Annotated in this window: 392 protein-coding genes, 2 tRNA genes and 4 pseudogenes (1 of these 398 running past the window's edge); 208 read left to right on the top strand and 190 right to left on the bottom strand. The window is 34.4% G+C overall.

The features are described from left to right. The first annotated feature begins 185 nt into the window (after nt 1-185). From Q0871_RS06110 to pth, 3 genes are all read left to right on the top strand, one after another. Complete coding sequence (locus Q0871_RS06110) at nt 186-1,127, top strand: ribose-phosphate pyrophosphokinase (RefSeq protein ID WP_073242043.1); 942 nt, start codon at nt 186-188, stop codon at nt 1,125-1,127. 41 nt (nt 1,128-1,168) lie between these two features. Next, the gene (locus Q0871_RS06105; RefSeq protein WP_299319514.1) at nt 1,169-1,792 is read left to right on the top strand and encodes a 50S ribosomal protein L25/general stress protein Ctc; all 624 of its coding nucleotides are present in this window, start codon (nt 1,169-1,171) and stop codon (nt 1,790-1,792) included. Nucleotides 1,793-1,879: 87 nt separating this feature from the next. Continuing rightward, nucleotides 1,880-2,509, top strand: a complete 630-nt coding sequence (gene pth, locus Q0871_RS06100) for an aminoacyl-tRNA hydrolase (protein ID WP_073242039.1) — start codon at nt 1,880-1,882, stop codon at nt 2,507-2,509. Here pth and Q0871_RS06095 read toward each other — a convergent pair. After that, nucleotides 2,506-3,192: a hypothetical protein gene (locus Q0871_RS06095; protein WP_299319505.1), complete on the bottom strand. Its 687-nt coding sequence runs from the start codon at nt 3,190-3,192 to the stop codon at nt 2,506-2,508. The genes pth and Q0871_RS06095 overlap by 4 nt on opposite strands. Next, the gene (locus Q0871_RS06090; protein ID WP_299319502.1) at nt 3,189-6,953 is read right to left on the bottom strand and encodes a reprolysin-like metallopeptidase; all 3,765 of its coding nucleotides are present in this window, start codon (nt 6,951-6,953) and stop codon (nt 3,189-3,191) included. The genes Q0871_RS06095 and Q0871_RS06090 overlap by 4 nt, the downstream gene beginning before the upstream one ends. Before the next feature lie 53 nt (nt 6,954-7,006). Here Q0871_RS06090 and Q0871_RS06085 point away from each other — a divergent pair, with 53 nt between their 5' ends. The 17 genes and pseudogenes from Q0871_RS06085 to Q0871_RS06000 all read left to right on the top strand — a co-directional run bounded on the left by Q0871_RS06085 (nt 7,007) and on the right by Q0871_RS06000 (nt 22,225). Beyond that, complete coding sequence (locus Q0871_RS06085; protein ID WP_299319500.1) at nt 7,007-7,933, top strand: bifunctional riboflavin kinase/FAD synthetase; 927 nt, start codon at nt 7,007-7,009, stop codon at nt 7,931-7,933. Nucleotides 7,934-7,935: 2 nt separating this feature from the next. Continuing rightward, entirely contained in the window at nt 7,936-9,267 is a 1,332-nt protein-coding gene (locus Q0871_RS06080) for an HTTM domain-containing protein (protein ID WP_299319496.1), read from the top strand. Between the two features lie 78 nt (nt 9,268-9,345). Then, nucleotides 9,346-10,617, top strand: coding sequence for a serine--tRNA ligase (serS, locus tag Q0871_RS06075; protein ID WP_299319493.1), 1,272 nt, complete (start codon nt 9,346-9,348; stop codon nt 10,615-10,617). Between the two features lie 246 nt (nt 10,618-10,863). Beyond that, nucleotides 10,864-12,405: an amidase gene (locus Q0871_RS06070; RefSeq protein WP_299319489.1), complete on the top strand. Its 1,542-nt coding sequence runs from the start codon at nt 10,864-10,866 to the stop codon at nt 12,403-12,405. A gap of 103 nt (nt 12,406-12,508) precedes the next feature. Further along, entirely contained in the window at nt 12,509-13,351 is an 843-nt protein-coding gene (locus Q0871_RS06065; RefSeq protein ID WP_299319486.1) for an endo alpha-1,4 polygalactosaminidase, read from the top strand. A 44-nt stretch (nt 13,352-13,395) separates the two neighbouring features. Further along, nucleotides 13,396-13,722: a multidrug efflux SMR transporter gene (locus Q0871_RS06060; protein ID WP_299319483.1), complete on the top strand. Its 327-nt coding sequence runs from the start codon at nt 13,396-13,398 to the stop codon at nt 13,720-13,722. A gap of 116 nt (nt 13,723-13,838) precedes the next feature. Next, the gene (locus Q0871_RS06055) at nt 13,839-15,626 is read left to right on the top strand and encodes a tetratricopeptide repeat protein (RefSeq protein ID WP_299319479.1); all 1,788 of its coding nucleotides are present in this window, start codon (nt 13,839-13,841) and stop codon (nt 15,624-15,626) included. Between the two features lie 74 nt (nt 15,627-15,700). Then, nucleotides 15,701-16,333 (top strand): DUF4286 family protein, encoded by a 633-nt coding sequence (locus Q0871_RS18735; RefSeq protein WP_367275131.1) that lies wholly within the window; start codon nt 15,701-15,703, stop codon nt 16,331-16,333. 20 nt (nt 16,334-16,353) lie between these two features. Next, nucleotides 16,354-17,220, top strand: a complete 867-nt coding sequence (gene rsmA / locus Q0871_RS06040) for a 16S rRNA (adenine(1518)-N(6)/adenine(1519)-N(6))-dimethyltransferase RsmA (protein ID WP_299319475.1) — start codon at nt 16,354-16,356, stop codon at nt 17,218-17,220. Beyond that, nucleotides 17,207-18,559, top strand: a complete 1,353-nt coding sequence (gene mgtE, locus Q0871_RS06035; RefSeq protein WP_299319470.1) for a magnesium transporter — start codon at nt 17,207-17,209, stop codon at nt 18,557-18,559. Before rsmA ends, mgtE begins: the two co-directional genes overlap by 14 nt. A gap of 117 nt (nt 18,560-18,676) precedes the next feature. Then, nucleotides 18,677-19,042 (top strand): cupin domain-containing protein, encoded by a 366-nt coding sequence (locus Q0871_RS06030; RefSeq protein WP_299319468.1) that lies wholly within the window; start codon nt 18,677-18,679, stop codon nt 19,040-19,042. 10 nt (nt 19,043-19,052) lie between these two features. Continuing rightward, a complete protein-coding gene (locus Q0871_RS06025) occupies nt 19,053-19,997 on the top strand; it encodes a 2-hydroxyacid dehydrogenase (RefSeq protein ID WP_299319465.1) in 945 nt (314 codons plus the stop codon). A 1-nt stretch (nt 19,998) separates the two neighbouring features. Then, nucleotides 19,999-20,455, top strand: a pseudogene (locus Q0871_RS06020) (DUF1801 domain-containing protein). Nucleotides 20,456-20,461: 6 nt separating this feature from the next. Beyond that, on the top strand, nt 20,462-20,848 hold the full coding sequence (locus Q0871_RS06015; protein ID WP_299319462.1) for a VOC family protein: 387 nt from the start codon (nt 20,462-20,464) through the stop codon (nt 20,846-20,848). A 55-nt stretch (nt 20,849-20,903) separates the two neighbouring features. Beyond that, nucleotides 20,904-21,311 (top strand): hypothetical protein, encoded by a 408-nt coding sequence (locus tag Q0871_RS06010; protein WP_084134948.1) that lies wholly within the window; start codon nt 20,904-20,906, stop codon nt 21,309-21,311. Nucleotides 21,312-21,389: 78 nt separating this feature from the next. Next, nucleotides 21,390-21,713: a helix-turn-helix transcriptional regulator gene (locus Q0871_RS06005; protein ID WP_299319453.1), complete on the top strand. Its 324-nt coding sequence runs from the start codon at nt 21,390-21,392 to the stop codon at nt 21,711-21,713. Nucleotides 21,714-21,724: 11 nt separating this feature from the next. Next, a complete protein-coding gene (locus Q0871_RS06000; protein WP_299319450.1) occupies nt 21,725-22,225 on the top strand; it encodes a GNAT family N-acetyltransferase in 501 nt (166 codons plus the stop codon). 1 nt (nt 22,226) lies between these two features. Here the strand turns inward: Q0871_RS06000 and Q0871_RS05995 are convergent, their stop codons facing one another. The 3 genes from Q0871_RS05995 to Q0871_RS05985 all read right to left on the bottom strand — a co-directional run bounded on the left by Q0871_RS05995 (nt 22,227) and on the right by Q0871_RS05985 (nt 25,896). Beyond that, nucleotides 22,227-24,047, bottom strand: a complete 1,821-nt coding sequence (locus Q0871_RS05995; protein WP_299319446.1) for a lysophospholipid acyltransferase family protein — start codon at nt 24,045-24,047, stop codon at nt 22,227-22,229. 81 nt (nt 24,048-24,128) lie between these two features. Next, nucleotides 24,129-25,376, bottom strand: a complete 1,248-nt coding sequence (locus Q0871_RS05990; protein WP_299319442.1) for an aspartate kinase — start codon at nt 25,374-25,376, stop codon at nt 24,129-24,131. 37 nt (nt 25,377-25,413) lie between these two features. Beyond that, nucleotides 25,414-25,896, bottom strand: a complete 483-nt coding sequence (locus Q0871_RS05985; protein ID WP_299319438.1) for a GNAT family N-acetyltransferase — start codon at nt 25,894-25,896, stop codon at nt 25,414-25,416. Between the two features lie 107 nt (nt 25,897-26,003). Between Q0871_RS05985 and fbp the strand changes: the two genes are divergently transcribed. Next, entirely contained in the window at nt 26,004-27,014 is a 1,011-nt protein-coding gene (gene fbp, locus Q0871_RS05980; protein ID WP_073241995.1) for a class 1 fructose-bisphosphatase, read from the top strand. 51 nt (nt 27,015-27,065) lie between these two features. On the opposite strand, the gene Q0871_RS05975 is transcribed toward fbp, so the two are convergent. Then, nucleotides 27,066-27,488: a TerB family tellurite resistance protein gene (locus Q0871_RS05975; RefSeq protein ID WP_299319432.1), complete on the bottom strand. Its 423-nt coding sequence runs from the start codon at nt 27,486-27,488 to the stop codon at nt 27,066-27,068. Between the two features lie 102 nt (nt 27,489-27,590). Between Q0871_RS05975 and Q0871_RS05970 the strand changes: the two genes are divergently transcribed. Genes Q0871_RS05970 through Q0871_RS05950 form a run of 5 tightly spaced genes read left to right on the top strand, consistent with a single transcriptional unit; the run spans nt 27,591 to nt 34,346 of the window. Beyond that, nucleotides 27,591-28,616, top strand: coding sequence for a ligase-associated DNA damage response exonuclease (locus Q0871_RS05970; RefSeq protein ID WP_299319428.1), 1,026 nt, complete (start codon nt 27,591-27,593; stop codon nt 28,614-28,616). Next, entirely contained in the window at nt 28,613-30,277 is a 1,665-nt protein-coding gene (locus tag Q0871_RS05965; protein WP_299319425.1) for an ATP-dependent DNA ligase, read from the top strand. The genes Q0871_RS05970 and Q0871_RS05965 overlap by 4 nt, the downstream gene beginning before the upstream one ends. Nucleotides 30,278-30,326: 49 nt before the next feature. Continuing rightward, the gene (locus Q0871_RS05960; protein ID WP_299319423.1) at nt 30,327-32,798 is read left to right on the top strand and encodes a ligase-associated DNA damage response DEXH box helicase; all 2,472 of its coding nucleotides are present in this window, start codon (nt 30,327-30,329) and stop codon (nt 32,796-32,798) included. 14 nt (nt 32,799-32,812) lie between these two features. After that, nucleotides 32,813-33,484, top strand: a complete 672-nt coding sequence (gene pdeM, locus Q0871_RS05955; protein ID WP_299319419.1) for a ligase-associated DNA damage response endonuclease PdeM — start codon at nt 32,813-32,815, stop codon at nt 33,482-33,484. A 58-nt stretch (nt 33,485-33,542) separates the two neighbouring features. Beyond that, complete coding sequence (locus Q0871_RS05950; RefSeq protein ID WP_299319416.1) at nt 33,543-34,346, top strand: tryptophan-rich sensory protein; 804 nt, start codon at nt 33,543-33,545, stop codon at nt 34,344-34,346. Here the strand turns inward: Q0871_RS05950 and Q0871_RS05945 are convergent. After that, the gene (locus Q0871_RS05945; protein WP_299319412.1) at nt 34,343-35,692 is read right to left on the bottom strand and encodes an NAD(P)/FAD-dependent oxidoreductase; all 1,350 of its coding nucleotides are present in this window, start codon (nt 35,690-35,692) and stop codon (nt 34,343-34,345) included. The genes Q0871_RS05950 and Q0871_RS05945 overlap by 4 nt on opposite strands. Nucleotides 35,693-35,818: 126 nt before the next feature. Here Q0871_RS05945 and mfd point away from each other — a divergent pair, with 126 nt between their 5' ends. From mfd to Q0871_RS05910, 7 genes are all read left to right on the top strand, one after another. Beyond that, nucleotides 35,819-39,187 (top strand): transcription-repair coupling factor, encoded by a 3,369-nt coding sequence (gene mfd / locus Q0871_RS05940; RefSeq protein WP_299319410.1) that lies wholly within the window; start codon nt 35,819-35,821, stop codon nt 39,185-39,187. Beyond that, entirely contained in the window at nt 39,187-39,513 is a 327-nt protein-coding gene (locus Q0871_RS05935; protein ID WP_299319407.1) for a TerB family tellurite resistance protein, read from the top strand. Before mfd ends, Q0871_RS05935 begins: the two co-directional genes overlap by 1 nt. Before the next feature lie 69 nt (nt 39,514-39,582). Continuing rightward, entirely contained in the window at nt 39,583-40,590 is a 1,008-nt protein-coding gene (yiaK, locus tag Q0871_RS05930) for a 3-dehydro-L-gulonate 2-dehydrogenase (RefSeq protein ID WP_299319404.1), read from the top strand. A 66-nt stretch (nt 40,591-40,656) separates the two neighbouring features. Further along, nucleotides 40,657-41,919 carry a serine hydrolase gene (locus Q0871_RS05925; RefSeq protein WP_299319403.1) on the top strand — a complete coding sequence of 421 codons (1,263 nt, stop codon included), beginning with the start codon at nt 40,657-40,659 and terminating at the stop codon, nt 41,917-41,919. A 100-nt stretch (nt 41,920-42,019) separates the two neighbouring features. After that, nucleotides 42,020-42,349, top strand: a complete 330-nt coding sequence (locus Q0871_RS05920) for a hypothetical protein (RefSeq protein ID WP_299319402.1) — start codon at nt 42,020-42,022, stop codon at nt 42,347-42,349. An 8-nt stretch (nt 42,350-42,357) separates the two neighbouring features. Then, complete coding sequence (locus Q0871_RS05915) at nt 42,358-42,690, top strand: hypothetical protein (protein ID WP_299319399.1); 333 nt, start codon at nt 42,358-42,360, stop codon at nt 42,688-42,690. Between the two features lie 163 nt (nt 42,691-42,853). After that, on the top strand, nt 42,854-44,173 hold the full coding sequence (locus tag Q0871_RS05910; RefSeq protein WP_299319396.1) for a TlpA disulfide reductase family protein: 1,320 nt from the start codon (nt 42,854-42,856) through the stop codon (nt 44,171-44,173). Here Q0871_RS05910 and Q0871_RS05905 read toward each other — a convergent pair. Together Q0871_RS05905 and Q0871_RS05900 are read right to left on the bottom strand one after the other, a co-directional pair. After that, nucleotides 44,170-44,829: an aspartate kinase gene (locus Q0871_RS05905; protein ID WP_073241969.1), complete on the bottom strand. Its 660-nt coding sequence runs from the start codon at nt 44,827-44,829 to the stop codon at nt 44,170-44,172. The genes Q0871_RS05910 and Q0871_RS05905 overlap by 4 nt on opposite strands. An 88-nt stretch (nt 44,830-44,917) precedes the next feature. Further along, nucleotides 44,918-45,277: a YraN family protein gene (locus tag Q0871_RS05900; protein WP_299319389.1), complete on the bottom strand. Its 360-nt coding sequence runs from the start codon at nt 45,275-45,277 to the stop codon at nt 44,918-44,920. 186 nt (nt 45,278-45,463) lie between these two features. Here Q0871_RS05900 and Q0871_RS05895 point away from each other — a divergent pair, with 186 nt between their 5' ends. Together Q0871_RS05895 and Q0871_RS05890 are read left to right on the top strand one after the other, a co-directional pair. After that, a complete protein-coding gene (locus Q0871_RS05895; protein WP_299319385.1) occupies nt 45,464-46,957 on the top strand; it encodes a DUF1800 domain-containing protein in 1,494 nt (497 codons plus the stop codon). Nucleotides 46,958-46,968: 11 nt separating this feature from the next. Then, nucleotides 46,969-48,672 (top strand): DUF1501 domain-containing protein, encoded by a 1,704-nt coding sequence (locus Q0871_RS05890; protein WP_073241963.1) that lies wholly within the window; start codon nt 46,969-46,971, stop codon nt 48,670-48,672. Nucleotides 48,673-48,729: 57 nt separating this feature from the next. Here Q0871_RS05890 and Q0871_RS05885 read toward each other — a convergent pair whose 3' ends face one another. Next, on the bottom strand, nt 48,730-48,909 hold the full coding sequence (locus Q0871_RS05885; RefSeq protein WP_299319381.1) for a hypothetical protein: 180 nt from the start codon (nt 48,907-48,909) through the stop codon (nt 48,730-48,732). A 192-nt stretch (nt 48,910-49,101) separates the two neighbouring features. On the opposite strand from Q0871_RS05885, the gene metG reads away from it, so the two are divergent. From metG to Q0871_RS05860, 5 genes are all read left to right on the top strand, one after another. Then, the gene (gene metG, locus Q0871_RS05880) at nt 49,102-51,168 is read left to right on the top strand and encodes a methionine--tRNA ligase (protein ID WP_299319376.1); all 2,067 of its coding nucleotides are present in this window, start codon (nt 49,102-49,104) and stop codon (nt 51,166-51,168) included. 104 nt (nt 51,169-51,272) lie between these two features. Next, complete coding sequence (locus Q0871_RS05875) at nt 51,273-52,445, top strand: tetratricopeptide repeat protein (protein ID WP_299319373.1); 1,173 nt, start codon at nt 51,273-51,275, stop codon at nt 52,443-52,445. Then, nucleotides 52,435-54,573, top strand: a complete 2,139-nt coding sequence (locus Q0871_RS05870; protein WP_299319370.1) for a Tex family protein — start codon at nt 52,435-52,437, stop codon at nt 54,571-54,573. Before Q0871_RS05875 ends, Q0871_RS05870 begins: the two co-directional genes overlap by 11 nt. Nucleotides 54,574-54,581: 8 nt before the next feature. Further along, complete coding sequence (locus Q0871_RS05865; RefSeq protein WP_299319366.1) at nt 54,582-55,484, top strand: histone deacetylase; 903 nt, start codon at nt 54,582-54,584, stop codon at nt 55,482-55,484. A 78-nt stretch (nt 55,485-55,562) separates the two neighbouring features. Further along, nucleotides 55,563-56,396, top strand: a complete 834-nt coding sequence (locus tag Q0871_RS05860) for a phosphatase PAP2 family protein (protein WP_299319362.1) — start codon at nt 55,563-55,565, stop codon at nt 56,394-56,396. A 19-nt stretch (nt 56,397-56,415) separates the two neighbouring features. On the opposite strand, the gene recQ is transcribed toward Q0871_RS05860, so the two are convergent. The 6 genes from recQ to Q0871_RS05830 form a co-directional block, all read right to left on the bottom strand. After that, nucleotides 56,416-58,500: a DNA helicase RecQ gene (recQ, locus tag Q0871_RS05855; protein WP_299319358.1), complete on the bottom strand. Its 2,085-nt coding sequence runs from the start codon at nt 58,498-58,500 to the stop codon at nt 56,416-56,418. 140 nt (nt 58,501-58,640) lie between these two features. After that, on the bottom strand, nt 58,641-58,973 hold the full coding sequence (locus tag Q0871_RS05850) for a single-stranded DNA-binding protein (RefSeq protein WP_299319354.1): 333 nt from the start codon (nt 58,971-58,973) through the stop codon (nt 58,641-58,643). Nucleotides 58,974-59,364: 391 nt separating this feature from the next. Then, the gene (locus Q0871_RS05845; RefSeq protein WP_299319351.1) at nt 59,365-60,360 is read right to left on the bottom strand and encodes a P63C domain-containing protein; all 996 of its coding nucleotides are present in this window, start codon (nt 60,358-60,360) and stop codon (nt 59,365-59,367) included. Further along, nucleotides 60,353-61,258 carry an IS1595 family transposase gene (locus Q0871_RS05840; RefSeq protein ID WP_299319347.1) on the bottom strand — a complete coding sequence of 302 codons (906 nt, stop codon included), beginning with the start codon at nt 61,256-61,258 and terminating at the stop codon, nt 60,353-60,355. The genes Q0871_RS05845 and Q0871_RS05840 overlap by 8 nt, the downstream gene beginning before the upstream one ends. Before the next feature lie 257 nt (nt 61,259-61,515). Continuing rightward, nucleotides 61,516-62,121 (bottom strand): hypothetical protein, encoded by a 606-nt coding sequence (locus tag Q0871_RS05835; RefSeq protein WP_299319344.1) that lies wholly within the window; start codon nt 62,119-62,121, stop codon nt 61,516-61,518. 202 nt (nt 62,122-62,323) lie between these two features. After that, a complete protein-coding gene (locus Q0871_RS05830) occupies nt 62,324-63,013 on the bottom strand; it encodes a GNAT family N-acetyltransferase (protein WP_299319340.1) in 690 nt (229 codons plus the stop codon). Nucleotides 63,014-63,232: 219 nt separating this feature from the next. On the opposite strand from Q0871_RS05830, the gene Q0871_RS05825 reads away from it, so the two are divergent. Next, nucleotides 63,233-64,735, top strand: a complete 1,503-nt coding sequence (locus Q0871_RS05825; protein WP_299319337.1) for a sensor histidine kinase — start codon at nt 63,233-63,235, stop codon at nt 64,733-64,735. Nucleotides 64,736-64,763: 28 nt separating this feature from the next. Here Q0871_RS05825 and Q0871_RS05820 read toward each other — a convergent pair whose 3' ends face one another. After that, complete coding sequence (locus tag Q0871_RS05820) at nt 64,764-65,399, bottom strand: chloramphenicol acetyltransferase (protein ID WP_299319333.1); 636 nt, start codon at nt 65,397-65,399, stop codon at nt 64,764-64,766. Between the two features lie 186 nt (nt 65,400-65,585). Here Q0871_RS05820 and Q0871_RS18730 point away from each other — a divergent pair, with 186 nt between their 5' ends. The 3 genes from Q0871_RS18730 (at nt 65,586) to Q0871_RS05810 (ending at nt 68,924) form a co-directional block, all read left to right on the top strand. Beyond that, nucleotides 65,586-65,756, top strand: coding sequence for a CDGSH iron-sulfur domain-containing protein (locus tag Q0871_RS18730; RefSeq protein ID WP_367275133.1), 171 nt, complete (start codon nt 65,586-65,588; stop codon nt 65,754-65,756). A gap of 110 nt (nt 65,757-65,866) precedes the next feature. Further along, nucleotides 65,867-67,159, top strand: a complete 1,293-nt coding sequence (locus Q0871_RS05815; RefSeq protein WP_299319329.1) for a Zn-dependent hydrolase — start codon at nt 65,867-65,869, stop codon at nt 67,157-67,159. A 217-nt stretch (nt 67,160-67,376) separates the two neighbouring features. Then, nucleotides 67,377-68,924, top strand: coding sequence for a M20/M25/M40 family metallo-hydrolase (locus tag Q0871_RS05810; protein WP_299319325.1), 1,548 nt, complete (start codon nt 67,377-67,379; stop codon nt 68,922-68,924). 8 nt (nt 68,925-68,932) lie between these two features. Here Q0871_RS05810 and Q0871_RS05805 read toward each other — a convergent pair whose 3' ends face one another. Beyond that, entirely contained in the window at nt 68,933-71,521 is a 2,589-nt protein-coding gene (locus Q0871_RS05805) for a cyclic nucleotide-binding domain-containing protein (RefSeq protein ID WP_299319322.1), read from the bottom strand. Nucleotides 71,522-71,724: 203 nt separating this feature from the next. Here Q0871_RS05805 and Q0871_RS05800 point away from each other — a divergent pair, with 203 nt between their 5' ends. From Q0871_RS05800 to Q0871_RS05765, 8 genes are all read left to right on the top strand, one after another. Beyond that, a complete protein-coding gene (locus Q0871_RS05800; RefSeq protein ID WP_299319319.1) occupies nt 71,725-74,880 on the top strand; it encodes a sialidase family protein in 3,156 nt (1,051 codons plus the stop codon). Between the two features lie 8 nt (nt 74,881-74,888). Next, nucleotides 74,889-75,461 (top strand): pentapeptide repeat-containing protein, encoded by a 573-nt coding sequence (locus Q0871_RS05795; protein ID WP_299319315.1) that lies wholly within the window; start codon nt 74,889-74,891, stop codon nt 75,459-75,461. 4 nt (nt 75,462-75,465) lie between these two features. Next, nucleotides 75,466-75,684, top strand: coding sequence for a DUF6500 family protein (locus Q0871_RS05790; RefSeq protein ID WP_299319311.1), 219 nt, complete (start codon nt 75,466-75,468; stop codon nt 75,682-75,684). A gap of 7 nt (nt 75,685-75,691) precedes the next feature. Beyond that, on the top strand, nt 75,692-76,249 hold the full coding sequence (locus Q0871_RS05785; protein WP_299319307.1) for a hypothetical protein: 558 nt from the start codon (nt 75,692-75,694) through the stop codon (nt 76,247-76,249). A gap of 812 nt (nt 76,250-77,061) precedes the next feature. After that, complete coding sequence (locus tag Q0871_RS05780) at nt 77,062-77,571, top strand: outer membrane beta-barrel protein (RefSeq protein ID WP_299319297.1); 510 nt, start codon at nt 77,062-77,064, stop codon at nt 77,569-77,571. A 106-nt stretch (nt 77,572-77,677) separates the two neighbouring features. Then, a complete protein-coding gene (locus Q0871_RS05775) occupies nt 77,678-78,067 on the top strand; it encodes a VOC family protein (RefSeq protein ID WP_299319293.1) in 390 nt (129 codons plus the stop codon). Nucleotides 78,068-78,118: 51 nt separating this feature from the next. Continuing rightward, nucleotides 78,119-78,610 (top strand): DUF6265 family protein, encoded by a 492-nt coding sequence (locus Q0871_RS05770; RefSeq protein WP_299319291.1) that lies wholly within the window; start codon nt 78,119-78,121, stop codon nt 78,608-78,610. Continuing rightward, complete coding sequence (locus Q0871_RS05765) at nt 78,611-78,961, top strand: hypothetical protein (protein WP_073241936.1); 351 nt, start codon at nt 78,611-78,613, stop codon at nt 78,959-78,961. It abuts the gene before it with no gap. Nucleotides 78,962-79,058: 97 nt separating this feature from the next. On the opposite strand, the gene Q0871_RS05760 is transcribed toward Q0871_RS05765, so the two are convergent. Further along, nucleotides 79,059-79,523, bottom strand: a complete 465-nt coding sequence (locus Q0871_RS05760; RefSeq protein WP_299319281.1) for a CBS domain-containing protein — start codon at nt 79,521-79,523, stop codon at nt 79,059-79,061. Nucleotides 79,524-79,643: 120 nt separating this feature from the next. Here Q0871_RS05760 and Q0871_RS05755 point away from each other — a divergent pair, with 120 nt between their 5' ends. The 4 genes from Q0871_RS05755 to Q0871_RS05740 all read left to right on the top strand — a co-directional run bounded on the left by Q0871_RS05755 (nt 79,644) and on the right by Q0871_RS05740 (nt 84,066). Further along, nucleotides 79,644-81,926 (top strand): M28 family peptidase, encoded by a 2,283-nt coding sequence (locus Q0871_RS05755; protein ID WP_299319279.1) that lies wholly within the window; start codon nt 79,644-79,646, stop codon nt 81,924-81,926. Beyond that, on the top strand, nt 81,919-82,725 hold the full coding sequence (locus tag Q0871_RS05750) for an SDR family oxidoreductase (RefSeq protein WP_299319276.1): 807 nt from the start codon (nt 81,919-81,921) through the stop codon (nt 82,723-82,725). Before Q0871_RS05755 ends, Q0871_RS05750 begins: the two co-directional genes overlap by 8 nt. A 125-nt stretch (nt 82,726-82,850) precedes the next feature. Continuing rightward, nucleotides 82,851-83,225, top strand: a complete 375-nt coding sequence (locus tag Q0871_RS05745; RefSeq protein ID WP_299319274.1) for a hypothetical protein — start codon at nt 82,851-82,853, stop codon at nt 83,223-83,225. A gap of 136 nt (nt 83,226-83,361) precedes the next feature. Continuing rightward, the gene (locus Q0871_RS05740; RefSeq protein WP_299319270.1) at nt 83,362-84,066 is read left to right on the top strand and encodes a hypothetical protein; all 705 of its coding nucleotides are present in this window, start codon (nt 83,362-83,364) and stop codon (nt 84,064-84,066) included. Nucleotides 84,067-84,230: 164 nt separating this feature from the next. On the opposite strand, the gene Q0871_RS05735 is transcribed toward Q0871_RS05740, so the two are convergent. Continuing rightward, nucleotides 84,231-84,731 carry a hypothetical protein gene (locus Q0871_RS05735; protein ID WP_299319266.1) on the bottom strand — a complete coding sequence of 167 codons (501 nt, stop codon included), beginning with the start codon at nt 84,729-84,731 and terminating at the stop codon, nt 84,231-84,233. Nucleotides 84,732-84,794: 63 nt separating this feature from the next. Here Q0871_RS05735 and Q0871_RS05730 point away from each other — a divergent pair, with 63 nt between their 5' ends. Together Q0871_RS05730 and Q0871_RS05725 are read left to right on the top strand one after the other, a co-directional pair. Continuing rightward, on the top strand, nt 84,795-85,736 hold the full coding sequence (locus tag Q0871_RS05730) for an NAD-dependent epimerase/dehydratase family protein (protein WP_299319262.1): 942 nt from the start codon (nt 84,795-84,797) through the stop codon (nt 85,734-85,736). Nucleotides 85,737-85,864: 128 nt separating this feature from the next. Further along, nucleotides 85,865-86,287, top strand: coding sequence for a hypothetical protein (locus Q0871_RS05725; RefSeq protein ID WP_299319258.1), 423 nt, complete (start codon nt 85,865-85,867; stop codon nt 86,285-86,287). A gap of 108 nt (nt 86,288-86,395) precedes the next feature. Here Q0871_RS05725 and rimK read toward each other — a convergent pair whose 3' ends face one another. The 6 genes from rimK to Q0871_RS05695 form a co-directional block, all read right to left on the bottom strand. Beyond that, nucleotides 86,396-87,766 carry a 30S ribosomal protein S6--L-glutamate ligase gene (gene rimK, locus Q0871_RS05720; protein WP_299319254.1) on the bottom strand — a complete coding sequence of 457 codons (1,371 nt, stop codon included), beginning with the start codon at nt 87,764-87,766 and terminating at the stop codon, nt 86,396-86,398. A gap of 37 nt (nt 87,767-87,803) precedes the next feature. Further along, entirely contained in the window at nt 87,804-89,330 is a 1,527-nt protein-coding gene (locus Q0871_RS05715; protein WP_299319250.1) for a bifunctional GNAT family N-acetyltransferase/carbon-nitrogen hydrolase family protein, read from the bottom strand. Nucleotides 89,331-89,445: 115 nt separating this feature from the next. After that, nucleotides 89,446-89,769, bottom strand: a complete 324-nt coding sequence (locus tag Q0871_RS05710) for a hypothetical protein (RefSeq protein ID WP_299319246.1) — start codon at nt 89,767-89,769, stop codon at nt 89,446-89,448. A gap of 2 nt (nt 89,770-89,771) precedes the next feature. Continuing rightward, entirely contained in the window at nt 89,772-90,749 is a 978-nt protein-coding gene (locus Q0871_RS05705) for a deoxyhypusine synthase family protein (protein ID WP_299319243.1), read from the bottom strand. Then, nucleotides 90,736-91,674: an agmatinase gene (gene speB, locus Q0871_RS05700; protein ID WP_299319240.1), complete on the bottom strand. Its 939-nt coding sequence runs from the start codon at nt 91,672-91,674 to the stop codon at nt 90,736-90,738. Before speB ends, Q0871_RS05705 begins: the two co-directional genes overlap by 14 nt. 93 nt (nt 91,675-91,767) lie before the next feature. Then, nucleotides 91,768-93,180, bottom strand: coding sequence for an arginine decarboxylase (locus Q0871_RS05695; protein WP_299319237.1), 1,413 nt, complete (start codon nt 93,178-93,180; stop codon nt 91,768-91,770). 483 nt (nt 93,181-93,663) lie between these two features. Here Q0871_RS05695 and Q0871_RS05690 point away from each other — a divergent pair, with 483 nt between their 5' ends. From Q0871_RS05690 to Q0871_RS05650, 9 genes are all read left to right on the top strand, one after another. Further along, nucleotides 93,664-94,413: a hypothetical protein gene (locus tag Q0871_RS05690; RefSeq protein WP_299319234.1), complete on the top strand. Its 750-nt coding sequence runs from the start codon at nt 93,664-93,666 to the stop codon at nt 94,411-94,413. 806 nt (nt 94,414-95,219) lie between these two features. Continuing rightward, nucleotides 95,220-96,038 (top strand): DUF4412 domain-containing protein, encoded by an 819-nt coding sequence (locus Q0871_RS05685; protein ID WP_299319230.1) that lies wholly within the window; start codon nt 95,220-95,222, stop codon nt 96,036-96,038. A 10-nt stretch (nt 96,039-96,048) separates the two neighbouring features. Further along, entirely contained in the window at nt 96,049-96,669 is a 621-nt protein-coding gene (locus Q0871_RS05680; RefSeq protein WP_299319227.1) for a hypothetical protein, read from the top strand. 7 nt (nt 96,670-96,676) lie between these two features. Further along, nucleotides 96,677-98,251 (top strand): hypothetical protein, encoded by a 1,575-nt coding sequence (locus Q0871_RS05675; RefSeq protein WP_299319225.1) that lies wholly within the window; start codon nt 96,677-96,679, stop codon nt 98,249-98,251. A gap of 9 nt (nt 98,252-98,260) precedes the next feature. Further along, a complete protein-coding gene (locus tag Q0871_RS05670) occupies nt 98,261-100,045 on the top strand; it encodes an OmpA family protein (protein WP_299319223.1) in 1,785 nt (594 codons plus the stop codon). A 59-nt stretch (nt 100,046-100,104) separates the two neighbouring features. Beyond that, nucleotides 100,105-100,503: a hypothetical protein gene (locus Q0871_RS05665; RefSeq protein WP_299319219.1), complete on the top strand. Its 399-nt coding sequence runs from the start codon at nt 100,105-100,107 to the stop codon at nt 100,501-100,503. 66 nt (nt 100,504-100,569) lie between these two features. Beyond that, nucleotides 100,570-101,211 (top strand): hypothetical protein, encoded by a 642-nt coding sequence (locus Q0871_RS05660; RefSeq protein WP_299319216.1) that lies wholly within the window; start codon nt 100,570-100,572, stop codon nt 101,209-101,211. A 357-nt stretch (nt 101,212-101,568) separates the two neighbouring features. After that, on the top strand, nt 101,569-102,132 hold the full coding sequence (locus Q0871_RS05655) for a hypothetical protein (RefSeq protein ID WP_299319212.1): 564 nt from the start codon (nt 101,569-101,571) through the stop codon (nt 102,130-102,132). A 97-nt stretch (nt 102,133-102,229) separates the two neighbouring features. After that, nucleotides 102,230-104,929, top strand: a complete 2,700-nt coding sequence (locus tag Q0871_RS05650) for a CHAT domain-containing protein (RefSeq protein ID WP_299319209.1) — start codon at nt 102,230-102,232, stop codon at nt 104,927-104,929. Here Q0871_RS05650 and Q0871_RS05645 read toward each other — a convergent pair. Then, a complete protein-coding gene (locus tag Q0871_RS05645; protein ID WP_299319204.1) occupies nt 104,909-105,646 on the bottom strand; it encodes a hypothetical protein in 738 nt (245 codons plus the stop codon). The genes Q0871_RS05650 and Q0871_RS05645 overlap by 21 nt on opposite strands. Continuing rightward, nucleotides 105,643-106,215, bottom strand: coding sequence for a sigma-70 family RNA polymerase sigma factor (locus tag Q0871_RS05640; protein WP_299319200.1), 573 nt, complete (start codon nt 106,213-106,215; stop codon nt 105,643-105,645). Before Q0871_RS05640 ends, Q0871_RS05645 begins: the two co-directional genes overlap by 4 nt. A gap of 109 nt (nt 106,216-106,324) precedes the next feature. On the opposite strand from Q0871_RS05640, the gene Q0871_RS05635 reads away from it, so the two are divergent. Together Q0871_RS05635 and Q0871_RS05630 are read left to right on the top strand one after the other, a co-directional pair. Next, nucleotides 106,325-106,921, top strand: coding sequence for a hypothetical protein (locus Q0871_RS05635; RefSeq protein WP_299319197.1), 597 nt, complete (start codon nt 106,325-106,327; stop codon nt 106,919-106,921). A 29-nt stretch (nt 106,922-106,950) separates the two neighbouring features. After that, nucleotides 106,951-107,499 carry a hypothetical protein gene (locus Q0871_RS05630; protein ID WP_299319194.1) on the top strand — a complete coding sequence of 183 codons (549 nt, stop codon included), beginning with the start codon at nt 106,951-106,953 and terminating at the stop codon, nt 107,497-107,499. Nucleotides 107,500-107,620: 121 nt separating this feature from the next. Here the strand turns inward: Q0871_RS05630 and Q0871_RS05625 are convergent, their stop codons facing one another. Next, a complete protein-coding gene (locus tag Q0871_RS05625) occupies nt 107,621-108,193 on the bottom strand; it encodes a RidA family protein (RefSeq protein ID WP_299319190.1) in 573 nt (190 codons plus the stop codon). Nucleotides 108,194-108,431: 238 nt separating this feature from the next. Here Q0871_RS05625 and Q0871_RS05620 point away from each other — a divergent pair, with 238 nt between their 5' ends. Beyond that, the gene (locus tag Q0871_RS05620; RefSeq protein ID WP_299319187.1) at nt 108,432-109,676 is read left to right on the top strand and encodes a sugar MFS transporter; all 1,245 of its coding nucleotides are present in this window, start codon (nt 108,432-108,434) and stop codon (nt 109,674-109,676) included. 74 nt (nt 109,677-109,750) lie between these two features. On the opposite strand, the gene scpA is transcribed toward Q0871_RS05620, so the two are convergent. The 9 genes from scpA to Q0871_RS05575 all read right to left on the bottom strand — a co-directional run bounded on the left by scpA (nt 109,751) and on the right by Q0871_RS05575 (nt 121,627). Further along, nucleotides 109,751-111,913, bottom strand: coding sequence for a methylmalonyl-CoA mutase (scpA, locus tag Q0871_RS05615; protein ID WP_299319184.1), 2,163 nt, complete (start codon nt 111,911-111,913; stop codon nt 109,751-109,753). Then, nucleotides 111,906-113,279, bottom strand: a complete 1,374-nt coding sequence (locus tag Q0871_RS05610; protein WP_299319180.1) for a methylmalonyl-CoA mutase subunit beta — start codon at nt 113,277-113,279, stop codon at nt 111,906-111,908. The genes scpA and Q0871_RS05610 overlap by 8 nt, the downstream gene beginning before the upstream one ends. Nucleotides 113,280-113,386: 107 nt before the next feature. Continuing rightward, nucleotides 113,387-114,196 (bottom strand): DUF6503 family protein, encoded by an 810-nt coding sequence (locus Q0871_RS05605; RefSeq protein ID WP_299319176.1) that lies wholly within the window; start codon nt 114,194-114,196, stop codon nt 113,387-113,389. A gap of 294 nt (nt 114,197-114,490) precedes the next feature. After that, complete coding sequence (locus Q0871_RS05600; protein ID WP_133671524.1) at nt 114,491-114,646, bottom strand: YqaE/Pmp3 family membrane protein; 156 nt, start codon at nt 114,644-114,646, stop codon at nt 114,491-114,493. A 105-nt stretch (nt 114,647-114,751) separates the two neighbouring features. Next, nucleotides 114,752-115,168: a response regulator gene (locus tag Q0871_RS05595; protein ID WP_299319167.1), complete on the bottom strand. Its 417-nt coding sequence runs from the start codon at nt 115,166-115,168 to the stop codon at nt 114,752-114,754. An 11-nt stretch (nt 115,169-115,179) separates the two neighbouring features. Next, entirely contained in the window at nt 115,180-117,450 is a 2,271-nt protein-coding gene (locus Q0871_RS05590; RefSeq protein WP_299319792.1) for a PAS domain S-box protein, read from the bottom strand. A gap of 472 nt (nt 117,451-117,922) precedes the next feature. Further along, nucleotides 117,923-119,464, bottom strand: coding sequence for an acyl-CoA carboxylase subunit beta (locus Q0871_RS05585; RefSeq protein WP_299319163.1), 1,542 nt, complete (start codon nt 119,462-119,464; stop codon nt 117,923-117,925). Between the two features lie 27 nt (nt 119,465-119,491). After that, entirely contained in the window at nt 119,492-120,964 is a 1,473-nt protein-coding gene (accC, locus tag Q0871_RS05580; RefSeq protein WP_299319160.1) for an acetyl-CoA carboxylase biotin carboxylase subunit, read from the bottom strand. A gap of 183 nt (nt 120,965-121,147) precedes the next feature. Further along, on the bottom strand, nt 121,148-121,627 hold the full coding sequence (locus Q0871_RS05575) for a biotin/lipoyl-containing protein (RefSeq protein ID WP_299319156.1): 480 nt from the start codon (nt 121,625-121,627) through the stop codon (nt 121,148-121,150). A 227-nt stretch (nt 121,628-121,854) separates the two neighbouring features. Between Q0871_RS05575 and Q0871_RS05570 the strand changes: the two genes are divergently transcribed. Continuing rightward, nucleotides 121,855-123,360, top strand: coding sequence for an aminotransferase class V-fold PLP-dependent enzyme (locus Q0871_RS05570; protein ID WP_299319152.1), 1,506 nt, complete (start codon nt 121,855-121,857; stop codon nt 123,358-123,360). A gap of 341 nt (nt 123,361-123,701) precedes the next feature. Here Q0871_RS05570 and Q0871_RS05565 read toward each other — a convergent pair. Beyond that, nucleotides 123,702-123,775: transfer RNA gene (locus Q0871_RS05565), tRNA-Asn, on the bottom strand. Between the two features lie 80 nt (nt 123,776-123,855). Further along, nucleotides 123,856-125,205 (bottom strand): RIP metalloprotease RseP, encoded by a 1,350-nt coding sequence (rseP, locus tag Q0871_RS05560; protein WP_299319148.1) that lies wholly within the window; start codon nt 125,203-125,205, stop codon nt 123,856-123,858. Between the two features lie 162 nt (nt 125,206-125,367). On the opposite strand from rseP, the gene Q0871_RS05555 reads away from it, so the two are divergent. Continuing rightward, nucleotides 125,368-126,042, top strand: a complete 675-nt coding sequence (locus Q0871_RS05555) for an SCO family protein (protein ID WP_299319144.1) — start codon at nt 125,368-125,370, stop codon at nt 126,040-126,042. A gap of 54 nt (nt 126,043-126,096) precedes the next feature. Here Q0871_RS05555 and Q0871_RS05550 read toward each other — a convergent pair whose 3' ends face one another. Next, complete coding sequence (locus tag Q0871_RS05550; protein ID WP_299319143.1) at nt 126,097-127,746, bottom strand: hypothetical protein; 1,650 nt, start codon at nt 127,744-127,746, stop codon at nt 126,097-126,099. A 23-nt stretch (nt 127,747-127,769) separates the two neighbouring features. Continuing rightward, nucleotides 127,770-128,864 carry a hypothetical protein gene (locus Q0871_RS05545; RefSeq protein ID WP_299319141.1) on the bottom strand — a complete coding sequence of 365 codons (1,095 nt, stop codon included), beginning with the start codon at nt 128,862-128,864 and terminating at the stop codon, nt 127,770-127,772. A 210-nt stretch (nt 128,865-129,074) separates the two neighbouring features. Here Q0871_RS05545 and Q0871_RS05540 point away from each other — a divergent pair, with 210 nt between their 5' ends. From Q0871_RS05540 to Q0871_RS05525, 4 genes are all read left to right on the top strand, one after another. Then, complete coding sequence (locus tag Q0871_RS05540; protein ID WP_073241858.1) at nt 129,075-129,320, top strand: FeoA family protein; 246 nt, start codon at nt 129,075-129,077, stop codon at nt 129,318-129,320. After that, complete coding sequence (feoB, locus tag Q0871_RS05535) at nt 129,317-131,503, top strand: ferrous iron transport protein B (protein WP_299319132.1); 2,187 nt, start codon at nt 129,317-129,319, stop codon at nt 131,501-131,503. Before Q0871_RS05540 ends, feoB begins: the two co-directional genes overlap by 4 nt. 7 nt (nt 131,504-131,510) lie before the next feature. Next, nucleotides 131,511-131,654, top strand: a complete 144-nt coding sequence (locus Q0871_RS05530) for a hypothetical protein (protein ID WP_299319128.1) — start codon at nt 131,511-131,513, stop codon at nt 131,652-131,654. 105 nt (nt 131,655-131,759) lie between these two features. Further along, on the top strand, nt 131,760-133,298 hold the full coding sequence (locus Q0871_RS05525) for a carboxypeptidase-like regulatory domain-containing protein (RefSeq protein WP_299319124.1): 1,539 nt from the start codon (nt 131,760-131,762) through the stop codon (nt 133,296-133,298). A gap of 1 nt (nt 133,299) precedes the next feature. Here the strand turns inward: Q0871_RS05525 and Q0871_RS05520 are convergent, their stop codons facing one another. Next, entirely contained in the window at nt 133,300-133,686 is a 387-nt protein-coding gene (locus Q0871_RS05520; protein WP_299319121.1) for a DUF423 domain-containing protein, read from the bottom strand. Nucleotides 133,687-133,756: 70 nt separating this feature from the next. Between Q0871_RS05520 and Q0871_RS05515 the strand changes: the two genes are divergently transcribed. Next, nucleotides 133,757-134,155, top strand: a complete 399-nt coding sequence (locus Q0871_RS05515; protein ID WP_299319116.1) for a TonB-dependent receptor plug domain-containing protein — start codon at nt 133,757-133,759, stop codon at nt 134,153-134,155. 6 nt (nt 134,156-134,161) lie between these two features. Here Q0871_RS05515 and Q0871_RS05510 read toward each other — a convergent pair whose 3' ends face one another. The 4 genes from Q0871_RS05510 to Q0871_RS05495 all read right to left on the bottom strand — a co-directional run bounded on the left by Q0871_RS05510 (nt 134,162) and on the right by Q0871_RS05495 (nt 136,690). Continuing rightward, entirely contained in the window at nt 134,162-134,584 is a 423-nt protein-coding gene (locus Q0871_RS05510) for a DUF2141 domain-containing protein (RefSeq protein WP_299319112.1), read from the bottom strand. 67 nt (nt 134,585-134,651) lie between these two features. Next, nucleotides 134,652-135,092, bottom strand: coding sequence for a hypothetical protein (locus tag Q0871_RS05505; RefSeq protein WP_299319109.1), 441 nt, complete (start codon nt 135,090-135,092; stop codon nt 134,652-134,654). A gap of 87 nt (nt 135,093-135,179) precedes the next feature. Then, complete coding sequence (locus Q0871_RS05500; protein ID WP_299319107.1) at nt 135,180-136,001, bottom strand: ZIP family metal transporter; 822 nt, start codon at nt 135,999-136,001, stop codon at nt 135,180-135,182. A 26-nt stretch (nt 136,002-136,027) separates the two neighbouring features. Then, nucleotides 136,028-136,690 (bottom strand): metal-dependent transcriptional regulator, encoded by a 663-nt coding sequence (locus Q0871_RS05495; RefSeq protein WP_073241832.1) that lies wholly within the window; start codon nt 136,688-136,690, stop codon nt 136,028-136,030. Nucleotides 136,691-136,767: 77 nt separating this feature from the next. On the opposite strand from Q0871_RS05495, the gene Q0871_RS05490 reads away from it, so the two are divergent. Together Q0871_RS05490 and Q0871_RS05485 are read left to right on the top strand one after the other, a co-directional pair. Then, nucleotides 136,768-139,050, top strand: a complete 2,283-nt coding sequence (locus Q0871_RS05490) for a TonB-dependent receptor (RefSeq protein ID WP_299319097.1) — start codon at nt 136,768-136,770, stop codon at nt 139,048-139,050. 73 nt (nt 139,051-139,123) lie between these two features. Next, the gene (locus Q0871_RS05485) at nt 139,124-140,266 is read left to right on the top strand and encodes a lycopene cyclase family protein (RefSeq protein ID WP_299319093.1); all 1,143 of its coding nucleotides are present in this window, start codon (nt 139,124-139,126) and stop codon (nt 140,264-140,266) included. Here Q0871_RS05485 and Q0871_RS05480 read toward each other — a convergent pair. Further along, entirely contained in the window at nt 140,263-141,237 is a 975-nt protein-coding gene (locus Q0871_RS05480; protein WP_299319090.1) for a polyprenyl synthetase family protein, read from the bottom strand. The genes Q0871_RS05485 and Q0871_RS05480 overlap by 4 nt on opposite strands. A 183-nt stretch (nt 141,238-141,420) precedes the next feature. Here Q0871_RS05480 and Q0871_RS05475 point away from each other — a divergent pair, with 183 nt between their 5' ends. Genes Q0871_RS05475 through Q0871_RS05460 form a run of 4 tightly spaced genes read left to right on the top strand, consistent with a single transcriptional unit; the run spans nt 141,421 to nt 148,069 of the window. Further along, nucleotides 141,421-142,026 (top strand): TetR/AcrR family transcriptional regulator, encoded by a 606-nt coding sequence (locus Q0871_RS05475; protein WP_299319087.1) that lies wholly within the window; start codon nt 141,421-141,423, stop codon nt 142,024-142,026. Continuing rightward, the gene (locus Q0871_RS05470) at nt 142,027-143,367 is read left to right on the top strand and encodes a TolC family protein (RefSeq protein WP_299319085.1); all 1,341 of its coding nucleotides are present in this window, start codon (nt 142,027-142,029) and stop codon (nt 143,365-143,367) included. Nucleotides 143,368-143,392: 25 nt separating this feature from the next. Beyond that, nucleotides 143,393-144,559: an efflux RND transporter periplasmic adaptor subunit gene (locus tag Q0871_RS05465; protein ID WP_299319083.1), complete on the top strand. Its 1,167-nt coding sequence runs from the start codon at nt 143,393-143,395 to the stop codon at nt 144,557-144,559. A gap of 6 nt (nt 144,560-144,565) precedes the next feature. After that, the gene (locus tag Q0871_RS05460; protein ID WP_299319081.1) at nt 144,566-148,069 is read left to right on the top strand and encodes an efflux RND transporter permease subunit; all 3,504 of its coding nucleotides are present in this window, start codon (nt 144,566-144,568) and stop codon (nt 148,067-148,069) included. A gap of 73 nt (nt 148,070-148,142) precedes the next feature. Here Q0871_RS05460 and Q0871_RS05455 read toward each other — a convergent pair whose 3' ends face one another. After that, entirely contained in the window at nt 148,143-148,490 is a 348-nt protein-coding gene (locus Q0871_RS05455; RefSeq protein ID WP_299319077.1) for a nicotinic acid mononucleotide adenyltransferase, read from the bottom strand. Nucleotides 148,491-148,747: 257 nt separating this feature from the next. Between Q0871_RS05455 and aspS the strand changes: the two genes are divergently transcribed. The 8 genes from aspS (at nt 148,748) to Q0871_RS05415 (ending at nt 155,927) form a co-directional block, all read left to right on the top strand. Then, complete coding sequence (aspS, locus tag Q0871_RS05450) at nt 148,748-150,502, top strand: aspartate--tRNA ligase (protein ID WP_299319074.1); 1,755 nt, start codon at nt 148,748-148,750, stop codon at nt 150,500-150,502. 129 nt (nt 150,503-150,631) lie between these two features. Further along, nucleotides 150,632-151,198, top strand: coding sequence for a hypothetical protein (locus Q0871_RS05445; protein WP_299319070.1), 567 nt, complete (start codon nt 150,632-150,634; stop codon nt 151,196-151,198). Next, on the top strand, nt 151,170-151,979 hold the full coding sequence (locus Q0871_RS05440) for a tetratricopeptide repeat protein (RefSeq protein ID WP_299319068.1): 810 nt from the start codon (nt 151,170-151,172) through the stop codon (nt 151,977-151,979). Before Q0871_RS05445 ends, Q0871_RS05440 begins: the two co-directional genes overlap by 29 nt. A gap of 123 nt (nt 151,980-152,102) precedes the next feature. Beyond that, a complete protein-coding gene (locus Q0871_RS05435; protein ID WP_299319066.1) occupies nt 152,103-152,648 on the top strand; it encodes a hypothetical protein in 546 nt (181 codons plus the stop codon). Then, nucleotides 152,620-153,474: a tetratricopeptide repeat protein gene (locus tag Q0871_RS05430; RefSeq protein ID WP_299319062.1), complete on the top strand. Its 855-nt coding sequence runs from the start codon at nt 152,620-152,622 to the stop codon at nt 153,472-153,474. The genes Q0871_RS05435 and Q0871_RS05430 overlap by 29 nt, the downstream gene beginning before the upstream one ends. 35 nt (nt 153,475-153,509) lie before the next feature. Further along, on the top strand, nt 153,510-155,294 hold the full coding sequence (locus Q0871_RS05425) for a chloride channel protein (RefSeq protein ID WP_299319059.1): 1,785 nt from the start codon (nt 153,510-153,512) through the stop codon (nt 155,292-155,294). A 104-nt stretch (nt 155,295-155,398) separates the two neighbouring features. Next, nucleotides 155,399-155,665 carry a hypothetical protein gene (locus Q0871_RS05420; protein ID WP_299319056.1) on the top strand — a complete coding sequence of 89 codons (267 nt, stop codon included), beginning with the start codon at nt 155,399-155,401 and terminating at the stop codon, nt 155,663-155,665. 70 nt (nt 155,666-155,735) lie between these two features. Continuing rightward, a complete protein-coding gene (locus Q0871_RS05415; RefSeq protein WP_299319054.1) occupies nt 155,736-155,927 on the top strand; it encodes a cold-shock protein in 192 nt (63 codons plus the stop codon). Nucleotides 155,928-155,997: 70 nt separating this feature from the next. Here the strand turns inward: Q0871_RS05415 and Q0871_RS05410 are convergent, their stop codons facing one another. Then, entirely contained in the window at nt 155,998-156,441 is a 444-nt protein-coding gene (locus Q0871_RS05410) for a nucleoside deaminase (protein WP_299319051.1), read from the bottom strand. A 63-nt stretch (nt 156,442-156,504) separates the two neighbouring features. On the opposite strand from Q0871_RS05410, the gene Q0871_RS05405 reads away from it, so the two are divergent. Together Q0871_RS05405 and Q0871_RS05400 are read left to right on the top strand one after the other, a co-directional pair. Next, complete coding sequence (locus tag Q0871_RS05405) at nt 156,505-158,271, top strand: 1-deoxy-D-xylulose-5-phosphate synthase (RefSeq protein ID WP_299319048.1); 1,767 nt, start codon at nt 156,505-156,507, stop codon at nt 158,269-158,271. Nucleotides 158,272-158,277: 6 nt separating this feature from the next. Beyond that, the gene (locus tag Q0871_RS05400) at nt 158,278-159,396 is read left to right on the top strand and encodes a DUF3078 domain-containing protein (protein ID WP_299319045.1); all 1,119 of its coding nucleotides are present in this window, start codon (nt 158,278-158,280) and stop codon (nt 159,394-159,396) included. Here Q0871_RS05400 and Q0871_RS05395 read toward each other — a convergent pair. Then, nucleotides 159,393-160,736, bottom strand: coding sequence for a deoxyguanosinetriphosphate triphosphohydrolase (locus Q0871_RS05395; RefSeq protein ID WP_299319042.1), 1,344 nt, complete (start codon nt 160,734-160,736; stop codon nt 159,393-159,395). The genes Q0871_RS05400 and Q0871_RS05395 overlap by 4 nt on opposite strands. Nucleotides 160,737-160,910: 174 nt before the next feature. Here Q0871_RS05395 and Q0871_RS05390 point away from each other — a divergent pair, with 174 nt between their 5' ends. The 3 genes from Q0871_RS05390 (at nt 160,911) to Q0871_RS05380 (ending at nt 164,561) form a co-directional block, all read left to right on the top strand. Then, a complete protein-coding gene (locus Q0871_RS05390; protein WP_299319039.1) occupies nt 160,911-161,309 on the top strand; it encodes a carboxypeptidase-like regulatory domain-containing protein in 399 nt (132 codons plus the stop codon). Between the two features lie 232 nt (nt 161,310-161,541). Further along, on the top strand, nt 161,542-163,809 hold the full coding sequence (locus Q0871_RS05385; protein WP_299319037.1) for an inorganic phosphate transporter: 2,268 nt from the start codon (nt 161,542-161,544) through the stop codon (nt 163,807-163,809). Between the two features lie 32 nt (nt 163,810-163,841). Continuing rightward, nucleotides 163,842-164,561 carry a DUF6503 family protein gene (locus tag Q0871_RS05380; protein ID WP_299319035.1) on the top strand — a complete coding sequence of 240 codons (720 nt, stop codon included), beginning with the start codon at nt 163,842-163,844 and terminating at the stop codon, nt 164,559-164,561. Here Q0871_RS05380 and nadD read toward each other — a convergent pair. From nadD to Q0871_RS05350, 6 genes are all read right to left on the bottom strand, one after another. Beyond that, nucleotides 164,558-165,142: a nicotinate (nicotinamide) nucleotide adenylyltransferase gene (nadD, locus tag Q0871_RS05375; protein ID WP_299319033.1), complete on the bottom strand. Its 585-nt coding sequence runs from the start codon at nt 165,140-165,142 to the stop codon at nt 164,558-164,560. The genes Q0871_RS05380 and nadD overlap by 4 nt on opposite strands. A 6-nt stretch (nt 165,143-165,148) precedes the next feature. Continuing rightward, a complete protein-coding gene (gene gmk / locus Q0871_RS05370) occupies nt 165,149-165,730 on the bottom strand; it encodes a guanylate kinase (RefSeq protein WP_299319029.1) in 582 nt (193 codons plus the stop codon). Continuing rightward, nucleotides 165,731-166,588: a YicC/YloC family endoribonuclease gene (locus tag Q0871_RS05365; RefSeq protein ID WP_299319026.1), complete on the bottom strand. Its 858-nt coding sequence runs from the start codon at nt 166,586-166,588 to the stop codon at nt 165,731-165,733. Between the two features lie 132 nt (nt 166,589-166,720). Then, entirely contained in the window at nt 166,721-167,545 is an 825-nt protein-coding gene (locus tag Q0871_RS05360; protein ID WP_299319023.1) for a DUF1080 domain-containing protein, read from the bottom strand. Nucleotides 167,546-167,557: 12 nt separating this feature from the next. Further along, nucleotides 167,558-168,298, bottom strand: coding sequence for a DUF1080 domain-containing protein (locus Q0871_RS05355; protein WP_299319019.1), 741 nt, complete (start codon nt 168,296-168,298; stop codon nt 167,558-167,560). A gap of 8 nt (nt 168,299-168,306) precedes the next feature. Further along, on the bottom strand, nt 168,307-169,359 hold the full coding sequence (locus Q0871_RS05350) for a sugar phosphate isomerase/epimerase (protein WP_299319016.1): 1,053 nt from the start codon (nt 169,357-169,359) through the stop codon (nt 168,307-168,309). Nucleotides 169,360-169,520: 161 nt separating this feature from the next. Here Q0871_RS05350 and Q0871_RS05345 point away from each other — a divergent pair, with 161 nt between their 5' ends. Further along, on the top strand, nt 169,521-171,230 hold the full coding sequence (locus Q0871_RS05345; protein ID WP_299319012.1) for a GMC oxidoreductase: 1,710 nt from the start codon (nt 169,521-169,523) through the stop codon (nt 171,228-171,230). A gap of 58 nt (nt 171,231-171,288) precedes the next feature. After that, the gene (locus Q0871_RS05340) at nt 171,289-171,750 is read left to right on the top strand and encodes an ASCH domain-containing protein (RefSeq protein WP_299319008.1); all 462 of its coding nucleotides are present in this window, start codon (nt 171,289-171,291) and stop codon (nt 171,748-171,750) included. A 70-nt stretch (nt 171,751-171,820) separates the two neighbouring features. On the opposite strand, the gene Q0871_RS05335 is transcribed toward Q0871_RS05340, so the two are convergent. From Q0871_RS05335 to Q0871_RS05320, 4 genes are all read right to left on the bottom strand, one after another. After that, nucleotides 171,821-172,960: a Gfo/Idh/MocA family oxidoreductase gene (locus tag Q0871_RS05335; RefSeq protein WP_299319004.1), complete on the bottom strand. Its 1,140-nt coding sequence runs from the start codon at nt 172,958-172,960 to the stop codon at nt 171,821-171,823. A gap of 166 nt (nt 172,961-173,126) precedes the next feature. Next, entirely contained in the window at nt 173,127-174,356 is a 1,230-nt protein-coding gene (locus Q0871_RS05330) for a nucleoside permease (protein ID WP_299319001.1), read from the bottom strand. Beyond that, nucleotides 174,357-174,800: a DinB family protein gene (locus tag Q0871_RS05325; RefSeq protein WP_299318998.1), complete on the bottom strand. Its 444-nt coding sequence runs from the start codon at nt 174,798-174,800 to the stop codon at nt 174,357-174,359. Between the two features lie 15 nt (nt 174,801-174,815). Beyond that, the gene (locus tag Q0871_RS05320; RefSeq protein WP_299318994.1) at nt 174,816-175,808 is read right to left on the bottom strand and encodes a sugar phosphate isomerase/epimerase; all 993 of its coding nucleotides are present in this window, start codon (nt 175,806-175,808) and stop codon (nt 174,816-174,818) included. 172 nt (nt 175,809-175,980) lie between these two features. Between Q0871_RS05320 and Q0871_RS05315 the strand changes: the two genes are divergently transcribed. From Q0871_RS05315 to Q0871_RS05305, 3 genes are all read left to right on the top strand, one after another. Further along, a complete protein-coding gene (locus tag Q0871_RS05315; protein WP_299318990.1) occupies nt 175,981-177,690 on the top strand; it encodes a GMC oxidoreductase in 1,710 nt (569 codons plus the stop codon). Further along, nucleotides 177,690-178,337: a gluconate 2-dehydrogenase subunit 3 family protein gene (locus tag Q0871_RS05310; RefSeq protein ID WP_299318987.1), complete on the top strand. Its 648-nt coding sequence runs from the start codon at nt 177,690-177,692 to the stop codon at nt 178,335-178,337. The genes Q0871_RS05315 and Q0871_RS05310 overlap by 1 nt, the downstream gene beginning before the upstream one ends. 80 nt (nt 178,338-178,417) lie before the next feature. Further along, nucleotides 178,418-179,341 carry a TIM barrel protein gene (locus Q0871_RS05305; protein ID WP_299318983.1) on the top strand — a complete coding sequence of 308 codons (924 nt, stop codon included), beginning with the start codon at nt 178,418-178,420 and terminating at the stop codon, nt 179,339-179,341. 952 nt (nt 179,342-180,293) lie between these two features. Here the strand turns inward: Q0871_RS05305 and Q0871_RS05300 are convergent. Both Q0871_RS05300 and Q0871_RS05295 read right to left on the bottom strand, forming a co-directional pair. Continuing rightward, on the bottom strand, nt 180,294-180,851 hold the full coding sequence (locus Q0871_RS05300) for a hypothetical protein (RefSeq protein WP_299318980.1): 558 nt from the start codon (nt 180,849-180,851) through the stop codon (nt 180,294-180,296). A gap of 21 nt (nt 180,852-180,872) precedes the next feature. Continuing rightward, nucleotides 180,873-181,136: a hypothetical protein gene (locus tag Q0871_RS05295; protein ID WP_299318976.1), complete on the bottom strand. Its 264-nt coding sequence runs from the start codon at nt 181,134-181,136 to the stop codon at nt 180,873-180,875. 184 nt (nt 181,137-181,320) lie between these two features. Here Q0871_RS05295 and Q0871_RS05290 point away from each other — a divergent pair, with 184 nt between their 5' ends. Continuing rightward, complete coding sequence (locus Q0871_RS05290; protein ID WP_299318974.1) at nt 181,321-182,055, top strand: LytTR family DNA-binding domain-containing protein; 735 nt, start codon at nt 181,321-181,323, stop codon at nt 182,053-182,055. 53 nt (nt 182,056-182,108) lie between these two features. Next, nucleotides 182,109-184,046: a tetratricopeptide repeat protein gene (locus Q0871_RS05285; RefSeq protein ID WP_299318972.1), complete on the top strand. Its 1,938-nt coding sequence runs from the start codon at nt 182,109-182,111 to the stop codon at nt 184,044-184,046. On the opposite strand, the gene Q0871_RS05280 is transcribed toward Q0871_RS05285, so the two are convergent. Continuing rightward, nucleotides 184,039-184,608, bottom strand: a complete 570-nt coding sequence (locus Q0871_RS05280; protein WP_299318969.1) for a DUF3109 family protein — start codon at nt 184,606-184,608, stop codon at nt 184,039-184,041. The two genes, Q0871_RS05285 and Q0871_RS05280, sit on opposite strands and share 8 nt — an antisense overlap. A gap of 115 nt (nt 184,609-184,723) precedes the next feature. Between Q0871_RS05280 and Q0871_RS05275 the strand changes: the two genes are divergently transcribed. After that, nucleotides 184,724-185,302 carry a MarC family protein gene (locus tag Q0871_RS05275; RefSeq protein WP_299318966.1) on the top strand — a complete coding sequence of 193 codons (579 nt, stop codon included), beginning with the start codon at nt 184,724-184,726 and terminating at the stop codon, nt 185,300-185,302. A 36-nt stretch (nt 185,303-185,338) separates the two neighbouring features. Further along, nucleotides 185,339-185,542, top strand: coding sequence for a hypothetical protein (locus tag Q0871_RS05270; RefSeq protein ID WP_299318962.1), 204 nt, complete (start codon nt 185,339-185,341; stop codon nt 185,540-185,542). Here the strand turns inward: Q0871_RS05270 and Q0871_RS05265 are convergent. From Q0871_RS05265 to Q0871_RS05250, 4 genes are all read right to left on the bottom strand, one after another. After that, on the bottom strand, nt 185,539-187,164 hold the full coding sequence (locus Q0871_RS05265; protein ID WP_299319789.1) for a S41 family peptidase: 1,626 nt from the start codon (nt 187,162-187,164) through the stop codon (nt 185,539-185,541). The genes Q0871_RS05270 and Q0871_RS05265 overlap by 4 nt on opposite strands. Before the next feature lie 14 nt (nt 187,165-187,178). Further along, nucleotides 187,179-187,616 carry a dCMP deaminase family protein gene (locus Q0871_RS05260; protein ID WP_133685991.1) on the bottom strand — a complete coding sequence of 146 codons (438 nt, stop codon included), beginning with the start codon at nt 187,614-187,616 and terminating at the stop codon, nt 187,179-187,181. Between the two features lie 85 nt (nt 187,617-187,701). Next, nucleotides 187,702-188,286, bottom strand: a complete 585-nt coding sequence (locus Q0871_RS05255; RefSeq protein WP_299318954.1) for a HupE/UreJ family protein — start codon at nt 188,284-188,286, stop codon at nt 187,702-187,704. A 26-nt stretch (nt 188,287-188,312) separates the two neighbouring features. After that, nucleotides 188,313-189,053 (bottom strand): TerB family tellurite resistance protein, encoded by a 741-nt coding sequence (locus tag Q0871_RS05250; RefSeq protein WP_299318951.1) that lies wholly within the window; start codon nt 189,051-189,053, stop codon nt 188,313-188,315. A gap of 130 nt (nt 189,054-189,183) precedes the next feature. Between Q0871_RS05250 and Q0871_RS05245 the strand changes: the two genes are divergently transcribed. The 3 genes from Q0871_RS05245 to Q0871_RS05235 all read left to right on the top strand — a co-directional run bounded on the left by Q0871_RS05245 (nt 189,184) and on the right by Q0871_RS05235 (nt 191,090). Continuing rightward, nucleotides 189,184-189,594: a BrxA/BrxB family bacilliredoxin gene (locus Q0871_RS05245; RefSeq protein ID WP_299318948.1), complete on the top strand. Its 411-nt coding sequence runs from the start codon at nt 189,184-189,186 to the stop codon at nt 189,592-189,594. Nucleotides 189,595-189,828: 234 nt separating this feature from the next. After that, entirely contained in the window at nt 189,829-190,413 is a 585-nt protein-coding gene (locus tag Q0871_RS05240; RefSeq protein ID WP_363323173.1) for a lysophospholipid acyltransferase family protein, read from the top strand. After that, complete coding sequence (locus Q0871_RS05235) at nt 190,410-191,090, top strand: HD domain-containing protein (protein WP_299318941.1); 681 nt, start codon at nt 190,410-190,412, stop codon at nt 191,088-191,090. The genes Q0871_RS05240 and Q0871_RS05235 overlap by 4 nt, the downstream gene beginning before the upstream one ends. Nucleotides 191,091-191,177: 87 nt before the next feature. On the opposite strand, the gene Q0871_RS05230 is transcribed toward Q0871_RS05235, so the two are convergent. After that, complete coding sequence (locus Q0871_RS05230; RefSeq protein ID WP_299318937.1) at nt 191,178-192,578, bottom strand: glycosyltransferase family 2 protein; 1,401 nt, start codon at nt 192,576-192,578, stop codon at nt 191,178-191,180. Between the two features lie 278 nt (nt 192,579-192,856). Between Q0871_RS05230 and Q0871_RS05225 the strand changes: the two genes are divergently transcribed. Further along, nucleotides 192,857-193,291, top strand: a complete 435-nt coding sequence (locus Q0871_RS05225) for an endo-arabinase (RefSeq protein WP_299318934.1) — start codon at nt 192,857-192,859, stop codon at nt 193,289-193,291. A gap of 122 nt (nt 193,292-193,413) precedes the next feature. Here Q0871_RS05225 and Q0871_RS05220 read toward each other — a convergent pair whose 3' ends face one another. The 4 genes from Q0871_RS05220 to Q0871_RS05205 are packed head-to-tail and all read right to left on the bottom strand — an operon-like array spanning nt 193,414 to nt 198,321. Further along, nucleotides 193,414-194,487: a PA0069 family radical SAM protein gene (locus Q0871_RS05220; RefSeq protein WP_299318931.1), complete on the bottom strand. Its 1,074-nt coding sequence runs from the start codon at nt 194,485-194,487 to the stop codon at nt 193,414-193,416. A gap of 49 nt (nt 194,488-194,536) precedes the next feature. Beyond that, on the bottom strand, nt 194,537-196,090 hold the full coding sequence (locus Q0871_RS05215) for a hypothetical protein (RefSeq protein WP_299318927.1): 1,554 nt from the start codon (nt 196,088-196,090) through the stop codon (nt 194,537-194,539). 17 nt (nt 196,091-196,107) lie between these two features. Then, entirely contained in the window at nt 196,108-196,890 is a 783-nt protein-coding gene (locus tag Q0871_RS05210) for an enoyl-CoA hydratase-related protein (RefSeq protein WP_299318923.1), read from the bottom strand. Between the two features lie 18 nt (nt 196,891-196,908). Beyond that, a complete protein-coding gene (locus Q0871_RS05205) occupies nt 196,909-198,321 on the bottom strand; it encodes an ATP-binding protein (RefSeq protein WP_299319785.1) in 1,413 nt (470 codons plus the stop codon). A 202-nt stretch (nt 198,322-198,523) separates the two neighbouring features. Between Q0871_RS05205 and Q0871_RS05200 the strand changes: the two genes are divergently transcribed. Beyond that, nucleotides 198,524-199,318: a transglutaminase family protein gene (locus tag Q0871_RS05200; RefSeq protein ID WP_299318920.1), complete on the top strand. Its 795-nt coding sequence runs from the start codon at nt 198,524-198,526 to the stop codon at nt 199,316-199,318. A 197-nt stretch (nt 199,319-199,515) separates the two neighbouring features. Next, complete coding sequence (locus Q0871_RS05195; RefSeq protein ID WP_299318918.1) at nt 199,516-202,767, top strand: two-component regulator propeller domain-containing protein; 3,252 nt, start codon at nt 199,516-199,518, stop codon at nt 202,765-202,767. A 39-nt stretch (nt 202,768-202,806) separates the two neighbouring features. On the opposite strand, the gene Q0871_RS05190 is transcribed toward Q0871_RS05195, so the two are convergent. From Q0871_RS05190 to hemH, 7 genes are all read right to left on the bottom strand, one after another. Next, nucleotides 202,807-203,358: a CopD family protein gene (locus Q0871_RS05190; RefSeq protein ID WP_299318915.1), complete on the bottom strand. Its 552-nt coding sequence runs from the start codon at nt 203,356-203,358 to the stop codon at nt 202,807-202,809. A gap of 111 nt (nt 203,359-203,469) precedes the next feature. Next, a complete protein-coding gene (locus Q0871_RS05185) occupies nt 203,470-206,595 on the bottom strand; it encodes a glycosyl hydrolase (protein WP_299318910.1) in 3,126 nt (1,041 codons plus the stop codon). A gap of 169 nt (nt 206,596-206,764) precedes the next feature. Then, entirely contained in the window at nt 206,765-209,908 is a 3,144-nt protein-coding gene (locus tag Q0871_RS05180; protein WP_299318907.1) for a glycosyl hydrolase, read from the bottom strand. A 212-nt stretch (nt 209,909-210,120) separates the two neighbouring features. After that, on the bottom strand, nt 210,121-210,267 hold the full coding sequence (locus Q0871_RS05175) for a hypothetical protein (RefSeq protein WP_299318904.1): 147 nt from the start codon (nt 210,265-210,267) through the stop codon (nt 210,121-210,123). Nucleotides 210,268-210,336: 69 nt separating this feature from the next. Further along, a complete protein-coding gene (locus tag Q0871_RS05170; RefSeq protein WP_299318900.1) occupies nt 210,337-211,713 on the bottom strand; it encodes an MATE family efflux transporter in 1,377 nt (458 codons plus the stop codon). Between the two features lie 40 nt (nt 211,714-211,753). Next, nucleotides 211,754-212,527 carry a DUF3050 domain-containing protein gene (locus Q0871_RS05165; RefSeq protein WP_299318897.1) on the bottom strand — a complete coding sequence of 258 codons (774 nt, stop codon included), beginning with the start codon at nt 212,525-212,527 and terminating at the stop codon, nt 211,754-211,756. Between the two features lie 28 nt (nt 212,528-212,555). Beyond that, a complete protein-coding gene (gene hemH / locus Q0871_RS05160) occupies nt 212,556-213,599 on the bottom strand; it encodes a ferrochelatase (protein ID WP_299318894.1) in 1,044 nt (347 codons plus the stop codon). A gap of 177 nt (nt 213,600-213,776) precedes the next feature. Here hemH and Q0871_RS05155 point away from each other — a divergent pair, with 177 nt between their 5' ends. Together Q0871_RS05155 and Q0871_RS05150 are read left to right on the top strand one after the other, a co-directional pair. Then, on the top strand, nt 213,777-214,847 hold the full coding sequence (locus tag Q0871_RS05155; protein WP_299318891.1) for a mechanosensitive ion channel domain-containing protein: 1,071 nt from the start codon (nt 213,777-213,779) through the stop codon (nt 214,845-214,847). A 9-nt stretch (nt 214,848-214,856) separates the two neighbouring features. Continuing rightward, entirely contained in the window at nt 214,857-215,699 is an 843-nt protein-coding gene (locus tag Q0871_RS05150) for an N-acetylmuramoyl-L-alanine amidase-like domain-containing protein (protein ID WP_299318888.1), read from the top strand. Nucleotides 215,700-215,703: 4 nt separating this feature from the next. Here the strand turns inward: Q0871_RS05150 and Q0871_RS05145 are convergent, their stop codons facing one another. Further along, complete coding sequence (locus Q0871_RS05145) at nt 215,704-216,594, bottom strand: AraC family transcriptional regulator (protein ID WP_299318885.1); 891 nt, start codon at nt 216,592-216,594, stop codon at nt 215,704-215,706. A 192-nt stretch (nt 216,595-216,786) separates the two neighbouring features. Here Q0871_RS05145 and hemA point away from each other — a divergent pair, with 192 nt between their 5' ends. The 8 genes from hemA (at nt 216,787) to Q0871_RS05105 (ending at nt 224,408) form a co-directional block, all read left to right on the top strand. Continuing rightward, the gene (hemA, locus tag Q0871_RS05140) at nt 216,787-218,043 is read left to right on the top strand and encodes a glutamyl-tRNA reductase (protein ID WP_299318882.1); all 1,257 of its coding nucleotides are present in this window, start codon (nt 216,787-216,789) and stop codon (nt 218,041-218,043) included. Beyond that, nucleotides 218,040-219,620: a hydroxymethylbilane synthase gene (hemC, locus tag Q0871_RS05135; protein WP_299318879.1), complete on the top strand. Its 1,581-nt coding sequence runs from the start codon at nt 218,040-218,042 to the stop codon at nt 219,618-219,620. The genes hemA and hemC overlap by 4 nt, the downstream gene beginning before the upstream one ends. Nucleotides 219,621-219,670: 50 nt before the next feature. Next, nucleotides 219,671-220,027, top strand: coding sequence for a four helix bundle protein (locus Q0871_RS05130; RefSeq protein ID WP_299318877.1), 357 nt, complete (start codon nt 219,671-219,673; stop codon nt 220,025-220,027). A 37-nt stretch (nt 220,028-220,064) separates the two neighbouring features. After that, the gene (gene hemE, locus Q0871_RS05125) at nt 220,065-221,096 is read left to right on the top strand and encodes a uroporphyrinogen decarboxylase (protein ID WP_299318874.1); all 1,032 of its coding nucleotides are present in this window, start codon (nt 220,065-220,067) and stop codon (nt 221,094-221,096) included. Nucleotides 221,097-221,144: 48 nt separating this feature from the next. Beyond that, nucleotides 221,145-221,687, top strand: a complete 543-nt coding sequence (locus Q0871_RS05120) for a GNAT family protein (RefSeq protein WP_299318872.1) — start codon at nt 221,145-221,147, stop codon at nt 221,685-221,687. Further along, entirely contained in the window at nt 221,677-222,579 is a 903-nt protein-coding gene (gene hemF / locus Q0871_RS05115) for an oxygen-dependent coproporphyrinogen oxidase (protein WP_299318869.1), read from the top strand. The genes Q0871_RS05120 and hemF overlap by 11 nt, the downstream gene beginning before the upstream one ends. After that, complete coding sequence (locus Q0871_RS05110) at nt 222,570-223,514, top strand: DUF4421 family protein (RefSeq protein ID WP_299318867.1); 945 nt, start codon at nt 222,570-222,572, stop codon at nt 223,512-223,514. The genes hemF and Q0871_RS05110 overlap by 10 nt, the downstream gene beginning before the upstream one ends. A 105-nt stretch (nt 223,515-223,619) precedes the next feature. Next, nucleotides 223,620-224,408, top strand: coding sequence for a PhzF family phenazine biosynthesis protein (locus tag Q0871_RS05105; RefSeq protein WP_299318863.1), 789 nt, complete (start codon nt 223,620-223,622; stop codon nt 224,406-224,408). Between the two features lie 284 nt (nt 224,409-224,692). Here the strand turns inward: Q0871_RS05105 and Q0871_RS05100 are convergent, their stop codons facing one another. Both Q0871_RS05100 and Q0871_RS05095 read right to left on the bottom strand, forming a co-directional pair. Next, nucleotides 224,693-228,295 carry a M1 family aminopeptidase gene (locus Q0871_RS05100; protein WP_299318859.1) on the bottom strand — a complete coding sequence of 1,201 codons (3,603 nt, stop codon included), beginning with the start codon at nt 228,293-228,295 and terminating at the stop codon, nt 224,693-224,695. A 1-nt stretch (nt 228,296) separates the two neighbouring features. Beyond that, the gene (locus Q0871_RS05095; protein ID WP_299318856.1) at nt 228,297-229,172 is read right to left on the bottom strand and encodes an ABC transporter ATP-binding protein; all 876 of its coding nucleotides are present in this window, start codon (nt 229,170-229,172) and stop codon (nt 228,297-228,299) included. A 517-nt stretch (nt 229,173-229,689) separates the two neighbouring features. On the opposite strand from Q0871_RS05095, the gene Q0871_RS05090 reads away from it, so the two are divergent. The 27 genes from Q0871_RS05090 (at nt 229,690) to Q0871_RS04960 (ending at nt 258,039) form a co-directional block, all read left to right on the top strand. Beyond that, a complete protein-coding gene (locus Q0871_RS05090) occupies nt 229,690-229,839 on the top strand; it encodes a hypothetical protein (RefSeq protein ID WP_299318851.1) in 150 nt (49 codons plus the stop codon). Nucleotides 229,840-229,857: 18 nt separating this feature from the next. Further along, entirely contained in the window at nt 229,858-230,847 is a 990-nt protein-coding gene (gene hemB / locus Q0871_RS05085) for a porphobilinogen synthase (protein WP_299318847.1), read from the top strand. A gap of 22 nt (nt 230,848-230,869) precedes the next feature. Then, complete coding sequence (locus Q0871_RS05080) at nt 230,870-232,213, top strand: serine hydrolase (protein WP_299318842.1); 1,344 nt, start codon at nt 230,870-230,872, stop codon at nt 232,211-232,213. Between the two features lie 37 nt (nt 232,214-232,250). Next, the gene (locus tag Q0871_RS05075; protein WP_299318838.1) at nt 232,251-233,375 is read left to right on the top strand and encodes a CNNM domain-containing protein; all 1,125 of its coding nucleotides are present in this window, start codon (nt 232,251-232,253) and stop codon (nt 233,373-233,375) included. 15 nt (nt 233,376-233,390) lie between these two features. Then, a complete protein-coding gene (locus Q0871_RS05070; protein WP_299318834.1) occupies nt 233,391-233,867 on the top strand; it encodes a methylated-DNA--[protein]-cysteine S-methyltransferase in 477 nt (158 codons plus the stop codon). A gap of 386 nt (nt 233,868-234,253) precedes the next feature. Beyond that, nucleotides 234,254-236,806, top strand: a complete 2,553-nt coding sequence (locus tag Q0871_RS05065) for a hypothetical protein (RefSeq protein ID WP_299318831.1) — start codon at nt 234,254-234,256, stop codon at nt 236,804-236,806. A gap of 418 nt (nt 236,807-237,224) precedes the next feature. Next, nucleotides 237,225-238,070, top strand: a complete 846-nt coding sequence (locus Q0871_RS05060; protein WP_299318827.1) for a LamG-like jellyroll fold domain-containing protein — start codon at nt 237,225-237,227, stop codon at nt 238,068-238,070. A 155-nt stretch (nt 238,071-238,225) separates the two neighbouring features. After that, nucleotides 238,226-238,810 (top strand): hypothetical protein, encoded by a 585-nt coding sequence (locus Q0871_RS05055; RefSeq protein ID WP_299318825.1) that lies wholly within the window; start codon nt 238,226-238,228, stop codon nt 238,808-238,810. A 498-nt stretch (nt 238,811-239,308) separates the two neighbouring features. Next, nucleotides 239,309-240,184: a hypothetical protein gene (locus tag Q0871_RS05050; protein ID WP_299318823.1), complete on the top strand. Its 876-nt coding sequence runs from the start codon at nt 239,309-239,311 to the stop codon at nt 240,182-240,184. A gap of 464 nt (nt 240,185-240,648) precedes the next feature. Next, a complete protein-coding gene (locus Q0871_RS05045) occupies nt 240,649-241,224 on the top strand; it encodes a DoxX family membrane protein (protein WP_299318820.1) in 576 nt (191 codons plus the stop codon). Nucleotides 241,225-241,389: 165 nt separating this feature from the next. Then, nucleotides 241,390-241,962: a hypothetical protein gene (locus tag Q0871_RS05040; protein WP_299318817.1), complete on the top strand. Its 573-nt coding sequence runs from the start codon at nt 241,390-241,392 to the stop codon at nt 241,960-241,962. Nucleotides 241,963-242,100: 138 nt separating this feature from the next. Continuing rightward, nucleotides 242,101-242,844 (top strand): LamG domain-containing protein, encoded by a 744-nt coding sequence (locus tag Q0871_RS05035; RefSeq protein WP_299318813.1) that lies wholly within the window; start codon nt 242,101-242,103, stop codon nt 242,842-242,844. Between the two features lie 154 nt (nt 242,845-242,998). Then, nucleotides 242,999-243,178, top strand: a complete 180-nt coding sequence (locus tag Q0871_RS05030) for a hypothetical protein (protein ID WP_299318810.1) — start codon at nt 242,999-243,001, stop codon at nt 243,176-243,178. Nucleotides 243,179-243,189: 11 nt separating this feature from the next. Continuing rightward, nucleotides 243,190-244,023: an EcsC family protein gene (locus Q0871_RS05025; protein WP_299318806.1), complete on the top strand. Its 834-nt coding sequence runs from the start codon at nt 243,190-243,192 to the stop codon at nt 244,021-244,023. A gap of 328 nt (nt 244,024-244,351) precedes the next feature. Further along, nucleotides 244,352-244,972 carry a hypothetical protein gene (locus Q0871_RS05020; RefSeq protein WP_299318803.1) on the top strand — a complete coding sequence of 207 codons (621 nt, stop codon included), beginning with the start codon at nt 244,352-244,354 and terminating at the stop codon, nt 244,970-244,972. Nucleotides 244,973-245,397: 425 nt separating this feature from the next. Beyond that, nucleotides 245,398-247,212 (top strand): hypothetical protein, encoded by a 1,815-nt coding sequence (locus tag Q0871_RS05015; RefSeq protein WP_299318799.1) that lies wholly within the window; start codon nt 245,398-245,400, stop codon nt 247,210-247,212. Between the two features lie 806 nt (nt 247,213-248,018). Beyond that, entirely contained in the window at nt 248,019-249,629 is a 1,611-nt protein-coding gene (locus tag Q0871_RS05010; RefSeq protein ID WP_299318795.1) for an oleate hydratase, read from the top strand. 483 nt (nt 249,630-250,112) lie between these two features. Continuing rightward, nucleotides 250,113-250,955 (top strand): tetratricopeptide repeat protein, encoded by an 843-nt coding sequence (locus tag Q0871_RS05005; protein WP_299318791.1) that lies wholly within the window; start codon nt 250,113-250,115, stop codon nt 250,953-250,955. A gap of 159 nt (nt 250,956-251,114) precedes the next feature. Beyond that, nucleotides 251,115-251,588 (top strand): hypothetical protein, encoded by a 474-nt coding sequence (locus Q0871_RS05000; protein ID WP_299318790.1) that lies wholly within the window; start codon nt 251,115-251,117, stop codon nt 251,586-251,588. Next, nucleotides 251,545-251,985: a hypothetical protein gene (locus Q0871_RS04995; RefSeq protein ID WP_299318789.1), complete on the top strand. Its 441-nt coding sequence runs from the start codon at nt 251,545-251,547 to the stop codon at nt 251,983-251,985. Before Q0871_RS05000 ends, Q0871_RS04995 begins: the two co-directional genes overlap by 44 nt. Before the next feature lie 155 nt (nt 251,986-252,140). Continuing rightward, the gene (locus Q0871_RS04990; RefSeq protein ID WP_299318786.1) at nt 252,141-252,593 is read left to right on the top strand and encodes a GNAT family N-acetyltransferase; all 453 of its coding nucleotides are present in this window, start codon (nt 252,141-252,143) and stop codon (nt 252,591-252,593) included. 113 nt (nt 252,594-252,706) lie between these two features. Continuing rightward, nucleotides 252,707-253,543 (top strand): LytTR family DNA-binding domain-containing protein, encoded by an 837-nt coding sequence (locus tag Q0871_RS04985; RefSeq protein ID WP_299318782.1) that lies wholly within the window; start codon nt 252,707-252,709, stop codon nt 253,541-253,543. A gap of 115 nt (nt 253,544-253,658) precedes the next feature. After that, nucleotides 253,659-254,321, top strand: coding sequence for a CPBP family intramembrane glutamic endopeptidase (locus Q0871_RS04980; protein WP_299318778.1), 663 nt, complete (start codon nt 253,659-253,661; stop codon nt 254,319-254,321). Nucleotides 254,322-254,959: 638 nt separating this feature from the next. After that, the gene (locus Q0871_RS04975; RefSeq protein WP_299318776.1) at nt 254,960-255,925 is read left to right on the top strand and encodes a YHYH protein; all 966 of its coding nucleotides are present in this window, start codon (nt 254,960-254,962) and stop codon (nt 255,923-255,925) included. Continuing rightward, complete coding sequence (locus Q0871_RS04970) at nt 255,926-256,501, top strand: hypothetical protein (RefSeq protein ID WP_299318774.1); 576 nt, start codon at nt 255,926-255,928, stop codon at nt 256,499-256,501. It abuts the gene before it with no gap. 213 nt (nt 256,502-256,714) lie between these two features. Further along, nucleotides 256,715-257,437: a 3'-5' exonuclease gene (locus Q0871_RS04965; RefSeq protein ID WP_299318772.1), complete on the top strand. Its 723-nt coding sequence runs from the start codon at nt 256,715-256,717 to the stop codon at nt 257,435-257,437. Nucleotides 257,438-257,529: 92 nt separating this feature from the next. Then, a complete protein-coding gene (locus tag Q0871_RS04960) occupies nt 257,530-258,039 on the top strand; it encodes a DUF3124 domain-containing protein (protein ID WP_299318768.1) in 510 nt (169 codons plus the stop codon). 4 nt (nt 258,040-258,043) lie between these two features. Here Q0871_RS04960 and Q0871_RS04955 read toward each other — a convergent pair whose 3' ends face one another. After that, the gene (locus Q0871_RS04955) at nt 258,044-260,242 is read right to left on the bottom strand and encodes a S8 family serine peptidase (protein ID WP_299318765.1); all 2,199 of its coding nucleotides are present in this window, start codon (nt 260,240-260,242) and stop codon (nt 258,044-258,046) included. A 163-nt stretch (nt 260,243-260,405) separates the two neighbouring features. Then, entirely contained in the window at nt 260,406-261,383 is a 978-nt protein-coding gene (locus Q0871_RS04950) for an endonuclease (protein ID WP_299318760.1), read from the bottom strand. A 166-nt stretch (nt 261,384-261,549) separates the two neighbouring features. On the opposite strand from Q0871_RS04950, the gene hflX reads away from it, so the two are divergent. Beyond that, nucleotides 261,550-262,761: a GTPase HflX gene (hflX, locus tag Q0871_RS04945; RefSeq protein WP_299318756.1), complete on the top strand. Its 1,212-nt coding sequence runs from the start codon at nt 261,550-261,552 to the stop codon at nt 262,759-262,761. Nucleotides 262,762-263,041: 280 nt separating this feature from the next. Here the strand turns inward: hflX and Q0871_RS04940 are convergent, their stop codons facing one another. The 10 genes from Q0871_RS04940 to Q0871_RS04895 form a co-directional block, all read right to left on the bottom strand. Continuing rightward, nucleotides 263,042-263,962 carry a DUF3078 domain-containing protein gene (locus Q0871_RS04940; protein ID WP_299318751.1) on the bottom strand — a complete coding sequence of 307 codons (921 nt, stop codon included), beginning with the start codon at nt 263,960-263,962 and terminating at the stop codon, nt 263,042-263,044. Nucleotides 263,963-264,034: 72 nt separating this feature from the next. After that, a complete protein-coding gene (locus Q0871_RS04935) occupies nt 264,035-264,541 on the bottom strand; it encodes a DUF2480 family protein (protein WP_299318747.1) in 507 nt (168 codons plus the stop codon). Nucleotides 264,542-264,577: 36 nt separating this feature from the next. Then, complete coding sequence (locus tag Q0871_RS04930) at nt 264,578-264,910, bottom strand: SUF system Fe-S cluster assembly protein (protein WP_299318744.1); 333 nt, start codon at nt 264,908-264,910, stop codon at nt 264,578-264,580. A gap of 6 nt (nt 264,911-264,916) precedes the next feature. Beyond that, nucleotides 264,917-265,342: a SufE family protein gene (locus tag Q0871_RS04925; RefSeq protein ID WP_299318741.1), complete on the bottom strand. Its 426-nt coding sequence runs from the start codon at nt 265,340-265,342 to the stop codon at nt 264,917-264,919. Between the two features lie 73 nt (nt 265,343-265,415). Further along, complete coding sequence (locus Q0871_RS04920; RefSeq protein WP_299318737.1) at nt 265,416-266,630, bottom strand: aminotransferase class V-fold PLP-dependent enzyme; 1,215 nt, start codon at nt 266,628-266,630, stop codon at nt 265,416-265,418. Nucleotides 266,631-266,705: 75 nt separating this feature from the next. After that, entirely contained in the window at nt 266,706-267,299 is a 594-nt protein-coding gene (locus tag Q0871_RS04915; RefSeq protein ID WP_299318734.1) for an outer membrane beta-barrel protein, read from the bottom strand. Between the two features lie 121 nt (nt 267,300-267,420). Beyond that, nucleotides 267,421-268,737, bottom strand: coding sequence for a Fe-S cluster assembly protein SufD (gene sufD, locus Q0871_RS04910; RefSeq protein ID WP_299318731.1), 1,317 nt, complete (start codon nt 268,735-268,737; stop codon nt 267,421-267,423). A gap of 79 nt (nt 268,738-268,816) precedes the next feature. Further along, nucleotides 268,817-269,569 carry a Fe-S cluster assembly ATPase SufC gene (sufC, locus tag Q0871_RS04905; RefSeq protein WP_133685917.1) on the bottom strand — a complete coding sequence of 251 codons (753 nt, stop codon included), beginning with the start codon at nt 269,567-269,569 and terminating at the stop codon, nt 268,817-268,819. Between the two features lie 59 nt (nt 269,570-269,628). Further along, nucleotides 269,629-271,074 (bottom strand): Fe-S cluster assembly protein SufB, encoded by a 1,446-nt coding sequence (gene sufB, locus Q0871_RS04900; protein WP_299318722.1) that lies wholly within the window; start codon nt 271,072-271,074, stop codon nt 269,629-269,631. Between the two features lie 77 nt (nt 271,075-271,151). Beyond that, nucleotides 271,152-271,481 (bottom strand): iron-sulfur cluster assembly accessory protein, encoded by a 330-nt coding sequence (locus Q0871_RS04895; protein WP_073241609.1) that lies wholly within the window; start codon nt 271,479-271,481, stop codon nt 271,152-271,154. 505 nt (nt 271,482-271,986) lie between these two features. Between Q0871_RS04895 and Q0871_RS04890 the strand changes: the two genes are divergently transcribed. Both Q0871_RS04890 and thiL read left to right on the top strand, forming a co-directional pair. Then, nucleotides 271,987-273,444, top strand: a complete 1,458-nt coding sequence (locus Q0871_RS04890) for a Gfo/Idh/MocA family oxidoreductase (protein ID WP_299318718.1) — start codon at nt 271,987-271,989, stop codon at nt 273,442-273,444. Between the two features lie 98 nt (nt 273,445-273,542). After that, the gene (gene thiL, locus Q0871_RS04885; protein WP_299318715.1) at nt 273,543-274,586 is read left to right on the top strand and encodes a thiamine-phosphate kinase; all 1,044 of its coding nucleotides are present in this window, start codon (nt 273,543-273,545) and stop codon (nt 274,584-274,586) included. An 11-nt stretch (nt 274,587-274,597) separates the two neighbouring features. Here the strand turns inward: thiL and Q0871_RS04880 are convergent, their stop codons facing one another. Then, the gene (locus tag Q0871_RS04880; RefSeq protein WP_299318712.1) at nt 274,598-274,828 is read right to left on the bottom strand and encodes a hypothetical protein; all 231 of its coding nucleotides are present in this window, start codon (nt 274,826-274,828) and stop codon (nt 274,598-274,600) included. Nucleotides 274,829-275,078: 250 nt separating this feature from the next. On the opposite strand from Q0871_RS04880, the gene brnQ reads away from it, so the two are divergent. After that, the gene (gene brnQ / locus Q0871_RS04875) at nt 275,079-276,356 is read left to right on the top strand and encodes a branched-chain amino acid transport system II carrier protein (protein ID WP_299318708.1); all 1,278 of its coding nucleotides are present in this window, start codon (nt 275,079-275,081) and stop codon (nt 276,354-276,356) included. A gap of 15 nt (nt 276,357-276,371) precedes the next feature. Here the strand turns inward: brnQ and Q0871_RS04870 are convergent, their stop codons facing one another. Genes Q0871_RS04870 through Q0871_RS04860 form a run of 3 tightly spaced genes read right to left on the bottom strand, consistent with a single transcriptional unit; the run spans nt 276,372 to nt 278,621 of the window. Next, a complete protein-coding gene (locus Q0871_RS04870; protein ID WP_299318704.1) occupies nt 276,372-276,545 on the bottom strand; it encodes a hypothetical protein in 174 nt (57 codons plus the stop codon). A gap of 3 nt (nt 276,546-276,548) precedes the next feature. Beyond that, nucleotides 276,549-277,319 (bottom strand): exodeoxyribonuclease III, encoded by a 771-nt coding sequence (locus Q0871_RS04865; protein WP_299318700.1) that lies wholly within the window; start codon nt 277,317-277,319, stop codon nt 276,549-276,551. 9 nt (nt 277,320-277,328) lie between these two features. Continuing rightward, complete coding sequence (locus tag Q0871_RS04860) at nt 277,329-278,621, bottom strand: aminopeptidase P family protein (RefSeq protein ID WP_299318696.1); 1,293 nt, start codon at nt 278,619-278,621, stop codon at nt 277,329-277,331. A gap of 147 nt (nt 278,622-278,768) precedes the next feature. Between Q0871_RS04860 and Q0871_RS04855 the strand changes: the two genes are divergently transcribed. From Q0871_RS04855 to Q0871_RS04800, 12 genes and pseudogenes are all read left to right on the top strand, one after another. Next, nucleotides 278,769-280,220, top strand: coding sequence for a M20/M25/M40 family metallo-hydrolase (locus tag Q0871_RS04855; protein ID WP_299318692.1), 1,452 nt, complete (start codon nt 278,769-278,771; stop codon nt 280,218-280,220). After that, a complete protein-coding gene (locus tag Q0871_RS04850) occupies nt 280,208-281,953 on the top strand; it encodes a M28 family peptidase (protein WP_299318689.1) in 1,746 nt (581 codons plus the stop codon). The genes Q0871_RS04855 and Q0871_RS04850 overlap by 13 nt, the downstream gene beginning before the upstream one ends. Nucleotides 281,954-282,035: 82 nt before the next feature. Continuing rightward, nucleotides 282,036-284,882 (top strand): sialidase family protein, encoded by a 2,847-nt coding sequence (locus Q0871_RS04845; protein WP_299318686.1) that lies wholly within the window; start codon nt 282,036-282,038, stop codon nt 284,880-284,882. 4 nt (nt 284,883-284,886) lie between these two features. Then, nucleotides 284,887-285,225: a cupin domain-containing protein gene (locus tag Q0871_RS04840; protein ID WP_299318682.1), complete on the top strand. Its 339-nt coding sequence runs from the start codon at nt 284,887-284,889 to the stop codon at nt 285,223-285,225. A gap of 12 nt (nt 285,226-285,237) precedes the next feature. Then, nucleotides 285,238-285,627, top strand: coding sequence for a DUF2721 domain-containing protein (locus tag Q0871_RS04835; protein WP_282074882.1), 390 nt, complete (start codon nt 285,238-285,240; stop codon nt 285,625-285,627). Between the two features lie 110 nt (nt 285,628-285,737). Further along, the gene (locus Q0871_RS04830) at nt 285,738-286,151 is read left to right on the top strand and encodes a hypothetical protein (protein WP_299318675.1); all 414 of its coding nucleotides are present in this window, start codon (nt 285,738-285,740) and stop codon (nt 286,149-286,151) included. A 186-nt stretch (nt 286,152-286,337) separates the two neighbouring features. Continuing rightward, nucleotides 286,338-287,015 carry a succinate dehydrogenase cytochrome b subunit gene (locus Q0871_RS04825; protein ID WP_282074883.1) on the top strand — a complete coding sequence of 226 codons (678 nt, stop codon included), beginning with the start codon at nt 286,338-286,340 and terminating at the stop codon, nt 287,013-287,015. A 12-nt stretch (nt 287,016-287,027) separates the two neighbouring features. Continuing rightward, on the top strand, nt 287,028-289,028 hold the full coding sequence (locus Q0871_RS04820; protein ID WP_299318668.1) for a fumarate reductase/succinate dehydrogenase flavoprotein subunit: 2,001 nt from the start codon (nt 287,028-287,030) through the stop codon (nt 289,026-289,028). Nucleotides 289,029-289,038: 10 nt separating this feature from the next. Next, nucleotides 289,039-289,785, top strand: a complete 747-nt coding sequence (locus Q0871_RS04815; protein WP_299318664.1) for a succinate dehydrogenase/fumarate reductase iron-sulfur subunit — start codon at nt 289,039-289,041, stop codon at nt 289,783-289,785. Nucleotides 289,786-289,851: 66 nt separating this feature from the next. Then, a complete protein-coding gene (locus tag Q0871_RS04810; protein WP_299318659.1) occupies nt 289,852-290,334 on the top strand; it encodes a very short patch repair endonuclease in 483 nt (160 codons plus the stop codon). Between the two features lie 131 nt (nt 290,335-290,465). After that, on the top strand, nt 290,466-291,011 hold the full coding sequence (locus tag Q0871_RS04805; protein ID WP_299318655.1) for a type 1 glutamine amidotransferase domain-containing protein: 546 nt from the start codon (nt 290,466-290,468) through the stop codon (nt 291,009-291,011). 49 nt (nt 291,012-291,060) lie between these two features. Continuing rightward, nucleotides 291,061-292,251: pseudogene (locus Q0871_RS04800) on the top strand (methionine aminotransferase). A gap of 10 nt (nt 292,252-292,261) precedes the next feature. Here the strand turns inward: Q0871_RS04800 and Q0871_RS04795 are convergent. From Q0871_RS04795 to Q0871_RS04755, 9 genes are all read right to left on the bottom strand, one after another. Further along, entirely contained in the window at nt 292,262-293,410 is a 1,149-nt protein-coding gene (locus Q0871_RS04795; RefSeq protein WP_299318650.1) for a serine hydrolase, read from the bottom strand. 16 nt (nt 293,411-293,426) lie between these two features. Then, nucleotides 293,427-293,951, bottom strand: a complete 525-nt coding sequence (locus Q0871_RS04790) for an N-acetyltransferase (RefSeq protein WP_299318645.1) — start codon at nt 293,949-293,951, stop codon at nt 293,427-293,429. 145 nt (nt 293,952-294,096) lie between these two features. Continuing rightward, nucleotides 294,097-294,462 carry a hypothetical protein gene (locus tag Q0871_RS04785; RefSeq protein WP_299318640.1) on the bottom strand — a complete coding sequence of 122 codons (366 nt, stop codon included), beginning with the start codon at nt 294,460-294,462 and terminating at the stop codon, nt 294,097-294,099. A 506-nt stretch (nt 294,463-294,968) separates the two neighbouring features. Further along, complete coding sequence (locus Q0871_RS04780; protein WP_299318636.1) at nt 294,969-295,622, bottom strand: CoA transferase subunit B; 654 nt, start codon at nt 295,620-295,622, stop codon at nt 294,969-294,971. Nucleotides 295,623-295,626: 4 nt separating this feature from the next. Beyond that, nucleotides 295,627-296,325 carry a CoA transferase subunit A gene (locus tag Q0871_RS04775; RefSeq protein ID WP_299318632.1) on the bottom strand — a complete coding sequence of 233 codons (699 nt, stop codon included), beginning with the start codon at nt 296,323-296,325 and terminating at the stop codon, nt 295,627-295,629. 104 nt (nt 296,326-296,429) lie between these two features. Further along, on the bottom strand, nt 296,430-298,772 hold the full coding sequence (locus tag Q0871_RS04770) for a transglycosylase domain-containing protein (protein ID WP_299318630.1): 2,343 nt from the start codon (nt 298,770-298,772) through the stop codon (nt 296,430-296,432). Nucleotides 298,773-298,775: 3 nt separating this feature from the next. Continuing rightward, the gene (locus Q0871_RS04765) at nt 298,776-299,261 is read right to left on the bottom strand and encodes a gliding motility lipoprotein GldH (RefSeq protein ID WP_299318626.1); all 486 of its coding nucleotides are present in this window, start codon (nt 299,259-299,261) and stop codon (nt 298,776-298,778) included. After that, on the bottom strand, nt 299,254-300,447 hold the full coding sequence (locus tag Q0871_RS04760) for a regulatory iron-sulfur-containing complex subunit RicT (protein WP_299318622.1): 1,194 nt from the start codon (nt 300,445-300,447) through the stop codon (nt 299,254-299,256). The genes Q0871_RS04765 and Q0871_RS04760 overlap by 8 nt, the downstream gene beginning before the upstream one ends. A gap of 242 nt (nt 300,448-300,689) precedes the next feature. Continuing rightward, complete coding sequence (locus Q0871_RS04755; RefSeq protein ID WP_299318619.1) at nt 300,690-301,721, bottom strand: rhodanese-related sulfurtransferase; 1,032 nt, start codon at nt 301,719-301,721, stop codon at nt 300,690-300,692. Between the two features lie 373 nt (nt 301,722-302,094). Here Q0871_RS04755 and recA point away from each other — a divergent pair, with 373 nt between their 5' ends. The 4 genes from recA to Q0871_RS04735 all read left to right on the top strand — a co-directional run bounded on the left by recA (nt 302,095) and on the right by Q0871_RS04735 (nt 305,741). Continuing rightward, nucleotides 302,095-303,102 carry a recombinase RecA gene (gene recA / locus Q0871_RS04750; RefSeq protein WP_299318616.1) on the top strand — a complete coding sequence of 336 codons (1,008 nt, stop codon included), beginning with the start codon at nt 302,095-302,097 and terminating at the stop codon, nt 303,100-303,102. A gap of 79 nt (nt 303,103-303,181) precedes the next feature. Continuing rightward, entirely contained in the window at nt 303,182-303,607 is a 426-nt protein-coding gene (locus Q0871_RS04745) for a hypothetical protein (protein WP_299318613.1), read from the top strand. Nucleotides 303,608-303,622: 15 nt separating this feature from the next. Beyond that, nucleotides 303,623-304,189, top strand: a complete 567-nt coding sequence (locus Q0871_RS04740) for an RNA polymerase sigma factor (RefSeq protein WP_133685886.1) — start codon at nt 303,623-303,625, stop codon at nt 304,187-304,189. Between the two features lie 31 nt (nt 304,190-304,220). Then, nucleotides 304,221-305,741 carry an outer membrane beta-barrel protein gene (locus tag Q0871_RS04735; RefSeq protein ID WP_299318606.1) on the top strand — a complete coding sequence of 507 codons (1,521 nt, stop codon included), beginning with the start codon at nt 304,221-304,223 and terminating at the stop codon, nt 305,739-305,741. Nucleotides 305,742-305,770: 29 nt separating this feature from the next. Here Q0871_RS04735 and Q0871_RS04730 read toward each other — a convergent pair whose 3' ends face one another. Further along, entirely contained in the window at nt 305,771-306,511 is a 741-nt protein-coding gene (locus Q0871_RS04730) for a 1-acyl-sn-glycerol-3-phosphate acyltransferase (protein ID WP_299318602.1), read from the bottom strand. 70 nt (nt 306,512-306,581) lie between these two features. Here Q0871_RS04730 and trpS point away from each other — a divergent pair, with 70 nt between their 5' ends. Beyond that, the gene (gene trpS, locus Q0871_RS04725) at nt 306,582-307,550 is read left to right on the top strand and encodes a tryptophan--tRNA ligase (protein WP_299318599.1); all 969 of its coding nucleotides are present in this window, start codon (nt 306,582-306,584) and stop codon (nt 307,548-307,550) included. Nucleotides 307,551-307,732: 182 nt separating this feature from the next. Here trpS and dprA read toward each other — a convergent pair whose 3' ends face one another. Further along, nucleotides 307,733-308,851 (bottom strand): DNA-processing protein DprA, encoded by a 1,119-nt coding sequence (gene dprA, locus Q0871_RS04720; RefSeq protein WP_299318596.1) that lies wholly within the window; start codon nt 308,849-308,851, stop codon nt 307,733-307,735. 92 nt (nt 308,852-308,943) lie between these two features. Between dprA and Q0871_RS04715 the strand changes: the two genes are divergently transcribed. From Q0871_RS04715 to Q0871_RS04700, 5 genes and pseudogenes are all read left to right on the top strand, one after another. Beyond that, entirely contained in the window at nt 308,944-309,915 is a 972-nt protein-coding gene (locus Q0871_RS04715) for an SPOR domain-containing protein (RefSeq protein WP_299318591.1), read from the top strand. 60 nt (nt 309,916-309,975) lie between these two features. Continuing rightward, nucleotides 309,976-310,488 (top strand): acyl-CoA thioesterase, encoded by a 513-nt coding sequence (locus Q0871_RS04710; protein ID WP_299318587.1) that lies wholly within the window; start codon nt 309,976-309,978, stop codon nt 310,486-310,488. A gap of 166 nt (nt 310,489-310,654) precedes the next feature. After that, nucleotides 310,655-310,867, top strand: a pseudogene (locus tag Q0871_RS18725) (prolipoprotein diacylglyceryl transferase family protein); the annotation flags it as partial. Between the two features lie 19 nt (nt 310,868-310,886). Further along, nucleotides 310,887-311,477: a prolipoprotein diacylglyceryl transferase gene (locus tag Q0871_RS04705; protein ID WP_367275129.1), complete on the top strand. Its 591-nt coding sequence runs from the start codon at nt 310,887-310,889 to the stop codon at nt 311,475-311,477. 109 nt (nt 311,478-311,586) lie between these two features. Beyond that, a complete protein-coding gene (locus Q0871_RS04700) occupies nt 311,587-312,510 on the top strand; it encodes a hypothetical protein (RefSeq protein ID WP_299318582.1) in 924 nt (307 codons plus the stop codon). Between the two features lie 17 nt (nt 312,511-312,527). Here Q0871_RS04700 and Q0871_RS04695 read toward each other — a convergent pair whose 3' ends face one another. From Q0871_RS04695 to Q0871_RS04575, 26 genes are all read right to left on the bottom strand, one after another. Next, nucleotides 312,528-312,839 (bottom strand): hypothetical protein, encoded by a 312-nt coding sequence (locus tag Q0871_RS04695; RefSeq protein ID WP_299318577.1) that lies wholly within the window; start codon nt 312,837-312,839, stop codon nt 312,528-312,530. 151 nt (nt 312,840-312,990) lie between these two features. Next, nucleotides 312,991-313,836, bottom strand: a complete 846-nt coding sequence (locus tag Q0871_RS04690) for an aldo/keto reductase (RefSeq protein ID WP_299318573.1) — start codon at nt 313,834-313,836, stop codon at nt 312,991-312,993. A 12-nt stretch (nt 313,837-313,848) separates the two neighbouring features. Then, complete coding sequence (locus tag Q0871_RS04685; RefSeq protein WP_299318569.1) at nt 313,849-315,072, bottom strand: peptidoglycan DD-metalloendopeptidase family protein; 1,224 nt, start codon at nt 315,070-315,072, stop codon at nt 313,849-313,851. Nucleotides 315,073-315,076: 4 nt separating this feature from the next. Beyond that, entirely contained in the window at nt 315,077-315,862 is a 786-nt protein-coding gene (locus Q0871_RS04680; protein WP_299318566.1) for a DUF4292 domain-containing protein, read from the bottom strand. Next, nucleotides 315,863-316,804: a hypothetical protein gene (locus Q0871_RS04675; protein ID WP_299318563.1), complete on the bottom strand. Its 942-nt coding sequence runs from the start codon at nt 316,802-316,804 to the stop codon at nt 315,863-315,865. It lies immediately after the preceding gene. 16 nt (nt 316,805-316,820) lie between these two features. Beyond that, nucleotides 316,821-317,255 (bottom strand): dUTP diphosphatase, encoded by a 435-nt coding sequence (dut, locus tag Q0871_RS04670; RefSeq protein WP_299318559.1) that lies wholly within the window; start codon nt 317,253-317,255, stop codon nt 316,821-316,823. Continuing rightward, on the bottom strand, nt 317,252-318,712 hold the full coding sequence (locus Q0871_RS04665; protein WP_299318554.1) for an oligosaccharide flippase family protein: 1,461 nt from the start codon (nt 318,710-318,712) through the stop codon (nt 317,252-317,254). The genes dut and Q0871_RS04665 overlap by 4 nt, the downstream gene beginning before the upstream one ends. A 51-nt stretch (nt 318,713-318,763) precedes the next feature. Further along, complete coding sequence (locus Q0871_RS04660) at nt 318,764-319,204, bottom strand: hypothetical protein (protein ID WP_299318549.1); 441 nt, start codon at nt 319,202-319,204, stop codon at nt 318,764-318,766. Between the two features lie 81 nt (nt 319,205-319,285). Next, nucleotides 319,286-319,846, bottom strand: coding sequence for a hypothetical protein (locus tag Q0871_RS04655; RefSeq protein ID WP_299318547.1), 561 nt, complete (start codon nt 319,844-319,846; stop codon nt 319,286-319,288). After that, on the bottom strand, nt 319,839-320,333 hold the full coding sequence (locus Q0871_RS04650) for an RNA polymerase sigma factor (protein ID WP_299318544.1): 495 nt from the start codon (nt 320,331-320,333) through the stop codon (nt 319,839-319,841). The genes Q0871_RS04655 and Q0871_RS04650 overlap by 8 nt, the downstream gene beginning before the upstream one ends. Continuing rightward, a complete protein-coding gene (locus tag Q0871_RS04645; RefSeq protein WP_299318538.1) occupies nt 320,333-321,175 on the bottom strand; it encodes an alpha/beta hydrolase in 843 nt (280 codons plus the stop codon). The genes Q0871_RS04650 and Q0871_RS04645 overlap by 1 nt, the downstream gene beginning before the upstream one ends. A gap of 74 nt (nt 321,176-321,249) precedes the next feature. Beyond that, nucleotides 321,250-322,470, bottom strand: coding sequence for a TCR/Tet family MFS transporter (locus Q0871_RS04640; protein WP_299318534.1), 1,221 nt, complete (start codon nt 322,468-322,470; stop codon nt 321,250-321,252). A 143-nt stretch (nt 322,471-322,613) separates the two neighbouring features. After that, nucleotides 322,614-323,477, bottom strand: a complete 864-nt coding sequence (gene atpG / locus Q0871_RS04635; protein ID WP_299318530.1) for an ATP synthase F1 subunit gamma — start codon at nt 323,475-323,477, stop codon at nt 322,614-322,616. Between the two features lie 81 nt (nt 323,478-323,558). Beyond that, on the bottom strand, nt 323,559-325,139 hold the full coding sequence (gene atpA / locus Q0871_RS04630) for a F0F1 ATP synthase subunit alpha (protein ID WP_282048803.1): 1,581 nt from the start codon (nt 325,137-325,139) through the stop codon (nt 323,559-323,561). A gap of 60 nt (nt 325,140-325,199) precedes the next feature. Next, nucleotides 325,200-325,739: an ATP synthase F1 subunit delta gene (gene atpH / locus Q0871_RS04625; RefSeq protein ID WP_073241518.1), complete on the bottom strand. Its 540-nt coding sequence runs from the start codon at nt 325,737-325,739 to the stop codon at nt 325,200-325,202. Between the two features lie 8 nt (nt 325,740-325,747). Beyond that, entirely contained in the window at nt 325,748-326,248 is a 501-nt protein-coding gene (locus Q0871_RS04620; RefSeq protein WP_073241516.1) for a F0F1 ATP synthase subunit B, read from the bottom strand. An 89-nt stretch (nt 326,249-326,337) separates the two neighbouring features. Further along, nucleotides 326,338-326,532, bottom strand: a complete 195-nt coding sequence (gene atpE, locus Q0871_RS04615) for an ATP synthase F0 subunit C (protein WP_027065438.1) — start codon at nt 326,530-326,532, stop codon at nt 326,338-326,340. A gap of 38 nt (nt 326,533-326,570) precedes the next feature. Then, on the bottom strand, nt 326,571-327,746 hold the full coding sequence (atpB, locus tag Q0871_RS04610) for a F0F1 ATP synthase subunit A (RefSeq protein ID WP_299319782.1): 1,176 nt from the start codon (nt 327,744-327,746) through the stop codon (nt 326,571-326,573). Nucleotides 327,747-327,839: 93 nt separating this feature from the next. Continuing rightward, nucleotides 327,840-328,232: a DUF6168 family protein gene (locus tag Q0871_RS18720; protein ID WP_367275128.1), complete on the bottom strand. Its 393-nt coding sequence runs from the start codon at nt 328,230-328,232 to the stop codon at nt 327,840-327,842. 3 nt (nt 328,233-328,235) lie between these two features. Beyond that, entirely contained in the window at nt 328,236-328,463 is a 228-nt protein-coding gene (locus Q0871_RS04605) for an AtpZ/AtpI family protein (RefSeq protein ID WP_299318504.1), read from the bottom strand. Continuing rightward, the gene (locus tag Q0871_RS04600; RefSeq protein WP_299318500.1) at nt 328,441-328,854 is read right to left on the bottom strand and encodes a polymer-forming cytoskeletal protein; all 414 of its coding nucleotides are present in this window, start codon (nt 328,852-328,854) and stop codon (nt 328,441-328,443) included. The genes Q0871_RS04605 and Q0871_RS04600 overlap by 23 nt, the downstream gene beginning before the upstream one ends. A gap of 3 nt (nt 328,855-328,857) precedes the next feature. Further along, entirely contained in the window at nt 328,858-331,413 is a 2,556-nt protein-coding gene (locus Q0871_RS04595) for a hypothetical protein (protein ID WP_299318496.1), read from the bottom strand. A 386-nt stretch (nt 331,414-331,799) separates the two neighbouring features. Continuing rightward, nucleotides 331,800-332,519, bottom strand: coding sequence for an ABC transporter ATP-binding protein (locus Q0871_RS04590; protein ID WP_299318492.1), 720 nt, complete (start codon nt 332,517-332,519; stop codon nt 331,800-331,802). Between the two features lie 54 nt (nt 332,520-332,573). Then, complete coding sequence (locus Q0871_RS04585) at nt 332,574-334,043, bottom strand: DUF5687 family protein (RefSeq protein ID WP_299318487.1); 1,470 nt, start codon at nt 334,041-334,043, stop codon at nt 332,574-332,576. 115 nt (nt 334,044-334,158) lie between these two features. Next, nucleotides 334,159-335,397 carry a sigma-70 family RNA polymerase sigma factor gene (locus Q0871_RS04580; RefSeq protein WP_299318483.1) on the bottom strand — a complete coding sequence of 413 codons (1,239 nt, stop codon included), beginning with the start codon at nt 335,395-335,397 and terminating at the stop codon, nt 334,159-334,161. Between the two features lie 5 nt (nt 335,398-335,402). Beyond that, nucleotides 335,403-335,750 (bottom strand): YciI family protein, encoded by a 348-nt coding sequence (locus Q0871_RS04575; RefSeq protein ID WP_299318479.1) that lies wholly within the window; start codon nt 335,748-335,750, stop codon nt 335,403-335,405. Between the two features lie 239 nt (nt 335,751-335,989). Between Q0871_RS04575 and Q0871_RS04570 the strand changes: the two genes are divergently transcribed. Next, nucleotides 335,990-337,039: a ferredoxin--NADP reductase gene (locus Q0871_RS04570; RefSeq protein ID WP_299318475.1), complete on the top strand. Its 1,050-nt coding sequence runs from the start codon at nt 335,990-335,992 to the stop codon at nt 337,037-337,039. Between the two features lie 122 nt (nt 337,040-337,161). Here Q0871_RS04570 and Q0871_RS04565 read toward each other — a convergent pair whose 3' ends face one another. Both Q0871_RS04565 and Q0871_RS04560 read right to left on the bottom strand, forming a co-directional pair. After that, nucleotides 337,162-337,935: a patatin-like phospholipase family protein gene (locus tag Q0871_RS04565; protein WP_299318471.1), complete on the bottom strand. Its 774-nt coding sequence runs from the start codon at nt 337,933-337,935 to the stop codon at nt 337,162-337,164. 77 nt (nt 337,936-338,012) lie between these two features. Then, nucleotides 338,013-339,527 carry a Do family serine endopeptidase gene (locus Q0871_RS04560; protein WP_299318466.1) on the bottom strand — a complete coding sequence of 505 codons (1,515 nt, stop codon included), beginning with the start codon at nt 339,525-339,527 and terminating at the stop codon, nt 338,013-338,015. 374 nt (nt 339,528-339,901) lie between these two features. Here Q0871_RS04560 and Q0871_RS04555 point away from each other — a divergent pair, with 374 nt between their 5' ends. The 7 genes and pseudogenes from Q0871_RS04555 to arsS all read left to right on the top strand — a co-directional run bounded on the left by Q0871_RS04555 (nt 339,902) and on the right by arsS (nt 349,124). After that, entirely contained in the window at nt 339,902-340,591 is a 690-nt protein-coding gene (locus Q0871_RS04555) for a DUF2064 domain-containing protein (RefSeq protein ID WP_299318463.1), read from the top strand. Between the two features lie 52 nt (nt 340,592-340,643). Continuing rightward, nucleotides 340,644-343,847, top strand: a complete 3,204-nt coding sequence (locus Q0871_RS04550; protein WP_299318459.1) for a SusC/RagA family TonB-linked outer membrane protein — start codon at nt 340,644-340,646, stop codon at nt 343,845-343,847. 9 nt (nt 343,848-343,856) lie between these two features. Then, nucleotides 343,857-345,281, top strand: a complete 1,425-nt coding sequence (locus Q0871_RS04545) for a SusD/RagB family nutrient-binding outer membrane lipoprotein (RefSeq protein WP_299318455.1) — start codon at nt 343,857-343,859, stop codon at nt 345,279-345,281. Between the two features lie 44 nt (nt 345,282-345,325). Continuing rightward, entirely contained in the window at nt 345,326-346,666 is a 1,341-nt protein-coding gene (locus tag Q0871_RS04540) for a sodium:solute symporter (protein WP_299318451.1), read from the top strand. Further along, nucleotides 346,621-347,280, top strand: a pseudogene (locus tag Q0871_RS04535) (metallophosphoesterase); the annotation flags it as partial. The gene Q0871_RS04540 and the pseudogene Q0871_RS04535, both read left to right, overlap by 46 nt. Nucleotides 347,281-347,520: 240 nt before the next feature. Further along, nucleotides 347,521-347,856, top strand: coding sequence for an arsenosugar biosynthesis-associated peroxidase-like protein (locus Q0871_RS04530; protein ID WP_081819435.1), 336 nt, complete (start codon nt 347,521-347,523; stop codon nt 347,854-347,856). Nucleotides 347,857-348,068: 212 nt separating this feature from the next. Continuing rightward, nucleotides 348,069-349,124 carry an arsenosugar biosynthesis radical SAM (seleno)protein ArsS gene (gene arsS / locus Q0871_RS04525; RefSeq protein WP_299318449.1) on the top strand — a complete coding sequence of 352 codons (1,056 nt, stop codon included), beginning with the start codon at nt 348,069-348,071 and terminating at the stop codon, nt 349,122-349,124. Between the two features lie 83 nt (nt 349,125-349,207). Here the strand turns inward: arsS and Q0871_RS04520 are convergent, their stop codons facing one another. Then, a complete protein-coding gene (locus tag Q0871_RS04520; RefSeq protein ID WP_299318447.1) occupies nt 349,208-351,316 on the bottom strand; it encodes a M48 family metallopeptidase in 2,109 nt (702 codons plus the stop codon). A gap of 288 nt (nt 351,317-351,604) precedes the next feature. Here Q0871_RS04520 and Q0871_RS04515 point away from each other — a divergent pair, with 288 nt between their 5' ends. Next, entirely contained in the window at nt 351,605-352,222 is a 618-nt protein-coding gene (locus tag Q0871_RS04515) for a TetR/AcrR family transcriptional regulator (protein WP_299318443.1), read from the top strand. Here the strand turns inward: Q0871_RS04515 and Q0871_RS04510 are convergent. The 3 genes from Q0871_RS04510 to Q0871_RS04500 are packed head-to-tail and all read right to left on the bottom strand — an operon-like array spanning nt 352,219 to nt 354,830. Beyond that, nucleotides 352,219-353,271 (bottom strand): glycosyltransferase family 9 protein, encoded by a 1,053-nt coding sequence (locus Q0871_RS04510; RefSeq protein WP_367275127.1) that lies wholly within the window; start codon nt 353,269-353,271, stop codon nt 352,219-352,221. The genes Q0871_RS04515 and Q0871_RS04510 overlap by 4 nt on opposite strands. After that, nucleotides 353,258-353,860: a DUF4254 domain-containing protein gene (locus Q0871_RS04505; protein WP_299318439.1), complete on the bottom strand. Its 603-nt coding sequence runs from the start codon at nt 353,858-353,860 to the stop codon at nt 353,258-353,260. Before Q0871_RS04505 ends, Q0871_RS04510 begins: the two co-directional genes overlap by 14 nt. Nucleotides 353,861-353,900: 40 nt before the next feature. Then, nucleotides 353,901-354,830 carry a DUF6427 family protein gene (locus Q0871_RS04500; RefSeq protein WP_299318435.1) on the bottom strand — a complete coding sequence of 310 codons (930 nt, stop codon included), beginning with the start codon at nt 354,828-354,830 and terminating at the stop codon, nt 353,901-353,903. A gap of 40 nt (nt 354,831-354,870) precedes the next feature. Here Q0871_RS04500 and Q0871_RS04495 point away from each other — a divergent pair, with 40 nt between their 5' ends. Then, a complete protein-coding gene (locus tag Q0871_RS04495; RefSeq protein ID WP_299318433.1) occupies nt 354,871-355,092 on the top strand; it encodes a uracil phosphoribosyltransferase in 222 nt (73 codons plus the stop codon). 58 nt (nt 355,093-355,150) lie between these two features. Here the strand turns inward: Q0871_RS04495 and purD are convergent, their stop codons facing one another. The 19 genes from purD to Q0871_RS04395 all read right to left on the bottom strand — a co-directional run bounded on the left by purD (nt 355,151) and on the right by Q0871_RS04395 (nt 376,781). Next, nucleotides 355,151-356,422, bottom strand: coding sequence for a phosphoribosylamine--glycine ligase (gene purD, locus Q0871_RS04490; RefSeq protein ID WP_299318431.1), 1,272 nt, complete (start codon nt 356,420-356,422; stop codon nt 355,151-355,153). Between the two features lie 42 nt (nt 356,423-356,464). Further along, nucleotides 356,465-357,442 carry a UDP-glucuronic acid decarboxylase family protein gene (locus tag Q0871_RS04485; RefSeq protein ID WP_299318428.1) on the bottom strand — a complete coding sequence of 326 codons (978 nt, stop codon included), beginning with the start codon at nt 357,440-357,442 and terminating at the stop codon, nt 356,465-356,467. 7 nt (nt 357,443-357,449) lie between these two features. Further along, nucleotides 357,450-358,802 carry an exopolysaccharide biosynthesis polyprenyl glycosylphosphotransferase gene (locus tag Q0871_RS04480; protein ID WP_299318425.1) on the bottom strand — a complete coding sequence of 451 codons (1,353 nt, stop codon included), beginning with the start codon at nt 358,800-358,802 and terminating at the stop codon, nt 357,450-357,452. A gap of 151 nt (nt 358,803-358,953) precedes the next feature. Next, nucleotides 358,954-359,775 carry a glycosyltransferase gene (locus tag Q0871_RS04475; protein ID WP_299318421.1) on the bottom strand — a complete coding sequence of 274 codons (822 nt, stop codon included), beginning with the start codon at nt 359,773-359,775 and terminating at the stop codon, nt 358,954-358,956. Then, nucleotides 359,772-361,520: an O-antigen ligase family protein gene (locus Q0871_RS04470; RefSeq protein WP_299318416.1), complete on the bottom strand. Its 1,749-nt coding sequence runs from the start codon at nt 361,518-361,520 to the stop codon at nt 359,772-359,774. The genes Q0871_RS04475 and Q0871_RS04470 overlap by 4 nt, the downstream gene beginning before the upstream one ends. Further along, on the bottom strand, nt 361,517-362,212 hold the full coding sequence (locus tag Q0871_RS04465; RefSeq protein WP_299318409.1) for a glycosyltransferase family 2 protein: 696 nt from the start codon (nt 362,210-362,212) through the stop codon (nt 361,517-361,519). Before Q0871_RS04465 ends, Q0871_RS04470 begins: the two co-directional genes overlap by 4 nt. Beyond that, entirely contained in the window at nt 362,209-363,117 is a 909-nt protein-coding gene (locus Q0871_RS04460; RefSeq protein WP_299318405.1) for a hypothetical protein, read from the bottom strand. The genes Q0871_RS04465 and Q0871_RS04460 overlap by 4 nt, the downstream gene beginning before the upstream one ends. Before the next feature lie 266 nt (nt 363,118-363,383). Further along, nucleotides 363,384-364,796 carry an oligosaccharide flippase family protein gene (locus tag Q0871_RS04455; RefSeq protein WP_299318401.1) on the bottom strand — a complete coding sequence of 471 codons (1,413 nt, stop codon included), beginning with the start codon at nt 364,794-364,796 and terminating at the stop codon, nt 363,384-363,386. 4 nt (nt 364,797-364,800) lie between these two features. Continuing rightward, nucleotides 364,801-365,721: an MBL fold metallo-hydrolase gene (locus Q0871_RS04450; RefSeq protein WP_299318397.1), complete on the bottom strand. Its 921-nt coding sequence runs from the start codon at nt 365,719-365,721 to the stop codon at nt 364,801-364,803. Continuing rightward, nucleotides 365,718-366,878, bottom strand: coding sequence for a CDP-glycerol glycerophosphotransferase family protein (locus Q0871_RS04445; protein ID WP_299318393.1), 1,161 nt, complete (start codon nt 366,876-366,878; stop codon nt 365,718-365,720). The genes Q0871_RS04450 and Q0871_RS04445 overlap by 4 nt, the downstream gene beginning before the upstream one ends. Before the next feature lie 57 nt (nt 366,879-366,935). Continuing rightward, nucleotides 366,936-368,297, bottom strand: a complete 1,362-nt coding sequence (gene tagD, locus Q0871_RS04435; RefSeq protein WP_367275125.1) for a glycerol-3-phosphate cytidylyltransferase — start codon at nt 368,295-368,297, stop codon at nt 366,936-366,938. A gap of 19 nt (nt 368,298-368,316) precedes the next feature. Further along, nucleotides 368,317-369,177, bottom strand: a complete 861-nt coding sequence (rfbD, locus tag Q0871_RS04430; protein ID WP_299318391.1) for a dTDP-4-dehydrorhamnose reductase — start codon at nt 369,175-369,177, stop codon at nt 368,317-368,319. Continuing rightward, nucleotides 369,174-369,719: a dTDP-4-dehydrorhamnose 3,5-epimerase gene (gene rfbC / locus Q0871_RS04425; RefSeq protein WP_299318388.1), complete on the bottom strand. Its 546-nt coding sequence runs from the start codon at nt 369,717-369,719 to the stop codon at nt 369,174-369,176. Before rfbC ends, rfbD begins: the two co-directional genes overlap by 4 nt. Beyond that, nucleotides 369,716-370,585 carry a glucose-1-phosphate thymidylyltransferase RfbA gene (gene rfbA / locus Q0871_RS04420; protein ID WP_299318384.1) on the bottom strand — a complete coding sequence of 290 codons (870 nt, stop codon included), beginning with the start codon at nt 370,583-370,585 and terminating at the stop codon, nt 369,716-369,718. Before rfbA ends, rfbC begins: the two co-directional genes overlap by 4 nt. A gap of 25 nt (nt 370,586-370,610) precedes the next feature. Continuing rightward, nucleotides 370,611-371,654 (bottom strand): dTDP-glucose 4,6-dehydratase, encoded by a 1,044-nt coding sequence (gene rfbB, locus Q0871_RS04415; RefSeq protein WP_299318380.1) that lies wholly within the window; start codon nt 371,652-371,654, stop codon nt 370,611-370,613. Between the two features lie 14 nt (nt 371,655-371,668). Continuing rightward, the gene (locus Q0871_RS04410; protein ID WP_299318377.1) at nt 371,669-372,667 is read right to left on the bottom strand and encodes a hypothetical protein; all 999 of its coding nucleotides are present in this window, start codon (nt 372,665-372,667) and stop codon (nt 371,669-371,671) included. After that, a complete protein-coding gene (locus tag Q0871_RS04405) occupies nt 372,668-374,350 on the bottom strand; it encodes a hypothetical protein (RefSeq protein WP_299318373.1) in 1,683 nt (560 codons plus the stop codon). A gap of 55 nt (nt 374,351-374,405) precedes the next feature. Further along, complete coding sequence (locus Q0871_RS04400; protein ID WP_299318370.1) at nt 374,406-375,902, bottom strand: GH3 auxin-responsive promoter family protein; 1,497 nt, start codon at nt 375,900-375,902, stop codon at nt 374,406-374,408. A gap of 6 nt (nt 375,903-375,908) precedes the next feature. Then, a complete protein-coding gene (locus Q0871_RS04395; RefSeq protein ID WP_299318366.1) occupies nt 375,909-376,781 on the bottom strand; it encodes a M23 family metallopeptidase in 873 nt (290 codons plus the stop codon). 458 nt (nt 376,782-377,239) lie between these two features. Here Q0871_RS04395 and tatA point away from each other — a divergent pair, with 458 nt between their 5' ends. The 3 genes from tatA (at nt 377,240) to Q0871_RS18715 (ending at nt 380,799) form a co-directional block, all read left to right on the top strand. Further along, nucleotides 377,240-377,425 carry a twin-arginine translocase TatA/TatE family subunit gene (tatA, locus tag Q0871_RS04390; RefSeq protein WP_299318361.1) on the top strand — a complete coding sequence of 62 codons (186 nt, stop codon included), beginning with the start codon at nt 377,240-377,242 and terminating at the stop codon, nt 377,423-377,425. Nucleotides 377,426-377,758: 333 nt separating this feature from the next. After that, on the top strand, nt 377,759-380,302 hold the full coding sequence (locus Q0871_RS04385) for an OmpA family protein (protein WP_299318357.1): 2,544 nt from the start codon (nt 377,759-377,761) through the stop codon (nt 380,300-380,302). A gap of 320 nt (nt 380,303-380,622) precedes the next feature. Continuing rightward, a complete protein-coding gene (locus tag Q0871_RS18715) occupies nt 380,623-380,799 on the top strand; it encodes a DUF6747 family protein (protein WP_367275124.1) in 177 nt (58 codons plus the stop codon). Here the strand turns inward: Q0871_RS18715 and Q0871_RS04380 are convergent. The 4 genes from Q0871_RS04380 to pgk form a co-directional block, all read right to left on the bottom strand. Next, a complete protein-coding gene (locus tag Q0871_RS04380; protein WP_299318353.1) occupies nt 380,748-380,882 on the bottom strand; it encodes a hypothetical protein in 135 nt (44 codons plus the stop codon). The two genes, Q0871_RS18715 and Q0871_RS04380, sit on opposite strands and share 52 nt — an antisense overlap. Nucleotides 380,883-380,906: 24 nt before the next feature. Then, nucleotides 380,907-381,911, bottom strand: coding sequence for a DUF4837 family protein (locus Q0871_RS04375; RefSeq protein ID WP_299318350.1), 1,005 nt, complete (start codon nt 381,909-381,911; stop codon nt 380,907-380,909). A gap of 12 nt (nt 381,912-381,923) precedes the next feature. After that, nucleotides 381,924-383,555 (bottom strand): LysM peptidoglycan-binding domain-containing protein, encoded by a 1,632-nt coding sequence (locus Q0871_RS04370; RefSeq protein ID WP_299318346.1) that lies wholly within the window; start codon nt 383,553-383,555, stop codon nt 381,924-381,926. Nucleotides 383,556-383,674: 119 nt separating this feature from the next. After that, the gene (gene pgk / locus Q0871_RS04365; protein ID WP_299318343.1) at nt 383,675-384,865 is read right to left on the bottom strand and encodes a phosphoglycerate kinase; all 1,191 of its coding nucleotides are present in this window, start codon (nt 384,863-384,865) and stop codon (nt 383,675-383,677) included. Nucleotides 384,866-384,989: 124 nt separating this feature from the next. Here pgk and Q0871_RS04360 point away from each other — a divergent pair, with 124 nt between their 5' ends. Together Q0871_RS04360 and Q0871_RS04355 are read left to right on the top strand one after the other, a co-directional pair. After that, on the top strand, nt 384,990-386,150 hold the full coding sequence (locus Q0871_RS04360; RefSeq protein WP_299318340.1) for a DNA polymerase III subunit delta': 1,161 nt from the start codon (nt 384,990-384,992) through the stop codon (nt 386,148-386,150). Between the two features lie 9 nt (nt 386,151-386,159). Beyond that, entirely contained in the window at nt 386,160-386,561 is a 402-nt protein-coding gene (locus tag Q0871_RS04355; RefSeq protein ID WP_299318337.1) for a DoxX family protein, read from the top strand. Nucleotides 386,562-386,662: 101 nt separating this feature from the next. Here Q0871_RS04355 and Q0871_RS04350 read toward each other — a convergent pair. The 4 genes from Q0871_RS04350 to Q0871_RS04335 form a co-directional block, all read right to left on the bottom strand. Beyond that, a tRNA-Cys gene (locus Q0871_RS04350) sits at nt 386,663-386,736 on the bottom strand. Nucleotides 386,737-386,824: 88 nt separating this feature from the next. Continuing rightward, entirely contained in the window at nt 386,825-387,196 is a 372-nt protein-coding gene (gene folB, locus Q0871_RS04345) for a dihydroneopterin aldolase (RefSeq protein WP_073241426.1), read from the bottom strand. Nucleotides 387,197-387,241: 45 nt separating this feature from the next. Further along, nucleotides 387,242-388,189 (bottom strand): type IX secretion system membrane protein PorP/SprF, encoded by a 948-nt coding sequence (locus tag Q0871_RS04340; protein WP_299319770.1) that lies wholly within the window; start codon nt 388,187-388,189, stop codon nt 387,242-387,244. A 20-nt stretch (nt 388,190-388,209) separates the two neighbouring features. Then, nucleotides 388,210-406,167, bottom strand: a complete 17,958-nt coding sequence (locus Q0871_RS04335; protein ID WP_299318330.1) for a T9SS type B sorting domain-containing protein — start codon at nt 406,165-406,167, stop codon at nt 388,210-388,212. Between the two features lie 992 nt (nt 406,168-407,159). On the opposite strand from Q0871_RS04335, the gene Q0871_RS04330 reads away from it, so the two are divergent. Both Q0871_RS04330 and Q0871_RS04325 read left to right on the top strand, forming a co-directional pair. Further along, nucleotides 407,160-407,996 (top strand): bifunctional 2-polyprenyl-6-hydroxyphenol methylase/3-demethylubiquinol 3-O-methyltransferase UbiG, encoded by an 837-nt coding sequence (locus Q0871_RS04330; protein WP_299318322.1) that lies wholly within the window; start codon nt 407,160-407,162, stop codon nt 407,994-407,996. Continuing rightward, the gene (locus Q0871_RS04325; protein ID WP_299318318.1) at nt 407,986-408,183 is read left to right on the top strand and encodes a hypothetical protein; all 198 of its coding nucleotides are present in this window, start codon (nt 407,986-407,988) and stop codon (nt 408,181-408,183) included. The genes Q0871_RS04330 and Q0871_RS04325 overlap by 11 nt, the downstream gene beginning before the upstream one ends. Nucleotides 408,184-408,343: 160 nt before the next feature. On the opposite strand, the gene Q0871_RS04320 is transcribed toward Q0871_RS04325, so the two are convergent. Then, the gene (locus tag Q0871_RS04320; protein ID WP_299318315.1) at nt 408,344-408,763 is read right to left on the bottom strand and encodes a hypothetical protein; all 420 of its coding nucleotides are present in this window, start codon (nt 408,761-408,763) and stop codon (nt 408,344-408,346) included. Nucleotides 408,764-408,919: 156 nt separating this feature from the next. On the opposite strand from Q0871_RS04320, the gene Q0871_RS04315 reads away from it, so the two are divergent. Further along, complete coding sequence (locus Q0871_RS04315; RefSeq protein ID WP_299318311.1) at nt 408,920-409,303, top strand: hypothetical protein; 384 nt, start codon at nt 408,920-408,922, stop codon at nt 409,301-409,303. Between the two features lie 377 nt (nt 409,304-409,680). Here the strand turns inward: Q0871_RS04315 and Q0871_RS04310 are convergent, their stop codons facing one another. Both Q0871_RS04310 and Q0871_RS04305 read right to left on the bottom strand, forming a co-directional pair. Further along, nucleotides 409,681-411,903 carry a type IX secretion system membrane protein PorP/SprF gene (locus tag Q0871_RS04310; protein ID WP_299318309.1) on the bottom strand — a complete coding sequence of 741 codons (2,223 nt, stop codon included), beginning with the start codon at nt 411,901-411,903 and terminating at the stop codon, nt 409,681-409,683. Between the two features lie 7 nt (nt 411,904-411,910). Further along, nucleotides 411,911-414,157 (bottom strand): gliding motility-associated C-terminal domain-containing protein, encoded by a 2,247-nt coding sequence (locus Q0871_RS04305; RefSeq protein ID WP_299318306.1) that lies wholly within the window; start codon nt 414,155-414,157, stop codon nt 411,911-411,913. Nucleotides 414,158-414,381: 224 nt separating this feature from the next. On the opposite strand from Q0871_RS04305, the gene Q0871_RS04300 reads away from it, so the two are divergent. Next, the gene (locus Q0871_RS04300; protein WP_299318302.1) at nt 414,382-416,058 is read left to right on the top strand and encodes a glutamine--tRNA ligase/YqeY domain fusion protein; all 1,677 of its coding nucleotides are present in this window, start codon (nt 414,382-414,384) and stop codon (nt 416,056-416,058) included. 277 nt (nt 416,059-416,335) lie between these two features. On the opposite strand, the gene Q0871_RS04295 is transcribed toward Q0871_RS04300, so the two are convergent. Beyond that, complete coding sequence (locus tag Q0871_RS04295) at nt 416,336-417,265, bottom strand: SPFH domain-containing protein (protein WP_299318300.1); 930 nt, start codon at nt 417,263-417,265, stop codon at nt 416,336-416,338. 216 nt (nt 417,266-417,481) lie between these two features. Here Q0871_RS04295 and Q0871_RS04290 point away from each other — a divergent pair, with 216 nt between their 5' ends. Continuing rightward, nucleotides 417,482-417,844: a VOC family protein gene (locus tag Q0871_RS04290; protein ID WP_299318297.1), complete on the top strand. Its 363-nt coding sequence runs from the start codon at nt 417,482-417,484 to the stop codon at nt 417,842-417,844. A gap of 65 nt (nt 417,845-417,909) precedes the next feature. Here the strand turns inward: Q0871_RS04290 and katG are convergent, their stop codons facing one another. Beyond that, nucleotides 417,910-420,153: a catalase/peroxidase HPI gene (gene katG, locus Q0871_RS04285; RefSeq protein ID WP_299318294.1), complete on the bottom strand. Its 2,244-nt coding sequence runs from the start codon at nt 420,151-420,153 to the stop codon at nt 417,910-417,912. Nucleotides 420,154-420,411: 258 nt separating this feature from the next. Here katG and Q0871_RS04280 point away from each other — a divergent pair, with 258 nt between their 5' ends. The 4 genes from Q0871_RS04280 (at nt 420,412) to Q0871_RS04265 (ending at nt 425,406) form a co-directional block, all read left to right on the top strand. Beyond that, a complete protein-coding gene (locus Q0871_RS04280; RefSeq protein WP_299318291.1) occupies nt 420,412-423,186 on the top strand; it encodes a M14 metallopeptidase family protein in 2,775 nt (924 codons plus the stop codon). Between the two features lie 119 nt (nt 423,187-423,305). After that, the gene (locus tag Q0871_RS04275; protein ID WP_299318288.1) at nt 423,306-423,872 is read left to right on the top strand and encodes a PepSY domain-containing protein; all 567 of its coding nucleotides are present in this window, start codon (nt 423,306-423,308) and stop codon (nt 423,870-423,872) included. A 55-nt stretch (nt 423,873-423,927) separates the two neighbouring features. Continuing rightward, the gene (gene rlmF / locus Q0871_RS04270; RefSeq protein ID WP_299318285.1) at nt 423,928-424,899 is read left to right on the top strand and encodes a 23S rRNA (adenine(1618)-N(6))-methyltransferase RlmF; all 972 of its coding nucleotides are present in this window, start codon (nt 423,928-423,930) and stop codon (nt 424,897-424,899) included. 111 nt (nt 424,900-425,010) lie between these two features. After that, nucleotides 425,011-425,406: an ACT domain-containing protein gene (locus Q0871_RS04265; protein WP_299318283.1), complete on the top strand. Its 396-nt coding sequence runs from the start codon at nt 425,011-425,013 to the stop codon at nt 425,404-425,406. Nucleotides 425,407-425,436: 30 nt separating this feature from the next. Here the strand turns inward: Q0871_RS04265 and gltX are convergent, their stop codons facing one another. Continuing rightward, entirely contained in the window at nt 425,437-426,945 is a 1,509-nt protein-coding gene (gene gltX / locus Q0871_RS04260; RefSeq protein ID WP_299318280.1) for a glutamate--tRNA ligase, read from the bottom strand. A gap of 192 nt (nt 426,946-427,137) precedes the next feature. Here gltX and Q0871_RS04255 point away from each other — a divergent pair, with 192 nt between their 5' ends. From Q0871_RS04255 to Q0871_RS04235, 5 genes are all read left to right on the top strand, one after another. Then, nucleotides 427,138-430,641 (top strand): DUF4175 family protein, encoded by a 3,504-nt coding sequence (locus Q0871_RS04255; RefSeq protein ID WP_299318277.1) that lies wholly within the window; start codon nt 427,138-427,140, stop codon nt 430,639-430,641. After that, the gene (ybeY, locus tag Q0871_RS04250; protein WP_299318276.1) at nt 430,634-431,053 is read left to right on the top strand and encodes an rRNA maturation RNase YbeY; all 420 of its coding nucleotides are present in this window, start codon (nt 430,634-430,636) and stop codon (nt 431,051-431,053) included. Before Q0871_RS04255 ends, ybeY begins: the two co-directional genes overlap by 8 nt. Nucleotides 431,054-431,058: 5 nt before the next feature. Beyond that, entirely contained in the window at nt 431,059-432,927 is a 1,869-nt protein-coding gene (gene mnmG, locus Q0871_RS04245) for a tRNA uridine-5-carboxymethylaminomethyl(34) synthesis enzyme MnmG (protein ID WP_299318273.1), read from the top strand. 65 nt (nt 432,928-432,992) lie between these two features. Beyond that, a complete protein-coding gene (locus Q0871_RS04240; protein ID WP_299318270.1) occupies nt 432,993-433,829 on the top strand; it encodes a class I SAM-dependent methyltransferase in 837 nt (278 codons plus the stop codon). Between the two features lie 238 nt (nt 433,830-434,067). Further along, nucleotides 434,068-434,574: an OmpH family outer membrane protein gene (locus Q0871_RS04235; protein WP_299318267.1), complete on the top strand. Its 507-nt coding sequence runs from the start codon at nt 434,068-434,070 to the stop codon at nt 434,572-434,574. A gap of 48 nt (nt 434,575-434,622) precedes the next feature. On the opposite strand, the gene Q0871_RS04230 is transcribed toward Q0871_RS04235, so the two are convergent. The 3 genes from Q0871_RS04230 to rnr form a co-directional block, all read right to left on the bottom strand. After that, nucleotides 434,623-435,303 carry a LysE family transporter gene (locus Q0871_RS04230; protein ID WP_299318264.1) on the bottom strand — a complete coding sequence of 227 codons (681 nt, stop codon included), beginning with the start codon at nt 435,301-435,303 and terminating at the stop codon, nt 434,623-434,625. Between the two features lie 3 nt (nt 435,304-435,306). Continuing rightward, nucleotides 435,307-435,987, bottom strand: coding sequence for a head GIN domain-containing protein (locus tag Q0871_RS04225; protein WP_299318261.1), 681 nt, complete (start codon nt 435,985-435,987; stop codon nt 435,307-435,309). Between the two features lie 87 nt (nt 435,988-436,074). Continuing rightward, nucleotides 436,075-438,267: a ribonuclease R gene (rnr, locus tag Q0871_RS04220; protein ID WP_299318257.1), complete on the bottom strand. Its 2,193-nt coding sequence runs from the start codon at nt 438,265-438,267 to the stop codon at nt 436,075-436,077. 648 nt (nt 438,268-438,915) lie between these two features. On the opposite strand from rnr, the gene Q0871_RS04215 reads away from it, so the two are divergent. Next, nucleotides 438,916-439,347 carry an RpiB/LacA/LacB family sugar-phosphate isomerase gene (locus Q0871_RS04215; protein WP_299318254.1) on the top strand — a complete coding sequence of 144 codons (432 nt, stop codon included), beginning with the start codon at nt 438,916-438,918 and terminating at the stop codon, nt 439,345-439,347. A 109-nt stretch (nt 439,348-439,456) separates the two neighbouring features. Next, nucleotides 439,457-439,900 carry a GNAT family N-acetyltransferase gene (locus Q0871_RS04210; RefSeq protein ID WP_299318251.1) on the top strand — a complete coding sequence of 148 codons (444 nt, stop codon included), beginning with the start codon at nt 439,457-439,459 and terminating at the stop codon, nt 439,898-439,900. A 38-nt stretch (nt 439,901-439,938) separates the two neighbouring features. Here Q0871_RS04210 and Q0871_RS04205 read toward each other — a convergent pair whose 3' ends face one another. Next, nucleotides 439,939-440,313 (bottom strand): hypothetical protein, encoded by a 375-nt coding sequence (locus tag Q0871_RS04205; protein ID WP_299318249.1) that lies wholly within the window; start codon nt 440,311-440,313, stop codon nt 439,939-439,941. Between the two features lie 139 nt (nt 440,314-440,452). Next, nucleotides 440,453-441,682 (bottom strand): DNA (cytosine-5-)-methyltransferase, encoded by a 1,230-nt coding sequence (gene dcm / locus Q0871_RS04200; protein WP_299318246.1) that lies wholly within the window; start codon nt 441,680-441,682, stop codon nt 440,453-440,455. Nucleotides 441,683-441,738: 56 nt separating this feature from the next. Between dcm and Q0871_RS04195 the strand changes: the two genes are divergently transcribed. Together Q0871_RS04195 and Q0871_RS04190 are read left to right on the top strand one after the other, a co-directional pair. Then, nucleotides 441,739-442,932, top strand: a complete 1,194-nt coding sequence (locus Q0871_RS04195) for an SH3 domain-containing C40 family peptidase (RefSeq protein ID WP_299318244.1) — start codon at nt 441,739-441,741, stop codon at nt 442,930-442,932. Nucleotides 442,933-443,031: 99 nt separating this feature from the next. Next, the gene (locus Q0871_RS04190) at nt 443,032-443,661 is read left to right on the top strand and encodes a hypothetical protein (RefSeq protein WP_299318243.1); all 630 of its coding nucleotides are present in this window, start codon (nt 443,032-443,034) and stop codon (nt 443,659-443,661) included. Nucleotides 443,662-443,684: 23 nt separating this feature from the next. Here Q0871_RS04190 and Q0871_RS04185 read toward each other — a convergent pair whose 3' ends face one another. The 10 genes from Q0871_RS04185 to Q0871_RS04140 form a co-directional block, all read right to left on the bottom strand. Beyond that, the gene (locus Q0871_RS04185) at nt 443,685-445,190 is read right to left on the bottom strand and encodes a peptidase S10 (protein ID WP_299318240.1); all 1,506 of its coding nucleotides are present in this window, start codon (nt 445,188-445,190) and stop codon (nt 443,685-443,687) included. A 237-nt stretch (nt 445,191-445,427) separates the two neighbouring features. Then, nucleotides 445,428-447,056 (bottom strand): S41 family peptidase, encoded by a 1,629-nt coding sequence (locus tag Q0871_RS04180; RefSeq protein WP_299318238.1) that lies wholly within the window; start codon nt 447,054-447,056, stop codon nt 445,428-445,430. Then, a complete protein-coding gene (gene rnpA / locus Q0871_RS04175) occupies nt 447,037-447,420 on the bottom strand; it encodes a ribonuclease P protein component (RefSeq protein WP_299318236.1) in 384 nt (127 codons plus the stop codon). The genes Q0871_RS04180 and rnpA overlap by 20 nt, the downstream gene beginning before the upstream one ends. A 72-nt stretch (nt 447,421-447,492) precedes the next feature. Next, nucleotides 447,493-449,346 carry a M1 family metallopeptidase gene (locus tag Q0871_RS04170; RefSeq protein WP_299318230.1) on the bottom strand — a complete coding sequence of 618 codons (1,854 nt, stop codon included), beginning with the start codon at nt 449,344-449,346 and terminating at the stop codon, nt 447,493-447,495. Between the two features lie 16 nt (nt 449,347-449,362). Beyond that, nucleotides 449,363-451,012, bottom strand: coding sequence for a S8 family peptidase (locus Q0871_RS04165; RefSeq protein WP_299318227.1), 1,650 nt, complete (start codon nt 451,010-451,012; stop codon nt 449,363-449,365). Between the two features lie 51 nt (nt 451,013-451,063). Next, the gene (locus Q0871_RS04160; protein ID WP_299318226.1) at nt 451,064-451,924 is read right to left on the bottom strand and encodes an MBL fold metallo-hydrolase; all 861 of its coding nucleotides are present in this window, start codon (nt 451,922-451,924) and stop codon (nt 451,064-451,066) included. 162 nt (nt 451,925-452,086) lie between these two features. Continuing rightward, complete coding sequence (locus Q0871_RS04155; protein WP_299318223.1) at nt 452,087-452,506, bottom strand: response regulator; 420 nt, start codon at nt 452,504-452,506, stop codon at nt 452,087-452,089. Next, nucleotides 452,490-457,055 (bottom strand): PAS domain S-box protein, encoded by a 4,566-nt coding sequence (locus tag Q0871_RS04150; protein WP_299318220.1) that lies wholly within the window; start codon nt 457,053-457,055, stop codon nt 452,490-452,492. Before Q0871_RS04150 ends, Q0871_RS04155 begins: the two co-directional genes overlap by 17 nt. Before the next feature lie 290 nt (nt 457,056-457,345). Further along, nucleotides 457,346-459,568 (bottom strand): SulP family inorganic anion transporter, encoded by a 2,223-nt coding sequence (locus Q0871_RS04145; protein WP_299318219.1) that lies wholly within the window; start codon nt 459,566-459,568, stop codon nt 457,346-457,348. 2 nt (nt 459,569-459,570) lie between these two features. Continuing rightward, nucleotides 459,571-460,254, bottom strand: a complete 684-nt coding sequence (locus tag Q0871_RS04140; RefSeq protein WP_367275132.1) for a universal stress protein — start codon at nt 460,252-460,254, stop codon at nt 459,571-459,573. A 318-nt stretch (nt 460,255-460,572) separates the two neighbouring features. Between Q0871_RS04140 and Q0871_RS04135 the strand changes: the two genes are divergently transcribed. Continuing rightward, nucleotides 460,573-461,373, top strand: partial view of a sodium:proton antiporter gene (locus Q0871_RS04135; RefSeq protein WP_299318216.1) — the beginning only. Its footprint extends 1,059 nt past the window's final position; the window shows 801 of its 1,860 coding nt (coding positions 1-801); it begins with the start codon at nt 460,573-460,575; its stop codon lies beyond the right edge, outside the window.

Below are 461,373 nucleotides of genomic sequence, written 5' to 3'. Positions count from 1 at the left end.
TACCGTTAAGAAACGGCATCCTGTAAAACAGGACTGCAAAACTAAATAATTATTTTCTTTCCAACACCAAAAATATCAAGATTTATGCATTAGCAACCAAATTTAATTTTTAAATTTGCACCTCCTTAAAAACAAAGAACTCAATACTTTATTGAAGCAACTGTTTGGAAAACAATAAGAAAGACATGCCATACCAAGTTCCACAACCGAAAATATTTGCTTGTACACAAAGTAAAATCTTAGGCGAGAAAATCGCTAAGGCTTATGGAACGGAATTGGGTAAAATATCTTTTTCTCGTTATAGCGATGGGGAATTTCAACCTTCTTTCGAAGAATCTATTCGTGGAACGCGAATCTTTATTATTGGCTCTACACATCCTGGTCCTGAAAATTTGATGGAAATGTTGTTAATGATAGATGCTGCAAAAAGAGCATCTGCACGTCATATTACAGCAGTTATGCCATACTTTGGTTGGGCAAGGCAAGACAGAAAAGACAAACCTAGAGTACCTATTGCAGCAAAATTAGTTGCTAAAATGCTCGAAACAGCAGGTGCTACTAGAATTATTACAATGGATTTGCATGCTGATCAGATACAAGGGTTCTTTGAAAAACCTGTTGACCATCTTTTCGCTTCTACATTGTTTTTACCATACCTAAAAAACTTAGGCTTGAAAGACCTTACCATAGCTTCGCCAGATATGGGTGGTTCAAAAAGGGCATACGCATATTCTAAAGCACTAGATAGCGACGTTGTTGTTTGTTACAAGCAAAGAGCAAAAGCCAATATAATTTCACATATGGAGTTAATTGGTGATGTACAAGGTAAAAACGTAGTTCTAGTTGATGACATGGTAGATACTGCAGGTACATTGACCAAAGCAGCTGATTTAATGATGGAACGTGGTGCACTTAGTGTTAGAGCTATAACCACACATGGCTTGTTATCTGGCGATGCATACGAGAAAATTGAAAAATCAAAATTAACGGAACTAATCATTACCGATTCTATTCCGATCGAAATAAAGAGTGATAAAGTAAGAGTATTGAGCTGCGCTAATCTATTTGCCGAGGTAATGGACAAAGTACATAACAATAACTCTATTTCTTCTAAGTTCTTAATGTAAGTTAGAAGCCAAAACAAGAATATTAATTTTTAATACATACAATGAAGTCAATTACAATTAAAGGATCAGAAAGAGAAAGCGTAGGCAAAAAAGCAACCAAAGCCTTACGTAATGCTGGAAAGGTTCCTTGCGTAGTATACGGAGGGGATAAACCATTACACTTTTCAGCAGATGAACTAGCGTTCAGAGACTTGGTTTACACTGCAAATGCGCACACAGTTGCAATTGAATTAGATGGTGGAACTTCTGTAAAAGCAATTATGCAAGATATTCAGTTTCACCCTGTAACAGATGCTATTATCCATATTGATTTTTATCAATTATTCGATGATAAAATGGTTACTATGGATATTCCTGTAGTATTAGAAGGAAATTCGCCAGGTGTACGTAACGGTGGACGTTTATTGTTCAGAAAACGTAAACTTTCCATTAAAGCTCTACCAAGCAAATTGCCAGATTTCTTTAACATCGATATTTCTAAATTGAAAATCGGTCAAAATATTTCTGTTGCAACGTTAATGAATGAAGATTTTACCATCTTACATCCAGAAAGTCAAGTTGTTGTTCAAGTTAAAACTGCACGTACTGCAGTTGTTACTGACGACGAAGATGAAGAAGGAGAAGAAGGTGCAGAAGGTGCAACTGAAGAAGCTGCTCAAGAGTAGTCTTTTACAGTTTAAGATTCATAATAAAGCATCCTGGTACTTGTATCAGGATGCTTTTGTATTTTTATCAATTAAATCACAATACAAATGTTCGGTTTTTTTAAAGCTCTTTTCACAAAACAGAACATCATACTAGAAGAGAAAGATCCCATGAAGAAATTTTTAATTGTTGGCTTAGGTAATATAGGTGATGAATATGCAGAAACCCGACATAATATTGGGTTTAAAGTACTAGACGAAGTAGCCCGCGCAAATGACTTTACTTTTGAAACCGTAAAGCTTGGCGATATAGGGTCGTATAAGGTAAAAGGAAGAACTATAATTTGCCTTAAACCTTCTACATATATGAACAGAAGCGGAAAGGCTCTGAAGTATTGGATGGATAAAGAAAACATACCTCAAAGTAACATTCTAGTCATAACAGATGACATCAACTTACCTTTCGGTACTATTAGAATTAAAACCAAAGGTAGCAACGGAGGTCATAATGGATTAAAAGATATAGAGCTGTTTCTACAGACTATACTTTACAACAGATATCGTTTTGGAGTTGGAGCTGACTTCGGCAAAGGCAGACAGGTAGAATATGTTTTAGGGCAATGGAGCGAGGAAGAAAAAGCACTAATGCCGGAACGATTAAAGAAATCAACCGAGATTATAAATTCGTTTGCTCTAGCGGGTATTGCTAGAACTATGAATCAATTCAATAATTCTTAAAGAACTTTAAAAGTATAAACACCTGTATCTGATTTATTACCTTCATCATCAATAACAACAACTCTCCAGTAATACACCGTATCTGATGTTACAGATACGTTTATGCTTGTCACTGCTGATGAGAGCTCTCGAATTAAATCTATTGTCGGTGTTTCTACAGAGAAATACACTTCATAACTAGCAATATCATTGTCTAAATCAGAAGCAGACCATGATAGTTCAACCTCATTATTAATATCTTTAAAAACATTATTAGAAGAAGCCGGACTTATAATAGCAGCAGGAAAAGGTGCAAATGTGGTTCTAGACCCAGAATTATAAAAATACCACTCTTCGCTAGATACCGTTTGCTCTACTTCACTATTTCTAGAGCGTACAAACCATGAAAATTGTTCACCTTTTGCCAAAGGTAATTGTGCAGAGTTCGATGCCGACACAATGGTCTGTACAGTTCCAGTTGCGATATTAGTAACACGTAGTTCATACGTCTCGGTATTATCTGCCAAATCCCAACGAAACTCTACTCTACTCGTCTCCTCACCTATATCAACACCTGTCGTACATTCAGAATTCTCTTCTGGAAAAACCAACAGCACTGCCTCGGGCGGGTTTGCGGCACTTTTCTTTTTACAGCTAGTAACAGCTATAAACAAACACGTAATAAGTACTAAAAAGCGCATCATTCTTTAATTACTTTAGAAGTTCCATTTATTGTTCTTCCCTCATACTTTAAATAATAAATACCCGTAGATAACGAACTCAAATCTAAACTTATGATTCCGTTTAATGGTAGCATAGAATTACTAGAAATGTATCTGCCATCGGCACTAAAAATACTTACAACTACTTCTTCTTGCTGAGTACCTAAATAGATTTGAACAATATCTTTTACGGGATTTGGATATACAACCGGCTGAACATAAAAACCTATTTGTTCTTCATAAACACCTTGGCATGGTATATCTGTAAATACCTTTAAAGTATTCAATCCCTTATCTAAATCTAGTGCTATCGTTGATTCTTCTGTTTGTATCGCCACACCGTTTAGTTCTATGGTATAAAATGACGCCCCATTCATTTCAAGTGTTACTTGAGAGCCATCTACCGCAATCTTAGAAGTTACATTAAGTGGCGAAGGTTCTGTAATCTGAACTTCAACACAATACTCTTGATATGCTATAACACCATCTGTACCTGTAATACATAAGGTATACGTACCCGATCCTAAATTTGCTAAATTAAAGGCATTCGAAAAACTCTGTGTTAAATCTAATCCATCACCAGAAACTACCACCTGGTAATCTATTGCCAACTTTGGTACAATAGACAGCGAACCATCGTTATTATCACTACACGTTTCACTTTCTAAGCTAATAATAAAGTTCTCAACTGGGAAACGATATATAGCACAACCAGAAGCATCTACTTCTTGACCGGCAGGTGTACCTAAACATAGATCATCACCGTCATCAAACACTCCGTCATTATCGGCATCTGGTCTAAAATCTCCTTCAACACAAGCTTCAAGAACAAAAGAATTTAAACTACCCCCATCTGAAGGAGCGTTATCTTTTATTTCTAAAGTCCATTCGCCCAATATTGATTCTCCATTAAAAGAACTCAAACTCCCTAATGGTTTTACCGAACCACTTATGCCAGGGTTAACTGAGCAAGTAAAAGCTGGACTATCATCATCAAAAGTAGCAGTGATATTTCTCGAATCTCCACATGAATTAGAAACTAATGTTACCGTAGTACCTGCAGGCGATGTTAAGCTAATTACTAAATCAGCTAAAAAGGTATGTTCAACATCTAGTATTACATTAATATCTGCTACTGGCAAATCTTCAAAAAACACAATTTTTGAAGTAATTACTGGTGTACCACTACTAGATATCGCTATTGGCATACCTGCAGCACTTTTCGTAGCACAATTAAACTGTACAGTAGAAAAACTAAAGGGTGCACTAAAAATACCTTCTCCACAGTCATTTTTTGGTTTAACTCTCCAAAAATAAGTACTATTATTATCTAAAAGTGTAGGGGAGAACGAACTGCCATTAACAGTACTTGATTCTACAATATTCGTAAACGCATCATCATCTGCAATTTCAACATCATACTGAGTATTACCAACCGATGTTTCCCATTCTAACAACACATCTGTAGAGGCATTCTCAAAACTATCAACAGGTGATACCAGAACCACTTCTTCAAAATTATCATCATAGATTCTTAACTGCAGGGTAATTTCTTTTGTAACCGTGTCTGCTGTAGCTAAAACTCGAACAGGATAAATACCAGAATCAACGGTAGATATTCCTTCAAAATCAATGGTAACCAACGTTTCATCTACATCTGCCATTGCCGGTGTAAATGTAGCAGTCATACCTATTGGCAAATCAAGTACACTAAAAGCACTTTCTTCATCAAAACCTAAATCGGTCTCATAGGTAAAATCAACACTTAGATTGTCTGGTTTACAAATATCAAAAACAACCTCTTCAAAATTAAGTACGATCTCTGACGGAGTTATAGAAAAAACCGCATCATTAACGGCAAAGAAAATATTATCATCTGCCTTAATCATAATACGCCCCGTACTGGTTGGAATGTTTGGCACAATTATAGTCTGACTACCATCGTTCAAAGTGTTTTCTGTTAATAAAATAGGAAAAGTTACACCACGATCTGTAGATAAAAAGATAGAAACAGTTTCAGTATTTATGGGTGAGATATCAGTATTGGCAACATCCCAAGTAATGGTTTGCAGTGATCCCGCTTCAAAAGACTCTTCTCCGGCTTGAGAGTTTATCAAAAACGGTCCGGCTTCATTGACTACCGATACTGTCATCTCATCAGAATCTGATTGTCCTCCATTTAAAGCATTATCACGTACGGTTAATGAAAAATTCATATCGCGACCTATATTAGACAGCGTTTCCCAAGCAGAACCAGAAGTTGGTACTGTCTGAGTTAGTTCTCCGCTTAAAATTCTATTTAGACTAGGAAAATACCTTTCAGGAATCAGTGTAGGCGGCAAAGATCTAAAATTTGCCCCAGCTGGGTTATCAGGCCCAAATGTAGCTTGAGTAACTATTCCGTTATCAATCTGCTCCCAAGCATAACTAAGTACATTAGCAACATCAACATCTGTAGCCTCACCCGTAAGCACAAAAGGAGTTCCTTTAGGTATCACGTAATCTGATAAAGGCGTAATCGTTGGCGGATTATTGGTCAGCACATCCGTTACACCACATGAAACAGTTTCTAGGTAATCTCGTATTTGAACTATGCTTACATAATGAAAGTAATCATCACTATTAGAGGCTACATTATTATTTCCCGTTATGCCAGCATATCCCATTATTGTTGTTCCACTAGCTGGTTCTACCTGTACCGTTGTACCTTCAGAAATATGTGAAAAAGAATGATTTGCTCCAAACTGGTGTCCCATTTCATGAGCTACCAAATCAATATCAAATGCATCGCCTACCGGTGAAGACAATGTAGTATAACCACTACCCTTTCTACTATCTGTACAAACGGCACCAATAAAACCCGAATTACCGTCTAGGGTATTATCCTGTTGATTAAAAAGATGTCCTATATCATAATTTGCCTCTCCAATAACACTTGTCAATGTATTTTGAACCTGAGAACTTAAACTACCCGTATAAGGGTCGGTTTCTGGATCTGTATAAATTACAAGGTCAGTATTGTCTATCAACTCTAGGGTTATCGCCAAATCGCGTTCAAATACGGCATTAATTCTAGTTAACGTTGCATTAATAGCAGCAAGAGCATCAGCCTTTGTTCCTCCATGAAATTCTGTATATTCACCTGAAGCGGAAATGGCTACTCTAAATTTTCTTAGTGTTTGGTCATCAACTAACTTGGCAGTAAGGTTCTGCGAATATTCTTTAACTTCTGGTATAGTTTTACACACAAAATCAATATCGCGCTCGTCTTGCTCTGTTCTACGATATAATACATAGGTATCATCAGCAGATTTCTGCATAAACAATGCTTCGTTTTCTCCAGAAGTACTCATAGTACTCTGAATACCTTTCGGAGAAACACTAAACCTGATTTGGGTCGTGGCATCGTGCAAAGCAATACCTTTATATGATTGTATGGATGGATATTTTAGTGCTAATTCTTCAGAAAAAAGATGAGAATCTTCTACTAGAAAGGGAACTAACTTGCCCGTTTCATCAGGAAAATAAATAATCTTTGAAGTTTTATGCTCTGAAAGTGCCTGTAAAAATTGTTGTTGATTAAGAGTAAAAGCTGTTCCTTTATTCACTCTTAACTGTTGCTTAGTAAATTGCTTAGCCTTATTATTCAATTCCGTATTTTTCCAATAAGCAGTTTGTGCCATACCGGAAAAGGAAAGAAATACTATGGTAATTGTAAAAACTAGGCGTAATTTTGCAATCATTCAGAGGCTTTTAACTCAAAATCAAATATAAGTCTTTTTATTTTCTATCATAGGTGATTACAGTCCGCAACATTTCTAAATATAAAGAAGAATATCCTACGGTCATTACCATAGGCACCTTTGATGGTGTACATATAGGTCACCTTAAAATACTTAGTAAAATCATAAATCATGCCAAAAGTACCGAATTAAAATCTTCGGTTCTTACGTTTTTTCCGCATCCGAGAATGGTCTTACAAAAAGATGCGAATATAAAACTGCTGAATACCATAGACGAAAAGATTGATATTTTAGAAAAACTTGGTCTAGACGTACTTATAATACATCCTTTTACCAAAGAATTTTCTCGCCTTACAGCTATTGAGTTCGTACGCGATATACTCGTAAATACGTTAAAGATCAAAAAAGTAATTATAGGTTATGATCATAGATTTGGTCGTAATAGAAATGCCAATATCACAGATTTAATCACTTTTGGCAACACGTATGACTTTACTGTAGAAGAAATTCCTGCTCAAGAAATCGACGATGTATCTGTAAGTTCTACCAAAATCAGAAAAGCATTAGAAGATGGCGATATTGAAACCGCTAACAGCTATTTAGGCTATGAATATATGCTTACCGGTACAATTATAAAAGGCAAGGGCATAGGCAAACAACTGGGTTACCCCACGGCAAACCTATCTATTGCTGAAGACTATAAGCTAATACCAAAAAATGGAGCTTACGTTGTAAATAGTATTCTAAACGATATAGTAGTTTACGGTATGATGAATATTGGCTATAACCCAACCGTAAATGGCACCGATAAATCTATAGAGATCAATTTTTTCAATTTTGATGCAGATTTGTATGACCAAAAAATTCAAGTTAATATTTTGGTTCGTTTAAGAGATGAACATAAATTTGAATCTATTGATGCCCTAAAAGCTCAATTGGCAAAAGACAAAGAAAAATCTCTAGACTATATTAAAAATTAATTATGCTCAATAGGTTATTATTTCAACGCATAGATAATAGCCCTTTAATCATCTTTCGTATATTTTTTGGCATACTCGTTTCTCTTGAATGCTTCGGCGCTATTGCTACTGGTTGGGTAAAGCGGAATTTAATCTCTCCCAAGTACACTTTCCCTTTTATAGATTTTGAATTTCTACAGACACTGCCCGGTAACGGCATGTATTTCTATTTTATATTAATGGGGTTACTAGGTCTTTTTATTGCCGTAGGGTTCAAATATCGATTAAGTATCATATCATTTACCGTGCTGTGGACTGCAACATATTTGATGCAAAAGACGGCTTATAATAATCATTACTACCTACTCATATTGATATCGTTGATTATGTGCTTTTTTCCTGCGGAAAGAAGTCGGTCCTATGATGTTAACATGAAACCTGAACTAGAAAGCAATTCTATGTATGCCTATGTAAAATGGGCAGTAGTGCTACAATTGTTTATAGTCTATGTTTACGCTTCAATTGCTAAAATGTATGGAGATTGGCTTGATTTCAGTACCATAGCCGTATTAATGCATTCTAAAAAAAACTACTGGTTAGTTGGTGATATTTTACAAGAACCGTGGATACATAGTATAATTGGATCGGTTGGCATTCTGTTTGATTTACTCATTGTACCAGCTTTACTTTGGAAACCAACAAGAAAAGCTGCTTTCTTTATTTCATTATTCTTTCATCTATTTAATTCCGTCATATTTCAAATCGGTATTTTTCCATATCTATCGATTGCTTTTAGTGTCTTCTTTTTTGAACCAGAAACCATTCGTAAGATATTTTTCAAAACTAAACCGGCATTTGTATCATCCTATTCTTCAACACCAAATTATAGCAACACAATTCTAGTAACAGCAACTATCTACTTCATAATTCAATTAGTATTACCTATAAGACACCATGCCATTAAAGATGATGTACTGTGGAGTGAAGAAGGTCATAGAATGAGCTGGCGAATGATGCTGCGCAGTAGACAGGGCAAAGGCAGATTTAAAGTAGTTGACAAAGACACTAAAGAAGAATTCATCATAAAACCTAAAGATTATGTATCCAGAGGTCAAGAACGCAAAATATTTGCTTATCCAGATTTCGCTTGGCAGTTTGCCCAATATTTAAAAAAAGAGTTTGAGAAAAACGACAGAAACGTTTCAGTATATCTAGAAAACTCTAAAATTAGCATCAACCGTAAGCCATACGTACCCTTTATAAACGCTAAAACTGATCTTGCAGCAGAGACTTGGCACCAAACAAAACATCACGACTGGATTCTCCCCTCAAACTTCGGAAACTCTAAAAATTAGTTAATACGTGTTTAGTCCTCAAAGTACCTGCTATAAATATAAGATTAACGTAAATTTGCAGTCAAATACAATTCAATAATGTTACAAATACAGACCATTAGAGATAATCAAGAAGATATTATCCTTGCCCTTGGAAAAAGAAATATTGATGCACAACCCTTAATTGAAAAAGTGCTTCAATTAGATGAAAACCGACGTGCTGCCCAAACGAGTTTGGACAACATTTTGGCGGAATCGAATAAAATTTCCAAAGAAATTGGTGTGTTGTACAAAACAGGAAAAGCTCAAGAAGCAAATTCCTTAAAAGAACAAACGGTAAAATTAAAGGAAGAATCTAAACAATTAGCTGAAGATTTAAACTTAGCTGAAGAAGAGTTACAAACACTTCTTTATCAATTACCGAATGCGCCGCATGCTTCTGTTAAAAAAGGTTCGACTGAAGAAGATAATGAAGAAATATTCAGCGAAGGTGATATTCCTAAATTGGCTGAAGGTGCCCTACCACATTGGGAACTTGCAAAGAAATATGACATCATAGATTTTGAATTAGGTGTTAAAATTGCAGGCGCAGGGTTCCCGGTTTACAAAGGTAAAGGTGCCCGTTTACAACGCGCACTTATTGCTTATTTCTTAGATAAAAATACCGAAGCTGGTTACACTGAAATTCAAGTTCCGCATTTGGTAAACGAACTTTCAGGTTATGGCACAGGTCAATTGCCAGACAAGGAAGGTCAAATGTACCATGTAACTGCAGATGATCTTTATTTAATACCAACTGCAGAAGTACCGGTTACAAATATTTTTAGAGATGTTATTGTAAACGAAAGTGATTTTCCTATTACATATACAGGGTATACTCCGTGTTTTAGAAGAGAAGCAGGTAGTTATGGTGCACATGTACGTGGTCTAAACCGCTTACACCAATTCGATAAAGTTGAAATTGTACGTGTAGAGCATCCTTCAAAATCATATGATGCCTTAGATGGTATGGTTGAGCATGTAAAAAATATTCTACGAGAATTAAAATTGCCATACCGAATTCTAAGACTATGTGGTGGTGATTTAGGTTTCACAGCTGCACTTACGTTTGACTTTGAAGTGTTCTCAACTGCACAAGACAGATGGTTAGAAATTAGCTCTGTTTCTAACTTTGAAACATATCAGGCTAATAGATTAAAACTACGTTTTAAGGATGAAAACGGAAAGAATCAACTAGCTCATACATTAAATGGTAGCTCTTTGGCCTTACCACGTGTTTTAGCCGGAATTCTAGAGAATTATCAAACTGCAGACGGAATTAAAATTCCTGAGGTGTTAGTACCTTATTGTGGGTTTGATATGATTGATTAATTACTAAAAATGCTGTTTTCTATTAAATGATAGATTTTGGCTAAAATATAATATTGAATAAAACGTCGTATAACCCCTGTTGTACGGCGTTTTATATTAAAAAAATATACCTAAAAATATGGAAATGATAAAATCATCTTTTCATTTATAACGCTACACCCCAACCCCATCAATATTCATTATTTTAGTAAAACGTTCAATTTTCATTAGTAACATGAATTGATAAAATTTAAAACCTTCTACATTATGAATTTCAAATTCAATTACTATTTGTTGATTATCAGTATGATATTATTCAGTTGCTCTGATGAAAAAATTACGGAAAATATAGAATTTGATATTGAAGAACTGACTATCACTGACATTCATAAAGCTTATGAAGCCAAAACCCTTAATAGTCAACAATTAGTACAATCATATTTAAATAGAATTGAAAAATATGATACTTCAATAAATGCCCTTACTACAATAAATAAAAATGCTCTTGACATTGCTAAATCTCTTGATGAAGAATATAAAAAAACAGGCATTTTACGTCCTTTACACGGCATACCGTTAATTGTTAAAGATAATATCAATACAGAAGGTTTACCTACTACTGCCGGTTCACTAGCACTGCAAAACTATATACCTGAAGAAGATGCGTTTATTATTAAAAAACTTGTTGAAGCTGGTGCCATAATCATTGCAAAATCTAACATGGCCGAATGGGCATTTAGCCCTATGCACAGCGAAAGTTCAACAGCTGGCACGACTAGAAATCCATATAACACCAATTATGTACCTGCTGGATCTAGTGGTGGTACTGGTACTTCGATCGCTGCTAATTTTGGAACTATAGGGCTAGGAACAGATACCGGAAATTCCATTAGAGGTCCGTCATCTCACAATGCATTAGTAGGGTTTAGAACCACCCTAGGTTTAGTTAGTAGAAGCGCAATTGTTCCGCTTTATTTGAGAAATGATGTAGTCGGTCCTATGTGCCGAACTGTTGAAGATGCAACTAAAGTATTAGAAGTTATTGCAGGTATAGACCCTAAAGACCCACTAACAACATATTCAGAGGGGAAGACACCAGCAGATTACACACAATTTCTTAAAAAAGATGCCCTAAACGGCTCAAGAATAGGTGTTCTAAGAACCTTAAGTGATGACAATCCGCATTCTGAAATAAATCAATTATTTAATAATGCACTTCTCCAATTAGACTCCTTAGGTGCTTCGGTCATCGATTCGGTTATTGTACCTGATTTTCAGAACTTAAAACAAAACCAATGGTGTGCCACTTTTCGCGAAGATGTCGAGACTTTTTTATCCGATTACGTTAAAAATGATTCGCTAAAAACCATTGAAGATATTATTGAAGTAGGAAGCAAGTCGGATTTTGCGAGAGAAAGGTTAGTAAGAAATGCCGCCCATACTGGAAGATGGGACGATTCAGAAATACCCTGTTTAGATGCCTATACAGATATACGCAGAGTTGCTTTTAGAGAAGCTATTGAAAATATGATGGATTCTTTACAACTAGATGCCATGGTATATCCATCATGGAACAATCCACCAGCACCTATTGATCAATTTCAAGAAGAATATAAGGGAGACAATAGTCAAACTATTAGTCCGCATACGGGGCAGCCAGCTTTTACAGTTCCTATGGGTTTTACAAGTAAAAATCTACCTGCGGGACTTCAGTTTCTGGGCAGAATGTATGACGAGCCTGTTTTAATAGGACTTAGCTATTCTTATGAACAGGGCACCAAACACAGAAAATCACCCGATTTAAAATAGCATCAACTTTCACATTAAGGTTCGAATAGGCTAATTTCTATTCCTAGGCGTATATAAACAGACAGTCTTTTATTTGTCTTAAATTTTACCTTAAATACTTATTATGAAAAACCTCGTCTTACTTTTAATGTTATCGGTCTTTCTTGCTTGCAGTAACCAAGATGACAATACTAATATCGAAGAGGTAACGGAAGAAAATGAAAATTTCAACGCTATACCAGTCTACAACCACGCATATATTGAAAATTTTGAGGTAGACCAAGTTGCGTACATTGCTTTAAATGCAACTAATGCTTATGTATTGGTTGATCCGTTTGAAGATGATGTTGCAGAATCAATTGCTGCAATAAAAGCAAATGGCAATCAATTAGCGGCATATATAAGCATTGGCACAGGTGAAGATTGGAGAGATGATTTCAATCAGCTTCAACCTTTTTTAACTGCAGAACAATGGGCAGAGTGGCCAGGTGAATATTTTGTAAATACTACCACTACCGGAATAATCGATGTTATGAAAGCTCGAATTGATAAAATTGCCGATTTAGGTTTTGATTGGGTAGAATTCGATAATATGGATTGGGCTTTATATGATGACACACGAGAAACTTATGGCATTCAAGTATCGAAAGAAGATGGTATTGCCTATTATAAAGAGCTTTGTAATTATGTACATGAAAAAGGTATGAAATGCATGGCAAAGAACTTCGTTGAAAATGCGGAAGATTTTGATGGGGTAACGTATGAATCATACAATGATGAGAAAAATTGGTGGGATACCTCCGGAGCACAAAGTTTTTTAGATAACGAAAAACTCGTTATTATAATTCATTATAACGAAAGCAACTGCGATCAGGTTTATGCTGATTACCAAGCTATTTACAACGAAGATCTTTCGTTTATCTGCGAAGACACCACACTTAAAAAATACCTTCATTACAATGAATAGGTAGAAGAGATTATCGACCTTTAGTATAACTAAGTATTTGTATTATGAATTGGGCACTATTAATAATCGCGGGTCTTTTTGAGGTAGCCTTCGCATTTTGTTTAGGTAAAGCCAAAGAAACCACTGGTAATGAAATGTACTTATGGTATGTTGGGTTTTTAGTTGCACTTGCCATAAGTATGATACTATTAGTGAAAGCGACACAAACATTACCCATTGGTACCGCATATGCCGTGTGGACAGGTATTGGTGCCGTAGGTACAGTACTAGTTGGTATATTCGTATTCAAAGAACCAGCTACTTTTTTACGTTTACTTTTCATTACAACATTAATAGGTTCTATTATAGGTCTTAAAGTAGTATCTCATTAATACTATAGTTATTACAAGAATTACTCACTAAAAAATAAATACTATTATCGCATAAAATCAAGTGCTTGTTAGCATCTACTTAACAACAACTTACTGCATTCTATGTATATTTGATTATGCGCTTTATCTTTTTCATAATAACATATTTAGCACTTTCTATGTTTGCCTTTGCTCAAGATGATTTCTTAGCAAAGCAATATTTTGCTGATGGTGATTTTGAAAAAGCAGTAGTTTTTTACGAAAAACTAGTAGAAAAAAGCCCGAGAAGAACGGAATATGTTCAAGATTTAGTTGCTTGCTATCAGCAATTAGAACGCTACCAAGATGCTGAAGATTTTTTAAACCAGCGTCTAAAAGACCGTAATCCCTACCCAACATTATTAATAGACTTAGGTTACAATTATGCCCTTCAAGAAAAAGAAGAAATGGCACAAACGTATTATGACAAAGCTTTAGATATCATCTCTAAAAATCCTAATTATGGATATGCCATAGGTCTTCAGTTTCAAAAATACAGTCTTTTAGATATGGCTATAAAAGCCTTTCAAACATCAATGAAACTAAATCCGGCACTAAACTTCAACTTTCAACTTGCCAGAATTTATGGAGAACAAGGCAATGTCGAAGCAATGTATAACTCATATCTAAATCTTGTTATTGATGGCAAAACATCTAAATCTAACATATTAAGGAGTATTGATGATTTCGTTTCTGAAGATGCGGAAAACAAAAACAACATACTCTTAAAAAAAGTACTATTAGAACGCGCACAAAAGAATCCAAATATTCTTTGGAACGAACTTTTAAGCTGGTTATTCGTTCAGCAAAAGCAATACGGCAGTGCGTTCAGGCAAGAAAAAGCCATTTTCAAACGTATGAACGGCAGCTCTACAACTCGCTTAGAAAATTTAGGCAACGATGCTCTAGATAATGAAGAACATGAAGTTGCCAAAGATATTTACAGCTATATTATTGAAAATACCAGCAATAAAATAACCCAATTAGATGCAGAGTTAAACCTCATTGACATTGAATTATTGAATGCTTCTACCAATCAATTAGATGCTATTCAAAAAAAATACGATGACTTAGTAGATGAATATGGCTACAAAACGCAATCGTTACAACTTCAAGTAGCCTATGCTAATTTTCTAACGTTTACAAAGAATGACCCAGCGCCTGCAGAAAAATTGCTGAAGAATAGTTTAGAACTACCATTAAATGATAGAGGTACCGCATATTTAAAATTAGCATTAGGTGATATTTTGGTTTATGACAAAAAGTTTAACGAAGCACTCATCTACTTCTCTCAGATTCAGCAAAAATTAAAGAACGATGTACTTGGTCAAGATGCCCGTTATAAAGTAGCACAAACTAGTTTCTATAAAGGAGATTTCGATTGGGCATTAACGCAATTAAAGGTATTGCGAAGTTCTACCTCTCAACTAATTGCCAACGATGCTATGCAATTGAGCCTATTGATATCAGACAACTCACTTGAAGACTCTACCCAAACTGCTCTAAAAAAATATGCTAGGGCAGATTTTTTAGCCTATCAAAATAAAACTGATGAGGCAATTACAGCATTAGGCGATATTTTAGAAAATCATAAAGGAGAAAAAATTGAAGATGAGTCACTTTTAAAACAAGCACAATTATTTGAGAAGCAAAAAAAGTACGAAGAGGCGCAACTAAACTATCAAAAAATCATCACATTCTACGGTAATGGCATTCTAGCCGATGATGCCTATTATGCTCTTGGCGAATTGTATAGAAAAGTATTGAACGATCCGTTGAAAGCTAAACAGCAATACGAGAAAATCATCTATAATTATCAAGACAGTTACTACTTTCCTGAAGCAAGAAAGAACTTTAGAATTTTACGTGGAGACGCTATAAATTAAAAACAGGTATTATCTAATTCGTTTTAAGCCCTAGTTGAACTAACTTTGCATTTCAAATAGAACTTGATAAACCCATGTATATATATAACGTTACCACGAATGTAGAAGAAACAGCTCATGAAACCTGGTTGCAGTGGATGAAAGAAACACATATTCCAAAAGTACTATCAACAGGTAAATTCTTGAGTGCAAAATTCGCAAAAGTATTAGTTGAAGAAGATATGGGCGGCTTCACGTACTCGGTACAATATACCGTAAAAGACAAAGCTACCTTAGAAAGATACTATGAAGAAGACGCACCTGCGCTAATAGAAAGTATTCAGAAGAAATTTGCTGGTCAATTAGTTTCTTTTAAAACGGAATTAGAAGTAGTAGATGAATTCTTTGTACAAAGAGCAACTGCTACTCATTATCTATTTACGTACGGAACTTTACAAGAATTAGAAGTACAATTGGGAATTTTCGCAAGACCTTTAAACGGATTCGAAGACGAATTACCTTTATATGCATTATCTGATACAAAAGTAGCTAACCTCTACCCTACCCTTCAACATACAGGTATTAAAGAAGATGCTATAAAAGGGCAAGTGTACACCCTATCTCATCAAGAATTACAAAAAGCAGATAGATACGAAGGTGAAGCTTACGAAAGAATTGAAATTCAATTGGCTTCAGGAAAAAATGCTTGGGCATATATTGCAAAATAAGGCACCGTTAAATTAGAGCTATGGGAACGAAAAGAAAGAAGAATAAAGGTGATAAGTATGCTCATAAAAAGCAATACGAAAAAGGTCCTGTAAAAGCAAAGAAATACCTAGGCCAACACTTCTTAAAAGATGAGGACATTGCCCGACAAATAGCCGAAACACTATTACAACAAGATTATAAGAATGTAATAGAAATTGGTCCGGGTACTGGAGTACTTACTAAATACCTTCTTTTACGAGATAGTAATTTAGTGGCTATGGATTTGGATACGGAGTCCATCACTTACTTAAATGAGACCTTCCCTCTAGAACACCCCAAAGCATTTGAAGGTGACGGTACTTTTAAGGTAATTGAAGCAGATTTTTTAAATTTTGATACTTCAACCCTTTTTGGCGATGAGCAATTTGGTATAACTGGTAACTTCCCATATAATATCTCTACGCAAATAGTTTTTAAAATGTTAACCCTTAGAAATCAAATACCTGAATTTTCAGGAATGTTTCAGAAAGAAGTCGCGCAACGTATTTGCTCACCAGAAGGCAGTAAGGCATACGGTATTCTTTCGGTTTTGGTACAAGCTTTTTATGAAGCGGAATATCTTTTCACCGTTGAACCAGATGTTTTTGATCCTCCCCCAAAAGTACAGTCGGGCGTATTACGATTAACTCGTAAAGCAAATTTTGAACTTTCTTGCGATGAGCAACTATTGTATCGTGTGGTAAAAACTGCATTTAATCAACGTAGAAAGACCTTACGTAACAGTTTAAAAACATTTACATTATCAGATAATTTAAGAGAAGATACTATATTTGACCTTCGACCAGAACAATTAGCTGTCGACGATTTTATAGCATTGACGAACAAAATAGTAAATGACACCCTTTAAGCTAACCGAAGAATTTGTAGTAGAAATAGAACAGCTCATTGAACATAACAATGATGCTGAACTTAATTCTATGCTAGGTGCTGTGCATTATGCCGATGTCGCCGAGATCATTAATGAATTAGATAAGGAAAAAGCTACCTATCTAATTAAGTTATTGGATAGTGACAAAACCTCAGATGTCCTTACCGAGTTAGATGAAGACGTTCGTGAAGCTATATTAAGTAGTCTTTCTACAAAAGAAATTGCTGGTGAACTAGAGGAGCTAGATACCGATGATGCTGCAGATATCATTGGCGAGCTACCCAAAGATCAGATTCAAGACGTTATCTCTAAAATTGAAGACAGGGAACATGCAAAAGATATCGTTGATCTATTAAGATATGCTGACGATTCTGCTGGCGGACTTATGGCAAAAGAGCTTGTAAAAGTCAATGAAAATTGGAATGTGCTTACCTGTGTAAAAGAAATGCGGGCACAGGCAGAAAATGTTACGCGTGTACATTCCATTTATGTAGTTGATGACGAAGACAAACTAAAAGGAAGATTATCGTTAAAAGATTTACTGACCACTTCGACCAAATCTCACATTAAAGACGTTTTTATAAAGAACGTAGATTCTGTCAATGTCAACGAAGACCCAGAAGAAGTTGCTAGAATAATGAGTAAGTATGACTTAGAAGCCATACCAGTAGTTGATGAAATAGGCAGACTGGTAGGTCGTATTACCATTGATGACATTATAGATGTTATAAAAGAAGAAGCTGAACGCGATTACCAGATGGCAGCGGGTATATCACAAGATGTAGAAGCAGATGATAGCATTTTGGATCTTACAAAAGCACGTTTACCATGGTTAATTCTAGGTCTTTTTGGTGGTGCAGGGGCAGCTGTAATTATGGGAGGTTTTGAAGAAATGTTTCGCGAATATACTGTGCTATTCCTTTTTACCCCACTTATAGCCGCAATGGCAGGTAATGTTGGTGTTCAGTCTAGCGCTATTATTGTTCAAGGTCTGGCAAATGATGATATTAAGGGAAGTATAGGTAGCCGATTGATTAAAGAAATGCTTTTGGCATTACTGAACGGATTTATTCTTTCGTGTTTATTATTGATTTTTACATGGATATGGAAGGGAGATTTCCCTACCTCATTGGCAATTTCCATTTCGTTAATTGCGGTAATCGTAGTAGCAGGGTTCATTGGTACTTTCGTTCCATTATTTTTAGATAAAAGAGGTATAGATCCTGCCATTGCAACCGGACCTTTCATTACAACCAGTAATGACATTTTCGGTATTTTAATCTACTTCTCTATTGCAAAATTGATTTTAGGCATTTAATAAACAGCTCATCTTCTTTTTAGAATAGTGGCGCTTTGCTTATCTTACTATATCAAATTTTACATTCACAGAAAATAAACTATCCCTTTTTCCAAAAGCAGGATGAAATGAACATACATGAAAAGTATCAACCTAAAAGAAAAGTATGATCACGTAAATAACTTTTGGCATCCGCACCAAATAGGTATTGTTGATGATATGCAAGTTTTATTAGCGAAGATTAAAGGTGAGTTTGTATGGCATTCACATGAAAATGAAGATGAACTTTTTCAAGTTGTAAAAGGCACGCTTTATATGCAATTTAGAGACCGCACCGAAGTTGTAAAACAAGGCGAAATAATAATAGTACCCAAAGAGGTTGAGCACTGCCCAATGACCAAAAACGATGAAGAAGTACACGTTATGCTTTTTGAAAAAGTAAGCACTGCCCATACCGGAAACGTTGAAGACGAAAAAACAAAAACAGATTACCCCAAAATATAATTAAGCATAAATGAAAGTATTACACGTAGATATAAATCACCCACTAATAATTGAGCAATTTTCTGAATTAGGTTTTCAGAACGATGAAGATTATAGCTCATCAAAAGAAGAAATAGAAGCCAAGATCGAAGAGTATGACGGACTCATAATTCGAAGTAGATTCTCCACAGATGCTGCGTTTTTAGACAAAGCAAAAAACTTAAAATTTATAGGAAGATTAGGCGCCGGTTTAGAAAATATAGATACACAACATGCTAAGTCGCTCGGTATATTTCTTGCTGCCGCACCCGAGGGCAATCGTAATGCTGTAGGTGAACATGCTTTAGGTATGCTTTTATCCCTTTTTAATAAGCTGAACACGGCAGACAAAGAAGTAAGAAGTGGCAAATGGGATCGCGAAGGCAACCGTGGCATTGAGCTAGAAGGTAAGGTTGTTGGTATTATCGGCTATGGCAATATGGGTAAAGCATTTGCTAAAAAACTAAAAGGTTTTGACGTAGAAGAGGTTATTTGTTATGACATTAAGGGTGGTGTAGAAGATGAAAATGCACGCCAAGTAGGCATTATAGAATTTCAAAATAGGGTCGACGTCATAAGCTTACATGTACCACAAACAGAATTAACAATTGGTATGGTCGATGCTGAGTTTCTTGAGAAATTTAAAAATCCTATTTGGATTATTAATACCGCCAGAGGTAAATGCATAATAACTACGGATTTGGTCGATGCCTTAAAATCAGGTAAAGTTATAGGTGCAGGTTTAGATGTACTGGAGTATGAAAAAGCCTCTTTTGAAAATATGTTTACAGATAACAATTTACCTGAAGCATTTCAATATCTAATTAAATCTGATCAGGTAATACTATCACCACATGTAGCAGGGTGGACGGTAGAAAGTAAAATAAAATTGGCCCAAACGATAGTAGATAAAGTGAAAACTAAATTTTTAGAATGATATGAAATACAAAGCCAACTCTCCAGACGAATATATTGCTCAATTAACGCCAGAACGTAAAGCGGTAATTGAAAAGCTAAGAGGTATTATTTTGCAAAATTTACCCAATGGTTTTGAAGAGCAATTAAGTTATGGCATGTTTGGGCTATGTAGTACCACATTCTTTATATCCGGCAGGGTATCATGTACAACCAGAACTACCGTTGCCTTTTATTAATTTGGCTTCCCAAAAAAACTTTATTGCACTTTATCACTCCGGCATATATGCAGACCCTGCTTTAATGAACTGGTTCAAGAACGAATACCCTATTCATTGCAAACGTAAGCTAGATATGGGCAAAAGTTGCGTTCGTTTTAAAAGTATGGATGATATTCCGTACGAGCTCATTGCAGAACTATGCACCAAAATGACTCCGACAGAATGGATTAGTTTATACGAGAAGAATATCAAAAAATAAATCGATATGAAAAAAAGAGTAACAGGTTTAGGCGGATTCTTTTTTAAAACCAAAGATCCAGACCAATCAAAAAATTGGTACAACAAGCATTTAGGGCTGAATACAGATCAATATGGCTGTACTTTTTGGTGGAAAGACAAAGAAGGAAATGATTGCTCAACACAATGGAGCCCCATGAACGACGATACCACTTATTTTGAACCTAGCCAATCTAGTTTTATGATGAATTTTAGGGTTGAAAATCTTGTAGAACTATTAGAAGTTCTGAAGAAAGAAGGAGTTACGGTTGTTGGTGAGATGCAAGAATTTGAATACGGAAAATTCGGATGGATTTTAGACCCTGACGGAAATAAGCTAGAACTTTGGGAACCAATTGATAAAGCATTTCTATGATGTTTAAATAATTGCTACATTTAACCCTTAATAATAACCACCAAACAACAAAAAAATGTCAGACGAGAATAAAGATTTTGGAGATAAAGCAGAAGATGCTTTTGACAGTGCTAAAGAATCAGCAAAAGAGTTTTCTGATGATGCTAAGAAAGCCTTCGAAAACAGTAATGTAGACAATGGAAAATCTGTTGCTATAATTTCGCATATAACCTTTATAGGATGGATAGTTGCTCTTATTATGAACAATGGCAATAAAACTGAATTAGGTAGTTATTACATAAGGCAAACTCTAGGAATATGGATTTTGACTCTTGTATTAAGCTGGATACCTATTGTTGGTTGTTTTGCTTTTATAATATGCCTGGTTTTAGTCGTTATGAGTTTAATTAATGCTGCTAATGAAAAACAAGTACCGACGCCTGTTTTGGGTGAATATTTCCAAGATTGGTTTAAAAGTTTATAAATCTATAAGCCAGTTGAGATTTCAGCTGGCTTTTTTTATATTTATTATTATCGTAATATAGCAATATATAAATATGAAATGGGAGTTACTAAAACACAAATATTTAATGTAGAGCAGAATCAATTGGCGATTATATTTAAGGTATTGTCCAACCCTGCACGTATTGCCATTCTACAATATATAAGTCGGCAAGATGCATGTATATGTAATGACATCGTTGATGAAATTGGTTTGGCTCAGCCTACTATTTCACAGCACCTAAAAGAACTAAAAAGTATTGATTTAATTAGAGGTGAAATAGAAGGTAAAAAAGTATGCTATTGCATCAACTTAGCAAAATGGACAGAGATACAAACTTTACTGAATTCTTTCTTTGACACTACTAAAAACAACTGCTGTTAATAAGCTTCAATATGAATGATATAACAATTAGAGAAATGTTACCGACCGATTGGGAATTCGTTGCTAATATTTACAAAGAAGGCATTGATACTGGCATTGCTACTTTTGAAACCAATGTACCCACCTATAAAGCTTGGGACAAAGCACATATGAGCACCTGCCGTTTTGTTGCTATAAGCACAACTGAAATTATGGGTTGGGTTGCGCTCTCCCCTGTTTCTAATAGATGTGTTTATGGTGGCGTCGCAGAAATAAGTGTCTATATCTCTAAAAATAGTAGAGGAAAGGGCTTGGGTAAATTATTATTAGAACATGTAATTACAGCAAGCGAAAAAGAAGGTGTTTGGACGCTACAATCAGGTATATTCCCCGCAAACCATAGCAGTATAAAAGTCCACGAAACCACCGGTTTTAGAATGATCGGCAAACGCGAGCGCATTGGCAAACTGCATGGCAAATGGGTAGATAATGTGCTCTTTGAACGACGAAGTAGTGTTGTTGGTATAGACTAAATTACGCTTCCGTTTCAGGATTTTGAGATTCATGTAATTTACGTTCCAATTCTGCCTGAAACTCCTCCATTACAGGTTTTACTGTACTCTCAGGTAAATCTGCAATCTTAATATACATTAATCCGTCTACCGAATTATTGAACAATGGATCTACGTTAAATGCTACCACTTTCGCATTCTGCTTGATGTATTTTTTAATTAAAACCGGTAAACGTAAATTACCAGGTTCTACCTCATCAATTAAACGATCAAACTTATTTAAATCTGCCTGGGTTTCATCAAAAACGAACTCCTTATCAGCATCATTTAGCTTCACTTTGAATTCCTTTTTTGGTCTTATGTATTGCGCTACATAAGGATCCCAATAATTAGACTTCATAAATTCGATCATCAACGATTTAGAAAAGTTTGAAAACTGGTTGCTGATACTTACCCCACCTATTAGGTACTTATGTTCTGGAAATCGTAAAGTAGTATGCACAATCCCTTTCCAAAGTAAAAATAATGGCATTGGTTTTTGCTGATATTCTTTAGTGATATAGGCACGACCCATTTCAATAGAGTGTTCCATCATATCATACAATTCAGGTTCTACCCTAAAAAGATCTTGAAGATAAAAACCATCAATACCATGTTCAGGGAAAATTTCAGAACCCATTCCCATTCTATAAGCACCTACAATACATTTAGCCTCGGCATCCCATAAAAAAAGATGATGATAATAGCTATCAAAACTATCCAGGTCAATCGCTTTATTCGTACCCTCGCCAATGGCTCTAAAAGTTACTTCACGTTGTCTTCCTATTTCCTTCAAAATAAAAGGCATGTCTTTTTCCTTCGCTAGAAATACCTCATAATTTTTACTTTGAAGTAAACGACAGTCTTTCTCCCTAAGTTTTTCAATTTCACCCTCCATAACCTCTTTACGGACTGCATCTGCAATTTTCTTTGGTTGCTTAGGTATTTTAAGGGAAGTAGGTATTTGATCTATTAAACGTTCTTTCTCGTATGCGTTAGATAGCATATACGTTTTACGACGCAGAAGATCAGTGTATTCTTCTAAACTCTGTTGCTCTTTTTGTGTAGCTACAGAAATAGGCTGCCCTATTCTCACCTTTATTGGTCTATTTCTTTGCGAAAATACCTGAGAAGGAATCATTGCTGTTCGTAACGAATCTCCCAATTTAGAAATGCGATAAAACAACGAACTGTTCTTGGCATGAAAATAAATAGGCACCACAGGTACATTTGCCTTTCTAATCAATTTTAAAGCGGCTTCTTCCCAAGGTTTATCTACAATGAGCTTACCATCTTTATGTGTAGAAACTTCACCAGCAGGAAAAACCCCTAATACGTGACCATCTTTTAAATGCTCTAAAGTTTTCTTGAATCCGGCTAAGTTACTTCTAGCATCTTTATGTTCAGTGAAAGGATTAACAGGCAGAACGAAAGGCTCTAGCGGCGCCATTCTTTGTAATAAGAAATTAGCCATTATCTTATAATCGGGTCGTTGTTTCACCATTAACTTGAACAACAAAATACCGTCAATAGCACCTAACGGATGGTTACTTATAGTCACATACGGACCCTCTTTCGGCAAACGTCTAAAGTCTTCTTCAGGAATTTCGTAGTCAATTTCGTAAAGCTTTAGAATAGCATTGGCATACTCTTCACCTTCTAAATGGGCAATGCTATCATAATCTCTATTTATACGAGATAAACGCGTCACCTTCAGTAGTACCCAGCCAATAAAAGTACCAAACACCCCATATTTAGAGAGATTGATAGCAATGGCAATTTCCTTTGCGGTAACTAAACCCATAAATCAACATCGATTAGACTGTAAATATAGGAAAATAGCGTTTGTAGCTACCTATTAAAAATTACTGAAATGACCTTTGCATTACTTCACAACCAACTGTACCGTTTCTGTACCACGCTGTTCTAATAATAACTCATGACCATTCTGCAACGATTCTAACGCTTGAGTATTAAAATGTCTAATGGTGTATAAAGAAACATTCTCATGATGAGCAACTTTAAACTTACTTTTTAGTTGTTGTAGCAGCGCTTCTAATCCGCCAAATTTATTATCGATACAAACAGAAAAACTAATAGCGGAATTCTGAATTAAATCTACCTTAATTTTATGTTGATGAAACAATTTAAATAGCTCGCTAATACTATCTTCTACTATAAAAGAGAAATCAAGTGAGGACAATTTCATTAAAACCTGATTTTTTTTTACTATAAAGCAAGGTACTTTTGGCTCTATTCCAACACCTTTACCAACAGTAGTTCCTTTACCTGTTGGATTTACAAAGGATTTTACATGAAGTGGAATTTCTTTTCGCTGTAAAGGTTGTAATGTTTTTGGGTGAATTACAGATGCCCCGTAAAATGCTAATTCTATCGCTTCTCTATAAGATATATTATTTAGCAATTGCGTTTCTTTAAAATACCTAGGATCGGCATTTAAAACGCCTGGTACATCTTTCCAAATAGTAACCGAATCGGCATTTAAACAATAGGCTAATATTGCAGCAGAATAATCTGAACCTTCACGACCCAATGTAGTAGTAAAGTTATTGTCATCACTACCCAAAAAACCTTGAGTAATATTCAATACCTTTTGATCAATTTTAGTTACGTTCTTTTGAGTACGCTCCCAATCTACCGTGGTATCTCTATAATTACTATCTGTTTTAATAAAGTTTCTAACATCTAACCAATTATTTTTGATGCCAATTTCTTTAAAATAGGCACTGATAATAGTGGTAGAAATCAATTCTCCGTAGCCGACTATTTGATCATATACGAAGTTATAATTGGGCGATTTATTCCAAACTAAAAAACCGTTGATCTCATCGACCAATATTTTTATATCCTTATAAATAGCATGCTGTGCATTAGGAAATAAGTCTTTTATAATACCATGATGATAGTCTACCATCTCGGCAACCTTAGAAGGTATTTCCTTCTTATCATTAAAATAAGCGTTTATAATATCTTCCATAGCATTGGTGGTCTTACCCATTGCCGATACTACCAATAGCGTATTTTCATACCCTACTTCTTTTAAAACCTTAACTACATTTTTAACCGCATTTGCATCTTTAACCGATGCTCCTCCAAATTTAAAAACTCTCATATGTTATTGCTATCTAAATTTTATAGTTCTTTTTCAATTAAGCTAACGCGCTTAAATACTCTTTCATGCCTGCTTCATCTAACTGAACAACATCCCAATCTCTCATTACATTGGCTCCTTTACTTTCGTAAAAACCAATTGCAGGTTCGTTCCAATCGATCACTTCCCAGCTTATTCTTTTTACACCTAACTCATCACCATATTTAACGACCTCATTTAAAAGTGCCGTACCTAAACCACTACCACGCATTTCTTCGGTAACAATTAAATCTTCTAAGTGAATAACAGGGCCTTTCCAAGTAGAATACCTAGGGTAAACCAAAGCCATACCTACAATTTTATCATTCTTTTCTGCAACAAAACAGTGAAACAATTTCTGTTTACCAAAACCATCTTCCTCTAAGTTCTGCACACTTACTTCAACGGCATCATCTTCCTTTTCAAAAGAGGCTAATTCTTGTATTAAATGAAGCACTTGGCTCATATCTTCTCTCTGGGCAACTCTAATTGTATAATCCATAATTGTTACAAATAAAACACAAAGTTATAAATTTAAAAAATGTAATTAAAATCAAAATTGAACGTTTAACAAAATACACGATATTTGTATAAACCATAAACTAAAAGATGTCTCCAAAAAGAAATCAGACCCTAGGGGAGTTTATTATTGAAAATCAAGATTCATTTCAATATTCCTCAGGTGAATTATCAAAACTTATTAATGCCATTAGATTAGCCGCTAAAGTTGTTAACCACGAGGTGAGCAAAGCAGGTCTAATCGATATTTTAGGTGGAGTTGGCGAAACTAACATACAAGGTGAAGATCAACAAAAACTTGACCTTTTTGCCAATGATAAATTTATTCAGACTTTAAAAAACAGAGAAATTGTTTGCGGTATCGCATCTGAAGAAGAAGATAGTTTCATTAGTATAAATAGTAATGACGACAATCATCAAAATAAATATGTAGTACTTATAGATCCTTTAGATGGGTCTTCCAACATTGATGTCAATGTTTCGGTAGGTACTATTTTCTCAATTTACAGACGTATAACTCCCGTAGGCACACCAGTTACTATGGAAGATTTTTTACAACCTGGTAATAAACAGGTTGCTGCAGGTTACGTAGTGTACGGCACGTCTACCATGTTAGTATATACAACTGGTGATGGTGTAAATGGCTTTACCTTAAACCCTGCGTTAGGTACTTTTTACCTATCTCACCCAAATATGAAGTTTCCTGAAAATGGCAGAATCTACTCTGTAAACGAAGGAAACTATGTACATTTTCACCAAGGGGTTAAAGATTACATTAAGTATTGCCAAATGGAAGAAGACGACAGACCTTATACCTCTAGGTACATAGGATCCTTAGTTTCTGATTTTCATAGAAACATGATAAAAGGTGGTATATATATGTACCCAAAAAGTAGCGTAAGTGAAAGCGGTAAACTAAGATTGTTATACGAATGTAACCCTATGGCTTTTTTAGCCGAGCAAGCAAACGGAATAGCAATTGGCGGTAAAAATCGTATTATGGATATTCAACCAACAGAACTCCATCAACGGGTTCCGTTTTTCTGCGGAAGCAAAAACATGGTCGAAAAACTACAAGAATTTTTAAATAAATATCATTAATAAAAAAAGGGAGCAAATTGCTCCCTTTTTTATTCTTACTTTTTTCAAAGCTTAATGTTTTACTAAGTATAGATAATCATCAAAATCTATTCTACCACCAAAAATAGCTACAGAACGTTCTATAATAACATCTGCTTTTTCTTCAGTAAAGCCAAGACCAATAGCATACTTCTTAATTAATAGTCTTTCTTCATCATCAATTTCATGATCGGAATACACGATTCTAAACAAGTCGTATAAACGCTCTAATCGTTTCTCAGAATCTGGCGTAGAATCGATAGGATATTTATTTTCTTTCTTAAACACCTCTAAATACTCAGAATCAGTGATATCTAATTTAGTAGCGAAACGATCTAATAACTTTTTTTCTTCAGTACTAATTTCACCATCAATAGATGCTAAAGTTGCCAAAGCTGCAAAATGAGCTAAGTTTCTTCTGTGCTCACCGCTACTATATAAATCTGCAAAAGACATATCTTATTTTTTAATTATTGAGCAAATATAATTTTTTTAGAGGTCATAGTTTAGTTTGTTATCAACTTTGTTTGCATGCAAAATTTGTAACTTGATGTCGCTATGAAAACTCCTCTATTACAATTTACAAACAATGGCATTTATTGTGAAAAAGCGAAGGTTTATCTTGACCCGTGGAAACCAGTAGACCATGCCATTATTTCGCATGGGCATGCAGACCACAGTCGGTACGGTCATAAAAAGTATATTACCCACCACAGAAATGTTCCAATTATTCTACATCGATTAGGTGAAATTAATGTTGAAGGAAAAGAATGGGGAGAGTCTTTTGTTATCAATAATGTAAAATTTAGTCTTCACCCAGCAGGTCATATAATAGGTTCTTCACAAATACGTGTAGAACATAAAGGCGAGGTTTGGGTATTTACAGGTGATTACAAAACTGAAAACGATGGAATCTCTACTCCGTACGAACCCATAAAATGCAACACCTTTATTACCGAATGTACTTTTGGACTTCCAGCATTTAAATGGACGCCACAAGCAGAGGTGCTAGAGAACATTAATAATTGGTGGGCAGAAAATAAAGCCGAAGGCAAAACATCTATTCTTTTCGGGTATAGCTTAGGAAAAGCTCAGCGGCTGCTAAAATATTTAAATACTGATATTGGTGAAATATATACTCACGGCGCTATTGAGAATATGACGGAGGTATTGCGACCCTTAGTAGATTTTCCAAAAACCACTCTTATTACTAGAGAAACGAAGAAAGAACAATTGTTGGGCAATATAGTGTTGGCACCGCCAAGTGCACACGGCAGCACATGGATAAGAAAAATGGTACCTTATGTAACCGCTTCCGCAAGCGGATGGATGACCTTTAGAGGTGCCCGAAGACGCAGGGCAATTGACAAAGGTTTTGTTTTAAGTGACCACTGCGATTGGCCGGGACTTCTAGAAAGTATTGAGGCAACGGGAGCAGAAAAAATTATTTCTACACACGGATACACCGATATATTTTCTAAATATTTACGTGAACAAGGGTATGACGCACGCACCGAAGCAACACAATATGGAGAGGAAGAAATAGAAGCTGCCGTAGCCTCAAAATCATCTATAACAGCATGAAAAACTTCGCACTCCTTATAAAAACATTAGACAGTACCAATAAAACTACGGTTAAGGTACAGGCACTGACCAACTACTTTTTAAAGGCTAACGATGCCGACAAAGTATGGACAATTGCTATATTATCTCATCGTAGGCCGCCACGACCAGTGAACACTACCCTTCTAAGAACTTGGGCATCAGAATTGGCGAATATTCCTTTATGGCTATTTGAAGAGAGTTATCATATTGTAGGTGATTTAGCAGAAACCATTGCTTTGGTCATACCTGCGGCAAATCAATCATCAGACAAGAGTTTGACGGTTTTCCTTGAGGAAATGATTGCCTTAAAAAAGAAAACCGACGATGATAAAAAAGCATATCTCTATGAAAACTGGAAAGTGCTTAACTATTATGAACGCTTTGTGTTTACAAAACTCATTACTGGCGGATTCAGAATTGGAGTTAGCCAAAAACTGATGACCAGAGCATTAGCAAAAGCAACCGAGATAGATGAGGATATTTTAGCTTACAAACTTATGGGTAATTGGGACCCTAACACTATTTCTTTTCAACAATTGGTACTTGAAGAAAATGAGAGCGATTACCTGTCAAAACCCTACCCATTTTATTTGGCTTATGCTATAGTGGGTAAAGCGTCAGACCTTGGCGATATTAATGAATGGTCTGCAGAACATAAATGGGATGGTATTCGTTCGCAAGTAATTCTTAGAAACGATGAAATATTTGTGTGGAGCCGTGGTGAAGAATTAGTGACCGATAAGTATCCAGAATTTAAAAAGTTCGTTGGTGTTATTCCTAATGGAACTGTTATTGATGGTGAAATTCTACCCTATGTTGAAGGAACCATAGGTACTTTCAATGATTTACAGACTCGAATTGGTCGCAAAAATATATCCGCAGCATTATTAAAAAAAGTCCCGGTTATATTAAAAGCTTATGATATTCTAGAGTGGGAAGGAAAAGATATTCGCCAAACACCTTTTATTGAGCGTAGACGTATATTAGAAAACATGTTTCAAGATGTATCTACTAACCAAGAATTGGGTAAGGTCACTGAGCGGAGCCGAAGTGAGGTCAATGAGCTTAGCCAAAGTGATATCCCTCTTTACCTTTCTGAAACAATGCACTTTAATTCTTGGAATGAATTGGCTCAAGAAAGAGACCGTTCTCGCGAAATGCATAGTGAGGGACTCATGCTCAAAAGAAACGATTCTCCTTATTTAGTAGGACGAAAAAAAGGCGATTGGTGGAAGTGGAAAGTAGACCCATTAACTATAGATGCTGTATTAACATATGCGATGCGCGGACATGGTAGGCGAAGTAATCTTTTTACAGATTATACCTTTGCACTTTGGAAGGATAATGAAGAAGGAGAAAAAGAACTGGTAACGTTTGCCAAAGCCTATTCCGGATTAACAGATGCAGAATTCAGAAAGCTTGATGCCTGGATAAAGAAAAATACGCTAGAAAGATTTGGACCAGTACGTAGTGTTACTCCACATCACGTTTTTGAAATTGCTTTTGAAGGCATAGCACTTTCAAAGAGACATAAAAGCGGAATTGCCACTCGTTTTCCAAGAATGTTACGATGGCGGAAAGACAAGAATATTCATGAAGCGAATACCTTGGATGATTTAAAATCACTAATACCTAATTAATCAATCCAAAAACTAACTTTTATAAACAGATTACTTCGCTTTGCTCGCAATGGTAAAAAGACAAGAACTTTACGATATCGCCGAAAATTGGTTTCAAGAACAAGATTGGAAACCTTTTAAATTCCAAAAGGATACTTGGAAGGCCTTTCTACAGGGTAAAAATGGACTGTTAAATGCCCCAACAGGCAGTGGTAAAACCTATGCATTGTGGTTTCCTATTGTACTGAATTACATTAAGAACAATCCTAACTATAAAACTAAACACAAAAAGGGATTAAAGGCTATTTGGATTACTCCGCTTCGAGCACTTTCTCAAGAAATAAAACAATCTGCTGAACGTATTACTTTAGATTTAGGCACACAAATGACCGTTGGCATTCGCTCTGGCGATACTTCAACAAAAGAAAGGGCACAGCAAAAAAAGCAAATGCCTGATCTGCTAATTACCACTCCAGAAAGTCTACAATTATTATTGGCTACAAAGGGGTACGATAAAATTTTCAAAGATTGTTCAGCTATAATTGTTGATGAATGGCATGAAATATTAGGCACAAAACGAGGTGTACAAATGGAACTTGCCTTATCACGGCTTAAAAATGTATCCCCTCAATTAAGAATTTGGGGCATATCTGCAACCATAGGTAACTTAGAACAAGCCAGAGATGTGTTATTGGGTATTGAGTCTAAAGCACTTGAGAATTCCGTCCTCATTAAAGCTAACATAAACAAGAAGATTACGGTAAAAAGTATCATTCCAAAAAAGATGGAAACCTTCCCCTGGCGTGGTCATCTAGGGCTTCATTTGTTAGAAGAAGTTGTACCTATTATCAACAGCAGTAAAACCACATTGCTGTTCACCAATACCCGTAGTCAATGCGAAATTTGGTTTCAGAAAATTCTTGAAAAACACCCAGAATATGCCGGTGAAATGGCAATGCACCATGGTAGTATAAATAAAGAAACTAGGGTTTGGGTTGAAAATGCCATTCGCAATGAACAACTAAAGGCAGTTGTTTGTACCTCAAGTTTAGATTTGGGGGTTGATTTTGCCCCAGTGGAAACCGTTATTCAAATTGGAGGACCAAAAGGTGTTGCCCGATTTTTACAACGCGCAGGGCGTAGCGGTCACCGTCCAGGTAAAGAAAGTGTAATCTATTTTCTACCCACGCATGCCATTGAACTTATAGAGGCTTCGGCATTACAAAAAGCAGTAAAGCAGAATACGGTTGAAGATCGCATGCCATACCTCAACAGCTATGATGTCTTATTACAGTATTTAACCACTTTGGCGATTTCTGACGGATTCTATCCTAAAGAAATCTATCAAGAAATAAAACAGACGTTCTGCTACCAAGCCCTTACCGAAGAAAAATGGCAGTGGTTATTGAACTTCTTGGTAATGGGCAGTCAAAGTTTACAGAGCTATGACGAATACAAAAAAGTAGAAATTGAAGAAGATGGCAAGTTCAAGGTAAATAATCGCGGTGTGGCGATGCGACACCGATTTCAAATCGGGACTATTGTCGGTGATGTCAATTTATCCGTTAAATACCAAAAAGGTGGCTACATTGGTTCTATTGAAGAGTTCTTTATTTCAAAATTAAACAGAGGTGATGTATTTACGTTTGCGGGCAGAAATTTAGAATTCATTCGGATAAAAGAAATGACGGTTCAGGTGAAAAACTCGAACAAAAAAACCAATAAAATTTCGAGTTGGATGGGTAGTAGACTTACCTTATCTGCTCAAATGTCAGAGTTACTTAGAAATGAATTATACAGCTCTAGCGAACCTATTAAAAATCAATCTGCAGAAATACGAGCTTTAAAACCTCTTTTTGACCGACAACGAAGAGATAGCATTGTACCCAAACCATCAGAATTTCTAATTGAAACCTTTAAAACACGCGATGGGTACCATCACCTGTTTTATCCATTTGAAGGTCGTTTTGTACATGAGGCAATGGGCAGCTTACTAGGGTATCGCATTAGTTTACTCTCCCCTATTACTTTTTCATTGGCGTTTAATGATTACGGTTTTGAGCTACTATCAGATCAACCCATAGACATTCAACAAGTTTTAGATAATGATTTGTTCACCACAGATTTTATGTTAGATGATTTGCAAAAAAGTTTGAATGCCACTGAAATGGCGCGTCGACGTTTTAGAGATGTTGCTATTATTAGCGGTATGGTATTTACCGGATACCCCAAAAAAGGTATTAAAATGAAACACTTACAAAGCAGCTCGCAATTATTATTTGATGTTTTTAGAGATTACGAGCCCGACAATTTACTGTTTCAACAAGCATTTACCGAGACTTTTGAACACCAATTAGAAGAAGGACGTTTAAGACTTTCATTAGAACGTATTGCAACACAAGAAATCGTTTGGAAGGCGTGCAATCAACCCACACCATTTTCTTTCCCTTTAATTACCGAGCGTGTGGGGCGTGAAAAATTATCAAGCGAAAAATTGGCTGACCGAATTAAAAAAATGGCTGCACTATTGATGAAGAAATAGGTAATTTTGCATCGATGACCCATTCCATTATCCTTCATAATCAAACTTTTGAAATGCACTTCTCTGGCGCTCTTTTTTGGGTAGAGAAATCAATGTTAATGATCAGTGATGTTCATTTAGGCAAAGTATCACATTTTAGAAAATACGGTGCCGCTGTACCACAACAAGCTGTACAGCAAAATTTTGATACACTAACCTCGGTAGTGAATCATTTTAAACCAGAATCGATAGTTTTTTTAGGTGATTTATTTCACTCTGCATTAAACACAGAATGGCTTCTTTTTGAACAATGGGTACAGGCTACTCCACAAGAAATAATTTTAGTAAGCGGTAATCACGATATTATTTCTCCGCTGAAATATGAAGAATTACATATTAAAGTAATTCCCGAAATGATTATAGATTCTTTTCTACTAACCCATCACCCAGAAGAACGAGATGGTCTATTCAACTTTTCAGGACATATACATCCTGCAATTAAACTTAGCGGATTAGGAAGACAATCTGTTCGATTGCCTTGTTTTTACAAAACCGAACATCAAATGATAGTACCGGCATTTGGAGAATTTACTGGCACTTACACTTTAGAACCTTGCGATGGATGTGAGATTTATGCCCTTTTAGGTGACGCTGTACTGCCAGTTCCTATAAAAGCGGTAAAAAAGAAGCGTAATTACCGAAAATAGTTCCTTTAATACGCTAAAGAGCATAACTTTATAATATAACCACAATAGCTTTACAGTTATGAAAAAGAAATTATCCGTTCTTAATTTGGCATCTGTTATTCTAGTAATTGTAGTTAATTACATTTCACAAGCATTTTCTCTCAATGATACTACCATTGGTGAGATGAGTGCTCAATATGCAAACTTGTTTACTCCCGCATCATATGCTTTTGCTATTTGGGGCCCAATCTTTTTAGGATTACTTGCTTATGGTATTTTTCAAGTAAAAAGAGCTTTTTTCAGTGATAAACCTAGTAATTTTATTGAACAAACTGGCTACTGGTTTGTCTTCGCGAATATTTTAAACTGTTGCTGGGTAATTGCATTCATGTACAATTACACCGGACTTTCAGTAGTAATTATGTTCGGAATACTGCTTTCATTAATTAAGATTATTCTAAACACCAATATGGAACGTTGGGATGCTACTATTTCGGTCATTGCATTTATTTGGTGGCCTATTTGTTTTTACAGCGGATGGATTACTGTAGCCACCATTGCAAACATTTCTGCTTTTTTAAGCAAACTAGATTGGAACGGGGGAGTATTATCAGAACAAGCCTGGACGACAAATATGATTGTAGCAGCCACCATCATAAATCTACTAATGATTTGGAAAAGAAATATGCGAGAATTCGCCCTTGTAGGCATTTGGGCATTATTCGCCATTTATGTAAGACATAACGAATCGAATATCTACATTGCTTACGCAGCAATGACGGGCACGGTAATTCTATTTATTGCCATTGCTTTTCATGCCTTCAAAAATCGAGAAACTAGTCCGTTTAAAAAGCTACAAGAACGATTACAAGAAAAGTCTTAAACCAAACTTTTTATATCATTACCCCAAGACGGATAAGAGAATATAGTAGATTTTATATCCTTATCTGTCATTTTATTAGTGATAGCTAAAGTAAATATATTGATGGTCTCACCAGCATCAGGTCCTAATAGATGTGCACCAACAATTTCGCCTGTTCTATCATTCATGATAATTTTGAAAGCATATAAAGGTGCATTTATTCTCTTGGCATTATACCAGTCAGTTGCAACCTCAAAATTTACTCTTATGTTTTTATAACGGCTACGTGCTTCTTCTTCAGAATACCCAACAGTAGCCAAATTTGGAGAAGTAAATACCACAGATGGAATTACAGGAACCTCTAACACTTTATAATTTCCATTTATAATGTTCTCTGCAACCACATAACCTTGTCTACCAGAAAGCGGAGTCAACGGTAAGTTCTTATCAGATACATCTCCACAAGCATAAACATTTGCGTTACTAGTACTTTGTAAGTACGCATTTGTTTCTACACCTTTATCGCTAAAATCAACATTGCCTTTTTCTAAATCTAAACTAGCCAATGCGGGTACACGACCAGCGGTATTAAAAAATGCTTCGGCTTCAATAGTCTTCTCCTTCCCTTTTGACTCATAGGTTAGTGTCAGTTGTTTACGTTTCTTTTTCAATGCCTTAGTTGTAGCCTCAAAAATGAAATTAATCCCAAGTGTTTCAGAATATTTCCTAAGCTCATTAACCAAATCTTCGTCAAAAGCATGCAGAGGTCTTTTACCGGTATCTATTACCGTAACCATAGCTCCAGCTCTTGCCGCCATATGAGCAAACTCCATCCCAATATAACCTCCGCCAACAAAAACAATTTTCTTCGGTAGCTTTTTTAGGTTTAAAAAATCATCACTCTCTTTAAAATGTTTCGCTCCAGGTAAAGTCAATGTTCTTGGCACCAAGCCCGTAGCAATGACAATTTTCTTAGCGATGATTTTTTTACCTTCTACCAATAAAGTATTCTTATCTAAAAAAGTAGGAGATTGATGAAACAACGTAATTCCTAATTCTATCAAATTATGCTCTGTAGAAGCAGGTATATTAGAAGTGAAATTTCGTTTGAACTTTTGCAATTGCTTCCAATCAATTTTCGCAGTCCTACTTATGCCTTTTCCCTTTAAATTTTTACTGAACTCGTAGGCTTCTATTGCACCAAGTAATATTTTCTTAGGATCACAACCTCTATTTGCACAAGTGCCACCAAATTCACGATTATCGGTAATGGCAACTTTTAAATCTTTAGCCACACAGGCTTTAGCAACTGTTTGCCCCGCAACACCACTTCCTATTACAAAAACATCAAACTCATTATCTTCCATATCACTTTTCTTTTTCTGCTACACACCAAGGTGCAACTTTTTAGAGGCAATCTGTAACCCATATTCGATAATAATGAGTCTTATCCATTTCTTAGGTATGCGTATATTTGTAAAAATTTTAAACTGTTGAGTCATTCTTCTATCCAACAACGGTATAATCAGTCTCCCCAGATAGGGAAACTGCAAAATACTATTGCCGATTCTGAAAAATCAGAATCCAAAAACATTCAATTAAAAGGTCTAGTAGGGTCATCACTTTCATTTGTGCTTACCAGTATATTCAATGCAGAAGACCGACCATTCTTGGCGGTTTTTAATGACAAAGAAGAAGCTGCCTATTATTTAAATGACCTAGAACGCCTTATTGGCGAAGACAAGGTACTTTTTTACCCAGGTAGCTACAGAAGACCTTATCAAATAGAAGAGACAGATAATGCCAATGTACTTTTACGTGCCGAAGTTTTAAACAGAATCAACTCTAGAAAAAAACCAGCGGTAATAGTCACCTATCCCGATGCACTTTTCGAAAAAGTAGTTACAAGAAAAGAATTAGACAAGAATACCCTAAAAATGAAATTAGGGGATACACTTTCTTTAGATTTTTTAAATGAAATTTTATTCGAATACAAATTTAAACGAGTAGATTTCATTACCGAACCAGGTGAATTTTCGGTTCGTGGTGGCATAGTAGATGTGTATTCTTTCTCGCATGATGAGCCTTATAGAATAGAGTTTTTTGGCGATGAAATAGACAGCATTAGAACCTTTGATGTAGAAACACAACTTTCTAAAGAAAAGGTGAAATCAATTACAATTGTGCCGAACATGGCCGACAAGTTTTTGATTGATAAAAGACAAAGTTTTTTGACCTACGTGGCATCGAACACACTTGTTTTTGCAAAAAATACCGACTATCTATATGATAGATTGGACGATTTCTTTGAAAAAGCAAAAGAAGCTTTTACAAAATTATCAAAAGACATTAAGCATGCCGAACCCGAAGAGTTATTCATGGGTGGCGAAGAATTTAGACAACAACTATCTGGCTTTACACTTTTAACTCAAGATGCTAAGCGAGATGTTATCGACTTTGTCGAATTCCACTCTAAACCACAACCTTCTTTTAATAAAAAATTCGATTTATTAATTGAGAATTTAAATAGCTATAAAGACAAAGGCTACACCAATTACATCTTTTGTGCCAGTGAGCAGCAAGCCAAACGTTTTCATGACATTTTTGAAGAGGTTAACGAACATGTGCATTATCAAATTATTGTTTCTCCGCTATTTCAAGGCTTTATAGATGATGATCAAAAACTCGTTTGCTATACGGATCATCAAATTTTTGAACGTTACCATAAATTCCATTTAAAGAATGGTTATGCAAAAAAGCAAGCCATTACATTGAAGGAAATTAACAAATTAGAGATTGGTGACTACGTAACCCATATTGATCACGGTATTGGTAAGTTCGGCGGATTACAGAAAATAGATGTTGAAGGCAAAAAGCAAGAAGCTATAAAATTGATGTATGGTGAGCGTGATATTTTATACGTAAGCATACATTCATTACACAAAATTTCAAAGTTTAATGGTAAAGATGGTGCACCGCCAAAGATTTACAAACTAGGTTCTGGAGCTTGGAAAAAAATTAAGGATAAGACCAAATCTCGAGTTAAGAAAATAGCGTTTAACCTTATTAAAATTTATGCGAAACGAAGGCTAGAAAAGGGATTTCAATATAACCCAGATAGTTATTTGCAGAATGAACTTGAGGCTTCGTTTATTTACGAAGACACTCCTGATCAAAGTACCGCTACCGAAGATGTAAAAAGAGACATGGAAAGTGAGCGACCTATGGATCGTTTAATTTGTGGTGATGTAGGATTCGGAAAAACGGAAATCGCTATTCGGGCAGCATTCAAAGCCGTTGATAATGGCAAACAAGTAGCAGTTTTAGTACCTACTACTATATTAGCCTTTCAACACCATCGTACTTTTGCAGAACGATTAAAAGATATGCCGGTAACGGTAGATTATCTAAATAGATTTAGAACTGCAAAAGAGAAAAAAGATACGATACAGCGATTGGGCGAAGGCAAGGTCGATATCATTATTGGTACCCATCAACTGGTAAACAAAAATGTTCAATTTAAAGATCTCGGGTTATTAATTGTTGATGAAGAGCAGAAATTTGGAGTTGCCGTAAAAGACAAATTAAAGTCTATTAAAGAAAATGTAGATGTACTTACATTAACAGCAACGCCAATACCTAGAACACTTCAATTTAGTTTGATGGCTGCTCGTGATCTTTCTACGATTACAACGGCACCACCAAACAGGTATCCTATAGAAAGTCAGGTAGTACGTTTCAATGAAGAAATTATAAGAGATGCCGTTAGCTATGAAATTGAACGTGGTGGCCAGATATTCTTTATCCATAATAGAATTGAAAACATCAAGGAAGTTGCAGGTATGATCCAGCGTTTGGTGCCAGATGCCAAGGTTGCAGTTGGTCACGGTCAAATGGAAGGTAAAAAACTAGAAGCGTTAATGCTTGGCTTCATGAATAGTGAGTTTGATGTTTTGGTATCGACAACTATTGTTGAGAGTGGGCTGGATGTTACAAATGCCAATACCATTTTCATAAACAACGCCAACAATTTTGGCTTGAGCGATCTGCATCAAATGCGTGGTCGTGTAGGTCGTGGTAATAAAAAAGCATTTTGTTATTTTATTACTCCGCCATACGAAGTAATGACCAATGATGCACGTAAACGTATTGAAGCATTAGAACAATTTACCGAATTAGGTAGCGGATTCAATATTGCAATGAAAGATTTAGAAATTCGTGGTGCAGGAGATTTATTAGGTGGCGAGCAAAGCGGATTCATCAATGAAATAGGTTTTGAAACGTATCAGAAAATATTAGCTGAAGCCATCGACGAATTAAAAGAAACCGAATTTAAAGACCTTTATGAGGAGGTTGAAGGTAAACATGAGAAGGTTTTTGTAAAAGAAACACAGATAGATTCTGACTTCGAATTGCTATTTCCTGATGATTATATCAATAATATAACAGAAAGACTAACGTTATATACAGAGCTGAACCAGGTAAAAGACGAAGCAGCGCTTCAAAAATTCGAAGCTCAATTAGTAGATCGTTTCGGTGAATTACCAGATCAGGCGGCAGATTTACTCAACTCGGTTCGTATAAAATGGATAGCAAATAGCATCGGTTTAGAGAAAATAGTGATGAAACAAGGTAAAATGATTGGGTACTTTATAAGCGACCAACAATCAGAATTTTATCAGACTTCAACATTTACTAGAGTTTTACAATATGTGCAATCGCATGCCCAACAATGTAAAATCAAAGAAAAAAAGACTCGAAACGGTTTACGCTTATTATTAGTTTTTGAAAATATAAGATCTACAGATAGAGCATATTTGGCATTAAAGCCTTTTGAAATTAAAGAAAAAACAACTGCATAATGGAATTTGAAATATCAGAAAAATTGGCGATGGTTCATTTAATCGATTCAGTTATTGTAGCCGATGGCGAAGTACATAACGGCGAAATTAATGCCTTAACAAAATTGATGACCATCATTGATTTTGATAGTAATTTCTTGATTCAGGCACGAAGCATCGATATAGAACAAAGTGTCAATATCTTAAAAGGTATGTCTGAGGATAAAAAGAGTAAACTAGCCCAAATATTAGAAGACGTAGCCATATCTGACGGTTATATTCATGAGAAAGAAAGTGATGTTATACGACATGTTTTCTTTGAAATAGGGCTTTCTAAAAAGGCTTAGGTCCATTTAAATTCTTAAGCAAAAACTTCTTACGTATCTTAACGGTTAAATCAATTCAAAAACATCGTTTTGAGCGAAATCAAAGTTTCATCTGAGGAAATGAAATTGGTTCTAACCAAATTGTTTCTTAAATATTCCTTCAACAAAGTACAAGCAGAAAAACTAGCTAAAATTCATACTGAAAGTACCATCGATGGTATTTACTCGCATGGTATTAATAGAGTCCCTGTTTTTATAGATTACGTCAACAAAGGTTTAATGAAAATAGACGCCATAGCAAGCGAAGTGGCTTCTATGGGAAGTTTAGAACGTTGGGATGGCAACTTAGGTTCAGGCATATTAAACGCGCTAAAATGCACCGATAGGGCAATTGACTTGGCAAAAGCACATGGCATGGGTTTAGTTGCTCTTAGAAACACTAACCACTGGATGCGTGGTGGCACGTATGGCTGGCGAGCTGCAGAACAAGGTTGCATTTCAATTATGTTTACTAATACCATACCTAATATGCCAGCTTGGGGAGGCAAAGAAAATAGAATCGGCAATAATCCCTTGGTCATTTCCATTCCTAGAAAAGAAGGGCATGTAGTACTGGACATGGCGTTATCTCAATTTTCATTTGGAAAAATGCAAAGTTTAGATTTAAAAAATGAAGAGCTCCCTTTTGATGGCGGTTGGGATTCTAATAATCAATTAAGTAAGAACCCTAAAGATATTATGGAATCTGGTAGAGCATTACCTTTAGGGTATTGGAAAGGATCAGCACTTTCTATGATTTTAGATATGCTGGCAACTTTACTTTCTGCCGGTAATTCTACTTATAAAATTGGACTAAAGAAAAACGAAACTGCATTATCACAGGTTTTCATGTGTATAGACCCTTCCAATTTCTCAGATACCCATATCCAAGAAAATTTACTAAACGAAATCATCCAATTTACCCATGATGGTCCACCAATGAAAATAGGCGACAAAACATTCTATCCAGGAGAACGAACCTTGTCAACTAGATTAAAAAATCAAAAAGAAGGCATGGTGGTAAATTCTAAAATATGGGAACAAGTACTTAACTTATAAAACTAGACTGAATCTCTTTTGTTCTAAATTCATACTTTCAAATCACTCATTCTTAATCTTACAAACATGAAAAAATTACTTTGTTTCTTTTCGCTACTTTTAATTTTAACCTCATGTAAAGAATCTACTAAAAAAGAGGTCGTTTTTGAACCAAAAGTTATTACTACAACTGCAAAGACACGAATAGATTCTGTCCTTAAAAGCTTTGTAGAAGCAAAAAACATAGCCGGTGTTTCAGCGTTAATTTTCGAAAAAGGTGAAGAAGTATACTACAATGCATTTGGTTATGCAGACATTGCTGCGAATAAACTGATGGAAAGGAACACTATTGTTCAAATATATTCCATGACCAAACCGATAACGGGAACAGCATTAATGACACTGTTTGAAGAAGGCAAATTTAGACTAGACGACCCTATCTCTAAATATATTCCGGAATTTGAGAATATGACCGTGTATACGGGAGTAGACCAAAACAATAAAGTACGTACCGAACCTTTGCAAAGAGAAATAAGCATTAGAGATATTACCAGACATACTGCAGGTTTTCCCAACCGCTATGATATACCCGGCCTTAGTACTTTAATGCAAGATGCAGATGCCCTGAACAGAGAAAACACTTTGACACAAATGGCAGAAAAAATGGGAAAAACACCATTATGGTTTCAACCGGGCACCCAATGGGAATATGGACCAAGTGTAGATGTCCAAGCTTTATTAGTAGAAAGAATTTCTGGAATTCCGTATGCTAACTATGTCCAAAAACTTGTTCTTGAACCTTTAAAAATGAACGAAACCAGGTATTACATACCTGAAAAAGACAGAGACCGATTTGCCAAGTTATATATTAGGGAAGCCGAAGGTAAGTTAGTACAAGATTCTGTCACCTATAGTAACTATACAGAACATTGGCCATTAACTAGAGGTGGATCCGGTCTTACATCCACTTTAGATAATTACATGCGTTTTGCTCAAATGCTGGTACATGAAGGCAGTTTAGATAGCGTTCAAATCCTTAAACCAGAAACAGTTCAACTTATGGCAACCAATCAATTAGCGGACAGCATTAAAGAACGTTCTTGGTTACCAAGCAAAGGGCAGGTTGGTTTTGGTATTGATTTCGCTGTTCGTGTAGCACCACCAAAAACTCCAGATGAGAATAATGGTGTCGTGGGAGAATTTTATTGGGATGGTGCTGCTTCTACCCTATTTTGGGTAGACCCAGTAAATAAATTGACTGCTGTATTATTTGTTCAGCTTTTTCCATACGATCAAATTAACCTTCATAAAGAATTTAGAGATGCGGTATATGGTCCGCACCCATTTTAACAGTATAAATCATGCATTTAAAATATGCTTGAACAACTAGTGTTAAAGACTATTAAAAATCGTGTTGTTTTTCATATCTTTCAACTCCAAAATAAATAGTATGGAGTTTGAAGAATTTGTAAAAGCAGCCTTTGTAAAGATGATTTATGAAGTTATAGCGGCTGACGGTAAAATTCACCCTGGCGAGCTAGAAACCTTAAATAAACTTAAAGACAAAATTGGTTTTGACGATGCATTTTTAGAACGCGCAAAGTTATTAGAGTACGATAATGCTTTAGTCACACTCTACAATTTACCACACGGACAAAAGAAAGCCTTAGCAGAGATCCTTGATGAAGTTGCTATATCTGATGGTGATATCCATAAAAAAGAAATGGACTTAATCATCGAAACATTCATTAATATTGGACTTGGAGAAGAAACAGAGTAATTAAAAGTATGATAGATTTTACAAAAGAAGAGAAATTAGCTGTAGTAAAAATGGTAGACTATGTTATTCTGGCGGATAGCAGAGTTGACCCTGCTGAAATGCGCTACCTTACCAAGCTAATGGACCGTTTTTCTTTTGATAGTTTCTTTGTTGGTCAAGCAAGAAATTTAAATAAGGAAAAAGCTTTTAAGATTCTAAGTTTAATGTCTTTACCTAAAAAGAGAGAAGTAGCCAAACTTTTAAACGAAGTAGCTATTTCCGATGGTTTTGTTCACGATAAGGAGCTTCTAAAAATAACTGAAGCTCTTGGTCATATGGAAATCAAAAAAGTATTTTCATAAGCTTTTCAAAATTAAAGCCCACAATTGCTTTCTGAATATTACTTTTATTGACTTTATAGTACACTCCATTACAACAGCACTTTATGTGAATTTCAAGAAACATAATAGTTCACTTTGTAATTAACATTATACATATTGGTCCGATAATTGTTTTAAAAAAAGTATGAAAGTTCTTATTAGTATTTGCCTCTTATTCATTTCATTTAGTATTCAAGCCCAAGGTTCCATTGCCGGAAACTTTTCCCCTCCTAAAGATTTCAAATGGTTGATTGCCTATGAACTAACCCCGAATGGTGAACGTTATAGCATTGACAGCGCCGTTAAAGATGGGTCATTTGAACTAGAAATGCCTTTAACCGCCCAAGCGGGAATGTATAGACTGGTATATGCCGTACCACAAGATGAGTTTTATATCGATGTCATTTACAATAAGAAAGAAGATGTAAAATTCAATTTCAATCTTAAAGATGGCTTGACCGTTACCAATTCTGAAGAAAATAAGTGGTACCGAGAATATTTTTCTAAGATAACAGCTGCGCAAGATAAACTTATAGAGTTTTATGAAAACAATAACGAGTCGAATAAAGAGTATACAAGCATTATAAAAGAATTAAATGCTATACAGACCACTTTTGAAGAAAAGCATGCTACAACTATTGCCCATAAATTCATTAAGGCGAACAGAAGTTACATTCCGTCAGAATTTGAAGATTTAGAAACATTTCTTAAAAATAAAAAGCAACATCATTTTGACCATTTAGCAATTAACGACCCAGTTCTACAAGGTTCTAATTTCTTAACCGATAAATTCTCTAGTTATGTTTTTTCGGCACTACCCACCGATATCACTACAAAAGAGCAATTAGCAATTGAGATCAACAAAAACGTAAAGACCACAGCTGAGTTTATAAAAACTACTCCAATCGGTTTTCAAGAAAGGTCTATGCATCAATTATGGAAAATAGCTGATGTAAATGATATGCCCAGCGTTCAAGATTATATTTTTAAAAACTATTTGAAGAAATTAGCAATAGCTAACAATAATCAAAAATTGGTCGATGAGCTAGAACTAGCATCTAGATTGAGAATTGGAGCAGTATCGCCAGATATTACTTGGCAGGCAAATGATAAAAAACAATCGCTTTTAGCCATGGAAGAAGCGGAGAATTATTTACTGGTTTTCTGGAGCAGCACCTGTTCGCACTGTTTAAAAGAGCTTCCTGTATTACATGAAGAAGTTAAAGAGTACGACAATCTAAAAATAATAGCTATAGGGTTAGAAGATGATGATGTTAATTGGAAAGAAGTTTCTGCAACATTACCAGGGTTTAATCACGCTATAGCATTAGGTAGATGGGAAAGTGAGTATGCACATACTTTTGGCATACAAAGCACACCTACCTATTTTATATTGGATAGTGAAAAACGATTTTTGGCAAAACCAGAATCTGATAAAGAAGTCGTAGAGTTTTTAGAAAACTAAAGCGCCTTTAAATCCTTTATGGTTTTAAATGCCATATCTACTTGAGCATCATTTACTAGAATTGTAAATTCATTTGTTGTTGAAATTACTTCGTAAAGAACAATGCCTTCCCAAGCTAACCTCTGAAAAATAAAGTAGTAAATACCAGGTACCGAAACATTTTCAGCAGGTAGTTTTACGGTTATAGATGAAAGTTCTTCTGCTTTTTGTGTACACTTTTCATCTTTAAACAGTCTCTCAACTGTTTTATCCATCACATTGCTAATTACTATGTTGATTTCGTTTACACCACGGCTAGAGGTATAGAAAACATCTTGATTATTGTTGATCTCTTCAAGCAACTTAGCTTGATGTACCAATATTTTATCTGATGCTAAAAAAGTATAATCGGTAAGCGAAGATCTTACGGTGATCTCACCAATATTCTTCAATACTTTTAGAATTTTATGGGTTGCCCTAAATTCCAAATCATCAGACAGGCGTTTCAATGCCATTACAATTGCGCCATTACGAATGTCTTTACCTAATTCATGCTCAATCTCTGGTTTCACTATTCTAGATAGCGATGTAAGATTGATGATGCCCTGTGCTAGAGCACTTTGTAAAAATGGCTTTTTCTTAATGTACTCTTCAACGACTGATGATATTGTTTTCATTTTACTATATGATTGTTGTGCAAATATAACAACTTGTTATAAATAAAACAAAATGTTTTTTAATAAATCTACTATTTTAGTAGATTACTCAGAAATGATAAAAGGCAGATTCTAAATGTTCTAGCTCAAACTCGCTCTTATTTTTAAGTATAGTTATGATATCAAAACGTACCTCAACGTCTAAGTTATTATCAGTAACATAGTGGTCGGCTGCCATAACCAATAGCTTAATTTTTTTAGGTGTAACCGTCTCAGCAATATTCTCAATAAAATTTGAGCTTCTTGAACGCACTTCAACAATTGCCAACACATCACCTGTTTTAGCAATAATATCAATTTCGGCCTTTAAGTATCTATAGTTTTTATACTTGATGACATAGCCGTTTTTTTTGAGATAATCTACCGCTATCTGCTCCCCTTCCTTACCAAATTCATTGTGTTTCCCCATGATGTAGTACGTAGATTGTGTAATTCATCGAAAAAACAGGAATTTCATCGCCTTTTTATCAATAAATCTCGTTATTTGAAATCTTATTATCGAAAATAGATAGTTTTAAATACTATACCAAATTTCGAAACGTTTAGCATAGAAGCCCCAACTCTACGAACGTAATACAAATGCCTATTTAAGAATATGGAATATTTCATTAATTGTAATACTTCTACTCTTGCTCCATATACAGCTAATTTAGATCAGCTAAGAGCAGCTCATTTATACCGCCGATTAGGTTTTAGTGCCTCAGTGGCAACTATTAACCAAGCAACGGGTCAATCTGCCAGTGCATTGGTAGATAGTTTGGTAGATGAAGCTTTGAATATGCCTGAAATAGCTACACCTGCTTGGGCAAATTGGAACAATGACAACTACCCTGCAGATAGTGATGCAAGTAATCAACTAAAAAGAGAGCAAAAATCTGAATTTCAATTGGCTTATGCCAATGGTCTTTTAAATAACAATTTAAGAGATCGGCTAAGCTTTTTCTGGAGCAATCATTTTGTTACTGAATTAGAAGTTTATAACTGTAATTCTTTTTTATATCAATATATAGACTGTCTTCAACGCAACTCTTTAGGTAATTTTAAAACCTTTACTAGCGAAATTGGGTTAACCAATGCCATGTTGTATTATTTAGATGGTGTATATAATAACGGCAACAACCCTAATGAAAATTATGCTCGTGAATTATATGAGCTATTTACTTTGGGTGAAGGCAATGGGTATACTGAAGAAGATATTATAGAAACAGCAAAAGCCTTAAGTGGTTATGTAGAACGAGGCGAAGTTGGTTGTTCAGCTGTAGCCTTTGATGCTACTAAGCATGATGAAGGTTCCAAAACCATACTTGGACAAACAGGTAATTGGGGTTATGATGATGTGATTAATATACTCTTTGAACAAAGAGCTCCAGAGATAGCAGAATTCATCTGCCGTAAATTATATGAATTTTTTGTACACCCAGATTCTAAAGATGATGCAAATAACGCACAAATAATTATCGATGGTTTGGCTGCGACATTAGTAACTAATGACTTTGAATTGGCACCAGTCCTAAGAGTATTATTTAAAAGCCAGCACTTTTTCGACGATGAAGCTATTGGAGTAATTATAAAGAGTCCGGTAGATTTCTATTTTAACACCCTAAACGAATCGGGCTTTAGTTATACAGACACGAATGTTGCCGAAATGGTCAATTACAGTGCCTTATTAAGTCAAGAAATATTTGAACCTTTTGATGTTGCCGGTTGGCAAAGAGACAGGTCTTGGATCAACACCAATTTTATGATTGGGCGTTGGCTTACCATTGAAAGCATATTAGAAGAATTCTATATGGCCGACAATGAGCAATTTAGAACATTTGGACTCGAAATATCAGGAAATACAGGTTTAACAAGCTCAAACCCCGACGAGGTTGCTAGACTAATTATAGATTTCGTTTTAACTAAGGGACTTCTAAACGAAGAAGAATATGCCAAAGCATTTGCCATATTCAGAAGTGATGTAGAAGATGTTTACTACAATGGTGGTAATCAAGAATCATGGACGCTGGCTACTTGGCAACAAGGTCCGTTTCAAGTATACCTCCTTTTTCAATATTTAGCTAGACAACCTGAGTTTCAATTAAAATAACACCTACTCTTATGTGCAACACACACCACTCCCCATTTAAAGGTCTTCAACACGAAGGTCATGATGAAGAACATAAAACATGGAGCAGACGCTCTTTTTTACAAGCAATGGGCATTGCGGGCTCAGGCTCAATGATGCTAGGTGCAAATATGTTATCGGCTTCTGCCCCATCTCCATTATCGGCGGGCATATCAGCTGCAGAAACAGATAATATCTTAATACTTATTCGCCTGTCTGGTGGTAATGATGGATTAAGTACGGTTATACCTATAGAACAATACGATAGTTATGCCAATGCAAGACCAAATATCTATATACCAGAAAGTAAAGTTTTAAAATTGACCGATGAATTTGGTGTACCATCGTACATGAGTTCTTTAGCTCCAATGTGGGAAGAAGGTCAGTTTAAAGCAGTGCATGGTGTAGGTTATGAAGGACAAAGTTTATCTCACTTTACAGGTTCAGATATTTTTGCCAACACCGACATAGAAACTACAGGATTTAGCGGTTTAAATACCGGATGGATGGGTAGGCATTTTGAAAACATGTACCCAGATTATTTAGTTAATCCCCCAGCGGCACCAGCTGCCATACAAATTGGACAGTTTGGTAGTTTGGTATTTCAAGGAGATGAAACCAATTATGCATTTGTAACTTCTAATGTTGATCAACTAGAGGAAATTGCAGAATCTGGCGTTGTCTATGGTTTAGATGATACCTTATTCAATGACTGTATGTACGGTGATCAGTTGAAATTTTTGAGAGGAGTAGCCAATACAACTTATGAATATTCTGGTATTATACATGATGCTTACACACGTGGGCAAAATCAAGTAGAATATCAAGACAATAGTTTTGCACGCCAATTGGCACTTATAGCAAGATTAATAAAAGGTAACCTTGGCACAAAGGTGTATATGATTTCAATGGGCGGTTTTGACACCCATGGTAATCAACCACAGGCACATGCCAATTTAATGACTAATTTATCTGTTGCGGTAAACAACTTCTATGAAGACATAGCCTTTACCCAGCAAGACGATAAAGTACTAAGCATGACCTTCTCTGAATTTGGACGACGAATTTTTGAAAATGGTTCTAATGGTACCGATCACGGTAAAGCAACACCGACCTTATTTTTTGGATCAGGTTTAAATGGTAGTGCATTTGTTGGCGACCACCCAACGTTAGATGACCCAGATGGACGCGGAAACTTAGAATACACAATGGATTTTAGAGATCTCTATGCTACCGTTCTAGCAGAATGGCTATGTGTAGACATACCATTGGTTGAAGCACATTTATTGAACTACAAACCGTATGTACCGGTAGACTTAGGCTTTAGTTGTAGTGGAGAGGCTTTCCCTGATATTGTATATAGTGATGGCGAAGTAACACCACCTGTGTATCCTGATGAAGAAGCAGAGACTCCGTTTAACCCAGACTTAATAAATGCTGTTGTACATAAACCTTTTTATCCAACGGATAGTACTCCACACATCTATTTAGAAATGCCATTTTCGGCACATGTAGATATTGAGCTTTTTAATATTCTTGGTCAGAAAGTCGGCACCGTTTTTAACGAAATGATGTTTGAAGGTTCTACCGAAATAAATATACGAGAGCGCATGCCCGAACAACTATCAACAGGTAAGTACATTTATCGTATTAATGTACAAAACCAAAAAATGAGTAAATCAGTGATGGTAGTTTAATCTGTTTCCCACTATGTAAAAAGCCCTATTCAATTTAATTGAATAAGGCTTTTTATTTTATACCAATTTCGATTTGTTCATTTTGGACTCAAACCTCAATTCTTTTTTTACTCTATGGTTCTTGTCTTTGTAAAGCCGCACAACATCTTCTTTACTTGTTTGTGCATCTTCTATTCCTTCATTAAATTTCTCTATGCTTTCATCAAGCTTTAACTTTCTTGAATTACCAACAGCCATAACATCTATGTTTTAGTTTATAAATAGGTATTTTCTTACATTATAACAGATTCTAAATGTTTTTAGTATAAAATATCCATGAACGACATAGTTAGACACGGTTAAAATTTTAATCTAGTAGCTTACTACTAATCTTAAGTAATTAGTAATTCTCCCTTCAAATTCAGTATTTTTGTAGCTTAATTTATTTTGATGTCCGATATTAAATCACCCTCTAGATATACGATTACTGCTGCATTACCATATACAAATGGTCCAATTCATATTGGTCATTTAGCAGGCGTTTACGTGCCAGCAGATATTTACGCTCGTTACCTAAGATTAACAGGTAAAGATGTTGCCTTTGTTTGCGGTAGCGATGAACATGGTGTAGCCATTTCAATGAAAGCAAAAAAAGAGGGTGTTACCCCAAAAGATATAATTGATAAGTACCATGCAATAATTAAGCAGTCTTTTGTAGATTTTGGTATAACGTTCGACAATTATTCAAGAACCTCTGCTCAGGTTCATCACGATACGGCTTCAGAATTCTTTATAAATCTTTATGACAAAGGCGATTTTATTGAAGAAACTACTGCTCAATTATATGATGAAGAAGCACAACAGTTTTTGGCAGACCGTTTTGTGATAGGAACCTGCCCTAAATGTGGTAATGAAGAGGCGTACGGTGATCAATGTGAAAATTGTGGGTCTAGTTTAAATTCCACCGATTTAATAAATCCGAAATCAACTATAACCGGAACTGTACCTACAACTAAAGAAACAAAACATTGGTTTTTACCTTTAGACAGATATGAAGAGTTTTTAAGAGAATGGATCTTAAAAGGTCATAAAGACGATTGGAAACCCAATGTATACGGACAATGTAAATCATGGATCGATGGCGGGTTAGAGCCAAGAGCCGTTACCAGAGATTTAGATTGGGGCATACCAGTACCCGTACCAGGTGGTGAAGGCAAAGTACTATATGTTTGGTTTGATGCACCTATCGGATATATTTCATCTACCAAAGAATGGGCAGCCCGTGAAGGAAAAGATTGGGAACCCTATTGGAAAGATGAAAATACAAAATTAGTTCACTTCATTGGGAAAGATAATATCGTTTTTCACTGTATCATTTTCCCATCTATGTTAAAGGCGGAAGGCAGTTATATTCTACCAGAAAATGTACCGGCCAACGAGTTCTTGAATTTAGAAGGAAACAAACTATCTACTTCTAAAAACTGGGCTGTTTGGCTACATGAGTATTTGGTAGATTTTCCTGAAATGCAAGATTCGCTGCGTTACACATTAACAGCAAATGCACCAGAAACTAAGGATAACGATTTCACTTGGAAAGATTTTCAAGCACGTAACAATAATGAACTAGTAGCCATTTTAGGTAATTTCATTAACAGAGTCGTGGTATTGACCAACAAGTATTACGAAGGTAAAGTACCTGCTACAGGAAGCTTAACCGATGTAGATAACGAGACACTTGAACAATTATCAAAATATCCAGTAATCATTTCTAGTTCTATTGAGCGCTACCGTTTTAGAGAAGCTGGTCAAGAACTAATGAATCTTGCTCGATTAGGTAATAAATACTTAGCAGATGCAGAACCTTGGAAGGTAATTAAGGTAGATGAAGAACGTGTAAAAACAATTATGAATGTTGCTTTACAAATTGCGGCTGGTTTAGCCGTATTAAGCGAACCATTTTTACCGTTTACTTCTCACAAGCTAAAGAATATTCTAAATATCGATTTAAACTTAAACTGGAACGACGTATCTACCAATTCAGTTTTATTATCAGCTGATCACCAAATCAATCAAGCCGAACTATTATTTAGAAAAATTGAGGATAGCGAAATTCAAGCCCAGCTAGATAAACTTGAAGCAACTAAAAAAGCGAACGAATACGAAAACAAAAAACTAATGCCGCAAAAAGATACCATAACATTCGATGATTTTTCTAAACTAGATATGCGTGTAGGTACTATTATCGAAGCTGAAAAAATGGCAAAAGCCAAGAAGCTTTTAGTCTTAAAAGTGGATACTGGCTTAGACGTTAGAACTATTGTATCTGGTATTGCAGAAAGCTTTAAACCTGAAGATATCGTAGGTAAAAAAGTAACTGTACTGGTAAACTTAGCACCAAGAGCTTTACGTGGTGTAGATAGTGAAGGCATGATTCTAATGACAGAAAATGCCGATGGTAAATTGGTATTCGTTAACCCAGATGAGGATAGTGTGGGTAATGGTGAAGGTATAAGTTAATGAAATGTCTTGGAAAAAATAGTAAAAACACCCCTTGTAAAAGAGAAGGGAAACTTAAATTTTTTTACAGATGTCACTATCATAAGCTTAAATATTCAACCATATTGTGGTTATTAATTTTCACTATAATCCCAGGTATAACCACCTATTATTCTTTTTTTTCAAACGATGCAGGAAAAGCATATGAACAATCTGTTGAAAATGGTGTGAAAATCGATGCTTTAGTAGAGGAAATACTGAGTAGAAACAAGTTAGACAATACAGCAAAAAAATTTACAAAAGAGCAATTAGACATTTTTGCTAAAAGTTTAACGGAATTTTCCAATTCAAAACTTAATACAGGTATTGCTGAATTATATTTATTGGATTACTCAAAAGCATTAAAATCATTTTCTGAAGCAATAAGTTTAGACAAAAAAAATGGCAAGGCTTATTTTTACAGGGGATTAACACTATATCAAGAAAATTTTAACCCTAGGGTCAATTCAGAGATATATTATGACTATACCAAGAAAGTTAATTTGAATAGTCTAAACAAGATGATTAAAGACTTTGGTGAATCTATTATAACAATTCCAACTTTAATAGATGCATATTTTTACAGAGGTACCCTTTATGAATATCAAGGTAAATATAAAGAAGCCCTAATTGATTTAAATTTTGCTATCAATAATAGCCCAAATGATTCTTACTATTTAAATAACCGTGGAGTAATATATTCCAATTTGGGTCATTCCAATAATGATCAACTTTCATTAATGAAAGCGTTATCAGATTTTTCTAAAGCTATTAACTTAAAGCCAAGAAAATCGCTCTACTACTTCAATAAAGGATTAGTTTATACACGTCTAGGAGATTATAGAGAAGATTTAAAATTTTATTCTAGAGCCATTGAATTAAATCCAGTGTATACGCGAGCATATTTTAATAGAGGAGCCACGTTTAAACTCTTAAAGAAATATGATTTAGCTATAGCTGAATTTGATACAGTAATAAGTATTGACAAAGATTATGAAATTGCCTATTTAGTAAAAGGAGAATGTTTTTTTGAAACGGGAAAATTCCAAGATGCTTGCGAAACATGGAAGTTTCTAGCAAAAATTAATCCAAATTATAAAACTGTATATAGAAATATAGGAGATTCCATGTTTGCATTGAAAAAATTTCAGGAAGCAATTAAATTTTATGAAATGGAATTAGCTAGAAATCCCGATGATATTTACGCTAAAACCAAACTTAAAAACACTAGCAACTATTTAAAAAACAATGGGAATTAACAATAAGAAAGTACTCGCCTACATACTTCAACACACCCAACTCCCAGAAAAAGGAATTCAAAATACTATTGAGCTTTTAAATGCAGATTGTACAATACCTTTCATTTCTAGGTATCGTAAAGAACGTACGGGCAATTTAGATGAAGTACAAGTTGGTGCTATCGTTCAATTTAAAGAACAGTTTGAAGCATTAGAAAAGAGAAAAAAAGCCATTATAAAGGCTGTTGACGAACAAGGCGTATTAACGGCTGAGCTAAAACAAAAGTTCGAAAATTCTGAAGACCTTACTCAGTTAGAGGATTTATACCTGCCATTCAAAAAAAGTAAAAAAACAAAAGCTGAAGTTGCGCGTAAAAACGGATTAGAGCCATTGGCAAAAATCATTATGGCACAACGCAATGATGATATCGAGTTTACGGCTTCTAAATACCTTAGCAAAGATGTAGAAAATGAAGATGATGCTTTAGAAGGTGCCCGTCATATTATTTCTGAATGGATCAATGAACGTACAGATATAAGAAGTTCCATAAGGTCTCAGTTAGCACGATTTGCTATTATTAGCACCAAAGTAATAGGGACAAAAAAAGATGATGAAAAGGCGCAGAAATTCCGAGATTATTTTGAGTGGAGCGAGCCTTTAAATAAATGTCCGTCGCACCGATTGCTTGCTATTTTACGTGCAGAATCAGAGAAATTTATCCGGGTTAAAATTGAGCTAGATGACGAACGTTTACTCGACAGAATTGAAAACAGAATTATAAAAACAAATAATGCCTGCGGGAAGCAAATTGAACTTGCCATTGCAGATGCTTACAAAAGGTTGCTATTTCCATCCTTATCCAACGAACTATTAAAAGTAGCCAAAGAAAAAGCAGATGATGAAGCTATTGCAGTTTTCTCTAACAATCTAAGACAATTGTTATTGGGCGCTCCATTAGGGGAAAAAAATATTCTTGCCATAGACCCGGGTTTTAGAACTGGCTGTAAAGTGGTTTGCTTAGACGCACAAGGCAACTTGGTACATAATGAAACTATTTATCCGCATGCGCCACAAAATGATGTTGCTGGTGCAATAAAAAAATTGAGTTCATTGGCTAATGCATATAAAATAGAAGCTATCGCTATTGGTAATGGTACAGCATCAAGAGAAACAGAACAAGTAGTAAAGAAGGTAATTTTCAATAATCCTGTTGAAGTATTTGTAGTAAGTGAAGCAGGAGCATCTATTTATTCAGCTTCTAAAATTGCGAGAGATGAATTCCCAAATTACGATATTACTGTTCGTGGTGCCGTATCTATAGGCAGGCGTTTGGCAGATCCACTTGCCGAACTGGTAAAAATTGACCCAAAATCTATTGGTGTTGGGCAATACCAACATGATGTTGACCAATCTAAATTAAAAAATTCTTTAGATACCGTTGTTGAAAGTTGTGTAAATTCTGTAGGAGTGAATATCAACACCGCTAGCGTTCCGTTATTGAGTTATGTTTCTGGTATTGGCCCAAAATTAGCAGAAAATATTGTTGCTCAAAGAAAAGAACAAGGTGCTTTTAAAAGCCGAAAAGATATTATGGATGTGCCACGATTAGGTGGTAAGGCATTTGAGCAAGGAGCAGCCTTTTTACGCATAAAAGATGCTGAAAATCCGCTTGACGACTCTGCCGTACACCCCGAAAGTTATGGTATAGTCAAACAGATGGCAAAAGATAAAGGAACAGAAATATTATCTTTGATTGGTAATAAAACTGTACTTAAAGAAATTGATCTACAAAAGTATTGCACCAATGAAGTCGGGCTACCTACCTTAGAAGATATTCGTTCAGAGTTAGAAAAACCAGGATTAGACCGTAGAGAAAAAGCAAAGGTGTTTACATTTGATCAAACCATTAAATCGATTACTGATTTACATAGTGGTCAGTTGTTACCTGGCATTGTAAATAACATCACCAATTTCGGTTGCTTTGTAGATATTGGTATTAAAGAAAGCGGATTAATTCATGTTTCTAACCTATCTGATTCATTTGTAAAAGACGTAAACGAACATGTACATTTACATCAGCAAATTATTGTAAAAGTTTTAGAAGTTGATGTTCAAAGAAAACGTATTCAATTAAAGTTGCATAAATAATTGAACCGATGCTAAAAATAGCGAATCACCCTATATATAAACATCCGTTACCAGAGGGACATCGTTTTCCTATGGAAAAATATGAGTTATTACCGCAACAATTAATTTATGAAGGTACCTGCACCGAAGAAAATTTCTTTGAACCAGACATCCCAAATGACAAACATATTGTAGCTGTTCACGACCCCGAGTATTTCTATGATTTGTTGAATATGATGATTTCGTCCAAAATGGCTCGAAAAATAGGTTTTCCCCTATCGGAAGATCTAGTAGAGCGAGAACGTATTATTGCCGATGGAACGATAAAAGGATGTGATTTTGCTTTAGAATATGGTATTGCCATGAATATTGCCGGTGGAACACATCATGCCTATAGCGATCACGGCGAGGCATTTTGCATGTTGAACGACCAAGCCATTGGTGCTAGATACTTATTGAATAAAGATCTTGCAAAGAAAATTCTCATTATAGATTTAGATGTTCATCAAGGTAATGGAACAGCAGAAATATTTCAGAATGATGATGCCGTCTTTACATTTTCTATTCATGGGGAAGGTAATTATCCGTTTAAGAAAGAGAGATCGGATTTAGATATTCCATTGCCAAAAGGAACCACTGATGAAACATATCTTTCAATTCTAAAGGAAAATTTACCCAAATTAATAGCTAAAGTTCAGCCAGATTTCATTTTCTATTTATGCGGAGTTGATATACTAGATAGTGATAAACTTGGAACCCTGAGCATGACATTAGAAGGATGTAAAAAACGGGATGAATTTGTTTTAACCACATGTCATAATTCGAATATACCTGTACATTGTAGTATGGGTGGTGGCTACTCGCCAGATATCAAAATTATAGTTGAAGCCCATGCCAATACATTTCGATTGGCACAGAAACTGTATTTTTAGTACAATTGAAGGTTTTTAGAGCAAAATAAAATACCTTTTTGGTTATAATTAAAACCAGCAGAACTTTAAATTTGCAATATGAAAAATCTAATAATCCTCTTAGGCATAACATTTTGCATTTCATTAAACGCCCAAGATTTTAGTAAAGATTCGACCGAAACTCGATGGAATATGTTGAAGTATGATGTAGGTAGCATGTTCCTAGGAGTTGGACATTCATATGTACGTCCTTTCCATTGGAAAGGGGAGCAATGGGCTCAATTTGGGGCTGTAGTAGCTGGTACAGGGCTAGTGTACTTAGCAGATGACGAAACATCACGGTTTATTAGAAACAACAGAGAAGGCATACCACAGGTTGTTCGTGACTATGGTGAATTTTACGGTAGTCCAGAGAATAATTATTTAGCAACATCTGGCGTATATGCTGTAGGTTTAATTACCAAAAATGAAAAACTAAGACGAACAGGAGTACTATTGGTATCATCAGCTACTTCTGCCGGACTTCTACAACAGGTATTAAAATCTGTAGTAGGTAGGGCAAGACCTTTGGCAGATTTAGGCAAGGATACATTTGACCCTTTTAACTCAAGCAGAAACTTTCATTCTTTCCCGTCTGGGCATGCTTTACTGGCTTTTACAAATGCTTATGCAATTGGAAAACAATTTAAAAATCCGTGGGTAAAAGCAGGTATTTACACATTGGGGGCTATCCCGGGTATTTCTCGAGTTTGGGATGGCCAGCATTATTTAAGCGATATGGTATTTGCCTTTGCCATTAGTATTGCAACTGTAGAATCTATTGATAGGTATCTAGATAAAAGATATGAAGAGAAATACAACGACCAAACAAAAATGGTAAGTTGGAATCTTAATTTTGGACCAGGTCAATTGGGTGTTACCGTTAATTTTTAAAACGGAAAACTATCCATTTCTAAGAGTCTAACATATACAAAGCAAACTTAATTTTCCAATACGGCATTTTCTCCTCAAAAAATTCAAAATAGTCTTTAAGACCTGTAGCTTCTGTTAGTTCTGATTTTGCCTTCTCTATTTCTGCTATTTCCTTAGTATCAACAAACTGATTTAAATCTAGGTCTTCACCTTCGGCATGCTTTTTCATTAAATGTCCGTATATCGTATTCTCGGACAAATTTCTTGACGTAGCTATTTCAGAAACAGTTGACCCTTTACTGAACAATTCAAAAGTCTGATCGTGAGTTGCTTTTTTTGATTTCTTAGCAGGAGCATTTTTAGTTATTTCAGCAATAAACACATCCGCATACTTTTCTAATTTAGCCTGCCCTACTCCAGAGACTTGCATAAACTCTTCTCTGTTTTTTGGAAGTTTAGCCTCCATATCTTTCAAACTCGCATCCCCAAAAACGACATAGGCAGGTACATTCTGTTCTGTTGCAATTTGTTGTCTAAGTAAACGAAGCTTTTCGAATAAATTAGTTTTCTTGGTTCGTGATTTTGCGACAGCCTTTGTCTTTTCTGTTTCCTTTTGTAATACTGCCAACTGAACTTTTTTACCTAAAAATAAAACCTCTTTCGCCTGTTCAGTTAACCCAAGTCTTGCACCTTCCCTAAAGTTAATATCTAGTACCCCTTGGTTTAATAACTGAATAACATATTGCTGCAGGTCTAACCAAGAGACATCTTTTACGGCACCATATGTTTTGATATTCTGATAGCCTTTTTCTAGAACTTGAGCATTCTGCGCACCTCTTAAAACATCAATAACCATACCCATGGGTTCGCGTTCTTTTAAACGAGCAACACCAGAGCAAACTTTTTGCGCCAACAGTGTAGCATCAAAATAAGCAGGTGGAGCATTACAGATATCACAGTTTCCACAACCTTCTGTAACTTGCTCTCCAAAATAATTTAGTAGAGCGATTCTACGACAACTTAATGCCTCTGCGAATTGTTGCATACGCTCTAATTTAGCATATTCAACATCTGCATTTTCACTTTGTGTAATAAACCTACGTAACTGAGCGACATCGGCAAAACTGTAAAATAATAAGGCGTGAGCAGGTAATCCGTCACGACCGCCACGACCAATTTCTTGGTAGTACCCTTCTATGTTCTTTGGCAGGTTATAATGAATGACCCAACGCACATTACTTTTATCGATACCCATACCGAAAGCAATGGTTGCTGCAATAATTGGCACCTTATCGGTAATGAATTCTTCTTGAACAGTAGAGCGTTCATCTGAAGACATACCTGCGTGATACGCTTTGGCCTTAAAACCCGCATTACGTAATTTCTCAGCAATAGATTCTGTACTTTTTCGACTAAGGCAATAGATAATTCCGCTTTCGTTAGGTCTGTCATCCAAGAAATCAAGAATATGTTTAATTCTATCTTGAGCAGGTTTTACATCAAGATATAAATTAGGCCTATTGAAAGATGCCAAGTGACGCTCAGCATTCGGAATTTGCAATTGATCAGCGATATCGTCTTGGGTAGTCTTATCGGCAGTAGCCGTAAGTGCCAATATCGGAATATTCGGAAACCTTCTTTTTAATCCGCCAAGCTGAGTATATGCAGGTCTAAAATCATGTCCCCAAGAAGAAATACAATGAGCCTCATCAACAGCGAACAGGCTTATTTTTAAATTCCCAAGAATGTTATTAAAAAAGCCCAAACTTTCTGGAGCCACATAGAATAATTTCAAATCCCCTCTCTCCAATTTTCCTAGAATCTCTTGCTGTGTTTCTTGAGTCTGAGAGCTATTGTAATATTCGGCAGCAATTCCGTTAGCTTTTAAAACATCTACTTGATCCTTCATTAAAGCAATTAACGGAGAAATCACAATCGCAGTTCCTTCAAGAGCCAATGCCGTCAGCTGATAACAAAGGGACTTACCTCCACCAGTTGGCATAATCGCCAACACATCTTTTTTACTAAGTGCATCTTCAATTATTGATAATTGATTCGGTTTAAATGAATCGTAACCAAAATGCTTTTTTAATAATGGTATTAGGTCTTTTTCTTTTGCTGTCATGTTTTGCAAAAATAGTGTTTGAAAATGTCTTTAGCTGGTCTTTTCACAGGATTAGATTTTTACGAGGCAAGAAGTAATCTTCCAAATTCGTGTACCAAACTAACAGATTACTTCCTTGTACTTCCTCGTAAAGATTTCATCTACTTCCCCAACATCAACAGCTCATTACATCTAACTTCTGTGATGTATCTTTTCTCACCTTCTTTTGTTTCATAAGAGCGATGGGTAAGTTTACCTTCCACTGCAACTTGTTTTCCTTTGGTTAAATAGTTCTCTACAATCTCAGCTGTTTTTCCCCAGGCTACAATATTATGCCATTGGGTATCATCAACTTTTTCACCTTTTGCGTTTTTGTAACTATCAGTTGTGGCGATAGAAAACTTCGCCAATTTGGTACCACCTTCTAAGTTTACGATTTCTGGGTCTTGCCCTAAATTTCCAATTAACTGTACTTTGTTTTTTAATGCGTTCATCTTACTAATTTTTATGGTTTAACAGTTCATACTATCAAGTCATTACGACTCGACACTGCAAACCTAGAACAGCATTGAAAGTTTAATCGGTATGTAAACACTTACTGTCGTTTGTTATCGTTTACAGTCGTTTATAAACTTTTATAATGCTTATATACAGGTAACTATATACTTGTTTACACTTAAAAGGAAAGTTTAATTTCGGATGCTATATCCTGTATTTTTTTCGGTTGATTAATAGTTACTTGTATTATGATTGCTATATCACTATTCAATATAGCAGAGCATAACTTTTTTCACTTAAAAATATTCCGAATTTCAATGAGCGTGTTGCATTGTCAATGAATCGTTTTCTTATGACGTTTCCAAGACTGTACGGTCAAAACCGATGCTATTTATTTTCATTAGGATTCCAATTCAATCCTTGTTTTAAATTTTTATTTAAATTAGATAATTCTTTATTTTCATCAACACTCTCAGCAATTAATTTAGTGTCATAATCAATTGCAAAATCTAATTTCAATGTTTGACCATATACAGGATATGCTTTATCAACCATTTGCTTAAACAAACTCCAATCATTATTACTAACTCTTCCTAATGCGATTAGTCCAGCTATATGGTCTTTTATTACTGGATGTCCAAATTCTCTTGTAGCGTAATCGTGATGTTTATTTTTTCTACCCTTCCCAATTTTTGGATTTAATTTTTTTAATTCTGTTAAAAAATTAGGTGCAATCCTAGAATATACTAAATCATTAATATAATGCCCCACTACTCCTGGTCTCTTAGATGTCTTAGTCCAGTTCCAACCATGCATATTGAATATCATTTCAAAAAATTCATCATTAAATGTTTTAACCCATTTAGCAGGTTCTAAATGGAGTGATCTTTCTAAAAATAAAACAACATTATCTTTAGCTTTATCTTTTAACTGAACAAAACCAGTAGCTCTATCAACGAGAGCTGTAATTCCTATATCAGCTAAAACAGAAATTAACAATTCGGATGCTTCTGCAACAGGTAATTGTTTTTTGGTTAATTTATCTGCTCTTCTAGCTTCCAAATAAACATTAGCCACTTTTGGAATGATTCGGGCATTATAACCCCTTGCAGGTTTACCGTTTAAATCAATATAATCAACTTCGTTGATCACCTGCATAAGTTCCTCATTAACAAACTCTTGAAGGTTATTTGCATCTAAAAAACTAGGCATTTGATCAGCCCTATTACCGACTTTACTCTTACTCCTTGCTGTCCTATCTAAAGCCTTATATACTGCACTTTGAGATAGAATTCTTACACCGTTATCTAAAACAGCACATTTTAATTGATTCCCTGCTATCGGTAAAAACCCCTCATGGGTTGCCTTTGGTAAATTATCCATTAATTAATTCTTTATAAGTGATTCTATTCTCGGTGTTCTGTAAAAATAAATTAAATCTCATTGCTTCGCTAGAAGTTCTTGAGTTGTAACGAAATACGAATTCATCAACGTATAATTGTAAGTGCTTTTTAGAAGTAAAATGATAGATTCCAAAAATACCTCTCTTTAACAAAGACCAAAAACCTTCTATTGTATTGGTATGCACTCTACCTTGTACGTATTGGTGTCTACTATGCTTTACTACTTGGTGATCATAAACTCTTTTTAAACGCTTATATGATGTGTATTCATCAGTATAAAGTTTTGCAGTTTCCTTTACACTTTTAAGTATTTCAGTTGATAGAGTTTCGTAAGTAGTATTAGGTATTTTCTTAGCGATTACCTTACCGCTTCTTTCTACCATTCCTAAAACTGGTGTTTTATCGTCCGCAGTACCTCTAGTCTTTTTATTAGCGTGTCTGTTTTTGTTCTTACCACCTACAAAAGTTTCATCTGCTTCAACTTCGTTATCTAATTGAGTATCGTTATCAATACCGAAACATTGACGAATTCTAGATAACATAAACCAAGCTGATTTTTGAGTGATATTCAAATCTCTACCTAATTGTAAAGATGAAATACCTTTCTTGTGAGAAGTAACTAACCATATACCTAAGAACCACTTTTGAAGTTCAATTTTTGTATTATCAAAAATAGTGTTGGTCTTTACATTAAAATATTTACCTGTATTCTTACATTTGTATTTGTTCCCCTTACAATTATAAACCTTAGATTCAGCATCGAAAGGACTTACAACATTTCCGTTCCATCTTAATTGCTCTAAATGGTCAATACAAGATTGTTGAGTTGGAAAGGCTTTGATTAAATCTATTATCGAGTTAAAGTCTTGGTTAATCATAGTGGTATTATTACACTACTAAGATAATACTTTAATTACACCAATCCTAATTATTTGGTGTAATTAAGTGCTAATTTAAATTTTAATCAAAAAAAAAGAGCTTCTTTTAAAGAAGCTCTCGTATAATGGGTTAATAAATAAATTTAGTGAATAATATCGTTTGTTGCTTTCATGATTTTTAGCTTTAATGATTATACAAATATATGTAGTAAGTTATTGAAAAACGTGTAATACAAGTTAAAATTGCATTAAATCCGTTATTCGGTCAATATATTAAAAGTCTCTCCTGAATCAAATATACCATCTTTTATAGTTACTGATGGATTAGTATATTTTCTCTTGTGAACATGCCTACTTCCTGATTTTGAATGATATGAAACAATTTGAAACTGTAACCATTCTTTCTTCTTGTCCCACTCTCCTTCTAAATCTCCCTTTATTCTTATTTGTCGACAATTATCATGATAACTATCATTCTTTTCTTCTTTTCCTGTTAAAAACTTCATTGAATTAGCTCCTTTGAATTCAAGCTCTCTTGCAGAATAATTTTTGCCTGTTCCATGGAAATAATCCTCCATAATAAATAATTGATAAGATACATCCTCAACATTTGAAGATGTATGGTTTATTATCTTAATAATATACTCATATTCAGTTACCCCATTGTTATTTATCTGTCTTCTAGCAATATGTTCACTTATTTCAATATTTGGTTTTATTAACTTCATTAAGTAATAAAAGGTTACTGCTGAAATTACACCTGCAATAACACCAAAGACTAAAGTAATAATTATAGTCTCAAGGTTCAAAACGAACCATTTTTCAAAACCTCCTTCAGTTTGGAGTATTATATTTAAATACATATAGGTTTGGTTAGGTCAAACTCAAATATATAAAATATTATTAGATAATAAATATTTTCCTACATATCGGTGTAATGTTGTATATAGTTACCTATATACAGATATTTAAAAATTATTTAAAATGAAATAAAAAAGGGATTAAACTGTTGAACCATAATAGAATGCAGAATAAAACAAAAAATATTAACCATAAAAAGTGGGATTAATCAATTCTACGATACGTCCACCAATTCATATCTCTGGTTAATTCGTATCCTAATTTCTGATAAAGAGGTATAGCCAAGTTTCCTTTATTGGTATGTAGAATAGGTGTTTTATTTACTTTTAAAATCTCTTTTGTAGTGTGCACGATGAGTTGTTTTGCAAATCCCCTTTTGGTATAATTGGGGTGAGTAACAACGGCACTTACTTCTATAAAAAGATTCGTTTGCATTCGCTGACCGGTTATTGAAACCAATTTTCCGTCTTTAAAAATTCCGTAATAATTACCCATTACAAAAGTTCTTCTACGATAATAACCAGGCATAACCAACCAGATTAAGTCATACACCTCATCAATATATTCATTGGTCAATAAGACAATATCCTCTGTTATTGAAACTTCTGGCAGTTGCTTTAAAACCATTTGGCAGCCATCAATTTTTCGTTCTAAAACAATTTTAGCGTCATCTATAATTGGGGTTTGATTCTCTGATACGAAGAAGAAACTATCTGTCGTTTTTATATATTGACTAGAAGCTTTTTCGGTTTTTGATTCATCAAAAAAAGACCCAAAAGTGCATACCTCTTGATCATAAAATCGCACTCCGTCATATTCAACACCAAATTTTTTATGTGTCTCATTTAATGAATACCAAACCGGATTTTTAAGTTGTTCTTCTAATTTTACCATTTTAATGCGAATCAAATCTTACGCAAATTATTAATTCCCAAACCAACTGTGCATCTTATGAATTAGAAATTTAAAAAAATGAATTAAAAATATACGATATTAAAGATGCTTCCAAAAGCTTACTAGATTCTCAATAAAAATTTATAAATTCAAAGAGCAGGGATAATAAAAGACATTTTTGACCTATATCTCGCTACTTAATAAATTCATACCTACAAAATGGATATCATTGATTTTAGATACTTAACAACGATTGTCTTTGCGTCTATTTTTGGCGTTTTTGGCATATACCACCTACTCTCTTTTCTTGTTTTAAGACATAAAATTACTCTGTACTATTTTATTCTAATTTTCGGTCTGACTTTACACTGGAGTCTATCTCTTATTATCAAAGGTTTTTACAGTGATCAGGTTATACTAATGGCTAATAAAGCTACACTTATCACAGCAATGATATCAACTTTCGGGCTATTAATGTTTACAAAAAGCTACCTCAATATTTCTGTAAACAACCAAACAAATTTAGCTATAATCTATAAAGCGTTTGCATTAATCATAGTTTGCTTACCTATTTTATATATTCTAAACAATGTTATCGCTAAAATAGAATGGTTAGACAGCTCTTTAATAATGTTAGCTGCGATCATGGCCTTATCAACAGCACTTCTAAGCCTATTTTCAGGTATACGATTATATAAAGCTGAAAAATTTAATAAGTATTATTTATATTCCTATACACCCTACCTTCTTGCTTCAATTCTTTATGTAGGAGCATGGTTTACTCAAAAATATTACGATGTCGACGGAGACCTTATAATACTAATAACCTCAATTCTTGTGACTTTTCAATTAATTTTATTCTCAATTTTGGTTGGCTACAAGTATAAATCTATTGAAGACAATACTATAAAAATTCAGGTTGAAGCCAATAGTAAACTTACTACAGAAGTTGAAAAACAAACCAAACATTTACAAGTCGCTAAGCAAGAATTAGAATATAAAAATGAGGAACTTGAAAAAGTAAATAAACTTAAAAATAAATTATTCTCGCTTCTAACCCATGATGTTAGAGGCCCTCTTAATAATGTGGGTACCATTGTAGAAATGATTGAAAGTCAGCTAGAAGAAAGTGAACTAAAAGAGATTACAAAAAAATTAAAAAACGAAGTAACCGATAGAATTTCTATGGTTAACGTTTTGCTTGATTGGTCGTATAATCAACTAGAAGGTGTCAATTTAGACAAAAAAATATGCGACTTAGATATACTGTTCACTTCCATAAAAAAGGAGTTTAAAAGAATGGCGAATGATAAGGGTATAGACATAGAATTGGCAATTTATTGTAGAGAACTCTTTATTGATGAAAACATGTTAAAGGTCATTCTTCGTAATTTAACCTCTAATGCTATCAAGTTTAGCGAGAAAGGTCAAAAAATAATATTGTCATCTAAATGCACTTCTAATATCGTTGAAATAGGAGTAAAAGACTTTGGATTGGGAATGAATACCGACTGGCAAAACACATCTGAAATTAATAGTGGACCAACAGTAAGGAAAGGTACAATTGGTGAGAAAGGAACCGGATTTGGTTTAATGATTACCAAAGATTTCGTAGAAATGAACGGTGGTACAATCAGCTGTATAAGCGAGATAAATAAAGGCACAGAGTTCATTTTAAGCTTCAAAACCGTAACAAATGAGCAAGTAGCACCTCAAATATAATTAACAGACATATTATTTAATTCTCCTTCTAAACCTCTCCTTCTTGCGACATTAATCGTTGAAAATCGGCTACAAATAAACCTACTTCATAACCATCCATTAAAGCATGATGCACATGTATTGATACTGGCATAAATCTATGCTCACCTTCACCAGTCATTTTACCAAATGAAATTTTTGGGCAACTATCTGCAAATTCAAAATGCCGAGCATGAGAAACCGAAGTAAAATCTAGCCATGGCATACTTGAACAATGTAATACGTTGATACCGCATTCGGGCAATTCTAATCCCGTAGAAATCTTAACCTTTTCAATTTCTTTATTGGCAGCATCTCTAAATTCAGTAAACGAATCTTTATACTCGACATAAGAAAAACCGAACGTACCGTTATCTCTACCAATGGTTGGCGATGCATGTACGCAGTCATACTCGAACACCTTACCATCTTCAATGCGATATTTAAACGGAGTTATGGCATTAGCAGCCTTTAAAGTTCTATGTAAATAAATCAAGAAAAATGAGTTGCCAGATTGTTTCGCATAATCATAGGCTTTAGAACAATTCACTTTTACGGTTACCCCATGAAAAGACTCGCTGAACTGCGAAAAAAACTTGAAATGACCTGCCCTATTCCAATTCGCTATATTTAATTCTTTTTTCATCTATTTGTTGACCTTGATTTTAGGTTTTAATCAGTTTTATTCAGCAATAAATATACAACCTCAAATTTCAATTTAAAATTGTGATAACTTGTACTTTTCAAATAAAGGATGTTATTTCACTTTTTATAAATTATTATAATACATTAAAAAACTAAGGAAGAAAACAAAGACCAATGCACTACAGATATTATTGTAACTAATAACAGACCGCTAAAGATTAAAGGGAAATTACAAATTCAATTAGCATCGGCCGAAATTGTTACAAAAGAAGGAACTACAGGTTTTTGTCGTTGCGGAGTTTCAGAAAACAAACCATTTTGCGATGAATCGCACAGAAAAATAGAATGGATAGGATAACCAATCAAAATTCTAATACATAAGTTATGAGGTGTATACTACATCTCAAAAGTATACACCTATATTTGGAATATTGACAGAGACATATAAACACTTTAACATAAAGGATCATGAAAAAATATAAGAATATAATTACTTTACTTTTAATTGTTAGTCCTTTATTAGGTATCGCTCAAATCTCGGTGAATCAAGACCGATTAGAAAAACGCATTATGGATCTTGCCCAATTTGGCATTCAAGAAAATGGTGAAACCGAACGTGTTGCTTTTAGTGATGCCGATATTGCAGCCCAGCAATGGGTTATTGAGCAATTAAAAACTATGGATATTGAAACTCATATCGATTATGCTGGCAACGTAATTGGAATACGAAAAGGGACAAAACCAAATATGAAACCTATCTCATTTGGCTCACATATAGACCGCGTTCCGCATGGTGGCAATTATGATGGCTGTGTTGGTAGTATGGCTTCTTTAGAAGTTCTTAAAGTGCTTGATGAAAATAAAGTCAAAACCAAACATCCTTTAGAAATTATCATATTTTCTAATGAAGAAGGTGGTGTTGTAGGTAGTAGAGCAATCGCCGGTCATTTGAATAAAAGTGCTTTTGGCGTTAAAAATTCAACAGGGTACACCATTGGCGAAGGTATGATGAGATTAGGTGGAGATACCACCAGACTAGCAGAAGTGGCTCGTAAAAAAGGAGACGTTGCTGCCTTTATAGAACTACATATTGAACAAGGAGGCACTCTTGAAAAAGAAAATTTAGAGATTGGTATTGTCAAAGGAATTGTGGGACTTAAATGGTGGAATGTTGAATTCAACGGTTTTGCCAACCATGCAGGTACAACACCAATGAATGCCAGAAAAGATGCATTATTAGCAGCCTCAAAATTCATCATTGCAGTCAATGAGGTTGCCAAAAGTTTTGATGGTTCACAAGTTGCAACCGTTGGTAGAATAAAGTCAGAACCAGGAGCACCTAATGTAATTCCCGGACATGTTGTTACTAGTCTTGAAATTAGAGATTTGTCTTCTGAAGTTATTGAAGAGATATATACTACTATCGAAAAAAGAGCTGTAGAAATTAGTAATGAATCTGGCGTAGAAATCATTTTTAACAAACTAGATACCACAGCAGACCCTGCAATTATGGATTCAACCATACAATCTGAAATTGAAAAAAGTATTCAATCTCTTGGACTTAGTTACAAGTCAATGCCAAGTGGCGCGGGTCATGATGCCCAAGACATGGCACTTATTGCACCAACGGGAATGATATTCGTACCAAGTAAAAACGGAATAAGTCATTCTCCTAAAGAATTTACCTCTGCCGTTGACATGGCAAATGGTGCCAATGTATTATTGCGGACTATTTTGGCATTGGACGATAAGCTTAAATAATAGTTTTAAAAAATCATTCATCTATCGATGAATCATATATTTTAAGCTAACCAAAACTCCATAATTAAATCGCACTTAAAAATAAAGCGGTGAAGAATATTGAGCTTTTCCAATTAAAGAAAGTCTACCTCGTTTCCTTCAGAAATCCGACAAATTTTAACACCTATTTTACGCCCTTAAATGAGTACCTTAGTTCAACTAACAAACTATCTTGAACATGAAAAAAGGACTACTCATTTGTGCATACTTTCTATGCACTACCATCGCAATTTCGCAAACTACAGAAGACATTGTCAATGCCATTGAAAAAGAAGGCGTTGAAAACTCGCAATTAGAGCAATTAGCCTACGAATTAATGGACCTCAACGGACCACGTTTAGTGGGTACGCCAGAGATGAAAACAGCACATGACTGGGCAATAAACACCTATAAAAAATGGGGTATTTCTGCCGAAAACCAACAATGGGGAACCTGGAAAGGCTGGCAAAGAGGTGTTACCCATGTAGATATGGTATCGCCACGTGTAGCTTCGCTTCACGCCACACAATTGGCATGGAACCCAGGCACAGGCTCTAAAGGTGTTACCGCATCTTTAATAACATTGCCAAGTTTCAAAGATTCCTTATCATTTGTAAAATGGCTTCCTAATGTTAAAGGGAAAATAGTTATGATTAGCATGCTGCAACCTACAGGTAGACCAGATGAAAACTGGGAAGAATACGCAACAAAATCATCCTTCGAGAAAATGAAAACGGAGCGCGATTCTATCGAAAAAATATGGAGACAGAATATTAACAATACAGGCTACACAAGTAGAAATATCAATTCGGCATTTGAAAAAGCAGGTGCCGTAGGTATTGCACAGTCAAGATGGTCTGAAGGTTTTGGCGCTAACAAAATATTTAGTGCAGGTACTGATAAAATTCCTGCAGTGGATATTTCTTTAGAGGATTATGGAATGCTGTACAGAATGGTTGAACATGGTGCCGATACTAAGATTAAAATAGTAGCGGAATCTAAAGACCTAGGCGTGGTACCTACATTCAATACCATAGCAACCATACCTGGCACTGAATTCCCAGATGAATATGTAATTCTTTCTGCTCATTTCGATTCTTGGGATGGTGGAACGGGAGCAACTGATAACGGTACTGGCACAATTACCATGTTAGAAGCTGCTCGAATTCTTAAAAAAGTATATCCGAATCCGAAAAGAACGATATTGATAGGACATTGGGGTAGTGAAGAACAAGGTTTAAACGGTTCTCGTTCATTTGTTGAAGACCACCCAGAAATTGTAGCTGGCGTACAAGCCGTTTTCAATCAAGATAATGGTACCGGTCGTGTTGTTCGTTTATCGGGACAAGGTTTTCTACATGCCTATGATTATTTAGGGCGTTGGTTAGAAGCCGTACCAGAAACGTATAAAAATGAAATAGAAACTACCTTCCCGGGTTCACCTGGGCGTGGTGGTTCTGACTATGCCTCTTTTGTTGCTGCTGGTGCACCTGCTTTTTCTTTAAGCTCTCTTAGTTGGGATTATTGGAATTACACATGGCACACCAATCTAGATACGTATGACAAGATAGTATTTGATGACGTACGTAACAATGCTATTCTAACAGCTATTATTACGTATATGGCTTGTGAAGATCCAGAGAAAACATCACGCGAAAAAGCAGTGTTAGGTATTAACCCTAGATCTGGTGAAAAAGGAGAATGGCCAACACCAAGAACACCACAACGCAAAGGTGGACAAGACTAATAATTAATCTATAATTGATTTTCAAGCTCAAGGCTATCCGCTGCTTGTAGTGCTTTCTTAATTGCAGTACTCCACAGTGCATAGCCTTGTTTGTTTAAATGCAATCCGTCAGAAAGGTATAATTCTGGTATCGGTCTGTTATCTGTGGTAATCATCTGTGCAAAAACATTAATGTATTGCGCATTTAATTCTGTGATGAAATATTTGGACAACATTAAATTGGTCTCCATAATCAGTGGAATTAAAGCTTCACGCTCTACACTTGGTTTAAGACTGATTAATGCCAATTCTACATCAGGATATTTATCTTGAATCAATCCTACTAATTCCATACATCCAGAAAGAACCTCTTGCGGAGTTTTACCATTATTTAAATCATTCTCTCCTGCATACAGTACTATTTTAGACGGATTAGCTTCTGTAAATATCTCATCAAAATAATGAATACACCAAGCGAATGTAGATCCACCAAAACCAAGATTCACCACATTAAAAGGACTTAGATCTCGCTTCATATTTACCCATAAACGTACCGATGAACTTCCGTAGAAAGCTATCAAGTTTTCTTGGGTAGGTAATTTAGCTACTCGTCTTTTAAGTCGTTTTATTTCATTGCACCAAATGGCAGGTGGCTCTTCTAAATTATCAGCACCTGAACTAGATACGTTCAACTGTTCAGCTCTTTCAATAGCTTCTTTGACATAGCCTTGGTATTCTACTTGATATTGCTCCATAAAAGCATATAAATCTTTATTGCTTTTAGAAGGTACTTTTTCACTGAGTAAAAAAGGTTCTTTAATGGCACAGTAATATAAAGATTTGCCAATTCTATGATCAAAATTTACCATAACTACAGGTATTATATACGGCTCTGGCTCCGTATGCAATGCCAACTTAAAAGCGCCCATTTTAAAAGGACCGGGAGATTCGTCTGTTCTGTAAGAGGTGCCTTCAGGGCTTATAATTAAGTTGTATTTCTGTTTTAAATGTTTAGACGCTTCACTGTAAAAAATACTTCTTGCCTCTTCTTTTCTATTACTAGAAGTTTCATAAGATTCTTTGGTATACACATTTATATAGCCAAGGTTGTCGTAGTAATTCTGATGACCGTATTCTTGTCCCTGCCCTATTCTAACTGTTCTAATACCAGGTTCCTCGTATTTTTTATACAAAACCATGGCACTTAGAAAATGAGAATCTAAGGTAATCTGAAAATTATTATTTAATGTATAATGTGGGTCATTGATTAAGTGGTTATAAATAAAAATATTACCGGTATCATTAGGCAAATTATCCCATCCTTCAATAATATAGGGTACGTTTTTAAACACCTTCATGGTCAACTCAGCGCAAACCTTTCTATTTTGCTCAGCATCTTTACTGTTCTTTTCTGCTACATTCTCATAAATCTGCTGTAAACCGCTTATAAACTCATGCTCTTTTTGATCTTCGCCCAGCAGTTCTAAACTTAATGAGGCAATATGGCGTTCAAGAGCAGTACCATTCTTAACCAAACCTGTTAAGGCATCATAAGCAAACTGTTTGGTGGTATTACTTTTTAATAGATGTGGCACTTGGTGCAATGGTGATGATAATAATAGTCGCGATTTATTATTCTTTATCAATTGATACACGGCCTGCAAATTGTGCTTGCCCAACAAGCCAACATAACGTACAAAAGCAGCATTTAGCTGATTGCCCACAAGCCACAATAATCGCTGATAAAATTGACCTTCAAAAGCATCATCAATTTGAAACAATTTCATTAAATCGCCTTCAGGAATAAAATAAGCAGAAGTCTTTGTGTTGGTAATTGCAGAGCAAATATCTTTCTCCTTCAATAGGCATGACCACCCAAATACAAACCCTGAGTTCTTAATAGATCGTTGTTTAATTTCGATTGAATTCTCTATTCGCTTAATGGTAACTTCTCCGTGAATGAGAATAAACAAACCATTACTAGAACCGTCTTGTACATATAAAACCTCATCGGGTTCATATTCCCTACGTTCTGCCAACGCAGCTAAAGCCATTAAATTTTTCTCTTCAAAATAATCTAGAAATGGAGAGCGTCGCATTAATGAAACAATCTCTTCTTGTTCGGCAGCAGGAGAAATAAAAAACTGTTGGTCTTCAACAAAAGGCTGAAACCTTACGGGACTCAATAATTCAGTTTGCTTCGTTAAGGCAGTATGCAATACACGGTACAATTTTGAACCAATATTCTTAAGCAAAATATTCTGATGTCCTTTTTTCAAGTACGTATCTAGCTCATGAAATGGAATTTCAAAAAAAGATGCTTTTGGTGAAGCAACAGTAGCTTTATATGTAAATCTTTTGGGAGTATTGAAGCCATTTAAACCAATAGTAGAAAAAGGTTCTGAGTTTTGACAAACGAGAATATCACTTTCAGGATTATCAAGTGAAATGTAATAGTTGACACTACCTTCTATAAGCCATCTAAACGTTCTTACTTTTTTATGAATATAACTGATAGCATATCCTTTAGCGTATGTTTTCAACGCTCCGTTCGGGAAATATTCTTTTAATTTTTCAGTAGTTATTTCTTGCTTTAAAACTCTATTTTGGTGTATCATACTCCTCCTAACTTAACCAGATAAAAGCGAAAAAAAAAGGACTGCCAACATTAAAACCAATTTGTCATTTTAGCAATTTGATATTGGTTAAAACCATAAAATTCACCCCCTTAAACTTAGAATAACCAAATTCAATTTATAGACTATCATTTTACACAGCCTTTTATTATCTTCCCTATTCAACAACTAATACAGACCACACCATGAAAATCATCAGACTTTTGCTCGTGCTCGTCATTATGGCACCGTTAGCATTACAATCTCAACGAAGAAAAAGTAAAATCACCCAACCCACCGTTAAACTAGTAGACTCTCTTTTTACAGGATTAAAATGGCGGAATATTGGTCCGTTTAGAGGTGGAAGAAGTGTAGCTTCAACCGGTGTTTTAGGTCAGCCCATGGTCTATTACATGGGAACCGTTGGTGGCGGAATATGGAAAACTACGGATGACGGAATTACATGGAAGAATATTTCTGACGGATTCTTAAAAACCGCTACTGTAGGTGCCATTTCCGTATCTGAAAGCAACCCTAACATTGTAATTGCAGGTATGGGCGAACATGCAGCCCGTGGTGTAATGACTTCTATGGGCGACGGCGTATACAAATCTACCGATGCAGGTAAAACCTGGAAACATATGGGACTTGATGAAACTAGACATATATCTGATATTATTATAGACCCTACCAACCCCAATATCATTTTTGTATCCGCACAAGGTGCCCAATATGGACCTTCTTCTCAACGAGGAATCTATAAGTCTACAGATGGCGGTTACACTTGGAAAAATGTATTGTTCGTTGATACCATAACCGGGGCTTCTGCTTTATCTATGGATATGACCAACCCTACCATTTTATATGCAGCTATGTGGCAACACAGACGTTTTCCTTGGACGATGGAATCTGGTGGAAAGAACTCAGGCATTTACAAATCGACCGATAGTGGAGAAACATGGGAACAATTAAAAGAAGGGTTACCTAAAGAAATGGGTAAAGCAGGTATTTCCGTTTCTAGAGCCAACCCAGAGCGTGTATTTGCTGTTATTGAAGCAGAGGGAGAAAAAGGCGGCGTATACCGCTCTGATGATGCCGGCAAAAAATGGAAACTCATTAACAAAGACCGTATCAATATTACACGTTCTTGGTATTATATGGAGATTTTTGCCGACACCCAAAACGAAGATATCGTTTACGTATTAAATGCACCTGTAACAAAATCAATAGATGGTGGAAAATCTTTTTCACCCCTACCAACACCACACGGTGATAATCACGATTTATGGATAGACCCTTTGAACAATCAACGTATGATCAACTCTAATGATGGAGGATCGAATGTTTCTAATAACGGTGGAAAAAGTTGGAGTACACAAGAGAACCAAAATACAGCACAATTCTACAGGGTAATTACAGATAATCTAGTACCCTATAATGTATACGGTGGTCAACAAGATAATTCTACCGTAGCAATAGCTTCTAGAACAAATGATCGTGGTATCGACTGGAAAGATTGGTATGCCGTTGCTGGTGGCGAAAGCGCATTTTTAGCCTTTGACCCAGATAATCCAGAATTGATATATGGTGGAACATACCAAGGTAATATTGATAAATGGGATGCAAATACCAAAGAATCTAAACCTATTAAAGAATACCCTGAATTAGGTTTGAGTGTATCACCAGAAAATGCAAAATACCGTTATAATTGGAATGCCCCGATTATCACCTCGCCACATGACAGAAAAACAATTTATCATGGTGGTAACGTTGTTTTCAAATCAACAGATGAAGGTCAAAGCTGGTCGGTTATAAGTCCAGATTTAACGAGAGACGAAAAAGACAAACATGGTCTTGGTGGTGGTCCGTTTACCAATGAAGCTGCTGGTGGTGAAATATATAACACCCTAACTTACTTGACAGAATCTCCACATGAAGAGGGTGTTATTTGGTCTGGTAGTGATGATGGTTTGGTACATGTAACCAAAGACGGCGGAGCGAATTGGGCAAATGTTACTCCCGCAGGTGCAAAAGAAGGTATCATAAACAGTATTGAAGTGTCTCCGCATGATCCGGCAACAGCTTACATTGTTTTGACGCGATATAAGTCAATGGATTTTGCCAACTACATCTACAAAACAACGGATTACGGAACCACTTGGACAAAAATTACCTATGGCATAATAGGCGATAATACATTCACGAGAGTTGTACGTGCAGACAAAAAAGTAAAAGGGTTACTTTACGCAGGTACAGAAACTGGCTTATTTGTTTCCTTAGATGATGGCTTGCATTGGCAGCCATTGCAATTAAACTTACCCTTGACGCCAATAAATGATTTAGTTATTCAAGATAATGATTTGGTTGCTGCAACGGCTGGTCGTGCATTTTGGATTTTAGATGACTTAGCAGCTATACAGAATAGCACTACCACAAAACAAGAGTTAAATATTTTTAAACCAAAAGACACGTATTTGTTTATTGGAGGTTCTAGTGAAAAACAAGTTCCTGGTTTGGGCAGCAATCCAAAAAGCGGAGTAACTTTCGATTATTATTTAAGCGAAGCACAAGACAGCACCGAATTAAAATTGGAAGTACTGAAAGATGGTGAGATAATTAGAACCATAACCAACCAAAAAGATAAGAAATTCAAATCTTGGCCAGGCGGTCCGGCAAAGCCAGCTATTCTAGCTTCAAAAAAAGGATATAACCGTTTTACTTGGGATTTTAAAAGAAAGCCTTTACCTGCTGTGCACAAGGTTTTTGTACTTGGCGGATTAAACGGTTCTACTGTTGGTCCTGGTGATTATAGGTTGAAATTAACTTTAGGCGAGAAAACAGCAGAAACTACCGTAACTATTTTACCACACCCAAAAGTAAAGGCCAGCATGGCAGACTATGCAGAACAACAAACAATGATGAAAACCATTGAAGCTACCGTAGTAGAAATACATACTGCTGTAAACGATATGCAATCGGCAAAATCGCAATTAAAACAATATGGCAAATTACTTGCAGATAATGAGAAAGCAGAAGCGTTATTAACGCAAGGCGATTCTTTGACTAAACGCATTACAAATTGGCAAGAAAATCTAATTCAGCCTAACCAGAAAACCTTTCAAGATGTGATTAATTTTGAAAATAAACTGAATTCACAATTATTGAATCTAAGAGGTTATATCGATGCAGCAGAACCAAAGGTTACCGCTGGCGCAAAAGAGCGATTAAAAGACCTATTAGCAATGTGGAATACATTTAAAATAGAGCATGATGCCATCATAAATACAGAAATGAAGTCCTATAATGCTTTGTTTCAAAGCTTAGAAATTCCGGCAATCATATTATCTGAAAAACAAAACTAAAAGAGATTGTGCAGAAATTAATACTAGATCAAAACTTTAAAGGAGAAAATTACACTGCTAATAGATTGGCTAGAGCGGAATACGAAAATTGCATTTTTGAAAGCTGCGATTTCTCTAAAGGATATTTAGACAATCAGATTTTTTTGGAGTGCGAGTTTATAGACTGTAATTTGAGTAATACCAATATTGTAAACTCTACTTTCAAAGAAGTAAAATTTTCTCATTGTAAACTCATAGGTTTAGCCTTTAATACCTGTAATGCCTTTTTAATGGACTTATCTTTTTTTGATTCCAATTTGAGTTTTGCAATTTTCACAGAATTAAAGTTAGTAGGTCAAGCATTTATATCTTGCAAACTTGAGGAAGCTGATTTTGGCGATTGCGATTTAAGCAAATCAAAATTTGACGATTGCAACTTAAAAAGAGCTCTATTTGGGAGAACCAATTTGCAAAAAGCAGATTTTAGTACGGCCACAAATTTCAGTATTGACCCTGATAATAATAAAATGACAGGGGCTATATTTTCAAAAGATAACCTTGAAGGGTTATTGCAGAAACACAAGCTTAAGATTTTGAAATAACTATATGAACAAAGAAATAAAATCAAAAATCATTGAAGTCTGTGATGCCAAAATCGTAGCTAAAGGAGAGAACGTAGGACTTTCATTCTATGCATTCTTCAAGAACAAAAACGACAATCCTGAACTTTTGATGGAAGTAGCTCAATGGTGGATTTTAGAACATCAATTAGACCATTTTGAAAAAGCGGTGAAGATCAAAGAGATGGTAGAATCGTTAAACTAAAGAAATAATGAAACACACATTTCTAATTCTATTCGTAACGGGATTATTGTTCGGTTGCGGCAATAAGGAGTTAAGTCGTAAAGAAACTGTTACTACATATTATAAAGCTTTTGGTTCTGGCGACTTCGAAAAGCTAAAAACAGTAATTCATGATAGTATTACATTAATTTCCGGTGATTTTGTAATGCCGTTTGATAAGGATAGTTTCAATGAATTTTATAAATGGGATTCCATTTTTAAGCCGTCATATGAAATACTTGAATTGGTTGAAGATAATAATCACCTTATTGCGACTATCAGTCAAAAGAATATCCGCAATGCCTTTTTAAAGAACAATCAGCTAAAGCTTAACGTTAAATTCTCTTTTGCTTCAGGCAAAATCACAAAACTGGAAGAGCTAGATTACATTGGTGTAAATTGGAAAAATTGGAATCAACAGAAAGATTCTTTAGTAAATTATATCAAAACAAATCATCCTGAACTAGATGGTTTTGTAAATGACATGACTATGACTGGAGCACAGAATTATTTGAAAGCAATTGAATTATATGAGGGTCGGGAATAGTTAGGATCTACTTACAATGAAAAAAATTACTTATTTATTTCTCTTTATAGTTTCAACTATTGTCATTTCTGGATTGTATGGAATTATACACAATCAAATTACATATACCATATCAAGTGAGTACTTTACCCTTTTTAAATTTATTCAACATCATCTACCTGAATATTATATTAAACCTGCTAGATTAGGTGCTAGTATAATTGGCTGGAATTCCCTTGGTGGATGGGACTTATTATCGGGGTCATACTAGGAACTGTATGGATATGGAATGACATACTCACAATTAGAGATAGATTTAAAGCTTTAGGTACAGTTCTCATAACTACCATAACGCTTGGTATAATTGGAATTCTGGTTGCTTACATTCAATGGCAACCGGAAAGATATTATGAAGCCGTTAATTTTCCTAGTTACGGAGAAATCATTGATGATTCCCTTCAAAACATGACTAACTCACATGCATTTTTGAGAGCAGGAACGGTCCATAATTTCAGTTATCTTGGTGGTATTGTCGGCTTATTTATTGGAGTTTTCCAACTTTGGAAAAAGTATAGGTCAAACTTAAAATTGACTAAACAAAAGCATACAACCTAGAATTCACTTATTCAAAAACTTTTCAGAGATTGGTTGTAATGACTGAAATTTATAATTGAGCAAGTCATAGCACCCTATTGACTTTCTAATTACAATACATACATTTAGATAATTAATAAATATTAACAATTAAAATAATTAATTATCTTTCGCAGATATTTACAATTTAATTATCACAAACAACATTAATTAACTGATTGTTAATCAAAACATTAACCATGAAAAAAATCACTTTATTATTAGCCTTATTTACAATTGGCTTTACGTACGCACAATCACCATTAGAAGAAGGAGCTTTACAAGCAAATGCAGGAATTGGTTTCTCAGGATGGGGAGTTCCTATCTATGCGGGATTAGAATATGGTGTAGCACCGAATATTTCTGTAGGTGGAGAATTATCTTATCAAACTTACAATCACGGTAGTGGTTTAGGCAGCGATTTTAAGAGTTCTATTTTTGGAATTACAGGAAATGGTAATTATCACTTTAATGAGGTATTTGAAATTCCAAGTCAGTGGGATTTGTATGCAGGAGCTAATTTGACCTATTATAGCTGGTCTACTAAAATTGACGGAAGTACTGTTGATTATGGTGGTGCCGATAGTTTCGGTATAGGTTTACAAGTTGGTGGTCGCTATTTCTTCGATGACAACTTTGCAATCAACCTTCAAGTTGGTGGCGGAAATGTTGTAAGTGGAGGTAGAATTGGTATTACTTATAAATTATAAGAACACTTTATATAATATTACAGGGGTGGTTTACAAGTTTGTAAACCACCCTTTTTTTGATTTATAAATTTTCCAACCAAAATGCTTTTAGAAAAATAGTTCTAAATTGAAACCAATGAACAAAGTACACCACACCGCTATCATCTGCTCTAATTACGAGGTTTCTAAACAATTTTATACCGAAGTTTTAGGCTTAGAGATTATTCGAGAAGTTTATAGAGAAGAGCGACAATCTTACAAATTAGATTTGGCGTTAAAAGGTGACTATATAATTGAATTGTTTTCTTTCCCTAATCCGCCGAAAAGACCGTCTAGACCAGAGTCTTGCGGATTAAGACATGTAGCATTTGAAGTAGACAATTTAGAAAAAATTATTGCACATTGTAAAAAACACGATATAATAGCTGAACCTATTCGTATCGATGAGTTTACCCATAAGCGCTTTACTTTCATTGCCGATCCAGATGACTTACCTATAGAGTTTTATGAAAAATAAGTGAAGCCGTTTGTAAACGTTTAATTTGTATCTTGTTAAAAATACTAGAACATGAAATTTTTACTGCTTATCTTACTTTCCTCAACGTATTTACTACAGTCACAAAATACCGTTTCTTTTGAAGAAGGAATGATGAGTCCCGCCGCAACATTAAACAATATAGAATGGCTTGCAGGACATTGGAAAGGAGAAGCCTTTGGCGGAATCGCAGAGGAAATATGGAGTCCACCTGCAGATGGTTCCATGATGTTCTCTTTTCGATTACTCGATAAAGGTGAAGTAAGTTTTTATGAATTCGGACATCTTATAGAAATTGACGGTACGCTAATTCTACAACTCAAACATTTTGATGCTAATTTAAGTGGTTGGGAAGAACGAGATGAAAATATAGAATTTAGATTAGTTAAAATAGAAGAGAACAAATATTACTTTGATGACTTTACTATTGAGCGTATCTCTGACAAAGAAATAAACATGTATGTTGAGGTTGGTGAAGAAGACGGAACATCTAACGAAGTTACCTTTAATTACCACAGGCAATAGATGAAAAAGGAATGTTTAGAATGCGGAAAAGAGGTCATGGGCAGAGTCGACAAAAAGTTCTGTAATGATTACTGTCGCAATACATATAACAATAAAGTCAATCCAGACAGCAAAAACCTTATTAGAAATATCAATAATAAGCTTCGCAAAAACTACCGTATTCTTGACAGTTATAAATTAAAAGACGGCAAAACGAAAACCACCCGTATGCGGCTAATAGATAAAGGTTTCGATTTTGACTTTATTACCAATTTATACACCACAAAAAAAGGCACAACATATTACTTTCTATATGATTTAGGCTACCTACCATTAGACAATGATTTCTATATGATTGTAAAGAGAGAATAGTTGGTTGTTGGTTGTGAACATTATATAAGAAAGTCTCCTTAAAAGGAGATTTTCTTATAAGTTAACTTCTTACTTAATACTTTGTACTTAATAAAATCTATTTCCAATTATGCCCACTTAATTTAAGTGCAGCCACGACTATATCTTTTCTACTAATTTGACCAACTAAAATATCATTTTTCATTACGGGTAATCTTCTTCTATTGTGTTGGGCAAAAATACCTGCTGCATCAAAAATTGAAATATCATGAGGAATGGTTTCAACTGACTTGGTCATAAAATTTTCTACACTCTTATCTAAAATAGGTTGATTGAAGTACCTACTTTCAGAAATCTGCTTCATACAATCGGCTTCAGAAATGATACCTACAAGAAATCCATTTTTATCCAAAACGGGTCCACCAGAAATATGATGTTTTGCAAATTTTTCCATTACGGTTAAAATTGAATCATCTGGCGAAAAAGTGATTAACTTAGTGGTCATGTAATCAGCGACCAATATTGGGGCTTCAAATTCCTTTTTAAATACTTTTCTAACGCCTTGAAAGCTTTTGATTCCCATGATAGTTTATTTAGAGGTTGATTACTAAAGATAACAAATAAAACGAATTTTACTAATATTTTTCGATGAATACCTGTATATACTCAGTATTTTAGGACTTTTTTAAAGAATATCATAATCATGAGAAAAACGCCAACCGTATTAACTTTACTTCTAGTCATTCTTGCCACATATTGGAGTTTTAGAGTACTTCTACCACAATATAATGAGGGTGAAACAGTAGTAGACACCGAATTTTCTACAGATAGAGCCTTACAACACGTAAAAGAAATATCAAAAGAACCACATGGTGTCGGGTTTCCTGCACATAAGACTGTCCGTAATTATATTACTGCAGAACTCCAAAAGTTAGGTTTGGAAACTTCTTTACAAGAAGGGTATACCGCTGGTGATTGGGGTAATTTAAGCAAAGCAGAAAATGTATTGGCTAGAATTAAAGGAAGCGAATCTGGTAAGGCCTTATTACTGCTAAGTCATTATGATAGCAATCCGCATTCTTCGTTAGGTGCTAGTGATGCAGGTAGTGGTGTTGCTACAATTTTAGAGGGCGTAAGGGCTTTTTTAAAAACAAATACCACACCTAAAAACGATATTATCATTCTCATATCTGATGCTGAAGAATTAGGCCTTAACGGTGCAGATCTATTTGTAGATAAACATGAATGGCTGAAAGATGTTGGCCTAGTTTTAAATTTTGAAGCTCGTGGTAGTGGCGGACCAAGTTATATGCTGATGGAAACCAATAGAGGTAATAGCAAATTAATCTCTGAATTTATAGCTGCAAATCCTGAGTTTCCTGTAGCAAATTCACTTGCCTATAGCATCTATAAAATGTTACCCAATGACACGGATCTAACCGTATTTAGAGAAGATGGTGATATAGAAGGTTACAATTTTGCTTTTATTGATGACCACTTCGATTACCACACACAAATAGATAATTATGAAAGATTAGACAGAAACACGCTGGCTCACCAAGGTAGCTATCTAATGCCATTATTAACCTATTTCAGTAATGCTGACATCAGCAACTTAAAAAGTCTTGACGATAACGTATATTTCAATGTACCTTTCTTTAAAATGGTGTCATATCCATTTAGTTGGATTATGCCCATGCTAGTAATTGCCATTCTCTTTTTTATACTATTATTAATATCTGGATTTCGAAAAAAAGTCCTGAATGGAAAAGATATTTTAAAGGGACTTATTCCCGTACTTTTTACTTTAATAGTTAACGGAGTTGTAGGGTACTTTAGTTGGCAGTTTTTAAAATGGCTCTACCCAGGCTATAAAGATATTCTACACGGCTTCACTTATAATGGCCATGCTTATATCTTTGCATTCACCCTATTTTCATTAGGTACTTGTTTTTATGCCTACTATAAATTTAAAGTGATTAAAACTGCAAATTTATTGGTTGCCCCGTTCATAATTTGGATTATCATTTGCGGACTATTAGCGGTGTATTTACAAGGTGCCGCATTTTTCATTATACCTTTATATAGCTTTTTGGTTGCCTTTTACGTGCATATAAATCAAAAGAATCCGAATCCATTTTTACTGGTATTTCTTGGCATTCCGGCATTATTTATATTCGCACCCTTCGTGAAAATGTTTCCGGTTGGCTTAGGTCTTAAAATGTTGGTAGCTACTACCCTATTGACGACATTAATCTTCTTTTTATTACTTCCCTTGGTTACAAAATACAGAAAAAAAGGTGCATTGGCATTTCTAAGTTTCTTGTTGTTTGCAGGCTTTATGGCATCTGCGCATATGAGCTCTGGCTTTACTAACGATAGACCGAAACCAACTAGCTTACTATATGTTTTAGATACCGATGAGAATAAAGCGAAGTGGGCAACTTATGAGCATCGACCTTCTGACTGGACTTCGCAATACATCACCAAAAAAGCTGCAGATACTCTTCTTTCAAAAAAGACAATAAGCAGCAAATACGGCTCTAATTTTACGTTTACAAATGAAGCTCCATTAAAGAATGTACCAAAACCAACTATTGAGGTGCAACTAGATACTATAGTAAATAATATTCGTGCAGTTCATTTATGTATTACTCCAAATAGACCTATAAACCGGTTGGAAGTTTTCACCAATGATGTTGATATTTTAAAGGCAGATGTAAACGGAATAGAACTGTCTGAGTATTTTCTTAAAAATAGATATGGAGGTAGACTGATTACACATTATATCAGTGATAAAAATTACACGGACATTATGCTAGAAGTACCAGTGGAACAAGAATTGGAACTTACCATATATGAAGCTTCTAATGATTTACTTACAAATGGATTATTCACCATACCAAAGCGAAAAGAAAATCAAATACCAATGCCATTTGTATTGAACGACGCCATATTAACCATACAAAAAGTGAAATTTGAATAAGAAAATAGGCGTAATTGGTTGTGGATGGATGGGTTTACCATTAGCTGAAAGTTTAATAGCTAGCGGTTATACAGTTAATGGAACTTCCACATCTAATGAGAAAATATCGGTCTTAAAAGAAAGAGGCATCACACCGTTCAAAATAGCTTTATCCGAGAATGAAATTAACGGTGATATCGATGCGTTTCTTGATTCGGTATCAGTGCTTGTTATAAACATTCCTCCCAAATTAAGAGGAAAAGGCCCTAAAGAAAGTTACATCGTAAAGATTACATTACTACACGAGGCTATTAAAAAATCGGCAGTAAAAAATATCATATTTGCAAGTAGCACGGCAGTTTATGGTGATACAGAAGGTACAGTCACCGAGAAAACGGTACCTCAACCCACTACTGAATCTGGCATACAATTAGTACAGTGCGAAGACCTTTTAAAAAACGATAAAGAGTTAAATACAACCATTATTCGTTTTGGCGGATTGATCGGTCCAAACAGACATCCTGTAACTATGTTATCGGGAAGAGAAAACCTTAGTGGTGGCGACGCACCTGTTAACCTAATTCATTTAGATGATTGCATTGGTATTATAAAAAGGGTTATTGAATGCGACTATTATAATGATGTATTGAATGCCGTTTATCCTGACCATCCAACGAAAAAAGAATATTATACCAAACAAGCAGCTAAAAGAGGCATACCAGCGCCAAAATACGCTGCTACTGGCAAAAATCAAAAATTAGTGTCAATTTGTAGTATTTTTCTTATTAATAACTATAACTTTCTTACATCTATAAACTAACCCTTCACAACACTTAGCTTCCCTTTCACAACAAATACCTAAAAACAGCGTTAATATATTGTTGGTTTTCAACTACTTATCGACGTATGACATACCTTTGTTTAACAATATAAAACCATAATATTATGAAGAAAGATAAATTACGGGAGAGGGTTTTAGTTGAATTAGAGAAGCTCATCTCCCTAAGTTGCAAGAACCCGAACGGTTCTAAAAAGTACGAAGAATTACATATTGCATTATTGAAAAAATACTATAATGCAACAAGTGTAACTATAGACTATCATCGCCATAGAATTAAAATGGAGGTTATAGAAGACGATAGCCTATATGACCCTAAAACGGTAAACACTTATTTACCAACATTTTACACGAATTTACTATTTAACAACTTGTGTAAGTTTCTAATTTCATGTGTTGAGAAAGACAATAAGAGTATTGGCTTTTATACACAGCTTTTAAATTCTTTTAGAAAATCTAATAACAGATTAGAATTGGCTTAAGAATTTACAAACTATTGAAGTTTAAAAAAGGTGCCCTGTAGGGCACCTTTTTTCATTTCTAACATTTAAACCTTTCCTTAACAGGATCATACAGATAATTTTAATAGTTTAGCGCACTTTAAAAAGAACAAGAAAGATGAAAAAATCAGTTTTAATAGTTGTAGCTGCCGTATTATTCTCATGTAGTTATGGATACTCACAGACCAAATCAGAATTACTAACGCATTACGAAGCATTTTATGACCAAATGCGTTTACAAGGAGATGTCGATGGTGTAATTAATGCTTTGACGCACTTAAATATCTTATCCCCTTCTCAACAACGTAATGATACCCTTGCCTATATTTATGCAAATGACAATCAACATTTACAAGCCTTAAACATTATAGGAATCGAGAAAGTAGATTCTGATTCTAATTTAGCTATTCAAGTAAAAGCGGTTTCATTGAAAGCATTAAATCAGCCAAAAAGAGCCTTAGAGCAATTTGAAGCATTAAATGCTAGAGAGCCAAATGCATACCTTGCCTATGAATTGGCAGATCTTAAAGTACAAACAGGTGATAACGTTGGTGCAATGAAACATGTAGAATATGGTATTACCAATGCTACAGATGATATGAAATATGCTTTTTACGAGCGTCAGCAACCTTACGAGGTTCCCTTAAAAGCAGCTTTTATTCACGTGAAGGCACTTATTCAGTATAATATGGATAAAGGAAATATTGATCAAGCAATCGCTACCTTAGACGAAGCATTGGCAATTGACCCTAATTTTAACTTGGCTAGTTTAAGTAAACAAGCTTTGACTTCTAGAAAAGAAGCTCCAGAAGAGAAAAAATAATTATGAAATGTCATTGAAACAAAAAAGGCGAATCTTACAGATTCGCCTTTTTTGTTACTCAATTTTTGGGCTTTCAAGAGCAAATCATTTAGTACGCTTTTCGACAATACATAAGCTATCACTTTCCTTTGTCCACCAACATTCTAGAAATTTATGAGATTAGACTAATTGTCTTCATTTTTAAGTAATTCATCTGGCAAAGTATTTTTGACCACTACGTTAAACTGGTTTCTTAAATCATTAAAAGCAGTAATCATTTGTTTCATAGATTCCTTAGGATCTTGCATATACTCCAAATCACCCTTAGTTTTTAAAACATAGGTTTTAAATAATTTCTGTCTCCCTTTTATCTGTGGAATATTAAATTTTTCTGGATACGCGCTCTCTTCCATTTTTTTCTGATTCTCTATCAACTCATCAATCAAAAACTGAAAATCTTCTATATGTTCAGAAGTGTAGATTTTATCAAAACTCTTTTCCAATGCACTATATTCTTTCCAATCATTTAAGATTTTTTGTGCTTTAGCATCAACGCGAATTTTAGCTGGTAGGCTATCTGTTGTTTCTTCCCAACGAGTTTCATGAATAGCATTATTTTCTTGTACAGCATCTTTACAAGAAGAAACCAATATAATTAATATTAAAAAAGAGATAATTTTGGACATAAGCGAATGTACAAATTTTAAGAAAAGGTATCTTTATCTCAAATTCATTTAACGCAAATTTTAATGCCAAAATACATATTAATTATTGGGGCCTGTGGTCAAATAGGTACAGAACTAACCTTAACCCTAAGAGAAAAACACGGTGGCGAACATGTTATAGCTAGCGATATTAGAGAAGGTAACGATGAGTTAATGGAATCAGGCCCGTTTGAAATTTTAGATGCTACCAATTATGATGCTTTAGAAGAGGTAATCGCCTATTACGACATTTCTGAGGTCTACCTAATGGCTGCAATGTTAAGTGCTACTGCAGAGAAATTCCCCATGCGTGCTTGGAACCTGAATATGAATACGCTTTTCAATGTATTGAATTTAGCGAAAGACAAAAAAATAGAAAAGATTTTCTGGCCATCGAGTATTGCCGTTTTTGGTCCGAACACTCCAAAAGAAGATACTCCACAAAATACCATTATGGAGCCAAGTACCGTATACGGTATAAGCAAACAAAGTGGAGAACGCTGGTGCGAGTATTATTTTAATAAGTTTAATGTGGATGTAAGAAGCATTCGTTACCCAGGGCTTATTAGTTGGAAAACCATGCCAGGCGGCGGAACTACAGATTATGCAGTAGAAATCTACCACAAAGCACTTTCTGAAGGTTCATACACTTGCTTTCTAGAAGAAGACACTAAATTACCAATGATGTTCATGGACGATGCCATACGTGCCACTTTGCAGATTATGGAAGCATCTGAAGAGAATATTAAAGAACGTTCTGCCTACAATTTAGCTGCTATGAGTTTTACGCCAAAGGAAATGGAGGAAAGTATTAAAGCTGTAATTCCTGAATTTAAAATAGCCTACGAGCCAGATTTTAGACAAGAAATCGCTAACTCATGGCCAAGTAGTATTGATGATACGACTGCACAAAACGATTGGGGTTGGAAGGCGGAATTCGACCTTCAAAAAACTACAAAAGTAATGTTAGAAAATTTGAAGGAGTAGTCACAAACGAAAATTAATGTCATTTAAAAAAAACTGTAACTCATTTTTAGGTATTCTTATTTTTCAATTTTATACTTTATAGTATATTAATCCGTTATTCACAGGAAACCAACCTAAAATTTAAAATTATGATTTACGGACTTACATTAATTATTCTTGGAATATTAGCAGTGCCTTCATTGCTTTTATCAAAAAAACCAAATGCAAAAGAGCTATTAGACAAAATAACACCATATCAAGGTTGGATTGGTCTAATTTTCTGTATCTGGGGTATCTGGGGTATCATTAGCGCAGTATTAAACCTCGGTATGCTTGGTAGTTTTCCAATTTGGTGGATTACCTGGATTGCTGTTAGTATTGTTACTGCAGTATTAGGCTTCTTATTAGGTTATGGCATGATTCAAGAAATGCTTTTATCTAAAAATGCAGAAGCGATGAAAAAAGGAGAAGAGCTAAAAGCTAAACTTGCACCATTACAAGGCAAATTTGGTATAGCAGCTATTGGTCTTGGTGTTTGGGCTATTATATCAAGTTTAATGTTTATGGGATAATCCTATAAATTATGCCCGAACCACTATCAAGGTTCAACTATAAAAATTAAAAGAGGTTAACTTTTCAGGTAACCTCTTTTTTTGTTTTTACACTTCTGAAATTAGAACTTAGTTGATAAATTTCAAACGCTTTTCAATTGCCATAATCATGGCATTGGCGATGTCTTTACCTGTAGCATTTTCTATACCCTCTAAACCTGGTGAAGAGTTTACTTCTAACAATAACGGTCCTTTATTGGAACGAATAATATCTACACCGGCAACTGCAAGGTTTAATACTTTGGCTGCTTTTAAAGCCAATTTCTTTTCGTCTGCAGTTATTTTAATAATAGAAGCAATACCACCTTGGTGAATATTAGCTCTAAATTCTCCTTTTTGGGCCTGGCGTTGCATACTAGCCACTACTCTACCATTTACTACGAAACAACGAATATCCTGTCCGTTTGCTTCTTTAATGAACTCTTGTACCAAAATGTTGGTATTAACACTCTTAAAGGCATTAATAACACTTTCTGCAGCCTTATTAGTTTCTGCCAGAACAACACCTTTACCTTGCGTACTTTCTAGAAGCTTAATTATTAAAGGCGCACCATTAACCATTTTAATCAAGTCTTTGGTATCCATTGGTGATTTTGCAAATCCCGTAATAGGAATATGAATATCATGATTAGAAAATAACTGAGAAGCGAACAACTTATCTCTAGACTGAGTAATTGCTTCAGATGAGTTTTGACAATAGACTCCTAAATTATTGAATTGACGAATTAAGGCACAACCATAAAAAGTTACAGAAGGTTTAATACGTGGAATAACCGCATCATAATCCTTCAAAATAATACCACCACGATATCTAATTTCAGGAGAATGAGCATCAAGCTTCATATAAGCCTGTTCTACATTCAAAAAATGTATCTCATGACCTCTAGCCTCTGCAGCTTCCATGATTCTTTTGTTACTATACAAATTAGGATTACTGGCTAAAAGTGCAATTTTCAAACCTGTTTTCTCTTTGTAGTAAGGAGCGTACAAAGTATTTATCTCCTTATCATTAAATTCTTGTAACTGATAGTTAACAGCAGGGTTTACAACAAAACGTTCATTTAAAGCTTCTCTACCCAACAGCATACGAAACTCCATCGTATCTCTATTCGCCAAGGTAAGTTCAATCTCAAAAGTATCTTCACCAATAGTCACCGGTGTTTTAATAACCAATCGCTCTTCAGATATACCCGATGAACTTTTTACCATACGGCGAGCAACCAATCTTGCTTGACATTCTATAGCTATACTACGGTTTTCTTGTAGCGGACTTACCTCAAACTTTACCCATTCTTGTCCGTTTCTCGTAACAATCTTTAAATTGGTAGCTTGTATGGAAGATGTTTTTGCCCCAGAATCAACCCTGGCTTTTATCGCTGGGATACCCAAATCATTAAACACACACCACTCTTCACTACCTACTATCTTTAAATTATCCAATTTTGTTTGTTTTTGACCCCTAAATATAGGAGCTTTCTTATTTCTTTTTTAACTCAAATAAATCTGTTCTTCTATCGCGAAGGTTACGTACTGCCCCAAACTGATTTAATTCTCGAAGTAAACTAATATCAACATCAGCAATTAAAATCATTTCGGTATTTGGTGTAGCCTCTGCTTTAATTCCGTTGGTCGGAAAAGAGAAATCACACGGGGTAAATACCATAGATTGTGCAAACTGAATATCCATATTCTGAACATTAGGTAAGTTACCTACACTACCAGCAATAGCCACATAACATTCGTTTTCTATTGCTCTTGCCTGAGCACAATTACGCACTCTAGAATAGCCATTTTGTGTATCTGTCAAGAAAGGTACAAACAAAATATCCATACCCTCATCAGCCAATAAACGACTAAGTTCTGGAAATTCAGAATCATAGCACACCAATACACCTATTTTACCACAATCTGTATCAAAGGCTTTTAATTGGTTACCACCTTGCATACCCCATACTTTAGCCTCGTCTGGCGTAACATGAAGTTTTTCATAGCGTTCCATACTACCATCTCGTCTACATAAGTAACCGACATTGTACAAACGACCATCTATCATTTCAGGCATGCTACCCGTAATGATATTGATATTATAGGAAATCGAAAATTCTGAAAATTTCTGTGCAATTGCCTGTGTATGTTTTGCTAGCTCTCTAATGGCATCTGGCGTAGACATATGATTATTTACCGCCATTAAGGGTGCATTAAAAAACTCAGGAAACAATGCAAAATCTGAACGATAACCAGAAACAGCATCAATAAAATATTCTGCCTGCTCTAATAGCTCATCTAAATCTTTATAAGGGCGCATTTGCCACTGAATCAACCCTAAACGAATTATGGTTTTCTTAGTCGCAGCTTTCTTAGAAGGTTTTTGATAGTAGATATTATCCCACTCCATTAAAATAGCAAAGTCTTGAGATGCCTTATCCCCATCTAAATAGCCTTTCATGACCTTAGCAGGATGAAAATCATTGCTGATCTGAAAATTTAAAACGGGATCTTGAATCTCTTTACGACGAACTTTGTCAATATATTCTTTGGGTGATAACTCTGCCGCATAATTATGATAATTAGGCATACGACCACCAAATACAATACTCTTTAAATTCAACTTCTCGCAAAGCTCTTTTCTATAGTCATATAAACGTCTACCTAAGCGCAAACCTCTAAAGCTTGGTTTTATAAAAACTTCGATACCATAAAGTACATCGCCCTCATCATCATGAGTATCAAAACTGAACTTACCGGTAATTTGTTCATAGGTATGGCTGTCATCAAATGAATCATAATCAACAACTATAGACAATGCTACACCTGCCAATTGACCATTAATCTTAATAACAACCTGACCTTCAGGAAATTTATCGATCAAAGATTTTATATGTTCCTCTTTCCAATATGACCCAGGCATGTTGGCATAAGCAGAAATCATAGCTGTTTTTAATTCCTGATAATCATCAAGGTCTAAAAACTTTAATTCAATATTTTCAATTTCGTCAATTTTCATTTATCTGTTGTAAGCACAACGATATTTAGTTTAATTTTTATGTGTGATTCATTTTCCGGCTTACTAAAAGCAAACCGGAATCTTTAAGTAAAATCTTGATAATGGACTAGAAAACTTAGTCTTCGTCTGCACCATCAACCATATCTTCAGGATCTGGCTCTACTACAGCAGTTGGATCATCATCATCGAAATCTTCATAATCATCCACATCATAATTCTCCATCGTGTACTCAAGCTTGGCACTGATTTTTACTAAATATTTAGTGTCTTCAGTTAAAACCTCAACAGCCTCTATTCGTTCTCCTTGAGAATTTCTGAAAGAGATAATATTACGATCATCATACCCATCTGGATATCTTTCTACCAAAAGTTTAAGAACCTCTGGCGTTAATTTCTTAAAGTCAACAATGACTCTGTTTAAATGTGCATTTTTGTCCATAATTACATGTCTAATAGGTAAGCAAAAATTAAAGGCGCAACAATTGTCGCATCACTTTCAATTATATATTTGGGTGTATTAATATCTAATTTACCCCATGTTATTTTCTCGTTAGGTACTGCACCTGAGTAAGAACCATAACTGGTAGTACTGTCACTAATTTGACAGAAATAGCTCCAGAAAGGCGTATCTGTACGCTCCATATCTTGATAAAGCATTGGCACAACACAGATTGGGAAATCGCCCGCGATACCTCCACCAATTTGGAAGAATCCTATTCCGTTTTCTGAATTAGCTGTATACCAGTCTGCCAAGAACGTCATGTATTCAATACCAGATTTCATAGTACTGGCTTTCAACTCACCTTTCATTACATATGATGCAAAGATGTTTCCCATAGTACTATCTTCCCAACCTGGGCAAATGATAGGTAGGTTCTTTTCTGCAGCAGCATACATCCACGAATCTTTTAGGTCTATTTCATAATATTCCTCTAGCACGCCAGAAAGTAGCATTTTGTACATAAACTCGTGAGGTAGAAAACGCTCTCCCTTATCATCGGCATCTTTCCAAATTTTGAAAATATGCTCTTGTAATCTTCTAAAAGCTTCCTCTTCAGGAATACACGTATCCGTTACTCTGTTCAAGCCTTTCTCTAACAGATCCCACTCGTCTTGCGGAGTCAAATCTCTATAGTTAGGCACACGTTTGTAATGAGAATGGGCTACCAAATTCATGATATCTTCCTCTAGGTTAGCACCTGTACAAGAAATGATCTGTACCTTATCTTTACGTATCATCTCTGCAAAGATTTTACCTATTTCTGCAGTAGACATAGCACCTGCTAATGAAACCAACATTTTGGCTCCATTTTCTAATTGCTCTTCATAACCTTTTGCAGCATCAACCAATGCAGCAGCATTAAAGTGTAAATAGTATTTTTCTATAAAATTAGTGATCGCACCTTTAGTCTTCGTCATCTTCGAATCTTGAATTTGTGTTTGCTTTATAATCAACGTCAAAAGTATTATCATACTCTTGATCGATTTCTTGCCCTGCAAATTTATAGCTAAGCATTTTGTAATATAATTTAGCCGCCAAGAAATCTGACGATCTATCATTTTTGTTCGGACAAAGTTCTACAATATCGAAACCTACTACATTCTTATCTTCAAAAACCTGTTTTAAGAATTCCATAGTTTCATACCAAAGTAATCCGCCTGGTTCTGGAGTTCCTGTTGAAGGCATAATAGAAGGGTCAAAAGCATCTAGATCAAACGTAATAAATACATTTTCTGTCATTGCTTCAATTACCTTATCTGACCAATATTCATCGGCTACCATTTCATGTGCAAAGAATGTTTTTTCTTCATCCATTACCGTTTTTTCAATAATATCCATAGAACGAATACCTACCTGCACCAAATTAGTAGTTTGGCTTGCCTCATATACTGCACAAGCATGATTGTATTTGGTACCTTCATATGATTCTCTTAAATCTGCATGCGCATCTATCTGCAATACGGTTAAGTTGTCAAAACATTCATTAAAAGCACGAATAGATCCTATAGAAATAGAATGTTCACCTCCAAAAAGGGTGACAAATTTATTACGTTTAATAAAGTCTTTAGTAACAGCATGAACTTCATTAACCATTGCCTCTGGCGAACTTTTTTCGGTTATAGGCTCAGTTAAATGAATACCTTGTTTGTAAACCTCAGAATCAGTTTCAATGTCATACAATTCCATGTTTTCAGAAGCTTCTAAAAAAGCTTCTGGACCTTTGTCCGCTCCTTTACCCCAAGTACTAGTTCCATCATAAGGAACAGGTATCAAGATAATTTTCGATTTTTCTAGTTGTGCGAATTCATCGGAAATACCGGCATAATTCTTAGATATACTCATGATATATTAGCTATTGTTAAGTGGTTTTTTAGTACTATTTTTAATTCTATATACGTAATTCTATCTGTATCGGTCTTTGCAGCCAAATTATTTTTATTCATCGTCAGCAGTTACATCGTACCCTAAAATACCAAGCAAATCTTCTGCCTTTTGCTGAGCTCTAAATTGTTTGTAAGTGAAGTTACCGTTTTCATCTTTATCAATCAATATATGTTTTGGCTGCGGAATTAAGCAGTGTTGTAAACCGCCATACCCACCTATTGATTCTTGATAGGCACCTGTATTGAAAAAGCCGATATACAATGGTTTCTCCCTTTTATACTTAGGCAAATAGATTGCGTTCATGTTTTGTTCACTATTGTAGTAATCATCACTATCACATGTCAATCCGCCTAACAATACACGCTCATATTCATCGTTCCAACGGTTAATTGGTAACATGATAAATCTTTTATTGATTGCCCAAGTATCTGGTAACGTAGTAATAAAAGACGAATCTATCATATTCCATTTTTCACGATCGTTCTGCTGCTTCTGGTATAAAATCTCATAAATAGCACCACCACTTTCCCCTACAGTAAAGCTACCAAATTCAGTAAAAATATGAGGTACAGGCACATCTGCTTCTGAACATGTAATATTGATCTGATTTAAAATCTCATTGATCATATATTGGTAATCGTATTCGAAAGCCAATGAGTTTTTAATTGGAAAGCCACCACCAATATTTAAGCTATCTAATGAAGGGCACATTTTCTTCAAACGCACATATACTTTTAAGCATTTTACAAGCTCGTTCCAATAATACGCATTATCACGAATACCAGTATTAATGAAGAAGTGAAGCATTTTAAGTTCAACCTTGTCATTATCTTTTATTTGGTTCTCATAAAACGGAACAATATTCTTGTAACCGATACCTAAACGAGAAGTATAGAACTCAAATTTTGGCTCCTCTTCCGATGCTATTCGAATACCAACTTTAAAGGTGTCGTTAATTGCATCTGAAAGTAAATCTATCTCCTCATAATTATCAATAATAGGCACACAGTTTTGGTGACCGTTATTAATTAATCTAGCAATATTGTCAATGTATTTCTCACGTTTGAAACCGTTACAGATGACATATGTTTGATCCGTCAACTTACCATCTGCTTTTAGTTTTTCGATAATATTAATATCGAAAGCAGAAGAGGTTTCCATATGAATCTCATTCTTAAGAGCCTCATGCATTACATGTTGAAAATGAGAACTTTTTGTACAATAACAATAATGGTATTTACCCTTATAGTTATTCTTTTCTATTGCATTTGCAAACCAATTTTTGGCTCTCAAAATATTCTCTGATATTTTTGGGAGGTATGTAAATTTCAACGGACTGCCATATTGTTGAACCAAATCGTTCAACGGAATTCCGTGAAATTGTAAGTGCTCACCATCTAAATTAAACTCTTCTTGAGGGAAATAGTAAGTTTGATCAATAAGATCAATGTATTTGGTATTCATGAAATTGAATATTAAATAATAATGAAATATGATTATGATAAATGTAGTAACTAGCCTATAGACTTAAAGTTAAGAAAACGTAACTATTTTTAAGTAGGATATCACACCAGAATTTGCTTCTGAGTTGTAGGAATAAAGAAGTAATCATGCTGACTTTGCATGATAGTAGAAAATGATTTGGAAGTTTGCTTAACTAATCGGCAACCTATCTTATAAGCCATTTGAGAAAAATACTTCCAATTTCCCTCAAACCCGAACATAGAATAACGATACATAATGTTCAGCTAAAAGCTTGAAATATCTAACACACAAAATAGTGAATTAGAACAGGACAAATGAAATCAAAAAAATTGAAAAAACAAGGCTTTTTATTTTTTTTACGACAAAAGATTAAATTTAAGATTTTAATATGAATTTTATTTTTCCACAACTCGTAACTTATTTATTTTTAGCCTATTAAAAAACAAAAACGAAATTTTAAAAATGAAAAAAGTACATACAAAAAGGTTTAACGCGTTTGCATTTCTATTTTTTGCAATCAACTTGACAATTTACGGTCAAATTTCGCCAGGAATCTATACAGACACCGTTCAAAATAATGGTCAAAAAATAGTGCATCAACTAAAGATAAACGACGACTATTTTGTTTACAATGAATATGAAATTGAACCAGCAAATTTTATTAAAACAGTAGGTGGATTTTTTCAAATTGAAAAAACAGCATCGAATACCTTATTGGTTGCATTGTTAGAATTCAATTCTAATTATAAGAATGATACTTTAAGACAATTATCTATTCCTGTAGAAATAAACGGTAAAAATCTAATAATGAATTGGGATCAAAAACTAACTTTAACACCTCTTGTCGCTACAACTCAAGATTTAGATGGCGCTTGGCTTTTTGCAACTAGAGGACCTGATACCGGGCAAGAAAGAAGAGATGAACAAAGTTCAAGAAAAACATTAAAATTTTTAATGGACAATACATTTCAATGGATAGCCTATGACACCGAATCTTTTCGATTTTCAGGAACTGGCGGCGGTACCTACTCATCCGTAAATGGGATATATAAAGAACAAATAGAATTCTTCTCTAAAGACAATACTAGAGTTGGCGCACAATTAGAATTTAATTATAAACTTGAAGGTGATGACTGGCACCATACAGGTAAAAACAGCAAAGGGGAGCCTATGTATGAAATATGGAGCAAAAGAATAGTAACTGGTTCATAAAGAAAACAGGACTATTTAATGATGGATAACCCAATAATTCAGCCAATGATTACTGGTTTATAATTATCAAACTATAGAATGGACACCGTTTATCGAAAATAACTTTAGATGAAGGTTGCCCTGCCATACTTTTTATAGTTTAGCTGAAAATTCCTACTTATGTCTAATTACATTAATCTTTTCGGATTTTTCGCAATTTGTTTAATAGTTGCCTTTTTAGTGGTATTCCTTTTTAGCGAAAACAAAAATTAGTTCAACAAGATCAACTATATATAAAGGCATTGGTCTTCACTATATGGCAAAAGTAAAGCCGATTGTATAAATCGGCTTTACTAAACTAACTCAAATTATGAACGTATCCTTTTTAAAGGGCACTGCAAAATTATAGTTCTAAGTCTGCTGAAAAGTGATGTAAACAACAACCGTTTGTTATTAAATTGATGTTACTATATACAAAAGCAAAATTTTCATTTATATTCTTGGTATAATGTTATAACGAAGTTTGTCATTGTACATCCTCAGAACAAATTTCTTCGTTCAAATCCATACTATAATAAACTATTACTAAACATATAGTTACACAACTAATTGTTCACTATTTGTACACGTCTTCATTTCGTAATTAATCGATCTCCTGTATTTCCAAGGTCAAAGTCAAACTGACTTTAATGAAAAACTACTAAAGTCACAAAGGCTCAATTAAAGATTTCAAAGAAAAACATTAAAAAATGTTGTTCAGAAAAAAGATTGATGTTAACCTTTTTTAAATCGTGTCATTAAAAGACAAACGACTAAAAAAGAACATCATGAAAACATGTAAACTAATAGCGATTTTGTTTGTATTCAGCATAACTACCAATGCTAACGCACAATTTTTAAAAAAACTTAAAGAACGTGCACAGGAAGCTGCAGCACAAACTATAGAGAGAAAAGTAGCTGAAAAAACAGAGCGTGAAACAGAAAAATCTTTCGACACTGTCTTTAACAATAAAGGTAGAATGTTTAAAAACAAAAAAGCCGAAAAGCTAGAGCTTTATTCATTTAGCCACGAGTATGTAATGGAAATAGAGAGTGATGGAAGCACGACCGACATCACCTACTATTTAACCAATGAAGATGAATATATAGGAAGCTCTTTTAATATGAAAGATGCTTCAGAATTCGTAACCGTAATGGATTTACCCAATGAGGCTATTCACACCTTTATGAACATGGGTGGTCAGCGAACAACAAACTCAGTACGCTTAGATTTAGAAGATGCACCTGAACTAGCTATGAACAATGACGACTATAATATTTCGAAAACAGGTCAAACAAAAGATATTTTAGGGTACGAATGTGATGAGTACCAAGTAACCGGACCGCAATTATCAGGTAATGTTTGGATAACCCAAGATGCAGATATTTCATTCCATACCGCATATTCAAGTTTACGAACAAAGAAATTTAAAAACATAAAAAAGGGAATTGACCCATCGTGGTTAAGTATTATAGACGGTTTGGTACTTGAAATGGATATGATCGATTATTCGCAAAAAAATGCGAAACCAGTTCATATGATCTGTACACAACTAATAGAGAAAGACTTTAGCATTAACACTTTAGATTATGAAAAACCATTTTAAAACATTCAGTATGAGACACACAATAGCAGTCTTGTTCCTCTTTCTTTTTATAGCATGTACCGAAACCCCTAAAAAACAGAGTACCAGCGAATCAGATAGTGTATCGGCTTCGTCAAAACAAGAAGAAAATAGTTCAAACTCCTCAGGTAATTATAATTCTCTATTTAATAATAACGATTGTGATATGAGTATTGCTGAATTGGCAGAAGTGCTCAAAGTACCAGAATCAAACCTAAATAAGTTGGATAAAATTGGAGGAAACAAATGTTCTTTTGATTTGAAAGGATTTGGCACAAATACTTTAGATGGTGACTCAAGAATTTCATGGAGGTCAACCCCAAGCTCAAAAAAACAGAACAAAAAAGAAATTGCCAGTTATTTGGAACGTAAAGAAGCTAGGCTAAAAATTATGGGGATGGACATAGAGTTAGCTGAAACCGGCGATTGTTACATAGCCCAACAACCTGCTCATGGTAGGATCATAATTTACAATGAAAATTATGACCACGCCTTCTTAATACACTACGGAATTAAAAGTGCAAATACCAATCGCACCAAAGAGCAACATGAAGAGCTACGTCTTAAAATGACCGATTTGGCTAACTATTTATTGCAAAAACATAGAAAATAATAAGGTTATGAGAACTATACTAATTATAATTTTTCTTGCATTTACCAACTTAAGTAATGCTCAATTAACAGACTTCTTCGGCAAAATTATTGTCCATGAAATTAAACTTAACAAGCTAGATGACGGTACTTACGCTGGTGCCATGGAATGGACTACAGGTGGAGGAGATTCTTTACAAAAATTTATAATTAATGGTTTAGATATTAAAACACCTGTTATGGTACGGATAATCTCAAAAGCTCCAGACCATAATATTAACTTAAGTTTTCATAAAGAAAGTTGGGAAAAAGTGGAATCGAAAGTTTCAACAAGTGGGGAGAAATTTGTCGATAAAATTTTTAGGACTATGAATACTGCCGGGATTGGCGTTAATTCTGAAGTAGCGGGAATACCTTATTTATTAACCGTAAAGACCGGTTTACAATTTCCCTCCACCAAATCATTAATTCGTTTTACTGATAATATTGAAGAGTATAACCAATATGCGAAAACACTGGGGGTGTCTGGAGACATCATTTCCTTAGAGACTCAAAAAACTTCGGAAACTCCTGAAACCTCATTGACATACAAAAAAGAAAAAGAAAACAATCTAATGTACATCATTATTGGGCTTTTAATAGTAATCATAATTTTATTCGTTTTGTTCATTTTTAAAAAACAAAAAACAAAAAAACTGTCCATTATAATTTTTGGCATATGTTCTTTTGCAAACACCTATGCTCAATCCAGTCAACCAAGACCGGTTCCTATGTCCGATAAAGAACCAGCGGTATTTATAGAGTATAGGTCAGAGAATGTAAGTAATCAAGTGCTTATTAATTCTAAGAGTCCAGATTACCGTCCTGCAGAAGATCGCACAGTACATTTAGAAGGAGATGATGGAACAACTCACGTAATTAGACTAGAACCTAATCAAGGTTCTTTAGAATTATCAGGTGACGCTGCGGCCGCCGTTGAAAGAAGAATTAGAGAGGCAGATGAGCAGTTTAACGAAGATTATGGAGCAGATTCGCCTGGTGAACCAACAGAAAGTGATGCGAGAATATTACCTGATGATTTAATCTATGAAGAACTGGCAAGACTAAGAAACCAAGTTAGAAGATTACAAGCACAGGTCGATCTATTATCACAACAAGATCAACATCAAGAAGATGAAGATGAAGAGGAAGGTGAGGAAACCCCGATACTTGTATACTGTGAGGATAAACAAGATTGCAAGAATTGTGCAATAAAGCCATTTAATAGATTTAGAAAAAGACATACCTATTTTATGCAATTACAACGTTTCTATTACCGAAAGCGATCAGATCTTAATGCAGGAATAGCAAGTGCTGATGCACTAGCCTCTGTGCCAGGTGCTGGTCTTGGCTGGTCTAATATTCGGTTACACAAAGTACGACCAGCAATGGAAACCTTAAAATTAGAATACGACAAAAAATTTAATCAATATTTAAGTGATATGAGCCTAGATATTAATGCAATCGAGAATTGTTTAGCAACACATTCACAAACTACAAGTTTATTTAAAACTCAGGCTTCAATTATGTTAGCCAATATGCGAACATCAAGAATTACATTTTAATTAAATACTATGAAAAAAATAATTCTATTTATCACCGCAGCTGTACTCATTGCTTCATGTGGTGAAAACTCTAAAATTGATAAAATTTCAAATGAAACCTTAGAAATCGAATCTGACGAAAATGGTGATGAAAAACAACTTTCATCAGATGACCTAGAAAAATCTATGGAGCAATTAGGCGACCTGTTTGATATAAGCAATAGTGATGTGAACTCTGATAATGACTCCCCAGAAGCTAATGCTTTAAAGATGCTATTAGAAATGAGCGGGACTGATAGCCAAGGCTCAGAAGACCTAGGTTCTTTTGGTGATATGCTAAAATCAGATGCTATACTTGATTTGATAGAAGCAAGCGGAGTGTCTAGGGAAGAAATACAAAAACTAATAAATAACCCAGACAGTCTAAAAGTTTTAGCTCAAGCAGCAATTGAGAGTAGAAAGCTTGAACTTTATAATGAACCAGAATTAAAAGGTAAACTATCAAAAGAACAGTTGACTTCTAAAAATACACCAACGGGAGTTTCACTTGAAGAGGCAATTTTAATGGTCCAAGCAGAATCTGGTCCTGAAGCTACCATGGCAAAACTAAAGACTATTGATTCTTTAGCGGGCACCAATGTCATGGAAAAATTGGATTTGACTGAAGCAGGCTATGTTATTCGTGATATTGAACGTAAAAATGAAGAACCACCTACTGTCGAAGAAACCAAGAAAATTGAAGTGCTGAAGAAAGTAACTGGACAATTACATAGCGTCAAAGAAGCCGATAAAGTTTTAGCTGATCTTGAAAAAAGTGAAAACGAAATCAACTCTGGCGTGTTAAAAGCAAGTTCTAGATATCAAGAAACCATAAAATATCGTAAAAAAATAGTCAAAGTATTTCAAAGAGATTTCGAGAGAAAGGCTAAAGCAGCAAAGGATAAATTCCAGAAATTAAATCCTGATCTCTATTTTGGTGATGAAGCCGGAGAAACGTATGTTGGGCATATGAAAAAAGCAGTTTATCTGCCCTTAGGAGAGCTATCTTTTGCTGATGCAGTAGTAGCTTCCGACCACCCATTATTACTTACCCAACAAGTAAATAATGTCATAGGAGAACCAGATGTACTACAAGGTTTCGATATAGAAGACATCACCGGAATTCATAGTCTTGGCTTAGGTGGTACCATTACTGTACAGTTCACAGATAACGCATTGACCGATGTAAATGGTCCTGATCTGTACATTTTTGAAATCGGACAAATTGAGCCGACTAATTTAGAAATTTCCAAGGACGGCAAAGAATGGATTCATGTTGGTAAAATTGATGGAGGTGTTGCCGAAGTAGATATTTCACCCTTTGTAGAAAAGGGCGAACTATTTTACTATGTACGCCTTACAGATTTAAAAATGGAAAGTGGCTTACCAGGTGCAGATGTAGATGCCATAGCTGCAATTGGTGCAGCCATGCGATTAAATCTTGACAGCAAAGTTCTATTTGAAACGGGTAAATCTAATTTAAAACCGGCAGGAATAGTCGCTTTACAAGAGCTTGCGGAAAATATAGCCGCACTTAAAAAAGGTAATGTTATAGTAGAAGGTCATACAGATGATATAGGAAGCGCAGAAACCAACCAAAAACTATCATTATCCAGAGCCAAAAGTGTCTCTGCCGAATTAAAAAAACTAATTCAAAGTAGTAGTTTTCGTTGGAAAGAAAAAGGCTTTGGAGAGTCGCAACCTTTAGTTGAAAATGACACCGAAGAAAACAGAGCCAAGAACAGAAGAGTTGATGTGCTTATACTACCCAATTAATATCTAAATAGTATAAAATGTCAAAACCAATTTTTTATATAGGCTTAATAATAAGCCTCATGTGTATAAAATCTGTATACTCACAATCTTCACCAGACAGTTTATTTGGAGGCTGGAAACTTATACAAATTAGTGGTGGTATAGGAGGGTATGCTCATTCAAATCCTAATCACAATGCTATTATATTTTCATCTGATTGTAAATTCAGAGCATATTTAAAAGGTTCATTAAAATCTTCAGCAAATTTTTATTTAATAAAATCCAAATCAATATATAGCAGTACAGATAGTGTATACCATATTCAAATAGAAGATAAATTCCCTTTCTGGGGCTCATTTACCGTTAACAACAAAAAATTATATGTACGTGATGAAATACATGATGGATTTACCCATGTATACCAAAGGATATATACTAGAGAGAAAATTGACCAATTACTAAAAAAAGAAAGTTATTAACTCATGAAACATATAATATACCATATACTTCTGATATTGCTAACTACTAGTTGCTACTGTCAAACAATGACACAAAACGAAGTTACTAGTCTTGTTGAAATTTTAAATAACAAAACAGCAAACAACATTCAACTAACTTTTACACAAAACAAAGCTCAATTAAATTGGTATAATTTCATAACTACCCTTCATATAAAAAATAAGCTAGATATTTCACCAGAAATTGACTCTACCACAATAAAAAAACCAATACAACAAACGAAAAATAGACAAGCTGGTCCAATATACTTCAAATACAATTTTGAGCCTGCCACAAGTGTTGAAGCCAATTTTAGAGCTAATAAATACGGTAATGTTTTTTTGACTTTAAAATTTAATCCGCATGACACTATAAACATTAGAAGTCAACTAAATGATTTCTCATGTGTTCACAGAACTTCAGATTCGTCACCACATATAGTTCAATGGTCTGGGGACACCTATATCAGCTTCTTACTAAACCCAATAAAAACTGCCGATACCATTCAATTTAAGGTACAGGGTATAACCATAAGTGGAAAATTTGCAAGAAAAGACCAAAAACCAATCCATAAAGAGTACTCCAAATATTTTAGGAAAGATCTAAGACAGGCGTTTGAAACATTTTTTAATCAAGCTGCATTCAAACTAAACGACAACAATAGTCTTATCATTGAAAAAACGTTGTAGGATCTACAAACTCCTGAACTATTTTTCTAAACATTGTTAACCTTTCTCACCTATCTGCATTAATTGTAAATAATAATTAAAACACGAAAGATGAAAACAATTTTACGAACACTCCAGGTTACAATTATGTTATTACAGATACAGCTAGATCAAAAAAGTTTGAAAGTACTTTTTCTTAAAGCTGAAAAAACTTAAATAATAGCAATTATACTATAAAACATACCAGTGTTACACTACAAACGGCACTTGTTACATGTTTTATAGGTTCTAACTGGTAAATCACATATTTTTAAGTGTAACCAACTGATTTTTAAACTATAACTAAATCTATTTATTAAAATTTAAAATTTCTATATTATGAAATTAAAACTATTATTAATAGTAATGTGCAGTGTTGTTTTATGCGCCTGCGATAAAGACTTTACAGGAACCATTACAAACAAAGAAAAAATTGAACTTACCAGTGAAAATTATATTTATGAAGGTGACCTAGAAAAATATTATATAAATAATGAAATTCAACTTATAGACATTAAGTTAAAGAATGCCACGGAAGAAGAAGCTACTGAATTGCTAATTGTAAAAGATGAATTAAAGCAACGTTATGCCCAAATTTCTAGTTTTGATGAAGTAATGAAAAGATGGCCCGTACCTTGTGACATGCCTAATGGTAAATGCGTTCCTGTAAGGTTCGAATACTTTATTTTCAGCAGTAAATTTTCTCTAATAAAATGTACTATAAGTAACATTAATGGAGAATTATTAACAACTATAGACAAATTGAGTCCATTACCGGGGGAACCTGATCTACAATATTTAGAAATCAATGCCAAGGGTTTTGGTAATCAAATTAATATTCAAATTGAAAAAACTGATGAATTAGGAGATACTTTAATCTACAATCAGAGCTTAGGTTTTTAACAGGTTTAGTATTTTAGTGTAATGGCTCCAAAATTCAAGAAGCCCTATGCCTGTGTTGAAAAAAATAATTTACCTAATTTGCTTTTGTCCCATTTGTTTGTGGTCACAACAATTAACGCTTTCAAAAGTAGATTCGTTGAATGAAAAAGCAGAACAGTTCTATTATTACGAAAAAGATTCTGCCTACTTCTATTTTGACCAGGTCAAAGAAATTGCAAAAACAATTAATAGCGATTCTATACTTATAGAGTCGCTATTTAATTCTACGGGGGTTTCTAGCTATCATTATGACTTAAGTAGAATGAGCGCCAATCTTAGCCAACTAGATTCTTTAATTTCTGGTACTACCATTTTAAATACAGACAACTTAAATATTCTACTGTATTACCAAGGTGACTATCATCTTAAATTATTAGAATACTCCAAATCACGAGAAGCTTTTGAGAAGATTATCCAAAATAATAACGCGTTAATTACAAAAAGTGAAACCATTACAAGTTTAGCCTCTGCAGCTTATAGTTTCCTTGGCAAACTTTATATGATAGAGGGTAAATACGACGACGCCAAGTCGTTATACAGAAAAAACATAAGAGATATCCAAAAATCAGAAAATGTTGATTTAGAAGCCTTAACCGGTAATTATAATTTGCTTGCCGAAGTATTAATAAAGGAAAAACAATATAAAGAAGCGAACACATATTTACTTAAGGCATATGCCTATAATAAAAAAGAAAAAAACACCAATTCTGCAATTTCCAATGCATTTCATATTGCTGAAAACTATGGTTATCAATTACAAAAAGATAGTGCCCTTTTATTTTTAAATGACTCTAAAAAATTATTTCAAAACAAACCTATATTTCAAGTAAAATACCATTTAAAAAAAGCGATTATCCATAAATCTAATTGGGAATATGAAATTGCTATAATTGAAATAGATTCAGCTATAAATAGTATCAAACACAATTTTGAAAAACAAAAAAATTCTGATTTAGAAATTGCTTACAATGAAAAAGGGCTACTTCAAAACCTACTGGGTTTTCACGAAAAGGCATTAATAAATTTCGATTTAGCACTTAAAACATCCTTAGACAAAAAGGATAAGGATCCAAACGCGCTAAAACTATTTAAAAACAAGGCTACGACTTTAAATTTAAACGGAGATAATGAATCTTACTTAAAGGCAACTGCGGTGGTAAAACAGACCACAATTTTTCTTAATCAAATAAAACCAAGTTTTAAAAATTCTACCGATAAATTATTTCTAATAGAAAATGCTTATCCAATTTTCGAATCTGGCATAGCATCATCTCAACACTTATATAAGTCAACTAACAATGATATCTATATAGATGAAGCTTTTCAATTCTCTGAAAATAGTAAATCCGTCTTATTGCTAGAAGCTTTATTATCTTCTAAAGCCACAGAATTTGCTAAAATCCCAAAAGAAACATTATCACGAGAAACTCAATTAAAAGCAGAGATTACACATGTTGAAAAACAAATTGCCGTTTCAGAAAATTTAGAAGAAGGTTTAGAAGATCAGCTATTTAGCCTAAAACAAGAACTTCGTAATTTGGTAGTTGATATAGAAACCAACTACCCAGCATACTATAATTTAAAGTACAATAATAAAATACTAACATTACCAGAAGTACAAGGTAACTTAAAAGAAAACGAACTCTTCATTTCCTATTTCTACGGTAACCAGAAAATTTATACAATCGCTATTTCTAAGAATGATAAGTTCTTTTATAGTATTAGAATTACCGATGAACTTGAAGAAAATATAAGCGACTTACACTCAATGCTCTCGAACCCTAAATCGAACCCAGATTCACTTTCTAAGCTGAGTCATAAACTGTATCAAAAACTATTAGGTCCAATTTTAGAATTACATCTACAAGAAAAAATTATACTTGCCCCAGATGGTTTATTAAACTATATCCCTTTTGGCAGTCTGGTTTCTAATGAGACAGAGCATCGCTACTTGATAGAAGATAGAACCATCAGTTATGTGAACTCAGCTACATTATGGGCTCAATTAAATAGCATAGAACAAAACAGTGCTAACCTGCTAGCATTTGCGCCTAGTTTTGATAATAATGTACCTTCAGACGGCACGCGTTCTCAAATATTAGGCAATTTACCGCATAACAGAAATGAAGTTCAGCAGATATTGACATCTTTTACCGGTAAATCTTTTATTAATGACCAAGCTACGCTACAAAATTTCACTGCAACATTATCTGATTATTCGGTCTTACATTTGGCAACACATGCCGTTTTTGATGATAAGAATCCAGAATATTCTTATTTAGCTTTTACTCCAAAATCAAAATCTGATGATTTACTTTTTGTAAAAGACCTATATAACTTAACCTTAAATGCCAGTCTCGTTACCTTAAGTGGATGCGAAAGTGGCATTGGCGAACTTAAACGGGGGGAAGGATTTTTAAGCCTTGCTAGAGGATTTTTCTACAGTGGCGCAGCAAGTATATCAAGTACGTTATGGAAAGTGAACGACAATTCATCTTCTGAGCTTATGGGCGAGTTTTATGAGAATTTAGCTAATGGAAAACCAAAAGATGCATCTTTAAGGGAAGCTAAACTATCCTTCTTACAAAAGAACAAAGAAAACGGACTTGCACACCCATACTATTGGTCAGGTTATATCATTCAAGGAAACACCGAGCCCTTAATTACCTATTCGCATTGGCAATGGTATGTGTTTGCTGTAATCTCGGTTCTTCTTATTTTCTTGAACAGAAAAAGACTAGTTCAACTTTTCAAGTAATTCTGTTGCTTCATTCTTCTTATATGTTCCCATTTTTATAAGTTTCTCCAATAATTTTTTAGCTTCTTCTTCCTGCTCTAATTTTAGGTTTGCAAGAGCTGCATACCAATAGCCCTCATCTTTAAACTCGCTATTTATTGATATAATTTCTTGGAATTTATCTGTCGCTTTTAAATAATCTCCATTGGCAAGATAAGCTTGACCTAAATAAAAATCTACATAATCTAGTCTAGTCTTTTCCTTTAACTCAAAGAGGTAGGTAATAGCAGTTTCAAAATCATCAGTTTCATAAGCTTCAAAAGCTAAACGCTCCAATGACTCATCAGTTGCATCGCCACGTGTAATTGTATATACCGTATTAGGGTATTTCTCATAATTGGAAGCATACAATTCTTCTGTTCCATTAAACACATCAGAATTAAATACAAACCAGCTTACACCTATTAATACGGCAATACTAGCAGCTATACTTAATGGTTTCCAGAAATTTTGTTTCTCCTGACTAGGTGCACCACTTAATTCAGATTCAAAACCTTGTAACATTTTCTTAAAACTGTTATTTTCAGTTTTGCGTACAACAGATTTTACATCCTTTTCAAATTCAAACTGCGTTTTAAATTCTGCATCACTTTCTAAAAACTGGTTAAAATTGACCTTCTCATCTGGGGTCAATGAACCATCAAAATATTTTAATAATAATTGCTCTTTATCCATCATAATTGGGGGGAATTTTTAATGGCTTCCTTTAATGTTTTCAAACATCTGGATTTCTGACTTTTTACCACATTTTCACTGTTATAGTTTCCTTCTGCCATAATTTCCTTAATGTTATACTGTTGGTAATAGAATAGCTTTAATATTTTTTGGCATTTTTCTCCTAAAGTATCAAAGTACTTTTTCAATAATTTTTGTTCAGTTGACAAAGCATCGTTGTCAATATCAAACGCTTCGATCTCGTCATCTATTTCCTCTACATTGTTCAATAATAATTCATTGTTCGTATGCTTATTTCTCTTTCGTAATCGCTCCATAATCTTATACTTACCTATACTAATTAGATACGTACTTAAAGCGCTTTTTAAGGTTGTTAATTTTCCATTCTGAATATTTTCATAAAGTGCAACGTAAGCATCTTGGTAAGCATCTAACACCTCTTCATCTGCCAGGGAATACCTTCTTGCAAAATTCAAGAATAGCTCACGATTCTCTTCATATACCTTTTTAAAAGCAGATTCAGAACCTTCTTTAAGCGCTTGAAATAAAGTTTCATCTGAATGATTTTCCATTTAATGCATTTACGGATAAATAGTTAACACTTAAAAGTAAAAAATTAAAGTGAATGTTAACCTTTTCTTTCCATTAGCATGAATAGTTGCAACCAAAAACCAAAACAAAATGAAAATAGCGACCCTCCTATTTATATGTACAGCATCTATTACCATAAATGCCCAACTAGTACTTGATGATTTTACTACTGGTGAAATCAGCAATTTGACATTTACCGATATGAATGAAAACAGAAAAACACAAACAGGCAAAAAAATCATAGGTCAGCACCGGCAAGTTTTTGCAAAGCTCAATCAAAACCCTTTTGAACACAACATGCAATTAAGTATAAAAAAAGGGCTACTCGTTATGAGCTATGGTTATGACACTAGGGGAACAACTTATATAAATTACGGAGTCAATAAAAATGGAAATGCGCCACTAAATATAGACGCCAGCAAATACAAGTCTTTAAAAGTAGCATTTGAGGCTAAAAGTACGGTTAACGGTATCAACTTGAATCTTTTTACAAATACCACTTATGCCGCATACGGCAAACATGTACCGGCTCGTGAAGGTAAGTTCGTCTTTACCATTCCGTTTTCAGAAATAAAACCAACTGGCAATGATTTTACATTTTCTGATATTGATTTTATAAGGTTACAATTCGACTCTAGAAGTAAAACCGGTTGTAACATGGCAATATCAAAAATTTGGCTAGAATAAATATTTAATAAACTATAAAAACAGAAATTATGAAACATTACAAGAAAACAATTTTATTAGGGGTATTCGCCTTAACAGTATGCTCTTTCAACATTACCAAGGCTGCAGATAATCCAGAAGTAAGAAAACCATCTGTTACTTGCGAAAATTTAACGTATGACAATGCCGTTTTTGAACGTTTGGTCTCAAAAATAAATGAGGGATTCATTTTTAACGCACATATAAGCTCATCAACAGTTAAAAAAAATGGCAACGTAGAATTACCGTTTACAACTTTTGGCTCAGGGTCTTTAAACTTGAAAAAAGGAGATGTGGTTACAGTTGACAATGTGAAAACCGCTTTTAATGATCGAAACAATTTTCAAAGTAAAAAGACCGTAGAAAGCTTATCAATTTCATCTTCCGGAAGCAATGTGAAAGTAAAAATGTATTTTCATACTTGGGGTCAGAATGTAGAACTTTCTAATGTAAAAATCACAAAAGAACGATTCGGATATTTTATAACCGGAACACAATCTAATAATACAAAAACAGTGTACTATACTATTGCCATATCACATAATGGTCGTCTAATCTAACCCGATACATTCTCATTTAAACAGTAAAAACCGAGTGTTAATCCTCGGTTTTTACTGTTTAAATCTGTTACAACATTACTGTTAAACTATATTAGAATGAAAACAAACCAAGCTAACTACTTTACTCATACACCTCAACAACCATCTCTACCTCAACAGCCATATTACCGGGCAAAGAGCCCATACCTACTGCAGCGCGTGCGTGTTTTCCTTTTTCGCCAAAAACGGCAACCATTAAATCTGAATATCCGTTAATAACTTTAGAGTGATCCTTAAAATCTGGTGAGGCATTGACCATGCCATGTACGCTTACAATCCTTTTTACTTTATTAAGATTGCCAAGTTCCGCTTTCAAAACCGACAACTGATTAATACCTACCTCACGAGCAGCTTGATAACCTTGATCAATAGTTAAGCTATCCCCTAGTTTCCCAATAATATTTTCACCATTAGCTTGTTTTGGTCCTTTACCCGCTAAAAATAAAAGATTGCCTGTTCTTGCCACATGTACATAATTTGCAACTGGTATACCTTGATCGCGTAACACAATCCCTAAACTATCTAAAACAGCTTCTGGGTTGTAATTAGCGTCTACTTTAGCGTTCGTGGTTTCATTTTTCTCTTTGGCTGGCTTGTTTACATCACCACAACTCAGAATAACAGCGGTTAAAAGCACTAAAACACAATACTTCATATTTTTCAAATTAAAGGTGGTTATTAAGACTACAAGTTACCTAATAGTTCATTATCAACATAATACCTCTAAAATTGACCTACTATACATTGCATAAAAAACACTAAAAATTATATAAATACTATTTTTTGTGCTTTCTGCCGTACTTAAGGTATCATTTTACTAAAAAAGCATTGATATTATTTCATTTTTATTAGTTTAGCAAATTATGCAAAACAACAACTAAATCAATTTAAATATGGACAGTTCTAACTCAACTTCTAAAGTAAATGCGAATAGGCTCTTTTATGCCAGCTGTTTCGCATTAATTACCACGGCATTCTCTTTTGCCATTGCGGCAGGTATATTAGACCAATTAAAAACAGAATTAGAATTAAGCGCTAGTCAAGCGGGACTAATAACCTCTATGTGGTTTTTAGGTTTCCCTATTGCCATGGTAATAGGTGGCTTGATTTATCATAAAGTAGGTGGTAAAGTAATTATGCAGTTTGCATTTTTTGCGCATGCCGTTGGTATTTTACTCTTGATTTTTTCTGGAAGTTATATGGGACTTTTAGTAGCTAACTTACTAATAGGACTTGGTAATGGGTGTACAGAAGCTGCTTGTAACCCAATGATTGCAGATGCTTACAAAGGCAATAGAATGAGTACGATGCTTAACAGGTTTCACATGTGGTTTCCTGGCGGTATTGCCGTAGGTAGCTTGTTATCTGGTTTTATGACAGATATGGGCATCATTGGTCAGAGCCAAGTATGGTTGCTATTAATACCGGCTATTATTTATGCGTTTTTATTTTATGGCCAAACTTGGCCTAAAGCTAAAATTGAAGAAGCTGCAACAATTAGCGGAAACTTAAAAGGTATGTTTACTCCCCTATTCTTATTTATAGGAATATGTATGGCACTTACTGCAATTTCTGAATTTGGACCAAACCAATGGGTGGGTCTTATTCTTTCTAAAAGTGGTGCTGAACCAACTTTAATTTTAGCATTGACTGCAGGGTTAATGGCTGTAGCACGTTTCTTTGGAGGCAGCATGGTAGCAAAATTCAACCAAACCGGAGTTCTTTTAGGTTCTGCTGTTTTAGCAACTTTAGGAATCTATTTATTTAGCACACAAACAGGAGCTATGGCTTATGTTGCTGCTGTAATATTTGCATTGGGTGTCGCTTACTTCTGGCCTAACATGATTGGTTTAGCTGCAACAAAAACACCAAAAACGGGTGCCTTAGGTATGTCTATCATTGGCGCAATAGGTATGTTCTCATCTTCTATCTTCCAACCGATTATTGGTGGTTGGATCGATGCTGACAGAGCAACGGCTGAAGCACAAGGATTTACAGGTGATGAATTAGAATTAGTTTCTGGTCAAGAAACCTTAGGTACTATGGTTTTGTTTCCGGCTATCTTAATAGTTCTATTTACCATTTTATATTTCTGGTTAAAGAATAAAGAAAGTAATGTAGAAGTTGCCGCTGCGTAACCACTACAATTGACATAAAAAAATGCCGAGCAATTGAATTGCTCGGCATTTTTTATTTGATTTAATATCAGTGTTTACTTTAAAAGTAATCCTAACAATTGTATGGCTGCATCACTAATTTTAGTACCTGGACCAAATACTGCTGTAGCACCAGCTTCCTTTAGAAAATCATAATCTTGTTTCGGTATTACTCCCCCAACAATAACCATAATATCTTCGCGACCGTAGCTTTTAAGTTCTTTAACTACTTCTGGCACCAAGGTTTTATGTCCTCCAGCTAATGATGAAATTCCTAATATATGCACATCATTTTCTACCGCCTGCTTAGCCGTTTCCTTTGGAGTTTGAAAAAGCGGACCAATATCTACATCAAATCCTAGATCGGCATACCCTGTAGCCACCACTTTTGCTCCACGATCATGACCATCTTGCCCCATTTTGGCGACCATAATACGTGGTCTACGACCATCTTTTTCTGCAAATTGATCTGCTAGCTCTTGAGCCTTTCTAAAACTTGAATCATCTTTTATTTCTCTTGAATACACGCCTGTAAATGAATTTATAATTGCCTTATGTCTGCCAAATGACTCTTCAAGAGCACTACTGATTTCGCCTAAAGTGGCTCTTTCTCTTGCGGCATCTACTGCTATAGCTAATAAATTTTCTTGCGACTCACCATCCTCTAGCTTACTTTTAGCCGCCTTGGTCAATGCCTTCAGCTTTTCGTTTACTACATCTGTATTTCTACTTTTCTTTATTTCATCTAATCGCTGTAATTGCTGTCTACGAACTTCTTTATTATCAACTTCTAAAATTTGAAGTTCATCTTCTTCGGTCAATTGATATTTATTGACGCCCACAATTACATCTTGCTGACTATCTATTCGTGCCTGTTTTCTAGCGGCAGCTTCTTCAATTCTAGTTTTAGGAATACCTGTTTCAATTGCCTTGGTCATACCACCAAGACTCTCAACCTCTTCCATTAGCTCCCAAGCCTTATGCACCAACTCATGCGTAAGTTTCTCTACATAATAACTACCTGCCCATGGGTCTACGGTCTTGGTTATATTCGTTTCTTGTTGTAGATATATTTGCGTTTCTCTAGCAATACGTGCAGAGAAATCTGTAGGCAACGCTATTGCCTCATCTAATGCATTGGTGTGTAAGCTTTGCGTACCTCCAAAAACGGCTGCAGAGGCTTCTATAGTCGTTCTTGCTACATTGTTAAATGGATCTTGCTCGGTTAGGCTCCATCCACTAGTTTGGCAATGTGCTCTTAGCATCAATGATTTTTCGTTCTTCGGATTGAATTCTTTCACCACTTTTGCCCAAAGCATTCTTGCTGCTCGCATTTTGGCAATCTCCATAAAGTGATTCATCCCTATTCCCCAGAAAAAAGAAAGTCGCGGTGCAAAATCATCAATCTTCAACCCTGCTTTTATTCCTGTTCTTATATATTCCAATCCGTCAGAAAGTGTATACGCCAACTCTAAATGAGCCGGGGCACCCGCTTCGTGCATATGATACCCAGAAATACTAATACTATTAAACTTAGGCATGTGTTTACTGGTATACTCAAATATATCTGCCACCAATTGCATAGAAGGTTTTGGGGGATAGATATAGGTGTTACGAACCATAAATTCCTTAAGAATGTCGTTCTGTATGGTACCTGCTAACTTATCTAATGAAACACCCTGTTCTTCAGCAGCCACAATATAAAATGCCATTATTGGCAATACCGCACCGTTCATGGTCATAGAAACTGACATTTCGTTTAGGGGAATACCATCGAAGAGTACTTTCATATCTTCAACACTATCTATGGCAACACCTGCTTTACCAACATCGCCTACTACTCTTTCATGATCACTATCATAACCTCTGTGGGTAGGTAAATCAAAGGCGACCGATAATCCTTTTTGACCTGCTTTTAAATTTTTTCTATAAAACTCGTTACTTTCTTTAGCCGTTGAAAATCCTGCATATTGCCTAATAGTCCATGGGCGTAATACATACATGGTTGAATATGGTCCACGTAAAAATGGTGGTATACCTGCAGCAAAATTTAAATGCTCTATATCATCTACATCCTCTTTAGCATATTTCTTTTTTAATGAAATTGTTTCTGCCGTAGTAAATGTTGATTCTTCTGTTTCTGAAATACTATTCTTATGAATATTACCAGGTAATACCGAATCATTCAATTGAATATGTTGCAAATCTTTTCTACTCATGTGACAAACGGTTTTGCTCTAGTTCTTCTGCCAATCGTTTTTCGATAATCGGAGTAATCAATGTTTTTCGAGGATTCTTTTTTACAAACGGGTATAGTTCTATTTCTTGCGACATTTTATCCTTCTCATTCTGAAATGCATTAGAACCTACCAAAACTGTTTTCTTTGCATTGAATTTCTCTTGTTGCTTTTGAGCACTATCAGCAATTCTATTCTGAATCGTATGATTTTTTAGTTGCTTTAAGAATCCGCCATCCTTTTCAATTGCCTTGAACAAAATCAACGCTTTCTCAGCTAATTGTGTGCTTATTGTTTCAATATAGTAACTACCATCTGTTGGGTTTTCTACTTTATCAAAATAGCTTTCTTCTTTTAATAGAATAAGCTGATTAAAAGCTATACGTTCTGCAAAATCATTATCCTTTTTATATTCTGAATTATAATTTAAATTAAAAACCGAATTTGACCCACCAAGTACGGCAGACATACATTCAGTAGTAGTTCTAAGCAAGTTTACATTATAATCGTAAATGGTTTTATTTCGTCTAGAAGGTTGCGTGGTAATGTGACATGGAATAGAAATATCATATGCTTGGGCAAGAACACTCCAAAGATTACGCAACGCTTTTATCTTAGCAATTTCAAAGAAATAATTACCACCTACTGCTACCTTAAAATCAATACTTTTAAGATTAGCAAGTTTTCCGCTCTCTTGTAAAATATTTAAATATTCATTGGCATGAGATAAGGCATTTGCCAATTGTTGCACCATATCTGCACCAGCATTTTGATAGAGAGAAACATCTACACTCAATAAGTTGTCAATATTAAGTGCTGCTAAATCATTAACAAGATTAATATCCGAAGGCATAGATTCATACCAGTTCCCTGATTTTGCCAAGTGACCGATTGGATCAATTTGAAAATGTATTTTATTAGATTCAGTAACCCTACTAAGAATTTTAGTTATATAATCCTGAGACAAAAATTGCATATCAAAATAGACATTGACCGCATTTAAATCAATATTGTTCAAAATAACCGAACCATCTACTTCATCAGTCGGAATAACAAACCGAATAGCTTCAGCTCCTTTGTCTATATATTTTAGCGCCTTTTCATTAGCCATTATAGCATTACCAGCGTAGATAACCTGACCAATATTCCAAGAAGTAATAAGAGAAGAAGTAACTGTTAAATGCTCTAAATCTTCGGCATGGTAAAAAGGTTTTACCTTAATACCTTCAGGAGAATTCCAAACCACTTCTTCGTTATAATCTTTCCCCTTTAAATCATATTGAATTTTCAGTTTCCATTCTTTTTCAGAAACGGGATCGAAATTTTCAAATAAGGTCTTACCCTTCATACAAGACGGAGTTTAATTAAAAAAACAAGTTCGTTTAATGTGCATTGAAAATGTATCAAACACAGTCTTTCAAAGATACGATAAGTAAATTGTGTTCTAAAAAGTTCCTATTCTAATACTGCACTGGTATTAAGGCTACGAACATCTTCTGTTTCTATTCTAGACAACTCTTTCAACTCTTCTTTTTCGAAAAGGGCCGGAAGTTCTTTTAACTGAGTACCTACGGGAGCTGCCCAATTAATATAATCTTGAAAACGAATACCATCTATAGTTCTTGGGTTATACGCACTTCTAAAACGTACACCACCATCATTAGTGCTATAGCTGTATGCTAGATAATTAATGTAGTTTGATTTTTTATTTACCCAATACATAAAAATATCATCGTGGTCTTTACCACCACCTTCTTTACCAAAAGTGACCCTTATAACATCATAATCTTCACCCTTAATAACAGTTTCACCAACATTTTCTTTATGAACTGCCTTATCGTTTAGTTTATGTGGTAATGTAGCAAAATAGATAACCGAATTTAAAGCATTACTATGTATTGAAATATCCTTTTCAGAGAGGTCGACTATTTTGTCATTAATAGTTCTACTAAATGAACCGTTTTTAAAATTATCTTCAATTCTATTGCCTAGACTATCCTTAAAATTAACACGATAAGCAGATTCATCACCATTATTAAACATGTATACTTTATCTCTAAACACAAATTCATAATTAGCACTGTCATATAGGCTTCCACCGTGTGCTTTGATAGCATTTTGTACTATTACCTCTGCGCTTTCCTTATCTAACTCTTGCGTAGATTGTTCACTCTGCCCTTCGCTATTGCCACGTTTATCAACATCTTTACAACCAACAACCGATAAAAAAATAATTCCGAAAACAATTCTTAAAAACTTATTCATATTATAAAGGATAAAATTTAAAATGGATGATAAATATCTATTAAACACTTATTGATTTGAAAAAATAATAGTCCAATATGAAATGTATACCTAACGCACCAAAGTTATTATATAAAAGAATGGTTAAGTAGGTAGATTATCATAATTAATGTTAATAAGGAGCTGATTTCCAAACATAGAAGAAGACTAGTTATAAAAAGAAACCGCACTAACTATCAATACATGTTGATGATTAGTGCGGTTTACTTGTTTTACTAAAATTAGTAAAAGACAAGACTATATATGTGATAATAGCTATTCTTGATTTACAACAAAAGCATGAATTACACCTGGTAGCCATGCTAACATCGTTAATAGTATACTAATTAACAATGTTGTGCCAATACCATGCTTTAGAAAAACAGCTAATGGTGGTAATAATATATTTAAAATTATAGTGAGTAATGACATATTTTTAATTTTTAGGTTCACCCAAAAATACTAGAGTTAAGCCGTTTAGCTTAACTCCATTCAATAGTATAATGACCTAAAAACAATAACACACCTCTTTATAATTTAATCTTTTCGTTCTTCTAATAAGTCTTCAATAATAGTTTTTAATCTATTTAATCCAATTGGTTTTACAATATAATCTGAAATAGCACTTATTTTCTTTGCTCTTTCAATATCTACAGGATCTAAAGAAGATGACACCATGTATATAGTAATCTTTTTACCTACCCTAGGTTTAATTTTTACGTATTCTTCCATGAACTGAAATCCGTCCATTACTGGCATGTCAATATCCAAGAAAATAACATCTGGAAAAACAGAATCTTGATCAAGATTATCAAGCATAAAATCAATAGCCTCTTCACCATCTGGAAACACCATAATTTCCATAGGCAGTTTCGTTGATTCTAGTGTTTTTACCATTGTAAAACGGTAAATGGAATCATCATCAACAATACATGTTTTTAAAACATTATTCATAGTAAGCTTAATTAAAAAATTATTGTAAAAGTTGTGCCAACATTGACTTCACTTGTTGCGGTAATTGTACCACCCATAGCTTCAACTTGAGTTTTTGTCAAAAACAAACCAACACCTTTTGCATCTGGGTGTCTGTGAAAAACCTTGTTTAGTCCAAATAATTTATGACCGTGTCTTTCAAGGTCAATACCCAAGCCATTGTCTTTAAATGTAATGATATTTCTACCATTCTTAACCTTAGATTTTACTATTATTTCAGGCGCCCTGTCTTTTGCCTTATATTTTATGGCATTCCCAATTAAATTAAGAAAAATGCTATCCATATATATTCTATTATAGGTAATAGTTGAAAGTTCTCTAAAATCTCCTTTTATAACAGCACCTGAAGTTAGAATTGAACCGCTTAGTGTTTGGATCGTATCTTCAAAAATTTCATTTAAATCTACACTTTCCAATTCTTCTTGAGCATCGCTGATTTTGGTTTTTAATGCCTCTATCAACGTATTCAATGTTAGTGTCAGTCGATCAATTACAGTATCGAATTTACTGAATATATCTAGGCGTTCTTCATCATCATCTGAAAGCTTATAAATCTCCATTAACGAGTTTAAATTAGCAACAGGTGCTCTCAAATTATGTGAAGTAATATGTGTAAAATCAGCGAGTTGCTTGTTTTGATACGCAAGCTTTTGGGCAACAATTTCTAATTCTTCTTTAGCCCTTATAAGCTTTAGTTCCTCTTCTTTCGATTCGGTAACATCTTGGCAAGTACCGAACATTTCGAAAATTTCTCCTTTTTTATTCGCTATTGCCTTGCCAACCAAATGTATTGTTTTTACAACTCCATTAACTGTAATAATTTTATGGATAAAACTGTAGAATTTTTTGTCATTAGCTGACTTTTTAAAGTATTCAGCTACCAAATCTTTATCTTCTGGATGTACAAAATTGAAATACGTATCAAATTGTAATTCAGTAACACTTTCTTCAAGCTCAAAAATCGTATAAAGATTCTCTGACCATTGCACTCTATCTAAAACGGTATTCCATTGCCAATGACCTATTAGGCTAAGTCTTTCAGCAAAATTCAATAAGTCATTCTTCTTTCTCAATTCATTCTTGACATCTTTTATTTTTGATATGTCGGTCACTACTGAGATAAATCCGTCATTTATACCCTCACTACTATTAATTGCCGTAATTGAAGTGAGGGTCGAAAACATAGAACCATCTTTTCGGCGAAACGTCCATTGTCTGGTGTCGTTTATATTTTCATTACGATAATTATACTGAGCATCTGCTATAAAAGAATCTCCTCTGAATAAAAGGGTAATATCATTTTCAAATTTATCACGCTCCTCTTTTAAAAGATAAATATCAGGTTTTTCTAAACCTACAATTTCATCGGCGGTGTACCCTAACAATTTTTCGGCACCTTTGTTAAAGCGATTAATGATTCCGTCTTTATCTGTAGTAATTATAGCGGTAGATTTAGAATTAAAAATTGCCTCAAGTTCTGTATATGCTCTATTAAGGCGTTGCTCAGTAAGTCTAATATTACTAACATCTTGCAAAATTCCATAAAATCTTGTTGGCACTCCAGATAAACTTTCTACTTTACCTGTAATTTTCGCCCAAATACTGTTTCCCTTTGCAGTAAGCATTTCTACATCCATATCAACAGCAGAACCATAATCAATTGCATTTTGAATAGCAACTTTAGCAGCTTGTCTATCTTCATCATATTTAAAAAATTCTAATGCAGCATCTACTGTTGGTCTAAAATCATCTGCAACTTCATAGATTTCATAAGCCATCTTATTCCATAAAAGTTCTTGAGTAGAAAGGTTTATCTCCCAGGTTGATATACGTGCAATCTCGCTGGTATCATTTAAAATAGATTCAGCACGTTTTTTCTCAAGTTCCCTTTCCTTTTGCTCTGTAATATCTCCAGTATGCATTAAAAGTCCGCCAATTTCTCCTTCAGCATTATACCAAGGTCTTACATCCCAATAAATCCATTGAATGGACCCATCTTTACGATAAAAAGGTGCCTCGTCACATATATCAATAGCCCCTTTTAAACATAGTTGATTTTTTTCTTTCCAGTCGTCCCCTATTTCTGGAAAAATATCATAATGTGACCTTCCTACAATATCCTCATCTTCAAAGACGAAATCCTTTATCCATCTTTTTGAAACTGCCAAATACACCATGTTAGTATCTAACATAGCAATTGCCGTTGGAGTTTGTTCAATAAATATTTGGTGATGCCTTTCCAGAAGTTAGTATTATTAGGGTATTGACTCAATTTATTAATTTTAACACGTATTTATGTTAAAAATAGTAATAAAATACTGATAAGTAATGAATCAGGAATAGTACACACCTAAAACCCATACAATTTATAAATTTATTTTATATCTGAACCCTAATATAGATTATCAGGACATCTCTTATAATTTTGAATTTTTCACTTCAGATGTAGAAGGAACTTATGAGGTTATTTTAAACGGATTTACCTCTTATGGTAAACCATTACATATGATTAAGGAAATTAAAGTGAGTAACTCAGGTTTGAATTAAATACGAAAATCTATTCTATCAATATTAACTCTGAACATTTATTAAATCGATACCTATGGGTAACGTTTGCAAACTCTTGTTTTTTAAGCGTTATAAAATGATTTTAAGTAAAAACCTACGATGTATAAAATTCGCAATTCATAAATAAAATTTATTTTTTATGAGTGCTTACAACGGAATATTACCATGCTTCTTCTTTGGTAAAGTAGCCACTTTATTCTCTAGCATAGTGTACGCTTTTATTAATTTTCGTCTAGTGTCTTTTGGTAGAATAACCTCATCTATAAACCCTCTTTGTGCTGCGCTATATGGGTTTGCAAATAATTCTGCATATTCTGCTTCTTTTTCAGCCAATTTCGCCACAGGATCATCAGCTGCACTAATTTCTTTCTTAAAAATAATTTCACTTGCTCCCTTTGCTCCCATTACTGCAATTTCTGCACCTGGCCACGCGTAATTTAAATCAGCTCCAATATGTTTAGAGTTCATTACATCATACGCACCACCGTATGCTTTTCTTGTAATAACCGTTACTTTAGGTACCGTTGCTTCACTTAAAGCATATAATAACTTTGCACCGTTAGTTATAATCCCGTTCCATTCTTGATCTGTACCCGGTAAAAACCCTGGTACATCTACCAATACTAAAAGGGGAATATTGAAACAATCACAAAAACGAGTAAAACGTGCTGCCTTTTTTGAACTATCAACATCTAAAACACCTGCAAGATTTATAGGCTGATTGGCAACAATACCAATGCTTTTACCACCTAATCTTGCAAAACCTACAACGATGTTATCTGCATAAGCCGCATGTATTTCGAAGAACGTATCTTGATCGATAATTCCGTTGATTACATGACGCATATCGTAAGGTTGATTTGTATTCTCAGGAACGATATCCTCTAATACATCACGCACCTCATTACCAAGCTCAAATCGCAAGTCTATCGGCTTATCTTCACAGTTTTGAGGCATATAGCTAATCATCTGCTTAATCTGATTGATACATTGAATATCATTCGCAGCCGTCAAATGTGTTACTCCAGATTTTGTAGCATGTGTTAACGCACCACCCAATTCTTCTGAGGTTACCTCTTCATTGGTTACCGTTTTTACCACATTCGGTCCTGTAACAAACATGTAACTAGAATTCTCTACCATTAAAGTGAAATCGGTCATTGCAGGTGAGTAAACCGCACCACCGGCACATGGTCCCATTATGGCAGAAATCTGAGGAATTACTCCCGATGCCATTACATTTTTATGAAAAATATCGGCGTAGCCGCCTAATGAACGAACCCCTTCTTGAATTCGAGCTCCTCCACTATCATTTAAACCAATCATAGGCACGCCTATTTTCATAGCCATATCCATTATTTTACAGATTTTTTCGGCATGGGTTTCAGATAACGCACCACCAAAAACCGTGAAATCTTGTGCAAAAACGCAAACTTGTCTTCCGTTAATAGTTCCGTAACCTGTTACCACTCCGTCCCCATAGAAAACTTGTTTTTCCATACCAAAATCTTTAGTACGATGAGTTACCAAAGCGCCCATTTCTTCAAATGAGCCCTCATCTAACAAAAAATGAACACGTTCACGAGCAGTTAACTTTCCTTTGACGTGCTGTTTATCAATACGTTCTTGACCACCACCTAATTTAGCCAATGCCAGTTTCTCTGCTAGTATTTGTTTATTATCTTTCATTCTAATTTTTCAAATCAATTTGGAATTCTAAGTTCTACTCTTCTGCCAATTCGAAGAAACCTTAACCGGAATTTTTACTATTTTATCATTTTCTAAATACAACTTTAAAGCTACTAAAGCTGCTATTCTTCTATCTTCGGCATACTGCTTTTCTAAATGTTCTGGAGAATAGTAGTTTTTGACAAAATGAGTATCAAAATTTCCTGATGTAAAAGCTTCATGCTCACATACAAATTTACCAAAAGACAAGGTTGTTGCAACACCTTCAACTTTATAACCATCAATTGCCTTTATCATTAACTGTATGGCTTCTTCCCTATTTTTTCCATAGGTGATCAACTTAGAAATCATGGGGTCATAATAAATAGGAACCTCCATACCTTCCTCAAAACCATCATCAACACGAATACCCTCACCAACGGGAGTTTTATAAGTAGATAACGTACCGATACTCGGCATAAAGTTAACCAACGGATCTTCTGCATATACACGTACTTCAAGCGCATGACCTGTTATTTTCAAATCCTCTTGGGTAAAAGCCAATTTTTCGCCACGAGCTACTTTTATTTGTTGTTCTACTAAATCGATACCTGATATCAACTCTGAAACCGGGTGTTCCACTTGTAGTCTAGTATTCATTTCTAAGAAGTAGAAATTCTTATTTTCATCAAGTAAGAACTCAACCGTACCCGCCCCTACATAGTCACATGCTTTCGCTACTTTGATTGCAGCTTCACCCATGGCTTTTCTAATTTCTGGAGTAAGAACTGCTGACGGAGCTTCTTCAACTACTTTTTGATGTCTTCTTTGAACACTACATTCACGTTCAAATAAATGAACCATATTACCATGCGTATCAGCTAGTATTTGAATTTCTATATGCCTAGGCGAACCGACATACTTTTCTATAAAAACAGAACCATCGCCAAAAGCAGCTTGTGCCTCACTAATAGCTCGTTGCATTTGCTCTGGTAAATCTGGCAAGTTTTCAACAACACGCATTCCCTTACCACCACCACCTGCAGAAGCTTTTATTAAAATCGGGAATCCTATTTGCTTAGCTACCTTTTCAGCTAATTCGACATCGGTTATAGCCTCTTCAATACCTGGCACCATTGGAATATCATAATCACGAACCGCTTCTTTGGCTGCCAATTTATTTCCCATCACTTTAATAGCGTGTGGCTTAGGGCCGATAAAAGTAATACCATTATCCTCCACCATTTGGGCGAACACTGCATTTTCACTTAAAAATCCGTAACCTGGGTGAATACCCTCTGCACCGGTAACCTTTGCTGCATTTATAACTTTTTCCATTACCAGATAAGATTCTGATGATGGTGCAGGTCCTAATAAAACTGCTTCATCGGCAAACTTAACGTGTGGCGAATGACGATCGGCTTCTGAATAAACAGCAACAGTTTTTATACCCATTTTCTGGGCAGTTTTCATTATTCTTAAAGCTATTTCGCTGCGGTTGGCTATAAGTATTTTCTTCATTAAAAACTTAATTTATTCGATAATCGAGATTTAATCCCTCATTGAGGGTTTAATTTTCTGAGGCATGCTCGCCCGCAGGATTGGGCGGACCTCAATATTATAAGATTTTTCTCTTAAGCGTGTATCAAAGGTCTCATCCTAAGTAATTTACTCTTTCTCCAATCACAGTTATCCTGTTATTTACTATTCCATTTCAATAATCACTTGTCCTTTTTCTACAGCGTCGTCTTTCTTAATCTCAATAGATTTAATAACTCCCTCTCCTTGGGCAAGAATAATATTTTCCATTTTCATTGCAGACAAAACTATTAAGGGAGTACCCTCTACAATCTCTTGACCTACCTTAACCATTACATCAACAATTAATCCGGGCATTGGAGCTTTCACCTCGTTTAACTTTTGAGTTGTTACTGCTAACAATCCCATTTTTTTGACCTGTTGATCGTATTCATCTTCTAGTTTAACTTCGTAAATATTTCCGTTGATGGACAATGTCATCGTCTTGTTCATAAAATCGGAATGCACTATCTCCACCTCAAAAGCAGTATTATTATCTAAAACATGAAGGTTTTTTGCATTCACTTTAATGCTATCTAAAGAATCGACATCGCTACTATTAAAGTGTAGTTCTTCTGCGTTTATGGTAATTAAATAGTTTGACATATTTTATATTATAAAACAACTTATAGTGTTTACCAAAGATATTGAAAAAGTTTGGCGATGATTTTTACCTTTTAAAAATGTCTATCTCTTTATTGATTTATATAATTATACAATTCGAAACCAGCATATTTATACTCTTAAGAAAGGCAAAAAAATGCTGACTTAGCCAATGTAATTGTACTACCCTTAGTATCTTTCGCCTCAGTTTTCATTTAAATACTTTTATTATGACTTCAGCCAACTCTGTAAAAGGCGCAAAGCAATCTTCTCTTGAACATCATTTCGCTAAATTTAAATCTCACGTAGTAGGTGAAAATGCGGTATTTGAGACGGTTTATGGCACTCAAAATCTGCTTTATGCGGACTGGATCGCTAGTGGTAGATTATATGGTCCCATTGAAGATACGATGAGAAACAAAATTGGTCCGATGATTGCCAATACGCATTCATTCTCAAGCGAAACAGGAAAAGCCTCTACCTATGCTTACAGACATGCAAGAGAAATAATTAAAAAGCATGTAAATGCAAATGAAAACGATGTATTGGTGACCGCTGGTACAGGTATGACGGGAGTACTTTCTAGACTTCAGCGTATTATGGGACTAAGGTGGCCAGACGCTATCAAAAACAACATAAAGTTACCAGAGCATGAACGCCCTGTTGTTTTTATTTCTCACATGGAACACCATTCTAACCAAGTCCCTTGGATGGAAACTATTGCAGATGTAGTGATTGTACCTTGCGATGAAAATAACCTTATTTGTCCTGAAAAATTAAGAGCTGAGGTTGAAAAATTCGCAGATAGACCTCAAAAAATAGGAGCTTTTACAGCCTGTTCTAATGTTACGGGAATTATTTCTAGATACCATGAACTCGCAAAAGTAATGCACCAAAACAAAGGAATTTGTATTATGGACTTTGCTGCTTCTGCGCCATACGTAGAAATAGATATGCACCCTAAAGACCCAGAAGCAAACTTAGATGCCGTTCTATTTTCGCCACATAAATTTTTAGGAGGTCCTGGTACATGTGGAGTTTTAGTTTTTAATAAAAATCTTTACAATACAGATTGCCCTGATGTACCCGGTGGTGGAAATGTAAAATGGACCGATCCATGGGGCGCATACAGCTACCATACAGACATAGAAACTAAAGAAGATGGTGGAACTCCAGGTTTTCTTCAAGTAATGCGTACAGCGCTTGTTATACGTCTTAAAGAAAAAATGGGAACTACCAACATTGAAAAACGCGAAGAAGAATTATTAGCGCAATGCTTTACAGCTTTTAATAAAATTGATGGATTGTTTGTCTTAGGAGAAAATGACGCAAAACGTATAGGTGTTATTTCCTTTGGAATAAAAGGGGCGCATTACAACTTAGTAGTTCGTTTATTAAATGACAGATTTGGCGTTCAAGTTAGAGGAGGCTGGTCATGCGCAAGTACCTATTGCCATTATTTATTTAGCATGGATACGAACTCGTCTACTACTATGACCAAAGATATTGAGAATAGTAATTTAACAGATAAACCAGGTTGGGTTCGCTTATCACTACACCCAATTACTTCTAACAAAGACCTAGTATATATCTGTGACGCAGTAAATCAAGTTGCACAAAATTTTAAAGAATGGGGCGAAGATTACGTCTACAACCCAAAAAGCAATGAATTTGATTTTAAAAATAACGGTGACCAGAAGATTATTGAAGAAGTAACAGATTGGTTTACCATGTAATTAAATTAAAACACTATTTATAGAATAAGACAGAAGGCTACTTAAAATTAAGTAGCCTTCTTTATTGTATGTTATTTCTTCTATTTAAAAACTTTAGACCTAAATGATTACCTTTTTTTTAATAATCAAGAGAAACTATTGTTTTAAATTCTGATTTGAATAATAGGGTACTCGCAAATTTTAGTAGTATACCGAATAGCACATCGAATTTCTTATAATTACTTTGAAAGAGATACTTGTATTTGAAAATAGTATTTCTGCCTAAACAGCACGAAGCCCTGCCAGTATTGACCAAAAACAAAAAATCCAACCTAAATAAATAGATTGGATTTCGCTTTTTGCTCCCCCTCTTGGGCTCGAACCAAGGACCCTCTGATTAACAGTCAGATGCTCTAACCAACTGAGCTAAGGAGGAAAATAACCCGTTTTAGTTTCCTAAAGCGGGTGCAAATATAGTAGTTTTTTGAAAGTCTCCAAACAAAGAATTAAGTTTTTTTATTTAAATATCAATTTATAGATATCATTACCGTTCGCGAACAGTAAAAGTGCTATTAAAATAAAGAATCCTGTTACTTGAGCGTACTCTAAAAATTTATCGCTTGGCTTTCTTCCTGTAATTATTTCATAAAGCAAAAACATAACGTGCCCGCCATCTAATGCTGGAATAGGTAGTATATTCATAAACGCTAGAATAATGGATATAAACGCAGTTGTGCCCCAAAATTGAGGCCAGTTCCAAGTATCTGGGAACATACCACCAATAGCGGCAAAACCACCAACCTCTTTATAAGCACCAGTATCAGGATTGAAAATTTTCTTCATCCCTTTAATGTAATCTGTAAGTGTCTTAACGCCTTTGTTCCATCCGGCCGGGATAGATTCTATGAAAGTGTAATCTGTTGTATTTATTTTCAAATACCCTTGTTCCTCTGCATCAATCGTTGTCAAACCAATCATCAATCCCAACTTTGCTTCTTCCGAAACTTTTGCTTTCAAAGGAACATTGCTTCCATTACGATTTATAATTACATCAACTGTAGTTCCTTTTTTAGCTTCTAGAATAGGAAAAACCTCATCTTGGTATTTAACAGGGGTACCTGCAATTTTTGTTAATACATCACCAGTTTCAAACCCTACACTTGCATTCTGAGAATCTTCAGGTACTTGGCTAATTATCCAAGGTAATCTTGGCTTAATAAACCTAGCATTTTCCTTATTATTAGATATAGTTTCAATAAAATCAACTGGTATTTCCTTTTCAATAGTATTACCATCACGTTCAATTGTGATATTCTCACCATAAACTACTTCTGGCAAAATAGTATTTAAAGATTCTATTTTTTTACCATCCACCGCAATTACCTTATCTCCTGTTTGTATACCTAATGCGTTACCTAAAGTAGTATCAGTAATCCAAACTCCGTCTTTTAAACTATCATTCGCTATATATTGTTCTCCGTAAGCATAGGCCAGACCAATAAAAATAATTACTGCTAAAACGAAATTAACCGTAACACCACCCAACATTATAATTAAACGTTGCCAAGCCGGCTTGCTTCTAAACTCCCACTCCTTCGGTTCTTCTGCCATGGCTTCTTTGTCCATGCTCTCATCAATCATTCCAGATATTTTTACATATCCGCCCAAAGGCAACCAACCAATACCATATTCAGTTTCCCCTATTTTCTTTTTGAAAAGCGAAAACTTAACATCAAAGAATAAGTAGAATTTCTCTACCCTTGTTTTAAAATATTTTGCTGGTATAAAATGCCCTAACTCGTGTAGTACTATAAGTATAGAAAGGCTTAAAAAAAATTGTATTGTCTTTATTATAATAGGGCTCATTCTTTTTTCCTGAAAATTAAAATCGCACAAAAGTACATTTTTACAACCGCTAAAAAAAAGAAACACACTGAGTGAGTGGTATTTTATGAATATTTTATCAGCTAACAGGGTGAATTTACTTGAAAAGTAAATAGCCCTAGCGTACCTTTGTAAAAAATTCTTATGCGGTCTTTTTTCGCTAAATTCAAAATATTCGGTCTGGTACTGATACCTATTTCTGCAGTTATCATGTATCTTTTTTACAACGCCCTACAACCTGTAAAGCTGTTACCGGTATATTCGCCTGCTATGGTAAATTCAGAATTGGTGTCTGAAGAAATACAGCATGTTAGAAAATACCATACGATCGCAGATTTCTCTTTGACGAACCAAAATGGCGAAACTATTACCCAAGATAATTACGAAGGTAAAATTTACGTAGCAGATTTCTTCTTTACCACTTGCCCTACCATTTGCCCGATTATGACCAAAAACATGGTAGATCTACAACAATCGCTTGGTAAAGATTCTGATGTCATGTTATTATCGCACTCGGTAACACCAGAAATTGATTCTGTTGCCCAGTTAAAAAAATATGCCCTTGAAAAAGGAGTTGACGATAGTAATTGGAATTTAGTTACGGGTGATAAGAAACAAATCTATGACCTAGCCCGTAAATCGTATTTAGCCGTAAAAACAGATGGTGACGGCGGACCATTTGATATGATCCATACCGAAAATTTCATTTTAGTGGACGAGAGAAAAAGAATTCGAGGTTTCTATGACGGAACAAAAAAGGAGGATATTGAGAAATTATTGAAAGATATTAAAGTACTTCAAGAATCTCATGAAAAGTAAAAGTCCCCTATACATATTTTGTACAGGGGACTTTATAATTATAGCCTTTCGAACTTATTTACACTCGTTAGAATAAGCTTTTGCAATTTTTATCTGATCTTCTTCAGATATTGAAAACTCACCATCTTCTATACGTTTTGAAAGTGTTGCACAACTCGCAAAAAATTCTGCATTAGCTGTTTCAGCCTTTTTAACACCATCTATAGCAAAGTAATACGTATCAACACCAGTAAGGTCTTTAAATAGTTTTATGCCCGTACCACTATGTACACGTTCCATAAAAATAGTATTGTTCAAATTAAAACCAGACAAGCCAGCGTCAGATGTCTTAAGAACACCTTTTTTAGGGTTTACAGGCTCAAAAATTCTATCTTCAATAACGATTTCAGATACCTCTTTACACTTCAATGAAGCGTTTTTGGTTTTACCTTTTTCGTTTACATAAGTAACCGTAACCCTCTTTGCAGTGGTGTCTCCACTAACATCCATAATATTACCGCCTTCTTGTTCTTGAGGAGAAAAACGCATAGAAATTTTACCTTCCATCTTTTCACCATCATCTGTAATAACATAACCTGATACTTTATCAATATTATTACCTTGAATAGCCTCTTTCTTTGCAATTTTTGCCAAAATAGGATCAACGGTATACCCTTCAGAATAAATACGCTCTCCAGAATCTTTGTCATAATTTAAAACATAACTTGCGTAATGTTTATCAAATGCATTTTTCTTCCCTTTCGTTATCCATTTCTTTTCTTCAGTCTCTAAAGCCATGTTTATATACTTCGATGCTGCTTCAAAATCTTCTTGCATCAAGGCTACATTATACAAGTTCATTACAATTCCCCAACCAACTTTTTTACCTGACTTACTAGATAAGTCATAATTAGTTAATTTCTCTTCCCAGTATGTCCTGTAAGATTGTAATTGCTCTTTTCCTGCTCTTAATTGCTCCAAATTGGTAAAAGCAGCTGCCGTTTCTTCTAAAGCAAGAACCTTAGCTTTAGTCTCATCTTCTAAACCTTCTGTCTTTTTATCTTTTATAAAATAGAACTTTTCAAATTCAGAATTTGACCTTATATCATAATCTTCATAAAGTATAGGTGCCAATTTCTTGGTCAAAAAATTATCGCCAAGGTTTTCTTTTAAATACTCTTGAACCAAATAAGGTGTTGCTTTCGCCTGATCATTATCATTGGTGACCAAATATTTCTCTTCTTCAGCAAACTTAAAATCAATGACTACAGGAATAATTGTACCCTGTGAATCTGCTTTTGGAAGTACCGGAATACGATTGTAGTGTACACTTTCTCCATTTAACATGGTCAGCACACTTATAGCTGCATCTGACTTAGGAACAATAGACACACTATAGGTTTCATTGGCTTTACTCCTAGATATTGTTAAATCTAGATCTCTTACGGATAACCCGTTTAAGGCAAAAAGAAAGTCTGGTGTACCTGTATCTGATGAAAAGCGCGTAAAGTCTTGAAACTGTAAAGCATTTTTAAATTCATCTTCAGTAAAGGGCAATACTGCATTCGTCGTATTTGCAAAAGCACCCATATATGTATTTACATTTTGGGGAACTGGTTTTTTTGCATAACTAGGAATAGCCACTTTAATATTCTTGCTTTTTGTAGATTGTGCAAAAATGGTCACTGTTCCAAAAAGAAACAATACTAGTAATGGTTTTTTCATAATTGATTGTTTATGTACTTAATTTAGTTGATTACTCTTTTTCTTGTATTGTAGATTTCAAGGTAGCTAGCACTGTAGCCATCGTTGAATTTCATATTACCATCGAACAACAACGATTTGTTTTCTTTTCTCCTCATCGTTTTATTAAGCTCATCATTGATCCATATTTTAAATCGAGACTTTTCTGTATGGGTTAAAGCCAAATTATAATGATAAGGTACTTTATCGAATATCTCGCCCAAGGTGTATAGACTTGCTAAATTGGCTTGTACATAAAATCGATATCCTTCATGGTTTTTATAATCCTCCGTTGTCTTAAAGTTCATAAAAATAGCGGTCAATTCTTTTACCTCATTATTGAATGCATCACGCTTTAAAATGTTCTTATCAAGTTGTTCTAGCTTTTTTATTCTTTTTTCAACCACTTTCGTTTCCTCTCCTGTAATTAATTTTTTCTGCTTAGAAATTCCGTAGAATCTAATAAAATCTTTGGTAAAGCTTAAATCGACCAGATTCTTCGAAAACTGATGAAAGTTACCAATGGCACTCGACATTATATTATCTGTTAAACTAGAAGCCAGTTCATTAGCTTTATTTGTGGCAATAATGTGAACATCTTCTGCCGGTAACTCTGAAGTAAAAGAACCTACAGTTTTACCAAACCGTAAAGTATCTGTTACAATCAACTTGTCTTTATGCGATACAGATAAACGAATCTCATACTCACTATTAATATTATAGATACCTTCTTTACCAGTATACTCATGAAATAGTACTACATCATCCATATCTAACTTTAATAAAAATCCATTTTCGTAAGGAATTTCAGATTTATGGTACTTACTAAAAGCATATAGTTTAGGTATTAGAGGACTATTACTGGGGTTATAGCTTAAATTACGAAGTTTTAAATCTTTAAGCGACAACCTATCCCCCCTGTAGTCGTAGGTGATAATTGATTTATTTTCAACTGCTGCAGATACACCATAAACCTCACAACTATTTGGTAATGGGTTGCTGGGATAATTATATTGATGAATTTGTAAATTATAACTGTTCGGGTTTTGTCCTGAACATAAACCTGCAAAAAGTAAAAAAAACAATATGGAATATCTCATTAAAAAGGCAGTCGTTGATTAATATGTTAATAAAACACAAATATTCAACGGTATAGTTAAGATAATATTTCAAAGATTTTTATCTACAACGGCATTGACTTGTAAAACCGTTTACTAGCCTTAACAATAGCCGTTAATTATTCTAAAAAGTATAGGGAATAATATTATTTCCATTACTTTTGCCTTACTTATAATGAATCTAAATAAAGATTGGAAACTACAGTCGCACATTTAAAAAGAGGTCAAAAGGGAATTATAAAAGAATTCACTGAAAACCTACTACCTATAAAACTACTAGAACTAGGTTGTTTACCGGGTAACGTTGTAGAATTAGTGCAAGTAGCTCCACTAAACGACCCTATCTATATCAATGTTAACGGATCACATATTGCCATTAGAAGAGAAATGGCATTACATATAGCACTTGATATTATTGAAGATAATACGGTTATATGAGCAAACAAATTAATGTAGCCCTTATCGGGAACCCGAACACCGGTAAAACATCGGTTTTTAATCAACTTACCGGGTTAAACCAGAAAGTGGGTAACTACCCAGGTATAACGGTGGAGAAAAAAGAAGGAATCTGTAAACTTCCACGAGGTGTAAAAGCCCATATATTAGATTTACCAGGTACGTATAGTTTAAACACAACTTCATTAGACGAAAGTGTTGCTGTCGAATTGCTTCTTAATAAAAATGATAAGGATCACCCAGATGTCGCTATTGTTGTTTCTGATGTAGAGAACCTAAAAAGAAACCTGCTACTTTTTACACAAATAAAAGACTTAAAAATACCCGCCATACTAGTCATTAACATGGCTGACCGTATGTCTCGCAAGGGTATTACCATTGATATTGAATTATTAGAAAAGAAATTAAACTCAAAAATTGCATTAGTTAGTACCCGTAAAGAAACGGGTATCGACAAACTTAGAGAGTTAATTGCCGATTACAAGAATTTACCTAAAACGCAAAATGTAGATATTTCTGTAATTGCGCCAGAATATTTTGAAAAACTTGCTACCGCATTCCCAAAAGAAGATGTGTACAAATTATGGCTGGTAATAACACAAGATGTCAATTTTATGCCTCTTGAGAAGACGCTATTTAAAGACGCCTCTTCATTTGCCACTAAATCTAAATCTGAATTAAAACGTCTTCAACAAAAAGAAACAATTTTAAGATACCAGTTTATTAATGGTATTTTAAAAGAAACTTATAAAGTTGATGTTAATGCCGCAAAAGGTTTTAGAGCAACTTTAGACAAAGTATTAACCCATAAAGTATTTGGTTACCTTATTTTCTTTCTAATACTATTGACCATATTTCAAGCGATTTATGGTTGGAGCGAATACCCAATGGATTTAATTGACGGATTCTTTGCATCGGCGACAGAATGGGTAAAAGACACCTTACCACCAGGGGTTTTTACTAATCTAATTGCTGAAGGTATTTTAGCTGGTATTGGTGGTATTGTTATTTTCATTCCGCAAATTGCATTCTTGTTCCTATTTATAGCCTTGTTAGAAGAAACAGGCTACATGAGTAGAGTTGTGTTTTTGATGGATAGGATAATGCGTCCATTTGGTTTAAGCGGTAAAAGTGTTGTTCCGTTAATATCGGGTACCGCTTGCGCCATACCTGCAGTAATGGCCACTAGAACCATTGAAAACTGGAAGGAAAGATTAATTACCATATTGGTAACTCCGTTTACCACCTGTTCTGCACGATTGCCGGTATACCTAATTATCATCGCATTGGTTATACCCGAAGGCAGCTTTCTAGGTTTGAGCTATAAAGCCCTTACATTAATGTCATTGTACTTAATGGGCTTTGGGGCAGCTATTTTATCGGCAGTAATATTAAACAAAATTCTTAAGATTAAGAGCAAATCTTTCTTCGTTGTTGAAATGCCGAATTACAAATTACCATTACTTAAAAATGTTGGCTATACCGTTCTTGAAAAGACTAAAAGTTTTGTTTTCGGAGCAGGTAAAATAATCTTGGCAATTTCAATTATACTTTGGTTTTTAGGTTCTAACGGATCTTCTGACGAATTTAAAAACGCAGAGACCATTGTAACCAACCGCGTAGAACAAGAAGGTTTCAGTACTAGTAGTGAAATATATTTTGAAACCCATCAAGATGGTTTTGATATAAATGCCCCTAACGCTTCAGACCAACAAAAAGAACTTGAAGAACGTGCTTTAGCACAAGAAATAGCAGGGTATAAATTAGAGCATTCTTATATGGGTCATATGGGTAAAGCAATAGAACCTATTGTAAGACCTTTAGGTTATGACTGGAAAATTGGTATTGCCGTCATCACCTCCTTTGCAGCTAGAGAAGTTTTTGTTGGCACATTGGCAACTATTTACAGCGTAGGTAATGATGAAGAAGAAACCATAAAAAACAGAATGGCTGCAGAAGTAAACCCTAGAACTCAAAAACCACTATTTAATTTGGCTTCTGGTGTTTCGCTACTTCTATTTTATGCATTTGCAATGCAATGTATGAGTACACTTGCTGTAGTAAAAAGAGAAACGAATTCTTGGAAATGGCCAGCGGGTCAGCTAGTATTTATGAGCCTATTTGCTTATATTGTAGCTTTAATAGCTTATCAATTATTAAAATAAAAAACACATGATACAACACATCTTAGTTTACATCACTTTAGCTATTTCTGTTGGTTATATAGTTACTAAATTTTTTATTCCAAAATCTATTTGGTCTAGCAAAAAAGAAAGTTCAAAGGCTTGCGGTCAAGATGGTTGCGGCTGTCATTAGGCTTTAGATTTTTGTTAAAATTTATTTAAAACGTTCACAACAGTTTCTAAAATTGTAACGTTACTTACATTGGTTCGTCTAGATTGCGTAAGAATAATCGAACCTATGAACACTAAATTACCTTTTCTAGCTTTTTTTACATTTCTAATTTTTAACCTATTTAACGCCAATGCACAGAGCTTAAGTGCAACCGTTATAGATAGTGTTAGCCAACAACCTATACCTTTTGCCACTATACAACTAAAAGATAAAGGTGTAATTACCAATGAAGAAGGTAAATTCAACTTCCTTTTAAACGAAACTATTACTGGGTCTGACTCCTTAACTATTTCATCTATTGGTTATAAAGCAGTTTCCAAACCCATATCTGAATTTACTAATACAAAAATAGTACTAGCGCCTAAATCGATTGAATTACGAGAGGTTATTGTATCAAACAAAAATTATACGGCCGATGAGATAATGGATTTCGTTGAAGATAATTTAGAAAAGAACTATACCAATAATCTCACTAAAAAAAGGTTATTTCATCGATCATCATATTTTGACCGATGGACCAAAAGTAATTTTAAGGTTAAAAAATCTTCTATAGATGTCTTAAACCAACAGTTTATTGATAGCATCATTTCGACTATACCTAAAAATGATGCTTATTATCAAGAATTAGTGGGTGATTTATATGGTAATTATGATGAAGAATCACAAAAATTAGATTTGTTAAAAGCGTCTAAATTGTACGATAAAAACACCACTCTTAATCAAGAAAAGATGGAAGAAAAATTTAACTCCATACTAAAGGAAAATGTAAAGCCTGGATCTTATTTCAAAATTAAATCCGGATTATTATCCTTTAAAATAGATGCTGATGAAGTCAATGAACTTTTTAAAGAAGACATAGACTCAACAGATGTAGCTGCATTAAATGCAGAACTCGAGAAAAAGAAAAAAGATAAAGAAGAACGGCAAAAAAACTTTGCATCTTGGAAAAGGAACAATTTAGGTTCCATATTAAATGGATTACCCACTCAAGATGGTAGCGATCTTAATTTTATACTCAAATCTAGAAAATACAACTATACTCTTAATGAATTCACCTATTTAGGCGATGACGCTGTGTATGTAATATCTTTTAAACCAGATGGATCAGCAGATTTTGAAGGTACATTATATATCAATGCAGACGATTTCGCTGTAATACAAATAGATTACAGCAATGTAAAACCCGTTAGTAAGCTTAGTTTATTAGGAATCTCGACCAATAAATACTTATCTAAAGGAAAAATAATATATAATAAAAGCGCCAATGGTCATTACAGTTTACACTATTACGAATCTGAGATAGGCGAACGTTTTGGTATAAAAAGACCTTTAAAGATTTTTGAAAAAAATAGAATTGTAAAAGGTAGAAATAAGCAGAACGAATTATCTGGAGATATGGATTTCGTATTTATAAATGTTGTGAAAAATGAAATAATCGTTTTTGAATCAGAAAATATTAGTCAAGCTACTTTTGATGGATTTACAGAAAATAATACCATACTACCCATCTACATGCCTAAATATGACCCAACATTCTGGGAAGGGTATGCCATTATGGAACCGAATACAGCGATTAAAGAATTTACAGCTACTTCTGCAGAGTAAGTTAAATCAAGTTCTTAATAAAACTATAGAATAATAACCCCCAGCCTACTACTAAAAAGAGTCCGCCAAGAGGGGTTATAGGACCTAAGATTTTTATTTTTTTTCCTTTGGATGCAGATATACATAATCCGTAGATACTAAAAGAAAATAAGATGACTCCAATAATTAGACAATAGATAATAGCTTTCTCTAGACCAGTTTCTAGATTAAGATTAAAGCTCAGCATTAAAATTAATAGCGCGTGATACATTTGATATTTTACTCCCGTTTCAAAACTATTCAATTGATCCGCTGTAAATGTTTTCTTAAGTAAATGTGCACCAAAAGCACCAAATACTACAGCTAACAAACCCAACAAAGCTCCTACCAATTGCGCTACTAAAACCATAACTTTTTATTTCAAAGATACTGTCATCTACTTTTAATTCATAAATTTCAGAAACCATTATTGAATAAAAATGAAAACGTATCTATCTCTTCACTTAATAGGAATAATTCTATTGTGTAGTTGTGGTTCTGCGAAAAGTACCACGAAAGACAAATCATCTTTAGATACTGAATTAAGAGAAAAGAATAGAGCTAATGTTTCGCTATTGCAACGCATAAGGCAAAAGCCAGGGGTGGTGCTACAGAACAATGTTCCCATTTTGAATAAAACAACAAACTCATTCGATTCTGGCGGAAATCAAGAACCACTATATGTTTTAAATAATCAAATAATTGGAAATTCATTTCATTCGGTCAACGAACTGATAGATAGTTATAATGTGAAGAAAATAGTTATACTATCTGGCGCAGATGCTGCAGGGTACGGAACCCAGGGTTCTAATGGGGTAATTAAGATAACGAGTTATTAATTGTGATTAATTTAAACTAATATTCATCTCCATATTAGAATTTACAGTAAATACGCATTCTGTATATTTTGGAGGACCGAACATTTTCATTTTCCCTTTTGAAAAAGCAATTTGCTCTTTTGGTATACCTAGCATATTGGTATCTAGGTTCTTATTACCATTGGCATCATGAAAAATAGCGATAGCATAATCACCTTCAGGTAAATCTGTAATATCAAAAGCTGTTTTGCCTTTCACTGCTTTCTCCGATCCAGATTTGTAGACTTTATCGAATTTTAAAAAAGAACCTTCATCATTATAAACAGCAAAACAGATATTTCCTTTTTCAGAGGCAACTCCGTCAATATTTAAACTAAGATTATGTTGTGCGAAAAGACCGGTAGACATTAATGATATAATCAATAATACGAATAGATTCTTTTTAATCATGGGTGCTATTTAAAATCAAAAAAAGTTTTATTACTTCAACGATGTTATAAATTTTAATTACGCTGTTCTAATTGGGTTCACTTAAAGCACTTGTTTTAGCGCTAAGTTTCTGAAATAATTGAACAGTTTCAACGGAATCTTTTAGGTTAAAGTATACATAACTCGAATCTTTATAAACCAACTTTACTTTATTCTGATTGATATTATCTACAAATACATGTACCTTTTTATCCGTCAAAGAATCTTTAAATTCTCTAAAGACACCTTTCTCTTTTTCTAAGGCAGAGAAACCATGTAAGCGTTGCATTGGCGGAATTCTTTCTACAAATACCACACTATCCAATTCATTTAGGGGAATTTCAATATTATAAAAACCCGAGCGTAGACCAAGACTTATTTCATCATTAGTTACCCAGTTCTTTACATGAAGTATTAAAACGGCTGCACAACCTATAATCGTTAATATTAACGTTATTGTCCAGATCCAATTTTTCTTAGAAGAATGCATAAAAATTTAAAGTATCAAGTTAAGAATACTATTGCCTTAAACGCTAAAATTGGTATTAAATTATTACATCGCAAAAACACTTTGACCCTAACCTAGACCAACGTCTAAGGTCATCATGATTATGAAGCCGCCAATGAAGCCCATAGTGGCAATATCAGTGTATTTATCTTGCTGTGTTTCTGGTATTACCTCCTCTACTACAACAAAAATCATTGCGCCAGCAGCAAATGAAAGTGCATAAGGTAAAATAGGTTGAAAAGTCATGACTGCCCATGCACCTAAAACAGCAGCAACAGGTTCTACAAGTGCAGATGCCTGACCAAACATAAAACTCTTTGTTCTACTTAAACCATGTCTTCGTAATGGCATAGCTACAGCGAAACCTTCTGGAAAATTCTGTAAACCTATACCTAGTGCCAATGCAACGGCACCACCAATAGATGCACCGTCAAAACCAGCGGCTACTCCGCCAAAAAGAACACCTACCGCCAAACCTTCTGGTATGTTATGTAGCGTAATTGCTAATGTTAACAAAGTGGTTCTGTGCCAAGGCGTCTTCACCCCTTCTGCTTCGCTTTCCTTAAAATTGATATGTAAATGCGGTAAAATTTTATCCAATCCGAAAATGAACATGGCTCCTAGAAAGAAACCAATCGCCGCAGGTATCACTTTTACAAAACCTTCACCAGGGCTCATTTCTATACCCGGTGCCAATAAGCTCCAAAAACTAGCCGCAACCATAACTCCACCAGTAAAACCTAACATTCCATCTAAGACAGCACGGTTCATTGTTTTAAAGAGAAAAACCAAAGCGGCACCGGCTGCAGTTAGTCCCCATGTAAATAATGTCGCATAAAACGCAGCCAAAACTGGGTCTATCGATTCAAAATACGCTATAATTTCATCCATAATTTTAAAAATTATTCAGTTAAAAACTACTCTTCATCTACTATCTCTAAAAATAAATTCGTTGCAATTTGTTTGGATATTCTGATAGACCCTGACCGTGTAGAAATAGTTACGGAACCATCAAACTCTTCGATTTCCAATATTTTAAAAGTATCGCCCAGGGCAATTTTATTCTTATCTAAAAACTTTAAAAAAGCTGCCGAAGAATCATTGACTCCTACACAAACCCCTTGACTACCCACAGGTAATTCGCTAATTAATTTCTTCACAGATTTAGTAAATACTCCGTCTTTATTTGGTATCGGGTCTCCGTGCGGATCTACTTTTGGAAATCCTAGATGGGCATCTAATTTATCTATTAAAGCATCACTCTTTATATGTTCTAATTGTTCGGCCACTACGTGTACCTCATCCCAAGAAAAATTTAATTTGTCTACCAAAAACACTTCCCATAAACGGTGTTTTCGAATTATAGAGAGTGCTACCAGCCTTCCTTTCTCAGAAAGTGACACTCCTTGGTACTTTTTATAGTTCACCAAAGACTTTTCTGCCAACTTTTTAATCATGTCGGTAACTGACGACGGTTTCGTTTTCATCTGCTCAGCTATTGCATTAGTAGCAACAGACTTACTATTGAACTCGCTTAAATGATAAATAGCTTTAATGTAATCTTCTTCAGATAATGTCATGTTAAAACAATATAAACACAAAAATACATTTTTATACGTAAAAACAATTTTTTAGCTTTGTCTAAAATTATATTTAGATGATTAAAATTATATTTTTCGCTTGCTCTATTTTATCTTTCGGTATTATAAGTGCGCAAAATTCTACCATATCTGGCACAGTTTCATCAAAAGACGGATCAGAAGCATATGTAAATATTTACTTAAAAGGAACCGAAATTGGCACTGCATCAAATGAAGACGGTCAATACACCTTAAAAAACATTCCTTCAGGAAAATACACGCTAATAGCTTCTACAATTGGCTTCGAGAAATATTACAAAACTATTACAATTGCTAAGGGCGAAGATCAAATACATAATATCAGCTTATCACCGTCTACCGAATCTTTAGATGAAATGGTCGTTACCGGTACCTTAAAACCTGTAAGCAGATTAGAAAGTCCCGTACCCGTAGAAGTATACAAACCAAATTTTTTCAAGAAAAACCCTACGGCTAGTATTTTTGAAGCTTTGCAAAACGTAAATGGTGTTAGACCACAAATTAATTGTAATGTATGTAATACAGGTGATATTCATATTAATGGTTTAGAAGGTCCGTACACCTTAGTTCTTATTGACGGTATGCCCATTGTTAGTGGTTTGGGAACTGTCTATGGTTTATCTGGTATACCCAACTCCCTAATTGACCAAATTGAAGTTGTAAAAGGACCCGCTTCTACATTATATGGTAGTGAAGCCGTTGGCGGACTCATAAATATCATCACAAAAAATAACCTGTCTGCACCCGATTTTTTCGCGGATAGTTTTGTTACCTCATGGGGAGAATTTAATTTAGATGTTGGAACAAAATTCAATGTTGGTAAAAAAACTAATGTGCTCTTAGGAGCCAACTATTTCAAGTATGACAACCCTATTGATAATAACGGAGATAATTTTACAGACCTAACCTTACAAGAGCGAATTTCAGTTTTTCAAAAGTGGAATTTCACTAGAAAAAACTCTCGAATTCTTTCGTTAGCCGGACGCTTTTTTTACGAAGATAGATGGGGTGGCGAAATGCAATGGACTCCAGAATTTAGAGGAGGAGATGAAATTTACGGAGAAAGCATTTACACCCGTAGATGGGAAGTTTTAGGTAAGTATCAATTACCTACCGAAGAGAACATGATGCTTTCTTTTTCATACAATGACCACAAACAAAATTCTGTTTATGGAGATGTGCCCTATTTAGCAGATCAACGTATAGGTTTTACACAATTAACATGGGACAAAACCGTAGGTAAACATAGCCTTTTAGCAGGTACTGCATTGCGTTATAATTATTACGATGACAACACCCCGGCAACCTTAAATGTCGATGGTAATGGCAACCAGCCAGACGAAGTTGTAATACCGAGTTTATTTGTACAAGATGAAATAGCCTTTGATAAAAAGCATTCTTTACTTTTAGGTGGTCGTTACGATTATGATGACCGACACGGTAACATTTTCACACCCAGAGGTGCATATCGTTTTAAATTCACCGATAATGATATAATTCGCCTAAACGCTGGTACAGGTTTTAGAGTGGTTAATCTATTTACCGAAGATCACGCTGCATTAACGGGATCGCGAGATGTTATTATCGCAGAAGAATTGAAACCAGAGCGTTCGTTTAATGTTAACCTAAATTACTTAAAGAAAATTTATGCTGACAATGGCACTTTTGTAAGCTTAGATGCCTCTGTATTTTATACAAATTTTCAGAATGTGATTATCCCTGATTATGACACCAATCCTAATCAGATCATATATGATAATTTAAACGGAACTTCAATTTCAAAAGGAATAAGTGCCAATCTAGACGTGGCTTTCTACAACGGATTAAAATTCATGGTAGGTGGTACTTTACAGAATGTGAGCAATACTGAAGACGGAGTAAAAGAAAGGCAAATTCTTACGGAAAGCTATTCTGCAAACTGGAGTGTTAGCTATGATATTCGTACTTGGAATTTGTCAGTTGATTATACAGGAAATTTATACGGACCGATGCGTTTACCAACTTTAGGCGAAAGTGATCCTAGAAGCGATTTTTCACCAGCGTGGAGTATTCAAAACATTCAATTTACCTATGATGGATTAAAGAATTTCGAGTTCTATGGCGGAGTCAAAAACTTATTAGATTGGACCCCTAATAGAGGAAATCCGTTTATAATAGCACGTGCAAATGACCCATTTGATAAAGAAGTTACTTTTGATACCAATGGTAATGCAGTTGCGACACCAAACAACCCAAATGCATTAACTTTTGACCCATCATACGTTTACGGACCTAACCAAGGTATAAGATCATTTTTTGGGTTACGTTACACGTTGAATTAAGCACAAAAACCAACTGCTATTTCGTATTTTTGAAATTCTCAGTATTTAATACCTGAGCAAAGTTAAAAAATACATGACCGAATACGATTATATCATTATTGGCGCAGGCGCATCTGGCTTACTACTAGCTGATGCCATGCTTAATGATTCGTTTTTTAATGATAAGAGGGTATTACTTCTTGACAAAGACCCCAAAAACAGCAATGATAGAACATGGTGTTTTTGGGAAGAAGGCGATGGTCAGTTTGAAACTATCGTTCATAAAAGATGGCATTCTATTCACTTTCAAGGTGAAGACGTTCTTAAAAGAACAGATATCAATCCGTATTCCTATAAAATGATCAGGAGTATTGATTTCTACGATCATTATTTAGGTCGAATCAAAGAATCATCTAATATCACTTTTGTTCAAGAAGGTATGGTAGACATAAAGGAGTCCGCCACTGAGGTTACTGTAAAAACTACGAATAACACGTATTCTGGTAAATACATATTCAATAGTCTTTTTGATTATAAAATGGCAACTGGGCAAAAAAAATATCCGGTATTGCAGCAGCATTTTGTGGGATGGGTGATTAAAACTGAAAAGCCTATTTTCAATGCCAATGAAGTTACTTACATGGATTTTTCCATCCCTCAAAAAGGAAATACCCGTTTTATGTATGTACTACCCTATTCAAATGACACTGCGTTAATTGAATACACATTGTTTTCAGAACAATTATTACCTAAAGCCGAATATGAAGCTGCTATAAAAAAATATATAGTAAAACGTTTTCAATGTAAAACTTATGAGATTATTGAAAAGGAAGCGGGTAGCATACCAATGACAGCTTATGACTTTAGAAAGCACCATACCAATAGAATTAGATATATAGGTACCGCAGGCGGATGGGCAAAACCAAGCACAGGCTACACCTTAATGAGTACTGCAAATAAGATTCCGAAATTAATTGAACTTATAAAACAAGGGAAGCCGCTTCAAAAACTGAAATTAAAAAATAAGTTCTGGTTTTATGACATGCTCTTTTTAGATGTTTTGCATCATAATAATGGTAACGGACATGCCATTTTCGAGTCTATTTTTAAATCTTTAAAACCGCAAATGGTATTTAAATTTCTTGATGAAATAACAAGTTTAAAAGAAGATATCATTTACATAAATTCTTGTCCTAAAACTCCATTTATAAAAGCGTTATTTAGAAGATTATTTTAAACCGTTCTATTCATAAGGTTTTCGCCGAATTGTTTTAACAAATCTTTGTTTTCAAGCTCTATTTCCATTTCATCCAATACTTCAAATGCTTTAGCGGTGTAGTCTGAAATAGCAACTTTAGTAGCCTTATCTGCTTCTGTTTTTTCAAAAATTGAGCGCACTGCACTTACTTTAGATTCTGATTCTTTTGGCTGAATAGAGTATAAATGCTCTAATTCTTGTTTCATTATTTCAGAACCAGAATTCAATGCTTTTAGATATAAATACGTTTTCTTATTCTCAATAATATCGCCACCGACTTGTTTACCGAACGTTTCTGGATCACCAAATACATCTAAATAATCATCTTGTAATTGAAAGGCAATACCAAGATTTAGTCCAAAACTATACATTTGCTCTTGCGCAGTATCTGAAGCACCCGCTACAATAGCTCCCATTTTAAGGGCTGCAGCAACAAGAACAGCGGTTTTGTACTCGATCATTTTTAAATATTCAGGTAACATTACATCGTCTCTTGTTTCAAAATCGACGTCATATTGTTGCCCTTCGCAAACTTCTAATGCTGTTTTACTAAACAATTTGGCAAGATCTCTAAATATATTAGGCTCATAGTTTTCAAAAAGTTGATATGCCATAATTAACATCGCATCACCAGATAGAATACCAGTATTTATATCCCATTTTTCATGAACGGTAGTTTGCCCTCTACGAACAGGTGCATCATCCATAATATCATCATGCACTAAAGAAAAATTATGAAACACCTCAATAGCTACTGCAGCATCTAAAGCTTTCTTAAAATCACCTTTAAAAATTTCAGCGGTCATCAATACCAGAACTGGTCTTAAGCGTTTTCCGCCTAAACCAAGAATATATGTAATGGGTTCATAAAGGTTTCTAGGTTCCTTTGTAATTTTCATTGAGTCCAAATACGCAATAAACTCTTCTCTATATTCAGTAATAGTATGCATTCCTCGCAATTTTTTTCAAAAATACGTCGTATTTTATAAACGTTTCTTTTAAAAAATCATTAGAACCAAAATAATCTCCTAACGGTGTAAAACGATTCATATAATCTTGCAACATTAAAAAATTGTAAAACTTTGGAAACTTTTTAAGTTTTTAAAGTTTCCTGATGTATATTTGCAGCCGTTATGAAAGAAAAAATTAGAGATACAGCATCACAGCTTTTCTTGGAACATGGTTTTAAGAGTATTACCATGGACGATATCGCCAATGAAATCGGTATGTCTAAAAAAACCATTTACAGCGAGTACAGTAATAAGACTTCGTTAGTAGAAGATTGCGTAATGAACAAGTTTTGTCATTTAAGCGATGGTATTGACCTAATTATAGCGATGGAGAAAAACGCTATTGAAGAATTGTATGAGATTAAAAAGTATGTAATGTCTCATTTAAATGATGAAAAAAGCTCTCCTCAGTTCCAATTAATGAAATACTATCCGAAAATTCATAAAAACCTGAAGTTAATGCAATTCGATAAAATGCATAAATGCATATTATTGAATGTTGACCGAGGTTTAGAACAAGGCTTGTTTAGAGATAATATAAATCCGGAATTTGTTGCTCGTATATATTTTACTGGCTTAAATAGTATAAAGGACCAAAACATGTTTCCATTAGAACAATTTCCAATAGGGAAACTAATGGACTCATTTTTAGAATATCATATTAGGGGTATTGTAACACCAAAAGGAAAAACCATATTAAATAACATCATCAATTCAAATCAAGAATAAATGCGAAATCAATTATTAATCTTAATCACTATTCTAAGTATTAGTTTAGGATATTCACAAGAGCAAACCTATTCATTTACGTTAAAAGAAGCGATTCAATTTGCGCTAGAAAATAACTATTCGGCGATAAATGCAAATAGAGATATCATAGATGCCCAAAAGCAAAAATGGGAAACTATAGCAGGCGGACTTCCTCAAATTAACGGATCGGTTGGGTACTCAAATCAATTAAAGCAACCTGTTACTTTATTACCAGCAGAATTGGTAGGTGGTACAGCAGGTGAATTTATACCTGTAGTTTTCTCTCAACCACAATCAGCAACGGCTACCGCAACATTGACCCAACAAATTTTCGATGGCTCATATATTGTAGGTGTACAAGCAACAAAAGCATTTTTAAGTTACAGCGACAACAACAAAGAGAAAACAGAATTAGATGTTAGAAAACAAGTTGTTGAAGCTTACGGCAATGTACTTTTAGCAGAAGAAAGTATAGAAATCTTAGAGAAGAATAAAAGCACTCTCGAAAAAAATCTCTTTGAGACTTCTAAGTTATTTGAAAATGGCCTTGGAGAAGAAGAAAGTGTTGATCAACTTCAAATTACCTTATCATCTATAGAGAATCAATTGCAAAATGGGCTTAGACTAAAAGATATTACATTACAAATGTTGAATGTAAGTATGGGTCTAGACCTAAATGCACCAACACAATTACAAGAAAACCTAGAAGACCTTACCATGTCAAAAATGGATTTAGGTATTCTTGGTGTCGACTTTAATATTAATGATAATGTAGATTACAAACTTGCCGAGAATTTAAACGAACAACGCTTTTTTGAATGGAAATTAGCGAGAAGTCGTGCACTACCAACATTGAATGCCTATATAAACTATGGCAGTTCTGCATACTCAGAAAGCTTCGATTTCTTCAGCGGAGATCAACAATGGTTCGATTCTTCTATTTTAGGTTTTGACTTGAACATACCAATATTCAGTTCATTCAAAAGAAGTGCAAGTACGCAACGTGCTAAAATTGCTTTAGAAAAAGCAAAAACACAATTAACCGAAGCTGAACAACAAATTAGATTACAGTTAGAAAATGCTAAAAACAATTATACACTGGCGATTGATAATTACGAAACTGCAAAGCAAAACCTAACACTATCTGAACGTATAGAAAACAAAAATCAAATCAAGTATAAAGAAGGTCTTGCTACAAGTTTTGAACTAAGACAAGCACAAACACAATTATACACTACCCAACAAGAATACTTACAATCAATGGTAGAGGTAATTAATAATAAGACCGAACTAGAAACCATTTTAAATACAAAAGACTAAATAATCAATCATTAAAAATACAATCATGAAGAAAATACTAGTTTTATTAATTGCGACCATTGGCTTATACTCATGTGGCGGTGGTGAGCAATCAGTAACAGATATTATAGCTCAGCAAGACCTTGAGGCGATAAGAGCTAAAAAAAATGATATTACCTCACAACAAAAACTGATTGATGCACAACTAAAATCTTTAGATTCTGCAATAGCCGTTTTAGGTAATGAAGAGAAATTACCGTTGGTAAATACATTGACAGCTAAAAAAGAGCTGTTTAACCACTACCTAGAATTACAGGGTGATGTATCTACCAAACAAAATGTATTGATCTACCCAGAAATGGCGGGTACTTTACAAAGAGTTTATGTTAAAGAAGGTGACAAAGTTTCTAGAGGGCAGGTATTAGCCACTATTGACGATGGCGGTATGTCCAGCCAAGTAAGTCAATTGAAATCTCAAGCTGCTTTAGCAAAAACGACTTTTGAGCGTCAAGAGCGTTTATGGAATCAGAATATAGGTTCAGAAATTCAATTTTTACAAGCTAAAACCAATTATGAAGCTGCAGAAAATATGGTTTCTCAAACGCAGAGCCAATTGGGGAAATCAACTATAAGAGCACCTTTCTCGGGTATTATTGACAATGTAATTAAAGATCAAGGTACTGTAGTTGCCCCTGGTCCAGGTTCAGAGGTATTTCGTATCGTAAATCTATCTGATATGTATATTGAGGTAGAAGTGCCAGAATCATATTTAGGTAGTGTCGCAAAAGGCAAAGAGGCTTTGGTATATTTTCCAGTATTAGGTGATAGCATCATTACTAAAATTAGACAGACAGGCAATTTTATCAATCCTTCGAATAGATCTTTCGAAGTTGAAATACCTGTACCGAATAAAGAAGGTAAGATTAAACCGAATCTCTCTGCCAAGGTCGCTATTAACGACTATACAAGTGAAGATGCTATATTAATACCGACTAGTATAATTTCAGAAAATGCAGATGGTGAGCAGTATGTATTCGTTGCAGAAGAGCCTAATGCAGATGGTGAGGCGTTGGTAAAAAGAAGCGTAATTATTACTGGTAAAACACAAGGTGCGAATATTGAAGTATTATCTGGTTTAGCAGATGGCAACCAAATTATTAAAGAAGGTGCTAGAAGTGTAAAAGATGGTCAAAAAGTAAAAATCAAAAAATAAAGATCGATGAGCAAAGTACAAAAGAACGCCGATAAGGAATTCGGTTTATCGTCTTGGGCCATTGATAACCCTTCGGTTATTTATGTGATGATTGCCATTTTTCTTTGGTTAGGATTTAGCGCCTATATGGCAATGCCTAGAGAAGATTTTCCTGAAATCATAGAGACCAAAATCTACATTAGCACACCTTACCCAGGTAACACTGCTGAAGATATTGAAAAGCTAATTACAGACCCTTTAGAAGATCGGTTAAAGAATATAAGTAATGTGGTAGAAGTTACCTCAACTTCTCAAGAAGATTACGCTATTTTAACCATTGAATTTGATGAAGAGATTACTGTTGAACAGGCCAAGCAAAAAGTAAAAGACGAAGTAGACAGTGAAAAAGCGAGTGAAGACTGGCCTACTTTTAACGGTGCAAAGGTAGAACCAAATGTGTTCGACCTGAATTTCTCTGAAGAAGTGCCTATAATGAATATCAATTTTACAGGTGATTACCCTGTGGAAAAGTTGAAAGAGTTTGCCGAATATTTACAAGATGAAGTAGAAGACCTACCAGAAATTAAGCAAGCAGATATACGTGGTGCACAAGATCTAGAAGTTGAAGTTGGTGTTGACATCTATAAAATGATGGCCGCAAAAATCAGTTTCCAAGATGTAATCAGTGCTATTAGCAATGGAAATATGACGATGTCTGCCGGTAATTTAAAAACCGTAGGGCAAAGACGCACCATTCGTATTCTAGGAGAAGTAGAGGACCCCAAAGAATTGAACAACTTCGTAGTTAAATCTGAAAATGGTGCTGTATATCTAAAAGATATTGCGACCATTAACTTTCAAGCAAAAGACAAAACTACATATGCTCGAGAATTTGGCGAAAATGTGGTTATGCTCGATGTAAAAAAGAGAGCAGGTAGAAATTCTATTTCTGCCGCAGATAAAATCAAAGAATTGGTAAAGAAAGAGAAAGCCGATTACTTTCCGCCAGATTTAAATATTTCCATTGCCAATGATTCTTCTACTAGAACACTGAATCAAGTAGATGACTTGGTAAATAACATCATCTTCGGTATTATTCTAGTAGTAACCGTACTAATGTTCTTCTTAGGCTTTAGAAATGCACTATTTGTTGGTTTCGCTATACCGATGTCAATGTTCATGTCATTTGTTATATTATCATGGCTTGGCTATACCTTAAACACAATGATCCTTTTCGGTATGATCATGGGGCTTGGTATGCTAGTAGATAACGGTATTGTAGTTGTTGAAAATGTATACCGATTAATGGATGAAGGCTTGTCAAGAACCGAAGCTGCAAAAAAAGGTATCGGTGAAATAGCATACCCAATTATCATATCGACAGCCACAACTGTGGCCGCGTTTGTACCATTAGGGCTTTGGCCTGGTATTTTTGGGCAGTTTATGATCTACTTCCCTATTACTCTTTCTGTGGTTTTAGGATCTTCATTATTCGTGGCAATTTTCATGAATTCTATGTTGGTATCGAAATTCATGAGTACCGATGAAAAAGAACTTACTTTAAAACAATTGATTAGAATGAGTGTTATTCTAGGTGGTCTAGGAGCATTAATACTAATTTTTGGTGGAGCAATGCGTGGTTTAGGTTCTGTACTTATACTTACTGCCATCATGTTTTGGGCATATAAATACATTATTAAAGGTTCTGCTATTAAGTTCCAAAAGAATACAATGGCACGTTTTGAAAATTGGTATGAGCGTCGTTTAAAGCACGCACTAAAAGGCAGCAATGTATACTGGTATTTTGGTATCACTTTTTTAATGTTGATCGGTGTATTTATGCTATTTGGTATGTCTGTTGGTAGCGGTCGTACAAAAATTGAATTCTTCCCAGATAATAAACCAAATGAAATCTATGTATATGTAGAATACCCTGAAGGTACTTCTATTGAAAAGACCAATGAGATTACTAAACAGGTAGAAAATCAGGTGTACGCAATCATGGATGATGATATGTACAAGAATGAAAAGGGTGAAAACTTTATGATGGCATCTGCTGTTTCTGTAGTAGGTGAAGGTGCCGGTAATCCACTTACCGATGGTGGTTCGTCTGCCGAAATGCCACATAAGGGTAAGGTAACCGTAAACTTTAGCGAGTATAAATTTCGTAATGGTTTAAATACCGAAGATATTCGTGGTCGTGTGCAAGCTGCATTACAGGGCATTTATCCTGGTGTTGCCATATCGGTAGAGAAAGATGCCAACGGTCCGCCAGCAGGTTTCCCAATTAACATTGAGCTTGAAGGTAATGATTATGATGAGCTGATTAATACTGCCGAAGACATTAAAAACTTTATCAATACTAAAAATATTGCTGGTATTGAAGAATTGAAGATAGATGTAAACAAGGGCAAACCAGCCATGCAAGTGATTGTAGATCGCGAAAAAGCGGGTGAATTAGGTGTTGCCGTTGGTCAAGTTGGTAACCAGTTAAGACGCTCTATTTTTGGTGAAAAAGCAGGTGTTTACAAAGAAGATGGTGAAGATTATGATATCAACATCAGATTCAATGAAGATTTGAGATACAATAAAAGTGCCCTATTCAATCAGAATATCATTTTTAGAGATCCTTCTAACGGACAAATTAAGGAAATTCCGATTTCTGCAGTGGCAACCGAGAAAAATACATCTGGTTATAGTGCTATTAAACACCGCGACGGTAAACGTGTGGTAACTATATATTCAGGATTAAAACCTGGCTTTACTGATGCCGGTGCAATTGTTGCCGAAATTCAAAATGAAATGGGAAGTTTTGATGGAACTCCCGCTACCGTTAAAATTGATTATACAGGTCAATTAGAAGAACAAGCTAAGCAACAAGCTTTCTTAGTAGGTGCCTTTTTCTCAGGATTAGGATTGATTATGCTTATTCTAATTTTCCAATTTGGTGGTATATCTAAACCATTGATCATTATGATCGCCATTTTCTTAAGCTTTATCGGCGTATTTGGAGGATTGATGATCACCGGATGGTCTTTCGTAATTATGATGACCATGATGGGTATTATATCATTAGCCGGTATTGTAGTAAATAACGGAGTGGTACTCCTAGATTACACCCAAATTCTAATAGATCGTAAAAAAGTACGTCTTGGTATAGAAGACAGTGATCTTTTAACCATGGATGATGCAACAGATTCAATGATCGTAGGTGGTAAGGCGAGATTACGTCCAGTAATATTAACTGCCATAACCACGGTATTAGGACTAATTCCATTGGCTATTGGTCTAAACATTGATTTCTTTGCCCTGTTCTCAGAGTTTAACCCACATATTTATATAGGTGGTGACAACGTAATTTTCTGGGGGCCATTGGCATGGACTGTAATCTTCGGTTTATTGGTTGCTACCTTCTTAACGTTAATAATTGTACCAGTACTATTCAACATAGTATATCGAATTAAGGTTAAGTTCAGCACTTTTGGTAATAAGAGAAATGATCAAAACGAACAACTTGAAAGTGTAGCCTAATCCACTTTAAGTTAATTGCATAAAAAAAGCCCGTATCAATTTTGATACGGGCTTTTTAATTGAGTTAGTTAGTTTACTTATTACTAACAACAGGATCTTTTGCATTTGCTTTAGAAACACTTGCTATTCTATTGTTATCAAAACTTACTTCACTTTTTACATCATCTTCCCAAAATAACCACTTACCGGTTCTAACACCGTTCTCATAGTTACCCATAGCAATCTTATCTCCTTTTTCGTTGAACATTTTCCATTCACCTTCTAACTTCTCATTTAAAAAGTAACCTTCTTGAGATTTTTCTCCATTTGCGTGAAAGTACGTTGCTTTTACCTTATCTCCTTCTTTTTCAAAAGTAGAATCAACTTGAGCATAAGCTCCGAACGACAATGCCATTACAGCTATAATTAAGAATTTTTTCATGATATATTTTTTTTGGGATTATTATTTTACAATACTCTAACGAGATAAAGATACAATTATTTTGCAATTAATCAATGTTTAGGTAACTTTTACATAACATTAAATTTACATTGAAATTGTATTTACCTGTTTTTAAGATAGTTAAGTAAAATTCAAATTAATATCAACCAAACCGGTCATCCTATAAAACGTGTCTTTAATATAGACCTATAATGAAATAGACTTCTTAAATTTGCCCTTTCATTAAAGCACATGTTATGTATAGAAGCCATTCCTGCGGGGAATTAAGAGAATCACATATTGGTACAACAGTTATCCTATCTGGGTGGGTTTCCAAAACAAGAGACAAAGGTTTCGTTGTTTGGGTAGATTTACGTGATCGTTATGGTATTACACAACTCGTACTTGATGAAGACCGCACAAATGCTGAGCTATTAGAGCAGGCAAGAAATTTAGGTAGAGAATTTGTTATTCAAATAAAGGGTGAGGTTATTGAAAGAGCTTCAAAAAATGCTAACATCCCAACAGGTAATATTGAGGTTTTAGTTTCCGAATTGACAATTTTAAACGAATCTAAGACTCCGCCGTTTACTATTGAGAATGAAACCGATGGTGGTGAAGACCTACGTATGAAATATAGGTATTTAGACATCCGTAGAAATCCTGTAAAAAACAATCTTATTTTTAGAAGTAAGGTAACTATGGCCGTTCGTAAGTTTTTATCTGGCGAAGGTTTTATAGAAGTGGAGACGCCGTATTTAATAAAATCTACTCCAGAAGGTGCTCGCGATTTTGTGGTACCAAGCCGTATGAACGAAGGTCAGTTTTATGCGCTACCGCAATCGCCACAAACATTCAAGCAGTTGCTAATGGTTGGTGGTTTAGATAAATACTTTCAGATCGTAAAGTGTTTTAGAGATGAAGATTTACGTGCCGATAGACAGCCAGAATTTACGCAGATAGATTGCGAAATGGCCTTCGTTGAGCAAGAAGATATTCTTAATGTTTTCGAGAACTTAACCAAGTACCTTTTAAAAGAGGTAAATGGTGTTGAGATCGATTCTTTCCCGAGAATGACGTATGATGATGCTATGGCTAAATACGGTAACGATAAGCCAGATATTCGTTTTGGAATGGAGTTCGCTGAATTAAACGCTATTGCAAAACATAAAGAATTTGGAGTTTTCAATTCATCTGAACTAGTCGTTGGTATTGCTGTGCCAGGTGCTGCTTCATATACTAGAAAAGAGTTAGATGCCTTGGTCAACTGGGTTAAGCGCCCACAAATTGGCGCTAACGGAATGGTTTACGTAAAATGCAATGAAGACGGAAGCTTTAAATCGACCGTTGATAAATTTTACGACCAAGACGATTTAGCCAAATGGGCAGAAGCAACAGGCGCCAAACCAGGTGATCTTATATGTGTACTTTCTGGTGATGCCAATAAAACAAGAACACAGTTAAGCGCCTTAAGAATGGAAATGGCAACTAGATTAGGGTTAAGAAAACCAAACGAATTCGCACCATTATGGGTTGTTGATTTCCCATTATTGGAGCTTGATGAAGAAACTGGACATTACCACGCAATGCACCACCCATTTACTTCTCCAAAACCAGGTCAGTTAGAATTATTGGATACTGATCCAGGTGCTGTACGTGCAAACGCTTATGATCTTGTATTGAACGGAAACGAAATAGGCGGTGGTTCTATTCGTATTCACGATAAAGATATGCAAGCAACTATGTTCAAACATTTAGGTTTTACACCAGAAGAGGCAAAAGCACAATTCGGATTTCTAATGGAAGCTTTTCAATACGGTGCACCACCACATGGCGGATTAGCATTTGGTTTGGATAGATTGGTAGCAATTTTAGGCGGACAAGAAACCATTAGAGATTTTATTGCATTCCCTAAAAACAATAGTGGACGTGATGTAATGATTGATGCTCCTGCACCTATTGATAATGCACAATTGAAAGAATTGAGTTTGAAGTTGGATATTCAAGAATAGTTAATCTTCACAAAGTCATAATCAAAAATCCTGCCCAGTGCAGGATTTTTTTTTTGCGCTCCACTTCAATTATACACCTTACAAATCAACCACCACACTAAGTAAGATATTTTTTGTTAAATTCACTTTGTGAAAAAATGGGTTAAAATTACCGTGATAGTTTTAAGTAGCTTGCTTCTAATTGCCACAGCAGGATATGGATATCTATACTATACTTATAAAGTAAAGTATGTTCCTTCAAAAGATCTATACAAGAAAAGAGTTGCTTATATAGATACTAAAATAGCATTATTTTCTGAAAATTTTAAAATTTGTGATAGCACCCATATTGTGGACTATTACAATTATGCCCCAGGTGATTCTATACATAGAAGAACTCAGTATATTACTAATAAAAATGGTCTTAGAAAAGAAGTATTATCTAAATACGTGAATAGAGATTATAAAGATTCTGGCTATTTAAATTTTAGATTTATAGTTAACTGCAAAGGTGAAGCCGGCGCTTATGTTATTTATGAAAATGATTTAGACTTACATCCGGAAAAATTTAATACAGACTTAGTATCTCAACTTTTAAACATTACAGTTGAATTAAAAAAATGGAAACCTAATTACATGTATGGTGCAGAAAGGGATTCATATATGTACATATCATACAGAATAGAAAATGGAGAAATCACAGAAATTATTCCTTAGTATTATTTTTGTTTTTCTTTTAAGTTCTTGCCAAACCAAAGAAGAAAAAGTACAAGATGCCTACGATGTAGGCTTTAGGCATTATCAAGGTAATCGTTTACACATGAATGCATTCGCCTATGCATTAGAATTAGATTCTACAAAAGCAGAAACATATAGAGAACTTTCAGTTACTTATTTAAAAAGAGGTATTCCACATAAATGGAAATCTTGGTATGATGGTGCAGTTGAGTATGACCCTATAACTTGGCAACCATGGCGAGGCTATTTATACCTGTGGTTCTACAGAGATTATGAAAAAGCCATTGCAGATTTTAACGCATCAGATTCTTTAACCACCTATATAGATTATCCGCAGGGGCATAGTGTCGATTTTTGGCGTGGTATTGCGTATTTAGGTCTAAACGATTATGATAATTCAATTGCATATTGGGACAAACACATTACTAAAGAAACCGAAGACTCTGGTGAAGATTGGGTAGAACTTGAAGCATTTCTATACAGAGGTATTGCGTATTATGAAGCTGGTGAGACAAAAAAAGCAGAAGAAAATTTTGATAAGGTAATTACCTATCACAACAATTCCGCAGATGCAAAATATTACAAAGCGCAGCTGTTATTAGACATCGGAAATAAAAAAGCGGCTTTGAATATGATTAATGATGCCATTATAGATTTTAATAATGGGTATTATAACAATAGAGAATACGTAGAAACCCTACGCCAAATTTATCTTGAAGATTTAGAAGAACTTAAATCCAAAATCATAGCAAGTAATTGAAGAAAGTAGCAACGATTTACCTAACCCTAACTTATTGATTTCAAGAAAAGCGGTTGCAATAAAAATAATGTGGTCACCCTCTCCGATATGTAAGAAAATTATTATTTTACTATATTTAGAGCCATGAAAAAATGGGTTAAAATAGTATTGTATAGTTTATTGGGAATTGTGCTAATTCTTTGTGGAATTGTCGGGTACGGTTATTATCAATACGAATGGAAGTATGATGTAAATTCTGAAAAATATCAGCATGATGTCGGTTATTTATCACCTAAAAATCGTGATTTTGTTCCTAATTTTGAACGATGTAGTAATAATCATCTAAGAGGATATTATTCTAGTGTAGGATTTAATGTTTTTGATAACAGCAAAGCACATTTTAGACAATTTATTCAATCTAACTTCAATAGTAAGCGCTATGATGATAGTGGTATACTTAACCTTCGCTTTATTATTAATTGCAAAGGTGAAGTCGGTGATATGGAGGTAAACCAGCTAAATAAAGATTATCAAATAACAAAACTCAACAATGATTTGGTTGAAGAAATAATTCAATTAACGGTCGAAAAGGAAAATTGGGTTATTTCAAATAACATATCGGATAATGACAAATATATGTACTTGATTTTTAGACTAGAAGATGGAAAAATTGTTGAAATATTACCTTAGCTTTTTACTATTAATATCATTAAGCTGTAAGATTGAAAATCTAAATGAAGAATCATCAGAAAATCTAAAACTAATAGCAAAAGATATTTGGGACACTGAAAATAGTAAGCACGGTTTCAATGGTAGTTTTCAAGGAACACCAAAAGCGATGACCCTTCTAGATAAAATTATAGCTTTAGATAGTACGAATGCAGATGCATTAAGGGAGATTTCCATTCCTTTTCTAAAAAGGGGAATTCCACTTGAATGGAAAGCAAGATTTGACAAAGCAGTAAAACATGACCCAGCGACATGGGTGCCTTGGCGAGGTTATCTCTACTTGTGGTTCTACAGAGATTACGAAAAAGCAATAGCCGATTTTAACGCATCAGATTCATTGACACCATATTTAGATTATCCACAGGGGCATAGTGTGGATTTTTGGCGTGGCATTGCGTATTTAGGCGCAAAAGACTATGATAACTCCATTGCTTATTGGGACAAACATATTACTAAAGAAACTGAAGATACGGGTGAAGATTGGGTAGAGCTAGAAGCTTTTCTTTACAGGGGTATTGCTTATTTTGAATCTGGCAATATGAAGAAAGCAAATGAGAATTTTGACAAAGTTATTCAGTACTTTACCAACTCTGCTGATGCAAAATATTACAAAACGCAGCTCTTATTAGACAACGGAAATAAAAAAGCTGCGCTAAAAATGATTGACGATGCCATTGTAGATTTTAACAATGGCTATTATAACAATAGAGAATATGTGGAAACCTTACGCCAAATTTATCTTGAAGATTTAGAAGAACTTAAATCCAAAATCATAGCAAGTAATTAAATACCTTTGAACCCTATCATTGATATGGCTCAACCATGCCCATCCAAAGAAATAAAATTTTAAAAAGCATTTACAAATGGAGATATAAACATATCTCTCAAAAAACCTTCATTTACATTTTAAGTGTAATCGTTGGGCTTTTGGCTGGTTTGGCATCTGTTACCCTAAAAAACATCACTTATTTTATTGAGGCATCTCTTGAAAAGGGAATTATTTTTTCTAGTAACCAATTATACTTTATTCTGCCTATTATAGGTCTTACCCTGGTATATCTTTATGTAAAATATATTCATAAAGAGAAATTAAAGCATGCCGTTTCTTCCATTCTATTTTCCTTATCAAGAAACAAGGCAAATATCGATGCCAAGCAAATGTACACCCAACTCATTATTGCACCGCTAACTGTTGGTTTTGGTGGATCAGTAGGGTTATTGGGTCCGGCAGTGGCAACAGGTGCCGCATTAAGCTCTAATTTAGGTAAGCTCTTTCATATCAATTCTAAAACGCGCTCTTTATTAATTGCTTGTGCATCGGCTGGTGCAATCTCATCTATATTTCAATCGCCAATTGCCGCCATCATATTTGCAGTAGAAGTATTTAGTCTAGACCTTACTATGATTTCTATGTTACCATTATTATTGGCATCGATCAGTGGTGTGCTTACCTCCTACTTCTTCATGGGTAACGAGGTATTGTTCAATTTTTCCATTAGTGAGCCATTTGAAGTGAAGGATACTTTATTTTATGTTCTTCTCGGCGTAGGTACAGCAGTAGCATCTATCTACTTCACAAAAATGTATTTTGGTATCATTAATCTTTTTAAACCATTGAAAAGTCCGAAATACCGTCTTTTGGTTGGCGGTCTAGCCATTGGTATTATGCTGTATATGATTCCACCATTGTACGGTGAAGGATTTACATTTATAAACAACTTGCTGAAAGGTGACCATATTCAAGCTTTAGGCAAAACTCCCTTCGATGCCTACATTGGTAATATTTGGGTAGTAATTGCTCTATTATTCGGCATCACAATTTTTAAGGCAGTAGCCATGACCACTACTTTAGCTGCCGGTGGCGCAGGTGGTATTTTTATACCAACAATGGTAATGGGTAGTGCCTTGGGTAATGTCGTTGCGAAATTAATCAACAATTCGGGATTGGGATTTTCGGTATCAGAAAGTAACTTCACCCTAATAGGCATGGCAGGTCTTATTGCGGGTGTGCAACACGCTCCGTTGACGGCAATTTTCCTTATTGCTGAAATAACCGGAGGCTACGCACTTTTTGTGCCTTTAATGATTACCGCATCTATATCGTACATCATCACAAAAAACACGATAGATTATACGATCTACACCAGAGAATTGGCTGAAAGTGGCGATTTATTGACACACAATAAAGATCACGCTGTACTTACCCTTATGAACATTGATATGGTTATAGAAACCAATTTCAAAATCGTACATCCTGAAATGACTTTGGGTGAAATGCTACATGATTCCGTGGCTAAATCAACACGAAATATTTTTCCTGTAGTAGATGCAAATCACGTGTTTTTAGGCATTATTTTATTAGATGATATTAGGGAGTTCATGTTCGACACCAAATTGTATGACACTACAAAAGTGGAAACATTTACCCATAAGGCACCGGATCATATTTACTATGGGCTGGACAGCATGCAAATTATAATGCAAAAATTTCAAGATAGTGGTGCATGGAATTTACCCGTCGTCAAAAACGGAAAATACATGGGGTTTGTTTCAAAATCAAAACTATTGACCGCTTATAGAAGAGAACTTATAAAATTCACTAAGTAATCAACCTCGGGGCAAGCCCAGAGACATTCTTAGAACAACAACAATAACATCTCGAGACAAGCCTCGGAGCATTTAAATCTCGATTATAGAGTAAAAGAGAACTTATGAAATATGTAATTATCGCCATAGTATTCATCTCAATCGGATTAATTATCTACGGATTCAATTTAGATGCTAGTGAAGATGCCCTATCTCATAAATATATAGGTTCAGGCACCTTATTGCTATTTTTAATTGCCATGCCACTTTTTCTAATAAAAGAGAGCAAGGGTAAAAAATTTAATGATTATATGCTGACAGATGAAAATGTACGAAAAATGCAAGGTAAAGCACCTAGAAAGACTGATAATCAAGATACTCCGAAAAAATAATAGTTCAATTCTTTACCAATGAATCGTAAAATATTGTAAATTAGAATGTTAACATTAAAATTTCAATACAATGATTGGTACCGTCAAATTTTACAATGAATCTAAAGGTTATGGATTTATAACCAATGAAGAAACTGGAAAAGATATTTTTGTTCACGCCACCGCTTTACATGGAACAGAAATTAGAGAAGGTGATAAAGTGAGCTACAAAGAGGAAGAAGGAAAAAAAGGTACCGTTGCCGGGCAAGTGCAGGTACTTTAAAAATAGTCTTTCTCACTAAAAAAATTAGATAACCACGCTCTTGCGTGGTTTTTCATTTATGCTCAATACCCTATTTTCTTTTCTTCGCAAAAAACTGAAGCAATAAACTAGAAGCTTGATCAGCCAGAATACCACCAATCATTTTAGTTCTAGGGTGAAGAGTAGTTCCCATAACTCGGCAACCGCGCTGTTCATCTGTAGCGCCATAAACGATTTTACCAATTTGGCTCCAATACAGCGCGCCAGCGCACATTTGGCACGGCTCTAAGGTTACATACAACGTACAATCTTTTAAATACTTACCACCTAGAAAATTAGCTGCAGAAGTAATCGCTTGCATTTCTGCATGTGCCGTAACATCATTCAATTTTTCGGTTAAATTATGAGCTCTTGCAATAATCCTGTCTTGCACTACAATTACAGCACCTACAGGCACTTCGCCAGCTTCAAATGCATATTCTGCTTCTTGAAGTGCCTTTTTCATAAAATAAGTATCATCGTAAGGTAAAACCATAGCCTCAAAAATACGATAGTTTCATTTTTAAAAAAGTATTTTTGTGCCCATTATAGATGCAATTTGAAATCAATTCTAGAACATATCAAATCACCTAACGATCTAAAAACTTTATCAGTAAAGGATTTAGAGCAACTGGCTGTTGAATTACGTGAGTTCATTATTGATATTGTTTCTGTAAAAGAAGGACATTTAGGCGCCAGTTTAGGGGTTATAGAATTGACCATAGCATTACATTATGTGTTCAACACACCCATAGACAAGCTAATATGGGATGTAGGCCACCAAGCATACGGCCATAAAATACTGACCGGCAGAAAAGAGGTTTTTGATACTAATAGACAATTAGGTGGCATAAGTGGTTTTCCAAAAATGCAAGAAAGCGAGTATGACGCTTTTGGCACAGGGCACAGCTCTACCTCTATTTCAGCTTTGTTAGGCATGGCTTTGGCAGCACAATTACAAGGAAAATTAAAACGACAACACATTGCAGTTATTGGTGATGCATCTATTGCAAGTGGTATGGCATTTGAAGGCTTAAATCATGCTGGTGTAACCAATGCAAATATTCTTGTCGTACTCAATGATAATGCTATGGGTATAGACCCAAGCGTTGGTGCATTAAAAAAATACTTGACCAACGTAAAAACAGGTACTGCAAAAGAAGAAAATATCTTCGAGTGCCTTAATTTTAATTATACTGGCCCTATAGATGGTCATGACTTGCCAACTTTGGTTAAAGAATTAGAGCGTTTAAAAAGTATAGAAGGTCCTAAATTATTACATGTAATCACCACAAAAGGAAAAGGGTTACAAAAGGCAGAAGAAAATCAGGTTACCTACCATGCGCCTGGTAAGTTTGATAAACAAACTGGTGAGCTACAAAAGAAAACTAACACCATTGAACCGCCTAAGTTTCAAGATGTATTCGGTAGAACTTTAGTAGAACTTGCCCTGAAAAATGAGAAAATAGTAGGAATAACTCCTGCAATGCCAACAGGTAGTTCTTTAAAATTTATGATGAAGGCTATACCAGATAGAGCTTTCGATGTTGGTATTGCCGAACAGCATGCAGTAACAATGGCTGCGGGTATGGCAACCGACGGTTTAGTTGTTTTCTGTAATATATACTCCACTTTTTTACAACGAGCCTATGATCAAGTAATTCATGATGTAGCTATACAGAATCTACCCATTATTTTCTGCTTAGATCGTGCAGGTTTAGTTGGTGAAGATGGACCAACACACCATGGGGTTTTCGATATTTCATATTTAAGATGTATACCTAACCTAATTATTTGCTCACCCTTAAACGAAATTGAGCTCAGAAACATCATGTACACGGCTCAGTTAGGTTTAGACCATCCTATTGCGATAAGGTATCCACGTGGACGTGGAAAAGAAGTGAATTGGCAAGTACAAATGAAAAAACTCAATATTGGGGAAGGTCAACTTTTAAAAGAAGGAAGTAAAGTTGCTATTCTAAGTACAGGACCCATTGGCAATATGGTATCAGAACTGATTAACGAATTGGATAACGACCCTGCAATAGCCCATTATAACTTCCCGTTCATAAAACCTTTAGATTCAACTTTATTAAAAGAAATCTTACACAAATTTGAGCATATTATTACAATTGAAGATGGTTCTGCAATTGGTGGATTTGGTAGTGCTATGTTAGAATTTGCAAATAATATTGGAATCCATAAAATAATTAAGATATTTGGCATTCCTGATGCCTTTATTACACACGGTGCTACCGAAAAACTGTATATAAAAGCAGGGATAGATAAGATGTCCGTAAAACAATATGTACAACAATTTCTATAAAAAATAATGGCTTCAAAATTGCTTAAATTCATACTTCCGTTACTTCTTTTGGTAACAATATTTTCTTTCGGTCAAGATACCATCCCGGCACCTATTATCGTAGACAGTGTTACTGTAGATAGTGTTGCAGTAGATACTATTGTAATTCGTAGAACGGTAGATAAAATTTATTCGCCTAGAAAAGACGTAAACCTGTCAATACCAAAAATTGACTTCAAAAAAACAAAAACATTACAAAAAGGTTTTCAACGTTTTAGAGTTCCGTCATTCTGGGAAACAGAAAATAGCTTTGGTATCAACATTAGTGAAGTTGCTTTTGTAAACTGGAATGCGGGTGGTGATAATGCTATTAGTGGTTTAGGATTTTTAAAATTTGCTAGAAAATATAAATTCAGCAATTTTCAATGGGATAATAATCTAGAATTACGTTACGGTTTAAATGCTCAAGAAGGTCAAAAACTTAGAAAAACGGAAGATGTTATTCGTTTGAGTTCTAATTTAGGTTTTAAGAAAGACAATGATAGCAGATGGTTCTATTCGGTACAACTAAATTTTAACACACAGTTCTCTAACGGTTACAAATACCCTGATAGAGACACGCCTATTTCAAGATTTATGGCACCTGGTTATTTACTATTTGGTGCGGGTACATCATATATTAGTAAAGATGAAAAATTCAACCTTTATCTATCTCCATTGACACAAAAATCAACCTTTGTACTAGATCAAGATTTAGCTAATAATGGATCTTTTGGTGTTCAAGAAGCCATTTTAGATGCAGATGGCAATGTAATTACACCTGGCGAGAATCATTTACTTGAAATCGGTATACTTATTACCAACAATTTCAATTATACCGTTGCAGATAATATTGAATTAAAAAGCAGACTTAATCTTTACTCCGATTATTTAAAAAGCTTTGGTAACATTGATGTTGATTGGGAACTTACCATTAATATGAAAGTGAATAAATTTATAAGCACAAGTTTAGGTACCCAAATGATTTATGATGACGATATCCTCTTTGATGTTGTTAAAAATGATAATGGCACCATTATAAACCCTGGCGTACCTAAAATACAGTTTAAGCAAGTGCTTGGCGTAGGTATCCTCTACGGCTTTTAAAGCTGTCTACCTTTTATCTTATTATGAATATGTACTGCAGCACTATCAGATAGACTAGCAACGTAACAACAAGTATTCAATACTATTTGATAAAGCGAAGTATTGGTTTGCTGATAAAAGCCAGGTAAGGTTCGCAAAATTAGTTCATGATAATTAGATGCAGCATTGTTTTTCTTACCAATTAAAGCGTCGATGTAAACATCTAGAATATCAGAAATAATGGTATAGCCGGCAATCTCTTTTTCTACCACTTCTTGAGATTGATATATTTTCTGAACACTTAAGCTAATGATATCTTCAATTTGGGCTTTAAATCCGCTTTTATCCAACAAAGAGACTTCAAAAGTGCCATTTAAGATGCTTTCCTCATTCTCAATGAATATAGAAACTGCATCTTGTATTAGCGTATTAATGGCTAAAGCTCGTAAGTAGCTAAGCCTATCTTCCATATACTCCAAAGAATTATACTTCTTAGTATTAATGGTGTCTTTAACCAATTTTATTAGGTATTCTAATGCGTAATCTTCAGAAATGAGTCCTAAATTAATACCATCTTCAAAGTCAATAATGGTATAACAAATATCATCTGCAGCTTCCACCAAAAATGTCAACGGATGTCTTCCATAAGAAATAGTACCGTTATTACTTCTAGTGGGTAATCCTAAATCTTGGGCTACTTCATCAAATATGTACTTTTCACTCTGAAAGAATCCAAACTTCTTATCACAGATATGGTTACTAGGTTTTTTAGGCAAAGACTCTTTCGGGTATTTCATGAAAGCACCTAACGTAGCATAACTAAGCCGCAGTCCGCCAGAAACCCCAGCCCTATCTTGGGTCATTAATCTAAATCCGTTAGCATTACCTTCAAAATCAATAATATCTTGGTATTCAACTTCAGAAAGTAACTCCTTAAATTTAAATCCATTTCCGGTTTTAAAATATTCACCAATAGCTTTTTCACCACTGTGTCCAAAAGGTGGGTTACCAATATCATGTGCCAAAGCAGCTGCAGCAACAATACCACCAAAATCATTGAATTGATAGCCATGAACCTCTTTTAGATACGGATGCTTCTCTATAATCTTTTTTCCTGCCAATCTACCTAAACTTCTACCGACGACAGAAACCTCAAGGCTATGGGTTAATCTAGTATGTACAAAATCGGTCTTTGAAAGGGGTATTACTTGGGTCTTATCTTGTAGACTTCTAAAAGCCGATGAAAATATGATACGGTCATAATCTACATCGAAGCCTAAACGGGTTTCATCTTGCTCATTTCGTAACCTCTTATTTTTATCGCCTTGTCTTCGTAAAGAAAGTAATTGCTCCCAATTCATGCTAATCAATTTTAAAGCCTGCAAGATACGGCATTTGCCCATTTTGATAACCTTAGTATTAATTACAGTAAAATATTATGCGCTAGAACCTTAACCTTTAAAACATATATTAATAAAGCTTAGGTAACCTTATCTTAACCTTGAGTCCTTTTCTTTGCAGGAGTTATTTTACTTATGAAGAAAATTTACATTCTGTTCGCTTTAATGATTTGCTCTTTGTCTTTTGCACAAGAGACCAGTTCTATTAAAGGTAAGGTTTTAGACGGCGAGTTTTTTAATGAACCATTATTAATGGCTTCAGTATCTATAGACAACTCCGCTCTTACTACGCATACGAATTTTAGAGGTAATTTTGAATTTAATGAGGTAGCACCTGGCACACATAAAATTTTAGTTCAATTTGTAGGGTATGAACCAATGCACCTAGAAATAACAGTTAAAGAAGGAGAACAAGCTGAAATTTTTGAAACCCTTTATGCTAAAAGCCTACCAATGCCTTCTACCGCTAAAGTTAGTGCCACTACAGAAGATGCGCTAAGCACCTTAGAATTAGCTGCAAATAAAACGAAGTAACCTTTCATTTTTCTAACCATAAGGTACCTTTCAAGTTTTTCATTTAGAAAAGCCCCTAGATTACAGCAGAAAAAATCCTTTTTCGAAAAGAAATTAGTATTTTCATCCACTAAACTTAGTTTCTTTGTGATAATTTAAAATCATTACAACTTTTACGAAATTAACTTCATAACCTTATTTTAACCTTAATGATAATTTATAGTATCATTTTTGTTCCTTATTTAATTTTTTGATGGGAGAGAACATATATTTATTCATGATTATTGCTCTAGCAGTTTTAGCAATAACAGATTTAATTGTTGGTGTTAGTAATGATGCTGTCAATTTTTTAAATTCGGCAATAGGTTCAAAAGCAATTTCTTTTAAAACAATCATGCTTGTAGCCAGCGTAGGTATTGCCTTCGGAGCAGTTTCTTCAAGCGGAATGATGGAAGTAGCTAGAAAAGGAATATTCAATCCATCAGAATTTGTCTTTGCTGAAATCATGATTGTCTTTATGGCTGTTATGATAACCGATATTCTCTTACTAGATTTCTTCAACACTTTGGGTATGCCTACTTCAACCACGGTATCTATCGTTTTTGAGTTATTAGGTGCAGCCGTTGCTATATCATTAGTTAAAATATATTCAGGAGACGGTAATTTTACCCATCTTTCAAATTATATAAATACCGACAAGGCTACTGAAATTATTATTGGCATACTACTCTCTGTGGTCATAGCCTTTACTATTGGTGCCATTGTTCAATTTTTTACCAGAATTCTATTATCCTTCAAATTCAACGATAAACCAAAATGGGTCGGTGCAATTTTTGGAGGTATGGCTATTACAGCTATCATATACTTCATACTTATTAAAGGTCTAAAAGGAACCTCGATCATAAACCCAGAAACAGCTATTCTTATCTCTGACAATCCTGAGTTATTTCTATTAGGTAATTTTATAATATGGTTTGCGCTATCATGGCTGGCAACTACTTTTATGAAATGGAATATTTATACCATCATTATTATTCTAGGTACATTTGCATTGGCTATGGCTTTTGCAGGTAATGATTTAGTAAACTTTATTGGTGTACCACTAGCAGCTTACGAATCTTTCTTAAGCTGGTCAGATTCTGGTCAATTGGCTTCTGAATATAATATGAAAGGTTTGGCTGTTGCAGTACAAACACCTACCTATTTACTATTAGCATCTGGAGTAATCATGGTAATTACACTATGGTTTTCTTCGAAAGCGAAAAACGTTGTAAAAACCAGTGTAGACCTTTCTAGACAAGACGAGGGTGATGAACGTTTTGAGCCTAACTATCTTTCTAGACAAATTGTGAAATTTTCTATTAAAGCATCTGAAAATTTAAACGGGTTAATACCTGTTTCATTACAAAATAGAATTAATACCCAATTTGTAAAGCCAACTTCATATGCCCAAAAGGCAAAGGCAAAAGACCAACCGGCTTTTGACCTTATTAGAGCTTCGGTAAACTTAATGGTTGCTAGTGTACTGATATCTCTTGCAACCTCATTAAAACTACCGCTATCTACTACATACGTAACCTTTATGGTAGCTATGGGAACATCTTTAGCAGATAGAGCTTGGGGTTCTGAAAGTGCCGTATATAGAGTTGCAGGTGTACTTAATGTAATAGGTGGATGGTTCTTTACCGCAATCGTAGCTTTCGTGGCTGCCGCTATAATAGCTTACATAATACACTTAGGCGGTATTTGGGCGATTAGCGCTTTACTAATTTTTGCTTTTGTTTTAATTGGTAAAAACTACTTATCTCATACTAAGAAATTAAAAGAAACCAAAGAAGAAGAGATTTTAGAACGTGCAGAAAGTAGCTCTATTCAAGGTGTAATTGAAGAAAGTGCAAAGAACATCGCCAACGTTGTAAAAAGAGCAAGTAAAATATACTCAAATTCTATTAACGGGTTAGCAAAACAAGATCTCAACTCGCTTCATAAAAACAAGAAGCAGGGCGCTAAATTGGCAAACGAGATTGAAGACTTAAGAAATCATACCTTCTATTTTATTAAGAATCTAGAAGAAGCTCATATTGGTGCAAGTAATTTCTACATTAATGCCATGGGTCACTTAACCGATATTTCACAATCATTGGAATATATAGGTAAAGTGAGCCACAAGCATGTCAATAACAACCACAAGAAATTAAAATACAATCAAATAAAAGAGCTTAAACAGATAGATATTAAACTAGCTGAGATTTTAGACAATACCTACCATGCTTTTGAAGAAAGGTCATTTGAAAAAATTGGTAATATTCTAAATAATAAGCAAGAGTTATATGATTTGGTTTCCCAAAAAATAAGTCTACAAGTAGAGCGTACAAGGTCAGAAGAATCAAGTCCGAAAAACACAACATTGTATTTCACAATCTTGCTTGAGACAAAAGATTTAATGACCGCAACAATGAATTTACTAGAACTTTATTATAAAGAACATGATGCCGATGTTACCCCGGCAACCTTAGATTAACCCTCATTTTCTATTAAACTTAAAATACATTTATGAAATATTTAGTCTTGTTTATTTTTCTACTTTCAGGAATTTATAATCACGCCCAAGAAATAACTGGTAATGAATTATTGAAACAAGCAATAGCATTTCATGACCCAGAAAACAATTGGTCTTCCTTTAAAGGTAAAATGCTCATAGAGATGGAGAACCCGAAAAGTAGTCCACGAAGAACTGTTGTGGAAATGAAATTACCTAACAATTATTTCAAAACCACAGTAACCAAAGACAATTACGTTATTGAATCTGAATTGAACAAAGATGCGTGTACGCTAAAATTAAATGGTAGTACTTCTATCTTTCCTAAGATAAAAGATAGTTTAAACATTAGCTGCGATCGCGCCAAAATGATGAAAAACTACTACACGTACCTATACGGCCTTCCAATGAAATTAAAAGACCCAGGCACTTTAATAGCTGACAAGGTTGTTAAAAAGACATTTAAAGGAAAAGAATATTTGGTTTTAAAAGCTACCTATGAAAAAGAAGTCGGTAACGATACTTGGTATTTCTATTTCGACCCTAAGACTTATGCGATGGAGGTTTATCAGTTCTTTCATGATGAAAGTAAAAATGACGGCGAATATATTCTACTTTCTGAAATGATTACCGTAAACGGAATCAAAATACCTAAAGTACGTAAGTGGTATTATAACAAAGGGGATGTATTTCTTGCAACAGATAATCTTCGTAAAGCGAATATTATTAACTAACGATAAAAATTCATCTCATCCATATATTTCCAAACTTCTGGTGGCAATAATGGTTTGATATTTTTACCGTTTTTATGTTCTTTACGAATAAACGTAGAAGAGATTTCCATGATAGGGGCATTTACACGATGAATCTTTTCATGCTCCTTAAATTGATGCTCAATAGCCCCTTCAGATATTCTTGGATACACATATAAATGATGAAGTTCTAAAATAGACTCATAATTTTTCCATTTATGAAGGCCTTTTAAATTGTCTTCGCCCATAATCAATGAAAAATCATATCCTTCGGGGTGCTTTTCTCCTAAATGAACAAGCGTATTTATCGTGTAATTTGGTTGCGGCAGATTGAATTCGATATTACTAGGTTTCAACTTTTCATAATCTTTCGTTGCCTCATATACCATTTCGAATCTTTGGTGATTATCTAAAAGCGTTTTCTTGACTTTAAACGGACTTTGAGGTGTTACTACAAACCAAACCTCATCTAAATCAGAAAACTCTACCATATGGTTCGCTATAACCAAATGACCGATGTGAATAGGGTTAAAGGTGCCAAAATATAATCCTACCTTCTTCATGTTCAGTTATTCTTTATCTTCAGATACGAAATCGGCTACCAAGTCTATTGCCTCTTGTAAAGCAACATCAAGATCATAATTCTTAATAATCTTATCGAACTGTGGTGCTGTTGCCAATTCTACAGAAGCTTTGGCGATACGCATGTTTATTTTGTCTTCGCTTTCAGTACTTCGCTTTTTAAGCCTAATCTTAAGTTCATCGACACTTGGTGGCTTTACAAAAACAGCCAGTGTTTGATCAGGAAACTTCTTTTTGATTCTTAAACCCCCTACAACATCAATATCAAAAATGACATTCTTGCCTTCTGCCCAAAGTCGTTCTACTTCACTTTTTAAAGTCCCGTAAAAGTTATCTCTATATACTTCTTCCCACTCCAAAAAATCATCATTTTTAATATGATTTTTGAACTCAGAAACTGACATGAAATAATAATGTTCCTTCTCCTTTTCTTTTCCTCTTCTCGGGCGTGAAGTTGCAGAAACAGAAAAAGCCAAATTTAATTCTGGTTGAGCCAATAGATGGCGCACAATGGTTGTTTTCCCACTTCCTGAGGGTGCAGAAAAAATGATTAGCTTACCACCTTTCATCTATAATACATTTAACATTTGTTCTTTAATCTTCTCTAACTCATCTTTCATTTGCACAACAATTTGTTGCATTGGCGCAAAGTTTGCTTTAGAACCGATCGTATTGATTTCACGACCAATTTCTTGAGAAATAAAGCCTAATTTTTTACCATTACTATCGTCTGACTGTAATGTTTTACTGAAGTAGTCTAAATGATTCGCTAAGCGTACCTTTTCTTCAGTAATATCATATTTCTCTAAATAGTAAATAAGTTCTTGCTCAAATCTATTAGCATCGACATCTGCCTTTAAATCTTGTACCGCCTTCTCTAAACGTTCACGAATAGTAGCTTGTCTATCAGGATCAATTTTTATAACCTCTTCTAATAATTTTTTCAAAGAAGATATTCTTTCTAGAAAATCTTTTTCTAATACACTACCCTCTTCTGATCTGAACTCATTAATTTCTACCAAAGCACCTTGCAATGCTTCTTTGATAGCTTCATATTCCGATTCATCTATATCTTCTTTATCCGTCTTCATAGCATCAGGAAAACGCAATACCATTTCTAACAATCTTAAATCATCGCCATCGGCAATGTTTTTTAACTGATTCATATATTGTTTTACGGCAACTTCGTTTACTTGAGTTGAAGTAGTATCACCAGTAAGCTCTACATATAAATTAAAATCTACTTTACCACGAAGCAATGAATTAGCGACCAATTTTCTTAGTTCTAATTCCTTTTCGCGATAACTAGAAGGCATACGTGCATTTAAATCAATGCTCTTACTATTAAGCGATTTTATTTCTACCGTAATCTTTTTATTAGGTAATTGAACTACATGCTTTCCAAAGCCGGTCATTGATTGAATCATAAATACATTTTAGATTAAGACAAAGGTAAGGTAAATGAAAATTTCAACGATAATCATCTCACCTTACGTAATTAATAAAGGAGCAAACAGAAAAATATCTTGTTTACTCCTTAAATTCTAACTGATAAAATATTAAAGTTCTCTAACCCAAATATTTCTAAAGCTAACACGACTATCGTCGCCGTGATCTTGCAACATTAATGGTCCTTTACCATGAGCTGGGTTTTTAGGCCAGCCTATATAAGGGGTCGTACCTTTAAGCTCCACATGATCTTGAACCAAAATTCCGTTATGGATTACAGTAATATCACCTGATTTTATTTTTCCGCCATCAACATTAAATACTGGTGCATGGTAAATAATATCATATGTATTCCAATCACCCGTTGGTACAGAAGCCATAGCTAAAGGCACATGTTGTTTGTAAATAGATCCAACTTGACCATTTACATATGTTGGATTATCATTTTGATCCAAAATTTGAACTTCATATATTCCATTTAGAAATACACCGCTATTTGCTCTATTCTGATTATCTCTCTGCACTGGCAGTGGAGATTTCCATTCAATATGCAACTGAACGTCACCAAAATTCTGCTTGGTCTGTATGTTTCCGGTTTTGTCATTTACCGTCATACTACCATCTTTATTCAAATGCCATTTGGCAGCTGTACTATCATTTGTACTAATCCAATTCTCTAAGCCCGCACCATTAAAAAGTACAATGGCATCACTTGGGGCAGAATTAGAAGTTGCAGGTTTAACAACGGCAACTTTTGGCTCATAAAACTCAGTGCCCTCAGGGGTAGTTGGTTCTTCGCCCATGTATTCTTCATAAACGATTACACTATCTTTCACCGCTTTAATGCGACTATCAGCATCTACCGTTACTTTTTCTTGACAAGATATTACTCCCAAAGAAGCAGCTAACAGTACTAATGAGTATCTATTTTTCATACCTGAATGCAATTAAAGTTGTTTAATTTTTATGTTTCTAAAAGCGACTATGTTGCCGTGATCTTGTAATCCGATTTTACCTGTAGTATATTTTCCGAATCCGTCCCAACCAGCAAATTTAGATTTTGCAACCATAGCATCCCATTCTTCGTTAGCTACAGGGAAAGTTACCATTACAGTACCGTTTAAAGTAACACTACCTATATGTGCATTGTGATCTACAGTAATTACCATAGTGTTCCACTCCCCAACAGGATTAGTAACATCTGTAGCTGGTGAAACCATATCATACAAAGCACCAGCTTGATGCGTTGTACCTGCTTTAGCATCTGGGTGTTTTTCATTATCTAAAATTTGAATCTCTGGACCTGTTTGGTAGCCTGTACCAAATTTTCCATCTTCACTAACACCCCAAAACACGCCGCTATTACCTGCTTCAGAAATTTTCCAATCTAATGTCAATACAAAATTGGTATACTCTTCTCTAGTAACTAAATCATGGTTTTTATTCTCTTCACCTTCAGCCGGTGGGGTGTATACCAAAGCATCACCTTCTATTTTCCAGGTATCACTTATTCCGTCAGTTTTAAATTCTTTCCATTTATCTAAAGACGTACCATCAAATAATACTTCCCAATCATTTTCAACTACGGCAACTTCTTTAACTACTGCCGTTTCAACTGTGCCCTTTTTCTCTTGTTTACAAGCCATGAAAACTAATAAACAAGCAACACTTGCTATATATTTTTTCATCCTCTATTTTAAAGTCCCAACATTTTCCTCAACATTGCTTTATCGATTTCGGCACCTGCAAAATCATCAAAAGTCTTTTCAGTTGCTTCGATAATATGATCTGAAATGAACTTAGCTCCTTCACGAGCACCTTGCTCCGGGCTTTTAATGCAACATTCCCATTCCATCACTGCCCAAACATCACAACCATATTGTGTTAATTTAGAAAATATAGTTTTGAAATCTATTTGTCCATCACCTAATGAACGGTATCTACCAGCTCTATCGCCCCAATCATTATAACCACCAAAAGCACCTTTTTTACCTGTAGGATTAAACTCAGAATCCTTCACGTGAAAAGATTTTATAAACTCATGATAATGATCTATGTACGTGATATAGTCTAACTGTTGCAATACAAAGTGACTAGGATCATAAAGAATATTCACTCTTTTATGATTACCAGTAGCTTCTAGAAAACGCTCAAAAGTATCTCCATCATGTAAATCTTCACCAGGGTGAATTTCATAACATACATCAACACCTTCTTTATCAAAATGATTTAAAATCGGTGTCCATCTCTTTGCTAATTCTTCAAAACCCATTTCCACTAAACCAGCTGGTCTTTGTGGCCAAGGGTGCATAGTGTGCCATAATAATGAACCAGAAAAAGTTGCGTGTGCTTTTAACCCTAATCTTCTACTAGCAGTTGCTGCTTTCTTTACAGTTTCTATTGCCCATTTTGTTCTTGCTTTTGGATTTCCATGAACATTTTTAGGAGCAAAAGAATCAAACATTAAATCATATGCTGGATTTACTGCAACCAATTGCCCCTGTAGGTGAGTAGAAAGTTCCGTAATTTCTAATCCGTAAGAGTTTACTTTAGCTTTAAGCTCGTCACAGTATGTCTGACTTTCAGCTGCTTTATCCAAATCAATTAAAAAAGTTTCCCACGTCGGAATTTGAATTCCTTTATATCCTAGATCAGCAGCCCATTTACACATTCCGTCCAAGGAATTAAATGGAGCTTTACTGTCTACAAACTGTGCCAAGAATACGGCTGGTCCTTTGATTGTTTTCATAAAAATATACTATCTGTTGTTGTTTGAATTTGTTGTTGAATTTGAGCTGTCACATCTCTCAAAAAATCTTATATTTAAGAATTGTATCAGGTTCTTCTCAATACCTTGGAGATTTGCTATAAATATAGGGATTACCATCAGAAAAAGATAAAATTTCAAGCATGAATCAAGATGAAATATTCGACGCAATTGTTGTTGGAACAGGAATAAGTGGTGGCTGGGCTGCTAAGGAATTAACAGAGAAGGGCTTAAAAACACTTGTTTTGGAACGTGGCCCAATGGTAAAGCATGTAGTAGATTATCCCACGATGAACGATGACCCATGGGATTATCCTTTAAAAGGTAAATTATCTAAGGAGGATGAGAAAAAATATCACGTACAAAAACGTGTAAACTGGGCTCCGACAGAAGACTCAAAGCACTTTTTTGTGAATGATCTTGAACACCCATATGTAGAAACAAAACGTTTTGATTGGATACGCGGATATCAAGTTGGGGGTAGATCACTTACTTGGGGGCGACAAAGTTACCGATGGAGTGATATTGATTTTGAAGCGAATAAAAAAGACGGTATTGGGGTAGACTGGCCGGTTAGATATAAAGATATTTCGCCCTGGTACGATAAAGTTGAAGAATATATTGGGGTAAGTGGTGAGGCTTTAGGCTTAGATGTATTGCCCGATGGTATTTTTCAACCTGCTATGAAATTAAATTGTGTTGAGGAGGATTTTAAAAAAACAACTGCCAATAAGTTTGATGATGGTAGATTGGTAACTATTGGTAGAACGGCACACATTACAGACCCAAATGCAACTTTTGAAGGTCGTGGTACATGCCAAAATAGAGACCGTTGCTGGCGAGGATGCCCATTTGGTGGTTATTTTAGTAGTAACTCATCTACGTTACCGGCTGCTGAACGTACCGGCAACATGACTTTAAGACCAAATTCGATTGTACATGAAATCATCTATGATGATACCACGAAAAAAGCAACAGGCGTAAGAATTATTGATGCTGAAACCAATGAGAAAATAGAATTTAAGGCAAAGGTGATTTTTCTTTGCGCATCGGCCATGGCATCAGTGGGTATTTTATTACAATCTAAATCTGAACGTTTTCCTAACGGATTAGGTAATGATTCTGATGCTTTAGGAAGAGGAATTATGGACCACCATTACAAACTAGGAGCAACTGCTAAAGTTGATGGTTACTTAGATAAGTATTATAAAGGAAGACGTGCAAACGGCTTTTATATACCTCGCTTTGTAAACTTGAACGAGAAAACAAAAAGAGAAGGGTATTTACGTGGTTTCGGTTACCAAGGTACTGCAAGTAGAGGAGATTGGTCGAAAGAAATTGGTGAACTAGGTTACGGAAAAGAGCTAAAAGAATCTGTACTAAAACCAGGTAGCTGGACCATAGGCGTAACTGGGTTTGGCGAGTTCTTACCATATGACGATAACCGAGTTACCCTTAGCCCTACTGAAAAAGACAAATGGGGATTGCCGCAATTGGCTTTTGATGTAGAATTTAAGGAGAACGAGTATAAAATGCGCGAAGACATTAAAAAAGAAATAGTAACGATGTTCGAAGAAGCTGGTTTTAAAAATGTCTCTTCTTATGATGAACCTAGCGGACCAGGCTTAGGTATTCATGAAATGGGTGGTGCAAGAATGGGACACAGTGCTAAGACTTCGATAATTAATAAAAATAATCAAGTACATTTAGTACCTAATGTATATGTAACAGATGGTGCATTTATGTCATCATCTAGCTGTGTAAATCCATCATTAACGTATATGGCCTTTACGGCAAGAGCAGCAAATCATGCAGCCGAACAATTAAAAGCAGGTAAATTCGCTAAACGTTAAAATTAATTACCGATAATAACGTTTATTGAATTCTATAGCTTAAAGAAAATATCAATTTATGGAAAATGCTTCAGCCAGAAATATGTGGGGTGATTATTTAAAAAATCATCTCGAAGATGTCTTTCACGAGACACCTAAAACGATGTATTTTGGCGACAATGAACAAGATGCCAACGAAAACGCTAGATTAATACAGAGCGGAGCTAGAAAGGCAATTTCACACTCTTTACTAGGTTTACAAAACCGTAATGAGCCTTTACCCAAAATAGGAGATTATATAGTAGTCACGAATTGGAGTGGTGAAGCGCAATGTATAGTAGCTACCACCGCCGTTTCTCTTAAACCGTATTTTAGTATTGATTCGACTTATGCTCAATTAGAAGCAAATGGAGATAAATCATTAGACAACTGGAAAAAATATCATTGGAACTTTTTCACTAGAGAATTACAAAAATTCAAAAGAGAACCCAGAGAAAGTATGATTGTTGTTTGCCAGCAATTTAAAGTAGTAAATTCTTAAATATAATTTAAAATTTATAAAACAAAAAGAGCCGCAAATTGCGGCTCTTTTTTTATTCAATAATTGTTTTTTAGTTTTCTAAAGCTACCCAAGTATTTCCACTTTTATGCGAATCTACAGTTGCTTCAATAAAGTTCATACCACGAACACCGTCTATCATGGTCGGGAACTCTCCACTATTATATTCTTGACCTCTAATTGCTTTTGCTACACCTTTATAAATATTTGCCATAGAATCAAAAATACCTTCTGGATGACCTGCAGGTAATTTAGTACCATCTAAAGATAGGGCAGAATTATAAGCATGACCTGGCTTGTAGATTTGTGTTGGTTCAGTATCGCTCAACTTATATAAAAAGTTAGGTTTTTCCTGTTCCCATCTAAAAGCACCCTTTTCACCATAAATTGAAATGGCTAATCCGTTTTCTTCACCTGTAGCTACTTGACTACCTCTAATAACACCTTTTACGTAATCTCCCATACGTATAAGCACAGTACCATCAACATCCATTTGATTATCTTCATAAAGGTAGTTGAAGTCACACAGCAATTCGTTTATTTTAAGCCCAGTAGTATATTCTACTAGGTTAAAAGCATGAACACCTATGTCGCCCATACAAGAGCTAATACCAGCTTTCTTAGGGTCTAATCTCCAAACAGAAGATCTTTTCTCTTTGTCATGAATAATAGTATTGATCCAACCTTGGTAATACACGGCATCAACTTTATGTATTTTACCTAAAGCACCAGCTTTAATCATTTCGCGCATTTGGCGTACCATTGGGTAACCAGTATAAGTATGCGTTAAAGCGAAAACCGTACCTGCTTTCTCATGAGATTTCTGCAAGTCTTTTGCTTCATCTAAAGTAGTGGTCATAGGTTTTTCACAAATGACATGAAAACCGTTATCCAACAACTTCTTAGCCATTGGGTAATGTAAAAAGTTAGGTGTTAATACAGAACATACTTGAATACGCTCATCTTCTGGCAATTTTAACTCCTCTTCAATTAACGTATCAAAATCTTTATAGATTCGGTTTAACGGCACATCTATTTCTTTGGCGAAAGCTATACTGGCATCATAATCAGGGTTAAAAACAGCTCCTGTAATTTCATAATTATCATTAATAAACGATGCTACTCTATGCAACACACCTATTAACGAATCTCCTCCTCCACCTAATATTCCTAATCGTATTTTCTTTGGCATTTTGTTGTTGTTTTTGTTGTTTGTAATTGAAATTAGTATTGTTTAAAATCCCTTCGGATTTATATTTGTTTTAATATTTGAAAATAAATATTCTACTTATCTACTAAAGAACACCTAAAGTATTTTATGAATCACAATTTTCAGGCGTTTAAATTAAAGAATTTATCTAAGACTGATATTCTATTTTCTCGGTTTTAAAGAAAATGGCAAACAAAATAAATACAGCCAACGCAAAACCAGCCGGATACATCCAGATAGTTTCCCAAACATGTTTTCCGTCATCTAAAAGGTAAGCCGTTGAAATCTTTCCTGCAATCCAAAACCCTATTAACATACCCACACCATAAGTTGCTAAAGTTATAAGACCTTGGGCTGAGCTTTTAAACTTTTCACCTGCTTTACTGTCGGTATATATTTGCCCTGATACAAAGAAAAAATCATAACATATACCATGCAGTGCCATACCGATGATGAGCATAAACCCAAGTTCGTTGACATCACCAAATGCAAATAATAAATAACGCACCACCCAAGCAGCCATAGCTACAAGAATAGTTTTTTTAAATCCGAATTTGGTAAAGAAATATGGTAATAATAACATAAAGGCAATTTCAGAAATTTGACCTAATGTCATTTTCCCTGTTGGGTTATCCATCCCGATTTCTACCAGAAACGGATTCGCATTCTGATAGTAAAATGCCAGTGGAATACATATTAAAACCGACGAAATAAAGAATATTAAAAAATTCTTGTTCTTGAATAAGCTCAAAGAATCTAAACCTAAAATTTCTTTCAATCCAAGTTTTTCTGAACTGGCTGCTTTTGGCGGAGTTTTAGGTAACGTAAAGCTGAAAAATCCTAAAATCAATGATGCTATAGCAGTCATTAAAAAAGTATTTTTCAATAAACCCTGCCCTATATTTTCACCTTGGTCCCAACTAAAAATGTAGCTAATTGAGAGTCCGGCAATAATCCATCCTGCAGTTCCGAATACTCTAACCATAGAAAACTCCTTTGCTGGGTTCTTCATTTGATTAAAAGAGACCGAATTTACCAATGCTAGAGTGGGCATATATAAAATCATATATACTAAAACCAACATATAGAAATCATCGAAAGCAGAACTTTGGTACATAAAGTACATGAGTACCGCACCAAAAAGGTGTAAAACCCCTAAAATTTTTTCTGCATTAAAGTATCTGTCAGCTATTATACCAATAACAAAGGGAGCAATTATAGCTCCCCATGATTGTGTTGAAAATGCCAAGGCTATTTCACCGTCTGTTGCTTTTAAATTATTTCCTAAAAATGTACCTAGAGTTACGAACCATGCACCCCAAATAAAGAATTCTAAAAACATCATGAAGCAAAGCTGGACTCTAACTTTATTTTTCATCTACCTCTTATAATACACGTAATCTGAACTTATAGGAACTTCGCCATTGCTTCTAAAATCTAAGGCAATTTGCCCCCTATGACTTGTAGAATGATTGATGATATGAAAAAGAATATCTTGCAAGGTATTGGTAAACAATCGTCCTTCGGTATTCTCATAATCTATACGCCTATCAAAATTATCGGCATTAGTAATTATTTCGAACGAACTACGTTGATTTTCATAATGAATATCTGCCCAGTTTTTGAGATCATGTTCTTGCCAAACTTCATAATCACTAGGTTTATTTAAGATTCTAGCGTTCCAAAGGTGATGCGCATTTAATATATGACTAAATAAACGCCTGGTTTCTGATGGCACTGCATCTAGCGCCAAACACTGTTCTATCAGTTTCTTGTTGCAGTGAAAATTATAATCGAATATTTCATTAAAAAAAGTCTCCATAAATCATACTCTTGATTATTCTATTTCTTTTGCTGCTTTTATCAAAAGATCTCTAGTAGCAATTATACCTGCTTCTTCACTAATTTCAGAACCTTCGTATTCCACCCCAATAAATCCAGTATAACCTGTTTCTTTTACAATTTTCAGCATTTGTACATAATCGATACCAGTATCATATCCCTCAGCATCAAAATTGTTAGATTTTGCACTTACCGCCTTAGCATATGGCATTAATTCTTTTACACCCTTGTATTTATCATACTCCTTTAAACAATCCCAACTGTCTGGTTTACGTTCAATACAGAAATTTCCAAAATCAGGTAAGCTTCCACAGTTATCCATATTAACGGTTTTCATCACCTGAGCATGTAGTTCACCGTTAGATGATAATCCGCCATGGTTTTCTACCAAAATATTAATATTCTTAGTTTTTGCGTAAGTGGCTAATTTGGTAAGTCCGTCAACAGAGTTTTTAATCCATTCTTCTGGCACATTACTTCCATTAAGATTAACTCTAATAGCATGGCAACCCATTGCAGCTGCAGCATCTACCCATCTTTTATGCTTCTCTACAGTTTCGTTTCTTTCGGTTTCATCATCAACCGCTAAATTTCCTTGACCATCAATCATGATCAAAACATTTTTCATTCCGTATTTTTCAGCCTCTGCGTTAGATTTTGCAACGAAATTTGCCATAGCCTCCTCAGAATAACCTGCTTCTTCTAATTCAGGATTATAAAGCTGGCTTACATATTCTAATCCTGTAAATCCCCAATTTTTAGCTTTTTCAGCAAAAGAATATGGATCTACCCCATCTTCTCTAATCATTTTATGCATTGACCATTGTGCTAGAGATAATTTAAAAAATGGCTCAACATTACTGTCTTTTACTACGACTTCAGAATTTTCCACTTTTACTTTTTTAGTTTCCTTACAAGCGTAAGATCCTAATAACGAGATTCCAATACCTACGATAGAGGCAATTCGAATAAAACTTTTTCTTTTCATTTTTGGTAGTTTGTTGTTGTTTGAAATATAACCTTAACTGTTGACGTTAAAATTATGACTTAATACATTAATCTAACTTAACGTTAGTAATAGCGAATTTCGCAAGAATAATGGACTTTAAATGTATAGAATTAATTTTATATTTAATAAATTTAGAGATTAAACAACTTTTATGAGCAAATTTTATTATAACGAAGAACAGGAGTCCTATGACGCAATTGTCGTAGGTACTGGAATAAGTGGTGGTTGGGCCGCAAAAGAACTATGCGAGGCAGGCCTTAAAACCCTAGTTTTAGAACGCGGCAGAATGGTTAAACACATTAATGACTATGAGACTGCGAACAAAGACCCTTGGGATTTTCCGAATGCGGGTGAACCGACAAAAGAAATTATAGCGCAACAGCCAAAGCAAAATAGAACAGGCTACACTACAAACCAAGCAAGTAACATGTGGTTTGTAAATGACCTAAAGCACCCATACAACGAAACAAAAAGATTTGATTGGATGAGAGGGTATCACCTAGGTGGACGCTCACTCCAATGGGGTCGTCAAAGTTATCGCTTAAGCGATATTGATTTTGGAGCTAACAAAAAAGAAGGGATTGCAGTAGATTGGCCTATACGTTATAAAGATATTGCACCGTGGTACGATAAGGTTGAAGAGTATATTGGCGTAAGTGGTGAAAACCTAGGCTTAGAGCAATTACCAGATGGTAAATTTTTACCGATGATGGATCTAAATTGTGTAGAGCAGGAATTCAGAGAAAAAGTAGCAGAGAATTTTGATGGTCGTGTAGTAACTGCTGGTAGAACAGCACACATTACAGGCACCAAGCAATTTGACGGAAGAAGCAAATGTCAATTTAGAAATAGATGTATTAGAGGGTGTCCTTTTGGAGCTTATTTTAGTAGTTTATCTTCTACTCTACCAGCAGCAGAAGCTACAGGCAACATGACACTTAGACCAGATTCTATTGTACATGAAGTAATTTATGACCCAAAGACAAAGAAAGCTACCGGTGTAAAGGTAATTGACGCAAATACGAAAGAAACTTTTGAATTTAAGGCAAAAGTTATCTTCCTATGTGCATCTGCAATTGCATCTACTTCTATATTAATGCAATCTAAATCTGAAACGTTCCCTAATGGTATGGGTAATGAATCTGACCAATTGGGTCGTAACATAATGGACCACCAACTTCAAGTAGGAGCTTCTGGTAAATTTGACGGATTTGAAGATAAATATTATAAAGGAAGAAAACCTAGTGGAATCTATATTCCTAGATTTAGAAACTTAGGAGGAGATTCTGATAGAGAATATAAGAGAGGATTTGGATACCAAGGCAGTGCTTCCAGAGGTAACTGGGAAGAATCTATTGCCGAACTTTCTCACGGTAAAGAATTAAAGGATGCTGTTTTAAAACCCGGCGGATGGACGTTTGGTATGATGGGCTTTGGAGAAGTACTACCATACGAAAACAACAGATTTACATTAGACTACGACAAATTAGATGATTGGGGCCTACCAACGGTTACTTTTGATGCCGAGCTTCAAGAGAACGAACTTAAAATGCGTAAAGACATTTTAGAGTCGGCTGTTGATATGTTAGAAAAAGCCGGACTTAGAGATGTAAAAGGATATGATAATGAAAGTGCTTTAGGTTTGGGTATTCACGAGATGGGTACTGCCCGTATGGGAAGAAACAGAAAAACTTCTGTTTTGAACGGAAATAACCAATTACATGATGTATCTAATGTTTATGTAACAGATGGCTCGTTTATGACATCTGCTAGTTGTGTAAACCCATCACTAACCTATATGGCTTTTACGGCCAGAGCTGCAGACCATGCAGTTAAAGAACTTAAAAAAGGAAACATATAATGGATAGAAGACGCGTATTAAAAAATATGGGTATGTCACTTGGATATATGGTGGCCACCCCAACTTTATTGTCAATTGTTCAAAGTTGTAAAAGTGAACCAGCCCTTACTTGGACACCTGAATTTTTAGCTCAAAATGAAGGATCTGTACTTTCAAAATTGGTGAATCTTATTTTACCTAAAACAGATACTCCTTCTGCAACAGAAGTACAAGTTGATATATTTATCGACAGGTTTGCCAAAGATGTGATGGAAAAGGAACAACAAGATTTCTTTAAAATGTCTATGACAAAATTTATAGATAAAGCCTTGGCTGATTCTAGTAAAGAAAAAGCTGAAGATTTAACTGCTGAAGATTTAGAACCAGTTTTAGCAAGTTCTTTGAAATACAACAAAGATCAACAGACAGAAATGTTTGAGTCTATTAATAGTTACACAAAGGCTATTGCTGAAGGCGGTACTGCCGAGTTAGATGACGAAGTTTCAAGATTTGCTTTTGCTAATAATCTAAGGGGTATGACCATTTGGGGCTACAAAGCTTCTGAATATGTAGGTGAAGAAGTTTTAGCCTATTTACCTGTACCAGGAGAATATGTGCCTTGTGGTGACCTACAAGAGCTTACTGGCGGTAAGGCATGGTCCTTATAACCAAATAATATTCTAATATTTAATAGCCAAGAGCATGATTTATTATCGCTCTTGGCTATTTTCATTTAAATACACTACTCATGAAAAGAAGAAGTTTCATCCGAAAATCTGCATTAACTACAGGCGCACTTTCAGTAGCTAGTAGCGTATCATTTGCCAATACATTAACCAACAATACAATAGCGCATAAATACAATTTAAAATATGCACCTCACTTAGGTATGTTTAAACATCTTGCCGGAGATGACCCTATAGACCAATTAAACTTTATGGCAGATCAAGGTTATACCGCCTTTGAAGATAACGAGATACGTAAACGCCCAATTGAGCAACAAGAAAAAATGGCCGCTACAATGAAAAAACGTGGTATTGAAATGGGTGTTTTTGTAGCACATGAAATTCATTGGAAAACACCGAATCTAGCATCTGGAGATTTAACTAAAAGAGAAGAGTTCTTAAATGATATAAAAAGTTCAATTAAAGTAGCTAAACGAGTAAATGCAAAATGGATGACCGTAGTACCAGGTCATGTGGATCTTAATTTAAAAATGGGCTACCAAACAGCCAACGTAGTAGAAAGCCTTAGACAAGCTTCTGCCTTATTAGAACCATATAATATTACCATGGTGTTAGAGCCATTGAATTTCAAAAATCACCCTGGGTTATTTTTGACCGACTCCCCTCAAGCCTTTGAAATTTGCAGAGCGGTTAATTCGCCTTCTTGTAAAATTTTGTTTGATATCTATCATCAACAAATTCAAGAAGGAAATTTAATTACGAATATGGAAGCCTCTTGGTCAGAAATCGCATATATTCAAATAGGTGACAACCCCGGTAGAAATGAGCCAACTACAGGTGAAATTAACTACCACAATGTTTTTAAATGGATACACAAACAAGGTTTTACTGGTGTGCTTGGTATGGAGCACGGAAACTCAAGAGAAGGAAAAGAAGGTGAACTCGCCGTAATAGAAGCCTATAAGAAAGTAGACAATTTTCTTTAATCCTAAAATCAACATTAAATACAATCATAAGAGAACGAAAAATGCATTTCATCGAAAATGCAACAACTATTCGATGAAATGCATATTACTAAAGTAAGAATTTACTTACTTATTCGTTCTTTTGTATATGTCCCAATACCTACACACATTACTCGTCTATGCCGGTTTGCTTTTGGCATCAAAAATATCTTTTTATATCTATAAAAAGATAAAGTCAAATTCGTTTGATTTATTTCAAATGAGACTACGTTATAAATGGTATAATTTTAAAAGCAGCATTAAATTGACTTATCATAGCCTTTTTAATGATACTATCCATTTTCCATAATCCAAAATCAGTTTTCATGCGTATATAATTTATACTCTAATACTTAAGCTATGGAAAACTACATAACAATATTGATGATATACGCGGCAGCGTTATTATTTTCGACTGTATTAAAGCCGTATATAAAAAACGATAAATAAAATTCCCCTTACTTAACCTCGGCTTAGCCGTATATAAAAAAGACCTCATCAACGAGGTCTTTTTTATTCTCTTATTATAAAGATCATACTAAGTAATTATATTCCTGAAACCAATCTTAAGGTTTAGAAATTAATTTATTTTAAATAAAAACAGGATTAATACAAATTTCTTTCATATTCAATTTAGAAATAAAAAGAATAAAATTTAAAGCTAAATTTCAGAAACAACAATAATATTAATAACCAATACTACTACAAACTGAAGAATAAAATTGGGTAGGTGAATGGGCACTAGATATAAAAAATGTACGGCCCCACTAATGCTTCTATTATGAAAAATGCCCACCAAGCCTAATAAAGGTAGTTCCCCCGAAACCTTTTCTTAGAACGTAATCATACGACGAATCGTAGTTATACTTATTTTGGCGCTCAAACATTAGATATAAGATAACATACACTATCTTATAAAGAACCGTACTAAATTTTAAACTTTTATATCTGCATTAAAAGAACCTTCAACATTCAAAGATTCTCCGTTAGCATTTTCTAATTGTACTTCTAACTTACCATTGACATTGTTAGAAAAACATTCAATGATTGTAACATCACCCGATTTAATAAAAAAAGGTAGTTCACTAATACCACCGAAATCTGCAAAACCGTATACACCGTTAAACTTATGAAGCAAACGATCTAAATTCTTTATTTTATGTATACCAACAGGTATACCATGATTCATTTTTGTTTCAGAAGCGATAATAAACTCCAAAGTTTGCTTCTCCCCTTCATTAATTGAAGTGAAACTCAACAACAACTTGCCTATTGTATTACCAAATCTGTCTTGTTCAATTTTCTTTGAAAAGGTTGCTTTACCATTTAAATGAAAATTTCTTTCTCCATCAATATTAAAACTACATACACCTTTTTCAATTTTAATGCTTTCAAAATCACTTTTTGATCCACCTGAAAGCAAAACAAAAGGCATTATTCCGAAAAAAAATATTTTTAAAAACTTAGCTATAAACTGAAATATCTTAAACATAATTGTAAGAAATAATTATAGTCATGGTTTGTTAATATTCCGTTTCTGAACCTCCATTACCATCGTCATATTCTCATTTACTCCTTCTTCATCTTTCATAAATTGCGAAGCGACCATTAAGACCACAATAAACAATGCTAACATTAGACCGCACTTTTTCATGTCAATTTGATTTATAACAGACTGAAGTTCTTTGCTAAAGATAATTTTAAGCTGAAAAAGCATAGGTCTATATTGTATAACCTGTCTTCTTTTATGTATAATCGGAAAACAAGATTCTAGCATAATTAATAAATAAAACAATTTGTAGTCTTTTTCTTTCTAAAAAGAAGGGTTTACAAATTTTCACACCTTTATTACTTTAATTTACCGATTACACTAAAATATCATCCATTGATACAAATTCGCTTATGAAAGCCCTACAAACCCGTAATTTTTCATAACTTCCTAACTTGATACCCTATCTTTTATGTTACAAGCTGTAATAGTTGATGATGAAATTAAAGCCCTACAGAGCCTAACATGGGAGCTTACCAACTTCAGTGATGAAATCAACGTTATTGCCTCATTTACTAATCCAAATGAAGCGCTTCAATACTTAGAAAAAAATACTCCTGATTGTCTTTTTTTAGACATCGAAATGCCCACTATGGATGGTTTTCAGTTTATTAAAAAACTTACCAACAAGAATTTCCCTGTTGTAATCACCACCGCTTACAATCAATATGCCCTAAAAGCTATTAAAAGTCAAGCTTTAGATTATCTATTAAAGCCGATAGATACCGATGATTTAGAAGAAACCATTGTAAAGATCAAAAAATTTAATAGCAAGAATTTTTCTGTTGAAAAATTAGAAATGGCGCTCTTAAATTATAACTCTAGGTCTATACATAAACGCATTACTTTAAACACCGATGGTAAATTGTTGTTTTTGGAAAGTGACGAAATTCTATATGCTGAATCTGATGGTAATTATAGTACTATATTTTTAACCGATGGTCAAAAAATTGTACTCACCAAAAAACTAAAAGAAGTAAACGAGTTGCTTCCGGCAGATTCTTTTTTTAGAATTCACAATTCGTATATCATCAATCTAAATAAAATAAAGGAATTTTTAAAGACTGATGGTTACGTGGTATTAAAATCTAATCATAAAATACCTGTCTCAAGACAAAAAAAATCTGATTTTTTAGATATGTTGTAGCTTTACAATCATATGTTCAATAACAAATCTTAAGCTTATATTTAAATTCTATAGTGTATAAATTCAAGTTCAAATTTCTATTTTTCCTACTGTATACTTTAGTACCGCAACACCATAGTTATTCTCAAGATATACCTGAGAATTTAAAAGAAACAGTAGATAGTCTATTATCTAAGCCTCCAAAAGAATATCAAGAAATACATTCGGTATTAGTCACCTATAGCAATGACAGTATTGCGTTACGCTATATAGAAAAAAGGGCCACAACTAACAAGTATCTTTTATGTAAAGCATACGCTTTAAACCAATTAGGAAACCTCTACAGCGACTTATCAATTTATCCGAAAGCCATAGAACTTTATCAAAGCGCCATAGAAGCATCTATCAAGGCCAATAACATTGAACTTAGAGTACAGAGTTTAAATATGCTCAGTACGGTTTATATGCGTACTGATGCTATAAAATCTGCTTTAGATAAAAGTCAAGAGGCTTTAGAGTTGGCTGAAAACGTTACCGAACCCAATAGTGACCTAAAAAGAAGCATCACCGTATCTCTAAACAGTATTGGTGGAATATATCAAATGCTAGAACAGTATGATCTAGCTATTGAGAAATATGAAAGATCCATGATTCTTCAAAAAGAATTGGACGACAAACAAGGCCTTGCCATTAGCCATCAAAATTTAGGTGAGTGTTATGAATATCAAGGAGAGCTTGAGCCTGCTTTAAAAAATTTTAGAAAAGCACTTGTTTACAATGAGATAATTGATTCTAATCGCGGCAAAATAATCTGCAATTATAGTATAGCACACGTGTATGTGCACATGGGTAAAATAAAAGAAGCGATTTCTATTTTAGAAAACAATTTATTAAAAGCCATTTCTATTGGTGACCAAAAAATTATAACTACTATTTATATAAACTTAGGATGGTCATTGATACGTTTTGGCGATTATGACCCTGCAGAAACCAATTTAGAATCTGGTTTAAGCTTAGCAACATCTAACGATTTCTATGCGGAAATAGCCGAAGCGAATAAATTTTTATCTGAGCTTTGGATCAAGCGAGATGATTACCAGAAAGGTATGCGCTATTTTAAAGAATCTAGAAAATACGAAGAACGCATTACCAACTCTCTTAATCTACGGTACGTAAATGACATGATTTTACGATACGAATCTCAAAAGAGAGCCAACCAGTTAGACCGACTAGCAAAAGAAAATGAATCTGTACGTTTAAAGTTAAAGAAAAATAGGACTATGCTGATTATCATTGGTATCTTCTTAATTTTACTTGTAGGTATTTTATATATTCTTTATAGGCAGAGTCAATTAAACGCAGAGAAAAAACTTTTGACATTAGAGCAAAGTATGTTACGTAGTCAAATGAATCCACATTTTTTATTCAATTCTCTAAACTCGATTAAATTATATATCATTAATAATGAGAAAAAAAATGCTGTTCATTATTTAAATAAATTCTCAAAATTAGTACGAAAAATACTTGAGGCGTCGTCTCAACGAGAAATCTCTTTGGCAGATGAGCTAGAAACAGTAGCGCTGTATATGAATATTGAAAACATACGGTTTTCTAATGAAATTAACTTTAAAATTGATATCAAAGACGACATAAATACTCATAACATAAAAATACCTTCGCTTATACTACAACCTTTTTTAGAAAACGCTTTATGGCATGGTCTATCTTCAAAAGATGGAGCAAAAAACATTGCCTTAGAAGTAAAAAAGGGTAAAAGTGGCTTTATTGAAATAATCATTACCGACAATGGTGTGGGTAGAGATGCTGCAGAAAAAATAAAGGATAGTAAGGTTCTTAAAAGAAAGTCGGTAGGTATTGATATTACCAAAGAACGACTAGCAAACTTTTCTCGTGACTATGAAAACTTTTTTCATGTAGATATCATTGATAAGTTTGACGATGACACCAACCCCATAGGCACACAGATAGTAATATATATACCTATTATTTAAGATGGTCTTTAGCCACCTCTTCTAATTCGTTATACCAAGGTTCACCGAATTTTCTAATTAAAGCTTCTTTAACGAATTTATAAACAGGTACTTTTAGTTCATCACCTAAAGCACATGCTGGATCACAAATTTGCCATTTATGATAGTTAACTGCAGTTAGTTCAGTATACTCACGTACTCTAATTGGGTACAAATGACAAGACACAGGTTTTTTCCACTTTATTTCACCTTGGTTGTAAGCCTCTTCTATACCACACTTTGCTATTTTCTTATCGTCGAAAATAACGTAGGCACATTCACTTCCATTTACTAATGGGGTTTCCCACTCACCATCTTCACCCTTAACAAAAGCACCATGTTCTTCAATAACAGCAACACCTTCGGGTCTTAAAAATGGTTTAACCTTAGCATAAATATCGACCATAATTTCAGTTTCTGAATCTTCAACTGGCGCACCAGCTTCGCCATCGACACAGCAACCACCTTTACACGCACTAAGGTTGCAAACAAAATCGTTTTCTATAATCTCTTCAGATACTATGGTTTTCCCTAATTGAAACATGATCTAATTTAAAGGGCACAAGATACATTTTTTAAAAAGTATTGGTCTTAGAAAATTTTAAGAATAAACATCTAAGTGCATATTTATAAACGTAAATTTGCAAAAAATTTGAAGTATGGAGTTTCATTTTGATTTAAGAGAGATTGCAACCGCAAGTATGGTGCTATTTGCCGTTATTGATATTTTAGGCAGTATTCCTATTATTATTGGGCTTAGAAAAAAAGTAGGTCATATTCAGTCTGAAAAAGCATCTGTTGTGGCTGCTGTAATAATGGTAGCTTTTCTGTTTCTTGGTGAAGAAATATTAAATCTTATCGGTATTGATGTAAATTCATTTGCCGTAGCAGGTGCATTCATCATATTCTTTTTAGCTATTGAAATGATTTTAGGTATTCAATTATACAAGGATGATGAACCAGAAAGTGCTTCTATTGTACCTATTGCCTTCCCATTAATTGCTGGTGCAGGTACTCTTACCTCTTTACTTTCGTTAAGAGCAGAGTATTTTGTTGAAAATATTATTATAGCTATTGTTGTTAACATTGTCTTCGTTTTCATTGTACTTAAATCATCTGTGAAAATCGAAAATATGCTAGGCAAAAACGGGGTAAATGTAATTAGAAAAGTATTTGGGGTTATTCTTATGGCAATTGCTGTTAAATTATTCGCAGCTAACATTAATGAGCTTTTCTAGACCGTAAGAAGGTTGTACTTTTATAAAAACAAGTTTATGAGCAAGAAATTATCCATAATTTTCATAGTAATTGCAGTAGCACTTATAGCCTATAACGTAACCTTAGTGAATTTTGCTGACCCTTTTGAGAAGAATAGCACAATAGCATTAATTGGGATTATGGCTTCACTATGTGCAATTGTACTTCTTTTGGTATTCGTTACCAGCAGAAAGATTCAAGATAAAATAAATAAGGATTAATTATTGGCTTTGATTTCGCCAGATTCTTGTTGTTGAATTCCACCGCCATCTAATTCTAGTACCTTTTGAAGCATAAGATCTTCATCTGCTTTAATTTTGGCGTGTATATTAGTATTGAATAGTTGTTCTGCGATATTAGCTTTCAAAAATCGTTTGATGCTCTGTTCATAATCATAGAAATTCATTCTTAGATTTCTATCTACGGAATACTGTACAAATCTTTCAAAGAGAATATCGTCAACTTTAAAATCGTTTACAAATTCTTCTTGTGTGTATTGAGCATACCTTTCTCGATCCTCGTCTAAATGTTCAAATACAAAAAAGGACAAGAAACCTAAATTATCCATACTCTCAACAGCTTCCTCTTCATTGCTCCCTATGGGTACAAATACATCCGGTATAATACCGCCACCGCCATAAACAACTTTTCCCTTAGGAGTTGTAAACTTTAACGAATCTGCCACTTTAATACTATCTACAGAAATCATTTCTCCGCTATGGAATCTATCTGTAAAACGTTGGTAGTAATCTTTAGTACCATTAGCATATGTCTTTTGAATACTTCTACCTGTTGGGGTGTAATATCTAGAAACTGTAAGTCTAACTGCCGAGCCATCACCTAAAGCCATTTCTCGCTGTACCAATCCTTTACCGAAAGATCGACGACCAACAATAGTGCCTACATCATTATCTTGCAGTGCACCCGCTACTATTTCACTAGCTGAGGCAGATCTTTCATTTATTAAAACATAAATAGGTTTATCTTCAAAACTACCTTCATCTGTCGCAAAGCTCTTATTGATTTTTCCCTTTTTATTTTTTGTGAACAAAATAAGCTTACCATCTTCTAGAAACTCATCTGCCATTTCTTCAGCCATACCTAAATAGCCGCCAGGGTTATCTCGCAGGTCTAGAACAAGCTTTTTAGCTCCACGCTTTTGTAATCTTACCAAAGCATCTTTAAACTCTTTATAAGTAGACTCAGCAAAGCGGTTTACTTTTATATAGCCGATATCTTTATTAAGCATATAAAAGGCATCTACACTTTTTAAAGGAACAATGCCACGCTTCACCTTTACATTGAACGTTCTATTTTCTGTTTTTCTAAATACGGTAAGGTTAATAGAAGTACCTTCTTTTCCTTTTAATTTCTCTACAATAACTTCACTGGGGAAGTCTTTACCGTACAGCGTATCGTTATCTGCCATTAGAATACGATCACCTGCTAAAATTCCTTTTACGAAACTTGGTCCGTCTTTGACGGTTTTTATAACCGCAATAGTATCGTTATAAGAGTAAAAATTAATACCGATACCCACAAAATCGCCTTTCATATTTTCAGTCACGCCCGACATTTCTTTTTCAGAAATGTATACAGAATGTGGATCAAGTTTTTCAAGAATACTGTTGACAGTAATATCAACAATGCTATCTGTATTTACATCGTCTACATATTCATAGTCAATGTAATCTATAAGTCTGTTGAGTTTGTCTTTTTTAGAATTGGTTGAAAAAAGACGTTCTGGAGAGTCATTAAAATTCAGTTTTCCGCCTATAAAAAACCCTAATGCGAGCGCAATAGCGATAATTAAAGGAAATAGAGCACTGTATTTTTTATTCATCATTAGTGTAAACGTTAGATAGTAACATTTATTTCTGGCATATGTTGTAATTCAACACCCGCTTTTGCCAAAAATTGTAATCCCGAATCATCTTTGTATCCTACTTGATACACTACACGTTTAATGCCAGACTGATGAATTAACTTACTACATTCTCTGCAGGGCGATAACGTAATGTATAAAGTAGCACCTTGGCAAGATTGGGTAGAACCTGCTACTTTTAAAATAGCATTGGCCTCGGCATGTAAAACATACCATTTCGTGTACCCTTCTTCATCCTCGCAATAATTTTCAAATCCGGTTGGTGTACCATTGTATCCGTCAGAAATAATCATTCTATCTTTTACGATAATGGCACCTACTTGCTTTCGCTTACATGAAGAAAGCTTACCCCATTCTTTGGCCATTCTTAAATAGGCCCTATCATACTTTAATTGCTTTTCTTTCTTCATTTACACTACGCTTTATATAAGCACTTAACCCTAAGGTACCTGCTTTGATTAGTACCAACTACATCTTAGGGTAAACTTTAACAATCTAAAAAGGAAATGTTTCATATAACAACGGTAGAGTAATAAGTATTATGACAATACTACCAATTGTAATAAACAAGCTTTGCTTTACTTTTAAAATGCCTTGAACTACATAAGCTAAAATCAATACTAAAAGGACAATGACTACTTGAGACAATTCGATTCCACCAGCAAAACCTAATAAAGGTGCTAATTTATCTTCCTCTCCCATAATCATCATTTTAAAATAATTAGAGAATCCAAATCCATGTATTAGTCCAAAAAAACCCGTTGCCAAGACATGAAACAAAATAGCTCTATCTTCCTTTTGAGCCTTGTTATCTACCAAATTAAAAATAGCGGTTGCGAGAATGGTAACCGGTATCAAAAACTCTATCCAGCTTGCTTCTATTACCAAAACCTCATAAACAGAGAATACCAACGCCAAACAATGCGTAAAAGTAAAAACGGTAGCTAAAAGCAAAACATTCTGCCAACTTTTAAACGTGAAAGGAAGCACCAGTGCAGTTAAAAACAATATGTGATCATACGCATTTATGTCTAAAACATGATGTAGACCTAATTCTATATAAAACCAAAATTCTTGCATACTAATACATCTAAATAATTGCCCTTCTAATTTAACCCGCGCTCTTTTTGAATAGTCTCATAAGCGGCTTGCACCTGCTTAAACTTCTCTTCAGCACCTTTTTTAATGGCTTCATCTTTTGTGTTCACCCTATCTGGATGATATTTTTTAGCCATTTCTCTATACGCTTTCTTTACCTCAGCATCTGTTGCCGATTTCTCAATATCTAAAATTTTATAAGAATTGTTCGCCGATTTCACGAACATAGCTTTTATACTTTCAAATTCATTAAGAGAAACTCTTAAGTAACCTGCTATTTCACGAATTTTCTGAATTTCGGGATTACTAATATTACCATCTGCTTGTGCAATACCGAATAAAAAGTGCAGTAACTGCAAACGAACTTCATAACGGGTTCGTTGTGCTAAAAAAGTACAAACGTTTTGGGCAGATATTTGCCCTTTCTTATTTATTTCATTGAAACTTCTAAAAATAGCATTCGCCTTGTCTTTACCATAGGTACTAACAAAATACTGCCGTACATAATCCATTTCTGACTGACTCACTTGTCCGTCTGCCTTAATAACAAGTGAACACAACGATAGTAAGTTCAGCTCAAAATCTGCTGCGGTTACATTTGGTCGTGTATAATCTTGAAACACACTACGTGCACTACCTTTATTAGATCCAAAAAAGCTATCTATAACACTACCGGCAAAGAAGCCTAAAACCGCTCCAGATAAACCTCTCAAAAAAAAGCCGACTACAGCCCCCAACCATTTAATCATTTCGTATTCTCAATTTTGGCAAAGATAAATTATTAGGAATAGAAAGTTAGACTAATGAAAAGTTAAGGTCTGAAGCACTGCTGCGACTAATTGATTATCTTTGTAATAGTTTAATTAAAATAATAACAATATGTACCCTGCGGAATTAGTAAAACCAATGAGAGATGATCTGGCTTCTGCCGGATTTGAAGAATTATATACAGCAGATGCAGTAGCAACTGCCATCAATAAAGAAGGAACAACTTTAGTGGTTGTAAATTCTGTTTGTGGTTGTGCAGCGGCAAATGCAAGACCTGCAGCTAAAATGAGTTTGCAGAACGATAAAAAACCAGACTTTGCAGTAACTGTATTTGCTGGTGTAGATAAAGAGGCTGTTGATGCGGCAAGAAACCTTATGGTTCCTTTCCCTCCTTCTTCTCCTTCTATGGCTTTATTTAAAAATGGAGAATTAGTTCATATGATTGAACGTCACCATATTGAAGGTAGACCAGCTGAAATGATTGCTCAGAATTTAGCACAGGCTTACGACGAGTTTTGCTAGGTTTTATAGCTTAAGCTATATTCTTTCAAAATAATAGGATTAAAAAACCGCTCTAATTGAGCGGTTTTTTATTTTTGTAGCATGCAGAAATTGCTTTCTTATATATTAACCCCCTTCTTTTTCTTAGCATTTGGTCTATGTCTTGGAATATTTCACCCCATTCAATGGCTAGGTTTTAAGCTTTTTGGATATAATGGTCTTAAACCAGTAGTAAGTAAATTGAACTTTTGCTTAATGAGAAGTACCAATATTTTAGGTACCACCTACCGGTTTACCAATAACTTCGATTTACCAACAGACAGACCGTTAATCATTGTAACCAATCATCAAAGCATGTACGATATACCGCCCCTTATTTGGTATATGCGTAAACACCACCCAAAATTTGTAAGTAAGAAAGAATTAGGTAAAGGCATACCTAGTGTATCTTTCAACCTTGTTCATGGGGGTTCTGTTTTAATTGACAGAAACGATGGCAAATCGGCATTAATGGAAATAGGAAAACTAGGCTCTTATATTGAAGAACACAAAAGAAGCGCCGTAATTTTTCCGGAAGGTACAAGAAGTAGAGATGGACACCCAAAGCCATTTAAACCAATGGGACTCAAAATGCTACTTAAAAAAGCTCCGTCTGCATTGATTGTTCCAATTAGTATCAATAATTCATGGAAATTGGTTCGCTTCGGACAATTTCCGATGGGATTAGGCGCCAAGGTTCGATTAGAGGTTCAACAGCCTTTAGAGAACACTGGCAACCTAGACGAACTTATTACACAAATAGAAGCATCCGTAGTTAGCGGAATAAATTCCTTTAAATGACCGATTCAGAAATAGTAGAAGAAACCATTCTTTTCGTCAAAGAAACGTTACAAAATGCAGAAGGTGGGCACGATTGGTTTCATATACATCGGGTATTCAATAATAGCATGTTAATTGCAAAAGATGAAGATGACCTAAACCTGTTGGTCGTTAGTCTAGGTGCACTTTTACATGATATTGCAGATGCTAAATTTAATGATGGCGATGAATCTTTAGGTCCTAAAATGGCCGAGAACTTTTTATTAAGTCTTGGTGTACCTAAAAGAACGATTAACCATGTAACCAATATCATCAAATACAGTTCGTTTAAAGCCAGTTTAACAGATGGTAAGATGAAGAAGAAGCTATTCTCATCTAAAGAGCTTAAAGTAGTACAGGATGCCGACCGTTTAGATGCCATAGGTGCTATTGGTATTGCACGTGCGTTCAATTACGGGGGATTCAAAAATCGTACGCTCTATGACCCAAGTATACCTCCAAATTTAGAAATGAGTAAAGAAGAGTACAAAAAATCTGAAGCACCTACTTTAAATCATTTCTATGAAAAACTCTTACTTCTTAAAGATAAAATGAACACAGAAACAGGCAAGCGATTGGCAGAAGAAAGACACCAATATATGATTGATTTTCTAGAACAATTTTATCAAGAGTGGAATCCTTTAAAAAATTTAAGTTAAGTTTACAGAACAATTCAACAACATCAAACCATTAAAAAAGGGTCTCAATTTACATTGAGACCCTTTTGTATTTTATATATTTTTCTACTATTTCTGTGGCAACTCTCTTGTTAACCAACCGCTTCTACTTGCCGTTACAATTGCATATGGCGTAATCCAAAATAAACCGAACGTAAAAAGCACGCTGTATGAATATGCCCAAACAGACTCAGATATAGAGTATCTTTTAGCATAGAACAATACTGGAAAAGTTGATAAAACCAATATACTTACAAAAGTAGAACTTAAGAATAATAATGGGTGTGTAACTACAAATACCAACATGAATAATACAAATGGGTAGCATAACACTATTCTTGAGAATTGGCTAAAGAACAATAATCTTGTACCTGTTTTTGGTCCTTTTCTAAAGTTGGTAAATACGTATTTAGACATTTGAATATTCTCACGTACATTACTTCTACCCCATCTAATAAACATTTTATAAAGCCCTTTATATTTTTCAGGAACATTAGTATACGCAAATGCATTTCTTTGGAATAAAACGTGAAAACCCTGCTTTAAAATCATATTCGTCATAGCCCTATCTTCACCTATATCTGAAGCTTGACCCATAAACGTTTGATTGATCCAAGCATCTAAACAACCAAAAACCGCAGTGGCTCTGTAAGCTGCTAAAGCACCAGGAGTACATAAAACAGAATTCAATGTACTTTCAGAAGAACGTACAAACTCAAAACTAAGTGCAAAACTTACGTCTAGCATTTTAGGTAGAATCTTGTCATTATTTAATACACGAATGTTACCTGCCACAGCACCACAATTTTCATCAATAATGAACGGACTTACTAAATTTCTTAAGGTGTCTTTGTCTACAATAGAATCACTATCAACGGTTACGAATATCTCACCTGTTCCTTCATTAAAACCTCTGTACAATGCGTGACGCTTACCCATGTTCTTTGGTTGCTGACAAATAGAAACTCTATCTCCTAATTCTTTCTTGGCTTCTAGCATCCAATTCCAAGTATCATCTTTACTACCATCATCGATAGCCAATAATTGAATTTTTTCTTCTGGGTAATCGCTTTCAGCTAAACTCTTTAACGTAGCCCATACTTGTTTACCTTCATTATATGCAGGTACAATAACCGTAACTGTTGGTAATTCTTTATCAGAAACAGATGGTATTGCCTTGTATTTTAAAAATCTTATAAATGTGTAAATAAAGAAACTCAATTTAAACACAAAAAAGGCAGCGGCTACAATCATAAAAATTAACCCGATCATGGTGCTTCTTCTTTCTAGATGTAATTGAGTAAAGTCATTCTGTAGTATGTAAGCTAGATAAGCTGAACCAAACATTAGCACGAATGTGCTTCCCATTACAAAAATGCCCCATGCATTGGCATTTTCAATTAGATGTTTAATTCTTGAAAAGAAAGGCTTCTTTTCAGTTTTTTCGGTATTGTTTTTTAATGTTTTCATTTCGTTTTTGGTAGTATTCTTGGTTTTCAGAAATAGTCCTCGTATTTATTTCTTCTTCCTATGTACGCTTAGAAGTATCTTTTGGATTTTATTTTAACAAAACTTATTAAAGAAAATTTTTACCAACAACTATTGCACGCTTTTTAATATTCACCTGCTAATTTAAAACCCTAAATTTTTGAATTATTTATAATATTTATCTCGTTTTCATAGAGTTAGACTAAGTATTTGAGAAATAGTCATATCTGAACCATATTAAACAACTAAAATAAATTTTCATGAAATACGCTTTTCTATTACTACTGTTTGCCATTTCTTATAGCCACGCAAAAACTGATGAAGAGGCAATTGTTTCTCTTTTAAAGAAAGAATCTTCCACATGGCGTTCAGGTGATATAAAAGCACATGCTTCTTGCTGGTCATTTCAACCCTATAGTAGAATTATTATTTCTATGCCAGATAGAAATAGTATGGATGTACCACCGGCAATGATGATCAATCCTCCAGAACATATGGTAGGTAAAGGTGGTGGGTCTAAAAATTCTAATTATAAGATGAATATAAATGGTAATAACGCTTGGGTTACTCATGATGAGGAATCTACTACTATTGACGGAGTAACAAATTATACTTACAAAATACGAATTCTAGAGAAAATTAATGGCAGTTGGAAACTTGTAGGGCAATCTATACACCCAAGAAAAATGGATTAATAATTAACTACCTCGACCTAAGCCCGCCAAGTATGCTTCTGAAGATATATTTTTTATTTCGAAGCCCGCCCGAAATTTACCACTGCGCGTAAGCCTAGGAGAATTAAACCCTCAATGAGATATTAAAATAATTTTAATTGTCCATCCTTATAAGATTCATGCAGAGTAGTATTTAGCTTTGGGAATGTTTTGCCTTCAAAATATTTACGCTTTGCCAAACGTACCATATCATGAATTTGCGTGGCTATTATACCGTCACCCCTACTTCTTAAACCAAACCTGCTGTCGTTTAGTCTACCACCATGGCATTCTTGAATTTGATGTAATACCTTCTCTGCTTTGTCGGGCAACGTTTTGTGGATCCAATCTGTAAATATTTCACCTATTGCTCCGTTTAGTCTAACTACGGTAAATGCCATAGATAAAGCACCATTTTCTGAAACCGCTTTAGCCAAGTTCAAAATCTCGTGACTATTAATACCGGGTATAATGGGTGCTAGCATTGCATTTACAGGAATTCCATTCTCAGATAATACACGTATAGCTTCTAGTCGTTTCTTAATGGTGGTAGTTCTAGGTTCTAATATTCTTCTTGTTTCTTCGGATAAAGAAGTGACAGAAATGTTGACTCCGATTAATCCGTATTCATTCAATTCTTTTAGAATATCTAAATCACGCAAAATCAAAGCGTTTTTGGTTATAATACCTACCGGATGCCTATATTTCAAAAAAATCTCTAAGCATTTACGGGTTATTTCAAATTCTTGCTCTGCAGGCTGATAACAATCTGTATTACCAGAAAGCACAATTGTACTCGGCTTCCAGCTTTTACTTCTTAATTTAGCTTCTAACAGTTTGGGCGCATCGTGTTTTACCAAAATTTTTCGCTCAAAATCTAATCCTGCACTATAACCCCAAAATTCATGAGCATTTCTAGCATAGCAGTAAATACAACCATGCTCACAACCTTGGTACATATTCATAGAATAACTCATACCCACATCTGGACTAGTTACTTTATTAACTATCGTTTTTGGAAAAATAGGAAGATATTGGGTCTTATTTCTATCGGCAACTTCGCCTTCTACTCGGCAGAATTCGAGAAAATCATCTCTAGTTTCATAACTATAAGCAGAAAATTTATTGCTGGTATTTTTTTGGGCTCCTCTTCCTTTAACCGAAGAATTAGAATTCATTAATATTAGGATTTAATCCAAAAATATGGAATAAATCCTAATATTATAATTATTTAACACCCACTTGAACCAATTGCTTTTTTGTACCTCTTTTAGCGTAGAACCTTAATTCATCGTTCTTGTGATCAATGTATGGTACAGATACCATTAACGGCAAACGAGCTTCAGTATCATCAATAACCTTACTGTATTTCATATGTCCGTTTTCATCTAAACGAATTAAAAACACATTTCTGTTTCTACTTAAACCTTGTTTGAACATAATACGATCATCGCTAAGTTGTTGCGGATTCTCTGAAGATGTGCTAATAAAAAAGTATGTTGTATTGTTTTTTGTGTAAGCACTATATGAGGCATAAGCACCATCGCCTTGTGTTACCTCGGTCTTGTTAATATTTCTTGCCCAAATTAAATCTCCCGTTGCACTTAATTTTGCACTAATAATATCATTATGGTGATATCTAGTTACCGCAACGCGCCCACCACTAGAGTTAGACTGTACACTTTTACTTGTAAAGTACTCTTCAGCATTAAATAGAATATTCCCTTCATTGGTAATGTCCATACCTTTAAACACTAAATCTTTTATGGCCTTATCATCTTCACGCCCAAACTTATCCATCATAAACTGTTCAGAGAACTGGTTAAATTTTTCAGTCTTCATTTCTAAAGTTTTCGAATCTAAGTTGAAATAAGAAATTCCGTTATAACGATTATCTTTTCTATCCGCATAAAAACCGATACAAAGCAATTCATCACCTCTAAAAATAGGTTTCAAAGATTCAGGAAATTTACCCGGAGTATAAAAAGACTGAACGCTTCTGCTGGTATTCGAAATTCGAACCATTTCATATTGAAACTTACGCTCTGTAGCATTAAAACGTTTCTTTTTAAAATATGCCTTACCTACCAAATACACATTCTGCAAATCTTTTGAGAAGGCTATATTTTCAAATGCATAATTCTTTTCTTCTACCTCATCAGAAAAATCATGCTCCATTAACTTGTTTAAGTTGGCATTGAATACATGAATTGTATGCTGATCAATTTTTCTTTTCTTATAGTGTGTAGTTATGGCAAAAGCTGATTTATCATCATTGAATAAAATAGAAGTAGTAAACCCAGATGAAAAGTTTCGATTATAGAAATTTCGATCCAAAGGCTGTTCTACTGGTTCAGAAGCTATTGATAGCAGGGTTTCTTTTGTAAACTGAAATTGAGAAAACGGGCTTCTATGCACTTCGTACTGATAACTTCTAGTATTATAGTTGTACTCTAAAAACAACAAATAAACCTGCCCATTACGAACATAGGCGTCTATAAAATTGGCATTTTTAAGTTTATAATTATATTCAGAGACTAGCTCTAAATCTTTATTGTAATGTTCAATAAAATACCCTTTAGGTCTTAATACAATACCTGTATAATATGCACGGACCACAACAGTACCTTCGCTACCATCATCTGCGATAGCAAGCATATTGGAGTACCTATATTTATCATGAAATTTTTCGCCAATAGTATATGATACAAGTTCTTCTTGAGCAAAAGAACTAACTACATTAACCAGAAACAAGAATAAGAATGCGCTACGTTTAAACATAACCAATTTGGTTTATGTCATGAACCCGGAAAATTTGCCTTTCTTTTTTCTAAAAATGCAGTAGTACCTTCGGCAAAATCATCTGTTCCAAAACAGGCACCGAAAGCCTCAATTTCCTGCTCATAACCATTTACAGTATTCTTAAAACCAGCATTTACTGCTTTTATTGCATGAGCAATGGCTACAGATGAGTTATTGGTTATTCTAGAGATAATTTTATGGCATAACGGCACTAATTCTTCTTGGGTAGTTACATGGTTTACCAAACCATAAGCATGCGCTTGTTCTGCAGTAATCATACCTGCGGTCATAATCATTTCCATAGCTCTACCTTTGCCAACCAATTGCGGCAAACGTTGTGTACCACCATAACCAGGTATAACACCTAAAGAGACTTCTGGTAATCCCATTTTGGCATTATCACTTGCAACTCTAAAATGACATGCCATTGCCAATTCTAATCCGCCACCAAGTGCAAAACCATTTACTGCGGCAATCACGGGAGTATCTAACTTTTCAACAAAATCGAATAATTGTTTTTGACCTTTCGTTGCTAACTTCTTCCCTTCCTTTTCACTGAAATCAGAAAACTCAGAAATATCTGCACCTGCTACGAAGGCCTTTTCACCGCTACCGGTTAAGATGATAGCTTTAACGTTTTTATCCTTTTGTAAATCTTTAAAAGCTTCATGTAATTCACCAATGGTTTCTTTATTTAAAGCATTTAATTTATTCGGACGGTTAATCGTCACAATTGCCGTTGTCTCTTCTCTATCTATAAGAATTGTATTGTATGACATAGTTGTTGATTTGTTGATTTATGTATTCTCTTTCGGAAACTTTACACAGAAGACCGTACCCTTACCTAAATGAGAAGTAAAGTTGATAGACCCTTTATAAGTTTCCACAATATTTTTTACCATTCCTAATCCTAACCCCATGCCACTAGTCTTAGTAGTAAATTTAGGTTCAAATATTTTTTCTTCATTATCCTTTTCAATACCATAACCGTTGTCTGCCACCGATATTTTAACCATATCTCCTTCTGATGCCACGCTGACCAAAACTCTAGGTGATACTACATCTGGCACTGCTTGTATGGCATTTTTAACCAAATTGGTTACCACACGTATTAACTGTGTTCGATCTAATTTCGCAATTATTTCTTCTTCATCGGCTATGAAATGTATATAATCTTCATTGAAAATATCTATTGCCAATTTTACAATTTTGACCACGTTTAAGGTTTCATTCTGTTGCGCCGGCATTTCAGCAAAATTTGAGAAAGCAGAAGCTATACTACTCATGGTATCTATTTGCTGAATTAAGGTATTTGAATATTCCTTTAGTTTTTCATGGATTAAGGGATCGCTGGGATCAAACTTGCGCTCAAAACTCTGCACAGTCAATCGCATGGGTGTTAGCGGGTTTTTGATTTCATGTGCAACCTGTTTTGCCATTTCACGCCATGCCTGTTCACGCTCGCTACGTGCTAATTTCACAGCACTTTGACCAAGCTCATCAATCATAGCATTATACGCGGCAATTAGTTTTTCAATCTCTTCCCCAGGGTTATCTATATAAATCTTTTTGTTCTGCTTATTTAAATTGGTTCGACCCATCATTGTAGAAATCGTTTCTAAGGATCGAGTTATATATTTAGAGATAAAAAATGCAAAAGCAATTGCCATGAGCAACATCAATAAATACACACCAGATAGGCGAAATAAAAACTCTTTTAACTCATAGTCGTTGAATGAATTATCTTCGAAATAAGGTAGATTAAGAATACCTATAGGCTTAAATTTTTGATCGGCGATATAAGAAAAAGATGCTTTGTATTTATCACCTGCCAAAGCGTTTTCGCGTACATAATGCTTATTGGGACTAATCTCCAATTTATTCAATATCTCAGAATCCAAGCACATTGAAATAGAATCATTGGCAAATTTTGGACGAGAGCTTTTTATAAGCTCGCCATCTAAGCTATAAATATTAAAATTCATGTTTTGCACCACGGCAATCTCATAAATCTCATTTTTGAAAATTAAATCAAGGTTCTCTGTTGTTACCGGGTATGTAGTTTTCTGAATGGCAAGGTCAATACTTTGGCGTATCTGTTCCTCTTTACGCTCCATTCTATTTTCATGGTAATCTTTAGATTGCTCACGATATTGATACACCGTAACACCTGCAATCAATACAGATGCAATAAGCACCAAAAATATCATGGATAAGAAAATGCGTGACCGTAAAGATACTCTCGTTAACAAGATTCTACTATTTCGTCTAAAGTTAGCAAATATCGCACCAAAAATATCAAATATGCTTTTAAGGTTTTATGGCAAGAAGTATAAGGTGTTACTTTAAATGCTATCTTCAATATTAAGTTCGTCAAGGCGCCATAATTAAAGTATTCAAAAATTTAGATATATGCGTTTACGTACCACTTGCAATATAAAGTTCGAGATTTCTGAACCAACACCATTTATTCTTATGTTGAGACCACGCAGTGGCAACCAACAATGGGTAGAAAGAGAGGAATATAAAATCACCCCGAGTATTCCAGTTATTGAGTTTACCGACAACTACGGTAACCTATGCCAACGATTAATTGCTCAACCAGGCCAGTTCTTAATATCTACCTCTTCAGATATTGTAACTTCAAATTTTATAGACCAGGATTTTGGCGCATCATTTGTAGATATACAGAATTTACCAGACGCTGTTCTTAGTTACCTATTACCTAGCAGATACTGCGAATCTGATTGCTTTTATGAAATGAGTTCAAGTATAACTAATGGTCATTTATACGGTTATAATCAAGTTTCTGCAATTACCAATTGGTTACGAGCCAATATTAGCTATTTACCAGGAAGCAATAATCAGCCACTATCTGCAAGTCAGGTTAATATTAGAAGGTTTGGTGTTTGTCGAGATTTTGCTCACTTGGGTATTGCCCTGTGCCGCAGTTTAAGCATTCCTGCTCGTATAGTTGTAGGTTATCTTTATGGCTTAGAACCTATGGATATGCATGCTTGGTTTGAAGCTTATGTTGGAGATCGATGGTATACATTTGATGCAACACAAATAAATTCGCCTGGTGGGTATGTTATCCTCGGCTTCGGTCGTGACGCTGCCGATGTTGCCATTTTCAATCAATTTGGTCCACTTGTACATCCCACAGAACAACTTGTAAAAGTTGAACAGATTTTATCAAACACCTAATCGTATTTGAATCATAGTTTTTTTGTATCAACTGGGTTAATTAAATCTCAAATTATTTAACGTAAAAAATTCATTTTCAAGTGCAATCATTTTGATATGTAAAGGTGAAATTTAAAACAAGTTAAAAATGAAAGTAATTTCTTACTTATTTTTGCGTTAATACTATGTTGTAATTATCTTTTTTATAAAATATAGGAATGCTATATAAATCACTATTATATTTATTTACCATATTCATTGCTTTTGGCACCCCTATAGCACTACATTCTCAATATTCGGAACCACTTACCTTTCAGCATATTCAAGAAGGTATGTCTCAAAGTAGCGCTACGGTACTTTTAGAAGATAATTTTGGTTTTATATGGATAGGAACCAGAAATGGATTAAACAGATATGATGGAAAAGATTTTGAAATCTACACTAAAAGTTTAGATGGTAAAACTGGTCTTAAGCATGAATATATTGTAGCATTACATGAAGATGGCCAAAATATTATCATCGGCACAAATGAGGGGCTTAGCCTTTATGATCGTAGTTTAAATATTATAACACCGTATCCGTTTATCAATGAAGGTGAAACCATCAAAGACGCAGTTTTTGAGATTATAGTTAAAAAAGACGGTATACTTTGGCTGGGATCAGAATCTAGAGGTTTTTATAGTTACGAGCTAGAAACTGGTAAAGTAAAACATTTTCCTCCTCCTAATAAACACGTAACTATTGATAACCCTCGACTTAATAAAGTTGTTAAAATTGATGTTTTAGATGCTAACCGCATTCTAGTTGTTTTTACCTATAATACCCTAATACTTAATTATGAGATGGAGATTATTAGTGAAGTATTACAGACAGAGGCAATCATCACCGGCATAAATTCATCAGAAAATAGTTTATTAATAGGTTCTGCAACTGGCTCACTATTTAAGTTGGACATAGCAGAAAATTCAATTAGTATCTCAAAAGAAAAAGAGGTCAGCCCAGGTTTTGGTATACGCTCTTTAGAGAAAAATTTAGACAATGAATTATGGATAGGTACTGAAAATAACGGTTTACATATTTACAATAAAAATCTTGATTTTATAAGACATATTGAGTACAGTGTAACAAGACCCAATTCCATTTCTGGTAATTCTATATGGGCATTATTATGTACACGAGATGGTACAATGTGGATAGCCCCTTATAAAAGCGGGTTAAATATTTATGATAAAGGATTTTATAAATTTAATCATATAAACTCTGACCCTTTCAACCCAAAGTCGCTCAGTAATAAATTAGTGAATTGTTTTAGCGAAGACAATAAAGGAAATATTTGGATTGGTACGGATGGCGGAGGAATAGATTATTGGGACCGTTCTTCAGATACATTTAACAATTATTCATTAAGGAATAAAACATTTCCCAGTAATGTAGTTCTTTCAATATTACAGACCAAAGATGACGAAATATGGGCAGGAACATGGACAAATGGTATAGCTATACTTAATACAAAAACCAAAAAAACCAGTGTACTAACTTCAGAAAATTCATTTTTAAAATCAAATATAATTATTGATCTTTTAAAAGATAAAAAAGAAAGAATTTGGATAGTAAACTACTTTTCAGGTGTACAAGTGTATGACCCCAAAACAAAAACACATGAAAATATAACGCTTAAATCAGAAATTGACGGCAGTATAATTAACTCCATATACCAGATTTTTGAAGACAACCAAGGTAATATATGGATTGGAACATTGAACACAGGTTTGTTTAAGCTAACAAAAAATGGCAACGAATGGTCAACTGTTCATTATCATACCAAAAATTCTTTAAGCAATAGTTTTATCAATGTTATTATTCAAGATATCGAAGATACCATTTGGGTAGGTACACAAGGTGGACTTAACAAATATAACCCAGAAACAGATTCATTTTTAGTGATTGCCAAGGCTGACGGCTTAAAAAACGACGCTATTAAAGGTATTATAGACGATCAAAACAACCACTTATGGCTTAGCACCGAAGAAGGAATCATTAGATATAACAACAAAACCGGAGAAACAATTAATTACGATGTTGGTGATGGTCTTCAGGCAAAAGAATTTATTGCAAGTTCATCAATAACAACTAAAAAGGGTGAATATATATTTGGTGGCATTAATGGCTTTAATATTTTTACTGCAAGTGATGTTGAAAAACGAAAAGACACACTTACGTTATTTGTCTCTGGATTGAAACTTTTTAATCAACCCGTTTTACCAAATGATGACTTTGGAATATTAGAAAAAGATATCAGTCAAGTAGACTCCCTAACCTTTAACTACGATCAATCTGTTATAAATATAGATTTTAAAGCCCTTACTTTTAGACACCCAGAAAGTGTTAATTATGCATTTTACCTTGAAGGTTTTGAAAAAGATTGGAATTATGTTGGCAACCATCCTACAGCAACATACACAAATTTAAATCCCGGAGAATATACATTAAGAATAAAATCTACTAATTCTGATGGTGTTTGGGTTGATAACGAAATAGATCTCCATATTACAGTTACCCCACCTTATTGGCAAACTTGGTGGTTTAAGGCATTAATGATTGCTTTAGTATTATTGTTATTCTATATAGCACAACATATTAAACTACAAAATATTAGAAAAAATCAACGAAGTCTAGAGTTGAAAGTTGACGAACGTACTAAAGAATTACAATACCAAAAAAACAAACTAGTAGAAGCTGCAGACAACTTAGCATCCAAAAACGAGGAAATTCAACGATTTACGTATGCCGTTTCTCACGATTTAAAAAGTCCGTTAGGAAATATCAAAGGTCTTGCAAGTCTAATACCTTTAGAAGTTTCTTTAGAAGACCACCCAGGTCTAGCCGAATACTTGAGCCTTATCGATGTTTCTTGCAACAATATGAACGAATTAATTTCTGATATTACAGAAATTGCCAGACTGGGTAAAATCGACAACAAAAATGAGTTGCTAAAAACCAACGAATTATTAGATCTATCAAGAAATTTAATTAAGGGCAAATTGAAACAGCTCAATATAGAGCTTACAATTACTGAAAATATGCCCGATATTTTTGGTGACCGCAATAGAATAATTCAAGTTTTTGGTAATTTCTTTGATAATGCTATTAAGTACATGGGCGACCAAGAAAACCCAAAAATAATAGTCACGTACGAAGATAATGGTGACACAAACAGCTTTATGGTCATTGATAATGGATCAGGAATGAATGAGGGAGCTCTAAAAAAACTATTCACCCCTTTCGAACGTTTTCATGATAATGTAAAAGGTACAGGTTTGGGGCTCTATATGGTAAAACAAATTGCCAATTCGCATGGCGGCACCATCATAGCAGAATCAGAAGGGGAAGGAAAAGGAGCTACTTTTAAGCTAGTTCTTCCAAAAGCTAAAACTGCAGCACAAAATGCTAGAAAATCACTTATATCTTAAATTCTGAAAAATTAGAATTAAACTTTAATTTTCAAGTAGTTATGCTTCCGGATTTTTATTTCGAATTCTCTTGTATAGCTTTATTCCTAGCATTAAAAGTATACCTAAAACTACAATACCTACCACTCCAAAAATCCAATTAAAGGAGCTTTTCAAAATCACTAAAAACACAATAGCGAATAGAATCAGCGTAGCACCTTCATTCCATATACGCATGAATTTAGAAGTATATTGAATATCATCACGTTGAAATTTTTTGAAAATTTGATGGTTTTTAAGGTGATATATAATCAGTAACAATACGAAACCAAGTTTTATGTGCATCCACGGTTGTGACAACCAACCAGGGTAAATAACAAGCAACCAGATAGCAAAAAACACCGCCAATACAGCGGATGGCCAAGTGATGATATACCACAACCTTTTGGTCATCAACTTCAATTGTTTAGAAAGAATTTCTTTTTCAGGTGATGACTTTTGGTTGGCTTCTATATGATAAATGAACAATCTTGGAATATAAAAAAGCCCTGCAAACCACGTTATTACGAAGATGAGATGCAGGGATTTTATATAGTTGTAATATTCTGTCATAAGGCTTATAAAAACAAGTTCAAGAGCAAGAAACAAGTTCAAGTACAAAACTCAATTCTCAATTCTAGTCTTAAACAAGCCCAAAGTTAGTAAAAGCGGATAGAACTTATTTTATAATTTTATGGCACCAACTCCTGATTCCCACAAAGTCTTATTGTAAGCAGGTATAGCCGTGTTGATGAATTGCTTTCCTTTTGCTTTTAAACCTACCCATTGTACGTCTAATTCAGTCTTTCGGTCTTTACTCGCCTTGTTCAATCTTGGAATACCACTATTCGTCTGGTTAATCATAAATATATATTCTGCAGAAAACTTGTTAGTAAAATTTTCTACATCATCATACGCTTGTGATTTACGTTGTACCATATCACCATCCCATGCTTTCATTTCTGCCAATAGCTTTTCACCAGCAGCTTTAGCCGTAGGATCGGTTACCTTTTTCAAGACTTCAGCTAAATCGTTTTGAGCTGCATATAACTGATTTACCATATTGTGCATTTCAGTCAACTCTGCTTCTGCAATCGTCATAAAAGCATCATATTCTTCGTATTGTCCTGGCTTTGTTTCATAGGTTGGCACTTCATTAATTGTACCTGTAGTAGAAACTGTTTGTCCATCTACTTTTAATTTAAAAGTATACGTACCAGGAGACACTTTATGTCCGCTAAAACCAGCTTCAATATATACGCCAGGTATACCCGGCATTATCGCGTTTTTCATATCCCAAACAAAGCGATTTAACCCTTCTTTTTTATTCAATACTGGTGCTGGTGGTGCACCACCTCCATTATGTGGCTTGTAGGTTGGATCTTTTTCTGAACTAATTATCCTGATTACCTTTCCTTTAGCATCTGAAATCTCTAAGGTAATTGCAGTACTATCTTTTAATTTAGGTAGCTCATAATATAGTACTACTCCGTTAGCAGGGTTAATACCTTCAAAAGTATCACTACCGGTAAATTTATCAGAATTACCACTCAACGGACTCCCCCAAGAACCATTGTAGGCGTCTTTAGGCTTCAAAATTTGGAGTCCCGTTTTAGAAGGTTGATATTGACCAAGAGCAACAACATCATCAAGAATCCAGAACGAACGACCAGAAGTAGCCACTACCATATCGCCTTTATGCATTTTTAAATCTGTAATTGGAGTCTTTGGTAAATTCAATTGAAAAGGTTCCCAAGATTTACCACCATTCCAAGATGCATAGATTCCCTTTTCTGTGCCCGCATATAGCAAGTCTTTCTTAAACTCATCTTCACGAACTACGCGCGTAAAAGCTCCATAAGGAATTCCGGAGTTTATGGCCGTCCAAGTTTTACCGTAATCGGTTGTTTTGTAGAAACCAGGTGTGTAATCATTAAATTTATATCTTGTTGTAGCAATGTAAGCAGTTGCTGGATCATGCGGAGAAACCTCAATTGCATTGATCAAACATTCTTTTAATCCTTTAGGGGTTACATTTTCCCAAGTTTCGCCACCATTTTTAGTTAAGTGGACTAATCCGTCATCACTACCTGTCCAGATGTATCCCTTTTCATGCGGAGATTCTAATATGTAAGCCAGCGTACCATAATTCTCGGCCCCTACTGCTTCGTTCGTATATGGTCCACCACCATTGCCTTGTTTTGCATCGATATCTCGAGTAAGGTCATCAGAAATTTTATCCCAAGTTAGACCCATATCTCGGGTTCTAAATACATATTGCGCTCCGTGATAAAAGGTGCCCTGTTCATGTGTAGAAGCTATAATCGGTGCGTTCCAATTAAACAAGTATCTCATATCTCTAGCTTCGCGACCTAAATATTGAATAGGCGCTTGCATAATTTGAGTTGCCGCTTTAGACTCCATATCCATTATTTCAACAGTACCCAAATATTGACCACCCATTACATAACGTGGATTATCAGGATCAAATGCTAAAAAGGCACTTTCACCACCCGCAGAATCTGTCCAATCTCTAGTCGTAATACTACGACTACCTGCAGATAAGCTAGCTATTTTAACAGACCTATTATCTTGCTGACCACCATAAATATTATAAGGAAATAGATTATCTACACTAATACGATAAAACTGTGCAGTAGGCATATTGCTTTGTGTAGACCATGTTTTAGCATAATCAAAAGATACTGAAGCACCACCATCATCTGCTAAAACCATATTTTTAGAATTGTTTGGGTTTATCCATAAATCATGCGTATCGCCATGGGCAACCTCAACATTCTCCCATGTTTTACCACCATCTTCTGAGCGTAGCGCTGGTGCACTTAAAACATATACTGTGTCTTCATCATTAGGATCCACAAAAACCTCAATATAATACCAAGCCCGTTGTACTAATCTATTATCACCACTAACCATTGTCCAAGATTCTCCTGCATCGTTAGAAACGAATAAGCCACCCTTATCGGCATCTGAATCACTTTCAATTAATGCATATACTTTGTTGGAATTCGACGGACTCACAGCTATCGCCATTTTTCCTTTCTCCTCTGGTAGACCTTCATGAATTTTTTTCCAAGTATCTCCTGCATCGGTAGATTTATATAATCCACTACCGACACCACCACTAACCACCATATTCGGTTTACGTTGATGTTCCCACATGGCAGCATACATAATTTCAGGATAGCTAGCATCCATAGAAAGTTCAGAAGCACCGGTAAGATTGTTTACGAACAAAGTGTTTGTCCATGTTTTACCGCCATCAATTGATTTATAAATACCACGTTCGGCATTACCTTCGAAAAGTGCACCTTGCGCAGCAACATAAACGATATCAGGATTTGTTGGATGGATGATAATTCGTGAAATATGCTGGGTTTTTTCAAGTCCCATTTTCTTCCAAGTTTTACCCGCATCAGTAGACTTATATACTCCGTCTCCGTAAGATGTCATTACACCACGTGGTGCATGTTCTCCCATACCTACATAAACGATATTCGGATTGGACGCAGACACAGAAACTGCGCCAACCGACCCTAATTCAAAAAACCCATCTGAAATATTCTCCCAACGTTGGCCAGCAGATTCTGTTTTCCAAACTCCGCCACCGGTTGTACCCATATAATACGTCATGGGATCACCAATAACTCCCGTAGCAGTTACCGAACGTCCACCTCTAAACGGACCAATATTTCTAAATTTTAAAGGTTTAAAATAATCATTGGCTGTCTGCGCAAAAGTTATGGTAGTTGCAATTACCGCCATAAACAAGACTAGTTGTTTTTTCATGATAGTTAGTTTGAATGTTCTTTAGATATTTATATTGTCAGTTCGAGTGGATTTTCTTGGAATAAAACGTAAATAAAAACTGTATCGAGAACCTTTGGTACATAAAAGGTTTCTCGATACTAATTTTTTCAAACTTCAAATATTCACTCGAAATGACAAAATTCTGTTTTTACTTACTATCGTCAATGAACAGGTAATTCAATTTAAGCTCGTTAAAACCTTTATTAAACTCTTGAAGTTCTGACGAGATTACGTTATTAAAAATTTCCAGCTCTTTATTGATTTTAGTTGTCAATTCGTTCTTAACAGCAACATCTTGCTCTGTTGGAGGAAAATCACCAATGGAAACCAAACTATTTAAATGACCCAATTTATTGGTCAATTTAATAGGGAAGTTCAATGGATCTTGACCACTTCTGTTTTGAGTTTGATACAATGCTTTTTCTACTTCGCTAAGTTTGTCTTTCATGGCTTTTGCCTTTTCGACCAAATCTTTAGTTCTGTCATCATCTTTATACTGCTCAGTAAATGAATTCAGTTGCTTGGTAACATTTCTAATCTTCTTTATAGATTGATGCGCATTTTCGATGGTTGTATTGATATCAGTAATAAAATTAAACTGCTCTTGCATTTGAGCTACTGAACTTTCTGCTCTTAGATCTGGCAAAATGGTAAATGTTTCGCTGCTATTAGTTCCATTCACATTCAAATGGACTTTATAATCACCAGGTACTGCTTTAGCACCGTCAAAACTTGCCCACCAGAAAATCATTCCTTCTAGTTTCTCAGCTCCTTTACCACGAGTATCCCAAACAAAAGTATTACCGCCTTTCTTTACTTCTAACTTCTTGTCTTTTTTCTTTGCAGAAGTACTATAATTTGCCAATGTATCACCAGCCATACTTGTATACGTTAACTGAACCGAATCTTTCTCAGAATAGTTTTTCATTAGAAAATGAGTGATTACACCATTCTCTAAATTTTGACCTGATGTTTTAGAAGGCTTTTTAGTTGCCCTACCTTTTGTACGATAAGAATCTTTTGGTTTGAACAAAATGGTATTCGCATTCTTTTTACTTTCATCTAACTGATGCAACACGGTTAAGTCATCAATAATCCACAGACTACGCCCTTGAGTAGCCACAATTAAATTATCATCTTTAATGGTTAAATCGGTAATAGGTACAATTGGTAAATTCATTTGAAAAGGAGACCAACTAGCTCCGTCATTAAAAGAAACATACATACCTGTTTCTGTACCTGCATATAACAAACCTTTCTTTTTAGGATCTTCACGAACTACTCTTGTAAAATGTTCTGACGGGATACCGTTCGTTATTTTTGTCCAGGTTTTACCGTAATCTGTTGTTTTGTATAAGTATGGTTGAAAATCACCTAACTTATATCTAGTTGCGGCTACATAACAGGTACCTTCATCAAAATTAGAAGGATCAATACTATTAATCATATTCCACTCTGGCATATTTGGCGGAGTAACATTCTCCCAAGTTGCACCAGAATCTTTAGAAATATGAATTAATCCGTCATCACTACCTACCCAAAGAATCCCTTCTTTTAACGGACTCTCATTTGCGGTAAAAATGGTACAATAGTACTCAACACTCGTATTATCCTGAGTTATTGGTCCACCACTAGAACCTAATTTTGTTGGATCGTTTCTAGTTAAATCTCCACTTAGTACTTTCCAGCTTTGACCTTCGTTTTCTGAAACATGTACATAGTTAGAAAAGGTGTATAATTTCTTAGGATTATGTCTACTGAATAGAATAGGGAAATTCCACTGAAAACGATATTTCATTGCTTCTGCACCAGCACCCATTGGGTTGTCTGGCCAAACGTTTATACCTCTTACAGTTTTCTTCTTGTGATTAACACGCGTTAAAAATCCGTCATAACTACCACCATAAACAATATCATCATTTTTAGGATCAACAGCGATCCACGCAGATTCACCACCAGCAGTTGGTTCCCAATTACTTTCATCAATAGTACGACCATCACTTCTATGATCTATACGTAAGGTTGAATTGTCTTGTTGCGCAACGTATATTCTATACGGAAATGCATTATCGGTCGTTACACGGTAAAATTGAGCTGTAGGCTGGTTGTAATACGTAGTCCATGTTTCGCCACCATCATAAGAAATTTGGGCACCACCATCATCACCAATAATCATACGTTGCGAATCTTCTGGAGATATCCACAGATCATGATGATCGCCATGAGGTGCATTGAATGTATTAAAAGATTTACCACCGTCTGTAGACTTATGATAATTTACGTTCAACACATACACTACATCTTCATCTTGTGTATCGGCAAACACTCTTGTGTAATACCAAGCACGTTGGCGAATTTTACGTTCTTCATTTACCAAAGACCATGTTTTACCACCATCTTCTGAACGGTACAGACCGCCCTTTTCTTTATTTTCTACTATAGCCCAAACTTTTTCAGAATTTTTTGGAGAAACAGCTACGCCGATAATACCCAAGGTATCTTTTGGAAAACCTTCGTTTTTAGAAATCTCTGTCCACGTTTCACCACTATCCATACTCTTCCAAAGTGCAGAACCGTCGCCACCACTAATTAAACTATAAGGCGTACGTTGCGCATGCCATGTAGATGCATATAAAATTCTAGGATTATTAGGATCAAAAGTTAAATCAACTGCACCTGCTTGTTCATTTACAAAAAGCACCTGTTTCCAATTCTTGCCTCCGTCGGTACTTTTATAAATTCCACGGTCTTTAGTTGGTTTATAAATATCCCCAAGTACGGCAGCGTAAACAGTATTATAATCTGTAGGATGCACACTAAGTCTAGGCACATGTCTACTTTTCTCTAAACCTGCAGAAGCCCATGTTTTACCACCATCTTCTGTTTTCCAAACTCCGTAGCCAGAAGATACATTACCTCTTAATGTTTTTTCGCCTCCACCAACGTATATTACGTTCGGGTCGCTTTTAGCAACCTCAACAGCACCAATACTTCCTCCGAAATATCCATCAGAAATATTGTCCCAAGTACGCCCACCATCTAAGGTTTTCCATACTCCACCACCAGCTGCGCCGAAATAAAATAAATTAGGCTCACCAGGCACACCTGTTACTGCGGCAGAACGCCCACCACGAAACGGTCCTATGGAACGATACTCTAAACTAGAGTATAATTCTTCTGGATACGTCGGTGCGTTGTTTTGAGATTTACTCCTTCTTTGAGATAGTAAGGATAATGGCAATAGAAAACATGCCAGCATGATAATGCCAGCATTGGTAAGGTGCTTTTTCATTTTGATAGTTTGATATTAGTCTTTCCTAAAATTAAACAAATAGTTATAAAAATGTTGATTTTAAGATTTTATTGGGAGTGCTTAAGAAGTACATTTATCAAATTATCGATCTAACTATCTTTTCAATCATTAATTATCAAAAGCAAAAACAAAAAACTACTTTCTATCGATACTTAATCAGGTTCGATAGAATTTCATAAAGACAATCAGATTTAAGCTGATTGGTCATATTTTACAAACTTAGAATCATTTTCTTTAAGCAGTTTCAAATAGGTAATTTTATTGTTTATCAATTCTTTAAGTTTCCATGCTAATAGAAATATAGCAACGGCAATTAATTGTGATAAGATAAAATTCATAACAGTATTCTTTAGTGTTTCTAAAGCTACTTACGGAAAAGGTTTTCTTAGGTTTGGTTTTTAAAAAGATTAAACCAAATTTTTTTTGATTTCTTTTCTCAAGTAATACCCAGTAACAATAGTTGCCAGAACATCTGCAATGGGGAAGGAAATCCACACTCCCAATTCCCCTAGGTAATTAGGTAGTATTAAAATTAAGGGAATAAAGAAAAAGCCTTGCCTACTTAATGTCAACAGCAAAGCTGGTACAGCCTTACCAATCGCCTGAAAATAAGCGGCACCAATTAACTGAAGTGCTATAATAGGAGTAGCTGCAAATACCCATCGCATGGCAGATGGTGTATTCTCCATAACAAATGCATTCGTAGTAAGTTCTAGCGCACTCATATTTGGTTTATCACTTAAAAAGAGTCCCGCGATTTCTGCAGGGAAAATCATGAGTCCCGTGAAAACTATAGTAGCTAGCATTGCAGCAAATTTTATGGCGGTATAAATAGACTCCTTTACCCTATCATACTTTTGAGCACCATAATTAAACCCTGCAATAGGCAAAAAACCTTGTGTAACACCGAATACGGGAAAAAGCGCAAACATCAACATTCTACCTATTATAGCGTAAACAGCCACCATTGCTTCACCCCCTAAATCAAAAAGAATATTGTTCATAAGCAAGTAAATGATACTTACTACTGCCTGTCTAGATAAGGTCACGACACCAAGCGAACTTATCTCCTTTAAAATCGAAAAGTCGATACTGAAATACTGTGCATTCAGTTTTAATTCGGAATTTTTAGAAAGAAAAAAGTATAGAATATAACTAAAACATAAAAAGTAACTGATCGTTGTTGCCCAGGCAGCACCTTCCATACCATAATCTAAAACATTAATCAGTAAATAATCTAAGATCAAATTCCCAATTGACGGAATAATCATCGCTATCATGGCAAACTTAGGCTTGCCTTCTGCCCTAATTACAGTATTGCCCATCATATTAAGTGCTAAAAATGGCACACCATATAATACGATAACATAGTAGATTTTAGCAAGCTCGAAAATGGAGCCTTTACCACCAAATGCAGGTATTAGGGTATCTACATAAGTTAGCCCCACTGCCACCATAATTACAGTGATTAGTATGGTAAACGAAATTTGGTTACCAAATGTTCGCAGTGCCTTTTCTTTATTATCAGCACCTAATGCACGCGAAATAATACTGGCACCACCAATACCGATAGCCATACCCAAAGCACCTATAAAAAAGGAAATAGGCAACACCACGTTAATTGCCGCAATGGCAATTGAGCCAATCCAATTACCAACAAAAATGGAATCGACCAGAACATTTAGCGACATTACAAGAATACCAATACTAGCAGGCAAAGCTTGTTTAATAAGCAAACTTGATATAGATTCCGTGCCCAATTGTTCTGCGGAAACGTTTGCCATTAGTGTGGTTTTTAATTAATTATATGCCTAGATCAAAATGTTAAACCGTAATCTCTTTATTTTGTTGAATTGCTGTGGCAATATGGTTCCATAAATTGATGCGTTGTTGCAAAGCTTTTTCAGAATATTCTAATACATCATGCCATTTAGTCTCATCATCTCCGCATAATTCTTGAATCATTTTTAGCGATAGCGGACCGTGGTCATCTCCATCTAACTCAATATGCCTTCTTAAATAGTATTCCAATTTAGGGTACGCATCTTTACCCGCTTGGTCAACAATTTTTAGGAACATATCAGGTATCAATTCTTCTCTACCAAAAGTAAAAGCCGCGGCAATTTTATGTGGTTGTTGCGAATTAATAGTTTCAAAAGTAAAATTCAAAAAAGATTTAACTGCAATGTTTAAATCTGAATTTTCAATAACTTCAAGAATACTATCTAAGGTTTTGACCCCATTAAGAAACTCAGATATTTTAGTAGTATCTGCACCTACTTCAACCATAGCGTCCAAATACATTTCGTAATGACTTTTTAAAACACCCAACTCATTAACATCTGTTTCTTCCTCTAAAACAATCTCATTAATAAACCGTGCGGTATTTGTATTAGAAACTGGTTTCCAAGGTAATGTCGTACATGTTAGATTAATTTGAAGCGCTTTCAATAAAGACATGAAGTCCCACACTGCATACACATGGCTCTCCATGAATATTTGAATATCAGACAAAGACTTCAATTCATTGTAAAGCTCATGGCTTCTTAATTGCTCTCTTAATGGTTCTAGAATAAATTCTATTTCTTCGATTTTCATAGCAGTGATTTTCTAAGAATTATAATTTTTATGTACTTGGCGCTACATCTAACTTATCAGTAGTTTGCCAATCATTAACCCACTTCGCCATTACCTTCACCCAAGTGTCATTATCGTTCATACATGGAATATGCTTGTAATCTTCACCACCGGCTTCCATAAACTGCTCTTTACCTTCCATTGCAATTTCTTCCAATGTTTCTAAACAATCACTCACAAATGCAGGAGTAATAACAGCTAACTTTTTCTTGCCTTCTTTCGCTAAACGCTCAAATTCATAATCGGTATAAGGCTTTAACCATGGATCACCAGCTAATCTCGATTGAAACGAAGAACTCACTTGCTCTTCTTTTAATCCTAAATATGCCTTTACCATTTCGGTAGTATCATAAACTTGGTGTCTGTAACATGTATTATGTGCAACAGAATTTACGTTACAGCATGTACCGTCAATCTTACAATGAAAACTAGTAGGGTCACTTTTACGAATATGACGTTCAGGAATACCGTGGTATGAAAACAAAATATGGTCGTAGTCAAAACCTTCTAGCCCATCTTTTATACTTTCTGAGAGTGCTTTAATAAACTCCGGATGCTTATAAAAAGCAGGTAACGTAGTAATTTTCATTTCAGGGAAGCCTGCTTTTTGCTCTTCTAACACTTTTACAACAACCGTCTCAAAACTAGACATTGCATAATGCGGATAAAGCGGAACTAAAAGAACATCATCAACTCCCTTATCTTTCAATTCTTGCATTGCCTTTTTAATAGACATGGTACCATAACGCATACCTAAAGCCACTGGCATTTCGGTCTGTGTTTTTAATTTATTGGAGAAACGCTCTGATATAACCACTAACGGAGAACCTTCTTCCCACCATATTTTAGCATACGCCTCAGCAGATTTTTTAGGTCTAGTCTGCAAAATTATTCCTCTTACCAGAATAGTTCTTAACCATTTAGGAGCATCAATTACACGCTCATCCATTAAAAATTCATCTAAATAGGGCTTAACATCTTTTGCAGTAGGACTTTCTGGAGAACCCAAATTGACCAATAATACTCCTTTCATAGCGTATGTGTTTGTTATTCGATTGCAAAAATAACACATGCAAATCGATGATAATTTAATTTTGGGCAATACTTTTTCTATACTCTCATAAAGCAATCTAATAACTGATCAAATAATTTTTAGTGCTGTTTAATTTTAGTAAGTTGTAATTCGTCAAAAACTATAAAAGAATTTTTTATGAATACTTTTTTTGATACCGTACCCATAAGCGCTCTTTACTTTTTTATAGCTTCTACCTTAGGTATTCTTATTGCCTATTGGATCGTTTCCTATTTCATTAAGAAGTATGGCAAGGATCCCAAATACCTATTACCGAATGGCGCGTTTAAAAAAATTAGCCGCCCTATACTGTTCATATTTCTCTCCATATTAATTCGTTCACAGTCATTACGTACATTATTACAAGTTGAGCCTCACGAATATTGGTTTAAAAAAACAAGTACTATTCTCTTAATAATTTCGGTAACCTGGCTATTACTGAACTTATTGAAAATAGCAAAAACCGTTATTGTCAATAATTATGATGTCAATGTTGAAAACAACTTAAAAGCACGTCAAATATATACACAGTTCAATATTCTAGAACGCATTTTTATGATTACCATAATCATATTAGCGGCTGGTGCTGTTCTTATGAGTTTTGAAAGTATTCGCGAATTAGGTGTCAGTATTTTTGCCTCTGCAGGTGTAGCAGGTATTATTATTGGTTTTTCTGCGCAAAAAATGATAGGTACCGTTTTGGCAGGTATTCAAATTGCTATTGCACAACCTATTAAAATAGATGATGTAGTAATTGTTGAAGGAGAATGGGGTCGAATCGAAGAAATAACGCTAACATACGTAGTGGTCAAGATCTGGGATAAAAGAAGGCTGATTGTACCCACGCCCTATTTCATTGAAAAACCTTTTCAAAACTGGACCAAGACTTCATCTGATATTTTAGGGACTGTTTTTCTTTATACCGATTACAACGTGTCTTTTGATGCCTTACGAGAAGAATTGACCAAAATCCTAGAAAGCACAGACCTCTGGGACAAAGAGGTTAATGTACTTCAAGTAACGGAGAGCAAACAAAATTCAGTAGAAATTAGAGCCCTTATGAGCGCAAAAGATTCCCCTACCGCTTGGGATTTGCGTGTACTTGTTCGTGAAAAATTAATTATATTTTTACAACAGAACTACCCAGAGAGTATCGCAAGAAATAGGGTTTTGTTGGAAAAGTCTTTCGATGAACACAACAATTCATAATTTAGCTTTATGAAACATACATTTCTATTCCTTTTTTTCTTTGGATGCGTAGCAACTATCTTCTCACAACAAATCACCTGCTCACCAAAAGACAAGGCAGCTGTTGAAAATAAGCTAGCAGAAATCGACGGAATGTTTCAGGGTAATTTCGGTGAAACCATGGTAAGCATTGGTAAAACGTTTATGAAGACTCCTTATGTAGCAAAGACACTTGAAATTGGAGATACAGAAACATTGGTCGTAAATCTTCATGGGTTAGATTGTACCACATTCGTTGAGAATGTATTGGACCTTTCTAGGCTGTTAAGACAAGAAGATCATTCATTTGATGCATTCGCTAAAAACTTAGAAGTTATTAGATACAAAGATGGCGAACTTGATGGCTACGCATCGCGTTTACATTACTTTTCTGAATGGATTGCCAATAATGCCAAGAAAGGACTTTTAAAAGATATCACTGGTGAAATTGGTGGTGCAGAAATCAAGAAGGATATTAATTTCATGAGTACCCATAGAGATTTGTATCCGTTTTTGGCTGATGACATGAATTACTCAAAAATTAAAGCTTCTGAAAACTATTTAAACAGTCAGGCTATTTGTGTATTGGCACAAGACGAAATTGCCGAGAACGAGCATTTAATTCAATCGGGAGATATCATAGCACTTGCCACTTCTATAAACGGATTAGATGTTACACATACCGGTATTGCTACGCGCGAAAAAGATGGTAGAATTCACTTACTACATGCATCGACCGGATCAATGGAAGTTGAAGTTTCTAAATTACCGTTAGCAGATTATCTAAAAGGCATAAAGAGTAACACGGGTATTATGGTGGCAAGACCACTCTAACCTCCTAACTACCCGCTAACGCCAATAAGTATTTTTTAGGTGTTGTATTATACTTCTTCTTAAAGGCAGCTATGAAGTGACTAGAAGTACTATACCCTACTTTTAGTCCGATTTCATTGACATTATACTGACCGGTTTCTAAAAGACGCTTGGCATATTCCATTTTATGATCAAATAAAAAGCTGTAGACCGAATCACCATAAATTTGCTTAAACCCTTCTTTCAGGCGTTTTAAACTCAAACCGATTTCACTTGACAGCTCAGCCAAAGTTGGTGGCTCTGCCATGTTAGCTAATATGATTTCTTTAGCTTTTTTAATCTTTTTCACATTTTCCTCATCTGCTAAATATGGGCATTGTTCAATATCTGCATTGGGGCTTCTATTAAAGTACAAGGCTATCAACTCGTAAATTTTACCTTTTACATAAAGCGATTTTATAGAAGGATGTAAATTATAGTTCACAATCTGACTCAAAATAACTGCTATCGAAGGTGAAAATGGTTCTTGAGAATAGTACTTTTTCTCCTTGTTATCTGAACTTAAAAACGGAATATAATCTGCCTCTGCAGTGAATAAAGAATGAAATTTTCGTAGGGTCATAACAACAGAAACCAACGATGATTTTGCACTAAGACTTAAATTCAAAGGCAAGTCTAACTGCGTGTTATACAGCAACAAAGAATTCTCTTCTTTGACATCTAAACTATAATTACCTTGATTAAAGTTATAGCTACCACTACCCCTTAAACAAAAATGAATTTGAATAAATCGTTTATTGATTTCACGGGTATAATGCACTACGTGATCTTCTTCGTTCTGAAATTTGAGCACATAAAATCCTTCTTCAATTAAAACCTCATCGTATGACCCTTGAGCGTTACTTTTTCCATCCATTTTCTTAAATCAAATTTATATCTATTTAGAAAGCATCTAAATAAAATAGTCCGTATTCATTCAAACCACCATAAAATTATGGCTAATAAACTGATATTTATCATATTTTGCCCAAAAATTCGGCAGACGATACTAATTGTACCGCTAGCGTTGTTTTTATTGAATGGATGCTCATATTTTTGTATCCGCTTTATGAAGGACTATAATATTTCTAAACATAATTCTTTTTATACCATTGGTCTTAATTACAAAAAGGCTGATGCTGAGGCTCGTGGTAAATTTAGTTTAGACGAAGTGGCTGTAAAATCACTTTTAATAGAAGCTAAAAATCAGGGTATTGACGGGTTATTGGCAACATCAACATGTAACCGTACAGAGTTACATGGTTTTGCGCAACATCCATTTCAACTGATAAAATTATTATGCGACCACTCTAACGGAACCGTTGAGGCATTTCAAGAAGTAGCATATGTGTATAAAAATAAAGAAGCTATTAATCACCTGTTCCGAGTAGGTACAGGATTAGATAGCCAGATACTTGGTGATTTTGAAATTATCAGTCAATTAAAGCAAAGTTTTAAGCGTTCAAAAGAATTGGGTATTGCCAATCCGTTTATCGAAAGACTTTGTAATAGCATTATACAGGCGAGCAAGCGTATTAAGAATGAAACTGAAATTTCTTCTGGCGCAACCTCTGTAGCATTCGCATCTGTACAATATATTATGCGTAATGTTGAAAATGTTACCGACAAGAATATTCTTTTATTCGGAACCGGAAAAATTGGTCGTAATACGTGCGAGAATTTAATAAAGCACACTAAAAATCCGCATATCACCTTAATCAATAGAACTAAAGATAAAGCTGAGCAAATAGCAGGCAAGTTCAACCTTAAGGTAAAAGATTATGGCGATTTACAAACAGAAATAAGAACTTCAGATATTTTGGTAGTCGCAACAGGTGCACAAAAACCTACGATTACCAAAGAATTAATCTATACGAACAAACCATTATTGATATTAGATCTTTCCGTTCCAAAGAACGTAGATGATTCTATTTCACAAATGGACAATGTTACGGTAATTCATTTAGATCATTTATCTCAAATGACCGATGAAACCTTAGAGCGTAGAAAACAATTTATACCAGATGCAGAGGCTATAAACGAAGAGGTAAAAAATGATTTTAACCAATGGTTAGAAACTAGAAAATTTGCCCCAGTAATTAAGGCGCTAAAGCAGAAATTGAAAACTATTAAGGACGAAGAGTTAGACTACCAATCTAAAAAAACGGTCGATTTTAATTCGCACCAAGCAGATGTGGTAACCAATCGCATCATTCAAAAAATAACCAAACAATTTGCAAATCATCTCAAAGATGACACGGTAGATTCCAATTCAAGTTTAGAATTTATCCAAAAAGTATTTCAATTAGAATTGGACGAACAATGAGTAAAGTAATACGATTAGGAACACGCGATAGTGAATTAGCGCTATGGCAAGCGAATACCGTTAAAAGTCAACTTCAAGCATTAGGTCATAAAGTAAAATTAGTCCCTGTAAAATCTACAGGAGACCTAATTTTAGATAAACCTCTTTATGAATTAGGAATTACGGGAGTGTTTACCAAAACATTAGATGTTGCCATGATCAATGGTGATATTGATATTGCCGTACATTCTATGAAAGATGTACCTACCGCCTTGCCAGAAGGTATTGTAAAAGCTGCAGTTTTAAAGCGTGGTAATTACATGGACATCTTAGCGTTTAAAGACAATGAAGAATTCTTAGGTTCTCGCGATGGTGTAATTGCTACAGGTAGCTTGCGTAGACAAGCACAATGGCTAAATAGATACCCAACACATACGGTTGTAGATTTAAGAGGGAATGTCAATAGACGTTTAGAAAAACTGTACGAAAATGAATGGAACGGTGCAATTTTCGCTGCTGCCGGATTAGAACGCATTGGTTTAGAACCAGAAAATACAATCGGACTTACTTGGATGTTACCTGCCCCAGCACAAGGTGCTATCATGGTAGTTGCTATGGAAGAAGATGAAGAAATTCGTGAAGCATGCGCACAACTAAACCATGAAGAAACGGATACCTGTGTAAGTTTAGAAAGAGAATTTCTTAGAGAATTAGAAGGTGGTTGTAGTGCACCAATCGGAGCATTATCATATATCAACAAAGAAAATATTGTTACGCTTAAAGGGGTACTATTAAATGTTGATGGAAGTAAAAAACTGGAAGCAGAATTGACGGCGCCACTTGGTAAGCATCAAAATCTGGGTATCGACTGTGCTAAAAGTATTTTGGCCAGAGGTGGTAAACGATTAATGACCGAACTGGCAAACGCCGGGTTAGAGGTCAATGTTTTCTCCACTAAGAAACTGACTCCGCCACAACAATTAATGCTAAACATATCGATTAATGCCGATTCAGATGATTTTATAAAAATAAATCCAAATCGTATTTCTCCCATTATTTTGAAACAGCCACATAAAAATGTTGTTTTCACCAGTAAAAATGCGGTAGAAGCAGTATTAGCAAGTAGAGATGTTGCTGAGTTAGATTTTGAAAATATCTATTGTGTTGGTAGAAAAACACGTAGATTAATAAAAAATACTTTCGGTAAAGTGACACATTATGAAAATAATGCAAAAGATTTAGCGAAACATTTAGTTGAATTTATAGATGGTACTGAAGTCACCTATTTTCATGGTAATCTAAGTTTAGAAGAACTACCAAGTATTTTAGAAGAAAACAATATTGAGGTAAACGCCATAGAAGCTTACAGAACTAAACTTTCTGGCAAAGCAATACCTGCAAGCGCAAAAGGGATTCTATTTTTTAGTCCGTCGAACGTAGAAAGCTATTTAAAAGAGAATTCTACAGATAGAGTAGCATATTGTATTGGTGAAACCACTGCAAAAGTAGCAAGAGAACATTTCAAAGAAGTTAAAGTTGCCAAAATACCTACTGTAGAAAGTGTTATTGAATTGGTGAATGCGGATTATAAAGATTAATAAATCGCCTTTAGCTTTTGGCTGCTAGCCTTTGGCTTTTTTAATAAATTATGAGAGACTTTAAAAAGCTTGAAATATGGAAAAATGGAATCACCATAGTTAAGCATGTTTATAGTTTAGTTCAAAAATTGCCAAGCGAAGAAAAATTCGGACTTAAAAGTCAACTTTCAAGAGCTGCTGTTTCAGTTCCTTCTAATATTGCTGAAGGATGCAGCAGAAATAGTGAAGTTGAATTTAAACGATTTTTAGAGATTGCGCTAGGTTCTCTTTTTGAAGTGGAAACTAAATTAGTAATATCAGAAGAATTGAAATTTTTAGATAGTAAAGAGTTGAAATCCATTTTTGAATTGATTTCAATAGAATCTAAAATGATTAATAGTCTAATTAGTAAAATAAAAAATAGCTAAAAGCCAAGGGCTAGCAGCTAAAAGCTATTACAAGAATATGAGCTTAAAAAACGACTTATTTCTAAAAGCCTTAAAAGGTGAAACGGTAGAAAGACCACCAGTATGGATGATGCGTCAAGCGGGTAGATATTTACCTGAATTCATGGCCATCAAAGAAAAATATGATTTCTTTACCAGATGTCAGACTCCAGAATTAGCATCAGAAATTACGGTTCAACCTATTCGTAGATACGGTATGGATGCCGCTATATTGTTTAGTGATATTTTGGTAATCCCACAGGCAATGAACATTCATGTGGAGATGAAGCCGAATTTTGGTCCGTATTTACCGAACCCAATTCGTAATCAAAAAGATTTAGATAGTGTTATTGTACCAGATGTTCATGAAACATTGGGTTATGTAATGGAAGCCATTAAAGCGACAAAAGAAAAACTGAATGACGAAGTTCCGTTAATCGGTTTTGCAGGTTCGCCTTGGACGATTTTATGCTACTGTGTACAAGGTCAAGGAAGCAAAACGTTTGATAAGGCTAAAGAGTTATGCTTTACGCAACCCGTTGTTGCACACGAATTACTTCAGAAAATTACAGATACAACCATTGCATACCTTAAAGCAAAAGTTGCTGCAGGCGTAGATGCGGTTCAAGTATTTGATTCTTGGGGTGGCATGTTATCACCTACCGATTATCAAGAATTCTCATGGCAATACATTCAGCAAATAATCGATGCTTTAAAAGATGAAGCTCCGGTTATTGTATTTGGAAAAGGATGTTGGTTCGCACTAGGTGATATGGCAAAATCAGGCGCTTCTGCATTAGGTGTCGACTGGACCTGTTCTGCTAGAAATGCCCGTTATTTAAGTGGTGGCAAAATTACCCTTCAAGGTAACTTTGATCCATCTCGTTTGTTATCTCCGCCTTCTGAAATCAAGAAGATGGTACACCAAATGATTAATGAATTTGGTAAAGACAGTTACGTGGTTAATTTAGGCCATGGTATTCTACCAAATGTTCCTGTTGAAAATGCCAAGGCATTTATAGATGCTGTAAAAGAATACAAGCAAGATTAACCCTAACAGGTTAAAGAGAATTAAAGTAGCCGATATAATAATCGCATAATGAATTCATTTCAATTTCAAGATTTCGAAATAAATCCGATTTCAGAGAGAGATGGATGGCGTTTGTGCGATTTTATATCTGCCAATGCAGACCATATAAAAAGATACTTTCCTAAAACGGTAGCTGCAAATCTTAATCCCACCTTATCCAATATTTTTGTTCTTGAGAAAGCATCAGATTTTCTATCCGGTAAAGAGTATCTGTTTACCTTAAAAGAATCAGAACACAGAAAGATTATCGGTTTAGTTTATCTTAAAGAACTAAAACGAGCCGAAAAAGAAGCAGAAATTGCTTATTGTATTGACTACACACACCAAAATAAAGGTATTACTTCTACCGCTGTTAAATCCATTTCAGAATGGGGTTTCAGCGAACAACATTTACAGCTACTCAGAATCATAGCTCATAAAACGAACCTTGGCAGTATTAAGGTAGCAGAAAATTGTGGTTATCTTTGGAAAGAAACACTATTAAAAGAACACACTCCGCCTAACGAAGAACCGTTAGATATGGAACTTTATGTTTTACAGAATGAAAGATAAATTTTACGCTTACATAGAACAACTTCAAGATACGATTACTTCTAAATTAGAGGAAGTAGACGGTACAGCTACTTTTAAAGAAGACATTTGGGTACGCCCAGAAGGTGGTGGTGGTCGTACAAGAGTTATTGAAAACGGAGCAGTTTTTGAAAAAGGTGGCGTAAACATATCCGGAGTACATGGCGAGCTTCCGGATAGTATGAAGGCATATTTTGGAGTAGAAGATGCTAATTTTTTTGCCTGCGGATTAAGTTTAGTATTACATCCAAAGAATCCGATGGTACCTACAGTTCATGCCAATTGGCGTTATTTTGAAATGTATGGCAAGGACGGCGAAATTGTAGATCAATGGTTTGGTGGCGGTCAAGACTTGACTCCATATTACTTATTTGACGAAGATGCCGTTCATTTTCATGAAGTTTGCAAAACAGCTTGCGATAAACATAATCCTACATTCTACGACACCTATAAAAAACGTTGCGATGAGTATTTTTGGAACACCCATAGAAACGAAGCTCGCGGACTAGGCGGTTTATTTTTTGACTATTGTAAGGAAACACCAGAAATGGATATGCAAGACTGGTACAACTTCGTAACCGAAGTAGGCAATAGCTTTTTAGATTGTTATGTACCGATTGTTATAAAAAGAAAGGATTTAGAATACACTAAGGAACAAAGGGACTGGCAAGAGATTAGAAGAGGACGATATGTAGAATTTAATCTAGTTCATGACAAGGGAACTTTATTCGGTTTAAAGACAAACGGAAGAATTGAAAGTATATTAATGAGTCTTCCACCACATGTACAATGGGTTTATGACCATCAACCAGAAAAAGGTAGCGAAGAAGAACGGTTAATAGCTATATTGATGAAACCAAAAGAATGGGTGTAAGAATCATTCTTTTTTGGAGCATGCTATGCTTTACACAATTAGGTATTGCGCAAAATTCACACTACAAAGAAGCCTTTCCTGATAAAGTAACCGTTAGGCTGTCTTTACAGACCACTTCGAATAGTTTTACGCTTAGAGACAAGATAACACGCGCTAAAACAGAGTTTATACCCAACGACAAAAGTTATTTAGGTCTCTCTGTTCTATTTCGTTTTCTAGAAGTTGATTTTGGGTATGCACCCAACTTCCTATCGGAAAATAAAGACAATGGAGATTCTAAATTAATCACTTTCAACATACGCACGTTTTTTGGTCAATATATGCAGACCTTAGACATTTATAAGCAAAAAGGATTCTTTGTTAGAACTGCTGATTTAACCTTGCCTATCGATGATTTAAGAACCTTTAAAATAGGTGGAACATCTAGCTATATTTTCAATCCAGATTTTTCGTTTCGTGCTATTGGGTTTCAAAATGAATGGCAAAAACAAAGTGTAGGTAGCTTTATTCCAAGCATATCTTACTACTACACCAAGTTTAGATTAGAAGACCCCATACTAGATAATCAATTGGAGAAATCTTTGAAGGTTGCTATTGGTCCTGGGTATTATTACAACTGGGTTTTCGATGAAAATTACCTCGTTTCTGCTGGTGCAACTGGCGGATTGGGCTTTAACTATTCTAGTACAGACGGAAATACCTCGTTTAATGGTTTGGCACAACTCATTTTTAGAATGACTGGCGGCTATAATTCTGAAAATTTCTTTAGTGGTGTAAATATTAATACACAACTATTAAGTCACACTTCAGATGAGAACTTCATTTTAGATGATTCTATAAGTTTTCTTGAGTTTTATGTAGGCTATCGTTTTGATGCTCCTAAAAAGTGGATTCAAAAAGCCGATGAGATAAGTCGTAAATTAGGGATTGAATAAACAACAGCAAAGCAATCGCTCGATGCATTCGTTTTAGAATAACTGTAATTTTACAGTCAAGCCTCGAAGCAGTATAATCTCGATTATCGAGTAAATCTATATTTCATGAAGCAAAAAATTTATCAAATAGATGCGTTTACCTCTAAACTATTTGGCGGAAATCCGGCAGCGGTTTGTATTCTTGAAAGTTGGTTAGAAACCGATTTAATGCAACAAATAGCCGCTGAGAATAATTTGGCTGAAACAGCTTTTGCGGTGAAGAATAATGACCATTATGAGTTACGGTGGTTTACCCCAGAGATAGAAGTTGATCTTTGTGGACACGCTACCCTTGCTACCGCCTTTGTCATATTTAATCATTATGGTTACAATGAAAATACTCTTCGGTTTATTTCTCCAAGAAGTGGAGAGTTATTAGTTCAAAAAAGTGAATCGGGACTGTTAATTATGGATTTCCCTACAGATGATGTAACGCCTGTTTCAGAACAAACTAACATCACAAAAGCAATAGGAAAACAACCTTTAGAAACCTATAAAGGCAAAACTGACTACATGCTTATTTATAAATCTCAGGCTGAAATAGAAGCAATTGCTCCTAATTTTCATTTATTAAATGAATTAGATTGTAGAGGAGTCATTGTTACGGCAAAAGGTAACAATGTAGATTTTGTATCTCGTTTTTTTGCTCCGCAATGTGGCATTCCTGAAGATCCAGTAACCGGCTCAGCACATACAACACTTACACCCTATTGGTCAGAGAAATTGAATAAGAAAACACTAACTGCAAAACAACTATCTGAACGTGGTGGCGATATACAATGCGAATATCTTGGTGGCCGCGTAAAAATATCGGGTAATGGGGTTTGTTATTTAGTAGGTGAGATAGAAATTTAGATTCTGTAACAATCTATTTAACTAATACAGCCGCTTACCAAAGCCCTCTAAAAGTAAAAACCTGTCCGTTTTATGGCAATTGCCAATAACGAACAGGTATAACTGAACTCTTCTTAACTTTTTCTTTTACCTACGAATTATACATTTTGCACCCTAATTTTGTCATTTTTGAGTTCCGTAGCTATAGCTATGCAAGTAAAAAATGACTTCCTTACGGCACAAAAGCCATAATTCTCGGTTCCAAACAAAAAGTCAAGATGAGTTCACTAACTAAATTGAAAAAACTACTCTTCTACTGACTCTAAATTATCATCAGAATTACGATCAATTAACTTGTTATACGGATCAATACCTGCTTTTAAAGGTTTTTCATCAGTAACGATAGTAAATGTATTATCACCTGCAGAAAGCCACTTTAATTCAAAGTAAAATGGGTTCTTGATAGTTACCCCATCATCACCGGTAATATCTTCGCCAAAGAGCCCAACATCTACCAGGTTCTTCTTATCATCAATCAATTTCTCTTTACCCGTATCATCATAATAAATTTTCTTAGAATTTACCGTGAATGTTGTTTCCCATTTGCCATTGTCTAGCTTTTTGGTTTTAGCATCCATCACACGATTTTCATAAAGAACTATCTCTTTAAAACCATCATCGACCTTATATTTTAATGAATCTGGAGTAACATTATAAATCGCTTTATAGAAATCTTCAGAAGTGGCATAAACCCCTTTTTCAAAATACTTGTATTCATTCAAGAATTTTTTAAGTCCCGCATTTATAACTTCTTCTCCAATGACATCTTGCAAATCATACATAATCATGGATCCTTTTTGGTACCAAATGTGCTGACCAGTTTCGACATCCATTAACGAACGTTCTGGTTTAAAACTGAATGACCTTCTAGACAAATAGGTATCTAAAGAAGGTTTTAAAAATCCTTTTATACCATTTTCACCATATTCATGCTTTAAAGCCATTAACGAAACATACTCCGCTAAAGTTTCTGAAATAATGTTTGCACCTCTTGTTTTACTTGGCGTAACGATATGACCCCACCATTGGTGTGCAATTTCATGAGCTGTTACCCTGAAAGCATAATTAAAATCTCCTTCGTTAGAAAAATCTGCTACGAAGCCAAAATCTTCTGAGTAAGGTATCGTTGTCGCAAAAGATTGTGCAAATGTCGTGTGCGCCGGAAACTCAATTATCCTAATTACAGAATATGGATATTCATAAAAATTTTTAGAATTATAATCCAACGAAACTTTAACCCCTTTTATAAATGAAGCTAAGTTTTTCTTGTGTTTCGGAGAGTGATACACTTCAATAGTCACTTTCTTTCCACTAGGTGCAATCCAAACATCTTTTTCAATATCATAAGTTGCAGAAACAAAATTGAAGAAGTAATCAGATTTATCTTCCAATTTGTAATTAAAATAGCTTCTATCATCCTTATCCCATGTTTCAACCAATACACCTGGCGCAACAGCAGTTTGCCCTTTTGAAGTACTAATTGTAGCTTCAAAATCCATATAATTGCTATCCTCATTAAATAAGTTCTTTTTCAAAGCAATGCTATCTGTTCTTGGCGGATAAAGAAAGTCTAATTTCTCTAAACCGTATTTTTCACGAGCACCATTCTCTGTCAAAGCAATATCATAATGAAAACTTGGAAAAATAGCATCATTAAAGAAAGAACCATTATTCAAAACTGCAGTTTCCCTATCCATAGCAAACCCATGTGTTCTTGCCTTAGTTTCAATAACCAAATTAGCAGTGTCTTTCGGCTGTAAAGGTTCTGGTAGCTTGTAAATGAACAAACGATACAATGAATCGCTTAAAAATGGTTTTAACTCTTGGTCATTATAAACCACCTTTGTAATCTTGGTATCATAAGTAGGAAACTTAATTTCCATTAAAACGGTATCTATTGGCTCTTCTGAAGGATTAACAACTGTAAACACACCCTTTGCATCTACACCACGTGTATCTGTATAAATATCTATATCAGCTTTTAAATCGATAACTTGAATATGGGGCTTATCTATATACTTACCATATGCCTTTTCAGCATCTGCAGAAAGCTTCTCACTAGAATCGCTATCTTCCATATGGTTCAGAACTTTTATATTGTAAAAGCTATAAGCACCTACAGAAATAAAAGCAAATAAGAAAAATAAGGTATATGCAACCGTTTTACCCTTAAATCTACTTTTAGCTAATTTTAAACGCTCTTTTGCTGAAGAATAAAACCCTCTACTCCAGAATACACTACCAATAGCAGCCAATGTACCTGTAAAAAGAACCCAATATAAGTTCAACCAAAATTGACCAGTTAAGTAATGTCCAAATCCATTTAAATCACTTATAAAACCGGGTGTAGTCTCTCCAAAAGCTAAAAGTGGGTTATCTGTTTTCAGCACTAAACTCACCAAAATTGGTATTCCCACATAAACTATAATGACAATAAAATGACCTAAAAATTTATTGTTTACTAGCACATGAACAAAAAATGCCAATAACAATGTAGCAACATATAAAGGAAATAGAGACGTAAAATTATAGGTAAGGTACATACCCAATTCATAATCAAAATAGCCATTACCTGTTTGATACATAATACCAACCAGTATATTAATAAGAGTTAGCAATACGGCAACACCAATAAGCGAAATAATCTTTGAAAGATATAGTGTAGTATTACTTACCGGTAGCGCATCATAAAATTCAAAAGTCTTATTACTTCTTGTACGATGAACTGCTTCACCAGAATAAATAATTAGAATTATTGTAGAAAATAATGCTATTCCAGCGGAAACATATGCAACCATAAACCTAGTAAGCGGTAATGACGGCGTACCATTATATTGATTATTTTGATATGTTATAAACCCAGCTACTATAACCCCTATAATAATTAAGACAAGAAATACAGGTTCTTTAACGATAGATAAAAATTCTATTTTACTTAAAGACCATAAATTTTGCCTTTGCGCTTTTTTACTAAATTCTTGAACAACACTAATTGTTTCTGAAGATGCTATTAAATCATTATCTTCTTTTACATTCTTCTTTTTCTTGGAGGATAAGAATCCTTTATATGAAAATTTAAAAAGTGTAAAGACAAATATTAATATTCCCAAAATCAGCCATAATAGACGATTTAACATAAACTTACCCGTTAAAGCCAATTGGTTGGTATTTAACTCGTCTACAGACCAGTATTTGGTCAAATACCCATAAGCAGATTCCCCAAAAGGATCAACATAGATACTAAGCCATTCGGTATCTAAGCTAGATAACAACTGTCCGGATAATATGGAAGCTATTAATATTACAATACCTCCTAAATATAAAATTGGCATTCTCTTAAAAAATGTCATTAAACAAAAGAAAAGACTACCAATAAAAAAAGAATTAAAAACCAATAAGTATAAAAATGGAAAGAAGTACGACCAAAAGTTAAAATCGGTATACGTACCATAGTCTGGCCTATCTAACAAGGCACCAAGTACAAAACCGAACATAGCGCCAAACATCGCTGCAATGTTCATTATGGTAACAATTGTAAAACTACCCCAAAAACGACCCATTATGTAATTCTTTTCGGAAACAGGAAAAGTAAAATAGGTCTGGGCAGTTTTATGCTCCTCATCCCTAAACACGGGCACACCCATAATAGCGGCATAAAAGAATAACGCTATAGTACTTAAACCACCAAGGACTCCTACAATAGCACTAGGGCTATTGGTGAATTCCGCAGTAGCAGATTCTGAAAATACCCCAAGAAGCAAGGGTATTAAAAACATGATAAATATGTAGATATAAGTGACCGGTCGTCTAAGCCTATACTTTAGCTCAAATAAGAATATTTCTTTCATATTAAACAGTTTGTGGTTGGTTAATACTATAGAAATAAAAGTCCTCTAAATTATTGGCAACTAGCTCAAATCCTTCACCAGGTACATCTTCTGCGAACACATTTATATACAGATTACCACTACGTAAATAAGTAGACAAAACATTGTATTCTGATTGGTACAATTCAGTTTCCTCTTTAGAAATATTTTTACGGTACACTTTATCATTTAAGGTATTGGATAATTCTAAAGGATGCCCTTGAACAACTACCTTACCTTCATTAAACACTGCCATGTTGGTACATAAATTAATAACATCATCAACAATATGCGTAGACAAGATAACCACAGCATCTTCTCCTAGTTCACTTAATAAATTATGAAAACGATTACGTTCTAAAGGATCAAGACCAGCTGTTGGTTCATCTACAATAATCAGTTTAGGATTACCAATTAATGCCTGTGCTATACCAAACCGTTGTCTCATACCACCAGAGTAATCGCCTAGGTTACGCTTACGGAACTTGTAGAGATTTACTTTGTTCAATAAATCGGCAACATATGCTTTACGATCTGTTTTACTTTGAATACCTTTTATTTTTGCAATATGATTTAGCATCATCTCTGCAGATACCTTTGGGTATACTCCAAAATCTTGAGGTAAATAACCCAATACCTTTCTAAGCTCATCTGGTTGTGCGAAAACGTCAATATCGTTGAATTTAATATTACCACTATCAGCTTGTTGTAAGGTGGCAATAGTTCTCATTAAAGAGGACTTGCCTGCCCCATTAGGACCGAGTAAACCAAACATTCCGGTGCCAATTTCCAAATTAACATTGTTTAAGGCTTGCGTTCCATTCGGATACGTTTTATTCAAATTTGTAATCGAAAGCATAGTTAAATCGGTTTTCAAGGTTAGTATTCAGATGTCTAATACGTGTCTAAAATTTTGAAAAAGTTACATCAGGAGGTAAGAAATTTATTTACATCCTATAATTTCACCTATAAAATAGCGGTAATTATTCTTATTCTCGGTCGAATTCAAATCAATTAAAAAATAAAGTCATCTAAATTGGAAAAAGGGCATTTTAATAGTATCATCTTAACTTTATAAAAAAACTAAACCAAGTGGCGCTATAACCTATAAGTGCTCTTCTTTTATACAATCTAGAAAACCTTCTAAAACTACTGTTGCTAGTAACGTTAGGTATATTTGTGTAATAAAATTTCCTTGAACTTTTGTATCAAGAAACATTTAGCGGCTACCCCCATAAAAATAAGTACTATCGGCAATAGCTATTATTCAAATTCCCCTATTTTTGTATAACTTCAAGATACATATGTTTTGATTACGTAAAGTCTAGACTTTACAGCGGAAAAGCGATAAAGCGTTTGAATATAAATATTCAGGTATGGCAAAAAAAGGCAAGGCTAAAAATACGGTGAACAAAGCAAAGCATACCAAGCTAATGGATCGAAAGAAGAACAAATTGAAAAAAGAAGCCGCGTTAAGAAAAGAACGCTTGAAAGAAATCATTAGAAAAAGTCAGGAATCTGAATAAGCAATAAAATATAGCATTATGTACCCACTTATACGCCCAAGAAGATTACGTAGCAATGAAGCCATTAGAAGTTTGGTTCGTGAAACCATTATTTCGCCAAGTGATTTTTTAGTACCGTTGTTCGTTGTTGAGGGCAAAGGCATTAAAGAAGAAATACCTTCTATGCCCAATTACTACCGCCTTAGTCTAGACAATTTAACCAAAGAGGTTAAAGAACTTTGGAAAATGGGTTTACGCTCGGTGCTTCTTTTTGTAAAAGTGCCAGATAACTTAAAGGATAATAAAGGTTCTGAAGCGTTGAATGAAAACGGATTAATGCAACTGGCCATTAAAACGGTAAAAAATGCATGTCCAGAAATGTTAGTCATGACAGATGTTGCCCTTGACCCCTATTCTTCTTATGGTCATGATGGTATTGTTGCTGACGGACAAATTCTTAATGACGAAAGTGTAGAGCTCTTGACCGAAATGAGTGTTTCTCATGCCAATGCAGGTGCCGATTTTGTTGCGCCTAGCGACATGATGGACGGTCGTATTCTTAGCATTCGTGAGGCTTTGGAAGATGAGGGATATTTAAACACCGGTATTATGGCCTATAGTGCCAAATATGCCAGTGCTTTTTACGGTCCGTTTAGAGATGCATTAGATTCTGCTCCGGTAGATATTAAAAATGTACCTAAGGATAAAAAGAGCTACCAAATGGATTATGCGAATAGATTTGAAGCTATTCGTGAGACTCAAATGGATATTGATGAAGGTGCGGATATCGTTATGGTAAAACCAGGATTGTGCTATCTAGATATTGTACGTGAAATAAAAAATGAGGTAGATGTGCCAGTTGCCGTTTATCAAGTTTCCGGGGAGTATGCCATGGTAAAAGCTGCCGCTGAAAAAGGGTGGTTAGATCATGATGCCGTAATGATGGAACAGCTGACTGCAATAAAACGCGCAGGTGCAAATATCATTGCCAGCTATTTCGCTAAAGATGCCGTAAAATTATTAGGATAGTCAATCAACAGAATTACTATTCATGAATAAAATATCTTTTATACTATTTGGTTTAATTAGTGGTTTGGCTGTTTCACAAGAGACAACTAACAAAACTCTTTTGCTTCCGGTGGGTTCTAGTTTGCAAGCATCTTCTTTGGCTTCTTACGAGCTAGATTCCGCTTATGTATATCGTAAAGTAGATAGTATTGTAACAACTGGTATAAAAAATAACGCATTCCCGGGTGCTCAGGTGTTAATCGCGAAAGAAGGTAATATTATTTTTCATGAGGCTTATGGCTTTCACACGTATGATAGTATTCAGCCGGTAGCATTAAATGACATTTATGATTTGGCTTCGGTCACCAAAATTTTAGGTCCGCTACCTGCAATTATGAAATTAGTTGATGAAGGCAAGCTTAATTTAGATGTTCCTTTTAGCACCTATTGGAAACCTTGGAGAAGTCATAAAGACAAAGCAAACATTACGCTTCGCGGGATTTTAGCACATCAAGCCGGTTTAGAACCTTACATTGTATTCTTAATTAAAACCTTAAAAAATAACGGTCGGTTTAAAAAGAGATTCATCCGTAGTAAACCGAATAACAGATTTAGCAAAGAAGCCTATGAAGGTATCTATGTAAAAAATAGATTTAACCGAAAAATGTACAGAATCATAAATCATTCTGAAGTTTCTGCAGATAAAAAATACAAATATTCCGGACTCACATTTCTAATTTTTCCTGAGCTCATTACGCAAATTACTGGTGTTCCATATGCAGATTATATGGAGCAGGAATTTTACAAACCACTTGGTATGAAAACCTTCGGTTTTCTGCCGAGCACCAAAAATTTTACAAACAAAATAGTCCCTACAGAAGTAGATACTATGTACAGACATACGCTAACCCAAGGTTGGGTACATGATGAAAACGCCTCTTTACTGGGTGGTATTTCTGGTAATGCAGGTCTGTTTGGTACTGCAGATGATTTGGCGATTATTATGCAGATGTTTGTTCAAAACGGCCTTTATGCCGGTAAGCAATACATCTCTGAAAAGACGATTAAAGAATTTTCAAAAGTTCAATATCCAGAGAACGATAATAGAAGAGGTTTAGGTTTTGACAAACCTTACTTAGAAAATAATACCTTCAAAATTGCCGATGCCTACCCTGCACCAGAAGTTGGCGCATCTAGCTTTGGGCATAGTGGCTTTACCGGCACTTTCGTCTGGGCAGATCCTGAAAACAAATTAGTGTATATATTTCTGTCAAATAGAGTGTATCCTACGAGAGAAAATCGCAATATTTACAACTTAAATATCCGATCATCCATCCAACAAATATTTTATCAGGCATTTGATAACGCAAAACAGCACCAACCTTAGCATTTTTATTAATATCTTCGATTCATAAAACAACCCTATGGGCTTACTACTTTTTTACGCATTCATTTCTATTTTCTTCTCTTTTCTGTGTTCTATATTAGAAGCAGTATTATTGAGCATAACGCCAACATTCATTAATGTAAAAATGAACGAAGGTCATGCCTATGCCAAAAAACTAGAGATACTTAAAAAAGATGTTGACCAACCGTTAATCGCCATTTTAACTATAAATACTATTGCCCACACCGTTGGTGCAATTTTGGTGGGTGTGCAAGCGAAAGTTGCCTATGCTGAATTATACGGTAGCGAAACCAAATCATTTTTAGGCATCACCTTTACCGAAGATTTAATGGTCGGTGTGGTTTCTACCATTATGACCATTCTTATTTTGGTAGCGTCAGAGATTATACCAAAAACTATTGGTGCTACGTACTGGAAACAATTGGCTAATTTCTCTACCAAGGCTTTAAATATTATGGTTTTGGGCTTAAAGTATACGGGTCTGTTATGGTTGCTACGTTTGTTTACCAAAATGGTAGGCGGTGGCAAACACCATGGTAGTGTATTAAGTCGCGAAGATTTTCATGCGATGACCGATATGGCACATGAAGAAGGTGTTTTTGAGAAGTCTGAATCTACGATTATTAAAAACTTATTGAAGTTCGATGAAGTATTGGTGAAAGATATTATGACGCCTAGAGCGGTAATGAAAGTAGCATCTGACGAGAAAACGATTGCTAATTTCTTTGCTGATAACCCTAAATTACGTTTTTCTAGAATTCCTGTGTATACCGATAATATGGATAATATTACCGGTTTTGTTTTAAAGGATAATGTTTTGGAAGAAATGATCAACCAGAACGGAGACATTCCGCTGAAAGATATTAAACGCGAAATTTTAGTAACCCGTAGAAGTACACCAATACCCACCTTATTTGAAATATTCATTGCAAAACGTGAAGCAATTGCACTTGTTGTAGATGAATACGGTTCTGTAAGTGGTATTGTAACTATGGAAGATGTTATTGAAACCCTTCTTGGGCTCGAAATAATGGATGAGAGCGACAATGTTGCCGATTTGCAGAGTCTTGCTCGTAAAAATTGGGAAAAACGCGCTCAAGCAACGGGAGTGATTGAAAAGCCTACGTCACCAGACGAATAAACATTACGTAATACCATGTCCGATGTTGCTTACATACATACACCCCTAGGCGTTGCCAAAATTATTGGCGATGCTGACGGACTCTCGGCTGTTACCGTTTTAAATTCTGATGAGCCACTTACCGATGTAATCCCTGAATCTTTAGAAGATGCCGTTTATCAACTGAACGAATATTTTGAAGGGGCAAGAACCCAGTTTGATCTAAAACTAAATCCTGAAGGAACCGAGTTTCAAAAGAAGGTTTGGGTAGAGTTGCAGAACATACCTTACGGAAAATCGAAGTCTTATTTAGAGCTAGCAAAATTATTAGGAGACCCCAATGCCACCAGAGCTGCCGCCTCCGCAAATGCCCGAAATCCGTTATGGATCGTAGTGCCTTGCCATAGAGTTATTGGTACCGATGGTTCACTTACCGGTTACGCTGGCGGATTGCATAGAAAACAGTGGTTATTGAACCATGAGAGTCCCTTTAAGCAGCAAAGTTTGTTCTAAAACAGCTCACTTATTTCACCAAAAAACAAACTACTTGGTTTGTTCTATGCTTAAAACATCATTTTACCTTCGTAATCTTTGCATTTTATCGATACAATTGCGATTGCTGTCGTTGCTATCAACAATTATAAACACATGCTATAAGTAAAAAACCGACTACTTGGTCGGTTCGTTGTTTTTAGTCATTTCTTAAGCAGACTTAAATAATTAATGGTGATTATGGTTTCCCGTAATGGAATATAAGATGATAATTGTAGGTTTATTCTTTAGTAGTATATTAGTATACTGATAAATTAACAATTACATATATTCCTCTATATTGGAGAATATGTGCAATTGTACACATATACAATTGTTATGCCCAAGCAAAAACCTAGAACATATTTATGAAAATTAATGCGAAAGAATATTTAAAGGAATTTGCTGAATCACAACCTGATTGGTTAAAGTTCTTAATTTATGAAGTCATTGAATCTAATGGGAATATTTCTGATGATAAAAAACAAGAAGTATATTGTAATTTAACAAATGGCTCAACTTTAACCATTAATGAGCCTAATATCAATGATAATAATTCTAGTGAGGAAGTTCGCATAATATCATTAGAACATAATGAAGGTGTAAATGCTTTAAAGCAATCTCAAACTATTAAGTTCCACAATGATGTTACTATACTGTATGGATTAAATGGAGCAGGAAAAAGTAGTTACTTTAAGGTTTTGAATGAAATTGTAGGTGGAAATCAAAAGAAGAAAGTTTCTTCTAACATATATTTAGACAACCCAATAACAATTGATGTAAATATCTCTTTTAAAGAAAAGAACAAATCAATTCAAACAATAAACTGGAATGGAAATACTCGCTCACTTGACATCTTAAACAAATGTAAAGTTTTTGACTCTTCATATCTCAACGGTTTATTAGAAACTCGAAAAGCTGACAGCACTTTAATACAACCATTAGGGTTAAATCTCTTTTCAAGCTTGGTAGTTTTAATTGATAAATTTAAAAGACAACTGAATGATAATGCTAACAAGAAAAGATTAGAAAAACCAACACTAGAGCTGAAATATTTTCAAAATGAAATAAAGACTTCATTTGAAAATAATCAAATTTCTGATTCAATAAAAACACAGATTGAAAATTTATTTGATTTTACAGCAGAAAGTACTGATAATCTAATCAAAGTGAAAAAAGAAATTGAAGATTTAAAACAAATAAATATTCAAGATAAAATCAAACTTAAACAGAGTGATAAATCAGATATTGAGAGCATTAAAACATATATAGAAAATACTCACAAAAAATTATCTGAATTTCGTGGTAATATTAAAATTGAATTAGAATCAATAACAAAACACAAGGAAGCTAACGAATTAGCTAAAAAACAATTTGAAATTTTATCGACAATCCCAAATAGTGATAATTCTGAATGGAAAGAATTTATTAAATCTGGCGAAAAATATACATCAAAAGTAGAAGATAGTGATAAAGTATGTATTTATTGTCGTCAAACTTTACGAGACGATAATGCAACGGGATTAATTAGAGCTTATGGCAATTATTTAAAAGATGAATCTGAACAAAAATTAAATAATTCTATAAAATCAATAAATCAACTAAAAAAGAATATTGAAGCTTTCTCTACATCATTGATAATTAAAAAGAATATTCAAGATATTTTAGAAAAAAACAAACTTGAAGGAGATAATGAATCGTTTTACAGTGTAATTATAAAGACAAATACTCAATTCACTATAGAGAGAGAGAAATTAATCGAACAAATTAAGATTGGAAATTTCAAACCCGAAAACGACTTACCTACTATTGAAATTATCACTAGCAAACTAAATTCTATTTCCGTATCGATAAAAAAAGAAATTGATACGTTATCGGATGATAACACTAAAAAAGTAAGTAGGATTGAAAAATTAGAAACCTCATTAAAAAAACTTCAAGAAAACGAATCTATAAGTAAACAGAAAGAGAACGTTAAAAAATGGTTTGAAGCCGATATTTTAGAAAATAAAATAAGAAAAAAAGCCTCAAAAATTAACACTAGAAGTATTACAGAGCTATCCAAACAAGCACATAGTCAACTATTAACAGAAACTCTTAAAGAGAGTTTTAAAGAAGAGTTAAGTTTTCTTGGTTATAATAATTTAAAAGTAAAAATAGAGAATGCTCAAGGCGGTAAAGGAACTTCAAGTACTAAATTAATGCTTTCGAAAAGTAACGATATTAAAACTATATTAAGTGAGGGAGAACAAAAGGCAGTTGTATTAGCATTATTTATTGCGGAAGCAAAAATTCAAAAAAGTAAAAACCCAATAATACTTGATGACCCGGTCAATAGTCTTGACCATAGAATAGCTGGAAAATTCGCTCAAAGATTATTGAATTTAGAAAATCAAGTAATTTTATTTAATCATAATCGCTTATTCCTTGATGCATTTGAAACTTCAAAAGAAAACCATATATGTAAAACTATAGATTCAGACTGTAATAAATCTAAAGGGAAACATATAAGAGTATATCAAGTCAATAGTGAAGGTCAAAATATAAAGGGGGTTTTAAGAAACTATAAATCTAACAAGGCAAAAGAGCATTTATCGGAAATTAAAAGATTGTTGCAAAACTCTCCGTTTGAAGAAGAAATGAAAACAGCTAGTTTATTAAGAAAAACCGTTGAATGTGTAATAGATGAAGTCGTATTTAATAATCAACTACCAACAAAATATAGTAATAAAAATAGTCGAATAGCTTGGGCAGAACTCAGAAAGCTAAAGAATGATAATGAAACAATTGACAAACTCGAAAATATTCACGGCAGAGCATCTGGAGGAGAAATGCACAATGGAACTGAGAATAATGAAAACCCGATAGAACTTGAAGAATTTACAACTATGGTTTCTGTTATTGAAAACATTATGAACTAAAAAAAAGCCAGGGCATAACAATGTATAAAAAACATAGGGCGCTTGTGCTAAACCGAAAGGTCTGTGAATATTAACTAAGTCCGCTAAAAATAAAATTTGGCGTTTATAATAGAAAAGATAAAAGCAAAATATTTATATTTAGCTAAGTAATTAACTGAAACGAAAGTGCTTATTAACTGCCCTACGTTTCTTATACTAAACGTTGTGCTTAATGCTAACCCGTCCTGAAATATGTATTAACTAAAACAATAAGTATTGAATATAAATATATAAATGATGAGGTATTAGTAAACCAATTAAATTTAAAATAATTAAAACAAAAAACGACAACAATACTAAATCAAAGACCAGCCTTTTTATTATATAACCCGTAAGGATATCTTTAATTAAAGACTTATAATAATTAAAATCAAAAAATATGTTTTTTTCTAAATTCTCATTACTTCTTTTTTTTATTACAAGTATTACTTTTTCACAAAACAAGCAATTAAAAGATCATATCCTTTTTTACAGTTCTTTTAATGGAAAAACAACAGCAGATATATCTGTCGGAGATTCACTAATTTACACAGCTGAGAACTATAAAAAAACAAATGATGCCAAACCTGGCTTACATAATCCTAATGTTGTTTTAGCCAAAAACAAAGGCCTTACGGGAGATGCTCTTCATTTTAAAAAGAAAAACACAACTGCCATATATTTTAGCGGTTATAAAAATTTGGGTTACAGTTCTGAATCATGGAGTGGTTCCTTTTCGTTTTGGCTGCAATTGGATCCTGACACGGACCTAGAACCAGGCTATTGCGACCCAATAAACCTTACAGATGTTAGATACGACGACGCTGCTTTGTGGGTGGATTTCACCAAAGATGATAAACCACGACAATTTAGATTAGGTGTTTTGGGAGATTTAGATATACGAAAAAAGGAAAATAAAATTAATGATGCTGAGTTAGAAAAACGACTCGTTAGAGTCATAAACCCACCTTTTAAGTCAGGAAAATGGACACATGTTGTCATTACTTATTCCGAAGTAAACACAAATAAATCTATATGCAAATTATATGTAGATGGTCAGCTCAAAGGTGCTGTAAAAGATGTTAACGATCCATTTACATGGGAAGAGGAAAACGCAAAAATCATGCTAGGTTTAAGTTATGTTGGATTAATGGATGAGCTTACCGCTTTTGATAAGACTCTAGATGCTAATGAAGTAAAATCTATTTACAAGCTTAAAAATGGAATAAAATCTTTATTCGAGTAAAGCTATACATAAGAACAATTAATTGTTTTCTCACTATATATAGTTGTTTTACTCTCATTCTATGGGTTTAGAACTGGATTAAAAACACTAAGCACAACAAAGAACTGAGCTGAAAAACAAATAAAATTAGCTCAATATTATAGAATACCAACCAAATGAAAAACCTCCTACTCCTACTAAACATTATACCCATTCTAGCCTTTTCGCAAGCACCTGAAATACCAAAAATCGACTTTAAAACGAATGCAGAAGAAGTAAACAGGTATGTTGATTTATTTGGCTTGAAAGATGCAGAAGCATTGGTGGTCCGCCTCGCCTACTCTATACTGCCACATATAGAACCAGAATCAAATTATATCGTTTACTTCAAAAACGGTAAGGTAAGGCGCTATAGAATTAATGAGTCCGCCCAACCAATGGCTTCCACCAAAATAAAGAGAATACGTGTTAAGAAAAAAAAGTATTCAGCGTATTGGGCATTTTTGAATCTCTGTGTTAGCGAAGGAAAATTCAATATAGATCAAAGTCAATTAGCGACCTTAGGAGAAAAAGCTAACTCATGGAAAAACGCCATAAGTGGTGGACAAACCTATACTTTCGGTTTATACCAAGGCGAAAATTACACAGAATATAAGAGTTTTTTACCATCAATGTTCACAGATGAAGAATATCCGGGATTCGAAGATAAACGTAAGTTAATCTATGTGATGGAAGGTTTTAAAACTCTCACTGAAGACTAGTACATGTTTGTTCCTTTTTAAAACTATGAAGTCATCTAATAATTTGTATTAAGGATTATAAAACTGCACAGCAAACAGTGGTTATTGAACCATAAGAGTTCGTTTAAACAGCAAATTTGTTCTAAAACAGCTGCTTTACCCAACTAAAAAACAAACCACTTGGTTTGTTTAGTACCTAAAACATCTATTTAACTTTATAAGCTTTGCATTTTATCGATACAATTGCGATTGCTGTCGTTACTATCAACATTTATAAATGCATTCTACAAGTAAAAAACCGACTACTTAGTCGGTTCGTTGTTTTTAGTCATTTCTTAAGCGGACTTAAATAATTTATGGTGATTATGGTTTTCCGTAATGGAATGTAATATGTTAATTGTAGGTTTATTCTTTAGTGGTATATTTAATATACTGAAATATTAACTATTATGTATATTCCTTAAAATTGGGGAAAATGTGAATTTATTCACATACACAATTTTTGTACTTAATTAAACCATGAATAGATTAAGAGATAAAACATACCAACAATATTACTCTGAACTGTTTGACAGTCTCAAGATTAAAATTGCGCAGGAACAGGATGATTATATAATTGCTAATCCTACTGAAGATTTAGTAAAATATTACTTGGGTCAGTCATTACAACCAATTGAATTTGATGATTCAAAGGAAGAGGTATTGAGTCATGATAAATCGATAAAAACAATTTATGCGCATGAAAGAGAGTTTGGATATCAACAAGAAGGAGATTTAAAAGTAGAGTCAGAAAACATTATTGTTAAATTACCTATCGTCCCAAATAGTAATGTACAGCAAGTATTAAGTTTAAGGACTAATTCAATATCAATGTCTCCAAAACCTGACATAAATATTAAAGGTTCATATGTGGTAATTAATATTGAAATTAAAGGATATGGTAAGAATCTTGGTGATGAACAAATCGCTCAACAAATTAAGAGCATTAAAGGAGATATTCAAGGAATTTTAAGTTCTAAGAATTCTGAAATAAAATCTGAAAATATAAAACTGGAGCAAAATTTATCTCAGTTTATTGAACAACGAAAACAGAAATTGGATAGCGATAAGTCTAGATTATCAAACATCATGAAATTAACTCAAATTCCACTTGCACGAAAGGATTCTGAAACTGTTAAAAAGATCAAGGTTAATACAAAACCATTTATAAAGAAAATTAAACCTAAAACTCCTGAAGAAGACTATCAGCTTGACCATGAAAAAGTAGTTGATATTATTCAACTGATGAACAATCAATGTTTGCAATTCGAAAAAACCCCAAAGACTTATGAAAAACTTGGTGAAGAAAACCTTAGGGATTTACTCCTAGCGAATTTAAATTCAGTTTTTGAATGAAAAGCGACAGGTGAAACTTTTAATAACAAAGGCAAATCGGACATATACTTAAATATTGATAAAGGAAACATTCTCGTTTCTGAGTGTAAATATTATGGAGGGGAAAAATTATATCACGATACAATTGACCAATTATTGGGTTACTTATCATGGAGACATAATTATGGTATAATGATCACTTTCTCGGAAAATAAAGATTTCACTAAAGTTATTGAAGATGCTGAATCGATTATCAAGTCGCATCACAGTTACCAATCAGGGTTCAAAAAAATAAACGATTCTCATTTTATTTCCAAACATACTTTACCTATTGATGACTATAAATACGTTGAAATACATCATTTATATTATAATCTATTCTGTAAATAATAAAAACTAAGTACAACAAGGTGTATTATGCATACCCTTCGGGATACGCACCATACACAGAACATTGCCATTAATTAGAAAAAATCATCATCCAATTGACAAAAGAGAAGATAATTGAATTTGGAATATTAGCGTTACGCTGGTATTTGGTTTTCTATATGATTAAATATGGTTGGAGTAAATTAACTCTAAGCCAGTTTGGAGTTTACGACCCATCAATATTGGAACATCCTATTAAGGATATTGATAGTTTTTATGTTGCTTGGCATCTATTTGGAAGAAGTACTTTTTTCAATGTTGCAACTGGAATTTTGGAAATTATAGGCGGAATACTACTGATATTTAACAGAACAGTATTGATTGGGGCTTTATTAGTTTTATCAATCTTGGCTCAGATATTAATTATAGACATAGCTTTTACAACAGGTGTTCAAGGTTTTGCACTACCCATTAGAATTGGTGGAATGATTTTAGCTGATTTATTAATTTTATATTATTACAGAGACAAAGTTATTATTGCTTGGAAAAATTTAACGAGCGGAATTACGACAAAATTTAGATACAAATGGTGGATATTTTTAATCCTTCCAATCGTTGGTTTTTTAATGGATTTTGTTTTTGCTATTCTTACAATGCCGTTTAAAATGTTATTGAATTGGATTGCGGAATAAAAACTAATAGCGACAACGTATATAACTCATAGCTAATGAGTTGCTTAAACGAAGTTAAGGCACATTTGGAAATTCGTTAAATTTAAAAATCTAGCTTGTGCTCAACCGATAATTAAAAGATAGTTTGCACGCTACAATTCATATACAATACCGTTGCCAACAATTATGAATCTCTCAATCTTAGAATCAAAACTTAACCGACACAAAATCTCTTTTTCGAAAGAAAATGGTGAAATAATTATTGGAAAGGCCAAAAGAGATATAGTAGATTATTTTGGACTTGGAGTCGTTCCGGTTTTAATTGGGATTGGAATTATTATTTTCTTTATAATCAATATTAAAAACCTCAGAATTGGTATTTTTCAGATGTCTGGGGCTGCTCTTTTTTTAATCGGAATTGGAGTTTCTAATTTACGGAAATATAAAAGAAAAAAACTTGCCAATACATTTCCTAAAATATTTAAAGAAAATAAAATTATTGTGAGAACTCCTTTAGAGGACTATAAACTTGATGAGGGTACGATAATGGAAATAAGGGTTACCAATAAACTTTTGGATAACGAAACGTATGAAGGGAATTTGTTCATTATAGATAATAATAATGGTCTTCACCATATCCTTCGTTTTCATGATGAAAGTGAAAAATACGTTCAGGATGACTTAAAATGGTTTGAAGATTTTATACTTACCCAGACTGGACTAAAAAAAATAACAATTGGCAACACAACCCAAACGTAAGTCCGACTTTAAGGCAAAACCGAAAGGTCTGTATATATTTATGAGGTCGCTAAATCTTATAGATTTAGCTTTAAACAAAAAAAGAAGAAGCGAAACCAAAAGCTTTAGCCGAAGCGTTTTGCTTAATTAAACCCAATTATGAGAAAAAAAACAATAAAAATCTTCGCAATTTCAATGATATCTTTATTGGCAGGATGTACTGACAACGATGAAAATGAGCCAATGATTACATCTACTTTATCAAATGAATTAATTGCAAAAATATTACTTGACAATAATACATCTGATTCAACTGGAAATTTAACTGATGGAGAAATTTTCGGAATATTGAATCCGACGGAAAATAGAAACGGGATTGAAAATAAAGCAATGATATTTAGTGAAGATGAAGGACATATCGACTTTGGTAATGTTGAAAACTTAGAACTCGACTATGATTCTTCTATTTCAATATCTGTTTGGATAAAACCCAATGGAAACCAATTAGATTGGGACACCATTTTAAATCAGTATTTTACGGGACCGCAACCGTCGGCAGATGGTCGATTTTATCTTGGACTAAACCCTTCAAACGGCAAAATACGATGGAACGTATTTAACAATATCTTGGAGTCTTCAAACAATATACCCATAGATGAATGGACTCATATAATAGTATCTTACGAGAATAGAATGACCTCAATATATATTAATGGAATTGTAGATACAACACTACAATTAGGTTCTGAATCAGCCGCACTTGGAACTGGCGCACCTTTTAAAATAGGAAAGCAAAGTTTAACAAGTTCCAATTTAAGTGGATTTAATGGAGCCATTGATGACATTTATATATACAATCGATTATTAGAAAAAGAAGAAGTGCAGCAGCTCTTCCAAGAATGACTAAAAACCTAAACGAAATGAGACTTTAATGCGAAACAAAAAGGCTTGTGTATATTTATAATGCCGCTAATTCTTATGGATTTAGCTTTGGACAAGAAAAAATAAACCTAAACAATAAGCTTTAGCTTAAGCGTTATCAAACTGCAAATAAAGAATGATATTAAAAAGAATTTTATTGATAGCTATTTTTGGAGTGGCGTTCTTAGGTTGCGAAACTGACTCGCTACCTTGTGAAGAAGGGTATATAGAATTACCAGGTCAAAATGGACCTGTTTGCGTACCTGAAGGAGAGGTAAGAGCTTTTAACATGTCAACACCCCTAAGTTCAAATTAACGATAAATAATATGCTCGTCAAAAATGCCCTTTCTAGAGAAGACCTTGAAACCATTAAAAAGTGTAAAGCTTCAATGGAGCATATAGGTTGGGGTATAAAAGGAGTTAATATTATAGGAAACTCTTTAGAAACAGGGGCTAGATTTATTCCTGAAAAAGCGTTAAATATCCTTCAAAAATCTACAGAAAAAATATTGTTGGGATTATTAAAGGCTAATCTCCTTACCATTTCTAAAAACAAACAGTTAAAAGAACCTTCTAGTATTACGTATAAAGCTATAGTTATTGGCTCAGGAACAGTTGGTGGTTTTTTTGGTTCTACTACTGGCATAGGAACAGCCATATTCGCTTCTGAAATGACCATTACCACAAAGTACATTTTACGCAGTATTATGGATATAGCTAGAAGCCAGGGTGAGGATATTTATTCCCTTGAAGGGCAAATGCAATGTATGGAAGTATTTGCGTTAGGAGGCAAGTCAAAAGATGATGATGGTATGGATACAAGCTATTATGTAGCACGCGCTGCTTTGTCATCAACTTTAAAGAATCTTACTTCCGCTAGCTTACAAGCGGCTATTAAGACTGCTGCAAATAGTTCAGTTGTTTTTGGTTCTAGTGCTATGAATAAATTCATCACCCAAATAGCAGCGAGATTTAGTGTATTAATTAGCGAGAAGTTTATGGCACAAGCTGTTCCAATTGCCGGAGCACTAGGTGGCGGTTCTATGAACTTTATTTTTATCAATCATTTTCAGAAAATGGCTACTTCACACTTTACACTAAGAAGGTTGGAGCGTAAATATGGTGAAAATGCTGTGAGGAAGGCATATTCAAAAATCTAATATAACCTTACTCTGCTCTTTTGTTCTTTTGTTCTTTTGTTAAACTATAAAAGATAACAGATTACTAACTTAGAATGCCTAAACATAATGCGGACTTTGGGGCAAAAACGAAAGGTCTATGTATATTTATAAAGTCGCTAAATCTTATGGATTTAGCTTTGGACCAGAAAAAATAAAACTAAACAATAAGTTTGTATCTAGCCCAACCTCTATATGTCTCTCCTTTGTTTATATAATTATAGTACATTCAAACTAAGAACCAAACATACGAGCTCAACCGCTCAATATTTTCTGTGATATATCTAGTAATTAACTACCTTTTAAAACCATGAAACATTTATTACTACTCCAAGCTTTAATGCTTTTATTGATATTAAATTCATGCAGAGAAAATATTGATAAAAAAGAAGTAAATGAAACCCTAATTCAAGAAAACCCAATTACAAGAAAACTAGAAAATAGCGCTTGTAAAACTACTTTTGACACAATGGGTAATACTAATGCACCAGTAGAGCTAATTGGTTTGTATGAAAATATTGTGAATACAAATGACCATACTTATGGTTACTCATTAAAGCTATGGAAATTAGAAGAGCAAATACTAGGTTTTTTCAACGTCTATGAAAGCAGCCTTGAACCTGATAGAAGTGGCGTCATAACAAGCGGCTCTTTGGCTACTAATGATAGCCTATACATTGAGGCATGGACTAAAGAAAGTAAAGGTTTTAAGGATTGGCAACAATCTGATGTACATATTTTTTCATTTTCGGGAAAACTAAATGCCAATAAATTAATAGGTAAATTATCTATGCTTAACTGCTCAAACAATACTATAGAATATGTTCAACAACTAGAACTAAATTATTCTGAGATGTGGCCGTTAGAAAGTTATTCAAACATTGAAGATTGGAAAGAAAACTATGCTAATAACCTTGATATGGCAAACTAAATCTACTGAAAACAGTGGTTGTTGAACCATAAGAGTTCGTTTAAACAGCAAAGTTTGTTCTAAAACAACTCGTTTATCCAACCAAAAAACAAACTACTTGGTTTGTTTAGTGCTCCAAACGCCTATTTACCTTCATATACTTTGCTTTTTGTCGATACAATTGCGATTGCTGTCGCTATTTTCAATGATTTACTACAGATTTCAGCAGTAAAAAACAGACTAACTGGTCGGTTTGTGTTTTAACCATTTCTATTGAATAAGACTACTAATTACAATAGTTCAACGCAGTTAATTATTCTCGTCTACATCTTAGAAAAAACACAAATCTTTAATTTGGAAAGTACTTATTAAGTTAACCAATAAACGATACAACTATTCTATAATAAATACGTTCTACCAAATAAAACCCGATCAAAAGCTAATACATGAAAAAAATAAGCATTCTATTTCTAATATTCGTAATTGGAATTATAGGTTGTAGTAAAGACGAAAATGAAGCAACTACGACGGGAGATTTAAATGTCATTGTAGTTTTAAACGGTAACCAACCTGTTGGTAATGCAGAGGTATATACCAACCCTCCATCAAAGAAGGGAACTACAGATGATTTTGGCAGTGTGCTACTAACTGATTTAGAAAAGGGTAGTTATGAGATATTTGCAAGTTTAGAGAATATAGGGACCGGTAAATCTGTAGTCAACATACAGACAAGTGAATTATCAGAAACCACTATTAATATAATACCAGGAATAAATGAAGGACTTGCTCCATCAATACAAATAATCTTGCCTGAAACATATGCCGAATTTTCAGAAGGAGAAGAAATTACATTCAGTGCAGATGTTTTTGATGATGAAACCTCTTACCAAGACTTAAAAATTGTTTGGGAAAGTAGTTTAGATGGAGAATTGAACACCAATTCTCCAGATATGAATGGAAATGTCATATTTACAACAAACACACTATCTAGAGGTACACATCAAATTACAATAACAGCAGAAGATTCTGATGGCTATAGTTCAAGCGCATCAATTGAAATAAGTACCCTGTCTCCAAGTGCAATAACATTATTAGAGCCCATTAAAAATGAAGGGAAAGTTCTTTTAGAATGGACAGAATACTCAAATTCAGACTTTTTAAAATATGAAATCTATAGAACGGACGGAAATTGTTCTGAACAAAATCAAATTTTAGTAGGAACCGTTTCTGAAAAGGGAACTTTAAACTTTACCGACGAATTTCCTCCATTAGAATTTCAAGTATGTTACTTTATTAAAGTAACAAATAATGTGAATAATTCTAGAAAGAGCAATCAAGAAACAGTTGATACACCAAGCGGACACATATTCAATTTTGAGGCATATGATATGCTAAAGCATCCAACAGAAGATTACATCTACCTAATAGACCAAGCCGGTCAGAAATTGATAAAATTTGATTACCTAAATTTAGAAGTAGTCAGTGAAACAAATCTTCAAGGAACTATAGGTTATTGTGATATTGGAGACAATGGCTTTGGTGTTGAGATTTATGCACCTAGTGATGACGGATGGATTTATGTTTACAGTGCAGATGATTTAAGTGAAACCACATCTATAAACACAGGATTAAAAACTGCAAGCGTTGTAGTAAACGGTCTAGGGCATGTAATAGCCTCTGTAGAACCTTCGCCTTGGTGGGAGCAACCTGTACGTACCTACTCAAGAGATAGTGGAATACATATTGACGGTAATGGAGATCATGAAAGAGATAGGTTAAGAATGATTCCTGGTAAGAATGAGATAATTTCAATTACGACAAGTGTTAGTCCTGTAGACATGGAATATTTCAAAATTGGAAGTACTGGTGAAATAGAAATACATCAAGATGACCAATATCATAGTGATTTTCCCTTAAATCCAAGAATTTTTAGAGTTTCCGATGATGGAACTTATTCAATAACATCAAAAGATGGCGCGGTATATTTAGCAAATACTTCTATGGAATACAAGGGGCAGCTTCAACACGGATCCTTGCAATTTTCAGATTTTGCATTTAGTGATGATGGTACAATCATTTATGCCGCAACAAGTAATAGAAAGTCAATTCAAATAGGACATTACCCCTCTTTAACCAGAGACGATGAAATTTTGACAAAAGGATTTCCAATTTTTATAATACGAGATGGTGAGAGAATAATTTCCTTAAGTAAATCTTCTGAAAATTCTATAAATACAGGGGTCGAAATAATTCAACTTTAATTGAGAATTTGCTGTACAACAAATAAAATGACACACCTATACCCTATTTGGGTATAGGTATATTATAACCGAACCATATTTACTTACCCTTATTTATTATATGGGAGTATTAAACTTTTTATTTAGCTAATTCTAATAAAAAACACCAATAACAACTCTAAAACAGCGCGTTTGTGTAACCAAAAAACAAACTACTTGGTTTGTTTAGTGCTCCAAACGCCTATTTACCTTCGTAATCTTTGCCTTTAATCGATACAATTGCGATTACTGTCGTTACAATCAACAATTATAAACACATTCTATAAGTAAAAAACCGACTACTTGGTCGGTTTTTTATTTTTAAGGTAATTAGGTTCTGAATTCTATTATTGGCTTATAATACAGCGTTTACACGTCTCTTTTACAAACAAAATATACTTACCGAATAGCAAAAAATGCTCTCTTTTGTTCTTTCTAATTAATAATTAAAATCACCTATTTCAATAGAAATCAAACTAAGCTGTAAAAAACATAGGGCTGGTGTTCTGCTAAAACAAACAGGCAAATTTCTACATACATATACTTATTACACTACACTGACTTAAGTCATTCTTTATCCTTTGAACTAAAACTAATTTTGTATAAAATAAAGTACGGTAATACGACTAGGGATCTAATTAATTGTTTGATTCTGTGTTTTTCAGAAAACCATACAAATTTCTTTAAGGTCGGGTTTGTTCATACAAGATTAGTTGCAAAACAATCGAAATTTAAACTACCACTTACTCTTAAACATAGTAACACTTTAATCAACAAAATTTTAAATTATGAAGGATTCTAATATTTATTTAAATGGCTTAGGATTAAGTTCTTTATCAGTTGCTGTCTACTTAATTCAGAAAGCCGGTTTTAACCCAGAAAATATTCACATTTTTGAAAAAAACCCAGAAACTGATTTAGTTGGAGGATCAATGGATGCATCTGTTAAAATGATCGACGGCAAGCCTGTTTACCTTATGCGTGGAAGTCGTATGTACGAAGACAAGGTATATTGTTGCACAAAAGAACTGTGGTCATTAATACCTTATGACGAACTTGGGTCTTGTTTGGACGACTATGAACGTAATGCTGCAGAATGCAATATGAACACTGTGGTTAGACTACTACATGCAAACGGCGAGAAAGATTCTGGACACGACCTTGGATTAGGTACAAGAGAAGCACTTGAAATGGCTAGATTAATAGAGATACCAGAATCAAAGATTCCGGCAGACGCTAAAATCACCGACTATTTCAGTGAAGATTTTTTCAAAAGTAATTACTGGTACATGTGGCGTGCGCTATTTGCTTTTCAGCCATGGCACTCTGCGATAGAGATGAAACGTTACTTGAAACTATTCTACCACCGTATGTCTGATATGGAGAAAATGACCTCTTTAGAACGTACACGTTACACAAACTACCACTCTTTCGTATTACCTGCCATTAAACTCATCACAAAGAAAGGAGTTAAAATACATTATAATACTAGCATTACTGATGTAGACTTCAAAGAAAGTGATGGTAAACGTTGGGTAGAACGCCTACATTTAAGAAATGCAGAAGGTAAGACCTTAGATGCAATAGAGGTTAGACCAGAAGACAAAGCATTCTTGACAATTGGCTCAATTGTATCAAACTACTCTTATGGTTCTCATGATGAGCCTGTATCTACAACACCGGTTAAAAAACCAGGCGAAGCTTACGAATTATGGCAAAACATAGTATCTAAACAAGCAGACCTAGGCAGACCAGACCGTTATTTACGTGACGTTTCACTTTCTAGAATGATGCACTTTACGGTAACTTTTAGAGGAAACCTTTTTGAAAGAAAATTTCAATGGTTAGTTGAACGACCAATGGGAGTACAAAGTCCCTTACCTCTAACACAATCTCCATGGATATTGCACGTACATACCTATCGTCAACCTTTTTTCCCCGGTCAAGCGGCAGATACTTGTGTAATTTGGGTTTCTGCATTAGGTGGGGATAATATTGGTCAATTTGTAAAAAAACCAATGTACGAATGTACTGGAAAAGAAATTTTAGAAGAGCTTTTAGGACATTTATGGGGCGATCTAGACGAGAACGAAAAAACCGAACTTCTAGAAACATCTTACTGTGTACCTTGTAGACTACCCTACGGCATCTCTCAGTTTTTACCTAGAACCGAAGGTGATAGACCACATGTTGTACCTAAAGGCTCGCAAAATTTTGCGTTGTTAGGGCAATTTGTAGAAATACCAGACGGTATAGTTTTTACGACTGAATATAGTGTTCGTGGGGCTATATTAGCTATTAACCAATTAATAGACCCGTCTATTGAGCCTCCTAAAATGTACTTTGGTCAACATCATATATGGGACAACTTAAAAAATGCAAAAGCAATTTTAGGTTAACCACTTAAACTTTTTCTATCTTCAAATCAACGGTGTTTTTACCGTTGGTTTGAAGATTTATAATTAGAAAGCATTATTGCATCTTAATGATGTTATAAATAACGATTTACAATCTTTCATACCATCTGTTCTAACAAAACACTGAGGCAAAATAGCTACTATAAACATACTTCAGCTATCAAAAAAAGAGCTTCTAATTAATGAGCATCAAAACAGCGACCTAAAACACTCATTTTACTAGTGAAAACACACTACTTGGTAGGTTCTTTATTTTTAAGGCAATTCTCTTTTGAGTTCAAATAATGACTAGTTAATCTTTTAAAATTTATAGCAATTATAGATTTTCGAAATAGAATTAAACATGTAAATTGTAGGTTTATTCTTAAATAGTATATTCGCTAAATAGTCTTTAACCACCAAAACAGGAAATAAACGTACCGTGGTCAGTTTATATGAAGGTTAGGACCAATTAGAAAAAACAGAATGAAGAAATTTTTAGTAATATCAATTCTATTGATTACAACTCAAAATCTAATTTCTCAAACAGCGGAAGAACTTAACTCAAAAGGAATTGTACTTGCGAAAAAAGGAAAAATAGACAACGCATTCTCAATTTTTGAAAAAGCAATAAAACTTTATCCAGATTCCCCAGGACCATATTCAAACAGAGGAAATGTTTATCGTATGAGAAAAGAATATGACCTCGCAATTCTTGATTATTCTAAATCATTAGATTTAAATCCTGATAATTTAAGTGTCCGTTATTCGAGAGCTAAGACCTATATGGATAATGGAAAGTTTGAAATGGCTATATCTGACTATTCAAAAGTAATTGAAAAAAAACCTTCTTTCTCTGATATTTACTTTGATAGAGCTTATGCAAATATAAGGTTAGAGAAATATGAAAATGCCAAAACAGATTTAGAATTACAATTAGAAATAACACCAAAAGATTTCAAATCATTAGCGAATCTGATAAATATAAAAACTAATTTAGAATTGTATAATGAAGCATTAGCGGATTATAAAAAGATAGTGACTGAATTTCCAAACCAGCCAAACCTTCACATTCTTTATAACAATTGGGCAAGTCTTTATAGAGAAATTGAGAAACCAAAAGAAGCATTATCAAAAATCAATTTAGCTTTGAAGTTGAAAAAAAGCTATGATATAGGACTTTTCAATCGAGCTGGTATTTATTTGGAACTTGATGAAGAAAAAGATGCTTGTAAAGATTTTAAGAAAGCACTTAAGTTAGACCTTGAAAAGAATAAGCATTTCGAAGCTGATGAAGACTTTGAGAAACTTGAAAAGTTATGTAATTAAAACTGGTGCCAATAGTTTAAATAATTTATTGCTAATTAAGGCTTACTTACGAAAGACCACGAGGTGTTTCTATCTGTAATTCATTTGCTAACTTTTTGCTTAAACTCGCAACGAAATCATACACTAGACCGATATTGCCAATTCTAAAAAAAATTGCAAATGGGAACTTGGGGAACAGGAATAAGTTCTAATGATACTTATTCGGACATTTATAGAGAATTTATCGACCTGTACAATGATGGAGTTTCTATACCAGAAATTACCAAAAAATTGATTGCTGATAATAAAGAAACAATAAGTACAAGAGAAGACTCATCAAATTTTTGGTTCGCTATTGCCAACGGACAATGGGAGTGTAAGGAATTGGACAAAGAAATTTTTTCCAAGGTTGAAAAGATTGTCAATTCTGGAATGGACATTGAAATATGGCAAGAACTAGACAGCACACAATCGGACATAAAAAAAAGAGAACAAGTATTAACCAAGTTTCTTGAAAAAATCAAAACTGAAAAAGTAAAACCTCGAAAAACGGTTGAAGAAGAAACTCTACAATTCTATCTTTTACAAAGGAGATTGTTTAGTGTACAAAATGAACAACGGAAATTATGGCGGAGCATTTGTGTTGACAGATGAAAAATCGACCGAAGTCGGGGCAAACGAAATTGCAATTACGACAATTGACAAGGCGACCAAACCCACATTAGAGGATTTTAAGAATGGCAGAGTTTATAGTACTCGCTCGCAAGAAGTCAGCGTACAAAACAATCAAATACACGAAAATTTAGTGGACAGACATCATATTGGCGGATTTTCAGCCTTATCGTTCAAAAGAGATAATCCTGAAATTGAGGTTATTGGACAATTGAAAATTTTCGAAGAATATAACTCTGAAAAAATTGGAACAAGTACTTATCCGTGGTCTGTCCTTTTTTCAATGGTTGCGGACAAAAAAAAAATAAATGGAAAAGTTAAAACAAGTGTCAGTTTGAGCAAATGGACTAAAAAGCCATGGATAAAGAACTGGCTATAACAATACCTAAACATAAAACAAACTTTAGGGCAAAACCAAAGGTCTGTATATATTTAATATGTCTCTAAACCTTTGACATTTTCGCGTTAGAAAAAAATTAAAACAAAAAGCTTTAGCTTCGTGTGTAGAAGGAGGTATTAATTAAGAAAACTGAATTGGAAATTAGAGAGACACATAGAAATGAGTACACCATTTCAACTGACAGGAATAAATTACATATCTCGAGCATTCACAAATTTCTTGCAAACCAAACTGATTGGGCTAACGGAATTCCACTCAATACTTTAAAAACATCTATTGAAAATTCTTTAAATTTTGGTCTTTATTACAAAGACCAACAAATTGGCTTTGCTATAATAATTTCTGACTATTCAACTATTGCATATTTAGGAGATGTTTATATTCTAAAAGAACATAGAGGAAAGGGATTAAGTAAATGGCTGATCAACGAAATAATGGAACACCCCAATCTTCAAGGATTAAGACGCTGGATTTTATTAACTGATACAGCTGAATGGCTTTATAAAAAGTTTGGGTTTACGGAAATACCTCATCCTGAATTTTATATGGAGAAACATAACCCGAATGTATATAATGGAATAAAGTAAGTATTATAAAAGCCTGTGTTTAACTGAAAAGTTAGCGCATATTAATCTACTACTATTTTTATACTACACGGTATAAAAATAGGTTAACTGCCAAAAAATAGAGCTTCTAATTAATGAGCACCGTACCAACAACCAAAAACACCCTAAAAACCGACTGGCACACTTTTATGAATGGTTCTGCAGGGCGTTGGTTTAAGAAAGTAGTAGTATTGATTATTTTCTCTTTAGTACTAAACCATTTAGCGACACCAGAAAGTTTTCCTGATGGTGATACTTATAGATTCCCCATTGAAGGTTTTTTGGCATCTATTGTTTTGTGTATTCTTATAGGCATCATAACCGAGGTTAACTTTCAATATTACAAGAAAAAGCATTTCTATAAAAAAGTTGAAATCACAGCTATTATATGGTTTATGGCTTCAACCTTAGGATATATTACACTCATGTATATTCCTGTAAATTTTATTTTTAGTCTAGTCGTAGATGGAGAGATAGAGTTCTATTATTTACTAATAGGTTTACTCATTACCTTACTATTGAGTTTTATTCTTATAGGGTTGTCGTATGCCCAAGACATTTACAATTTATATAAGTCATCTATAAAAGATGCTGTTGTAACCATAGAAAGCGGTGCAAAAACCACAAAACTCGCTTATGAAAATATTGCATGTTTTTTTAGTGAAAATAAAATAGTATTTGCTGTTAAAAATGATGGCACAACAATAAGCACCGATTTTATATTGAATGAGCTGGAAGAAAAAATAAACAATCAATTGTTTTATAGAGCCAACCGGCAAATTATAGTTCACAAAGATGCTGTAGAAGAAATAGAAAAAATTGAAAATGGTAAACTACGTATTCAATTAAAAGCAGCTATTGAAAATGATGCTATTAAAGAAATAAATATCAGTCGGTACAAGCGAAAAGAATTTTTGAATTGGTTTCAATAATAAACACCGACTATTCAGTAATTAATTTACTACCACTCAGTAAGAACATCAATAATTAAAAGGGGTTTCAGCGTTTTTGTTCATTAATTCGTTTAGAATTTAAAAACCAAAAATAATGAACAAAGTTACCTTACGCCAAATAGTAATTCCATTAATTACCATTGCAGTTATCTGCTTTATATGGTTTGGACCACTACAATTTAGTTATATAGAAAACATCGTTGTTTCTATAATAATCATCTTATCAAATTATATAGAATACAAAAAAAAGCTATTTTCAGCGCTAGGTTTTCAACGTGAAAAATTCACAGTCAAAAATATCTTCGTACAAGCGCCATTAGTCGCACTAGGTCTCTTTACTTTTTATGTCTTTTTATTGGTTCCTGGAATTACAAAACTCACAGGAGTTCCTATAGATTATTCTAGTTTTAAAGAATTAGAAGGAAATCTTTCCGCTTGCTTAATTGCTTTAGTAGTAGTTTGGGCTACTGCTGGGTTTGGAGAAGAAATTATTTTTCGTGGTTATTTCATGAGACAGTTTGTAAAATTCTTTGGAGAAAGCAAATTCAGTATTGTTCTTAATATCGTCTTGTTGGCTTGTTTTTTTGGCTTCATGCATAGTTACCAAGGAATTACCGGACAAATAGTCGCAGGTACCGTCGGAGGGCTCATAGCATTGATATTCTACCTACGCAAATACGATTTATGGTTTGTAATTGCCGTACATGGTTTTTTTGATACCATATCGTTGATTTGTATTTACTACGGATTGGCATAATGATAACTGGAAACACTAGTTACATCATCACCTACCTTGATTAGATATTCACTGTGCATCTTATTTCATAAAAATAAAACAGTAACCCTAACAACAACGGATATAGGTTCATAATGAAAGATTTGCGTTTTACGTGTCTGCGAGCAGAAACATAAAACGCAAATCTTCTTAAATTCATAACTTATAGTAAGAAATAGATCATTCTAACCTCTCTTTTCAATACCAAAAAACAAACCACTTGGTTTGTTTGGCTCCTGAAACACTCATTTAACTTCCTACTTTTTGCATTTTATCGATAAAATAGTGAAGGCTATCTTTTGTCTCAAGAATTTTGCGGACATTTTGATTATAAAAAACAGACCAGTTGGTCGGTTCGTTAATTATAAGGTAATAATCTTTATAAAGCACTTCGTGACTAATTAAACCTAATTTTAGATTAGTAGTATCCTTAGAAAATATCAGCCGAACCGTAAGTCACACTTAAATTTATTCGTGGATTACCATATTTCTTCTAAAAATATATTTTAACGCACTTATTTACGTTTAATTAATAGTTGGTTAAGATTTTAATCTATACCAGTATACTTAAACCTTTTAATAAATAGAAGGTCTAAGTAATAACTTATTACCATTTCCCCATGAATTTTCTGAAATCAGTATCAGTTATCTTTTCTTTTACATCTATAATTAGCTGTAGTAGTGATGACCAAAACACAACAACAGCAACAGCAACTTGTTTTTCAGACCAAGTCTTAGACGATACAAGAGGCGATTGCAATACAACTTTGGCTTTTAATTCTGAATTTGAGGAGTCCATGTCAGGTGGTATAAGAACAATCACAGCAAATAGTATTCCTGAACACTTGGTGGGGATTTTTGGTGGAGGTCCTGGATCGCTAAATCCCAATGCTATTTCAGAACAATCTGAAACGTATAACATCACTCTAAATCCAACTGCTGCTTCAAACTTTACTCCTTTACTTTCTACAACTGGCGTAGGTACAAATGTAGGTCCGCAATATTCTTTTGGCGTTTTATTAAATGGGGTGGAATTAGATCCTGTGGCTGCCGAACCCTTCCCGCACGAAGGAATTATGAGTGCTAATGTAAATTGGGAATGGAATTTAGAGGCTTTAAATGTTAACTTAGGTTTAGACTGTAACAATGCACATGTACAACCCACAGGAAAATATCATTATCATGGTTCACCAACCCTTTATTTACAGAATTTAAATATTCCAAATGATCAAATGACTTTAGTTGGATATGCGGCAGACGGATTTCCTATTTACTATAAATATGCATTTACAGACGCTTCGGATAATTCATCTTCTATAATTGAAATGACATCAAGTTACCAATTAAAAACGGGCAATAGAACAGGAGATGGAATAACTGCACCTTGCGATACGTACAATGGAGTTTACTCTAATGATTATGAATACAGTACAGGTTTAGGGACTTTAGATGAAGCCAATGGTAGAACTGGTGTTACGCCAGAATACCCATTAGGAACATATTATTATGTAATTACTGATGAATTCCCTAGCATCCCAAGATATTTTAAAGGAATACCTTCTAATGATTTTAAAATTGGTGCGTAAATGAAAAATATATTGATATGCTGTTTTGTATGTCTGTACAGTAGTTTAGTAGTAGCACATGAAACAAATGAAGCCTTTTTCGTAATTACTCAGAAAGAGAACACCATTGAAATTAAAGCCGGATTCCCTTGGACAATGAGAAATGCTCTGATAGCATACAATCCTTCCCTTGAAAATACGGCAAGCAAAAAAGATTTTGAGCATACTTTTATAGAATACATTAAAGCAAATCTCATTCTAAAAAATAAATCTGGAGAGCTACTTCAATTTCAAAATTATAAGGAGTTAGAAAACAACGACCATTCTAATCAAAACAGTTATTTAATAGTTTTTAGCGGTAGTGATTTATTTGAAGTTACCAATACAATTATGTTTAACGTTTATGACAATCAAGTCAATTACAACAAATTAGCAATCAGTAAAAAAACGTATAAAACCTCAAAAGCAATAAATCATTTTAATGTAAATCAAAAAATGCCATCAGGTAATTGGTATTTCCTTCTACTAATAATACCATTTATATTTTTGGGCAATAGATTTTATCAAAAAAACAATGACCACGGTATGAATAGTTAATTGTCTCAGTTTTAATTTGCTGAATGACGTGCTTTATTACCTAGCTAAGTATACCCTAATATGCTTAAAAATTTAAAACACAATAAATCCCTCACAACATCAATTAAAATTGTCTGGTTTTATCAGATATAGGAAATTAAAATTTCCTATATCATTAAGTAAGTCAAAAGCGAAATTGTTATAATTTCCTACTTATTAGTATCTTACCTTTCTATGCCTGATAAAATACATCTTGAAAATATCTTGTTTTTAGATATAGAAACCGTACCTGAAAAAAGTTCTTTTGACCAGTTAGATGAAACTACACAAGAATTGTGGGCGCAAAAATCTCAATACCAAAGAAAAGATAATGTAACTGCAGAAGAGTTCTACGAGCGTGCCGGAATATGGGCAGAGTTCGGTAAAATTATTTGTATATCTGTAGGTTATTTTACGTTTCAAAAAGAAGTGCGTAGTTTTAGAATAACCACTTTTTATGGCGAAGAAGCTACACTTTTACAAGATTTCAAAGGTTTGCTAGATGAGCATTTTAACCACGTTAAAAACGTACTTTGTGCGCACAATGGTAAAGAGTTCGACTTTCCGTATATCGCTAGAAGAATGATTATTCACGGTATATCGCTACCTCAAAAACTAGACTTATTTGGCAAAAAACCATGGGAAGTTCCGCACATAGACACCATGGAGCTGTGGAAATTTGGTGACTACAAACATTTTACTTCGTTAAAACTTATGGCACATGTACTGGGCATACCTTCACCAAAAGAAGATATAGATGGCAGTATGGTGCGTGTAGTATATTATGAGCAAAACGATTTAAGCCGTATTGTTACCTATTGCGAATTAGACGTATTGACTACTGCACAGGTCTATTTAAGATTAAGAAATCAAGAATTACTAAAAGATAGTGAAGTCAAAAAAGTAGCTAATGAATAGAAACACGTTAAAATTAGCATCCATCCATATAAAAACAGGACTAATGATGTAATTTTGTTAGTAACGACATATGTTTAAAACGAGCCATATCTATGAAAAAAATCATCTTATTATTCTCTGTAGTTGTATTACTGGCTAGCTGTTTACAAGAAAAGGAAATAAGCTCTATACACCCTGAAAACTGGTCTAAGAGAAAAATTACCATGAAGGTTCAAGATTCTTTAGAGTTTGGTAAGTCTTACCTGTCTATCTATTCTCAAATCTATAGTAGCTCTGAGCATAAGACCCATAATTTAACCGCTATGGTGAGCTTACGAAATACAAGTGATGTCGATACTATTTACCTTTCTAAAGCTGAGTATTTTGACACGCATGGGGTTTCATTAAGAAATTACTTTAGCCACCCTATTTATTTGGCTCCTTTAGAAACGGCTGAAATTATTATTGACGAAATGGATGTTGAAGGTGGTACCGGTTCTAACTTTATTTTTGAATGGCAAGCACCAAAAGATTGCCCAGAGCCATTATTTGAAGGTATTATGAATTCTACCGTTGGCCAACAAGGACTCTCATTTACTACACAATCTAGAAGAATAAAATAGGGTTCTAGTACTTATAGAATTTCGTGCTTTTGTTGATATTCGAATCTTGAATTTGTAATATATACAAACCTGAAGGTAAATCTGAAACGTTGATTCTAGCATCTGATGCTTTATCCATTTTCAATGCTACACCACCTGTACTCATTATTCTATAGGTAGTAGTATCAGACGTTTTTACATTCAACTGTATTTCGTCTACCGCAGGGTTTGGATAAACGCTAAACGGAATATTAGAATCTTCATTTAAAGCATGTAAGATTTCTAACGCTGTCTCTTCACCTTTAAAAGTAAACGTAGCCACATTACTAAATTCAGAAGCGATGTTTTGTGAGCAGAACGTTCTTAATCTAAAAGAATAGGTAGTATCACTTAACAATCCCTTCCAGCTAAAGTTATTTACAGAAATATACTCTGTAGACCATTCTTGTTGGTGAACTTCTTTATACTGAATTTCATAAAGTGCGTCTTCTGAAGCATTCCAAGCTAATTTTATAGTAGACATTTCAGCTTCATCAAGACCAACTTCTGGTGCATTTATAGAACATGTAGTCATAGCAACACCTGAAACAATCAATGAAAAATCTTGCATATCGTTTACAAGTTCACCTTTATGGGTAACGGTAATCGTATAGGTGCCATTTGCATTAGGTATTTCAACTCTTTCAAAAGGATCAACTTTATTATCTGCTTTCGTTGCTGCGCTAGCAGCCTGGGCAGGATTCAATTTCCAAGGCAAAAAAGTTTGTCCGTTTTTAGTGATTCTAATATCAAGGTCATTTACCAATGTAGCAGTTGTATTGTTAATTTCACCAGAATTAATAAAACTAGATTGTACATCTGTCCAAGAGATTGAAGCGATTAATGTTTCGTTCTCTTCTGCTGTTACATCAAATGAAAATGAGTTTCCGTTTTCTAATGTTTCTTCAGCAATATGACTAGAAAAATCTTTATTGTTCAATACCTCAGCAGCAATTTTCGAATTCATAATGCCCCATCCCGTTTTATAATCTGGACCTAAATCGTCAATATCATCTGCAGTATGTAAAGCCAAACCTTTTAAGGTCGCTGCTTTCATATACTCACCATATAATTCTTTGTTGTACTGTTGTAATAATAATAATGACCCGGTAACCCCTGGTGTAGCCATTGAAGTACCAGAAGAAGTTTCATAGCTAGTATTACTAGCGGCATCTGTAGAAAGAATAGCACCACCGTTACCAGCGATGTCTGGCTTAATTCTACCATCATCAACCGGACCGAAGCTACTATAGTTACAAACATCTGCATTTTTCAAATCTCCGTTTCCGTCAATCTTAGAAATTGCACCAGCAACAGTAATATTATTTTTTGAAATGGTAAAACCTAACAATACATCAAAACCATCAGCTGTTTTACCGTATGTTGGTTCTAAGTTATCTCTGCTCTTTTGTGCATTACCTGCCGCTGTTACCATTAAATAGTAAGGAGCATTGTACATAATCTTATCCCAATCTTGAGCTACTTTAGTGTAAGCACCAAAATACCAGTCTGGCACGCGATCAGCTTTAATACCGTATGAGTGGTTAGAAAGTAGAAGTCCGTCAGCAGCAGCTTCGGTTACTTCAATTTTATCTCTTGTCCAGTCATGAGATATTACCTGAGCCATATTGGCTACACCTTTAGCATCTCTTTTAAGTCCCGTAGAAATTATACTTCCTGTAACGTGCGTAGCATGGGTACCAACCTCGGCATTATCATCACCAATAATAACCCTAGATGTATATTCGATATGATTTTCTAAGGCAACACCAGCATCCCAAACACCAACTTTCATTCCATCACCATCTAAGTGAAGTCCCATTAAACCATCTGTATTCAAAGTACTTGCTCTAGAAACTAACCCAGCCAAATCAGAATAGGTTTCATAATATAAAGGACTACCATCTGTACCAATATCTTGCAATTCAATTTTTTTACCGTTTGCTAAGGTTTCCTTGATTTTCCAATTGTTCAGTTTTGCTACCTCTTTAAGGTGAGTTCTTTCAAGAGCATATTCAGAAACCAAATTCGACTTGAAATTTGCCAATTCAGTCTTCTTATTATTAGCAGCAATTTTTAAACGTTCTTGAGAAGTTTGACCGTTAACTTTATTTACTGCTGAGAACACAAAAAATAGTATTATTAAAAAACTATATGTACGGTAGGTGGTATTGTACGTATTCATCCTTAGATTGTTTTTGTAAGATTTGGACTACAAATATATAAACCTAATGGAGGGTTCGGTGAATGACCTCTTTTATTCGATGAAATACTTAAACATTATGTTGAACCTGTTGTGAAAACATCAATTTATGATGTGTAAGACTTTTCTTTCGATATACGATACTTTAAGAATTAAAGGTGAACAGCGCATAAACCGGAAAGTGATCGCTATAACCACCCATATAACGATCAGACACAAATGTTCTGTAAGGCGTACCTTTATATTTACCCTTCTTTTCTTTTAAAGACTTATGATCAAAGATTGCCGCACTATCAAAACTATGTGTATTTTTTTCATAATTGAAAAAAGAGTTGGATAGCAATATTTGATCGAACATATTCCATTTACCACCATATACAGACGAGCCTTTACTATTGGGTATATGTATTATCTCAAACGGATTAAAAAGACCAGACCCTTCTGTCATCGTTTGAAGACTTTTTGAAGAGGGATCATCATTGAAATCGCCCATTACAATAATATTGGGATCCAATTCAGTTTCCCTTATTATTTTAATTTTCTGAACTATTTCGTTGGCAGCAATAACCCTCTTGTATTCTGTCTCTACACCACCATCTCTTCTAGAGGGCCAGTGATTGACAAAAACATGTACCAATTCTTTATTTAATTCTCCCTTTACATATAGTATATCTCTGGTTGTATCTCTAACTCCGCCAGCATTATCAACCAATAAGGTTAATGGTTCTGAATGTAATACTTTAAAAAAACGCTTTCGGTAAATAAGACCTGTATCTATACCTCGTTCATCTGGTGAATCATAGTGTACAAACCCATAATCCAAATCGTCCATAGCATCGGTATCTAACAATGCTTTAAAAACACTATTATTTTCAGCTTCGGCAACACCTATTAATGCAGGTGGGTAAGAGTGGTCTTCATCACCTATTTTAACAATAGTCTTTGCAAGTTTATCTAGTTTACGTTGATATCGCTCAACAGTCCATTTTTTTGCCCCATTAGGCGTATAATCTTTGTCTAAAATTTTGGTATTACGCTCTGGATCAAATAGATTCTCTAAATTGTAGAATGCAATCGTATAACGCTGTTTTTTTGTCTTTTTTTTAAAGAATGGAAATCGCATGTATTATTTTAAGGAGAAACTAATTCTAGAGAAGCAAAGAGACATTCGGGAAAAATTAATTTAATATTCCTTAGAAAGCTCCAGAGCCCATAATTTCGATTATCGAGTCAATAAAAATACGAAATAGCTTATCGGTAAATGCTTAATTTTACACTTTACGGAATTTATGATAGAAAAGAAGAGTATAGATTATGAAAAAGCGGTTCTTATTGGTATCATCAATAAAGATCAAAATGAGGAAAAGGTTAAGGAATATTTAGATGAACTAGAATTTCTAACGTATACCGCTGGTGGAGAAGTATACAAACGTTTTACCCAACGAATGGACGTACCCAACCCAAAAACCATGATTGGAACTGGGAAAATGGAAGAAATCGAAAAATATGTTGAAGAGCATGAAATTGGCTCGGTTATTTTCGATGATGAACTTACACCTGGTCAACAACGTAATATTGAAAAACAATTACGTTGTAAGATTATTGATCGTACCAGTTTGATCTTAGACATATTTGCACAGCGTGCACAAACAAGTTATGCCAGAACACAGGTTGAACTTGCGCAATATGAATACTTATTGCCAAGACTAACAGGATTATGGACACACCTTGAGCGCCAAAAAGGTGGCATTGGTATGCGCGGACCTGGAGAAACCGAAATTGAAACAGATAGACGTATTGTTCGTGACCGTATTACCCTATTAAAAAAGAAGCTTTTAAAGATAGATCGCCAAATGGAAACCCAAAGGGGTAACCGTGGTGCTTTGGTTAGAGTTGCATTGGTAGGTTATACGAATGTTGGTAAGTCTACCTTAATGAATGTAATTAGCAAAAGTGATGTATTCGCAGAGAACAAATTATTTGCTACACTAGATACTACGGTAAGAAAAGTTGTTATAGGCAATCTTCCCTTCTTATTAAGTGATACTGTAGGATTCATCAGAAAACTACCTACACAGCTAGTAGAAAGCTTTAAAAGCACTTTAGATGAAGTACGCGAAGCAGATTTACTATTACATGTTGTAGACATCTCTCACCCACAGTTTGAAGAGCATATAGAGTCTGTAAACCATATATTATCTGAAATCAAAAGTTCAGATAAGAAAATAATCATGGTCTTCAATAAAATTGATCAGTACGAGCATGATACCATAGATGATGATGATTTAATTACCGAACGCACAGGAAAACATTTTACCATTAATGATTGGAAACAAACTTGGATGGAAAAAGTGGGCGATCGTGCCATTTTTATCTCAGCACTAAACAAAGAAAATCTAGATGAATTTAGAAAACGTGTTTATGACGAGGTAAGAGATATTCACGTTACGCGTTTTCCGTATAATAATTTTCTATACCCAGAGCATTTAGACGAGTATTAGACTTCAATTACAATCAAATTTATGTAGTTCATCGATGAAATTAAACCGATGGTAAATCTCACCACAATATGGCTTTAGTTCACAACATAAATTCTTTGCAACAAGACCATATGAGTTAATTTTACAGTGTACTTAAGATAAGTCTTGACCCCAAATCGATATTTAACTTATGAAAACTAAAAAGTAAAACCCAAATTTTACGATAATTACTTAACCGAAAAAAGCCCTCTATATAGAGGGCTTTTTTATTATATGTTATTTTCTAAAATACTATCTAAGACTACAAAGAGTAGTTAAGACCAAATAAGAAATACGTCTGTAACTTGTTATCAACTGTATCAAACGTTTCAGTAGGAGTATCAGTTAATGCGAAATTTAATGCTTCTTGTTTGTTATCACGTAAACCAAATTCGAAACCTAAACCAATACCATTCCATAATGTGTAACCAAAAGAGTTGATCCAAGTAGTATTAGAAAGATCACCGCTCTCATAGCTTTGAAACATAGAAAGATTAGATTTAAAATTAATTGCACCAATTTGCTTTGTATAATCAGCAACGATTTTAGCACCTAAAGAAGATTCAAATACAGAATCACCGTTACTAAATACGAAGTTGTAGTTTAATGGGTGAATTACAACAACTAAATCAGCAATAGGAGTCCAAGTAGCACCAACACCTAAATCAAGGTATCCTGGATCATTAAAGTTATCTAGAATTGTAGTTCTGTACTCAGCTAAACCAGAAATAGCCCATTTTTCATTAAGCTTTCTACCGTAAAGAGACGTGATGTTAAATACATCAGTACCATTTTTGAAACTGTCATCATCAGTATCGTCGTTCTTGTCGTCGAATTTTACCCATGCTAAGTTTAAGTTACCAGAGTTTCTCCAAAAGAACTTCTCTTCGTTCAAATTAGCAAAAGCATTTACTGTTACACCAATGCTACCAGAAGATAAATCTGGAGTACCTTGACCGTACCAGTTGTTAAAGCTACTTAAGTTAGCACCAATAGTACCGAATGCACCAATTTTCCAACCTGGTAGTGCATCTATTTCACCTTGAATAGCGTCAGCTCTTCCTTGAATAGCTGCAATAGAATCTTTCGCTGCACCTAATTGACCTTTTAGTTCTTCTTCTGTTTGAGAAAAACCAACAGTTGCAACAAATGCAAGGGCTAGTGTTAATACAATTTTCTTCATAATAATTAATGTTTATAATTTATAGTGGCGCAAAGGTAATAATACTTGAGAACTTCTTTTAGCACGATTATGTTATTTTCTTTTATATAATGGCACAGAAGAGCAAGCTTCACCATACATAATAGACTTTGCAACCGGTTTTAAACGCTCTGCGAGAAACAGATATGCGTTAGCAGGTACAGGTTTTTTACTGCATCCTTTAATAATAATTAGTTGATCTTGATATTCAGAAACATCAATATTGTCAATTATAGACTGATAAATACTGGTTTCTAAATCTACCAAAGTACCTTGAATTGCCTTTTTTGCTATACCACTAAGCTTTACACTTAATAGCAAATATGCCCAACCGGGTACAATAGCATCTGTAGAACATTGCATAGCAACATAAGCACCCTCATATTGAGACCAGTCATGCGCTTCTACAAAACTTCTGAATTCCTTTTCCTTTAGAATAAAACCTTCATATAGCCAGTCTTTAATATCTAAAACTACTCTATTCCCTTTCGGATAGTGATCTTCTAGGTTAAAAGTAATCAGTTTACTCTGGGCAACTTTATTTACGATTTCATCTTGCATACCGGCGTATTTTGAATCGGAATGAAACTTCTGTTTTTAAAGAAGTCCTAATTCTAACTTTGCTTCTTCGCTCATTAAATCTTGTGTCCAAGGAGGATCAAAAGTAATTTCAACCTCAGCATCTTTAATAGCGTCTAATGATTTTACTTTTTCCTCTACTTCTGCCGGCAAGCTTTCTGCAACCGGACAGTTTGGAGATGTAAGTGTCATTAAAATCTTAACTTCATTATCTTCATTTACCAAAACATCATAGATTAATCCAAGTTCATAGATATCTACAGGAATTTCTGGATCGTATATGCTCTTTAAAATCTTAACGATTTTCTCTCCTAACTCTGCGCTGTCTTCAGCTATATTTTCATCACTCATAATCTTCTAGTCTTCAATTTGTGTTTGATACGCTACTGCGTATAACTTTAATTGTTTGATCATACTTACCAAACCGTTTGCCCTTGTAGGCGATAAATGCTCTTTTAACCCAATTTCATCAATAAACTGCGTATCGGCATCCAAAATATCCTGCGGTTTTTGGTTGCTAAATGCACGTATTAGAATGGCAATAATTCCCTTGGTAATAATAGCATCACTATCTGCAGTGAAGACCAATTTATTATCTTCTAATTCGGCATGTACCCAAACCTTACTTTGACAACCTTTAATAATGTTATCGTCAGTCTTAAACTCTTCGTTAATTAATGGAAGTGACTTGCCAAGATCGATCATGTACTCATAGCGCTGCATCCAATCATCGAACATAGAAAATTCATCTATAATCTCTTCCTGTATCTCTTTAATTTCCATTGCTTTATTTTATGCAAAAATACGATAACAATTGAAGGATTTCAAACCTTAACATTACCTGTTAAACTTTGTATTACAACAACATACTTTTAGCTCTCAAAACACCTGCGACAAGTACATCTACTTCTTCTTTGGTATTATAGAAAGCAAAACTAGCACGTACCGTTCCAGGAATTTTAAAGAAATCCATTATAGGTTGTGCACAATGATGTCCTGTACGCACTGCAATCCCTAATTTATCTAAAATACTACCCATATCATACGGGTGAATACCTTCTATATTAAATGAAATAACAGAAGTCTTATTTTTAGCCGTACCGTAAATTTTGAGTCCGTCTATCTTCAGTAATTCTTGCGTAGCATATTCTAGCAATTCGTGCTCATACTTTGCAATTTCATCAAAGCCAATAGCATTCATATAATCTAATGCAGCACCAAAAGCGATACCACCACAGATATTAGGTGTACCAGCTTCGAATTTATGAGGTAAATCGGCATAGGTCGTTTTTTCGAAAGTAACCTCTGCTATCATTTCGCCACCACCTTGATACGGTGGTAATTTATTTAGCCACTCTTCTTTGCCATATAACATACCTTCACCTGTTGGACCACAAATTTTATGTGCAGAACAAGTATAAAAATCAACATTTAAAGCTTGAACATCTGCTATTAAATGAGGAGCAGCCTGTGCACCATCAATTAATACGGCAGCACCTACTTTATGAGCCTTTTCAATAATTTCTTCTATTGGATTAATAGTACCTAAGGCATTCGAAATATGGTTGCAAAAAACCAATTTCGTTTTGTCGTTTAGAAGTTCCTCATAAACATCCATTCGTAATTCCCCTTCTAGATTCATAGGAATTACTTTTAAAATAGCACCCGTACGTTCGCATAACATTTGCCACGGCACAATATTAGAATGATGCTCCATAGCAGAAACGATAACCTCATCTCCTTTATTGATTAAAGAAGCGAATCCGTTTGCAACAAGGTTGATACTGTGGGTAGTTCCCGATGTGAATATGATTTCATAAGATTTAGCAGCATTAAAATGCTTCTGGATCTTAATTCTAGCTTGTTCATATTTATCGGTTGCTTCTTGCGAAAGTGTATGCACCCCACGGTGAATATTGGCATTGTAGTTCTGGTAATAATCTACTATTACATCTATAACCTGCTGCGGAGTTTGCGAAGTAGCGGCATTGTCTAAATAGACTAATGGTTTACCGTTCACCTCACGCTTAAGAATTGGAAAATCTTCTCTTATTTTTTTAATATCTAACATAGTCAATCTTCTTATATACAAAGATACCCGATAATGAAAACATATCGGGTATGAAGGGTATTGTAATATGTTATTTTAGAATCTAAATCCTACTCCTATTTTTAGGCGATCTATATTTTCTCTAAAATCAATGTTTATTCTTTCATCATCAAATACAACCTCATCTTTAACTTGAAGTAATATCATATCATACTTTAATTGTAAAAAGAATCTTTTTGATATATCATAGGAGATTCCGACATCAAAATTGAATCCTCCATCAGCCCCACTGCGATCTGAAAAATCTGTACCTGAAATTGATCCACTAAAATTATTACTCACAACAGAATAACCAACACCGACCATAGGATGCCATTTTGGTGCAAATGGCACACTAAACTCCGCAAACACCTTCGGTTGAAAAAGATATGTTTTAGACTTGAACGTATCTTCATTATTCTTACCTGCTTTGTCATATACAAAACCACCATTAAGGTCTAAACCCAAACGAACTAAGTCTGTTCTAAAAAAGCGGTATTTTATACCTAAATCAATTGCTCCATCATTATTAGAGAATGCACCATCATCTAATGTGAATGGGTAATTAGCCTCAACACTCCATTTCTGGTCCTGAGCATGTAAAATAATAGAAGTAAATACTAAAACCGAGACAAGTAAAAGTCGTTTCATAAATTTCAAGTTAATTATTTATAAGACGAAAATAACTTATTAGTAATGTAAGAAAATACAACGGCTCGTTAAGAATAACCTAACGAACCGTTAATTTTAATTGAATAAAATAATGAATATCTTATAAATCAAACCCAAGGTTTACCCCTAGTTTTTCTGCAATCAATTTATTTATTCTAGCTTTTAGTTCAGGAATACGAACCGTAGATAATACATTATTAGCAAATGCATACATCAATAATGCTCTTGCTTCTTTCTTTGGTATACCTCTTGACTGTAAATAGAATAAAGCATCTTCATCTAACTGACCAATAGTACAACCGTGTGAACATTTTACATCATCGGCAAAAATCTCTAACTGAGGTTTCGAATTAATGCTTGCTTTATCACTAATGAGAATATTATTATTCTTTTGGAAAGCATTTGTCTTCTGAGCAATTTTATCTACGATAATTTTACCATTAAAAACACCAGTAGAGCTATCGCCATAAATACCCTTATAATCTTGATGACTTTCACAATTAGGTTGCATATGATGCACTAATGTGTAATGATCCACATGCTGTTTTTCCCCTAGAATAGTAACACCATTCATGGTAGAATCTATATACTCACCGTTTTGATAAAAGTTAAGGTTGTTACGCGTTAATTTACCCCCAAAAGAGAAAGTATGAACGTTAACAACACTTTTGTCTTTTTGGTCAACATACGTATTATCGATTAATGAAGCCGTAGCCGCATCGTTCTGAATTTTATAAAAATCAACAATAGCACTTTTTGCAGCGAATATTTCAGTTACTGCATTAGTAAGTGTGTCGTTTGATGTTAAACTCTGGTGACGCTCAATAATTTGAACCTCAGCATTTTCTTCTACTACAATTAAATTTCTTGGTTGTAATAAAAGAGAGGCCTCGTTACCCGTAGAGAAATGTAAAATCTCAATTGGTTTTTTAGGCATTTTATTTTTTGGGATATAGATGTAAGCCCCTTCTCTACTAAACGCAGTGTTCAAAGTAGTTAACGACTCATCTTTAGATGCAATTTTATTAAAATATACATCAATAACCTGCTTGTACATTGGCTTTGTAAGCGCTGCACTCATTAAGCAGATATCTACCCCATCATGCGTAGTTTCTGAAAGGTAAGAACTGTAAATTCCATCTACGAAAACAATCTTATAGGTATCTATCTCGTGAATGAAATAAGGTTTTACGTCCTTATATTCCAACGCATTCTGTTCTTTTGGAAAGATGCTGAAATCTATTTTTTGTAAACTATTTAATGAAGTATATTTCCAAGCTTCTTCCTTTTTAGAAGGAAATCCTTTTTCCTCAAAGTTTTTTATGGCTGCCATACGAACGTCGTGTACCGGATGTTCAACATCCACGTTGTTCTCAAACGCCATAAAAGAGGAAATCAATTTATCTTTTAAATCCATATTTTTTCAGTTGCCAGTTTACAGTAGCAGTTGGCAGTTCGCAATCTCTGATTACTACCAATGAATACTGTATACTTAATTACACCGCCGTTTCTTGCTTTAACCAGTCGTATCCTTTTTCTTCAAGCTCTAGAGCAAGTTCTTTACCACCAGATTTTACAATTTTACCATTATGTAAAACGTGAACAAAATCAGGTACGATATACTCCAATAAACGTTGGTAGTGCGTAATTAAGATAACTGCGTTATCCTTACTCTTTAGTTTGTTAACTCCGCTAGCAACAATACGTAAAGCATCGATATCCAATCCAGAATCAGTTTCATCTAAAATTGCAACCTTTGGCTCTAACATTGCCATTTGAAAAATCTCGTTTCTCTTTTTCTCACCACCAGAAAAACCTTCGTTCAATGATCTAGATAAGAACTTACGGTCAATTTCTAATAACTCAGATTTTTCACGAATCAGCTTCAACATATCCTTGGCAGGCATATCTTCAAGACCCTTAGCCTTACGAGATTCGTTAATAGCAGTTTTCATAAAGTTAGTTACAGAAACACCCGGGATCTCAACTGGATATTGAAAAGAAAGAAAAACACCCTTGTGTGCTCTTTCTTCTGGAGAAACTTCTTCTAAATCTTCACCACTTAACTCAATAGAACCTTGAGTAACCTCAAAACGCTCGTTTCCGGCAATTACAGAAGCTAATGTACTTTTACCAGAACCGTTAGGTCCCATTATAGCATGTACTTCACCTGCTTTAACCTCTAGGTTTATTCCTCTTAATATCTCCTTATCGTCTACGCTAGCATGTAGATCTTTAATTTTCAACATAATGTGTTACTTTAAATATTGTGGCGCCAATGGCGTTTTACTAAAATCTTAATTACTTTTTATCCTACAGAACCTTCTAAACTAATTTCCAATAATTTTTGAGCCTCAACAGCAAATTCCATTGGTAATTTATTTAATACTTCTTTACTAAAACCATTTACAATTAATGCAATTGCTTTCTCGGTATCGATACCTCTTTGGTTACAATAGAAAATTTGGTCTTCACCAATTTTACTAGTTGTAGCCTCATGTTCTATCATTGCCGTTTTATTCTTTGCTTCAATATACGGGAAGGTATGTGCACCACACTCGTTACCCATTAATAAAGAATCGCATTGAGAGAAGTTACGCGCTCCATCGGCACGGCTATTAATCTGTACCAAACCTCTATAACTGTTTTGTGATTTACCTGCAGAAATACCTTTAGATATAATAGTACTCTTGGTATTTTTACCAAGGTGAATCATTTTTGTACCTGTATCTGCCTGTTGGTAATTGTTAGTTACAGCAATAGAATAAAATTCACCGATAGAATTATCTCCTTTCAAAATACAAGAAGGATATTTCCATGTTACTGCCGAACCTGTTTCAACTTGAGTCCAAGAAACTTTAGCGTTTTTCTCGCAAATAGCTCTTTTCGTAACAAAGTTAAAAACACCACCTTTACCCTCACTATTACCAGGAAACCAGTTTTGAACGGTTGAATATTTTATCTCGGCACCATCTAGAGCAATTAGCTCTACTACGGCTGCATGTAATTGATTTTCATCTCTTGATGGAGCTGTACAACCTTCAAGATAACTTACATAACTATCTTCATCTGCAATTAGCAACGTACGCTCAAATTGACCTGTACCTGCTTGATTAATTCTAAAATACGTAGAAAGCTCCATTGGGCATCTTACCCCTTTTGGAATGTAACAGAAAGAACCATCTGTAAATACAGCAGAATTTAAAGCTGCATAAAAATTATCTTTTTGTGGCACTACAGAACCAATGTACTTTTTCACTAACTCTGGGTGCTCTTTTATAGCCTCTGAAATAGGCATAAAAATAATTCCCTTTTCTGCAAGTGTCTTTTTAAAAGTCGTTGCTACAGAAACAGAATCAACAACAATATCAACAGCTACATTTTGTAATTTCTTTTGCTCATCAACAGAAATACCAAGCTTACGATACATTTCTAACAAATCTGGATCTACATCATCTAACGTCTTGTTAGGGTCAGCAGATTTAGGCGCAGAATAATAACTGATTTTTTGAAAATCTGGTTTTTCATAATGCACATTTGCCCATGTAGGCTCTTCCATACTTTCCCAAATACGAAAAGCTTCTAAACGCCATTGGGTCATCCATTCTGGTTCTTCCTTTTTCTTTGAAATTGCAATAACAATTTCTTCGTTTAAACCAACAGGAAATGTATCAGATTCAATATCTGTGTAGAAACCATACTCATACTCTTTGGTTTCTAATTCTTTCTTTAATTCTTCTTCTGTATATGCCATATATTCTATGTAATAAGTAAAAAGAAAATGAGTTAAAACTTACTCACCTATCATTTTACATATTCAAAACTTATTTTTTACAATGAAAAACTCTCGCCACAACCACAAGTTCTTTGAGCGTTAGGATTGTTAAAAACAAAACCTTTACCGTTTAATCCACCAGAGTATTCCAACACCGTTCCTACTAAATATAAAAAGCTTTTTTTATCTACGATAATACGTACGTTATTGTCTTCGAATACTTTATCAGCATCGTCTTTCTTATCATCGAAGTTTAACTCATATGACAAGCCACTGCATCCGCCGCTCTTTACACCTACACGTACATAATCCGTCGTAGCATCAAAACCCTCTTCTGTCATTAGGTTGATTACTTTCTGTTTAGCCGTTTCTGATACTTGAATCATAATTAACTAGATTTAATCTAAATAGTTTACAAATATACGTTATAAGTAGGTTTTTTCCATAGAACCTAACATTATTATAAAGTATAAGTTCATAGAGAAATACTATCAAGAAAATGTAAAGCAGTTATTTAAATATATGATCGATTAAATACAAGTTTATTTTACAAGTTTTACTCCTAAAATTTACCTATATCATCTTTAAAGATCTATTATAGCTGCGACTGCCTATGGCTGTAAATACGGTAAAATTTAAGCAACCTTTCATCAATTTTCACCCTAGGCAATCGAGTTCTAATTCGCACTTTCAAAATCTTTTTAAATCAATTTGAAGTTCGTAATAAAGCAAAGTGAATATTAAATACTAATCACAACTAAATCGTAATTAATTTATAGTCAACGGTTAAAACAGCAAATTGCTATTAGAAAAACTTTATAAAACCTAATATTCACCTGCAATTTGCTAGAATTCAAGTATCTTCAATACGAAATCAAACAACAACAACTTATGTCAAACAACAAATCAAACGACAAAAACAACACTCGCCGCAAATTCATGAAAAATACCGGTATGGCAGCAGCCGGTTTTATGATTGTACCAAGACACGTTCTTGGGGGAACAGGTTATATTGCACCTAGCGATAAACTAAACATTGCTGGTATAGGAGTAGGCGGAAAAGGTCAAAGCGACATTGCTTCTTTTGCCGAAAGTCCGAATGTAAATATCGTATCACTTGCCGATGTAGATAACAGACAAGCAATTGCATCTAGAGAGGCATTCCCAAAAGCAAGTTATTTCAATGACTTTAGGGAAATGCTAGATAAAGAAGGAAAAAATATTGATGCCGTATCTGTATCTACACCAGATCACAACCATGCCGTAGCAGCTTACCAAGCAATGTCAATGGGAAAACATGTATATGTTCAAAAACCGTTGACGCATGATATTTGGGAAGCAAGAATGCTGACCGAAGCAGCGAAAAAATTCAAAGTAGTTACACAAATGGGCAACCAAGGTGGTTCTGGCGATGGTGTACGTACCATGAAAGAAATTTACGATACGGGAATTATTGGTGAGGTACACACCGTAAAATGTTGGACAAATAGAGCCATTTGGCCGCAAGCATTACAAACACCGACTAAAAAAGACAAGGTCCCAAAAGGATTGAATTGGGATCTTTGGTTAGGTACTGCAGCAATGCGAGATTACAATAATGCTTACCTACCTTTTGATTGGAGAGGTTGGTCAGATTTTGGAACAGGAGCTTTAGGTGACATGGCTTGCCATATTATGGATCCTGTCTATAGAATACTACCTATCTTATATCCTGATACTGTAGAATGCAGTGTTTCTGATTCTTTCAGCGGTAATTTTCAGTACAAAGACTACCCAAAAAGTTTCCCAAACTCTAGTAAAATACACTTAAGCTATCCAAGAACGGATGGTAAAGGAAAAATAAAAGTTACTTGGATGGATGGCGGATTGCTACCTGAAAGACCAGAAGAATTAGGCGATGACGAAGCTTTAGGAAACTGGGATGGTGGTGTACTATTCATTGGTACAAAAGGAAAATTAATGGCAGATTGCTACGGTGCAAACCCAAGGTTATTACCATTAACCCTTAACGAACAATTTGAAGTGGAACAAACTATTGCACGTGTACCAGAAGGTCATTATTTACAATGGGTAAATGCATGTATGGCAGGTTACGGAAATGCAGAAACTAGTTCTTCTTTTGATTATGCTGGTCCGTTTACAGAAAGCATACTAATAGGAAACTTGGCATTGAAATCATATTTTGAAGTAGACCCAACTGTTGAAAATCAAAGTTTCTGGGGTGGCGGAAAACAATACCATGGCAGAAAACGTTTACAATGGGATGCAGCAAATATGAAAGTTACCAACTTCGAACCTGCAAACAAATACGTAAAACGCACCTACAGAGATGGGTATTCGGTAGGATAAGACCAAAACATATTTACAATTTCAATAGTAAATCCGAAGCTTTTCAGCTTCGGATTTTTTTATACCATTCATCTAGTTTTACTTCTTATTTTTGCAACATGCTAGAAGATAAAGAACAAGAAAGAACATCGTTAGAAAAATTAGGTGAATTCGGACTTATAGAACACCTGACCAAAGATTTTAAAATCGAACAAAAATCTACTGTAAAAGGTATTGGTGATGATGCTGCAGTTTTAGATTTTGAAAACAAAAAAACGGTTATCAGTACAGATCTTTTAATAGAAGGGGTACATTTTGACCTTGCCTATATGCCCCTAAAGCATTTAGGTTATAAATCTATTATGGTCAACCTTTCTGATATTTATGCAATGAACGCTACTGCAACTCAAGTAACAGTTTCTATTGCTGTTTCAAATAGGTTTCCGTTAGAAGCCCTTGAAGAATTTTACGCAGGTGTGGCAACGGCATGTAAGGCATATAATGTTGATTTAGTTGGTGGTGACACCACCTCATCTAAAACAGGATTAATGATTAGCGTTACCGCAATTGGTATCGCAAATGAAGAAGATATCGCTTACCGCTCAGGTGCTCAACCAAACAATCTTTTGGTTATTAGCGGAGATTTAGGTGCCGCGTATATGGGGCTTCAAGTATTAGAACGTGAAAACGAAGTTTTTAAAGTAAACCCAAATAGTCAGCCAGATCTTGAGCCGTATTCTTATATTGTTGAAAGACAATTAAAGCCAGAGGCTCGTAAAGACATTCCTGAACTATTGAAAAAATTAGATGTTCACCCAACATCAATGATTGATATTAGTGACGGACTTTCATCTGAGATTCTACATTTAAGTAAAAGTAGTGGATTAGGGATTGACTTGTACGAAGACAAAATTCCTTTAGACCCTACCGTTATTTCAGCTTGCGAAGAGTTTAAAATGGATAGCACTCTTGTTGCTTTAAGTGGCGGAGAGGACTATGAATTATTGTTTACGATAGACCAAAAAGAATTCCCGAAAATTAAAGGCAATCCAAATTTGACCATTATTGGTCATACCACAGGAAAAGACGAAGGTGCATTCTTAATTTCAAGGAGTAATACAAAGATTCCATTAACCGCACAGGGTTGGAATTCTTTTACTTAGAATAGGACGAATTATGCTACCTGTTGCTGTTGTTGTGTAGCGGTAGTATGTCTTCTTTGATAAATATGCTCTAAAGTTCTATTGATGTCTTGTAATTCTGGTGTTAAAGCAGAAAGGTTACCACTTACATTGGTAGTTACTTCTTTTTGACAGTGAATGCATTTGTACTCTTTAATATGAGAAGTCACTTTTTTAGAAATTGAATAGTGATGACCGAAAATGCTGCAGAATATTTTTTTCATGCTGTAGGATTTTATGCAAAAATTTCGATTTGGGTAATCGAGAAAATGCGATTATATTTTAGTTTGAATTTCAAGGAAATTAACATGCGTTTTGTTTCCTTTGGTTAAAGTACAGCATATTAAAGACCTGTACCAGTAATTGTTGTGAGTTTTACCTAACCTGTTGTCAACACCCTTTTTTTTGCTGTTTCAGAAAATGAAAAACCTTGCCCTACCTGTTATTTAATAATCTTTCACTTAATTTGCAACCATGTTTAAAAAGAAGGAAACCCTAGTTACAGCCTTTGCATTATTCTCTCTTTTTTTTGGAGCGGGCAATCTTATTTTACCTCCATTATTAGGCTTCAATTCTGGCGACCAATGGCTCATAGTTACCATAGGTTTCGGCCTATCTGCAGTGGCAATACCCATATTGGGCATTTTGGCCCATGCAAAACTGCAGGGTACATTAATAGATTTTGGTAATAAAGTTTCGCCAACGTTCAGTTTAATCTATGCCTTTTTCATTTATGCTATTGCTATTGCACTGCCTAGCCCTAGAACAGCTTCGGTAACACATGAAATGGCCATTCAGCCCTATTGGGATATCTCATCTTGGTTTACCAGCAGTATTTATTTCGGGTTGGTTTTAGTCTTTGCATTGAACCGTTCTAAAATTTTAAACATATTAGGTAAAATATTAACGCCTGCCATAATTCTAATTCTACTTTTAGTGATTGGAATAACCGTTTTCTCTTTCCCTTTCGAATTTGGAAGCACGGCTATTGCAAGTCCATTCACAAATGGAATACTAGAAGGTTATCAAACATTTGATGCCATTGGCGCGGTAGTAGTAGGTGGGGTAATTATAATCTCTATCAATCTCAAGTATGTAAATGCATCTTATGACGATAAGAAAACACTAATACGTAATGCCGCTTGGTTTGCCGGTTTAGCTTTGTTTTTAATTTATATGGGCTTAATACTTTCTGGAGCACTATCGCATAGCGTATTTGATGCAGAGACCACTAGAACAGAAATATTATCTGGCTTGGCGAAACAAAGTCTAGGTAATATTGGCAATTTGTTTCTGAGTATTCTAGTAGCCCTAGCATGTTTTACCACAGCAGTAGGCATTGTGACAGGTACCGCAGATTTTGTAGCCTCTAGATTTAATAATTTGCAATCGGTATACACAACAACGGCAATTATTGGAAGTGTGCTTGGTGTATTAATGGGTCAGTTTAATGTAGCATATATCATTGCTGTCGCCATACCATCATTAATGTTTATTTATCCAATTACTATAATCCTTATTTTATTGAATGTCGTGCCAGATAAATATGCTTCATCTTTAGTATTTAGGGCGGTAACGATTACCACTATACTTTTTAGTATTCCAGATTTCTTAGGCAGCATAAGCACATTAGCCCCTGCTGCAGATACTTTTTCATGGATTCCGCTTCAACAGTATAGCTTAGGGTGGGTTTTACCTTCTTTCGTTGTCTTTTTGGCAATCAATGTAATAGGTAGCAGAAAACCTCAATAAATTTTGAAATACCTATTATCGATTCTTTCTCTTCTTAGAATAATAGTAAAAAGCATAAGCTATTAGAACTATCACCACAAAAGGCAGATAAGTTCCAATAGCTACACCTATTTCATATGCGTTGCTAGGTGCATTCTGAATCTTCTCTTTAATCTCAGAAGCATCTTGAATCAATACTAACAACCCCATATTCTAAAACTCTATTTCTAAACTAATAGGGCAGTGATCACTACCCATTACCTGGTCATGTATTTTTGCAGACTTCACCTTATCCCAAATAGATTCACTTACCAAAAAGTAATCTAAACGCCATCCTACATTTCGCCCTCGTGCACCACCTCGTGCATTCCAAAAGGTATATTTATCGAACGTAGTTGGGTGTAATTTTCTAAAGCTATCTACTAAGTTTACTTCTTTCAGCATATGCTCAAATCCGTCAATTTCAACTTGTGTAAATCCTGATGTTTTATTATAATTACTCTTCGGGTTTGCCAAATCGTTCTCGGTATGCGCTACATTAAAATCGCCCGTAATAATCAAAGGCTTCGACTTAGAAAGTTCTTTTAGGTAATTGGTAAAATCTTTATCCCATCCGGCACGGTAATCCAATCTTTTTAATCCGCTACCACTATTAGGTATATATACATTGATTAAATGAAAATGTTCAAATTCAGAATGTGTTATCCTTCCTTCTAAATCATGTTCTTCAATACCCATGTCCTTATCGAACTTTACAGGTGCTTGTTTAGATAAAATTCCAGTTCCGGAATATCCTTTTCGTTCTGCACTATTACTAAATAGCACATAATCAGAAATATCTTTTAGTGCTTCTTCAACCTGGTCATCTTGCGCCTTTGTTTCTTGAACGCAGAAAACATCGGCATCAAAATTTTTCACGATATCTTCAAAGCCCTTTTTTACAGAAGCTCTTATTCCATTAACATTCCACGATACTAATTTCATTCTTTGGTCTTATTTGTTCATTAATTCCTCAATCTCATCTGCCTTAATAGGAATATTAGCCATCAAGTTAAAAGGTTCTCCCTTTTCTTGAATGACCACATCATCTTCTAAACGAATACCCATATTCTCAGCAGGAATGTAAATACCTGGCTCTACGGTAAATACCATATTTGCTTTCATGGGCGTTTTCAATGCTCCGTAATCATGCGTATTTAAACCAATATGGTGACTAGTTCCATGCATAAAGTACTTCTTATACATAGGCCATTCAGGATTTTCATTTTGCACATCTGCCTTATCCAATAAACCTAAACCTAAAAGTTCAGAAGTCATTAGTTTACCACATTCTTTATGATATTCTGCCCAAAGCGTACCTGGTACCAACATTTTAGTAGCATCGTCTTTAACGCGTAGGACGGCATTATACACCTCTTTTTGGCGTTTGGTAAATTTTCCGCTTACAGGTATGGTTCTAGTTAAATCGCTAGAATAATTGGAATATTCTGCAGCAACATCCATTAGAACTAAATCGCCATCGTTACAAGATTTATTATTCTCTAAGTAGTGAAGTACATTGGCATTATTACCAGAAGCAATAATTGGCTGATAAGCGAAACCTTTAGATCTATTTCTTACGAATTCATGCAATAGTTCTGCTTCAATCTCATATTCCATCACCCCCGGTTTAACAAAACTAAGCAGCCTACGAAATCCTTTTTCGGTGATATTACAAGCAGTTTGCATAATAGCAATTTCTTCTGGTTCCTTCACCCCTCTAATTTCTTGAAGAATAGGGTTACTCTTAGCAACCTTATGAGCTGGATATTGATGCTTATATTTTTCAATAAATCGGTCTTCACGCGTTTGTGTTTCTACCGCTTGTCTATAATGCTCATTGGTATTGTAATATATAGTCTCTGCTTCGGTCATTAAATCAAAAAATATTTTCTCGAAATCTTGTAACCAACAAACCGTCTCAATACCCGAAACTTCTATAGCCTTCTCTTTTGTTAATTTTTCACCTTCCCAAATAGCAATATGCTCGTTTGTTTCGCGAACGAAAAGAACCTCGCGGTGTTTTTTATTAATAGCATCAGGAAAAAGCACTAAAATAGTTTCTTCCTGATCAGCTCCAGATAGGTAAAAAATATCTCTATGCTGCTCAAAAGGCAAAACGCTATCAGCACCAATAGGGTAGATATCGTTAGAGTTAAAAATAGCTATGCTTTTAGGCTGCATGCGGTCCATAAACTTCTTGCGATTCTTTATAAACAGGGAGTTAGGTATTTGATCGTATTTCATGAATTCTTATTTTGTTATAAAATTAAGCATTATGTGTTGTTTCCTTAAAAAATAGGGCATGGAATTACAAGATTAACATAAACCACTTCTCTACTAATTCAATACAATTTAACTAACTTGTATACCTAAACCAAACTCAAACAAATCATGAAAAAAATCGCTTACCTATTAATAGGTGCTTTGTGCCTACAGGCTTGTTCAGAAACTAAAAAAGAGGAAACGCAATCTGAATTATTTACACGAATTGATACCGAAATTAAAGCAAATTCAAAAGGTTACAGCACATTAAAAGAAGCAACAGAAACTATTGGTCATAGACTAACGGGATCTACAAACGGAGCAAAAGCAGAAGAATATACCTATAATAAATTCAAGGAATATGGTTTCGAAGATGTTGAGTACCAAACTTTCGAAGTAGAAGCTTGGGCAAGAGGCGATGTTTCTTTACAAATTAACGATGAAGACATTAAAGTAGTGACTTTAGGTCACGCACCTGTAGAAGCACACGTTACCGGCGAAATTGTAGATATGGGTAATGGCCTAGATGCAGATTACGCAGCTAACCCAGATGCAGTAAAAGGAAAAATTTCATTGGTATACATTAATATTCTTCCAGAAAGTGAAGAGGGACTTACCAATTTACACAGAAGTGAAAAAACGGCTTTAGCCATCAAATATGGTGCTATTGGTATTATTATAATTAACCAAGTTGATAATGGTGTTTTATTGACGGGTACTGCTTCTGTAACAGGAGAGTTGATACCGATCCCTGCTGTGTGTATTGGCAAAGAAGATGGTATGGCTTTGAAAGAAACCTTGAAAACTAAAAAAGCAACTGCCAAAATTGATATGACCAATACAAGTGACGTCATCAAAGCAAGAAACGTAGTCGCAACATTACCTGGGACAGAAATTCCGCAAGAAGAGATTGTACTTGGAGGTCATTTAGATTCTTGGGATCTAGCTACAGGGGCTATTGATAATGGTATTGGTTCTTTTGCAGTTCTAGACATTGCACGAGCATTTAAAGCAAATAACCTGCACCCAAAGCGTACCGTAAAATTCGTGATGTTCATGGGTGAAGAGCAAGGACTACTTGGTTCTAAATATTTAGTGGAGCAAGCTATTGAAAATAACACTATAGAGAACATCAAGTACATGATGAACTTAGATATGTCTGGTAACCCAATAGGTATGAATGCTGGCGGAAAATTAGATGACAAAAAATTCTTTACAGATTTAGGTGCTGCTATTCAACAACAAGATACCATCTACCAAAATACGTTTTCTAACAAATCTGGTTTACATAGCGATCACCAACCTTTTATGTTAGAAGGTGTTCCAATTTTATCTGTACACAGCAATTTAGACCGTTCTATTTATGGTTGTTACCATTCTGATTGTGATGACTTTAATCTTGTAAATGAAGACCACATGAAAAACACCGCTCGTTTTGGGACTATGATGTTATATGCCGTAGCAAATGCAGAAACATTACCTGCAACTAAAATGGATAGTGAAACGACTAAAGAATTTATGATCAAGAATAACTTAAAAGAGAAATTGATTATTGGTAACGAGTGGAAATGGGAAGAGTAATTTCAATTAAAAAAATTATCAAAAGGCAGGGTCTTGTACCAGCATTACTCTGCTTTTCTTTTTTAACAGGATGCTCCCAGCATACTGAAGAAAAGTCAATAGACTATTTTGATGTTGTCAGGCCAGAATTTACGGGGCAACTAGCATACGAAACAACAGATTTTATAGAGGATTACTGGCGCGTTGTGGGCAATACAGGTTTTAATAAAGCAATTTATCTCATCGCAGATAGTTTAGAAACTTTTGGTTATGTTTTAGAAGAGAAAGCTAACATTAATGACCGACTAACCTATCGTATTGAAAAGCGAAAGATGGCAAACCATACTTGGGAACCTGTGTCTGCTTCATTACAAATTACAGGCGCACCTGAACCGTTGTTACTTTCAAAAACAAATAGGAATATGACCTATTTAAATTCTGCATCAACACAAAAAAAAGGAGCTAAAGCTGAAGTAGCTTGGGTAAAAACTATTGATGACTTAGAGTCCAATTCTTTAAAAGGTAAAGTCCTTTTTTCTGAAATGAGTGCTCGTAAATTATATAAAACAGCGGTTGACAAAGGTGCCATTGGTATTCTTACATATGACAATCCGGCCTATTTACAACCAGAGAAAAATACGACTTCAATTCAATTTAGAAGTCTTCCTTCTCAAGATGATGCTGATTTCTGGGGCATTGCTTTATCCTTCGAAGCAAAAGAGAAATTAGTAGCACAGCTTCAAAAAGGAAAAACAGAAGTTCTAGTGAATATTCAGACCAAAAGATATCCATCCGAAGAACTAACTATTGTTGCCAATATTAGAGGTAATGATTTACCAAATGAGCGTTTGGTATATAGTGCACATATTCAAGAACCAGGTGCAAATGACAATGCAACCGGTGTTGGCGCTCAATTAGAAATGGCTAAAACGGCCGCAAAACTATTTGCTGAAAACAAAATAGAATTCAAAAGAACCATGACTTTTTTATGGGGCGATGAAATTGTTTCTACCAACCGGTATATTCAAGAAAATCCAGAACGAGCCAAAGACATTAAGTGGGGAATTAGTTTAGACATGGTGGGTGAAAACACAGCAATAACAGGCGGAACATTTTTAATTGAAAAAATGCCAGACCCAAGTGCTATTTGGACTCGCGGAAAAGATAAACATAGCGAATGGGGCGGTGAGGTTTTGAAATTAGAAGATATGAAACCGCATTACCTGAATGATTTTATAATTTCTACGTTCAAAGAACAAGGCAAATATGCTAATTGGGTAGTCGAAACGAACCCTTTCGAAGGCGGAAGTGATCACACTCCGTTTTTAAAAGCAAATATTCCCGGTCTGTTATTGTGGCACTTTACAGACCAATTTTACCATACCGATAATGATCGCATTGACAAGGTATCTCAAGAAACCTTGAAAAATGTGGGCACGGCTGCGTTGGTTAGTGGGTTGCAATTAGTGAATGCATCAGATGTATTTGTCCATGCACAGATTGAAAATCTAAAAGAACAGGCTATTGTTCGACTAGAAGATGAATCAAAATTAAGTGTATTAGCACTTAAAAATGGAAGCTCCATTAAAGAAGAAAAACTAATTATTTCTTCTTGGGAAGATTGGTATGTTAAATCTCTTAGTTCTATAAACGACATTAACACCAATAAAGATTCTGAAGTTAAAACAGCCATTTCAAATGCCCAAAATGAAATACAGCAAAAATCGAGTGAATTGAAAGAAACGCTTAAATAAAAACCTATTTGGCATCATAGTACAATTTGCCAAGGGTTTAAGTAATCAGTAACTTACCATCAGTATGATCAAACAAATGAAAATGAAACAATCTTTCCTGTTATTTCTAGCCAGTATTACCATTGCATCTGCACAAATTCAACCAACTACTTCAAAAAAAGTTGAAGAATCTTTAGTTGCAAAAAAAGTAATGGAAACTAATTCTCTAGTTAAAAACATTCCATTGAAAAATATTGGTCCGTCTGTGATGAGCGGTCGTGTTGTTGATCTAGCAGTTAATGAAAGTAACCCTACAGAATACTATGTCGCTTATGCCTCTGGCGGTTTATGGTATACCAATAACAATGGTAATACTTTTACCCCAGTGATGGATGAAACCCAAACTCAAAATCTTGGAGATATCGCCGTTCATTGGCAAAGTGGAACAATTTGGGCAGGTACTGGCGAGAATAATTCATCTCGTTCATCGTATACAGGTATCGGAATTTTAAAATCTACCGACAATGGTAAAACTTGGCAACACATGGGTTTAAGCGATTCGCATCATATTGGGCGTATAGTCGTAAATCCGGATAATGCAAATGAGGTTACCGTTGGTGTAATAGGGCATTTATATTCGAATAATAAAGAACGTGGCATCTACAAAACTACAGACGGTGGTACAACTTGGAAAAACACCTTATTCATAGATGACAAAACAGGTATTATTGACATAGCCGTTTCACCTAATAATTTTAACATTCAATATGCCGCTGCATGGCAAAAAGATAGAAAAGCTTGGGATTTTATTGGTAATGGCGAAGGATCTGGTATTTACAAAAGTACAGATGCAGGATCAAGCTGGACAAAAATATCAACTCCCGCAAGTGGTTTTCCTACGGGTGAAGGTGTAGGTAGAATTGGTTTAGCTGTTTTTAATGATAATACTGTTTATGCTGTTCATGACAGTCAGTTTAGAAGAGAAAACTCCAACGAAAAGAAAGAGAAGCAAAATGGTTTAACGAAAAATGACTTTAAGTCGCTGTCGAAAGAACAGTTTTTAGATTTGAACGATAAAGATCTGAACGAATTTCTCAAGACGAACAACTTTCAAGAAAAATATAGAGCAGCCAACGTAAAACAAATGGTACGTAGTAATGCGGTACAACCAGCAGACATTGCATTGTATTTAGAAAATGCGAATTCTATGTTATTCGATACGCCCGTGATCGGTGCAGAAGTATATCGTAGCAATGATGGTGGCACCACATGGATAAAGCAAAACGAAGAATATATCGATGATTTGTTCTATAGCTACGGTTACTATTTTGCTCAAATTACCGTAGACCCTAATAATGTCGATGCAATTTATTTATCTGGCGTTCCTATTATTTCATCAAAAGATGGTGGTAAAACGTATACTTCGATTAATGGAGATAACGTACACTCTGATCACCATTCATTATGGGTAAATCCCAATTTAGCAGGCCACCTAATCAATGGAAATGATGGCGGTGTAAATACAAGTTATGACGACGGAAAAAATTGGTTTAAGAACAACTCACCTACAGTAGGTCAATTTTATGCCATTACCGTAGATAACGAAAAACCATATAACATATATGGCGGTCTTCAAGATAATGGAGTTTGGATGGGCCCAAATAACGCAGAAGAAAATACGAGGTGGCAACAAACAGGTCAATACCCTTGGAAATCGATTATGGGTGGCGATGGAATGCAAGTACAAGTAGATAGTCGCAATTCAAAAATTGTTTACACGGGATATCAATTCGGCAATTATTTCAGAATTGATTTAGAAAATGACCACCGCACTTATATTCAACCTAAACATGAATTAGGTGAGACTCCGTATCGTTTCAATTGGCAATCTCCTATCCTATTATCACCCCATAATCAAGACATTTTATATATGGGAAGCAATAAGTTGCATCGTTCATTAAACCAAGGTGATACTTGGGAAACCATATCAGGTGATTTAACCCAAGGCGGTAAAAAGGGTAACGTAGCATTCGGAACTTTAGCAACCATTTCAGAATCAACCTTCAAATTCGGATTGATGTACACCGGTAGTGATGACGGGCTCATACAACGCACAGAAAATGGTGGCGGAAACTGGGAGGTCATTTCTAAAAACCTACCTCAAAATTTATGGGTAAGTCGAGTAGTTGCTTCAACACATCAAAAAAATAAAGTGTACGCTACATTAAACGGTTACCGCTCAGATGATTTTACACCTTATATATATGTAAGTGAAGACAAAGGCGCTACTTGGAAGAGCATTGCAGCAAACATACCTACTGCTGCAGTAAATGTTATTATTGAAGACACCGAAAATGAGAAGGTATTATTCGTAGGTACCGACAATGGTTTATATGTAAGCTTAAACGGTGGTAAATCATGGGAATCTTTTCAAAACGGAATGCCAAATGTCGCGGTACACGATTTGGTAATTCAAAAAGAAGCCAAACATTTGTTAGTAGGTACACATGGCAGAAGCATTTATAAAGCAGATATTTCAGCTTTACAAACGATGACTACCGAAGTATTAAAAAAGGCATTGCACACCTATCCATTAGAAAACATTAAGTATTCGTCGCGTTGGGGGAATTCTCGAAGCTCGTGGTCAAAAGCAAGCACACCTGGTTTAGATATTACATTCTATTCTGACAGCGATGATGTATACCAAGCTAAGATAAAATCATCTGACGACATCGTAGTTAGTAAAACAGAAATTATAGCAAATAAAGGATTGAACATTCTGTCATATGACCTAGCTTTTTCAAAAATTGGAAAGCTGAATTACCTTAAAAAACACAAAACCGTATTGAAACAAGCTGATAACGGAAGTACCTATTTACCTAAAGGGTCATACGTTGTTGAAATTAAAGGAAACGGCACAAGCGAAAACATAACTTTCGAAATAGAGTAGCATAATGAAGATAGTAGATTGGAATACACTTCCCGATTTAGGAGTAAGTCATAATGCGGATATAAAGAAAAGAACATTAATAAACCGTGATGAAATTCCGCAATTGATGATGTATGGCACTGCCATTTTTAAACCAGGTCAACAAGTAGAATTACACAAACATGATACGATGTTCGAAGTATTTCATATACAAACAGGTAAAGCAGTTTTTACTATCTCTGGTAAAGAATACGTTGTAAGCCAAGGAAACTGCATAACCATAGAACCCGGCGAAATTCATGGCCAGCATAATCCTTTTGACAAAGATGTCACTTGGAGCTATTTTGGAATTGCAACTGATTAAGAAAAACCAATTATGGAATTAACATTAGGAATACCGGCACTACTTTTTCCAGCTATTTCATTGACGATGCTAGCATATAATGCACGTTATTTAGCCATTGCAGCATTAATTAGACAATTACATCAAAAATATCAAGAAACGGCATCGCAATCCGTTGGTTTACAGGTACAAAAATTAAGAAAACGACTTACTATTATAAAAAATATGCAGGCAACTGCTATTGTAAGCTTCCTCTTGGCTGTTATTACTATGACCTTAATCTATGCTGAATTTACTTTTTGGGCAAACTTAGTATTCAGTATAAGCTTATTTGCACTCATGATCTCATTAATACTTTCATTGATTGAAGTTCAATTATCGACCAAAGCCTTAGAAATTCAGTTAAAGGATATGGAGAAATAATGACCACACATCACGTAAAGAATTCCAACTAATAACCTTACCGTTCGTCGATGTTTTTATAAGCTATTAAGTTAATATCCGATATCTTTGCCGTCCGCTAAAAAGAAGGCATGAAAAGAATTCGAGAACTCGAATTATTAAACCAAATTAAAGAGATAAGAGAGTTTGAGTTTGGTATATTCTACTTTTTCAAAAAAGGAGTAATAATTTCAGAGGTAAATGAAGGTGTCCTATTTAGATGGGAACATGCCAAAAGGGTAATCGCCGCAGCAAAAGAAATTTATGGTGTTGAACTTCCTATAATTTATATATCCAACAGAGTGAATAGATATTATGTAGTTCCACTTTACTGGTTAGAATTTTACAGAAACCGATACAATATTGATCATTATGCAGTTGTAGGTCAAACAAGAGGAAGTTTTCTTAGTCTATTTTTAGAGCGTCTATTCTTTCGGAAAAGTATTATTAAGTTCAATAATTTGGACAAAGCTGTGGAATGGGCGACAAATTTGACAAAAAACTAAGTGTTTTACTCAAAAATTGATTTTATAATTGTTCAATGATTTACATCTCTAAGGCAAAATCTGGATAAAAAACTTAAACATCTTAAAAATTCATTTTAAAATCAATCTAAATAGATATACTAAAACTGTATAATCCTTGTTAATAACTAGCTTGTGATGTAAATTCGCATATAAAATTAACAACTAATGAGCGGATTTTTTAAATCTTCGATTGGTAGAAAGTACGCAATGGCGCTTTCTGCTTTCTTTTTAATGTTTTTTCTACTTCAGCATTTTGCAATAAACATCTTATCGGTGATAAGTCCCGATGCGTTTAATGAAGCTTCGCATTTTATGGGTACTTTTTGGGCCGTACAATATGTTTTGCAGCCTGTTTTAATTTTCGGTGTTATTTATCACTTTGTGATGGGTTTCATTTTAGAAGCTAAAAACAGAAGTGCAAGAGTAAAAACATACGCAAAAAACAATGGTGCTGCCAATTCATCTTGGATGAGCCGTAATATGATTTACAGCGGATTAGCTATTTTGGCTTTCTTAGTACTTCACTTTATCGATTTCTGGATTCCAGAAATCAACACCAAATTTATTGATGGAGACATGACCGGTTTGCTACCGAACGGTGAAGGATTCAGATACTATGAGGAACTTGCTCATAAATTTGAAAATCCATTACGTGTTGGTGCATATGTAATTGCCTTCATTTTCTTATCGCTACACCTTATGCATGGTTTCAGTTCTGCATTTCAGTCTGCCGGTGCATCTAGCATGAGAAAAGAAAAACTACAATTGTTTGCTAAAGTGTACTCGATCGCAATTCCGTTAGGTTTTATTTTCATTGCACTTTTTCATCATTTTAATCATTAATACCTATTACTTATGTCTGTATTAGACTCAAAAGTACCTAAAGGTCCATTGAAAACGAAGTGGACCGATTATAAGAACCATATAGATTTAGTTAACCCTGCTAACAAACGTAATATTGATGTAATCGTTGTAGGAACAGGATTGGCAGGTGGTTCTGCTGCTGCAACTTTAGCAGAATTAGGCTATAATGTAAAAACATTTTGCTACCAAGATTCTCCAAGAAGAGCTCACTCTATTGCTGCACAAGGTGGTATTAATGCTGCAAAAAACTATCAAGGTGATGGTGATTCTACTTACCGTTTATTTTACGATACCGTAAAAGGTGGTGATTATCGTTCTAGAGAAGCAAACGTATATAGATTAGCAGAAGTTTCTGCAAATATTATTGACCAATGTGTTGCCCAAGGTGTACCATTTGCACGTGATTATGGCGGACTATTAGATAACCGTTCTTTCGGTGGTGTATTAGTTTCTCGTACTTTCTATGCTAAAGGACAAACTGGCCAACAATTATTGTTAGGTGCTTATTCTGCAATGAACAGACAAATTGCACGTGGTAAAATTACCCCGTTCAATCGTCATGAAATGTTAGATGTAGTAAAGGTTGATGGTAAGGCTCGTGGTATTATTGCTCGTGACTTGGTTACTGGTGAAATAGAACGTCACTCAGCACATGCCGTAGTTATTGCTTCTGGTGGATACGGAAATGTTTATTTCCTTTCAACAAATGCAATGGGATCGAACGCTACCGCTGCTTGGAAAATACACAAAAAAGGAGCATTTTTCGCAAACCCTTGTTATACTCAAATTCACCCAACGTGTATTCCTCGTTCAGGAGATTATCAGTCTAAACTTACGTTGATGTCTGAGTCTTTACGTAATGATGGTCGTATTTGGGTGCCTAAGAATATGGATGATGTAATGGCGATTCGCGAAGGCAAGAAAAAGCCTACTGATTTGTCTGAAGATGAAAGAGATTATTACTTAGAAAGAAGATACCCTGCATTTGGTAACTTGGTACCACGTGACGTTGCCTCGAGAGCTGCAAAAGAACGCTGTGATGCTGGTTACGGAGTAAATGCAACCGGTGAAGCAGTGTATTTAGATTTTGCCGCAGCAATTAAACGCTACGGTATTGAGCAAGCTAAAATCCACAATATTACAAACGCATCAGCAGATAAATTATATGAATTAGGTGCTGCTATCGTAAAAGCGAAATACGGAAACCTATTTCAAATGTATGAGAAGATCGTTGATCAAGATCCTTACAAAACACCTATGATGATCTACCCAGCGGTACATTATACAATGGGTGGAGTTTGGGTAGATTACAATTTAATGACAACCATACCTGGTTGCTACGCTATTGGTGAAGCAAATTTTTCTGATCACGGTGCAAACAGACTTGGTGCTTCTGCTTTAATGCAAGGTTTGGCTGATGGTTATTTTGTACTGCCATATACAATTGGTGATTATTTATCACACGACATTAGAACTGGAAAAATACCAACAGATACACCTGAGTTTGATGCTGCTGAAAAAGAAGTAACCGATAGAATTAATTTCTTTATAAACAATAAAGGAGAGCATTCTGTAGATTACTACCATAAGAAATTAGGCAAGATCATGTGGGATGAGTGTGGTATGTCACGTAATGCAGAAGGTCTTAAAAAGGCAATTGAAGAAATATCTGCGCTTAGAAAAGATTTTTGGAAAAACGTAAATGTTCCAGGAACAACTACAGAATACAACGAACAACTAGCTAAAGCTGGCAGAGTTGCAGATTTCTTAGAATTGGGAGAATTATTTGCTAAAGATGCATTGGTAAGAGAAGAATCTGCCGGTGGTCACTTTAGAGAAGAACACCAAACAGAAGATGGTGAAGCAAAAAGACTTAAAGAGTTTCAATTTGTTTCGGCATGGGAATATAAAGGAGAACCAAAAGATGCAGTTTTGCATAAAGAAGAATTGGTTTACGAGAATATAGAAGTTAAAGAAAGAAGTTATAAATAAAGAAGGTATCATGAACTTAACACTTAAAATTTGGCGTCAAACAGATGCGAACGACAAGGGTAAAATGGTCGATTACAAAGTGACAGAAATATCTGAACACATGTCCTTTTTAGAAATGATGGATGTTCTTAACGAACAATTAATCAATAAAGGTGTAGAACCTATAGCTTTCGATCATGATTGTCGTGAAGGTATTTGCGGTATGTGCTCTATGTATATTAACGGTGAAGCTCATGGTCCTGACAGAGGTGTTACCACTTGTCAATTACACATGCGTATGTTCAAAGATGGCGACACTATTACAATAGAGCCATTTAGAGCAAAAGCATTTCCGGTAATTAAAGATTTAGTAGTAGATAGAAGCGCATTCGATCGTATACAGCATGCTGGTGGTTACATTTCTGTAAACACTTCAGGTAATACACAAGATGCAAACGCTACCCTGATTTCTAAACATGCAGCAGATGAGGCTATGGATGCCGCTACATGCATTGGTTGTGGAGCTTGTGTAGCAAGTTGTAAAAATGCTTCAGCTATGCTATTTGTAGGTGCTAAAGTATCTCAATACGCATTATTACCACAAGGTCAAGTAGAAGCTGTAGATCGTGTTAAAAACATGGTAGCACAGATGGATTTAGAAGGTTTTGGTAACTGTACCAATACTGGAGCATGTGAAGTAGAATGCCCGAAAGGAATTTCTTTAGAAAACATCGCAAGAATGAACCGCGAGTTCTTAAGTGCTAACGTTAAAGGTTAAGCTTAACAATCATAAAGTTTTAAAAAATCCCGACCATAAAGGTTCGGGATTTTTTATTTTTAACATATGTCAAAAGACTACCCTAAAGAAAGAATTAAAGTACCTAGGTTCAATGAAAAATCTGGTTTCTACACTACCCCACAGCGCTCAAAGATTATGAGCAAAATAAAAGGGAAGAATACCAAACCCGAGCTTGCCCTTAGAAAAGTATTGTACGCTGCCGGATATCGATATCGCATAGATTACAAAAAATTAATAGGCAAACCAGACATCGCTTTACCCAAATACAAAACGGACATTTTTATAGATGGGGAATATTGGCATGGTAAAAATTGGGCAGAACGAAAACCAAAGGTGAAAACCAACCGAGAATTCTGGATTGCTAAAATTGAAAGAAACATACAGCGTGACCATGAAGTAAACCATGAACTTAAGAGACTAGGGTATACAATATTTAGATTTTGGGAATCGGAAATCAAAAAAAATCTTGACGAATGCTTAGCGATTACTTTAAAACATTTACAAGCTATTCAAATGAGCACAAAATGAGTTTTATAAAGTTCATTTAATAAATGTTTAACCCTTGTCAGCCCCTATTTAATATAGCCTTAACGACTTTCACCCTAACTGATTTGTAAATTACTATCAAACAAATTATTAATCGTTTAAAACTATATAATATGAAGAAGATAGCAATATTAGCTACAAATGGATTTGAAGAAAGTGAATTAAAATCTCCAAAAGAAGCCATGGAAAAAGAAGGCTTCAATGTGGAAATTGTAAGTTTAGAAAAAGGAGAAATAAAAGGTTGGGCAAACGAAAATTGGTCTAACAGTTATAAAGTAGATAAAACACTAAGTGAAGTAAAAGCGGAAGATTATAATGCATTGGTATTGCCTGGTGGAGTAATTAATCCAGATTTATTAAGAAGAGAAGAAACGGCTTTGAATTTTGTACGTGACTTCTTTAAACTGAAAAAACCAGTAGCAGCAATTTGCCATGCACCGTGGACATTAATTAGTGCAGGTGTAGTCAAAGGAAGAAAAATGACATCATTTAATTCCATTAAAGATGATTTAGTAAATGCAGGAGCCAATTGGGTAGACCAAGAGGTTGTAGTAGATGAAGGATTTGTAACAAGTAGAAATCCAGATGATTTACCAGCTTTTAATTCCAAATTAATTGAGGAAATAAAAGAAGGTATGCATGAAATGCAACATGCATAATTCATTTTAATTGAAATGAAAAGCCCAACCAACAGGTTGGGCTTTTTTTATGTCCGTATTTAAAATTCATACATTTACTACTATGGATTATACACCACTTACCAAAGCCTCTAAATTACCAGAAGTAAAGACAACAATTTTTACAACCGTTGGCAATCTAGCACGTAAACATAAGGCTATTAATCTATCTCAAGGTTTTCCAAATTTTAAGGCTGATAGCAAATTAAAGTCATTGGTAAACGAGGCAATTAATATTGGCTATAATCAATATGCGCCAATGCAAGGGTATTACGGACTAAGAGAAGTAATATCAGACAAAATAGAAACGCTACATAATCGTCAGTATAATCCTGAAAGTGAAATAACGGTAACCGTTGGCGCCACACAAGCTATTTTTACGGCTATTACAGCCTTCATTAACAAAGGTGACGAGGTAATTGTAATAAAACCAGCTTACGACTGTTATGAGCCCGCAATTACTTTAAATGGTGGAATACCAATTTATGTTCAATTGGATGCTCCAGATTATAAGATAGACTGGACAGCCTTTCAAAATAAGATTACCGATAAAACAAAAATGGTGCTTATAAATACGCCTCAAAACCCCAGCGGAACAATTCTTACCAAATGGGATATGGAACAATTAGAAAAGATATTAAAACCCACCAATATTATTCTTTTGAGCGACGAGGTTTATGAGCATATTATTTTCGACGGACAAGTGCATGAAAGTGCATCGCGATTTCCAGATTTAGCCAATAGAAGTTTTGTCTGCGCATCATTCGGAAAGACATTTCATGTAACCGGTTGGAAAATGGGCTATTGTGCAGCACCTGCTGAATTAATGGCTGAGTTTAGAAAAGTGCATCAGTTTGCGGTTTTCTGTGTAGACCATCCGGTGCAACGTGCTTTGGCTATATATTTGAAGAATCCATCACACTATTTAGATTTGAACAATTTTTACCAGTAAAAACGAGATTTCTTTCTTGAAGGAATAAAATCGTCCAAATTTAAGTTTAAACCATCCAAAGGCACATATTTTCAACTATTGGATTATACCCATATTTCAAATGAAGAAGATGAAGCTATAGGAAAACGATTAATTACTGAAAACAGAATAGCATCTATACCAATTTCATCTTTCAATGTCGATAACAGAAATGATCATATGTTGAGATTCTGCTTCGCCAAAAAACAGGAAACTTTAGAAAAAGCAATTGAAATTCTATGCAAGCTCTAACACCTACTTACTAAAAAGCAGCATTTACCTTAGACATAAATTCACCAATTTTACTAGGCTCTAACCAACGTGTTACTACAACCACATCATTCTCTTTATCTATAACAATAAAGTTACCACCAAAACCAGCAGCATAATAGATGTTTTCAGATAATCCTTCCCAATGTCTAGCACCCTTTTTATTTAACCACCACATGTAGCCGTAGTTCGCATTTGGGATTGAAGGAGTTGTTGCTTTCTTTATCCAATTTTCTGAAATCAATCGTTCATTCTTCCATTTACCATTATTTAAGAATAACATACCAAAACGAGCCATATCTTCTGCGCTAATGAATATTCCTGCTCCTGAGTGTCCGCCACCGGTTACAGATTTCATTTGAAGTCCGTCAATTTCTGTCCAAGCATCATCATAACCAAACCAGCGCCATGTAGAAGATGCGTCAATTCTATCCATAATTTTCTCCTTTAATACTAAAGGCATTGGTTTGCGCCATACATGTGTAAGCGAATATGCAAGCACATTTACACGAACATCATTATATTCCATAACAGTGCCTGGTTCTTTTGGCTGAGCCATCTTCCAATCATCAATATCGCCTTCACTTGGTGGCCTATCTGCCCAATCTTTTGCTCCCCACAACTCACCAGACCAAGCCGAATTCTGCTGCAATAAATGTTCCCAAGTAATTTTTGAATTATGGGCACCGTCAAAAGTACCGTCCCAAATGTAGTCACCTACCAAATTCTTAGTATCGGTAATTAGCTTTTCGTCTTCGGCAAGACCAGCCATTGTGCTCAAAAAACTCTTAGTAACACTGAAAGTCATATCAACCCTTTTGGTATCTCCCCATTGAGCAACTACATATCCATTTTTAAGAATCATCCCTGCAGGACCGCCACGTTTCTTCGTCGGACCTAATATTTTATGAAAAGGTTCTTTTTCAAAACCTTTTACGATTGCAATACGCAAATCTCGAGATCCAAAATACTCATTTGCCTCTGCAAAATCTACAGCTTCATTTAGCTGAGCATCTTTAATTTTAAAGTCTTTTGGTGATTTTATTTCCCAATCTGAATTTCTTTCTGGAAAGTAATATTCTTGCCCCTGTAGATTTAAAAAACCAAGGAGTGTTACTAAGGTGATAAAATGTAATTTCATGAAAGTTAGTTTGAAACTACAAGGTACTTAAATTGAAACGCATTAACCAATCTGTTTGCTCATCTGAACCAATAAAATAGGGATGGATATCGAATTTTTGAAATCCGTGGCGTTCATAAAATTTTATGGCGCGTTTATTCTCTTGCCATACACCTAACCATAACATTTTCTTATTTCGTTCTTTAGCAATAGTTTTAATGTAATGAAGAAATTGCTCGCCTAAACCTAAACCTTGATGTTTCTGTAATACATATATACGTTCCAATTCAATACTATCATCTTGTTTAAGTTCTGACTGTGCTTCCTTTACATTTAACTTAAAGTACCCAACAACTTCATTGTTAGTGTATACGAAGTAAAAATCACTGTTAGGGTTAAGAAGTTCTTCTTTAATAGTTTCCAATGCAAAAGCTTTTTTAATGTAGATTTCAAAATCTTTAGGGTCGTTGTCTTTAGCAAAGGCAGTAACAAAAGTTTGTTCTGAAATTGACCTTAATTGATCTAGTTCTTTAAAAGAACATAAAGTGTAAGTAAGTACCATACCCCTAAAATAAAAAAAGGAGCAAATTACTTTGCTCCTAACCGGGGGAAATTTTATAAAATGGTTGATTTGGTAACTTTTCTGTCTCTAATTATGCATGTTTATAACATGCAATAGCTCGTAGGCATTTTTCATTTGCGAACTTTTATTGTTTTTCGGCAAATAATTTACCTTCTGTTCTCATAAGTATTGTTCCTTCATCTGTCTCTTGCATTTTAACATAATCATCGGGGAAATCCGTACCTGGGTAGCTAACAATATATACATCACCATTAACACTCCAATTAAAATCTGTCAAATAAACAACTTGACCATCTTTATAACCGTGAAAGCGACCTAAATAAACATCATTGAAAATCCATTCTTCATTATCAACAACCATCTTATTTGTATTGGTAGCCGTTTTCACGGTGTGATTCCATATACCAATTATAGGATCGTTATTTTCTTCAATTTTTGAACAAGAGGCAACAAGTACCAACAAGATTAGGCAACTAAGTACATACTTCATTTTAGGTTAAGTTTTTCAAAGCGATTTGGGATTCACTTTTTATTACACTTCAAATATATGTAGTCTTTTTCTTACAATAAAGTATTTGTGGTAAAACTTCTTAAAATTGTTGTGAACCTAGACAAGTTAGTTCATCAACCTTAAAATTAAAAGTTTAATTATAGGTTATTAAAATTCTCATCCCCTAAAAAAAGCCAAAAAAAAGAGCGACTTAATAAGTCGCTCTTTTTTAATTTTATAAAAGTAATTTATAACATAAATAACTTTTTAGTAAGTCTTAGAAATCCACTAAAGAAGTCATTTCTATATACTTGAATTTTGTGTTCGTTTGCAGTGTGATTAATTTGAGAATTCATGATGGTTAAGCAATTATCAGGTTATGGGTTTCATTGAGGTCTAAAGATACATCTGTTCTTCAGAATTTTGACAATAATTGTTGTGTACTGAAGATAACCTGTTGTGAAAAATATGAAAAGCCTATTTCATGGATGATTTACCCAACCCTACTAAACATTCATCTCTACAACTTCTCCTCTTATTATTAAGTTACCCTCAGTCGCAGCTTTAATATCATCTACAGATACACCTGGCGCTCTTTCTAATAGCAAAAAGCCATCCTCTACCACCTCGAGTACTGCCAAATTAGTTACAATCTTTTTTACACAACCTACCCCTGTTAAAGGAAGACTACACTTCTTTAATAGTTTAGACTCACCTGCTCTATTGGTATGCATCATAGCAACGATGATATTCTCTGCAGATGCTACAAGGTCCATAGCACCTCCCATACCCTTAACCATTTTACCTGGAATTTTCCAGTTGGCTATATCACCGTTCTCTGCAACCTCCATAGCGCCAAGAATGGTAAGGTCAACATGTTTACCTCTAATCATAGCAAAACTCGTTGCAGAATCAAAATAAGATGCTCCAGGTAGCGCGGTAATAGTTTGCTTACCGGCATTTATTAAATCTGCATCTTCTTCCCCTTTAAAAGGGAAAGGACCCATTCCAAGTATTCCGTTTTCACTTTGAAATTCTACACTAATATCTTCCCGAACATAATTAGCAACTAGGGTAGGAATACCTATGCCTAAATTTACATAATAACCGTCTTCCACTTCTTGTGCAATTCTCTTTGCAATTCCGTTTTTATCTAACATGCGCTTATTTTTGACGTACCGTTCTTTGTTCTATTCTTTTCTCGTAATCTTTTCCTTTGAAAATGCGTTGCACGAATATCCCTGGAATATGGATTTGGTTGGGGTCCAATTCTCCTTCAGGCACTAATTCTTCAACCTCAGCCACAGTAATTGTCGCAGCCCCGCACATACACGGATTAAAATTTCGTGCAGTTCCTTTAAATATTAAGTTACCGGCAGCGTCACCTTTCCAAGCTTTAACAAATGCAAAATCTGCCTTAAAAGCTTCTTCTAATATGTACATTTTACCATTGAATTCGCGTACCTCTTTACCTTCAGCTACTTCTGTACCATAACCAGCCGGAGTAAAAAAAGCAGGAAAACCAGCTTGTGCAGCTCTACATTTTTCAGCCAGTGTACCTTGTGGTGTTAGTTCAACATCTAACTCTCCACTTAACATCTGACGCTCAAATTCATCATTCTCGCCAACATAAGAAGAAATCATTTTTTTAATTTGATGTTGCTGCAACAATAATCCCAAGCCAAAATCATCAACTCCTGCGTTATTAGAAATACAAGTGATGTTTTTTACACCTAATTTAACTAATTCACTTATCGCATTTTCAGGTATCCCACAAAGTCCAAATCCCCCTAACATAAAGGTCATTCCATCTTTTACTCCTGCTAATGCATCGGTTACGTTTGCTACTGTTTTACGTATCATTTTTTATTAAATTATCTAATCACTAAAATACCGATTTAAAATGGATTAAATAAAAAAGGCCTTGGTTTGCACCAAGACCTTTTCATGAATACCATAGAATATACTTAGAAGTCTAAATCTTCTAAATCATCTTCAATATCATTATCCTCTTTAATATCAGCCGTAAACTTATCGCAATTTATTTCGATAGACATATTGCTTGGCCTCTCAAAATCTTCTTTAGATATACCTAGCTCTTCATCAGCATAATTCTTAGTCATATACAAGCCCCAAATAGGTAGTGCCATAGAGGCCCCTTGACCGTATGTAATACTTTTAAAGTGAACAGCTCTTTCTTCACCACCTACCCAAACACCGGTAACTAGATTAGGAACCATACCCATAAACCAACCATCACTATTATTTTGCGTTGTACCCGTTTTACCTGCGATAGGGTTTGTCAATTTATAAGGATACCCAGTAATAATTTCATCATACTCTGGTCTCCACTTATTATAGCCGGTAGTACGCAATCGTGTACCTGAACCACCTTGAGTAACACCTTTCATTAGATCTAAAATAGCATAAGAAACATCTTTACTCAATACATCTTTAGTTTCAGGAACATATTCATATAAAACAGTACCATCTTTATTTTCTATACGGGTTACCATAACTGGCTTTACATATACCCCTTGATTGGCAAAAGCACCATATGCGCCAACCATTTCATATACATTCACATCTACAGTACCTAAAGCAATTGCAGGCACTTCTAAAATATCTCCTGAAAGCCCTAAGTTCCGTACCATACTGACAACAGATTTTGGACCTACCTCATCTATTAATTGAGCTGTAACCGTATTCACAGAATTTGCCAAAGCCTTTTTTAAAGTATAGCTATTACCTGAATACTTAAGATTAGAATTTCTTGGGCACCATGGCTCAGCATTACCATGTTTACCAGCTTCTATACAGTATTGTGTATCTGGGCGAGTTTCACAAGGTGATAGTCGTAATTGATCTATTGCAGCTGCATACACAAAAGGTTTAAAAGTAGAACCTGCCTGTCTTGCACCTTGTATAACATTGTCATATTGAAAATGTTTGTAATTGATACCGCCTACCCATGCTTTAACATGACCTGTTTGTGGCTCCATAGACATCATTGCCGTTCTTAAAAAAGTTTTATAATAACGAATGGAATCTCTTGGTGTAAGTATGGTATCTTTTTCTTTAGTCGGACTTTTCCAATCAAAAACAGTCATTTCTGTTTTCTTATCAAAAGACTCGCGAATCTCTTTCTCAGATTTACCGGCACTTTTCATAATTTTCCATCGATCAGAATTCTTCATGGCACGTTCCATAATACCTTTAGTTTCCTCTGGAGTAATATCTAAGAAAGGAGCTGTTTTATTTCTATCTGGTGTATTCTGATGAAAGAATTCAGCTTGTAATTTTGTCATGTGTTCATTGACTGCCTCTTCTGCATTAGCCTGCATTTTAGAATCAATGGTCGTGTAGATTTTGAGTCCGTCTAAATACAGATTGTACTTATCTGGCTCATCACCGATTGCTGGTTTTGGATTCTTATTTATCCAATCTTTCATGAAACGTTGCAAATACATTCTAAAGTAAGTAGCCAAACCTACGCTATGCGTTTCTGGATTATAATTAATATCCATTTTCATAGCCTGTAGCGAGTCTTTTTCTACCTCTGTGATGTACTCGTACCTTGCTAACTGTCCGAGAACAATGTTTCTTTTCTTAAAAGTAATTTCCTCTCGTCTTAATGGATTAAAAAGAGATGAGTTTTGCAACATACCAACCAACATGGCAGATTCTTCAATTTTAAGATCTTTCGGTTCTTTACCAAAATAGATACGAGCTGCAGAACGTATACCATCTGCATTATTACCAAAATCATAAATATTCAAATACATACTAATGATTTCTTCTTTGGTATAACTGCGCTCTAACCTAATAGCTAAAACCCATTCTTTAATTTTTTGTGTATATCGCTTCCACCCTCTTGCTGCCCTTCCAACAAAAAGTTGACGAGCCAATTGTTGAGTTATAGTACTTGCTCCACCCCTTTTTCCTAGATAGAAAAATGCTCTCAATGTACCGCGAGAATCAATACCAGAGTGGTCCATAAAACGTATATCCTCACTCGCCATAAGAGTATTTACCAAATTTTCTGGCAGCTCTTCAAAGTTTACATCGGTACGGTTATCATCTAAATAGAATTTACCTAACAAATTACCATCAGAAGAGATGATTTGTGAGGCTAAATTGGTCTGCGGATTTTCTAAATACTCATAAGGAGGCAATTCACCGAAAAGTCCCCAAGAAGCGGAAAGGAAAATTAATGCTACAATAGCAATACCTGACCCAAACAAGATCCAAAACCATAATATGAATTTCGAAAAACTATTCGTTGTTTTTTTCTTTACCTCTTTTGCCATTGTTTACGGGGTGCTTTTTGTTACTTCTATACCTACATCGGTAATACCTTCTAGCCCAATTATACCAGAAACATTACCATTTTTACGCATCGCCTGTGATACCTCTATAGTATATACGCCAGAAGATGAAAAAACGATGTTTTCTTTATACCATAATTTATTTTCTTTGATGCTACCACTACCCTTACCAAGCCATGTGCCATCTGGTAACGACATCGCATATTCTAAAGTGTCTTTGGTTACTTCGCCTTCAGGTGTAGTCAAAGATGCAATAATAAATAAATTGCTATATGGGAAAGTATTGTCATTGCGAACATTGATAAAAATATCATGCGCCGCAATAGTATCCATTTTAGAAAGTGAAAATTCAAGAACATTATCTTTGTTCCAAACTCCATCTTCTAAGGTTCGGTACTCGGTTTTAATAATATTGCTGTCACAAGAAGCAAAGAACCCTAATGCTAAAAAACAAAAAAATATACTACGCATCCTTTTGATTTCTATTACGATTTCTGTTCTTGTTCTTATTTCGGTTGCGATTTTTGTTCTTATTCCTATTTTTATTATTGTTTCCGTCACCTTTTGGTCTATCAAAACGTGTAAGACTGTCTTGCCCTACTACATTTTCGAAAACTACTTTTTCTTCAACGGCAATTTCCATTGCATACATCTCCAAACTAGCTACTTTCTCTTTCTTTTTATTCTTCTCTAAGATTTCGTTTACCTGATCTTTAGAAAGCACATGCCAATTAGCAGGATCATCTCTATATGAAAACCAAAGCATTTCTTTAAAAATATCAGTTTTCTGGCAAAAAGCGAGTCCTTTTTCTGTAAACAATTTTGTGTCTTGAGCAGGAAAATCTTTAAGTGCGTCTACATAGACGTCTAGCTCATAATTTAAACAACACTTCAATTTACCACATTGACCTGCAAGCTTTTGCGGATTCAATGATAGTTGTTGGTAACGTGCTGCAGAAGTACTTACAGACCTAAAATCTGTTAACCATGTTGAGCAACATAACTCTCTACCACAAGAACCAATACCACCAAGCCTTTGTGCTTCTTGACGATACCCAATTTGACGCATCTCGATACGAATACCGAATGCCTTTGCCATGTCTTTTATCAACTGACGAAAATCTACACGTTCATCGGCTGTATAGTAAAAAGTAGCTTTAGAGCCATCGCCTTGAAACTCTACATCAGAAATCTTCATTTGAAGTTTTAAGATAATAGCGATTTCACGCGCTCTTTTTTTAATTTCTTCTTCTCTATCTCTACATTTTTGCCAAATATCTATGTCTTTCTGACTAGCTTTTCTGTAAACCTTTGGAGCTTCTTCTTCAGTAAAAGATACCTTCTTTCGCTTCATTTGCACACGTACTAGTTCACCAGTTAAGGTAACCATACCAATGTCATGACCAGATTGTGCTTGTGTGGCAACTATATCGCCTATGGAAAGTGAGAGATTCTCTGTATTTCTAAAAAATTCTTTTCTACTATTTTTAAATCTTACTTCAACAAAATCGAATGGTCGTTCCCCATTAGGGAGCGACATATTTGAAAGCCAGTCAAAGACTGTCAGTTTATTGCAACCATCTGTACCGCAAGTACCGTTATTCTTGCATCCCTTTGGTTGTCCATCCTTACCGGTAGAACAACTACTACAACTCATATTATATATATTGGTTTGGTCGAATTTTATAAAATTCACCAAAAAAGGTTCATAAAAAACTTATAGGTAAAGATACAGTTTTTTTAATGTGAAATAAAAGTGAAATTAGCGGAGTCGGTTTTAAATAGTGACTTTACCAATAACTCAAGCCTTTTTTTAAAACACAAAAAGACAGCGAAAAACGCTGCCTTTTTATAGTGTATCGTATTGTTTAATGACCTAAACCTTATGAAAACATAAAACTACTTTTTAAACTTCAGCACTTCTGACCGGCCTTTTTTAAATATCTTATTACTTACAACCTTACCTTTTCTCAATGCTTTTTGTTCTTCAAAAGGCAATTCATGAACTTCTTTACAAGTATCTGAACAGCAATTATTCATTTTTTCAGCACAAGACGGGCATTGTATAAATAATAAATGGCAAGCTTCATTAGCACAATTAACATGCTCATCGCAAGACTCGCCACATTGATGACAATTGGCAATAACGTCATCGCTTATACGCTCTCCCCTTCTGTGATCAAAAACAAAATTCTTACCCTTGAATTTATTTTCAAGATTGTTTTTCTCTACTTGTCGGGTGTATTCAATGATTCCACCTTCTAATTGAAATACTTGCTCAAAACCTTTGTGTTTGTAATAGGCACTCGCTTTTTCACAACGAATTCCGCCAGTACAGTACATTACCAGTTTCTTATCCTTTTTATGATCTGCTAAATCGCGTTCAATAATATCTAATGAATCTCTAAAAGTATCAACATCTGGTGTAACGGCATTTTTAAAGTGCCCTATTTCACTTTCATAATGGTTTCGCATATCTACCAAAACTGTATCTGGATCCTCAATAAGTTCATTGAATTGTTCTGCACCCACATGAATACCTTTATTGGTGACATCAAAAGAATTATCCTCCAATCCGTCTGCTACAATTTTCTTACGCACTTTCACTTTTAACTTTAAAAAGGAAAGGTTGTCTTGCTCAATGGCAATATTGAGTCGCACATTTTCTAGAAAAGAAATGCTATCTAAATGCTCTTTAAAAACATTGAAGTTTTCAGCCGGAACGGAAAGTTGGGCGTTTATACCCTCGTGAGCAACATAAATTCGCCCAAGAACGTCCATATCATTCCAGTTGATAAAAAGGTGGTTTCTAAAAATGTTGGTGTTACCAATGTGTGCATAGGTATAAAAAGAGATAGTAAGGCGTTCCTTACCCGCTTCTTCAATTAAAGCCGCTCTTTCTATTGCACTTAACGTATTGTACAGTTGCATGCTATACTAATAATTTAAGTCTGCCATTTGGCAGAAGGTTTATAGAAAAATTTTGAAGGACAAAAATAACTATAATATTGAAAATTGCACCTATTTTAATACCCTTTACCACTTTATAACATAAAAAAGAGCCTTGCTTCTAACAAGGCTCTTTATCGACTATTCCATTCTTTTCTTTTTCATAACATTCTTAAAAGAATAAAAAAAGGATATAGCCACCTATAATCGCCGACACTAAAAACAGCGATTTATAACCAATGAAGTAACTTCTATTTTATAAAAGATAGTAATTGCTTAAAATGGTTGCGTAATCGATTCAATATTATTCAAATCAAAAAAGATTTGGTAATTTAGCTTTCCAAAAAAATAGAAAATGAGTTCTGAAAAAGAAGCAAAATTAAAAGCATTAAAGTTGACCCTTGACAAAATGGATAAGACCTATGGTAAGGGCGCTGTAATGAAATTGGGAGATAGTGTTGTTGCAGATGTTGAAGTGATACCTTCTGGCTCATTAGGTTTAGATATTGCCTTAGGCGTAGGGGGTTACCCAAGGGGTCGTGTAATTGAAATTTACGGACCAGAATCTTCAGGTAAAACAACCTTGACTTTACATGCTATAGCAGAAGCGCAGAAAAATGGTGGTATTGCAGCATTTATTGATGCAGAGCATGCTTTTGACCGTTTTTACGCTCAAAAACTAGGTGTAGATATAGACAACTTAATCATCTCTCAACCAGATAATGGTGAGCAAGGCTTAGAGATTGCAGATAACTTAATACGTTCTGGAGCAATCGATATTGTAGTAATAGATTCAGTTGCGGCATTGACACCTAAAAGTGAAATTGAAGGCGAAATGGGAGATTCTAAAATGGGTCTTCACGCACGTTTAATGTCTCAGGCACTTAGAAAATTAACTGGTTCTATTAGCAAAACAAACTGTACCGTTATATTCATTAACCAATTACGTGAAAAAATTGGTGTAATGTTCGGTAACCCAGAAACTACTACTGGTGGTAACGCACTTAAATTTTATGCATCCGTTCGTTTAGACATTAGAAGATCTACACAAATAAAAGATACAGATGGTAATGTTCAAGGTAACAAGACCAGAGTTAAGGTTGTTAAGAATAAAGTAGCACCACCTTTCCGTACCACTGAATTTGATATTATGTATGGCGAAGGTATTTCTAAAGTTGGTGAGGTTATCGACTTAGGTGTTGAATATGAAATAATAAAAAAGAGTGGGTCATGGTTTAGCTATGGTGATACAAAATTAGGTCAAGGTCGTGATGCGGTTAAAAACCTACTTTTAGATAACCCTGAATTATTTGAAGAATTAGATGGCAAAATTAGAGAAGCCATTGCTGCTTTAAATGCTTAAATTTAGTTTTATTTAATTAAACATAAATGAGTTAACGCAACCATTGCACTTCATTCTCATCTTAAAACAAAACAGTTATATGATGAGAAATAAGTTGATGCTGTTGACCTTGGTCATAGCATTTATATGCAATGGTTGTTCTATTGATGATGATGACGCCAATTTCCATTTTACAGCATTGGAGATTGTCGATGCAGAAGTGCCAGAATCTTTTATTCTTAATGAGACTTATAAGATTTCTGTAAATTATTTAAAACCCGATAGTTGTACATACTATGAAGGTTTTGACGTTGTTAAAGATTCCCTGACCATAAGAAGTGTTGTTGCCATTGGCGCAGTAAGAACTGATATTGATGATTGTATGGAAGAATTAATTCAAGAAACGGCGTCCTTCAACTTCCAGGTAATATATACCGAGCCCTATACATTTAAATTTTACAAAGGCGATAATAGTGACGGAGAGGCAGAATATATGGAAATTGTCGTTCCAGTAAACAACCCTTAAAACAACCAACCATTTGTGAGTCTAGAAGAACTCATACATAATTGCAAAAAAGGAGATCGTAAAGCACAGGAGCTACTATATAGAGCCTATGCCACAACTCTCTATGGCATATGCCTAAAATATTCCAAATCTAAATCGCAGGCAGAAGACACCCTACATGATAGTTTTATGACCATTTATGATAAAATAGGTCAGTTTAAAAACAAAGGTTCTTTTGAAGGTTGGATGAAAAGAATTACCGTAAATACTGCGCTACAAAAATACAGAAAGCAAGAATATCTTAATGTAGTAACAGATAATACAGAAGAAGAAGTTACCGTAGATAACGTTTATGATGACATCAGCTTGCAAACGTTGTTAAGCTACATTCAAGAATTACCTAATAAATACCGCGCTACATTCAATTTATATGTAATGGACGGCTACACGCATAAAGAAATTAGTGAATTGTTAGGCACTACCATTGGTACCTCAAAATCTAATCTTGCTAGGGCACGCGCATTATTAAAAGAAAAAATAGAAACTAAGATCACGCAATCAATTGTAAGTATCTTAATTATAATATCAACACACTTTTTATAATCCTCGTGATTATAGACAGAAACAGTACTAGATGCAGAAGAAGAATATAGACGAATTTTTCCGAGATAAACTTTCGGACTTCAAGCAAACACCAAACAATAAAGTTTGGCGTGCGATTGATGCGTCATTGGACAAAAGGAAAAAGAGAAGGGTCATACCATTTTGGTGGTCGTTTGGAGGTATTGCTGCCGCTATAATGATTGGTTTATTTGTATTTAATCCGTTTACACAAGAACACACTAACAATAAAATTCTGGTGGACACTGAAAATGAATCAGAAGTAATTAATGATATTGAACCAACTACCAAAACTGGGATTTTTATTGACTCTATAGACACTACTGCTAATGCTGTAGTTGAACAAAATATAGTTAGTGACAGCGAAGCGAACAGTGCTAAAAATAACGCACTGAACAATCAGGAAGAATCTAATAAGATTGTAGCGCCAAAGACTAAAAATAGTTACAACAAGAATATTGAACCTGAGAATAATCCTATAGCTGAAAACAATAAAAATGTTTCAGAGAAAAGTAATTCTACTAACGAGGCTTTACTTGCTGAACATATCCCTTTAAAAGCAGTTGATACTTATAATTCAGAAAACGTATCAAATAAAACGTTGAGCACAGAAGAATCAATAATAACCACAAACAAGGATTCTAAGTCCCATTTAGACTTTAGCCCTAAAGAATTAGAGAGAACAATCGCTGAAAATAGTACTATTGAAGAAGTTCCCGAAGAACTTGAATCGAACAAGAAATCAATTTTTGAGGAAATAGAAGACCAAGAAGAGCTGAAAAAGAAAAAACTAGCTAGTAATAGATGGTCTGCAGGACCAAATGTTGCTCCCGTATATTTTAATGCCATTGGCGAAGGCTCTCCTGTAAATTCCATTTTTAGTCCTAATGCAAAATCAGGAAACGTAAACATGAGTTACGGAGTCTCTGTAGCATACGCAGTTACCAAAAAGTTGACGATACGTTCGGGAATCAATAAAGTTGATTACGGGTATGATACGGAAGACGTATCTTTTTCATCCTCCTCAATTCTTGCTTCTAACACTGGTCAATTAAGTACTATTGACTATGCAGAGACCTCTAACACATTAACGATTTCGAGTAAAATAGTTACATCAGACAAATTTAGCACCATGAGCTCAGCGTTAGATGTTACTGCAAAAAGTCCATCAAGAGATGGCTACATGTCGCAACAGTTCGGTTATCTTGAATTACCTGTTGAATTAAATTACGCGCTTATAGATAAAAAATTCGGCGTTAACCTTATTGGTGGTGTTAGTTCTTTATTTTTAATTGACAATGCAGTATCCTTGACTTCTGGTGAACTGACCACTGAAATAGGAGAGGCTAATAATATTAACGACCTAAATTTTAGCGCCAACATGGGGCTAGGTCTTAATTACAATTTTTCACAAAAGGTGCGGTTTAACTTTGAGCCTATTTTTAAATACCAACTGAATACCTTTTCTGATGTAAACGGTACTTTTAGACCTTATTCTGTTGGGGTTTACAGTGGACTAACCTTTAAGTTCTAAACCAAACTAGTTACAATAAATATGCAGGTCTAACTATTCTTAACCAAATCATTAAGTATCGTTTCCCTAACGCTTGTTCTTAGCTCTGCCGTATCTTCTGGTCGTATTGAATGTGTTTCAACAAATGAATGTACTCTAGCCCTGCACTTACCTGGTCCTCCACTTAAAAATGTAAAAGAGAATCGTTTTTTATTATCATAAAAAGTCATGGGTACTACTGGTATTTTATGAGCAATAGCCATTTTAAAAGCACCATCTTTAAATTTATCTAATAATATATGTTCTTCGGGCACACCACCTTCAGGAAAAATACAGATACTCAAACCCTGCTGCAGTCTTCTTTGCGCCCGTCTATATACACCAGTTCTACTTTGTGTATTGTCTCTATCTACCATTATACATACACGTTTATAGAAAAATCCAAATAAAGGAATTTTAACCAATTCTTTCTTGCCAACAAATACAAAAGGGTTTCTACTAACCACAAGCATCAGCATAATATCTAACATACTTGTATGGTTCGCCACCAACATATAACTCTTCTTTTTAACCAATCGTTGGTCATATTTCACTCTAGGAAAGCAAAACATACCATACAGTATAAATCTTGCCCATAGGTTTCTTGCCATCCAGAAAAACTGAGGATACCAAGCCTCCCTTGAGGCAAAAAGGACAAGAAATGGGAAAAAGAGTAGAATAGGAATGGCCACTAGAATATAAAACCAAATACGGTATATCGTTTGACCGGTTTGTTTAACCAATTTAAGCATAAATCAAAAGTAGTTATTTAGGATAGTTTTTTTGTATTTGTTTTACCTTTGCTTTCTTATAATAAAGAAAATGGCAAGAATTTTAACAGGCATACAAAGTACAGGGACTCCGCATTTAGGAAATATTTTAGGAGCGATTAAGCCAGCAATAGAAATGGCAAATAATCCGGCTAACGAATCTTTTCTTTTTATTGCAGACATGCATTCATTAACACAGATTAAAAATGGCGCAGAATTACGTCATAATACCTATGCTGTTGCTGCAACTTGGCTTGCCTTTGGATTGGATATTGAAAATACCGTTTTTTATAGACAAAGCGATGTACCGCAAACGGCAGAACTAGCTTGGTATTTAAGCTGTTTTTTTCCGTACCAACGTTTAACGCTTGCGCATTCTTTTAAAGATAAAGCTGATAGGTTAGAGGATGTAAATGCCGGACTCTTCAGCTACCCGATGTTAATGGCTGCAGATATTCTATTGTATGATGCCAACATTGTACCTGTAGGCAAAGATCAAATGCAACATATAGAAATGACACGCGATGTTGCTTCTCGTTTTCATGCACAGTTAGGTGAAACTTTTATTTTACCAGAAGGAAAGGTTCAAGAAGAAACCATGTACATACCAGGTACAGATGGTGCAAAAATGAGTAAGAGCAAGGGTAATTTAATCAGTCTTTTTCAGACGGATAAAAAATTACGTAAGCAGATTATGGGAATACAAACGGATAGCACTCCAATGGAAGAATCAAAAGATCCTACTAATGATAATGTATTCGCTTTATATAAAATTCTAGCTAGCCAGCCTCAAATTGAAGAAATGAGCGCCAACTACCTAGCCGGGAATTATGGGTATGGTCATGCCAAACAAGCGCTTTATGAAGTAATTGTAAATAAGTTTGAAGAGCCTCGTGAGAAGTTTGAATACTACATGAATAACCTAAACGAGATAGATGATGCTTTGGCTCTAGGTGCAGAAAAAGCAAGAAAAGTAGCTGACGGAGTACTAGGAAGAGTTCGTGAAAAGCTGGGTTATTAATTTCTAGCCTTTAAATACCACAAATATCAAAAACCGACCAGGTGGTCGGTTTTTTGTTTTAATTTATACTGAGTTCGTGGCAAATTTTCCGATATGAAAAGGCATTTTACCGATAAAGCGATTATTTATATCATTTTGTACTTTGAATATTGAAATTACAAACCAAATGGTTTGTAAAATTTTTAAATAGCCTCAAACAATTTACCTGGCAAAGGTCGTATTACACCTTTCATTTCCATAGTCAACAAGGTAGAAGACGTTCTATAAATAGGCAGTTTACAATCTAAGGCGATACTGTCCAAAATCTGCTTCCCGTTATTCTGTAAATAGGTGTAAATACTTTGTTCAACCTCATCTAATTCAATAAAAAGCTGTCTTTGAATGGTCTTATTTTGTTTTTCTGCTATATCCCAATCTAACAAATAAATTAAATCTGCCGCCGATGTCATTACATGAGCCTTTTGTTGCTTGATCAAGTTATTACAGCCCAGACTGTACTTATCCGTAGTTCTACCAGGTACAGCAAAAACATCTCTGTTATAACTATTCGCAATATCAGCGGTTACTAAACTCCCGCCTTTTTCAGCAGATTCAACAACAACCGTAGCTTCACTTACACCAGCAATAATTCGGTTTCGTTTCAAAAAATTTTCGCGTTCCGGATTACTAGTACTCCAGAATTCGGTGTAGAAGCCGCCATTCTTTAAAACATCAGCTTGATACTTAGCATGCACTTTTGGGTAAATTTGGTTTAATCCGTGTGCTAAGCATCCTACGGTTTGCAAACCATGTTTTATAGCTTCACGCTGAATGCAAATATCTACTCCGTACGCAAAACCACTAATTATAACTGGGTTCAACGGAGCTATTTCTTCAATAAACTGTTCACAAAAAGCAGTACCGTAGCTCGTAATATTACGAGTGCCAACAACACTAATCAATTTACGATCCTGCAAATCAATATTTCCTTTCTGAAATAAAAGAATAGGCCCGTCTATACAATGTTTTAAATATTTAGGATAATCTTCATCTAGAAAGTAGGTACAACTGATATCGTTTTTGAGTACATAGTTATATTCTGCCTCTGCAGCTTCTAAATGCTCTAAGTCAAATAAATGTCTGATTGTATGGGTACCGATACCATCAATTTTTAAAAGATTTTGCTTTTTATCTTCGAAAATTGCGGATGGATTCCCACAATGTGAAATTAATTTCTTCGAGAGGATATCTCCGATATTTGGAACATGTTGTAACCGAAGTATTGCAACAAGTTCATCAGCAGTATGTTGTGTAGTTTTCATTTCTTGTTCACAAATAAGCGAAAAAAATATGTTAATAAAAAGTTACCGAAGGTGTTTTTATACCTCATTATTTTCTTCATATTTGTGATCCGATGGTTTTAGAACACTATATAAGCGATTTACTTTATAGGTACAACTGTGTTGTTGTTCCTGGATTTGGAGCATTCCTTACCCAAAAAAATTCTGCCAAAATAAACGTGGTTACCAATACGTTTAGTGCACCAAATAAATCTATTGTTTTCAATAGACAACTCATCTCTAATGATGGGCTTTTGGTTTCTTATGTATCAAGTGCAGAGAAGGTTTCTTATGAAACAGCATTGGTTGAAATTGAAAAACAAGTGAAAATATGGCAAGAAGTTTTGATTCAAGAAACTTCTTTAAACCTTAAGAATATAGGTTCTTTAGCAAGAAACCAGGAAGATAAAATATTGTTTCAGCCTGCTAATGAAACAAACTATTTAACCTCTTCATTCGGTCTTTCTAATTTTAACTCTATACCAGTAACTAGAGAAGTTCTAAAAGAAGAGATTGTAGAAATAGAAGAAAAAATACCGTTCGTTATTAGTCCTGAACGTAGAGAAACTAAAGGTTTTAGACCTTATTTAAAATATGCTGCTATTCTAATGTTAGCATTTTCTACAGGCATAACCGGTTATCGTGCATACCAACAAAAAAATACAAACGAGCAAGTTGCAAGACAAGATGCTGAAGAATTTGTAAACAAACAAATACAAGAAGCGACCTTCTTTGACTTATCGCCATTAGAATTACCAACGGTTACCGTTGAAGCTACTACAACTTCAACAGCAAAACCAGTCATCAACAAAGATGAGGCAACACACTTTATTGTTGCCGGTGCTTTTAGGGTTAGAGGTAATGCCGATAGAAAAATTGAACAGCTTAAAGCAAACGGATTTAATGCCGGCTATTATGGCACGAATGCTTACGGACTTCACATGGTAACATTTGATAGTTACACCAATGCAAACGATGCTTTAAAAGCATTGCGTGAAATTAAACGTACGCAGTCTAAAGATGCTTGGTTATTAACCGAAAAATAAACCTACACACATTTTATTAGTACCCTTGATGCCCGTATCTTTGCGCAAAATTTCTAATTAATGGAAGCAAAGACTCCTGCTGCATCTCGTACTACAATGACCGATTTGGTTCTCCCAAGTGAGACCAACGCACTTCAAAATTTATTTGGGGGCGAACTATTGGCCCGTATGGACCGCGCAGCTAGTATTGCTGCCGGTAGACATAGCCGCAGAATTACCGTAACCGCATCTGTAAACCACGTGGCTTTCAACTTAGCAATTCCGCTAGGTAGTGTAGTTACTGTCGAAGCAGCTGTTTCTAGAGCCTATAACACCTCTATGGAAGTCTATATAGATGTTTGGATAGAAGACCGCTACAGCGGCAAGAGCACTAAGGCAAATGAAGCTATCTATACCTTTGTTGCCGTTGATGAAACAGGTACACCAACTGAAGTTCCTGAACTAACGCCTGAGACTGCATTAGAAATTAGTCGTTTTGAAGGTGCATTACGTAGAAAACAGTTAAGTCTTGTATTGGCAGGTAAAATGAAGCCTGATGACGCTACCGAACTTAAAGCATTGTTTACGAAGTAAATGGCTCTGTTTTATTTTTATAATTTCGTAAGTTAGTACAGTTTTTGTTTGTTGTAATTGACAAAGAAAGTTTTAAATTAGTGTATTCACTCAATTTATATTTTCACTTTAAGTTGAATTATGCAAAGTCCAATTTCTCGTACAAACTAATAAAAACAAAATTATAATGAAAGACGGGATTATAAACTGGAATCTTGACCCCGAAATCTTTACGTTATTCAACACTTTCCCTATTAGGTACTATAGTCTCTCTTGGGCTCTAGGCTGCGCTCTTTGTTTTTTAATTGTCAAGCAGATTTATCGAAAAGAGAATATCCCTCTTGAAAATTTAGAACAACTGACAATGTATATAATTGTAGGAGCATTTTTGGGAGCGCGTCTTGGGCATTGCTTTTTCTATGAGCCACAATACTACTTTCAAAATCCACTTGAAATTTTATTGCCAAGTTGGAGAGTCATTCGAATTTACCGGATTTCAAGGACTTGCAAGCCATGGTGGATTAATAGGAATCGTAACAGCAATACTCTTATATGCCAGAAAAAGTAAAACAAATGTTTTTTGGATAATGGACAGAGTAGCCCTTGGCACCTCTGTTACTGCTGCTTGTATTCGAATCGGAAACTTTATGAACTCAGAAGTATACGGTAAGCCTACAAATGGAAACTGGGGCGTAATTTTCGAAAGAGACGACCTCATTCCAAGACATCCCACGCAACTATATGAAGCAGCAGCATACTTGCTGATTTTTGTCACGCTTTTGTTCATCTATAAATCCAATAAAATAAAAAGACAAAATGGGCTTATGGTTGGTGCGCTTTTTATTTTAATGTTTTTTGCTCGATTTATCATTGAATTTGTCAAAGAGAATCAAGTTGAATTTGAAGATTCTCTATCTTTAAATATGGGTCAAATTCTGAGTATTCCACTTATTATTTTAGGAATAGCTATTATTTTCTTCAGTAAAAAATCAAAAAATATTTATTCTTAATAATATTTTGATTAAACGAGTAAAGTGAACAATTTTATAAAAAAGTTACACTTATAGTTTATAGTTTTTTTGAGCTAAACTACGCCAAACGTTGAAAATATTATAATCCATGAAAAAATACATAGGATTCATTTTAGTCCTTTTCACTTTACTTTCCTGTAAAAACACAAATAAAAAGAAACAGGAAACGCTAATAAAAACCGAATATCAAGAAATAACCAATAAAGACTACGAGCTAATTAAACCTACAGAGAATGCAAAAAAGGTTTTAGTTCTTTTTCCTGGATTCCCTCATAACGCAGGAGACACAAAAAGAGAGTTTACAATTCTGACGTACGCAAAAGAAAATAAGATCGCAGTTATTTACATGAACTACAATCAAAAATTGTGGCTTGAAGAAAATGAAAAGATTGCTCTGGCAGAGCAACTACAAAGCATATTAAAAGAAAACAAATTGCCTTCAAATGATGTTTATATCGGCGGATATTCAAGTGGCGGAAATGTTTCTTTATTGATTGGTTCATTTCTAAGTCAAAATAATCACTTTAAACTAGTGCCCAAAGGAGTTTTTATTATAGACTCACCTATTGACTTGGTTGCACTTTATAAGAGTTCCAAAAAGAATCTAAAACGAAATTTTTCTAAGGTATCCATTACAGAAAGCACCTGGATAATTAAAAATTTTGAAAATCAATTAGGAAATCTAGAAGATGAATACTTAAAATATCAGAGACTTGCTTCCTATACGTCTGAAACAAGTAACATCGATAACCTAAAAGGCTTGAAAAATACCAAAATTCGACTTTATACAGAACCAGACACACTTTGGTGGAAAAAGAATAGAATGGCTGATTATGACCAATTGAACAGTTACTACATAAAAAGCCTTTCTGAAGACCTAAGAAAATTAGGGTTTAAACGAGTAGAATATATCTCAACAGAGAATATGGGATATCGAGCTAACGGAGAAAGACATCCGCATAGTTGGTCTATAATTGACAAAAAAGAAATCATCAACTGGATAATGGAATAGATTCTCACTATACATTACTAAACCACCTCTCTGTACAAATCTTTTTCTAATTCAGACTGTTCTAAATCAACTTCAAAAGAAAGGTCCATTTCAATTTTGTTTACATTATTCCAAATATAAAGTGCAGCCAGACCAATGCTTCCTATTATGAAAAAGGAGATGGAATATGCAATTAGTCCACCGTAGGCTAAAGTCAAGCATATAGCTAAGAAAGCAACAAATACCACAATTGGCTTTAGAGACCAGTTTAAATTAAAACTTGGTGATTTAGCATTCTTCTCTAATTTATTTTGAGTAGACTCTGAATTTAAAGTGATTGTGTTGCTCATAATAGTTCCTTTTTACTAATTAATACAGTAAAATTCGGAAAAATTAATCAACCAACACTCACATAATAACATGAAAATCAATATGATAACTTAGAATTAAAGAAATCATATTATTTAAATAACAGAAAAATAGTATTGATAAAATTAGCTGCTAAAAATTGAAGTTATCGGGATCAGGACCTGAACGTTCTCCTGTTTCCAAGCCATCTAGAAAAGTAATATCAGCATCAGACAGCTCAAAATCAAAAATATCAGCATTAGATGCAATACGTTTTGCATGAACAGACTTTGGGATAGCAACAACACCTTTTTGAAGGTTGTAGCGTAAAATAATCTGTGCAACACTCTTATTATACTTACTGGCTAAATCTGCACAAATATCCAACTCAAAAACCTTACCCTGCATAAAAGGAGACCAAGACTCGTATTGAATTCCGTTCGAAGTACAAAAATCGATTAGTTCTTGCTGCACCAAGTACGGATGAAACTCCATTTGGTTGACCATAGGTACCACGGTACATTCGCTCATCAGATCTTCTAAGTGATGTTTTAGAAAATTACTAACTCCTATAGCCCTAATTTTCTTTTGAGCATACAGATGCTCTAAAGCTCTCCAAGTATCTTTGTACTTATCTGCAACTGGCCAATGAATAAGGTATAAATCTAGGTAGTCGACACCCAAACGTTTTAAACTCGCATCAAAAGCTTTTAGTGTTTCATCATATCCTTGGTCAGCATTCCAAACTTTGGTCACCAAAAATATTTCACTTCTATCTATTCCGCTTTCGCGTATACCTTGCCCTACACCTTCTTCATTTTTATAGGCTGCCGCAGTATCAATATGTCGATACCCTAATTGAAGCGCACTCTTTACCGCATCTACAACTTCTTGGTCATTATCTGATTGATAGGTTCCCAAACCTAAGTACGGCATCTTTACCCCGTTACGTAATTCAAAGCTTCCTTTAATATCTGATATAGTGTGTTGTTGACTCATGATTATAAAGTTTTAAAGACGATACACCCAATCTTCTGGGTTAAGACGAGAGGTATCTTGGTATAGGTAGAATTTTAATCGGGTTTGACCATTGTTCTTATTGGTGTAAACAACACCAAGCTCTTCTTTACTAGTTACTTTATCCCCTTTTTTTACATATAGCTCAGAAAGGTTGTAATAAGTACTAATAAAATTACCATGTTTAATCTGAACACCTTTATTACCACCTGGTACAGCCAAAATAGCAATTACCTCACCTTCAAAAATGGCACGTGCTTTAGAACCCTCATCAGTTGCAATGATTACACCATTGCTTTGGTGTTTAATTCCTGGATAAACAGGATCAGCATAGACTCCGAATCCTTGACTTTTAATTCCCTTTTCAACTGGCCAAATCAATTTACCTTTATTTGCAGAAAAGTTATTTGCAATAACCGTAGCTTCGGGAGTTAACACAAATTTGCTTGAATTTTTGGTAGTACTTCCCGTTTTTTTATTGGATGCCGCAATAGCACTTCTAATCAGCTTTTCAATTTGCTGATCTATTTTTCTAGATTCCTTCTTCTTCTTATCAATAGCACTAGTATACTTACTCTCGTTTTTACGAATAGTACCTAATAATGCTTTTTGAGTCTGTATTTCAGCAAATAATTGATTTTTTGCTTTTTTGTTTTGAGCCAACAAAACCTCTTTAACTTTACGCTCTTCGTTCAAATCTGAATTTAACCGTGAAAGCTCTTCTGTTTTAGCTAATATTTGAGCTCCTTGCTCTTTTCTATAGTCAGTATATTGCTTCATATACTGAAGTCTTTTAAATGCCTGAAAAAAGCTTTCTGACGACAACAAAAACATTAATCTATTTTGTTTTGATTTGTTCTGATATGACTTCTGTATCATTTTAGCATACTCGTCCTTTACTTCTTGCAGTTCGTTCTTTAATTTACCTATATTTCTAATATTGGTATTGATCTGCCTGTTCAACAAGTTAGATTGTTGATTGGTAACTCGAATTAATTGTTGACGTACAGTAATCTTTTTATCCAATGCTTCCATCTGATCCAGAACATTCCCTTTTTCCTTTTTCTCGGCAAAAAGTAATCTGTTGATATCCCGTATTTCAGTCTGCAGTTGCTCACGTTTTTCCTCTAAAGCTTTTTGCTCACTGGTTTGCGCAAAGGCGGATACCGCAGTGAACAGCACTAAAAGAAAAAGACCATATTTTAATTTGAATAACATCTGCTTACAACTCTATTTCATTAAACCCTTTTGGTATTGAATATGGAAAGTTAACTTTTCCGTTCAATTCTAAATTTTTAAACTCCAGGTCAATCGTATTCATCTTATCCTTACTTATAGCCTTTACCATAATCTCATTGGGCAAAACTTCTTTATCTATACTTTGATAATTTTTATAGGTAATTTCTAACAAACGTTTGTCTGCAGGTTGGGATAATTGCTGCAAAGCCATTTTAAAATTTTTAGGCTCTATTTGAAACAAGGTTTTGTACAAAGTACCTTGCTGCTTTGGAGTAAGCCTATAATTATCTTCAGATATACCAATATCATATTTCTCATCTCTTAAATCTACTATTGCCTGACCGGTTAGTAAATTTTGTAGAATAGAAAAATCTACCTCGGTCCCAAGCAAATCACTTAAATATGAAAAATCACCATCAAAATATTCGTTTTGTAATTTGTTATAAAACGACACTCTATTTGGCGTGATGTATGCCTTTACAATACCTAATGGAGCACTCATCCAAATGGCTTTGTCTTTTTCCATTCGTAAGCTAACCGAAACACCTTGAGAAGATTCGCCATCGGAATAATTAATTTTAACCCTACCCGCTAAGGTCTTAAATCCAGCTTCGTTTTGGTAATGTGCTTTTATCACCGATTTAGACGACAATTTTGCATCTACTGTACCACCAGAAATCACCTTTGTACTTTTACAAGACGCCATAAAAACTACCGCGACCAATAGTAAAACATATTTTATCTTCATTATATTCAAAAACTTCGTCATTTAAAATCCTGATTTAATTTTACTAAGGTACATATTTGCTTTAGACGTATTATTTGTCGCCGTATATGCATTTACCAATTCTTTATAAATAACATTTTCTAAGTTAGCATCATCAACTATGTAGTCTAATGCCGTCTCTAGAATTTCAATAGCATCTTTATATTTCAGCGCTTTATTTAAAGATGCTCCGTTGGCATAATAGAAATAAGGCTGAGAAGGGAAACGTTCCATTGCCTCTTCGGTTGTTATAAGTAAAATATCATTGTCAGAACCACCAGTAAGCAAGGTTTCAATTTTTGACTTATACCCTTCTAAACCGTTTAAATCTTCAGTAGTTTCTGTTCTCTCTACATTTGCTACAGGTACTACTAATTTTTCTTGTTTAGCAATTGAGTCGTTAATTTTCTGCTCTAAGTACTTTTGTTTTTTTGACGTTTTAATTCCTTTTAAAACAGACTTTGCAGTAACGTAATCTGCGTTTAAAAAATAGATTTCTGCCAAATTACCTCTTAGTTCAAAGTTGTTCCAAGGTAATTCTGCTTTCACCTCTTCTAGTACAGATTTTCTAGCATCAACGACATTAACGAGAGTTTCAGCATACCAGTAATTTTCCGGTTCTCCGTTCAATGCTTCTAAGGCATATTCTTGAGCGAGTATAAATTGCTTATCATACAAATGAAACTTAGCAAGTTCAAAAGTAACTACCGTATTTTGTGGTTGTAGACGTTTACATTCTAAAAAGTAGGTAATGGCACGGTCATAATTTCTTATTCCCATTTGTTTTAATCCCTCGAAAAAATTCTCTTGAAAAGTATCAGAATATTCTTCTAGAAATACTTCAGCACTTTGTTCTACTTCTAATTCTTGATTTTCTTGTGCATAAGACTGCAAGGGCGTATTACAAACACCCACAAGCAAGCCCAAAAAAATCAACTTCTTCATATCTAAAATTTAGAAACTACTTTACGCCGGTACTACCAAATCCACCTTCGCCTCTTTCGGTTTCAGACAGATTATCGACAAGATTCCACTCAGCACGTTCATGCTTAGCAATGACCATTTGAGCAATACGCTCACCGTTTTCAACAACAAAATCTTCACTACCCAGATTTATCAATATCACTCCGACTTCTCCTCTATAATCAGCATCTATCGTGCCAGGGGCATTAAGTACGGTTACTCCTTTTTTAGCGGCGAGACCGCTTCTAGGTCTTACCTGCGCTTCTATACCTACAGGCAACTCCATGAAAAGACCAGTTGGTATAATGGCTCTCCCTAAAGGTTGTAAAGTAACAGCTTCGGTAAGGTTAGCTCTTAAGTCCATACCTGCAGAAGCATTTGTCTCGTAATGCGGTAAGTCGTGATTCGACTTATTTATGATTTTTATGTTCATCTATTTAAATATAATTTTTTTAGATTCTGAAACTCCAATTTATACACCAAGCCTAAAAATAATAGTAATAGCGGTATACCGACGAAAAGATTTCTATCAAAAATGTAAAATGATATTGCAGAAAACAAGATGGATACTACTAAATAAAAGATAATTTTTCTAAAGTTATATGGAATAGGATAATACATACGCCCGAAATAAAACGAAAGCAACATCATGGTGCCATAGGCTAATAAAGTTGCTACCGCTGATGCCATATATCCAAAATACGGAATGAAAATTAGATTGACAATTATAGTCAAAACAGCACCGATCATTGAAATATAAGCTCCGAATTTTGTACGGTCTGTAACTTTATACCAAACCGAAAGATTGTGATAGATACCAAGAAAGAAACTTGCTAATACAATTAAGGGAACAATTGGCATTGCATCCCAATATGCTTCATTTAACACTAAAAATCGCTTTAAAACATCTGCAAAGACAGCAACTGTAAGCAATATTACACTACCCATAACAACGAAGTAATTCGTTATTTGTGCATACGCCTTTTGTGGATGCTTAGTGTCTGAGTGGCTAAAGAAAAATGGCTCAATCCCCATACGAAAGGCCGTAGCAAATAGCGTCATAAAAAGCGCCAATTTATAACATGCAGAATATTTACCCATTTCACTTTTTGCAATATCTACAGGCAACAATTCAGAAAGTAAATACCTATCAAATACCTCATTGATAGTAAATGCTATGCCGGCAACCATAACTGGCATCGCATAACGAACCATTCTTTTCCAAAGATCTTTATCGAATACATAAGGTCTACGAATGTAAACCCTAATCATTAACAATAAAGTAACTCCGCTTGCAAACAGATTTGCAATCAAGATATATGGAATTTCGTAATCAGGCTTATAAAAAGATACTAGAAACCCTTCTGAAGTACCTTCTGCCATCTTAGGTAACAGAATCAAGAAAAATAAAGTAAGACCTAAGTTAAGCGATACGTTAAGTATTTTGACTATTGCGTAACGCATTGGTTTTTCATTTGCTCTAAGCCATGCAAAAGGTATAATTGCCAAGGCATCTAGTGCTAAAATTCCTAACACATAATTCATGAAAGGCAAATCAATATTTAAAGCTAGGGATAATTTTTCCTTAAAAAAGACTCCAATTAGAACCAATAAGGCTGTAGACCCCATAATGGACAATAATGATGTACTAACGACTTTTTTCCTATTTTCAGACTCCTTGTAAAAACGGAAAAAGGCGGTTTCCATTCCGTAGGCCAAAAAAACATTGAAAATGGCAAACCAAGAAAAAATAAGAGTTACCTCTCCATACTTCCCTGGTGCCATTACATCTGTATAAATGGGCACAAGTAAAAACGAAATCATCCTAGGCAAGACAGTTGCCAAGCCATAGATTGCTGTTTGTTTAAAAAGTTTTTTGAGCGGATTCAAGCACTATACATTCAGGCGATAAAAGTACCTATTAAAAGCCTAGTTACAAAGTTAGTTTTTGGGTGCGCCCTTATAAATTAATGGTTGCTTTTGTTTTATGCCATTTACTTTAGCATATTTCATTTCTCCATTTTCATTATAACTTATAACAGCTTCATCTGTATTTAATTTTAAATCTAATGTTTCAGATGATTCAGGATTGTTGTTAGGTATTCTAACTACAATCATCTTTTGATTATCTACCATATTCACCAATGCCTTTACCTGCTTACCACGAAAATAAACTTCATTTAATTCGATATCAGAATTTTCAAGTAATGAAACCGGAATACGTAATTCAGTCCCAGAGCCACTTTCTTCTCGACCGCCAGCATACTGCTGACATGTAGCATTACCAATCTCAAACGGAGTTTCTACTTGTAGTTTTTTCTGCGAGGTGCAACTGGTTAAACAAAGACAGAAAAGTAAAAAGTAACTAAGTACGTATTTCATTAGACCCATATTATTCTTATAAAGATAATAAGTAATATGGGTTTAATAAGTCATTTAACATGGCTATCACAAATTAATGGCTTAGTCCTCCAATTGTAATTGTTTCAATTTTAAGAGTTCACTCTTTGCTTGTTTGTATAAAAACACAGAGAAGACCATTAAAAATACTACTGATGAGCATTGAATATAGGTATAAAATCCGTTTGATAAAGTAGCCTTAAATAAGGGTAATAAAATTATAAACCCAACGGTATAAATTCCAACAGCCAAAGGTGTAACTACGTAATGTGTATATTTTCTAAAACTATAGTAACTGGTTAAATCGCTACGAAAAGTATTTGATTCTTTACTGAAATTAATAGTTCTTAACTTCTTTAAGCTATATAACTCAACAGCTATTCTAACCACTAAACTACAGATCATTAAACCGATGCCAAGCATGAATGTAGCACTCTTATATCCAGAAACATATAGTAGAAACGCAACCAGAATGACAATCGTGATGGTTAATACTATATTTCCTGTTCTTTGTTTTTGCTCTATGAATTTTACACTTTTTAAAAGCGATTGAAATCCGTCTTCGGTGGCAGAAATTGTAGTTTGGTTCTGCCATTTATTCTGTAAATCTTCAAAATTATTCATTATGGACACATTTTGTAAGTTGTTGTTTTATTCTATGTATTCTAGTACGGATGGCTTCATGCTTGATTCCCATTATCTCAGAAATCTCTAGCTGTGGCAATCCTTCTAGCTCCAATAAGATTATAGCTTTATTAGTACTACTTAATTTATTGATGCATTTGTAAAGCTGAACCAACATATCTTCTTTTTCTGTAGCGTTGTCAACAGAATCGCTTACCTGAAGATTATCAATTTGCAGGTTTTTATCCTTTTTACGTTCTCGTCTTATTTCAGCCAGGCATGTATTTACACAAATTCGGTAGATCCAAGTTGAAAGTCCGCTTTCATTTCTAAATCCTTCTAAATTCTGCCAAACCTTAATAAAAGTTTCTTGAGCCAGATCTTTGGCAAGAGACTCGTTACCTACCGTATACCCCATGCACAATCGCATAACTTTAGGGTAGTTTTCCTCATAGATCTGCTGATATGTAATTTCTTTAGACCCCATTAGTCGTTCAACGCATTTTTAAGATTCTCTATAAACCATTGTGGCTGGTCATACATGATAAAGTGAGATGACCCATTAGCAAACTCAATGGTATATTCTTTAAGCGCTTTATATTGTAGGTCATAAGTGGATTTCGCCATTTCTAAACCATAAGGTTCTGTAGCGGCCAGAATAGTAACCGGTGAATTTATCTTAGCCAAATCTTCACGTAAATCTAACTTTAATAAATCGGTATACCCATAGACATAAGTCTCTCGATCCGCCTGAATCATCCAATTTTTAATTATTTCTTGATTCGATTTTTCTTTAGTCATACTATTAGCCATTTGCTGCGCCATAGCTTCAAAATCAGAGTCGCTCATAACTAATAGTTGTTTATTATATGGCGAATCATACACCATGTACTCACTTTTAAAATCGGGCATCATTAAAGCACCTGTTGATGGTAAAGCATCAACAATTATCAGTTCTTTAAATGAATTGCCATCTGCTGCCATCCACAATGCCAAAGCACCACCTAAACTATGACCTAGCAAAACAGGATTCTCTAATTTATTTTGTGAAACATATTCCAAAATACCTTCTTTTACTTTTGGTAACCATGGTTTTTCAATAGCGGGTACATCTCCAAAGCCAGCAAAAGTAAATACATGGCATTCGTAATTCTTTGATAATTCGTTTACGGTCGCATTCCAAACTTCACCAGTACAGGTAAATCCAGGGAATAAGAGTATTGGATCTCCTTCGCCAGTAACTTTTACTTCAAAAGAGTTGTATTGTGCAGTACTAGAAAAGGCAGTAAATAGAAGTAGTCCGAATAGTAATTTTTTAATTCTTTTCATCATAAAAGTTTTTGTTTGTTTGCCCTTTAGATTCAAAAACTAAAAAATGTTACATCCTAAATTGAAAAAAGATATTATTCTGGCTCTACATCCATTCTTTTTATAGCCGTAGATGCTAAAATAAAAGCCGCTAAGAGAAATACTGCCGCCAGAGCATATGGTGCTCCAGGAAAGTAAATTGATGCCTCAGGACGTATAAAATAATAAAACACGGGCGCAAAGATGAATTGCCCAAGTATAGCAGTAATACTAACTAGACCGGTAATTGATCCTTGTAAAATTCCCTGTTCCTTTTCAGATACTTGGTTTGAAATTACGCCTTGCACAGTAGGACCCGCAATACCGCCTAAGGCATACGGAATTAAGAACGCATATAGCATCCACGGTTCTTTGGCGAAAGAAAATAAGAACATACCAACTGTCCAAAGCAGAAATCCGAATGTAATTACCTTTCGTTTTCCAAACTTCTTTACAATCTTACCTACTAAAAACCCTTGTACGATTGCAACTAATAAGCCTACAACCATTAGCGACAATCCTATTTGTTTCGGAGTCCAATCATATCGCTCAATACCATAATAAGACCACGTTGAAGGTAATGCCTGGCCGGCAAGATTTGCCAAGAAGAAAGCAGATATCAATAACAAGATGCCTTTATAATTTCGCAATGCAAACAAAGAAACTCCCGGAATCATTTTTGAAAAATTAATCTGTCTTCTATTCTCTAGAGCTAAAGATTCTGGAACAAAGAAATACCCAAAAAGGAAGTTGGCAAATGTTAAGCCTGCAGCTATGTAAAATGGAAGTCGAATATTGATCTCCCCGAAAAAACCACCAATACCAGGACCGATAATAAATCCCATTCCGAATGCAGCACCTATTAATCCGAAGTTCTTCGCCTTATTTTCTTTGGTACTTACATCTGCGATATAGGCCGAGGCAACAGTAAAACTGGCACCAGTTATTCCCGCTAAGAAACGACCTAGAAATAACCAGGTAATTGTCGGTGCCCAAGCATGTATTAAATAATCTATACTTAAACCCAAAAGCGCTAGAAGTAGAATTGGTCTTCTACCAAATCGATCTGATATTTCACCTAACACGGGTGAAAACAAAAACTGCATACCAGCAAATGCCGTGGTCAGCCACATACCATAGATAATTGCCATGTGATTACCCTCACCCGTTAATTCCATTATCAATTCGGGAATAATAGGTAGAATAATACCGATACCTATTACATCAACAAGAATAGTAATAAAAATAAAAAGTAAGGCGGTTTTATTGGATTTCATGGTCAAAGCAAAAGTCGGACAAAAAAAAGTAATCTTAAAGATATAAAACCAAAAACCCCACTTTTAGGTGGGGTTTTCAATTCAATATATTTTCAAGCTTTGCATGACTTTACTCAACTCAGTCATTAAATACAATAGAAGTATTAGTTATTCAATGCTTCTGCACCACCAACGATTTCTAATATCTCGTTAGTAATAGCTGCTTGTCTTGCTTTGTTATATGTTAATTTTAATTGATCACGCATTTCAGTTGCGTTATCGGTTGCCTTGTGCATTGCAGTCATACGTGCACCATGCTCACTAGCGAATGAATCTCTAATACCTTTATACAATTGTGTCTTTAAAGATTTAGGAATCAATTGTTCAATAATTTCTAATTTAGAAGGTTCAAAAGTATAATCTGCACTTGCAGTTACTTCAACTTCTTCTAATGGAACAATAGGTAAAAATTGTTCTGTCATTACAATTTGAGTAGCTGCATTTTTGAATTTGTTATACACAATTTCAATACGGTCATAAGCCCCTTCAGTGAAAAGGGCCATTAAACTCTCAGCAATATCAGCGACATTATCAAAGGTTAAGTCATCATAAACACCACTATGATTAGCGATAACATTAAAACGTTTCCCTAGAAAATCATTTGCTTTTTTACCTACAGCAACAAAATCTACCGATTTACCAGCGTAAACATTGTCTGCTAGATTAACCGATTGCTTTAAAATATTGGTGTTAAAAGCTCCACAAAGACCTCGGTTAGAAGTAACGGAAACAATTAAAACCTTGTTCACAATACGATTATCGGCATAAACACTACCAGAATCACCTTCTAAACTAGCACTTAAGTTTTGTAGTAGTTCGGTCAGCTTATCTGCATAAGGTCTCATTGCCGTAATAGCATCTTGCGCCTTTTTCAATTTTGCAGCAGATACCATTTTCATAGCACTGGTAATCTGCATCGTTGAAGAAACCGATGAAATCCTATTACGTATCTCCTTTAAATTTGCCATTTTATTCAGTATTTAGTAAGTAGTACAAAGTATTAAGCAATTATAACACTTTGTACCAACTACTCAGTACTCAGTACTTTTTTAGTTCTTATATTTCGCAGAAAGCTCCTTACAAACAGAAGTCAATGTATCGGTAACCTCATCAGTTAATTTACCAGACTTCAATGTATCAAGAACACCTCTATGCTTAGCGTTCAAAAACTCTAAGTAATCACGTTCGAATTCTTTTACTTTCTCTACAGGCACATCTCTTAACAAGTTTTTAGAACCAGCATAGATAATTGCAACCTGATCTTCAACAGTATAAGGATCGTTTTGTGCTTGCTTTAATATTTCAACGTTTCTACGTCCTTTTTCAATAACGTTCAACGTAGCTGCATCTAAATCTGAACCGAATTTAGCAAACGCTTCCAATTCACGGAACTGTGCTTGATCCAATTTCAATGTACCTGCAACTTTCTTCATTGATTTAATCTGAGCGTTACCACCAACACGAGATACAGAAATACCTACGTTAATTGCCGGTCTTACACCTTGGTTGAATAAATCTTGCTCTAAGAATATCTGTCCGTCAGTAATAGAAATTACGTTCGTTGGGATATAAGCAGAAACGTCACCCGCTTGTGTTTCAATAATAGGTAATGCTGTTAAAGAACCGCCACCTTTTACCATTGGCTTTAATACCTCTGGCAAATCGTTCATTTCTTTTGCAATATCATCATCATTGATAACTTTTGCTGCACGCTCTAATAATCTAGAGTGTAGGTAGAAAACATCACCTGGGTAAGCCTCACGTCCTGGTGGTCTTCTTAACAAAAGAGACACCTCACGGTAAGCAACCGCTTGTTTAGATAAATCATCATATATAATTAATGCAGGACGACCTGTATCACGGAAGTATTCACCAATAGATGCTCCAGTAAATGGTGCATATACTTGCATTGGAGCTGGATCAGATGCATTAGCAGCTACAATAGTAGTATATGCCATTGCTCCTTTATCTTCCAATACTTGTGCGATACCGGCAACAGTAGATGCTTTCTGACCTATGGCAACATAGATACAGTAAACAGGCTCACCAGCATCATAAAATTCTTTTTGGTTCAAAATGGTATCGATACAAACTGTAGTCTTACCAGTTTGACGGTCACCAATAACAAGTTCTCTTTGTCCTCTACCAACTGGGATCATCGCATCAATTGCTTTAATACCAGATTGCATTGGCTCAGTTACAGGCTCTCTGTAGATTACCCCTGGAGCTTTACGCTCTAATGGCATCTCATAAGTATCACCGGCAATAGGTCCTTTACCATCGATAGGGTTACCTAAAGTATCCACTACACGACCAACAATACCTTCACCAACTTTTACAGAAGCAATACGTTGCGTACGTTTTACGGTATCACCCTCACCAACTGATTTAGAAGGTCCTAAAAGAACCACACCAACGTTGTCTTCTTCAAGGTTCAAAACGATACCTTCAAGTCCGCCTTCGAACTCAACTAATTCTCCGTATTGAGCATTAGCTAATCCGTAGATTCTTGCGATACCATCACCTACCGTTAATACAGTACCTACTTCGTCTAAAGTAGCGGTAGCATCAAATCCTGATAATTGTTTCTTTAAAATTGCTGATACTTCAGCGGCTTTTACTCCTGCCATTTTTAATTAGATATAAGATATTAGGCGATGAATGTAACCATCCGAAGCCCTATATAGTTATTATAGACTATTTGAAAATTCTCTTTTTAAATTATTAAGCTTGTTGCTTACGCTAGCATCATACTGTAAATCTCCAACTCTTAAGATGAAACCTCCAATAATACTTTCGTCAACTTTACTTTCAATGGTAACCTCATTACCGGTAAGCGCAGCAACTTTCTTTAATATTTTTTTCTCCATTGCAGCATCTAAAGGTACAGCAGTTGTAACATACGCTACATCTTTACCCTTTAATTGCTCATTGATGATAATGTATTTTAAGGCAACTTCGTTTAGCATCCCTAAACGTTTGTTGTCTACCAACATATTAATAGCACCTTCTGTAATAGAATGACTGCCCTTAAAAATTTCAAGTAAGGCATTCTTTTTCATAGTACCAGAAACAACCGGACTAGCCAATACATCTCTAAGTTCTTTACTACCTGAAATAGTAGCGGCGATTGAACGCATATCTTTCTCAACAGCATCCAAGGCTTTGTTTTCCTTGGCCATATCCAATATTGCCTTTGCGTAACGTAATGCAGCTCTAGATTCGCTCATTATTTCTTTTAGTTAAGTTTTATATCGCTCAACATTGAATCAACCAATTTCAATTGCTTGTCATTGCTAGATAAATCTTCTTTCAATACTTTTTCTGCTATAGCTACAGACAATTCTGCAACCTGGCTCTTAATATCAGCAACAGCAGCTTTTTTCTCGCTTTCGATTGCAGCTTGTGCCTGCTTCAACATTTTGTCGCCTTCTAGCTTAGCTTGCTCTTTAGAGTCAGAAATCATTTTTTCTTTAATCTCACGAGCTTCTTTCAACATCCCCTCACGTTCAGCACGTGCTTCTTGAAGCATCTTCTCATTATCAGCTTGTAAGTTCTGCATATCGGTACGTGCTTTATCAGCAGCAGCCAATGCTTCTTCTATACCAGCTTCTCTTTCGTTCAACGAATTCAAAATTGGTTTCCAAGCAAATTTTACCATTAAGAAAATTAATGCCAATAATAATATTGTTTGAACAACAAACAAACCTGGTGAAAAATCGTTCAATAAAACTTCCATATCCTAATCTTTAAAATCTAAATCAATAATTAAAAAAACATTTCCTGTAACCAACCGTTACAGGAAGATGTCTTTGGGTTTTCGTGTTCTTATTTTCCTAAGAACAAAGCACCGAATGCTAAACCTTCTAAAAGTGCAGCTACGATAATCATCGCAGTTTGAATTTTTCCTGCCGCTTCTGGTTGACGAGCAATACCTTCCATTGCTTTACCACCGATTTGACCAAGACCTAGACCTGCTCCGATAACGATTAAACCTGCTCCAATTAAATTGTAAGTTACCATACTAATTGATTTATATAATTAAATTAAAAAAACTCTTGTTAAATAAAATCTCCTCTTACATCCTCAGCATCTGCCACTTCATGACCATGAGAATCATGCTCGTGCTCGTGATCATGTTCTGCAACCGCCATACCTATAAATAAGGCTGAAAGCGCAGTAAAAATATATGCCTGTAAAAAGGCAACCAACACCTCAATAAGGGTGATGAAAAATGATAAAACCAAAGATAAGCCTGTTGCACCCACAACACCTAAACTCTTTTTAAGTGTAAACATGATCGCAATTAAACTCATTACTACAATATGCCCTGCAGATATGTTCGCAAACAAACGAACTAATAAAGAGAAAGGCTTAATGATAAATGCACCAGCTAATTCTATAATAGCCAAAATAGGCTTCACGAAAACAGGTACACCTGGCATCCACAAAATGTGCATCCAATAATCTTTATTTCCACTAACTGTATAGATTACCAAAGTAAATATTGCTAAACAAGCTGTTACCGCAATTTGACCCGTCACATTAAATCCGAATGGCGTAAGTCCCATTAAGTTTAGTATCCATATAAAGAAGAATACTGTTAAAAGGTATCCTGTAAATTTTCTGTAATGCTTTTCGCCAATATTAGGTCTTGCAATCTCATCTCTTACATAAAGTACTAAAGGCTCTAACACTCTACCAAAACCAGTAGGTATTTTTTTCTTTCCGTATTGTTTCGCCAATGATGAAAAGGCCAGTAACATAAGCAACCCTACTAACAACACACCAACAACACTTTTGGTAATTGAGAAATCTAATGCTTTATGAGCGTTCGTTGCATGGTGCTCTTCATCAAAACTAACTGATGTTGCTCCATTATCTAACTCATATATTTTACTGTGAAGTTTTACAAATTTAGAACCATTTCTTTCAACTATAACCTGCCCATTATCGTCATGATGAAATTCTGATGACATGAAAGTTGCCAAGCCATTGTTCGACCAAAGAATTACAGGAAGTGGAAAACCAATGTGCTTTCTTTCGCCTGCATCATTAGAATATGAGAACAAATGAAAATCGTGAGAGTCTTTAAGGTGATGTAAAATATACTCATCTACCTGTTCCTTAGTACTAACTGTACCTTCTGGTTCGGTATCAGATATAGCGAAACTTTGCAATGAAAAACAAAGTATTAGAAGTTGTAATAAGGTTTTAATCGTATTTGAAACTTGCATCATTAGTTCTTTATCAAAAAATTTAGCTCCTAGAAATTTTGCGCAAAAGTAGTTAATTATTGCATAATCTACCCAATTTTAAAGCTTTAAAATTTAGAGTCTTTTTTTGCGCATAATTTTCGAAATAAAAAACACTTCTAGAAACAAAAAAATAATCACCGGTATAAGTAGCGCACCCCTATATATTTGAGGCATAATCAGTTCACCTAACAAGTATGGATAAAACAATATCGCGAAAACCATAATCTTAAAAACCAGAACACCCATATACATAAAACCCAATTGTTCAAAAAATGAATTGTTTTTTGAGGCAATTAAGAATATGACGACCAATGTTAAAGAAAACAAGAAGTGAAAAGTGTATGCCTTGATCAAAAGCGGACCAAAATAAGTCGGTGCAGTCGATAGGACCAAATCTTGCAGAAAATAAGAAGTCGCGCCCACAACAGTGAACACGACTATATATAAAATGATATTTTTTAGCAACGTTTATTTATTTAACGCCATAACTTTTTTTATGGCTAAATAGATAGACAAAAATACAGCAAGTAAAGTAAATGTGTCTTCTAAAAACGTTTTTTCAAATTTTTGATCCAACCACTCCCCTAAAAGATTACCTAAGAATATAGTGACACCCATTTGTATGGCGACACCAGATAAGCTTGCGGCATTTCTTAAAAGCTCAGAATTATCATTACGAGGCTTTTGCGGCTCCATTATTAGAAGATTTTAAACCTGCAGCACCTTTACCGCCACCCATAGTACAAGAAGCATTAAACGTAGCACCTGGTTCAACAGCTAATTTATTTACAGATACGGTACCTTCTATTACTGCAGATGATTTTAAAGATAATAAGTCAGACACTAAAAGTTCGCCATTAAAGCTGCCTTCTATATCTGCATTTACACATTCTACTTTACCATGAATGTAACCATCTTTACCGATTACAACTTTACCTGAAGTTTTTACATTACCATCTAGCTTACCATCTATACGAAAATCTGCTTCAGATATAATATCTCCTTTAATCTTAGTATTCTTCTCTATTCTGTTAGGTTGACCTCCTACTTCATTCATAGTTCTAGGTTTTTGTTTGTCTGAAAACATTGTTCACGGTTTTGGGGTTAAAAGCGTATTTCTATAATCGATAATATTCTTGTGTACTTGAATAATCTTATAGTTCTCCGATAAAACTACAAAATTCTCATCAGCAACGAGGTAATCCTTATTGTTTTTTAGTAGCTCGGCATACCCAAGGGCAAAATCTTTAGATTTAAATCCGTGTACTACTACAAATTGGTCTTCTAGGTTATAAATATCTCTAGAAACTATATTTTTATATCTAAGATCTACGATAGATTGCTCTAACAATTCTATCAACTTTAAAGCCTGTTCAGTATTACTTCTTTTGAACGGAAAAACTACTTTCCAGTTCGATGTTCCTTTTGAATCTGTCTCAGGAGAAAACTCTTTTGGCTCTAACTTAGGAAGCTGCTCTGCAATCATCTGTTCAGCTTTTTTACCTTCCGGGTTATTAGGATACGTCAGCGCCACATAATTCAATGCTTCTTTAAAAGGTTCAAAACCTTGAAGTCTACCAATTGCGTTAGCCTTCAGCATTTCAAATTTTGGTACTATAGGATCACCAGTAAATCTATTAATGTTTTGCTCTGCACTTGTAATTACCTGTAAATACTGTTGCTCTTTATATTGTTTGAATAAACTCTCATAGCGCTTCTCTGGACTATCGGAACTATCTGCCAATACCGCTTGCGGATTCAATAGAATCTCAGCATATCTAGAGTCGGCATGGTTGGCAATAATGTCTGCCTTCATAGTCTCTTTCAAAGGACTATCAACTTCTTCGTATATCTTATATAAATTATATTTTGAGGGAAGAATCAATCGCTCTTCGGCATTAGATGCCAATACATCTTCTAATTTAGCAGCTGCCAAAAGATTCTCGTTAAACTTCTCTTTATATATCAATCCTAATTGATAGTTCGCAAAATTACGTTCTGTTTTTAAGCTATCAATAACAGCAACATCTGTTGGCAAACGATCCATGTAAAAGTCTAATGAGAATTTCTCATCTTCACTAACTACATTTAAACTATCGTTAGCACTTGTTGCATCTTGTAAAGCAACATTTTCAGTATTGATTAACGATTTGTCTGACCAACGCCAATCATCGGTTAATTCTCTATTACCCCAACGATTCTTAAAATCGTTTTGACCGTAACCTAAACTGGTTATATTATAGAAATAGAATTTACCTTTGTTTTCTTTACCGCCTTTACTATTGCTAAATGCAGCAAAACCATCGGTAATTCTTTCTTTTTCTTTTTTCTGTGCAGCTTCTTTTGCCTTTTGCAATTCTTCAATATGCTTTCCAAAATAAGCCAATTGCTCATCTTTCGGCATTTGATAAATTGTAATTACGCTATCAGCATATTGTACGATGTCTTCGTATTTAATAACGTCTTCTAAGTTATCTCGCTTCTTTTTAATAGAACGAAATTTCTTGGTGTTCTCATTAAGGTTGGTCAATACACTATCGTAATATGCACCAGCCGGCTTATACACACTTTCATCAAAATTATATTCAGCTAAATTCTCGTAGTTAAGGGCATTCAATTTGGGCTTGTTTTGCGAAGCACGTAATGATTTATTGAAATAAAGCAAAGCCAAACTATCAGATTCTTGTTTTAAATGAAACTCTGCAAATTGTCTGTAAATACCATCTAAAAATGGTCTATTCTCTCTGTTCAATTCTAATTTGGTCAAATACTCCAGTACCTCTTCTTTATTTTCAGCTGTAACCTCGGTATTCTTTAATTTTTCAATTTCGGCATTGATCATGTACACACGTGGCGACTTTCTATTTAATTCAATAACCTTGTCAAATGCGTAATTAGCACTGTCTTTAAAGCCTAGTTGATTATATAACTGACCTATAATATAATAGTACCTTCCTTTCTCAGGATTTTTTGTAGTGTAGTGCGATGCAATTTTAAGATTTTGAACTGCCGTATCTGGTGCATTTAGATTAATAAACGCTTGCGCCATCATTGCTCTTGCATCGGCATATTCTTGATCTTTTAAACGCTCATATTTCATTAAGCGTTTTAAGTTCTTTATTGCTAGATCATCGTTTTCTAACCGGATGTTTACTTTCTCTCTCCAAATACTAGCTTCGTTTAGCTTATCACTTTCAGAATATTTGTTTAGTACATAATTGAAAGATTCTAATGCCGGAATGTAGCGTTCATCAAAATATCTTGCTTTCCCTAAAAGAAGAAAAGCTTCATCTATTTGTGGGTTTCGCTCTTCATCTTTAATATCCATACTATGGCGTTGAATAGCCTTAGTAGCTTTTTCCTCCGCAATAAGAAAATTAGGATTGTTGTCTTCGGAGTCAAGTTTGATTTCGCCGCTAACCTCTAAACGTTCTATAGGCAAGACTTCAAAATAATCATCTTGATAGGTATCGTGCAAAGTTTCTCGACCTTGCTCAAAAGCAATGTTACCATTATACAAGGTATTGTATTTGGTATTGAGCGCATGCCAGTTACGGTTTACGAACTTGTCTTTCTTAACAGAACATGCATTAAAAAGCATACTCACCAAAAGACCCGATAAAATAAGTTTGTTTCTAAGATTCAAAATAGTTGATCTACGTATGTATGTTTAACTTAAAAACAGCCACATTATTATGTAGTTCATCGGTAAACAGCATATTTATTTTTAAGCATTCGCAACATTTCTAAAGCACTAACACAAATTTTTACCGACTATGTAGTTTGTTTTAAATTAAAATGACCAAGAATTTATATGGTAACTGCAGATAATCTGATCAAATACATCTTCATCGGATTTTATCTATCTCCTTATAAAACTCAGAAATGAAAAACCAACCTAGTGGTCGGTTTTATGTTTTTTTATGGCTTTTAGTTAAAAGTGTAGTTCGTCTAATCACACACTGTCGAAATCTCATTGATTTTTTAACGAGTTGTAGTTCTCCACTGCCCTAGAACGAACAGACATCCGTATTATTCCGCAACCGGCAGAGCACTTTCTGCACCAAAGAAAACCTCTAATTCTTTCAAGGTTTCAGCAGATGTTTCAATGTCTTTAACTACTTCTCCTTTGTTCAATACCACTATACGTTCGCATACTTCGGTTACATGAATTAAATCGTGACTAGATACTAAAACGGTTACATCTTTTTGTTCTGCCAGTTCTTTAATGATTTGCTTTAATCGAATTTGAGTTGTTGGATCTAAATTTGCAAAAGGCTCATCTAATATGACCACTTTAGGGTTCCCTATAAAAGAAGCTACAATACCAGCTTTCTTCTGATTTCCTTTCGATAAATCTCTTAAGTACTTCTTCTGACCTAAAATTTCATCATGAAAGAAATCTTGATATTGTGCTAAAAGCCCATCTACATCAGCTTTATTTTGCCCGCGAAGGTCACCAATGAAGTAGAAATACTCTTCGGGAGTCAAGTACCCAATCAGAAAAGTTTCATCTATAAACGATGATGTAAAAGGTTTCCAATCTTCACTGGTGTTTACCTGAACTTCATTATTAATGATATGACCTGTACTAGGCTGAATCAAATCTAACAACAAACTGAAAAGCGTTGTTTTACCTGCACCATTATTACCAACTAACCCGAAGCTTTGTCCCGTTGGAATGTTTAAATGTTCGATGTTTAGTACTTGTTGTGAACCGTATTTCTTTGATAAATTTTCTATTGTAATCATAATCTTATTATTCTAATTTTTTAGGATGAAATGAAATGCGTCAAATGAAAAACCTTAACTCGCCTTCTCTTTAAAACCTGCAATCATTCCGTATTTCTTTTTCTTGTACTGCTCCGTGATCAAATCGATTAAGTAGTTCTTCATGGCAAAACCAATAATGCCTAAAACTGATAATACTCCGACTGCAACTTCTATATTAAAGATGTAATAAAAGATGGAAAAGATAATTATAGGAACTACCATAACTGGAAGCATTACCAAAAACTGAGTAGCACTTGCGCCCTGCATGTTACCAAACGGACTCTGATCTAATTCGATTCTCTTTTTATTAAATGAACCGAAATATAAAATGACCGGTATATTTACTCCTAGATTATACAATGCGCAACCAAAATTAATAGCTAAAGCCTCCCAACCAAAGTAAACATAGGGTATCGTCAATAAAAACATACCCACAACACTTACAGTAATTAAAATAACTTTAGATTCTAAATACTTTCGCATTGGTATGTTCTGCGACATCATCATACTATAATAGCTACTATCCCAAGCTGGGATAAATTGACCAAAATTACTTAAGAAAATTCCTGTCATAAATACACCAACAAATGCTTTCATTGGCATCATACTACTATAGACTTCTACGGTATAGAATACCAAGCCATAAAAAACAAAAAGTAAGGAAATAAACACTTGAGACTTTGTTCTTTTATTTCTCCAAATCATTTTTAAATCAAGCTGTAAGAAAGAACCCATTTCTCCAAAACGCTTTGTCCAAGACATATCTGAAGTATTTGCCTCTACTGATTTCGATTGAAGCTTTGCATCTAAATAAATCTTATCTCGTAAGTATTTAAAATTGACATAGTATATAAGTGCTGCAAAAGCAATCGGAATCAATACCGTAATTGGATATGCATAGAGCGCATGAAAAACAGGTGCAAAAAACTCTTTAACAGAGAACACTCCAAAATAATCCAATCCGTAACCTAAAGCAAGAATACTTCCTATGCCAATAAGAACTTTATCATTCTTATTTACAAGCAGGTTTACATAATTAATACTAAGTATAATGCCCATTATACCCACTATCCATAGCAACACATTTAAAACAGGATAGCCATTAAACAATAAAACAATTGCAAAGGGTACTATAAAGAACAACGTTAATAAATTATAGATAGATGCTGCCGATCTACCCAATATATAATGCGCGATGGTACTTTTCTTAACAGGGGTGGTCAAGAATGGTTTTATATCCATCACCGGTAATTTTTGCATGAAGTATCGTAGAAATAATTCAATTAAAATCCAGTAAATAAAATATTGGCTAATACTCCACATAGGGCTTTGATCTGGGAATATTTCTTTTAAGATAAAGTACATTCCGGCTCCTGCACCAGCAAGTGATAAAAGCATGTATATGCCAAAAAATCCCATCACTATTTTTATCCCTAGACTTTTACCAAGGTTAGAGGACCTAAAAAAGGATTTCCATTGTAATGAAGAAAAACGTTTAAACATTCGGTTGGTTTTAGTATTCAGAATATAAGTAAGAAAAATCTTGAGTTTGTTACAAACAAACTTCAAAATATTCATTAAGCTCTTATTTTATACCTTACTATATATACCTAAAAAATTAACCAATTAATCCCTCTCTCTTTATAGTCAAAAACTCCTTCTCTAGCATATTTGAGGTCCCTAACAAGGCTTTATCTAAAAAAGAAATCGCTAATTCCTTTTCTCCTTTTTTAATATATAATTCTGCATAACAACCATAATACAAATACGCTCTTTGTCCTAAATCTGAAACATCTATACTATTTAGTAAGTGAAGTGTTTTTTCATAATCACTCAATTGAATACATACCGTTGCATGATTCAATAAAGTAAACATATTTGATTCGAACATATATAATTGTTCATACCAATTAGAGATATTTTCCCAGTTGGTGTCTTCAAAAGTTTTGGCATTTAAATGCTCTGATGCTATTGCAGCTTCGTAATGATAAACAGAGGTATCGTCATACTCCACAGCCTTATTCATAGCACTATTACCCATTTTTATCAACGGAAAATACCATTTGGCACGGTCTTGATTCTGCAAATTAACTATTTGATTATCAATAGATATTTTACTTTCTAACCGAGACAAGTGAAAACATAGTAACGCAAAAAGTGCATACAAACTTCCGCTTCTAAATTGCTCTTTTTTCAGAAGAAGTTGGCAAAGTCGAATGGCTTCGCCACACAAATCTTCCTTAATCAATTTGTCTTGATTGGTAGAATGAAACCCTTCATTAAATGTCAAATAAATAACTTCCATAACGCGTAGCATCCGTTCCTGAATAGCTTCAGGATTTGGATATTTAAATTGAATGTTGTTCTCTCGAATTGATTTCTTCGCACGGGTTAATCGCTTAACAATTGCATCTTCTTTGGTCAGCAAGGCCGCAGCAATTTCTTTAGTACTGAATCCCGAAATTGTTTTTAGTGCAAAAGCAATTTGCTCGTTAGGGTGCAAACTTGGGTGGCATGCAACGAAAATCATTCGTAACTGACTATCGGCGACTTCATGGTCTAAAAAAAGTTCATCAATCTGTAGCGAAGAAGCTCCTGTAGTAATAGTAAGGTTTCTATTCTTTTCTGCTTGTATACTCCGCAGAATATCAATAGTTCTGTTTTTGGCAACTCGGTTCAGCCAAGCTTCTGGGTTATCAGGAATTTTTGTTCGCCATTGAGAGGTGGCTTTTATAAACGTATCCTGTACCGCATCTTCAATAGTTTCTAAATAAGAGAGACCAAAAAAGCGGGTTAGAATAGCGACCATCTTCCCGTAATGATGTCTAAAAAGATGGTCAACTACTTTATGTTCCATATATCTTACTGCTCAAATACCATTACTTCTCTAATTTCAACGGTACCGTTCAAATCATAATCTGGATAATCTTCAGCAATCTTAACCACAGCATCAGCATTTTCCGCTTGTACAATGTAATACCCTCCAATCAACTCTTTACCCTCTATTAAAGGAGCATCGGTTACGGTACGCTTCGGACCAGAAACTCTTTTTACATGTGGAACTAAAGCGTCACCACCTTTTACAATACCCTGAGCCATCATTTTTTCATTCCAAGCAAACCATTTCCCCATTCGTTCTTGTAATTGCTCTTGCGATAAACCTAATTCTTGGTAATCTGCACCAATAAAAATCATCATAAAATCTTTCATAATTTAACTGTTTTAGTTTTTACATAGAACTCACTCTAAGTTCTTATTGTTTATCCAATGACGTTACCGAAATCAAATTAGGGACAATTTTTAGAATAATTTTTTCAAAAAGATAATTTAAGGATTTTTAAAACTGAAACTTCACGACATAACATAGAGAATTATACTTTTTTGACAAATGTCATATTTTATCGCAAAAGCATGCTTAATTTTGTAAATCGATTTAAAGAAACCAACATATGTCGCATTTTCACCCACTAACGGTAAAACACATTAAGAAATTAACGCCAACTTCTGTTGCCGTTACATTTTCAATTCCGAAAGAATTGGCACAGACTTTCGCCTTTACGGCAGGTCAGTATATCACCATAAAAAAAGAAATTAAAGGTAAAGAACTTAGAAGAGCATATTCTATTAGTTCATCTACAGAAAAAGATGGTATCACCATTGGTATAAAAAAGGTAGATAATGGCGGATTCTCAAATTACGCCAACTCAGAATTAAAGGTCGGCGATACATTAGAGGTAATGGAACCAGAAGGTCGTTTCGTATTCAATACAACCAAAGACGTTCAGAACATTGCTGCTTTTGCAGCAGGTAGTGGTATTACCCCTATTATGAGTATTGTAAAGTCTGTTTTAGATAGTAACTCAAAGAACAAATTCGTGTTGGTATACGGTAACAAATCTTATGAAGAGACCATGTTCTATACTGATTTGGTAAAACTAGAACTAGAATATGCCAATAGATTTTTTGTGTACTTTACTAACAGTCAGACTCGTGAAGACAAGGCTTTATTTGGTAGAATAGATACCTCAACCGTAAACTATGCATTATTAAATAAGCATAAGGATGTTGATTTTGATGGCTACTATTTATGTGGACCAGAAGAGATGATCCGTTTGGTACAAGATACTTTGGTAGAGAATGAAGTTGAAAAAGATAAAATCCATTTTGAGCTTTTTACTCCTACTGAAATAAAAGAAGAATTACCTGTACAAGCAGATGGTCAAACTTCTATAACCGTTCTTGTTGATGATGAGGAATTTCAGTTTACAATGGATAAGAAAACAGTAATACTAGATGCTGTTTTAAAGGAAAATATAGATGCCCCATACTCATGTCAAGGCGGAGTATGTAGTAGTTGTATTGCTAAGGTAACGGAAGGAAAAGCAGAAATGGTTATGAACCAGATCCTGACCGATAAAGAAATAGCAGACGGTTTTATTCTTACCTGTCAAGCACACCCTACTACACCGACTATTAAGGTAGACTATGATGATGTTTAGTTAAGTACTAAATAAACTTTATAAAATCGTCATTGCGAACGCTGTGGAGCAATCAGTTGAATAGTTGTTACTATCTGTGAGATTGTTTCGTACATCGCAATGACGTTTTTTTTATCTAATAACTATTCTGGAAACATAGTTTCAAATTTTCTCACCGCAGTCTCATACCCAATTGCATAGGCCTTTTCGATACCTCTTCGATCAAGTAAACCGATATGTTCCAATTCTTGCGATTCGAGGATAAGATGGCAATTATTAATCTTTTGTCGGTTAATAGCATAAATCATCAACCCCGTTACTCTGCCTGTCAATTGAAACGAATTGTTCAAATGCTTTTTCTCTAATTTAGAAACTACTGATACATTACTGCCAATTACATATTCTACTTTAGATAAAACCGGCTCTGAAGGAAAATTATTCATTATTCCGCCATCGGCATATAATTCACCTTTATACTCTACCGGACTAAAAACAGGTGGTAATGCGGCAGAAGCCAGTAATGGTTTTATTAATTCTCCATCATTTATAAAGAGTTCTTCTCCCCTTTGTAAATTGGTGGCTACGACGTGAAGCTCTCTATTCAAAGCCTCAAAACTATCATCTGGAAAATACTGTTTGAAAGAAGATATATAACTCTCGCTATTCAATAAACCCGGTTTTGCGACCGCGAAATAATTGTATTTAAAAAGCGGAGTCTCCTTAAAAAAACGGAGCATATCAATAACTGGTTTATCGGCTGCATACAACGCACCAACTAAAGCACCAATACTGCTTCCAGAAACAACGCTGGCTTCTAGACCAAACTCTTGCATTGCTTTAATTACTCCTATGTGTGCCATACCTCGAATGCCCCCACCAGAAAGCACCAAACCTACGGACTTAGAACCTATTTGCATCTATCTAGAATTAATTCAAAAAAAATGCCGAACGGATACTATTATCCACTCGGCATAAAATTAGTCATTAAAGCGGACTATGAATCCAATCCGAAGGCATAATAATTTTTAGTGCCATCTTCATAAACCCCTTCTAACATTACTCCACCTTTTTTATTCTCTAAAATAGCAGCAACGTCATCAACATCGTTTACACGTTTACCATCAATATGTGTAATAATAAACCCTTCTCTCATTTGAGTTTCTTTCTTAATCTTACCAGAATACAATTTGGTTACCTGCACTCCACCATCTAAACCAAATTTCTTTGCGATTTCTTTATCTACATTCTCAAAATCAGCTCCGAGCAGATTAAAAACTTCTTTCTCTTCTTTTTTGATAATATCGGTACCACCCTGAGAATTTTGTAACTCTACTTCCAATTCTTTTTCTTTACCATTTCTATTTACAACAATGGTAACCTTATCGCCAGGTCTTTTACCAGCAATAATTTCTTGAAGCCTTGGTGAAGTTCCTGTTTCTTTACCATTTACGCTAACGATAATATCACCTGATTCCATACCTGCCAAATCTGCGCCACTATCTTCACCAACTTGTTCTACCCATACCCCTTTGGTAAAGTCAACATTTTTCTCTTTCGCTAAGTTACTGTCCATAGTTCTGATAGAAACCCCTAACATACCACGCTGTACGTTACCGAATTTCAATAAATCTTCGACTACTTTGGTAACGATGTTGCTAGGCACCGCAAATCCGTATCCTGTATATGTACCTGTTGTACTTGCTATGGCAGTGTTAATACCCACAAGGTTACCATCTAAATTTACTAAAGCACCACCACTATTACCTGGGTTGATAGCAGCATCTGTCTGTATAAAGCTTTCTACCGCAAACTTATCTGTATTAATATGAATGCTTCTTGCCTTTGCACTAACAATACCGGCGGTTACCGTAGAATTTAATCCAAGCGGATTACCAACTGCCAATACCCACTCACCTACTTCTACATCATCAGAATTAACCAATGACATCGTTTTTAAATTATCAGCTTTTATCTGTAAAAGTGCCAAATCTGTAGTTGGGTCTGTACCAATAACAGTGGCTTTATACGATTGGTTATTATATAGGGTTACCTCAACCTCATCGGCATTATCGATAACATGGTTATTGGTAACGATATACCCTTTGTCATTTATGATAACGCCAGATCCCGTGCCAACTCTAGGTTGCGAACGTGTACCTTCTGGAGATTGCCCTTTAAACATATCACCAAAAAACTCTTTAAAAGGGTCTGGCAAGTCGCGCGCTGCTTGATTTTGGTTTGATGAACCTGTTTGGGTAGATTTAATATGCACTACGGCATCTAAGACTTTTTTAGAAGTTTCTGTAAAATCTAAAGGCTTAATATTTCCTTCGTTATCTCTCGTATATAAAGCCTGTGCACCTGGCACAGATTCCACGACAGTTACTCCGGTAGATTCTTTTACCTCTTGTTTGTTAAAATGTAGTACGCCATAACTCACTGCAAGCGCAATAATCGCTGAGAAGAAGTAAACCTTCCAAGCGCTTCTGGTATTTGTATCTGATTTCATATATAATTTATTTTTAAAATTCTTCTAACTCCCTAGTGTCAATAGCTATGCCATGCCCATGCCTGTCAATGCTAAAAAAAAATTAAAACTTACTGAAATTTTAAGGATTTTTTTAGACTAACCAGTCTGTAACCTTAAAACTAGCGTGGATTAAAGTTCATAAAGGTGCTGTTTATCTTATTAAAGATCAACTTTACAGATGATTGTATTAGGTAATTGGTCAAACCAGTTATTTAAAACCGACCACATGGTCTAAAACTGACATTTTGACTTAAAGTAAGATATTTCTTATATTTTAATCATATAAATTATATATACTTAGAAAACCTTTGCTTTATTTTTACGTAAGTTTAACAACGAGAAAGAAAATTTAATTGAATTCACAGGGTACTACTGCAATTTTAGTATTTGCCAATTCTGCCAAACAAGATTTGGCAAATAAGTACATACCTAAAGGTGAACAGTTATTTGATACTCTAACTCAAACTACACTTAAGAAGGCTAAAAAAACAGGTTTACCTGTTTTTCATTTTTCAGATAATAATCAAGTTGGCGTAACTTTTGGTGAACGTTTTACCAATGCAATTGCCAACGTTTTTGAAAGAGGTTTTTCTAATATCATAACCATTGGTAATGATACTCCACATTTAAAAATACATCATCTTCAACATACAGCAAAACAATTAGCGCTAGGCAAAACCGTAATAGGACCATCAATCGATGGCGGATTTTATTTGCTAGGTATACAAAAATCTAATTTTGATATTGCAGCATTTCAAAACTTGTCTTGGCAGCGTTATAGTCTGTATCATGAAATATCGCTGTGGTTACATGAAGAGTCCTCCGAATTAATTAAGCTTCCTGTTTTACGAGATTTAGACAACGAAAAAGATTTGCACTCTTTATTATCGTTCTCTAAAAATCTTTCTCCAGCATTATTGTTGTTGATTATAGGATTATTAAAAGTAAAAAGAAGTCTATACTACACTAATCAAAACTTCTTACGTCTGTTTCTCGACAGATTCATGTACAATAAGGGTTCGCCTGAAGTTTCATTTATCTAATTCCCTCTTTGCTCAATAGTTGGGTAAATACAACTTCAGTTTAAAGCTTTTTATGAGACACTTAGTACTAGTGTTGACATTGTTTATAATGAACATGGTCAATGCTCAAGAAACAATTTCAGGTATTGTGACCGATACCGATGGCAATACCATACCGTACGTAAACATTGTATTGTCTGGTACGGTAAACGGATCAACCACTAATGAAGATGGTATATACACTATTAATGTACCTAATCTTTCAGGCGCTATTGAATATTCCGTTTTAGGATATGAAACTCAAATAATTAATATAAACAATCGACGAACTATAAATATCACCTTGGCAGATTCTTCTGAAGTTTTAGACGAAGTCGTATTAACCGCATTAGGGTTGAAACGAGAAACCAAAGAATTAGGTTATGTAGTTCAAAGTTTAGACGCCAAAGGAGTTACCGAGGTGAAATCAGTGAACTTTCTAGACAACCTCTCTGGTAAACTGGCAGGTGTAACTATTAACCAAGGTGCTACTGGTGTTGGATCTTCATCAAAAATTACCATTCGTGGTGAAGCTTCTTTCTCTAATAACAATCCGCTATTTATTGTTGATGGAGTACCTATAAATAACAACTCGGTCTTCAACTTTACCAATGAAGCAGCAGCCGGATTTCAAGAAATCGATTTTGGAAATGGCGCTATGGATGTGAATCCTGATGATATTGCCGAAGTATCTGTTTTAAAAGGTCCAAGTGCTGCGGCTCTTTATGGAACTAGAGCATCTAATGGTGTTATTATTATTGAAACTAAAAGTGGCAAGAACACTAAAGGATTGGGAGTAAGTTATAATACGAGCTTTTTTGTGGATTCAGCTTTTCAATTGCCCGATTTTCAAAATGAATACGGACAGGGGAATGCCGGAGAATTTGCTTTTGTAGACGGATTAGGTGGTGGAACAAATGACTTAATCACCTATAGTTGGGGACCTCGTTTAGATGTTGGTAACCTTATTCCGCAATATGATAGTCCCGTGACTTTAGCAGACGGAACAATTGTTCGCGGTGGCGATACTGCTCTTTACAATGGCAATGCAATAACACCGACGGAGTTTAAATCTAATCCTGATAACTTGAAGAACTTCTATGAAACCGGAACAACGTTAATTAATAACATCGCCATTTCAAATGAATTTGAAAAAGGCAACTATCGTCTTTCGTTTACTGATTTGCGAAGTGAATCTATTATACCCGGTGTTAATCTTGACCGGCAAACTGTAAGTGCACGTTTGAATTTTCAACCTATTGACAAATTACGCATTAATTCATCTATCAGTTATATTAATTCTAATAGTGACAACAGACCATCTAACGGTTATGGATCTGAAAACGCAAATTATTCTTTAGTAGCTTGGGGTCCGCGTTCTTTAAATATTGAAAATTTAAAGAACTACTGGCAACCAGGTTTAGAAGGCATACAACAGTATTCATATAACTACACCTTTTTCGATAATCCGTATTTCATTCTTAATGAAAACACCAACTCTTTCAATAGAGATCGTGTTTTTGGAAACATCTCAGCCAGCTATGATATTACAGCGCACATAACGGCATCTATACGAACAGGAATGGATTATTCTAGTGAACTACGCCAATTAAAAAGGGCTTATAGTTCTAATCGTTTCTCTAATGGTGCTTATGCCGAGCATGATGTTTTCTATAGAGAAGTGAATACCGATTTTCTATTAAATTATTCAAATCAATTCAATGACTTTAAAGTTGATATTTCGCTTGGCGGTAATCGATTAGATCAAAAAGCATTCACCTCACAAGCGCAAACCACAAGCTTAGCACAACCAGGCATATTTAGATTATCGAATGCAGCTTCACCTATTGAAGTATTCGAGTTTGAATCGAATAAAAGAATAAACAGTTTTTACAGTTTAGCAAAATTCGGGTACAAAGATTACCTTTTTTTGGATGTCACAGGCAGAAACGATTGGTCTAGTGCTTTAGCCACTCCGTTTTCAGTAGATAACACCTCATTCTTTTACCCGTCGGTATCCAGCAGTTTTATATTATCAGAAGTAGTTGATTTACCTAAGGCGATATCATTTGCAAAATTAAGAGCAAGTTGGGCACAGGTTGGTAATGATACAAATCCGTATCAAACTACAGGCGCTTTTGTGGCGCAGACACCATTTAACGGTCAACCAACCTTTAGTAATTCTAATACCATTGCAAACGCTAATCTACAACCAGAATTAACATCATCATTCGAAGTAGGCGCAGATGTTCGTTTATTTGGCGACCAGGTTCGGTTCGATGTTTCTTACTATAACGCATTGACCAAAGATCAAATCATTTCACTCCCTATCGGTATCTCGTCTGGCTATACGCAACAAGTAGTTAATGGTGGCGAAGTTCGCTCTAAAGGTGTGGAGATTATTTTAGGCATATCGCCAGTAATAAGTCAAAATTTAAAATGGAACAGCACCTTAAATTTTAGCACCAACAAATCTACGGTTGAAAGTTTACCACAAGACGAAGGTCGACTAACACTCGCATACTCTAGAATCTACGACAGTCAAAACCAAACGGTATTTTTACAGGCAGAAGAAGGCGGTCGCGTTGGTGATCTATACGGAACAGGATATCTTAAGAATGAAAATGGCGATTTTATTCTTACGGATGAAGGCAGATACATACCAGATAATGAACTTCAAAAATTGGGTAATTACAATCCTGATTTTATGTTGGGTTTCAATAACCAGTTCAATTATAAAAACTGGAATATGGGTTTCCTTTTCGATTGGCGACAAGGCGGAATCATAGTTTCTAGAACAAGGGCTTTAGGTAATGTTGGTGGTCAATTAGCTGAAACAGCTTTTAGACCCGAAGGCGGTATTGTTCCCGAAGGCGTTGTAAATACAGGCACTACTGACAATCCTGTTTATGCACAAAATACAGTAGCAGTTTCAGCAGAAAGTTACTATCGTCAGTTCTATGATAGAAACCATGAAGAAAACAACACCTATGACGCTTCCTTTTTAAAGTTGCGTCAATTATCTGTTGGCTATACGTTTGACAATCTTAGCCTTTTCAATCAAGATGCAACGCTGAGTTTATCTCTTATCGGAAAGAACTTATTTGCAATTACTGAGAATCCGCATTTTGACCCGGAGCAATTAGCGGTACAAGGACAGGGATTTATTAGCGGCGTAGAAGATATGTCATACGCCACCACAAGAAGCATAGGTTTCAAAGCCGGATTTAATTTTTAAGAAAAAAAGATGAAACATATATATAACATTCTAATCTTATTACTGGTCGTTGGCTGCACAAAAGATTTTGAAGAAATTAATACGAATACCAATGATCCTGTAGCAGTACAACCTAGTCTATTGTTAAGACAAGTAATCTATGATTTTGGTGAACAAATGTCATATGAAGGTTTTACTGCAGGCAATCTGTTAGGTCAATATAGTACGGCTCTCGATTTCAACTTATTTGATAGACATGATTTGAAATCTCCACAATTGGGAGGCAATCCTTGGCCTATATTCTATCAAAATCTAAGAGACAATGAGATCATATTGAATTTATCTCAAGAAAATATTGCCTTTGCGGTCTATGAAGGACCTGCAAGAATAATGAAAGCCTACATGGCAGCAGGACTAACAGATTTATTTGGAGATGTTCCTTATACTGAAGCATTCAAAGGTGATACCGAAACCGTTACTCCGGTTTACGATTCTCAAGAATCCATTTACATGGATGAAGGTGGCATATTTGATAATCTCGATAAAGGTATTGCTGCGCTTGAGAGCTACACAGGTACAATTGCCTTAGAAGGTGATATTTTATTTAATGGCGATTTAGAAGGATGGATACGTTTTGCAAATTCGTTGAAGATTAAATATCTAATGCGTGTTTCAGGTAAAATAGATGTCGCTTCACAATTACAGGCAATCGCAATCGAAGGTAATTTCATTAACGATAATAGCGAAAATGCCATTTTCAATTTTACCGATGGCGAGCCAAATAGTTTTAGACTGGCACAGCTTAGGGTTGGTGATTTTAATAATTACGTGCTTTCTGAAACTATGGATGAAATTTTGACAAGTTTAAACGACCCACGTATTAGCCGTATGTACAAACCATTTGCAAATAGTACAGATGACGGTTACAATGGACTATTAAATGGAATTGATGCCTCTGCCGGAGTCTCGTTAGCTGATTACTCTTTGCTAGGTGCTATTTTTAGAGAGAATACCGGACTTTTAGACGCCAACTTCATAACAAGCATGGAAACCCACTTCTTGTTAGCGGAAGCCGCCCAAAAAGGATTGATTACTGCTGATACCGAAACCCTTTATAATACAGGAGTAATACAAGCTTTTGAATATTGGCAAGTAGATTTACCTGCCGATTATTTAACGATTGATGCGACCTTGGCTAACGGAGATCCATTAGAAAATATCATCACCCAAAAATGGATTGCAAATAGTATAAACGGTTATGAAGGTTGGGTTGAATATAGAAGAACAGGTTTTCCTCAATTGAAAACAATTTCCGCTAGTTTGAACAATAATTTAATTCCGATTCGCATGCCATATCCTTCAGAAGAAGAAGCTTTAAATAATGCTAATTATACCGAAGCTTCAAATAACACGGAAGGTAATAGTATAAATGTGGCTGTTTGGTGGGATGAGTAACAGAGTTAGGAGTTAGGAGTTAGGAGTTAGGAAAAACCAAAAAAATGACTGAAGTAAAGATTTGGCAATGGGGATTAATAATAGCATCAAGTTTGGTGTTGTTCTTCCTTTCCCCATGGGCAAAAGATACCAATCAATTTTTTAAAGCAGTACAAAAAAAGAAAGCGCCCAATACTTTTATGTTAATGGGTAGTTTAATTATCTCATGGATTTTTGCAAAGAGCATTACGAACGCGGCAAATTTAGGATTAGATTTTGGTATCGTTGGTGGCGTAGCTTATGCAGGGTATTATTTGTCTTTTGCCGTAGCAGGTATCGTCATTTACAAATTGAGACTTCATGGTAAATACACCAGTATTCATCATTTTCTATCTTCAAAATTCGGTAAATCTGCCGTGACTATATTCTCCATATTAATTGCATTTAGATTGTTCAATGAAGTTTGGAGTAACACCATGGTGATAGGATCTTACTTTGGCGAAATGGGTACGAGCCCATATTATTGGTCCATTTTAGTATTTACCGGACTAACATTGGCATATGTACTCAAAGGAGGCATGAGCAGTTCAATTTTCACCGATGTTGTCCAAATGGGGCTATTTTCTATACTATTAGCGGTAATATTGTTCACTATTTTTGGAAAGGATAATGCAATCACCACTACCGAAGTGGTTAATTCTGGAATTTGGTCTTTTGAAACAGGGCTCAATTTACTATTCGCTGCATTGCTACAATCCTTTAGTTATCCCTTTCATGACCCAGTGTTAACCGATAGAGGATTTATCAGTAGTCCGAAAGTAACATTGAAGAGTTTTTTATGGGCAAGTGTACTAGGTGCAATCTGTATCATCTTATTTAGTATTATCGGCGTATATGCACAATTTCAAGGTATGCACGGTCAGGCTGCAGTACAAGTTGGTAAAGCATTTGGAACCGTAATATTATTAGTCATCAATTTCATCATGATCACCTCTGCCGCATCTACATTAGATTCTACTTTTTCATCATTTTCAAAATTATTGGCATTAGATTTAAATCTAGGAAACACATTAAAATTTGGACGTTGGTCAATGGTAGCAATAGCTATGTTAGGTACCATACCCGTTTTTTTAGATGCAGAGATATTATCTGCTACGACAATTAGTGGAACTATGGTGATAGGTCTTACTCCTGTATTTATATTTTGGAAAGACAAAGCACCTAAAATCAGTTTTCACTTAAGTGTTTTCATCGGATTGATATTTGGTTTCCTTTTAATTTTTAACTGGTTTCCAGATAATTTAATTTTTACAACCGGCAAGTATGCCAATTTACTTTGGATTAATTTTTGGGGCATCATATGTTGCCTATTCGTTTATATAATACCTACATGGATAAAGAAATAAAACATATTGGGGTAAAAGAAGGAAAACTATTGCTTTTCGGTGGTGTGTATAGCAATCTACAAGCTTTAGAAAAATTGATTTCTATTGCTGAAGAAGAGGGTATTAAACCTGAAAACTGTATAAGCACTGGAGACATTACCGGGTATTGTGCACAACCAGAAGAAACCGTACAACTGTTTCAAAAATGGGGTGCATTAAGCATTGCAGGTAATGTAGAGCTACAATTGGCTAGCGATAGCGAAGATTGTGGATGCGATTTTAAGAGTGGTAGCCGTTGCGACGATTTTTCAAAAATGTGGTTTCCGTATACTAAGGGTCATTTATCTCAACAGTCCTTAGGTTGGATGAAGGAAATACCAGAGTACATCAGTTTTGATTATGCTGGTAAAAAAGTAACCGTAGTCCATGGAAACTATAGAAATACTTCTGAATTCGTATTTAAGTCAAATGCCACAGAAAGTAAAGAACGCTGTTTTCAAGAGACTAAAAGTGATATCATTATTGCAGGTCATTGCGGTTTACCCTTTCATCAAACTAATAATGATAATCTATGGTTGAACCCTGGCGTTATTGGCATGCCAGCAAATGATGGCACTACTCGCGTATGGTATATGATATTGGATATTATTGATGGGGAAGTAACCTTCAATCATCAATCATTTGTATACGAAGCCGAAACCGCACAGAAATTAATGTACAAAAATCACTTACCTGAAGCTTATGGTGACACCCTCACTTCTGGCATTTGGGATAATATGGAAATCCTTCCTGAAATAGAAAAAATGGGACAGGGAATTCCGATTCATTTTAACAAAGAACAAAAAGATTCAATACAAACTAAAACTCAAAAAAAGATGGCAAATACGTATTACGACCCAGCAGATTTAAGAAAATTCGGAAAAATTACAGAGTGGAGCGAAGAGCTTGGAACAAAATTTTTCGATTATTATGGTAAAGTTTTCGAAGAAGGCGCACTAAGTGCTAGAGAAAAATCTCTAATTGCATTAGCAGTTTCGCATGTGGTTAAGTGTCCGTATTGTATTGATGCGTATACCAAAGACGGATTACAAAAAGGAATTACGAAAGAAGAAATGATGGAAGCCGTTCATGTCGGTGCTGCCATTGAAAGCGGTGCAACATTGGTGCATGGTGTACAGATGATGAATAAGTATAATAAATTGTCCATGTAAATTTCGTTGTTGGTTATTCGTTGATGGTTGTTGGTAGCAGCCTTCTTTAATAATCAATACATTGAAATTAAAGCTAGTTTAAAAAAAATTGCAAATGGAATATTCATTACGAATATTCACGGTTAAGAATAAGAAATTAATTGTTGTCATGTTAAAGTTTGAAGCATTTACAAAATGCCAACAACGAACAACGAACAACGAACAACTAAAAAATGGCTACAAAATCATTAAAAGCGACAGGAAACGATTTAGCAGTTTCCAATAAGCAATTAGAAATATTGAATGGAGGAATTTTTGCTGATGGCGAGCTTCCTTATTTTAAAGATAAAATTGCCGAAATTGGACATTTTCCTTTACGACCTAAAAAGTTGGAAATCTTACAAATTAATGTGGGTTACATGTGTAATCAAGTTTGTGAACATTGCCACGTAGATGCTGGTCCTGATCGTAAAGAAATTATGACTCGCGATACCATGAAACAATGTTTGGAGGTCATTAAAAATACAGGAGCTCATACTTTAGATTTAACTGGTGGAGCACCAGAAATGAATCCTGATTTTGAATGGTTCGTAGAAGAAGCTGCAAAAGCAGGTATTAAAGATTTCATTGTTCGTTCTAACCTTACTATTATAAGAGCAAATAAAAAATATTATCATTTACCAGATTTCTTTAAAAAGCATAACGTACACGTTATTTCTTCAATGCCACACTATACACGTGGTAAAACAGATAAGCAAAGAGGAGACGGTGTTTTTGATAAGTCAATCAAAGCATTGCAAGAACTAAACGCAAGAGGTTATGGTATGCCAGGTAGCGATTTAAGGCTGGATTTAGTCTATAATCCATCAGGTGCATATTTACCAGGTGACCAAGCAGCTATGGAAAAGGATTTCAAAAAAGCTTTAAAAGAAGATTTTGATATTCAATTTCATAACCTGTTTGCAATTACCAATTTGCCTATAGCACGTTTCTTAGATTATTTGATAGCCTCAGAAAACTATGAAGATTATATGTATGCTTTGGTAGAAGCATATAATCCCTCAGCAGTAGAAAATGTAATGTGTACCAATACGATATCTATTAGTTGGGATGGATGGTTATACGATTGTGATTTTAACCAAATGCTAGACCTAAAAGTAGCTAGTAAGGTGAAACATATTAAAGATTATAACGAAGATCTATTGAACGATAGAAACATTATCATATCACAGCATTGTTATGGTTGTACAGCAGGTGCCGGTAGTAGTTGCCAGGGGACTGTTGCTTAATCTTAAAAGCAGTTTCATTTAAAACAAAAAACACCAGGTTAATACGTTAGCTTGGTGTTTTAATTACTAGATATTGTACATATCTACTCCTCTAAAAACAGTTCTAATTGTTTGTGAAACAGTAAAATGCTACTAATACTTTTTTGGTCTATTCTTTGACAATTAAAAATAGCTGTTTCTAATTGCTGCATCATCTTATTAAAACCCCCGTTTTCAAAAATTAATCCATGCTCTTTTTTTAATTCTCCATTTTCTACCAAAGCCTCCTTTAATTCTTGAATAGATTCAATATTTGGCATTGGAACAAAATCTAATTTATCTAAATTGTTAACTTCCTCGTTTAACGAATCAAATGATTTTTTTACGCTTGCGGTTAAAGAGTGTATATGTTCTTTGGTTACTTCACCAATATTCTGAACCTCAATTACACGATTGTAAATTGTATTCTTGGTAGTAGTCATATTTCTATAGAACATAGATAACGTTTCATGTTGTTTATAAAGTCGTTGCAATTGCTCTTCTTTACCATCTTTTCTAGCCAACAGAATAAAAAACGCACAAAAAGAATAATCCCAATTTTCAAAGCTTTGGTTAAAATGCTCCTCCCTTTTGTTTAGTAAAAAATTATATCCATTCTCTAATGTTTTCTTATTATACTCTACCCCTTTAAAAGAAAAAGTCTTTTCCTTAGTTGTACCTTGAGCAATATTTTGAGCTTTGACAATTAAAGTTTCTATTTCATTAATTGGTAGCATTAAATCTTTTAATTCAGATTTTAAGCTAGCTAAAACCTTCTTTGTAGGCGTACCAATTTCTAGTAACGCAGCTGATAACTTTTCCGCATTGGGAATTTGAAAAAATCGGTTAGAAAATGTATTCTCATATTCTTTGAACAATTCTGCTCCCCGGGTTTCGGACTTTATAAACCCTTCTAATACTTCAGATGATTGCCATTCTTTTGGAACTTGGTTTAAATACATTTTATAAAGCAATAAAGTCATTTCCATCTGAATTTCTTCTCTACTTTCAAACAAATTCCAAGGAGACCTCTCATCAATTTCACAAAAAACATATGGTGATTTAGCACTATTCTCTCGCTTATCATTAGGCGGGTGACTAGTATACATGCCTACCTTAGAATGTTCTGAAGCAGAAAAATACTTTTTACCACCTCTAATGTCCGTAGGCAATTCTTTAAGTGCTTTACCTTGCTCAACAGCATTTCTTTTATTGGCCAAACCGTTATTGGCATAAAGGTTTTTAACGAAAATGTTCTTTTTGCCCGCCAAAATACCATTGTTCATAGTTATACCCCATGCTTCTGAGCCTCCGTCTAATTTCCAAAGTGCGGAAATAATTGCATCACTACCAGAAGTTTTAACGGCAACCTTATCTGCATTAAATTCCATTTCTCTGGACAATGAAGAATACATTAAATTCAAAAACTGATAAAACAAATTTAGAATTTGTCTTATAACCCATATCATTGGTGTAATTACCCAAGCCGCAGCAGAAAGCCTAATGTCAGATGCACGCCATTGATCAAGAGCATCATCCCACTTATCCCTTTCAAAAATCATGTCATGAATAATGGTATTAGCAGATATAATATAACTCCCGATCTTCATGCTACGTTGAGCAAAATGACCAAATTCATGACTAATTACCGCTTTAAATTCAGATAGGTTAAGACAATCTGTAAGACCCATACCAATAGTTAATTCCTTTCTTATTGGTAAAAATAAACTTAACCACATATTGCTATATGATACATAAGCATTGACATCAGGATCCATATAGATAGCCTTAGGCTTTGGTGCACCTGTTTCCTTGCATATCTGATCAATAAAACTCCATAACAATTTATTTTTTTCTTTAACCAATTTAATACGGTTTACCGGTTTATGGTTTTTGAGCTTAAAAATAAACTTGAGTGTAAAAACAAAAAGCATTGCTGCCCCTGCAATTGCACCTACCTTAAGAATAATAGTAAACTTATTAATATGCCCCATATCATAGATGACCGCATAGTAAAGCAAATAACCCAATGCTGTTACCATTGCAGCATAAAGCGCAAAAAATAATACAATGGCCAGTATAGCTAAAAATGATTTCAATTGATAGCTGCTTGTTAAACCAGTTAGCTTTTTAGGGATTTCAGTAGGACTTGTTGGGTAGAAAGAGTTGGTCATTTATGGTCGATTATTGGTTTTGGTACGAATCATAAACTTTTATAAACAAGATTTATTTTAATCCTATTCAAGAAATATCTTAAGGTTAATATGGCATTATGTAGGTTAATGCAATAATTTGTATACCAACTTGTTAGTCTGTTTTAATATTGAAAATGTTGTTCTTTGACCAATTTTTAAACATTCATCGAAAAAATATTGCATTTCATCCAATTTTATAAATAATCTTAGGAGGTAAACTGTTGTATAAAAAGACCACATGGTCGGATTTACCCAAATCTACATATTATGAACAAGAGCCTTAAGCGCATGGCAACCATGCAACGTTTACAGAACACCGGATTAGAATTGTTTTATGCCCAAGGGTATTACGATACTAGTATAGATGATATTCTAAAAAAACTAGACCTTTCTAAAGGTGCTTTTTATTATCACTTCGAATCTAAAGAAGATTTTTTTATACAAATTATAGAAAATCTTCTTGCACGTAAAATATACAGCACATTAATAGAACCTATTGAGGGTCATGATAATCCATTAACACTTATTACAAAATGTTTCGACGATGCCTTGGAAACCGCAGTTCATAATGAAATGGATTATGGTTGTGTTCTAAGTAATTTTTTGGCCGAATTCAATGGTAAGAATGATGTTGTTATGCGTCATCTAAATGAGATTGTTACTGTATGGGAGGTAAATCTAGTAACTGCTCTACAAAAAGGAAAATTTAATGGCTATTTAGACCGCCATGCAGATTGTGAAGCTGCAGCTACTTTTATAATGAGTTCTTATTTCGGAGTAAGAATTTTAATGACAAGTGCAGCTCCTTCTTCTAAAAAATATCGATTTATGTCTCAGATACGTCAATACTTTAAAAGTATAGAAGCTAAGCCCGTAAATTCTTAAACCGAAACACTTAAAATTTCACTGATTTTCTGAACGATTGTTTCAGGTAATATTGTTTCCATTACATTATCATAACCATCGGGATATTTATTACCATAAATAGAAGTGGGTATAGCAGGATATTTTTTTCTGTCGGATAAAAGGGCATGATGCTCTGGCTGATTAAAAGGCGAGAAACCTGCATACGGATGCGTAACGCCCCATATTGTTACGGTTGGCACACCATACATTGCAGCTAAATGGGCATTCCCACTATCCATCGCTAACATTAACTGAAGATTAGATATTAAGCTCAATTCGTCTGAAAATGACAATTTGCCTGCTGCATTTGAGCAATTGTTAAATTGAGATTCCCATTTTGCTAAAACCTCAATTTCCTTTTTCCCTCCTCCAAATAAAACTATTGAATATTTATTGGAAGCGTTAAGATCACTTAAAACTTTCTCCATCAATGGTAATGGATACATTTTCCCGCTAAAAGCCGCAAACGGGGCAATACCAATTTTCAACTTTCCTTCAAAATTAATCAAGCTATTTGCAGACTCAGGAATTGGTTTTTTAGATAAGGTTTCAATCTCACTTATTGTAACAGGATAACCAAGCTTGCTAAAAACCTCAGCATAGCGTTTAAAAGTAGTTGGTAAAGGGCTAAAAGATGTTCGTTTTGGATTTACCAAAGCTTTCTTAGCTGCCCTTCCCTTATCCACTTGAATTAATGGAATGGCAGATAGTTTAAAAAACTGTTTTAGAATAGAACTACGAAGAACATTATGCAAGTCTGCAACTACATCAATCTGTAACGCTTTTAATTCTTGGTATAATTTCCAAAGACCCAAAATGCCTTTGTGCTTTCCTTTTACATCAGCATTATAGACCTTTACATTAGGTATGTTGGCAAATATTGGCGCAGTAAAGGCTTTTGTTAAAACGGTGATTTTTACTTCGGGATATTTTTTAATGACACCCATAATAACAGGCACGGTCATAGCAACATCACCCATTGCGGATAGTCGAATGACCAGAATATGAATAGTTTTATTTGTTGCCACGAAGGATGGGGTTTAGTTCCTCATCATTATACATCTTCATTTGCTTATATACCTTCATATATTTCACACCACTTTCAATATCTGCAAGCAACTGGTCTATAGCTAAAGAAAGGTCGTTTTTCTGTTCAAGCAAGATTTCTAATTTAGCTTGGCATTTTTCTCTATGTTCTAAAGAAGCATCTGCTCTAGTAGCCTCTTCATTCATATGATAGACTTTCAACGCCAAAATAGATAGGCGATCAATTGCCCAAGCAGGACTTTCTGTATTAATAGTAGCATCTGCCTTAACATCTACCGATTGGTATTTATTAAGAAAATAACTATCAATGAACTCCACCAAGTCAGTTCTGTCTTGATTACTAGCATCAATTTTACGTTTTAAAACCAAGGCGTCGTCTGGATTTATATCCGGATCTCTTATGATATCCTCATAATGCCATTGAACGGTATCAATCCAGTTTTTGCGATAAAGCAAATGCTCTATATCCTCTTTCGAATAAGGATTATGAAAACTTTGATACACATCATCTACTATGTGATATTTTTTAATACTGATATTAAAGATATTAAATGCGAATTCGCTAAACATATGAGCTGTTTTTAACAAAGATAAAGTTTAAAGCATAAACCTAAAGTTTCACAACAAAAACTATGATGGGTATTAAAATACTAGAAACAAGAATTAATTCTAGAAACTTGGGTTTCTTAATAGATTCAAGATAGTTGACGATGAAAATTACCGAAGGAAAAAAGGTAATCATCACGGCATTGTTATTTTCAGAAGTAACTAGCACGTTAACGACCAAGCCTATTACAAACGAAAATGCAATAAGTCTCATAACAATAACCTTACCCACACCCGATTTACTCAAGTGTACAAAAGCAGAAAAAGCAAGAGCTATATTGAATAAGGCATATAATGTCATTTTTAGGCTAGTCCACCATTTAATGGGGAATATAGCGTCATAGTTAATTGCAAAATCATAATGCTCTAGAATAAAATTAGGTTTGTCAAGTAAAACTAATATACCATACAGTATAATGAGAAAACAAAAGCCTACCGATATGATTACCAACCAATTTCGAATGTTTTTTGGTTCATAAATATATATTGCGACAAAAACTAATAGCAAATAAAGCAAAGCCCATTCATAGAAAACACTTGAAATGCAGATCCAGAGTGAGGCGTCAAAAATTTTAAGTTTAATATTCTTTAGAGATTTAATACTTAGCAATCGCCTCATCGCGAGCAATAAGAAAAAACTGGTGAAAATGGCATTATTATCACCTAGCGTCTCAGGGAAAACCACAAAAAGCAGGGTGAAAAACAAAATTGCAAAAGAATTTGTACTCGTAAGTTTGTTACGTTTAACAACAAAGTCAACAATAAAGACACTGAATAATAAAATGGTCAAAATACCGATTGACGGGGCAATTTCCACATTGCTCATCGATAAATCAAAGAAGTAAAATTGGACTGACCAGTAGAAAAGAAACAAAAAAACCAGAAGAATGATGAAATTCACCGGTTTTGTTTTCTCAAAAATGCTTGAAATCATCTAAGCTTTTTATATTTTTGCTGGTAAATATAGTAATAAGATGAAATCATTTTTTGAAGGTATCGCAGATTTGTTCGTAAATGTACTATTTGCACCGTTAGATTTTTTACGTTTTGCAGATAGCTGGGCTTTGGCAAATATCTTAAACTGGGTATTTATGCTAATAGGTTCTGTAGCATTTGTGTATTGGATGCTTCAATTGAAAAAATATAACGATAATGGTGAAGAAGATAAGTCGAGTACTTCTCACTCTTACTTATAATATCAAATTAAATCTGTTATCAGTTTTTAATCTTTAAAAACTGATAACAGATTATTGATTAAAGATCAAAACCTAGATCTTTTCTATAATTCATTCCTTCAAAGGAAAGTTTTTCTACATTTTTATACGATTGCGCCAGTGCTGATTTAAAATCACTGCCAAAAGAAGTAATCGCCATTACCCTACCACCGTTAGTAACTACTTTACCATCTTTAAGTGTAGTACCTGCGTGAAATACCAGTGATTCTGTAATAGAATCAATACCGGTGATTTCTTTTCCTTTTTCGTATGAACCAGGGTAGCCACCAGAAACAGTCATAACTGTAGTAGCTGTTCTAGTATCTAACTGTAAATCTATACCAGATAATTTCTGATCAGCAACAGCTTGTAGCAATTCTACCATATCATTCTGAATACGCGGTAAAACTACTTCAGTTTCAGGATCACCCATTCTAACGTTGTATTCAATAACCTTAGGGTCATCACCAACTTTTATGAGTCCGATGAAGATAAAACCTTTATAAGGCATATTATCCTTTTTAAGCCCTTCTACCGTAGGTTTTACAATTCGCTGCTCAATCTTATCCATAAAGGACTTACTTGCGAAAGGAACCGGTGAAATAGCTCCCATACCGCCAGTATTGAGTCCAGTATCACCTTCACCTATTCTTTTGTAATCTTTTGCTGTAGGTAGCACTTTATAACTATCACCATCGGTTAGCACAAAAACACTTAGCTCTATGCCATCAAGAAACTCTTCAATTACAACAGTTGCACTAGCAGCACCAAACTTCTCATCAACCAACATTGATTTTAATTCAACCTTGGCTTCGTTTAAGTCATTGAGAATAACTACGCCTTTACCAGCAGCCAATCCGTCAGCTTTTAAAACGAACGGAGGATTTAATTCTTCCAAAAATTTAAAACCGTCTTCAACAGTCTCAGCCGTAAAACTTTTATACTGAGCGGTAGGTATTTCATGACGCATCATAAATTCTTTCGCAAACTCTTTACTACCTTCTAAAGTAGCCGCTAATTTCTCAGGACCGATAACTGCCACTTTTTTTAATTCTTGGTCACCAAGAAAAAAATCATGAATTCCGTTTACCAAAGGATCTTCTGGGCCAACCATAACAAGTTCAATATTCTCCTTTAAAACTAATTTCTTAATAGCTTCAAAATCATTTACACCAATTGGTATGTTTGTTGCGATTTTTTCTGTACCAGCATTTCCTGGTGCCACAAAAAGTTTTGATAATTTATTACTTTGAGCCAACTTCCAAGCAAAAGTATGCTCGCGACCACCTGATCCTAGAATTAAAATATTCATTTTATCAATTTTTGCAAAAATATTCCTTGCTCTTTTAAATTTTTATTTAGTAGAGAAATCTCTATGCTCTTTCTTCTGTAAGTCCTCTTGAGACAACGATTTGAAATAATCGTATACGATTTTTAATCCTTCTACCCTGTGTACTTTTGGTTCCCAGCCCAGAATTTCCTTCGCTTTTGTAATATCGGGTTGACGTTGTGTAGGATCATCTTGAGGAAGCGGTTTGTAAATGACTTTTTGTTTGGTACCAGTTAAAGCTATAATCTCCTCAGCAAATTCTTTGATAGTTGTTTCATGCGGATTTCCAATATTAACCGGATCTGTATAATCACTAAATAGCAATCGGTATATTCCTTCTACTTGATCATCGATATAACAGAATGACCTACTTTGAGAACCATCTCCGAATACGGTTAAATCTTCGCCTCGTAGCGCTTGCCCCATAAATGCAGGAACAACCCTACCATCATTTAAACGCATTCTAGGACCATAGGTATTAAATATACGAACGATACGTGTATCTAGTCCATGATGTCTATGATAAGCCATTGTAATGGACTCCATGAAGCGCTTGGCTTCATCATATACACCGCGTGGACCTATTGGGCTAACATTGCCGTAATACTCTTCATTTTGAGGATGAACTAAAGGGTCCCCATAGACTTCAGAGGTAGATGCTACTAATATTCTTGCGTCTTTTTCTTTTGCCAGTCCTAATAGATTTAGCGTACCTAAAGACCCTACTTTTAAAGTTTCAATCGGAATCTTCAAATAATCAATGGGACTTGCGGGTGATGCAAAGTGCAAGATATAATCCAACTTCCCTTCTAAATGAACGAAGGTAGAAACATCATGGTGATGAAACTCGAAATGCTCTAATGGAAAAAGATGAGCTATGTTTTTTAAATCTCCTGTAATAAGATTGTCCATTCCAATGACGTGGAAACCTTCAGCAATAAAACGGTCGCACAAGTGAGAACCTAAAAAACCAGCGGCACCTGTAATTAATATTTTTTTCATAATAATTCTAGTAGGCTTTTTCTTCTCCCTTAAATAAGTTTGTGACAGTTTGAATAATAATACCTAAATCCAATAACAAAGACCAATTTTCTAGATAGAATATGTCGTATTTAACTCTATTGATTATATCTGTATCTGCCTCTATCTCTCCTCTAAAGCCGCTAACTTGAGCCAAGCCAGTAATACCTGGCTTTACACTGTGTCTTAACATATATCTATTGGCTTTCTTCATATAAACTTCAGAAAGGGAGACCATGTGTGGTCTTGGTCCTACTACAGACATTTGACCAAAGAATACATTATAAAACTGAGGCATTTCGTCTAAACTAGTCTTTCGAATGAATCTTCCTATTTTAGTAACTCGCATATCGTTCTTTGTAACATGCAAAGCATCATTACTCCGGTTAACTGCCATCGACCGATATTTAAAACAATAAAACTCACGATTATCTAGACCATGTCTTTTTTGCAAAAACAACGTTGGCCCTTTAGACTCCAACTTGATTAAAATAGCCAGTAACGGTGTTAACCAAGACAAAACAAGCAATATAACTACAGAAGAAAAAACAATATCAAACGCTCTCTTGACAAAAGCATTGATTGAATCATGTAATGCTATTTTTCGTAATGACAATATAGGAATGTAATCGTAATACTCATACTTTAAATTCCTAGCGAAAATATCTTTATTATCTGGTATAAATTTAAGAGTCCTTAAGTTATTTTCTGCAAAATTAACTAGATGTGTTATTTGATCATTAGACAATTCTGCAACAGAAAAATAAATCTCGTCAATATTATTTTCAACCACATACTCCAAACACTTCATTAAAGAAAAATTCTTATCTCTTACTGAAAATTTGGCTTTAAAGTTTAAGCCATAATCTAACTTAGTTTGAAAGATTTTTATAAGCTGTCTAGTTTTTGCATTATCACCAATTACAATGACACTTCTACCATTTCCTTTCAATAAAACTCTAAATTTTTTTAAAAGGAAAAAGCCCAAATATTTAAACAAAAAAACGACTGTAGTTACATAAAGAACATATGATGCTAAAGCCATTCTACCAACATGCGGTTGCTTAAAAAAGCCTATAAATGCATATAAGACCACAATAAACATTAAGACCTGTTTAATTAACAGAGAAAAAAGTTGTATTAAACGAGTTTGCCGTTCAACTTCGTAAAAACCATTTTTGACGGCTATAATTATCCACGAAAGTGTAACGTATCCAATAAACAAATATTGATTAACTAAGTAAATCTCAAAAAGCGATACTCCATAAATAAGTATAGCCAAATCAACCAGAGACATTAAAGGTTTAATTAACTTAGACCATCTTCCTTTTCTATACTTCAAATCTGTAAATTTAGATTTAAATGACCATAAGACAGGTCATGTTACGTTTAATTATTTTTAGATACGCAAATTAGATTATTCTTGCCTAAAAACCTTGTTTTAACTTATTTTGACATTTCAGAATTAAAGAAAACCTAAAAAAGTAATAAAACTAGTTTCTAAATTGCTTTAACACATTCTTATTTATTTCTTTTCTGTCCTTATCAAAAAACCAACCCCACTTGTTAAAATACTTAATCATTGACGTAATATGATAATATAGCAATTTAATACTTTTATAAGAACCCCTGCCATGCTGGTGAACTATAGTAACCTCAGGATAATATACTGTCTTAAAATGCTTATAAATTCTTCTCGTTAAATCAATATCTTCAGGATACATGAAAAAACGTTCATCAAAACCATCGACAATTTTAAAAACTTTGGTATTAATAAACATAAAACAGCCCATTAAGTAAGGGACCTCTACAATACGATTAAAATCAAAAAAATGGAATTCATAATTAAAATCCATTTTTGCTTTCAAAGATTTAGATGGAATAAACCTCCGCACAATAAGATTTGCGGGAGAGGGTAACAATTTAGCCGAATATTGAATAGAACCATCGGGGTTAAGAATCTTTGGTGCCAAAAGTCCAATGTCTTGATTTTTTACCATAAAGTCATAAATAGCATTAAGTATACTAACATCAAAATTTACATCGGCATTTAAAACCAAATGAAATTCTGCTATATCTTTCGCACATTTAATTGCAATATTATGACCTGATCCAAATCCTACATTTTTACCAGAATGTATATATTCTATTCGATCGTCTTTTTTAATTACTAACTCTAGTTTATTGGTTGGTGAATTATCAACAAAAAATAATTTAGTTTTAAGGTCTAACCTCAATATTGTCTCAGAAATATTTGAAATTTCCTCTTCATCTGTATTGAATAATACAACAGATACGGTTAAATTATAGGTCATGGTTTTTTGTCAAATTCATTAGTAATTTCATTTGCTGGAATGCTAGTCAACATCATAAATAAAAAACATAACACAAACAAGGGTTTTGAGGTTTGTAATATGGACTCAGTTAAAAATACGTAACAAAGACCAAATATAAATAAAACCATCGTCATCGTTTTATTCTGAGCCATACGTCTTAAATAAATACCAATCGTTATAATGAGCAACAATAAACCTATAAAACCAATTTCAGTCAAAAAGGTAATAAACTGATTATGGGCATGATTTAAGGATTCAGGTATTACTCCTCTTCCTTCATGCATGAATTCTGGAGTATGGAGGATATTATCAGAACTACCAAGCCCATAACCAAAAAGAGGTTTATCTTTAATTGCCTCCCAGCTCACAGTCCACAAATCAAATCTACTGCTATCAAAATAATCAATAAAGGAAAACAAAAATATTGCGGTAATTAAAAAAACAGAAACATTAAAAATAATTCGCCACTTTAAACTTCCTTCTATCAGAATATTTATTAAAAAGATAAGATAAACTAATAGCGAAATCCTAGCACCAAAAAGAATTATGGTACCTAGTAACAAGAAATGATAAGAAATTACCACACTTGTTTTTTGATTTTTAAATAAACAACCATATTTTAATGGCAGTAATCCTACAATACCAAAGAAAGTTAAGAAGACAGCATGGTCATAATAAAGCCAGTTTCGAATATTACCACTATAAATTTTTATCTCATTAAAATAGTCCCCAATACTTAACCCAAAAACAGAACTAAAATTCAGTAAAAACGACAAGCCTGTCGTAACAAATAAAGCATTTAAAATCAGAAAAAAATAGACATAACTACTAGATAATTTTCGTCCATTGATAATACCACTACAAATAATAATTGCAAATAGTACTAAAGCTAATTGATTGTCAATTACTTTTAACTTGGTTGGTCTTCCAATTATAAGCGTAAGAATAAATAATGTTGTTAAAAGTAAACCTTCAAGATTTTTAATCTTGAATTTTCTGTCGCGTATGTCTAAAGAGATTGCATAAAGACAAATTATTATAGACAAAAAGGTTGTCCAAGCAATTTTCAAAGGAATGCAGATGATAAACAATAACAATAATATATCTAACGGACTTGGCTTAAACCTAATATACCATCTCTTTATATATAAACTTAAAAAAATTAAAAATGGCATTAACAACGCTGGCAGCCTTAAAGGGTGGTTGTCTAATATAATTTTAACAAATGGATCAAAGACTATATATGGGTCATACGGTTCTTTATTAGGCATCATAATCATGCTATTCTCCCTTTTATTTAATCTTACAGAACCACTATTGGTAAAAATATGTTCAAATAATTGCTTTTGTTTTAGCTTTAAAAAAGTATTCCCGTACTTTATTTGCATACTATCTATTTCTAATAAAGAAATTCCTGGTTTATTTCCAAAATCAAGCCTAAAATTAGTTAATAATTTATTAGTTTGGGGAATCTTGAATATAGCAACATTATTTACACTACTATCAATTTGAACTTTATTTTCTGTATTAAACTTATCTGTAAATGAGTAATATAAAGTAGACCGGAAGTCTACGTTACGAGAGAAATAAAATTGAACATCTACAATGTTAGACTTTATGGAATTCTTTATATCTCGTACTAATAACAACTGTAGCAGCACACCTGCTATAATTGTGGATATTAGTAGAATTATAAATGTAAGATTATTTCGTTTTAAAATCATAAAAGTCTTTGCAATAAACTTTTTGCCAAATTATACCGCATTTTTAATTTCTTAAGTAATGTATTAGTACTTTTCTCTCCAGTTTCAGATGCATTATTACCATGTCTTCGATAATAAATCAGTGGTTTATTAATGAAAAAGGTTTTGCCTGTAATTTCTGCTATCGACGAAATCCAAGCATCATGCATATAAATTTGAGATGGAAATGGAAGTGCCGTCTTCAAAATCGCGCTTTTAAAGGCCATTGTTGCCCCTATATAATTATTCTTAATAAAATTACGAACCAACCCTGTTCTATTCTTATTTCCACTGTAAAGCAATGTGGTTTCTAATATATTCTCCTTAAAAACAGAAGCATTTGAAAAAACTAAATCATATTCTTTAAGGTATAATAAGGTTTCAGCAATTTTGTTAGGGTACCAAATATCATCTTGATCGGCAAGAAAAATAACATCACCTTTAGCTTTGCCTAAAGCATTCTCAAAATTCATTATAATACTTCTCTTTCCTGAATAAAATAGTTTAATTCTATTATCATTAAAAGTTTTAATTATGTCCAAAGTTTTATCCGTAGACCCATCATCAGAAATAATCAATTCGTCATTCTCTTTTAGTTGAGAAACTATTGAAACTAATTGTTTTCTTATGAACTCCTCGCCGTTAAAAACAGCCATACATACAGATATCATCATGATTTTATGACAATTTTTTTGTTTTCAAAAAAAGCGAAAATAACACAATAAGCTAGTTGAAATGAAATGCCTGTTACAACTAACATATTGGCAAAAATATTTAACAAAATTATTACCGAGAGTATCGACAAGGTTGTTATATGATAACTACTGCTCTTCGGTACTAAAAACAATAGTATCGCTAAATATATTAATAGATTAAAGATAAAGAGTAAATAGGGCCCAAGCCAACCTAAATATGAAATAGATTTTGCATAAGTTGTACCTACGGTTAACCAAGGTATTAGCCTTTTCAAATCTCTTTGTACAATATTAAAAGGTCCTCCCAGGTTTTTAGAAATTATTTGTGGAAGATTTTCGTAGAAAATAAATCCAACAAAATCTTTATCTACTTTACCTGTCTTATCAACCGTATTCTGAAAATTAGCAAGTGGAGATGCTACATACAAGTATGTCCAATAAAACTCTTTAGGAATTGAAGATTCCATAAAATCTTCATTAGCCATACTTTGATCATAGATATAATCGCCTCCAGACCTAAGGTTACCAAGTACTCCAAATAAATAAAGTGCTCCCGCGCCTAAAAACAAAAGTTTAATTTGATTTTTAAACTTTAAATTATTGGAGTAATGAATATAAATAAAAATAGAAGATAGAAGACCTAGCATTAATATACTTCTACTTAAAAATAATAATGCAGGTATATATAAAAGAAAATTTATCTTTAAAAGGTTTTTATTTTTAGTTGATAAATACGTGGAGAAAGTATGTGCTATAAGAAAAGAATTAAAAGAAATTAAAATACCGTGCAGTATTGGAATACCAAATTCTAAATAATGGACTCCTGTTTGATTTAATAATTTAGATAGCAAAGGAATACCACCTTCAACAACAAATTCTACCAAATAAAAAAATAGCAAAATAAAAGCACATTGAATAATTAGCTTTGTTTTGGTCTTTGAGAATGTTTTGCGAACCAATTTGAGATAGTCTACCATTAATCCAAAAAAACCAAAAGAAATAAACGTAATAGTAAAGAAAACTATCATCATTACAGAAATCTTTGGATACAATGCACTCCAATCTAGCATATAAACTAGAAATGAAAATGTAAATCCTATCAAATAAATGTATAATGGATTACGTAATAGTCTGTACATCTAAAATTTAATTATACAACACCCTTGTCTTTGAGTATTTTGTTTAGAATAGTTAGTTTTTGATGTTTTTTCATTAAAAAGGCAATTAAAATTCCCCAAAAAACAAACATAAAAATACTTAAATAAATATTATGAATATTTATTAGTCTGTCTAATACCACAAATAAAAATGCTATCAAAACCACAGTAACATTTGGAGCTGTTATAATATTAATTTTCGGAAAATCTATTCTAGAATACCATTGATAACCAACAAATAATAGCAAATGAACGATAACACTTATCCAAGCAGACCCAACAATTCCATAATACGGTATTATTATTAAATTAAAGGCTATACTTGCTATCATGCTTAAAAATACCACCTTCACTCTATTTACCTGATTATTTGAAATTGTAAGTAATGTACCATAAATAGAAGCACTTGTACGCAATAATATTACTATGCTTAAAGGTAAAACTAAAGGATACGCTTCTATATATTCGGCAGTGTATAAAATATTTATTATTTCCCTGTAAAAAAATGTAAAAAACAAAAACAGAGAACTACCTAAGACAAGTAGTAAGTAAAGTACATTACCTGATAATTCATCAATAGATTGATCATTAGCATACTTTGATGAAAGGTATGGCAAAAGCACGTTAGACGCCACGTCTGAAACTATTAAGAATATATATATTATTCTGAATATTGATTGATACAAAGCAACATCTTCTGCATTTAGTAATAACGCTATTATTTGTGTGTCGACAGTAAAATAAAATGTGCCAAAAATAAAATGTGCACCATAAGACCAACTGTATTTTAATAAATGTTTTTGTATCCCTACATTAAACCAATTTTTAATAAAAATTTCTTTACAGTATAATATAGTAACTACTAATTGAAATAGCTTTGCAACAATCATATACTTAATAAATTCAATTGTTGTTAATTGATCCTTATAAATTAAAAAAACAAGTAATGAAATTACAGTCGCATAGGCTATTATTGAAAATGATGCATCTTTAAATTTATTCTTAACTCTTAATACTGCTTGTAAATAAAGTACATAAGCACTTACAACAGCAAATAAGACAAACAACTGACCTATAACTAGCCATTCACCTGCATAAAACACATATAGATACAATAGAAATAGACCACAAAAAAATACAATAAGTACAATTTTTTGGGCAAGAGAGTTTAAGATATACTCACTATTTGGAAATAGCTTTTGAGGATAATCTTTCATAATCATTAAAGACTGACCAAAATCTAAACAAGTTGCTAGTAATGTTGAAAATGAAAAACCAAAACTTAAAATTCCAAACTCCTCAATGGTCATTATTTTAGCAAGCAAAATAAAAACAATACCTCCTGTATATATTTGAAGAAATGCGGCTATAGATTGCCAAAAAATATTCTTAGATACAGTTGCCATTAATTTAGTCTATTTGTATTGTTCCTTCTATGCCTGCAACTATATTACGGCTCACGCCTAATTCATCCATCCAATTTTTAACAATTAATGTTTTCCATGGACCACTGTCATAACCTTTTGCATCCAAGTTATTTTCCCATAGCCATTTAGGCGTAGGCCAAAGTGCAATATTTGCAGCAATTGCAGAATAAAAATCTTTTGATACACCATCCTGTCCGTGGTGGGACATTTGTATATAATTGGATTGTAAAGATGCCAATTCGTTATTATTTAAAACAATTTCACCACCTTCAATACCAAGATCCCCAACAAATAAAACACTTTTAGTTTTACTTTTCACTTGAAACACCAAAGATGAGTTGTTAACATGATTAATTAAAATTTTTGGGTTTTTAATACCTAATATGTTTAATTCCACTCCCTCACCTAAATTTAGCACATCGCCAATTAATGGTTCTAGCTGTTGAATATCTGTTTTATCAATACGGGTATAGAATTCGTTGGCAAAAGAATGAGAAAGCTCTTCATGAACTCTAATTAGTTCTAAATCTAACCTTGAATAAATAACGCTTTCTATGTTTATATTTATTTCATTTTTAGATAGAATAGAATTTAAAGCACCTGCATGGTCTTTATGAGGGTGAGTAATTACCCAATAATGAACAGTACCGCCAAGTTGTAAAATGTAATTATATAATAAATCTGAGATATTACTATCTCCACCATCAATTACAATAGTTTTATCATCATCAGTTTTAATTATATATCCCATTTGCGAAACATCTTTATACTGATCTAACTGCCACAAGGTAAAGTCTTGAGTTCTATCAGGAAATAATTCTATATCCAAAATAAGTGAATCTTCCTTATAACAACTTAAAAAGAGTAATAGAAAAATGGAAATAAAATAAACTTGTATTCTCATTTTTTATTTGAAAGACCTATTAAAGATTGAACTACTCTTTCAGAATTATTAGCATCATGGTATTTATTATACAATGTGTTTTTTTCCTTGATCAATATATTATTATTAATGTCACACCAAACATTCTTCAAGTGAAACATAATTTCCTTCCAGTTTTTTGCCATTGGACCTGATATAGCATTGTCATATTCAAAATAAAGTTCCCTTGATTGAGACATGTATTCTTGCAAATCAAAAGCTGCAAAAATCATAGGTCTTTCTGTCAACAAAAAATCAAAAAACACACTAGAATAGTCGGTTATTAAGGCATCCGCATCTTTAAGCATAAAGTTAATATCAGATGTAGTATCACTATCCTTTAAATGAATTATTCTAGATAGAGGGTTTGTAGACGTAATTCCCTTTTTTGACTCGACAAAGTGACCCTTATTTATTAAGACAATATTCTCTTTTCTTAAAAAATCTTCAATAAAATTGATATTAAAATCTGGTTGAGTAAATATATTCTTAGGCGTTTCACTATTTCTAAAAGTAGGTAAATAATAAACTAATTTGGCATTTGGAAAACGTTCCAGAACATTTAAATTGAACGAATCTTTCTTAGTATTATAAAAAACATCATTTCTTGGACACCCGGTTTCCAATACCTGAGTATTATCAACTTTAAATGAAGCAGCCATTTTATCTGTAAAAACCGCAGCATTAGAAATAACAAAATCATAATTAAATTCGTAAGAAATAGAAAATATATTTTTAACTATTTTACTATAAAAAAAACTATTTACTTGAGAGTATTTATCATCAGCTCCTATTTTCTTTAAGGGACTACCATGCCATAGGTTTACGGTAGTAGATCCGTTAATAAAAAATTCATTTACGTCTTGTTTTCTTGATGTAACGAATACGAATTTTGCTTTTAAGCAATACCAAACACCTTTAAGGCTCCATTTCATATAGGTTTCATAACCTAAAGTCTTATTAGAATTAAATATGTCTTTATTTGTGGTAATCCAAATCGCTCTAATATCGGGATAATTCTCATGAATGTACTTGAATAAATACATACTATTGTCAGAAAACCTTTCTCCATACCATGCTCCAAATATCCACAGTTTTTTATTTCTTGATATTAGTAATTGCAAATACCAAAACGGCATAAAAATTAAGTAAGTAAAATATTTAAAAAGATTTGAGTACATTAAAAAAGTAATTTATTAATCTTTAAGTATGGACTTAAGCTTTGTTGTAGAAATACCTTCAGTCCTTTCAAAATAATGTACTTGACAAAATTCTGAAAGAAAATCGAATTTTCCACGCCAATCATCTCCCATCACAAAAATGTCAACATTATTCTTGGTCACATCATCTACTTTTTGTTCCCATTCATTTTCAGGAATCACTAAATCAACATACTCTATAGATTCAAGCATTCTCTTTCTTTTATCAAAAGAAAATTCACATTTTTTACCTTTCAACAAGTTAAATTCATCTGTAGAAAGACCTACAACAAGTCGGTCTCCTAAAGATTTTGCTCTTCTTAATATCTCAACATGCCCGTAATGAAAAAGGTCAAACGTGCCATAGGTAAGAACTGTTTTATAATTGTTTTCCATTAACTCATCAAAAACAATATCCATTTTATTTTCTGAAGGGCTATTAAAAAAGTTTGCCATACGCGTAAAAATGGGCAACCTTTTCTTTAATAAGTCTGGCATTGCCTCATCAATCATATTTAATGTTTTAATTCCTTCTAATACAACTGAATGATTAGTAAAGTCTGAATTAAAAAAACCTTTACCAATTAATAGTCCCAAAGTTCTATTTCTGCTTAAATCATTTAATGCTGTTAAACCTAAGTCTCCAAATCCTGCACTTAAAAGCAAGGTTTCTTCCCTTCCTCCAAGTCCCTTTAATATAATTTTAATCTCTGCAAAACACTTTGTTAATATCATAAACCTCGTGTTCGCTGAGTTATATTGACCATCAACATAACCAAGAAAAATTGCGTAAATATTTTTAAGTGCACTTAACAGTTCTACACCTCTGATATCAGTAGTATAATCAATATAGATGTTAGTATTCTTTATAATACTAGTTATTATATTATACTGCTCCTTATAATCATAACCTAAAGTCAACAGAGTTGGTGCAGAATCTATCATTTCAGATGCAAATGATGCTCCTTTTAACGATACAACGTTATCAACAGATAAAACTTCTCGAATTAATTCAACAATAGTTTTATTATTATTTAAAATACCTTTAGATAAGTTTACAATTAGTACATCTTTCTTCAAATAAGGTTTTATTTTTTCTAATTCCCCTGCTATAAATTTAGTCGGCAAGGCAATCATTATAACAGTAAATTGGTTTATGTATTTATAATCAATTGTAGATTTTAGAGCTGGATTTAATTTTTTATTAGGAAAATAAGTATGGTTTGTATGTTCTTTCACCAGTTCTTCATGTCTAGAAGAAGATCTTTGAAAAAGATATATTTCATTTAAGGAATTATACGCCAATTGACTACCTACAGCTGTACCAAATGCTCCGCCACCTAAAATTAATATTTTCATTTTCTACTTTATTATTTTCCTAAAACGATTTTATTGTTAAAATACACTCCCTTAAACTTTCCCTCCAATAAGGTATTTTAATACCTAGACTCAATTTAATTTTTGACTTATCCATTACACTAAATGTAGGTCTTTTAGCTGGTGTTGGGTATGCTTCAGTTCTTATTGGTGATAATTCAACTTTAGTTTTACTAATATCAAATATGGCTTCAGCAAAATCATACCAACTAGCAACTCCCTCATTACTATAATGAAAAACTCCAAATTCAGGTTCTTTCATATTTATAACAGCAATAATAACTTCTACTAAATCTACGGCATAGGTTGGTGTGCCTATTTGATCAGCAACAACTCCTAAACTATCTCTTTCTGCACCTAATCTAAGCATAGTTTTTAAAAAATTATTACCATACTCTGAATATAGCCATGAAGTTCTAATTATTATATGTTTCTCCCAAGATTCGGCTATAGCAATTTCACCTTTAAGCTTAGTTTGCCCGTAAACACAGATAGGGGTTTCCTTATCTTCCTCAGAATACAAAGAAGTTTTCTCCCCGTCAAAAACAAAATCTGTTGAGATATGTATTAATATCGTATTAAATAAACTACAAACTTTAGAAAGGTTTCTAGCACCAACAACATTAACCTTTGTAGCAGCTTCTATATCAGTTTCTGCTTTATCAACGGCTGTATAGGCTGCACAATTAATGCAATAAGAGATATCATTCTTCTTAAAAAAATCATTAACTGCATTATAATCTGTTATATCTAATTGCTTAGAACTAACAAAAAGAAAATTTAAATCACCTTGCTCCTCGCTTACTTCTTTAAGACAGGTAGCTAGTTGTCCATTACCTCCCGTTACAAGGATATTTTTCATAATCTAGCCTTATTTAAAGTTGGCAAGATTAAATCCTTTTCAGATACTTTAATTTGATCCGAATCTACTTTCCAATCTATCTCTAAAGTTGAATCGTTAAAAATGATTCCACCTTCAGATTCTTTATTATAGTAATTATCACATTTATAGAAAAATTCAGCCGTTTCAGATACTACAGAGAAACCATGCCCAAAACCTCTTGGAATAAACAATTGTCTTTTATTTTCACCACTTAATTCAATAGCTACATGTTGTCCATAAGTAGGAGAACTTTTTCTTAAATCAACAGCTACATCAATAACAGTTCCATGCAAAACCCTAACTAATTTTGCTTGTGCATATTCTCCTAATTGATAATGAATTGCTCTTATAACGCCTTGCTGAGAAAATGATTGATTGTCTTGAACAAATTCTACGTTTGTTCCAATGCCTTTATTAAATCTTTCTTCATTAAACGATTCAAAGAAATAACCTCTATCATCGGCAAATAAAGTTGGTTCTATAATAAAACAACCCTTTAACTTAGTCTCTATAAAATTCATTGATTTTTATTTAAAATACCTAGAAGATTTTTGCCGTAACCACTCTTCATTAAAGGTTCTGCCAGCGCTTTAAACTGATTTTTATCTATATATCCCATTTCATAAGCCGCAGCTTCAATTGCACCAATCTTAAGTCCCTGGCGTTCTTCAATTACCTCAACAAATTGAGAAGCCTGCATTAACGATTGAAATGTACCGGTATCTAACCAAGCTGTACCTCTATCCAAAATACTTACGCTTAGTTTACCTTGTTTTAAGTATTCTTTGTTTATATCTGTAATTTCTAATTCACCTCTTGGACTAGGCTTTATGTTGGCAGCTATTTCAACTACATTATTATCATAAAAGTATATACCCGGAACCGCAAAATTAGACCTTGGCTCAATAGGTTTTTCTTCAATGCTAATTGCAACGCCATTTTCATCAAATTCAACTACACCATATCTTTCTGGATCATGAACTCTATAAGCATAAATAATCCCACCAACTGGATCATTATTGCTCTGTAATAGTTTTGCCAAACCAGAACCATAAAATATATTATCTCCTAATACAAGGGCAACTTTCTCTTTGCCAATAAATTCAGCACCTATTATAAAAGCTTCAGCCAGCCCGTTTGGAGCATCTTGAACTGCATATGAAAAAGAGCAACCAAATTTTTTCCCGTCTCCAAGCAAATCTTCAAAAAGTGGTAAATCTTTTGGCGTAGATATTATTAGAATTTCCTTAATACCCGCATACATTAAAGTTGACAACGGATAGTAAATCATCGGTTTATCATAAATAGGCATTAACTGTTTACTAACTGATAGTGTTAGTGGGTGAAGCCTAGTTCCTGATCCTCCTGCCAAGATTATTCCTTTCATACTTTTTGGTTTGATATGGTTAAACTTATGTATACATTTTTTTATAATATTCTTTATAATCACCAGAGGTAACATGACTTAACCAATCTGAATTATCAAAGTACCAATCTACCGTTAATTCTAGACCTTCTTCAAAAGTTACAGAAGGTTTCCAACCTAGCTCCTTATTTATTTTAGTAGCATCAATGGCATATCTTAAATCATGCCCTGGTCTGTCTTTTACGTAGGCTATTAACTTCTCTGATTCACCTTCGGCTCTGTTTAATTTTTTGTCCATAACTGAACAGAGTAATTTTACTAAATCAATATTCTGCCATTCATTAAAACCTCCGATATTATAGGTGTCGTGATTTTTACCTTTATGAAAAACCAAATCAATGGCTCTTGCGTGATCTTCCACAAAAAGCCAATCTCGAGTATATTTACCGTCGCCATAAACTGGAAGAGATTTATTTTCCATTATATTATTTATGAATAGTGGAATAAGCTTTTCTGGAAAATGATATGGTCCATAGTTATTAGAACAATTGGTAATCACATATGGTAAACCATATGTTTCCCCATAGGCTCTTACAAAATGATCAGAACCTGCTTTGGAAGCAGAGTATGGTGAATTTGGATCATATGCTGTTGTTTCTGTAAACAAGCCTTGTTCACCTAAAGCACCATAAACTTCATCTGTGCTTACATGATAAAATCGTTTTCCTTCAAAATTATCTTTCCATGCATTTTTAGCAGCATTTAAAAGGTTTACAGTACCAATAATATTTGTTCTTACAAAAGCAAGCGGGTCTTCAATAGACCTATCTACATGAGATTCTGCAGCCAAATGTATTACCCCGTCAAAGTCAACATCAGCAAACAACTTATTGATAAAACTTTCGTCTACGATATCTCCTTTAATAAACTTGTAGTTAGGCTTATCATCAATATCTTTCAAATTCTCAAGGTTGCCAGCATAGGTCAAAGCATCAAGATTATAGATATTATAATTTGGATAATTCTTTACAAACCTTCTAACTACATGAGATCCAATAAAACCTGCGCCTCCTGTTATTAATATATTCATACCTAAGTAATTCTTTATTGGTGTATTAATTTTGATTTTTTATTTAAATATATCAATGCAGACAACATGAAGAAAACCGTAACAAATATTACAGGAATCAACACAATACTTTTACCGAAAAATGACTTTTGCTCTACTTGAGGTTGACCTAAGTTAATAATACTTACCGGTAATGTTTGCTCCTCTAATTCTAACTTCTTAGCTTCAATATCCCTAATCAGCTTTGTTTTATATTCAAAAATATCAGCTATATTGACCTGCTCTTGATTGTCTAAAACTATTCTTTCATTTGAAAAAGTACTCCCTTTGCTTGCTAGTCCAGTAGTATAGTTTGTAATAATTTGATCTACTTGTATTAAGAGTTTTTGGTCTTCCTCGATACGCACATTTGCATTATTCCTATACACTTCTAAAAGACCATTGAAATAGGTATTTGTGTTGATATAGCTTAATACTTTTTCTGCAAATATTTTACCGACAGTTGGGTCTTTGTAGTAGAATGTAATTCTATGGTTAAAAGAACTTTTATTCTGCAACTCTGCCCTAACAATATCTGCTATGGCATCTGTATTTTCAAAACTTTGAAGTAACTCTAAATATTTAATATCACTTTCTGAGCCACCTACTTCTGCTACTCTAGATATTTCGATATTTAAACCGTCAAAATCAATATTATCGATACCTATTGATTTAAAGAATAAAGTATCTTTTGATTTAATGTTAGATTGTATTTCACTTACAACATCATACAAGTAGTTTTTACTTTCTATTTGAGGTTTTACAATGACCTCTGTTTTAAATTTCTTAGATATAATTTTATTTAACCCATATCCAATTGCAAGGCCAACAACGACAAGACCAATAAGTAAAAGCATGTTCTTTTTAAGGTATAGAAATACTCTTAAAACCCAACGAAAAATAGCATTGAAACCTCTTCCTATTAATTGAAATAATTGTCCCAAATCAATTTCGTCAGAATTGGTTTGTGTAGATGGTGATTGATTGGTTGCCATTTATGTAGTAAATATTTGCTTTAAAATTTTATCTGTAATTAAGTAAGTAGGTTTTACCCCTGTTGTACCCAAGCCTCCTGAAGCTAATGTGCTACCTGTTTCTAATGGGTTATCTGATGCATAGTACGCATAACGCACTTTTACATCTTCACCGATACTCTTTCTAATTTTAGATGCAGACTGTATTGCTTTTTGGTAATGCACACCTTCCATCTCTAAACCAATTACATTCCAAGTTGATTTATGAAAGAACTTCAAAATGTCTTTGTTTTGAAGTGATGTTCCTAAAACAGTAACCATTGTACCTTCAAAAACCTCTAAACCATAACCTTCAAAGTCTTTGGCACACAATTCATTTTTGAATGGATAATTGTCTGCTGTTCCTTCAAATATATGTGCAGAAGGTATCATCAAATCTCCTTTTCCTCCTTCTAGAATACCCGCTTTTCCCATTATCGAAACAGAATCAACATTTATCAAAGACACATTGTTCTTTTTGGTATTGTACGGTTTCAATAATTCATCAATTGTTTCATACGCTTGCTCACCAAATGCGTAATCCATTACAAATATAACAGGTTTTTTATCAAGCTCTTGTTCAGAAAATTCATACGAACAATTGTTGATTTTTATTTTTGCCGTATCAAATATCTGTACATCTATATTGGTTCCTGAGGTATCATCCATAATGATCATACCATTCTTCTCTGCCAGGTCGGTAACTTTCTTCCTTAGTGCCGCATTACCAGAACTACTAAGTGCTTCAAAAATTTCTAATGAATCTGTATTCGGAAATTCAGTTTTCAAAGCTGCTTTCGCAAATAATGAATTCATAACACTATGCATGTTTGCAGAGATAATATGAATTGGTCTATGCATTAGGTTGTTTTTGGTTAAAACCTCCTTAATGTTATTTGCCCATCTTTCTCCATGAATATGATGCCCTAAACGCTCTCTTAGCAAAGCACTAAATGTAACTGCTCTTTTTTCACCTGAGATTTCTTCGTCTAAGGCTAGTTTACCTAACCAATAAATAACATTCAGAAATCTATCTGGGTTACTTTTGGTGCTGAACTTTTTATAGACTTCTAAAATTTCTTCAAAAGACCTACCCAAAATGTTGGCTGTGTGTATAAGTGCTATTTCTCTCTCAGCCTGGTTCAATTCTTCTTTTCGAACCGCAGCTTCAAGTTTTTCCCAATCTCTTATAGTTCTTTCTGTATCTGTTATTAAAACACGTTTGCATATTTTTTCAGATTCAATGAACAGAAATGTAAGGTGTGTAAGAATATCATAGATGTCTGAACGACCTCTAGTGATTTCTATATTCATCTGCTCTTCGTCTATACGATAGCAGTTTCTTCTTCTTTTTGGCGGAATGATCGGGTTGATATGAGAAATACCATACCCTTCATCTGAAGTTAGATTAATGAATGAACATTGTTCTATTCCCTCAGGTAATCTTTCTAAAACGTATATAAGTCCGTTTAATTCGGCTTTTTCTTCTCCTACGGAACCATATATTTCAGGTCTTAACTGCAGTAAGGCATTTTTCAATGCTTCACCAGAAACTCCGTTTGGTTTATAAAAACCTCTATTAAAAAGATGACGCATAGTAATATACATGCGTTCTATTGCATTTGTAGACTCTTGTGCTCTTGTTGTTATAATTGCTTTTCCCATTGGTGATTTCAAACGAAATTACGATTTATAATTTGTTATTTAAAAGCTCGTTGCACTATGCCTTATATTTTGACAGGCTTTCAACCACTTTTCGGTCGTTAGCTAGACGCTGAACTTTATTTTGTCCGCCGAGCTTACCTATTGATTTCATATACTCTAAAAACCCTCCACTTTTAACGGGAGTAACTTTTAAAGTTTGCAACACCTTACCTACAATAAGGTCATAATAATAACTATTTTGTTTTTGAAGTGCCGAATCTAGTTCTTGTATAAAAAGGTCCATATTAGACGGTAGTTTTTCAAATTCTATAAACCACTCGTGATATGGCAATTCATTTTCTTGCGGGGTAATTTGTGGTGCTACGGTAAATTCACTTACACTAGCATCGGTGGCCTTTGTAGCTACCAACATTGCCTCTTCCACTTCTTTGGCAATAACATGTTCCCCAAAAGCAGAAATAAAATGTTTTATACGCCCAGACACTACTATTTTAAAAGGATACGTTGAAATAAACCGAATGGTATCACCAAGATTATATGCCCATAAACCGGCATTTGTGGTGATAATCATAACATAGTCAACACCAATTTTAACATCTTTTAAAGTGATTCTTTTAGGGTGTTCATCAAAAAATTCATCAGATCGTACAAATTCATAAAATATGCCTGCATCTAGTAACAGTAACATACCCTTTTCTGTTTGAGAGTTCTGATAAGCAAAGAAACCTTCACTTGCCGGAAACAATTCTATACTTGCTACTTTACGACCAATTAATGATTCAAACTTCTTTCTATATGGTTCATAATTGACTCCGCCATAAATGAAAAGTTCAAAATTTTTGAACAAATCACCTACATACTCATTGGTATTTTCTTTTAGTTTCTCAAAGTACATTTGAACCCAAGAAGGTATACCGGCGATAACCGTCATATCTTCATTCTTGGTTTCTTCTACAATGGCATTTACTTTGGTTTCCCAATCTTCAATGCAATTCGTCTCCCAACTGGGCATTCTATTTTTCTGCAAATAATTAGGAACATAGTGTGCCGAAATACCAGAAAGCCTACCTAGTTTTACTCCGTTTTTCTCTGTTAAAACAGGACTACCCTGTAAAAAAATCATTTTACCAGTTACGAAATCTGCTTTGCCAGTTTCATGTATGTAATTAAGAATAGCGTTTCTAGATGCTTTTACTTGTTCTTTAATACTACCTTCTGTAATGGGTATATATTTTGCTCCAGATGTGGTGCCAGATGTTTTTGCAAAATATAATGGTTTCCCTGGCCAAAGAATATCTTCTTGCCCTGCAACCGCTAAATTCACATAATCTTTAAGTTCTTCGTAATCTCTTATAGGAACCTGCGCTATAAAATCGTTATGGGTTTTAATCGTCTTTAAATTATGATCATTGCCAAACTTTGTCTTACTTCCTTTTGCAATAAGATCTCTAAAAACCCTCTCTTGTGTCTCAATAGGATTACTGACCCACTTATCGGTTCTTTTCGCGATACGATGTGCAAATATTTTGGCAGCAATAGTCTTTAGTGACATTTCGTTTTAATTAAAGTCGATATAATTTAAAGGATCAATAGGTGTTCCGTTATCCCAAAGTTCAAAGTGAAGATGTGGTCCAGTGGTAAGTTCACCGGTATTACCAACTGCAGCAATTACTTCACCACCTCTAACAATATTACCTTGATATTTCGATAATGAACCATTATGCTTATAAACGCTTAATAATCCACCTTCGTGCTCAATTATAATTACATAACCAGTATCTGCCGTCCATTCAGAAAAAATTACTGTACCGTTTGCAATTGCTTTTACCGGACTATCAGTTTTAGCAGTAATATCAACTGCGTAGTGTTTTTCATTAGGGTTAAAGCTCATAGAAACAGACCCTGAAACAGGAGTAAACAATACTAAGTTTTTCTTATCAATTGTTCGTTCAAATAGGTTGTACTTGTCTTCAAGAGCGACCTCTGCCCGTAATAACGAATCTTCTTTAATAGGGTTTAAATCTACAGATGCTGGATCTAATTTAAACTGCTGAAAAAGAGAATCTCTATTTACTACCGTATTCTCAATATCACCCTTTAACACCATACGAATATTATCTAAATACTTATTGGTATAATTTAGTGTTCGAATTAAAGAGTCTGTTTTGTAGGTAAGCTCTGTGGCTTCTTTCTTTAGTCTTGTTGAAGAATAACCTGGTATATATTCTCGCAGTGGCGTAAAGGCAATTAGCAGTGTTGTAAGTCCGATTAAGGTAATCATAAAAAGTGATCCAGTTACAAAAACATTGAGCCTGCTTAACTTAAAAGAAATCTTCTCTTCAAAAGTACTTTCGTTTAAAATTACCAAACGATACTTATGAAGAAGCTTCCTTTTTATTTCCTTTCTTTTTTTGACTTTCTTTTTGGCCATCTTAACAAAGATAAACTTAGAATTTAATTTTAGACCTTCTATAAAATGAATAATTTAGAAAGAGTTTTCCAAACTTAAATTAATTACAGCATTCTAAAAAAATTCATCGAACAAAAATTATTTTTTTATAGTATGACTACATATATATACCACCGTTCTTTTAACCCTAATATAAAACTTAATCAAGTTATGAAATAATGCTGTTATATTTCTAAAACAATCTATCTCTATTTAATAGAGAAATCTATTGAAATTCATTATTTAATATAAAGCTCGCTAATTACTTTAATTATAATTTTATTTAGTAACTAGTTGTTTTAGAGTTTTTTATAAAAAATACAGATTAGTATATTTTGTGCATTTGCCACAATTATAAATAAAAAATCACTTGCTGTTAATATTAACAGCAAACTAATAAGTTTTTAGTATCTTTGAAATCCATTTTAAATCATAGTCTTATGACATTATTATCTATTTTTTTGGCCATAGGCGCTCCACAAATTATATTAGTGGTAGTCGTAATTCTACTATTATTCGGAGGTAAAAAGATTCCGGAACTTATGCGAGGTTTAGGTAGTGGAATAAAAGAATTTAAAGATGCCTCTAAAGAAGATGAGCAACTAGAAGAAAAGAAAAAGGAATAGGTTACAAACCATTCTTTAATATAATTTATAAAGTCCTAATTTTCAGGGCTTTTTTGTTTTATAGATTTTTTATTAGAGTATTAGGTCTCATTTTATAACCTCACACACTTCACAAAACGGTCAAATTATCCGTTTATCGAGATCTCATTGGTTACGAGGCTACTAAATACTATTCATTCACGACATAAAAACACTCTTTCACAACAATTAATATTCAGAATATCGCTTTACTGCTAATTTCGTTAGACATATAGTACTAAAAATCCATAACTAACCGTTGGTACTATACTTAAAACCCCAGTTGAATGTAATGTTCAACTAAGAATTATGTCTATGAGAAGTGTATTAAATTTATTTTTTCTGGTCTTTATCGTTTTTGCTCAAGCCCAAGGCTTTCAAGACGAACTTGAATCTGAGGTATCAAACAATAGTAACAGTGCAATAGTTTCAGATATAAATGCTGATGACAAAAAGGCATTTCAAAAGGCTGCTGAAGAGCTGTCCATTCCTTACAGGGCTTTTCATGATATTCCAGATACCCAAAATGGCTACTACATAATAACTGGTACATTTTCTAAAAACAAGAATCTTAAATCTCAAATTAAAAAACTTAATAAAAAAGGATTTGAAGCAGGGTACTTTCAAAATCCTCAAAACCAACTATACTATCTATATTTAAATCATTATACTTCATGGGAAAATGCTATTAACGATTGTTCTACACAATTTGATAATCGTTACGATGATGAAGTTTGGATACTAAAAATGATCAATAGTAATTTAAATACTGAATCAGAATCAGTAGTTGAGTTACCGGTCGTATCAGAAATAGAAACAACTACAGCATTAGAAGCAAACTCAGAATTAGAAAAAACAACAGACCTAACATTAGCTCAGGAAACTTTGTTAGAAACAGAATCTATACCGGTAGAAGATGTTTCTTATGAGATGTTAACTGCATCGAAAGAGAATGACCCCGCAGTTAAATCAAAGCTTATAAAAAGGGCTGATGAGTATTTTGACAAAATGTGGTATGCGGAAGCAGCCAAAATTTATGAGCAAGCTTTATCTAAAGGAGAAAAAGCTTATACATATGATGTATTGAAAAAAGCGGGCGACGCCCACTACTTTAATACAGATATGGAAAACGCATATAAGTGGTACAACATATTATATACTAAGTATGAGTCTGACATGAGTTCTGACTACCTATTTAAATATGCTCACTCTCTTAAAGGAATTGGAAACTATAAAAGATCAAAACGTCTATTAAAGTTATATAATAGAAAATTAGCTGGCGAAGAGATTGCACAAGATACAGAACAGAATGAAATAGTTTTAGATGGTCTTCTAAGAATGGAGGAAAAGTTTGATATCGACAACTTGAATATAAATTCAAAGTATTCAGAATTTTCACCAATGTATTATGGTGGTGATGAAATGGTTTATGCATCTGCTAAAGATTCTTCTATATTTACTACCAGAAAATATAAATGGAACAATCAACCGTACTTAGATTTATTTGTTGCCAAAGTAAATGAAGAATCTCAAGATTTTAAAGATGCCATTAAATTTTCTAAAAAGATAAACACAAAATATCACGAAGCATCTGTTGCTTTCACTCCTGATAATGAGACGATGTATTTTACCAGAAACAATTATGGTAAAAAACTAAAGCGTGATAAAAACGGTATAAATCATCTTAAAATTTATCGTTCCAAAAAAGTAGATGGAGAATGGTTAGAAGCTGAAGAAGTATCTTTCAATAGTGACAATTACTCTACTGGTCACCCAGCGCTAAGTACTGACGGAAAGCAGTTATACTTTGTGTCTGATATGCCTGGTACTTTAGGTGAAACAGATATTTTCGTTGTAGATGTTCTTGAAGACGGTTCATTCTCTTCTCCACGAAACCTTGGTCCAGAAATTAATACGGAACATAAAGAAATGTTTCCATTTATAAATGAAAAGAAATTATACTTTTCATCTGATGGGCATGTTGGTCTAGGAGGATTAGACGTTTTTGAAGTTGCCTTTGATGATGAAGCTGGCTTTTTAGAAGTCCGCAATGTCGGTAAACCGGTCAACAGTAAAAAAGATGATTTTTCTTTTATTGTAGATGAAGAGACTCAAAAAGGATACTTTGCATCTAACCGCGATGGTGGTAAAGGCGATGATGACATCTACTCATTTAAAACATTACAACTAGAAGAAATACCAACCAGTATAAATGCTATATCTGGTATTGTAACCGAGTTAATCACCGGCGATTTAATGCCAAACGCATTAGTTGAATTACTTGATGAGAACAACATCAAACTTAAAGAAATGGAAACCGATGAAAATGGAAACTTCATTTTTGAAGATTTAGATGCTGATACAAGATATGTTCTAAAGACGACCAAAGGATCATACTTTGATGATACCAGAGAAGCTGCAACGAAAGACAATGAAATTGTTAATGTAGATGTCTCTATGAGAAAACTTAATGATATGATTGCTGTAGAGAATGGCATTAAGAAGCTTAAGACAGAGATGATTCACTTTAACTTTGACAAATCATATATACGTGATGATGCTGCTGAAGAACTCAATAAACTAGTAGAAGTAATGAACGATTCGCCTAATATGGTTATTAAAATTGAATCTCATACAGATTCAAGGGGTGATGACGTTTATAACAAGTACTTATCTGATAAGCGTGCTAAATCCACAAGAGATTATATCATTGCTCAGGGTATTGATCCGAGTAGAATTGAAAGCGCTATTGGTTATGGAGAAGAACAGTTAATTAATGGTTGTGACGGTACGGTTCGTTGTACAGAAGAACAACACTACCTTAACCGTAGGTCAGAGTTTATTATCGTAGACATGTAATATAAAATAACATCAATAAAAAAGACCCGCTAATTAGCGGGTCTTTTTTATTATAATTCATTTAGGTTTTAATGCTTAGTAAATTTAAATACTTGTCAACTTCATTATACAGGTTACTTTTTATTTATCTATGATTTTATACGCTTTATCGATTTTCTAATACCTATAGAATGTGCTGTTTATCTATCTTTTTTACTGTTGATAGATATCAATTTTAACCAATTACATTTTATAGAATAATTAGGTCTTTTACCTAAGCTTTTCAATAAAGGCATTAGGATTGAACATCTTTACTCGCAAGAACTCCTAAATCATTGAACATGGAAAAAATTACACTAGTAAAAGAAATTTACATTGAAGCCTTTAAAAATTGGAAAAGTTTCCTTTTAGAACACTACTTTAAAATATTTTCGTGGCTGTGTTTTTTATTGATTGCTTATGCTTCTTACGTTTTAATTTTTAGAGTGTCTACTGGCTTTTCTTTCAGTAATTTATAATACACACCATAATAAGGTTTGTAATCAAACAACAAACCTATTTCACATAAAAAAGGCTCAGGAAATTCCTGAGCCTTTTGCATTTTATAAAACTAAATTGAAATTAGTTATTTGTTTTGTTCATTAACATTGAACCGCACAGATTTCATGATTGCTTCTAGCTCAAACATGTAATCTCTTTTCTTGGTTGCAGGAGCAAAAACAAACCCTTCAACAATCAATTTACGATTGTTCTCTTTATCACTTATGATATAGGTTAAAAACGGACCTGCCATAGGATAAGCAGACATTTCCCAAATTCCCCTTACTTCTGCTGCTTTTTTACCTGAAACCTCAGCAGGAAAGACATATGGAGAAAAAGCTTTTTCTGTAATCATATGATTATTCTTTCCAGGAATATCTTCACCGCCAATATAAAGTCCGCCAATAGAATCACGCATCTTTATAATGTCTTGAACAAAAGTAGAATCGTTCTGAAAGCTATCCCAAGGCATCGTGTATGCGATAATATTCATATTGCCTTTTTGAATTTGACGATCTATCCACACAAAATTATCCTCTTCTCTACCTACTCTATAAATAGATGGTATTTTCATCGAAATATCGAATTTATCTTCTAGCGCCTTTTCCTTATTTAATGATTTCTCGAATCTTTTTTGGGCTTTTGCAATTTCAAGTGCTTTAAAGTCAGCTATAAATTCTGGTGCCGTCTTTTTAATATTTGCAATAATCTCTTCTTTATTCCGCCCTTTGATAACTCCCACTTTCTGTGGTTTAGCGTACATGTTAGATTTCATATGGGCAACATTCAAAGTATCTTCCATTACATACAAGACAGAGCTTGTATTACGAATAGAACCCGTGAAAATTTGTTGTGGAATTTGAGTAACACTAAATAGTGCCTCGTCCCAAGTTAGACCTTGTGCAGCAGCAGTATAATTTTCACGAATTGCATCGCCTACATTACTGTTCCATAAATCATTATCTATAACTACCGTTAAGGTGTTCATGGCACCTACCGACTCTGGTAGGTAATCTGCTTTGCCGTCTTCTTTACAGGCAATTGACAATCCTAAAATTGCTAAAAAACAAAGTGAAATTCTTTTTCTCATTGGTGTTTTGGTTTACGATGAACAGTCGCACAATTTAAGTTTTGTGCCTAGCTTTAAATTGTTACCACTAATACCGTTCCACTTTCGTAAATTATCTATAGTTACTCCAGGATATTTTCTAGAAATCGTCCATAATGAGTCTCCACTTCTAACTTCATGCGTTTTAGAATTGCTTGCAACAGCTGTTCTAGAAGGAGTTTGTTTAGGTTTTACAGAAGAACCCGAATTATGTTTTGGGTAAATTGTTAATCGTTGTCCGATTTTCAAATTATTACTTCGTAATCCATTCCATTGTTTCAATTGACTTACACGCACACCATAGCGCTCAGCAATTTTTCCAAGAAAATCACCATCTCTAACTCTATATCTAATACTATTTGCGCCTGCTTGCTTTGTAATTTGAGCAATCGGACTTTCTTTACTTTTCAATTCCTTTTCTACATGAGCATAAATAGCTGCTTCATTCGCTACGAATTTTCCCATTTTGTGCACTGGTAATCTTAGTGCATGAGCTCGACCTTCTACAAAAGGAATAACGTCTAATTTATAATGAGGGTTAAGCACCTTTAATTCTTCTTTATCAATAGCCGCTAATTCAGAAATTTGATCAAAAGTAATTAGGCTTTTAACATGAATCGTATCTGTTTCAAAATAGGCGCGATCTGCTTTCTTTCCTTTTAAACCATGCTCTTCTGCATACTCAAAAATATACATGGTAGCTTGAAAAGCTGGAACGTAGCCAGCAGTTTCTCTAGGTAAATTTCTTCTAATATTCCAGTAATTACGCTGACCGCCACTTCTACGAATTGCTTTATTTACATTACCTGGACCAGAATTATACGCAGCCAAGGCTAAATCCCAATCATCATATATTCTATGTAATCTATTTAAGTAATTAGCGGCGGCGGCAGTTGATTTAATTGGATCACTACGCTCATCAACATAACTGTTGATGTTTAATTTCATTTCTTTACCTGTACCATACATAAACTGCCAAAGACCTGTTGCCCCAACTCTAGAACGCGCTTTAGGGTTTAAGGCAGATTCTACAATAGACAAATATTTCATCTCTAACGGAATGTTCTTATTGTCAAATTCTTGTTCAAATAAAGGAAAGTAAAATTGGCTAATAGTAAGCATACGTTCCATTAAGCCTCTCTTTCTAGTAAGAAATGATTTGATTACGCTTTCTAAAGACTTATTGTATTCTACATTGAAAGGCGTTTTAGCGTTCAATTTTGCCAAACGCATTTTTAACGTATCTGTAGGTAAATCTAAAACGAAAGTAGAAACAGTATCTGGCTCTACCATAATTTCCTCATACATTTCATTGTAAAGAGGTGCTGCATCTACGAGTTCTTTCATCCAAAGACTATCGAACTTGGCTGCTAATGCATTATCCTGAAGATTATAAGAAGAAGATTCAGTTGGTTTGTATAAAACCAAACTTTCGGTTTTAGAACTTTTTACAACACCTAATTGATTCAAAGGGACCACTTCGCTTAGTGAATCATTGACAACTATAGTAGTGCTATTTAAAGAATCTGAAACAGCAGAAACAGTATTTTCTTGTTGTGCAGATCCTAAGACTGGCAACAAAGCTAATCCTAGTACATAAAAAGACTTATAGGTTACTTTATTCATATTGGGGTAAATTACGTTAACGGAACAAACGAAAATCGTACATTTTTTAATGAGAATAAAATAATTTCTCTTAAAATGCACAAATTTTCGTTATATGCCGTTTATCGATAACCCCTTTACTACTCTAATATAGCGGCTATCCCTGGTAATGTTTTACCTTCTAAACTTTCTAGCATTGCACCTCCGCCTGTTGATACATAACTAACTTTGTTTTCAAAACCAAATTGTTTCACTGCGGCAACAGAATCTCCACCACCAACTAATGAAAAAGAACCTGCTTTTGTAGCTTCTGCAATATAATTACCAACTGCAATAGTACCAGCGGCAAATTTTTCCATTTCAAAAACGCCAATTGGGCCATTCCAAAGAATTGTTTTAGAAGCTAAAATTACCTTTTTGAAATTTTGTAATGTATCAGGCCCGGCATCTAATCCTTGCCAGCCATCTGGTATTTTGTCAACATCTACAACTTGTGTGTTTGCATTCGCATCAAAAGCATCTGCAGCAATAACATCTACAGGTATGTGTACATTAACATTTTTTTCTTTGGCTTGTTTAAGAATTTCCATCGCAAGATCCATCTTATCATCTTCACAAATAGAATCTCCTACTTTACCTCCTTGCGCCTTAATAAAAGTATAAGTCATACCACCACCGATAATCAAATCATCGATTTTATCAAGAATATTTTCAATAATAGTAATCTTAGAAGAAACTTTTGCTCCACCTAAAATTGCCAATACCGGTTTTTCACCTGTAGCCATCACCTTATCGATAGCTTCTATTTCTTTTGCTAATAAATAACCAAAACACTTAGCTCCCGGAAAAAACTTAGCTATTACAGTAGTAGATGCATGTGCGCGGTGAGCCGTACCAAAAGCATCATTAACATATATATCTCCTAGTTTTGAAAGTTTTTCTGCAAAAGCTTCATCACCTTTTTCTTCTTCACTATGAAATCTTAGGTTCTCTAATAAAAGTACCTCGCCATTCTGTAATTCTGCAACCGCTTTTTCAGCTTCTTCACCAATACAGTCGCTTACAAACTTTACAGTAACCCCAATAACATCAGAAACAGCATCTACGATATGACTTAGCGACAAATCTGGATTGCGCACTCCTTTTGGTCTTCCCAAATGGCTCATAAGCACAGCACTACCGCCATCTTCTAACACCTTAATAATTGTGGGCTTAGCTGCCTGAATTCTAGAGTTATCTGTTACTTCAAATTTGTCATTTAATGGAACATTGAAGTCCACTCTAATTAACGCTTTTTTATCTTCAAAATTAAAGTCATTCAATACTTTCATGTGATATTACTTTTGTTAGTTAACAAATGTAAAGATTAAATGGCTTGGGATAAAGTGCTAAATAGGATAATTTACACCCAATACCATTAAATTTGTTGTGCTTTAAACAACTATATTTGAATCTATGTTATTCAATGAAATTTTAGGACTTTCACACATTAAAAAACACCTAGCATCAAGTGCAGATGCCGGTAGAATACCACATGCACAATTATTTGTTGGCCCAGAAGGGTGCGGTCTTTTGCCTATGGCATTGGCTTATGCTCAATATATTATATGTTCTAACACGAATGGAGAAAATAATGGTGGCAATGAAGCTTGTAATTTAAAGTTCAAATCATTTGCTCACCCAGACGTTCATTTTGCTTTTCCTGTTTCTAATTCTGATAAGGTAAAATCTCACGCCGTAAGTAACCATTATATGAAAGAATGGCGAGAGTTTATACTAGAACAGCCTTATGGAAATCTCTTTGACTGGTATCGCCATATTGAAATTGAAAAGAAACAAGGTCAAATTGGTGTTGATGAAGCACAGGACATTGTAAAAAAATTATCCTTAAAATCTTATGAAGGCGGATATAAGGTGATGCTTATTTGGATGGCTGAAAAGATGAACACTGCAGCTTCTAACAAATTATTAAAGTTAATTGAAGAGCCGCCAGACAAAACTATCTTTTTACTACTGTGTGAAGACGAAGAACAAATTATACAGACCATAAAATCTAGATGTCAGGTTGTTCATTTTCCTCCTTTAGCAGAAGATGCTATTGCCTCAGCCTTAACTGAAAAAGGTGCTAGCAAACCAGAAGCTATGCTATTAGCTCACGAAGCAAACGGTAATTATAATAAAGCTCTTAATCTCTTAAATAAGGATTCTGAAGACCTTGTGTTTGAAAACTGGTTTGTACAATGGGTTCGTACAGCTTTTAAGGCAAAAGGTAATAAGGCCGCTATTCACGAATTGTTATTATGGAGCGAAGAAGTTGCAAAAACCGGTAGAGAAACACAGAAGAACTTTCTAAGTTACTGTATTACAGTTATGAGACAGGCACTCATGATTAACTATGGTGCAGAAGAACTTGCTTATCTAAAAATACATGCCGAAGGATTTCAACTGAAGAAATTTGCACCTTTTGTACACGAAAACAACATTATAGATATTACTAAAGAGTTAGAAGATGCTATTTACCATGTAGAAAGAAATGGAAATTCCAAAATTATTTTCACCGACCTATCTATTAAACTAACCCGGCTTCTTCACAGAAAAAAAGCTGAACTTAAATAAACGACCTCCATGAATACATTTTCAAATAACGCGACAGAAATTTTATTACTACTTTTTTTAATAATCACTTTCCTTCAAAGTGGTTTTGATAAAATTATCGATTGGAACGGTAATATTTCATGGCTAAAAGAGCATTTTTCCGCTACTCCATTTAAAAATATTGTTCCCTTACTGGTAGGTGTAATTTTAGTTACAGAGGTAGTTGCGGGGGTACTTTGCAGTGTTGGTATCTATCAAATTTTAAGTTCGGGCGGTAAAGTAATTGCTTTTTATGGAGCTATTCTATCAGGAATAACATTACTTATGCTTTTATTCGGACAAAGAATTGCTAAAGATTACGAAGGTGCTAAAACCATTGCGGTTTATTTCATACCTACCATATTGCTCGTATTTCTACTACAAGCGGCTTAGAAGCTTCATTTTTAAAAGGGTATAAAACTTAATTGCAAAGTAGTTATACTTTTATAAACCAATTTATTAGAAACAAAAAACCCTCCTGGTTAGGAGGGTTTTGGAGGCATCGAGCGGATTCGAACCGCTGTACAAGCTTTTGCAGAGCTGCGCCTAGCCACTCGGCCACGATGCCATTTTTAAGCGAGAGCAAAAATAAACATTATTCCCAATTTAAGCTGCATTAACAACTAAGAAATTATATTTATTTAAGGTCGGATGGTTTACTGAACAGATTGTCCTCTTTGTAAATTCAATGATACCGTTACCTTTTCAACATCTCCGTTTATAGGCGGATTGATTTTAGAAACGGAAACCATAGCTGAATCTACTGTTGGAAGTTCAATAAATATTCTGTCTATTATTCTTTTGGCGACATGCTCCAATAATTTAGAAGGCGTTGCCATCTCTTGCTTCACAATCTTGTTGATATGAACATAATCAACAGTATCTTTTAACTCGTCGGAAACTGAGGCAATCAATAAATTTGTATCAACAGAAACGTTGACCAAATAATCACTACCGATATTGGTTTCTTGAGGCAAACACCCGTGGTGGGCATATGCTTTTATATTCTCTAATTGTACTTTACCCATTCTTTATATTCTGGAGATCAAATTTAATCAATCTCACTTGAAGGATTAATACGTACAACGACAATTACTGATACCCTGAAATAAATCTACCCCTAAGGTGATTACATGCGTACCAGAACTATAACCAAGAAGTTCGTTAAGAATAACTTGATAAGAATATCCGAAGTAAAAATTACTTTTCTTTAAACCTGCAATTGGAGCAATATAAAGCGGGTTACCAATTTGATCGTTCAAGAAACGATAGTTGACACCGGCGTAGAAATAATCTTCAAAATCGTAAAATCTAAATTTCAAGTTTAAATCGGTAACAGAACGCCCATCACTCTCGAACAATTGAAACAACACAGAAGGTTCAATTTCCATCTTGCTGGTTCTTTTCTTCATGTATCTATAACCGGTATACACATAATAGTTTCTTAGTCTATTAGGCTCGAATAAGGCGTTGAAATTACTTAAATTTTTATCTAAGATATTTGAAGCATTAACACTGAAATAAAACTTGTCATACCTATATAGTGCACCAATATCAAAGTTATGATTTGTGGTAGCTTTATCACCAACATATGCTGGATCTGCAATTAAAGCAGGGTTTGTATTATCAATTCTAAACTGGTTAAAATTATACGAGATACCGAATGATAAAAACTCGTCATCATAACGGTCTAAAGTAAGGTGGTGCGCAAATGAGAATCTCGCTCCCTGTTGTTTTGTTTCACCATTACTATCGTTATATAATACCATACCAACACCAGATTTTTCACCAACACGCATATCTGCTGCTAGAGATTGGGTATCGGGTGCATCTTTAATACCTACCCATTGAGTAAGACCGTTAAGTCTTATTTTAACATGGTCACCAATACCTGCGTAAGTTGGGGACATTACAAAGGGGTTATCGGCAAGATATTGAGATAATTGAGGTATAGTAAGCTCCTGCCCTCTTAGGGAGAATACGCTTATAAATAATACCAGTGTCAATAGACTGTTCCGCATCATCATTTTAGGTTAAGTTTTTAACGGTATAAAGTAAAGTGTCCAACAAATTCTCTTTCATCACGATCGCCGTTCAGTTTAATTACATACCAGTAATCTCCGGTTGGCAATTCGTTGTCTAAGTATGTTCCATCCCAACCTTCAGAATCAACTTCTTGTTCGGAAACCACTCTACCATAACGATCAAATATTTTTATTAGTATTTGAGGGTATTGTTCAATGTTTCTAGGTATCCATAAATCATTCTGCCCATCACCATTAGGTGTAAAGAAATTATCAACTTCAATGTCTATGAACTCCATAAATATGTTAGCAATCGTAGAACATCCGTTCTCATCAACAACACGCACTTCGTAGGTGTCTGTTCTTGTAACATAGAATATATTATTATCACCATTGTCAAAACCATCGAAGTAGTAAGTATAGCCTTCACGACCACCTTCTACAACAGCAGTTATTTCATTTATGTTATTTTGCTCTAAAACAAGTGTCAATGGTTCAAATGCTTCTATTACAAAGTCAATTGTTTGTAAACAACCGTTAGAGTGTGCAATGGTAATAAAATGGTTGCCTATTGCCGAGTTTCTAAAATCAGGGTTCAACTGAAAAGCAGCTGGATCAATAGAATCTATCGCATAAAGCACATCGCCGATTACACTATCATCTTCTAAAGTGATATTCACAAAATTGTCTGGTGTATCACTTGAACATTCATAAACTGGTACTACGGTAGCATTTAAGTTTACACCTGTTTCAATATCAACTACTACGTTAGTATCACAACCATTGGCATCTTTAATTACGATTAGGTAATTACCTGCAGCCATGTCATAGAATTCTGTTCTGTTCAATACAAAGTCTACATCGTCATTAGAATTCAGTGCCGTGCTATATGGTGCCGTACCACCTGTTATTTCAAGGATGATAGAACCATCTTGACTATCAACACAAATTTCTGGTGTTGTCTCTGCAGTTACTTCTAAACTTGACGGCTCTGAAATAGTATATGTCAAGAATTCGAAACAACCATTTTGGTCTTGTGCAATGATTGTATACTCTCCTGGAGTCAATTCGGTAAATGTACCATCAGAATAAAATTGATTCAAGTTCGGAGAAATCGCATATTGATAACCACCAGCTCCACCTGAAAGTGTAACCGTAATCTCGCCATCATTTTCACCAGAACATGTAATATCTATTACATGTTCTGTGAAAGTCAATGGTGTTGGTTCAACAATAACAACAGTTTCTGGTGTTGTTTCACAATCATCACTAATTACAGTTACATAATACGTACCTGCACCTAAATCTCTAAACACGCCTTGAGATTGTGGACCAGCAATTCTAGAAGCTACGCTTAAAGAACTATCGGTAAACAATTCATATTGGTAGTTTCCTAATCCCCCATCAGCAGTTGCATAAATAATTGCCGTGCTTTCGCCAGTACAATTCAGTACTGCAGCAGTTTCATCAACAAATAACAATAATGGCGGTATCTCACTTTCAGTAATTGCATTCGAAATTGCAGACTCACAACCATTTACCGCATCACGAACATAGAATTGGTATCTACCTGCTCCATACTCACCAGTTTCAGGTAAACCAATTGGGTTGCTGGTCATTGGTAAGAAGTTGATGTTGTCAACACTATACTCATATGTACCACTACCACCTGACGCGGTAAGTTCAAATTCTGCGCCTTCTGCGCAAGTTAATGCGTCTGTTCTAATTAAGCTAGCCTGTACTTCAGTAGGCTCTCTAACCTCAACTATATTAGTTGTGGTATCACAGTTCCATCCATCAACTACAGTAATACTATAGAAACCTGCACCTAAATCATTGAAATTAGGATTCGATTGTGCTCCCGTTGTAGTTGTAATCGTAGTACCAGTTGCATCATAATAGTTCAACTGATAGCTATACGTACCGCTACCGCCACCTGTTACATTTGCTGTAACTACGGCTCCTGTATCACCGTAACATGCTAAGTCTGTTACAAGCGGGGTTGCATTTGCCACTATTTGTGTCGCTGCTGCCAATGTTTCTGTATAGTTTACTACACATCCGGCATCATCGGTAATACTTATGGTGTAAGCGCCTGAAGCTAAGTCAGTAAATATTCCTTCATTAACATCATCCATTGTAAACACATCACCAGTTGTCGTGTTTGTTAATACAATATCATAAAGCCTATATCCGCCTTCAACCTCAACTCTTATTACACCTTGGTCATCAGTACAAGTTGCTTCAGCCAAAGGAGTAACAGTTCCGCTTAACGCTATATCTGGAGATATAATAGTCACCATATTCGTGTCTTCCGAACATAACGGAATATCGGTTTCTGTAATGGTAACATAGTAGCTACCGCCAGATAATCCTGTTATTGTTCTTGGGTTAACACTAGTATCTGATGCTGTAGCAGAAATTACAGATGTACCTGCAGCATTGAACACTTCATAAGTGTAATTACCCATATAGCCATCAATATCAATTTCTAAGCTACCGTTAGCATCTCCAAAACATGTAACTGCAGATATCGGAGTAGCTGTTGCAGTAATAAAATCGAACGGTGAAACAGTATAACTAGCTGTATTTACATAACAACCCGTATCTAAATCTGTAACTCTAAATACATAAGAACCAACAGTGTTTAAATCGTACGTTGCAGAAGTTGCTGTAGTACTGATCAATGTACCTGTTGCATTACCAATTGGTAACAACTCATAACCATAGTTATGTGCCAAGCCATTATCGGTAACGGTGATTGTTATTGTTTCATCAACAGCACAATTAATAGCTACATCTTGAGCAATAGAAGCTGTGAACGTGTTAATAGGTTGAATTGTAACCGTATCAAACGTAGTACAACCTTTGGCATCTTTTACATATACATCTATAGTTTGTGCACTTCCTGTGTCTGAAACATTAAATGTATTCTGTGCTTGGAAAATAACATTATCAATACTGTATAAATATGGTGCGGTACCTGTACCTGCGCCAGCAGTTGCCGTTATCGTTGCGGTATTAACACTATTATCTGCCGAACAGTTAAACGCTGTTGCCACTGCACTAACCGTTAATTCTAATGGTTCTGTGATAGTTTCATTCTTGATGTCTTCACAACCTCTACTAGAAATAACTCTTACTTGATAATCACCTTCTGGCAACCCTGTAAACAACGGATTGGTCTGTGTCGCAATCGGAATAACCAAATCAGCAATATCATATAATTCATATTGATACTCAGGGTTTGTATTTGTAGCCGGATCAATATTAGCGCTAATACTACCATCTGAACCTCCGAAACAACTTACGTTTACGATAGTTGCATCTAATAGCACTGGGTCTACTGGCGCATCTAAGGTCTGAGTTACTATTCTCTCACAAACAGGGTTTGTAGTATCTAAATCTCTTACTAAGAAAGTATATGTACCCTCAATGACTAAACCTGTAAAGATTGGATCATTCGTCTGAGTTACAGCAGCACCTGTTGGTGGTGTCATTACAAACTCAAGGTTTGTTGAACCACCAGTTACATTAACCGTAATCTCACCTCCTGGTACTGATGAACAATCAATAGACTTATCTACTATCGTAGAAACATCCATTTGTTCGTATAAAACTTCAGCAAGTGTAGTAAAGTCACAACCCCATTGGTCTGTAATCAATACTTCGTAGCTACCAGCCCCTAAACCAGAGAATACTCTCGTGTTTTGTGGTGCACGGAAATCTGTACCATTTAATCTTAATTGGTATGTATAGTTACTTCCTTGTCCGCCAGTAGGCATACTCACTTCAATTTCTCCTTGTAAGTTTGTGCAGTTCTCTATGTTTACTTCTAATATTGCCGCTATTGGGTCTGGAACATCAAGAACAATATTATCTTGAATTAATCTTTCACAACCTTCAGCGTCACGAGCCCAAGCTTGGTACGTTCCAGCTGTAAGCGAATCGAAAGTAGCACCTGCTACGAAATCTACAGTTGCAGGAACACCCACACCTACATAGTATGTATAGCCACCCCAACCACCAACTACGTCAATGATTGTAATTGAACCATCATCACCTGGGTTACAGGTAATTTCAGTTACAACGGTATCACCACTGATATCAGCTGTAGGACCGTTTATAGTGAATGCTTCTGTATTTGTACAGAATGGATTATTATCTTGTGTTATGGAAACATAGTAACTACCAGCTTCTAAGCTAATGTCAGCTGTAGGACCATTTGTAGTTGCTTCTGTACCAGAGATAACAATTGTATCATCGCCGGTATTGGCTAATGTGCCTTCAGTATCATAAATAGTCCAAGTAAATCCGCCAGGGTATGTTGCATCAACTAATTCAAAATTTACAGCACCTGTATCGGTTCCAAAACAAATAACATCACTCGTTTTTACAATATCGATGGTAAACGTATTTGGTTCATCTATAGTTTGTGTTGCAGAAACGATACACCCTGTATCTAAATGTCTTGTTAGAATCGTATACGATCCCGCAGATAATCCGCCGAAAACGTTCATTGATTGGTAGTTTACACCATTATCGATACTATACTCGAATTTAGTAGCGTCACTTAAGGTAGAAGTTACCGTTATCGTCAACTCCCCGTCATTACCTGGTGCACAAGTAACCGTATTGGTTACATCTGCAATTGCATCGGTAATCTCATCAAAAGGAAGTATTGTTTCTGTTGTACTACCAGCACACCCTTTATCATCATATACATTGATAGTATACGTATCACCTGCACTATTTGTAACAATCAATACGTTAGACGCACCAGATTGTACAACGGCAGAACTACTATCTACAAACTCATAGATTACATAGTTACCGCTACCGCCGGTTATGGCAGCCTCGTCAACTGTAATTGTAGCGTTGTTAGGGTTATTACCTACAGTACAACCGAATTCAACTACCGAAGTATTGATATTCGAAATTAATGCAGGTTCATCTATTACAATGTTACCAGAAACAGTACTACAGCCATTTGTTCCTGTTGCAGTCACAACATAGGTATTTGGAGGTAAACCCTCAAACGTATTGTTGCTTGGGTTAAATGTTCCTGCTACAGGAGATATGGTAAACGTTAACGGGTTTACTCCGTTTTCCACTTGTGTCAATGTAATTGAACCATCATTAGATCCAAAACATGTAATATCGATATGAGAATCTGTAAATACTGGCTGAATAGCAAGAGCTAACTCTTGTGTTACAGGGTACTCACAAACAGGATTTGTAGTATCTAAATCTCTTACTAAGAAACTATATGTACCAGCATCAACCAAACCTGTAAATGTTGGGTCATTCAACTGAGTTACTGCAGCACCTGCTGGAGGTGTCATTATAAACTCAAGGTTTGTAGAACCACCCGTTACATTAATCGTAATTGTACCTCCTGGTATACTTGTACAGTCAATTGCTTTATCTACTGAAGTAGTAGCACTTAACTGTTCGTATAATTCCACCGGGTCTGTAGTAAATGTACAACCCCATTGATCTGAAACAATTACTTCATATTCACCAGCACCTAGACCAGAGAAAACCAGCGTGTTTTGTGGTGCTCGGAAATTAGAGCCATCCATTACCAATTGGTATGTATAGTTACTTCCTTGTCCGCCAATAACATTGCTTACCGTTACTTCTCCCTGTAAATTGGTACAGTTCTCTTGAGTAACAAGTAAATCGGCATCAATAAGTTCTGGAACATCCAAAACAATATTATCTTGAATTAATCGCTCACAACCTTCAGCATCACGAACCCAAGCTTGGTATGTACCCGCTCCTAATCCTGTGAAAGCAGCATCCGCTACGAAATCAGTTGGTAATGTTGGTGCTACCGTATCAACAAAATAGGTATAACCGCTCCAACCACCGACAACGTCAGTAATCGTTATTGAACCATCATTTCCAGGTACACATGTAATATCTGTTACTACCGTATTTCCTGTAATATCAGCATCAGGACCTGCAATATTGAAAAATTCAACATCGGTACAATACGGATTGTCTGTTTGTGAAATAGAAACATAGTATTCGCCAACACCTAAGTTAATTATTGGTGTAGGACCGTTTGCGGCTTCTGAACCACTAACGACAGAAGTATCATCGGTACGGAAAATTTCCCAATCGAATCCTGTGTTATAGGTAGCATCGACCAATTCAAAAGTTACTTCGCCAGTATCCGTTCCAAAACAAATTACATCACTTGTCTTAACAACATCGATTGTAAATGTATTTGGTTCCTCAATAATAGCTGAAGCTGTTATGATACAATCCGTATCTGTATGTCTTATTAAGAAGTTATAGTTACCTGCAGATAATCCGCCGAACACATTGGTAGGAACATAAGTTGTACCGTTATCGATACTATATTCATATTTAGTAGCATCACTAGCAGAAGACGTTGCCGTAACCGTAATTACTCCGTCGCTACCTGGCGCACAAGTAACTGTTGTTGTTACATTTGCCGTAGCTCCTATTAATTCATCATAAGGTAATACCGTAGCTGTTGTGCTACCTGAACAACCATTATCATCATACACATTAATTGTATATGTTTCGCCTGTTCTGTCTGTAACCGTTAACACATTTGATGTACCCGATTGAACAACAGCAGAACTACTATCAATAAATTCATACGTAACATAGGTATTGCTACCACCTGTTATTGCTGCCGTATCTACAGTTACCGTTGCATTATTTGAATTGTTACCAACGGTACAACCAAATTCAACAACGTCAGCAGTTACATTTGTTATCTGTAGAGGAGTTCCAACAGGACTGTCAACTTCTAATTCACAACCACGACCAGAAGTAACACCAACCACATAATCTTCAGAAGATAAATTTGTAAAAGTACCTGTTGTTTGTGATGTACCAACCGGAGTTAATGTTGATGGAGCTGTTCTTATATATAATTGATATTCATAAACAGGGTTATCCATTGATGCATCTAACGTTGCAACAATAGTACCATCAGAATCACCAAAACAAGTAACATCTGTCATCACCGTAGTAAATAATACCGGTGTAGCCAATTCAAGTTCTATAGTTGTTTGAGCACTACATCCGCCCAAAGTTGTATCATATACAAATGCAGTGTAGGTACCAGAATCCAAACCTGTAAAGTTTGGTAATGATTCTGGAGTTCCGGTAACACTTACACCACCTTCAAATAATTCATATTCGTAATTTGTAGAGCCGCCAAAACCTTTTATTAAGATTTCACCGTCACCTTCTGCACATGATGGTTGTGCAACAACCTCAGCAGAAATAGAAACAGGAGTAAAAATTTCAATGTTTGTTGTGTTTCCACATCCGTTAAAGTCACGAACCTGAACAGTATAATTACCAGAACTAAGGTCAGTAAATTGATGTGTAGTACCTGCGGTCGTTAACGTTGAAGACTGGTATGAACCGCTGTTTAAACTAAGTGTATATGGTTGAGACCCTTCTCCGTCTAACGTAATTTCTATTATAAAATCTCCCTCATCAGCAGTACATTGGTTAATAACCAATCCAGAAATAGCTGGGGTTGGATCATCTGCAATAGTAACATCCAATGGTAAGGCTGTAGAACAACCATTTCCATCCATTACATAAATATCCCATTCTGTATTTGTAGAAGGATCTAATTCGGCATAATTATTAGTACCATAATCGCCAGCTACCGGAGAAACACCATCTGGTACATAAGCATATGTGTACGAACCATTACCACCACCTGCAATAACAGTCACGTTAGCATCTTCTGAACAGTAGCCATTATTTTGGTCTGCCAAAGTCAATGTAACAGGGTTAGGCTCTAATATTCTGAACTCAAAAGTATTTGTACACTCAGGAGTGGCTGCTTCTTGGAAGAATAATACATAGTCTCCTGGAGGAATATTTGAAATTGTTTCAGTAGCTGTTGGACCAGGACCGTTTGGACCTGTAACGCTACCTGAATATGTACCACCTAAAGGTGTATTGCTAATACTTTCCCTTAATTCATAATTAATGGTAGTCACTGAAGTATCATAACCCTCAAATTGAAAAGCAATTGACCCATTTGTATCACCAAAACAAGCGACATCTGTTACGGTTGGTGTTGGAACTACATCAATAGTTGAAAGATTAGGAATATCTACCTCAACGAAACTTGAACATCCTGTTGTTGCATCAATCACTTGAAAAACATAACTAGAACCCGGGTTAAGTCCGTTATACGTAGCTACCTCCTCATCAGCAGTGGCACCTGCAGCCTCAGCATCTGGAGGAGTACCTGCACCATAAATTGTAAAGTCATAATTACCGGAACCACCACTTGCGGTAAGTTCAGCTGTTCCTCCCGTAATACAACTAACAGGCAATAAAACAGGATCAACCGATAAATATGGACTAGAAAGCACACGTACCGGGTTTTCATAATATTCACAACCATTGGCATCTAAAACACGAACGTAGTAATCTCCGAAAGCCAAACCATCAAAATCAACGACTGTTGCCGTGGTATTCACTACAGGGTTTGGACTTGTAGTTGCAGCTAAATTATTTAAATTGTCATAAAGTGTATATGTAAAGTTCGGCTCACCACCACTTGTAATCGTAATTTCAATACTACCTGGTATATCACCAGAAGGACCACAACTAACATCTGTAGCTACAACATTCGCATCAAACAATACAGGATCAACAACAGTTGCACTGCCATTATAAATACATTCTTTAGAATCCCTAACAATATAATTATATGTGCCGGCAACTAAACCTGTGTATACTCTTTGGCTTGTAAAAGCACTACCTTCAAAACTAATTTCATATGGCGAAGATCCAAAATTAGGATCAACGTTAATTTCAACAATCCCGTTAGTGTCACCAAAACAAGTAGGATTGGTAATTGTTTCCGTTGCAATAGGATTCACCGTTGCGGTAACCGTAACCAAATTAGAAACAGCTGTACAACCTTGGTCATCTGTTACTCTAAATCTATAGGTACCAACTATTGAAGTTGAATACGGGAATGTTCCTGTAAAAGCAGCATAGCCACCACCATTAACATCTAATTCATATGTGTAAGGAGCATAACCACCATTGGTTACTAAGTTCATAGTTGCCTCTGGTGATATCGTACAATCTAAGTCCTTATTTAACGTAAGTGTTGCGGTTAGTTGAGGTTCAATATCAAATACTACGGTATCTGTACAACCGTTAGCATCTCTAATTTCAAAAGTGTAACTACCTGGTGTAAGACTTGCAAACGTATTATCAGTTACAAATGTACCCGTACCTAACCTGTAGGTATAAGGAGCCACACCACCAGTTGCACCAACTTCAATAGTTGCAGAGCCAGCTACAGAAGAATCAAAACACACATCTGAACTTGGTAAAATACTTGCCACAGGAGCAACAGGTGCTGTTAATGTAAAAGTATCCGTATCTGTACATCCGTTTGCATCGGTAACAGTTATAGTATGTAAACCTATTTGATCAAGACCAGTAAATATTCCTGTGTTTTGTGCTGGTGTTAACGAAGCATCTGGTAATTGAATTACATAAGAATATGCAGCAGTACCACCTGTAACCGTAATATCTACAGCACCATCATCTATACATGTAGGTTGTGTCGGTGTATTAGAAACCGCTAAAACTGCAGGTTCATTAATTGTCTGTGTCAACATTTCAGTACAACCGGTAATAGGGTTGTCAACATCTCTAACATAGATAGTATAAGTGCCGGCAGCTAAACCTGTTATTTGATGCGTTGCAGCCGTATCGCTACCTTCAATAGTTACAAAAGCACTATCATAGCTATACTCATAACCACCTGCTCCAAAATTCTCAACTTCAAAAGTTATGGTACCAGAACCATCTGCATTACAATCTAAATCTTCATAAGATAAAATTGCAGCTTCAAAAGCATTACCATCTTGAACATCTACAATAATATCCGTTATACAATCACTACCATAGTCTACAGTAACAGTATGTTGACCAACTAATACATTGTTAAATACATTATTACCAATTTGAGGCGTATTACCATCAATGCTGTATGCATACGATGCATCATTTGGAAGTATTGTAATTATTCCTGTTCCATCACAACTGTAATCAACAGAACTACTTAATAAAGGTGCTGTTGGTAAAGGTGCAATAATGATATTTGGAAGGCTTATTACACATGCAATATTATTTGCATCTCTAACTTGAACGGTAAATGTACCATCAGACAAGCCAGTGAATACTGTTCCGCCAGCAGTTGCCGCTGTCCAAGTACCACCATTTAAGCTATATTGATAAGAACCAGAACCACCCGTTGTAGGTGTTATGCTACCAACCGTAATTTCTGCTAATTGATTACATGTATAATCTTCTGTTTGTAGACTTTCTGCTACTATTTCAGGTACCTCATCTACATCAACAGATAATGTAACTTCACAATCGTTTACATCTCTAACTCGAACATCATACGTACCAGCCGTTAGATTATTGAATAAGCTAACAGAACCAAAAGTAGTTCCACCATCAACACTATAAGTATATGGTGCTTCACCACCACTTGGTGCTAAAGAAATACTACCGTTATTACCACCAAAACAAGTAACATCAACAACAGTTAGTGTTGCTGCTACAGGAGCATCTTGAGCAATATTAATATCATACATTGCAGGACACGCATCTACGCCTCCATTATTGTCTAAAACATAAACATCGTAATCTCCAGCGCCCGTAACAGTAACCGGATTGGTTGCTGCATAGTCACCAGCTGAAGGAGTTGCACCATCGGCAACTACCGCGTAAACATAATTACCGTCACCACCAGCAGCGGTAATATTTATTTCACTATCGGTACCACAAGCAGTTATTGTACTTGCACTTGCGCTAACCGTTACTTGTTGTTCGATAGTTATGGTTTGAGCCGCAGCATCACAACCAAAAGCATCTGTAACTTCTATAGTATATGTGCCATTTGAAAGTCCCGTGAACGTATACGTTGTAGCATCTATTGGAGCTGGGGTTACATAAGAACCACCATTGATTCTAAATTGGTAATCACCATTTCCTGCAGTAACTTCTACAACAATAGTTGCATCATTACTACCACTGTAACACGTTGTTTCCTGTAAAGTAAAAATTGGTGTTTCTGGTGCTATAACTACAATTGGGGTATCGCTTACGTCTATACAACCATTTGCATCTCTAGCACGAACATAATACGTACCTGCAGGCAATCCGTTAAAAATGGTATTGGTTTGGTACGCAGTAACAATACCAAGAATATCTTCTTCTAATTGATACGTATAGCCTGGAGTACCACCAGTTGCACTACCCGTAATTTCTGCACCACCATTGTTACATGTAAAATCTTGTGTAAGATCTGCATCAGCAACAACCAATGTTGGTTCTTCAATAGTTTCATCGAAAAATGTTATACAACCTGGTAAAGTACTACCTGCTTCTCTAACATAAACTCTATAACTGCCAGCTGCAAGTCCAGATATAGTTTGTGGTGATACCGTAGTACTACCTAAAATACTTGTAAAATTATCTAAACTGTATTCGAATCCGCTTGCACCATAATTAGCTACCTCAAAAGTTATCGAACCAGAGTTATCTGCATTACAATCCAAATCTTTAGAAGAAAGCACTGCTGCTTCGAAAGCATTACCAGCATCAACTGTTACATCTATGGAAACAGTTTGAGAACATTGTTCTGGACTTTGAAAAGCTTTAATATTATCAATAGCCACATCATTACCATTTGTTCCCGTTGCTATAGTTCTAATAACAATGTCAATTGTGCTATTTGCACCAGGATTTAAAGGTGGAATGTTGATATTTCTCCAATCATTAACTCCTGTATTTTCATCAATTAGACCAGTTGTACCACTATCGATAATATTACCTAAAGGGTCAACAATTTCTACCAAAATATTTGGTCTAATTAATCCTGATCCTTGTCTAACTAAGTTAATAACATCTAGATCTACCTCAACATCTCTATTAGGTATAATCTCTATGTTTGTTTTGCTATATACTATTGTGTTAACCCCAGGATCACCAACATTTACCGCTAAGTATCTGCCATTTGGATTACCTGAATTATCTACTGGACTTACCCATGTACCAAAAGGAGCAACAATTCTACTTGTAACACTATATTGTAAATCGTTAATATTTAAATTTGTATCTGAACAAGTACCTAATGATGCATCTTGAGATTCATAGCAATAATACGTTGTGTCAATTTGAGGAATAGAAACATTTGGTCCTGTTCCGAAATCTTCACGCATTAATTCACTTCTTGCAGGAGGCGTGCTACTAATGTAATCAACAGTTATTGTATGAGTACCTACAGGTACATTAGTGAAAACATTAGAATCTGCAGGTGTATTTACAGTTCCGTTTAGATTATATGTATAATCTAAATTTGGATTATCTGGTGTTATCGTTACAATCCCTGTTCCGTCACATGAGTAATCAACTTCTGGAGTCAACACTACATTTGGTGGAGTTGGTGCTTGATTGATTGTAACACTCATCGGAAATGTACAATCATTAGCATCTTGAATATAAATAGTATGCGTACCGGCTAACAGAAACCCTATTGCATTAGTACCATACGTACTACCACCATCAAAACTATAGGTATATGGAGAAGTGCCGCCTTGAGCATTTGTTACTCTAACTTCAGCACCATCTGTTGGATTACACTCTACTAATTGTGTAACCGCAGCAGATGCAGAAAGTGTAAATGGCTCAGAAATAGTATATGCCTGGCTAACATCACAATTATTTACATCTCTAACCCTAATATTGTATGAACCTGCACCAAGATTGTTAAATGTATTCAGAGTCTGATAATTTGCACCATTATTAATACTATATGTATATGGTGCCTCGCCACCAGAAGCAACTATCGTCAAAGTAGCTTGGTTTTCACCACTACAAAGTATGTCAGTATTAGAAATAGTCAATGCTAATGGATCATCTTGGTCAATAGTTATGTCAAAATTAGATTCACAGAAATTAGCATTTCCACTATTATCTCTAATGTAAACATCATAATCACCTGCGCCGGTAACCGTTACTGTATTACTTGCGTCGAAATCACCAGCGGTTGGTGTAACCCCATCAGCAACTGCAGCGTAGACATAATTTCCATCTCCGCCAGCACCAACAATAGTAATATCAGTGTCGGTACCACAAGCAGTAATATCACTTGCGCTTGCATTTACCGTTAAAGCTGGATTTACAGTAATACTTTCTGTACCTGTACAATTATTGCCATCTCTAACATCAATAGTATATGTTCCTGCTGATAATCCAGGGAATACACTGGTACTGCTAAATGCACCACCATTTAAGCTATATTCAAAAGTACCATCGCCGCCAGAAGAAACATTAGCCGTCAAGGTTAATAATACAGCATCATCAAAACAATCTTGATTTGGTGTAATCATTAAAACTGGTGCCGTTGCCGGATCTAAATCGAAAGTAAAAGGAATGCTACAATTGTTAGCATCGGTAATTGTACCATTATAAGTTCCTGATTGTGATAATCCATTAAAAGCCCCTGTAGTATTAGAACCAAATACAGTAGCATCAGGATTATTAAGTTCATAAACATAACTTCCCCATCCGCCTGTAACAAGAACACTTACACTACCTGCTGATGTACAACTAGGTTGTGTTTCTATTAAACTAGAAATTGTCAATGCCGAAGCCGGACCTTCTAATTCGTGAGTAGCAGTATATGTACAATTGGTATCAGTGTCTACAATTTCTATTGTATAAACACCGACCGCTAAATTGTCGATATTATCAATTAAAGCTTCAGTACCCCCGGTTCTAACAACTCCTGTAGGACCTGTAATTGCGTATGTAAAGTTTTGACCTGATTGAAAATTTACATTAAAACGGATAACGCCATCTGCAGCACCAAAACAACTAATTGGTTGTGTAGTTTGCCCACTAGCCGATATTGGATTAATCGCGTTTATCGTATAATTTTCTTCATAAAAGCAACCATCGGCATCAGTAACTCTTACAGTATAAGTGTCAGGAGCCAAACCTTCAAAAACAGCCTCATTTCCTGAAGTGCTTGTTGGACTAAGAGCAGAAGGTGTTGTAATTGTATATACATATGGTGCAGCACCATTAATTGCGTTTAACGTTAAGTTAGATGTTCCGGTAGGACATGTAATTTGAGACTCCACAATAGTTAAATCTGTTGGTGGATTTGGTCTGTCAATTACTATTTGGTTTGTAACAAAAGTACAGTTGCTAGCATCTCTTATGGTAATGGTATAAGTACCATCTGTAAGATTTTCAAAGCGGTTTGCGTTTGCTGTTGTATCGGGAATAAAGTTAATTCCATCAATACTATATGAATACCGTGCGGTACCACCAGCCACATTTTGAGCTTCTATAATACCTTCTTGTAAACAGGTATAATCTTGAACCAAAACAGCATCGCCACTAATTGCAGCTGTTGGTGCATTAATGGTAAATGTTTCTTCAGAAATACATGTTGCAGTACCTCTTGTTTGCGTAATTGTAACGCTATAATCACCCTCAGCTAAATTTGGAAAACTACCCGTGCTATTGTTTGCTAATGGTTGATCAGTGTCGTCGAATAATGCAAAATCTAAAGTATAGCCATTAGTATTTGTAATATTATACTGAATTCTACCTGTAGTTTCGCCAAAACAAAGCACATCTGTTACCGTTGTTGGGTCGAAATCTGCAGTTGGGTGATATTCAATCGTAACTGTATTAGATTCTACATAACAACCCGTTCTATCTAATACTAAAAAGATATAATCACCAGCACCAGAAACATTAAAAGTAGTTTCTGTTTGAAAGTTCGTTGCAGGAATATCAGCAAAATCTGCATAAGAAGTAACAGTTGTTCCACCTTCATCTACATAGCTCCAAACAACATAAGAGTAATCTGGGTTGCCACCGTCGGCATCCATTGAAATAACACCATCTTCACAAGTAATATGCTGATCTACACTAGCGGTAAGTTCTAAATCGTTTTCATCTAAAACAGTAACTTCTTCGCTATAAGAACAACCATCATCTGTAGAAATATAAGCGATATAGTCACCAGCACTTACATCTGTAAAAGAATAATTATTATCTGCATGACCATTTTGGCTGTCTATTAAAGTTCCTAATCCGCTATTTGTACCATCATCTCTTCTAAGTTCAAAAGCATATGGTGGATCAGCATCAGTAATCTGTAGCGTAACAGTACCTAAATTGAAACACGTTTCTGGAGTTACACTTACATCATAAGTTATAGCTCTTTCTCTAATACCAATTACCGGTGTAGTAAAGATACAGGCATCTTGTATAGGGTCGCCGTTTGTATCAAGTTGAGTGACCTCAACTCTATAAGAACCATTTTCACCAGAAGCAAAATCAAAACTAGGTCCGTTGTTTGCACTAAATGGAACGATAGTAGCATTGGTATCGTTATCTACCAATTGATATCCATATCCACTTCCAAGATTTGTAATGGTAATGTTACCATCGGTATCACAAACAATATCTCTATTATTAAATTTTATATCTAAATTGTTCTGAAATCCTTTAAAGAAAAATCGACTTGTACAACCATTTTGATAAATAACGGAAAGCCTGTATTCGCCTGGTGCATTTAATAAATAGTTACTACCTGTACCGACTTCTGTCCATGTACATGTAAGTGCTCTGTTGGCACAATCTTCACCAACATCGACACCACAACTACCTTCAACCAAACGTTCCCAAGACACGCTTTGTGCATCAACAATATTTACTGCTAATGGTTGTGAATCGTTAATACCACACAAGAATATTTTTGGTAAAAAAGAGCTATCATCACTACAAAAAACAATCTCTCCAGGGATATCATTGCTTGGGTCGGTATCGCCATTTACTTCATTAAAATACTCTGTAACCGGGTTGGGTAAATTACCAGAACCAAATGGTTCTACAGTAATAATCTCTTTAAATCCTTTACAAGGGTCAGCAACTATTTTATCTACTATATACTGTCCAACAAGGGTTACAACCTGGGTGCTTGCATCATTATCTGGGTCACCATCATTGATTTCAATATCGGTTGCATCGATTTCTCCATTACTGTTTGTATCGCGATACCAAACATATGAATCAAACCCGTCGCCCGCATTTAAAATAGCGCTAGCACCACAAAGTTCTATAGTTCTCTCAAAGTTACAATCAGAAAGGTCATCTAAAAGGAAGTTTGTCGCTCCAGGAATAACAAAACCACAAGTATTAAAATCAGTAACACTCGGGTCATCTGTAACCTGTGCAGAGTTATTTTCTCCCCTGTACGAACTATACGCTAAGTTTTCAATTAAATCTGAACAAGCATCAATGAAATCAAAACAATTTTCGGCTACCTGAACTCTAAAAATTATAGAATACTCGCCATCTTCATCTTCAACATAAACATCTGGTATGTTGAAAACAATTTCTCTTGTTGCTGGATCGTATGTATATGTTATCTCGTAACAGGTTCTTGGTGTGCCAGTACATATTTGAGCAGGAAATGTAAAATCTGTATCATTAAAAAAGCTTCTACCATCTGGTGGAGAAACGTTTACTGGCAACACATCTCTAATAGTATAATTTACACCATCGTCATTACCAATATTCTCGAAGGTTAAAACATAATCTAATGTCTGACCTAAGTTTACTCCTTGACCTGTAATATCTACACCACCTGGTGTTTGTACTCTTTTCTCCAAAACAATATTCGGAGCAATAATATCTACATCAAAAGAAGTAAAGAAAATATCATATTTATCTTGTGAAGAACTCGCTCTTAAAATGGCACTATTAGCTCCATTAGGAATTATAGTGTTACTAGCACCACCATTAGGTATTTCAAAGAGGTCAACATCCCAACCTAAAGTATTTATACTATTTGGGTTTCTATTTGTATATTGATTATCAAACTGAGTAATACTTGAGTTAAAAAAATTATTATCTGGATTTTCTCCATTTGATAATGTTGTAAAAGACCCATTGGCATTAATTGCCAAGGCATCTCCTGTAATTCTGTTATCACCTTCTAAAGCACCTACTCCCATATTTGCATAAACCGGAAAAGGTGCCGGTAAAGTTGTAAATCCGTTTACAGGAATATCAATACTCTCTCCAGATTTAACCCCTGCATAACCATCAAAAGTGGTTATAAATTTGTCTCCAGGTAGGTTTGGATTTTCATAAACAATTACCATTTTCCATCCTCCAGAAATACCACCTGAGATATTATTACCTGTACTTGCCCTAACGTTTGCAACAAAGTAATCTCCATTAGGATTTGCCAATCCTGATACAATAGAAGTTACATCTTTGTATGCGGCATAGGGACTGTAATAACCAAAATCTACATCACCATCACCATCAAAAATTATCTCGTCTGCCGTGATATCTTGGTATGCACCACCTGGCGTTCGAAACTTAATATCATCAATATTACTTCTATCTGAATTTACGTATACGGCTGACCAATACAAACCTGCATAACGCACTAAAGAACAATCAACATCGGGTATTTCTAAGTTAGCACTACTTGAACTAAACGTACTACTATCACTATCGACATCAATATATTGCATGTCGTAATTATCATTAAAATCAGAAGAACTTCCTGTATCGTTAAGCGGTTCGTTAGGAGAAACTGCTGGTATAGTAACGTTTTCTCTTCTCCATCTACCATTTCTAAAAACCCATTGTCGCTCGGTACGTTCAGCAACCTGTCTATTAACAATATTGTTGGCAATAAAAGTAAGTTCACCTCGAATATCTGCTTCGTAACGAACGTCGAAATCATTTTTAACTTGAGAAACGGCAGTTTGTAAACCTAGTGCCAAGAATAAAATGAAAAATAAACATTTTGAGTAATGTTTTCCCATAAGAGAAATGTGTTTGGTAAAATCTAAAAATTGAGTAAGTCTGGTCATTTTGTAAATTTGTTGAAGCCTTCCATTCATTCGATATCCATTTCGCATCGTTCAACCGGGGAATTCTCCATTAACAAATATTATCCATACTAGTTGGGTTAAGAATTAATTGTTGTGGTAACGAGCATTTCTGTTGTGAAACATCAAATAGATTGGGTTTGTGATTTTAAGAAAAGAGTGTATTTCAACGATTAAGTACGTACTAGCGTAACTTTAATATTTTAATAATTAGGCAAAAATTAGTTGTGAAAACTCTAGAAAAACCTACCGGTTTTTGAATTCTAAAGTGGCAATTATTATATTAGAAGGACCCAGTTTTTGATAGGGGAAATTCGATTTTAAGCGGGAAAAAAATTGAGATAATACTATTAAAAAATGAGAATTTTGAAGTCAATTCTTTCTTAAAAAACACCTCAAATTTACTACGACACATTCTTAAGGTGGATATATAAAAGAAGTAGAAATAAGAATAATTGTATTAATAAAGATGATTAAGTTTTATAATAATGCACACAAAATGAATGCTTTTTAAATAGTTGATATATTGATTTTACAAAAATTAATTCGAAATCCAGTCCATTAAAATGTACTTGGTTCAGGCGCGAATTAGTCGCTCTACAGAACAATTATTAATTTGAAGCACTTTATTGGGTATCTAATTCATAATCCCTAAAAGAGGCTAAAAAGTGAGTTAAACAAACTTCTTTAATCCTTAGCCCCGCCAATTATCTATTGTAGTAAGCCAAGTATTAATTAAGAATGGCTATCTTTAAAATCTGCTATACTAATTCTACATATTATCTAAGTCTTTTTAAAAAGACGAGCTCGACGAACGAGTACGTAGTGCATAGAGACTTTCTAATGCACAGATAATAACAACCCATTATTTTATAAAAATTTAAACAGAAACAATTGATTAAAAAATCGATTGCAGTATCTCTTTCAATTGTAGTACACAATTCGAAATGCGATGCTCTTACCGTAAATCAAAAATGAAAAGTGAACAGTTAATACCAAGAAATATAGAGATGTTCTATAACAAAGCATCTGAAGAAACCAGACTAGAAAAAGGCATGGGCGTATTTGAGTTTGAAAGAATAAAATCGCTTATTGAAAAATACCTTTCTACATCATCTTCTAAGATTATAGATGTTGGTGGTGGTACAGGAAAGTATGCTAAGTGGCTTGCCAAAAAAGGTCATGAAGTTCATTTGGTAGAACCCGTTGCTAAACATTTACAACTAGCAGAAAATAGAGCTAAGAAATTAAAGAACAAGTTCTTTGTTCATTTGGGTGAATCTAGAAAATTAGACTTCCCAAATAATTATGCAGACCTCATCTTACTTCATGGCCCTCTTTATCATCTTCAGAGAATAGAAGATCGAGAATTAAGCATTTTAGAGGCGAAACGTATTTTAAAAAATGGCGGCATCATCTTAGGATTCGCTATCAATTATACGGCATCAACTTTGGTCGGGCTCTTAAACGGACTCATACACAAAAGGTCATTCTTTGAAATGTGCAAGAATGAATTGACTACAGGAATACACAATCCACCAGATGATTTTCCTTGGCTCTTGGCCGAGGCCTATTATCACAAACCCGAACAACTAAAAAAGGAATTTATACAGCAAGATTTAACCTACTTGAACACATATGCAGTTGAAGGTATGGCTTGGCTTGATAAAGACTTCTTTGCAAACATGCTAAATCATAAAAAGAGAAAGACATTAATTGAACTACTACAAGTTACAGAAAACGATAGCTACATTTTGCCATTTAGTCCGCATATGATGATATCCGTAAAAAAACAAATTCATGGAAAATAAAGACAGATATTTTAAAGCATTAATTGAAAATAAGAATCAATTAAATGCAATTGACTTAGGAGAAAAAATTCAACTAGATGAAAATGAAACCAGAGAAATAATTACACAACTATTATCTGAACATAGAATTAGATATGATGAAAACAGTGTTTGTAATTATCGGGTTATAAATAAAAGGAGTAGATGATATTGAAAATCAATATAGACGAGTTGGTTTTCAATAGTAATAATCTTGACTATTAAGATTTAATATAACAGGTAACATCCGGAAATCCATTTGGTTTCCGGTTACTTGCAAAGTGTTTTTTGAGTGTCGATTGGCAAACACCTACAGTAAAAAGACCTTCTTAATCATAAGTACTATTGTCTTTTGCTTTTATAACTCCAAATGAGTTTTCATCAATCCAAACAAGATTCCAATTCATATTAGGATCAGTATTGTAACTTTCAAGGCTTACTGATTGATCTTGAATATTAAAACGATAATATCCAGCGATTCCTCCTTGGCGAATGATTCCTCCTTGGTAAATTTCATTTCCACACCGCCTCCCTATTTTCCTTCCAGAATTAAAGGTTATGCGATATTCACCCGTAGTTAAAAAACGAAGTACACTACCAATCTGACCAGTTGTACAACGTCTATAGACTGTAATTTCCGTATCACCTTCTTGGATTTTATGATCAACAATCCAACTACCGATTAGATAAGATTCAGAAACTTGTTGTACTTGACCAGAACTTAATTGAGCTAAAAAAAGAGTAAGCAATATTATTGAATTTCTCATATATCAGAGAAAACAAGAACCGTTCCAATATAAGTAACACTACCTACAAAAGAAATTGAAGATTACTATTCTATTGTTACATTGATGATTTCATATTAAAACCAAGTAACGTGTATTGATTTCATTCGTCTTAAACCTATGAAAGGAATTATGCTTTTACTTCTCATACTAATTCAAGGTCAAGTTGCATCTGATATTATACTGAAGAAAAAATTAATCGGTACATGGAAGATTGAAAAAGTTAAAGTCACACGACCCGGAGTTTGCATTCAAAATGATTTCAGCCAAATGATTGGGACTACTTTTGAATTTAAAGAAGAACAACAACTATTGGTTATTTCAAAAAGTAACTGGTTTCAATTCAGTAATAACGAGGATACACTTTTGTACTTAGAAGATGAATATCTTATTATAAAATCGAAAACCCATCAAGAATATTATCGTTCAAAAATCACTTTTAAAAAAAGCAAGTTGAATTTACATCTTGGTAATTTGATTGCAATTCATTTAATAAAGAAATAGCAAAAGCAATGTATAGCTTAAAAATTTTATAACATTAAGTGCTATGAAAACGGTAATTTAAAAACTTAGGAAATCTTCACTTTGAGTAGAGATGCAATCAATGATTAAAGTACTATCAAATACGAAAGACATTTAAAAATACTAATTGGTATCATAATTTATACATATATTAGATTCTTTCTAACTTAATGTTATAGATGAATGTTGTTGAAACAATATTCAATGACAATTAAAAATATAATGAAGAGTATATTTTGGTGTTAAATAAAATACTATTGTTTCTAACTTAGACGTAGTATTTAGTAGTAACAACAAAGACCTTTATCATCTTGGATGAAAAGGTCTTTAAATAATCTTTAAGTTAACTTATAGTCGTTCTAAACCAGCAGTTCATGGTTCACCCTCATAATCCACATCTTCTCATTGTAAGCGTCGTTTAGCTTAGAGTAGTAAGAGATTAAAGCTTTGGTCCAAGAGTCGTGCTTTTTAAGGTATACGTATCTGTAATTGTTCTTAGGGTTGATGAAGTAACTCGCATTTAATCCGAATGAATTTAGCAAGGTCACAAATCGTTTTGCATTCTTAGGGTTAGCGAACACATTTGCAATAAGGTAGTAACCAGAACCGGCACCCTCAATAACATAAGATTTTGAATCAGCTTCTCTAGAATCTACATTATCTCTAACCACCTCATTTGAGGTTAGAACATTAGAATCATACTTCGAAGATTTCTCTTTGATCTTATTTACATTACTTGCGTAAGCCTCATTAGTGTATCTGTTATCAACGTTCATAATCCAAGTAGCACCATCATATGTACCGTTCAGTTTATTATCGTGAGCCGCTACTGCTTCTTCAAAAGTATCATAACGTTCTAAGTACACATATTTTAAACCAGTATTAGGGTTGTCTATATAATCTGCATTAATGCCCTGATCATTTAGTCCATCAATAAAGCTGTTCATATACTGTCCGCCTTTGTATACATTAGCAACTACATAGTAACCATCTGTAACGTCAGGTAAATCTTTAAACCTTCTGCTTTTAACTCCGTCCTGAGCTACTTCTCTAGTTGCTTTAGCAACGGGAGTAGAAGTATTTCGTGGCCTATTTGCAACTACAGCATCTTTTGGTTGCACTTGTTCTTTAAATCTGCTATCAACAGAAGAATTCGTATTTGAATTTGTATTTGTTTCTACTACTTCTTGTCTTTCTACTACAGGGTCTTGTCTTTCGTTTGTTACCACTGCTAACCTGTCTTGTTGTATTTGACCAGTTGCTTGATTACTTGTAACTGCCTCACCTGAATTACTTGGGTTATAACTATCGGTATTTAAATCTCTGGAATTACTAGGGTTATAACTAGAAGCAACTTCAGTGTTACCATTCTCATCAAGGAAAAGCTCTTTTGCTTTATTCTCAAGGTCCGGTCTTTCTCCGTTTGTTTCATTTCTAACCATACGCATTACCATGGCAAAACGTCTTTCTAAATCTGATTGACGAATAGCTTCTAATGAATCTTGACGAAACATCAACTCCTCGATGATGGCATCGTTTTCTGCCAATTTCATCTTCAACTCTTCTATTTCTTCATTGGTAGCAATATTCTCAGGCTCCTCATCATTCTGCACTAAATCATCTTCAAAATCATCTTCTAACATTACCCTATCTTCAGTAAGGTTTGGAGAGAATGAATATGCAAATGAGATTTCATGAGTAACTCCGAAATTATCAAAGTTGTTGGACAACCCTTTTTCCATAGTATAGCCTAAAGAAATTCTTTGGTTAAGGTTAAAACCTACACCAGCAGCTGCGCCATAAAAACTATCATACCCACCTTGGATCCATCCTAATTTTGGAAGATCAAGAATTAAACTTCCACCTAAAGTAACATCTTCTTCTCCTACTTTTCTAACTCTTGCCAAAGGCATTAAACGACCTTGTTCAAAAATACCATCTTGCTTTTCAAACTGATGGGTATATTGTAGGTGACCAGAATATGTTTTGTCTTTAAACTCCGTTACAGATTCGCTTGTCTTTAAGTTGTAATCAAAAAGGTTTTCTGCAAATACACCAACATCGAATTTACCATAAGAAAGGTTAAAACCAGGTTGAAATGATAAAAGGTTCTGATCTTGTAAACCTGCTAAAAAAGGATCCTCTTCTACAGTAGATGCTCTACCGTTATCAAACCCACTTTGGTAATAAGAAACATTTGCACCAAAAGTAAAGTTACTTTTGTCGTTCAGTTTAATACCGTAGGCATAATTTGCCAACACACCAAAATTGCTTAAGATACCTTCTCTTTGAGAATATAGACTAAGACCTAATCCGGTTTTATCGTTGATACGTCCACTATAGCTTAAGAAATAGTTTTGATTGTTATCATCAAATTGTACCGATTGGTTTCGGTGTAACAAATTGATATAGGATTTGTCTTCCCTAACCGTTGAAAACGTTGGGTTGATTAAGAATCGGTTATACTTCAAAAGGTTCTGGGCAGGAACATCGTATGATACAAACGGATTTTCCTCTTGCCCGCTAACCTTCATGATAGCTAACACAAATAACAATAGATATAAAACACTTTTCTTTAGCATGGTGAGCTTAACGTATTACTGTGATCGTACCTTGTTTAAGTACTTCACTGGCATTCCTGATTTTATAGTAGAATACCATGTTTTGTTTGGTGAACGCAGTAGTTGACTGCGGCCAGTTATTTTTATAATCGAATTCGTTTACAATTTCTTGCCCTTGTTCATTGTAGATAATTACATTGACATCGGCTTTATTAGAATACGAGTTTGGTATGATCCATTGATCATTAATACCATCTCCGTTCACGGTAATTACATTAGGCACTTTAAAGGTGTCTAAATAGGTTACCTCTATCTGTCTAACAATCTCACAATTATCAATAGAAGCTATTAGGGTATAACTACCGGCTTCGGTAAAAGTGATACTATCAGAGTTACTTAATTCTACCGCATTGGCATCTAACCATCTGTACGCAGTTCCTCCGCTTGCCGTAACTACTCTAGAAGTACCTTCTGGCATTACTATTTCTGTACCAGGATCAAGTGTAATTAGGTTTTCATCTAACGGTGTTACCACAATCTCATTAGAGATTAAAGAACAACCATCTATATCTATCGCTAAAGTATATGTACCTGCAGTAGAAACTGTTAATACCGCATCTGTGGTATTAATAGATACACCGTCTAATTGCCACTGATATGTAGCAGAACTTAAGTCGGTTGTTGTGCTTAATGTAATGGTTTCACCACCGCTACAGAAAACAGTTCCTGAACTTGTAATACTTACTGTTTCATTAGTTAATAATTGAACAGGCAAGACATTAGAATCTACATCAAAACTACCAATGGTTGCATTTAAATCGTAATCACCATTTTCAGAATTTGAAGCCAGACTAATACTGTTACTAATTGCACCACCTACAGCTGCACCATCTTTACTCCATTCATAGGTAAAGCCATCAAGTAAAGCACTGGTAACATCTGTTTTAGTACCATCTGCAGCAACTGCGTTTATAAGTTCAACACCTAAAATAGTACTTGTGGTTTCACAAGATGTATACGCATCAGTATAATTTATGGTCATTTCAAAAGAAGCAGGAGACACAACTGTAGTTACATCAGAGTTTTTAGAAGATACTGAACAAGCACCACCTGTTTGGGTAACTTCTGCATGGTACTCACCATCTTCAGTAATTGTAAGCGTACTATTTGTTTCACCTGAAATCTCAATAGTATTTCTAAACCATTTATAACTTGGCGTAACTGCTGTGGTGCTTACTGATAATACTTCGTTTTGTGTAGGCAATAAAACCATGTTGATTTCATTCTCTACAGTTACAGTATATAGTTCTGCATTGGTTATTGATACTACTGCAGATCTTTCATTACAGATACCTGTACCTGAAATCTCTACTGCATAGTCTCCTTCAAAACCTGCATTCGAAGCATTGACATTATAAGAAGTTGAAGTAGCACCAACAATCTCAACATCGTCTTTAAACCACTGGTAGCTCCAAGAGGCATCTGTTTGATCTATAGTTAATGTTTCTGTATCGGTACTACATAAAGAAGTTTTAGTTGGAGCCGTAACTGCAATACCAGTTCCAGAACCGCCTATTGTAACATCTACAATATTAGAATCTGTATTACCAGAACCAGTACATCTTGGTCCGTAGTTGATATATACATTGTACATACCCGATTGCGTAACGTTTAATGTATGCCCGGTTTCACTTGTTAATTCTGTTCCACTACGAAACCAAATATACTGATAGGTTTCTGGATTAGCTATGTTATCTACTTGTAGGGTAACGTCGCCTGTGCTACATACTGTACCTGGAGGAACCCCGTCACCTAATTCGCTAATATTTAAATTAGAGGTAACATCCATATAATACATATTGAATGCCTCAGATTCGCTACCTATTTTTTCAGGATCTGTACTTCTCACTCTCATCTTATACCCTTCACCACGAGTGTCGGTAGGTATTGCGAAACTAATATCAAAATCCTTAACGGCATTTTGATCCGTAATCGTTTGCAAAGTTTGAGCGTTTGTAAAGCTACCACTGGCATCAGACAATTCGAGAATAAACTCATTCCCTGCGTTGGCTGTACCTATCCAGGTAATATTGACAAAATACTCATTGAAGCCACCATTACCTGCGCATACTGCAGACCACGGAGTACTTCCTGACAGGTTTGGATTGTCTGCAGGTTCTGGAGCATTAATTACTATTGCTTGCGCAGATAATTGAAAAGCGCAGAATAGCATGGATAGTGCTGTAAATACGGTAAGTTTGTTCAAAGTTTTCATATGTATTTGTAGTTATGGGGGCCACTACGGTTGAAAAGTTGGTTAATAAGTTTTTCCGTTCTCAACATTTCTTAGACAAATATGTCATTAAATACGACGAAGTGGAACTTTATGTTGTCGGAAGGAAGATTTCTGTTGTGAAACTCATTTTATGTAAGGTGTATGTATTTTAAACCTGCCAATTAAGCCAATTTTGCTACTTTTGTACCCTGAAAAATAATGACATGAGTGAGACATCGAAGTCTTTGAATTTTATTGAACAAATTGTTGAAGAGGACTTGGTAAATGGTTATACCAAAGACGAATTACGTTTTCGTTTTCCTCCAGAGCCAAATGGTTACCTTCATATTGGGCATGCTAGCTCTATTTGCTTAAACTTTGGTTTAGGTCTTAGATATAATGCACCTGTAAATCTGAGGTTTGACGATACTAACCCAGCAAAAGAGGAACAAGAATTTGTAGATGCCATCAAAAAGGATGTAGAATGGTTAGGTTTTAAGTGGGATACCGAACGGTATGCTTCGGATTATTTCCAACAATTATACGATTGGGCTGTTGAATTGGTTAAACAGGGCAAAGCTTATGTCGATAATCAATCTTCGGAAGATATGGCCATTCAAAAAGGCACGCCTACAGAACCAGGAATCAATAGTCCGAATAGAAATAGATCTATAGAAGAGAATTTAGAACTCTTTGAAAAGATGAAAAACGGAGACTTTAAAGAGGGTACTCATGTATTAAGAGCCAAAATAGATATGGCTTCTTCTAATATGTTAATGAGAGATCCTATTATGTATCGTATACTACATAAAGCACACCACAGAACAAATACCGATTGGTGTATTTATCCGATGTATGATTGGACACATGGTGAAAGTGATTATATAGAACAAGTATCTCATTCGTTCTGTACTTTAGAATTCGCAATGCACCGAGAATTATATAACTGGTTTTTAGATCAAGTATATGATGAAACTAAAACAAGACCTAAACAACGTGAGTTTGCTCGTAGAAATTTAAGTCACACTGTAGTTAGTAAAAGAAAACTAGCAAAACTAGTAGAAAATGGTGTTGTTGATTCTTGGGATGATCCTAGAATGCCAACTATTTCCGGTTTAAGAAGAAGAGGTTATACTCCAGAATCTATCCGCAATTTTACAGATACTATAGGTATAGCAAAAAGGGATAACCTGATAGACGTTTCTTTATTGGAGTTTCAAGTACGTGATCACTTAAATAAAATCGCACCTAGAGTTATGGGTGTTTTAGATCCTTTAAAAGTAGTCATCACAAATTATCCTGAGGGTGAAGAAGAGTGGTTAGATGCCGAAAACAATCCTGAAGATGAAAGTGCCGGTTCTAGAAAAGTTCCTTTCTCAAGAGAATTTTATATAGAAAAAGAAGATTTTAGAGAAGAGGCAAATAAGAAGTTTTTCAGATTAAAACTTGGTAAAGAGGTTCGTTTGAAGAATGCATACATTATAAAGGCGGAATCTTGCACAAAAGATACTGATGGGAATATAATAGAGGTACAATGTACTTATGACCCAAAAAGTAAAAGTGGAAGTGGTTCTGAAGAAAGCTTGCGCAAAGTTAAAGGAACTTTACATTGGGTTTCCATAAAACATGCTGTTGAAGCCGAAGTTCGTTTATACGATCGTTTGTTTACAGATGCAAGTCCAGATACACACAAGGACAAAGATTTTATGGAATTTGTAAACCCTGATTCTTTAGAAGTAATTACCGGTTATGTAGAACCTCATCTTAAAGAGGCACAAATTGGAGATCGTGTCCAATTTCAACGCATCGGATATTTCTGTGTTGATCCAGATAGCACTACAGATAAATTAATTTTTAACAGAACTGTTGGTTTACGAGATTCTTGGGCTAAAATTCAATAGAATAACTAGTATAAATATACCTTATTGTAAAAGCCCGTTCTAATTAGGGTTTACTATAAAAAACTACCGTTAGGCTTGATGCCTAACGGTAGTTTTTATTTTTTAGACTAATTGGTATTAATCAATGTAAAAACATGTGTTAAATGCTTTAAAACAGCAATTTGATCAGGCTACTTAACTTAAAGGGTAATTATTTAATACTGAATTAGAAAAACATAAAAAAACCCAAGAACAAATGTTCTCGGGCTGAATCTTAAAATGATAAAGTTAAAATTACTTATTCCTTAAGTTTAGGCTTATTAGTTTTCTTCATACTTTCACCAATCATGTTACTGGCAGTAAAACTAGCAACCATATTATTTAACATGTCACTACCCGCTTGCGGAGAATTTGGTAACAAAATCAAATTCGTATTTGTTTCTTCACCAATACTTTGTAATGTATCATAATGCTGTGTTACAACAATTAAGGCGGAAGCTTCTTGTGAATTGATACCAACTTTATTTAGTACTTCAACAGACTCTTCTAAACCACGAGCAATTTCTCTTCTTTGATCTGCAATACCTTGACCTTGTAATCTTTTGCTTTCTGCTTCGGCTTTTGCCTTCTCTACAATTAAGATACGAGCAGCATCACCTTCAAACTGTGCAGCGGTTTTTTGACGTTCAGAAGCATTAATACGATTCATGGCTTCTTTCACCTGTGCATCTGGATCAATATCGGTTACCAAGGTCTTGATAATATCAAAACCATAATCTAACATAGCTTCTTGCAATTCAGATTTTACAGCTATTGCAATATCATCTTTCTTAACAAAAACATCATCTAATTTCATTTTAGGTACTTCTGCCCTCACTACATCAAATACATAAGAAGTAATCTGCTCATGTGGATATTCTAATTTGTAATATGCATCATATACTTTTTCTTTAATAACAACATATTGTACCGATACTTTAAGTTTTACGAATACATCATCTAAGGTTTTAGTTTCGATAATAACATCTAACTGTTGAATTTTTAAACCTATTCTAGCTGCTATTCGCTGTACAAAAGGAATTTTAAATTGAATACCAGATTGTCTAACACTAGTAAATTTTCCGAAAGTTTCTATTAAAACAGCAGTTTGTTGTTTTACAATAAATACACCCGACAGGATAGTGGCAATCACTAAAATCGCAATCGGAATCCAAATAAATGAGCCCATGATTTTTTCTTTTAAAGTTAATATTGGAAGATACTAAAAGCCTTCATATTATTAGTAGCATTTATTTCATATTTGTTACAGAAAGGCACTCAGAAATACATAATCTTAAATTTATTTGGTAATTACCATTTGCAATCAAATTATCCCAGTCAATTTCTGACACTTATAACTTTAATTTCGAATGATTAAATTAGACTTAAACAAAACACACAAACTATGCTTGTCTCTATAAATCCGAAATTACCAATGCGAAACAAGAATGTTACCATAGATTATTATATTAATTCGCTAGGATTTAAAAAAGTAGGTGTAATAGATTATCCTGACTATTTGATGATAGAAAAGGATGAAATCGAAATACATTTCTTTTTGTTTGAAGCCCTTGAGCCTAAAGAGAATTATGGTCAAGTATATATTCGTACCAATGAAATTGATGCATTATACCAATCATTATTAAATACGAAAGTACCTATACATCCAAATGGCGCCTTAGAAATAAAACCCTGGGGGCAAAAGGAATTTTCTCTTCTAGACCCTAATCATAATCTATTAACCTTTGGAGAATCCATCAAGAAATAGATTTGTAAGTAAAAGAAAAAGGGAGCTAAAATGAGCTCCCTTTTTTTATATATTAAATGTGTTCATTAGATATCAAAACGATCTAAATTCATCACTTTAGTCCATGTTCTACTAAAGTCGCGTACAAATTTTTGTTTCGCATCTTCTGTTCCATAAACTTCGGCCAATGCACGTAATTCTGAATTAGAACCAAAAATTAAATCTGCTCTAGTGCCAGTCCATTTAACTGTACCTGTTTTACGATCACTTCCTTCAAACACAGTATCATCATCAGAAGCAGCCTTCCAAGTAGTACCCATATCTAATAAATTGATAAAGAAATCATTTGTAAGTAACCCTGGTTTATCAGTAAACACTCCGTTATTAGAACCGTCATAGTTAGATCCTAGTACACGAAGACCACCAACTAACACTGTCATTTCTGGCGCAGTTAAGGTTAATAAATTCGCTTTGTCAATTAACAACTCTTCTGGTTGAATAGAAACATTTTTATTGGTATAATTTCTAAATCCGTCCGCAAGTGGTTCAAGTGCATCAAAAGCCTCAATATCCGTTTTTTCTTGAGTCGCATCTGTACGACCAGCGTTAAATGTCACTTTAGTATCAAAACCAGCAAGTTTAGCGGCATTTTCAACAGCGGCTGTACCAGCTAGAACAACCAAGTCGGCAAAAGTAACTTTCTTATTACCAGACTGACTATCATTAAATTCTTTCTGAATCTTCTCTAACATAGTAGTAACCTTGGCTAATTGCGTAGGGTTATTTACTTTCCAACCTTTTTGAGGCGCTAAACGAACACGACCACCATTGGCACCACCACGTTTATCTGATCCTCTATAAGTTGAAGCAGAGGCCCAAGCAGTAGAAACTAATTCTGCAGTAGAAAGACCTGAAGATAAAATTGTTTTCTTCAATGATTCTATATCAGCATCATCAATCAAATCAAAATCAACCGCTGGCACTGGATCTTGCCATAGTAATTCTTCTTTTGGTACTTCAGGACCTAAATAACGATCAACAGGACCCATGTCACGGTGCGTTAACTTATACCAAGCTCTTGCATAAGCATCTTTAAACTCATCTGGATTTTCTAAGAAGTTTCTAGAAATTTCTTCATAAGCTGGATCTATACGTAAAGACATATCTGTAACCAACATAAACGGTTGGTGTGTCTTTCCTGGAATATGTGCATCTGGCATTTCACCAGCACCTGCATCGCCAACTGGCTTATATTGCCAAGCCCCAGCCGGACTCTTTGTTAATTCCCATTCGAATCCGAATAAGTTTTCAAAGAAGTAATGACTCCATTTTGTAGGTGTTTGTGTCCAAGCACCTTCTATACCACTCGTAATAGTATCAGCACCAGAACCAGTACCAAAACTACTCTTCCATCCTAAACCTTGTTCCGTAATATCAGCTGCTGCAGGTTCTGAACTTACATATTTTTCTGGATCTGCGGCGCCATGTGTTTTACCAAATGTATGACCACCAGCAATTAAGGCAACCGTTTCATAATCATCCATAGCCATTCTTTTGAATGTCTGTCTTATATAATGTGCGGCTTCTAAAGGATCAGGATTAGCATTATGACCTTCTGGATTCACATAAATTAATCCCATATGTGCAGCACCTAAAGGATTTTCTAATTTATCTCCTTTTTCATCATATCGCTCTTTGTTTCCTAACCACTCTGTTTCAGAGCCCCAGTAAATATCTTCTTCTGGTTGCCATATATCTTCACGTCCGCCTGCAAAACCGAACATTGGTAATCCCATACTTTCGTGAGCAACATTACCTGTAAGAATCAGTAAATCTGCCCAAGAAATCTTCTTACCATATTTTTGTTTAATAGGCCATAATAATAATCTTGCCTTATCTAAATTGGCATTATCAGGCCAACTGTTTAATGGAGCAAAACGTTGGTTACCTGCACTAGCACCACCTCTACCATCAGAAATACGGTATGTACCAGCACTGTGCCAAGCCATTCGTATAAAGAATGGTCCGTAATGCCCGTAATCAGCAGGCCACCAGTCTTGACTCGTAGTCATTAAATCAGTCAAATCTTTCTTAATCGCAGCTAAATCCAAAGATTTAAACTCTTCAGTATAATTAAAGTCGTCGTCCATTGGATCTGCCATTTTGGAATGCAACCTTAATATATTAAGATTCAACATATTTGGCCACCAATCTCTATTCGTTGTTCCACCGCCAGCTGCTTGATGCATTTCACCATTCAAAAACGGACAATTTGCTGCAGCAGGATCATTAACATCCCAAGCTTCACCTTTATCGTTAGTACTACTCATGATTATATAAATTTTAAGTTGTTTTTAATTCTTAAACACAAAACTATAAACATTTCGTCTATTGTTTTAATATTTATAATAGATAATACCTATGGTATAATATTATATGTTTTGGTATTCATGTCATATAATTATCAAACTGATTCCCTTTAACCTTTAAAATAATGAATATCATAAAGATAACAACTTATACCAGCTTTATAACCGCACCTATCTCATATTTAATAATTTAGTAAGACAAACTAACGACTCAAACTAATGAACGTACTTTCCTCTAGGGAATCTCCTATTAAAAATTTATTGTCTCCATTTAACAAATTCAAATACCTAACGTCATTGGTTCTAATTTTAGTGTGTTTTTTCTTACAAAACACAAATGCACAGAACATACCAAACCCAACAAATATCATAGGTTTTGAAATTGGGTCGGACTTTCACCTAGCTACTTACGAACAATCAATTACTTATTTTGAAAAATTAGCTTCGGCAAGTGATATGGTAGAGATGAAATCTGCCGGAAAAACCTCTGAAGGAAGAGAATGGCAATATGTAATGATATCAACTCCTGAAAATCTAGAGAAAATAGAGCACTACAAATCTATTTCACAACAATTAGCGCATCCAGAAAATCTAACTAGAGAAATGGCAAAAGCACTAGCAAAAGAGGGAAAGGCCATTGTAGATATTAGTGGAGGTTTGCATGCTTCTGAAGTAGCAGGAGCACAACACATAATTACCTTGGCATATGACCTGGTTTACAATGCCAAATCAGAAAAGTATAGCGGAATTTTTGAAGATGTTATCTTAATTCTTTGGCCATCATTAAATCCTGACGGGCAAGATATTATTGCAAACTGGTATTTAGGTAATGTTGGAACATCTTATGAAGTAGCATCTACACCATGGTTATACCAAAAATATGTTGGTCATGATAACAATCGAGATGCATATATGTTAAATCAACTAGAATCCCGTGTAGTTGGCAGTATTTGGCGAGAGTGGGAACCAAGTATTATTCATGTTCATCATCAATCTTCTCCTTTTCCCACTAGAATATGGTTACCACCTTTTGCAGAACCAGTTGCTCCCCAAACTCCACCATTAATGGCACGAGAAGTAAATATGATTGGCATGGCTATGGCTCAAGAGTTAGAAACTGAAGGTTTGCCAGGTGCAGTACATATGGGTAAGGGTTTTGATGCTTGGTACCCAGGTTATATTGACTACATGCCAATGATGCAGAACATACCATCATTTTGGACGGAGACTTCTCTGTACAAATTTGCTACACCTCATTTTTATACCATTAAGGATTTTCCAAAAGAAAGAGCAGATTTACGAGTAGAATCCTTGTATTCTAGCCCATGGAAAGGTGGATGGTGGCGTTTAGGCGATGCTGTAAAATATATGGAAACAGCTTCAATAGCAGTTTTAGATTATGCTTCAAAATACAAAGAAACCTTACTTTTTAACAAGTATCAAGCAGGTATAACTACTATTAACAAGTATAAGCAAGAACCGCCATATGCTTATTTTATAAAACAAAAACAGCGTGACCCTGTTAGACCTGTAGAATTTCTTAAAAGACTAGCCTTTAATGGTATTAAAATATCACAACTAGATACTGACATTTCTTTTGAAGGGAATGAATATCCTAAAGGTACATGGGTTATACCCATGGCACAGGAATTTGGCGAATTAGCTAGGCAACTTATCGATATTCAAGAATATCCAGATATAAGAGAATCACCAGATGGACCGTTGGAACAGCCATATGATGCAGCAGGGTGGACATTGCCATACCAAATGGAAGTAGAAGTTATTGCGGCGATGACTCCTTTATCTCAATTGGTATATTCTAATTTAAAACCTGTTAAGGGCACAGCTTTAGCCGAAAACTATAACAACGATATTGATTTAAGTAAGGTAGACTTTATTGGTGGGGCCGGTTTTGATACCAATGAAATTGCAGTAGGTATTATTCCCTTACCAGGAACTTTAAAAGGTAGTGGAGGTACCATGGTTCTCAATCCCAAAGAAAATAATTCATTCAGGGTTATTGGCGATGCTATGAGCAAAAATCTTCCGGTTAGTTACAACTCAAAACAACAAACTTATGCCATAAGCAACACATCAAGATCACAAATGCAAAAATGGGTGAAGGAATATGCTTTAAATGCCAAAGTAACTTCAAGTAAATCAAAAACAAAGGTAACATCTAGAATAGCGGTTTATGATCCATGGAAAGCAAGTATGGATATGGGCTGGACAAGATGGTTATTGGATAATTTTAAAATACCATATACCATCATTAGAAATGCAGATATCAACAACGGAAATTTAAATAAAAGGTTCGATGTTATTCTACTAGCATCTGAAAAACCAGGTACAATTGAAAATGGTTTTCAAAAAGGAATGGCTCCACCACAATATACTGGAGGTTTAAAAGGATTGGGTGTTAGAAATATCGAATCTTTTATTAGTTCTGGTGGTACATTGGTTTGTTTAAATAAAAGTACTGATTTCGCCATAAAAGAACTTCATTTACCCGTAGAGAACAATGTAGAAAAATTAAAGAAAAACGAGTTTTTTACAGGCGGCTCTATTTTAGAAGTGACAAATAATAATCTACATCCAGTTATGGCTGGTATGCCAGAAAAATCAGGTGTCTTTGTTTTTGGAAGCCCCGTGTTTAAAACTCTTGAAGGTTTTGAGGGCGAAATTCTATCTAAATATCAAGAAAAAGGATCCCCATTATTATCCGGCTATTTAGTTGGTGAAAAATACATGAACGATAAGGCGGCAGCCGTTGATGTTCATTATAAAAACGGGCATGTTGTTCTTTTTGGTTTTCAACCCCAATGGCGAGGGCAATCCATGGGTACTTATAGAGCCCTATTCAATGCCTTGTTATATACAAATGACGTCGCAAAAAGTCATAAAATTATAGAAGAATGGTCTTCTACAGATGAGGAAAAAGAAGTAGAAGAATTTGAAACAAGTCCTGAAAAAGAAAATCAGGATTTAAATTAACCAAACCAGCGATTATTAATGTTATAGCGCCTTTAACTGTTAAACCTTTTATTTTAACAATTCCTTCTAATAACCGTTTTGTTAATCTGTCTATATTGGCCGCTAACCGACTCAAAATAATGCCTAAAATCACCAAAAGACAAAGACAAGCAAAATGGCTGCGTATTTTTAGAAAAGTACATAGGACCACTGGTGCGGCTTTGTTCATTTTCTTCTTTATTATCTCTATCACTGGACTTCTTTTGGGATGGAAAAAAAACAGCGGAGGAGTAATTCTATCAAAATCATATGAAGGCACTTCTACAGAATTAAAACATTGGTTACCTATTGATAGTTTACACACGCTCGCTAATACCTATCTTTTAGAAAACGTATCTAAAGAATTATCTACTAAAATTGATAGAATTGACATCAGAAAAGAAAAGGGAATGGTGAAATTCATTTATGAAAATCATCTCTGGGGACTGCAATTAGATGGGGCAACAGGCAAATTACTTCATATAGATCGTAGATATTCTGACCTCTTAGAACAAATACATGATGGTTCAATTTTAGATAATTATGTGGGCACTAGTGATAATCAAATAAAAGTCTTCTACACTACAATAATGGGGCTTGCACTTCTTCTTTTTACGATAACCGGTTTTTGGTTGTGGTATGGGCCAAAACGTATGCGAAAAAAATAAAACAACAGCTTAAAAATTAAGGTTAGCTTTGGGGTCTTAATAAGGCTCAATAATTATGGCAGACCACAAGAAAAAAGAGGGTTTAGAAAAACCAACTTTACACCCAAGAAACAAACATACCGGTCGTTACGATCTGAAGGCGCTTAAATTGGTAAACACTGATTTAAAGCCGTTTGTAACTAAAAATAAGTACGGAAACTTTACAATAGACTTCTTTAACCCAGTTGCTGTAAAAGCCCTAAATAAAGCAATTTTAATTTCACAATACGGATTAGACTTCTGGGATATACCAGATGGTTTCTTGTGCCCTCCGATACCAGGAAGAGCAGATTATATTCACCACATTGCTGATATCTTGGCAGCCAGTAACGATGGAAATTTAGTTAAAGGCGATAAAATTAAATGCCTGGATATTGGAGTAGGAGCAAATTGTGTATACCCAATAATTGGAAATAATGCTTACGGTTGGTCTTTTATAGGATCTGATATAGACCCAAAGGCGATAGAAGCAGCACAAAAAATTGTGACGTCAAACCCTTCTCTTCATGGTAAAGTCGAATTTCGACTTCAACCCAAACCTGAACATATATTTTCTGGAATTTTAAATACAGATGAAAAAGTAGATTTAACTATCTGTAACCCACCATTTCATGCTACACAAGCGGAAGCGGAAGCCGGAACACTTAGAAAATTAAGTAACCTAAAGAAAAAAAGGGTAAAAAAACCCGAGCTGAATTTTAGCGGTCAAGGTGGAGAACTTTGGACAGATGGCGGAGAAAAACGATTTGTACTGAATATGATCAATGAAAGTGCTCAATATTCTAAAAATTGTGCCTGGTTTTCAACTTTGGTTTCAAAGCAATCTAACCTACGTGCGTTTTATGATAGATTAGAAAAAGTAGGAGTTGTGGAGCACAAAACTACACCAATGGGACAGGGTAATAAACTAAGTAGAATAATTGCTTGGACATTTTTATCAGCACCAGAAATGGAAAGCTGGGCAAGCGATAAATGGAAAGCTGAATAAAAATTCGGCCAAAACCTCTTTAGACTTAAAATAGAGCCTGTTTAAGCGGTTTTATTTAAAAATAGACCCGAAGGGTCGAAATTTTTTTTGAAAATACGCAAATTAGCTAAAATGGCAGGAGAAACAGATCTTAGCATTCTTTTAAAAAGTTTAAAACCAAGCTTAAACGAAGGAAGTTATGTTTTCTTAACTCTTAAAGATATTCAACAAATTTCTAGGTCAGCTATTTTATTTGAATTTAAAGAAAGAGAAGGTATCACCATTATTCTTGAAAAAGAGAAAGCCGATGCCCTAAAATTAAAATACGAATTTGTTGCATCGTGGATAACACTTAATGTTCATTCTGCATTAGATGCTGTTGGTTTAACAGCTGCAGTTTCTACGGCACTAACAAAACAGAATATCAGTTGCAATGTAGTTGCGGCATATTATCACGACCATATTTTTGTAGCAACCAAAGACACACAAAAAGCTATGGAAGTTTTGGGTGAATTTTCAGGAAAATAAAGACTGCTTCATTTTCCTGAAAATTTTATTTTATCCCAATTTGTTTAAAGCTGTTTCTATTCTAGAGATACTTTCTTCTTTACCGATCATCGCCATGATATCGAAAATATGTGGGCCTTTCATATCACCAACTAAGAATAGGCGTAAAGGTGGCATCACTTTTCCAAAAGACAATTCTTTCTCGCCAATCCATGCCTTTACAATGGTTTCGCTGTTTTCAGAAGAAAAATCTTCTATAGGTTTTAATACAGAAATGAGATCATTCATGATTGAAGCGGTATCTTCTTTCCATTGTTTTTTTGCTGCTTTCTCATTGTATTCAGTAGGAGCAACAAAGAAGTAATTACTCAAATTCCAAAAGTCAGAAACAAAAACTGCACGTTCTTTTATAAGTGTAACCACTTTGGTAACATAATCTAAATTCAGTTTATCATCATCAGAAACATTCTCCTTTACTGTCGGTAAGAATAACCTAGCTAACTCATTATCAGCAGTTTCCTGAAGATATTGTTGGTTGTACCATTTGGTTTTTTCTGGATCAAATCGAGCCCCAGATTTATTTACACGGTCTAGACTGAAGGTTTCTACCAATTCATCTAAAGAAAATAATTCTTGTTCAGTACCAGGATTCCATCCTAATAGCGCCAAGAAATTTATAACTGCTTCAGGAAAATACCCTGATTCTTTATACCCAATAGATTCGTTCCAAGAAAGAGGAAAAACCGGGAAGCCCATTTTTTCACCATCACGTTTACTCAACTTTCCTTTTCCAACTGGTTTCATAATCAAAGGTAAGTGTGCAAATTCTGGCGATTCCCAACCAAAAGCATCATACAATTGTTTGTGTAATGCCATAGAAGGCAACCATTCTTCACCACGAATTACATGGCTAATTTCCATTAAATGATCATCAACAATATTTGCTAAATGGTATGTTGGCATTCCGTCACTCTTAAATAAAACCTTATCGTCTAAAACGTTAGTATCTATTTTTATTGAGCCGCGTATTAAATCTTTTAGATGTAGTGTTTCATCTGGCGGAGTTAAAAAACGAATAACATAATCATCGCCATTATCTAACCTTGCTTTAACTTCTTCTGGCATTAAAGACAATGAATTATCTAGCTTTAATCTATTATGCCAATTGTAAATAAAGGTTTTGCCTTTTTCTTCATGATCTTTTCTGTGCCCATCTAGACTTTCAGAAGTATCAAAAGCGTAATATGCATTACCACTTTCTACTAAATCGTCTGCATATTCTTTATACAATGTTTTTCGCTCGCTCTGTCTATATGGACCAAAACCACCATCTTTACCAATGCCTTCGTCAAAAGGAATTCCGCACCAATTTAAAGAATCAACTATATATTGCTCAGCACCATCAACATATCTATTCTGGTCAGTATCTTCTATTCTTAGAATAAAATCACCACCATGTTTTTTGGCAAATAAATAATTAAATAGGGCAGTACGAACACCACCAATATGCAATGGTCCAGTAGGACTAGGGGCAAAACGAACACGAACTTTTTTAGACATAGTATTTTTATAAGGCTACAAAGATACACATCCCTAACTTTTTAACTTAATAATGCCAAATAGGAATTTTACAAAAAACAGCTAAATAGTACCGTTTAATTATGTAGTTATCAACAGGCCAGAGTTTTGATTTAACAAATATTTCCCAACAAACATTAGTGATAACCGTTATCTTGGTATAAAAAAGAACAATTGCAAGACTATAAGCACATTTTAGACCGATTAAATCAGTTTATTCAAAAACACTACTCTCAAGTTCTACTGAAAGGTATATTATTATTTTTCGCCTTTGGATTACTGTTCTTCTTAATGATATTAGGAGTAGAATATTTTCTATGGATGAACACTACCGGAAGAATGATACTTTTCGGAATTTTTATAGTCGTTGAACTATTTCTTCTTTTCAAATATATTTTAACCCCAATTTTTTACTTATTTAAATGGAAACATGGTATTGGTCCAAAAGAAGCAGCTCAAATGATAGGAAAGCATTTTCCTGAAGTAGGAGATAAGCTTACTAATTTGTTAGATTTAGCAAATGACCCACAACAATCTGAATTATTACTTGCCAGTATAAATCAAAGATCAAAACAATTAGATCCCATTCCATTTTCAAACGCGATAGACTTTAGAGATTCTTTGAAATATTTGAAATATGCTATAATTCCGATAGGCATAATAGCACTTTTATTCATTTCCGGCAACTGGAATACTTTATTTGGCAGTTACGAACGTGTTGTCAACTATGAAATGGCTTATGAAAAGCCAGCACCATTTCAATTCGAATTATTATCAAATAATTTGAAAAAATTACAAGATGAAACTTTTATAATACAAGTTGCTACTAGAGGGGAAGTAAAACCTGAAAATGTATATATAGAAATAGATGGCAAACAAATTCTTTTGCAACAAAACAATGGTTTATATGAATATGAATTCACTCCACCATTAACTACAACAAACTTTAAGTTTAAGGCTAATGAAGTCAATTCTAGAGAATACACCCTTACCGCTTTAGAGACACCTTCTATTTTAGATTTCACCATGAATCTTACATATCCTTCGTACCTGAACAAACCAAATGAAAGAATAAAAAGTACTGGAAACGCTGTAATACCTGAAGGCACCAAAATACAATGGAAAATAAATGGGGAAAATACCGATAAGATTAATCTCTCCACAAAAGACACGATACTAAAGCTAACAAAAGAAAACAATACTTTCGAACTGGAAAAACGTATCTACAATGATTTCAATTATGAGCTAACAACAACCAACAAAAATGTTGAAGACTACGAACGTCTAACCTACAACTTCAAAGTAATTAAAGATGGATTTCCTTCGATTAAGGTTAATCAAGTTCTAGATAGTTTAAATCCGAATGTATCTTATTACACCGGAAATGCAACTGATGATTATGGTTTACGAAGAATAGATGTTGTGTATTTTGAAGTTGGAGAAGAAGAAAAAAAGAATACCGTAAACCTTTTGAAACCAACTTCAAATTATGAGCAATTTTATTACACTTTCCCTTCTGGTTTAAACCTTGAGGAAGGCAAAAATTATGGTTTTTATTTTGAAGTTACAGACAACGATGCTATACATAATGGTAAGACTATAAAAAGTCAAATATACCAGCAGGTATTGCTAGATGAAAATCAATTAAAAAACAAAGATTTAGAATCGCAACAATCACTAATAAAAGACCTTGATAAATCACTGCAAAAATCTAAAGAACAGAAAGAATCTTTAGAAGAGATTAATCAAAATCAGAAAGAAAAAAACAGTCTAAATTTCAATGACAAAAACCAAATAAAAGACTATCTAAAAAAACAAGAACAGCAAGAACAATTGATGCAAAAATTTAGTAAAGAATTAAAAGAAAATCTAAATAAAAAAAACAAAGATGATAAATTAAACCAATTGTTACAAGAACGTTTAGAACGGCAGGAAGAACAAGCCAAGAAAAACCAGAAACTCCTTGAAGAACTTAATAAAGTAGCTGATAAAATCAAGAAAGAAGACCTTACCAAAAAACTAGAAGAACTAGGTAAAAAACAAAAAAACAGTCAACGTAGCCTTGAACAGTTGTTAGAATTAACCAAACGGTATTATGTTACAGAAAAGGCATCTCAGATTGCACGCGATTTAGAAGAGCTAGCCAAAAAACAAGAAGAATTATCAGAACAAAAAAATGAAAATAATACCGCTGAAAAACAGAAAGAACTAAATGAACAATTTGATAAAATTTCAGCTGAAATTGACGCTTTAAAAAAGGACAATGAAAAGCTCAAAAAACCAATTGATATAAATATCGAAAAAGGTAAAAAAGAGAGTGTTGAAGAAGACCAAAAAGAAGCACTAGAAGAACTTGAAAAAAACACCTCTGAAGACCAAAATAAACCAACCAGTTCTGACACTAATAAAAAGCAAAAATCTGCTGCAGAAAAGATGAAAGAAATGAGTGAACAACTTAGCGAATCATCTTCAAGCGGAGGAGGTGGTTCATCTGTGACTGAAGATGCTGAAATGTTAAGACAAATTCTTGATAACCTTATCATATTTTCATTCAAACAAGAAACTTTATATGATCGACTTACAGCTAGAGAAGACCAAGATGCTACTCAATATTCTGAAACAGTTCGTAATCAGAATGAATTAAAGGGTTTATTCGAGCATGTAGATGATAGTCTTTTTGCATTATCACTTCGCCAGGCTGAGCTTTCAGAATTTGTAAATGAACAAATTACCGAAGTGTATTACAACATTGATAAATCTTTAGAAACTATGGCAGATGGTCAAATGTTTCAAGGTATTTCTCATCAAAAATATGTTTTAACTGCAGCAAATAGTCTTGCAGACTTTCTCGCCGAAGTAATGGATAATATGAATTCGAGTATGCAAATGGGAAAAGGTTCTGGAGAAAATGAAGGTGGTTTTCAATTGCCAGATATCATCAAAGGTCAACAAGAATTAGGTGAAAAAATGGGACAACAAGGTCAGTCTGGCAGTGAAGGAAAAGAAGGTAAAAATGGGGAAGGAAAACAGGGAGAAAATGGAGAAAGTGGAGAAAGTGGTGAAGGTGGAAAACAAGGCGAACGTGGTAAACAGGGGGCTAACGGAAAAGAAGGAGAAAACGGAAGTGAAGGAGAAAATGGGAAGAATGGAGAAGGAAAAAGTGGAAAAAATGGTAAAAATGGACAGGGTGGAGAAAGCGGTCAAGGAAAAAATGGGTCTAACGGTACAAACGGGCAAGGTTCAGGGGCAATGAGTGAAACAGAACTTAAAGAAATTTATGAAATCTATCAAAATCAACAAAAGTTAAGACAAGAATTAGAAAAACAACTGGAAAATATGATTAATTCTGGTGATCAAAAATTAGGGCAAAAATTGATTAAACAAATGGAAGATTTTGAGAACGATCTTTTAGAAAATGGAATAACACAACGTACCATCAACAAAGCCAATACTATACAGTATGAATTGTTGAAATTAGAGAACGCAGCACTTAAGCAAGGAGAAAAATCTGAACGAGAAAGTTATAGGAATACCAAAGACTTCACAAATCCTATTACTACTAAACCCTCATTATTAGATAATTATCGTAATGAAGTTGAAATTTTAAATAGGCAAAGCTTACCTTTGCGGCAAAATTTTCAATCTAAGGTTAAAGAGTACTTCAAAGCAAATGATTAATTACAATTACCTAACTGATTTTAAACTTGTAGCAGAAAATAACTTCGATTCATGGATTACAGAATCTTGTAATACCGAAGGGTTTTCTATAATTGAACTCAACTACATTTTTTGTAGTGATGACTACTTGCTTAAAATAAATCAAGATTACTTACAACACGATTATCTAACAGACATTATCACTTTTGATTATGTGTCAGGAAAAAATGTTTCGGGCGACCTTTACATTTCAATTGACCGCATAAAAGAAAACGCAGATGAGTTTAATGTTTCATTTGATAATGAATTAAAACGCGTAATGATTCATGGGGTTTTACACCTTATGGGTTATTCGGATAAATCGGATGCAGCTACTGCCGAAATGCGCGCTAAAGAAGAAGAAAAAATAAAGCTGTTCCACGTGGAACAATAGAAAATATGTTTGGAGAAGAATATGATGTAATTGTAGTTGGCGGAGGACACGCCGGTGCAGAAGCGGCAGCAGCAGCTGCAAACTTGGGTTCAAAAACCTTATTAGTAACTATGAATTTGCAAAATATAGGACAAATGTCTTGTAACCCAGCAATGGGTGGAATTGCAAAAGGACAAATTGTTAGAGAGATAGATGCTCTTGGTGGATACAGCGGAATTGTATCTGACAAATCTGCCATACAATTTAAGATGCTTAACAAATCTAAGGGACCCGCAATGTGGAGTCCTAGAACACAAAACGATAGAATGCGTTTTGCAGAAGAGTGGCGTTTAATGTTAGAACGTACTCCGAACGTAGACTTTTATCAAGAAATGGTATCTGGATTGTTGGTAGAAAATCATAAAGTTGTTGGTGTAAAAACCTCTTTAGGAATTGATATAAGATCAAAAGCAGTTGTTTTAACTAATGGTACTTTCTTAAATGGACTTATCCATATTGGTGAAAAACAATTTGGTGGAGGTAGAGCAGGAGAAAAAGCAGCAACTGGAATTACAGAACAATTGGTTGAATTAGGTTTCGAAAGTGGAAGAATGAAAACCGGAACTCCACCACGAGTAGATGGTAGATCTTTAGATTATTCTAAAATGATTGTACAACCTGGAGATGCAATTCCTGAAAAGTTTTCTTATACAAATACAAAACCATTAGCACACCAACGTGATTGTTACATGACACATACAAGTGCAATGGTTCATGATTTTTTACGTGAAGGATTTGACAGATCACCAATGTTCAATGGTAGAATAAAAAGTATTGGTCCAAGATATTGCCCTTCTATTGAAGATAAAATAAACAGATTTGCTGATAAGGATAGTCACCAAATGTTTATTGAACCAGAAGGCTGGGAAACTGTAGAAGTATATGTAAACGGATTTTCAACTTCTTTACCAGAAGATGTTCAGTTCAAAGCTTTGCGTTCTGTCGTAGGTTTTGAAAAAGTAAAATTCTTTAGACCAGGTTATGCGATAGAGTACGACTACTTTCCGCCAACACAATTAAAGCATACACTAGAAACTAAGCTAGTTGAAAATTTATATTTCGCCGGACAAATAAATGGAACCACCGGATATGAAGAAGCAGCATCGCAAGGATTAATGGCTGGAATAAATGCACATCTGAAAATTAAAGAAGAAAACCCGTTAATACTAAAAAGAGACGAAGCTTACATTGGTGTATTGATCGACGACCTAATTACAAAAGGTACAGAAGAACCATATCGTATGTTTACATCACGTGCAGAATATAGAACCTTACTTAGACAAGATAATGCTGATTTAAGATTAACACCTTTAAGCCATGCTATAGGTTTTGCAACAGATTCAAGAATGAAAAGAATGGAGCAAAAACTAGAACAATCTGAAGCTCTTGTTAACTTCTTTCGTGAAACTAGTGTATTACCAAAAGACATCAATCCTATTTTTGAAAGCGTTGATTCATCTTTAGTAAAACAATCTGATAAAATGTATAAAGCTTTTTCAAGACCGAATGTCACAATGGATCACATGCTTCAACTAGATGCAGTATCTGAATTTGTTGAACTAAATAAATTCGATGGTGAAATTCTTGAACAAGCAGAAGTACAAATTAAATACTCTGGTTACATTGCTAAAGAAAAAGTAAACGCAGACAAACTTCATAGATTAGAAGCAGTCAAGATTCCTGCTAATTTTGATTACTCGAAATTGAAATCTTTATCTTTTGAGGCAAGAGAAAAAATGACAAAAATTCAACCAGTTACCATTTCTCAAGCATCAAGAATTAGTGGAGTTACTCCGAGTGACATCAGTGTACTTTTAGTTTTTCTAGGAAGGTAGGGCAAATTGTTCCACGTGGAACAATGAAAATTAATAAGATAAATTTCAACATTCATAATTAAGACATGCCTAATAACATTTCAAAAATCTCGACAAAAGATTTTCTGGTCACTCTAGAATCATTTGAATTAGAATATGATTCTAAAAATGATATGCTAGTTACAAAACCTATACCCCAAGATTTAGAAAAATACTACGACCCTAATAATTATATTTCACATTCAGATAGTGGAAATGGTTTACTTGAAAAAATTTATCAAACTGTAAAAAAATACACATTACATAAAAAAGTAAAGCTGATAAATGAATATACCATACAAGAAAAAAAATTACTTGATATAGGGTGTGGAACCGGAGAATTTCTGATTAGTGCAAAAAACGAAAATTGGGAAACAGTAGGGGTAGAGTTAAACGATAGTGCAAGAAAGAAAGCAATAGATAAAAAACTAGAAATCTTTAAATCATTAGATCATTTAAATGATCAAAAATTTGATGTAATAACTCTATGGCATGTACTTGAACATCTACCAAATTTAGACAAGCAGATAAATAAGATAGCATCTCTTTTAAATAAAAATGGTACACTCATAATAGCTGTTCCAAATTACAAATCATATGACGCTCAATATTACAAAGAGTATTGGGCGGCCTATGATACACCAAGACATCTTTGGCACTTTTCACAAAATGCAATAAAGAGTATTTTTAAAAATAAAAAAATAGAAATAGTTAAAACGCTACCAATGTATTTTGATTCTTACTATGTTTCACTATTATCAGAAAAATATAAATCTGGTTCATCAAATTACTTAAAAGCATTTTATAGAGGTTTTATATCGAATATAAAGGCAAAGACATCTACTGAGTATTCTTCTCTAATATATGTGCTAAAAAAAGAGTAAAAAGCTATTTAGAGACGTTTTAAGAGGTTTTATAATATAAATCATATACAATATTTAAAATATTATAATAATCCCTTAAATATACCTTAAAATCAATCATAAAAATAAGTAAAATCAATATAATAAATAAATACAATAGGAAATTTCTATTTTTACTTAAATCTCATCATTTATCTCGATTTTAAAATATTTTCATTCTAAAAGCTTTATTACTTTTGCACGACATAAAAATGAAAAAATGAAAAACCTAATTTTAATTTTCGCTATCGCATTATTAGCATCTTGCCAACAAGAAAAAATCGGATACGTAGATAACGTAAAATTGATGGATGAGTATCAACAAAAAATTGATGTTGAATCAAAATTCAAAGTTAAGGCGGATGCTTTAGCCAAAACTAGAGATAGTATTTCTCAAGCTTTTCAATTAGAAGCACAAGCTTTTCAAACTAAAGCTCAAAAAATGTCTCAATCAAAAGCTCAAGAAGAATATGCAGCAATGCAACAAAGAGGTCAAATTATTGGTCAACAACTTCAACAGCAAGATCAACAATTACAAATGGAAGGTCAAACTGAAATGGACAGCATAGTTTCTAAAGTTAAAAAAGAAATTAAAGCTTACGGTCAAACAAATGGTTACTCTTACATTCTAGGTGGTGGAGATGGTGGTAGTGTTCTATATGGTAAAGAAGCTAACGATCTTACTGATGAAATAGTAAAGTTACTTAACGATAAGTACAAGAAATAAAACCTTTAATTATTCCAATAAAAAAAGCCGGTCATTGACCGGCTTTTTTTATTCTATAGCATTAGTTTCAAATCTTTCTAATTCATGTTCTATATTAAACTGATCCTTAGGTAAAAAACCTTTTACTATTAGAACAATAGCACAGATTACCAATATAATCCCAATAATCTTTTTTACATACACAATTCTTCTTGGGGTTAGTTTACGCTTTAACTGCTTTGCTAAAAGAATTTTAAAAATATCAGTAACAAAATAGGAGAGTAGTACTGTTGCAAAAAAGGTAAAGAAACGATTTGGTTCATTATCTAAAGTAGGACCAAAAATTATAATAATCCCTAACCAGAAAACAAGTACACCAATATTAATAAAGTTGAGTAAAAAACCCTTTACAAAAAGTCCGAAATAATCTGATTTTCTAATCTTTTTAGACTCTATAGGTATTACTTTTTTATCTACCTTAAAAAAGGTAACCAAACCATAGACTAATAAAATTACTCCGCCAAAAACATAAAGACCTGGTTGATTACTTAAATTTTCAAGAAGTTGAAAACTACTAAAATAAGCTACAAGAATAAATAAAACATCTGCCAATAAAACTCCTATATCGAAAGTAATAGCAGCTCTAAAACCCTTTACTGCACTTGTTTGTAACAAGACAAAGAAAACCGGCCCAACCATAAAGCTTAGGAAAAAGCCTAAAGGAATTGCTGCCTGTATATCTTCTAACATGTACTATTGCATTCTTTTAATGGTACCGCCAAATACCGTTTTCTCTTCAAGTTTCTTAGGGTTGCCAAATACCAGAACTTCCCCACCAGCTTTAACCGTGGCCTTTACATAATCTCTTGCATTAATTTCAGCTCGTGAACCTGCATTTACATTTATGGTAGAAAAATTAGTAACAAAGCCTTTACCTTCATAGACACCACCAGTATTAATTTGTACGTCTTGCAGATTTGAAGATCCTGCTGTTCTTATAACACCGCCAGAAACCGACTTTATTAACATCTGTTCTACCTCTGCACTTACAATTAATTCTCCACCTTCTTGAGCTTTTAGTTCCAAGATATCTTGTTTAATAACATCTTCTGTAACAATTCTAGCATCTTCATTCACATCAATAACTAATATATCTGCAGTATAATATAAATCTATAAAAGTTTTATAACCGCTAAATATCTTACCGATTTGCATCCGTATTTTCAAAATACCTTCATTATTAACAATAGCTACTTTACTAGTATTTTCACCTGTTATGATAACCTTGTTTTCTATAGATTTAATAAGATTAATAGATAAACCATCAAAACCTTTCAACTCTTTAAAAGGTTCTAAGTTTTGGGTAACCTCATTATCTTGGCCAGTAACCAAAAGACATCCGAAGAGAAACATTAAAATTAAAATTTGTTTCATTCTTTTCTGTGTAATTTTTCAAAGAATACACTTTAAAATTAAAATGTATTCTTAATTCAGGCTTCTTATACCAAAATCTATTCCAAATTATTTATTGTTATCCGGAATTAATGCAAAATCTAAATGCCTTTTAACTAAATCGGTGCTTTTTACCATAACAGTAATTTCATCACCTAAGGTATATGTATTCTTGGTACGTTCACCAACAATAGCGTATTGCTTTTCATCAAAGATATAATAATCTCCTTTGATGTCTCTAATACGAATCATGCCTTCACATTTATTATCAATGATTTCAACATAAATTCCCCATTCGGTAACACCACTAATAACTCCGCGGAATTCTTCATCTTTATGATCCTGCATGAATTTAATCTGCATGTACTTAATAGAATCACGTTCAGCACTTGATGCTAAATATTCCATATCTGAAGAATGCTTACATCTCTTCTCAAATTCTTCAGCATTTGCAGAACTACCACCATCTAAATAATGCTGTAATAATCTATGCACCATTACATCTGGGTATCTTCTAATCGGTGAAGTAAAATGGGTATAGTAATCAAAAGCTAATCCATAATGACCAATATTATCTATAGTATAAATCGCTTTGCTCATACTACGTATCGTAAGCGTATCTACCATATTTTGTTCTTTTTTACCTTTTACATCTTGTAGTAATTGGTTTAGAGAAGAACTTATAGATTTCTTATCCTTGAAATCTAATTTATGTCCGAATTTAGAAACAATACCATTCAAAGCCATTAACTTATCTGGATCTGGATCATTATGAATTCTATAAACAAAAGTCTTTTTTGGTTTTTGTTTACCAATAAATTCAGCCACCTTTCTATTTGCTAAAAGCATAAACTCTTCGATAAGCTTATTAGCATCTTTAGATTCTTTAAAATAAACGCCAATAGGTTCGCTATTCTCATCAAGATTAAAACGAACTTCAACTTTATCAAAAGAGAGCGCACCTTGATCCATACGCTTAGCGCGCATAATTTTAGCAAGCCTATCCATTTCTAATGTAGCCTCTACAACATCCTTAGAAACGCTATATGCAGCTTCTCTTATCGATATATCTTCTGGTATGATACCATTACCGTTCTCAATGATATACTGTGCCTCTTCATATGCAAAACGTTCGTTAGAATCGATTACAGTTCGTCCAAACCATTGATTTCTTATAATTGCATTGCTATCTAATTCAAAAATTGCTGAAAAAGTATATTTTTCTTCATTAGGTCTTAATGAACAAGCATTGTTAGAAAGCACTTCTGGTAACATAGGTACTACGCGATCTACTAAATAAACAGATGTTGCTCTTTCATAAGCTTCATCATCTAAAATGGTATCTTTTTGTAGGTAATGAGAAACATCGGCAATATGTATACCTATCTCATAATTACCATTTTCTAACTTTTGAAACGATAATGCATCATCAAAATCTTTAGCATCTTTTGGATCAATAGTAAATGTGAGAACATTACGTATATCTCTACGTTTTTTAATTTCTTCTTCTTTAATACTGGTATCTAGACCATCCGCAAAATTTTGAACATCTGCAGGAAAAGAATATGGTAGACCATACTCTGCTAAAATGGAATGAATTTCAGTATCATGTTCACCAGGTATACCTAAAACTTCGGTAACTCTACCAAAAGGAGAATCAACATCATCGGGCCAATCGGTTATTTCTACTAAAACCTTTTCACCATCATTTGCTCCATTTAATTTATCTTTTGAAACAAAAATATCGGTGTACATTCTAAAATCTGAAGGTCTTACGAATGCAAATGTCTTCTGCATATCAACAATACCAACAAAAGTTGTTTTATATCTTTCAAGTACTTTAACTATTTCACCTTCAAGCTTTTTACTTTTCTTTCTGGGATAGATATATACTTCAACTTTATCTTTATGAAAAGCTTTATTTAATTTATTGGCAGGAATAAAGATATCATCGTCCATACCATCAACAACAATATAGGCATTACCCTTACCGGTTACATCTACAGTACCTTCGTGATAAGACTTTGTATCTTCTAAAACTTTGTACTGACCTCTATCAACTTCTTGAATTCTTTTTTTCTCTTTAAGCTCCGTTAACCTTTTAATAAGGGTATTTCTATCTTGAGCATCTGTAATATCAATTTTAGCAGCAATCTGCTTATAGTTGAAACTTTTATTTGGCTCCTTTTCAAGAACTGTAAAAATTCCTCTTGTAATTTCGTTCTTTCTATGGTTCTTCGCCTTCTTATTCTTCTTCGACATTTAAACTTTTAATTTATTGGAAAATTACGAATTATAATCCACTACCTGTTATTCTACTTCTTATTGAAAAGTTAAGTAAACGAGTTGTTATTAACATATATATCATATTAGACATTTTTTCTTTTAAATTAAATTAAATATTAATGGTTATTATAGCTTGTTAATATCTAGAATAACTTAATTCAATATTACTTGTCTTTATGAGATACTAATACTTGTTGACAACCTATTATATTAATCTATAATTGAAAATCAGTATTTTGAGAAGTTATTAAACGTGGTTTATAAGTGCTATTAACATGAATTTATTAATAACTAAATGTAATTTTAATGTTAACTAGGGTTGTTAATTTGATGAAAATCCTCTAATAGTTTCTAATATTTAAATTCGTCTTCAGAAGATTAAAAGTGTAAGCAGATGTTAACTTTAATAACCAAATTTTTAAGCAACTTTTTCTAAACAATTTATGCATTAAGTAATCTTGCTTATAACATACTAATTAACAATTTTAATTTCTGATCTAACAACAATTGTTGTGAACCCCTCGTTTTTTGTTGTGAATGCCTGATTATTGTACCTTTAGCATGGTTTTGTTCCACCCCCACTGGATATAAACCTTGAACTAATAACCTTTAAATACAAAGTATATGAAAATAGCTATTGGTAATGACCATGCTGGTACAGAATACAAGTTAGCTATTATAGGTTTACTTAAATCTATACATGTTGAAGTTATTAACTATGGTACAGATGGTACTGATAGTGTTGATTATCCTGATTTTGCACACCCTGTGGCATTAGATGTTGAAAATGGTACTTCTGATTATGGAATTATAATCTGTGGTAGTGGTAATGGGGCTTGTATGACCGCTAATAAGCAACAAAATGTAAGAGCTGCCTTATGTTGGACAAAAGAGATAACTAAACTAGCTAGAGAACATAACGATGCCAATATATTAAGTTTACCGGCAAGGTATATTTCTTTACCTCAAGCACTTGAAATGGTTTCTACGTTTTTAAACACTTCTTTTGATGGAGGTAGACATGAAAGCAGAATTGAAAAGATTCCACTTCAATAGATAGTTATTATAACTATGTTGATAACCCAAAATAGTTATTACAACTACTTAATAATCAAATATTTATTAAGTTATAGATATGAACATATCTAGTTAATTAAGCAAACTCATGTTAGATATTAAAGTAATTGGTTTTAAAGAATTCGATATTGAAGAACTGTACAATGTATTACAGTTACGAAGTGATATTTTTGTCGTAGAACAAGATTGTGTTTATTTAGATTTAGATGGTAAAGATGGTAAAGCTTTTCATGTCATCGGATTTAAAGACAACACGGTGGTAGCGTATACAAGAATTTTTAAACCAGGTGACTATTTTGATCAAGCGAGTATTGGCAGAGTAGCAGTACATAAAGATTTTAGAAAATTTGGTTATGGTAAAGTAATTATGGAAGCTTCTATTAAAGCAGTTAATGAACGTTTTAGTGAAAATGAAATAAAAATTTCAGCTCAAAAATACCTTACAAAATTTTATACTGATTTAGGATTTAATGCCACCGGAAAAGAATATTTAGAAGACGGTATACCGCATTTAGAAATGATTAAAAAATAAAAAAGTCCGCAATTAGCGGACTTTTTTTATTCGTTATATTAAATTTTGATAGGCGTTTTATTACTTAAGTTTATATCCTCAAGCATATTATCGGTAAACTTATAATGACCTTTAGTAGTTATAATTCTAAATCTATTAGAGTTCATTCTACTTAAAGTATCTAAAAACAACCATTTTGATTTCAGTAATCTAGTTTTTGGTGATTTTAGACTTATATCAAAATAATATTTTCTTCCATTTTTAATAGCTACTATGTCTGGTGTAACGTTGTCTTCCATACCTTTTCTCGAATATGATTTTGGAGTTTCGTAACCCTCCACATCAGCCTTAATATTCTCGAAACCGGTAGCTTCTAAATGTTGAATTGACTTTTCTAAAAATTCTACGTTTTCTGACTTTTCTACTTTTACCATACCTATTAAGATAACAAAAAAAAGGACAATTCCTAATTTTAAACGTTGATTAACAATATGTTGTGTTTAAAAACAGATTTAAATTAGATATGATTTTTAGTTAGAAAAGTACCCTTTACTTTAAAGAAGAAAAGAATAATTACGTTGATTTAATTTTATCTGAAAGAACTTCTCCTATTTTTTTCACTACCCCAACGACCAAAGCATTACCCATAAAAAATGCTCTTTTAGTATTTGAAATACCTTCAAGTAGTGTATGATTATCTGGGAACATATTCAAGCGTTCCAATTCTACGGGGGTTAATCTACGTAACCCTTCTTTAGTGTTGATAACATGTTTAAACCGCGATGCACTTTTACCGCCTTCACCTGTTATGATTGTTCTTGACGCATTGTCTAAAGCATCAGGAAAAATCATACTACCCTCATTATAATGGTATGCAAAACCAGATTTAGAAGTCCGGGTTTCTTTTTTTGAACCTTTTAAATAATACCATTTATCATGTTCCTCTTCAGGAATATAAAATTCTTCAGGTATTTTTTCTTGCTGTAAAACATCAGCTAAGACCGTTCTTTTACCAATATAACTAGCCGTAGTTTTAGAAGTGTATACCTTTCCTTTAATGAAGACTCCGGTATTTTGAAAGGGAGATAATTTTTCACCCAAATTAAAACTTTCAGATAGCGATACTAGGTCATCGGTGATATCGAACGAAATCATTTTTGAAGAAGTGCTTGATATTGGAAAAGCTGTTGCTATAGTTCCCTTTTCAAAAATCCATTCTTCGGCAGTAGCTTTTTTAAATTTTTTGTAAAGCGGCGTAGACTTATGGTATCCTAAGAAAAAAATACGTCTTCTTCTTTGTGGCATTCCGTAATCTGCAGCGTTGATAACCCGCCATTCTACGGCATAACCTAAGTCATCCAAACTTTTAAGCATTATGGCAAAATCTCTACCTCTTTGGGTTGAAGGAGATTTTAATAATCGGTCTACATTTTCAAGAAATAAGTATTTAGGCGGATTTTTCTTTTCCGATAAAATTCTATGAATGCTCCACCATAAAACCCCTTTTTTACCAATAAGACCTTTAGAATTATTTAAGGTAGCTGCTACAGAATAATCTTGGCAAGGAAAACCACCAACCAAAATATCGGCATCTGGTATTTCTTTAGTGGGTACTTCAGAAATATCTTCATTTCTGTGATTCTCATGACCAAATCTGGCTTCATAAACTGTAGAGGCATGTTGTGCTTTCGTACTAGGCTCAAATTGATTACTCCAAACTACTTCGTAGTTCTCGGTATCCTCTAATCCTAATCGAAATCCGCCAACGCCAGCAAAAAGTTCTATGACCTTAAGTTTCTTCATTTGCGATAAAATTACATAATTTCACAAGGCTAATACTATTAGAAATTATTTTACAGATGAAGAGAATAATCTTAAAGAGGTCTTTTGTGTTGATTTTGATTGCTTTAAATACAGCATGCAGTGTACATATTGACGAAAAGAAATTATTGGTCAAAGAAATTGAAATCATAAAAAGCACTTTTGCACCCGATAAGCGTATTGCTCTTTTCAATTTAGAAGTGTTAGATGGACCATCTGGTTTTACTTTAACTGGTGAAACTAATTTACCATTAGCTGTAGATTCTTTAAATAGTCTTTTAAAGGAAAAGGGAATAAAAGCCACTAACGATATTAAAATTTTACCTGGCGCCGAGTTGGAGGGTATGACCAAAGCAGTTATTAACATATCAGCTGCAAACCTTAGAAGCAACCCTAAACATTCGGCAGAATTAGCAACTCAAGCAACTTTGGGTACTGTTGTTAACGTGCTAAAAAAAGATAGAGATTGGTATTTGATACAGACACCAGACATGTATTTAGCATGGGTAGATCCAGGCGGAATACAATTAATGAATGCGAATGATATAAACGGGTGGACAACTGCAGATAAAATTATTTACACAGATACTTATGGGCATGCATTTAATTCTGAAGAGACTAAGAATAGAATATCAGATATTGTTGCAGGAAGCTTATTAAAACTATTAAGTAGTGATGATGAATTTTTTAAAATTGAATTTCCAGATGGTAGACAGGGGTATATTTTTAAAGACGAAGCGGAAGAATACGATACTTGGTTATCAAATTTAAGTTATAACGCAGATTCACTTATTGCTACTTCAAAAACCTTAATGGGTGTACCGTATTTATGGGGTGGTACTTCTACAAAAGGCGTTGATTGTAGTGGTTACACAAAGACTATTTATTATTTAAATGGTATGGTAATTCCGCGCGATGCATCTCAACAAGTGCACACTGGTAAACCTATAGATTCTATTGCAGATTTTAGTAAATTACAGAAAGGAGATTTATTGTTCTTCGGAAGAAAAGCAACAGCAACGACCTCAGAGAAAGTAGTTCATGTAGGTATGTGGATCGGTGACAATCAATTTATACATTCATCTGAAATGGTACGTATAAGCAGTATTGATAAAGATTCGCCAAATTATGATGAATTTAATGTAGGTAGATATTTAAGAACCCAGCGCTTGTTAAATGAAGAAGACCCATTGCTTCAGAATTTAAACCTTACAAAACCGATTAAAGATTAAACCCTTTATTTTAAAAGAGGTGTTTCATCGATTTTAAGATAAATAATATAACATAGTAATAATGAGCTCGTTTTAATATAGAACGATCATTTGCGTACTATGAAAAAAACAATTCTTCTAGTTTTAATCTGCTGTTTTGTAGGATCATCTTTTGCCATCGCTCAAAACGATGCTGCTACAATATATTTTAAGGACGGAACTAAACTTCAAGGTTTAGCTAAACTTATAAATGGAGACCAGGTAAAATTCAAAAATTTTAAAGGAGATAAGGCACAAAAATATCATTTCGATAACCTTGAACAGGTAGTCATAAATGATAAAGAAAAACCCTCTACTTATATTTATTTAGAAACTCGAGAAGGATATTTCAATGTAGTAAGAGAACTAGAAATAGGTGCTGTAAATTTATATGTTCTAGAACAAACCGGATATTCTGCACCCATGTTTGTAGGTGGTGTAAACGGTCAAATGAATATGGCTCACGGGAATTATTACGATATTAAAAATCTTTACGTTAGAAGAGGTGTAAATGGAGAAATTACACACTTGGGGTCTAATCAACTTTTTAGTAAGAATTTTAAGAATGAGGCTTCAGCTTATTTTTCAGATTGTCCGGTTTTGGTGGAGAAAATTATAAATAAAGAATATAAGAAAAAGCACATTAGAGACATTGTTAATTTTTATAATCTAAAATGTAATGAGCAGCATGTGCTTATTCTTAAAAAATAGTACTAATGTATTATCTGTTTTTATTAATCTGAAGTAATAAACTCGCGTATGTCTTTACTTAGTTTAATAAAATCTGGTTCATGTGTATACATCATATGTCCCGCTTCATAATACTTCATTTCAACACGCTCTTTTACTATTCCGTTTCTATCAAAAGTATATTCAGCATCAAAAAACGGAGTAATTAAATCATAGTACCCACTCGCTACCATTACTTTCATAGCTGTATTTCTACGCATGGTTTCACCTAAATCTGGGGCAGTATTTACTGGCATCGGCTCCCAATATTTTCCATCGGGTACTGTTCTCCATCTCCAATTAGATCCACCACCAGAAGTTATATATGGTCTATCCATTTTTACCTTTAATTCTGAAGCGAAATAATGATTTAAGCTAGCAGTATAGGCAGCACTTATTTGATAACTTGCCGCATCGCCCAAATGCGGATTTTCAGAAACTTTATCTTCCTCATCACCCATAAAACGACCATCTAGTCTACCAATAGCAAACCCTTTGTCTTCTAATAGCTTTTTCTGAAAACGACCCATTAATATTCTCAAATTAGATTGTAGAATATAGGTTTTATCCAATCCTGTGAAATAAGAAAGCTTTTCAGCTATTGTGTTCTTTTCAACCTCACTTAAAGAATTGCCTTTGTATAAAGAAGGTATATAGGTATTGTATGTAAAATCTCTACATTCTTGTGTAAAGCTTTCTAAAGACTTGCCCTGACCTGCTTTTTTATGATACCAAGCTGTGGCAGCCATGCTTGGTAAATAGGTAATGAACGAAGTAATATTGTTCTTTATAGAAGTAGAACCGGCATAATCTAATGCTTGCGATATTAAAATCATTCCGTTAAGTGCCATATTTTGACCAGAACCTTCTAACGCTTTTCCAAGTGCTGCGGCACGTGTGGTTCCATAACTTTCACCAGCTAAATATTTAGGTGAAAACCAACGTTCGTTTTCAGTTACCCATTTTCTAATAAATTGAGCAAAAGAATTCACATCTTCTTTTAATCCGTAGAAATCTTTTCCTTCTCCTTTACCAACCAAACGACTATAACCGGTACCTACGGGATCAATAAAAACTAAATCGGTGACATCAAGTAAACCATGGTCGTTGTTTACTAAATTATAAGGTGCTGCGCCATCATCAGATTTGGCATCAGAATCTACTTTTACAATTTTAGGTCCGAAAAAACCCATGTGTAACCACATCGAAGCAGATCCTGGTCCGCCATTAAAAACGAAAGTTACCGGTCTTTTGGTAACATTTCCCATATTAGTTTTGGTGTAAGCAACAGACCAAAAAGCGGCAATAGAATCTCCATCTTTATTAGTTAAAAAAGTTTCTTTTGCCGTAGTGGTATAATCAATAGATGTGCCGCCAAAAACACCTTTGTGTTTAGTTATAAAAGATTTTGCTTCTGGTACGGATTTAGTTTTAGTTTCTTTTTTTGATTCTTGAGCTTTTGTTGATTGAAGAATTAAAAGACAACTAGCTAGTAATAGTAGATTTCTCATTTGGAGTAAAAGTATTGATGGTGTTGATAGTTTGTTCTATTAAAAGTAGGAATAATAAATGAACAGTTATACTGGCATTGAATGGAATATGTTTCATTTGCAAAATCCACAAACAATCTTAAAAAACCAAGATTGTTTCATGGTACTTTGAATACCTATTTCAAGCCAGGTTAAAAGAAGGACCAACAAATAGCATGCAACTACTAATTAGAAATCAAAGATAACTTAAGAGCTATTTTATTTTAAGATAGCACTGTATTTAGAATTATTACTTAATAATTCGGTAGCAGCTAAAATAGCGTCGTCATTATTTAAGTAATATTGGTATAAACCATCTCTGTAGAAATAACGTTTAACGATTTCATCTTCAAGATTCTTTTGAATCTCACTTTGGTATTTGTCCAACGCATTGATTTTACCTTTTTCTATGTTCGCTAACAAGGTTTTGTAGCTATCCTTAACATCTGAGCCTAAAAAGTCGTTTTCATCGCCTGAGAGCGCTTTTTTGATTGCTTCTTCTGCCTTGGTCTCGAATGAGAAACTACTTTGCTTTACATAGTTTTTAAAAGCGTTAAAATCAGCATCTGTAAATTTGAAATCAGCAACAGTATTATACTTATGTGCATAATGGTAGTTGGTAGCATAATCGAAAATGACGTTATTCTGTAACAATGCTATAGTAAGGTCATTTGTTTTAGAAGTAGCTACTTCTATATCTGGCAAAATACCGCCACCATCTTGTACTTTTCTACCGTTACGAGTAGTAAAATCGTTAAAGGTAGTATTGCGCACCGCTTTACCACTTTCATCTCTGTTCCAATAATCTAATGATTGTATACAACGACCAGAAGAGGTGTAATATCTAGAAATGGTTACTTTTAATTGTGTACCATAAGTTAATTTAAGGGGGCGTTGCACCAAGCCTTTTCCAAAACTTCTGGCACCCATAATTACTGCCCTGTCTAAATCTTGTAAGCTGCCAGAAACAATTTCACTGGCAGAGGCACTACTACCATTAACCAATACCACTAATGGAATTTCCTCATCAACGGGTTGGTTATTTGTATGATATTCTCGGTTGAACTTTTTAACCTTAGATTTTGTAGTTACTACTAATTCCCCTTTTGGTACAAATAAGTTAGTCACATTAATAGCTTCAGATAATAATCCGCCAGGGTTACCTCTTAAATCTAAGATGATTTTTTCTGCACCTTTTCCTTTCAAATCTAATAAAGCAGATTTGGTCTGTTCTGTTGCTTTGGCGTTGAACTTTGCTAAAACAATGTACCCGGTTTTGTTATCTATCATTTTAAAGAAAGGAACAGCATCTACTTCAATACCTTCACGGGTAATAGCTGTAGTATTTAATTTACCTTGTCTTTTGTAAGTAACATCTATCGTAGATCCGTTAGCCCCTTTTAAAAGCTCACTTGCGTTATCTTCAAAATCGGCTACTTTGATATCGCCTATCTGTATTATTTCATCACCGGCCTTCAATCCTGCTTTATCTGCGGGATATCCCTGGTGTGGTTCAATAATTAGTAATTTATCATCAAAAGAACGCACCATAGCACCAATACCAGAATATTCGCCAGCATTGTTTATGCGATACGTTTCAACATCTTGTTCGTTTAAAAATTTGGTATACGGATCCAATTCGTTCAGCATATTTTTAATGGCGGTATCCATTAATTCTGCTGGGTTAGTTTCGTCCACATAGTTCATGTTCAATTCTTTGAACAAGGTGGTAAAGATTTCGATCTGTTTGGCTATTTCAAAAAAGTCGCTTTTATAACTACTTCCTACAAATAGAAAAGCGATGGCAATTATGGGTACAAGTACTTTTTTACTTATTATTTTTTTCATCAATCTGTAGCTTAAACTTGTTTAAAACGAGCTTCATTTTATGATCTAACTGCTCAAAGGTGGGTATATCCTTACCAAGGTATAAAAATAGAAACGCAAAGTTTGCATCTGTATTGTTAAAAACCGGCGCTTTATTAAGTCTATAAGACTCTCTAAGTAACCGTTTAATCTTATTTCTATCGACTGCACTTTTAAAATTTCGTTTAGATACGGTAACCCCTGTTTTAATAGGCACTTCTTTTTGTTCTACGGAAAGGTAAATTAATTTCAACGGATATACGGAAACACCTCTTCCCTCTTCGAACAATTGGGTGATGAGTATTTTACTTTTTAGTTTTTCCTTTTTTCCGAAGGATGCATCCATTATAAAAGAAGTATTAAAAAGAATTAGCCCCCAATGAGGGGGCGTAAATATCTTAAAGTTTAGAAGAAGAAACTACTCTGCTTGCCAAACATTATTCTCTAAATTGACATCTGCCATTAATTGCGAAGGATCAATAACAATTGCTTTAATTGAAGACATTGGTTTGTTAATAGTAAAATTATAGGTTGGGTAAGCCCAAGCCCAGTCTTCAATAACAGTTCTTTCAATACCCTCATAAGGGTTTTCTTTTTCACCACGCATCATGCGTAACGGTGCATAAAAGGTTTCTCTAGAATCATCATTATATACCACTAAAATATCTATAGGCATTGGCATTAAACCAATACGTTCTAAAGTTACGTTAGTATTGTTTTCTGATGCAGCAACCTCTTTAATTGCGTAGTCAATAGTATTTGTTGTCTGTGTCCAATCGGTTAAATACCAATCTAATTCAAAACCAGACACTTTCTCTGCAACACGTTTAATATCGTTAGGCACTGGGTGTTTAAACTTGAACTCATCGTAGTATTGACGAATAGTTTCCATCAATTTATCTTGACCGATAACATAGCCCAATTGAGATAAAAATATAGAGCCTTTACTATATGCAGAAACACCATAAGCAAAGTTAAGAGCATAACGATCGGCATACGTACCTTGAGGCTGTTCTTTACCAGAAAGAGCTAAGTTTCTGTACCCTTTGTATGTACCCTCAAAAGGATTCTCTTTTTCGTAGTCCATTATTTCACTCATACAAAGTTTAGAAATAAAAGAGGTAAACCCTTCATCCATCCACTCATGTTTAGCTTCATTTGTTGCTAATATATGTTGAAACCAAGAGTGCGCCATTTCATGCGCCATAACACCAACAAGGCTACCAAATTTACGGTTACCAGTTATTAAAGTAGACATTGCATACTCCATACCACCATCACCACCTTGAATAACCGAATATTGGTCATATGGGTATTTACCAATGTTTTTGCTAAAAAACTGCATAGCCTCAACGGTTTTAGGTTGAAGGTTTTTCCAGTTCTCTAAAATTTCAGGATTGTCTTTGTAAAGAAAATGAAGCACAGGTCCGTCAGGTACTTGTTGAATATCATGAATGTATTCTGGATCTGCAGCCCACATAAAATCATGAACCATTGGCGCTTTAAAATGCCAGGTTAATGTCTTGCCTTTTTGTTTTTTGATTTTAGTGCCAGTTGTTTCATACCCATGACCTATCTCGTTTGGGTTTTGCAAATAACCTGTTCCACCAACGGTATACTCTTTGTCAATGGTCAATTTCACATCAAAATCTCCCCAAACACCTTGAAACTCACGAGCTATATATGGGTCTGCGTGCCAACCTTCAAAATCATACTCCGCCAATTTTGGATACCATTGGCTCATTGATAAAGCAACACCTTCTTCACTGTTTCTACCCGAACGTCTAATTTGTAAAGGCACTTGACCTTTGAATTCCATATTAAAAGTAGACTTTGCACCAGCCGCTATAGGCTTAGCCAAATCAACAACTAACACGGTTCCTTCTTCTGAAAAAGTAACCTTACTTCCATCTTGTGTTAAAGAGGTCGCATGCAGGTATCCTATTTCACTTTCGGTAAGAGAAGCAATTCTACTTTTCTTATCGGGAGTAGTCATTCTATCATCTGGATCTGCAATACTCTGCAGGCGAATATCCATTTCACTACCAGGTTGAAAAGCGTTGAAATACAAATGGAAATAAACACGTTTTAACTCATCAGGAGAGTTATTCGTGTATACCAAAGTTTGTGTGCCGGTATATTGAAAATTGTCAACATTCATATCAACCGCCATGGTATAATCAACATGTTGTTGCCAATAATCTGTCTTGTTTTGTGCCAGCAATCCTATTGAAAAAATTGCTGTTAGAAACGTAAAAAATGATTTAGTCATATGAGTTGTGTAAGTATTATAATTTAACCTGTTTTGCAGCTACTTTACTAGCTAAAACTAGTGCGTTGTATGCATTAGCAATTTTACCAGAAGTAGAAATTTCATCTAAAGAACCGCTTTTGCCCGTATTTTTGCCTAACACTACTTTCGTTTTAATAGGTAAACCAGATTGCAGAATTATTTTTTTCACTTGAGCAGCCGTTAAACTTGGGTATTGAGACATTACCAATGCAGCAACACCAGCAACACCTGGTGAAGCCATAGAAGTACCCGGAGAATATTCGTAATCGTTATTAGGGTACGTAGAATAGATATCTGTACCTGGGGCAAAAATATCAACGTTTATTTTACCATAATTAGAATAGCTTGCTACCAATTCAGAACCATATTTAGGATTCAAAGCACCAACTGTAATTACATTGTCAGCAATTTCTGGTCCGTTATTTATTTGATCATTAGGGAAGTTAGCGTTAATAGGATTGTCTAAATCAGCACCATCGTTACCCGCTGCGTGTACAAAAAGCACATTGTTATCTGCAGCATATTTTATGGCATCATTAACCCAATTAGCATTTGGAGAAAAAGACTTACCGAAACTACCATTTATTACTCGTGCACCATTATCAACAGCGTAACGAATACCTCTTGCAATATCTTTATCGTATTCATCACCATTAGGTACAGCTCTAATGCTCATAATTGCTACATTATTGGCAACACCGTTTACACCTTTACCATTATTACGTTCAGCAGCGATAATACCCGCTACGTGAGTACCGTGACTTTCATCATCAACTCTATTTTTAGGGTTTCCGTTACCGTAATCTACATCGGTAAAATCATAGGCATCATCACCTACAAGTTCTCTACCATTAAAGTCTTTATTAAGATTATAGTTAAGTTGTTCAGTGTAATATTTAAGTCCGTTAGTTAAATCTTCCAGTACACCCGGTATGGTTTCATTAATACCGAACATTTGATTAAGTATGGCAACATTACGTTGCATAGCTTCATCTGTAGCTTTGATAGTTGATAAATCTTGCTTAGTATAGGTGTCTTTCTTTAAATACTTCTTTACATCTTCATCTGCATTTTTTACAGCCTGATATATAGATTCATACTGCTCTTTACCTTGTAAAGCCTCATTGTATTTAGCATCTAATTTAGTTTTAGCTTTAGATAGCGTAGCGGCGTCACCAATGTTTAAACGAAGCATACGAACATATTCTAACTGCTCATTATATGACTCGCCTAAGAAATTATAACCGTGTATATCGTCAATGTAGCCGTTACCATCATCATCAATACCATTACCTGCTTTCTCTTTAGAATTTGTCCATAATACGTTAACAAGGTCTTCGTGATTTAAATCAATACCAGAATCGAGTACGGCAACAATTGTTTTTGTTCCTTTTCTATTTTTTATGATTTCGCTGTACGCTTTATCGACACTCATACCAGGTATAGTATCTGTAACTAAATCTAAATGTCCCCAGTTATTCTTTTCACTAGTAGTAAGATCAGAAATTTTTAAAGGCGTAGCATCTATGTTTTCAACTGGAGTAAGAACTAGTCCGCTTCCTCCAACTGATTTTGTGCTTCCACACCCGGTTAAGACCGCAGCTATTGATAATGCGAAGATTGATTTTAAATATGTATTTGTCATACTAGGGTAACTTTTTGTAATTTATTTATAGTTAAATATGATTGTGTATAGTTAATTGAAGAGTTCATTGAACGTATAAACCTGATCCAAACGAACACCTTTTTCTGTGTGCTTTAATGTACATAATTGATTATGTGCATCATGTTCAAAAAACAGATAATAATTGTTATCTGCAGCTTCGTTCAAGAACATCTTTTTTTCTGTCATTGTCATTAGTGGTCTAGTATCATACCCCATAACATAAGGCAATGAAATATGACCTACGGTAGGTATAAGGTCTGCCATATAGGCAATGGTCTTGCCTTGATATGAAAATTGCGGTAGCATTTGCTTTTCTGTATGTCCGTCTACAAAACGAATACCAAAACCTAGAGGACTATTTTTTAAAAATTCGCCGTCGGTATGATTAATAAAAGTCAGGTGACCACTTTCTTGCATTGGTATTAAGTTCTCTGTTAAGAAAGAAGCTTTTTCTCTTGGGTTGGGTTCAGTTGCCCATTTCCAATGTTTTTCATTGGTCCAAAATTTAGCATTTTTAAAGGCAGGTTCATATCCGGTTCTATCTCTGTTCCACTGAATGGCACCACCAACATGATCAAAATGAAGATGGGTTAAAAAAACATCGGTGATATCATCTCTATGAAAACCATGTTTTTTTAAAGAAGAATCTATGGTAAAATCGCCCCATTTATAGTAATAGCCAAAAAATTGATCAGACTGTTTATTACCCATGCCTGTATCAACTAAAATTAACCTATCACCATCTTCAATTAAAAGACTTCTTGCTGCAATATCAATTAAATTGTTGTTGTCTGCGGGATTTGTTCTTTGCCAAATTACCTTTGGAACTACGCCAAACATAGCACCACCGTCCAATTTAAAATTACCGGTTTCAACAGGATAAATTTTCATAAGGAGCAAAATAATAAAAGTGTATGAGATCCTAGAATTATTAAGAAAGTATTATCATTTAACCTTTAAAATATTAATACTTATTGAAGGTGTAAGTGGTATTAAATGAAAATAAGTTGTAAAAGTATTAGAGCTTAGACGATTGAACAAATATGCAAAAAACTAATCTTCTCGCAATAAATCACCAATAATATGGTGCGCCAAAGGTTTGATCAAATGTTTGTTAACAACAGGATAGTCTTTTCCTTTTTCAGAATCTAAAGTATCTATCGAAGAACTTAATATATATATTTTGCAGTGATTAGTAAGTGAGCCTGGTAACTTAACATATTCATCTAAAAACTCGAATCCGTTCATTCTTGGCATTTTAATATCCAAGAAAATAACATCAGGGTATGCTTCGGTATCGTCTACAATACTGTTTAAATGAGCTAGCGCTTCATGCCCAGAGGTCATGGTAGTAATTTGTGAAATATTGTCCTCTTTCGAAATAATGGCTTTATTTATGAAATTATCCACATCCGAATCGTCAATCAATAAAATATTTATATCCTTAGCCATATTATTATTTACCTGATTCATTTGGTATTTTTAAAGTAAACGTTGATCCTTCACCTATTTTCGATTTTACATCTATTGTTCCATTCAATTTAGACAGTACTTCTTTTACAATAAACAGCCCAATACCAGATCCCATTACCTTAGAAGATACCCTGTAAAACATTTCAAATATCTTTTCTAGTTGGTCATCTTCCATACCAACACCGTTATCTTTTATAATTAAAACCGCTTCTTTTTTGTTGGTTTTTACTTGGATCCAAATAGCGGCATCATTATTAGAAACATCATGATATTTAATTGCGTTAGATATAAAATTATTCAATATAATTGAAATTCTCTTACTATCTGATACAAATTTTACATTATCACTAACACTGACTTTTATGTTTATTTTATTGGTGTTTTCTAAATACCATAAACTCTCAAGAGAATGTTCGATTAAAGTACTAAAATTTATAGAATCTAACTTAAGGGTTAGATGTTTATTTCTAGAATATTCGATAATATCTTTGATAAAGTCATCTAATCTTTCGATAGATTTTTTCATCATATTTAAATGTTGAAATAACTTTGGGTCAATATCTTCAATCTGTATTAGTTGAATTAGTCCTAATACAGAAGATAAAGGGGCTCTTAACTCATGAGAAGCGCTGTAAACAAAACTGTCTAATTCTGAATTTGTCTTTTGAAGTTCATGAAATTGGGTCTCTAAATTACCCTCTGCCTCTTTTCTTTTTGAGTCATCAAAAATATTGACCAAATAACTATTTTGATCTTTCAAGCGCAGTGGGGCAATAGACATTATAAGGGTTTTCTTCACTCCGTTTTTAAGTTCAATTTTATATTCTTCGTTTATAATTTCACCTTCATTAATAAGTTTTTTCCAAAGTCTTTTTCGCTCCTTTAAATTGATGGTAATCTCTTTAGATTCTAAAATTATTTTACCAATTAATTTTTTCTTGGAGGTTTCTAAAATGGAATATGCAGTTTCATTAGCATCAATTACCTGTCTTTGTTCGTCTAAAATAAGCATACCCATAAGGTTCGTTTGAAAGGCTTTAGAGAATTTCTCTTGGCTTTCTTTTAATGCCTCTTCTGCTAATACGTTTTTGGTAATATCCATAGAAGTACCACGATATATAATAGGTTCACCATTATCGTTATATTCTACTTCAGAATAAGCTAAAAAGTATTTAATTGATTTATCTTTTAATTGAATTCTATAGTAATTTGGATTTGTATTGTCTTCATCTTTAATTTTTGAAAGTTTAGTGTCTACAAGACCAAGATCTTCTTTATAAATAATCTCTCTTAATAAAGTTGGGGTCATTACAGTGTTTGGGTCAACTTCATGAATGACATACATTTCTTTTGACCACTCGATAACATCGCCACTCATGTCCCAATACCAATATCCGAACTTACCAATTCGTATAGCAGCATCCATTTTAGACTGTAGCGAGAGTATTTCGTTATCAGCTTCTTTTTGCTTTGTGATATCAATGATAGTACCCCTATATTTAATAGGTGATTTATCTTCAGCTCTAACAACCTCCATTTCTGCAAGTATGTATTTAAAAGAGCCGTCTTTTTGAATTATTCTATATGAAATAGAATACGTATCAACATCAAACGTTACACTTTTTAGCAGCTTTCTGTGGCTTTCTAAATCATCTGGGTGCATTAAGCTTTCTATAAATGCTAAAGTTATTTCGGTATTTGGGTCTACATCATATATAGCGTACAATCTTGGTGACCAATAAAATTTTTCTGTACTAAAATTATAATCCCAATAACCAATTTTGCCAATGCGCATGGCAATATCCATCTTATTTTTTAGATCGATTATCTCAAAATCTGCCTTTTTCTGTTTCGTTATATCTATTACGGTACCTCTAAAGGTAACCGCCAAATTATCGGGGTCTCTAATAACTTCAACATCAACCATTAAATATTTGATAGAGCCGTTTTTAGCGATTATTCTGTATGTAAAGGCATGGGAAATTTTGTCAATAATTATAGCTTTTACATTTTGTCGATGCAATTCTAGATCTTCTGGATGAATAATAGTTTCAAGATATGCTATCGTTAAAGTTGCATCTGGCTCCAAATCATAAATAATGTACATTAAAGGAGAACAAATAAATGATTCGGTTTTTATGTCAAAATCCCAATATCCAATTTTACCAATTCGTATGGCAGCGTCCATTTTGCCTTGTAATTCAAGAATTTCTTTCTGAGTTTTTTTACTTTCTCTTAAATCAAAACCAATAGCACCTATCGCAATTGGTTGGTTAGTTGTTTTGTCTTTGATTAAGAAGCCAGAAAATTCTAGGGGAATTGTTGTTTTAGTTTTAAAATTTTTAAGAGGCACCTCTCCTGTCCAAAGACCTTTTTCTATTATGGTCGGCAATTGGGTATGCTCTATAATGTCTTTATAATCATCTTTAAAATAATCAAATATTGTGGTGTTTTTAAAATTAACATCACTAGGTAAATTTACCATTTTTTTACCTGCATCATTAATAAACAAAGGCTCTCCTGTTAAAGTTGCCAAGCCAATAAATCCAGGGCTATTTTCAATTACAGAAATTAATTTTTGTTTTTCTTGGTCAGCTTTTTTACTACTGGTAATATCTCTAAAGTATATAGAAAGACCGTTTGGCGATGGGTAAAGGTGATTTTCAATCCATAAATCAAATTTCTCGTGATATTGTTCAAAATAGGTATAATCTTGCTTTGCCATAACATTTTTGAAAATAGTTTGGGCTTCAGAATTTTTAAATTCGGGAAATTCATCCCAAACGTTTTTGCCAAGCATTTCTTCAATGTTTATACCTACTAACTTAGCAGCTTTAGCATTAATATCAATAAAGCACCATTCATGATCAAAAGCGACAAATGCATCTGAAATACGTTCAGTAAGTTGTTTATATTTTTTCTCGCTTTTTAAAATTTCCTGGTTGGCTTTTTTTGTTTCGGTTTGATCTATATAGGTACTTAGACTTAGTTTTTTACCTAAATATTCAAAGGGCTCAATTGACGTAATTAAATGTAATTTTCTACCTTTTTTAGATATGAATTCAACCTCAATTTTGTCTACCCTATCGGAACATGTAAAAGCATTGAGAATAGGATTTGTTTTTAACGTTTCATCAATATGAATTAAACCAAGTTCAGGAATGGTTTTACCCTTAATTTCTTCTAAGGAATAACCTATTAAATCTAAAAAATAAGAATTGGCATCTACGAAACGATTATTATGGTCTTTAATAACCATGCCGACAAAACGATTATTATATGCTTTACTGAATTTTACCAAGTTTTCTTCGGCTGCTAATTCAAGCTCCTTTCTTTCGGTAACATCTCTGATAATACCTAAAACGGTTGTCTCATTTAATTTTTTGGCACAAACCTCTCCGTAAAATAAAGTTTTGTCTTTTTTTACCAATCTTCTTTCTAAACGTACCGTTTTACCTTCTCTCATTTCAGAAAAACGAGCCTGTTGTTGGTTAGACTCTTCAGGTGTTACAAGTTCTTTTAAGTTTTTGGTTAACAATTCTTCTTTGGTGTAGCCAAATAACTGAATACCATAAGGGTTGATCTCTAGAATATTACCATCAAAGTCACTTAAAATAATAATATCAGAAGCCTCTTCTATTAGTAACCTATACCTCTCTTGACTTAATTTTAATAATGCTGTTTTTTCATCAACTAGCTTATTTAATTTTGTGGGCTGTCTCATTAGAAACCATGAGAGAATACCACATACTAAAGATAGTAATATGCCTAAAACAGCAAATAATACGGTGGTTGAATTGGCATTGCTATTATTCAAATAAACATATAATTTCCACTCTCCTTGGCTAGTAGTAAGTGGTAAGGTTGTAGCACCTTTTTTAGAAATATTTTTAGAAGAATAAAAGGTTTCTTCTGTTTGGTCAGAATTGATTTTTACTAATTGATACGAAAAATGCTTATTATCAATGGAGTCTAATTGCACAGCATTAATTACTGTGGTCAAACGTACTACTGCCGCCACAAAACCATTAAATTCTCCATTTTTATATAATGGTCTACGACCAATTACTCCTGAACCCCCTTGTTTCAAATAAATTGGTCCGGCGGTGTAGTAGTCTTTTTTTTCTATTGTAGTTCTAGCACCAAATTTATTATCCGGATCATTTAAAATGTTCAATCCTAAAACCTCATTTCCTTTTAAGGGGTATACATGTGTTATTACACCTTCTTTATTTACTAGTTCTAATGCATCAATACTATTGTTACTATTTAATAGCAGTTGAGCTACACTATCAAAATCATTAGGTATACCATAGTGTTCAACTATAAAGGCTAGGGTTTGCGTAGCATTAAAGCTTTGGCTCAATATATCTTGTAAGTCTATTTTTAATTTAGAAACACGTTGCTCAATTTCTTGTTGTTCTGTTTTTTGATGAAGCTGGTGTTTTTGAAAGGCAACGAATTGAGTTATAATTAACACGATTAAAAATGCAAAAAACCCATAAAATACTGGGTTTTTAAAGATAGACCGGGTGTTGGTATCAGACATTTTTATTAATATATATTATACAATATCACTTAACACTTTAGCATTGATAATAACAGCTTAAACCATCAAGATATACTAAGTTAAAAAAGTCGCTCTTATAAAGAGGTTTTTTCTTCGTGTTTTGTAAGATTTATTTTAGTGTAACTAATACACTTACCATCTACGCACTAGATGATAGTCTCTTTAGAAATTAGACTTTTTAAAAGTAACGATTAAAACTGTTTAACTAATTAGTGGTAAAATCAGCTTAAATATGGTGATTTTGGCTACTAACATGAAACAAAACAATACTAAACAGTTACGCTATCACAAAGAAGCTGATTGAGTTGTTTACCGAAATAGAGCATCGCCTTTATCTCTTTAACACTTAATAAACGTTCTTTTTTAAGAATTAAGATAGAAGTACCATTGGTTTCTATGTGATAATAGGGGTTGCTTTCTAAGAATAGAATAAGTTCATTGGTAAACAAATCGTGAATGTCTTCGGTATTCTCTCCACTTAAGAAAAAACGTTTATTAAAATCTTGATGGTTTTCTAATTCTATATCTTTAAACCCCGCCATGCCGTATACAAAATCTAAAAGCCCTTCTTTGTCCAAAGAAAATACGGGAATTTTATGTTTCAGTTTAATATGTAGAATAGTAGTTTTAACCACTTCTTTGGCAATAAACTCCCCTTCGTTAAATTCTACATCAAACATATGAAAGGTTTTGGTGTTATCGTAAAAGCTGTTGTAGAAGTAAGGAACTCTTCTATTTTTAAAGAAAATAAACTTGTTTAAAAACTTAGTTTTATCAGACCTTTTTGGCTCATAAGACCATTGATATTCCTTTGCCATTGTCTTTAAAAGGCGCTGTCTTTTGGTAAAGTATTTTTCTATAGAACCTAGTTTGTTGAACGGTAATATTTTTCTAATAGCAAACGGGTGCTTAGAGTCGGCACCATGCTTGTCCAAACCTATAATTTCAATACTCCCCTCTTTTTTTGTAAATGTATCTACATAGTTTTCTAAACCCTCCATAACCGTATGATCTACAAAGCTACAGTTCGAAAAATCTAATATAACACTTTCATTTTCTGGGATGATATCTAGCTTATTCTTTAGTTTATAAAAATTAAGAAAAGTGGCAAAATACTTAACGCTGATATAATAATTACCGGCATCTTTCTCTTTAAACATTAAAATATTTGGCTTGGTCAAATGATTTATAAAAAGAGATAAACTTCTATTCAATACTACATGAATAATGAAAGTAACCAATATACCCATCGCAATACCTGATATTAGGTTGGTAAACAATGTGGTCAAAAGAGTGGCTAAAAATATAATAATCTGTTCTTTACCGATGCGAGCAACTTTTTGTAGATTTTTCGGAGTCGCAAGTTTATAACCGGTAAACACTAATATCGCCGCCAAGGCAGCTAAAGGAATTCGTCTTAATTGGTCTTGAAAAAGCAATACAAAAATGACCAGAAATAAGGCATGAAAAATATTTGCAGATCTGTTCGTAGCGCCATTATTAACATTGACAGAACTTCTAGCAATAACGGTTACAACGTTAAGCCCTCCTACCAATCCACTAAGCGATGTGGCAAGCCCAAGAGCTTTAAGATCCTTGTTTACATTTGATCTTCTTCGTTCTGGGTCAAGTTTGTCTACCGCCTTTATACTCAATAATGATTCTATACTTGCTATAAGGGTAATGGCAAAAACGGTAGTTATGAAATCAAGGTCTAAAGCTTTTGAAAAATCAGGAAAAGCCAAGTTCGACAATACGTTGTCTGGTATATTAACCAAAAATTCTTCTTGTAAAGGGTAAGGTAGTCCCAATGAAACAAATATGTAACTGAACCCTACAGACAAAATTAGAATCCACATGGGTGCCGGTATCAGATGTAAATATTTATTTCTGATTTTAGAGTAATTCGCCATAATTAATAGGGCAATTACACCTATAGCTGCAGCGATAAGTTCTTCTATATGATAGTTTTGATAAAGAGCCATTATTCCCTCTGGAATCTGTAACAACAGAAGAATAATACTACCATGTTCATTATTATGCCCGATCATAATATGGAATTGTTTGGCTAGAATACCTAAACCAATGGCAGCTAACATGCCTTCAATAGCCGATGCAGGGAAGAAATCTGCTAGTCGCCCCATTTTTAGAAACCCTAGTAATAACATTAGAATTCCTGAAAAAACAATGGCCGCAAGTGTAAATAAATACCCAGCATAAAGATCACCAACGCCAAGGGTTGTAATAGCACCTAAAAGGACAATGACCAAGCCATTTCCAGGTCCTGTAATGGTTACATTAGAGCCTCCAAGAATCGACACAACAATACCGCCAACAACTGCAGCGATAATACCTGATATAGGTGGTGCCTCGCTCGCAAGAGCAAGCCCCAACCCAAGAGGTAAGGCTATTAATGAAACAACGAAACCAGAAAATAAATTCTTTGGAAGCGTGGCTATAAAGTTTGAATTATTATGCTTTTTAGCTGTCAAATTTATTTTCTAACAATTAATAAATCGGTTGGTAAATCAGATAGAATATATTCAATATCATGTGGAAATATTCGATCCCAAATACTTGTTTTTATAGGTGCGTTCATAACCAATAAGTCAGCTCTAACCACCTCGGCATAATGCCCAATAGAATACCCTCTTTTTCCAAAAATACTTTGTGTTTTTACCTTAATATCTTTGGTTATATTCTCTGGCAGTGAACGTACTATTGTGTTGACCCTAGAATCTTCTCTATGTCTAATACGTTGTTTAATAATGTTCGCCTTTTTTAAGGATCTATCGTCCTCTACATCAACTTGTATTTCTTTCGGTAAAATTTCTTCAACAATGGTTATTTGTTGTGCACCTAAAAGGCTCGATACATAAAAAGCATGTTCAATGGCCATAGGTGTTTCTGGAGCATCTAGACCGTTGACGACAATATGCTTACAAGGCACTCTTTTTTCTGTAGGTTTAATTAATAGCAGAACAGAGCAATGAACTTTACGCGTAAGTTTTCTGGCAATAGAGCCCACATAAAATTGAAACTTATTTTCATGCTGCAAGGCGCCTAAAATCAACAAATCAATTTTTAAATCAATACAAGTTTTGGTTATAATTGTTTCTGGATTACCTTCTTTCCAAACAACCTCTATAGTGTCATTAGACTGTTCCGTTTCAGAAATTATTTGATTAATCTTGGCAGATTTTTCAGCGGTCTTTTCTCCTACATGTAGAAGAATAAGTTTGCAGTTTAAGTAATATGCAATGCGGCTAGATTCTAGTATATTTACTTTGAGTGAAGGCGAAAATGCAAATCCGAATAAAATGGAATTATATAACTTGATAAGTAGTTGGTTCTAATGTTGTGCTCAACAAGATAGGGCTAAATAATTACAAGTGAATTGGCACTGTCCAAACTAGTACTCAAAAATGCACTGTTTCCCTTGGTCTTTATGTTATATAGTGCCGTTTAATTGTTATTTTTATACAAAATAAAATGTATGCTAGAACTTGCAGGAATTATCATTTTAGGAATACTTGCTCAATGGGTAGCATGGCGCTTAAAACTACCCGCAATTTTACCATTAATTCTTATAGGTTTAATCGTTGGTCCAATTTCTACATTGTATACCGAAGATCATTCTAAAATTATCGAGCCAATTTGGAACGGAACCAAGGGTCTTTTTCCTGGGGATAGTTTGTATTACTTTGTTTCTTTGGCAATAAGCATCATTTTATTCGAAGGCGGACTCACACTAAAGCGTTCTGAGATCAAAAATATTGGTCCGGTAATAACCAAGTTAATTACCCTAGGTAGCTTAACAACCTTTTTTGGAGCAGCATTGGCAGCCTACTTTTTATTCGGACTTTCATGGCAACTTTGTTTCTTGTTCTCAGCCTTAATAATTGTGACAGGACCAACGGTAATTACCCCTATTTTAAGGAATATTCCGCTTAAAAAAGACGTTTCTGCCATATTAAAATGGGAAGGAATTCTAATAGATCCTATTGGTGCATTGGCAGCGGTATTGGTCTATGAGTTTATAAGTGTTGGCGAAGGTCAAGCTTATACCATGACTGCATTAGTTGAGTTCGGCAAAATTCTGTTATTCGGTTTTACCTTTGGTTTCACATTTGCACACGCACTAACCTTTTTAATCAAAAAGAGCCTTATTCCACATTATTTATTGAATGTAGTCTCGTTATCTGTTGTATTGGGTGTTTTTGTCATGTCAGATGTTTTTGCACATGAATCTGGTTTATTGGCGGTGGTTGTTATGGGTATGGTAATGGGTAATACC

This window comes from uncultured Maribacter sp., from assembly GCF_947500985.1.
Classification (GTDB): Bacteria; Bacteroidota; Bacteroidia; order Flavobacteriales; family Flavobacteriaceae; genus Maribacter.
This window is presented reverse-complemented; position numbering and strand designations above follow the sequence as displayed.

Bases quoted from the DNA above. Each gene is read 5' to 3' on its own strand.
- Q0871_RS06110 (WP_073242043.1), top strand. From the start codon at position 186: ATGCCATACCAAGTTCCACAACCGAAAATATTTGCTTGTACACAAAGT.
- Q0871_RS06105 (WP_299319514.1), top strand. From the start codon at position 1,169: ATGAAGTCAATTACAATTAAAGGATCAGAAAGAGAAAGCGTAGGCAAA.
- pth (WP_073242039.1), top strand. From the start codon at position 1,880: ATGTTCGGTTTTTTTAAAGCTCTTTTCACAAAACAGAACATCATACTA.
- Q0871_RS06095 (WP_299319505.1), bottom strand. From the start codon at position 3,192: ATGATGCGCTTTTTAGTACTTATTACGTGTTTGTTTATAGCTGTTACT.
- Q0871_RS06090 (WP_299319502.1), bottom strand. From the start codon at position 6,953: ATGATTGCAAAATTACGCCTAGTTTTTACAATTACCATAGTATTTCTT.
- Q0871_RS06080 (WP_299319496.1), top strand. From the start codon at position 7,936: ATGCTCAATAGGTTATTATTTCAACGCATAGATAATAGCCCTTTAATC.
- serS (WP_299319493.1), top strand. From the start codon at position 9,346: ATGTTACAAATACAGACCATTAGAGATAATCAAGAAGATATTATCCTT.
- Q0871_RS06070 (WP_299319489.1), top strand. From the start codon at position 10,864: ATGAATTTCAAATTCAATTACTATTTGTTGATTATCAGTATGATATTA.
- Q0871_RS06065 (WP_299319486.1), top strand. From the start codon at position 12,509: ATGAAAAACCTCGTCTTACTTTTAATGTTATCGGTCTTTCTTGCTTGC.
- Q0871_RS06060 (WP_299319483.1), top strand. From the start codon at position 13,396: ATGAATTGGGCACTATTAATAATCGCGGGTCTTTTTGAGGTAGCCTTC.
- Q0871_RS06055 (WP_299319479.1), top strand. From the start codon at position 13,839: ATGCGCTTTATCTTTTTCATAATAACATATTTAGCACTTTCTATGTTT.
- Q0871_RS18735 (WP_367275131.1), top strand. From the start codon at position 15,701: ATGTATATATATAACGTTACCACGAATGTAGAAGAAACAGCTCATGAA.
- rsmA (WP_299319475.1), top strand. From the start codon at position 16,354: ATGGGAACGAAAAGAAAGAAGAATAAAGGTGATAAGTATGCTCATAAA.
- mgtE (WP_299319470.1), top strand. From the start codon at position 17,207: ATGACACCCTTTAAGCTAACCGAAGAATTTGTAGTAGAAATAGAACAG.
- Q0871_RS06030 (WP_299319468.1), top strand. From the start codon at position 18,677: ATGAAAAGTATCAACCTAAAAGAAAAGTATGATCACGTAAATAACTTT.
- Q0871_RS06025 (WP_299319465.1), top strand. From the start codon at position 19,053: ATGAAAGTATTACACGTAGATATAAATCACCCACTAATAATTGAGCAA.
- Q0871_RS06015 (WP_299319462.1), top strand. From the start codon at position 20,462: ATGAAAAAAAGAGTAACAGGTTTAGGCGGATTCTTTTTTAAAACCAAA.
- Q0871_RS06010 (WP_084134948.1), top strand. From the start codon at position 20,904: ATGTCAGACGAGAATAAAGATTTTGGAGATAAAGCAGAAGATGCTTTT.
- Q0871_RS06005 (WP_299319453.1), top strand. From the start codon at position 21,390: ATGGGAGTTACTAAAACACAAATATTTAATGTAGAGCAGAATCAATTG.
- Q0871_RS06000 (WP_299319450.1), top strand. From the start codon at position 21,725: ATGAATGATATAACAATTAGAGAAATGTTACCGACCGATTGGGAATTC.
- Q0871_RS05995 (WP_299319446.1), bottom strand. From the start codon at position 24,047: ATGGGTTTAGTTACCGCAAAGGAAATTGCCATTGCTATCAATCTCTCT.
- Q0871_RS05990 (WP_299319442.1), bottom strand. From the start codon at position 25,376: ATGAGAGTTTTTAAATTTGGAGGAGCATCGGTTAAAGATGCAAATGCG.
- Q0871_RS05985 (WP_299319438.1), bottom strand. From the start codon at position 25,896: ATGGATTATACAATTAGAGTTGCCCAGAGAGAAGATATGAGCCAAGTG.
- fbp (WP_073241995.1), top strand. From the start codon at position 26,004: ATGTCTCCAAAAAGAAATCAGACCCTAGGGGAGTTTATTATTGAAAAT.
- Q0871_RS05975 (WP_299319432.1), bottom strand. From the start codon at position 27,488: ATGTCTTTTGCAGATTTATATAGTAGCGGTGAGCACAGAAGAAACTTA.
- Q0871_RS05970 (WP_299319428.1), top strand. From the start codon at position 27,591: ATGAAAACTCCTCTATTACAATTTACAAACAATGGCATTTATTGTGAA.
- Q0871_RS05965 (WP_299319425.1), top strand. From the start codon at position 28,613: ATGAAAAACTTCGCACTCCTTATAAAAACATTAGACAGTACCAATAAA.
- Q0871_RS05960 (WP_299319423.1), top strand. From the start codon at position 30,327: ATGGTAAAAAGACAAGAACTTTACGATATCGCCGAAAATTGGTTTCAA.
- pdeM (WP_299319419.1), top strand. From the start codon at position 32,813: ATGACCCATTCCATTATCCTTCATAATCAAACTTTTGAAATGCACTTC.
- Q0871_RS05950 (WP_299319416.1), top strand. From the start codon at position 33,543: ATGAAAAAGAAATTATCCGTTCTTAATTTGGCATCTGTTATTCTAGTA.
- Q0871_RS05945 (WP_299319412.1), bottom strand. From the start codon at position 35,692: ATGGAAGATAATGAGTTTGATGTTTTTGTAATAGGAAGTGGTGTTGCG.
- Q0871_RS05935 (WP_299319407.1), top strand. From the start codon at position 39,187: ATGGAATTTGAAATATCAGAAAAATTGGCGATGGTTCATTTAATCGAT.
- Q0871_RS05925 (WP_299319403.1), top strand. From the start codon at position 40,657: ATGAAAAAATTACTTTGTTTCTTTTCGCTACTTTTAATTTTAACCTCA.
- Q0871_RS05920 (WP_299319402.1), top strand. From the start codon at position 42,020: ATGGAGTTTGAAGAATTTGTAAAAGCAGCCTTTGTAAAGATGATTTAT.
- Q0871_RS05915 (WP_299319399.1), top strand. From the start codon at position 42,358: ATGATAGATTTTACAAAAGAAGAGAAATTAGCTGTAGTAAAAATGGTA.
- Q0871_RS05910 (WP_299319396.1), top strand. From the start codon at position 42,854: ATGAAAGTTCTTATTAGTATTTGCCTCTTATTCATTTCATTTAGTATT.
- Q0871_RS05905 (WP_073241969.1), bottom strand. From the start codon at position 44,829: ATGAAAACAATATCATCAGTCGTTGAAGAGTACATTAAGAAAAAGCCA.
- Q0871_RS05900 (WP_299319389.1), bottom strand. From the start codon at position 45,277: ATGGGGAAACACAATGAATTTGGTAAGGAAGGGGAGCAGATAGCGGTA.
- Q0871_RS05895 (WP_299319385.1), top strand. From the start codon at position 45,464: ATGGAATATTTCATTAATTGTAATACTTCTACTCTTGCTCCATATACA.
- Q0871_RS05890 (WP_073241963.1), top strand. From the start codon at position 46,969: ATGTGCAACACACACCACTCCCCATTTAAAGGTCTTCAACACGAAGGT.
- Q0871_RS05885 (WP_299319381.1), bottom strand. From the start codon at position 48,909: ATGGCTGTTGGTAATTCAAGAAAGTTAAAGCTTGATGAAAGCATAGAG.
- metG (WP_299319376.1), top strand. From the start codon at position 49,102: ATGTCCGATATTAAATCACCCTCTAGATATACGATTACTGCTGCATTA.
- Q0871_RS05870 (WP_299319370.1), top strand. From the start codon at position 52,435: ATGGGAATTAACAATAAGAAAGTACTCGCCTACATACTTCAACACACC.
- Q0871_RS05865 (WP_299319366.1), top strand. From the start codon at position 54,582: ATGCTAAAAATAGCGAATCACCCTATATATAAACATCCGTTACCAGAG.
- Q0871_RS05860 (WP_299319362.1), top strand. From the start codon at position 55,563: ATGAAAAATCTAATAATCCTCTTAGGCATAACATTTTGCATTTCATTA.
- recQ (WP_299319358.1), bottom strand. From the start codon at position 58,500: ATGACAGCAAAAGAAAAAGACCTAATACCATTATTAAAAAAGCATTTT.
- Q0871_RS05850 (WP_299319354.1), bottom strand. From the start codon at position 58,973: ATGAACGCATTAAAAAACAAAGTACAGTTAATTGGAAATTTAGGGCAA.
- Q0871_RS05845 (WP_299319351.1), bottom strand. From the start codon at position 60,360: ATGGATAATTTACCAAAGGCAACCCATGAGGGGTTTTTACCGATAGCA.
- Q0871_RS05840 (WP_299319347.1), bottom strand. From the start codon at position 61,258: ATGATTAACCAAGACTTTAACTCGATAATAGATTTAATCAAAGCCTTT.
- Q0871_RS05835 (WP_299319344.1), bottom strand. From the start codon at position 62,121: ATGTATTTAAATATAATACTCCAAACTGAAGGAGGTTTTGAAAAATGG.
- Q0871_RS05830 (WP_299319340.1), bottom strand. From the start codon at position 63,013: ATGGTAAAATTAGAAGAACAACTTAAAAATCCGGTTTGGTATTCATTA.
- Q0871_RS05825 (WP_299319337.1), top strand. From the start codon at position 63,233: ATGGATATCATTGATTTTAGATACTTAACAACGATTGTCTTTGCGTCT.
- Q0871_RS05820 (WP_299319333.1), bottom strand. From the start codon at position 65,399: ATGAAAAAAGAATTAAATATAGCGAATTGGAATAGGGCAGGTCATTTC.
- Q0871_RS05815 (WP_299319329.1), top strand. From the start codon at position 65,867: ATGAAAAAATATAAGAATATAATTACTTTACTTTTAATTGTTAGTCCT.
- Q0871_RS05810 (WP_299319325.1), top strand. From the start codon at position 67,377: ATGAAAAAAGGACTACTCATTTGTGCATACTTTCTATGCACTACCATC.
- Q0871_RS05805 (WP_299319322.1), bottom strand. From the start codon at position 71,521: ATGATACACCAAAATAGAGTTTTAAAGCAAGAAATAACTACTGAAAAA.
- Q0871_RS05800 (WP_299319319.1), top strand. From the start codon at position 71,725: ATGAAAATCATCAGACTTTTGCTCGTGCTCGTCATTATGGCACCGTTA.
- Q0871_RS05790 (WP_299319311.1), top strand. From the start codon at position 75,466: ATGAACAAAGAAATAAAATCAAAAATCATTGAAGTCTGTGATGCCAAA.
- Q0871_RS05785 (WP_299319307.1), top strand. From the start codon at position 75,692: ATGAAACACACATTTCTAATTCTATTCGTAACGGGATTATTGTTCGGT.
- Q0871_RS05780 (WP_299319297.1), top strand. From the start codon at position 77,062: ATGAAAAAAATCACTTTATTATTAGCCTTATTTACAATTGGCTTTACG.
- Q0871_RS05770 (WP_299319291.1), top strand. From the start codon at position 78,119: ATGAAATTTTTACTGCTTATCTTACTTTCCTCAACGTATTTACTACAG.
- Q0871_RS05765 (WP_073241936.1), top strand. From the start codon at position 78,611: ATGAAAAAGGAATGTTTAGAATGCGGAAAAGAGGTCATGGGCAGAGTC.
- Q0871_RS05760 (WP_299319281.1), bottom strand. From the start codon at position 79,523: ATGGGAATCAAAAGCTTTCAAGGCGTTAGAAAAGTATTTAAAAAGGAA.
- Q0871_RS05755 (WP_299319279.1), top strand. From the start codon at position 79,644: ATGAGAAAAACGCCAACCGTATTAACTTTACTTCTAGTCATTCTTGCC.
- Q0871_RS05745 (WP_299319274.1), top strand. From the start codon at position 82,851: ATGAAGAAAGATAAATTACGGGAGAGGGTTTTAGTTGAATTAGAGAAG.
- Q0871_RS05740 (WP_299319270.1), top strand. From the start codon at position 83,362: ATGAAAAAATCAGTTTTAATAGTTGTAGCTGCCGTATTATTCTCATGT.
- Q0871_RS05735 (WP_299319266.1), bottom strand. From the start codon at position 84,731: ATGTCCAAAATTATCTCTTTTTTAATATTAATTATATTGGTTTCTTCT.
- Q0871_RS05730 (WP_299319262.1), top strand. From the start codon at position 84,795: ATGCCAAAATACATATTAATTATTGGGGCCTGTGGTCAAATAGGTACA.
- Q0871_RS05725 (WP_299319258.1), top strand. From the start codon at position 85,865: ATGATTTACGGACTTACATTAATTATTCTTGGAATATTAGCAGTGCCT.
- Q0871_RS05715 (WP_299319250.1), bottom strand. From the start codon at position 89,330: ATGAAAATTGACGAAATTGAAAATATTGAATTAAAGTTTTTAGACCTT.
- Q0871_RS05710 (WP_299319246.1), bottom strand. From the start codon at position 89,769: ATGGACAAAAATGCACATTTAAACAGAGTCATTGTTGACTTTAAGAAA.
- Q0871_RS05705 (WP_299319243.1), bottom strand. From the start codon at position 90,749: ATGACGAAGACTAAAGGTGCGATCACTAATTTTATAGAAAAATACTAT.
- speB (WP_299319240.1), bottom strand. From the start codon at position 91,674: ATGAGTATATCTAAGAATTATGCCGGTATTTCCGATGAATTCGCACAA.
- Q0871_RS05695 (WP_299319237.1), bottom strand. From the start codon at position 93,180: ATGAATACCAAATACATTGATCTTATTGATCAAACTTACTATTTCCCT.
- Q0871_RS05690 (WP_299319234.1), top strand. From the start codon at position 93,664: ATGAAAAAAGTACATACAAAAAGGTTTAACGCGTTTGCATTTCTATTT.
- Q0871_RS05685 (WP_299319230.1), top strand. From the start codon at position 95,220: ATGAAAACATGTAAACTAATAGCGATTTTGTTTGTATTCAGCATAACT.
- Q0871_RS05680 (WP_299319227.1), top strand. From the start codon at position 96,049: ATGAGACACACAATAGCAGTCTTGTTCCTCTTTCTTTTTATAGCATGT.
- Q0871_RS05675 (WP_299319225.1), top strand. From the start codon at position 96,677: ATGAGAACTATACTAATTATAATTTTTCTTGCATTTACCAACTTAAGT.
- Q0871_RS05670 (WP_299319223.1), top strand. From the start codon at position 98,261: ATGAAAAAAATAATTCTATTTATCACCGCAGCTGTACTCATTGCTTCA.
- Q0871_RS05665 (WP_299319219.1), top strand. From the start codon at position 100,105: ATGTGTATAAAATCTGTATACTCACAATCTTCACCAGACAGTTTATTT.
- Q0871_RS05660 (WP_299319216.1), top strand. From the start codon at position 100,570: ATGACACAAAACGAAGTTACTAGTCTTGTTGAAATTTTAAATAACAAA.
- Q0871_RS05655 (WP_299319212.1), top strand. From the start codon at position 101,569: ATGAAATTAAAACTATTATTAATAGTAATGTGCAGTGTTGTTTTATGC.
- Q0871_RS05645 (WP_299319204.1), bottom strand. From the start codon at position 105,646: ATGATGGATAAAGAGCAATTATTATTAAAATATTTTGATGGTTCATTG.
- Q0871_RS05640 (WP_299319200.1), bottom strand. From the start codon at position 106,215: ATGGAAAATCATTCAGATGAAACTTTATTTCAAGCGCTTAAAGAAGGT.
- Q0871_RS05635 (WP_299319197.1), top strand. From the start codon at position 106,325: ATGAAAATAGCGACCCTCCTATTTATATGTACAGCATCTATTACCATA.
- Q0871_RS05630 (WP_299319194.1), top strand. From the start codon at position 106,951: ATGAAACATTACAAGAAAACAATTTTATTAGGGGTATTCGCCTTAACA.
- Q0871_RS05625 (WP_299319190.1), bottom strand. From the start codon at position 108,193: ATGAAGTATTGTGTTTTAGTGCTTTTAACCGCTGTTATTCTGAGTTGT.
- Q0871_RS05620 (WP_299319187.1), top strand. From the start codon at position 108,432: ATGGACAGTTCTAACTCAACTTCTAAAGTAAATGCGAATAGGCTCTTT.
- scpA (WP_299319184.1), bottom strand. From the start codon at position 111,913: ATGAGTAGAAAAGATTTGCAACATATTCAATTGAATGATTCGGTATTA.
- Q0871_RS05610 (WP_299319180.1), bottom strand. From the start codon at position 113,279: ATGAAGGGTAAGACCTTATTTGAAAATTTCGATCCCGTTTCTGAAAAA.
- Q0871_RS05605 (WP_299319176.1), bottom strand. From the start codon at position 114,196: ATGAATAAGTTTTTAAGAATTGTTTTCGGAATTATTTTTTTATCGGTT.
- Q0871_RS05600 (WP_133671524.1), bottom strand. From the start codon at position 114,646: ATGTCATTACTCACTATAATTTTAAATATATTATTACCACCATTAGCT.
- Q0871_RS05595 (WP_299319167.1), bottom strand. From the start codon at position 115,168: ATGAATAATGTTTTAAAAACATGTATTGTTGATGATGATTCCATTTAC.
- Q0871_RS05585 (WP_299319163.1), bottom strand. From the start codon at position 119,464: ATGAAAGATAATAAACAAATACTAGCAGAGAAACTGGCATTGGCTAAA.
- accC (WP_299319160.1), bottom strand. From the start codon at position 120,964: ATGAAGAAAATACTTATAGCCAACCGCAGCGAAATAGCTTTAAGAATA.
- Q0871_RS05575 (WP_299319156.1), bottom strand. From the start codon at position 121,627: ATGTCAAACTATTTAATTACCATAAACGCAGAAGAACTACACTTTAAT.
- Q0871_RS05570 (WP_299319152.1), top strand. From the start codon at position 121,855: ATGACTTCAGCCAACTCTGTAAAAGGCGCAAAGCAATCTTCTCTTGAA.
- rseP (WP_299319148.1), bottom strand. From the start codon at position 125,205: ATGAGCCCTATTATAATAAAGACAATACAATTTTTTTTAAGCCTTTCT.
- Q0871_RS05555 (WP_299319144.1), top strand. From the start codon at position 125,368: ATGCGGTCTTTTTTCGCTAAATTCAAAATATTCGGTCTGGTACTGATA.
- Q0871_RS05550 (WP_299319143.1), bottom strand. From the start codon at position 127,746: ATGAAAAAACCATTACTAGTATTGTTTCTTTTTGGAACAGTGACCATT.
- Q0871_RS05545 (WP_299319141.1), bottom strand. From the start codon at position 128,864: ATGAGATATTCCATATTGTTTTTTTTACTTTTTGCAGGTTTATGTTCA.
- feoB (WP_299319132.1), top strand. From the start codon at position 129,317: ATGAGCAAACAAATTAATGTAGCCCTTATCGGGAACCCGAACACCGGT.
- Q0871_RS05530 (WP_299319128.1), top strand. From the start codon at position 131,511: ATGATACAACACATCTTAGTTTACATCACTTTAGCTATTTCTGTTGGT.
- Q0871_RS05525 (WP_299319124.1), top strand. From the start codon at position 131,760: ATGAACACTAAATTACCTTTTCTAGCTTTTTTTACATTTCTAATTTTT.
- Q0871_RS05520 (WP_299319121.1), bottom strand. From the start codon at position 133,686: ATGGTTTTAGTAGCGCAATTGGTAGGAGCTTTGTTGGGTTTGTTAGCT.
- Q0871_RS05515 (WP_299319116.1), top strand. From the start codon at position 133,757: ATGAAAACGTATCTATCTCTTCACTTAATAGGAATAATTCTATTGTGT.
- Q0871_RS05510 (WP_299319112.1), bottom strand. From the start codon at position 134,584: ATGATTAAAAAGAATCTATTCGTATTATTGATTATATCATTAATGTCT.
- Q0871_RS05505 (WP_299319109.1), bottom strand. From the start codon at position 135,092: ATGCATTCTTCTAAGAAAAATTGGATCTGGACAATAACGTTAATATTA.
- Q0871_RS05500 (WP_299319107.1), bottom strand. From the start codon at position 136,001: ATGGATGAAATTATAGCGTATTTTGAATCGATAGACCCAGTTTTGGCT.
- Q0871_RS05495 (WP_073241832.1), bottom strand. From the start codon at position 136,690: ATGACATTATCTGAAGAAGATTACATTAAAGCTATTTATCATTTAAGC.
- Q0871_RS05490 (WP_299319097.1), top strand. From the start codon at position 136,768: ATGATTAAAATTATATTTTTCGCTTGCTCTATTTTATCTTTCGGTATT.
- Q0871_RS05485 (WP_299319093.1), top strand. From the start codon at position 139,124: ATGACCGAATACGATTATATCATTATTGGCGCAGGCGCATCTGGCTTA.
- Q0871_RS05480 (WP_299319090.1), bottom strand. From the start codon at position 141,237: ATGCATACTATTACTGAATATAGAGAAGAGTTTATTGCGTATTTGGAC.
- Q0871_RS05475 (WP_299319087.1), top strand. From the start codon at position 141,421: ATGAAAGAAAAAATTAGAGATACAGCATCACAGCTTTTCTTGGAACAT.
- Q0871_RS05470 (WP_299319085.1), top strand. From the start codon at position 142,027: ATGCGAAATCAATTATTAATCTTAATCACTATTCTAAGTATTAGTTTA.
- Q0871_RS05465 (WP_299319083.1), top strand. From the start codon at position 143,393: ATGAAGAAAATACTAGTTTTATTAATTGCGACCATTGGCTTATACTCA.
- Q0871_RS05460 (WP_299319081.1), top strand. From the start codon at position 144,566: ATGAGCAAAGTACAAAAGAACGCCGATAAGGAATTCGGTTTATCGTCT.
- Q0871_RS05455 (WP_299319077.1), bottom strand. From the start codon at position 148,490: ATGAAAAAATTCTTAATTATAGCTGTAATGGCATTGTCGTTCGGAGCT.
- aspS (WP_299319074.1), top strand. From the start codon at position 148,748: ATGTATAGAAGCCATTCCTGCGGGGAATTAAGAGAATCACATATTGGT.
- Q0871_RS05440 (WP_299319068.1), top strand. From the start codon at position 151,170: ATGGAGAAATCACAGAAATTATTCCTTAGTATTATTTTTGTTTTTCTT.
- Q0871_RS05435 (WP_299319066.1), top strand. From the start codon at position 152,103: ATGAAAAAATGGGTTAAAATAGTATTGTATAGTTTATTGGGAATTGTG.
- Q0871_RS05430 (WP_299319062.1), top strand. From the start codon at position 152,620: ATGGAAAAATTGTTGAAATATTACCTTAGCTTTTTACTATTAATATCA.
- Q0871_RS05425 (WP_299319059.1), top strand. From the start codon at position 153,510: ATGCCCATCCAAAGAAATAAAATTTTAAAAAGCATTTACAAATGGAGA.
- Q0871_RS05420 (WP_299319056.1), top strand. From the start codon at position 155,399: ATGAAATATGTAATTATCGCCATAGTATTCATCTCAATCGGATTAATT.
- Q0871_RS05415 (WP_299319054.1), top strand. From the start codon at position 155,736: ATGATTGGTACCGTCAAATTTTACAATGAATCTAAAGGTTATGGATTT.
- Q0871_RS05410 (WP_299319051.1), bottom strand. From the start codon at position 156,441: ATGGTTTTACCTTACGATGATACTTATTTTATGAAAAAGGCACTTCAA.
- Q0871_RS05400 (WP_299319045.1), top strand. From the start codon at position 158,278: ATGGCTTCAAAATTGCTTAAATTCATACTTCCGTTACTTCTTTTGGTA.
- Q0871_RS05395 (WP_299319042.1), bottom strand. From the start codon at position 160,736: ATGAATTGGGAGCAATTACTTTCTTTACGAAGACAAGGCGATAAAAAT.
- Q0871_RS05390 (WP_299319039.1), top strand. From the start codon at position 160,911: ATGAAGAAAATTTACATTCTGTTCGCTTTAATGATTTGCTCTTTGTCT.
- Q0871_RS05385 (WP_299319037.1), top strand. From the start codon at position 161,542: ATGGGAGAGAACATATATTTATTCATGATTATTGCTCTAGCAGTTTTA.
- Q0871_RS05380 (WP_299319035.1), top strand. From the start codon at position 163,842: ATGAAATATTTAGTCTTGTTTATTTTTCTACTTTCAGGAATTTATAAT.
- nadD (WP_299319033.1), bottom strand. From the start codon at position 165,142: ATGAAGAAGGTAGGATTATATTTTGGCACCTTTAACCCTATTCACATC.
- gmk (WP_299319029.1), bottom strand. From the start codon at position 165,730: ATGAAAGGTGGTAAGCTAATCATTTTTTCTGCACCCTCAGGAAGTGGG.
- Q0871_RS05365 (WP_299319026.1), bottom strand. From the start codon at position 166,588: ATGATTCAATCAATGACCGGCTTTGGAAAGCATGTAGTTCAATTACCT.
- Q0871_RS05360 (WP_299319023.1), bottom strand. From the start codon at position 167,545: ATGAAAAATAGATACTCATTAGTACTGTTAGCTGCTTCTTTGGGAGTA.
- Q0871_RS05355 (WP_299319019.1), bottom strand. From the start codon at position 168,298: ATGAAAAAATATATAGCAAGTGTTGCTTGTTTATTAGTTTTCATGGCT.
- Q0871_RS05350 (WP_299319016.1), bottom strand. From the start codon at position 169,359: ATGAAAACAATCAAAGGACCAGCCGTATTCTTGGCACAGTTTGTAGAC.
- Q0871_RS05345 (WP_299319012.1), top strand. From the start codon at position 169,521: ATGAATCAAGATGAAATATTCGACGCAATTGTTGTTGGAACAGGAATA.
- Q0871_RS05340 (WP_299319008.1), top strand. From the start codon at position 171,289: ATGGAAAATGCTTCAGCCAGAAATATGTGGGGTGATTATTTAAAAAAT.
- Q0871_RS05335 (WP_299319004.1), bottom strand. From the start codon at position 172,960: ATGCCAAAGAAAATACGATTAGGAATATTAGGTGGAGGAGGAGATTCG.
- Q0871_RS05330 (WP_299319001.1), bottom strand. From the start codon at position 174,356: ATGAAAAATAAAGTTAGAGTCCAGCTTTGCTTCATGATGTTTTTAGAA.
- Q0871_RS05325 (WP_299318998.1), bottom strand. From the start codon at position 174,800: ATGGAGACTTTTTTTAATGAAATATTCGATTATAATTTTCACTGCAAC.
- Q0871_RS05320 (WP_299318994.1), bottom strand. From the start codon at position 175,808: ATGAAAAGAAAAAGTTTTATTCGAATTGCCTCTATCGTAGGTATTGGA.
- Q0871_RS05315 (WP_299318990.1), top strand. From the start codon at position 175,981: ATGAGCAAATTTTATTATAACGAAGAACAGGAGTCCTATGACGCAATT.
- Q0871_RS05310 (WP_299318987.1), top strand. From the start codon at position 177,690: ATGGATAGAAGACGCGTATTAAAAAATATGGGTATGTCACTTGGATAT.
- Q0871_RS05305 (WP_299318983.1), top strand. From the start codon at position 178,418: ATGAAAAGAAGAAGTTTCATCCGAAAATCTGCATTAACTACAGGCGCA.
- Q0871_RS05300 (WP_299318980.1), bottom strand. From the start codon at position 180,851: ATGTTTAAGATATTTCAGTTTATAGCTAAGTTTTTAAAAATATTTTTT.
- Q0871_RS05295 (WP_299318976.1), bottom strand. From the start codon at position 181,136: ATGCTAGAATCTTGTTTTCCGATTATACATAAAAGAAGACAGGTTATA.
- Q0871_RS05290 (WP_299318974.1), top strand. From the start codon at position 181,321: ATGTTACAAGCTGTAATAGTTGATGATGAAATTAAAGCCCTACAGAGC.
- Q0871_RS05280 (WP_299318969.1), bottom strand. From the start codon at position 184,608: ATGTTTCAATTAGGGAAAACCATAGTATCTGAAGAGATTATAGAAAAC.
- Q0871_RS05275 (WP_299318966.1), top strand. From the start codon at position 184,724: ATGGAGTTTCATTTTGATTTAAGAGAGATTGCAACCGCAAGTATGGTG.
- Q0871_RS05270 (WP_299318962.1), top strand. From the start codon at position 185,339: ATGAGCAAGAAATTATCCATAATTTTCATAGTAATTGCAGTAGCACTT.
- Q0871_RS05265 (WP_299319789.1), bottom strand. From the start codon at position 187,164: ATGAATAAAAAATACAGTGCTCTATTTCCTTTAATTATCGCTATTGCG.
- Q0871_RS05260 (WP_133685991.1), bottom strand. From the start codon at position 187,616: ATGAAGAAAGAAAAGCAATTAAAGTATGATAGGGCCTATTTAAGAATG.
- Q0871_RS05255 (WP_299318954.1), bottom strand. From the start codon at position 188,286: ATGCAAGAATTTTGGTTTTATATAGAATTAGGTCTACATCATGTTTTA.
- Q0871_RS05250 (WP_299318951.1), bottom strand. From the start codon at position 189,053: ATGATTAAATGGTTGGGGGCTGTAGTCGGCTTTTTTTTGAGAGGTTTA.
- Q0871_RS05245 (WP_299318948.1), top strand. From the start codon at position 189,184: ATGTACCCTGCGGAATTAGTAAAACCAATGAGAGATGATCTGGCTTCT.
- Q0871_RS05240 (WP_363323173.1), top strand. From the start codon at position 189,829: ATGAGAAGTACCAATATTTTAGGTACCACCTACCGGTTTACCAATAAC.
- Q0871_RS05235 (WP_299318941.1), top strand. From the start codon at position 190,410: ATGACCGATTCAGAAATAGTAGAAGAAACCATTCTTTTCGTCAAAGAA.
- Q0871_RS05230 (WP_299318937.1), bottom strand. From the start codon at position 192,578: ATGAAAACATTAAAAAACAATACCGAAAAAACTGAAAAGAAGCCTTTC.
- Q0871_RS05225 (WP_299318934.1), top strand. From the start codon at position 192,857: ATGAAATACGCTTTTCTATTACTACTGTTTGCCATTTCTTATAGCCAC.
- Q0871_RS05220 (WP_299318931.1), bottom strand. From the start codon at position 194,487: ATGAATTCTAATTCTTCGGTTAAAGGAAGAGGAGCCCAAAAAAATACC.
- Q0871_RS05215 (WP_299318927.1), bottom strand. From the start codon at position 196,090: ATGTTTAAACGTAGCGCATTCTTATTCTTGTTTCTGGTTAATGTAGTT.
- Q0871_RS05210 (WP_299318923.1), bottom strand. From the start codon at position 196,890: ATGTCATACAATACAATTCTTATAGATAGAGAAGAGACAACGGCAATT.
- Q0871_RS05205 (WP_299319785.1), bottom strand. From the start codon at position 198,321: ATGATATTTTTGGTGCTTATTGCATCTGTATTGATTGCAGGTGTTACG.
- Q0871_RS05200 (WP_299318920.1), top strand. From the start codon at position 198,524: ATGCGTTTACGTACCACTTGCAATATAAAGTTCGAGATTTCTGAACCA.
- Q0871_RS05195 (WP_299318918.1), top strand. From the start codon at position 199,516: ATGCTATATAAATCACTATTATATTTATTTACCATATTCATTGCTTTT.
- Q0871_RS05190 (WP_299318915.1), bottom strand. From the start codon at position 203,358: ATGACAGAATATTACAACTATATAAAATCCCTGCATCTCATCTTCGTA.
- Q0871_RS05185 (WP_299318910.1), bottom strand. From the start codon at position 206,595: ATGAAAAAACAACTAGTCTTGTTTATGGCGGTAATTGCAACTACCATA.
- Q0871_RS05180 (WP_299318907.1), bottom strand. From the start codon at position 209,908: ATGAAAAAGCACCTTACCAATGCTGGCATTATCATGCTGGCATGTTTT.
- Q0871_RS05175 (WP_299318904.1), bottom strand. From the start codon at position 210,267: ATGAATTTTATCTTATCACAATTAATTGCCGTTGCTATATTTCTATTA.
- Q0871_RS05170 (WP_299318900.1), bottom strand. From the start codon at position 211,713: ATGGCAAACGTTTCCGCAGAACAATTGGGCACGGAATCTATATCAAGT.
- Q0871_RS05165 (WP_299318897.1), bottom strand. From the start codon at position 212,527: ATGAAAATCGAAGAAATAGAATTTATTCTAGAACCATTAAGAGAGCAA.
- hemH (WP_299318894.1), bottom strand. From the start codon at position 213,599: ATGAAAGGAGTATTATTGGTCAATTTGGGTTCTCCAGAAAGTCCTACT.
- Q0871_RS05155 (WP_299318891.1), top strand. From the start codon at position 213,777: ATGAATACTTTTTTTGATACCGTACCCATAAGCGCTCTTTACTTTTTT.
- Q0871_RS05150 (WP_299318888.1), top strand. From the start codon at position 214,857: ATGAAACATACATTTCTATTCCTTTTTTTCTTTGGATGCGTAGCAACT.
- Q0871_RS05145 (WP_299318885.1), bottom strand. From the start codon at position 216,594: ATGGATGGAAAAAGTAACGCTCAAGGGTCATACGATGAGGTTTTAATT.
- hemA (WP_299318882.1), top strand. From the start codon at position 216,787: ATGAAGGACTATAATATTTCTAAACATAATTCTTTTTATACCATTGGT.
- hemC (WP_299318879.1), top strand. From the start codon at position 218,040: ATGAGTAAAGTAATACGATTAGGAACACGCGATAGTGAATTAGCGCTA.
- Q0871_RS05130 (WP_299318877.1), top strand. From the start codon at position 219,671: ATGAGAGACTTTAAAAAGCTTGAAATATGGAAAAATGGAATCACCATA.
- hemE (WP_299318874.1), top strand. From the start codon at position 220,065: ATGAGCTTAAAAAACGACTTATTTCTAAAAGCCTTAAAAGGTGAAACG.
- Q0871_RS05120 (WP_299318872.1), top strand. From the start codon at position 221,145: ATGAATTCATTTCAATTTCAAGATTTCGAAATAAATCCGATTTCAGAG.
- hemF (WP_299318869.1), top strand. From the start codon at position 221,677: ATGAAAGATAAATTTTACGCTTACATAGAACAACTTCAAGATACGATT.
- Q0871_RS05110 (WP_299318867.1), top strand. From the start codon at position 222,570: ATGGGTGTAAGAATCATTCTTTTTTGGAGCATGCTATGCTTTACACAA.
- Q0871_RS05105 (WP_299318863.1), top strand. From the start codon at position 223,620: ATGAAGCAAAAAATTTATCAAATAGATGCGTTTACCTCTAAACTATTT.
- Q0871_RS05100 (WP_299318859.1), bottom strand. From the start codon at position 228,295: ATGAAAGAAATATTCTTATTTGAGCTAAAGTATAGGCTTAGACGACCG.
- Q0871_RS05095 (WP_299318856.1), bottom strand. From the start codon at position 229,172: ATGCTTTCGATTACAAATTTGAATAAAACGTATCCGAATGGAACGCAA.
- Q0871_RS05090 (WP_299318851.1), top strand. From the start codon at position 229,690: ATGGCAAAAAAAGGCAAGGCTAAAAATACGGTGAACAAAGCAAAGCAT.
- hemB (WP_299318847.1), top strand. From the start codon at position 229,858: ATGTACCCACTTATACGCCCAAGAAGATTACGTAGCAATGAAGCCATT.
- Q0871_RS05080 (WP_299318842.1), top strand. From the start codon at position 230,870: ATGAATAAAATATCTTTTATACTATTTGGTTTAATTAGTGGTTTGGCT.
- Q0871_RS05075 (WP_299318838.1), top strand. From the start codon at position 232,251: ATGGGCTTACTACTTTTTTACGCATTCATTTCTATTTTCTTCTCTTTT.
- Q0871_RS05070 (WP_299318834.1), top strand. From the start codon at position 233,391: ATGTCCGATGTTGCTTACATACATACACCCCTAGGCGTTGCCAAAATT.
- Q0871_RS05065 (WP_299318831.1), top strand. From the start codon at position 234,254: ATGAAAATTAATGCGAAAGAATATTTAAAGGAATTTGCTGAATCACAA.
- Q0871_RS05060 (WP_299318827.1), top strand. From the start codon at position 237,225: ATGTTTTTTTCTAAATTCTCATTACTTCTTTTTTTTATTACAAGTATT.
- Q0871_RS05055 (WP_299318825.1), top strand. From the start codon at position 238,226: ATGAAAAACCTCCTACTCCTACTAAACATTATACCCATTCTAGCCTTT.
- Q0871_RS05050 (WP_299318823.1), top strand. From the start codon at position 239,309: ATGAATAGATTAAGAGATAAAACATACCAACAATATTACTCTGAACTG.
- Q0871_RS05040 (WP_299318817.1), top strand. From the start codon at position 241,390: ATGAATCTCTCAATCTTAGAATCAAAACTTAACCGACACAAAATCTCT.
- Q0871_RS05035 (WP_299318813.1), top strand. From the start codon at position 242,101: ATGAGAAAAAAAACAATAAAAATCTTCGCAATTTCAATGATATCTTTA.
- Q0871_RS05030 (WP_299318810.1), top strand. From the start codon at position 242,999: ATGATATTAAAAAGAATTTTATTGATAGCTATTTTTGGAGTGGCGTTC.
- Q0871_RS05025 (WP_299318806.1), top strand. From the start codon at position 243,190: ATGCTCGTCAAAAATGCCCTTTCTAGAGAAGACCTTGAAACCATTAAA.
- Q0871_RS05020 (WP_299318803.1), top strand. From the start codon at position 244,352: ATGAAACATTTATTACTACTCCAAGCTTTAATGCTTTTATTGATATTA.
- Q0871_RS05015 (WP_299318799.1), top strand. From the start codon at position 245,398: ATGAAAAAAATAAGCATTCTATTTCTAATATTCGTAATTGGAATTATA.
- Q0871_RS05010 (WP_299318795.1), top strand. From the start codon at position 248,019: ATGAAGGATTCTAATATTTATTTAAATGGCTTAGGATTAAGTTCTTTA.
- Q0871_RS05005 (WP_299318791.1), top strand. From the start codon at position 250,113: ATGAAGAAATTTTTAGTAATATCAATTCTATTGATTACAACTCAAAAT.
- Q0871_RS05000 (WP_299318790.1), top strand. From the start codon at position 251,115: ATGGGAACTTGGGGAACAGGAATAAGTTCTAATGATACTTATTCGGAC.
- Q0871_RS04995 (WP_299318789.1), top strand. From the start codon at position 251,545: ATGAACAACGGAAATTATGGCGGAGCATTTGTGTTGACAGATGAAAAA.
- Q0871_RS04985 (WP_299318782.1), top strand. From the start codon at position 252,707: ATGAGCACCGTACCAACAACCAAAAACACCCTAAAAACCGACTGGCAC.
- Q0871_RS04980 (WP_299318778.1), top strand. From the start codon at position 253,659: ATGAACAAAGTTACCTTACGCCAAATAGTAATTCCATTAATTACCATT.
- Q0871_RS04975 (WP_299318776.1), top strand. From the start codon at position 254,960: ATGAATTTTCTGAAATCAGTATCAGTTATCTTTTCTTTTACATCTATA.
- Q0871_RS04970 (WP_299318774.1), top strand. From the start codon at position 255,926: ATGAAAAATATATTGATATGCTGTTTTGTATGTCTGTACAGTAGTTTA.
- Q0871_RS04965 (WP_299318772.1), top strand. From the start codon at position 256,715: ATGCCTGATAAAATACATCTTGAAAATATCTTGTTTTTAGATATAGAA.
- Q0871_RS04960 (WP_299318768.1), top strand. From the start codon at position 257,530: ATGAAAAAAATCATCTTATTATTCTCTGTAGTTGTATTACTGGCTAGC.
- Q0871_RS04955 (WP_299318765.1), bottom strand. From the start codon at position 260,242: ATGAATACGTACAATACCACCTACCGTACATATAGTTTTTTAATAATA.
- Q0871_RS04950 (WP_299318760.1), bottom strand. From the start codon at position 261,383: ATGCGATTTCCATTCTTTAAAAAAAAGACAAAAAAACAGCGTTATACG.
- hflX (WP_299318756.1), top strand. From the start codon at position 261,550: ATGATAGAAAAGAAGAGTATAGATTATGAAAAAGCGGTTCTTATTGGT.
- Q0871_RS04940 (WP_299318751.1), bottom strand. From the start codon at position 263,962: ATGAAGAAAATTGTATTAACACTAGCCCTTGCATTTGTTGCAACTGTT.
- Q0871_RS04935 (WP_299318747.1), bottom strand. From the start codon at position 264,541: ATGCAAGATGAAATCGTAAATAAAGTTGCCCAGAGTAAACTGATTACT.
- Q0871_RS04930 (WP_299318744.1), bottom strand. From the start codon at position 264,910: ATGAGTGATGAAAATATAGCTGAAGACAGCGCAGAGTTAGGAGAGAAA.
- Q0871_RS04925 (WP_299318741.1), bottom strand. From the start codon at position 265,342: ATGGAAATTAAAGAGATACAGGAAGAGATTATAGATGAATTTTCTATG.
- Q0871_RS04920 (WP_299318737.1), bottom strand. From the start codon at position 266,630: ATGTTAGATATTAAAAAAATAAGAGAAGATTTTCCAATTCTTAAGCGT.
- Q0871_RS04915 (WP_299318734.1), bottom strand. From the start codon at position 267,299: ATGAAACGACTTTTACTTGTCTCGGTTTTAGTATTTACTTCTATTATT.
- sufD (WP_299318731.1), bottom strand. From the start codon at position 268,737: ATGGATTTAAAAGATAAATTGATTTCCTCTTTTATGGCGTTTGAGAAC.
- sufC (WP_133685917.1), bottom strand. From the start codon at position 269,569: ATGTTGAAAATTAAAGATCTACATGCTAGCGTAGACGATAAGGAGATA.
- sufB (WP_299318722.1), bottom strand. From the start codon at position 271,074: ATGGCATATACAGAAGAAGAATTAAAGAAAGAATTAGAAACCAAAGAG.
- Q0871_RS04895 (WP_073241609.1), bottom strand. From the start codon at position 271,481: ATGATTCAAGTATCAGAAACGGCTAAACAGAAAGTAATCAACCTAATG.
- Q0871_RS04890 (WP_299318718.1), top strand. From the start codon at position 271,987: ATGTCAAACAACAAATCAAACGACAAAAACAACACTCGCCGCAAATTC.
- thiL (WP_299318715.1), top strand. From the start codon at position 273,543: ATGCTAGAAGATAAAGAACAAGAAAGAACATCGTTAGAAAAATTAGGT.
- Q0871_RS04880 (WP_299318712.1), bottom strand. From the start codon at position 274,828: ATGAAAAAAATATTCTGCAGCATTTTCGGTCATCACTATTCAATTTCT.
- brnQ (WP_299318708.1), top strand. From the start codon at position 275,079: ATGTTTAAAAAGAAGGAAACCCTAGTTACAGCCTTTGCATTATTCTCT.
- Q0871_RS04870 (WP_299318704.1), bottom strand. From the start codon at position 276,545: ATGGGGTTGTTAGTATTGATTCAAGATGCTTCTGAGATTAAAGAGAAG.
- Q0871_RS04865 (WP_299318700.1), bottom strand. From the start codon at position 277,319: ATGAAATTAGTATCGTGGAATGTTAATGGAATAAGAGCTTCTGTAAAA.
- Q0871_RS04860 (WP_299318696.1), bottom strand. From the start codon at position 278,621: ATGAAATACGATCAAATACCTAACTCCCTGTTTATAAAGAATCGCAAG.
- Q0871_RS04855 (WP_299318692.1), top strand. From the start codon at position 278,769: ATGAAAAAAATCGCTTACCTATTAATAGGTGCTTTGTGCCTACAGGCT.
- Q0871_RS04850 (WP_299318689.1), top strand. From the start codon at position 280,208: ATGGGAAGAGTAATTTCAATTAAAAAAATTATCAAAAGGCAGGGTCTT.
- Q0871_RS04845 (WP_299318686.1), top strand. From the start codon at position 282,036: ATGAAACAATCTTTCCTGTTATTTCTAGCCAGTATTACCATTGCATCT.
- Q0871_RS04840 (WP_299318682.1), top strand. From the start codon at position 284,887: ATGAAGATAGTAGATTGGAATACACTTCCCGATTTAGGAGTAAGTCAT.
- Q0871_RS04835 (WP_282074882.1), top strand. From the start codon at position 285,238: ATGGAATTAACATTAGGAATACCGGCACTACTTTTTCCAGCTATTTCA.
- Q0871_RS04830 (WP_299318675.1), top strand. From the start codon at position 285,738: ATGAAAAGAATTCGAGAACTCGAATTATTAAACCAAATTAAAGAGATA.
- Q0871_RS04825 (WP_282074883.1), top strand. From the start codon at position 286,338: ATGAGCGGATTTTTTAAATCTTCGATTGGTAGAAAGTACGCAATGGCG.
- Q0871_RS04820 (WP_299318668.1), top strand. From the start codon at position 287,028: ATGTCTGTATTAGACTCAAAAGTACCTAAAGGTCCATTGAAAACGAAG.
- Q0871_RS04815 (WP_299318664.1), top strand. From the start codon at position 289,039: ATGAACTTAACACTTAAAATTTGGCGTCAAACAGATGCGAACGACAAG.
- Q0871_RS04810 (WP_299318659.1), top strand. From the start codon at position 289,852: ATGTCAAAAGACTACCCTAAAGAAAGAATTAAAGTACCTAGGTTCAAT.
- Q0871_RS04805 (WP_299318655.1), top strand. From the start codon at position 290,466: ATGAAGAAGATAGCAATATTAGCTACAAATGGATTTGAAGAAAGTGAA.
- Q0871_RS04795 (WP_299318650.1), bottom strand. From the start codon at position 293,410: ATGAAATTACATTTTATCACCTTAGTAACACTCCTTGGTTTTTTAAAT.
- Q0871_RS04790 (WP_299318645.1), bottom strand. From the start codon at position 293,951: ATGGTACTTACTTACACTTTATGTTCTTTTAAAGAACTAGATCAATTA.
- Q0871_RS04785 (WP_299318640.1), bottom strand. From the start codon at position 294,462: ATGAAGTATGTACTTAGTTGCCTAATCTTGTTGGTACTTGTTGCCTCT.
- Q0871_RS04780 (WP_299318636.1), bottom strand. From the start codon at position 295,622: ATGTTAGATAAAAACGGAATTGCAAAGAGAATTGCACAAGAAGTGGAA.
- Q0871_RS04775 (WP_299318632.1), bottom strand. From the start codon at position 296,325: ATGATACGTAAAACAGTAGCAAACGTAACCGATGCATTAGCAGGAGTA.
- Q0871_RS04770 (WP_299318630.1), bottom strand. From the start codon at position 298,772: ATGGCAAAAGAGGTAAAGAAAAAAACAACGAATAGTTTTTCGAAATTC.
- Q0871_RS04765 (WP_299318626.1), bottom strand. From the start codon at position 299,261: ATGCGTAGTATATTTTTTTGTTTTTTAGCATTAGGGTTCTTTGCTTCT.
- Q0871_RS04760 (WP_299318622.1), bottom strand. From the start codon at position 300,447: ATGAGTTGTAGTAGTTGTTCTACCGGTAAGGATGGACAACCAAAGGGA.
- Q0871_RS04755 (WP_299318619.1), bottom strand. From the start codon at position 301,721: ATGCAACTGTACAATACGTTAAGTGCAATAGAAAGAGCGGCTTTAATT.
- recA (WP_299318616.1), top strand. From the start codon at position 302,095: ATGAGTTCTGAAAAAGAAGCAAAATTAAAAGCATTAAAGTTGACCCTT.
- Q0871_RS04745 (WP_299318613.1), top strand. From the start codon at position 303,182: ATGATGAGAAATAAGTTGATGCTGTTGACCTTGGTCATAGCATTTATA.
- Q0871_RS04735 (WP_299318606.1), top strand. From the start codon at position 304,221: ATGCAGAAGAAGAATATAGACGAATTTTTCCGAGATAAACTTTCGGAC.
- Q0871_RS04730 (WP_299318602.1), bottom strand. From the start codon at position 306,511: ATGCTTAAATTGGTTAAACAAACCGGTCAAACGATATACCGTATTTGG.
- trpS (WP_299318599.1), top strand. From the start codon at position 306,582: ATGGCAAGAATTTTAACAGGCATACAAAGTACAGGGACTCCGCATTTA.
- dprA (WP_299318596.1), bottom strand. From the start codon at position 308,851: ATGAAAACTACACAACATACTGCTGATGAACTTGTTGCAATACTTCGG.
- Q0871_RS04715 (WP_299318591.1), top strand. From the start codon at position 308,944: ATGGTTTTAGAACACTATATAAGCGATTTACTTTATAGGTACAACTGT.
- Q0871_RS04710 (WP_299318587.1), top strand. From the start codon at position 309,976: ATGGAAGCAAAGACTCCTGCTGCATCTCGTACTACAATGACCGATTTG.
- Q0871_RS04705 (WP_367275129.1), top strand. From the start codon at position 310,887: ATGAGCCACAATACTACTTTCAAAATCCACTTGAAATTTTATTGCCAA.
- Q0871_RS04700 (WP_299318582.1), top strand. From the start codon at position 311,587: ATGAAAAAATACATAGGATTCATTTTAGTCCTTTTCACTTTACTTTCC.
- Q0871_RS04695 (WP_299318577.1), bottom strand. From the start codon at position 312,839: ATGAGCAACACAATCACTTTAAATTCAGAGTCTACTCAAAATAAATTA.
- Q0871_RS04690 (WP_299318573.1), bottom strand. From the start codon at position 313,836: ATGAGTCAACAACACACTATATCAGATATTAAAGGAAGCTTTGAATTA.
- Q0871_RS04685 (WP_299318569.1), bottom strand. From the start codon at position 315,072: ATGTTATTCAAATTAAAATATGGTCTTTTTCTTTTAGTGCTGTTCACT.
- Q0871_RS04680 (WP_299318566.1), bottom strand. From the start codon at position 315,862: ATGACGAAGTTTTTGAATATAATGAAGATAAAATATGTTTTACTATTG.
- Q0871_RS04675 (WP_299318563.1), bottom strand. From the start codon at position 316,804: ATGAAGAAGTTGATTTTTTTGGGCTTGCTTGTGGGTGTTTGTAATACG.
- dut (WP_299318559.1), bottom strand. From the start codon at position 317,255: ATGAACATAAAAATCATAAATAAGTCGAATCACGACTTACCGCATTAC.
- Q0871_RS04660 (WP_299318549.1), bottom strand. From the start codon at position 319,204: ATGAAATACGTACTTAGTTACTTTTTACTTTTCTGTCTTTGTTTAACC.
- Q0871_RS04655 (WP_299318547.1), bottom strand. From the start codon at position 319,846: ATGAATAATTTTGAAGATTTACAGAATAAATGGCAGAACCAAACTACA.
- Q0871_RS04650 (WP_299318544.1), bottom strand. From the start codon at position 320,333: ATGGGGTCTAAAGAAATTACATATCAGCAGATCTATGAGGAAAACTAC.
- Q0871_RS04645 (WP_299318538.1), bottom strand. From the start codon at position 321,175: ATGAAAAGAATTAAAAAATTACTATTCGGACTACTTCTATTTACTGCC.
- Q0871_RS04640 (WP_299318534.1), bottom strand. From the start codon at position 322,470: ATGAAATCCAATAAAACCGCCTTACTTTTTATTTTTATTACTATTCTT.
- atpG (WP_299318530.1), bottom strand. From the start codon at position 323,477: ATGGCAAATTTAAAGGAGATACGTAATAGGATTTCATCGGTTTCTTCA.
- atpA (WP_282048803.1), bottom strand. From the start codon at position 325,139: ATGGCAGGAGTAAAAGCCGCTGAAGTATCAGCAATTTTAAAGAAACAA.
- atpH (WP_073241518.1), bottom strand. From the start codon at position 325,739: ATGAGCGAATCTAGAGCTGCATTACGTTACGCAAAGGCAATATTGGAT.
- Q0871_RS04620 (WP_073241516.1), bottom strand. From the start codon at position 326,248: ATGGAAGTTTTATTGAACGATTTTTCACCAGGTTTGTTTGTTGTTCAA.
- atpE (WP_027065438.1), bottom strand. From the start codon at position 326,532: ATGGTAACTTACAATTTAATTGGAGCAGGTTTAATCGTTATCGGAGCA.
- atpB (WP_299319782.1), bottom strand. From the start codon at position 327,746: ATGCAAGTTTCAAATACGATTAAAACCTTATTACAACTTCTAATACTT.
- Q0871_RS04605 (WP_299318504.1), bottom strand. From the start codon at position 328,463: ATGGAGCCGCAAAAGCCTCGTAATGATAATTCTGAGCTTTTAAGAAAT.
- Q0871_RS04600 (WP_299318500.1), bottom strand. From the start codon at position 328,854: ATGTTTTCAGACAAACAAAAACCTAGAACTATGAATGAAGTAGGAGGT.
- Q0871_RS04590 (WP_299318492.1), bottom strand. From the start codon at position 332,519: ATGATTACAATAGAAAATTTATCAAAGAAATACGGTTCACAACAAGTA.
- Q0871_RS04585 (WP_299318487.1), bottom strand. From the start codon at position 334,043: ATGTTTAAACGTTTTTCTTCATTACAATGGAAATCCTTTTTTAGGTCC.
- Q0871_RS04580 (WP_299318483.1), bottom strand. From the start codon at position 335,397: ATGGAACATAAAGTAGTTGACCATCTTTTTAGACATCATTACGGGAAG.
- Q0871_RS04575 (WP_299318479.1), bottom strand. From the start codon at position 335,750: ATGAAAGATTTTATGATGATTTTTATTGGTGCAGATTACCAAGAATTA.
- Q0871_RS04570 (WP_299318475.1), top strand. From the start codon at position 335,990: ATGTCGCATTTTCACCCACTAACGGTAAAACACATTAAGAAATTAACG.
- Q0871_RS04565 (WP_299318471.1), bottom strand. From the start codon at position 337,935: ATGCAAATAGGTTCTAAGTCCGTAGGTTTGGTGCTTTCTGGTGGGGGC.
- Q0871_RS04560 (WP_299318466.1), bottom strand. From the start codon at position 339,527: ATGAAATCAGATACAAATACCAGAAGCGCTTGGAAGGTTTACTTCTTC.
- Q0871_RS04550 (WP_299318459.1), top strand. From the start codon at position 340,644: ATGAGACACTTAGTACTAGTGTTGACATTGTTTATAATGAACATGGTC.
- Q0871_RS04545 (WP_299318455.1), top strand. From the start codon at position 343,857: ATGAAACATATATATAACATTCTAATCTTATTACTGGTCGTTGGCTGC.
- Q0871_RS04540 (WP_299318451.1), top strand. From the start codon at position 345,326: ATGACTGAAGTAAAGATTTGGCAATGGGGATTAATAATAGCATCAAGT.
- Q0871_RS04530 (WP_081819435.1), top strand. From the start codon at position 347,521: ATGGCAAATACGTATTACGACCCAGCAGATTTAAGAAAATTCGGAAAA.
- arsS (WP_299318449.1), top strand. From the start codon at position 348,069: ATGGCTACAAAATCATTAAAAGCGACAGGAAACGATTTAGCAGTTTCC.
- Q0871_RS04520 (WP_299318447.1), bottom strand. From the start codon at position 351,316: ATGACCAACTCTTTCTACCCAACAAGTCCTACTGAAATCCCTAAAAAG.
- Q0871_RS04515 (WP_299318443.1), top strand. From the start codon at position 351,605: ATGAACAAGAGCCTTAAGCGCATGGCAACCATGCAACGTTTACAGAAC.
- Q0871_RS04505 (WP_299318439.1), bottom strand. From the start codon at position 353,860: ATGTTTAGCGAATTCGCATTTAATATCTTTAATATCAGTATTAAAAAA.
- Q0871_RS04500 (WP_299318435.1), bottom strand. From the start codon at position 354,830: ATGATTTCAAGCATTTTTGAGAAAACAAAACCGGTGAATTTCATCATT.
- Q0871_RS04495 (WP_299318433.1), top strand. From the start codon at position 354,871: ATGAAATCATTTTTTGAAGGTATCGCAGATTTGTTCGTAAATGTACTA.
- purD (WP_299318431.1), bottom strand. From the start codon at position 356,422: ATGAATATTTTAATTCTAGGATCAGGTGGTCGCGAGCATACTTTTGCT.
- Q0871_RS04485 (WP_299318428.1), bottom strand. From the start codon at position 357,442: ATGAAAAAAATATTAATTACAGGTGCCGCTGGTTTTTTAGGTTCTCAC.
- Q0871_RS04475 (WP_299318421.1), bottom strand. From the start codon at position 359,775: ATGACCTATAATTTAACCGTATCTGTTGTATTATTCAATACAGATGAA.
- Q0871_RS04470 (WP_299318416.1), bottom strand. From the start codon at position 361,520: ATGATTTTAAAACGAAATAATCTTACATTTATAATTCTACTAATATCC.
- Q0871_RS04465 (WP_299318409.1), bottom strand. From the start codon at position 362,212: ATGATGATATCTGTATGTATGGCTGTTTTTAACGGCGAGGAGTTCATA.
- Q0871_RS04455 (WP_299318401.1), bottom strand. From the start codon at position 364,796: ATGGCAACTGTATCTAAGAATATTTTTTGGCAATCTATAGCCGCATTT.
- Q0871_RS04450 (WP_299318397.1), bottom strand. From the start codon at position 365,721: ATGAGAATACAAGTTTATTTTATTTCCATTTTTCTATTACTCTTTTTA.
- Q0871_RS04445 (WP_299318393.1), bottom strand. From the start codon at position 366,878: ATGCCGTTTTGGTATTTGCAATTACTAATATCAAGAAATAAAAAACTG.
- tagD (WP_367275125.1), bottom strand. From the start codon at position 368,297: ATGAAAATATTAATTTTAGGTGGCGGAGCATTTGGTACAGCTGTAGGT.
- rfbD (WP_299318391.1), bottom strand. From the start codon at position 369,177: ATGAAAAATATCCTTGTAACGGGAGGTAATGGACAACTAGCTACCTGT.
- rfbC (WP_299318388.1), bottom strand. From the start codon at position 369,719: ATGAATTTTATAGAGACTAAGTTAAAGGGTTGTTTTATTATAGAACCA.
- rfbA (WP_299318384.1), bottom strand. From the start codon at position 370,585: ATGAAAGGAATAATCTTGGCAGGAGGATCAGGAACTAGGCTTCACCCA.
- rfbB (WP_299318380.1), bottom strand. From the start codon at position 371,654: ATGAATATATTAATAACAGGAGGCGCAGGTTTTATTGGATCTCATGTA.
- Q0871_RS04410 (WP_299318377.1), bottom strand. From the start codon at position 372,667: ATGGCAACCAATCAATCACCATCTACACAAACCAATTCTGACGAAATT.
- Q0871_RS04405 (WP_299318373.1), bottom strand. From the start codon at position 374,350: ATGGGAAAAGCAATTATAACAACAAGAGCACAAGAGTCTACAAATGCA.
- Q0871_RS04400 (WP_299318370.1), bottom strand. From the start codon at position 375,902: ATGTCACTAAAGACTATTGCTGCCAAAATATTTGCACATCGTATCGCG.
- Q0871_RS04395 (WP_299318366.1), bottom strand. From the start codon at position 376,781: ATGGCCAAAAAGAAAGTCAAAAAAAGAAAGGAAATAAAAAGGAAGCTT.
- tatA (WP_299318361.1), top strand. From the start codon at position 377,240: ATGACATTATTATCTATTTTTTTGGCCATAGGCGCTCCACAAATTATA.
- Q0871_RS04385 (WP_299318357.1), top strand. From the start codon at position 377,759: ATGAGAAGTGTATTAAATTTATTTTTTCTGGTCTTTATCGTTTTTGCT.
- Q0871_RS18715 (WP_367275124.1), top strand. From the start codon at position 380,623: ATGGAAAAAATTACACTAGTAAAAGAAATTTACATTGAAGCCTTTAAA.
- Q0871_RS04380 (WP_299318353.1), bottom strand. From the start codon at position 380,882: ATGCAAAAGGCTCAGGAATTTCCTGAGCCTTTTTTATGTGAAATAGGT.
- Q0871_RS04375 (WP_299318350.1), bottom strand. From the start codon at position 381,911: ATGAGAAAAAGAATTTCACTTTGTTTTTTAGCAATTTTAGGATTGTCA.
- Q0871_RS04370 (WP_299318346.1), bottom strand. From the start codon at position 383,555: ATGAATAAAGTAACCTATAAGTCTTTTTATGTACTAGGATTAGCTTTG.
- pgk (WP_299318343.1), bottom strand. From the start codon at position 384,865: ATGAAAGTATTGAATGACTTTAATTTTGAAGATAAAAAAGCGTTAATT.
- Q0871_RS04360 (WP_299318340.1), top strand. From the start codon at position 384,990: ATGTTATTCAATGAAATTTTAGGACTTTCACACATTAAAAAACACCTA.
- Q0871_RS04355 (WP_299318337.1), top strand. From the start codon at position 386,160: ATGAATACATTTTCAAATAACGCGACAGAAATTTTATTACTACTTTTT.
- folB (WP_073241426.1), bottom strand. From the start codon at position 387,196: ATGGGTAAAGTACAATTAGAGAATATAAAAGCATATGCCCACCACGGG.
- Q0871_RS04340 (WP_299319770.1), bottom strand. From the start codon at position 388,189: ATGCGGAACAGTCTATTGACACTGGTATTATTTATAAGCGTATTCTCC.
- Q0871_RS04335 (WP_299318330.1), bottom strand. From the start codon at position 406,167: ATGACCAGACTTACTCAATTTTTAGATTTTACCAAACACATTTCTCTT.
- Q0871_RS04330 (WP_299318322.1), top strand. From the start codon at position 407,160: ATGAAAAGTGAACAGTTAATACCAAGAAATATAGAGATGTTCTATAAC.
- Q0871_RS04325 (WP_299318318.1), top strand. From the start codon at position 407,986: ATGGAAAATAAAGACAGATATTTTAAAGCATTAATTGAAAATAAGAAT.
- Q0871_RS04315 (WP_299318311.1), top strand. From the start codon at position 408,920: ATGAAAGGAATTATGCTTTTACTTCTCATACTAATTCAAGGTCAAGTT.
- Q0871_RS04310 (WP_299318309.1), bottom strand. From the start codon at position 411,903: ATGCTAAAGAAAAGTGTTTTATATCTATTGTTATTTGTGTTAGCTATC.
- Q0871_RS04305 (WP_299318306.1), bottom strand. From the start codon at position 414,157: ATGAAAACTTTGAACAAACTTACCGTATTTACAGCACTATCCATGCTA.
- Q0871_RS04300 (WP_299318302.1), top strand. From the start codon at position 414,382: ATGAGTGAGACATCGAAGTCTTTGAATTTTATTGAACAAATTGTTGAA.
- Q0871_RS04295 (WP_299318300.1), bottom strand. From the start codon at position 417,265: ATGGGCTCATTTATTTGGATTCCGATTGCGATTTTAGTGATTGCCACT.
- Q0871_RS04290 (WP_299318297.1), top strand. From the start codon at position 417,482: ATGCTTGTCTCTATAAATCCGAAATTACCAATGCGAAACAAGAATGTT.
- katG (WP_299318294.1), bottom strand. From the start codon at position 420,153: ATGAGTAGTACTAACGATAAAGGTGAAGCTTGGGATGTTAATGATCCT.
- Q0871_RS04280 (WP_299318291.1), top strand. From the start codon at position 420,412: ATGAACGTACTTTCCTCTAGGGAATCTCCTATTAAAAATTTATTGTCT.
- Q0871_RS04275 (WP_299318288.1), top strand. From the start codon at position 423,306: ATGCCTAAAATCACCAAAAGACAAAGACAAGCAAAATGGCTGCGTATT.
- rlmF (WP_299318285.1), top strand. From the start codon at position 423,928: ATGGCAGACCACAAGAAAAAAGAGGGTTTAGAAAAACCAACTTTACAC.
- Q0871_RS04265 (WP_299318283.1), top strand. From the start codon at position 425,011: ATGGCAGGAGAAACAGATCTTAGCATTCTTTTAAAAAGTTTAAAACCA.
- gltX (WP_299318280.1), bottom strand. From the start codon at position 426,945: ATGTCTAAAAAAGTTCGTGTTCGTTTTGCCCCTAGTCCTACTGGACCA.
- ybeY (WP_299318276.1), top strand. From the start codon at position 430,634: ATGATTAATTACAATTACCTAACTGATTTTAAACTTGTAGCAGAAAAT.
- mnmG (WP_299318273.1), top strand. From the start codon at position 431,059: ATGTTTGGAGAAGAATATGATGTAATTGTAGTTGGCGGAGGACACGCC.
- Q0871_RS04240 (WP_299318270.1), top strand. From the start codon at position 432,993: ATGCCTAATAACATTTCAAAAATCTCGACAAAAGATTTTCTGGTCACT.
- Q0871_RS04235 (WP_299318267.1), top strand. From the start codon at position 434,068: ATGAAAAACCTAATTTTAATTTTCGCTATCGCATTATTAGCATCTTGC.
- Q0871_RS04230 (WP_299318264.1), bottom strand. From the start codon at position 435,303: ATGTTAGAAGATATACAGGCAGCAATTCCTTTAGGCTTTTTCCTAAGC.
- Q0871_RS04225 (WP_299318261.1), bottom strand. From the start codon at position 435,987: ATGAAACAAATTTTAATTTTAATGTTTCTCTTCGGATGTCTTTTGGTT.
- rnr (WP_299318257.1), bottom strand. From the start codon at position 438,267: ATGTCGAAGAAGAATAAGAAGGCGAAGAACCATAGAAAGAACGAAATT.
- Q0871_RS04215 (WP_299318254.1), top strand. From the start codon at position 438,916: ATGAAAATAGCTATTGGTAATGACCATGCTGGTACAGAATACAAGTTA.
- Q0871_RS04210 (WP_299318251.1), top strand. From the start codon at position 439,457: ATGTTAGATATTAAAGTAATTGGTTTTAAAGAATTCGATATTGAAGAA.
- Q0871_RS04205 (WP_299318249.1), bottom strand. From the start codon at position 440,313: ATGGTAAAAGTAGAAAAGTCAGAAAACGTAGAATTTTTAGAAAAGTCA.
- dcm (WP_299318246.1), bottom strand. From the start codon at position 441,682: ATGAAGAAACTTAAGGTCATAGAACTTTTTGCTGGCGTTGGCGGATTT.
- Q0871_RS04195 (WP_299318244.1), top strand. From the start codon at position 441,739: ATGAAGAGAATAATCTTAAAGAGGTCTTTTGTGTTGATTTTGATTGCT.
- Q0871_RS04190 (WP_299318243.1), top strand. From the start codon at position 443,032: ATGAAAAAAACAATTCTTCTAGTTTTAATCTGCTGTTTTGTAGGATCA.
- Q0871_RS04185 (WP_299318240.1), bottom strand. From the start codon at position 445,190: ATGAGAAATCTACTATTACTAGCTAGTTGTCTTTTAATTCTTCAATCA.
- Q0871_RS04180 (WP_299318238.1), bottom strand. From the start codon at position 447,056: ATGAAAAAAATAATAAGTAAAAAAGTACTTGTACCCATAATTGCCATC.
- rnpA (WP_299318236.1), bottom strand. From the start codon at position 447,420: ATGGATGCATCCTTCGGAAAAAAGGAAAAACTAAAAAGTAAAATACTC.
- Q0871_RS04170 (WP_299318230.1), bottom strand. From the start codon at position 449,346: ATGACTAAATCATTTTTTACGTTTCTAACAGCAATTTTTTCAATAGGA.
- Q0871_RS04165 (WP_299318227.1), bottom strand. From the start codon at position 451,012: ATGACAAATACATATTTAAAATCAATCTTCGCATTATCAATAGCTGCG.
- Q0871_RS04160 (WP_299318226.1), bottom strand. From the start codon at position 451,924: ATGAAAATTTATCCTGTTGAAACCGGTAATTTTAAATTGGACGGTGGT.
- Q0871_RS04155 (WP_299318223.1), bottom strand. From the start codon at position 452,506: ATGAATCAGGTAAATAATAATATGGCTAAGGATATAAATATTTTATTG.
- Q0871_RS04150 (WP_299318220.1), bottom strand. From the start codon at position 457,055: ATGTCTGATACCAACACCCGGTCTATCTTTAAAAACCCAGTATTTTAT.